Genomic DNA, 456,497 nt, shown 5'->3' with positions numbered 1-456,497 from the left:
GTGGACTTCGCGGGGGCGCAACAGGCGTCGATCCTTCGCGCGGTGCAGGCTTATTTCGATGAACTCGCCGCGGAAGACGAGCAGAAGCGCACGGCGGACTATCTCGCGGCCATCGACTTGCAGCTCGATCAGGTGCGTCGAAAGCGGGCGGCGGGTGAGGCCACGCTCATCGACCAGCGAGAAGCCGACACCGCGCGCGAACAAGCCCAATTGCAGCAGGCGGATGCGCAGGAAGATGTGTCGACGAAACGCCGCGCGGTCGAGCAAGTCACTGGCCAGCCGTTCTCGGCGTTACTTGCGTTGCCCCCAGGCATGACCTTGCCCGCCCTTTCCGACGGCGAAGAGTCGTGGACCGAGCAGGCGAAGGCGTCCAACTATTCGGTACAGTCGAAGCAACTCGGCTGGGAGATCGCGAAGTTCGATACCGCGAAGGCGCGCGCCGCGCATTATCCCGTCGCAAGCATTACGGGCACTTATCAGCCTGCGGGCGCTGCATCTGGCTACTCACGGCCTACGACTACCACCACGGCCATGTTTCAGGTGCAGATACCGCTGTTCTCGGGCGGCGAGGTTCAGGCGCGCGTGAAGCAGACGCTCGCGCTCGCGGACAAGGAGGAGCAGGCGTATCTGCTGGCATCCAGGCAAGCAGAAGCGTCCGCGCGCGACAACTTCGCTCGCTATACACGTCAACGGATTCGGGTGGATTCGCTCACGCATCTCGTGCAATCCTCGCGAGACACGCTGGATGCCACGCAGATCGGCTACAAGGTTGGCAGCCGTTCGGGCACGGATGTGCTTCGATCCATCGACGCGCTTTACACCGCGCGCCGCGATCTGCTGCGCTCTCGCTACGATGCCATCGTCGCGTTCCTGAAACTGAAGGCCGATGTCGCGACCTTAAGCACGAACGATATCGAGGCCATGAACGCGAAGTTGTGTTGCAGCGCGCAGACGGCGCTCACGGCATCGGCGAAAGCGCGCGGCGGGTCGTTCTAGTCCGCGCTCGCTCCGCGTTTCACCGCTCGCACCACGCGTGCGAGCGCCTTCAATGCATCGGCGGGGGAGTCGGCGAATTGCGCGGCGACAATCGCGCCATCCACGGCGAGCGCCAGCGCTTGTGCATCGGCCTTGGCTGTGCGCGATGCCGGCATGAGTGCGCGAATTGCCGCGGTCATATCCCGCTTGTGCCGCCGCGCGATATCCACGGCCGGCGGCAACGTGCCGCCCACTTCCACCACCGAATTGATGAACGCGCAGCCGCGATACGTGTCGCCGCCGAACCACTCGGCAAGCGCGGGCACGAGCGCTGAGAGCGAGCCGCCGTGACGCGCGAGCGCGTCGCGAAACCACGTCATCCAGTTCTCGTGACGGAACGCCAGGAACGCGACGATCAGATCGTCCTTGCTCGGAAAATAACGGTAGAACGTTTTCTTCGCGACGCCCGATTCCGCAATCACCCGGTCGATGCCGGTCGCGCGAATGCCGTCGCGATAGAAGAGATCGTGAGCCGTTTGCAGGATGCGCGCGTCGGGCGTGAGTTCCGTGACTTCGGTATGCGTATTCATGCAATCGATTGTAGACAGGTTCGTCTACCTGCGCTAGAGTAGGCCGCAGGTAGACAGACCTGTCTCCCTATATCGACTACATGTCAGAGCGCAAAGGAGAGTTGGCCATGGAAAGCAAACCGCCGTTCCCGCCGTTCACAGCCGAAACCGCCGTGCAGAAAGTCCGTGCCGCCGAAGATGGCTGGAACACGCGCGACCCGAAGAAAGTCGCACTGGCTTATAGCCAAGACACCCGCTGGCGCAATCGCGCGGAATTCGTCGACGGCCGCGCTGCCGTGGAAGCGTTCCTGCAGCGCAAGTGGGATCGCGAGCTGGACTATCGACTCATCAAGGAACTGTGGGCGTTTGCGGGGAATCGCATTGCCGTGCGTTTCGCTTATGAATGGCACGACGATTCCGGCCACTGGCATCGCAGTTATGGCAACGAGAACTGGGAATTCAACGAGGCGGGTCTCATGACGCACCGCCATGCGTCGATCAACGACTTGCCGATTCGGGAAGCGGATCGCAAATATCATTGGCCGCTCGGACGCCGGCCGGACGACCATCCCGGCCTGAGCGATCTCGGCTTTTAACACGCGCGTACGCTCACATGTTGCGACGGCGGCGAAACGCCCACCATCCCGCGAGCACGGTAAAGCTCGCGACGATCAACACGAGCAGCCAGAAGCCGTGATGATTTTCCGCGAGCGGAATGCCGCCCACGTTCATGCCGAAGAAACCCGCGACGATATTGATCGGCAACGCGAGCACGGTCACGAGCGTCAGCGTGAACAGCGTGCGATTGCTCTGCTCGTCCATGCGCGTCGCGATCTCTTCCTGCAGGAGCTTGATGCGCTCGACGAGTCCCGCGAGATCGTTGAGCACGAGCGAAAATTCCTCGGTGGCGTCGCGCAATTCCTGAATGTCCTGCGCGTGCAGCCAGCGCGGCGGACGCGCAAGCAGCCGGAACACCGAGCCCGGTTCCGGCGCGAGCAGGCGTTGCAGCCTGACGAGCACGCGTCGCAACGCGCCGAGATCCGAACGGCTCGTGGGCGAATGCAGCGACAGGAAGCGGTCTTCTATGCCGTCCACTTCCACGCTCGTGCGCCGCACGATCTGCACGAGCAATTCCGCCTGATCGCGCAGCAGATGCGCGAGTAATTCCGCGGGCGAACGAAACAGCTCGCCACGTCGCACCGATTCGCGCAGGGAGTCCACGGAACGCAGCGGCTTCATGCGCGCGGTGACGAGAATCTTGTGATGCGTATACGCCCACAAGGTGGCGATCTCGGACGGCGTCAGTTCGAAGTTGAAGATCACATCGTTGATGACGGCGAACAGCGCGCCTTCCTTATGCTCGATGCGCGTCGAGTGCGAGCCTTCGCTGAGCGTCTCGAAGAATGTGTCGGGAAGGCCTAGCCGCGTGCGCATCCAGCGTTCGCACGCGCTATTGGCGAGATCGAAGTGCAGCCAGATGAATTCCTTCGACATATCGTCGCGGGCGAGCCAGGCGCTCGCGGTGTCGGCGTCGATGGCAACGCCCGGCTGGTCGAGATGAAACCGGAAGCCGCAGACGAGGCCGGAGAAGTCGGAGCCGTAGGACGGTCTATGCAGGGTAGCGGGATTCATGCGGGCGGTCGGTGGCAGTGGCTAAACGGTGTCATCGATATCGACTGGCGTGACAGGGCGGCAGGCGTTAGTGTGCCATTGCTCGCGCGTCTGTCGAATGGGGCGCGCGAGCCAGGTTCTTCATACCCGTGCAAATATGGCTGTCACAAAGCGGGCGTATCATGGCGCAACGCAAGAAGGGCGCGGCGCGCCCTCGCATCGGACGATATCGACGCGAATCATTTGCCCAAACCGGGGAGAGGCAAGAGTGGACGACCGTGATGAACTGGATGGCGATACGCAAACCACGGCAGCAGGCGTGGTCCGGCTGGCTTCGGTGATCGCTGTTCTCGTGCGCGAAGGCGCGGTGGATACGCGCTTTGGCGGCAAGCTTTTCAAGCGGATCGACAAGGAAGCCCGGCGCGTGGCGGAAAACGAAGAAGCGGAGCGGGACGCGGTTTTCGCGGCGCTCGGCGAACTCGATCTGGCCTTGCGTCAGCACGACGCCGCATCGCTCGTGGAAGCAAACGCGCGCCTGCGTGACCGCGAAGAAGTGGTCGCGGGCAAGCGTCGCAAAAGCAAAAAAGACTGACCGCGCACGCCGAGAAGCGGCGGCGCGCGTCTCTGGTCCGAAACCTGCTGGCTGTTCGGCAAAATGAATTTGCCGGATTGCCATGCCTCTGACTTCGCTGACTTCGCTGACCTCGTCTTCTCAACCGTGTTCGCTGTGGACCAACCGCAGCGTCGACGTCGACCATAAGCAATGGCGCATTCTTATCGTGGATGACAACGCCACGAGCGCCGAGGCACTCTCCGCCGCCTTTCTCGCCGATGGCTTCGACACGCGCGTCGCGCTCGGCGGCCTGGAGGCGCTGCACGCGGTGGATCGTTGGAGCCCGCACATCGTCATTCTCGATATCACCATGCCCGAGCACGACGGTTTCGCCACCGCCCGTGTCTTGCGCCGCGTGGCTCAGACGCGCGACGCCGGGATCATTGCGTTTACCGCGCTCGGTGAAGAACTCGTCAGGACGCAAGGGCTTCACGCCGGTTTCGACGGTTATTGCCAAAAGGGCAGTTCGCCGGCCGCGCTCGTGCGGCTCATCGAAAAGCTCGTGCAGGTGCATTGAGAGATAACGCCGGAAATCAGCCCGAGTTACCCGCTTATTGCACGCTCGTGCGATAAATGATCGTTTTGCCCCCGCTAAACAAAGCTCGCGCCGCTGCCGGACTGCATCGTCCGCAAACCCTTATCCGAAAAGGCTACTCAGAACTTAAGCACAATCGTGCTGCCAGCGATTGTTGGTTCAGCGTGAAAAGTGTGTTGAAAGATATCGAGATAAAAAAACGATAGTAGGGGTATACACTGCATTTCATCGACGTAGCAGACAGTTTCTCGCAAGACCGCTGCGGCGCTTTCTGATTGAACGTCAACCGTCTTTGGAGCTCACCATGAAACGCAATCTTATCGCTACGCTTTTGATCGCCGCTTCCGCCACGCTCGCAGCACCCGCATTTGCAAGCGGCTACGGCCCGGCTCCGTTCTACCGTCCGGCAGTCGGCGCGCCGAGCTCGCAACAAGGCCCGAGCGCACAAACCATTGCTGCTGAAGAAGCGGCTCATGGCGACAATCGCGCTTTCGGCGGTTCGCGTGACTCGCTGGCTCAATCGGGCAACCGTGCGCAAGCCAACGGCGACAACAACGCAAACTCGGTTTTCTTCGGTCACTGATCGAAGCAGTCCGGCCGGATTATGGTTCGGCTAAACGGACTGACCAGTACGCAATAAGCAAAGAAAACGGCGCCCGGAGAAACAGACTCACAAGGTCTGTTATCTCGGGCGCCGATTTCGTTTGATCGCTCGGTTTTCAGGCCGCGTTGGCCAATGCGCCGCGCATGACGGTTGCGAGTTCGGAAGCCTCGAACTTCGACACATACGCATTCGCTCCGACTTTGCGAACGTGCTGCTCGTTCGCGGAACCCGAAAGCGACGAGTGGATCACCACCGGAATATGCTGCAAACCGGATTCCGCCTTGATCCGTCGCGTGAGCGTGAAGCCGTCCATCTCCGGCATTTCCAGGTCCGTCAGCACGAGCGCGATCTGATCCGACACTTCCGTGCCGTCCTTCTGCGCCTTTCTGAGCGCCGATTCCAGCACGTCCCACGCTTCCTGACCGGTCTTGGTCATGACGAAGGGCACGCCCATCGCGGTGAGGCTCTGTCCGATGAGCGAGCGCGCCACGCCCGAGTCGTCCGCGGCGAGCACGCGCGCGCCGGGCTTGAGCCGCAGGCGGCCCGTGCTTTCCTCGGTGATATCCGATTCCTGCCCCGGCAGCACTTCCCGCACGATGCGCTCGACATCCAGCACTTGCGCAAGACGCGATCCGTCGACGTTGCCGTCCAGCCGCGCGAAGCTCGTTACCGTGCTGCCGCCCGAATGCGATTCCGCCGACAGCACCTGATTCCACTCCAGCCGCACGATGTCATCGACTTCCTCGACCGCGAAGCCCTGCGTGGTACGCGCGAACTCGGTGACGAGCAGGATCTTCGGACCGTTTTTCGGCCGGCATCCGGTGATGCGCGCCAGATCGATCACGGGAATGATCTGCCCGCGAATGTCGGCGACGCCGAGAATTTCCGCGCTCGATCCCGCGACGGCGGTGATCGTCGGCATCGCGAGAATCTCGCGCACCTTGAACACGTTGATGCCGTAGAGCTCGCGCTGTTCCGAACCCGGCGCCTCGCCGAGCCTGAACAGAAGCAGCTCGAACATGTTGCTGCCCGCGAGCCGCACGCGCTGCTCGATATCCTGTTGTGAACTGCTCACCTTTGTCATCTCCATGAGCGGCGCCTCATTGCGCCGCTTGATGCGCGCATCGCGGCGCGCGTGTCTGATTAGCGGCACGAATCGACAAAACTGAAGGCGACGCGCCTTGCGCGCGCAAACGCAAGTCCAGCGGGCTTGCACAAACATGCGAGCGGACGGGCGCATATCCGCGAGCCGGGGTTGATCTATACTTTTTCCACGGTCGGACTTTCGCCGATGCAGCCGGTCACTTTTAAGCCCGCGCTACATGTCGCACGACGAACTGCCTCGCCCGTTACGCGCAACATCGGTTCCGCACAACAAAAGCGCGTGTTCATCGGCCGGTGAGCCGCGCGAAGCCAGACGGAGGCGCTCGATGGCAACAGTCGCACAGGTACTCAGTTCCAAACCCGATCAGACGGTCATCACGATCGCGGCAACTGCATCGGTCTACGATGCAATCAGATTGATGGCCGACCGCCATATCGGCGCGGTGATCGTCACGGAGAACGAGGAGATCGTCGGGATCGTGACCGAGCGCGACTATGCGCGCAAGGTCGTGCTGATGGACCGTTCGTCCAAGCAGACGCCGGTGCGCGACATCATGACCTCGCACGTGCGTTACGTCCGCCCCGACCAGACCACGGACGACTGCATGGCGCTCATGACGGAAAAGCGCATGCGCCATTTGCCGGTGATCGAAGACGGCAAGCTGACCGGCATGATTTCCATCGGGGACTTGGTGAAGAACATCATCTCCGAGCAGCAGTTCACCATTCAGCAGCTCGAGTACTACATTCGCGGCGGCGAACACACCTGATCTGCCTTGAGCGATGGCGCACGCTTGCGCGTGCGTCTCGTCATACAGCTGTAAGCATTTTGTTATGATTCGGCAGATACTCGCCGGGCTTCGTTGCGTGCGTGTCGGCGGGACGTGGCGTCTTAAGCGCGCTTCCACGGCACGTCGGCGGCCAGGCGGGACGAATCGCACGATGCCAGGAGCGCTGCCGATGACCCCGACCGCCACACCCGTCATACCCGCCGAACCTGCTCGAGGCGCGGAACAAGGGCAGACACTTGCGCCGCACGCGCCGTTTTTTATCGTGATGAACGCGGGATCGGGCCGCAAGCAGGCCGATGAAACTCGCGCCGTGCTGGACCGCGAACTTGGCGCGGCGGGCCGGCGCTTCGAAATGTGCGTCGTCGATGACCCCGGCCGTCTGCCCGCCGCCGCGCGCGAGGCGGCACAACTGGCGTTCGATCAAGGCGGCGTGCTGGTCGGTGCCGGTGGCGACGGCACGCTATGCGCCGTGGCCGAAGCGGCGCTTACGCGCGGCGTGCCATTCGCGGTGCTGCCGCGCGGCACGTTCAATTACTTCAGTCGCGATCACGGTATTCCCGCCGATCTCGAGCTCTCCACCCGCCTGTTGCTCGAAGCGCGCGTATTTCCCGCGCAGGTGGGCTACGTGAACGGCCAGATGTTCATCGTCAATGCGAGTCTCGGTCTTTATCCCAAGCTGCTGGAAGATCGCGAAACCTACAAGCAGCAATTTGGCCGCAGCCGTTTGGTCGCGCTGTGGTCCGCGCTCAACACGCTATTGCGGCGGCATCGGCATTTGCGGCTGCATATCGAGCACGAAGGGCAAGTGCGCGACATCCGTTCATCCACGCTCTTCGTCGGCAACAACCGGCTGCAACTCGAACAGATCGGCATGGCCGAAGCCGGCGCACTGGAACATGGCTTGCTCGTCGCCATTGCGCCGCGTCCGGTCGGGCGGCTCGCACATCTGTTCCTGTCCTTGCGCGGCGCGGCAGGGCGGCTATCCGACTCCGATCACGTGACGAGTTTCACATTCGAGCGCATTACGGTGACGCATCCGTCCGGACGACGCCGTCGAGTGAAGATCGCAACCGATGGCGAAGTGGCGTGGCTGCAGATGCCGCTGGAATTCCGCGTTTCCGACAAGCCATTGCTGCTGCTCAAACCCGAGCCGGCCGTGGCCGAAGCCAATCGCTCATGAACGTTTTGCTGCAAATATCCGATCCGCATTTCGGTACCGAACGCCCGACGGTGGTGGCGGCGCTCTTGCGGCTCTCCGATGCCATCTCGCCCGATCTCGTCGTCGTCTCGGGCGACATCACGCAGCGCGCGCGGCGGTATCAGTTCGCGCTGGCGGGCGCCTTCTTCGATGCCCTCGGCGCGCGGCCCCGGCTCGTCATTCCCGGCAATCACGACATTCCGCTCTTCAATCCGCTCGCGCGGCTTTTTCGTCCGTATGCGAATCATCAGCGCGTGTTCGGCGCGGAGCTCGAGCCGTCGTTCGAATCGGACACGCTGCTCGTGCTCGGCGTGAACACCACGCGTCCGTTCCGACACAAGGACGGCGAAATTTCGATGCAACAGGTCAAACGCGTTTCCGCGCGGCTCGAAGCGGCAAGCGCGAAGCAATTGCGCGTGGTGGTCACGCATCAGCCGGTTGCGGTCACGCGCGCGAAAGACGAGGCCAACCTTCTGCATGGACACGAGCGCGCCGTGCAGCGCTGGGCGCGCGCGGGCGCCGATCTCATTCTCGGCGGCCATATTCATCTGCCCTACGTGTTGCCGCTGCACGATACCTTCGCCGGCCTGCCGCGCAAGCTGTGGGCGGTGCAGGCGGGCACGGCGCTGTCCCGGCGCACGCGCGGGACCATCGACAATTCGGTGAACGTGATTCGCTACGACGGGTCTTCGGGTACGCGCAGCACGACCGTCGAGCGCTGGGACTATGTGGAAACGAGCGAGCGCTTCGAGCTGATCGCGCGTCACGATCTCGCGCTGGATAGCGCCGCCGCCGAACCGGCAACAGTCGCATCCGCCTGATCGACGCTCTTGGAGCGCTTCGTGCTGCTGCAACTCAGGAAGCTATGTACGCCGGATGACGAGTTCCGCGAAACCTGTCGCGGGATCGTGCTCACGCGTGTAGCGTTCGTCCGGCAACTTTGCGATCAGCACTTCCGCCGTCGTGCGCACGATGCATCCCGCCGTGACGTGGCCGCCGAAGACGCGGCCATCGGCATCGGAGATGCTCATGTGCAGATGCGGCCCATCCGCCGATAGCGATCCCGCCAGCGTCAAGATTTCGAGGTCGCCGCGCAGAACGGTTGCCTCGTCGCGCCCGGCATAGCGCAAGGCAGCCACGCTCAAGCTGCCAATGCCTTGCAGGACGAACGCCGCGCCCGCTTCTTGCGCGCTTTTTTGCGAGCGAACTGCGAGATCGAGCGCGAGGCGCAGGTCATCGCCGGGAGAAAGACGCAGGGTAAGCGTGTGCATGGGAGTTTCGCCGCAAGCGTAAGCGTGAGAACGAGCGTAAGTCGAAGGAATGCCAACAAGCGTACACGTTCGCACGGCCCGATGGCATGATGGACCGTCGCTTGCATCGCCAACAAACCGATTGGAGACGCCATGAGTTTCGAACTGACGATGCTGGCCTGGACGCTCATCCTCGCTCTCGTGCAAGTGCTGCTGCCCGCGTTCTTGCGCAACAAGGAGACGGGCCTCAGATACAACGCCGGTCCGCGCGACGGCCCGGCGCCGCCGCCGCGCAAGCTCACCGGGCGTCTGATGCGAGCGCAATCGAACCTTTTCGAGACCTTGCCGATCTTCGCTGTCGCGGTGCTGATCGTGCATGTCGCCGGGCGCGAAAATGCGCTTACGCACTATGGCGCGCTCATGTATTTCGTCGCGCGCCTGTGCTACGTGCCGCTTTATGCGGGCGGTGTGCCGTTCGTGCGCTCGCTGGTGTGGCTCATTTCCATCGTGGGTATCGTGTTATTGCTCGTGCCCATCATCTGACGCGTGATTGAACGTGATCGACCTCAAGGGAGTGATTGCATGTCCGCACAACCGTACGATCCATCGGTAGTGGAAGTCGAAACCGCGCCGGACCCCGAGTTCGCGGTGATCCTCATGCACGGACTCGGCGCGGATGCCAACGACTTCGTGCCGCTCGTGCCCGAACTGCGTCTGGCCGATGCCCCCGCCATGCGCTTCGTGTTTCCGAACGCGCCGGAGATTCCCGTAACCGCGAACAACGGCTACGTGATGCGCGCGTGGTACGACATCCTGTCGTTCGAAGGTATCAACCGGCGCGTGGACGAGGCGGGCATCGAGACGTCTGTGGCCTTCGTGCGCGAACTCGTTGCGCAGCAGAACGCGCGCGGCATCGCCTCCGAGCGCATCTTTCTTGCCGGCTTTTCGCAGGGCGGCGCAATGACCTATCAGGCGGGGCTCACGCATCCGGAAAAGCTCGCGGGGCTGATCGTGCTGTCGGGTTATATCCCGTCGAAAGGCTTGATCGATGCCTCGTTCAGCGATGCGAACCGCGACACGCCGATCTTCGCCGCGCACGGCAGCTTCGACGACGTACTCAACGTGCGGCTAGGCGAGGAAGCCGTGGACTTCGCGCGCGAGCAGGGCTGCACGGTGGAATGGAATACGTATCCGATGCCGCATTCGGTCTGCATGGAGGAAGTGGAAGCACTGCGCGAGTGGCTGGGTGCGCGCTTGCGCGAGGGTTGAAGCGCCGCGTTGGTATGCCCGCCGATCCGCTTCGGCAAGGTGGAAGCCGCAGCGTGTCGGCATTGCCGCGGCGCGCGCCGGTTGCATGAAAGAAGCGGTGCACTAGACAAGCACGTCAGCCGCGCAATGTCCGAGCAAAGAGTTCGAGCACCGCGTCCGCATTGACGCCGATACACGCGTCGCACGATGGCCGCGTGTCCCAATCCGGCGCGCTGGCACGCATCGACGTGGGCTTTTGCACAGTCAAACCCGCTGCGATACCTTCGGTCAGCACGCGCACCGGCCCGCTTCTCGTCGTGAACAGTTCGCGCGCGACGACGAAAGCGGCCGCCGAATAATCGTGTGCGTAGATGCCGCGCGTCTCGCCGTCGTTCGCGTGAAAGCGCTCGTAAAAGCGCGAGACGTTCCATACGAACCGGCCGGCATCGCCTGCGCTGTCCCGCACATCGGCGAGAAACGCGTTCGTCATCACGGTTTCATGCGTTACATCGAGCCCGACGATCGACACCTTCCACGGCGCGCCGAAGACGATATCGGCCGCTTCCGGGTCGCCATGGATGTTCGCCTCGGCGGCGGGCGTCACGTTGCCGAGCGCGCCGTTGTAACCGAACGCGCCGCCCATGACGACGACCTCGCGCACGAGCGATGCAATCTCCGGATCGTCTCGCAACGCGAGCGCGAGATTCGTGAGCGGCCCGACCGCGAGCAGCGTGATTTCGCCCGGCTCCGCGCGCACCTTCTCGATGATGAACCGATGGGCCGCGCGCCCGTCCTCGTTCACCATGACGGCTTCCGTGCGCTCGACGTTGCCGAGCGCATCGTCGCCGTGGATATGCGGAATAGGTTCGGGCGCGGCGCGTTGCAAAGGCGCCGCCGCGCCGCGCACGACCGGCACATTCGGCGCGAAACGCGATGCAAGATAGAGCGCGTTGGCAGTCGTCGTATGGATATCGGCATTGCCGAACACGCTCGTGATGCCGATGAGTTCGATCCGCGGATGCAACGTCTGAAACACGAGCGCGATAGCGTCGTCGATACCGGGGTCGGTGTCGTAGATGACCTTGTGCACACTCATGCAATGGCTGCCTCGCAAGCGCTCTGGCCGGCGGCTGCGTTCGGCATCAACGCGACCATGCCGCGGCGCAATTCCGCCGGGCTCACGGGCTTGCTCAGCACATCCTGCTCGCACGCGAGCGGCACGATGGTGGCCGACGGTTCGCCCGTCACGACCAGACACGGACACGGACGGCCGAGCCTTGCGGTGCCCAGCATGGCTACTTCGCGCGCGGTCTTGGAGTCGCGCAGGCGGTAGTCGGTGATGATTAGATCCGGGAAGCGCTCGATGTCCGCGAGAATGGTTTCGAACTCGTCGAAGGTCGCGGCGGAGTCGTAGAGCACGCCCCATTGCGAAAGCAGCGCCTCGGTGGATGCGCGCACGAGGCCGTCGTCTTCCACGAGCAGCACGTAGCGCCCGCTAAGCGCCGCCGCTTCGTTCGCCTCGGACAATGCAGGCGCGCGCGTGGACGGCTTGTCGAGCGTCGGTCCGCACTGCGGCATTTCCAGCGAGAAACGCGAACCGCGCCCTTCGGTGGACTTGAGCTCGATGCGGTGTTCGTCCAGCATCGAAATGACCGCATTGACGATAGACAGGCCGAGTCCCAGCCCCTTGTCGCGATCTTGCTCCGGGTTGTCGACCTGGAAGAAGGGCTGGAAGATGGCGTCGAAATAATCGGCCGGAATGCCGATGCCGTTATCCAGCACGTCGATGCGCGCCCGCGTCGGCGAGCGCACCACGCCGACGATCACGGTGGGCTTGGCGGTCTTGCTGGCGGTCTTGCTTTGATCGGCGTACTTGATGCCGTTCGAGATCAGATTGGCGATGGCGCGTCCGAGCCAGTGCGCGTCGCTTCGCACGCAGACGACTTCCGACTTCGGCAGCCGCAGCCGCAAGTCGACGCCACGGCTCATGGCGAACGGACGCAATTGTTCGACGGCTTCCTCGATGGTTCGCCGCACGTCGAACACGTGATAGCGCGGCACCACGCGGCCCGATTCGAGCCGCGAGAGATCGAGCACGGCATTCAAGAGCCGCGCCAGAATGATCGACGAGCGCCCGCATTCGTCGATGAGCCTTTCCGCCTGCTCGAACTCGCCGTTGCGGATGGCCTCGGCGGCGGCTTGCAGGAACAGGTTGAGCGCGTGCATTGGCTGGCGCAGATCGTGGGTCGCGGCGGCGAGGAAATTGGACTTCTCGCGGCTCGCGGTTTGCGCGGCGATCATCTGCTGTTCGCGCAACGCGAGCAATGCCGTGGTCTTGTTCTCCTGGTCCTTCCTGGAGATCTCCAACTCGTCGTTCTTGCGCGCGAGCGAGCCGTTCGCGGCGCGCAGTTCGTCGTTGAGCGAGGCGAGCGCGCGCTCGGCGGAAAAGCGTTCGCGCGAGACGCGTTCGGCGTGCACGCAGACGCCGTGGCCGACCACGATCACGTTGAACATATAGAACAGTCCGGCAAAGAAATTCTCCGGATTGAGCAGATGCGCGGTGAGCTGCAGCACCACGATCGACGCCATGGTGACGATGCCCGCCGTCAGCACGACCCGCGAGCGCAGATAGAAGAAGCTGAACTGCACGAAGAGCGCGAGGCACAGCCCCGTGAAATGCTGCGTGTAGTTATAGGGCGAGGGCGTGATCGCGAAGAGCGCGAGGATCAGACACAAGAGCCCGTAGATGCCCGTGAGGATGACCTTCTCGGACATCGCGTGCGAGCGGAACGAGGGCCGCAGGACGAGACAGCATTCGAGAATCAGCAACACGATGCCCGCAAAGCGGATTGCCAGAATGTCGGACAGGCGCCCGTTCAGCGCGCTGTTGCCTTGCGAGAAACTGAAGTCCCACCAGAGGAAGCAGGTCCAGATGACGAGCGCGAGCAGCGCGGATGCGCGCCTGAACGCGCAGAAGCGCTGCGCGTGATCTTCGAGGAATTGCGCTTCCAGCGCGCGGTCGGCGAAAGCGGCCGGAATGGAAAGATTGCGAACGAGACTGAGCCCCGCTTCTCGCGCGGCGGAGAAAATCTCGGGAGTGCGCACACGTTCGGCGCGTTGAGGGACGGCCATCACTTGTTTGAGTCGCGGTTTCGGGGATATCTACTGTAGGACAACTTGGTCTTACCAATACGCCTTTTTTTAGGCATCAACCGTTAAAAACGGAAATTAATGCGAGCTTTTGGCGGGCGGACGCTGAAAAAAGATGGCTTTGGACGGCAGCGGCGGGGAAGGAGGAGAGAGTCGACGCGCAAAGCAACCGGTGCATCTCGGAACCGGATCAGTCGAACGGCGAGCCGGGCATGCCTGCTCGCCGTATCGAAGGACGGCCACGACAGATGCCCCCCGCGCGATGACGAGGGCTAACCGTACCGCGCGAGAGTGCGCGATACCGCGCCTCGCGCATTCACGATTTCGGTTTGGCCTTGGTGCTGCGTTTGGCGACCTGCGTTTCCTTGGCGCCCGCTGCCTTGGGCGGCGATGCCTTGGGACCGGCCGTTTTCTTGCGGCTCGACATTTCGGTTTCGGCGGGATTGCTCGCTTGAGCCTTGCGTGGGGATGGCATGATGACCTCCTTCAGTGTGTGTCCAGGACGAACACACTGATAACCATAGGACGCGCATAGCCGGGAATCAAGACGGCGCAAGGCTTTCGCGCCGTCTTTCGCAGAAAGCTTCTGAGAGCGAAGCAATTCGCGGTCTCGACGCGCCGCATCGACGCCAGTTCAGCCGATGAGCTTGAGCCCCGCCGGCAACGCCTCGCCGAACACGCGGCCTTCGTCGGCGCGATCGAGCGTGACGACTTCGCGGACCATGGCGATCCACGCTTCCGCCGCGCCCATCGTCTCCAGGCGCTGCACGACGGCGACGCGGATGTCGTCGGGAAGGTCGCGCGAACGGTCGCCCGTCATGCGCGCGATCTGCACGGCCGCGAACGCCGCCGGATCGACCTTCTTCCAGTCGAGCGCGAGGATCGCGCCGAGCCAGGCGGTCGCCGTCTCGGGCGGCACGACGCCATGCGCGCTGCCGTAGAACGGCTGCCGCGCGCCGATCCGCCCGACCGCCCACCAGCTCTGCACGTTCTCCGAAGGCTTCTTCAGCCGCGTGAGCAGCCATTCGCCGGTTTCGATCTTGCGCGCGACCGGCACGCGTTCGAGCGATGCCGCGAGCCGCACCATGTCTTCATAGCCCGCGCGCGCAGCGCCCGCCGCACGCCGATAGCGGCTCGTGCCGGGCGGCTGAAGCACGAAGGCCATGTCGTCGAGCAGGCGCAGTTGGGCGGCTTCGGGCAGACCGCCTGCCGCGCGCCGCCATAGCGTCCACCATTCGGACCAGATCTGGCTTTCGTTGCCGTACTGGATGCCCTGGTCGAAGAGCGTCCACAATTGCTCGACGCGCCAGCCATCCAGCGGATGACCGAAGCCCGGCCGCAAGCAATAGCCCGTCAGGTTGAGCCACAGCCGTTCGTGATCGGCGGAACGGCGGCGGCGTTTCGCGCGGTCCCACAGCGCGCCGTAAAGCTCGCGCAAGAGCGCGAGATCCCAGCTATCGCGCGGGCCGAGCGCCTGTTCGAGCAGCGCGCGCAGGCGCTTGATCTCCTTCGGGCCGACGTCCTGTGAACGCGCGCCGAAAGTGCGGTCGATCAGATCGATGGCTTTCGGCAACGCAGGATGCGTTTCGCTTGCCGCCGCGTCGTTCGACGCATTCTCCCGGCGCAATTGAAATTCGAGCAGCCAGCGTTTGGCGGGATCGTCGGTGGCGATGCAGTGCATCTCCAGCGTGCCGACTTCAGTGAGCGAAGTCGTCAATTGCACGGGCGTCTCGTTGGGCTTGTGCGCGTGATTCGCCTCCTGGCCGCGCGGATCGACGACCGTGGCGATGGGCGGCAAGCGCACGAAGTCGCCGGCCGAGGCGCTGACATCGGCGATCTCGCCTGCCTTGAACGTCGCATCCGCCACCGAAGACACCAGGTGAAAGCGCACCGGCGCGCCGAGCCGCAACGCGAAGGTGCGGTCCGCCAGATGGATGGCCTGACCTTCCTCGGTGCCGCGCGGCAGCACGCAGACGCCGCGCTCGCCAGCGTCGCTCTTGTCTTCGTCGAGCAGCAGGAAGTAGCTGCGCGCGGAGCCGCCGCCGATCTTCGGTGCGCGGCCCGCGCGCGCGAGCGCATAGGCGACTGCGCCGCGCGCCACGGCAACGTCCGGATCGTGATTGGCGAGCACGTGGACCGGCGCGCCGCGCCATGAACCGAGCGCCTCGGCGATACGGCTCGCAAGCGGTTCGGCGCGAAACACGCCGCCGTTCAGGAGCAGCGTGTCGGGAACGGGCAAGCTGGCTTGGTCAGATGCCGCTTCGCCCAACGCCTCGCGCGCCTGCGTGGCGTGTTGCGCGAGAAACGCCGCGACGTGCCGCGTGACGCCGGCATCGCTTGCATAAGGCAGCCCGAATTCGACGATACCCCCGCGCGCGCGACGCGGACGCTCGTCGGGCGCGACCATCGGAAAGAAGCCATCGACGATGATCCGCGCGATCTCCTCGCGCGTCACTTCCGTGGAACGCGCGCCGCCGATCAGCTTCGAGCCCGCGCCGAGCAGCGTGATCGTGGCCTTGTCCGGCGCGTTGGCGCCGAGCAATTGCTCCTTGGCCGCGCGGCAACGTTCGACGAGTTGCGAAAGACGCGCGGCGGAGAGGCGCTCCTGATCGTTGCCGGCAAGGCGTTGCTCCACCAGATGCGCAAGCGCCAGGTCCATGTTGTCGCCGCCGAGCATCAGGTGGTTGCCCACGCCGATGCGCGTCAGGCGCGGCTCCGAGCCGTCCATCTCGACCTGGATCAGCGTGAGGTCGGTCGTGCCGCCGCCGACATCGCAGATGAGCACGAGCCGCGTGGCCGCGAGTTCATCGGCGAGCTTTTCGCGATGGTGAAACAGCCAGTCGTAGAACGCCGCCTGCGGTTCTTCCAGCAGGCGCAGCGCCGTAAGCCCGGCCATGCGCGCCGCTTCGAGCGTGAGGGCGCGCGCGCCTTCATCGAACGATGCGGGCACGGTGAGCACGAGGTCCTGCGCTTCGAGCGGCGAGCCCGGAAAGCGATGGTTCCACGCCGCGCGCACATGCGCGAGATAACTCGCGCTCGCGGCGACGGGCGAGATCTTTTCGATGTCGTCGCCCGCGCCCCACGGCAGAATTTGCGCGACGCGATCCACCGAAGCATGCGAGAGCCAGCTTTTCGCGCTCGAAACGAGCCGGCCCGGAACCTGCGCGCCGAGCACGCGTGCGAGCTGGCCGACCACTTCGGGCCGTGCCCCGGCGTTTGCTTCACGGGGCCACGGCAACTGCAAGTCGCTCGCGTTCAGTTCTCCCGCCGCCGCGTGATACCGCAACGACGGCAGGAGCGGGCGCGCCGCCACTTCGCCCGGACTCACGAGCTGTTCCATCTCGAAGACGCGAATTTCGTCCGAGCCCGCTTCGGCATAGGCGACGACGGTATTGCTCGTCCCCAGATCGATACCGACGCGATAGCGCGCGCCCGCCGCCTTCTTACGCGCCGGCACTTACAGGCCCATGCCCGAGTCGGCGCTCACGCCGCCGCGCATGTCGAACTCGACCTTCCAGCGCTCGGACGATCCGCGCGGCACGGCTTCGAGTTCGAGCGTGCCGGCCTCGGTGATGCGCGCGTGCAGCTTGACCGGCACGACTTCGCCGGGCGTGCGCCCTTCCGATGGCAGCGATGCCTCGATCTCCTCGAGTTCCTGCAGTTCGTCCGGCTGCCAGTATTCGAGCAGCGTGCCCACCTCGTCCTGACGGCGCACCGACGAGCCGAAGAAGCGGAAATGCACCGGCTCTCCGACCACGAGCCCGAACTCCTGCGCGGGCAGCGCGGCCTCCGTGCCTTCCTCCATGCCGAAAGGCGCCACGCACAGTGCCTGCACGGGCGGTTCGAGTCCGGGCACGGCAGGCATTGCCGACTCGACCGCGACGTAGTATGCGCGTGCCGTGCCGCCACGAATGCGCACGCCCTTGCCGCGCCGAACATAGCCGTAATAGGCCGCGCCGCGCGCCACCGCCAGATCGAGGTCCGCGCCTTCGAGCAGACGCGCGGCGGGCGCGTTCTCGGCGGCGAGCCATGAATTGAGCGTGGACATGACGCGCTCGACCAGGAGCGGCGACTTGAACACGCCGCCGTTGAAGAGCACCGCGGTCGGATGCAGCAGCGTCGCGCCTTGCGGGGCTTCGTGCGGCAAGCCTTCGATTTGCGCGAGCGCGTTCACCTGACGGCCGAGGAACGCGGCGAGGTGACGCGTCACGGCGGCATCCTGCGCATAGGGCAGACCGAGTTGCGTGAGACCGGCGCGTGCGCGGCTGACCGGGCGCGCGCTGCCATCGACTTGCGGGAAGAAGCCTTCGAGCAAGATCTGCGTGAGTTCGGCGCGCGTGAGCTCGGTGCGCAGCGATCCGCCGATCAGCTTCGAGCCACGGCTCGGCACGACGAGCGGCACGGTTTCCGTGTCCGGATGGGTGAGCAGCGTTTCCTTGGCCGAACGGCACGCATAAGTGAGCGCGCGCAGTTGCCACGGATCGGGTTGCGTGCCGGCGGCCGCGAGCTTGCGCGCGACGATATGCGCGAGCGCCAGGTCCATGTTGTCGCCGCCCAGCAGGATGTGTTCGCCGACCGCGACGCGATGCAGTTCGAGATTGCCTTCACGCTCAACCACGGCGATCAGCGAGAGATCGGTGGTGCCGCCGCCGACATCGACGACGAGAATCACATCGCCCACTTTCACTTGCTTGCGCCAGCCGCCCGTCGACTTCTGAATCCAGCTGTAGAGCGCGGCTTGCGGTTCTTCGAGCAGCGTCATGCGCGCGTAGCCGGCCGCCGCCGCAGCTTCGGCGGTGAGTTCGCGGGCGGCGGGGTCGAAGGAGGCGGGAATCGTCACGGTGACGTCCTGCTGATCGAAAGGCGCGTCCGGATGCGCGTGATTCCATGCCTCGCGCAAGTGCGTGAGATAGCGCACCGAGCTTTCGAGCGGCGAGACGCGTTCGACTTCCTCGGGGGCATCGGCGGGAAGGATGGCCGCGCGACGATCCACGCCCGGATGGCAGAGCCAGCTTTTCGCGCTGGAGACGAGGCGAATGGGCGTGCCAGCGCCCCGGCTGCGCGCCAGCTCACCGACGATAAACGGCCGTTCCTGCGTCCACGGCAAGGTCAGATCGCCGGGCGCGAGTTCGCTCGGATGCGGCAGATACAGAAACGAAGGCAGCAACTCGCGCTCCTCGGCCGCGCCAGGAGCCGTCAGTTGCGCGATGGACAGCACGCCTTGCGCGGTCTTCTCGCCGTCGCTTGCGGACAAGTCGACGTAGGACAGCGCGCAGTGCGTGGTGCCGAGATCGACGCCGATGGAATAGCGCGGCGCGTTCTCTTCGTGATGATCGCTCATAGCTCCACCTCGGCCGGTGCGACGATGCTCGCGTCGTGTTGGTCCGCGAGCTTCGGCAGACGTGTTTCAGCGACCTTCCAGCCGCGATGGCTGAGATTGCCCGAGAACGGCGGCTTGCCGACGACGTTGCCGGTCACCCGCACGGCGCTGGCGTCGAAACCTTCGGGCAGCGTGATGCGGCTGCCTTCGGATTCGTTGCGCACAGGCTGGATCGTGAAATGTTCGCGCAGCACCGAGCGGCAGCCGTCGTGCACGAGACGCGCGGCCGCGCCGATATCGGCGTCGCTGTAGTTGGCGATGTCTTCCTCGACGAAATCGATGAAGCGGGCGTCGCGCTGCAAAAGGCCGAGCAATTGCAAGGCGGCGACGGGGCTCGATTCCTTCAGCGGCGACGGCGCGGGCTTGGGCGCGACCGGCGCGGTTGCCACCGGCGCGGCGGCGGGCACGGGCGCTTCCGGCGCATGCGGGGCTTCGCGCAGGCGCTGCACGCGGCCGGCGAACGCGCCGTTGCCGAGCACGCCGAAGAACGCTCCGAAGGCAATGCCTATCCTGCCGAAGAAGGACGGATTCATGTCGGTCATGTGTTTGATGCTCCTTGTGGCTGCTTGCGAGGATGACCTATCCTCGGCGGCGCTGGTGGCCGGTGGCGGCGCGGTTCTGGTGTGCGGAAAACGGCAGCCGATGCCGCGAGCGGCGCACGGCAGGCCGTTTGAGCGCGGTTGCGTGAGCCGAAGCACGCGACGAGAACGTCAGCGCGTTTCGATCCGTATCCCGATATTGTCCATGATGTTGGCGCCGGGGCGCTAAAACCCGCCCGCGAGGGTCGCGCGGCGGCGCCCATTCTCTTGATTTAGGCGCTTAAGTCAAGGCTTGGCGGGATCGAGACGGCCTGATCGTGGCGCGAAGGCCGAGTCGCCGCTAAACCTTGCGTTGGCTGGCGTGCTCACGACCGGGTCGAACCGACGTGCATGCAAGCTGGCGTATGGCGTGTCTTGGTCGCTTGCGACGTTTGCGCCTGGCCCTCGCGCCGGCCGATGCAGTTTCGCGAGACGAGACAACAGCCCGCGCTCAAGCCTTCACATCGAAGCCCGCGAGATAACCGGCCGTATCGCCGCCATCCCAAACGCGTCCATCGCACAAGGTCGCTTTCCGATACTCGTCCGGCACACTTGCGCCTGCCGCCAGCGCCGCCTCGCGATACAACGCCGTTTGGTTCACTGCCGACGCGATGGCGGCATCGTCGTGTTCATCGGAAAGCATGCCCCAGCGCCGATACTGCGTGACAAACCACGAGCCATCCGACACGCGCGGAAAGTTCACCGCGCCATTGTCGAAGAAGCGCACGGGAAGCGCGCGCGCGTCGCCGCCATCGGCAGCAGCCAGCCGGCTTTCGATGAGCGCCGCCGGGACGCCAAGCAACTCCGCCGAAGCCAGCGCCCGCGAAATCTCCACGCGATGCTCGCGCGCGTCGAGCCACGCGCATGCGTCGAGCAGCGTACGCACCAGCGCCCGCGCGCTATTCGGATACAGCGCGACGAAATCGCGCCGGCACGCAAGGACCTTCTCCGGATGATCCGGCCAGACTTCGCTCGTGTACGCAACCGTGCGTCCCACGCCGCGCGCTTCGGCCACCGCATGCCACGGCTCGCCCGCGCAGAAGCCGTCGAGCATGCCTTCGGCCATCGCATCGGCCATGCGCGGCGGCGGAATCACGACGCTTTGCACGTCACGCAGCGGATGCACGCCATTCGCCGCCAGCCAGTAATACAGCCACATCGCATGCGTGCCGGTCGGGAAAGTCTGCGCAAGCACGGGCGGGCGGTCGAGCGACGCCAGCGCATCTTTCACGCTCGCGCCATTCCGAATGGCATCGGCGAGCGGGTTTGAAAAGGTGATCGCCTGACCGTTGCGGTTGAGGACCATCAGGACGCCCATGTCCGCCTGCGGCCCGCCGATGCCCAGTTGCACGCCATACACGAGCCCATATAGCGCGTGCGCGGCGTCGATCTCGCCGGAAAGCAGCTTGTCGCGCACGGCGGCCCACGAAGGCTGACGGCACAGTTCGATACGGATGCCATGGCGCCGCCCCATCTCGTGGATGGCCGCGACGGCAAGCGGCGCGGCGTCGCTCAACGCGACGAAGCCGAGCCGCAAATGCGTGCGTTCGGGCAACGCGGACGGGGATGTATTCGTTTCGGGCAAGTTCATGGTCTGTGCAATGTGCTCGGTCAGGGCAGCAAATCCGCGACCGAGAGAAGCTGGCGCGCGATCTCCGCGACTTTCACGCCCTGGTCCATCGCGCGTTTGCGCAGCATGGCGTAGGCGTCGTTCTCGGACAGGCCGCGGCGATCCATCAGCAGCCGCTTCGCGCGGTCGATGATCTTGCGCTCCGCAAGCTCGTTCTCCACTTGCGCGAGCCGCTGCCGCAACTGCGCCTCGTGTGCGAAGCGAGCAAGCGCGACTTCGATGATCGGTGCGAGCCGCGCGGGCGCGAGCCCTTCCACGGAATACGCTGTCACGCCCGCGCCGACGGCGGCGCGAATGAACTGCTGATCGGCGTCGTTGCTGAACATGAGCACGGGACGCGGCGCGGCCTTGTTCATCACCGCGAGCTGTTCGAGTGTGTCGCGCGAAGGCGAATCGGTATCGATGATGACGACATCCGGCTTCTGGCTCTCCACGGCCGCATGCAGCGCGGAAGGCGCGGCGACCTCGGCGAGCATGTCGTAACCGAGACGCGCCAGCTGCTCGCGCAAGTCGCCGATGGGCTTGGCGGTGTCGGTGACGAGCAAGACGCGCAACATGGATGGAGCAGGGGTCATGCGGGAAAAGGTCGGAACGAAGGCATACGCGATACCTTCGACTCTAACGTGCGCCAGGCCGCTTGAGAACCTGGCCGAATGGCATAGGCAATACGGCGTGCGAATGTGCGCGACCAACGTCTTTCGTTGCGACGAACGCGCGGATTCAACGTTGCATCGCGAGCTATTCGTTCAAGCGGCATGCGCGAGACCTTGCCTGGAATGGCACGCGAATTCGACGGCTTCGCCTATCGCGCCGCCAATCAGAATGACGGCGGGGCTGCCGAGTCCGGCGGCGGTGGCTTCGGCGGCGAGCCGATCGAGCGTGGTGACGAGGCGCTTCTCATCGGGCGATCCCGCGTGCTGCACGACCGCGGCCGGTGTATCGGCACGCAGCGCCAGTAGCAACGCCTGAGCGATGCTCGCAATGCGGCTCATGCCCATGTAGATGGCGAGCGTCGTGCCGGTGGCGGCGAGCGCGGCCCAGTCCGGTTGACTGTGATCCTGCATGTGCGCCGTGACGAAGGTCACGCCCTGACAATGATCCCGATGCGTCAGCGAAATGCCGAGCCCCGCTGCCGCCGCGAATCCCGACGACACGCCGTTCACGATATCCACGGCAATGCCTGCATGGCGTAGCGCCGAGATTTCCTCGCCCGCGCGGCCGAACAGCAGCGCATCGCCGCCCTTTACGCGCACCACGTGCAGGCCCTTTCTCGCATAACGCTGCATCAGACGTTCGATGAACGCCTGCGGTGTCGACCGGCAACCGCCGCGCTTGCCGACGCGAATCACGCGCGCGCTGGGCGCAAGCGTGGCGATCTCTGGATTGGCGAGGTCGTCGAGCATGAGGATGTCGGCGGCGGCGAGCGCCTTGGCCGCGCGCAAGGTCAGCAGGTCGAGATCGCCGGGACCCGCGCTCAGGAGGGTGACTTTGCCTTCAACGTGATTCATCGTGTTCTCTTTCGGCTCGGGGCGAGATGACTCGCCTGTATCGGTGGGGCGCATCGGCGCGGCGGGACGAAATGCAAAAAGCGTCCGCCCGTGTCGTTGCACGAGGGGACGCCGTTGTCCTTGGGCCTTGGTCGATGCACGCATCGGTCGATGTATGCATGCTTTGCGCTGCTGCCAGCGCCGTTGCCGGCAGCGCTTCGAGCAATGCAATAAGCGGGCCATTTGCGCCGGGAACGCGCTTGCGTAGATGTCGCAAGGGCTTGCGCCTCGACGCGCGCATCACGTCGCACCGCGAGGAGGCACTGTCGATGTGCAGCCGGCACCCGAACAGCGCGCGCATGCCTCGATGCGTTGCCAAACGCATGGCGTCCCACGTTCATTCGCACGATTAACCAGACGGTTCAAAAATAAGCGACGTTCGCACGCCATCAGTGCTGCGCCGCACCAGCGATGTGCCCGCGCGCATCAAAACGCGACGCAGAGCAAATGCGCGTTGCCGGTGCAGGATCGCTCGAACGCTTATTCCTCATGGTTGTGAGCTGCATGCGTTCAACATGGCATATCCCTTGCCTTATGTCCCGCCATCGGATCAACGGCGATCCGTCCTGATTACAGCGCCCGGCAGGTTAAAGCCATGCGGGCATCGGACAACGGCGTCCCCCGCATCGGCTTTCCGGCTGATGCGCGGGACGCCTTTCTTTTTTGGCGGAAAGACGATGGACAAAGCCACCCGGATCGATCTCTTCAGCATGCGCACGGCGCCGATGCGCGCCTTCCATCTCACATGGATGGCGTTCTTCGTATGCTTCTTCGCATGGTTCGCTTGCGCGCCGCTGATGCCGCTCATCAAGCGCGAATACGGCCTCTCCAACGACCAGGTCGCCAACCTCAATATCGCGGCCGTGGCCGTGACCATTCTCGTGCGTCTGATCGTGGGCCCGATGTGCGACCGCTTCGGCCCGCGCAAGGTCTATAGCGCGCTGTTGCTCGCAGGCGCGGTGCCGGTGTTCGGCGCGGCGCTTTCCACGGGCTACGACAGCTTCCTGTGGTGTCGTCTTGCCATCGGTGCAATCGGTGCGAGCTTCGTCATCACGCAATACCACACGTCGGTGATGTTCGCGCCGAACGTCGTCGGCACCGCGAACGCCACGACCGCGGGCTGGGGCAACGCAGGCGCAGGCGCGGCGCAAGCTCTCGTGCCGATGCTGGTTGCCGCCGCGATCGCGTTGGGCGCAGGCGCGGCATCGTCGTGGCGCATCGCGCTGATCGTGCCGGGTATCGCCATGCCTGTGATGGCGTACTTTTACTGGCGCTATACGCAAGACTGTCCGCAAGGCAACTTCACGCAACTGCGCGAACTGGGCGTTGCCATCGACGGCGGCAAGAAGGGCGGCTGGCAGAGTTTCGTGACCGCATGCTCGAACTATCGCGTGTGGATGCTTTTCGTGACCTACGGCGCGTGCTTCGGCGTGGAAGTGTTCATCCACAACATGGCGGCCGTGTATTACGTCGATCACTTCAAGCTCTCGCTCGGCGCGGCAGGACTGGCGGCAGGCAGCTTCGGTCTGCTCGCGCTCTTTGCCCGCGCGCTCGGCGGCTGGCTTTCCGATAAAGCGGCCGCGCGCCGCAGCCTCGATATTCGCGCGACCTTGCTGTTCGTACTGATCGCGGGCGAAGGCATCGGTCTTTATGCGTTCGCGCATGCCGAAGGCGTCGCGCTCGCCATCGTATCGATGCTCATCTTCGGTCTCTTCACGCATATGGCTTGCGGCGCGACCTACGCGCTCGTGCCGTTCATCGACCGCAAGGCGCTGGGCGGCGTGGCTGGCGTGATCGGCGCGGGCGGCAACGTCGGCGCGGTCGCGGCGGGCTTCCTCATGAAAGGCGTGGGCAATGCGCAAGCCACGCTCTCGATGCTCGGCGTGATGGTCGGAGGCGCTGCACTGTGCGCGCTGGCCGTGCGCTTTACCCCGGAACACAAGGCACGCGAAGCCGCGTTGCGTGAAAGCGCGCTCGCGGGCAACAACCGTGTAGCTGGTTAAGTCATCACTCAGGCAGAGTCCCCATGAAAATCGTCGTCATCGGCCACGGCATGGTCGGCCACAAGTTCCTCGAATGTCTCGCCGAAAGCGGGCATGACACGCTGCAAGTCACCGTGCTCTGCGAAGAACCGCGCGCGGCCTATGATCGCGTTCATCTGACCGAATTCTTTTCGGGTAAGTCGGCCGATGAGCTTTCGCTCGTGCAGGAAGGCTTCTTCGATCGCTCGGGCTATGCGCTTCAGCTCAATGCGAAAGCCGTCGCGATCGATCGCGCGGCGCGTACCGTGACGGCATCCACGGGCGAAGTGCTGCCCTATGACAAGCTGGTGCTCGCAACGGGTTCGTATCCGTTCGTGCCGCCCGTCGAAGGCAAGGAGCGCGCGGGATGCTTCGTGTATCGCACGATAGAAGATCTCGAAGCGATGCGTGCCTTCGGTGCGAAATCGAAAGTCGGTACGGTCGTCGGCGGCGGTTTGCTTGGTCTCGAAGCGGCGAAGGCGTTGCGCGATCTCGGGCTCATCACGCATGTCGTCGAATTCGCGCCGCGTCTGATGGCCGTGCAAGTGGACGACGGCGGCGGACGCGTGCTGCGCAGCAAGATCGAGGAACTGGGCGTGACGGTGCACACGGGCCGCAACACGCTTGCCATCGTCGACGGCGAGGGTGCTGCGAATCGCATGAATTTTGCCGATGGCGCGCATCTCGATACCGACATGATCGTGTTCTCCGCGGGCATTCGTCCGCGTGACGATATCGCGCGTGCGGCCGGTCTCGAGATCGGGCCGCGCGGTGGCATCGTGATCGACGACGCATGCCGCACGAGCGATGCGGATATCTACGCCATCGGCGAATGCGCGCTGTGGCAAGGGCAGTTGTTCGGCCTCGTCGCGCCGGGTTACGACATGGCGCGCATCGTCGCGAAGCAGGTCATTGGCGCGGACGACGCCATGTTCGCGGGCGCGGACATGAGCACCAAGCTCAAGCTGATGGGCGTGGACGTGGCGAGTATCGGCGACGCACATGGCAAGACGCCGGGCAGCCGCTCGTATCAGTTCAGCGACGAGCGCAAGCAGATCTACAAGAAGCTGGTCGTGTCGGATTGCGGCAAGTTCCTGCTGGGCGGCGTGATGGTTGGCGACGCCACTGAATACGGCACGCTTTTGCAGATGATGCTCAACAAGATCGAGCTGCCGGAAGCACCCGAATTCCTGATCTTGCCGCAAAGCGACGGCAAGGCGAAGCCCGGCCTCGGCGTCGAAGCCTTGCCCGATGCCGCGCAAATCTGTTCGTGCAACAACGTGAGCAAGGCGGAAATCTGCGCGGCGGTGTGCGCGGGCGCGACGAGCATCGGCGCGTTGAAGAGCGCATGCAAGGCGGGCGCATCGTGTGGCGGCTGCGTGCCGCTCGTCACGCAGGTGCTGAAGAGCGAGATGAAGCGCCAGGGGCTCGCGGTCAACAACCATATCTGCGAACACTTCCCGTATTCGCGCCAGGAGCTTTATCACATGGCGCGCGTGGAAGGACATCGCACGTTCGGCTCGATGCTCGCGAAGCATGGCAAGGGTCTGGGCTGCGATATCTGCAAGCCTGCCGTGGCCAGCATTCTCGCTTCGTGCTGGAACGAGTTCGTGCTGAAAAAGGAGCATGCGGGCCTGCAGGATTCGAACGACTACTACCTCGCCAACATTCAACGCGATGGCACGTATTCCGTCGTTCCGCGCATGCCGGGCGGCGAAGTCACGCCCGATGGTTTGATCGCGGTCGGACAAGTAGCGAAGAAGTACGGGCTCTATACGAAGATCACGGGCGGCCAGCGCGTCGACATGTTCGGGGCGCGCGTGGAGCAGTTGCCCTTCATCTGGGAAGAGCTGATCGCCGCGGGCTTCGAATCGGGACATGCCTATGGCAAGTCGCTGCGCACGGTGAAGTCGTGCGTCGGTTCGACATGGTGCCGCTATGGTGTCGGCGATTCGGTCGGTCTCGCCATCGCGCTGGAAAACCGCTACAAGGGGCTGCGCACGCCGCACAAGATCAAGTTCGGCGTCTCGGGTTGCACACGCGAATGCGCGGAAGCGCAGGGCAAGGATATCGGCGTCATCGCGACGGAGAAGGGCTGGAACCTCTACGTCTGCGGCAACGGCGGCATGAAGCCGCGTCATGCCGAACTGCTCGCATCCGATCTCGACGAAGTCACGCTCATTCGCTACGTCGACCGCTTCCTGATGTTCTACGTGCGTACGGCGGACCGCCTGCAACGCACGAGCGTGTGGCGCGACAACCTCGAAGGCGGCCTCGATTATCTCGTCGATATCGTCGTGAACGACAAGCTCGAACTCGCCGCCGAACTCGAAGCGGAGATGCAACTCGTCGTCGATACGTACGAAGACGAATGGAAGAAGGCCGTCACCGACCCCGAAACGCGCAAGCGCTTCCGTCACTTCGTCAACAGCGACAAGAGCGACGAGAACGTGACCTTCGTGGAAGAGCGCGGCCAGATTCGTCCCGCGACGCCCGAGGAACGCAAGCTGAAGCTGATCGACATTCCTGTCGTCGTCGAAACCGTTTGAGCGCTGGAGACCACCATGAATGACCGCATTGAACAGGACTGGACCGAGATCTGCGCACTCGATGACATCGTGCCCGACACCGGCGTCTGTGCGCTTTTCAAGGGCGCGCAGGTGGCCGTGTTTCATGTGGCGGGCGACGAGCAGAGCGTCTTCGCCATCGACAACTTCGATCCGCATTCGCAGGCGGCGGTGCTCTCGCGCGGTATCGTCGGCAGCTTGGGCGAGCGCATTGTCGTGGCATCGCCGATCTACAAGCAGCACTTCGATCTGCGTACCGGCGAATGCCTCGAAGCGCCGGAGCGCTCCGTGACCGCGTATCGCGCACGCGTGGCGGGCGGCAAAGTGTGGATTGCCGCATGAAGACGGAATATGCGGTTGCGGCTGGCGCGGCCGATGTACCGATGGTGCAGGCGCGTCAGCGTCTCGTCGTGATCGGCAACGGCATGGCGGGCATGCGCACGGTCGAGGAATTGCTGAAGATCGCGCCCGAGCTGTACGACATCACCGTGTTCGGCGCCGAGCCTTACGGCAACTACAACCGCATTCTGCTTTCGCCCGTGCTTGCAGGCGAGAAAAGCGTGGACGACATCATCCTCAATACGCGCGAATGGTATCGAGCCAATGACATCACGCTGCATGCAGGCGACGCCGTGGTCGGAATCGATCGCGTGCGGCGCATCGTGCGCTCGGCAAGCGGTATCGAGGCGCGCTACGACCGACTTCTGATAGCGACGGGTTCGAAGCCTTTCATCATTCCCGTGCCGGGTTGCGATCTTCCGGGCGTGATCGCGTTTCGCGACATTCAAGACGTGGAAAAGATGCTGGCGGCATCGCGCGATCATCGTCACGCGGTGGTGATCGGCGGCGGCTTGCTCGGTCTCGAAGCGGCCAACGGTTTGCAACGTCAGGGCATGTCGGTGACGGTCGTGCATTCGAGCGAAAGCCTGATGGACCGTCAACTCGATGCGAGCGCGTCCACGTTGCTCAAGCGTTCGCTGGAAGCCAAGGGTCTGCGTTTCGCGATGGCCGCGAAGACGACGGAGATCGTGGGCGATGAACGCGTGACGGCGGTGCGTTTTGCCGATGGCCGCGAGATCGAAGCCGATCTCGTCGTGATGACCGCGGGCGTGCGTCCCAACATCGCGCTCGCGAAGGAAGCGGGACTGCACTGCGAGCGCGCGATCGTCGTCGACGACACCTTGCAGACTTACGATCCGCGCGTCTATGCAGTGGGCGAATGCGTGCAGCATCGCTCGGCTACGTTCGGTCTCGTGGCGCCGATCTGGGATCAGGCGCGTGTGGCCGGCGCGCATCTCGCGGGCGCGGGACATCGCCGCTATGTGCAGCGCGCGACCGCGACCAAGCTGAAAGTCACGGGCGTCGACCTTTACTCGGCGGGCGATTTCATCGGCGACGATTCGTCCGAAGACCTCGTGTTGCGAGATCCGCGTCGCGGCGTCTACAAGCGTCTCGTGTTGCAGGCGGGCTGTGTGATCGGCGCGGTGCTGTATGGCGACGTGAAAGACGGCGCATGGTATTTCGAGCTGATTCAGAACCGCACGGATGTCTCGCATCTGCGCGGACGTTTGTTGTTCGGCAAGACGCTTTGCGAAGCGCAAGCATAGATATGAACGCGAGAATCCCCATCATTCCGGTTCAGGCCGCTGCCGTTCGCACGACCTGTCCTTATTGCGGCGTGGGTTGCGGCGTAGTGGCGACACCGCGCACGGCTATCGACGTGGCGATTGCTGGCGACGAAACGCATCCGGCCAACTTCGGCCGCTTGTGCGTGAAAGGCTCGGCACTCGGCGACACGGTGAGCCTCGAAGGACGTCTGCTCAAACCGAAGCTGCGCGACGGTCAAACCGGCGCGCTCGCCGATGTCTCCTGGAGCGATGCCATCGGCACGGTGGCGAGCGGATTCGCTCGCATCATCGACCGACACGGTCCGGATGCGGTCGCCTTCTACGTATCGGGGCAATTGCTCACGGAAGACTATTACGTCGCCAACAAGCTGATGAAGGGCTATATCGGCAGCGCGAACATCGATACGAACTCGCGGCTTTGCATGTCGTCGTCGGTGGCGGGACACAAGCGCGCGTTCGGCGAAGACCTCGTGCCGCTGAATTACGAAGACCTCGAACTCGCCGATACCATCGTGCTCGTCGGATCGAATACGGCATGGTGTCATCCAATCCTGTTTCAGCGCATCGTGAAGATGAAGGAAGCGCGGCCAGACGTGAAGATCGTCGTGATCGACCCGCGCCACACGGCAACGTGCGAGATGGCCGATCTGCATCTGCCGCTCAAGCCCGGCAGCGATGTGCGGCTGTTCAACGGCCTGTTCGCGTTTCTGGCGGAGCATGGCGCATCCGATTCCGCTTTCGTCGATGCACACACCAACGGCTTCGATGCCGCGCTCGCGGCAGCAGGACCGTCCGATCTCGCGCAGACCGCGAAGGACTGCAAGCTCGACGCGCACGACTTGATGACCTTCTATCGGCTCTTTGCGCGCACCGAACGCGTGGTGACGGTTTATTCGCAAGGCGTGAATCAATCGAGCGCGGGGACGGACAAAGTCAACAGCATCATCAACTGTCATCTGTTGACAGGACGCATTGGCAAGCCAGGCATGGGACCGTTTTCCTTCACGGGACAACCGAACGCGATGGGCGGGCGCGAAGTGGGCGGCCTTGCCAACACGCTGGCGGCGCATCTCGAACTCGATAGTCCGTTGCATCGCGAGATCGTGCAGACGTTCTGGGCGTCGCCTGCGATTCCCGAACGCGCCGGATTGAAGGCCGTCGATCTGTTCGACGCCATCGAAGCCGGCCGCGTGAAAGCAGTGTGGATCATGGGCACGAATCCGGTCGTGAGTCTGCCGGACGGCGACCGCGTGAAGCGCGCGCTTGCAAAGTGCGAACTGGTGGTGAGCTCGGACATCATCGAGCATACGGATACCAACGCTTGCGCCGATGTGTTGCTGCCCGCGCTCGGCTGGGGTGAGAAGGACGGCACCGTGACCAACTCGGAGCGCCGTATCTCGCGGCAGCGCGCATTTCTGCCGGCCCCGGGCGAAGCGCGCGCCGACTGGCGGATCATGTGCGATGTCGCGCGTCGCATGGGCTTTGCGGGCTTCGACTTCCAGGCGCCGCATGAAATTTTCGATGAACACGCGCGTTTGAGCGCATATCGCAACGACACGGAGACGGGCGTTTATCGCGCATTCGATATCGGCGGACTAACGCAACTCGGAGAGCACGACTACGACCTGCTTGAACCCGTGCAATGGCCGCTGCGCTCGAAAGACGACACCGGCAGCGCGCGACTCTTCGAGGAACGACGCTTCAGTCATGCCGATGGGCGCGCGCGTTTCATCGCGACGCCGCCGCGCGATCCGGTCAACGCGCCCGATGCCGACTATCCGCTCATTCTCAACACGGGCCGCGTGCGCGATCAATGGCACACGATGACGCGCACCGGGCGTTCGGCGAAGCTCGCCGGGCATATCAGCGAATCGTTCATCGACATGCATCCGCAGGACGCGCTTGCATACGGCGTGCGCGAAGGAGAGCTCGCGCGCGTGACGAGCCGCTGGGGTTCGATGATCGCGCGCGTTCAATTCGGCGGCGGCATGTCGCGCGGCAGCGTATTCGTGCCGATCCACTGGAACGATCAGGTTGCCTCGGATGCGCGCGTCGGCGCGGTGGTGAATCCGGTCGTCGATCCGGTATCGGGCGAGCCCGAGTTCAAGCACACGCCTGTGTCGATCGAGCAATTCCACGTGACATGGCACGGCTTCGCGCTTTCGCGACGCGCGCCCGCGCTCGATTCCGTCACGCACTGGACGCGCGTGCACGGCGCGCGTTTCGTGCGCCATGAACTGGCAGGACGCAATCGTTTCGATGCCGCGCATGACGATCATCACGACTGGGCGCGCGCGCTCTTTCGCATTGACGATCCGCATGCGGACTGGATCGAATACGAGGACAAAAGTGCGGGCGTGTATCGCGCGGCGCATGTGGTGAACGATCGCATCGAGAGTTGCGTGTTCGTTTCCGAGCGCCCCGACTTGCCTGCGCGCGCTTGGCTTGCGAGTCTCTTCGATAAAGAGCGTCTCGACGATGAAGACCGCGCGAGCCTTTTGCTCGGCCAGCCGATAGGCAAGGGCGAGGACACAGGACCGACAGTCTGCTCGTGCTTCGGCGTCGGGCGCAATACGATCTGCAAGGCGATTCAGGACAAGGGTCTGAAGACGGCCGCGGAGGTCACCGCTTGCGTGAAGGCCGGCGGCAACTGCGGATCGTGCGTGCCGGAGTTGAAGAAGCTGATCGTCGAAACGGAGATGGCTCGGTTGAGCACGGTTTGATTTGTCATTGACGGCTGCGGCAAGAAGCGGGCGCCTCGGCGCCCGCTTTTACTTCATGCCGTCTTACAATAAGCGCCCTGTGAGCGCTGTCGAACCAAACATCTGATGAATCAGCGCGATTTCAGCGCATATGTTGGTTCGCCCGCCAATTCCTTTCGCGATTCTCCTTACAGTCCTTTCCCACAGGCGCATCGACAAAAATGAGCGTCAGCGGGCATCGTCGAATGGCTATAGGGATTGAAACGAAGGCGCGGTTATTTCGGATGGCGAATAAATTTCTTGCGGACGCTTCCACGCTATAGGGCACACGAAGCGAAGCTTGCCGCCATTGCAATAGCCATTGCCATTGCCATTGCCGCGACGAAACCGACGTCGCAAACCGCTCAGTAACACCGTTGGAACTCCGGAGGCAACCAGGCAAGGTGGCGTTTCTGGAGCATGGAGATGTGCTTCACAGCCGTCTCTTCTTTTTGGGTTGGCTCGGATGTGGATACATCGGAAGGGCCAACCCTTTTTTTTGACATCGCGGGAAAGCACCGCGAGAACAATCAGCCCGTGGAATGCCGCTCCGAAAGGCCCATCGCAATGCGCGCCTGCTGCGCATGCTCGGCGGATAACGGCGCCCCGGCCGATGCCCCGCCTTCGCTCATGGGCCGATGCTCATTGCCGAATCGCGCCACCGAGAACGCGAATGTGTTGATGCCCTTGGCACTCGTCGCCGATACCGTGCCGCGATGCATTTCCGCCACGGCCTTCACGATAGCCAGTCCCAGCCCGTGATTCTCCCGGCTGTTGGTGCGCGAGCTTTCGGCGCGATAGAAACGATCGAACAGATGCTCCATGACAGGCGGCGCGATCTGCTCGCCGGGATTAGCCACCGCGATCCGCACGCGCCCATGCTCGCGCGCGATGTTGACCGAGATAGTCGCGCCCGGCGCGCAATGCTGAATGGCGTTCATCACGAGATTGGAAAGCGCGCGGCCGAATAGCGACGTGTTGACGAAGGCGCGTGCATCGCCGCTTGCCGTCGCGCGCACTTGCGCTTCTTCGAGCGGTATCTCCAGAAACTCCAGCGTGCGGCTCACTTCCGCCGCGAGCGACACTTCGACGAGTCCCGTTGCGCGTTCGCCCTGATCGGCACGCGCGAGGAACAGCATGTCGTTGATGATCGCGCGCACGCGCTCGAACTCTTCGAGATTCGACTGCAACGTATGACGCAATTCTTCGATCGGCCGGTCGCGCGTGAGTGCCACTTCCGTCTGGCCGATGAGAATGGTGACGGGCGTGCGCAACTCGTGCGCGACATCCGCATTGAACGATTCGAGCCGTCCATACGCGTGATCGAGCCGTTCTAGCGCGCCGTTGAATGACTTCGCGAGGTCTTCGAGTTCAAAGGGCAACGAGCGCGTGTTGAGCCGCTGCGAGCGATTGTTCGGGCTTACGTTCTGCGCGTCGCGTGTCAGACGCGTCAAGGGCGCAAGGCCCAGTCGCGCCACCGAATAGCTTAGGAACAACACGGCGACCGTGGCGAGCGCCGTCAATGCGGCAAGCGCAAGCCCGAAGGCGCGCATGGTCCGCACGTTCGGCGAACAGTCCACGGCCACGAAAAGCTGCAACGGCGGACGGTCCATATACGGCGGAATGGTCAGCGTGGTCATGAGCATTTCATACGCGCGGCCTTCGGGCTGGAAGTGCCCGTAATGGTCCTGCACGCGCTTGATCTGATCGCGCAAGGGCGGTGCGCCGTAGTTATAAAGGCCGTCGTTGCTGGCCACGGCGAACATCGTGGAGCCGTCACGCGGCGTGATGTCCGCGAGCTTCTCCTTGGCCATCTTCCACTTGTCGGGGTTCGATACGTGCGAGACGATCAGCCGTGCGATCTCCGCGCGATTGTCGAGCGAGTCGCGCAGATGCTGTTCGAGCTGCACACGCAGCACGAGAAAAAGCCCGGTGCCCACGAGCGCGAACACGAACAACGCGACGACCGCGAACATGACCGCAAGCCGCCGCGCAATGGATCGCTGCGAGCGCGGTTCGCCGTCGCCGGATTTGGCCCACTGCACGTTCATGATGTTCTCGCGTCTTCCCTGGTTTCCCGCGTGTCGCGTGCTTCGCGCACTTCGAGCACGTAGCCCATGCCGCGCACGGTATGCAGGAGTTTGGTGCGAAACGGCCCGTCGAGCTTGGCACGCAGCCGCTTGATGGCGGTTTCCACCACGTTGGTATGACTTTCGAAATCTACTTCCCAGACGAGTTCGGTGATGGCCGTCTTCGACAGGATATCTCCATGACGGCGCGCGAGCACGCTCAGCAGCTGAAATTCCTTCGCGGTGAGATCGAGGCGCACGCCGTCACGCGTGGCGCGTCTGCCGATCAGATCGACGTAAAGATCGCCCACGGAAATGAGCGTGGATTCCTGCGCGCGCGTGCGCCGTGCGAGCGCGTGCAGTCGCTCGACGAGTTCGAGAAACGAAAAAGGCTTGGTGAGATAGTCGTCCGCGCCCTCGCGCAGACCGCGCACACGGTCATTGATATGATCGCGCGCCGTGAGCATGATGACCGGCGTCGACTTCTGCAGACGCAGCGCCTTCAGCACCGCGAAGCCATCGCGGCGCGGCAGCATGACATCGAGCACGACCACGTCGTAATCGTATTCGATGGCCAGATGCGTGCCTTCCTCGCCGTCCATCGCCACATCGACGACCCAACCTTGCTCGGTCAGTCCGGAGCGCAGGTAATCGACTACCTTGTGTTCGTCTTCCACTATCAGGACTTTCATGCCTGCCTCTTCAAGGGGTTTGCTTACCGCTCGCTTGCTTATTGTTATAGGTGATTACTATACGATCCTCACGTCTAACATGCTTGCATCGAACCGCCATTCAACGCGATGATTCCTTGACGCTCTGATTCGATGCACCCTGTTCCTGCGCCGCGTCATGCACGTCCCATCCGCCGCCCAGCGCCTTGACGAGCGCGACAGACGTGGTGTGTTGCTGGCCACGTATCTGCACATCCTGGCGCTCGCTCGTGAGCAATTGCTGCTGTGCGGTGATCACGTCGAGATAAGCGACGAGGCCGCCGGAATATCGATCATTGGCAAGCGAAAGCAGACGCTGCGAGTCGACCACGGCTGCATGCGATTGCTTCGCCGCGCCATCCAGCACCGATAACCCGACGATACCGTCCTGTACCTGCTGGAACGCGCCGAGAACGGTCTGACGATAATTCGCCTCAGCCGCCACGTAGCCTTCGCTCGCGAAGTCGACGGCAGCGGAACGCCGGCCGCCATCGAACACGACCTGGCTCGCCATGGTGCCGATGGTCCACAAGAGGCTTGGCGCGGAGATGAGACTCGAGAACGCGGTGCTCTCCCAGCCGACGTTACCGTTCAAGGTCAGGCTCGGAAAGAATGCAGCCTTCGCGACGCCGATCTGCGCATTCGCCGACGCCATCGAACGCTCCGCCGATGCCACATCCGGCCGGCGTTGCAGCACGTCACTCGGCAGGCCGAGCGGTATCGACGGCACCGGACGATCCTTGATGTCCGCCGCGATGGAGAACTGCGGCGCGGGCGTGCCGACGAGCGCCGCAATGGCGTGTTCGTATTGCGCGCGCTGGTTCAGCAGCAGTTGCGCCTGCACGCGTGTCGAGTCGAGTTGCGACTGCTGTTGCAGCACGTCGAGACCGGATACCGCGCCCAGATCGTGCTGCGAGGTCACGTAATCGAGCGCTTTCTTTTGCAGCCCCACGGAGCGATTCAGCACGTCGATCTCGGCATCGAGTTCGCGCATCGAGAAATAGCTGCTCGCGAGTTCCGTGGTGAGAACGAGCCGCGCGTTGGCGAGGTCGTCGCGCGATTGTTCCGCCGTTGCCTGTGCGCCTTCCACTTCGCGGCGAATGCGTCCGAACAGATCGAGGTCATAGCTCACGGAAGGCGCGAGCTTGATGTCGTTCTGAACCGTGCTCATGACCGGCGTGTTGTAGCTCGTGACCGGACGATTCTTCGAAACGCGCAGACGGTCGGCCTGTGCGCCGAGATCCACCTCGGGCAGCGCGAGCGATGAGGTTTGCGCGAGCGTTGCGCGGGCCTGTTCGTAATGCGCGACGGCGGCCGCGAGCGTCTGATTCTGTGCGAGTGCTTGCGTCTCCAGCGTGTTCAGCGTGGCGTCGTCATAGCTCGTCCACCAGTCGAGCGCGAGCGGCGCGTGCGAAGGTTCGCCGACTCGCCAGTACGAGTCGGTTTGCCAGTCGGGCGGCGTCTCGGCGACGGGGCGCTTGTAATCGGGGCCGACGGTGCACGCCGCGAGCATCGTCAACATGCCGATGGCAACGATGCCTCTCATGACGCGGCCTTCTGATTCGGAGTCTGCGGATCGTGCTGATTCTGCTGCTTCTGCGGCTGGACCACGACATGATCGCCGTCCGCAATGGAATCGCTCGGATTGATGATGATCTTGTCGGTCGGCTCGATACCGCTCTCGAGTTCGAGCGACTGCCCGAGATCCTGCGCGATCACGATCTTGTTCAGATGCACATGGCCGTTCGAGTCGACCACCGCGACGCGCGGTCCTTCCGCACGGAAGAGCAACGCATTGCCCGGCACGAGCAGGCGTGCATGGACGACGGCTGGCACCGCGACCTGCACATAGGCGCCGGGACGCAGGCGCTGATCGGCGTTGGGCAGCGTGACTTCGACTTGCAGCGAACGCGTGGGCACGTCGATCGCGCCGGAGATATGCGTGATCTTGCCGTGGAACTGCTGATCGGGAAGCTCGGCCTGCATCACGATCACCGACTGACCGACCGACACGTTCTGCGCATACGCCTGCGGCAACTGCACGAACACGCGCAGCGGGTCTGACTGCGCGAGCGCAAAGAGCGCGCGGCTCGCGCCACTGCCCGCGTCGATGAGATCGCCGACATCGACGTTGCGCTGCGTGACCACGCCTGCAAACGGCGCGACGATGCGCTTGAACGATTCGAGCTGACGCAGACGCTTCACGTTGGCGTCCGCGGCGGCGAGATTGGCCACGTCCTGGTTATACGTGCTCTGACGTTCGTCGAGTTCCTGCTGCGAGACGGCATCGCGCTGACGCAGTTGTTGCCAGCGTTGCAGCGAGCTTTTCGCAAGGCCCAGGCTCGATGCTGTCTGATCGCGTTGCGCGACCGCCTGCGCGAGCTCCTGATCGATTTCAGGGGTATCGAGATCGGCGAGCAACTGGCCTTGCTTCACGCGTGTGCCGATATCCGCATACCAGTGCAGCAGATAACCCGTCGCGCGCGCATAAATCGGCGATTCGACGAAGCCGCGCAGCGTACCCGGCAAGGTCGTGTTGCCGCCGCCATCGGTCTGCGTCGGCGCGACCACGTTGACGTATTGCTGGGCGTTCTGTTGCGTGCGCGTGACGACCGAGCGGTTGTGGATCATGTCGCTGATCACGGTGCGCGCCGCGCCGAGCGCGAGCAGCGCAAGCACGATCACGAGCGCGATCTTCGCGCGTTTCCATTCGACATGGCGCGGTGGCAGCGCGGGTCCTTCATTCGGATCACGCGCGGGAATCGCGAGCGAGGCGTGGTTCTTTTCAGTCATGTTCGTCGGAGTGCCTGGATTGAATTCAGTGCTGCGTGTTCGTGTCGTCGGACTGCGCTTCGCCGTGCGGTTTATGGCCTTTGCGTTCCGCGCGTTTAGCAAGGCGCGCGTGAATACCCGCGAAGACGAGCGGCACGAAGAACAGCGTGGAAACCGTGGCAAACAGCAAGCCGCCGATCACCGCGCGGCCGAGCGGCGCGTTCTGTTCGGCGCCTTCGCCGAGACCGAGCGCCATTGGAATCATGCCGATGATCATCGCGAAGGCCGTCATCAGCACCGGGCGAATACGGCTTGCGCCTGCTTCGAGCGCGGAGGCGAGCGGCGGCACGCCCGCTGTCAGACGTTGCCGCGCGAACGACACCATCAAGATACTGTTGGCGGTGGCGACGCCCATCGTCATGATCGCGCCCGTGAGTGCGGGCACGGACAGATGCGTGCCGGTGAGAAACAGCATCCAGACGATACCCGCGAGCGCCGCCGGCAACGCGCTCACGATGATGAGCGGATCGACCCACGACTGGAAGTTGACGACGATAAGCAAATACACCAGCACGATCGCCATGGCCACGCCAACGCCCAGCCCGAAGAACGATGTACGCATGGTCTCGACCTGACCACGCACGTTGATCTGCGTGCCGCGCGGAAGCGTGCGGCGCGCTTCATCGACGAGATGATTCACCTGACGCGCCACGCTGCCGAGATCGTTTCCTTCCACGCTCACGAAGAGATCGATCACGGGACGGATGTTGTAGTGCGAGACTTCCGCGAACTGATTCTGCGGCGAGACACGCACGAGGTTGCCGAGCAATTGCGTCGGTCCCGTGAGCGAGGCAGACACAGGCGTGCGCAAGAGTTCGTCGACCGATGAAACCTGATACTGCGGCGTCTGTACCGCGAGGTTGTATTCCACGCCATTCTTCGGGTTGAACCAGAATCCCGGCGACGTTTGCGAGCTGCCCGATAGTGAAACGAGCACGTTCTGCGCGACATTGCTTGCCGAGAGATTGAGCTGCTGCAGACGCGTGCGGTCCATCGTCAGGTTGATGACGGGTTCGTCGAGCTTCTGCTGGATGTGCGTATCCACGTTGCCGGGAATCATGCGGATCTGCTTCATCAGCTTGGCCGCGACCTGAAAGTTAGCTTGCTGATTCTGGCCTTGAATCTGCACGTCTACGGCGGCGGGCAAGCCGAAGTTCAGAATCTGCGTGACGATATCCGCGGGCTGAAAGAAGAACTCCACGCCGGGGAATTTCTGCGGCAAGAGCGCGCGCAGTTCGTCGATATATTTTTCGGTCGGCGCGTGATCTTCCTTCAACGCCACCTGTATCTCGCCGTCGAGCGTACCGATGGTGCCCGAGTTGCTGTACGAGAGATTGATACCGCTATAGGGCAGGCCGAGATTGTCGAGGATGGTATCGAGCTCATCGGCGGGCACGACCTGACGCACGACCTTCTCGACTTCATCGGCGAGGCGCGCGGTTTCCTCGATACGCGTGCCCGTCGGCGCACGCATGTGCATGCGGATGTCGCCGGCGTCGACCGTGGGAAAGAAGTCCTGGCCGAGCACGAACACCAGCGCGGTGGAGATGAGACAGAAGCCGAGAAAGAGCGAACCGTAGAGCCGCCGCTTCACGAGCAGGCTGCTCAGAATCACGATGTATGCGGCGCGCATGCGCTCGAAGCCGTGATCGAACCGGCGATGCAGCCGCATGAAGAGATTCGGCTTCTTCTTGGCATCGGGTGCATGCGCGTGGCCCATCAGCAGCATGGCGAGCGTCGGCACGAGCGTCCGAGAAAGAATGTACGACGCGATCATGGCGAACACCACGGCTTCCGCGAGCGGCACGAACAGGAACTTCGCCACGCCGGTCAGGAAGAACATCGGCACGAACACAATACAAATACACAACGTCGAGACGAGCGCGGGCACGGCAATTTCGCCCGCGCCTTCGAGAATCGCTTCGTGCAGATCGGTGCCCATGTGCAGATGGCGTTCGATGTTCTCGATGGTGACGGTGGCGTCGTCGACGAGAATGCCCACCGCGAGCGCGAGCCCGCCCAAGGTCATGATGTTGATGGTTTGCCCGAGCGCATGCAGCACGATCAACGACGAGAGAATGGACAACGGAATCGAGATCGCGATGATGCAGGTGCTGCGCCAGTTGCCGAGGAAGAGCAGGATCATGGCGGCCGTGAGCGCGGCGGCGATCAGCGCTTCGCGCACCACGCCCTGCACGGCGGCTTTCACGAACACCGATTGATCGAAGAGCGCGGTGATCTTGATGTCTTCCGACAACGACGAACGCGCTTGCGGCAAGAGACCCTTCAACGTGTTGACGATGGAAAGCGTCGATGAATCGCCGTTCTTCAGCACCGAGATCAGCACGCCGCGCCGGCCATCCTGACGCACGACGTTAGTCTGCGGCGAGAAGCCATCGCGCACGTGCGCCACTTCACGCAGATAAGTCGTCGCGCCGTTCACGGTTCGCACGGGCAGGTCGTTGAGACCTTCCACGGTGGTCGGTGAACCGTTCATGTTGATGGTGAATTCCTTCGGCCCGATCTTCGCCGTGCCGGTCGGCAGAATCAGGTTCTGCGCGTTGACGGCGCTGACCACATCGGTTGGCGTCAGGCCTTTGGCGAGCAGTGCGCGTGTGTCGAGGTCGATGGAGATGAGACGCGACTTCCCGCCATACGGATACGGCACCGATGCGCCCGGAATGGTCACGAGCTGTGGGCGCAGGAAGTTGAGCGCCGTATCGTTGAGCGACTGCTCCGACTCCTTGGGACTCGACAATCCAAGCTGGATCACCGGAATGCTCGACGCTGAATAACTGATGACGAGCGGCGGCGTTGCGCCGGGTGGCATCTGCTTGAGCTGCGCCTGTTCGACGGCCACCGTCTGCGCGATCGCCGTCTGAATGTTCGCGGTCGGCTGCAAAAACAGCTTGATGATGGCGATACCCGGCAACGACTGCGACTCGATATGCTCGATGTTGTTGACGGTGGTCGTGAGACTGCGTTCGTTCACGGACGTGATGCGGTTGGCCATGTCCTCGGACGAGAGACCCGTGTACGTCCAGATGATGCTGACAACCGGAATGTTGATCTCCGGAAGTACGTCCACCGGCGTCGTCAGAATGACGAATGGCGTGGCCAGCAGGATCATGATGGCCATTACGATGAACGTATAAGGCCGCTTCAGCGCTACGTTGACAATCCACATTGAGGCGTTCGGAAGAGCGAGGGAGGGACGCAGGTGCTTTCACGCGCGGGACGAGTCTCGAAGGCGGGTCGGTGAGCCGCCTTCGGTGCCCTATGGTAGTGGCAGCGTACCAACGAGATAATGACGCGAAAATGGCTATTTCGTCATCTTGCGTGAAATGAAAGGCGTGCGTAATCCTAAGCGCTCGAAAGGAAAGCCGGCAGCGCGCACTGGAAGGTGAACGTAATCGGAAAGTACGTCGATGCATTGCGCGAAGGGCAATGCGAGTACCGCAGTGAGACGGCGCGGGATCGCTTCAATTCAGCGGCAGCCGCGCTGGCCTCGTTCGGAATGGCGTGACTGTTGAATGACGTTATTGCGGAGTCTGGCCGAGCGGCGTGGTCGTCATGGTCGGTTGTCCCGACGCCGACGAGCCTTCCGACGATGCGCCATACGACGGGTTCGAGACCTTCTGTTCGGCGGCCTGGATATCGTTCGGGTAAAACGCATCGCGCTCCGACGGGTTGTAGCCGGCTTGTTCGACCTTGACGAGATCCTGTCTGACCTGTGCACGGGTGAGTCCTTCGCTTTGAGCAAAGGCGGCAAGTGGCGCTGCGGCCAACGTAACGATAGCGATGCGAGCGAGTAGTTTCATGGCGAACTCCCTGAAAAGTTAAGGACGATTCGCGGCGTGCGGTTTCGTGGTTTCGAGCGACATGAAGCTCGTTACACCCACCACCGCCACGGCACCGATTCTATGTCTCGCACCGTGACGAGATGCTGGCGGTCAAATGGCGCTTTGGTCAGATTGAAGCATGCGCTGTCACAAACGTTTTCGCCTGTGGCGGCGAGCGCCCGATGATAGACTCGCGAGCTTCGAGCGTCCTGTAAGACAAAGGCATGGTTCGTTTCAGTGACGCTCGCTTTCGTTCAAACATCTTTCGTTTAAACATCGACACCGGGACCGTCAATTGCCGTTCAAGCTGCCGACCACGGCCACCGCGCCATTCTGTCCGTCTGAAGTCAAAGGCTCCGTCGCCGTCGCGCCTGGCGCGTCGTCCTGGAAAAAGCTGCTGCAGTTCGCGGGGCCGGGGCTGCTCATCTCCATCGGTTATATGGACCCGGGCAATTGGGCCACCGATATCGAAGCCGGATCGCGCTATGGCTACGACCTGCTTTTCGTGGTCGTGCTTTCGAGCCTTGCGGCGATGGTGCTGCAATGTCTGTCGATGCGCCTCGGCATTGTCACCGGACGCGATCTCGCGCAGCTATCACGCGAACGCTACGCAAAGCCCGTCGCTCATGCGCAATGGGCGCTCGCCGAACTCTCGATCATCGCGTGCGATCTCGCCGAAGTGCTCGGCGGTGCGCTCGCGTTTCACTTGCTGTTTGGCTGCTCGCTGATGTGGGGCGTGATCTTCACCGCGTTCGATACGCTCATCGTGCTCGGTCTCAAGGGCAAGAACTTTCGCGATCTCGAAGCCATCATGCTGGGTTTGATTGCGACCATCGGGCTTGGTTATATTGTCGAACTCGTGCTCGTGAAGCCGCATTGGGCTTCGGTCGCCGCAGGTCTCGTGCCTTCGATCAGCCTCTTCTCGCAGCGCGAGCCGCTGTATCTCGCCATCGGCATTCTCGGCGCAACCGTGATGCCGCATAACCTCTATCTGCATTCGTCGATCGTGCAAACGCGCGTGGTTCAGCGCGATAAGAAGAGCCTGGCGTCGGCCATCGGCTTGTCACGCATCGACACTATCGTCGCGCTCGTGCTTGCGTTGCTCATCAACGCGGCAATTCTGATTCTCGCGGCATCGGCGTTTCATGCGACAGGGCATACGCAAGTCACCGAGATCGAAGATGCCTACAAGCTGCTGGCGCCTATCGTCGGCACCGGGCTGGCCGCGGTTCTCTTCGCGGTGACGCTATTCGCTTCGGGACAAAGCTCGACGTTTACCGGCACCATCGCGGGCCAGGTCATCATGGAAGGCTTCCTGCACTTGAAGATTCCGTGCTATCAGCGGCGTTTCATCACGCGTGCGCTCGCGCTCGTGCCCGCGCTGATCGGCGTGTATGCGATGGGCAACGGCGCGGTCGGCAAGCTGCTGGTCGCGAGTCAGGTCGTGCTGAGCCTGCAATTGCCGTTTGCATTGTGGCCGCTCATTCGCATGACGAGCGATCGCACGCTGATGGGCGAGTTCGCCAATGCCATGACCACGAAGCTGCTGGCGTGGCTCTTGTTCGTCGTGATCAGCGTGGCGAATGTGTGGCTCGTCGTGCAGACCGTGAGCGACTGGCTTTCCTGAGCGCATAAAAGAAAGCGCCATGCACGCGTGATTCGTGCATGGCGCATCTGTCGATGAAGGCTGGAGCTTACTTGACCACCGCTGCCGGTGCGGTCGATTTCGCCGCCACGGCCGCCGGAATCGCGGTTTCGGGAGGCAAGGTCTGATCCACCGTCGTGCGGCCGCCATCGCGGAAGAATGCCTGTTCCGCAGCCTTGTTCAGCACGAGAATACTGATACGGCGGTTGGTCGGTTCGTCGGCAACGTCCTTATTGAGCGGCAGTGCATCGGCGAGACCGCGCACCTGAAGAATCTTGCTTTCCTTCATGCCGCCGCTGACCAGCGCCCGGCGCGCGGAGTTGGCACGCTCGCTCGACAGCTCCCAGTTCGAGTAGCCCGTCTGATTGCCGGAGTAGGGCACGGCGTCCGTGTGACCGGCGATAGACACGCGGTTATCGACGTCATTCAACGACGCGCCGATATTCGTGAGAATCGTCGTCACGTAGCTTTCGAGCTTGAAGCTGCCCGACGCGAACATGGGCCGCTTGAGCGAATCGACAATCTCGATACGCAAGCCTTCGCTCGTGATCGCGATCCGAATCTGATCCTTGAACGCTTTCAATGCAGGCGTCTGTTCGATCAGCGCTTGCAGCTTCTGCTTCAGTTGCTGCAGGCGCTGCATGTCGTCCGCGGCGACGGCGGCACGCGCGATTTGCGGCGGCACCGGCTGAGTCTGGCTCTTCTTGCCTTCGCCGGGACGCGTGCTCGACAAATCGCGTCCGCCGCCTGGAATCACGCTCGTGTGCGCGGATGCGCCGCCGTCGTTGCCGAAGAGCGCGGAGAGCGGTGTGTTGAAGTAGTCCTCGATGCCTTCCTTGTCGTACTTCGACGTGGAGCCCAGCAGCCACATCAAGAGAAAGAAGGCCATCATCGCGGTGACGAAGTCGGCGTAGGCAATCTTCCATGCGCCGCCATGATGACCGTGTCCGTGCGCCTTCTTCTTGCGGCGCACGATGATGGTCGGCGCGAGCACGGATTGCAGCGGATCGCGTGAAGGTTTCTCAGCCATGAACGTGTTTTCCGGTAATGAGCGCGAGCGGCTTTAAGCGGACTTCGGCATCTTGGTGGCGCGCACGGCGTCGTCCAGTTCCTTGAAACTCGGACGGTCCGCCGTGAAGAGCACCTTGCGGCCGAACTCGACGGCGATGGTCGGCGCGTAGCCGTTCATCGACGCGAGCAACACGGACTTCACGCACTGGAACGGCTTGGCTTCGGCCGCGCCCTTTGCGTTGAGCAAGTCAGCGAGCGGTCCGAAGAAACCGTATGCGAGCAGAATGCCGAGGAAGGTTCCGACGAGCGCACCCGCGATCATCTCGCCGAGCACGGCGGGCGCGGCGCCGACCGAGCCCATGGTGTGCACCACGCCCATCACCGCCGCGACGATACCGAACGCCGGCAAGCCGTCCGCCATCTTCTGAATTGCGTTACCGGCAATGGCGCTTTCGGTGTGATGCGTTTCGAGTTCTTCGTCCATCAGGTCCTGCATTTCCATCGCGTTGACGTTGCCTGCGGACATCATGCGCAGATAGTCGACGATGAATTCGAGCAGATGATGATCGTTCATCACGTGTTCGTACTTCTGGAACACGGGGCTGGCTTCGGGAGCATCGACGTCGGCTTCGAGCGCCATCATCCCTTCCTTGCGGGCCTTTTGCAGCAGCTCATAGAGCAGCGCGATCAGCGCAAGGTATTTCTCTTTCGTGTAGGCGCCGCCCTTGAAGGCCTTCGGCAGACCTTGCAAGGTCTTCTTGAGCGTTGCGGTCGGATTCGACACGACGAACGCGCCGATTGCCGCCCCGAAAATACACAGCAACTCGAACGGCTGAACCAGCGCCGCCAGATGCCCGCCGACGCCGATAAAACTCCCGATCACCGAACCGATGACCACTACCCAACCGATAATGACAAACATGATCTCTCCGCAAGAAGTCAGGGCGTCGCGAGCACTGCGAGCTCGACATGAGACACGCACGGCACGCGAAACTTTATTGGCTTGTTGATGGCTTTTAACGGCGCGGACCACCCGAGATTTAGGGTTACGCGCGCAAAGATTTCTGCGCAATGGTTTGCGAGGTAAATGTTACGAGCGCATTCGACGCAACTTTGACCGGTCATTACGCGTGAGGTAATGGATCGCGGATGGACGAATCGACTAACATCGGCGGCATGAATTCGACTCTTGCGTTCGTTGCATCGAGTGTCGCGCCGCGCGCGACGGTCGGCGCGCTGTTGCGTGAATGGCGCCAGAAACGGCGCATGAGCCAGCTCGACCTGGCTGGCGACGCTGAGGTATCGACGCGTCATCTGAGTTTCATCGAATCAGGGCGATCGCTGCCGAGCCGCGAGATGCTCATGCGCCTGGCCGAGCAACTCGATGTGCCGCTGCGCGAGCGCAATACGCTTCTGATGGCGGCGGGTTATGCGCCGCTATATCGCGAACGCCCGTTCGCCGATCCGCAACTCGATGCCGCGCGCCGTGCCGTCGAACTCGTGCTCAAGGGACACGAGCCGTATCCGGCGTTGGCCGTCGATCGTCACTGGACGATGATTGCTGGCAACGCCGCCGTGGCGGCGCTGGTTGCGCTCGCGGCGGATGCGTCGCTACTCGCGCCGCCCGTGAACGTGCTGCGCTTGTCGCTGCATCCACAGGGCTTGGCTCACGCAATCGAGAACTGGCACGAATGGCGCGGGCATCTACTGGCGCGTGTGCGTCGGCAGATCGAGGTTTCTGGAGACGCCACGCTCGCCGCGCTGCTCGTGGAACTCGAGGCGTATCCAACGCCGCCGCATGCCGGTAAGGCGAGGAGTGCCGAACTCGATCCCGTGGTCGTGCCGCTGCGCCTTTTGACGCCGCACGGCACACTGTCGTTTCTGAGCACGACGACGGTATTCGGCACGCCGGTAGACATCACGCTATCCGAGTTGGCAATCGAGGCATTTTTTCCCGCCGACGAATTTACGGCTACTGCGCTCGCGGAGATGTCGTTGCGCTCACGGCCATCAGCTTACAAAATTGAACCTGACGACGCGGCGCGAATCAATGAATGAGCACGCGGCGTTTTAGCGAAGCGGCTAACCATGGCTTTTGTCCAACCAACGCGGAAGACAGCGATGATTCAAACATTCGAACAAGTAATCGGCGGGCAAAGCATGCAGTTCTGCGCGAGTATCGCGGACGGCGGCGGTCCCCGGCGCGTCATCATCAGCCGGGCGGATTCGGCGGAATCGCTCGTGATCGTGGAGGCGGGCGGCATTATCGGTGCCATCAAAGCGGAAGTCGAGGCGCCGGATACGTTCGTCGCGGATGCCGTGAAGCGGGCGCAGGAGGAAGGCTTGATCGAGCGCGCCCTGCAGACGGGTGCCGTGCAAACTACGAATTTGTAATTTTGGTTTAGACAGTAAACAACGCCCGCGCGGGGATGTTCGGTCGCGCGGGCGTTGTGCTTTCTGTGTTTGGAAGATAGTGCGAGCCAGACAGCGCGCTGCTTAGGCTCTCGGTCTGCCGTCTCTGCGGTCAGTTAGGCGTGACCTCGACCGGCGCCGGAATTCAGCGGAGCCGCGCGGTCCGTTTCACGAAAGCAGCGCCGCTCGAACAACGCGCGTGTTCAAAGGCGCGGCTGCCCATTCCTCGGATCGGCGGGAACGAGTGGCGTCGCTGAATCCGGGCCATCGGGCATGTCCGGATCATCGGGATTCGGCGCCGCGTCGGGGTCGAGCAGCTTGTCCGGGTCCGGTTCCATCGGCTCTTCGGGTGAGCGGGGCATCGTCGACATGATGGGGTGTTCTCCAGAGTATGCAGTTCGTGTGTGACCGGCACGGTTTCGTCGATGCCGGGCGTCCCTCATGCGTCTGCAACGCGCGTTCCCGAGTCTCGTCGCACTACTCCGTCGCCTGCCGAGCCGCGCTCACCGGGCGATTGCCACGCGCATCGCGCACGAGAAACCCGCTGAAGCAAGCGCAGACTAGAAGCGCGACGGATATGCCCGCCGACCAGCGCACCGCATCGACGATCTGCGCCGTTGCCGCGCCGCCTTCGCCATGTCCCGCGAGCGCGCCGAATGCCGCCACGCCGATTGCGCCCGCCGCCTGCCGCGCCGTATTCAATACTGCGGACGCCGTGCCCGCGCGCTCCTGACCGACCGTGCCGAGAAGCGCGGTGGTCATTGCCGGAACCGCGACGCCCATGCCGGTTGGAATCAGGAGGAACGGCACGATGAGCGCGAGCGTGGGCGTGTGGGCATCGACGAAAACGAGCGCCGCGAAACCGGCGGCGTCGATAAGCGCGCCGGCGATCATCGGCGCACGCGAGCCGAAACGCGCGACGACCGGTCCGCTCGCCAGATTCGACAGCAGAAAGCCGCCCGTCAGCGGCAGAAAAGCGAGACCGGTCTGCAAGGGCGTATGTCCGAGCACGCGCTGCAAGTACAGACTCAGCACGAACACCATCCCATAGTAGGTAAGATTCACGCCGATACCGAACACCACCGCCGCGCTGAAGGTGCGCTCCTTGAAGAGCGCGAGCGGAAGCATCGGCGAGCGTGTGCGGCCTTCGATCACGACGAACGACGCGCCCGCCAGCAACGCCAGCGCAACCCCGCCGAGCACGAGCGGATGCGTGAGTCCGAGCGGCCGCATCTCGATGACCGCGCCGACGAGCGCCGTGAGCGCGATCACGGCAAGCGCCTGACCGGGCAGGTCGATACCGCGCGCGCCGCGACCGCTTCCAGGTTGCGCGGGTGTTTCGCGGACCCACGCGAGCGTCGCCGCTATGCCCGCCGCACAGATCGGCACGTTGACCCAGAAGATGCTGCGCCAGCCGAACGCCGCGATCAGCACACCGCCGACGATCGGCCCGGCCGCGATCGAAATCGAGCCCGCAGCCGTCCACAGACCCACCGCGCGCGCGCGCAAACGCGGATCGTGACCGCAGGCTGCGTTGAGCAGCGCGAGCGAATTGGGCAGCATCGCCGCCGCGCCGATTCCTTGCAGCGCGCGGGCCGCGATCAACTGCGGGGCATCGCGCGAGAACGCGCACGCGAGCGACGCCAGCGCGAACAAGGCGAGCCCGCCCGCAAACAGCCGCCGCGCGCCGATGCGATCGCCGAGCGAGCCGGCGGAAAGCATCAGCGCGGAAAAGGCGAGCGCGTAGCTATCGATGGTCCATTGCAGACTCGCGACGTTCGCGTGCAGGTCGTGACCGATACTCGCCAGCGCCACATTGACGATGGATACATCGAGTTGCGAGACGACGAAGCCGACGCTGGTGGCGGCAACGATGAGCACCTGACGCGCGCTCAGGCGCGACGTTTTGGGATCGAGATCGAGGTTCGAGTTCATGCCCTCAATGCTAGACGCGGCGCACGCTCGATGTTTCAGGCACGGGTGAAACGTGGCGGTTCAAGGCGAAAAAAGCGCACTCACGGGGAGTGCGCGTTGCGTGATCGGATCAGGCCCGCCGTTCAGGCCTCGACCGCCGCTTCCCGGATAAACAGCGTAGTCACCGCGCCCACCGCGCACAGCGCGCAGACGTAGATCACGGGCGCCATCGGACTGGATTTCATCATCAGCGAAACGACGATCGGCGTGAGTCCGCCGAAAACGGCATAGGCGACGTTGTACGAAAACGAGATGCCCGAAAAGCGAATGGCGGGCGGAAACGCTTTCACCATGACGAACGGAATCGCGCCGATCACGCCAACCGTGAAGCCCGCGCACGCGTACCACGGCAAGAGCACGGACGTATCGAGCGAAACTTGCCGGAACAGCAGGTAATACGACACGCCGAGCGCAATCGCGCCGATGAAAATCGTCCTGCCCGCGCCGATGCGCCCCGCAATCGCGCCCGCCAGCACGCAACCGATGGTCAAGAACAGCGTCGCCACGCAATTGGCCGCGAGCACGGTCGCCGGCGCGATGTGGAATTGCTTCTGCACGAGCGTCGGCGTCATCAGAATGACCACGACGATAGCCGCGGAAAGCATCCACGTGAGCAGCATCGACACGATCACGGCGCGGCCATGATCCCGCAGCACGGCTTTGAGCGGAATCTCGGCGGCAAGCGACTTGCGCTTTTGCAGTTCGGCGAACACGGGCGTTTCATGCAGCCAGCGTCGCAGATACACCGAGCACAGCCCGAATAATCCGCCGAGCAGGAACGGCAGACGCCACGCGAAGTCCGCGACTTGCGCCGGCGCGAAGCTCTTGTTGATCGCGGTCGCGACCAGCGAACCGAGCAGAATGCCGGCCGTCAGTCCCGCCGTGAGCGTGCCGCACGCGTAGCCGACATGACGATTCGGCACGTGCTCCGACACGAAAACCCACGCGCCAGGCACTTCGCCGCCGACGGCCGCGCCTTGCATCACGCGAAAGAGGAGCAGCAGAACGGGCGCCATCATGCCAATCGAAGCGTAAGTGGGCAGCAGGCCCATCAGGAGCGTCGGCACCGACATCAGCAGCACGGAGAGCGTGAACATACGTTTGCGGCCGAGCAGATCGCCGAAATGCGCCATGACGATACCGCCCAGCGGCCGGGCAAGATAACCCGCCGCGAAGATGCCGAAAGTCTGCAGTTGCCGCAGCCAGTCAGGAATCGTGGCGGGAAAGAACAGCTGGCCGATCACCGGCGCGAAGAACACGAAAATGATGAAGTCGTAGAACTCGAGAGCGCCGCCAAGTGCGGCGAGGGTGAGCGTTTTATAGTCGCCGCGCGTGAGACGGCGGCCTGCGGCGCTCGTGGTGTCCGAGGCGCCGGGCAGAGGTGTTGCGTGCATCGAAAAAAGAACCCGTAAATGAAAAGAGCCGCGCACGTGTCGGGACGTGCCGCGCAAGAAGAGGCGTTGTCCTGCGGCTTTTCAAGACGCGCCGGGTGAGCGCGAATCAAGGACCGGATGATGAGCCCGACGGACGCATTGTCGTATCGCGCCCGGCGGCCGCGCTGCGCGAACGACTCGGAGTCGCGCGGCAGCGTTCCTTTGCGAGACATCGGTAAGAGCTCGCAAACGGGGACGTTCAAGCCAGACGCGCGATGTTACAGGATGAAAGGCCACCTCCGGCAGAACGGCCGATCTATTTTCGAGATGGTTGTGCGTGCGACACGGTGTCGAAATCGTCACATGCGTTGACAAATTCGGATGAGTCCGATGGGAAAGGGAAACAGGTCTGCCCAGAATGCCGCCTGTATTTACGTCAATCATTTCGCGAGTTGGCTCAAGCGGTACACGCTTTGAATTTTCTGTAACAAGCGGGATAACTGATCGAAACGCCGGGCCATCTTTGTTCTTCTCACTCACGTTCTTCTCCTTTATCCGCCGAACCGGAAAATGCGATCGGGTTGCTGACGTAATCGTTTATGGCGATCAGCACTTCGAGCAACTCAGGCGCTGCTGCTATCAAGCGAGCGTTGGCAGATTGCTGCCCGTGACCGTCGCCCGAATAGACTTCGGCGATAAGACAGTGGTGAACGGAATAAACAAATCCGGTCTCAACACTTGGATTCCACGGTCCAGGTGTATGTTTTGTTTTCACGTTCTTCTCCTTTATGGCGCGGGTGCGATACCGCGCCCGGTGGTCTTAGGCTTTCTCTCCGGTTGCCTTGGCGATGGCGGCGCGCGCTTCGGCAATGGCTTCCTTGGCCATTGCGCGCGCATCTTTGTCCGTGATGATCAGCAAGGTGCCTTGAAGCATCGAAACGGTCGTGCGCAGCGATGCAAGCAAATCGGGCGCGGCAGTGACGAGGCGCGCGTCCGGTCCTTCATAACCGCCGTTCGGGAAATACAGATCGGCGCAACCGTCGCGCTGAACTGATCCGCAGAGAACTTCCCCGCCGCGCGGCGCGTCGCTGCCGATACGACGATACGAGTTGCTGGTCCAAATCGACCATGGTCCAGGTGTGTGCTTCGTGCTCATGCTAGGCTTTCCTTTTTTGAATCGGAGGTACGCGATGTCTGACTCGGAATTTCAATACAAGGGATATTCGATCGGCGTGCAAGTCTTCCGCGACCCGCAAAATCGATGGAATTGGATCTACACGTTTGTGCCTATCAAATCCGATCCGGGAACAGAGAAGCGAGGAATGCATGACGTTGCCTCAAGGCCTACCGCAGACCGCGATACGACTATTGCCGAAGCGGAACAAGCAGCAAAAGAAGAGATTGATCGCTTGATCGCGTCAAACGAGAGGCGGATTTAGGTCTAAATGTCATAGCACTCAGTTCCCTGCAATACGCGTCGACTCCGGCTGCGAGTCGGTGCGCGAGATGAGTTCCTTCGGCTTGCGCTTGCACTCGAAGCCAGCGTCGCGCATTGCGTTGTAGATCTCTTCGTTTATCTGGCAACGAATCCCGACTGCCGATTCGAGCAGCGCATCGCGCGCGTCCGGATCAATCGTTGCCTGGCGAGCTTGCTCAGCGGCTGCTACTTCGAGCACACAAGATTTCTGGTCTTTGCTCGACCCAAATACGCCGGAGAAACCAGCGACTGCAAAGCCGCCTTGCGTCGTCTGCCCGCAGTTGAACTGCGAAAAACTCGACGCATAAGCACCGAGAACCGGCGAGGAAACATTACGTACCGTCTCGGTCGTGTGCTCCGGCGTCTGACTAAATTGGATGGAACCCTGAGCAACAGACTGCGACGTGCTCGTCTGTTGCGCGGTCGAAGTGCTCTGCGCGTGCGCATGGGCTGTTCCGAGAAATGCTACGATTGCAATGGCCGTGAGACTTGTTTTCATGGTGGCTCCTTCCTCGTGTGGAGTCAGGCCGTGGGTGTTCCTAGCACTCACGGCCTCTTCATTTGGGATTAGTACGCGTACGAACCGCTCAGACCGCTGTAACCGCCGGCCGAATAATCGACACCCGCGCCGCCCTTCGTAGCGCCGTACCCGTCGCCAGACGTGTAGCCGTTGCTCGCCGACGTCGTGTTGCTGCCGCCAACCGCGCCCGAGAACGAACCGCCGGCACCAATAGCGCCCACGCCGTTGTACGCATACGAGCCGACTGCGCCGACTCCCATTGCCGTGCCGCCAGCGGCGTAACCCGATGCCGCGCTGTTCGACGATTGCGTGCTGTATCCGTTGCCGTTCGAGCCGGACGAAGCCATCGATCCGCCCGAGAGCGTGACCGAGCTGCTAAAGCCGGCGCCGACGTTGAAGCTGTCGGTTGCGTGGGCGACGTTGAAGATCGATGCGACTGCGGCTGCTACGATTGCTTTGCGAAACATGTGAAACTCCTCGTGTAATGCGCGAGACCGTCGCGCTGCGGTTATGAATGTGTCCCGGATATAGCGCCGGGCCGCTCCCTGGGGTTGAAATTCAGTGCGACGCGGGCTGCTGAATCTGTACCGAATCGAGCCATTTCTGCCGCTTTTCCAACGTCGCGGCGCCGCGAACAAACAAAACTACGAGCACCGCGCCGACCGGCCAAGCGACTAGGAGTCCTATCGAGATTGCATGGAGCATGGTGAATTTTTCCGGGATCAGTTATCAGATGCAGCGCGTATGCGCGCAGCGTTCCATTTCAGCCTTGCGTTGAGACGTTTCAGAATCGATGGCCAGGAACACGGCCGCGACGATGAGGACGACGCCCCAGATCTTGAGGATGCTCATTTCCAGAGCGCTCCTGCCGGTGCAGCGACACAGAGGAACCAGACGCATGCGATGGCAATGGCATACAGGCTTCCGATTCCTACCGCTTTGATGAGGGTGTTGGCGTCCTGCAAGCGCTCGACATCGCGAAGCAGGTCGTTATCGTTGATTGCGCGTTCCATCGTCTATCCCCGTTCAGATGGTCATGAGCCAAAGACCACCCGCCGTCGCGAGGATGCCAACGACGAGACCGGCGCTTACTAATGCTGCGAGCTTTCCCATGTTCGTCTCCCGAGATCGGTGGGTGAGTGCATGGAATAGATATTACTAACGAGTAATCGACATGTCAATACCAAATGGTAATTTTCTTCGTTAGGATGGTAATGAGGCGATCGTTTTGCCTATATAGGTATGCCTATTTTTCTCTCAATCTTCCGTTGCAACGGTTGACATGTCTCTTTTTCGTCACTCGTTATGTCTATCGAGGCGCTAAGCGTCTCGATTTCGTGCAGCCGACGCATTTGTTCGCCATTTGGTAATGATTGTTGTGGGCGGTGCGTCGTGTGGCGCCAGAAGTTGACGGCGAAAAGGTAATTGACGTTGTATCTAGGCAACGTTCGCGGGGCTTATGGCAATAAAAAACCCGCCGAAGCGGGTCTGGTCGAAGTGAGATGTAATTCAGACAGATGGGGGCGCAGGTGCAATAACAGCCTTTATCCTTCCAGCCTCGACTTCTTCTCCGTCAATGTAAACGAGCATCTTTATCGTAGTCTCGGCCGCGAAGTTTACGGGGGAGACGATGAAGTTCAGGTTCACTGCGATCCTCTCTAGCGGTTCACTGTTTTCCTTTTTCTTTGCCATTTCAATGAACTGGCTGAGCGCCCCATCAGGTAGTCGCTCAGACATGCCGACCTCATCGCCGATCATCAACTTCGCCTCAATTTTCAGTGGAGGGTCGTTGCTGGGCCAGACTATCGTCGTTGCGCATCCTAATTTCGGAAGCAATGCTGGGAAGGCAGGAAACGCGATCTCGCCTGAATATAAACCGGCAAGAGTCGTTTTGTTGCCGACCTCGAAGCGAATGTCGTCACAGAACTGCGCAAAAACAAATTTATCGAATCTCATAGCTTCTTTATCGATACCTGCGCGTGCGACTTCGTTTCCGAAGAAACAAGTGGCCTCAACGCGTCAAGCCGCACACCCAACGCATCTGCAAGGGAGACCGCAGTTGAAAGCTTGATGGAAAGCTTGCCTGCCTCAATCTTTGCCAAGTGAGGCTGTGTTATGCCGGCCCGGTTAGCGAGCTGCATTTGCGACAGGCCCGACTGTAGGCGAATCTTTGCGACGCAGTTTTGATCAGGGTAAAGGTCATCCGCCAGCTCCCGGCGCGCCTCTGCAATACGCCTTGCGAAGTCAGGATTGGACTGCTCTCGCAAGGCGTTGTAAGTCGTCCGCGGCAACTTACCAGTGCGCGCAGATCGGCGCTCCGGTCCTTTCCGAACAGGCGTGAGCTCATTCGTCTTAGGGGACACGGCACCGACTGAACTTGAGGAGTTACTGACCAATACGCGGAAACCCGAGGTCGTCGTACTCGTCGAGGACGCGAATGCTAATACGGTGATCTCGCTCATAGTCGTAAAATTTCCTTTGGTCATAGTCGGGGGCGGTGCGTGGCTTTTTCCGGACTATCGCTAATACATGAAACTCTTCGTGCTCTGCGTCAAATGCGTATAACACCCTGTATTCCGACATTGGCCGAATCGGACGAAGGCGGTACATGTTATAGCCATCTTCGAGCATCCACTCAATCGCACACGAGTTGAAAAACGGTCGCTCGAATTGTCGCACCTGCTTGCGCTGCATCAATGCCCACATGGCGTCGTCGTTCGAGCCCAACTCATCGAGGAAAGCCTCGATTTTTATTGCCTGCTTCTCGCCCCATTCGGCTCGTATGAGGCGTAGGTCAGCGTGCAGATGGTTGCCGTCGTAAAGGTCAGGCACTATATCACACAGTATATAAATTCATTTATCGGTAGTTCAAGCCCGAACTTTAACTTTGCCCCAGCAATGTTCGCTACTGCACCAAACACGTCATAGACAGCGTCGTGCCACGTCGACAAATTTTGCGTACCCGTAAGGGAGGCGAGCATACATACTGACGGCGCCCGATCGGTTGTCGAGCAGGAGGTCGTACCCAGCAATGCCGCGCAGTGTAAGCGTGACGCCGTCCTTCGTCGGAATCGAAGTGATGGCATCAGCGCCGGCGTCTTGCCATCCTTGCTGAACACATCCGGCGTATTCGCTAGTCGGAAGAGCAGTCTTTCCGGTAAAAACAGGCGGCTTCGTTCTAACCTCGTCTGCGGTGGCGCACGCACCTAACGCTACGATCAAACCGATGAGCATCGTTTTTCGGAGCATGATCTCCTCGTCTAAAGATGCGGCGTTGGGCCGCTTTTCGACATCAGGTCAACGATGCAGATCAGTGCGACCAGAATGGTGCCAGCAGCAAACAAGCGGGAGACGCTTTTCTGGCCTTTGTCGACGACCAGCACTATCATGCGCGTGATGATGTATAGGCCCACCATGAGGCCGATGTCCGGGATCAAGGTTCTTCTCTCTTATTGGCGTACTTCTTTCAAGCTCGGCGATTTACATTGCGCCGCTAACGCCGACGACCCGCGCGATGATCTGCACATGAGCCGCTTCGTCAGCCGCAATGTCGACGTCCGGATAGCGCGTTTTATCAGCATTGTCTGAGCGAATACTCAGCCCGCCGCCTGGTTTCTTAAAAAGGCGCTTTACATATACTTCATTCTGATAAGCAAGCACGTAGACTTTGCCATCGACCAGCTCTGTCGCCTTGTAATTCAAGACTAAAGAGTCGCCGTCGATTATGCGCGGTTCCATGCTGGAGCCTTCTGCGACAATGGTCGCGGCGTTCTCTGCGTCCAAACCCAGACGCAAAAGCCAAGCTTTGCGAAATGCCTGCCGCTGTCCTTTCTCGTCGATTTCCCAAACGATCCGGCCATTGCCGGCGGACGCTTTCACTTCAAGCCTCGGGATCAAAACGTACTCTTCGCCTAGTTCTTGGTCGTTATCCCACCCGACGATGGGGCGGATGCTTACGGATGCTCTCCCATCCGTCAGACCATTTTTCACTGAAGTAGGCGCTTCATCAAGCCATCCGGAAGGAAGTTTTAATTTCTCCTCCAGCTTCCTTGCTTTTTTCTCTCCAAAGGACTTGTTCTTCAGAAGAGACGAAATCTCACCTTGATTCTCGTTGGTCTGGCGGACGAACTCGGCTTGCGAGCCGTACTGCTCTATCAGTTGCGCCAGGCGCGCGCGGCGATTGTCTATGACTGTCATGCCTATATTATTCGCGGACATTACCGTAAGGTAAATCTCCGAATGGTATTGACTTTCCATTACCGTCTAGTAATATAGAGGCATGGACAAGCTACGCACATACCTCAATTCGATGACTCCCGAGAAGCAGGAGGAGTTTGCCCGCGCCTGCGGAACGTCCTTGGGCTATCTACGCAAGGCGATCAGCGTTGCTCAGAAGTTCGATGTGCAGCTCTGCATCAACATCGAAGAGCACAGCTGCGGCGCGGTGCGTTGCGAGGATCTTCGTCCCAAGGTGCGTTGGTCGTTTCTCCGCAACACCGGCAAAGCAAAAATGGCGGCTACAGCATGAACGAAGCGCCGCTTACCGCTGCTGAGCAGAAAGAGGTCCGTGCGATGTTGCTTGATCTGGTTTCGAAAAACTTGCCGGAACCGTTTCTAGATGAGATGCGTAAGAAAGCGGTCCTGCAGATCCGCAAACTGAAAGCGGAGTCAGCAGGACCAGCCAAAGCAACGAGGTAGGCAACGCCGTAACTGCTGGTTCGAGTGTGGAGCTCACCAGTCTGTGGTTCGTAGTGCTAACGGCGTCGTGGTCAGCCGCGCCAGTTTTTGTGGTCATTTTTGTTACCCCGTTGAGTCTGTTTTATTTACCTACGACTCCACTGTAACTGATTGAATTTCAAGTAAATACGTCTGTCTGGAGAATGCCTTGAACATTGCTGATGCTGCGTACGCTGTCGCACATGACTATCCCGGTGGTGCCGAGTCGCTCGCGCCGCGCGTCGGAATGTCCGCGAACATCCTCCGCAACAAAGTCAATCCGAACAACACGACGCATCACCTCACGCTTGCTGAGGCCGTGCGTATGTCGCAGATCACCGGCGACTCGCGTATTGCAGAAGCCATCGCTCACGAACTCGGCTTCACGCTGGTCCAGACTCCGCGCGTCGAAGACTGCAATGACGCTGCCATCGTCGAATTGATGGGCGAGGCGTGGGCCACGCACGGCGACGTTGGCAAGGAAATCTGCAAGACGCTCGCCGACGGCCGCGTCGAAGAGAAGGAAGTCGAGCGCGTCGACAAGACCATCTTCAAACACGCCGCAGTTCTCTTCGGCATCAGCGCGCGCCTGCGCGGCATGGCGGAATGAGCATGAGCACCAGCCCTGACTTCATCCCCATGGCATTCCCCGACTTCATCACGACAGGCCGCATGTTCGACGGTCCGCTCACTGCCGAATGGCAAGAGCGCGATCGCGCGCAGCAGCCAAAGAAAATCTGCATCGCGTGCGGTGCAAAGCAAAACGCCGACGGTTCTTTGCCGTGCGGGCATGACAACGACCTGTGAGTCTTCAATGAACGCACTCGCTCTCAATGCTGTTCCGACCATGTCGAGTCTTGAAATCGCCAATCTTTGCGAGAAACGTCATTCGCATGTCATGGTCGATTGCCGCAAGCTCGCCGACTTCTACGGTCAAACTTACTCAGCCGAAAAAGCGGCTGAGCTTGTTCGTGGCAGCAGCTACGAGGATGCGAGTGGTCGCACTGTTCCCTGTTTCGCATTGACCCGCCAAGCGACGCTTGATCTGGTCACCGGATACAGCCTGGCGCATCGTCATGCCGTGAATAAGCGCTGGCAGGAACTCGAAGCGCGCGCAGCGCAACCTGCGATTGATCTGAACGACCCAGCTTTCTTGCGCGGCGCCCTGTTGCAATACACGGAGCGAGTGCTGACGCTCGAAGCCGCTGTCGCAGAGCAAGCGCCTGCCGTCGAGTTCGCCAAGGCCGTCCGCAACACGTCCGACACGATCACAATGAGCCAGATGGCTGCCGTGCTCGGCATCGGCCGCAATCGCTTCTACGCGCGCCTGCGTGCCGATCACATCCTGATGGCGGACAACCTCCCGTATCAGATCTACAAGGATCGCGGCCTCTTTCGCGTGATCGAAAGCGTATGGATCGACGAGGCGAAGGAACCGCATCCCACGTTCAAGACTGTCGTGACGGGCCGTGGTCAGGTCTATCTGCAGCGCAAATACAGTGCTGAGGTGACAGCGTGAGCGGCTACGCACACCAATGGGCGAAGCGTCAGCGCGTTGGCGATTCGTCGGCTAAGACGCTCCTGAAGACCTATGCGAATTGGGCTGCCGAAGACTATTCGACGTGGGTCACGAACGACGAGCTCGAACTGGACACCGAGCTGAACATCCAGACGATCCGCCGCGCGCGTAGCAAGCTAATTGAGCTCGGCTATTTGCTCGAGACGGACAAGCGCTTAGGCCGCACGCAGAGCATCATCATTTATCAGATGCTGGCTCCGATTGGCGCGACGATCGTGCAGAGCGTGGATCCGCGCAATGGCAAGACGATCTCGTTGAGCCCGCCGACGCTCGAAGAGTACGTCGCGAAGAGGGGTGAAAAAGCATCCCACTCCAAAGCCCGACGTTCTAAGGGGGGTGAAATTTCAAGCCCCTCCAATATTCAAGCCCCTACAAATCCCAACTCAAGCCCCTCCAAATCCCACGTTGAAGGGGGTGAAATTTCACCTGAAGCCCCTCCAAATTTCGACACCAAGATTGCATTAGTAGAGAAAGAGAAGAACCTAGATCAGAAACTGGCGCGACCTTCGTCGCGAGTTGCGTTGCATGAACAGCTTCGCAAGCTTGAACTGCCAGAACTCATCTCTGCAGACGTCTGGGGCATGTGGTGCGAGCACCGCGAAGCAAAGGAAAAGCAAGCCGACATTCCGTGGACGCACGTTGCCGCAGCTGTGTCGATCAAGAAGCTCGTGAAGCTCGCTGCCGCCGGCCAGACGCCTGAAGTCACGGTCGAGGAATCCGCGTTTCGCGGATGGACGGGGCTTTTCCTTCTGAAGCCGGAAAGCGGCGGCGCGGCTGCCAATAGCGGCGTGGCTATCGCTTCGGATTGGTGGAAGACGTCGACCGGCATCGAGACGCGCGGCAAGCAATTGGCCGTGGTGCAGCAGGCCACCGAAAACTTCTCACATTTTAAGGCGCGCGTGTTCAAGGCGGCCGGCCCTGGCGAATGGATGGAAGACATGCTGCGCACGGTCGGTCGTGAGAGCGAAGAGCGTTACGAGCAGCTCTACGCGTATTTCAACGACGTGCCGCGCGACAAGAACGGCAATCAGGAGGCTGCGTGACCAAGCGATCCGCTCCTTGGCCGATGTACGTGCCCGAGGGAACAAAGAACGTCGGCACGGCGCGCGTGCGCGAAGACCGAACGGTTGGCGCGAGCTACGCACAGCGCGAACTTATGCGCCGCACTGGAAACCAGCCCGCGAGCCAATTCGACGACATCGCCGCCGGATATGACCCGTTCGCGGATGCGCCGCTGATGCCGCCGCCGGCGAAGAAACGCCCGAAGTACCGCAACACCAAGTGCGAGCACAACGGCATCAAGTTCGACAGCGAGAAAGAGCGTTCGCGCTGGTTCCACCTTATCCAATTGCAAGCCGCCGGCCGCATCCGTGATCTGCGCTTGCAGGTCCCGTATGTCCTCACCGCTCGCAAGCAGCGCGACGACGGTTCATGGGAACGGGCATCGAAGTACGTCGCCGACTTCGTCTATTTCGACGTCGATGCCGACAAGGAAGTCGTCGAAGACGTGAAGTCTGTCGCGACGCGTAAGAACCGCACCTACATCCAGAAGCGTAAGCAGATGCTCGCGGTGCACAACATCTCCGTGAAGGAAATCTGATGGGCACGACCAAGAAACCGCGCAAGCGCTATATGCCGAAGTCGAAGCGGACCGACATCATCTCGTTCATCTCGAACGGATCTGAGCCACTCGATGCCAATACGCGCACGTCGATCCTAACTGCGGTGCATGCTGCCGCGTTCTCGCTGTCGCGCGGCACGAACGAGAAGGACGCCTGGCATACGGTGACGAACGCTCTCAACATTGCCCAGATCCTTTGCGAGGACGCTGGCAATCGCGAGATCGGCATCAACGTGATCTTCGCCGCCCAGAACGCCATGATCGAGTGCGCTGAGAACTTCAACACTCGCGCGCGGCTCGTGTTCGGCACGGGTGGCTTGCCTGCGGTGAACGCTGGCATCGAGTTGTTCGAGCAGCTGCTGGAGACGGTCACGAAGCTGCAATACACCCGTGCGAACGGCGAATCGCTGCGCCGCGTCGAGTCGCGTCAGGTCGTTCGCGTGAAGCGTGGCGCGTTGACAAAGCGCTTCGAGCTGGAGGCTGCGTAATGGGCGGCAAGCGTTGGAGCGACGAGGAAAAGGCTGTGCTGCGCGAGATCTACGACGCTGAAGCATGCCTTTCCGAAAACATGCATCGGCTTCCAGGCCGCACATTTCACTCTGCCAAGTCGAAGGCATCGAAGTACGGGATGGCTATCGCTAATGAGCGGTTTTGGAGCGAAGAAGAAAAGGCCATTCTCGCCAAGATCTGGCGCGGCAAACAGTCCATCAAGGTCGGCTTGAAGCAGTTGCCTGGCCGTTCGTACGACTCCGCGCGCGCCGAAGCGCAACGCCTTGGCCTGACCTACCGAAAGAAGAAGCTCGGGCGCACCGGCTATTCGCATCTCGAAAGCGTCGTTGCTGCGATTCTCGAAGAAGGGATTCCGTTGACGATCAAGGAGATGGTCGAGCGCACCGGACATTCGTTTCACGGTATCGAGACGGTGCTTCGCCGCCGCCACGGCAGAGCGTTTCACATTGCAGGCTATCAGCGCATGAGCCAGTACGGAAATCTGACTGCGCGTTGGATGGTCGGTAAAGCCGATGACGCAGTGAAGCCGCCGCGCAAATCGGCCAGTCAAGCCTGCCGTGAGTGGCGCTTCCGTCAGCAACTGAAGCGGCACGGCCACAACCCGTTTTCAACCATCGCCCAACAGGTGGCCTCATGAAGCTCTATATCGCCGGCCCGATGTCGGGCTATCCGGAACTGAATTTCCCCGCGTTCCACGCGGAAGCGGCGCGTCTTCGTGCCTTGGGCTTCCGCGTAATCAGCCCTGCGGAAATCGATGTTGGCCCGAATCCTGATTGGCTGTCGTGCATGCGTGCGGACATCAAGCAGCTCGTCGACTGCGACGGCATCGCGCTGCTGCCGGGCTGGGAAAACTCGCCTGGCGCCACGCTTGAGCACGCGATTGCTCGCGGGCTTCGCATGACGGTGTATCCCGCACGGTGTCTTGTCGGTCTGTCGGGCGATATACCGGTTCTCGACGTGTCAGTGCTCGGCGTTATCAACGCGCCGGTCGCGGTGCAATTGTGAAGCGCACTCCGATTCAGCGCCTACGTGCTGGCGCTCAGTTTGATGAGCAGCCCGACAGCGTATCCGGCTACTGGCGCGGGCATCACGTTTGGGTCCAGCGAGATGACGCTGAGAGCGCATGGTACATCCGCGTCAATCATCCCGACGGCGGCTACCTCTATGACGGGTACTGGCGCGACAGCGAAGGCAAAGATGGCTCGGATGCGATTGCCGAGGCCTTTGCCGGAGCGGAATTGTTGGAGAGCAAACAGTGAAGCGCTCATCTATCCAGCGCAAGACGCCGATGAAGCGCCCTGCGTGGCCGCTTGCCGATCGGGCGACCGCACTGCGCCGCTCGGCGATTAAGAAGCGCTCGCGCAAACCGAAGGCAGGCGACGACAAGCGTATGCGCGACGCGTGTCGCGGTGAGCCCTGCTTCATGCGGCTGCCGGGCATATGCAAAAGCCATCCGGACACCACGGTCCCGGCGCATCGAAACGAGGGCAAGGGCATGGGTCTGAAGACTCCCGATGTCTACACCGTCCCAGCGTGCCCGGCGTGCCATTTTGAATATGACCAAGGAAAGCGTTTCGAACGCGAACACAAACGCGGTTTTTGGAATGGAGCATACGAGCGTTGGAATCCAGTGCGTGCCGCAAAGCTGGGTATGAAAAAGGACGAAGCAGCATGAACACGATGCAGCCCAAGAAGTTGACGGTGCGGATAATCCCGTTCACTCAAGTGCGTCTCACGCTCGCCGATGGGTGGCAGAAGTTGCATAAGCGCGGCACCGTCATCGCTGGCGCAGCGTTCACCGCGCTCGCCGGCGCCGGACCGCTCATCGCTCAGGCGTGGTCCGGCATGCCGCACGAGCTGCGCGACGTCATTCCGCAGAACGTCCAGCAGTGGATTGCATACACGCTCTTCGGTCTGAGCTTCATCGCGATCCGCTATACGTCGCTGCACCGCGTCCCGACAGACAGCGAGGCTCAAAGATGAGCTTGCTTGACGCTGTTCTCGCGCTATTCAAGCCTAAGCAGCAGGGCGGCGGCTATCAGCCTTCGCCAACACCTGAGCCGCTTCCTCTGCCACCTGCGCCTGCGGCATCGTTGTCGTCCAAGCTGCCGACGATGACGCCGCAGAACGAGATGGTTCTCGTCGACGAGTTGCGGCGCGACGAGGGCGTGCGATACACGCGGTACCTCGACTCGAAGGGTATTCCGACGACTGGAGTCGGGCACAACCTGCTAGCGAAGCCGCTGCCGGCCGGGTGGACTTATCCGCTATCGGACAGACAGGTCGATCAGCTGCTCGAAGACGATCTCGACGACGTGTACGTCGACCTGGACCGTAACCTGTCGTGGTGGCGCGCGCTCGATGACGTGCGGCAGCGAGTCATCGCGAACATGTGTTTCAACATGGGTATCGGCCGTCTGCTCGGATTCACGAACATGCTCGCGGCGACGCGCACGGCGAACTATTCGACGGCCGCGCTCGAGATGCTCGATTCGAAGTGGGCGACGGATGTTGGAGTCGGCACTGCCGCCAAGCCGGGCCGCGCGCTGCGCCTCGCCAACATGATGAGGGACGGGAAATGATCGAACTCGTGATGAAACTTGGGCCGTGGATCTTCGCTGGCCTGATGGGCGCGTGGGCACTCTTCACGCACATGAACGCCAAGGTGAAGGTCGCCGATACGAAGCAGCAGGCGCAATCGGCCGTGGCGGCCGCCAAGGCACAGCAGCAAGTTGCCGAAGACAACCTCGATGCCCGCGAAATGGCAGACGCTCAAGCTGACGCCGATGCGTCGAAGACTGCGGCCACCGCCGCGCAGGAGAGAACCGATGTGGAAAACAGTCAGAGTCGTCTTGACGATGCCGATGCTCGCGCTGATCTTCTCAAGCTGCTCCACGGCTCCAGCGCAGACAACCCCGGTGCAGGTCAAGGAAGTGCCGGGACCGACCCGGGTCGTGGATAACTCCTGCCTGTATTTCAAGCCCGAGACGCCGACCGATGCAGATGTGCAGGCCATGTCGAGAGGCTTTCTCGACCAGGTGAGCGCGAACTTGAAAATGGGAATCGCCCATTGCGGCTGGCAGATCGGTACATCCTCGCGGTAGACAGACTGGCTCGATCAAAGGCGCACGATCGATCTATATGCAGTCCAGCCGCCGGCGAAGAAGGACGCGAACGAACCGACTCCCAACGCGATCGACGCCCATTGAAGAGCCATTCCCCATTTCATCCAATAGGGCGCAGGGTTTTGCTCGGCGGCATTTGCGTAGCAAGCCTGGGATAAATATCTAGCAGCCGTCGACACGCCAGACAATCCTGCACCAATCATGAAAATGAAAAGGGCGCCCCCGACTGATGTCAACAGCGTCGTTCTCACTGGTTCGCGTAAGTTGGTAAGCGCGTTGCCAACGAAAGCTAGCATCGCAACAGCGGCGCCTCCGTTTAGCAAGGTAGCGGATTTAAGAGCTGTTTGGCCTGCCTCAACCACCGCTTTGAACATCTCTACAGTCATGCCTGACCGAGCGACTAGCTGGGTTTTCCAAATCTCCAACTGATGCTGCGCCTGGGCCTCCGAGATCGGAGCATTACTAGACTCTCGTTCCTGAGTCGTTTTAAGCAAACCGTCGAGGTACATCTGCATATTCTGCACCGGAATTGCTGAGTTTCCGGTTTGCGCAAATTCATCAACAGCAGCCTTGATCTGTCCGACCACCTCAGAAGCTTTCATCGTCATGCTCTGAAAAGTTATCTGTTCTTAACGGAGAAACTTGTACGCTATCGTCATGCCCTGTCGCACGCACCCAGAACGCACAACCATATTCGGGCCGCGCCGTCACTTGCGTTCCTCCGCCGCGCACGCAGACCGTCACAGTCGCGCCCGCTCAGGACCTATATCGCGGAAGCTGATCAGTTCGTCGAGTGCTGCGCCGATAGAATTCGATAAGCGACTATCTGCGCAATGATCTGATGCCCTAAGTCATTCGGATGGATTTCATCGGCAGTTATATCGATGGGGTTGAGCTGGCCAGATTGCTCTTCCGGGTACACGGCCTCACGCAACGCAACCATGGGAAGATTTAGCTCTTTACCTATCGGGATCTGGTTGTCTTCCGAGTTGCTCCCGTCTCTCGCCATCGTGAACAGCATAATCACAGCAGGATGGCTTGGTGCGTTCATGATTGTCTGCGCAAGTTGCCTGTAGCTCTCTTGAAAGTCGGGCGTTGGCGCATCGTTATTCGCAAACTCGATTATCACGAAATCGGGGTTGTATTGGAGCAGGTCGCGCTGAACTCGCTGGTTTCCGTACTTAGAATTCGTCTTGCCAATTCCTGCATTGATCAGCGTCACTTGGCTTTGCGGAAAGGACGCTTGCCACCAGCCGAATACCCGGCCGACGTATGTATTCTGGGCAGTCGTTGCCCAGGCTCCTTGCGTGATTGATCCTCCGATAGCACCAATCACAATGGGCTGCCCAGATTGCGCTTTCGCAAGCACAGCCTTCAGGCGAGAATCATCGCCATATTGGACGATGGACCGAGCAAGCACTTTGCCATCAACGATGCATGCAGGAGAGGCGGTTGGGTCACTGATAAAGCACGGAGAATTACTGACCTGAGTGGCCTGCGCAGATGTTTTGCTGTCCACTCCCGATCCTCCGCCGCCTCCACATCCAGCGCATGCAATCAATGTCATCCCGGCCAAGGACGCGATGATACCTTTCATAATTTTTCCGTTCATTATTTTCCCCAGACGAATTTTAGCAGCGGTCATCCCCGCTATCTAAGCGGCTGTTCAAAACCGCCAGTAAGTGATTGATTCCATTAGGACGAGTCAGGCCGTTTTCAGCCCTGTTTTGGGGGCTGCATTTTGGCCTGAAGTCCTTGCTGTTATTGGGTTTGAAGGCGATTCGCGGGCCGTATCGCTTCGACTCGCGTCAGCAAGCCGTCACGGTGCGCGGCCGTCCGGTGCAGTTGAGCGGCACGCAATTCCGCCTCGCCCAGTTGTTCTTCTCGAATATCGGTCGCGTGCTGTCGCGCGATCATATTTTCGCGATGGTCTGGGGTCGCGAGTTCCGCGAAACCACGCGCACTATCGACAGTCACGTGTCGCGTCTGCGTCTGGCGCTGGAAATCGAGCCGGTCAATCACTTCCGCCTGCAGCCGGTGTACAAGAGCGGTTATCGCCTGTTGCATCTGTATGGCGATGGCGAGGAAACCGGCGACGAGCGGGTCGAACCCGAGCATGCCCGTATTGCTGCCTAAAAGCACCAAGTAAAAATGCCGTCGCGAGACGGCATTTTTGCGTTTGCCTTGAAAGACTCTCGCTTTCACATATTGGATTCCGTCGCGAGACGGCATCGCTGTGATGGGCGAAATCAGAACCGCGGCAATTCAGGCCGCGTTTCGATACTTTGCCGGATCAGCGCTTCGATCTCCTTGCGTTCGTCGCCGGCAAGCGGAAGTCGCGGCGGGCGTACCGGCTCCGTGCCAAGGCCGACGATCGTTTCCGCGAGCTTGATGTTCTGCACGAGCTTGTGCGACACGTCGAGCGCGAGCAGTGGCGCGAACCAGCGGTAAATCGCGCGCGCTTCCTCCATGCGTCCCGCCTGCAAAAGCTTGTAGATCGCCACGGTCTCGCGCGGAAACGCGCACACGAGGCCAGCCACCCAACCGTGCGCGCCCATCAGCATGGCTTCCATTGCCAGATTGTCGACGCCGCAAAAGAGCGCATAGCGGTCGCCGACTTCGTTGATCAGGTCGGTAATACGCCGTACGTCGCCGCTGGACTCCTTGATCGCCGCGAATTTGCTGTCTTCGGCCAGTTCCGCGAACATGCGCGGCGTGACATCGACGCCATACGCGAGCGGATTGTTGTAGACCATGATCGGCAGCGGACTTGCATCCGCGACCATGCGGAAATGGTTGAGCGTCTCGCGCCGATCCGACATATAACGCAGACCCGGCAGCACCATGTAGCCTTTCGCGCCCCGGCTCGCCGCGCGCGCCGCCTGGCGGCAGCCGTCGAGCGTGCTGTTTTCCGCGATGGTCAGCAGTACCGGCACGCGTTCGCGCGCCGCGTCCACGGCGATATCGAGCACGTCGAGCTTTTCGTCGAGCGAAAGCGTCGAAGCTTCGCCGAGCGAGCCGCACACGATGATGCCGTCCACGCCAGCCTCGATCTGCGCTTCGATGTTCTTCTTCGTCCACGCGCGGTCTATGCTGAAATCGGCGTTGAACTTGGTGGTGACGGCGGGCATCACGCCTCCCCAGATATGCGACACGGCGGCTCTCCGAAAATGTTTGAACGCTGTGCAGTTTAAGCACGGCAAAACAGGGCGTCTTGCGCGTTTCGCGCGCGGTGCGTGCCGATTTCGGCACAGCGCGCGCGGGCTCCGGCGAGCGTCATCGGGCGAGTACGGGTTATGCCGATATCGTCATCGAAATCGCGTAGCCGCTCCAAGACGCCTGCCGCGCGCATTTTTAGGATAGGCGGCATGAAAACCATCGACATCATCGATTCGCATACGGGCGGCGAGCCGACCCGCCTCGTCACCGCGGGCGGTCCGGACTTGGGCGACGGCACACTCGCGCAACGGCTGGAGACGTTTCGCACGCGTTTCGACGACTGGCGCCGCGCCATCGTCACCGAGCCGCGCGGCTCCGACGTCATGGTCGGCGCGCTTCTCTGCGCGCCCGACGACCCCACCGCGACTGCGGGCGTCGTCTTCTTCAACAACGTCGGCTATCTCGGCATGTGCGGGCACGGGACCATCGGGCTCGTGGCGTCGCTGGCGCATGCGGGACGGATAGCGGCGGGGCGGCATCGTATCGATACGCCCGTCGGTCCCGTCGATGCCACGCTCAATCCGAACGGCAGCGTCAGCGTGCGCAATGTGCCGGCATACCGGCATCGGCGCGCGGTGACGGTGGATGTGCCTGGCTACGGTCCGCTCACGGGCGATGTCGCGTGGGGCGGCAACTGGTTCTTCCTCGTCGCGGACCACGGACGCACGCTCGACGGCGCGCGTATCGCGGAGTTGACGGCATTTTCCGATGCGATTCGCGAAGCGCTGCAGGCGCAGGGCATAACGGGCGCGGCGGGAGCGTACATCGACCATATCGAACTGTTCGCGGATTCGCCTTCGACGGGCATCGACAGCCGCAGCTTCGTGCTGTGCCCAGGCAGCGCGTACGACCGGTCGCCGTGCGGCACCGGCACGAGCGCGAAGCTCGCGTGTCTCGCGGCGGACGGATTGCTCGCGCCGGGCGAAATCTGGCGGCAGGAAAGCATCATCGGCAGCGTGTTCGAGGCGAGTTACGAGCACGCGCAAGGCGAGATCGTGCCGACGATCACCGGCTTTGCGCACGTCATGGGCGAAGGGCGGCTCGTGTTCGACGAGCGCGATCCGTTCGCGCGCGGCATTCCGGCGAGCGTTGCCGCGTGACGCACATGTCGGCGGATGTGATCGTCGTCGGCGCGGGCATCGTCGGCGCGGCGTGCGCGGCGGAACTGGCTGCGCGCGGGCTTGTGGTCGATGTCGTGGATGCGCGGGGTATCGGCGGCGGCGCGACGGCGGCGGGCATGGGGCATATCGTCGTGATGAACGATTCCGCCGCCGAATTCGCGCTGACCCGCGCGTCGCGCGACTTGTGGCTGGCGCTCGCGCCGCACTTGCGCGAACGCGACGCCTTCGTGCGATGCGGCACCGTCTGGGCCGCCGAAGACGACGAGGAACTCGACGCGGCGCAAACCATGCACGATGCCTTCGCGGCAGGCGGCGTGCGCGCGCATTTGCTCGATGCGACCGGCTTGCGCGAGGCGGAGCCATCGCTGAGTCACGCGCTGCGAGGCGGCGTTCTCGTCGATGACGACGCCATCGTCTATGCGCCCGCAGCCGCGCAATGGCTGCTGACGTGCTCCGAAGGCGCCGCGCGCATTCGCGTCGTCACCGGCTGCGCGGTCGCTGGCGTCGCCGCGACCGACAGCGCCGCGAGCATCACGCTTCGCGGCGGCGAGCGGTGTCACGCGGCGCATGTGGTCGTCGCCAACGGGATTGCGGCGGCGGAGTTGATCGATGGCGTGTCACTCGAAGCCAAGAAGGGACATCTGCTGATCACGGATCGTTATCCGGGCACGATCAGGCATCAGGTGGCGGAACTCGGGTATATCAAGAGCGCGCATCACGCGCGCGGCGTGTCGGTGGCGTTCAACGCGCAGCCGCGGCCGACGGGACAGATTTTGATCGGCTCTTCGCGGCAGTTCGGCAATGTCGATCCGGCCATCGATGCCCGCGTGCTCGCGCTCATGCTCAGACGCGCGTCGCGGTTTTTGCCGGGCATCGGCGCGCTCAACGCGATTCGCGCGTGGACCGGTTTGCGCGCGGCGACGCCGGACGGCATGCCGCTGATCGGCCCGGCGCGGTATGCGGGCGATCGGTTGTGGCTTGCGGCCGGGCATGAAGGGTTGGGCGTCACGACTTCGCTCGGCACGGCCGCGTTGCTGGCGGATCAGATTCTCGGCGCGATGCAAGCGCCTTACTCGGCTGCGTTTTCGCCGCAGCGGTTTGCGCGGGAGCCTGTCGATGGTTGAGAGCGCGCGCTTGCCGCTTGCGTGGCCGCTTTGGCTTCGCAAGCTTGCAAGCAGGAATGCCTCGACGATTGCTGCCGGGCGTGTCGCCATCGACGGCGAAGCGCCGGGTCCACTCGCGCTCTTACAAGATCGTCCAGATGGCTGAAACCGTCCGCATCTTCATCGACGGTGAAGCGCTCGACGTCGCCGCTTTCACCACCATCGCCGCCGCGCTCGCGATGCGCTCGATCGGAGGCACGCGCCGCTCCGTTTCGGGCGAGCCGCGCGCCGCGCTCTGCGGAATGGGCGTCTGCCAGGAGTGCCGCGTCGCCGTGGCGGGCCGCGCGCATGTGCTCGGCTGTCAGACGTTGTGTGACGAAGGCCTCGTCATCCAGACGATGGCGACGCCGCGATGACGCCCGAAATGTTCGATATCGCGATCGTCGGCGCGGGGCCGGCGGGGCTCGCGGCGGCGCAGGAGGCCGCGCGCGCGGGCGCGCGGGTCGCGCTCATCGACGATAACCCGCGTCCCGGCGGTCAGATCTGGCGGCAGGGTCCGCAGGCAGCGCTCGCCGATCCACTTCGTCACTGGCTCGCCGATATCGCCACGCGTCCGAATCTCACACGCTTGAGCTCGACCAAAGTGGCCGCCGTCTCCGGCGACAAGCGGCTCCTGCTGGAGCAGCAGACGGCATCGCTCGAAATCGCCTGGTCGAAGCTGATTCTCGCGACCGGCGCGCGCGAGCGTCTGTTGCCGTTCGAGGGCTGGACGTTGCCCGGCGTCACGGGCGCGGGCGGCTTGCAGGCACTCATCAAGAGCGGGATGCCGGTGCGCGGGCAGCGCGTCGTGGTGGCGGGAAGCGGTCCGCTACTGCTCGCCGCCGCCGATACCGCGCGCCGTCACGGCGCCGAAGTTCTCGCGGTCATCGAGCAGGCGCGTTTTGGGCGCATTGCGCGTTTTGTCGCGTCACTTGCGGTGACGCCCGCGAAGCTCGCGCAGGCCATGGCGCTTGGGACGGCTGGCTATCGGACGGGCGGTGTCGTCGTGAAGGCGCACGGGCGTGAGCGCGTTGAAGCGGTCACGATCCGCACTGGCAGTCGGGAGCGAATCATCGAAGCCGATCGCATCGCGTGCGGTTACGGGCTCGTGCCGAATACGACGCTCGCGCAGGCGCTAGGCTGCGCATTCGCCGATACCGCCGCCCTTTGCATCGACGACACTCAGCGCACTTCGCTCGATGCGGTGTTCGCCGCCGGAGAATGCACGGGCATCGGCGGCATGGAACTGGCGCGCGTCGAAGGATTGATTGCGGCGCGCGCGGCGCTGGGGCTCGCCATCGACATGCGTCTCGTGCGCGAGTGCAGGCGCTGGCGTGCGTTTGCCGGGCGCGTCGAGCGCGCTTTCGAGCTGGGTGTTGCCGCACGCACGCCGCCATCCGCCGATACGCTCATATGCCGCTGCGAGGACGTGCGCTTTGGCGACGTCGCGGCGCATGCCAATTGGCGCGATGCGAAACTGCAGACGCGCTGCGGCATGGGCGCGTGCCAGGGACGTATTTGCGGCGAGGCGGCGTCGGTGTATTTCGGCTGGGAACGCCCGATGACGCGTCCACCGTTCGCGCCGGTTCGCATCGGTACATTGATGGCGGAACTCGACGAAGGCGCGGTGGATTGAGGTCTTGGCGGCCGATGAACCGCGTACTAGCGTGATGAAGCCGTGCCGCGATACGCTTCACGCCAACGCCAACGCCAACGCCAACGCCAACGCCAACGCCAACGCCAACTTCAAGAACCGACGCCCGCTCACGCATGAGCCGCCATGCGAGACAGACGCCACGCTCAATTTTGTCCCGATGCACGCGCTCCTATAATCACCCGCATCGCGTTCAAAGTCAGCCCAACCGAAAACGCATGCCAACCTCGCCCGGCCTTCCCGACGAAGAATCCGCAGCCGATGCCTCGCCTGCATCGACGCTCGGCGCCATGCTCGCGCACTTCGCGCTGCTCGCGCCGGTGTTCGACGCGATGCCCGACATCGTGTTCTTCGTGAAAGATCGCCACGCGCGCTACGCGATGGTCAACCGCACGCTCGCGCGCCGCTGCGGCCACAAGGACGACAAGTCCGCGCTGCTTGGCCGAACCGCCGAGGACGTTTTTCCGAGCCGCTTCGGGCGCATCTATACGGCGCAGGATCAGGCGATCATCGCGCAGGGCACTCAGCTCATCGATCAACTCGAATTGCATCTGTATCCCGGCCGCGAGCCCGGCTGGTGCATGACCTGCAAACAGCCGCTGCACGATGCGACGGGCAAAATCGTGGGTCTCGCGGGTATTTCGCGCGATCTGCAAGCGGCCGAAGGCACGCATCCGGCCTATAGCCGGCTCGCGGCGGTCGTGCAGCACATCCAGGAAAATTTCGTGCAGCCGCTCAACATGCGGCAACTCGCGCAGATGGCGAACATGTCGATCGCGCAGCTCGAACGATATTTCCACAAGGTCTTTCACCTGACACCGCGCCAGGTATTGCTGAAGACGCGGCTCGATGCCGCCACCGCACTGCTCGTCTCGAACGACAACAAGGTGACGGACGTGGCAGCGTTATGCGGCTACACCGATCACAGCGCCTTTACGCGGCAGTTCAAGGCGACGGTCGGAATTACGCCGACGGAATATCGCGCGCTGTTGCAGACGTCGCAGGCGCCGCAGCCGTCTTCCACGCGCCCCGATTCCGCCGCGAACCTAAATGTCTGACGAGAAATCGGGGCATGGCTGCGGTTTTAATTACACGGTCGTGCGGCTTTACCGGCCGGTGCGCCACTAGAAAAACGCTGAAACCGCCACCAGTCAAGGGTCTGCGGGCGACGCCGCAGACCGGTCCGGTTCTTGCTCGATTTCGGTGCGCCGAGACCGGCATTACCCCCGTTGTTCCGGCGCGAGACATACTGCGCGGCATTCCGCACCGGTGCACGCGCAGCATAGAACACGGTGCGTTCGGAATTCCCGCCGCGTTTTCTTGTCAACGTATGCTTGGTGCGCGCAGTCGACGCAAGGTTGCCCAGGCAGTCAGGAGCGGCGAGCCGTGGAGACCGTGCGCGAGAATTCCGTTTTAGGCAGTCGAAAAGAACATCATGAACGAAGTAGCAAGACTGGGGCACACGCGGATCGTGCTGGTCGAAGACGATCCCGAAAGCAGGGCATCACTGCAAATTTTGCTGGAAGAAGAAGGCGCCGATGTGATCGCCGTAGCCGACGCCGAAGACGGCGCGGAAGCCGCGATCCGGAATCTTCCCGATGCGGTGATATGCGATCTCGACCTTCCCGGAATGGACGGTTTCTACCTCGTGCAACGTTTGCGCGACCACGAAATACGGGGCAATCTCCCGCCTTCCGTGGCCATCGCGCTGACAGGACACGACGGCGACGAATACCGATTACGAAGTATCGGCGAAGGATTCCAGCATTTCATGACGAAGCCCGCGCATCCCGATGAACTGGTGGCGCTGATTCAAGACGCGCTGTCGGCACGTGTGGTGACTTGAATTCGCGTTTGTCTTGCGCGAGCGGCGTCGGCTGCAAGCGCAAGACAGCGGGAAAAGGCAGGCGATAAGCGGCTACGAGCGGTCGCGATTGCGGGCGCGCGTTGCGCCGGTAATGACGGCGATGCCGAGCAGGATGACGGCTACGATGGCGATCGTATGTTGCGACACGTGCATGGCAACGAGCCCCCACGCTACGCCGCCGATGAAAATCAGCCAGCCCACCAGATAAATGATCAGCGTCACGGTTTCTCCTGTTGTCCCTGTGTGCGTGTGAAAGAGATGCGCCCTCGGGCGCGCGGACATTATCCTTCGACGTATGCTCGCGTGGTGTCGGCTTGCAAGTCGCATACCAACGCTCACGATAACAATACGAGGCAACAGCGTGCTCACCGTCCATCACCTCAATAATTCCCGCTCGCAACGCGTCCTCTGGATGCTCGAAGAACTCGGCATCCCGTACGAGCTGAAGCGTTACGAGCGCGATCGCAACACCATGCTCGCGCCGCCCGAACTACGCGCCGTGCATCCGCTCGGCAAGTCGCCGGTCATCACGGATGGCGCGCAGACCATTGCCGAATCGGGCGCCATTCTCGAGTATCTCGTCGATCGCTACGGCGAAGGGCGTTTTTCGCCGCCGCATGGCGCATCGCCGGAACGCGTGCGCTTCAACTACTGGATGCATTACGCCGAAGGCTCGGCCATGCCGCCGTTGCTGCTCAAGCTCGTGGCCTTGCGCATCGGCAGCGCGAAGATGCCGTTCTTCGTGAAGCCGATCGGCCGCCGGATCGCGCAGACCATGCAGACCAGTTTCATCGATCCGCAATTGAAGCTGCACTTCGGTTATATCGAAAGCGAACTCGCGAAGTCCGAATGGTTCGCGGGCGACACCTTCAGCGCCGCCGACGTGCAAATGAGCTTTCCACTCGAAGCCGGCAGTCAGCGCGCGGGCGCGAAGAGCCTGCCGCATGTGCGCGCGTTTCTCGAACGCATTCACGCGCGGCCTGCATATCAGCGTGCCCTCGAGCGCGGCGGCCGTTACGATCTCGCGGGATAGCGTCGGATAGCGCCCGACGCTTCGGCGCGCGCCGTTGCGTACAATGAAGCGCGACTTCATCGCAGATGCAACCAAGCTCCAAGGCAAGCATGGCTCGAATCGTTCCCGACGACTGGAAGAACCTGGAAGCAACCGGCGCAGCGGCCCGCGAGCTCGAAACGCTCGCGCTGCTGGAAAAGCTGCCCGAGGACTACACGGTGTATCACGGCGTGCACTGGACGCGCGTCAACGAAGGCTTCTCCGTCTTCGGCGAAGCGGATTTCGTGGTGGTCGCGCCATCGGGCCGCGTGCTGATGATCGAGCAGAAAGCCGGTTTCCTGCGCGAGACCAGCGCGGGGCTCGTGAAGGTCTACTTGCAGAAGGAACGCAACGTCGCCATTCAACTCGCGCGCACGCTGGAAAATCTGCACCGGCGCTTCACGGCGGCGTTCGGCGCGGGAACGTATCGCATCGAGGAACTGCTGTATTGCCCCGACTACACGGTGAAGGACGCGGCCATTGCCGGCGTGCCGCCCGGACGTATCGTCGATGCAAGCCGCAAGGCGCAACTGCCGAAAGTCGTGCTGGAGATTCTGCCGCCCGACGAGCCGCGCTTCGAGTCGGCCGCGCGCATCCATCACTTTCTCGCCGATGAACTCTCGCTCACGCCCGATACCAACGCGCTCGTCGGCGCAGCCAACACGCTCGTCACGCGCCTTTCAGGCGGTTTGGCGACATGGGCGCGCCGGCTGGAGTTTTCGCCGTTTCGCTTGCGCGTGATCGCAACCGCCGGCGCGGGCAAGACGCAACTCGCCGTGCGCGTCATGCGTGACTCGCTCGCGGCGGGCAAGAGCGTGCTGTACGTATGCTTCAACCGGCCGCTCGCGGATCATATCCGCGCGATTGCGCCGAAAGAGGCGAGGATCGCGAATTATCATCAGCTGAGCGCCTCGGTGGCGCGCGATGCCGGCAGTCCGCCCGACTTCTCCCAGCCCGATGTCTTCGCGACGCTCGAAGAACGCTTCGCCGCCGTGCCCGTGCCCGAGCACTGGAAGACGGATGTGTTGATCGTTGACGAAGGGCAGGATTTTCAGCCGGGATGGGTCGAACCGCTGGAACGGTTGCTGAATCCGGACGGCGCGTGGTGGTGGCTCGAAGATCCGATGCAGAACCTGTATCTGCGCGAGCCCGTGCCGCTGCCTGGCTGGACCATTCTGCGCGAGACGACCAATTACCGCAGTCCGCGCGATCTTCTGGGCTTCATCCGCAAGATCGTCGGTCCGGGCGCGCGGCTGGATGCGGGCAGTCCGTTCGATGGCTCGGACGTGACTATCGCCACCTACGAGAACGGCCATTCCGACGAAGTGATCGAGGCGACCAAGCGCGCCATCACGCAGGCGCTCTCGCTCGGCTTTCGCAAGCAGGACATCGCGGTGCTGTCGTTTCGCGGGCGCGAGGGTTCGGCGCTCACGCCCGTCGATCATCTCGGGCCGCATCGGTTGCGCGCGTTCACCGGCACGTACGATCTGTTCGGCAATCCAGAATATCGCGAGGGCGACGTGCTGCTCGAATCGATCTATCGCTTCAAGGGACAATCCGCGCCGTGCGTGATCCTCACCGAAGTCGACTTCGACGTGCTCGATGAACAAGCCGCGCGCAAAGTCTTCGTCGGCGCGACGCGCGCGACCATGAAGCTGATCGTGGTCGCGTCGGAGCGGGCGGCAGCCGCCATCGAAACGCTGCCATAAAGCAATGTCCGTCATAGCCGCCAAACCTGCCGCGCCCGGCATGCCCGGAAGGCCGTGGTTTCGCCGTTTCTGGTACGCGGCGCTGATCGTGCTCGCGGTGGCACCGCCTATCGGCGCGGTCGGCTACATGCTGTATTCGGGGCTGTTGGCGCGCGATTCGCATCGCTTCGCGCTGCCTTACGACGGTCTCTATTGGGACGCGGCGCAATTTCAGATCGACTACGAGCGTTTCGAGAGCCAGGTGCTGCTGTTCCGTGGCGGAATCGATGAAGACGCCGATGCCGTGCGCGCAAGCTACCGGCAGCTACGCGCGCGGCTGAAGCAGGTCGCGGAATCGAACGATCTGCTCGCCGGACACGACACGCTGCGCAATCGTCAGCAGGAAATTCTCCGGCAGATCGATACCGCGCTCGGCTCCGTCGAAACCGATGTCGAGGCATTGCGCGCCGACCATCAACGCACGCTGCGCACCATCGGCGTGTTGCGGCAGAACGCGCCCGCCGTCGCGGAACTCGCGAGCGGCCGGCGTCTGATGGAAATCGTCGGGCGCGATTCCGTGGTGCGCGACTTCGAAAAGAAGCGCACGTATCTGATCTACGGTGGCATTCTGCTTGGGCTTTTATCGGCGGCGGCCACGGCGCTATTGCTGTTCAACGGCTACCGGCGCACGCGTCTCATCGAGCAGCAACGCGCCGCGCTCAGCGCCGAGCATCAGGCGACCCGCGCCGCGCGCGAGGCGGGCGTCGCGAAAGACACGTTCCTCGGCATGATCAGCCACGAACTGCGCACGCCGCTGCACGCCATCGTCTCGTCGGTCGAGCTTCTCGGGCTGAATCTGCGCGCCGAGGCGGATCGCAAGATCATTCAGCGGCTCGAAGCAGGCGCGCGCCATCTCGAAGCGCAGATGCGCGATCTCACCGACTACGCGCGTCTCGGCGCGGGCAAGCTCGAACTGCGCATGGCCGTGTTCGATCCCGCGGAACTGCTCGATTCGATCGTCGATGCCAACACGCCCGCGGCCAACGCGAAAGGTCTTGCGTTACGCGGCGGATTCGAAGGCGCGCGCGGGCCGCTCGAATCGGACCCGCATCGCGTGCGGCAGATCGTGACCAACCTCGTGACCAACGCCGTCAAATACACGGAGGCAGGTTCCATCGACGTGCATTTCGTGCGCGCCGACAAGCGCCTCGACATCTCCGTGGTGGATACCGGACCCGGCATCTCGCGCGAACAATTGCCGCTCATCTTTCAGGAGTTCACGCAACTGGATTCGTCCAGCACGCGGCGCTTCGACGGCGCGGGCATGGGTCTCGCGGTCGTGCGCGGCCTGGTGAATTTGCTGGGCGGGACGATCGAGGTATCGAGCGAAGTCGGGCAGGGCGCGGCGTTTCGCGTGAGTCTGCCGGCGGTATCGGTGGACTACTTGCCGGAGCCGCGCGATGAAGCAATAGAAACGCCCGCCAGCGGCAGATCGCGCGTCCTCGTGATCGACGACCACGAAGCGATCCGCGATTCATTAACGGAAATGCTCACGCACCTGGGTTATTGGACAGTCGCAATGCCCGATGTGGACAGCGCGCTCGCATGGCTGCGCGCCAACGACGCCGATGTGATCCTCGCCGACCTGCACATGCCGGGCAAGGACGGCTACTCGTTCGCCAACGAATACCGTGCGCGCCTTTCGCCGGGCGCGAGCGTGCCGATCATCGCGGTGAGCGCCTACGCGCCGGAACTCGTCGACCCGCGCGCGGCGATTCTCTTCTTCGATTATTTGCTGAAGCCCGTGCGCTATGACGTGCTGAAAGGCGCCGTGCACCGCGCCGTGACGGTGCGGCGGCGCGCGGCGTGAGCGGACTCAACTACGCAAAAGCCGCTTGGAAAGATCCGCGACGAGAATGCCGAGCCGCGCCGGTTTTTCGAAACACGTCACGTTGTAGTCGCGAATCACCTGGCTGATTTCGGACTCGCTCGCCTTGCCGGTGGTTAATTCGCCTGTCAGCACGAAGATGGGCGCATCCGGATTGTCCGACTCGCGCACGTCGCGGATGGCGCCGGCTGACGTGTGTACGCCGAACAGCCAGTCGATCACCACGGCATCGAACACCTGCACTTGCAGCGCTTCGTGGAACGCGTCGAGCCCGTAGTAAGCCATCGCCGTGAAGCCGCTGAATTCCAGATAGTCGTGCAGATTGTCGGCGGAAGCGTGATCGTCGTCGACCACGGCGATGATCGGCTTCTCGATATCCGCGCGGCGCGGCAGGATCTCGATCTTGTGGACGTCGAACGCTTCGTGAAGCAGCACGCCTTCGTGACGCGAGACGATCCAGCGGTTATTCAGCTTCTGCGCGATGAAGTCGGGCCGGCTGCCCGCGTCCAGCGCATTTCCGACCCACGTCATGCAGGGAATTTCCAGCGAGCCGATCTTGAGCACCGCGTCGTGCGCCGTGCCTTCACTCTCGTCGGCGCGCGTGTCGATGGGTTCGAAGAGCTTGAGCGCGGCTTCGTCGAACGCGTCCGCGACCTTGCGAATTTGCGCGAGCGTCCACGGGCTATTACCGCGCAGTTTGCGGTGCCCTTGCGAAAAACTCAGGTCGAGGATGCGGCACAGTTCCGCGGTTTGCTGCCGCTTGCCAATACCGTGGCGGGCCATGAGCTCACGCACGCGCTCAGCGACGGCGAGCGATTCCGATGAAGACGTTTCAGTGACCATACAGCCAAATGCGTAGAGGGGTGTCGACAAGGAAGCGGTTCGCGCGAGGCAAGACGCCTGAGTGCCACATTGTAAAGGGCGCGGCTAAGCGAACTCAAAACGGACCGGCGGACGATCGACAATGAGCTTGCATTTTACTTTCGTGCGATTGCTGCCGTCGTTCGTTGGCGCTCATTGAAGATCGTGGTTTACGAAGCGTGCGTAAGTGTTGCCGATCGACCCGCCAGGGGCGTCGGATCGGCGTCGCGAGCCGCGACGCTCGATTGCGCAACAGGCATCGGTTGCGGCGGTTTCAGGCGAAGGCGGGCGCGGTTTGGCGCGCGGATTTTTGCGCGACGGGCATTTCATCGAGCAGCGTGGAAAGCTGGCTTTCGGCGTCGCGTCCACTGAATTCGCGCAAGGTGGCAAGCAGCGTGCGCCACGGCGCGGGCCAGCGCGTCTCGCGGACGCAATGTCCGGTTGCATCTGTGATGCGCAGTAGTGTGGTGTCAGGGAAGTACGTGAGCGTGACGGGCATTCCGTCGAGTACGCAAGTGGCAGTGCAGGCTTTCGGTGTGAACATGCTTTCTTATGTGAGTAATGTTCGGGCGCGGCCCGATTTATCGTCTGGTCAATGCGACCGTGAAGGGCGGGAGCAATGCGCGTTCCCGACGCCGGTTGCGAACGCTACTTGAACATTCGGAATCGGCTCCATCTTAAAAAGTCGCTTCGATAGTTAAACGGCGTTTTGCGAAGTTGGGGATAAGTTGGCCGAGATTATCGCTTTATACTGCGACGTAGCCAGTTTAAGGAGTTTCTCGTGTTCGTCGCCATTCTTCTCTTTAGCCCAATCGGTATCGCCGCTTTATTTGCCTTTGCCATGTTCGCCGACCGCGCCTTTCACGACCAGCACTTGGAAAGGTCTGGGACTGCAGTCCACCCCGAGACACCTCGGCGCATGTTCAAACTTCGCTCACGCGACGCAAAACCTGCTCGTCGATAAGCCAGCCGATCCGCTTTCGCTATCGAACGATTGCCCTTTCGAATTGTTGCGCTATTGCCGTGGGACTATAGTGCGTCTCACGGCATTCATTTCTTGCATGAATGACGCAACAACAAGGAGACGAAAGGATGAACCGGATCGATCTGGCGGGCCGCACGGTGGTTGTAACAGGCGGCGCGCGCGGCATTGGCCTCGCGGTGGCGGAACGGGCGCTCGAATCGGGCGCGGATGTCGTGCTGTGGGACGTCGATGGCGAACGGCTGCAACGCACGACTGCGGAACTCTCCGCCAAGCACGAAGACCGCAAGGTGAGCGACGCAGTCGTCGAACTCACCGATGAAGCCTCCATCGAGGCGGCCGTCCAGAAAGCGCTCGCCGCGCACGGCCATATCGATGTCCTCGTGAACAACGCAGGCATCACCGGCGGCAACGGCACGACCTGGGAACTCGCTCCCGATGTCTGGCGCCGCGTCGTCGATGTCAATCTGATCGGGCCGTATCTCACTTGCCGCGCCGTCGTTCCGCACATGCTGAAGGCGGGTTACGGGCGCATTGTCAACGTGTCGTCCATCGCGGGCAAGGAAGGCAACCCGAACGCCTCGCACTACAGCGCGTCGAAGGCCGGGCTGATCGGGCTCACCAAGTCGCTCGGCAAGGAACTCGCGGGCAAGGGCATTCTCGTCAACGCGGTCACGCCGGCCGCCGCCAAAACCGAAATCTTCGATTCGATGTCGCAGCAGCACATCGACTACATGCTGTCCAAAATCCCGATGAACCGCTTTCTTCAGCCGCAGGAAGCCGCGTCGCTGATCCTCTGGCTCTCGTCGGAAGACTGCGCGTTCAGCACGGGCTCGGTGTTCGATCTGTCGGGCGGACGCGCGACTTATTGATATCGCCGTGATTGCTCGATCGCCATCATAAAAAAGCAAGGCGACCTGGAGAGAGACATGAATGACTCCGTTAGCGCGGAAGGCGCCGTCACGTCCCGCGTGATGCGCCGGCTGCTGCCGTTTCTGCTGCTCATGTATGTGCTCGCATTTCTGGACCGCGCGAACATCGGTTTCGCGCAGAAGGCGCTGCAGCAGGACACCGGCCTCACCAATGCCGCGTTCGCGTTCGGCGCGGGCGTGTTCTTCGTCGGCTACGCAATCTTCGAGGTGCCGAGCAATCTGCTCTTGCATCGCGTGGGCGCGAAGCTGTGGATGTGCCGCATCGTGGTGACGTGGGGTCTTGTTTCGGCGGCGATGTCCTTCGCGCACAACGCCACGACCTTCTACACGTTGCGCTTTCTGCTCGGCGTGGCGGAAGCCGGATTCTTTCCCGGCATCGTCTATTACCTGACGCGCTGGTTCCCGCAAAGCGCTCGGGCGCGTGCGCTCGGCGTGTTTTACTTCGGCGCGCCGCTCGCGTTCATCTTCGGTGCGCCTTTGTCCGGATTGCTGCTGGACTTGCACGGCGCGCTCGGCTTTTCGGGCTGGCAATGGCTCTTTCTGGTCGAAGGCTTGCTCGCGTCGATCGTCGGTGTCTGGGCGTTCTGGTATCTCGACGACGACCCCGCCCGCGCACGCTGGCTCACTCAGGATCAACGCGCGCTGCTCGTCGCGCGTCTCGATGACGACGCCCGCAACGCGTCATCGCACGGACCGCGTGGCGTGCTGGCGGCGCTCATCGATCCGCGCGTGCTGGTCTTGTGCTGCGCGTATTTCCTGATCCAGGCAGCCGTCTATGGCGTGGTGTTCTATCTGCCGCAACAAGTGTCCGCGCTGCTCGGAACCAAGGTCGGCTTTCGTGTCGGACTCGTGACCGCGTTGCCTTGGGTGGCGGCCGTCATCGTCACGTGGATCATGCCGCGTTATGCGGATCGCACCGGCAAGCATCGCGTGTGCGCTATCGCGTTGCTCGTGATGTCGGGCGTCGCGATCGTCGTGTCGGGCATCGCGGGAACGCCGGTGGTATCGCTTATCGCGCTGTGTTGCGCCGCGAGCGGATTCATCGCCGCCCAGCCGCTCTTCTGGACGTTCCCGACGCGTTATCTCACTGGCGCGGCCGCGGCGGCCGGCATCGCGCTCATCAACTCGTTGGGCGGGCTCGGCGGATTCTTTGCACCGATGGCCCGCACCGCCGCCGAAGCCGCATTTCATTCGACCAGCGCCGGACTCATGGTGCTCGGCGCGGCGAGCGTCCTGGCCGCGCTCGTGATCGTCGCCTTCGTGCGCGTGCCGCAGCGCGACGCCTCGCGCGATGCCCGCGCCAAACCCGCCAGCGCATCCTGAACAACAACGCCTTCAAACGGAGACAGAAACTCATGTCCATGCCCACCATTCGCCAAGTGCGCGCTTTCACCGTTCGCGGCGGCGGCGCCGATTATCACGATCAGGGCGCGAACCACTGGATCGACGATCACATCTCGACGCCGATGGCGCGTTATCCCGAGTATCGCCAGAGCCGTCAGTCGTTCGGACTGAACGTGCTCGGCTCGCTCGTCGTGGAGATCGAGGCAAGCGACGGCACGGTCGGCTTCGCGGTGACGACGGGCGGCGAGATCGGCGCATTCATCGTCGAGAAGCATCTGGCGCGCTTCCTCGAAGGGCAGCGCGTGACGGATATCGAAAAGATGTGGGATCAGATGTATTTCGCGACGCTGTACTACGGGCGCAAGGGTATCGTGCTCAACGCGATATCGGGTGTCGATCTGGCGTTGTGGGATCTGCTCGCGAAGGTGCGCCAGGAACCCGTGTTCCAGTTGCTCGGCGGCCCGGTGCGGGATGAACTCCAGTTCTATGCAACCGGCGCGCGGCCGGATCTCGCCAAGGAGATGGGTTTCATCGGCGGCAAGATGCCTTTGCAGCATGGACCGGCCGAAGGCGAGGAAGGGCTCGCGAAGAACATCGCCAAACTGGCCGACATGCGCTCGAAAGTCGGTGACGACTTCTGGCTCATGTTCGACTGCTGGATGAGCCTCGACCTCAACTACGCGAAGCGCCTCGCGAACGCGGCGCGCGAGTATGGCCTGAAATGGATCGAAGAGGCGCTGCCGCCCGACGATTACTGGGGCTATGCCGAACTGCGCCGCGCGGTGCCAGGCGGCATGATGGTGACGACGGGCGAACACGAAGCCACGCGCTGGGGTTTTCGCATGCTCTTCGAGATGGGCTGCGCGGACCTCGTGCAGCCGGATGTCGGCTGGTGCGGCGGCATCACGGAGCTCATCAAGATTTCGGCGCTCGCGGATGCGCATAACGTGCTCGTGGTGCCGCACGGTTCGTCGGTGTATAGCTATCACTTCGTGGTGACGCGTCACAACTCGCCGTTCGCCGAGTTCCTCATGATGGCCGAGAAAGCCGATCAGGTCGTGCCGATGTTCACGCCCTTGCTGCTCGACGAACCCGTTCCGGTGAACGGCCGCATGAAGGTGCCGGAGACGCCGGGCTTCGGCGTGCGGCTGAATCCCGAATGCGCGTTGACGCGTCCGTACACTCATTGAAGGAAACGTTCATGCTGTTGAAAGACAAAGTGGTGATCGTGACGGGCGGCTCGCGAGGCATCGGCCGGGCGATCGCGCTGGCGAGCGCGCGCGAAGGCGCGAACGTCGCGATCAACTATTGGGGCGACAACGACAAGTCGTACGGCAAGGGCTACGCGGTCGAGTCGATCCTGCGCGAGATCGAGGCGCTCGGCCGTCGCGCGATTGCGGTCGAAGGCAATGTCGCCGAACACGAGACCGGCCGCGAACTCGTGCGCCGCACGGTGGACGCCTTCGGGCGCGTCGACGTGCTGTCGAGCAACGCGGGCATCTGTCCGTTCCATGCGTTTCTCGACATGCCGCCATCGGTTTATGAAACCACGGTCGCGGTGAACCTGAACGGCGCGTTTTACGTGACGCAGGCCGCGGCGAATCAGATGAAGGATCAAGGCACGGGCGGCGCGATCATCGCGACGAGTTCGATCAGCGCGCTCGTCGGCGGCGGCATGCAGACGCATTACACACCGACCAAGGCGGGTGTGCATTCGCTGATGCAATCGTGCGCCATCGCGCTCGGACCTTACGGCATCCGCTGCAATTCGGTGATGCCGGGCACCATCGCCACCGACCTCAACGCCGAAGACTTGTCCGATACGGAAAAGCGCGCCTATATGGAAAAGCGCATTCCGCTCGGAAGACTCGGTGAACCGGACGATGTGGCGCAGTGCGTCGTGTTTCTGGCATCGGATCGCGCGCGTTACGTGACGGGCGCGTCGCTGCTCGTGGATGGCGGTCTCTTCGTCAACCTGCAGTGACCGCGAGCGACGACGCCGAATACTTGCGCAACAGCGCGATGAAGTATTCGGCGGGTTCGGAGAGCGTCTCGAACTTGCGGCGCAGCAAGCCGAAGCCCGACAGGCTCTTGCCGATTTCGATGGGCAGTTCCACCAGCAATTGCGCGCGCAGATAATCGCGCACGACGGATTCCGGCAGCATTGCGACGGCGTCGCTGTTTTGCAGCAGTTGCAGCGTCGCGAAGATGGACGCGCATTCCACGATATCGGCAGGCGTGGTGAGCCCGGCACGCGCGAGTTCTTCCTCGAAGAGATGACGCGCGGGACTCGTGATCGGCTGAAGGATCCACGGCCAGCCGACGAGTGTATCGAGCGCGAGCGTCGTCTTCGAAACGAGTGGATGTCTGGCGCGCACGACGAGCCGCATAGCTTCGCGCGCAAGCGGTTCGAAATCGAAGTCGTTGTGCTGCAAAGGCGTGGTGAGACGGCCGAGCGCGAGATCGACTTCGCGGCGATGCAGCAGTTGCACGACCTGGTCGCTGGTTTCGCCGAGGATGCGCACGTTGAGCAGCGGCCGCTCCGACTTGAGTTCGGTGACGGCCATGGCGAGCACGTCGGGCGCGGCGCCCATGATCGCGCCGACCGTGAGTTGGCCATGTCCGCCACGGCGTTTGTTGTCGAGGTCGTCGGCGAAGCGGGTGAGGTCGGCAAGCGAGCGGCGCGCGTAGGCGAGCGCGGACATGCCGAGCGGCGTTGGCTGCATGCCGCGCGCGTTGCGCTCGAAGAGCAGGAAGCCGAACGCTTCCTCGATATCGGCCAGCATGCGGCTCGCGCTCGGCTGCGCGACGTTGATGGCGTCGGCGGCCTGGTGCAGATTGCGCGCGTCGTCGAGCGCGACGAGCAGCGCCAGATGCTTGAATTTCAGGCGATTGACGAGCGCCACCTGTGAGACGTTCTGATTCATTGTCGGTCCGCGGTGATGCAACGCAGTAGCTTCAAACCGATACGCATTTGCGATCGGCCAATCCTTCTTTCGGATTGTCGTGTTATCGGTCGGCGAATTATAGTCGCAGCACAACGAGCCGCGAACATTCGGGCTCACTAAACAAAATCAGGCGGTCCGCCATGGAGACAATGGCATTTCGCATGACCCTGAAGCCGGGCATGCGCGAGGAATACGAGAGGCGCCATCGCGAGATATGGCCCGAACTGGCCGATGCGCTCGTTGCAGCGGGCATCCGCGACTACTGGATTTTTCTCGACGAAGCAACCGGACATCTGTTCGCCACCTACAAACGCACCGGCACGCATTCGACCGACGCGTTGCCGCACTTGCCCATCATGCGCAAATGGTGGGACTACATGGCCGAGCTGATGGAAACGCATGCGGACAACGCGCCTGTTGCCGTGCCGCTTGCGCCCGTCTTTCATCTTCCGTAATCGCGCATTTCCAAGCTCGTGAGGAACACCATCATGCAGGTCGTCGATCCGCATATCCACTTGTGGGATTTGTCCACGCATCACTATCCGTGGCTGGCGAATCCGCAGACATCGTTCGTCGGCGACGCGCGCGATTTGAAGCATGACTATCTGCTCGCCGATCTGTTGCGCGATGCCGGCGACATCGAAGTGCTGAAGATCGTGCACGTCGATGCGAACCACGATCCCGCCGATCCCGTCGAGGAAACGCGCTGGCTGCAAGGACTCGCCGACGACACAGGCCGCGGCATGCCGAACGGCATCGTGGCGGGCGCGGATTTATCGGCCGACGATGCGTCCGCCGTGCTCGAAGCGCACGCGGCCTTCGCCAACACGCGCGGCATCCGGCAGATTCTCAACGTGCATGAAAATCCGTTGTATGACTACGTCGGGCGGCACTTCATGCACGAGCCTCGGTGGCGCCGGAACTTCGCGTTGCTCGAGCGCTTCGGCATGTCGTTCGACTTGCAGCTTTATCCGTCGCAGATGAACGATGCCGCGCAACTCGCGCGCGAACATGCAAACACGCAGTTCATCGTCAATCATGCGGGGATGTTCGTGGACCGGTCTTCGGTCGAAGGATATCGCGCGTGGCGCGACGGCATGCGTGCGCTCGCGGCTTGTCCGAACGTCGCGGTGAAGCTGAGCGGCTTCGCCATGCTCGATCACGAATGGACAGTGGAGAGCTTCCGGCCGTATGTGCTCGAAACCATCGATACCTTCGGCGTCGGCCGCGCGATGTTCGCATCGAACTTCCCGGTCGACAGGCTTTTCGGTACTTACAAACAGCTGTGGAACGCCTACGCGCAAATCGTGAGCGACGCGAGCGACAGCGAAAAGCAAGCACTATTCGTGCGTAATGCGGAGCGGATTTACCGCATTTGATAGCAACGTTCGAAGACCGGAACTGGCGTCGGACTTGATCGAAGGCGTCGCGTGAAACTCGCGTAAGCGCTCAGGCGCAACGCCAAGGTCCACGGCGTTGCACAGGCCGGAGCAAGCGCCAGCTTCGGCCGACAAACAGGAGACAGCGCATGACAACCAACAAGCCGCCAAGACTCGAATTGCGGCACGCGAGCAAGGCGTTCGGCCGCGTGCGCGCATTGGGCGACGGCAGCCTGCAACTCTTCGCGGGCGAAGTCCACGCGTTGCTCGGCGAAAACGGCGCGGGTAAATCCACGCTCGTCAAACTGCTCGCCGGCGTGTATCAGCCGGATGCAGGCGAGATTCTCGTCGATGGCGAACCGCGCCGCTTCGCCAATCCCGCCGAGGCACGCGATGCCGGTCTCGCCGTCATCTATCAGGAGCCGACGCTGTTCGCGGACCTTTCCATCGCGGAGAACATCTACATGGGCCGGCAGCCGCGCGACCGGCTCGGACGCATACGCTACGACGAAATGCATCGCGAAGTCGATGCGTTGCTCGCGTCGCTCGGCGTGAACCTGCGCGCGCAACGGCTCGTGCGCGGCTTGTCGATCGCGGACCAGCAAGTGGTCGAGATCGCCAAGGCGCTTTCGCTCGACGCGAACGTGCTCATCATGGACGAGCCCACCGCCGCGCTCTCGCTGACGGAAGTGGAGCGGCTCTTTGCCATCGTGCGTGCGCTGCGTGAGCGGGATGTCGCGATCCTCTTCATCACGCACAGGCTCGACGAAGTCTTCGCGCTGACGCAGCGCATGACCATCATGCGCGACGGCATGAAGGTCTACGACGCGCTTACCAGCGACATGACCATCGATGCCATCGTGAGCAAGATGGTCGGCCGCGATCTGGACACGTTCTATCCGAAGGCGGACGTTCAGCCCGGCGACGTGCGTCTCTCGGTCCGCAACCTGACGCGCGAAGGCGTATTCAAGAACATATCCTTCGATGTCCGCGCAGGCGAGATCGTCGCGCTCGCGGGCCTCGTCGGCGCGGGACGTAGCGAAGTCGCGCGCGCCATCTTCGGCATCGATCCGGTCGATGGCGGTGAAGTGAAGATCGCGGGGAAGGCGCTCGCCCTCGGCCATCCGGCGGCAGCCGTGCGCGCGGGCCTCGCGCTCGTGCCGGAGGATCGCCGCGCGCAAGGGCTCGCGCTGGAACTGAGCATCGCGCGCAATGCATCGCTCACCGTGCTCGGCCGCTTGATGCGGCACGGGCTCATCTCCGCGAAAAGCGAATCGACGCTCGCCGCCGACTGGGGCAAGCGCCTGCGCCTCAAGGCCGGCGATCTCGATGCGCCCGTCGGCACGCTGTCGGGCGGCAATCAGCAGAAGGTCGTGCTCGGCAAGTGGCTCGCGACGAATCCGAAGGTGCTCATCATCGATGAACCGACGCGCGGCATCGACGTGGGCGCGAAAGCCGAGGTGTATCGCACGCTCGCCGAACTCGTGAAAGAGGGCATGGCCGTGCTGATGATTTCAAGCGAGCTGCCCGAAGTGCTCGGCATGGCGGACCGCGTGCTCGTCATGCACGAAGGCCGTATCAGCGCCGACATTGCTCGCGCCGACGCAAACGAAGAACGAGTGATGAGCGCCGCGTTGGGCGCATCGCCGCAAACCCTGGGACGCGCCGCATGATGACACGACACTCTCCCACCATGCCCGCGCTGCCTGCCGCCGAAACGAGACGCGAGAGTCTCGCGGGTTCGATCGCGAAGAGTCGCGAGCTCACGCTCTTCATCGTGCTGCTCGTGCTGATTGGCGCGACCGCTGCGGTGAAGCCGGACTTCCTGAATCTGCAGAATCTGCGTGACGTGCTGCTGAATGTGTCGATCATCGGCTTGCTGACGGCCGGCATGACGATCGTCATGCTGATGCGGCATATCGATCTGTCGGTGGCGTCGATCGTCGGCGTGAGCGCCTATGCGGTCGGCAGCCTCTTCGTGATGAACCCGCACATGCCGGTGATCGTCGCGATGTGCGCGGGCATGGGCGTCGGGCTCGTGATCGGCGCGGTGAACGGCGCGCTCGTCACCTTCGGACGCGTGCCGTCGCTCGTCGCCACGCTCTCGACGCTGTATATCGTGCGCGGCGCGGACTACGCGTGGGTCCACGGCGGCCAGATCAACGCGACGAGTCTGCCGGATAGCTTTGCCACGATTGCAACCGGATCGCTGCTCGGCGTGCCGAATCTCGTGTTGATCGCGCTCGTCGTGCTGATCGCGTTGTCGGTGTATCTGAAGCAGTATCGCGGCGGCCGCGAGCATTACGCTATCGGCTCGAACCCCGAAGCCGCGCGTCTCGCGGGCATTCGCGTGGACCGCCGCGTGATGATCGGCTTCCTGCTGTCCGGCGCGATCGCCGGCCTTGCGGGCGTGCTGTGGCTTGCGCGTTTCGGCACCGTCGATGCCAGCACGGCGAAGGGCATCGAGCTGCAGGTGGTCGCGGCGGCGGTGGTCGGCAGCGTTGCGATCACGGGCGGCGTCGGCACGGTGGCGGGCGCGACGCTCGGCGCGCTGGTGCTGGGCGTCATCAACATCGCGCTCGTGGTGTTGCGCGTGTCGCCGTTCTGGCAGCAGGCCATTCAAGGCGCGCTGATCGTCGCGGCGATCGCGCTGGATACGTTGCTCGCGCGCTCGGTCGCGCGCCGCATGATGAGGAAACGCGATCATGGCTAAACCCGACTCGGCTCTTTCCACGGCAAAACGCCGTCATCTGCAATGGGAGGCGATGCTCGCCATCGTGCTGGTCGTCTCGCTGATTGGCGGACGCGTGCTTTCGCCGATGTTCCTTTCCGGCGCGAACCTCTCGAACATGCTCGCCGATTTCACCGAGATCGCGCTGATCGCCTTGCCGATGACGCTCATCATCGTCGCGGCGGAAATCGATTTGTCGGTGGCGTCCGTGCTGGGCGTGTCGAGCGCGTTGATGGGCGTGCTTTGGCACATGGGCTTGCCGATGCCGCTCGTCATCGCCATCGTGCTCGTCGCGGGCACAATGGCCGGGCTGCTCAACGGGCTCGTGATCGTGCGCTTCAATCTGCCATCGCTTGCTGTCACCATCGGCACGCTAGCGCTGTTTCGGGGTCTCGCTTACGTGTTGCTCGGCGACCAGGCCATCGCGGACTTTCCGGCGTCGTACACGTCGTTCGGCATCGATACCATCGCGGATACCTTCCTGCCGATGCCCTTCGTTCTCGTGATCGCGGGCGCGCTCGTCTTCACGGTGCTGTTGCAGGCGACGCCGTTCGGCCGCAGCCTCTTTGCCATCGGCGCGAACCCCACGGCCGCGCAGTTTTCGGGTATCGACGTGACGAAGACCAAGATCAGGCTCTTCATGCTGTCCGGCGCGATGGCGGCGCTCGCGGGCATCGTCTATACACTGCGTTTCACCAGTGCGCGCGGCGACAACGGCGAAGGCTTCGAGTTGTCCGTGATCGCGGCGGTGCTGTTTGGCGGCGTAAGCATCTTCGGCGGACGCGGGTCGATGATCGGCGTGCTGCTGTCGCTCGTCATTATCGGCGTGCTGCGCAATGCGCTGACGCTCGCGGATGTATCGAGCGAAACACTGACTATCGTGACCGGGGCGCTGCTGCTGTCCTCAGTGCTGATTCCCAATCTGGTCGCGCGCTGGAGGGCCGCGCGTGAAAGACGCTTCATGGCGCAGACGTCGTAGGTGTTGAAGGCTGGTCGAGGGTGAATTGAAGAACGTTGATAACCAGCGCAACGGTTTGTCCAAGGGCAAAACTCGCGCGCAATGACAGGAGACATACATGAAAAAACCGTATCGATTCTCACGCGGGCCGGTGCTCGCGGCGGCTTTGCTGGCCGCCACCGTGGCGCTTGCCGCAAGCGCCGCCGAGCTGAAGAGCGGGCTGAAGATTGCTTTCCTGCCCAAGCAGATCAACAACCCGTACGAAGTCATTGCCGATGACGGCGGCATGGCCGCGATCAAGGAATTCAAGGGCGATGGCAAGGTCGTCGGCCCGTCGGATGCGGGCGCGTCGTCACAGGTGAGCTATATCAACACGTTGATCACGCAGCGGCAGAACGCCATCGTGATCGCCGCCAACGACGCCAACGCGGTCGTGCCGTACCTGAAAAAAGCGATGTCGCAGGGCATCAAGGTCGTGACTTTCGACTCGGACACCGCGCCCGACGGTCGCCAAATTTTCGTGAATCAGGCCGAATCGGAAGCGATCGGACGTGGACAGATCCAGTTGCTGTCGAAGCTGATTGGCGGTGAAGGCGAATTCGCGATTCTCTCCGCGACGCCCAACGCGACCAATCAAAACACCTGGATCAAATGGATGCAGGACGAACTGAAGAAGCCGGAGTATTCGAAGATCAAACTCGTGAAGATCGCCTACGGCAACGATGACGATCAAAAATCATTCGTGGAGACGCAGGGCCTGCTGCAGGCTTATCCGAACCTGAAGGGAATCGTGGCGCCGACATCGGTGGGCATCGCGGCGGCGGCGCGTTATATCTCGAGTTCGCCAGCCAAGGGCAAGGTCACGGTGACGGGTCTCGGCACGCCGAACCAGATGCGCGCGTTCGTGAAGAACGGCACGGTCAAGGCGTTCCAGTTGTGGGACCCGGGTCAGTTGGGTTATCTCGCGGCGTACGCGGCGGCCAGTCTTGCGTCGGGCACGATCACGGGCAAGGAAGGCGATTCCTTCGAAGCCGGCAAGCTGGGCAAGCGGACCGTGGGAAAGAGCGGGGAAGTGATTCTCGGGCCGCCTACGACGTTCGATTCGGCAAATATTGATAACTTCAATTTCTGAGGTCGAAAGGGTAGTGGGAATCTGAGAGGTTGGCCCCGCGGTCGCGGGGCTTTTTTATTCGCGTATGCAAAATGGGTCATCCACGAAACTATCCACAGTTTCTGTTGAAAGCCCTGTGGATAGCCGCTGCGTGACCCATCCAACGCATTGATCCACAAAGGCTTTCCGGAGCGTGGCGATTGCGCGTCAAGATCAGCGTAAGGGCTGCCCGTCCCTGAGCACTTGAATGGCCGTCGCCGATTCGAATTGCGCATGCACCATATCTCCGGACTTCAAGCCGTCAAGCGATAAGTCCGGCGCGACCGCAAGCGTCACCGTGTGGGTCGGGCCGCGTAGCGTGATCTCGCGCTTTTTCTTGTCGATGTGCTGAATCGTCGCCAGTATCTCCACCGTGCGCGCCTGCGCCGTCACGCCGTTCGTCGCCGGAACGGTCGCTTGCGTGTCGACGCGCTCACGAATCGCACCCGGCTTCGCCTTGACCGCGCGCATCAGCACGGCGTTGCGATACTCGATGTTCACCGTGTCGCCTATCTTGAGCTTCTTGACATCGGCGACCTGCGGATTGACGGCGACTTCCACGACGCGCCCCGCCGGCCCCTTTAGCGCGACGCTGTTCGTCACCGGGTCGATGCCAACCACATGCGCCTGCACTTGCGCCACCGCCGCCCCGGCTCGCGCTTGCGGTTCCGACGCGGCATCCTGCGCCGCAGCCGGCAAAGCCGAGCCACAAGCAAGCGCGACGAGTGCGCATCCGATCCATGAACTGCCTGCACGACGCGAAGTTCGAAGCATGGTCATCTCCTTTGATATGTGAACATCACCGGCATCAGCGTCGCGACTTCGACAGCAGATGCCCAAGCCCGAGATTGGTCGCGATCTGCCACACATAGACGCGCGAGTAACGCACGCCGAAGCGCCGCTCGATCAGTTCGCGCAGACGCGAGTTGGTCCACGCGTCGCTCGCAAATCCATGCACGCGCGCCGGGCCCTGCAAGGCGGCCGCGATCCATTCGAGCGCCTCGCGGTCCAGCACCGATACCCGTCCGCCCACGCCCATTTTCGCGAGCTCGTCGAGCCCGCCATCGGACACGATTGCCTTGTAACGCTTCACCGTCTGCAAGGACAGATGCAGATGCTCCGCCACGGCCTGCACCGATGCCCCTTCGAGCAACATGCGCCCGGCTGTCATGCGCCGCTCGACGCTCGGCAGGGTAGTGGGCCGGGGCAACATGGCGCTCCTCGTTCGATACGCGTTTCGCGGACGCTATAAGTCAGCCGCGATGCAAGGCGAGGCCTGAGCGCGTGCTCCGCTTCCTCGTCTGTCGATGCAGCTGCCAATCAGTTTCGGTTTCGGTATCGGTATCGTGGCGCGCGAGGCGTTGGTAAGCGTTCATGCGTTCCCTCTGTCGAGCAAAGACTGCGGGACCTGTTCGGCGTACTTGCGGTGTACTAACGGTGTGCTGGATGTAACGATGAAGTGTTCGCGAAACGGCGGCGCTTTCAGGAAAGCCGGGTACTGGTCACCACCAATAAACGTTTCCGCCGCGAAAGGGAACCATCGTCGAAATTTTTTAAGCTTGATTATTCGCGATGAATTGCCTATGCGCGAGGCTTCGCACGCACCGAGCCGCGCGATTGCATGCGTGTGCGTTTCGAATGTGCACGGCCGGTCGGCAAATGCGGGCGCGATTAACTACGCCGTCTTTGCGAAAAACCGGCGCGCGCAGAAGCACGCGGAGCATTCCGCTTGCATGGCCTGAGGTGAGAATGACGAAGGCGAAACGCCCATGCCTTACGAATCGCGCTTAATGACTACGCATAATGATGGCGCTTAATGGCCACCGTGCATGCGTATCCGAAAGGCGGGGAAACGAGGAAGGGCGTTACACGCGATAAAACTCGATATCCTGACCGGCATGCACGGCGCGCTTCAGCCATTCGGGCATGTCGCCCAGGCCGTCCCACGTGTCGCCGCTGGCGTTACGGAAAATCGGCGCTGCGCCGTCTCCGGATTGCGGCAGTGACGGCAATTGCGGCATGGCCCGAGCTGGCTTCGCCGTGCCGTTGGCGCCGTTCGTCTTGGTAAAGGTAGGCGGCGGTTCGGCCGCTGGTGCGTCGGCCAATGCTTCGGCCAGCGCGCCTTCCGTAATGCCGAACTCGACCATTCGGCTGCGTAAATACGCGATGATGCTGTCTCGCTTTCTTTCGTCCACGGCTTTCCTGATTCAGCTTTTTGATTTGCGAAAGACGAACCGATGCCCCGCGCGGACCGGGGCGGCTCGATGACTAGGTTTGATATGTTTTATCCAGCGTGACGCACAGTGAAACGTGCGTCAATTAGTGTATTTACCGCAGACCGCGCTTATCCCATCACACGCGCCGCCCACACCGATTAATGTCCCCGCTGTGTCGGCTATATAACAGTAATACCGGCTTCGGACATTGGCTCGTGCGGGAATCGCCATGACGGACGCACGACTATAGTGCGCGCGGGAGGTCACGTCGGGAGGCTACGAACTGCGGGAAAGCGACACTCGAACCGCCCGGTTTCCCGAACGGCTGATGCGTCGCCTGAACGCTATTGTATGCTGCTTGCGCCAACTATTAAATTGTTTTAACGACTATGTTGTTCACCCGGCAATTCCGCACCGTGCGCGCGAATTGCCGCAATCAGTTCGGCGGGCGTAATTTCATAACGAACTTCACGATGAATTCCCGGCTTGCGCTCGTCGATCTCGATCAGCAGAACAGCCTTGCCGTCGGATGCGGGTTCGAGCCGCAGCGAACGCACTTCCTGGCCGCTCGATTCATCGTATTCCGTCAGGAGCGTCATGGCGCCCGTGGCGGCGCTTTTCGGCATCGACATTCTTCCTCCCGTCTTGCGACGTATTTGTTGTTGTCTTGCCGCGCCTCCTCTCTCATGCACGAATTTCGGGCGCACGACGAAGGCAGACACGGCGGATAAGCAGATGCAAAGCGCGCACGCGCCCCGCCTGTCTCATTATTGCCTGTCAAAAGCGCGCGCGTAAAGCGTAGGGGCTTTCCCGAATGTCGTGCGGCCTTCGTCGTTGCGCCGATTCAACCGCCGGCGGCAATCGAATCGCGTACTTCCGCCGTGATCTCGAACGAGCGCAGACGCGCTCGATGATCGAAGATCTGCGCCGTGACGATCAACTCGTCGGCCTGAGTCTGCTCGATCACCGAGCGCAAACCCGCTTCGACATCCGCGCGCGCGCCGACCACCGAACACGCGAGCGACCGCTCGACGCCTGCGCGCTCGCCCTCGCTCCACGCGATCTGGTGGACGGGCGGCGGCAACTGGCCGGGCGTGCCGCGCCGCAAATTGATGAACTGCTGCTGCAGCGAGGTAAATAGAAAGAGGGCTTCACCGACGGTATCGGCGGCGAAGACGTTCACGCCGACCATCGCGTGAGGCTTCTTGAGCGTCGCCGATGGCCGGAATTGCGTGCGATACACCTCCAGCGCGGTCAGCAGATAATCCGGCGCGAAATGCGACGCGAACGCGAACGGCAGCCCGAGCGCCGCCGCCAGTTGCGCGCTGAAGAGCGACGAGCCGAGCAGCCAGATGGGCACATGAAGACCGGCGCCGGGCACTGCGCGCACGCGTTGTCCCTCGACGGGATCGGCGAAAAAACGCTGCAGTTCGACGACATCGTCAGGGAAGGAGTCAGCGCTGCCTTGCAAGTCGCGACGCAGCGCGCGAGCCGTGGTCTGGTCGGTGCCGGGCGCGCGTCCGAGGCCCAAGTCGATACGTCCCGGAAACAGCGACGCGAGCGTGCCGAACTGTTCGGCGATGACGAGCGGCGCGTGATTCGGCAGCATGATGCCGCCCGAGCCGACGCGAATGGTCTTGGTGCCCGCCGCGATATGGCCGATCACGACCGCCGTCGCCGCGCTGGCGATGCCCGTCATGTTGTGATGCTCGGCGAGCCAATAGCGGTTATAGCCCCAGCTTTCCGCGTGACGGGCGAGATCGAGCGAATGCGCGAAGGCGTCGGAGGCGGTCGAGCCGAGCGGAATCGGTGAGAGGTCGAGAAGCGAGAAGGGGATCATTGCGACGTTCCGGATGCGTGGGACGGCGAGAAGCGTGGCCGTCAGCGTTCAGGCCCGGCTGGCGGACAAGCCGCGCCGATGCCTCGCGTTTAAAAGTCGATTGTGCCGAATGTGCGGGATTCTTGCCGAAGCGATCAGGCGAGCTGCGGATAGCCTTGCGCGATGGCATCGCGTTCGAGGTCGAGAATCGGCGCGTAGTCGGCGCGCGTGGGGCGCACGAAGCCGTCGAGCCGCAGCCGTTGCGCAAGCGCGGGATGGTCGCGTACGGAATCCGCGAGCGCGGCGGCGAGCCGCTCGATGCCGTCTTGCGGAACCCGCTTCGAGGCGATGAAAGGCAGCGCGGGCGAACTCGCCGTCACGCCGATTTCCCTGACGCCTTCGGCTAGTTCCGGCACATGTTCGCGCACGTAAGCAAAGGTCACGCAGTCGATGGCGGCGACATCCGCGCTTCGGTCCGTCGCGAGCGCTTGAAGCGAAGCCAGATGCCCGCCGCTTCGCTCGACCGATGCGAAGAAGCGGCCTTCGCGGGCCAGCGGCGCGACCGCGTGACGCAGTAAGTTCATGCCGCTGTTGGAGTCGTCGCTGTTGTAGATGGCTCTAAGGCCGCGACAGTCGGCGAGCGTCGTCGCTTGCGTGTGCTTTCCGGCGACGATCACGCTGCGATAGCTGCCATTCGCGCAGCCGGGGACATCGAAATTGGGCGTGGCGACGAGTTGCACGCGGCCTTCGAGCGCGTGAACGAGCGGATAACCGCAGGTTTGCGACAGGAGCAGATCGTCGCGTTGCCAGAAAGTGGTGAGATCCGCGCCCGGATCGACGATGTCGAGCGTATCAGCGCGTTCGTCCAGCCAGTCTGTCACCCGCGCTTTCACGTCCGTCAGCAGCGCGCGCCAGTCGGCAGCCAGCGCGGGCGTGACGTTGTACATCGGAAGTGCGGTGATCCATTGCATGGGCGAGCTTTGCGAGAAGCGAGAACGCTCTATCGTACAGGGCGGCTCGACCGCAGGCCGATCTAAGAAACCTTCGCCGAGCGCGAATCACGCGTGGACGCCGCAGCCCTGACGAGCACTGGCTGCCCGAAGCGCTTGGCCGCGCCGCGTTGCATCGCATTTTTGCGCGTCGTGACGGAGGTATCGGCGATCCATTCCACCGGCGCGCGCGTCCCGCCCGCGAACGGATGCACTGGTGAAACCGCGCGCGCGAACGCATGCTTTTTGATCCACTCGCCGTACCCGCGCACGACAAATCCGCCATTGCTCGCGCCGTACGCTTCGCGCCGCTGCCGATACACCGCGCCCAGCACAAACCACGGCACGCCGGGCAAGTCGTGATGCACCGAATGGTAATTGTTGTTCAGAAACAGCAGTCGCCAGGGCCACGCGGCCTCGTTCAGAACGGTGCGTTCGCGGGCATCGCCTTCCGCCCGATGCTCCTGAAACGATCGCACCGAAGCCAGCGCCAGCGATGCATAACCGACGCCGAACAGAAAAGCGCGCCACGGAATGCCGCAACGGGCATCGAGCCACCATGCAAGCGCGGCAAGCGACGCTGCGTGCACGAGCCAGCTCGCGACGATCCGCCATTGACCCAGCGCGACCGCCTGCGCGGCTTCGCGCCACGAGGCGGCGATCGAGAACCATGGACCGATCAGCACGCGGCCCAAGAACGTATTGCGGGCAGCGAGGGCCGCGCGCAATACGACGCCCGCATTGGCCCACTGCTCCGGCGTGACGTAATAGCTTTCCGGGTCGCGGCCGGGCTCGGTCAGATGCGCGTCGTCGTGATGACGCAGATGCGAGTCGCGATACACCGCATACGGAAACCACACGGCGAGCGGCGCCAGGCCGAAAAGCATGTTGACGAGCGGCCAGCGCGTGGGATGTCCATGCAGCAGTTCGTGCTGCAGCGACATGTACCAGCACGAGAGCACCGCGAGCAGCGTGAGCGTGACCGGCAAGCCGAGCGTGCGCGCATGGAGCGCCACGCCGAACCAGCCGCTGTACACCGCGACGATCACGAGCCACGTCGGCCACGCGCTGCGCCAGCGCCACGTCGCGCGTTGTTCCTGGAGTTGCTCGCGTTGCGCGTCGTCGAGATAGCGGGGCATGGCGAAAGTCGGGATAAGCGAAGTGCCATCCTAGCTGCGCGCTTCGATGCGCCCAACCAATGAATCCGCCTATGTTTTCCCCGCTCAGCGAATAGGAATAGGCAAAAAGTCATATATGCGGCAGGTCACGTGATTGCCCGGTGAACGCGCCGAACGCGCGGGAGTGGCCGCGCCGATTATTGGCCGCCCATCGAAGCGCGGTATCCTTTGACCCTTTGTGGCCCCAAATCCACCGACATGTCCCGATTTCACGACAGAGACGCCAACCCGAGTCACAGCGCGGGCATCGAGACTGCCGGGCGAATGGGCGCTTTCAGTCTGCGACGCAAGTCGACGCGCATGTTTGCCGGGCTCATCGTCTTCAATGTGCTCGCGTGGCTCTGGGCGCTCGTCGCGTTCCGGCACTATCCGGTGCTGCTCGGCACGTCGCTGCTGGCGTATTCGCTCGGACTGCGCCATGCCGTGGATGCCGATCACATCGCCGCCATCGATAACGTCACGCGCAAAATGATGCAGCAGGGTAAGCGTCCGCTTGGCGTCGGCATCTTCTTTTCGCTCGGCCATTCGACGGTCGTCGTGGTGGCGAGCGCGCTCATTGCCGCGACCGCGTTCGCCGTGCAGGGCCGCTTTGTGCAGTATCGTGAGATCGGCGCGGTGATCGGGACGTCCGTCTCCGCGCTTTTTCTCTTCGCCATCGCGGCGATGAATCTGTTCGTGCTGCGCGGCGTCTGGCGCGCATTCAGGCGCGTGCGTCGCGGCGAAGCATGGCGCGACGACGACGCCGATTTGCTGATGGCGGGCGGCGGACCGATCGCGCGCGTCGCCCGGCCGCTTTTCCGCCTCATCAGCCGAAGCTGGCATATGTATCCGCTCGGCTTTCTCTTCGGACTCGGTTTCGACACGGCGACCGAGATCGGCCTCATGGGTATCGCCGCCGCGGAAGCCGCGCGCGGCATGCCGGTGTGGTCGATCCTCGTGTTTCCGGTGCTTTTCACCGCGGGCATGTCGCTCATCGATACCGCCGACAGCATGCTCATGGTCGGCGCCTATGGCTGGGCTTTCATGAAGCCGATCCGCAAGCTCTACTACAACCTCACGGTCACGCTGGTGTCGGTGCTGATCGCGGTGCTGATAGGCGGCATCGAAGCGCTCGGGTTGATCGCGGACCGGTTGCAACTGAAGGGCGGACTGTGGGACGCGGTCGCCGTGCTCTCCGAACACTTCGGCGCGCTCGGTTATGCAATCGTCGGTCTCTTCGCCGCGTGCTGGCTTATTTCAGCGCTGATCTATAAGTGGCGCGGCTACGATTCGCTGGATGGCGGCATCGTCCGCTAGGAATGTCATCAAACTGACTCGTCGGGCATTCTTTCTGCTTGAAAGCTTCGCCGCCGCTCATCCGATCCCTGCATCGAGCGGCTTTCAGGGAGAAAAACATGTCACAGCCGAAACCCGGCGCGCAGCAAGAAGAAACATCCACCGAAGCGTCTCCCAAGGAAAGTTCCGCTGGCGCACAGTCGCCCAACCTCGATAACGCCGAGCGTGAACAGGCGGCCGAGCATTCGACGCCGCATGCGCTCGTCGTCCATGAAATCGTCCGCGAAGAAGGCGAGGCGGCGATGGAGCGGACCTTCGGCGCGCTGATGTGGTCGGCGCTTGCCGCCGGCCTTTCGATGGGTTTCTCGTTTCTCGTCCAGGCGATTCTCGAAAGCTCGTTACCGGAGACGAGTTGGCGTTCGCTCGTATCGAGCTTCGGCTATACGATCGGTTTCGTGTTCGTCGTGCTCGGACGCCAGCAGTTGTTCACCGAGAGCACGCTGACCGCTGTGTTGCCGGTGCTCACGCGCCGCGATATGAAGACGCTGTTCAAGACACTGCGGCTTTGGGCGATCGTGCTCGTCTTCAACCTTGTCGGCACGGCAATTTTCGCGGGCATTCTGCAGATCAAGGGCGTCTTTTCGCCGGAAGTCACCGAAGCGCTTGCCCACGTCGCCGAGATGCCGTTTTCCGCCGACTTCGGCGTGACGCTCGTGCGCGGCGTGTTTTCGGGATGGCTGATCGCGTTGATGGTCTGGCTGCTGCCGAGCGCGCGCTCGGCGCGGCTGCTGACTATTTTGATCGTCACTTACACGGTTGCCGTGAGCAAGCTGACGCACGTGATCGCGGGATCGGTGGAAGCGGCCTATGCGGTGATGATCGGCGCGGCGAGTATCGGCGATTACTTTCTGGTCTTTATGATTCCGACCGTGATCGGCAATATGCTCGGCGGGATATCGCTCGTGGCGATCGTGAATCACGCGGCCATTGCGCCGGAAATCGAGGGAACGCCGCAAGGCGAGAAGTAACGGATAGGCGGGGCAGGGCGTCGGGTACCGGCAACGCCCTGATCGCTATCCGACCACACGCCTTATTTATTGTTGCCAGCTCCCGTGCCGTATAGGCCGTTGTTGAACCCGCCCGCGCCATCGGTCTTGTGATCCTTGCCGGCGCTGGGGCCTCGCGCCGCGCCCGCCGCATCCTTCGATTGCGGCTTTTGCGACTCATGCACCGTCACGCCCGCCGGATTCGCACGCGAAGTCGAATCCGAGGCGCGACTTTCTTGCGAGTCGGAGCCGGAGCCCTGGACGATCTGCGCAAAGCCGTAAGTGCTGAACACCGTCGTGCCGATGGCAACGATAGCAGCGACCATCTTCGAGGTGCGGTGTGATGTGTTGGACATGGCGTTCCCTGTACGAATCGATGACCTTTCATCGAGCAGGAACGATGCCCGGCAGTGAGCACCGGGAACCCCTCGCGCAGCTTTCGCGCGAACGGATATGACAATAGCGCGCGCCGAAGCGCGGAATTTCGCGCCGCCCGGCGCGAGTGGCGAAAGCGGTTTTTAGGCCGCTTTCGCCCACAGCCTGTTCGTGGATTTCTTGCGGCTTCCCGGGCCGCTCGGCCCTTTGCTGCTCACGGAATCGAGCGCCGTCGAAAGCGCTTCGATGCGCTGCTTCTGCGCCGGCACGAGCGCGAATCCCGCCGATACCGCCGCAAGCCGCTCGCGCCAATAGTCGACGTTGAGCGTGCCGGAAGACTGGTTGTTCATCGTGCGAAGCTGCGCGACTGCGCGCTCGATATGCTGAAGTTCGAGATCCGCCATGGCCGAGGGCAAGAGACTGCCCTTGGTCTCACTTTTCTTTTTTTTCATTTGTGGTCTTCCTCTCGGCAGGCAAGCACCCGATGAATTCGCTCATCGTCGCGCTACGCCGTAGCCGCTTCACCCCGTACCCCGATCACCCACGCCGGCTCTGGTCGAACCGTCGTGAGCGCCCCTTACTCGTCTTTGTTTTCACGACTCGTGCGGCGACGACATCCCCATGTCAACGCCTTGCGAATCGTTGAAAAAATAGTCGCAAACGGCGAGGCGGCGCTCCGTCTGGCATCGCACATTCAAGCAGGCGCGGTGCGGCGCTATGTGCGCTGCGCCGCGCAAAGGGCTGATGAGATTCGGAAGGATGCGGGACTACCCGCGAAGACGAAACTGCTACTCGGACGCGCGCTTGCCGCTGCGGCTGATCTGCGCTTCGAGCGCCTCGTCGAGCTTGCTGACCTTGCGCGGCTTGCCGGGCTCGCGCGCGTTGACGAAGGCGACGAAATCGTCCATTGGCATTGGCTCGGAGATCTTGCGCGAGCCTTCCGCCGATCGTTCGATTAGATAGAAGTAGCCGCCGGGCATGGAGACGGCCGCATAGTGGGCGTTGCCGCTACGCGTTTTAAGCCGTTCGACGGCGTTGATGGCTTTGGTCGAGCGCATTTGGACTCAGGGCGCGCACTTCTTGCCAGCGCCTTCGATCCAAAGATTCGATGCGTGGCGCTCGCCGGGATAAAAGCGGTACGTGGTCTCGCCGTTGTCGTAGCGGACCTTGACGACGTTCGAATCGCCGAATTCGAGCATGGTGCCCTGCGGGATTGGCGTCGACTTGTATTTGGTGTCGTGCTTCCTTGCTTCGTCGGTGATGCACTGGACGATCTCGCCGACCCGGTTATCCGTGGATGCGGCTTCGACTTCGGGTTGCCCGGCATCGGCATTATGAAAACGGCCGCACGCGGTAATGAGCAAAGGCAGCGCTAGCGCCGCGACATATTTCTTCATGAGTCTCCCGAATGACCGTTGTTCTCTGCGAACCCGCATTAGAGCACAGGGCCTTTACAGTTCGATAAGGCGGCCATGCGGCAAGGTTCGCGCTCGATGAATGGGCAGCAAAGTGCGCGCCCGCTCAAGCATCCGGCGGCACGCCCAGCAATGGCAATGTCGCGCCGACGATGCCAGAGAACACCGGCCCCGCCACTGTCCCGCCGTAATACGTCGTGCCCGACGGCTCGTCGATCATTACCGCGACGATCACGCGTGGATCGCTCATCGGCGCGATGCCGACGAACGACGCGCGATACTTGTTCGCCGCATACGACCGCCCGATCTGCTTCCTCGCCGTGCCGGTCTTGCCGCCCACGCGATAGCCTTCGACCGCGGCGGCGCGGCCGGTGCCGTTCGGTCCCATCGCCATTTCCAGCATGTTGCGCACGGCCTTCGCGGTGGCGGGCTTCGTGACCTGCAACGGGTCGCGGCGCGTTTCGCCCTGAATAAGCGTGGCCGCGCGAAAGCGCCCGTCGCCGGCATAGGCCGTATAAATCTGCGCAATCTGCACGAGCGACAGCGACATGCCGTAGCCATAAGCCATGGTCGCCTGCTCGATCGGCTTCCAGCGTTCGGGCGCGCGCAACCTGCCGACCGCCGCGCCCGGAAAAGTCAGCTCCGGCGCGCGGCCGATGCCGTAATCGCGGTACTTGTCCCAGATGGTCTGCGCGGGAATCTGCAGCGCGAGCTTCGTGAGCGCGACGTTGCTCGACATCTGCACCGCCTCCGACACGGTGATGACGCCGTGATTCGACGTATCGTGGATCACGTTCGGGCCGATCTTGAGCGTGCCGGGCGACGTATCGATGCGCGTCTCCGGCCGCGCCTTGCCGAGGTCGATGGACAACGCGGCGACCAGCGGCTTGATGGTGGAGCCGGGCTCGAAGGTATCGGTGAGCGCGCGATTGCGCAGTTGCTCTCCGGTCAAATGGCTGCGGTCGTTCGGATCGAAGGTCGGATAGTTGGCGAGCGCGAGCACTTCGCCGGTCTTGGCGTCGAGCACGACGACACTGCCCGCGCGCGCCCGATGCTTCGCAATTGCCGCCTTCAGATGCGTATGCGCAAGCTGCTGAATGCGCCGGTCGATGGTGAGCGCAATGGTCTCGCCGTTTTGCGGCAAGTCGGGCTCGCCGATCTGCGATATCACGCGCCCGAGCCGGTCGCGAATTACTTCGCGCTGACCCGCTTCGCCTGTCAGACGCGCGTTCGCCGCGAGTTCGACGCCTTCCTGACCGTTGTCCTCGTTGTCGGTGAAGCCGACGATATGCGCCGCCGATTCGCCTTCCGGATAAAAGCGCTTGGTGTCCGGCACGAGCGTGATGCCCGCGCGCCCAATCTGCGCGATCTTCTCCGCTGTCTCGGCCTCCACTTGCCGCCTGAGCAATACAAAGCTGCGGCCGGTTTCGACGCGTCTTTGCAAATCGCGCGCGGGCATGCCGAGCAGTTGGGCGATGTCGTCGCCGCGCGTGCCGTCGAAGAGTTTCGGGCTTGCCCAGACTTCATACGTCGACAGGCTGACGGCGAGCATGGCGCCGTGACGGTCCACTATCTTGCCGCGCGTCGCCTGCAAGGAGAGCGTGCGCTGATAGCGCTTCTGGCCTTCGCCGATATAGAACTCGCGGTCGACCACCTGCACCCACGCCGCTCGTCCGGCGAGCGCGAAAAAAGCCGCGGCAAGGCCGATCACCACGAGTTGCGAACGCCACGCGGGCAACTGCCGCGCGAGCATCGTACTGCGATGATGAGTCTGAAAATCGCTGCCGCCGCGCGTCTTTTTCTTGAGCATCGTGGTCTCGTGCGTGTGCTGGGAGTGGGATCGGCGTTGCGCTCGATGCGTTACGGAAGCCGCGCGAGCGCGCCATCGAGATCGGCGGCATCCGGCAGACGAATGGCGAACTCTTCCGACAGCACACGCCTTAGTTCTTCTATCGTCTTCAGTTCGCGATGACTGGTGCCTTCGCGGTCGTCGTGCACGCTCAGGCGCCGGTTGAAAAGCCCGTAACGCTTGCCGGGCGCAAGACGTGCCGCGAGCAGGTTGTTCACGAAGACGGAACTCGGGTAAGTCGACACGAAATGGTTCGACATCTCGTAGTCGACGTCATATTGCGGATCGAGGTCGAAGCGATAGACCGGCTTCCAGTCGCCGTCGATATAGGCGTTCAGAATGTAGCCCGGCAGCATGGTTCCGGTTTCGATGCCGTCGAGCCGGAACGCGCCATGCGGCGTGATCTGTTCAAGCCCGGACTTGAGCGCGAGCGGCGCGGAGAGCGTCATGCCGCCGAAACCGACATCCGTGAGGAAGGGACCTTCGTCGAGATCGACGATCAGCAGCATGTGGGCACGCGGCGGCATGGCGGGATCGTCGCGGCCCCACAGCACACGTCCCGCGTAACCTCGCGCGCGAAAACCGAGCGCTTCTAGTACCCTGCGGAACAGCAGATTGTGTTCGTAACAATAGCCGCCGCGCGCATTGGTCACGAGCTTGCGCTGAACCGAGGCAAGATCTAGGCGAACGGGACGGCCGAGCAGGACATCGAGATTTTCGAACGGGATGGCTTGCGGGTGCAGCGCATGCAGGGCGCGCAGTGTTTCGAGCGTGGCCCCCGTATGCTGCGTTTGTTCGTAGCCGATGCGTTTGTAATAGGCGGGCAGGTCGATCTTGGTATCGTCGGCATTCATGTGAGGTCCGTGTCGCATTGATGGTTGATGATGACGCATGCCCCGCACCGCCCGTACCCACGCCGCTGGCGCGCATATTTTACGACACGTAAGGTTGCGAATTACAAAAACCATACGTCTTTATTGCTTCTACCGCAAAGCACTGCAAGCTTTTGAACTGTGCCGTGTCGCTCGGGGTCTGTCCTGAGTACTGCACAAAACGATCAAGGGGCAAACGAGTCATGCCGAACGAGAACAACGAAGCACAGCAATCGAATCCAACGCAATTGAGCGGGCAAAAGCCGGAACAGGCCACGCCGCTTGCCGGCAAGCATCCCGCGCCGCCTTGCACGCTGGTCATCTTCGGCGCGGGCGGCGATCTCACCAAGCGGCTCCTGATGCCCGCGCTCTACAACCTCGCATCGGATGGCCTGCTCGACGACGGCATGCAGATCATCGGCGTCAATCATGGCGAGCGCGAAACCGCCGACTGGCGCGATGAGCTGACGCAGTCGCTACGCAAGTTCGCCGCCGACAAAGCGAGCACGTTCCACACGTCGCAACTCAACGAAAAAGCGTGGAGCTGGGTCACCGAGCGGCTCGAATACTTCGCGGGCGAATTCACCGAAGACGAAACCTTCGAGCGCCTCAAAAGCCGGCTCGCAAAGGCCAAGGGCGGCAACGTCGTGTTCTATCTGGCGGTGAGCTCGCGGTTCTTCGGACCTATCGTCGAGCATCTCGGCAGCGCGGGCCTGCTGGAAGAGAAGGACGGCAGCTTCCGCCGCCTCGTCATCGAGAAGCCGTTCGGTACCGACCTGGCCACGGCGCAGGAGCTCAATCGCTGCATTCTTTCGTATGCGTCGGAGTCGCAGGTTTATCGCATCGACCATTTTCTCGGCAAGGACACGGTGCAGAGCATTCTCGCCGTGCGCTTCGCCAACGCCATGTTCGAGCCGATGTGGCGGCGCGAGTACATCGATCACGTGCAGATCACGGCGGCGGAAACCATCGGAGTGGAAGGGCGCGGCAGCTTCTACGAACAGACCGGCGCATTTCGCGACATGCTGCCGAACCATCTGTTCCAGTTGCTCGGCATGGTGGCAATGGAGCCGCCCAATTCCTTCGACGCCGAAACCGTGCGCGACAAGAAAGCCGAGGTGTTCGATGCAATCGTGCCGCTGCATCCTCAAGACGTCGTATTCGGCCAGTACGAGGACGGTCCAGCGGGCAAAGGTTACAAGGAAGAAGACGGCGTCGCCAAAGACAGCCGCACCGAAACCTATGCCGCGGCGCGCGTCTATGTGGACAACTGGCGCTGGGCGGGCGTGCCGTTTTACTTGCGCACTGGCAAGCGTTTGACCGAGCGCCGCACGGAGATTTCGATCTATCTCAAGGCCGTGCCGTTTCGCCTGTTCCGCGACACGCCCGTCGATGAACTCACGCCCAACGTCTTCACGCTACGTATCGATCCGGCGCACGGCACGAGTTTCGACTTCAACGTGAAGGTGCCGGGACCGATCATGCAGATCGGCGCGGTGCGCTCGGCGTTCAATTACGGCGATTTCTTCGCGGAGCGCGCCAACGTCGGTTACGAGACGCTGCTCTACGACTGCATGCTCGGCGACGAGACGCTGTTTCAGCGCGCGGACAGCATCGAGACGGCATGGGCCGCGGTGGACGACGTACTGCATCCGCATGACGGCGAGGTCGAGGTGCACGGCTATCCGGCCGGTAGCGCGGGGCCCGAGGAATCCGACAAGCTGCTCGCAGCCGATGGCCGCGCGTGGCGCTCGCTTACCGACACCATCAAGAAAACCGACTGATCAAGGGGACGAAAAGCGTGAGCACGACATCCGTAGCGAAAAAAACCAAGAGCCGCACGACCATCGACAAAGGCGCCGCGCGCGCCGAGCGCATTCTCGCCATCGACGTGGGCGGTACGGGCTTGAAAGCCGCGATCATCTCGGAAGAAGGCGAAATGAAGAGCGATCGCCTGCGCGTGGCAACGCCGCATCCGGCGACGCCCGAAGTGCTCGTCGATACGCTCATCAAGCTGGTCGAGCCGCTCGTTGCCGAACCGCCGACGCATATTTCCATCGGCTTTCCGGGCGTGGTGCGCAACAACGTCGTCCTGACCGCGCCCAATCTCGGCAACGAATACTGGAACGGCATCCCGCTCGCGGATTTGATCTCGCAGCGCGTCGGCGGCGTGCCCGTGCGCATGATCAACGATGCCGAAATGCAGGGGCTCGCGGCTATCGAAGGGCGCGGCCTGGAGTTCGTGCTGACGCTTGGCACCGGCGCCGGCACCGCGCTCTTTCGCGACGGCGAACTCATGCCGCATCTGGAACTCGCGCATCATCCGGTGTCGAAGAAGGGCGACGCGTATGACCAATACATCGGCGCGGCGGCGCGCGAGAAGGCGGGCAATAAACGCTGGAACAAGCGCGTACAGAAGGTCATCGGCATTCTGTCGTCGCTCGTGAATTACGACAAGCTGTGGATCGGCGGCGGCAATGCCGCGAATCTGAAGTTCGAGTTACCGCCGAACGTGGCGGTGGTGTCGAACGCGGCGGGCATCGAAGGCGGCGCGAAGCTCTGGCATCCGCGTTCCGTGCGGGAAACGCGTCAGTTGCCGCATTTCAATACGCAGCACGCGGAGAAGGAAAAGGGAGCGCAAGCATGAGCGCCGCCGATATCCGCTACGGCCTCCATAGCGCAACCGGCGACGGCGCCGCCGCGTTCGAGGCGCTCGCGAAGGTCGAACTCGTCGTCACCGATTGCGACGGCACGCTGCTCTACACCGACAAGACGCTCGGCGACAAAGCCGTCGACGCCGTGCGGCGCCTGCGCGAAGCGGGCGTGCAGTTCACGGTGGCGAGCAGCCGGCCGGGCAAGGGCATGCGTCATATCGTGAAGACGCTCGGCGTGGATTTGCCGTTTGGGTCCTACAACGGCGGCAGTCTGGTTCAGCCGGGAACGTGGGAAACGTTCGCCGCGCACAAACTGCCGCGCGATGCCGTGCAGACCGCGCTGGACACGCTTGCCGAAACCGGCGTGGATGCCTGGGTGTTCATCGACGATAACTGGTACTTGACCAATCCCGATGGCGAATACGTGCCGCTCGAAACGCGCACCGTGGGCTACGAAGGCGTGCGCGTACAGCGCTTCGACGAACTCGATCTGTCGGCGGTGGACAAGATCGTCGGTTCGACTTCGAATGCAACGCTGATCGAAAAGGTCGAGAAACAGTTGGAGGAGCAACTGAAGGATCGCGCACACGCGGCGCGTTCGCAAACCTATTACCTCGATGTCACGAGCCTCGAAGCCAATAAGGGCGACGCCGTGCGCGAGCTGGCGAAGCGCGCGAATGTGCCGCTGGATCGTGTGGCCGTGCTCGGCGACATGGGAAACGATGTCGCCATGTTCGAAATTGCGGGTGTGTCGATTGCCATGGGGCAAGCGTCGGAGGCCGTGCAACGGCGCGCGAGCCTGGTTTCGGCAAGCAATGACGAAGACGGTTTCGCTATCGGCCTCGACGCCATATTGGCGATGCGGGCCGCTCGATAGCTCGATTAAGCGAAACGTACAGACATCGACGCGTGGCGCAGCCGTGACGGTTTGCCCAACCGGGCTGGCTAGCGGCCGCGTCGAAGTTGTGAAGATCCGCTCAAGGTAATGCACGCGTTTGCCGCGGATCGGGCGGGCGCGTTCCTGATCAAACCGTTACAGCATGTACGACGTTGCCGCTTAACGACGGCGCATCGGCGCACGCGGGCCACCGCTGCCTGCGCGTTCGTCCTTGTGCCGGAAGTTGATGCGGCCCTTGGTCAGGTCGTACACCGACAATTCCAGCGTCACGCGGTCGCCCGCGAGAATACGAATGTGGTTCTTGCGCATGCGGCCCGAGGCGTATGCGCCCACGACGACGCCATTGTCCAGCGTCACGCGGTAGCGACTGTCGGGAAGCACTTCATCAACGATACCGTCGAGTTCGAGTAGTTCTTCTTTCGCCATATGGAGCTCCTGTTGAAGTAGTAATCATGGGTGCCGCGCCGTTGCCATAGTGCCTCGCCGCGGAAGTCGCCAAAAAGGCGGGCGGCGCTGCACGGGCGTGGTCGCTGCAGGGCGGCGTGCATCGCAAACAAAGCGCGAAAGCGGTGCCCGACGCGCCCCTGACGATGAGCGCGCCGCGTCTCAATTCAGGCCCGAGAGCTTGACGGACAGAGGCCGGAACGACATGGCGGCTCGGAAGTGAGCACCTGGCCGGCATGACCGGGACGGCGACATCGGCGTGGCCAAGGCCGTGCAGGACCTTGAATTTTTGCCGACGTGCGGTTGGTGCGGTACAGGTGAAGCTTAGAGTGAATGTGTCGAATGCGCGCTGGCAACAGTCTGGAGGAGATATGAGGCCGTTTCGCGTCAATTCAAGCTACCAGCTCAGAACCGGTGAGCCTGCCGACAGACCCTGAAGCGCCTCGCGCCGACATGTTCTGTTAGACAAATGAAATCGCGTTTTGGTTCCGTTTTGGCGCCAAGCGCGAACTCCGCAAGACAGCATTATAGCCAACCTGCCTTCTTGAAGCGCCAATATAGTACTAAATCCACCGCTAGCATGACAGCAAGACACGCAGGATAGCCGTAAGCCCAGTCCAGCTCGGGTATGCGATGGAAGTTCATCCCGTAGATGCCGGCGATCATGGTCGGTACGGCAAAGAGCGCGGCGAACGAACCGAGACGCTTGGTTACTTCGCTTTCCGAGAGCGCGATCAGGCCGAGATTCACCTGTATCGCGGTGACGATCATTTCGCGACGTCCTTCGATGGTCTTCACGATTCGCAACAAGTGATCGTACACATCGCGGAAATATTCCTGCATGCCCGCGCACACCCCCGGCGAGCGTCCGCCATACAGTTTGCTGACTGCTTCGAGCAACGGCGCCGTGTGATGTTGCAGGATCGTCATGCGGCGCTTGAGCGAATAGAGATCTTCGATGATCTCGCGCGAAGCCGTCGAGCCGTTCTGTTCGAAGATGCGCTCCTCGACTTCATCGAGTTCCGAGCCGAGCGATTCCAGCACGGGAAAGTAACGATCGACCACCGCGTCGAGCAGCGCGTACATCACGAACGCCGGACCGTGCTTGAGCAAATGCGGCTCGCGCTCGCAGCGCTTTCTGACTTCCTGAAAGCCTTGCGTTGTCCGATTACGCACCGAGAGCACATAGTTCTTGCCGACGAATACGTTCATCTCGCCAACGAGCACTTCGCCTTCTTCATCGAACTCGACAGTGTGGAACACGGCGAATAGCGAATCGCCGTATTCCTCGATCTTCGGACGTTGATGGCCGTTTTGCGCGTCTTCAACCGCGAGCTCGTGCAAGCCGAACTGATGCGTCATGTGGGCGAGTTCGCCGGGACCAGGTTCCTTCAATGCAACCCAGATGAAAGAATCGGGCAGATCGCGATAAGCGTTGATATCGTCGATATGCACGTCCGCGAGCTTCCGGCCGTTTTGATAAGCCGCGCAATTGACCAGCATGGGGCGCCCTTGTTGTGTCGATGTCACGGGCCACGCGTCGATGGGCGCTCGGGCCGCGTCATGTACGAGCGACATGCGAGGGCGCGAGCGCGTGGCCTCTTCATCTCTCGAATCTTAGCGGAAATGCCTCGCCTTGCATGCTCGCTGTTTCCCTTGCTGCAAGAACGCGACGCCTTATTTCGCCGAGTAATCGAGCACGGGAATGGGTTCGGGCGCGGGCAGCGTGGCGACGAGGCCGCCTTGCATCGAATCGAGCCGAGTCAGCTTGCCTTCTACGGTCGCGCCGACGTCCATGCGCAACTTTTGATAGTAGATGTTGCCGTGCACGTGAGCGTTGGACTGAAGCTCGACGAAATTCGCGACGGTCACGTCGCCGACCACGCGTCCGTTGATGATTACATCGTGCGCGACGACGTTGCCGTGAATCGCGCCCTGATCGCTCACGACGAGCAGCGACTCGTCGCCCATGCGGCCCGTCACGTTGCCAGTGACCTGACCGTCCATGCGCAGGCCCTCGCTGAATTCGAGGTCGCCCGAGATATGAACGTTATGCGCGATGAGCGTGGCAAGCTTGGCTTGCTTCACGCCTTGAGTGTCTTTCTTCGATGAAAACATATCGAGTCCTTGCAATGCTGTTTGGATGTGACGAGCGACGCCGGCGGCGCGGCGAGAAGCGCATCAACGCTGTTTCTTGAGGAAGGCGAGATCGGTCTGTAATTTCTCGATCTGCGCGGTGGCCTGCGCCGCGCGTTGTTCGAGCGCCGTGCGCGTCGCGGCTTCCTGTTCGAGCGCGAATTGCGCATGCTGAAGTTGATCGCGCAACGTCTGTTCGGGGGCGGGCGGCGCGCACAGCACGTCGAGCTTGCGCGCCTGTTCGTGCGAAGTCTTGAGCGAATAGCCGGCAGCGCCGAGCGCGGCGATGGCGCAGACCGCGGCGATGACGCCCGGTACGAACGCGAGACTGCGCTTGGGCGTGAGCGAGTAGGTGTGGCGCGCGAGTTGCATCGACGCCCGTTTGGAATCAGCCTTGCGCATGAGCGATGCCCCTGAAAAGCATGAGATAGGGCTTCGGATTGATCTGCGCGCCATCGAGGATCACCTCGAAGTGCAGATGCGGTCCGGTCGAACGCCCCGTGGAACCGACTTCGGCGATCTCTTGTCCCGGCATCACGTACTCGCCCTGATGCACGAGCAGTTTCGATGCATGGCCGTAACGCGTGACGACGCCGTTGCTGTGACGGATATCCACCGCATTGCCATAGCCGGAATGCTCGCCGGCCTGGACCACGCGACCGCCCGCACTCGCGAGAATGGGTGTGCCCGTGGGCGCGACCAGATCCATGCCGGGATGGAAACTGAGCCTGCCGGTGAACGGGTCGAAGCGATTGCCGTAAGGCGAGCCGAAGTGCGAGCCCGGCGCAGGATCGCGGCCGGGGTAGGCCATGTAGGCGGCGTAGTGTGCAAAGGTCTTGTCCTGGAGCAGCGAGAGTTTGTCGCCGATACAGTCGATGATCTGCTCGGCGCGCTTCATGCGCTGCCGGGGCGAGCCGGTCGCGCTGCTGTTCGTATCGCAAAGATGCGGTGGCAGTTCGGGGCCGCCCGCGCCATCGAGTGCGGGGCCGCCTTCGTCGCTATCGGGCAGCGGGGGGACGTCGTGGACACCGGGTGCTCCGCCCTCGCCGCCGTTCGCGGCCTTGAGGTGAGCGTCGAAATCGTGCAGTTCGCCGACTTGCGCGGCAAGACTTTCCACGCGCGGCGCGAGTTCGATCAGCGAGGCATTGAGACGGCCGAGTTGTTCGATCTCGTAGGAATTGCGCGAGACGAGCGCGTGTTCCTCGCCGAGATGACTGCGCCCGAAGATCGTGCCGATGGCAATGCCGAGCGCGAGCGCCGCGATGAGCAGCGCGATCAGCGCGACGACGGCGATTGCACGCGCGGTACGCGCTTCGACGAAGCGAATGCGCTTGCTCGATACCGATCGCCGTGACCAGATGACGAAAGCCATTAGCGAGACGCGCGAGCAGAACGGGCGTCGTGAGCCCGTGCGGATTGAAGCAGGATGAAACTAGGCGAAAGCATGAGGATAGGAGGATCGCGGCGCGGATCGAACATGGAAACCGGCCGGCGATTATGCCGCACGAATGCGCGTATTTGAGGTCTCGAATCAAAATGCTACGAATTCCGTTTTTTGCTTTATTTTTCTCGGAATTAATCAGGATGCCTTGACGTCGACCCACGTCATGTTCGAGTCGCTGCCCATGAGAAACGCGCGGTTGGCGTCCGCTGCTTCGCGCAAGTAATCCCACACTGTCGTGATGCGTCTGAGCTTGCGCAAGTCCTCGCGGCAAGAAAGATAAAACGCCCGCGTCACTTCGACTTGCTCCGGCAACACCGCCACGAGTCGCGCATCCGGCGCGGCCATGAAGCACGGCAGGATGGCGAGCGCGCGGCCCTGCAACGCGGCGAAGTACTGCCCGATCACGCTCGTGCTGCGAAAGCGCGAAACCGCGCCCGGCACCGCGCGCTCCAAGTAAAGCAGCTCGTAGCTGAAGGCGAGATCGTCGATATAACTCGCGAAACGATGACGCGGCAGATCGTCCTTCGTCTGGATGCGCGGATGCGCGTCGAGATATTCGGCGGTGGCGTAGAGCTTGAGTCGGTAATCGCAGAGCTTCGTGTAGACGTACTGGCCTTGCTCCGGGCGTTCGAGCGTGACGGCGATATCCGCTTCGCGTTTCGAGAGACTCACGAAATGCGGCACGGGCAGCAGATCGATGGAAATGTTCGGATGCGCATCTTGAAAGCGCGCGAGTTGCGGCGCAAGGAAAAAGCAGCCGAAACCTTCCGTCGAGCCGACACGCACGTGGCCGGACAGCGCGTGGCCCGTGTTGGCAATTTGCTCGGTGCCGGACTGTACCGTGGTCTCGATCGAATCGACGAAACCGAGCAGATGTTGTCCTTCCGCCGTAAGGACGAAGCCGCCACTGCGCGATTTATCGAAGAGCAGCGCGCCGAGTGCGTCTTCCAGCACGCGAATGCGCCGCGCGACCGTCGTGTAATCCACGCCCAGCCGCTTGGCGGCGTGGCTCGCGCGCTGCGTGCGGGCGACTTCGAGGAAATAGCGCAGGTCGTCCCAGTTGAGTTTGCTTAGATCGAAGTTCGTGTGTTTTTGCATATCGATCGGGTGTTTTTATGGCGCGTCGATGGACTTTTGCATAACTATACTCAAGGGTACGAGTGCGCTGCATGACGGCGCGCCGATAACGATTCCGGAGACGACATGCTGATTCCCTTGCCGCTGGCCTTCTGGCGCGTCCCGTCGCTTCCGTTCGTCCTTTCTGCATGACATTCCAACAAGGAGACATTCGTGAATATTGCTGCTGAACATCCGGCTCAAGGCGTGGCTCGCGCAGACACGTCGACTCGCACGGCCAAATTGCTGATCGACGGCAAATTCATCGACTCGAAGACTGCGGATTGGCGCGATATCGTCAATCCGGCGACGCAGGAAGTCGTCGGCCGCGTGCCGTTCGCGACCAAGGAAGAAGTCGATGCCGCCGTCACTGCCGCGCACAAGGCGTTTCAGACCTGGCGCACCACACCGCTCGGCGTGCGCATGCGCCTCATGCTGCGCTTTCAGGATTTGGTGCGGCAGAACCTGAAACGCGTGGCGCAGACGCTGACCGCCGAGCAAGGCAAGACGCTGGCCGATGCCGAAGGCGATATCTTCCGCGGCCTCGAAGTCGTCGAACATGCGTGTTCCATCAGCACGCTGCAACAGGGCGAGTTTTCGGAGAACGTCGCGGGCGGCGTGGATACCTACACGCTGCGCCAGCCGATTGGCGTCTGCGCGGGCATCACGCCTTTCAACTTTCCGGCCATGATCCCGCTCTGGATGTTCCCGATGGCGATCGTCTGCGGCAACACTTTCGTGCTGAAGCCATCGGAACAAGATCCGCTTTCGACCATGGAACTGGTCGAACTCGCGGTCGAAGCGGGCATTCCGCCGGGCGTGCTCAACGTCGTGCACGGCGGCAAGGAAGTGGTGGATGCCATCTGCACGCATCCGCTGATCCGCGCGATTTCCTTCGTCGGCTCGACGGCGGTCGGCACGCACGTGTACAACCTCGCAAGCCAGCACGGCAAGCGCGTCCAGTCGATGATGGGCGCCAAGAATCACGCCGTCGTCCTGCCCGACGCCAACAAGGAGCAGACGCTCAACGCGCTCGCGGGCGCGGGCTTCGGCGCGGCGGGACAACGCTGCATGGCGACCTCGGTCGCGGTGTTCGTGGGCGCGGCCAAGGACTGGGTGCCGGAACTCGTCGAACGCGCGCGCTCGCTAAAAGTCAACGGCGGCACGGAGCCGAATACGGATGTCGGGCCGGTTGTATCGAAGGCAGCGAAGGAACGCATTCTCGGGCTGATCGGCCAAGGCGTGGAAGAGGGCGCGACGCTCGCGCTCGACGGACGCGACGTGTCGATCGAAGGCTACGAGAGCGGTAACTTCATCGCGCCGACCATTTTCACGGGCGTCACCACCGAGATGACCATCTATAAGCAGGAGATATTCGGGCCGGTGCTGTGCGTGCTGGAAGCGGCGACGCTCGAAGACGCGATCGAACTCGTGAACCGCAATCCGATGGGCAACGGCGTCGGCCTCTTCACGCAAAGCGGCGCGGCGGCGCGCAAGTTCCAGAGCGAGATCGATATCGGTCAAGTCGGCATCAACATTCCGATTCCGGTGCCGGTGCCCGCGTTCAGCTTCACGGGATCGCGCGGCTCGAAGCTCGGCGATCTCGGTCCGTACGGCAAGCAGGTCGTGCAGTTCTATACGCAGACTAAAACCGTGACCGCGCGCTGGTTCGACGACGCCACCGTCAACGACGGCGTCAACACGACCATCGCGTTGCGTTAAACAGGAGACAGCGATGCATATCGGCTTTATCGGACTCGGGCACATGGGTGGCCCGATGGCGGCGAATCTCCTCAAGGCCGGTCACGCGGTGACGGCGTTCGATCTTTCCACGCCCGCGCTCGATGCGGCGAAAGCGGCAGGCGCGACGCTCGCCGCGCGCCCGAGCGACGCGGTGCGGGACGCGGAAGTGGTCATCACCATGCTGCCCGCCGCCGCGCACGTGAAGGCGGTCTATCTCGGCGATGACGGCGTGCTCGCGGGCGTCAAGGCAGGCGTTCCGCTCGTGGACAGCAGCACGATCGACCCGGCGACGGCGAAGTTCATCGGCGCGGCGGCGGCGGAGCACGGCAATCCGTTCGCGGACGCGCCGGTGTCCGGCGGCGTGGTCGGCGCGCAGGCTGGCACGCTCACCTTCATGGTCGGCGCGGAAGAAGCGCTTTTCGAAACCTTGCGTCCCGTGTTGGCGGGCATGGGTAAAAACATGGTGCGTTGCGGCGAAACGGGAACGGGCCAGATTGCGAAGATCTGCAATAACCTGCTGCTTGGTATTTCGATGATCGGCGTAGCCGAAGCAATGAAACTCGGAGAAACGCTCGGTATCGATCCTTCGAAACTGGCGAGTATTGTCAATACATCGACGGGGCGTTGCTGGAGTTCGGATACGTGTAATCCCTATCCGGGGATTATCGAAACCGCGCCGGCTTCGCGCGGATATAGCGGTGGCTTCGGCGCGGATCTCATGCTCAAGGATCTCGGCCTTGCCGTCGATGCCGCGCGCGGCGCGAAACAGCCCGTCTTCATGGGCGCCCTGGCACAACAGTTGTATCAGTCGATGAGCCAGCAGGGATTAGGCGGACTCGACTTTTCGGGCATTATCAAGTTATACGGAAAAACCCAGGAGCGGTAACGCAGATTAAGCAATAGGTTAATTAGGCACGCACGTGCGTGCCTAATTCGTCTTAACGTAATAATCGCTTTATTAAGCTGCACTGCACCATGTCGCTTTAAACCCCTTACTGGGTGGAATCATCGGGATAACGATGATTCAATTTCTCGGAAATTGTCCTATTCTGAAAGCACGACGCCCTTGTGCTGTTAAAACACGGCTGTAATGGCGTTACTGGATGCAGGCGATTAGCCCGGCCTGTCGGGCGCTCAGACGAGGAGTACGCGATGCAAGTAACACGACACTTAAATATGGAATTGCGGCACGCCACGCTGCCGACTTATGTAGCCAGCTACTTTTTCCCGTTGCTGTTATTGGCATACGAAATCTGGCGAGTAGGGTCTTACGTTGCGGTCAATGGCTTTAATTTCATGAATTTCAACGCGATGGGTTATGAGTTCGCGTTGATGATCGCCGTGTTCGCCATGCAGGTCATCGTTGAAATTGCTTTCCTGGCGGGCGCGGTGTTGACGAAGCATAAGGACGTGGGGCATCGCCTTGCGAATTTGTCGCTGGGGCTGTTTTGTTCGCTCGTCGTCCTCGGATTTGACCTTGCACTGCAATATGGTTTGAGCCAAAGCTAAATCACGCGTTCTTGCTCTGAGTCAAAAGGGGCCGGCTGCTTTTGCAGCCGGCCTTTCTTGTTTAGGCGTTCAATAACCTGCGGCGCTGGGCAATCCCGGTGGCGTCTCCGAGCGTTCTTCATAGCACTTTCTATTCGCATCTTTTAACGCGGTGCGCAATCCTTCTTCGACAACCGGGTGATAGAAAGGCAGCTTCAGCGTTTCGTCCAGCGTCAAGTCGAGTTGCAATGCCCAGGCGAGTAAATGCCCGAGATGTTCCATCGCCGGGCCGCAGCCTTGCGCGCCGCGCAGCTTGCCGGTTTTGGCATCGGCGTAGATATGGAGAAGGCCGCGATTCTGCCGCATCACACGACTGCGTCCTTGCGTCTCGAACGATACTTCGCCCGTCACCGTCATCTGCTTGTCGAGATCGTCGTAGGCTGCGCCGACGATCGCCACCTGCGGCTCGCAGAACACGATGGAAAAGGGCACCTTGCGCTTGACCGGCTTCACGTCCGGGAAGCGCGCCGCATTGTCGCCTGCGAGCTTGCCTTCGTCGGCGGCATCCTGTAGCCAGGGACGGGTGCCGTCGCAATCGCCTGCAATGAAAATCGCGCTCTTGCCGCATTGCATGGTGTTTTCGTCGAAGAGCGGGACGCCCTTGTCGTTCAGCTCGATGCCCGTTTTGCCGAGGTCGAGCGGCTTTAGATTCGGCGCGCGTCCGGTCGCGGCGAGCACGAGATCGAAGCGCTCGATGCGCTCGTCGCCTTGGGGCGTCTTGAAGCGCAGCGTCGGTTGCCCGTCCATGAGCGACATTTCGTCGATCTTCGCATCCGCATCGAGATAGAACTCGTCGGCGAGCGCGGCGGCGAGCGCATCGCGCACGGGCGTGTCGCTGATCGCGCCGACGCCGCCGCCTTTCGCGAACACGAATATTTCGACGCCCAGCCGCGACAGCGCCTGTCCGAGTTCCAGCGCGATCGGTCCCGCGCCGAAGATGGCCATGCGCTTTGGGAACGTGTGCAGTTCGAACAGATCGTCGCTCGTGATGAGTTTGTCCTCAAAAACCTTCAACTCGTCGGGAATCACGGGCGCTGCGCCCGTCGCGATCACGATACTTTTCGCCTCGATGCGCGTCTCGTCGCTGACGACCAGCGTCGTCGGCCCGTCGAAGCGGGCGTGGCCGCGCAGGATCGACCCGTCGGGAAACGACTTCGTTTCCTCGATCACGCTATTCACGAAGTGATCGCGCTCGTGCCGCACATAGTCGAGCACGTGCGCGAAATTGGCATCGAGCGCATGCGTGCCTTCGATACCGCGCGGAGCCAGCGCGTGCGCGTCGTGCAGGCCATTCGCGGCGGCGAGCAAGAGCTTCGACGGCATGCAGCCGATGCGCGCGCACGTCGTTCCCAGTTCGCCGCTTTCGATCACGACGGCCTTCGCGCCAGCCTCGCTTGCCGCGCGAAACGCGGCGAGACCGGCCGTGCCCGCCCCGATCACGGCGACGTCTACTGTGATTGTCTTCATCGTATGTCCCGTTGGTTATATGGTTGCGGCCCGCTGGCCTTCGTTTGTTGTCGGGACGAACAGATCATCCGTTGTCAGCGAAACCGGGGTAAAGCGTCATGCCGCCGTCGACGAAGAGCGTCGTGCCGATGACGTAATCGCTGTCGTCGGAGGCGAGCCAGACCGCCGCGCGCCCGATATCTTCCACTTCGCCGACGCGCCCATAAGGCACGAGCGTGAGCAGCCGGTCGAGCGCTTCCTGCGTGTCCCACGCGTCCTTGTTGATCGGCGTGCGGATGGCCCCGGGCGCGATGGAATTGACGCGGATGCGCAGCGGCGCGACTTCCTGCGCGAGCGACTTCATCATCATCTGAATGCCGCCTTTCGACGATGCGTAGTTCACGTGCCCTGCCCACGGAATGATCTCGTGAACCGAACTCATGCAAATGATCTTGCCGAGCGCCTTCGACACCGGCCGCGGCCCGCGCCGCTGAAACTCGCGTACCGCGCGCTGCGCGGTGAGAAATTGCCCGGTCAGGTTCGTGTCGATAACCCGGCGCCAGTCGTCGAGCGTGAGTTCGGTGAACCTCGCGTCCTTTTGCAGGCCGGAGTTCGCCACCACGATATCCACCGTGCCATAGCGCTTGACGACGGCATCGAACATGGCGTCGGTCTCGTGTTCGTCGGAGACGTCGGCGGCGACGGCGAAGGCATCGCCGCCATTCGCCGTAATCTCGGCGGCGAGCTTTTCGGCGGGTTCCGCGTGCGAGTGATAGTTGATGGCGACTTTCGCGCCGGCATCGGCGAGCGACTGCGCGACACCCGCGCCGATGCCGGAACTCGCGCCCGTGACGAGCGCGATCTGGCCTTCGAGGGATCGTTGCATGAGCGTTTCCGTGTGATTTGCGTCACGTGGCGGCAAGCAAGGTGCGCGCCCGGCACGTTCACGCGCCGAGCACGCCCTGATAGACCTCCGCGTAGCGCAATGCCGCCGTCTCCCAGCCGAAGTTCTGCGTCATTGCGCGTTTGACGACGGTCTTCCACTCCGTGCGACGCGCTTTCAACGCGAACGCGCGCCGGATTGCGCCGACGATTCCCGCGCGGTCGAAGACATCGAAGGTAAAGCCGGTCGCGAGTTCATCCGCGAGATTTTCCAGCGAGCAATCGACGACCGTATCCGCAAGCCCGCCCACGCGATGCACGAGCGGCGGCGCGCCATACGACAGCGCATAAAGCTGCGTGAGTCCGCAAGGCTCGAAGCGCGACGGCACCATGACGACATCGCTGCCCGCGATGATCGAATGCGAGAGCGTTTCGTCGAAACCCAGTTCGACGGCCACCGCGCCCGGATGCGCGAGCGCCGCGTTCTTCATGCCGGTTTCGAGCGCCGGGTCGCCCGTGCCGAGCACGACGAGCTGGCCGCCGCGCTGCACGATATCCGGCACGGCGGAAAGCAGCAGGTCGAGACCCTTCTGCTCGGTCAGGCGGCTGACGACGCCGAAGAGCAGGGCGTCGTCATCGCGCGTGAGGCCCATGCGCTCCTGCAAGGCGGCTTTGCATTTGCTTTTCGCCGATGGCTTCGCGGCCGTGTAGCGCGACGCGATGGAGTCATCGACGGCAGGGCTCCAGATCGAATAATCGACGCCGTTCAGAATCCCGGTGATGTCGTGAGTACGCGACTGCAACAGGCCATGCAGACCCGCGCCGTGGGCTTGCGTCTGGATCTCGCGGGCGTAAGTCGGACTCACCGTGGTAATGCGGTCCGCGTAGTAAAGCCCGGCCTTCAGAAACGAGACATGGCTGTAAAACTCGACGCCATCGACCGCGAAAAAGTCGCCAGGCAATTGCAGCGCGCCGAACTCGGACGCGGGAAACACGCCCTGATACGCAAGGTTGTGCACCGTCATCACCGTGGCGACGCGCGGCGCGCCTTCACGCTCGAACGCGCGCATGTAGGCGGGCGCGAGGCCCGCATGCCAGTCGTGCGCGTGCACGATCTGCGGCCGCCAAGCGGGATCGGCGCCGCCAGCGATACGTGCCGCGCTCCAGCCGAGCAACGCGAAGCGCCGGTCGTTGTCCGCATACGGGCGATGCGCGGCATCGAGATAAGGATTGCCCGGACGGTCGTAAAACTGGTCGGCCCGCACGACGTAGACGATCACGCCATGCGGCTGCAACACACCGCGTTCGAGCCGCACATTGCCGGCACCGAACGCAGCGCCCAGATCCGCGACGGGCTCGATGCCGGTGAGACCTTCGAGCACGGCGGGAAAGCCCGGCAGCACCACGCGCGCGTTCGTGCCCAGTTGCGATTGCGCCGGCGGCAGCGCCCCGACTACGTCGGCGAGGCCGCCGGTTTTCAACAGCGGAAACATTTCTGCTGCGACATGCAGCACGCACACGGTCATCGGCGCTCCCGTAGGTTGAGTTGACTACTTCGTGGCTTCAACGATCCGCGAGCCGCTGCAACGCTTCGCGCGTGACGAGCGTGACGCCGGACTCCGTGCGGAAAAAGCGCGCGGCATCGTCGTCCGGATCTTCGCCAATCACGAGACCTTCCGGTACCGTGCAACCGCGATCGATCACCACGCGCTGCAATCGGCAACTCGGTCCTATCGTCACCTGAGGCAACAAGACTGCCTCATTGATGTTACAGAACGAGTGCACCCGCACCGCCGACGAGAACACCGACTTCGAAACTTGCGAACCCGAGATCACGCAGCCGCCGCAGACGAGCAGATTGGTGATCGCGCCTTGCTGGCCGTTGAGATCGCGTACGAACTTGCCTGGTGGCAACTGTTCCTGATTGGTCCAGATCGGCCATTTGCGGTCGTACAAATCTAGCTCGGGGATGGTCGATGCAAGGTCGAGGTTGGCGGCCCAGTAGGCATCCACGGTGCCGACATCGCGCCAGTAAGCGGGCGCTTCGGGATCGGCGCTGGAGGTCACGCACGACATGCTGAACGGATGCGCGATGGCCGTGCCGCTCGTCACCACGCGCGGAATGATGTCCTTGCCGAAGTCGTGATCCGTGTTCGACGCGGCGATGTTCTCTTCGAGCAGGTGGTAGAGATACTTCGCGCTGAACACGTAGATGCCCATGCTCGCGAGCGCCACGTCGGGCTTGCCGGGCATGGCGGGCGGATCGGCGGGCTTCTCCAGGAAGTCCGTCACGCGGCGATTTTCATCGACATGCATCACGCCGAAGGCGGTCGCGTCCATGCGCGGCACTTCGATGCAGCCGACCGTGCAATCCGCGCCGCTCTCCACGTGGTCGAGCACCATGCGCGTGTAATCCATCTTGTAGATGTGATCGCCCGCCAGCACGATGATGAACTCCGGCGCAATCGACCGGATGATGTCGAGGTTCTGGAACACGGCGTCGGCCGTGCCGCGATACCAGCTTGAATCGACGCGCTGCTGCGCCGGCCAGATATCGATAAACTCGTTGAACTCGCCGCGAAGGAAACCCCAGCCGCGCTGAAGATGGCGCAACAGCGAGTGAGCCTTGTATTGCGTGACGACGGCGATACGGCGGATGCCCGAGTTAAGGCAGTTCGATAAAGCGAAATCGACGATGCGGTACTTGCCGCCGAAATGCACGGCAGGTTTGACGCGCCTGTCGGTAAGCGGTCCGAGACGAGTGCCGCGCCCTCCGGCGAGGACGATTGCCAGGGTCGACTTTTGCAAATCGGTGCGATTCTTTGACGACGTCTCCATGTCAGCTCCTGATTTGACCTGCGACTAGTGAATTGATGCTGCTCTCTTGTTCGTCCTCGTATGCTGGCGGCGCGCGAGCTCGCTGGCTTGGGGTAGGTCCATGAGTTCGCGCGCACGAACAGGGTGGAAGCATTATCCGGTGCGCGTCGGCATTCGTGTACCGATGTCGCTCTTTTTTTGTTCCACCGATCCGCGCTGCCGCGCTCAGTGCACGGAATGCTGGCGGCATTTTCGAGCAAACAGCGTGCCGAACGCCCGTGCGGCGGCCTTCTCGGGTGTTGCAGTTGCGCAATTTATCGTACGTGGACGATGCCGCGGTGCGTTAAGGCACGGCACAATACGGCTATGCAAGCTTCGCGATCAACACGCAAACGCTTGCGAGCACGAAGAGAAGCCGCATGCCATGCGGCATTCTCCTGACCGAACAAGCCGCACCCGGGAATCAAAAACATGAACAACGTCCTGAGTATCCAGTCGCATGTGGTGTTCGGCCACGCCGGCAATAGCGCGGCGGTTTTCCCAATGCGCCGTCTCGGCGTCAACGTCTGGCCGCTCAACACGGTGCAGTTCTCCAATCACACGCAATATGGCCGCTGGACCGGTAGCGTGGTCGACGCCGACGAGCTTCAGAGCGTGATCGAAGGTATCGGCGCGATCGGCGTGCTCGGCCGCTGCAACGCCGTGCTGTCGGGCTTTCTCGGCGCGACCGAGCAAGGCCGCGCGGTGGTCGAGATCGTGAAGATGGTGAAGGCGGTGAATCCGCGCGCGCTCTTCTTTTGCGATCCGGTCATGGGCGTGACGGGCGGCTGCACGGTGGCGCCGGGCATCGAAGACTTCCTCGTGACGACCATGCCCGAAGTCGCCGATGCCATGATGCCCAATCACCTCGAACTCGAAAAGCTCGCGGGCCGGCCCATCGAGACGGTGGAAGAAGCCGTCGATGCCTGCCGCGAAGTAATCGCGCGCGGGCCGCGCACGCTGCTCGTCAAGCATCTGCTCGACCGCAACAGTCGCGCCGATACCTTCAACATGCTGGCCGTGAACGCGCACGAAGCGTGGTTCGCGCAGCGTCCGCTGTATCCGTTCGCGCGTCAGCCAGTGGGCGTCGGCGATCTGACGAGCGGTGTGTTCGTCGCGCGCACCTTGCAGGGCGATTCCTTGCGCCACGCGCTCGAGCACACGCTCGCGGCCGTCAACGCGGTGGTGAAGACGACTTACGATGCAGGGCGTTACGAGCTGGAGATCGTCGCCTCGCAGGACGAGATCGCAAAGCCCACCGACTGGTTTCCGGCCATTCGCGTGTCGGGCACCGAGATGGCGCGGCGATAGTCCGGCCACGCGCCCCGTATTTACCCTTGGTTGGCTGACAGGACGCGCGGTTGCTTTTGACAAGCCGCCAGATGGGCGTCGATGATTCATCGACTCTCACTCATGGAAGCGCGACATGGTAAAGGCATTCGCATCCCAGGCGGACCTGGAAGAGAAGAAGATCACTTTCACGCAGCTCTCCGAGAACGCCTATGCCTATACGGCAGAAGGCGATCCGAACTCGGGCGTGATCGTCGGCGACGACGCCGTGCTGATCGTCGATACGACCGCGACGCCCGCAATGGCGCAGGATCTGATCGCGAAGATTCGCAGCGTCACCGACAAGCCGATCAAGTACGTCGTGCTGTCGCACTATCACGCGGTGCGCGTGCTGGGCGCATCGGCTTATTTCGCGGAAGGCGCGCAGCAGGTCATCGCGAGCCGTGGCACGTACGAGATGATCGTCGAGCGCGGCGAGGCAGACATGAAGTCGGAGATCGAGCGCTTTCCGCGCCTCTTCGCAGGCGTCGAGACGGTGCCGGGCCTGACATGGCCCACGCTCGAGTTCGATCGCGAGATCACGCTCTGGCTAGGCAAGCTCGAAGTGCGCATCGCGCATCTCGGCGCGGGTCACACGAAGGGCGATACGGTCGTATGGCTGCCATCGCAGGACGTGCTGTTTTCGGGCGATCTGGTCGAATACGACGCCGCGTGTTATTGCGGCGATGCCCAGCTCGCGCAATGGCCCACGACGCTCGAAGCCTTGCGCGCGCTGAATGCGCGGAAGCTCGTGCCGGGCCGTGGCCCCGCGTTGCTCACGCCTCACGATGTGCACAAGGGTCTCGACTACACGAAGGACTTCGTCACGACACTGCTTGCCGCCGGGCGCGAAGCCGTTGCGCAACGACTCGACCTCAAGGGCGCGATGGCGCTCGCACGCAAGTCGATGGACCCGAAGTTCGGCCACGTCTTCATCTACGAGCATTGCCTGCCTTTCGATGTCTCGCGCGCCTTCGACGAAGCGAGCGGGATCACGCAACCGCGCATCTGGACCGCCGAGCGCGACAAGGAAATGTGGACCGCGTTGCAGGAATGATGCGCGCGGCCGTTCGCGTTTGGTCGTCAATCACGCGGTCGCGGCGGCTGCGGCCATTGCCTTGAAGTTCTCCGGCGTGGCGAATGCGAGGTACTGCGCCTGCATGTCGGGCGTGAGGAATTCGAGCATCGTCGAGTTTTCGATCCATAGTTCGATCACGTCGAAGAAATTGCGGCCGCGCGTGCAGCGCACCGCACGCCAGCCTTCGCGTTCGCCGATGGCGATCACTTGTGCCGCGTCCATCTGCGTGGCAATCGCCATATGAAACGCGCTGTATTGCGGACGGTCGACCTTGCCCGCGCCAAAACTCACGCTGGTTTCCGCGCCGCCGCCGGGCGTGATGACGCGATCGCCCGGATAGACTTCGATGATGCTGCCGCGGTCATCGCCGGCGACGGCCATCCACGAGTCGGGAAACGATGGAAACGGCGCGGCGAAACCGTTCCAGAGTTCGGCGAGCACGTTGGCGACGTGTTGTGGATCGCGGGCGGGAATGGATGCGTGGTAGATCATCGCGAAGGTCTCCGGTGGCTTTGAGGAAGATCGACGGCGATGCTTTCATGCTTCGCAAGTGGCTGTCAATTGGCACTGCTACGAAGCGCGGAAGAGTGCTTAGTTTTGGCGTTATTTTGTCACTAAGCGCTGATAGAAAAGCGCTTGAAGTGTCTGAGGAAAATCCGTCGATTAGTTAGCAAGACAGACGGATAAAAAAATGCCGCCCGGGGTAGGCGGCGAGAGCGCGTCCAGTTGAAATCCCGTTAGGGTGAACGCGTGAGGAGACAACATTGAGGAGTATGGCAAACGCCCGGGCGGCGCTCAACCTCGATTCGGAAGCACACCATTTCATGGTCGCCGTGATTCCGTTCAAGCTGAAACCTCGTCGTCGCAGGGTTCATTGCTTGAGTAAGCGCTTCGGAACGATGTGCATCATCGTTGCGCTTTCAAACATATCTTTGCGTTTCTGAACGCGCGCAACGCCATGCGTTGGCTACACTGATAATCCGCTTCGTTTCCTCGCTTCATTCATGCCTTGTCTGCTCGTTGATTCATTCGATTTCAAGCAGTATCCCGACGCGAACCACGCACTCAAGCACGCTTTGGAAATACGTGATTCCGGCGATTGGGCGTTGCTCGAGCACTTCTGTGCAAACGCGCTGCAGTGCTTTCCTGGCGATGTCGAACTGTCCTGGCAACTCAGTCATAGCCACTGGATGCGGCATGACTGCATGAAGGCCGAAGCGGTCATGCGCGATGCCGCAATGCTCCATCCGGACAACGGTCTCGTCACGGGCGCGATCGCGATGTATCTGAACGAAGAGGCGCGTTATGAGGAAGCGGAAGCGCTTTACCGCCAGGCTATTGTGCAGAGTCCAAATGCGCCGCATCTCCCGATCGATCTAGCCGATCTCGAATTGCGTCGCGGCGCGTGGCGTGACGGCTGGACGCGCTTCGAACATCGTTTGACTAACCCGCATCATGGCGACAAGAGCGTCGTCACCCGCGTGGAACGTGAAGCGCCGCGCTGGCGCGGTGAATCGCTCGCGGGAAGGCGCGTGGTTGTGTATAGCGAGATCGGTCATGGCGACGATATTCAGTTCGTGCGTCTATATCCGCGATTCGCAGAGTTGGTGCGCGCGCACGGCGGCGAGCCGATGCTGGCTGTGCGCCATGTCCTTCACTCGCTCATCGAGCGTGTCGTGCCTGATTGCGTGCTGGTCGCGGAACATGCATTCAGCGGCTGCGATTACTCCATACCCATGATGAGCATGCCGTTCTGGCTAGGCTTGATGCCGGCGGATATCGAGGGCCGCGCGTATCTGCATGCCGATGCGGAACGCGTTGCGGCGTGGCGCTGCTTGCTCGAAGAAGAAGGCGCCGATAACTTGCGTGTCGGCATCGTCTGGGCGGGCAGTCCGACGCATCGGCGCGATGGTCAACGCAGCATTCCCGTCGATGCGCTTGCGCCGCTTTGGCGTCTGTCGAACGTGACGTTTTATCCGGTTGCTCCCGGCCGCGATGACGATATCGCAAAGATGCGCGCGGCAGGTGCGTGTGTCGTCGAGGTTGCGCAGCGCTATCGAGACAATTTTCATGACTCCGCTGCATTGCTCACGGCGCTGGACGTATTGGTGACTGTCGATAGTTCGCCCTTGCATCTCGGTGGCGCGCTTGGGCGGCCGGTGCTGGCGATGATCGATCTTGCATCGCACTGGTGTTGGGGAACCGGCGAGACGCAGCCGTGGTACGACTCGGTGCAACTGCTGCGTCAGCATGCGGCAGGCGACTGGCGGCCCGTTGTGGAACGCGTTGCGGATGAACTGGCGCAACGCGTCCGCATGCATCAAAGGACGGCGGGCAAATGAGTCGACCCGCCGTTGCCGCTCATGAGCACTCGTTGGCAGGCATGGGCCGCGCATAGCCGCGCTGGGCGGAATGGATGGTGGTCACGCACTGACCGTCTTGCGGTTCAAGCGCGCTGTCGATATCGCGCTTGACGCCGTCGTGCATCTTCATGCTGTAGCGACTCTCGCGGTGCGCTCCGGGCTGCTACGAAGAGGCCGTTGAGATCGGCACACGCTTCGGAAGGAAGCGAATGCGCGGCCGTCAAAGTGCAGTAAGGATCATGGAATTGAAACCGGAAGCCTTTATTCGGTTGACGCGGCCTCAGCGCTTCAACAGATAGTCCACGATTTTGTCGCACACGCGCCCGAACATTTGTGTGCCGGTGACGGTGCGGCAACCTTGCGCGCGCGCCGCTTCGATGAACGGCGTAAGCGGCGGCTTCGTGACGACATCGCCAACGAAAGTTTTTGCATCGAGCTTCGATACATCGATCGGCAGCGGATCGCCTTCGCGCATTCCGGCAGGCGAGGCATTCACGACGATGTCGAAGTTCTCCGCGCCCGAGTCGTTATCGACGCTCACGGCGCCGCGACCCAGACTCGCCAGACGCGAGGCGAGGGCTTTGGTGCGCGCGGCATCGAAATCGCGGACAGCGAGCGATGCGACGCCCGCATCAACCAACGCATGACCGATTGCCGATCCCGCGCCGCCCGCGCCGATTAGAAGCGCGCGTTTTCCTTGCGGATCGCAGCCTGCGTCGCCAAGGGCCGCGACCATCGCGGCGCCGTCGGACATGCCGCCGTGCCAGGAGCCGTCCGCGTTGCGTCTTAGCATGTTGGCCGCTCCGAGGAACGCGGATTCTTCCGCGAGCGACGCGCAAAAGCCAGCGGCGCTGAACTTGTGCGGCACGGTGATGATGACGCCATCGACGTTTTGCATCGGCGTGACGCCGGCGAAGAAAGCGGCGAGGTCGGCAGGTGCGACGTGAGCCGGGATCACGATTGCATCGTGTCCTGCCTTGCGCAAGGCGGCGGTCACGCCGGAGGGCGAACGTACTTGCGCAATGGGATCGCCGACGATGAAGTAGAGGCGAGTTGCGCCGCTTAAGCCCGCATCGAGCGATGCGGAGAAGGATGTGTCCTGCGCCATGCTTTGAATGTCTCCTTTGTGCGCTTCGGTCGGGGGACGTTGCGCGGATGGGTGTCTTAGCTCAAGAGCGTTGATGAACTGTAGTCTAAATTGGAATTGGATTCAATCTTCTGTCTGCGTTGGCAACTAACGGTCTTTGATTTCGGCTTACTTGAAATGCGCAAGGTGAGTGGTCGGAGGAAGTGCCTCACGGCTCTCAGCGCTAGCGTGGGCAAAGTGCATGCAGTATGCAACTTGCGGGTACCTAAAATACAAAATTCAATGCAAAACGAGTGTGAAAGTGCTGAAACCGAAGCCGAAGCCGAAGCCGAAGCCGAAGCCGAGCGCCGAGCGCCGAGCGCCGAGCGCCGAGCGCCGAGCGCCGAGTGCCGAATGCCGAACGCCGAACGCCGAACGCCGGACGCCGGACGCCGAATGCCGAATGCCGAATGCCGAATGCCGAATGCCGAATGCCGAATGCCGAAGCCGAATGCCGAACTCCGAGCTTCGAGTCCTATGTGCCGAACCCGCCGCACCTCAAAGCGCCCCTGCTTCATGCGCCTCGGCACTCACCCCCGCAGCCGCAAGCGCCTCGTGCAGCGTCGCGAATACATTGGACTTGCCGATCACTTCCGTTAGTCCATGCCGATCCATGTCGAGCCGAAGAAACGGATTCACTCGTCCGAAGATCATCGCGATATCGCGATTCCGCACGCTTGCGACTAGATCGCTCAACGTGCGCGCGGCCGAGTAGTCCAGATCGGTGATCGCGCCGGCATCGACGACAAAATGACGTAGTTCAAGAGGCGCCGCATCGATCAACTGCTTCACTTCGGCCGCGAAGAGATGATCGTTCGCATAAAACAGATCGGCGCCGAACCGATACACGATCAAGCCAGGCGCGGTGACGACGCCGGGACGCGTCGGTACGAACTGCCATCGGCGGTCCGGCGCGACGGGCGCGAGTACCATCGTATGCGGACGATAGCTGTGCCGCACATGCCGCATCAGCGACAACGCCACGGCAAGCAAGATGCCATGCTCGACCCCGATCAGAACGACCGCCGCCGCCGTGATCAGCGCCAGCGTGAATTCGCCCGGACTCTCGCGCCGAATGGCCTGCAAGCTTTGCACATTGACGAGCCCGACGGCGATAGTGAAGACGATCGCGGCAAGCACGCAATGCGGCAGGTACTGCAAAAAGCCGCTCAAAAACATCAAGACGACGACCACCACCGCCGCGAAGGTGAGTTGCGCGATCTGGCTGCGTGCGCCGGCGCGATCGGCCATCGCTGTCTGCGTCGGGCTGCCGTTGACCACGAAGGCGCCGCTGAACGCGGCAGCCGCATTCGCGGCGGCGAGGCCGAGCAAGTCGCCGTTGGTATCGGCGGATTCGTGATGCTGCTGTGCGAAGACGCGCGCCGCGGCCGCGCTTTGCGCCACGATCATCACGAAGCACGACGCCGCCACGGGCACGAGATCGAGAAACTGCTGCCACGTGACGTGCGGCACGCGCAGCGGCGGCAATCCGCCTGCGACCGGGCCAAGTACCGCGATGCCGTGGGCCGCGAACCCGAACGTCTTGCTCGCGAGGATGCTGCCGATGACCGCGACGAGCGGTATCGGCACGCGCGGCCAGATACGTCTGAAGCCAAGTATCGCGACGATCACGAGTAACGAGAGAGCGAGCGTCGGCAAGTTCGCTTCGACGATATGGTCGACAACATACCAAAGCTGCGCAAGGCTGCGCGACGACGGCACCGGCACGGTCATGCCGAGGATATCGCCGAGCATGGCGATCGACACCTGTATGCCGACGCCCGCCAGGAAACCGGCCAGCACCGTGCGCGAAAGGAAGTCGGCGAGAAAGCCGAGCCTGAAGAGCCGTGCGAGCAGCAACAACGCGGCAGTCAGCAGCGCGACCATGCTTGCCAGTTCGACATATTCGGCGCTCGCCATCGGCGCGATGGTCGATACGCGGCTCGCGAAAATCGTGGCGGTGGCGGAATCGGCGGCCACCACGAGATGGCGCGATGCCCCGAACAACGCGAACGCGGTGAGCGGAATGAATGCGGTATACAAACCTGTAACCGCAGGCATGCCGGCAATGCGCGCATAGCCCAAGACTTGCGGGATATCCATCGATGCGAGCGAGAGCCCCGCAAGGATGTCGCGTCGCGCGGCGAGCCGGTCGATCGGCAAGATGCCTTTCAGGAAACGCGGCGGCACGGGAGGTCGCGGAGTTGAATCTTGCATGCGTTGTACCGGTCGCGGGAAGAGCGCATCGTGCCCCATGACGGCCGCAATGCCAAGCGGCTTGATCACTCACGCCGAGCAATCTAAAAAGGTCTTTGCGCGCGATCGGAAAATGGAATAGGATTCCAATATCAAAGACAGTTCTACAGCTAAAGGCAGCTTCGAGTCGCGTATCACTGCGATCCGAATCGGAGGGAGCGAGACAAAAATGATGGAGACGCTGGTTAGATCGAATACAAGCGGTCGCATGCGCGAGCTTGTTTCTCGGCTGTCTACGCGACATCAAACGTCACCAGACAGCATGCGTTTGCTGCACGAGGACTCGTCGCCGCGTGCGCCGGCAAGCAATAGGCATCAACCCAGGCCTAGCGATGAAGCCTGACCCGGTACTGGAATGCGATGTCCTCGTGCTCGGTTCCGGTGCGGGCGGACTATCGACGGCCGTGACAGCGGCCACGCGCGGACTCTCCGTTTTGGTCTGCGAGAAGGAAGACGTCTTCGGCGGCACGACCGCGTGGTCGGGCGGCTGGATGTGGGTTCCGCGCAGTCCGCTTGCGACGCGCGCAGGAATGATCGAGGAAGCAGACGCGCCGCGAACTTATCTGAAGGCCGAACTCGGCGCGCATTACGACGCGGCTAAAGTCGACGCGCTCATCGAACACGGTCCGCGCATGGTCGAGTTCTTCGAGACAAATACGTCGATGCGTTTCATCGATGGCAACCGCATTCCGGACTTTCATACCTCGCAAGGCGCGGGAACGGGTGGCCGCTCCGTGTGCGCCATGCCTTTCGATGGTCGCGAACTCGGGGCGCTCATCGACAAGCTGCGGCCACCGCTTCTCGAGACGACGATCAACGGCATGGCGATCTCTCCAGGACAAGAGCTCACGCACTTTCTGAACGCCACGCGCTCGATGCGCTCCGCGTGGCATGTCACCAAACGCTTCGCCAAGTTCGCGCACGACAAGCTTCGCTACGGCAGATCGATGCATCTATTGAACGGCAATGCGCTCATTGCAAGACTCTTGAAGTCGGCGGCGGATCGTGGCGTCGATCTGCGCACGCGCGCTAAAGCGGTCGGTCTCTTGCGCGATGGCTATCGTGTGATCGGCGCTCATGTCGAGATCGAAGGCGTAAAGCATGAGGTCCATGCGCGACGCGGCGTGGTGCTCGCGTGCGGTGGATATCCGCACGATGAAGCACGTCGCGCGGCTACGTTCGCTTATACGCCAACGGGCCGCGAACATTGGTCCGCGGCGCCGCGTTCCAACACCGGCGACGGCATTCGCATGGGCGAGGCCGCAGGCGCACACTTCAATGCAGCGCTCGAAAACCCCGCGGCTTGGGCGCCCGTTTCGCTCGTTCCGAAGCGCGATGGTCCGCATGTCGCGTTCGCGCATCTGATCGAACGCGGCAAGCCTGGTCTGATCGCGGTGACGCGTGCGGGGAGGCGCTTTGTGAACGAGGCGTCGTCGTACTACGACTTCATGTCCGCGTTGATGGACATCACACCCGCAGGCGATGAAGTGTGCGCGTGGCTCGTCTGCGATCATCGTTTTCTGCGACGCTATGGCCTTGGTGCCGCGAAGCCGTTTCCATTCCCGTTGCGCGCGCACGAACGCTCGGGATATCTGAAAAGCGCGCCCACGCTCGAAGCGCTCGCGCGAGTTTGCGGCATCGAGGCAACTGGCTTCATCGAAACCATCGCGGCCTATAACCACTACGCTCGCGACGGCTTAGATCCGCAATTTCATCGAGGCTCGACACCCTACAACCGCATGCAGGGCGATGCATCGCATAAGCCGAATCCATGCGTTGCACCTACTGCAATTGGCCCGTATCACGCAGTAAAAGTGCTGCCCGGCAGCCTCGGTACATTCGCCGGCCTCTCTACCGATTCGAGCGCCCGCGTGCTGGACGAAGCGCACATGCCGATTGCCGGCCTCTACGCAGTTGGCAACGATGCCGCGAGCATGATGGGCGGCCACTATCCCGCAGGCGGCATCACGCTCGGTCCGGCGATGACCTTCGGTTATCTCGCGGGCCACGCACTTGCAGATAAAAGCGATGACAGCAGTGAACGCGAAGCGCATCGCATCGAAACCATGACCACTCTCTCTCAATTCAATCAGGCAAGGACATTTCAATGACCCTGTACGACACAGTCACACTCACCGTGAAGATCGGCACGAATGCGCAGGTCTTCGAAAACATCAAGTCGAGCGGCGAGCAAGCAGGCGCGCGCTTGCTCGGATGCTGGTATTCCGATATCGGTGCCTTGGGCAAGGTGATGGTCTTGCGCGGCTACGCTTCCGAAGCGGCACTGATCGATGAACGCAGGCGCCTTCTGCTCGAAGGCAATCCGTTCGGCTGCGGCGAATTCATTACGGATGTCGAAATAAATAGCTATGCGCTCTTTCCATTCCTGCCGCCAATCGAGCCTGCCGAACACAACGGCATCTATGAAATGCGCGTCTACGGCACGAAGCTCGCGAGCCTGCAGCACACCATCGACGCGTGGCAGAACGCCTTGCCCGAACGCACGAAGCGTTCGCCGTTGATCGGTGCAATGTACGCGCTCGATGGCACCGTGCCGCGTTTTCTGAACATCTGGCCGTACAAGAGCGTGGATGAACGCTCGCGTATTCGCGCGGAATCGGTGAAGGATGGCGTATGGCCGCCGAAGGGCGGACCCGCGCATCTGACGACGATGGAATCGACCATCTATGTGCCCGCACCGTTCTCGCCACTACGCTAAGGAAATCCATATGTCCACACGAAAACTTTCGCTCTCAGCTTTGACCGTGCTCGAATTGACGCCGCCGCAGATGGTCGAATGCGCGGCGAAGGCGGGCTATGACTATGTCGGCCTGCGCCTTCTTCCGGCGACCGATACCGAAGTGCGGCACGACATCATCGGCGATACACCGCTCGTGCGCGAGACGCTCGCGGCGTTGAAGGACACCGGCATTGGCGTGCTCGACACGGAAATTCTCCGCCTCAAACCCGACACCGATGTAACCGCGTACGAGCCGATGCTTGCGACCGCCGCCGAACTTGGCGCGCGCTATGTGCTCGTCGCGGGCAACGATCCCGACGAGTCGCGCACCGCCGAGCGTCTCGCGCAGTTGTGCGATCTGGCGCGTCCGTATGGCCTCTCGCCATCGCTCGAACCGATGCCGTGGACCGACGCTAAGGACATCGTGCAAGCCGCGCGCATCGTGAAGGCGGCGGAACGCAACAACACGGGGCTGATCATCGATCCGCTTCACTTCGACCGCGCGGGGTCGTCGACCCAGACGCTGAGTGAGTTGCCGCGCGAGTATTTCGGCTATGTGCAGTTCTGCGACGCGCCCGCCGAGCGCCCGACCGACCTCGAAACACTACTTTTCCAGGCGCGCTGCGAGCGGATGATTCCGGGTGAAGGCGGTATCGACTTGGCTGGCATTTTGCATGCACTGCCGGAAGACTTGCCGCTTTCACTCGAAATACCGACGCAACAGTGGGCCAAGACCGCCAGCGCGCTCGAGCGCGCGAAGCGCATGCGCGAAGCGACGCTTGCCTTGCTTGACGAGGTTTATGCCGGGCATTGAACGATGACGGTTGAATTCCGAGGTGGAATCATGTTCAAATTCCGAATCGGAACTTCGAGGTAACGAAACATGGCAGGAAATCTTGAGCGCGCGTTGTCCATCATCGAACTGCTGGCGAAGAACGGCGGACGCATGCCGCTTGCCGCCATCGCGGATACCTTGAGCATTCCCCGCAGCGGCACGCATCGCCTGCTCGCGATGTTGATCGACGAAGGCTACGTGCGCCAGGACGAGGATCACGGCGAGTACATGCTCGCGCTGAAGCTCGTGTCGCTTGCGCTGATCTATCTCTCGACGGGCGGCGTGCTCGATGTGTCGCAACCGGTGCTCGACCGCCTCGCGGCGGCGTCGGGCGAACTGGCGCGGCTTGGCGTCGTGGAGGACGATCACATCACCTTCGTCGGCAAGGCGCAGGGCGCGAAGTCCGGGCTGCGCTACGACCCGGACATGGGCAGCCAGCCGCCCTTGCATTGCACGGCAAGCGGACAGGCGTGGTTGTCGTCGTTGACCGATGAGGAAGCGCTCGAACTCGTGTCGAAGCAAGGCGGACTCGGCAAGCCCGGACAAGGCGGTCCGAAGGCGCCGAAGACGATTCAGCAGTTCCTGACCGACTTGCGCGCGGCGCGCGAACGCGGTTACGGCATCGCGAGCGAAACCTACGAAGCCGGCATGACGTCGATGGCCGCGCCGATTCATCATCCTATGACGGGCGTGGTCGTGGGTGTCGTCAGTCTCGCGGGCCCGACGAGCCGTTTGCCGGAAACGCGTCTGAAAGAGCTCGCGCCCGCGCTGCTCGAAGCGGCATCCGATATGAGCGCGGCAACCTTGAGCTCGCCTTATTTCAAGCGGCCGCTGACTCAAGCTCCGGTCGTTGCCGAAGCACCGGCGCCTGCTGGCAAGAAGCGGGCAAAAAGCGCTCTCGTTCAATAAGCGCAACGGCCGTCGCGCGCGTCGCGCTTGCACTATGCTGTGCACATCAGCGCTTGCGAGGCCGATCATGAATGCCGCGTCCGTCACAGCGTCTTTGCGCGAAATCGACGACTTGCCTTCGCCGCGCGGCTTGCCGCTCGCGGGCAATCTCTTTCAATTGCCGCCGTCGACTCATCATCTGACGCTCGAGCGATGGGCGAAGGAACTGGGCACGCCGTATCGCTTCAAGCTCGGCCGCGTGCCTATTGTCGTGTGGTCGGATTTCGAGCTGTCGCAAGCGGTTTTGCGTGAACGTCCGCATCGTTATCGGCGTTACGGTCCGCTCGAAACCTTGTTCGATGAAGTCGGCTGCAACGGTCTCTTTTCCATCGAAGGCGAAGCGTGGGGGCCGCAGCGTCGGCTCGTGATGCAGGCGCTGTCCGTGCCGCATATCAAGGCGTTTTATCCGACGCTGGCCGCGATCACCGAGCGTTTGCGGCGGCGCTGGGAGTCAGCCGCGCGCGAGGGACGTATCGTCGAGATGAACGACGATTTGAAGCGCTATACCGTCGATGTCACGAGCGCGCTCGCATTCGGCGAAGACCCGAACACGCTGGAAAAAGAACGCGGCGTCATCCAGGAGCATCTCTCGCAGCTTCTGCCGATGATCATGACGCGCCTCTCCACGCCGTTTCCCTACTGGCGCTATATGCGGCTGCCGCGCGACCGCCGATTCGATCGTGCAATGGCCGAAGTGCATCGCTATGTGCGTGGCTTGATGTCGAGATCGCGCGAGCGCATGCGTGACGAGGCATCTGCACTCGAGCCGCGCAATTTGCTCGAAGCGATGCTCGCGCTGCGTGACGCGCCCGAGTCCGGCCTCACCGATGACGAAGTCGCCGCCAATGTCATGACGATGCTCGTCGCGGGCGAAGACACGACGGTGGCATCGCTCGCATGGGGACTCCTGTTCCTCGGCGGCGATGAAGCCTTGCAGACGCGCATCGCGACGCATGCAAAATGCACGTTCGGCGACGCGCGCGTTTGTCCGAGTTATCAGACAATGCGCGAACTCGATTTATGCGAGGCCGTCTGCACGGAGGCGAGCCGACTGCATCCGGTGGCGCCGTATTTGTCGCTGGAACCGCTTGCGGAAGTGGAGTTGCAGGGCGTGCGGCTACCCGCGGGCACCAAGCTCTTTTTTCTGAATCGTCCCGCGATGCTCGACGAAAGCCACTTCAGCGATCCCGCGCGCTACGATCCGGATCGCTGGCTGCGCGAGCATCGGCTGCAGGCGGGCGAGCACGCAAATCAGGGAACGCACGATCCACGTGCTTATCTGCAATTCGGCGCGGGGCCGCGCGTGTGTCCGGGACGGCATCTGGCAGCGGTCGAAATGCGGCTAGTCATTTCGATGCTCACGGCGAATTTCACGGCGCGCCTGGCTCAGGATGCCGCCGATATTCACGAGGTCTGCAACTTCACGGTGGTGCCGAATCGCATGCCGATGCGGCTCGCTTTGCGGCCCACTTGAACCGCGTTATCGTTCATTGAACGTCGGCGGCACCGGTTGCCATCCACAGAACTTCGGCATCTTCCGCGCTGGCCGATATCGCCGCGTGGCCCGTGCGGCTGTCGAAATAGATGCTGTCGCCCGCATTCAGATGCGTCGGCGCATAAAGTTCCGAGTAGAGGCACACGCTGCCGCTGATCACGTACAAAAACTCTTCGCCTTCGTGACGGCCCCAGTCGTCGAAGGCATCCAGTGTATGCGCCGAGATGCGGATGCGAAACGGCAGCATCGCCTTGTGCGCGAGCTCGGTCGCCAGCAATTCCATCTGATAACCGCGATACGCGTGCCTTTGCCCTTCGTCGCGTCGCGTGAGTGCGCGCCGGCCGCTTGCGCTGGCAGCGGGCGCGCTGCCGAACAGTTCCGCGAGATCGATCTGCAGGCCGCGTACTATCTTCTGCAAGACATCGAAAGTCGGCGACATCAAGCCGTTCTCGATCTTCGACAACGCCGAGCGCGACACGCCGCATAGCCGGCTCGCGGTTTCCAGCGTGAGATTCTGAGCGGTGCGAGCGTGCTTTACCCGTCGTCCGAGATCGGCTGCGGATTGCTCAGTCGAATTTTTGGCGGGCAAAGTAGACATGAGAGGTCGAAGGTGGTTTGTTTCCGATAATACCATCGACTTTTCGGGGGTTTGCATTCGGTATGCAAACCGAGACTGGTGAGAACCCCAATATTGACAGCGTTGTGAGCATGGGACGCTGCGCGTATAGTTTCCGAACTTGACCGTTGTTTCGCATCGGAAACAGCGAAGCTAATCTTGCATGCAAAGGGAATTCACTGTGGACGCCAAGACCATCCTCTCCGACCTCGGTATCGCAGGCATCGCGAACGAGGGCGACATGACTGTCACTTCGCCCATCAGCGGCGAAATCATCGGACGCGTGAAACGCCATACTTCTGCCGATGTCGATACCGCGCTTGCGCAAGCCCGCAGCGCATTTGCCGTGTGGCGCAACGTTCCGGCGCCGCGACGTGGCGAACTGGTGCGTTTGCTCGGCAATCGCCTGCGCGAAAAGAAGGCTGCGCTCGGCCGGCTCGTCGCGCTCGAAGCGGGCAAGATCCTGCAAGAGGGCCTGGGCGAAGTGCAGGAAATGATCGACATTTGCGACTTCGCCGTCGGCCTGTCGCGGCAACTGTATGGCCTGACGATCGCCTCCGAGCGGCCCGGTCATCGAATGGCGGAAACGTGGCATCCGTTCGGCGTCTGCACGATCATTTCTGCATTCAATTTTCCGGTCGCGGTGTGGTCGTGGAACGCGGCGCTTGCGCTCGTGTGCGGCAATGCGGTCGTTTGGAAGCCGTCGGAAAAGACGCCGCTTACCGCGCTCGCCGTCGATCGCATCATGCGCGATGTACTCGACGAGTTCGGCACCGCGCCGGCCGGCCTGGCATCGGTTCTGATCGGCGACCGTGAAGTGGGCGCGAAGCTCGTCGCGGACAAACGCTCCGATATCGTCAGCGCAACCGGCAGCACGGAAATGGGCCGCGCGGTGGGCGTGGAAGTGGCGCGCCGTTTCGGGCGCTCCATTCTCGAACTCGGCGGCAACAACGCGGGCATCGTCTCGCAGACGGCAAATCGCGACCTCGCGCTGCGCGGCATTCTGTTTTCGGCGGTCGGCACCGCGGGGCAGCGCTGCACGTCGCTGCGGCGTCTTTTCGTCCATGAGAGCATCTATGACGAAACCGTCGCTCGCCTCAAGGATTTGTATGCAAAAGTCCCGGTCGGCAATCCGTTGAACGACGGCGTGTTGATGGGACCGCTCATCGACGTGCAGGCTTTCGCGCGCATGCAGGACGCGCTGGAGCAGGCGAAGGGCGAGGGCGGCAAGGTGTTCGGCGGCGAACGCGTGAGCGTGACGGGTAACGAAAATGGCTATTACGTTCGTCCCGCGCTCGTCGAAATGCCCGCACAAAGCGAAGTCGTGCTGAAGGAAACCTTCGCGCCCATTCTTTACGTGATGCGCTACACCGATTTCGATGACGCCATCGCCGCGAACAACGCCGCCGCGCACGGCTTGTCCTCATGCGCCTTCACGACGGATCTGCGCGAGGCGGAGCGCTTTCTGTCGGCATCGGGCAGCGATTGCGGCATCGCCAATATCAACATCGGGCCGAGTGGCGCGGAGATCGGCGGCGCGTTCGGCGGCGAAAAGGAAACCGGCGGCGGACGCGAATCCGGCTCGGACGCGTGGAAGGCCTACATGCGGCGCGCGACCAACACGATCAACTATTCGTCGGAATTGCCGCTTGCACAGGGCATCGACTTCAATCTCGGCTAGTCCTTAAACGGAGGCGGCGTGGTGTCTAAGGTTGTGATCGTTGGCGGCGGCGTGATCGGCAGTTCGACCGCGTACTTTCTTCGCTTGATGGATCCAGGCGTGCAAGTCACGGTGATCGAGCGCGATCCGACTTACGCGCGCTCGTCGTCGGCGTTGTCTGCGGCGTCGATCAGACAGCAATTCTCGACGCCGCTTTCCGTGCGTATGTCGTTGTTCGGTATCGAGTTCTTGCGGTCGATTGGCGAGCGCCTCGAAGTGAACGGCGAACGGCCTTCGGTCGATCTGCACGAAGGCGGCTATCTCTTTCTAGCGACGCCGCCGGGCCTGTCCACGCTGCAAGAGAACCATGCGCTGCAATGCGAACTCGGCGCGGATATCACCTTGCTCGATCCCGCTTCCCTGCGCGCGCGCTTCCCTTGGTTGAATACAAAAGACCTTGCGGCGGGTGCGTTCGGCGAGACCGGCGAAGGCTGGTTCGACGGCTATGGTCTCGTCCAGGCGCTACGACGCAAGGCTCAGGCCCTGGGCGCGCGTTACGTGGCGGCCGAAGTGACGGATATTGAATGCCAAGGCGGCCAGGCGAAGCGCGTGCTTGCCTCGAACGGCGAAGCGTTCGCATGCGATGTCGTCGTCAACGCGGCGGGCGCTTGGTCGCGCCGGATTGCGGCAATGCTCGACATCGATATTCCGGTGTATGCGCGGCGGCGCAGCATTTTCAACGTATCGTCGCCTGCGGTGCTCGAAGGCTGTCCGTTGTTGATTGATCCGAGTGGCGTCTACTTTCGCCCTGAGGGACGCACGTTTATCTGCGGCACATCGCCTTCGGCGGACAACGATCCGGACGACCTGCCGCTCGATGAAGTCGATCACGCGCTTTTTGACGATGTCATTTGGCCGACGCTTGCGCACCGCGTTCCGGGATTCGAAGCGCTGCGCGTGGAACGATGCTGGTCTGGGTATTATGAATACAACGTGTTTGACCAGAATGCGATCATCGGGGCCCACCCGCACATCGAGAATTGCCTTTTTGCCAATGGGTTTAGCGGACACGGCTTGCAACAAGGACCCGCAACGGGACGGGGCTTGAGCGAACTTATCTTGCATGGAAAATACATCACGCTGGATTTATCTTCGCTCGATTGGGCGCGCGTGTTGACCGGCCGGCCGATCATTGAAAAAAACGTGGTTTGAAAAAGCTATATGCAGTCGACTTGCATAAACCAGCATGGCTGCATTACCGTCTGCAAAAGCAGGCGCTAATATGGCCGTCAGAGAAATTAGCAGATTGCTGTCAACGACATGGGCACGCGGTAAATAACAATTTTTTCGAGCAAGTCACAAAAATGCCGTTCGTCCATTAATGAAATCCACTAGGGCCAATAGACGCCGATAAGCGCATGCTTAAACCGTCAGACGCAACTTGCGTTTTTAGTACGGAGACAAGACATGGAAGCCTATATGAGCGCCCGGCTCGCACAATGGCTGGAAGACGAAGCCGACACCGCGTCGGCAACAACTGCCCCGGTGTGTCACAAGTCCAGCCAGGTCAGCGGCGCACCACAGTATGTTGCGGAAATCTGCGGTCGTTTTGCAGGCGAGAAAACCGAAGAGGAACAAAAATCCTGCGTGATTCGCGGGTATAACTGATCATTTTCTTTTCCGATTCGTTGCGCGTGCGACACGCTTTACGGCACGTGTAGCGCAACTCTGCCCGATAGAAAAAGCCATTCACGCGAGAAAAGGATTTTGCTTATGATCGCTTCAGGTCATTAAGCTTCCACGATTCACGCGCATCAATCGGCGCTGGAAAATTATTTCCATTGCAAGCTAAAAAAATCGCGGTTGACGCATTTTGGCAATGTGGCGTCGCGTGAGAACGTGGAGCGAGTTTTTTTGATCGCCTACGCTGACGCTTGTGAATGGAGAATTCCAATGAAAGATATCGGGGAGCGGCAAGATTTGACCGCTCGGCAACCGCATGTTTTGCGAGCGTGTCATGAGCGGCGGTGACGATCCCGGCCCACTGGAACTGATGTCGCCGCCCGCCCCGCGCATGCGCGATAGACCCGCCGACTTGCCGCCGGTCGCGTTCGAGCTGCCTGTCACGCCACCGTTCGAACCGCCGTCAGGCAAGCGCTCGCTTCAAGATCTCGTGGCGGACGCGAATCGTCTGCGCCGTGCGGTTGCAGCGTCGGCGTGTGTAGTCGTTGCATGGTCGATATTCGAGGCGCCTTGGGAAATCGACGCCAACAGCAGCACGGAGGAGATTGCCGGCGTCATCTTTTCGAAGGCGATGCTCGGCGCTATCGCAGCCTTTGCGCTTGCCGGACGCAAGTCGGCGCGCTATCTGCTGCTCTTTGTATGCTTGACGAGCGTGCTGGCCATCGTACCTGACTTGCCCGCCGAATTCATTCACGCGCCATGGCTGGCGTTCTTATCGAGCGTCGAGTCTTTGGCAAAGCTCGCTACTTTCGCCATGCTCGCGTGGTATCTCAAGCTCGTCAGCCGGATCGACGCTTTGCGTGCAGTTGCGCCGACCAAATGAAGGCTTAAGACTTGAACAACCTCCTCAGAACCCGCCTCGCGCGGGTTTTTTGATGTGCGCGAGAAACCCAACGTGGCGGCACGTTGCGCGCCTCGATGGCACAATCGAATGCAATATTCCAAACCCGCGCAGCACCCGCAAGCATCGACGATGCAAGGAGATCCGCAAACGTGGCGAACCTGGATCTGGACAATCCGTTTCTCGAAGCGCTTGGCGCGAACCTTACGGCATGGCGCGCCGGGTATGCAGAATTCAATATGCCAATTCACGCGGGGCATTTGAACCGTCAACGCATTCTTCAGGGCGGCGCGATCGCTACCTTGCTCGACGCCGCCTGCGGTTACGCGGGTCTTTTCACGAGCGGTTCCACGCCCATCCACGGGTTCACGCTTTCGCTCACGGTCAACTATCTGGATCGAGGTATTGGCGACAAGGTGGTCGCCAAAGGATTCCTTGAGCGACAGGGACGCTCGGTTTACTTTGCGCGCGGCGAAGCGTGGATAGACGAGCGCGTGATGATCGCAAGCGCGCAAGGCACGTTCAAGTACGCGCGCTGAAGCACCATGCCATGACCTCTCGAAACCTGCTCCGGCGCCTCGACCTCACCACGCTGCAACTCTTTCTCGCGGTTTTCGAGGAAGGCACGCTCACACGCGCGGCGGAACGTGAAGCCATCGCGGTATCGGCGGCGAGCAAGCGGTTGCTGGAACTCGAGCAAGCGGTCGGCGCCGTGTTGTTCGAGCGCAAGGCGCGTGGAATGGAGCTCACGCCTGCGGGCGAAACGCTTCTACACCATGCGCGCCGCGTGTTGCGCGATGTCGAGAATATCGGCATCGAATTGGCGGAACATGCGAGCGGCGTGCGCGGTTATGTGCGGATGATGGCGAATCTTTCCGCCATCGTCGAATTCCTTCCGGAAGATTTGCGCGCGTTCATCACCGTGCACGATCAGATCAAGATCGATCTGGAGGAGCGGCCGAGCGGCGGCATCGTGGAAGGCGTGCTGGATAGTCTCGTCGATCTCGGCATTTGCTCGGGCGATGCCGACACGCGCGGACTTCAATCCACGCATTACCGCCATGACCGTCTCGTGATCGTGACGCCGGGCGATCATCCGCTGAGCCAACGTGAGCACGTCACTTTCGCCGATACGCTCGACTTCGACCATATTGGCCTGCATTCGGCCAGTTCCATCAACATGCGCACGCATCTGGCCGCGCGGCAAGCTGGCAAGGCGTTGCGGCTGCGCATTCATGTGCCGGGCTTCGACGCCGTTTGCCGCATGGTTCAGGCGGGCATGGGCGTGGGCGTGTTGCCGCATCGCGTATTCGAGGCGATGGGGCGACAGCTTGGACTCGCTGCCGTCGCGCTCGACGAGGAGTGGGCCGCGCGCAGCCTCGTGATCGTCGTGCGCGATACGGGCGCGTTGTCGCCAGTGAGCCGTCTTTTGTTCGATCATTTGCGATCGGTGGAAGCGGGCACATAGCGAGCGTTCGTCATCCGCGAACGATGCTTGCCAAAATGCGGTTGGACGCGGTCGAGCGTTCGCCAATAAGCTTGTCTCAAGCAAATCATAAATGGAGACAAGCACCATGAGCGGACCCCTCAAGGGCATTCGCGTCATCGAGATCGGTACCCTCATCGCGGCGCCTTTCGCGGCGCGCATGCTGGCCGAATTCGGCGCCGAAGTCATCAAGATAGAAACCCCCAACGGCGGCGATCCCTTGCGCAAATGGCGCAAGCTCCATGAAGGCACGTCACTCTGGTGGTATCTGCAGTCGCGCAACAAGAAATCCGTGTGCGTGAATCTCAAGTCGCCGGAAGGCGCGGACGTCATCAAGCGTCTTGCGGCGGATGCGGACGTCGTCATCGAAAATATGCGGCCGGGCGCGCTCGAAAAGCTTGGCCTTGGCTGGGACGTTTTGCATGCAATCAACCCCAAGCTCACGATGGTACGCATTTCCGGCTACGGTCAGACGGGCCCGTACCGTGACCGGCCGGGCTTCGGCGCAATCGGCGAAGCGATGGGTGGCATTCGGTATACAACCGGCGATGCCGATGGCCTGCCCGCGCGCGTCGGTGTCAGTCTTGGCGACTCACTGGCGTCGCTGCATGGCGTGATCGGCGCGTTGATGTCCCTGTTGCGCGTCAAGACCGGACAAGGCGACGGTCAGGTGGTCGATGTCTCGCTCGTGGAAAGTGTTTTCAACCTGATGGAGAGCCTCGTACCCGAATACGATTTGCTCGGGCATGTACGCGAGCGCAGCGGCGGCGCGCTGCCGGGAATCGCGCCATCGAACACCTATCGGACCGAGGACGGCGGCTTCGTCGTGATCGCAGGCAACAGCGACCCGATCTACAAGCGTCTGATGAACGTGATAGACCGCCCCGATCTCGCCGACGATCCCGCGCTCGCGCACAACGATGGTCGTGTGCGGCAGAGTGCGATGCTCGACGAAGCCATCGCGGCGTGGACCACGCATCATGCAATGGAGGATGTGCTCGACACACTCGCCGTTGCGGAAGTCCCTGCGGGACGCATCTATTCCGTTGCGGACATCATCGACGACGCGCATTACCAGGCGCGCGATATGTTGCTGCAGGCCGACTTGCCGGGCGGTGCATCGGTGAAGATGCCGGGAATCGTGCCGAAACTGTCGGATACGCCAGGCGAAGTGCGCTGGCAAGGACCGACGCTTGGCGAACATACGCAATCGGTGCTGGAATCGCTCGGCTTCGATGCAAGCGAAGTGCAAAGGCTTCGTGCCGAAGGAGCGGTTCAATGAACGATGATCGTTTGCTCGTTCAGGAAGTCGCGCCGCGCGACGGCTTGCAGATCGAATCGAAATGGGTCGAGACTGCCGACAAGATTGCATTGATCGATGGTCTCTCGGCGTGCGGCTTCACGCGCATCGAAGCGGGCTCGTTTGTATCGCCGAAAGCCATTCCTGCGTTGCGTGATGGCGAGGCCGTGTTCAAGGGCATCGAGCGTCAAGAAGGCGTGATCTATGTCGCGCTGGTGCCGAACGTGAAGGGCGCGCAGCGTGCGCTCGATGCGAACGCCGACGAACTGAACCTCGTGATGTCTGCAAGCCAGACGCACAATCGCGCCAACATGCGCATGAGTTGCGAGGCATCGCTCGAGGGCTTCGGGGATATCGTCGCGCTCGCGCAAGGTACGAAGGCCATGCTCAATGCAACGGTTGCCACCGCGTTCGGCTGTCCGTTCGAAGGGCATATCGATGAAGACCGCGTGGTGTCGATCGTGCGGGCATATCGCGAGTTGGGTATCGATGGCATCACGCTTGCCGATACGACGGGCATGGCGAATCCGCGACAGGTCGCGCGGCTCGTTACGCGCGTGCTGGAGCAAGTGCCGGCCGCTGCGTTGACGTTGCATTTTCATAATACGCGAGGGCTAGGCCTTGCCAACGTACTCGCCGCATACAACGCAGGCGCACGCCGGTTCGATGCCGCGCTCGGCGGCCTGGGTGGTTGTCCATTCGCGCCGGGTGCATCGGGAAACATCTGTAGCGAAGACCTCGTGAACATGTGCGACGAGATGGGCATACCCACAGGCGTCGATTTGCAGAAGCTCATCACGTTGTCACGCACTTTGCCTGCGCTCGTCGGCCATGACGTGCCGGGACAAGTCGCGAAGGCAGGACGCAACTGCGACCTGCATCCGGTTCCCGATTACGTGCGTGCAATCTGAAATCATCGACGACAAACCATACGACCGGATATCACAAAACAATCCGGCCACTTTGCTTCGAGCAAGGAGACAAACATGAGTGACTTGAGCGTAGGTGCGCCGCGTGAGCAAGCGCTAGGCAATACCGCGGACATCATCCGCAAGGTGGCATGGCGGCTCATGCCGCTCATCATGCTGTGTTATCTGTTCGCGTTCTTCGACCGCATCAATATCAGCTTCGCGAAGTTTCAACTGCAAAGCACGTTGGGTTTCTCCGATACCGCCTACGGTCTCGGCGCGAGTCTCTTCGTGATCGGCTATGTGCTTTTCGAAGTGCCGAGCAACTTGCTGCTCTACAAAGTCGGTGCGCGTCGATGGATAGCGCGCATCATGATTTCATGGGGTATCGCAACGGCGCTGATGGTTTTCGTGCAGACCGAGTGGCAGTTCTATGGCTTGCGCTTCATCATCGGCGCGATGGAAGCGGGCTTTGCGCCAGGCGTGCTTTACTACCTGACGCTGTGGTTTCCGGCGAGCTATCGCGGACGTATCACGTCGCTGCTGTTTCTTGCATCGGCGTTCTCGGGTTTGTTTGGCGCCCCGTTGTCCGGGCTCGTGCTGGGGCATATGAACGGCGTGTTCGGTATCGCCGGATGGCATTGGCTCTTTCTGCTTGGCGGCCTGCCTTGCGTGCTGCTTGGCATCCTCGTTCTGAAGGTGCTGAAAGATCGTATCGACGATGCCGCGTGGCTCACGGGCGCCGAGAAGACTTACCTGAAAAGCCAAATTGCGACGCAGAGCCAGCACACGGACTCCGGGCACTCGCTCTTCGGCGCGATCAAGACACCCGGTTTTCTGATGCTCGGACTGATCTACTTTCTGATTCAAGTCGGATCGTACGGTCTCAACTTCTGGGCGCCGCATTTGATTCGCGCCGCCGGGACGGAGAATCCGACGATCATCGGTCTGTTGACGGCGGTGCCTTATATCTGCGGGGCGATCTGCATGGTCGTGGTAGGGCGCATGTCGGATCGCTCCGGCGAGCGGCGCAAGTTCGTCTGTGTATTGCTTCTGATGGCGGCTGCAGGCTTCTTCGCCGCCGGCGTGTTCGATAAGCAGACGGCGTTGTTGATCGCCGCGCTCGGTGTGATGGGTGCGGGCGTGATTGCATCGATTCCGGCGTTCTGGGCGTTGCCGCCCAAGCTATTGACGGGAGCAGGCGCGGCGGGCGGGATCGCGCTTATCAATACGCTTGGACAGCTTGGAGGCATCGTGAGCCCGGTGATGGTCGGACGTATTCGTGATGTCACCGGCAGCACGACGCCTGCGCTGTATGCCATCGGTGCGATGAGCCTGATTTGCGCGCTGCTGCTCTTGTATGGGCTGCCGCAGTCGTTGCGGCAAAGGGATCATTCGGAGAAATAGGACCGAGGTGGTCCGAGGAAGGTTGAAGAAGCGCCCGGCGATGGTTGTTCACCGGGCGCTTTGCCTATTGCATGCTGTATTCGGTACGTTGAATGCAGAACGGGATTTGTCGACACGTGGCCGTTTTTCACGCTTGGTGCTTTCACGTTGCGCAGCCTTTTGCATGCAAAAGTCAAAGAAACTCGGCGTGCAATCGGATCGTGGTTAGCGCGTTGCGTTGCGTTGCGTTGCTTGTACGAGTGCACGCAACGTGAAGATCTACGTCTTGTCGGCTGCATTCTGCATGCAAAATGCCGCCGACCATCCGACGGCACACTGCATGCAAAATGCAACCAGTCACGCATCAAGCAACCGCCGACAATGCCGTGCAATCTGCCGTTCCTCCTCGGTCTCCACAACCCGATGCGAAGCCCCAAGAAACGAAAGCCCATCGAGAACCTGCGCACGAACCGCCTCGCTATGCTCGCCAATTCCTCCGCTGAACACGATCTCATCCAGCCCGCCGAGCAAAGCCGCATACCCGCCGATAGTCTTCCGTATCGCCGTGCAAAATACGTCGATGGCAAGCATTGCGTTCGCATCGCCGTGATCGCGGCGTTCGATCAGCGTTTGCATATCGTCGTCCGATTCCGATAACGCCTTAAGACCGCTTTGCCGATTCACGAGCGTCTCCAGCGCATCCGCGTCGAGCGATTGCTGGCGCAAGAGATGAATCAGCACACCGGGATCGAGGTCGCCGCTGCGCGTCGCCATCGGAATGCCGCCGGTGGGCGTCATCCCCATCGACGTATCGATTGAATGGCCATTCTGCAACGCGCACAGGCTTGCGCCGCTGCCAAGATGCGCGATGACCGTGCGCGGCTTCAGCTTCGGGCCAAGCGCGTTGACGATGGATTCATACGACAGCCCGTGGAATCCATAACGCATGACACCACGCTCGGCAAACTCTCGCGGTAACGCATAACGCGTCGCGCGCTCCGGCATCGTGCGATGGAATACCGTATCGAAGCATGCAAAATGCGGTATGCCAGTGAAGATGCCCTGCGCTTCGTCGATGAGGGCAAGCGATTGCGGTAGATGCAGCGGCGCAAACGGCACGGCGTCGCGCAACGTGTCCTTGAGCGCGGAAGTAATCTCGCGATGCTCCCGCACATCCGGCCCGCCATGCACCACGCGATGCCCGACCGCTGCAAGCGGTTCGCGCATATGCTCGCGCAGGGCATCGGCGACACGCTGCAACGCGTCGTGCTGCGACTCCATCAGATGGTCCTGCGCGACATCGATCTGCTTGTCGGAAGAACGCATCGTCAAGGAACCGTTGTCGCGGCCGATGCCCTTCGCGCTGCCCGTGAGCCACGCCTCTTCATCGCCGTCGTTCGCCATGAACACGCCGAACTTGAGCGAAGACGAGCCGCTGTTCAACACAAGAATGCCCTGTGTCATGGTGTCAGTCCTTCCATGTCCACTCGCGGATCTCGTCGCGGTCGATACCTTCCGCATGGGCATACTGCACGCTCTCGATGATCTGATTCTTGAGCCACTCCTTCGTATGCGCGGCGGTATCGGAAATTCGATCCACGCGGTCGATCACGTCGATGGCAAGCGAAAAGCGATCGACGCCATTGATGATCGCAAGCTCGAACGGCGTGTTGATGTTGCCACGCTCGCAGTAACCATGCACGTGCAGATTGTCGTGATTCGTGCGGTTGTACGTGAGTTTGTGCACGAGCGACGCATAGGAATGGAAGTTGAAGATGACCGGTTTATCACGCGTGAAAATGGAGTCGAAGTCGCGATCGGAAAGACCATGCGGATGGTCCGTATCCGGCATCAGCCTGAAAAGATCGACGACATTGACGAAGCGTATTTTCAGATCGGGGCATTGCGCCTTCAAAATCTCGACGGCGGCGAGCGCTTCCATGGTCGCGATATCGCCCGCGCTGGCAATCACCACGTCGGGCTCGTGGCCCTTATCCGTCGATGCCCAATCCCAGATGCCAATGCCCTTCGCGCAATGCACGATGGCATCTTCCATGTTCAGATACTGCAGATGCGGCTGCTTGTCCGCGACGATCACGTTCACGTAATCGTGCGAGCGCAGACAATGATCCGCGACGCTCAACAGGCAATTCGCGTCGGGCGGCAGATAAATGCGCACGACACCAGGGCTCTTGTTCGTGACGACATCGAGAAAGCCAGGATCCTGATGCGTGAAGCCGTTATGGTCCTGCCGCCATACGAGCGACGTGATCAACAAATTGATCGATGGCACCGGCGCGCGCCACGCAATTTCATTCTTTGCTTTTTCGAGCCACTTTGCGTGCTGATTGAACATGGAGTCGATCACGTGCACGAAGGCTTCGTAGGTCGCGAAGAGACCGTGGCGACCGGTCAACACATAGCCTTCGAACCAGCCTTCGAGCGTGTGTTCGGAGAGCATCTCCATCACGCGGCCATCGACGGAAAGGAAGCCGCCGTCTGCATCTTCGGGCAGCGTTTCCGCAAGCCAGCGCTTGCCCGAAACTTCATATACGCCGTCGAGTTTATTGCTCGCGGTTTCGTCCGGACCGAATAGACGGAAGCGCGTCATGTTGCGACGGATCACTTCGCGCAGATAAATGGCGAGCACGGCCGTTGGCGACTGATACGTCCCGGCCGCGCTTTTGAATTCGAATGCAAAATCACGAATGTCGGGTAGATCGAGCGATTGCCGCAACACGCCGCCGTTTGCATGCGGATTCGCGCTGATGCGGCGCGCGCCTTCCGGCGCGAGTTCGCGCAGCGGCTCGATCAGCCGGCCGTTCTCGTCGAACAACTCCTCGGGCTTGTAACTGCGCATCCAGGTTTCGAGTACCTGCAGATTTTTGCGATTGGTCGCCGGATCGGCCACTGGCACCTGATGCGAGCGCCAGAAATTTTCGACCTTGTGACCATCCACTTCTTTCGGACCGGTCCAGCCTTTCGGCGAACGCAGCACGATCATCGGCCAGCGCGGACGCTCCACCTTTTCCTTGCTCGCGCGCGCACGCTCTTGAATTGCGCGAATCTCGCCAATGCAATGTTCCAGCGTCGCCGCCATCTTCTGATGCATGGTGTCGGGGTCGTCGCCCTCGACGAAATAGGGCGTGTAGCCGTAGCCCTTGAAGAGCGCTTCGAGCTCCTCATGTGGAATGCGCGCAAGGATGGTCGGATTGGCGATCTTGTAGCCGTTCAGATGCAAGACCGGCAGCACGGCGCCGTCGGTTATCGGATTGAGGAACTTGTTCGAATGCCAGGACGTGGCGAGCGGTCCGGTTTCGGCTTCGCCGTCGCCGACCATCGTGGCGACGATCAGATCGGGATTGTCGAAGGCTGCACCGAACGAATGCGACAAGCTATAGCCGAGCTCGCCGCCTTCGTGAATCGATCCTGGTGTTTCTGGCGTGCAATGCGAGCCGATGCCGCCCGGCGAAGAGAAGGCGCGAAAAAGCCGCTGCATGCCGTGTTCATCGGCGCTGCGATCGGCATAGATTTCCGAGTAATGGCCTTCGAGGTAAGAGTTGGAAAGCGTGGCGGGCGCGCCGTGTCCAGGGCCCGAGACGAACATGACGTTGAGATCGTCGCGCTTGATGAGACGGTTTAAATGCACCCATACGAACGATTGCCCCGGGTCCGAGCCCCAGTGGCCGAGCAAACGCCGTTTGATGTGTTCGGGCTTGAGGGGTTCGCGCAGCAAGGGATTCGCGCGCAAATAAATCATGCCGACCGAAAGATAATTGCAGGCTCGCCAATATGCGTCGAGCTTACGCAGGAGGTCGGTGGAAAGAGGCGTCTCGGTTGCTGTCCTGCCTTGGACGTCGTCGTTCAATTGCATCTCCTTGCGGTGAAGTGAGAAATCGAGCGTCGGGATACGGCCTGGCGCGTGTACTTGCCATGTTCGAGCTTTATTGTTGCGCTTTAGTTGCAGCGCCGTGCGGGAGTGTGACGCGATGCCGCGAACATCATACTTGGGTTCGCCAGATGATGTCCGCAAGCATGCAGAGGCAGGTTAATCGCGGGCGGATTGCCTGAGATCGTAGTCCATCAGCAGCGCTTTATGGGTTTCCCATATGCCGATGTAATGCACCATGAAGCTCGTCGGCCGCTGATAAATCCAGGGTGTGTTGAAGTCGATAAGACTGGCTACCTGCGTTGCGTCGAAGTCGGGGCGCGCGGAAAATTCGGCGTTGAAATAATATTGATCGCCCTTATTTGCGTAGACAGTGGATTTGTCGTCGATGCAATTGCACGCTTCGAGTATGCGATGAAGCGAATCGTAATTACGTTGGGTGCGCTTGAGTCCCATGATGCCGGAATTGAAGCGCCAATAGCCGATATCGCGTGCAAACACCGCTTCCTTGTCGTGCATGATGGATTCGAGCGGCCGGTTCATGTCCTTGATGAGCACGTCGGCGTCGACCCAGAAAATCCATTCGTGATTCGGGAGGGTTTCGCGCAGTAAGGCCGCCTTGAGCCAATTGCCCGAAGTTTTACCGTCGTTCAGATGCGCGGGAATTTCGCGGTGCACGTAAAGTGTATAGCCGTGGCGTTCGCAGTATCGCGTGAAATTGGCTTCGGCAATACGGCCGTAAATCGCAATGTTCGGCGTGTATAGCGTCACTATCGCGACGGACCGATTCGGCTGTCGAATACTGACGGCGGATGTATCGGTAATGCCGGTGTCGTTTAGCGAAAGCAGTGGCAGGCCGCGCGTCTGGCAGTCGTTGATATGTTCGAGGAGCGCATTGCGGAATCGCCGATGATGCTTCTGGTCACAAATCTTGACCGAGAAAGCGGACCAGTGCGCCCAGACGCTCTCGACGTTGGTGGAGGCGGGCACGACAGCCATGACATCACCAACGCGGTACCGCGACGGACAATACGCAAATGCCTGCAAGAGGAGTGCTTCTTCCTTCGGAAGCACGACGCCATTGCGGCATCGCGTGACTATCTCGAACAACTCACGCATGACGTGCTCGGTCTTGCGCCAAATTTGCATGTCGAGTTGCGGCAGATCGGACTCGATGCAGGTTAGAAGCCAGTCGCGGCCCTGCATGAGTTCCGGCAAAGCGAGCGGCCTGAGAATCGCGGCATTCTCGTTCAACAGCAAGACGAGTTCGTCATCATTCGCCAAGCCGAGCTGATGCAGCAGCGTTTCGTATTTGATGATCCAGCGTGTTTCGTCGCTGCAGCCGCTGATTTCGGACATATCGATTTCGATGTGCCGATAACCATGCCCGCGCGCATAACGCCGATGATTGGCAAGCGCGGCAGGCGCATGGTCGAAAAGCAGGCTGATGACGATCATAAGACGTAGAAATGGCCAGAAACGCGGAGCCGTAAGGATCAGTGACAGCCTACCTTTCTCGCATGGGATTCGTCCGAAAAAGCCTGATAAACGCAGTTTCAAAACCCCTCATACAATGACCGCATGACCCGCACCGACGCCCTGAAGGGCTTTCATCCCGCCGTCGTCAACTGGTTTCGCGCGCATTTCGAAACGCCGACCGCCGCGCAGGCGCGCGCGTGGCCGCTCATCCACGCGCGCCGTTCCACGCTCGTGGCTGCGCCAACTGGCTCGGGCAAGACGCTGACGGCCTTTCTCGCCGCGCTCGACGAACTCGTGCGCGAAGGCGTGGAAAGCGCGGCAAGCGGCAAAGTGCTGCCCGACGAGACGCGCGTGGTGTATGTGTCGCCGCTCAAGGCCTTGTCCAACGACATTCGCGTAAATCTGGAAGAGCCGCTTGCGGGCATTGCGCGCGAGCTTGGCCCCGACGCGCCGCTGATACGCGCCGCCGTGCGCACGGGCGACACGACCCAGCAGGAACGCGGCGCCATGCGAAAGCGCGCGCCGCATATTCTCGTGACGACGCCTGAATCGCTTTACGTGCTGCTTTCGTCCGATTCCGGCCGGGCGATGCTGTCGACCACGCGCACGGTGATCGTCGATGAAATCCATGCCGTGGCGGGCAGCAAGCGCGGCTCGCACCTGAGTCTGAGCCTCGAACGGCTGGATGCGTTGTGCGAGGCGCGCGGCGCGGCGCGGCCGGTGCGCGTCGGTTTGTCGGCGACGCAAAAGCCGATCGAGCTCGTCGCGAAATTTCTCGCGGGCGTCGGAAAGCCGTGCGAGATCGTGGATGTCGGTCACGTCCGTGCCCGCGATCTCGCCCTCGAAATGCCGCCGATGCCCCTCGAAGCGATCATGTCGAACGACATGTGGGAGCGCGTCTATGACCGGCTGGCCGAGCTTTCCGGCATGCATCGCACGACGCTCGTCTTCGTCAATACGCGGCGCATGGCTGAGCGCGCGGCGCGGCATCTGACCGAGCGCCTTGGCCGGGACGCGGTCGCGGCGCATCACGGCAGCCTTGCGCGCGAGCAGCGGCTTTCCGCCGAACAGCGCCTGAAGCGCGGCGAATTGCGTGTGTTGATCGCGACGGCATCGCTGGAATTGGGTATCGATATCGGCGATGTCGATCTCGTCTGCCAACTCGGCTCGCCAGGATCGATCGGCGCATTCTTGCAGCGCGTCGGGCGCTCGGGGCATCACGTCGGCGGCGTGCCGAAAGGGCGGCTCTTTCCGACTTCGCGCGACGACCTGATCGAGTGCGCGGCCTTGCTCGATTGCGTGAGGCGTGGCGAACTCGACGCGCTTTCCATTCCGCGCGCGCCGCTCGACGTGCTCGCACAGCAGATCACGGCGGAGGTCGCCTGTCGCGAATGGGGCGAGGATGAATTGTTCGAGCTGATCGGGCGTGCGTATCCGTACGCGACGCTCGAGCGCGCCCGCTTCGACGAAGTGGTGCGCACGCTCGCCGAGGGCTATACGGGGCGGCAGGGCGTGCGCGCGTCGTATGTTCATCGCGATGCGGTGAGCCGCACGTTGCGCGGACGGCGCGGCGGCAAGCTGACGGCCGTGACTTCCGGCGGCGCGATTCCCGACAACGCCGACTTCGCCGTGCTGCTGGAGCCGCAGGGCTTGCAGATCGGCACGGTGAACGAGGACTTCGCGGTCGAGAGTCTGGCTGGCGACATCTTTCAGTTGGGTAATACGTCGTACAGGATCATGCGGATCGAAGGTGGCCGGGTGCGAGTGGAGAACGCGAATGGTCAGCCGCCGAACATTCCGTTCTGGCTTGGAGAGGCGCCGGGGCGCAGCAGTGAGCTTTCCTTCGCGATCGCGCGGTTGCGGGCGGGGGTGGATGCGCGGTTGGCGGGTGTCGGGGCCAAGGGCGCGAAGGATTTAAGCCTCGCGCATGGCGCCAATGACGCGAACGCGGCGAAGGCGGCGAAGGACGCGCGCAACGCCGACAGCGCGAAAGACGCACTTAGCGACTCGCTAGCTCCCACCATCGCATGGCTCGCCGATGAAACCGAAGGCATCGGCGCCGATGCCGCGCGTCAGATCGTCGAATATCTCGCACGCGCACGCGCCGCGCTGACCGTGCTCCCGACCCAGGACACGCTCGTCATGGAGCGCTTCTTCGACGAATCCGGCGGCATGCAACTCGTGATTCACGCGCCGTTCGGCAGCCGCGTCAATCGCGCGTGGGGTCTCGCGTTGCGCAAGCGTTTCTGCCGCACCTTCAATTTCGAACTGCAGGCGGCGGCGACGGAGGATGCCATCGTCCTGTCGCTCACAGGCAGCCACAGCTTCGCGCTCGATGAAGTCTGGCGTTATCTGAAATCGGCAAGCGCGGAACATGTGCTGATCCAGGCGTTGCTCGACGCACCGCTTTTCGGCGTGCGCTGGCGCTGGAACGCGACCAACGCGCTCGCCTTGCCGCGCTATTCGGGCGGCCGCAAAGTCGCACCGCAGTTGCAGCGCATGCGAAGCGAGGACTTGCTCGCCGCCGTTTTCCCGGATCAGGTCGCGTGCGCGGAAAACATCGCGGGCGAGCGTGAGGTTCCGCGGCATCCGCTGGTCGAGCAGACTCTCGACGACTGTCTGCACGAAGCGATGGACAGCGAGGCTTGGCTTGCACTTTTGCGTCGTATCGAAACGGGCGATGTGCGGCTCGTCACGCGCGAGTTGCCCGCGCCGTCGCCGCTTGCCGCCGAGAATTTGTCGGCGCGGCCGTATGCTTTTCTCGACGACGCCCCGCTCGAAGAGCGCCGCACGCAGGCTGTCTTGGCGCGCCGCTGGACCGATCCGCAATCGACCGATGATCTTGGCGCGCTCGATGCCGACGCTATCGAAAGCGTGCGCGCGGAAGCCTGGCCCGCGGTGACGAGCGCCGATGAAATGCACGAAGCGCTGACCGGTCTCGCGTGCATCGCGCATGGCGAGGCGGCGCGTTGCGACGGCTGGCCAGCGTGGCTCGACGCGCTCGCACGCGCCGGGCGTGCGACGCGCTTGCAGATTGCGGAGCACGACGCGCTGTGGATCGCCGTGGAGCGGCTTGCCTGCCTGCGCGCGGTCTATACGCATGCGCCGATGCATCCCGCACTGCAGCCGCCGCCCGGTTTCGACCATGCCTGGACTGAAGATGACGCGCTCGTCGAGATCGTCCGCGCGCGGCTCTCGGGGTTCGGTCCGCTGACGGTGCCGGAAATTGCGCGTCCGCTTGCGTTGCCTGCGTCGAGCGTGGCTCCGGCGTTGACGCGTCTGGAAGCCGAAGGCTATGTGATGCGTGGCCGCTTCACGCCCACGGCTAAAGACGAGGAATGGTGCGAGCGGCATCTGCTGGCGCGGATTCATCGCTACACGGTGCGGCGTTTGCGTCGGGAAATCGAACCCGTGGAGCGGCAGGATTTCATGCGTTTCCTGTTCGAATGGCAACGCGTCGCGCCGGATTCTCACGGCGAAGGCCGCGATGCGCTTCTCGGCGTGCTCGAACAGCTCGAAGGTTTCGAGGCGCCCGCCGTGGCGTGGGAGGATGACATCCTGCCGGCGCGCATCGCCGATTACTCGGGCATGTGGCTCGACGAGGCTTGCCGTGCGGGCAAGATCGTGTGGACGCGTCCGGCCGGCCGTGCGCGCGCGACGGGTGGCCCGGTGCGCGGCACGCCGATCGTGCTGCTGCCGCGTCGCCATCTGGGGGCATGGAATACGCTGATGCGCCCCGACGAAGCGCCGCAGCTGTCGTCGCGCGCGCAACGCGTGTTCGAGGCCCTGAGCACGCACGGCGCGATGTTCTTCGACGAACTTCTCGCCGATGTACGACTCCTGCGCACGGGACTCGAAGACGGGCTCGGCGAACTAGTCGCGCTGGGCCTCGTCAACGCGGACAGTTTCGCGGGCTTGCGCGCGCTTCTGGCGCCGGCCGCCAAGCGCAATGTGTTCGCGCGGCGGCAGCGTCGCGGCGGGCTTTTCATCGGCGGGATGGACGATGCGGGCCGCTGGGCGCTCTTGCGTCGAGCCAATTCCAACGATGATGCGGACATCGAGCATGTCGCGCTTGCGCTGTTGCGCCGGTATGGTGTCGTGTTCTGGCGACTGCTCGAACGCGAAGCGCAGTGGCTGCCGCCGTGGCGCGATTTGCTGCGTGTCTATCATCGGCTCGAAGCGCGTGGCGAGATTCGCGGTGGGCGCTTTGTTGCGGGCCTCGCGGGTGAGCAGTTTGCATTGCCAAATGCGGTGCCGCTGTTGCGCGACGTGCGCAGGCGGGCGAAAGAGGGCGCGCTCGTCGCGCTTGGCGCGGTCGATCCGCTGAACCTCGTGGGCACGTTGCTGCCGGGCGAGAAGGTGCCGGCGATTGCGGGCAATCGCGTGTTGTTTCTGGATGGCTTGCCGGTTGGGGCGGTCGTGGCCGGTAAGACGCGATATCTCGGCGATTTCGATGGCGATACACGCGAACGTATCAGGCTTGCGCTTGTGAAGCGGAGCGGACGGTCGATCGGTACGCCATTGACGGGCGGAATGGGCACGATCGGGATGACGGTGCGTAGTTGACGCACCGCTCGCTGGCATTTTGCATGCATGATGCAGCGCGGTGGCATTTTGTATTACGACCACCGTGCCTCGCGTTTGCTGCTTGCTTCAATGCATAAGCAGCACGCTAATCGTTCACCCCGCGAACATCGACGGACGTAAGCACCGTGTCCTCAAACGCTACTTCTTCGACACGATCTTGGTCGTGAATGGCCCAGGCTTTTCAGCGGGCACATCGTTCACCGGCACGCCTGGATAATCGACCACGCGATTTGCGTTCGCTTTCGGCCTGATACGAAAGAGCGGACGGGCACCGCTGCGTGCGCCGCCCGTGATCGCGGTCATTGCCTGACGGTCCAACTCGATGCTGTCCGCGAGATCCTTGATTTTGACGATGGCCATGACTGTGTCCTCCAAAAAAGTGAGAAGCATGAAGCCGCGCCGATCCCGGTCAGATGCGACGCGTCGACTTACCTTGCATGCAGCATGCACATTCGACGAACGCAGAACGCATTAAGTATATGCATTTCGTCTGACGCTGCCACGCAAGGCTACTCGTGCCGCCGCGACCGTTTCATTCTGACCGGATGTGCCAAGCGGCAAGACGGCGGAGGGGTGAAACCCTTGGCCGTTTGTATGATGCATGCGTGATTTACTGAATGCACCATGCCTGATCGAGAGTGCAACGTCGTACCCTTTCCGGTCATGTCATGCATCAGGTATGCCAGTCGAACGCCTTGGCATGAACGAATCGACGGACCCATGTGTGACGTGCTTTACGCGGCGACGAGCCCCTTGACCAACCGCGCGCAACAAGACGCAAAAGCCCGTACCTGACTTAACCGAACCAACACCCGAACCAAACATGTCGGTATCCGAACGACATGTGCGCGATGCCGCGCATCATCGAAAACGCCATTTGCGTAAGGCGCATGCGAAGGCTAGTATCAAGCGATTACTGGGTATTTGTTACGACAAGTGAATTGTCGGTCGATTTGGAGCCGCGTCGCGTCGCACAGATGACAAGCTTTGCGCAGGCGATTCGTACATATCGGGGCGACGGCGGGTCGCGCGACGAGTTCTTTGCCGGGGTCGATGGCGCACTCGCCATCGAGCGAACTCCGGCCAAACGGCTCATGGAGATGCTCGACGAGGAGCACGCGGCTCGGCCTCTACCACCCGATATCTACGTTGCCATTCGACGCCGCATCGAACATGTGGCGCTCGCTCATCCCGAAACAGAGTTCGGCACCGGCTTCGCGCCCGGCCGCGACGAGACACGCATGCAGACCACGCCGGGTTTCCCGGCGCCTTTGCCGCCGCGCGCATCGGGCGACGCGAGCGCATCGACGTCCGGCCACGCCACGCAGGTGCTCACGGAAGTCGTTCAGGTCAAGGGTGTCGGCGACACGCTTAACAATCGCTTCGTGCTGGAGGAATGTCTCGGTATCGGCGGGATGGGAACGGTCTACAAAGCGCTCGATCTGCGCAAGCTGGAAGCGTCGGATCGACGGCCGTACGTGGCGATCAAGGTTCTCAATCTTCAATTTCGCGGCAACCCGAAATCGCTGATCGCACTGCAGCGCGAGGCGCGCAAGGCGCAGCAACTCGCGCATCGCAACATCGTGACCGTGTACGATTTCGATCGCGATGGCTCGATCGTCTATCTGACGATGGAATATCTTTCCGGACAGCCGCTTTCGAGAATGCTTCGGAACCCGAACTTCAAGGGTCTGCCGTTCGCCGAAATGTTTCCGATCTTCAAGGGCATGGCGAACGCACTCGCATACGCGCACGAGCGAGGCTTCGTCCATTGCGATTTCAAGCCGCCGAACGTTTTCCTCACCGATACGGCGGAAGTGAAGGTGATCGACTTTGGCATTTCGCGTGCAATCACGCGCCCCGAGGACGAAAGCGAGGCCACGGTCTTCGATCCCGGCAGCCTGGGCGCGCTCACGCCTGCGTATGCAAGTCCGGAGATGCTCGAGCATCGCGAGCCCGATCCGCGTGACGATATCTACGCGCTTGGCTGTATAGCGTACGAATTGCTGGCGGGGAAGCATCCGTTCGAGCGCGTTCCCGCGCTGCAGGCAAAGAGCGCCAACATGAAGCCGCAGCGGCCCGAGAATTTGGGCAACAAGCAGTGGAAGGCGCTCAAGGGCGCGCTGGCGTTCGAACGCGAGGCGCGAACGCCGAGCGTCACGCAGTTCCTGGATGAGCTTAGCGAACCGCCTGCCGCTGCGCCCGCAAGCAATAAACCGAAGCGCGAAGTCGGCCCCAGGATTGCGATCGGAGCCGTGGCGGTTGCGGCGATCATTGCTGCGGGCGCGAGCTATTACTTCTTCGAGCGGTCAAAAAACAGCGAACAAGCGCCACCCTCGAACGCGAGCGCAAGTCCGGTCGAACCAGTAAGACCGTCGAGCGCTGAACCGCAAGCGAGCGCGTCGGTGGTCGCGATAACGCCTGCCGTTCCCGTCGCCGCCGCGCCGCAGCTTACGATGGCCGCGGTCACGCCGGTGCTGGCGAGCGCGCCGTGTTCGGCGCTCGTCGCATCGGTTCACGATCAGACGGTCGATGTGCAGGGTTTCATATCGGAGAAATACGGGCTCGCGCGTTTGAAGGACACGCTTGGACGCGTGCCCGGCGTGAAGACCACCAACTTCGGCGTGCAGCAAGTCGTCGACGACAAATGCGATCTGCTCAAAGTCTTCGCGCCTTACTGGACGGCGAACCGGCAGTTGGGACATCCGGCATCGGTCCATACGCGGTCGAACCAGTTGCGCCTGACCGAAGGCGATCCGCTGATCGTCGATCTGATGACGCCCGCGTTCGAGTCCTACGTCACAGTCGATTACTTCATGCTCGACGGCAGCGTGGTGCATTTGCTGCCGACCGAAAGATCCCGCGACAACCAGGCGCCTGCAAACTACGCGGCCACACTCGGCTCGATGGGCGATTGGGTCGTCGGCAAGCCGTTCGGCTCGGAGATGATCGTATTGACCGTGACGCCCGCGCCGCTCTTCGATGCCATCCGCCCGGACAGCGAAGCGAAGAGCGAATATCTGCGCGCACTCGACAAGCGTCTTACGGCGCTCACCGGCAAATACGGACGCGATAAAGTCGTCGTGGACATGTTCCAGATCACGACGCAGGCGAAGAAGTGAGCGTCGCCACGTAAGCGACGGCTCACCGGACCGTTAGCTGATCTCGCGCGATCAAGCTTGTGGTTTGTTGACCGACGCCTTCAGTTCCTGCAACGCATCCTCCATGCGCTTCGTAACGAGTGCATAGGCTTCGGCCTGCGTCTGCTGCGTGGTGCGGGCGATGTCCTGCATATCGGCGAGCGCATTGTGCAATGCCCGTTGCACGACTTCGTTCGCGTTGAACGGCGGTTTCGCGGCCGACGATGCCATTTGCTTGGCGATATCCTCTAGATCGCCCAGCGTGCGCCGCAAGATTTCAAGTTGCTTGTCGCGCAAGGCCTCGATGCCGCCGAACGCAACGCGATTGGTGGCCGCGAGCGCCTCGACGTCTTTGCGTCGCGATTCCATGATCGCGGTGACATCGAAACCGGGAAGCTGATACTGCTGAAACATGGCGGCAAACTGGCTGAACGGATCGCTGAATTTCTGATTCATCTTGCCTCCCAGGTCGTTCGGTGGAGCGCGTTCTCATGCATGGAGCCATTCGATCGCGCGGCAACGTGCGCCGTGTGCCACGTCTTCTCGACGCGCGGCCCGGCCCCTGATACTACCAATTTAACCGTGCCAAATGGGGCAAGGGAAAACACCAGAGCGATTGCATTCAATCGACCAACTGTCGGGATGCTTAATGCAAATCAAGGCGCGTCGCGCCGCAGCGAGCACGCAATAGAGCAACGGTTGACAGGCCGCGCGACTGGCGGCCGGGATCGGAGGCGAGGGAGGGTCGTTCCGACAGTCCGCGTGGTCTTCGTTTAGTTGGCCAGCGCGGCACGGGCATGGTGTTCGACCGCCACGCGGTTTTCCAATTACCGCGCGATAGCGATTGCGATTGAGATTTGCACGACAATCTTCGTCAGGCCGCTCATGCCGCTATCGAACGGCGACCCATTATCTTCGAGATGTCGTGCCTGCCCGCTTCAGAGCGCGGTCCAGTTGACCTCCTCGCCAGCGAATACGCCGTGCTCCGCCTTGATCTGCGCGCGGTCGATACATTGCACGTGCCAGCGTCCCTCGCTCTGTGCGCCGGATTGATCGGTGTACCAGAGCGCGCGTCCGGCGAGCCCTTCGGGCGGACCGCCCGGTACGTCGAAATCGAGTTGTTCGAGCACGCAGATCGGTTGCGGCGCATCCTGCCCGCAGATCACGGTGTCGCCCGCGCCTTTGGTTAGACCGCCCCAATCGGGCACGTCCATCGATTGGTGACCTTCGCGTGACCAGCGGCTGGATTCTCTGTCGAGCCACAAAATGGCGTAGGCGGCCGATTGAGCGCCTTCGAATCCATCCAGCTTGACGGTGATACGCATGACTTCCTCCATTACATCGATTTGGCGGACGGGACGCTCGAGCGCTTATTCGCGCTGGCCATGAGCGTCTTCGATTTGAATGGTGGCGTCGCGCGCCAAGCTGTAATACGTGTCTTTAGTTATTTTTGTATTCGGTATGCACTTAATCACTCGCGGGTTTAGACGCAATGTCTGGTTCGAGCGCGATACTGGCGATCGGTTCGATAAGCCGAAAGAAATCGCAAATCGGTCTGTGCTGTGATGGCTCCACGCCATGAGTGCTGCGGCGCACAACAACGCGATCAACTTAAAGCAAGTGCGATGCCGACCTCAGCTCCTGCACGATGGTGAAGCTTAGTACGCCAATCTGACGCTTCGGAGGCATGGCGGTACTTTTGCGTTGTCGATGAATGCACTAACTCGTCAGCCCGCGCCCCAACAGCATGCCTGCATGCCCCACACCGGACTTACACGCCGAACACGCTCATTGCACTGCAGCAACTCAGATTCGCTATGGGTATTCGGTCGACGATATGCGCGGTCCATCTATTCAGATTGATAGCGTCTTCAAGTTGGAGCGTCGATGGCAATCGGCTGACGGTCTTTTAATTCAAGGCAATGTAGGCGTAAGCCAACAGCACCCGCAGGCAGTTTGATATTTCGTCCTGCTGCGCGACCGTTTCATCTTACGAGAACAGTATGGGCTCACCGGAGAACGAATGCAAAATACTGTTAAGCCGCGCATGAATTTTAAATACCAAGCGGCAAGACAATGCACGCCTCAGCGCCACCACCATCGCGCGCCCGCAAAACTAGCGTTCCGCCGTGCTGCCGAGCGATGCGCTCTACGATCGCCAGACCCAATCCCGTGCCTTTTGGCTGCGCTTCGCCGCCGCCGCGCTTGAACGGCTGTTTGAGCGCTTCCGGGTCCTGACCGCCAAGCCCCTTGCCGCGATCCGCGATCACAATGCATGCAGCATGCAATCGCGTATCGGTCCAGCTACGCACTTCGAGTCCGACGACGCCATAGAGTATGGCGTTCTGCATCAGATTCATCAGTACGCGCATCATGCCGATGGGACGGAAGGCGAACGGCTCTATGGGCCCGAGCGTAAGCGCGAACTCGTGGCCAAGGCCCGCAAAATCCGCTGCCAGATTCGAGATCAATGCGTTTATGTCTCCCACGACCGGAGCTTCCTTGGCACCGCTCCCAGCATAGTCCATGAACTGCTGAAGGATGCTGTCGATCCGATCCAGATAACCTTCCGCCGATGCCGTGAAGTGAGCGTCCGCCGCACTCGCCGAGGACATCGCCATCGCAAGGCGCAGCTTCGTCATCGGGGTGCGGATGTCATGCGAAATACCAGCAAGCATCAGTGCTCGCGTGGCGTCCGCTTCGCTCAGGGCAGCGCTCATTTGGTTGAACGCGCGACTAACCTGGGCAATCTCGGTGGGGCCGTCTATCGGCAAGACGCCGGGTTCATCGCCGGCAGAGAGGCGCCGCGCGGCATTGGCGAGGTGTTCGAGCGGGCGATTCAAATGCCGCTGGATCAAATACGCGGTCGCGATTGCGAGCGCCCCTAGGCCGAGCGAAAGCAGCAGGGCCGTGGCGAGGCCGTCGTCGTGCGCGGCTTCCGGCACGGGCAGGGCGATCCAGCGTGGCTCACCGGACAGATGCACACGTATCCAGAGGCGCTGCTGGCCATCCGCCGCCGTCGCGCCGCTTTCCCAGCGCACTAGCATGTCTGGCGGCAGATGCGCTCGCAAACTATCGATGAAAGTCTGACGCTGATACGTGCGATAAAAGCGCAAGCGCGACTCTTCGGGCGTCTCGCGCGCGTCCTCGGGCAGGGCGGCGCGCACTTCGAGACGAGCGGCGATGGAATTCGATGCTTGCGGCGGGCTTGCTTTCAGAAGGGTATCGAGCGTCTCGATGTAGGCCGCGAATGTGGTCGCCGCCCGTTCGATGCGCGGCGTCTGAATGAAATGGAGCAGCACGGCGAGCGCGCATACCTGACTCACCGCCACCAGCGCCACGAGCAAAAGAATATTGCGTGCAAAAAGGGACCGCGGCGCGAGGCTCACGTTTCCACGTCCGCAAGCAACATATAGCCGACGCCCCATACCGTCTTGATGAAACGCGGCTTGCCTGGATCTTCCTCAATGAGCTGGCGCAGACGCAGCACCTGGACATCGATGCTGCGATCGAGTGCATCGTGATCGCGTCCGCGCGTGCGGGCGATGAGGTTGTCACGACTCACGGCACGGTTCGGTGACGAGCCAAGTGCATGCAATAACTGCATCTGCGCGGAATGCATTTCGAATGCATTGCCGCTGCGCGTAATCTGCTGCTTGCCGAGATCGAGCCGAAACTCGCCGAAACGCAGCACTTGCGAGGTGAGCGTGGGATCGCCCGCTGCAATCTTCTGACGGCGCAGCAGCGCTCGCACGCGCGCCACCAGTTCCTGCGGCAGGAAGGGCTTGGCGAGATAGTCGTCGGCGCCGGTCTCCAGGCCGACGACCTTGTCCACCGGATCGCCCTTGGCCGTCAGCATGAGAATGGGCAGCGTGTGTCCTTCGGTGCGCAGACGCCGGCATACCGACAATCCGTCTTCCGGCTCCATCATCCAGTCGAGCACGAGCAGGTCGTATGGTTCGCGTTGCAGATAGCGGTCGAGCCGCTTGCCGTTTTCCACGACCCGCACCTCGAAGCCTTGCGATGTGAGGAAACGTTGCAGCATGTTGCGCAGTTCGGCTTCGTCGTCGAGCACGATGATTTTCGGAAGTGCTTCCATCGGCCATCTCCGTTAGCGTTGCGCGGCATGCTGATGCATGAAGGCTTCGATCTGCGGCAGCGTCACGTAGCCGGCTTTTTGCGTGTCGATTTCGTCGAAATGTCGAGCCACCATCGGCATGCTGGACGATGCTTGCGCGCGCGTGAGCTTGCCGTCGTGCGTGGTGTTGGCGCTTGCGAAGCGCGTCTGCAGACCGTGCATGACCTGCTCGATATGCGGACTTGCGCCCATTGGCTGCGTGGCGGTTTGTGCGAAGACCGCCGTGGCGATTGTGAAGCCGAGAATGCCGGCCACGCACGCTCGTGGAATCTTTTGCATGTCGGTTCTCCGTGAATTCGATGCAGCCAGACAGTGACGACATTTTATTGAGCCGCGTAGCGAAGGCAATCTCGGGGAAACGACGAATCATGTCGCCATGTGTCATGCATCGCCCGGCAAGTCTTTCTCGACATCCAGTGAAACATGTTTGCGCTCACGTTTTTCGCGGTCGTTCGATATCGTTCTGCTGGCCGGCATTGCTGGTCGCCGCCTTCCTCTCAAGACTCAAGGACATCGCCATGAAAGTTCGTCTGCTCAGTATCTCCGCTCTTGCCGCCCTTGCCCTCACTTGCGCAGGGAGCGCATGGGCGGGAACTTCAGTCGTCGTTTCGTATGCTGCGCCCGCGGTGATTTACGCGCCACCGCCGCGCCCGGTTTATTACTACGCGCCTCCGCCTGCTCCGACTTATTACGTGCCAGGACATGCGGTGGTTGTGACGCCCGTCGCGGTGCCGCCGCCGCGTACGGTCGTAGTGGCGGCGCCCGCGCCGACCTATGTCGTGGCGCCGGCCGCGCGCGTGATCTATGCGCCGCCGGTTTATCGCCCGCCTGTCGTCATCGTTCGATAGGCGCATTGGATTTTGAATGCCAATGGGCCGTTGCACTTCGTCTGTGCCAAGTGCTTTGGTGGCGTTTGGTTCCCTTGAGCCGCTCGTGCGCCGCGTCAATTTGCATTCTGCATTTGGTCGATTGAATGCAGCATACGCATTGAACCGACCGTTTGAAGGTCACGGGCAAATTCACTGCGCGCGGTTATGCACCGGCACTGATTAGCCGCACTAGACGTTTTTTGCAGTCTCGCACTGTGTGACACACAATTCGCAAATTCCAAGCGAGAGCGCCAAATGCGATTTTGCATGCCATATGCGGCGTCGCGGCAAACAAAAGGCAACGTCACATCGACAGCTAGCAAATGCCGCCTTCTATACTGTATGTAAGCGTCAGGGCGTCTACTGGCGGAGGCGGCTATCGGATTTTTTTGCCGTTGTCTGTGGTCTCGAAGTTAGGGCGAATACGCGACCTATTGTGAACACGGCATTTTGCTGGAAATAAATGAGCTCGAACGAGCGCTTACTATAAACACGCGGTTCGCCGCCGCAAGGCGTGCGATCGCCGGAGCGCTGGCACGCAATTGGCTCGTTAAGGGTGTCGCCATCTGCGAATGCGACAGTTTCCAGTGGCTCAGGCAAAAAACGCAAGACCGGGCTCGCTTGTTTCAGGCGATTTATGGCCGGCGATTACCGACTAGTCGTTTGACAAGACGGTTGCTGGCCCAGAAGCGACAATCGCTCCACTGTCGGAGTCAGAAAAAGCACGAACGTGAGATCGATTGGGTCCATAAGATAAGGGTTTGCGCGGCTTGCAACGCTTCGTACGATCCAGCAACATATTAAACGTACTAGTTAGTTAAAATTAACCGAACCGCCGGCGACTAGATCGGCGCCTCACAGGAGCACGAACGTGACGCAATCGCCTACAACTGATCCTTGCATCATCTCGGTCGCCATCACGGGCTCGGTACCGAAGAAAAAAGATAATCCCGCTGTGCCAACCACGATTCCCGAGCAGATCGAAAGCACGCACGAAGCCTATGAAGCCGGTGCGACGCTGGTTCATCTGCACGTACGCGATGAAGACGAGAAATCGAGTTCGGATCGTCACCGCTTCGAAGAATTGCAGGACGGCATCCGCAAACACTGTCCGGACATCATCATTCAGTTTTCGACAGGTGGACGCGGCCGATCTTTCGAGCAGCGTGGGGCGATGCTCGATCTGAAACCCGACATGGCTTCGTTGGCGACGGGTTCGGTGAATTTCCCGACCATCGTGTACGAAAATCCGCCAGACTTCGTGCGTTCGCTCGCGCAAACCATGCTCGACCACGATGTAAAGCCCGAGATCGAGATCTTCGATCTGGCGATGCTCTACAGCACTTATGACCTCGTCAACCAAGGTTTGCTCAAGTCGCCGGTTCACGTGCAGTTCGTCCTTGGTGTAAAGAATGCATTACCGGCGCGTCGCGAGATCCTCCAGTTCGAAGTAGAGCAGTTGGGCAAACTCTTGCCCGAGGCGACATGGACGGCTGCAGGAATCGGCCGGCATCAACTCGAAGTGAATCACTGGACGCTGGAACTCGGCGGCCACTGCCGCACGGGTCTGGAGGACAACGTGCGTTGGGACAAAGACACGCTCGCCAAGAGCAATGCGCAACTGGTGAGCCGCGTGGCGTCGCTGTGCGCGGAGTATGGCCGGCCGGTGGCGAGCGCAAAGGAGGCGCGGCAGTTGTTGTCTCTTTGAAGTTTCAATTGCTTGAAAAGGCGCGTCGACGAGAAATCGCGACGCGCTTTTTTTTGCTGTCTTGCTCGCTCATCGCAAATTTATATGCGATGTCATCGCATATGTTTGACGATTAAACGGTCCCGCGCGTGCAGCGTCGCTCACCGCGTGGCCTGCGTACTAGTAACGCTTTCCAATACACACGAGTTCTGTTTATTTTCCTGTCCGCCGGCTTTTATATAGCCTTATGGCAATTGAATAGTCACATCGCCTGCTACATCTTCTTCGTGTTTATACATTGCTGATTTTCGGCAAATACATCGTTCAGTACATTCAGATATTCGATGCATTTTTAAGACTTTCTGAATGGAAAAAACGCTTCGATAAGACAAAAATCCAAGCGTGGATAGAGACTTCTTGCCGCGCGATTGAGGAATGTCAGAGGCTCCATGTCCTGGTGACACTCTGACATGCGTGATTAGGTTTTGGAAACCTAAATAATCGAAGCTCTGACGGTTATTGCTTCTTCATGTTTATCCGATGGCCCCGAGCCAAGCGGTCTATGTCGCGTTTGGTCAAGCGCCGTGTTGCTCATTACGAGCACATCAGTCCGTGTCGGAAATCACGAAGAAAAAGAATTTCAACTTGAACTCGAAGAAGGTTTTGATGAATAAGACGTATCGCGTGGTTTGGAGTCAGGCATCCGAAAGCTGGGTTGCCGCAGCGGAAAATGCGCGGACCAAAAGCAAGCGCGGCCGAACGAACGCAGCAGTGTTGGCGGTGTTCGCACTCGCTGCGGGCAGCGCGCAGGCGGGGAGTGGGTACTCCGTCGGTGTGTTATCGGACGGATACACGCCGGCCAGTTGCCTGAGTGACCAAGGCGCAGGCGTGGTGCAAACATCTACCGTTGCTTGCGATGGCACAAACCATCCGGGAGCTGGGCTGGTCGCGTACACGACAAGCGGGGGAATGGGAGCCTACGCGGTAGCCGTGGACCCCAACACGCTCGTCATGGGGGCCGGAGGAGCGACTCTCATGACGATGACTGCGGGCACAGTATCGATTGGTGCCGGGACAATGTTCGACATGGGCTACAACAAGGTTCAGAACATGGCGCCGGGCGCATTGACGGCGGGCAGTCGTGACGGTGTGACGGGTGTTCAGTTATACCTGGCCCTTTCGACGACCGCGTCGAGTCTAGGCGGTGGGGCTTCGATGAGTGGCGCAAGTATCTCTCCCCCGTCTTATCCAGTAGCCGGAACGACCTATCATGACGTAGGCGGGGCGAGGGACTGTCAGCAATTTTGTGTGTGAGGCTACCATTATGGAAATGGAGCCGTTATGCCACGCAAACCCAAGACACCGCCACGAGAACTGCCGTCAATCCCTAAAGAGCTGCTCGACCAATTGGCCTCAGGCCCGATGACGGCAGCTTCAATTGAGGATCTGTCCGCCGCTTTGAAGAAGGCGCTCATCGAGCGCGCTCTGGGGGCTGAACTCGGTCAGCATCTGGGCTACGAGCCCGGGGCTGAGAAGCCGGCTACGGCCACGAATCAGCGCAACGGGCACAGCGCCAAGAAGGTGCTGACATCCGATGGCCCGCTACACCTGCAGATTCCGCGAGACCGTGATTCCACCTTCGAACCGATCCTCATCCCGAAGCACGAGCGCCGTTTTACGGGCTTCGACGACAAGATTATCGCCCTGTACGCGCGCGGCATGACGGTGCGCGAGATTCGGGCGTTTTTGCAGGAGCAGTACGGCACGGAGGTGTCGCCGGAGTTCATTAGCTCGGTCACCGACGCCGTCATGGACGAGGTGCTTGTCTGGCAGAGCCGTCCGCTCGAGCCGATGTATCCGGTGGTCTTCTTCGACGCTTTACGGGTAAAAATCCGTGCAGACGGCTTGGTGCGCAACAAAGCGGTCTATCTAGCCCTGGCGTCCTGCCGGACGGTTCTCGCGATATTCTGGGCCTGTGGATCGAGAACACCGAAGGCGCCAAGTTCTGGATGAAGGTCTTTAATGACTTGAAGACGCGCGGCGTTCATGACATCCTGATCGCCGTCACCGACGGCCTGCAAGGCATGGAGCAAGCGCTTGGAGCCGTGTTCCCGAAGACAACGTTGCAGACTTGCATCGTGCACCTGATTCGCAGCAGTCTGGACTACGCGAACTGGAAGGACCGTAAGCCGTTGGCCGCCGCGCTCAAGCCGGTGTACACCGCACCCAGCGCCGAAGCCGCTGCTGCCGAACTCGATGCGTTCGACCAAGGCGAATGGGGTCGTCGCTATCCGACGGTGGCTTCGGCATGGCGACGGGTGTGGGAGCGTGTCATTCCCTTCTTTACGTTCCCGCCAGCAGTACGCAAGGTGATCTACACGACAAACGCACTTGAAAGCGTGAATGCAGGTTTGCGCAAGATCATTCGCACGCGCGGCCACTTCCCGAGTGACGAAGCCGCGACCAAGCTGCTGTGGCTGGTATTACGCAACATCACGGCAGGCTGGACGCGTGCCGCACACGACTGGAAAGCCGCCATGAACCAATTCGCGATACTGTACGAGGCGCGCTTCACGCATCCCTACGACTGAAAGATCCTCAAACCGCTACCCGCTGAAAAGCGGGTTGCCTTAACTGCCTCAAACACAAAAAATCTGACAGTCCCCGGGGCGATCAACGGGCTGAACACGCAGGTCGGCTCTTTATCGACGACAGTCAGTTCGGTGTCGACAACGGTTGCTTCCCTTTCCACCACCGTAGATTCGGTTTCCACTGGTCTCAATTCGTTATCCACGACGGTTTCGACGACGGCCACTTCCTTGTCGACGAGCGTGGACTCGTTATCGACGTCGACTTCAAGTACTTTGAACTCGCTGTCTACCTCTTCATCGACGGCGGTGACTTCACTGTCCACGACCGTCGATTCGGTATCCACGAGCGTGACTTCCCTGTCCACGGGTGTCGACTCGCTCTCGACCACGGTTTCCACGGGGATGAACTCGCTGTCGACCGGGTTGACTTCGGTGTCGACTACCGTCGACTCACTGTCGACAAACGTCGGTTCGCTGTCCACCGGTCTCAATACGTTGTCGAGTTCGACATCGACTGCCGTAGGATCGCTGTCGACGGGTCTCGCGAACTCGGTTCAGTACGACAACGCAAGCCATGACTCCGTCACGCTGGGCGGTGTCGCCGCGCCTTCCGAAGTGAAGCTGACCAACGTCGCCAAAGGCGATGTAACAAACTCAAGCACGGACGCCATCAACGGTAGTCAGTTGTATTCGCTTTCGACGTCTGCTTCAACGGGCCTCGACTCGCTCTCGACCTCGGCTTCGTCGAGCGTAGCCTCCTTGTCGACCTCCGTTTCGACCACGACTACCTCGTTATCGACAAGTATCGATTCCTTGTCGACGTCGGCTTCGACCACTGTAGGCTCGCTGTCCACCTCGGCGTCGACCGCGGTAACCTCACTGTCTACAACCGTCGATTCAGTGTCGACGAGCGTGAACTCCCTGTCTACGGGCGTCGACTCTCTTTCGACTTCGGTTTCCACGGGCGTGACCTCGCTGTCAACCGGGTTGACTTCAGTGTCGAGCACGGTCAACTCGCTGTCGACTAACGTCGGCTCACTGTCCACGAGAGTGGACACGCTGTCCATCTCAACCTCAACCGCTGTCGGATCGCTGTCGACGGGTCTCGCGAACTCGGTTCAGTACGACAACGCAAGCCATGACTCGGTCACGCTGGGTGGTGTCGGCGCCTCTGAAGTGAAGCTGACCAACGTAGCCAAGGGCGATGTAACAGAGTCGAGCACGGACGCCATCAACGGCAGCCAACTGTACTCGCTTTCGACGTCGGCTTCGACCGGCCTTAACTCGCTTTCGACCTCCGCTTCGACGAGCGTCGCTTCGCTTTCGACGAGCATCGATTCCGTGTCGACAAGTGTTGGATCATTGTCCACAACTGTCGATTCTGTGTCGACTGGCGTCAATTCGCTGTCCACGAGCTTCGACACGCTGTCGGCTTCGGTATCGACGACCACGGGCTCCATCTCGACCAGCGTCGAATCGCTTTCGGCTTCCACTTCGACCTCTGTCAATTCGCTGTCTACCAGCGTCGATACGCTGTCGACATCCACTTCGACCGCAGTCAACTCGCTTTCAACGGCAACCGCGACCAGCGTTAGTTCCCTGTCGACAAGTGTCGATTCGCTTTCGACGTCGGCCTCGACGAGCATTGCTTCAGTGTCCACGAGCGTCGGCTCGCTTTCGACCTCGGTGGATTCGATTTCGACAAGCGTAAGCACACTGTCCACAGCTGTCGATTCAGTGTCGACGAGTGTCAGCACGCTGTCCACGTCCGTGGATTCGCTTTCGACGTCGACATCGACGAGCGTTGCCTCGCTCTCGACGGGCGTGGACACGCTCTCGACCTCCACCTCTACGGCAGTCGCCTCGCTCTCCACCGGTGTCGATACGCTTTCCACTTCGATGTCCACGACGGTCGGGTCGCTTTCAACAGGTATCGACACACTGTCGGGATCGACGTCGACATCGGTGGCGTCGCTTTCCACCGGTCTCGCGAACGCCGTCCAGTATGACAACGCGGCCCACGACTCGGTCACGTTCGGCAACGCCGGCACGCCCGTGAAGCTTCACAACGTTGAGGACGGCGTTGTAGCAGCAGACAGCAAGGACGCGGTCAACGGTGGTCAGCTGTACAACTTGTCGTCATCCGTGTCGACCGGCATGACCTCGCTTTCGACCAACATCGACGGCATTTCGACCAGCGTCACGTCGCTGTCGACGAGCGTCGATTCAATCTCGACGGGCATGACCTCGCTCTCGACCGGCGTCGCCAACTCTGTTCAATACGACGACGCAAACCACACGTCGGTTCGCTTGGGCGACACCGGCGCCGCTCCGGTCAAGCTGACGAACGTTGCCGATGGCGAAGTGGCTGCAGGCAGCAATGAAGCGGTGAACGGCGGGCAGTTGTTTACGCTCTCGACATCGGTGTCGACGAGCATGACGTCGCTTTCGACCGGCATTGCCAACGCGGTCCAATATGACGACGGCGACCACAAGACGGTCACGCTGGGCAATGTGGGTACGCCAGTCAAAATCAAGAACGTGGACGCAGGTGAAGTGAGCGCGGACAGCCTTGAAGCGGTGAATGGCAGCCAACTCTACAAAACTGCATCGAGCACGGCCGACGCCCTCGGCGGCGGTTCGACCGTAAATCAGGACGGCACCATTACTAAGCCGACGTACACGTTCCAGGACGGTAATACCTTCAACAACGTCGGCGACGCCCTTACCAATCTCGACGGCCGCGTCACGCAGAACACGACCGACATCTCGACGATCAACGAGACGCTCAACAACATCAACACGGGCGGCGGCATCAAGTACTTCCACGCCAATTCGGTGCTGGAGGACTCCCAGGCCACGGGCGCGGAATCAGTGGCGATCGGCGGCAATGCTCAGGCTATCGCGAACAACTCGGTGGCGCTCGGCTCGAACTCGCTGGCGGATCGTGCAAACACCGTGTCGGTCGGATCGAAGGGCGCGGAACGTCAGATCACCAACGTGGCAGCCGGTACGCAGGATACCGATGCCGTCAACGTCTCGCAGTTGAAGGGCGCCGGTCTCATTAATGGAGACGGCACGACCAATACTTCCGTGACCTATGACCACAACGCGGACGGGTCGACCAACTACTCGAGCATCACGCTTGGCAATAACGTCGCAGGCGGCACGACAATCCACAATGTTGCTGCGGGCGTTGCGAGCGACGACGCGGTCAACGTCGACCAGATGAATGCCGCAATCGATCGCGTGACGAACATCGCCATGAGCGGTGGCAACCCAATGTTCGCCGCGCAAGGCGATGTCAACACTGAAGTCGCTAGCGCGACAGGCGTGCATTCCGTTGCCATGGGCGCGAATGCCAGCGCTACTGCGGACAATTCCGTCGCGCTCGGGGCTAACTCAGTGGCGGATCGAGTAAATACGGTTTCGGTCGGGTCTGCGGGTAACGAACGTCAGATCACGAACGTCGCGGCGGGCACGCAGAGTACCGATGCGGTCAATGTGAGTCAGTTGAATCTCGCTTCCACACAGGCGCAGAACTATACCGACTCGCGTATCGCGGGCGTGCAAGGCCAGATCAACAACATGGCGAAAGCGGCTTATGGCGGTATCGCAGCCGCGATGGCTTCCGCCGGACTGCCGCAGCCTACCGCTCCGGGCAAGACCATGGTCGCGTTGGCCGGCGCGCGTTACGCTGGGGCCTCCGGCGCGGCACTCGGCATCTCCCATGTTACGCAAGACGAAAGTTGGGTAATCAAGGCTTCCGGCAATACAAGCAGTTCCGGAAATGTCGGCTTCACCATCGGAGCGGGGCATCAGTGGTAATGCCCAGTGCGTAAAGTGAAGTGAAGTGAAGTGAAGTGAAGTGAAGTGAAGTGAAGTGAAGAAGGCCGACGCAGCATGGCGTGCGTCGGCCTTCACGCGTTATCGCGACAACGCAAAAATTTGCCTTACAATCGTTCCCTACTCTGACAAGCACGTCCAGCGTACACATGAACGAGCGTAAATCGCATGGTCTCGCCGACCGAATCTACAGCGATATCCTCAATAGCATCATGGAAGGCGAGTTCAAGGAAGGCGATCGTCTTCTGACAGAACACGCCCTTGCCGAACGCTTTGCGACCTCGCGCCCGACCGTGCGCGAGGCGTTGGCGCGACTACGCGCGGACGGCATCATCGTCACGCGGCGCGGATCGGGCACTACTGTCGGTCGTCGTCCAGACCCGGATGTGCGGCGCTTCGCTCCGTTAGAAACGCTGTCAGACATTCGCCGATGCTACGAATTTCGCGTAGTCACGGAAGCAGGCGCAGCCGAGCTTGCCGCGCTTAAGGCGGATGACGACGACATCCGCGCCATCGAAGCCGCCTGGGAACAACTCGAACGCGTGGTGGAGGCGCAAGAAGGCATTGGCGCGAAAGACGACTTCGCGTTCCATCTTGCGGTCGCAAAGGCATCGAAAAATCAGTTCTTCATCACGGTGCTCTCGTTTATCGAGGAGCAGATTGTTTTCAGCATGAACCTGTCGCGAAACCTGTCGCTCGTGAAAACAGTCGAGCGGCAGCGTCTCGTCCAGCGCGAGCATCTGGATGTGCTCGATGCGATTCGTGCTCGCGATTCGTCACGAGCCGGCGAAGCTATGAAGTCGCATCTCGAAAATGCGCTGAATCGGATGTTCGGCAGTTAGGCGTAGATGTCATACGACCGTATCGATAGGTTAAAGGGGAAACCCTAGTTAACAGAAAAGTTGTTTGACAACTTTGGGGTGCCTTGCTACTTTCGATCGTTCCAGACGACTACCGCGAGGCGCCGTGAACATCCAACCGATTACCGTAAGCGAGTTTTCTGAGTCCGTCATGGCCGTGCCGCCGCTCGCACGAAATGTCGATTACTCGTTGAATCCTCATGCAAACCGCAAGTTGGTCGAGCATATAGAAGCGGGCGGCGTGCGCACGCTCCTATACGGCGGCAATGCGAATCTTTATCACGTTGCCGTGAGCGAGTACCGCGAGTTGCTTGACATGCTTGCCGAGATTGCGGGGCAAGAGACGCGCGTAATTCCCGCCATCGGTCCGGACTACGGAAAAATGCTCGACCAGGCGCACATTCTTTCGCAGACGGACTTCCGTACCGCGATGGTGCTCCCGCTTGCCGGATTCACGACGCCACAGGGCGTGGCGACGGGCCTCAAGCGCCTGGTCGATGCAGCCGGCATGCCGTTCACGCTATATATCAAGAGCGAAGATTATGTCGATGTCGATACGCTCGCCGCACTCATCGATGACGGTACGTTGCTGGCCGTCAAGTACGCGATTGTGCGCGCCGATCCCGCCGTCGATCCGTATCTGCTCCACCTGCTGCAAAGCGTTCCGGCCGCGAAAGTCGTGTCCGGTATGGGCGAGCGCCCGTCGATCGCCCACGTGCGTGAATTCGGGCTCGCTGCGTGGACAACGGGCTCGGGCTGCATCGCGCCTAACGCGGTGACGGCGTTGCTGCACGCCGTGAAAGCCGGTCGCATGGACGAGGCTCGACAGCTCTATAACCGCTTCCTCCCGCTCGAAACCCTACGCGACGAAATCTCGCTCATCCGCGTCCTGCACGACGCCGTGACGCTCTCGGGCATCGCGGATATGGGGCCGCTTCTGCCGCTCCTGAGCGGCTCGCCCGAAGCGGCGTTGCCTGCCATCGCGAAGGAAGCGCGCGACCTCGTTGAAATGGACCGCGCCATCGCTTGAGTGCGTAATGCGGCGCCTTCACGGGAAACGCCAGTTAAAAGCGGTTAAACAAGTCGCTCGGGGTATATCCCGAGAGCGCGCAGCAAACATCGGCAGACAAAGCGTCAACGCCTGTTTGACCCGGTTGGGAAACAAGATCTGCTCCCGTCGATTTGCTTGACATACGATGATCGCGTTAGCTATTTTTCAACTTCCGAAGTAAAAGGAAGCATTGCGCGGCTGCGCTGCAACGTGCGGAATCGCGAAGTATCGAAAAATCAGAGCAAGCAAACCCAGGCCGGGCACCAATAAAACAACCGGCCTTGCGAAAGACGTGAGGAGACGAAATGGCTTTCAAGGCAGGACTGTCAGTGAAAATGGCGGCGGTATGCGTCGCCGTCAGCGCGATATTTGCGGCGGGCGGGGCGAATGCGGCCGATCCGGTATCCATCAACATCGTCGACGTTGCGGGCAATCTTCAACTGACGCAGAAGGGGTTCGAAGCCTTCAAGGCGAAGTATCCCGATCTCGTTTCCAGCATCACCTTCACGAACGCGCCCGCGCCGCAGTTGCCGGGCAAGATCAAGGCGATGCAGGGCGCGGGCCGCTCGGACATCGACCTCGTCGTGACGGGCACGGATGCGCTCGCGGCCGGCATCCAGCAAGGTCTGTGGGAAAAGCTGCTGCCCGACAACGCCAAGGCGTTCCCCGGTGTGCTCGACAAGTACGCACCGGGTCCGCGCAAGATGCAGGACATCGCGCAAGGTTACGGCCTGGAAGTCACCTACATGCCCGCGGGTCCGCTGCTCGAATACAACCCCGCAAAGGTCACCGACGTGCCGAAGACGCCGGATCAACTGCTCGCGTGGTGCAAGGCGCATCCGAACAAGCTGATCTACGCGCGCCCGGCCAATTCCGGTCCCGGCCGTACCTTCCTCATGGGTCTGCCGTATGTGCTCGGCGACAAGGACCCGACCGATCCGGTCAACGGCTGGGACAAGACCTGGGCCTTCCTCAAGCAACTGAACGACTGTATTCCCTACTATCCGGGCGGCACGTCGGCGGTGATGAAGGAACTGGGCGAGGGCACGCGTGACATGACCGTGACCGTGACGGGCTGGGACATCAACCCGCGCGCGCTCGGCATCGTGCCGGCGGAATTCAAGGTGCAAGCCTTCGACAACATGACCTGGGTGAACGACGCCCACTACATGGTGATCCCGAAGGGCGTGCCCAAGGAAAAGCTCGACGTGCTCTACAAGCTGATGAACTTCATGCTCGAGCCCGCGCAGCAGGCACTGACATACGACGACGGCTATTTCTATCCCGGCCCCGCCGTGAAGGACGTGCCGCTGTCGGCCGCGCCCGCCAAGAGCCAGGAAGTGATTCAGAAGTTTGGCCGGCCGGAATATGCGAAGTTGCTTGCCGACCGTCCGCACGTCGTGCCGCTCAACGCGCAGGCGATGGTCGCCGCGTTCCAGAAATGGGACCGTGAAATCGGCGCGGCGAAGACTAAGTAAGCATCGACGCCAGGCATCGATACCGCGTCATTGATAAAGCGGCGGCGCTCCTCATCGGACGCCGCCGCTTCGCACAAGGGTTTCGCCATGAAGCATGATTTTGAGCAGTTGCGTCTCGACTCGGTCTCGCGCAGTTTCACCAATGCGGAAGGGCAGCAACTCGCCGCGCTGAAAGGACTCGACCTGAACATCCAGCGCGGCGAGTTCATCGCGCTGCTCGGGCCTTCGGGTTGCGGCAAGTCGACGGCGCTGAACTGCATCGCCGGTTTGCAGCCTTTGACGGGCGGCGGCATCTGGCTGGACGACAAGCGTATCGACGTGTTGCCGCCCGAGAAGCGCGGCTTCGGCATGGTGTTTCAGAACTACGCGCTGTTTCCGCATATGTCGGTGCTGGATAACGTCGGCTTCGGCCTGAAGATGCGCGGCGTCGCGAAGGCGGAAGCCACCAAGCGCGCCAAGGCCGCATTGAATCTCGTGCAACTGATCGGGCACGACGCAAAGTTGCCCGGCCAGTTGTCAGGCGGCCAGCAGCAGCGCGTGGCGATTGCGCGCGCAATCGTGATCGAGCCGCCGCTCGTCCTGATGGACGAGCCCTTGTCCAATCTCGACACCAAGTTGCGGATCGAGATGCGCGCGGAAATCCGCCGCATTCACGGCAAGCTCGAACGTGCCACCATCTACGTGACGCACGATCAGGACGAAGCGCTGTCGATGGCCGACCGCATCGTCGTGATGAAAGAGGGGTCGGTGCAGCAAGTGGCCGCGCCGAAGGAAGTGTATTCGCGGCCGAAGAACCTGCATGTCGCGCGCTTCATGGGCTTTCGAAATGTCGTGCCGTTCACGCTCGAAGGCACGCAGGGCGAATCCGTCGCGGTCACCGCGAACGGCGTGCGCTTGCTCGGCATGCCGATGGAAGGCTTCGACAGCAAGAACGTCAGCGTCGCGCTGCGGCCCGAAGACATGGAACGCGCCGCGCCCGGCGAGCCGAACGCGTTCGACGCGCTCGTCGAGATCGTCGAATACGGCGGCCGCGATTCGCTCGTCATCGTAAACACGGCGTTCGGCAAGCTGTGGGCGCGCATTGCGGGCGAGTACAGCGAAGGCGAGCGCATCACGTTGCGCGTTGCGCCTTCGAAGACGCTCGTGTACGGAGAAGACAAATGATCGCCACGCTTCCCGTCCAGCGCGATCCGAAGGGTTGGCTTGTCGCGCCGGCGCTGATTTTTATCGTCGCGCTCTTCATCTATCCGTTCGCCTACGGTCTCATGCTGTCGTTCAATCCGATGAACGGCGGCAGCGCGTGGGCCAACTACATCACGTTTTTCACCGATACGTCGATGTGGCCGACGATCATCGTGACGCTCAAGCTCGCGGTGCCGGCGACGCTCATCAACGTCGGCGTCTCGGTGCCGGTCGCATTTGCGTTGCGGCGCTCGTCGCCGTATCAGAAATTCGCGACCACGCTGCTCGTCATTCCGGTGACGCTCGGCACCGTGCTGATCGCGGATGGCATGCTGACGTACTTCAGCCCGAACGGCTGGTTCCCGCAAGCCGTGCAGGCGTTGCATCTTTATGGCGATGAAGTCCGGCTCACGCATAACTACTGGGGCGTGCTGATTTCGCTCATCGTGTCGGGCTTTCCGTTTGCGTTTTTGCTGACGCTTTCGTATGTGACGGGCATCGACCCGACGCTTGCGCGCGCGGCCGCCACGCTCGGCGCAAGTCCGTGGCAACAGTTCCGGCAGATCTACTTTCCGCTGTTGCTTCCCGGTCTCACGATGACCGCGTGCCTCTCGTTCGTGCAGGCGTTCTCGGTGTTTCCGTCGGCGGTGCTGCTCGGCGCGCCCGCGGGTCCCACGCGCGTGATCTCGATCGCCGCATCCGAAGCGGCGTTCGAGACTTACGATTACTCGCTGGCATCGACCATCGCCCTCGTCATGGGCTTCGTGCAGTTGCTCGTGGTGGGCGGCATGCTCGGCGCGCGGCGCTTCTTCTATACCGGTCCTGTCACCGGAGGGAAGGGATAATGGCTACCGACAATCGCGCGACCCAGAACTGGCCGGCCGCCACCCTCGGCGAAGGATCGAAGCCAGGCAAGAACATGAAACAACGCGCTAGCTTGCCCGACCGGTTGTGGAAAGCTCTCGTCTGGGCGACGATGGGTTTCTTCCTCTTGAACGTGCTGCTGCTGATTGCGACCGTCGCGGTGAATTCGGTCGCGACGCGCTGGTTCGGCACGCTCTTGCCGCAAGGTTTCACGCTGCACTGGTACGCGCAGGCGTGGAGCGACTTTCAATTGTCGAGTGTGCTGCTCGTCACGATGGAAGTGGTGGGCGCGGTCGTGCTGCTGTCCATCGTGCTGGGTGTGCCCGCTGCGTATGCGCTTGCGCGCGTGCAGTTTCCCGGCAAGCGCTTTGCCATGCTCGTGTTTCTGCTGCCGCTGATGGTGCCGCCCGTCACCTACGGCATTCCGATGGCCACCGTGATGTACAAGTTCCATCTCGCCGGCACGCTCACGGGCGTGATCCTCGCGAATCTGGTGCCTGCGCTGCCGTTCGTGATTCTGGTGATGACGCCGTTCATCGAGCAGATCGATCCGAATCTGGAATCGGCGGCGCGCATCTTCGGGGCGAACACGACGCGTTACTTTCGCTATGTTTTGCTGCCGCTGCTCGTGCCGGGCATGCTCGCGGCCGGTTTGCTCGTGCTCGTGCGCACCATCGGCATGTTCGAGCTGACGTTCTTCACGGCGGGACCGACCACGCAGACGCTCGTCGTCGCGCTCTACTACGCGGTGTTTTCGACAGGCGTGCGAGCGCCGCAATCCATCGACGCCATGGCGATGATCTACATGGCGATCACGCTGATCTGGGTGCTGATTGCGCTGCAGTTCGTGAGTCCGACGCAACTGGTTTCGCGCGTGAAGGAGCAGCGGCAGTGATGGGACCGCGTGATGTCGTGGCGCTCGCGGCCGAGCCGCGTCTGACGATTGCGAGTGGGCCGCATGTCATCGAAGTGGCGCCGTCGGCGGGCGGGCGCATCACGCGCTTCGCCACCGGATTCGCCGGCGGTCTGCAAGACTGGCTCGTGCCGATCACGCTTTCAGGCTGGCCCGCCGATACCTGGCCGAAAGGCGGCAGCTATCCGCTCGTGCCGTTTTCGAATCGCGTGCGCGATGCGCGCTTTCCGGCACCGGATGGCGAGCGTGTCGAGTTGTCGACGTTTCCGGGCATGGCGCACGCGCTGCATGGCTTCGGGCAATACGCGGCGTGGCAGGTCGAGCGCCATGACGCCGATTGCATCGTGATGCGTTATGTGCATCGCGAGGACGAGCATGGCTGGCCGTGGCCGTTCGAAGCGGAGCAGGTCATCCAGGCGAACGCCGAGGGTGCGCGGCTGTCGATGCGCGTGTTGAACCGTTCCGCGCGGCCGATGCCGGTCGGCATGGGTTTTCATCCGTATTTCGCGGCGCAGGAAGCCGAACTGGATGCGAGTATCGACTGGCGGCATGAAGGCGAGATTGCGGTCGAGCCATCGGGGGAAGCGCCGGCGCGCCGGCATCGACGAGAAGAGGAAGGGTACACGCGCTATCTGAGCGGATGGAGCGGCCGCGCGACGCTAAATTTCGCCGACGGCCGCACGCTCTCACTCGACGCCGGCGACACGCTCGATCACGTCGTCGTGCACTGCCCGGCCGGTGCGGGCTATCTGTGCGTCGAACCCGTGTCGCACGTGAGCGATGGTTTCAATCTCGACGCACGGGGCTTGCGCGGGACGGGCGTCGCCGTCATTGCGCCAGGTAGTGAAAAAGCGGTGTCGCTCGTGATGGCAACCGGCGTGAGCCGGGACGAACGCCCGGCCGGCGCCGGCGCCTGACGCGCGCCGCCAGGGCGTGCCGCATGCGCGATGCATTGGCCGGCAACACGCCCCCGGCTAAAAGGCAAGCATCCCTGTTAATGCGGCACCTCCCGTTCGAGCGTCAGCGCGTGGCCGGCGCGGAGAAAAATGCCTCGACCATTTCGACGATGCGCCACGTCGAACACGGTCTGCGGCAATGCGCGTCGAAGCCGGCTTCCTTCAGCGTCTGCACCGGATCGGCGGGTAAAACGTTGCTGAGGGCGACGAGCAGCCGCCCGGTGACATCGACATCCATGCGCAGCGTGCGGATAAAAACGTAGCCGGACTCACTGTCCAGACTCGTATCGACGATAAGCGCCTGCGGCTTCCAGCTATTCACGAGCGCGCGCACCGACTTGAGATCCTGCGACAGAATGACCTGCAGGCCCTTCAGGCGAAGCTGTACGGCGAGCGATTCACCGATCGATTTATCCTTATGAGCCACCAGCACGCGCCGAGGCGCATCGCCCGTGTGAGCCCGCTTCATTCGCCACAACGCGAACTCCCGTTCGTTGTTGGCTTGACTGCTTGACATCTCATCCTCCCGGTCTTGGTTGATCTCTTGGTTGATTCGATGCCGAGCATTTTTGACCGGCCGTGCTTTGTCCAACACCCGGCACGGGTAGGGGGTTCAGGGGATTTTGGGAGACTGCCGAATGTATCCCTGCGAAGGGAGGGTGGAAGTCAATCAGCGAACGCGTAATATCGGAACCGTTCTCGGAGCTTTGCAATGGAAAACGGTTATTTCAAAAATGTATTGCTGGTAGAGGACGAAGGGCTGACCAGGAGCGCGATGAAAAGTCTCATCCTGGCGAACGAGCCTTTGCTTGAAATCGACGAAGCGGACGGTTTCGAGCAGGCTAAGGCCAAGTTGTCGGCCAACTCGTATGACCTGATGTTTCTCGACTACCACTTGCGCGGTCAGACCACGGGTATGGATTTGCTCAACTGGATCCGCGAGGAAGATCGCGAAATTCAGACGGTCATGCTTTCAGCCCAGGACGACCGCGATACGGTGCTCGAGTGCATCAAGAACGGCGCGTGCGGATTCATTTCCAAGGGTAGCGAACAGGGCGCGGGCGTGTTCCGCGAGGCGCTCAAGACTATCCTGAACGGCCGCGTCTATCTGCCGAACACGGTACTCGGCAAGGGCGGTCATAGTCCGCGTCCGGTCACGCCTCACGCTGGGATTACCGTCGAATCGCTGGACTTGCCGCCACGGCTTACCGAAACCTTGCGGTATCTGCTGCAGGGGTTATCGAATAAGGCGATCGCGCGGAAGATGAATATCAGCGAAAACACGGCGAAAGAGTATTCCAGCGACTTGCTGGCGCGCTTTCACGTCACGCGGCGCACGTTCCTCATCGTGGAAATGGCGCGGCGAGGAATCGAGATGCCGATGAGCAATACGTCGTCGGCTTCCTGAGGCGGTTCTCTGCCAATGCTGCGCGGGCGCACCGAGAGGGCGTCCGCGTCGTCGTTTGGGTTTGGGAAAATCCGTCGCAAAAGCGCCGCGTCCCCATTTCTCAAAATTCGGACGAATCCGACGACGGTGTTAAGGTAGAGCCCGTTTATTTCAAGACGGGAATCTGCAGGTGAATAGCGGTTCGAGATTCAGCACACTCCGGCGCGGCGGCGCAGCTTATGCGGTAGCGATGGCGCTGGCCTTGGCGTTTGGCGCTTGCGCGCCCCTTCCGCAACAGGCCGATGCCGATGCGGCCGCCGCGGCATCTGCCGCGTCCGCGGCTCAGGCAGCACAGGCGGCGCGTGCTGCCGCCAAGCCCGTGGCACCGTCCCCGCCGGGCGAGCAGCGTATCGCGATCGGCGGCACGAGCGGGTTCCACACGACCGTGAAGACCACGCCGCCCTCGCAAGTCTGCGATACCGACGCTTTCGCCGACGGCGTGCGCTACGGCTACGCGCTCACCTGGAATCGGCTCATCGCTGAGGCGGCGCGCAGCGGTGGCCGCGTCGACAAGCGCAAATTCGATGCATCCGCCGTGCACTCGCAGGACGACCAGTACAAGATCCAGTGGGACGGCAAGGAGCGCACTAACGCGTGCGCGTCGGATGGCTATCTGATTGGACGCATCGTCGGCACGCACCTCGCAGGCTTGAATCTGCGCGACGGCAAGCCGTCTTGAACGCCTTCTAGTTGCTTAGTCGCAAAGGTGGGCCGCAGTCACATAGCGGCTCGCGACCGCGATATCCCCGTAAATCGTGTAGCCGGTGCCGCCCGCGGATTGTTGCGCGACGGCCAGCACCGTCGATACACCGCCTTTTCCCGCCACCGAAACCGCTTCGGTATCCGCGCTCAGCGAGTATTCGCGTACGCGCCCGCCAATCGGCATCCACCTGGCCTTGGCGCATTCCACGAAGTCGTAGGGCGCGCGCTGCGAGGTGCCAGAACCGATCGGCACGGTCTTGATGAGAGCGTCGTCCGTGCTTGCGCAGGATGCAAGGACGAGAGCAAAACACGTTGCTGCACAGGTTGTGACAATTTTTCTCATAATTCCGATGACTTTCTCTGCAGTATCCGCTTAATCTGCGCCCCGTGCGCCGAAACTGGCGTGCCGATGCGGTGGCCGTCGATCGTAACCGCAAGGCTGACGAACCGTAAACCCGCCAGTTCTTGCTATTCGAGCACGGTCGGCCGCTTGCAAAACCGCTCCAGCTCACGATTTCCACGTTCTTACCCGTGGTTGTCCCAATATTAGTCAAGTTGGGTCAACCGTCGCCGTTATACAGGCGTTTCTCGCTCTGAAGCCTTTTGTATGGCGCGAGCACGGGCGGCAAGTGTAGACGAGCCGAACGAGCGCTGCGACCGCGCAAGGTTGCGCGGTTCCCGATAACGATGATCAGCGCTCGCGCCGGGCAGTATCCCTGCCCAAGCGAGCGCGGGCAAGTTCCAAAGAACGCATGTCTCGCAGAAAGTTGTTCTCCCGGCTTCGCGCCACGTCGATGCCCGCTCGTTTCAGCGGCATCGTTTCCGATCCCCAGCGGCTCGCCGCGCCTGCGCTCACGGTAATCGTCGGCGTGTTGCTGCTCGTGGTCTTCGAGCATCTTTCGCGCGCGGTCAATTATCAGTCGGTGATGCACGCGCTGCGAGCGACGACGCCGCAGGCGTGGCTTGCGGCGCTCTGCGCGACCGCGCTCAGTTTCGCCGCGCTCGTGGGACGCGACGCCGTTGGTTTGCGGCACATTGGCGTGAGCGTGCCGCGTTCGCTTCTGTGGGTCGGCGCGACGGTGGGATCGGCGCTTGGCAACGTGACCGGCTTCGGCGCGCTGACGGGTGGCGCCGTGCGCTGCCGCGTGTACGGCGCGGCCGATGTCACGCCGGCTCAGGTTGGCCGCCTTTCGGTCTTCACGGGCGTCACGCTCGCTTTGTCGCTCGCCTTCATGGCTGCGGCCGGCATGCTGTTCTCGGCGGGCACGCTCGCCGGCATGATGCATCTTTCGCCGACGATCCTGCAGATCATCGGCGCCGCGCTGCTCGCCGTGTTCGTCGCGATGCTCGTCTTTTGCGGCCGCGCGCCGCGCACCTTGCAGTCGCGCTGGAAGTGGCTCGCGTTCACGGTGCCGTCGCGCCGCGATTTCTTGGCGCAAACGGCGCTTGCCGTCGTCGATGTGTTCGGCGCCGGTCTCGCACTGTGGGCGCTGTTGCCGGGCGCGCAGGTCGGCTTCGGCGAATTTATGACGGTGTTTTCGGCGGCCATGTTGCTCGGCATGATCGGTCATACGCCGGGCGGCGTGGGCGTGTTCGAAGCGGCGATGGTCTTCGCGCTCGGCAGCAGCGCCCGGACGCCGGACGTGCTCGCCGCGCTGCTCGCGTATCGTGCGATCTACTTCGGCCTGCCGCTGATCCTCTCCGCCGGTGTGATGACCGCGTTCGAAGGCCGCGCGCTCAAGGGCCGCTTCGGCTTCCTGCGTCCGAGCCGCGTTTCGCAACTCGCGCCGCTGTTTCTGTCGATCGTGACCTTCGCGGCTGGCTCCATGCTCGTCATCTCCGGCGCCACGCCCGCCTTCAAGATCCGCATTGCGTTCTTGCAGACCGTGCTGCCGCTGTGGGTGCTGGAGAGTTCGCAGCTGCTCGGCAGCGTGCTCGGCGTGCTCCTGTTGTTCGTCGCGCGCGGCCTGATGCGCCGTCTCGATGCGGCGTGGTGGCTCGCGCTCATGCTCGCGGTGGCGAATCTGGCGCTGTCGCTCGCAAAGGGTCTCGCGTTCGTCGAGGCAGGCGTGCTCGCGGTCCTGATCCTCCTGCTCGTCGCGACGCGCGAGCGGTTCAACCGCCGCTCGTCGCTGTTCGCCGAGCGCTTTACGGCGACGTGGCTGTTTTCTATCGGCATGGTGATCGCGGTTGCCGTGTGGATCATGTTCTTCGCTTTCCGCGACGTCGCCTACAACACCGATCTCTGGTGGCAGTTCGCTTTCGACGACCGCGCGCCTCGCGCCTTGCGTGCAACGCTCGCAGCGGGCGTGTTCGCGTCGGCGTTCGCGGTGTGGCAACTGCTGCGTCCGGCGGCAGGCCGTTTCGAGAAACCCGCGCCGCAAGATCTCGCCGATGCCGCGCGCATCTTCCGCGCGCAGGAGCGCAGCGACGCCGGTCTCGCGATGATGGGCGACAAGAGCTTCCTCTTCTCCGAGTCGCGCCAGGCTTTTCTGATGTACGCGAAACACGGCCGCACGTGGGCCGCGCTGCACGACCCGGTCGGGCCGCGCCACGAGTGGGCCGCGTTGATCCGTCAATTCGTCGCGCTCGCGCATTCGCACAACGGCCGCGCGGCGTTCTACCAGGTGCGCGCCGATGCCTTGCCGCTCTATCTCGACGCCGGCCTCACGCTGATGAAGCTCGGCGAGGAAGCGCACGTCGCGTTGTCGGAATTCGATCTGAAGGGCTCGCATCGGTCGCATCTGCGCTATGCGTTGAAGCGCGGCGAACGTGATGGCTTCGATATCGAAGTGATCGATCCGTCGCGTGTCGCCGAATGCATGCCGATGCTGCGCACCATCTCCGACGACTGGCTCGACAGCCGTTCCGCGCGCGAAAAAAGCTTCTCGGTGGCGGCGTTCAACGAGGATTATCTGGCGGCGCAGTCCGTGTTGCTCGTGCGTCAGCAGGGCGCGCCGGTCGCCTTCGTCACCTTCATGACGACGGACATGAACACCGAAGCGACCGTCGGCGTGATGCGCCATGTCGCCGAGGCTTCGCCGTACGCGATGGAATATCTCTTCACCAAGCTCGCGCTGCATCTGAAGGAAGCGGGCTTCAAGTCGCTGTCGCTCGGTATCGCGCCGCTGTCGGGGATGGAGCCGACGCCGCTGGCATCGCATTGGCATCGGCTGGCGGGCCTCGTGTGGCGTTTTGGCGGGCGCTTCTACAACTTCCGCGGTCTGCGCGGATTCAAAAGCAAGTTCCAGCCGCGCTGGGAACCGCGTTACCTCGCGGCGTCCGGTTCGGTTGGCGTATTTTTCACTTTGGCGGACCTCTCGCTTCTGGCGGGAGGCTGGCGTTCATGATTTTGAATAGCAAGAAACTGATTGCGGCGGCGCTTGCCGGCATGTCAATGCTGGGCGCGGCTCACGCGGCATCCACGATTTCGGGTGGCACTTATGGCCAGGTCACGCTCACCAAGCCTTCGGGCGACATGACCGGCTTCGTCGTCTTGTTCTCCGAGAAAAGCGGCTGGAATGCGAGCGATCAGCAAGCCGCCGATGCGCTCGCCGCGAAAGGCGCGATGGTCGTCGGCGTCGATACGCCGCGCTACGCCGCCCGCCTGACCGCGGAAAAAGAGAAGTGCCACAACCTCGTCGGCGACGCCGAGAGCATGAGCCATCAGCTCGAACGCACGGTGCAGGCGAGCCACTATTACTCGCCTATTTTCGCGGGCACGGGCCAAGGCGCGATTCTCGCCGAGCAGGCGCTCAAGCAGGCGCCGGACAATACGGTTGCGGGCGCGATATCGCTTGCGCCGGATACTCAACTCGACGCGCGCTTCAATCCGTGTCCGCCCGACCCGACCATCATCCACGCGAAGGGTTTGCCGGGCTTCATGGCGCGCGATGCGGTGCAGCCGGGCCGCAGCAAATCCGATGCGATCGTCGCGATGGCGGCGCCGCATCTGAAGAAGGCGGAAGTCGCGGGCGAGCATGACGTGTCCGATCTGCCGCTCATCGAGTTGCGCGCCGCGCAGCCGACGGATCTGCTTGCCATCGTCATTTCCGGCGATGGCGGCTGGCGCGATCTCGACAAGACGATGGCGCTTGCGCTACAGCGCGATGGCGTGTCGGTGATCGGCATCGATTCGCTGCGCTATTTCTGGAGCGAGAAGTCGCCGCAGCAAACGGCGGCGGATATCGCGCGCGTGGTTCGCACTTACAACGCGCGCTGGCATACGAGCCATGTGGCGCTGGTTGGCTATTCGTTCGGCGCGGACGTCATGCCGTTTGCCTACAACCGTTTGCCGGACGACGTACGCGGTCAGGTTTCGTATGTCTCGCTGATGGGTTTTTCGCCGTCGGCGGATTTTCAGATTCGCGTGACGGGTTGGCTCGGCATGCCGGCAAGCGACAAGGCGCTCAAGGTACGGCCCGAACTCAACAAGCTGCCGCCGGCGCTCGTGCAATGTATCTACGGCGAGAAGGAGGAAGATACGCTGTGTCCGTCGCTGACGAAGACGGGGATCGAGGTGGTGAAGCTGCCAGGCGATCATCATTTCGGCGGCGACTACGATGCCTTGGCGCGGCGCATTCTCGCGGGATGGCGTAAGCAGATCGCGGCGCGAGGAGAGCAGGCGCAGACGGCTTCGCGGTAGGCGGGTCGTTCGAGTTTGGTTTGAAAAGCCGAAGCGCGATGGGTCGCGTTTCGGCTTTTTTGCGTTTGCGGGCTGCGCTCTTGATTAATGCGGGCGCTTCGTTCGAGTTCGCTCGTTGGTGCGGTTCGAGAGTCAGGGCGCAAGGCGAGCGCCAGTTTCCCGAGCGTCGTCGTTCACGATTCAGCGTCATCGTCTACCATGACCGGACCCTACACGCGGAGTCCGGCATGTCTCTCATCGATCATCTCGACCATCTCGTCCTCACCTGCGTCGACGTGGAGGCGACCAAACGCTTTTACGTCGATGTGCTGCAGATGAAGCTCGAAAGCTTCGGCGCGGACCGTCTCGCATTTCACTTCGGCAATCAGAAAATCAATCTGCACGTGCGCGGTTCCGAATTCGAACCGAAGGCGCATCTGCCGGTGCCGGGCGCGCTCGATCTGTGCTTCATCGCCGCCGTGCCGCTCGACCGGGTGATCGAACGGCTCGCGCAGATGAACGTACCGATCATCGAAGGTCCGGTCGAACGAACCGGCGCGATGCAAAGATTGCGCTCGGTCTATGTGCGCGATCCGGACTACAACCTGATCGAGATTTCCGAACTCATTTGAGCGGACCGAGATAGTCCAGCTTGCCGATAGGCGCGCCGAGGTGACGCAGGATGTCGTGCGTCGTCACGACATGGAAGTAGAAATTCGGCAGACCGAAGCCGAACAGATAATCGACGCCCGAAAACGATGGTTCGAAGTTGGGAAACTTCATCGTGACGGTGCGCGCTTCGCTGTCGGCCAGTGTCTCTTGCTGGATGCTCTTCAGAAACACGATGGTCTTCGCGATGCGCTCTTGCAAAGCGGCAAAGCTGTCTTCGTTGTCTTCGAAACGCGGAGCTTCCGCGCCTGAAAGACGCGCGGCGGAAAGCTTGGCCGTATCGCTTGCACGCTGAATCTGCGCGGCGAGCGGCAGCATGTCGGGGGCGAGACGCGCGTTGATTACATCGGCGTGGGTGAGGCCTTTTTCATCGGCGAAGGCGGCGCCTTTTTCCAGCAGGCTGGCGCAGACTTCGAGTCCGCGAATGAACACGGGAATCGACGCGCGATACATCGAGAGTGACATGGGAGAGCGCTCCTTTTTGGTTTTTGATGCGGGTGGGGCTAGAGCAGGCGTTTTCGAGTTGCCTCAATCATGGCCGCCGCGCCGAGTATGTCGGCGGGGCATAAGCATAGCGCTGTGAGGTGCGGGCTGCTGAAGTGAATCGGCGAGCCGGCTTGGTCCGTCGTGTTGCGGACATGAAAGCTCGAACGGCTGGTTGCGACGCTTTCCATGAACGGCGATTCGGCCTGCCACGCCGCCAGAACCGCCTTCTCACCCAGAGGCCTCACCATGTCTCGCGTTCCACTCCCGAAGTCGTTCTTCATAACGCTCCAGCGCTTCTTCATAAAGATCGAACACGCAAGGATGGCAGCCGCTTTGGCAGCAGTCTTCCGGCAATGGACGTTCGGGCGGCGCGGGGCGCGGGTCGTTGGTAGGGGGCATCTCTCGCTGTGGGGAATCTCATCGGGTCATTGTGCATTGCATGTTGCATGCAACATGCCGCATGCCGCATGCCGCATGCGAAACGCTTCGTCACCCAGGAGCGCACGGTCGTCTAAATTTTGGCGGCGGCCTGCGAACGCCGAATGCGATACTTTCGCGCGAGGCATTCTAAAAACCGCGTCGATCGGACACAGGATTCTCCCGATGAACCAGACCGTCAGGCATGCGATTTCTGGTGCGCTCCTAAGCGTGCTGCTGGCCGCCTGCAGCGCGCCTCAGTCCGATACGGGGCGAGCGCAAACCGCGCAATCGACGCAAGCCGGAAACACAGCGTATAGCGCGGAGATCCGCCGCACGGAGTCGGGCATCCCGCACGTACGCGCGGCGGATTGGGGCAGTCTCGGCTTCGGTTTCGGCTACGCGCAAGCCGAAGACAACCTGTGCACGCTCGCCGATGCCTTCGTCACCTATCGCGGCGAGCGCTCGGCCTCGTTCGGCGCGGAGGCACGTCCGCCAGCGATGTCGACGTTCGGTCAGCCGCGCAACCTCGATGCCGACTTCTTCTTCCGCATGGTTATCGATCAGGCCGCCGTCGAACGCTATCGCGCGGCGCAAGCCGTCGACCTGCGCGATCTGATCGATGGCTTCGCCTCCGGTTACAACCGCTATCTCGCAGATTTGAACGCGGGCAATTTTCCGAAGTTGCATGCTGCATGCAAAGGCAAGCCGTGGGTCGACAAAATCACGTCGGACGATATTTACCGTCGGCTGATCGCGGCGAATCTCGCGGGCGGATCGACGCGCTTCGTGCAGGCGATTGCGGCGGCGCAACCCCCGAAAGCAGGAGCGACGCCGCGCGGGGAGACAACGCCGGATGCGGCGCCGGCGACAAGCAGTACATCGGCTGGTCCGCTGGATGAAAGCGGCGGGCGAATCGCGCCAACGCCATCTCCGGTGAACAAGGGCGCTCTGCTTGCTGCCGCCAGTTCGCGAATATTGCCGCGCTATCTCAGCGGCGAAGATCCAGGCATGAGCAATGACGCAGCATCCGGCACTCCGCTTCATGCCATGAAATCGCACGATTTTTCGGGCTATTCCGCCGGTGACAATCCCGGCCTCGGCAATCAAGCACCCGCATTCGGCACTCCGCTCCACGCCGACAACCCGCTCGATGCCCTGCGCTATCCCATCGGCGAAAACCCCGGCATCGGCAGCAACGCACTCGCATTCGGCGCGCCGGTAACGAGCGACCAACGCAGCATCCTCTTCGGCAATCCGCACTGGTTCTGGCGCGGCCCGGACCGCTTCTATCAGGCGCAACTGACCATCCCCGGACGCGTGAATGTGGCCGGCGTGTCGTTTCTCGGCGTGCCGCTCATCGTGCTCGGCTTCAACGAGAACATCGCGTGGACGCATACCGTATCGAGCGCGCGCCGCTTCGGCATCTTCCAGTTGACGCTCGATCCCGCCGATTCCACACATTACATGTTCGATGGTCGAAGCCAGCCGATGACGCCCGTGCCGCTCACCGTCCGCGCGCTTCGCGCCGATGGCACGATCGAATCCGTCACGCGCACGCTGTATCGAACGCGCTTCGGTCCGGTGATGGACCTGTCCGCTCTTTCGCCGGCACTTGGATGGAACACGCAGCGGGCCTATGCGCTCGCCGATGTCAACGCCGACAACGCGCGCGCCTTCCAGAACTTCTTCGCGTGGAACCAGGCGCGCTCGCTCGATGATTTCATGGCGATCCAGAAGCGCTATGCGGCGATGCCGTGGGCCAACACGCTCGCGATCGGCCGCAACGACGCGCGCGTCTGGTTCGCCGACATCGGCGCGATCCCGGACGTGCCCGACGCGCTCGCCGATGCATGCACGCCGCCCGCCGGCCGCGCGCTCGCGAGCCGTATGCCGGGCGTGCCGTTCCTCGACGGTTCGAAGAGCGCCTGCGCGTGGCGTGCGGATGGATCGAGCGTGCAGCAGGGCGCGCTGCCGGTCGCGCAAATGGCGAGCGTCGTGCGCGGCGATTACGTCGGCAACTTCAACGACAGCTACTGGCTCACCAACGCGAACGCGCCGCTCACGGGCCTTGCGCGCGTGGCCGGAGCGACGCGTTACGAGCAGTCGCTGCGCACGCGTTACGGCCATCTGCTCGCGGCGCGGCTGCAGCGCGAGCCGGGCGGCATCACGCGAGACGCCCTGGAAACCGCGGTGCTGGCTACCGGCTCGATGTCGGAGAGACTGTATCGCCAACCGCTGCTCGATGCCGTGTGCAACGGCAACGACGCGCAATACGCTTTGCATGATGCATGCGAAGTGCTGCGCAGCTGGAACGGTTCATCGGATATCGATGCACGCGGCGCGAACCTCTGGGACGAGTTCTGGCAACGCGTGACGCGCCTCGCGCCCGAGCGCCTCTACGCGACGCCCTTCAGCCCCGACAAGCCGCTCGATACGCCGAGCGGCTTCAACATCGACAATCCCGCCGTCGTGCAGGATCTGCGACAGGCGCTCGGCGGCGCGGCGCTCGCGCTCCGGCTGAACGGTTTCGCGCTCGATTCGCGGCGGGGCGACATTTTGTATACCACGCGCGCGGGCGAACGCGTGCCGCTCTACGGCGGTTGCGACGAAGCGGGCTACTTTACGGTGGTATGCGCGCGGCGTCCGCTGGACGCGAAGGGGTATCCGATGGACGCGAACGGTCAGGGCGACAGCTACGTACAAGTCGTCTCGTTCGCGGCCGATGGCCCGGGCGGCGTGGAAGCCGACACGCTGCTGTCGCATTCCGAGTCCGACGATCCCGCTTCGCCGCACTCGGCCGATGCCACGCGTCTTTTCTCGGCAAAACAGTGGGCGCGCTTTCCGTTCACCGATCAGGCGATCGAAGCCGATCCAGCCGTTTCGCGCACCGTAATCACGGGAACGCGTTATTGATCATACATATTGAAAAAAATTGCATGATTGCCGCACGATCAAAGGCATGGGCGCAAAAGGGCCGCGAAACCCGTCTATGATGAAGGTTTTGCCCGCCTGGACACACGCTCATGACTAACGGCGACAATACGCAACACGAAGAAGCGGTACGGCTCGATTCGACGGAACTGCAGCGTTTCGTCGACCAGAAATGGAACGATGAGATCGTGCCCGCGCTGACCGACTACATCGCGGTGCCCGCGAAAAGCCCGATGTTCGACGCGGACTGGGCGCGGAACGGTTTCATCGAACGGGTAGTGACGGACGCGGTGGACTGGGTGAAGGCGCAGCGCGTCACGGGCCTGAAAGTCGAGATCGTGCGTCTGCCTGAACGCACGCCCGTGATCTTCTTCGAAGCGCCCGCAACGCGTTCGGGCAGCACCGAAACCGTCGTGCTGTATGGCCACCTGGACAAGCAGCCTGAATTCGAAGGCTGGCGCAATGATCTCGGCCCGTGGACGCCGAAGTTCGAGGACGGCCGGCTCTACGGCCGGGGCGGTGCGGACGACGGCTACGCGACCTACGCCAGCATCACGGCGCTCGCCGCGCTCGACGCCCAAGGCGTGGAGCGGCCGCGCTGCGTCGGCATCATCGAGACGTGCGAGGAATCGGGCAGCTACGACTTGCTGCCGTATATCGACGCGCTCCGCGAACGCCTGGGCGATGTCGGCCTCGTGATCTGCCTGGACTCCGGTGCTGGCAACTACGACCAGTTGTGGCTCACGACTTCGCTGCGCGGCCTGGTCTCGGGCGACCTCGAAATTCAGGTGCTCGAAGAAGGCCTGCATTCGGGCGGCTACGGCGGCATCGCGCCATCGACCTTTCGCATCATGCGGCAACTGTTCGAGCGGCTCGAAGACGCGGCCACCGGCAACCTGCTCCCGAAGGACTTTCATTGCTCGATTCCCGCGCAACGTCTGCGTGAGGCTGAAGCGACCGCCCGCATTCTCGGCGACGATGTCTGGAAGAAACTGCCGTGGAGTTGTGGCCAGGACGGCGGCAGTGTGTTGCCGACCACTACCGACCCGCAAGAAGCGCTCATCAATTCGACGTGGCGTCCGTCGCTGACGGTCACGGGGGCCGCCGGCCTGCCGTCACTCGCCGACGCCGGCAACGTGCTCGCACCGCGCACCGCGTTCAAGCTGTCGCTGCGCCTGCCGCCGCTTGTCGAAGCCGCCGAAGCGGTCGGTCAGTTGAAGTCGCTGCTGGAACTCGATCCGCCTTACAACGCCAAGGTCACGTTCAAGGCTGAAGCCGGCGCGGCAACTGGCTGGAGCGCGCCCGAGCTTGCGCCCTGGCTGGGGACGTCGTTGAACGATGCATCGCGTCGCTACTTTGGCGCGGATGTCGCATACATGGGGCAGGGCGGCACCATTCCGCTCATGAACACGTTGAAGGAAGGCTTTCCGCGCTCGCAGTTCATGGTGTGCGGCGTGCTCGGCCCGAAGTCCAACGCGCACGGGCCGAACGAATTCCTGCACGTGCCCTACGCAAGGAAACTGACGGCGGCGGTGGCGGAAGTGATCGCTGCTGCGCCCTGATTCAACGCGTCTTCCGGAATCAGAAATCGCCCGCTTCGCGCGGGCTTTTTTTCGGGCCTTTTCAGCGAATTCTTCAAAACGAACTGGTAAGGCCAGTTGATCATGGGTAAAGTAGTAGGCCCTCGCCCGCCGTACGGCATTGCGGTCGGGCCATGCACTTCACATACAGGAGACAGACATCGCGATGAACGATACCCAAAAATCCCCCGAACTGCGCATCGCCGCCGATACCCTTCACGCCTATGTGCGCGCCATCTGGGAAAGCGCCGGCAGCGCGCCGCGCGAGGCCGAACTGGTGGCGGACCATCTCGTGATGTCGAATCTCTCGGGGCATGATTCGCATGGCGTCGGCATGATTCCGCGCTATACGTCCTCGCTCGCGGATGGCCAACTCAAGCTCAACACGCATGCTGAAATCGTTCGCGATGCGGGCGCCGTCATCACCGTCGATGGTCGCAAGGGCTTCGGTCAAGTGGTTGCCTACGAGGCGATGGAATTCGGCATCGAGCGCGCGAAGAAGTTCGGCGTGTGCGCGGTCGGCTTGCGCAACGCGCATCACATCGGCCGGATCGGACACTGGGCGGAGCAATGCGCGAAAGCGGGGCTCGTGTCGTTTCACTTCGTGAACGTAGCGGGCGATCCGCTGGTGGCGCCGTTCGGCGGTATCGACCGGCGCTTCGGCACGAACCCTTTCTGCGCGGCGTATCCGCGTAAAGGCAAGAAGCCGCTGGTGCTGGATTTCGCGACGGCAGGCATTGCTTACGGCAAGACGCGCGTGGCCTACAACAAGGGCGTACAGGTCGCGCCGGGCATGCTGCTCGACCACGCAGGCGTGCCGACGCTCGAACCGAAAGTGATGCATGAAGAGCCGTTCGGCTCGCTAACCGCATTCGGTCTGCACAAGGGCTCGGGGCTTGCCGCGCTCTGCGAGATTTTCGGCGGCGCGTTGTCGGGCGGATATACCACGCATGAGAGCACGCTGGAGAAGTCGAGCGCGATCATCAATTGCATGACTTCAGTGATTCTCGACCCGAACGCGTTCGATGCCCCGGCCGCAGAGGCCGAAGCGGAAGCGTTCCTCGAATGGATGAAGGCTTCGCCGAAAGCCGCTGGCACCGATGCGATTCACGCGCCTGGCGAACCGGAGGAAGCGCGCCGCGCCGAGCGCAATTCGAACGGCGTGCCGGTCGACCCGACTACGTGGCGGCAGATTCGCGAATCGGCTGTGAAGTCGGGGATGGCGGAGACGGAAATCGAGAAGTTCGCGGGCGCGTTGAAGTAACGTGAAACCGACGGGCAAATTGGTCAAGCCAGTTTGCCCTTCGCGCTTTGTTTTGCTCGATGGCAGATTGCCTCTGGCCTCAGTCGCGGAATAACGGCGCGACTTTCAGAGCCGAAGCGACACCGTTCACCGCACCATTTCTTTCTCGATCCAGTCAATGACCGAGGTCCGCTTCGGCTCCCAGCCCAGCAGGAAGCGCACGCGCTTGCCTCTGACGCGGCTGTTCGAGCCAAGCCCGTAGTTGGCCATCTCATAACCCCATTCCTTGACGGCATCTTCGAGCGGCCAGTCTTCGGGGCCGCGCAATTGCATCGCGCGCGCCATGGCGGTGGTCATGTCGCGATATTGCGCCTCGCCGCTTTCGATGAAATAGAACGTGCCGGCCGGCGTCTTGTCGAGTGCGCGTCGATAAGCATCGACGACATCGTCGATATGCACGTTCGACCAGATGTTCAGCCCGCGTCCGACATGACGCACGATGCCGCTCTTCTGCGCCTGACGTTCGAGTCGCGGCAGCTGCACGCTTGCGGTGTTCGGGATGGCGCCGTGACCGTAGATCAGCGTGTTGCACAGCACGGCAGAGCGCACGCCACGCTTGGCGGCGCCCAGCACGAGCTTGTCGATGGCCACGCGCGGCGCCTTGTCGGCGGTCGGTTCCGGCAGATTCTCTTCGGTGTAGATGTTGTCCGATGCTTCGCCGCCCGACGCATCGCCGACAATGCTCGATCCGCTCGTATGCAGGAACGGTTTGTCGGAGCCTTCGAGCGCGGCGATCAGGGTTTCGACCGCGCCGCGATGATCGCTGCTGGCCGCGTTGATGACTGCATCGGCAGAACGGGCTTCGGCGGTGAGAAGCGCGGCGTCGTCGAGACTGCCGACGACGGGCTCGATACCCGCGTGCTTCAAGGCGTCGCTCTGCTCGGCGCGGCGGATCAGGCCGCGCACCGTGTGACCGTCGCGCGCGAGTCCCGCCGCGATCGAACCGCCGATAAAGCCGCCTGCGCCTGTGATGAAAATCTTCATGTTTTGCTCCTGTGGTCCCATTCAATGCGATTTGCGGGAATTCGTTTGAACCGATGCAGAGAGTATGTCCCGTTTCGACTTTCGCAAAAACGATGCTAGTCTCAAATCAAACTTGACTTGAAATCAACAATCGATCCGCATCGCGCCCGCATGAAGACCAATACCGACGAACTGCAGGTTTTCGTGACCGTCATTGACAGTGGTTCGATGACCGCCGCCGCCGAAACGCTTCAGCAAACCGTATCCGGCGTGAGCCGCACGCTGACGCGCCTCGAAAAGAAGCTCGACACGACCCTCGTGCGCCGCACGACGCGCCGTCTTCAACTCACCGAGGAAGGCGAGCTGTTTCTGACGCGTGCTCGCGCCATCCTCGCCGCGATGGATGACGCCGAGGAAGCGATCTCGCGCCGGCACGAGCGTCCGGCCGGGCGCCTGCGTGTGGATGCGGCGTCGCCGTTCGTGCTTCACTGCATCGTGCCGCATGTGAAGGCGTTCGCCGCGCTTTATCCGGACATCACGCTGGAACTGACGAGCAACGAGCGCATCGTCGATCTGATGGAGCAGCGCGTCGATATCGCGATTCGCATCGGCGTCCTGCAGGATTCGACCTTGCACGCGCGCTCGCTTGGCAGCAGCCGGCTGCGCGTACTGGCGAGTCCGGATTATCTTGCCGAACACGGCGAGCCGCGTGATGTCGATGAACTCATGCGTGCGCGGCTGATCGGCTTCACCGCGCCCGAAAGCCTCAATGACTGGCCGTTGCGCGCATCGGGCAATATTCCGGGCGCGCCGTTCGTGACGATCCGGCCTGCGGTATCGGCGTCCAGCGGCGAGACTATTCGGCAGTTGGCGCTCGATGGCGGCGGCATCGCGTGCCTCGCCGAATTCATGACCGCCGCCGATATCCGCGCGGGCCGTTTGCGTCCGATACTTGACGACGCGCTCGAAGACGTGCGTCAACCGATCAGCGCGGTGTTCTATCAGACCGAGTCGATGGCCGCGCGCTCGCGTGCGTTCCTCGACTTTCTGGCGACGAGGCTCACGCTTTGAAATCAAGCTTTGATAATCATCCGACCATGACCATGCCTACGATCAAGACCATCAACGCACCCGAACTTCCGGTTCCCGCCGGCCACTACAGCCACGCAACGCGCGTGGGCAATCTCGTCTGCGTTTCGGGCCAGTTGCCAATGCGCCCCGACGGCACGCATACCGGGGACAGGCCGTTCGAGGAGCAGGCAGAGCAGACGCTTGCCAATCTGCGGACCGTGCTGGAAGCGGCGGGCGCGCGCATCGAGGATTGCATCGAGGTGACGGTGTATCTCGTTGGCGTCGATCACTGGAAGACGTTCAACGAAATTTACACGCGCTTCTTCGGCGACTGGAAGCCGGCTCGCGCCGTCGTGCCGGTTGGCGCGTTGCATTATGGATATTTGGTCGAGATATCGGCGCGGGCGTGGGTGGAAGACGGACGATGACTTTGGGCTTGGGATCATCGCGGCTTTCCACGGGTGTTGAGTTTCGCGCGTGATCTTTGAAATGCGAGTCGGCCGTCGCCGCGCGAGTCACGGCATTGGTTGAATCCGGAACGGCTCCGGGCGTGATGGTTTGCGTCGCGCAACGCAGTTCCCGCCGCTCGCTGCCTCCCGCGCTTTACGCCGAGTCCGATATTTTGTCGGATACCAGAGGGCTTCGACCGGACGCGTAGTCCCTCGCGTGATGCGAAGTTCCGTCCGGCCGTCGGCACGCGAGTGTTGTCAGGCCAAATCCAGCGCCCCCGTCAAGTCGCCGAGCGGCTTCTCCCCGTTCGCCGCAAACGCGCGATCCCGCGACGCCACGCCATCGAGCGGTTCGAGATCGTGCACGCGCGAGATGAAGCGAAGAATCGAGTTGGTATCGTAGACCGTGTGATCGACATATCCCTTTTTCGCGTACGGCGAAATCACCAGTGCCGGAATGCGCGAACCCGGCCCCCAGCGATCGCCCTTGGGCGGCGAGACGTGATCCCACCAGCCGCCGTTTTCATCGACCGTGACGACGATCACCGTGTTCGCCCATTGCGGTCCGCGCTGAATATGCTCGATGACGTTGGCGATATGCCGGTCGCCCGAAGCGACGTCCGCATAGCCCGCGTGCATGTTGAGATTGCCCTGCGGCTTGTAGAACGTGACGGAAGGCAGGCGTCCGGCATCGATATCCGCGAGCAGCTTGTTCGTGGATGGATCGTCGCCGAGACCCGCATCGCGCAAATGCCGGGCGCGTGCAGCCGTGCCCGGCGCGAAATTGCGAAAGTAGTTGAACGGCTGATGGTGGTACTGGAAGTCCGGCACCGAACCCGTGTCCCGATGATCGAGGGCGTACTGCCACGCGCCGCTGTACCACGCCCAGTTGACGCCCTTGGCCGAAAGCCGGTCGCCGATGGTCGCGTAAGTCTGCGGCGGCAGCACGAGCGGATTCGAAGGATCGGCGGTGAAGCTATCGCCGCCGGGCGCGGGACGCACGTTGCTCGGCTGGTACGGCGGGAACATCGTATTGACCGCATAGCCGTCCGCGGTGAGGGCGCCATCGCGAACGAATTTGGGCGGCCCTTCGAGCGCGGATTTCGGCGAATCCGGCGCCAGTTTCAGGCGCGGCGTGGTCGGATCGTCGCCATCCACGACGGCGAGCAATCGCGCCGCCGGGGTGTTGCGCACATCGGGATAAAAGGGTGCTTGCGCCGAGATCAGGAAAATGTGGTTCAGCCACGAGCCGCCGAATGCCGACATGAAGAAGTTGTCGCATAGCGTGTATTGCTGCGCGAGGCCCCAGAGCCTGAGCGTATCGGGCGAATTCTGGTAATGGCCCATGACGAGACCACCCGAGTCGCCCCACGCGGCGAACTGGTTATTGCGGCCCGCGTTGATCTGCATCTGGTTCTGATAGAAACGATGCACGAGGTCGCGTGTAATGACCGAATTGGGAAGCGGCGCGCCGTTCGCGTCCATGATCCGGAAAGGCGAGTTCTTGAGGCCAGCAATCTGCTGCTCGGTGATGGCGTAGCGCGTGCCATCCACTTCCTGCGCCTGCGGCACGAGCCCGCCCCAGATTTTCGGCAGTGTGGGCATGGGCGTGACGCCATCACGGTCGAGCTGCGTGAAGCGCGACGCCGACACCGCCGACAGCGGATACTGCACGCCCGGAAAATTCCCGTACAGATTCGTGAAACTGCGGTTTTCCGCGTAGATCACGACGATCTGCCGCACGTTCGCCGTGAGCGTGCGGTCGAGCGCGACATCAGCCGCTGTTTTTGGTGTGGCAGGCTTCTGTTCGAAAAGATTGCAGCCGCCCAGCGATAAACCGGCGAGTCCGACGCCGGCCGCGAGCAAGCGGCGCCGCGCCGGATCGACAGGCGCGTCATTCGCCGATGCTTCAGGAAGGGAAGACAACTCGTGATGCGGATGGTCGTTCTCGTTCATCGCCTGACTCCTCGTGGTCTTGTCGCACGCACCGCGCGCCGTGCATCGACGCCTTTTCACGCCGCACGCACCAAGGGCGCGCACGCTTTTCCGCTCTCCGCTGAAGAATGCGGTGACGCGGGCCCAACTGAGAGCGCATGATGCCGTATCGGCGCGCTTGGCGAAAGCCGGCCAAACGGCATAAGGCGGATTGCGAACGGCTGCGTATCCGCCTATGTCATTTGGCCGACTGGAAACCGCCGGGCCGCGTGACTAACATCAACTGAACACGAGTTTGGCTCCGACCAGGATCAGCGTCGCGGCAAGCAGGTAACGCAGCACGGTTTCAGGCGCTTTCGAGGAAAGCATGCTGCCAATGGCAATGCCGGGAATCGAGCCGACCAGGAGCGAGAGCAGAAGCGCCCAGTCCACCGAGCCGAGCATCCAGTGCCCGGCGCCGGCAATGAGCGTGAGCGGCACCGCATGCGCCACATCGGAACCGACGATGCGTACCGTCGCGAGACGCGGATAAAGCAGCAGCAAAACCGTCACGCCGATCGCGCCCGCGCCGACCGACGTGATCGAAACGAGCACGCCGAGGATGGCGCCCGTCAGCACGGTCAGAGCGGTTGTGCGGGCAGGGCGTTCCGCTCGTCCCTGGCCTTTGCGGTAGGCCAGTCGCGCGAGCTGCGGCCGAAACACGAGCGACACGGCCGTGATGAGCAGCGCGACGCCGAGAATCAACTGGATCAGGCGGCCCGTGTCGGGTGAAGTCATGCCGTGCCGGTGCAGGAAATACAGCGTGATGGCGGCGGCCGGCACGCTGCCTGCGGCGAGCCGGCCAGTGATGCGCCAGTCCACCGAGCCCTTGAGGCCGTGTACGAGCGTGCCGGCGGTCTTGGTCGCGGCGGCGTACAGCAGGTCGGTGCCGACTGCCGTTGCCGGATGAATCCCGAAGAGCAGCACCAGCAGCGGCGTCATCAGTGAACCGCCGCCCACGCCCGTGAGGCCGACCAGAAAGCCGACGCCGAGGCCCGAAGCAGAATAAAGTAAGTCGATATGCGGAAATGCCATGGATGCGGAGAACCCGTCAGGCTCGGTCCGGTCGAAAAACCGTCGATGATATCCGGTGAGCGGCCCGATTGCTGCGCATGAGCGGCGGGCACCCTGCAAAAACATCGGTCTGGTCGAGCTGGCCAGCCGTCGTGATTACACATTACTTTCAGTTCAGGAAGGCGCAATGGACACAAAGGATCAGACGCAGGACCAGACGCAACAGCAGCAGCAACAGGCGCAAGCGACTATGCCCGGCGCGGACGATGCCTTCATTCCGACCGAGAACGTCAACATTCCGAGCGAGCGCCAGTTCGTCCTGAAATCGGGCAACACGTTCGCCGTCTACGACGCCAACGGCGATATCCGCGGCGGCGACGACGGCCTGTTCGTCAACGATACGCGTGTGCTCTCGCAATTGGTGCTCACGTTCGGTGGACGCGCGCCGTCACTGCTTTCAGGCAGTGTATCGAGCGATAACGCTGTCTTCACCGCGCACTTGACCAACCGGCCGCTGCCGCCCATCGGCGGAGCCCAAACACCGGAGGGCGTGATCCACGTCGAGCGCAAACGTGTGCTTTCCGGGCACGTATTGCACGAAAGCATCGTGCTGACGAACTACGGCACCGAGCCATCCACGGTGCCGATCTCCATTTCGTTCGCCGCGGACTTTCTCGATATGTTCGAGGTGCGTGGCTCGAAGCGCCAGAAGCGCGGAACGTTGCGGCCGCCCATTGTCGAAAATGGCGAGGTGGTGTTGCGCTATATCGGCCTGGACGAAGTGGAACGCACCGCGCGCATCCAGTTCACGCCCGCGCCGGACGTGCTCTCGCCAACGCGCGCCGATTACGCGCTGCGTATCGAATCGGAGACGGCGATTTCGGTCTATCTCTCCGTCACGGCCGTGACACACGCGCTCAGCGACGCCAGCGAAGAGAGCAAGCGCAACGCCGCCGAAGCCGCCGAGTGTGCGCCCGAATCGGGCCGTCCGGCTATCCGCGAAGCGCTCGTCGAGGCGCATCGGCGTATGCGAGACCGGCGTCGCGCCAGTGCGCGCGTGCGTTCGAGCAATCCGCTCTTCAGCGAATGGATCGACCGGTCGCTGGCCGACCTCGGGCTTCTCACCACCGATCTAGAAACCGGTCCGTATCCGTATGCGGGCATCCCGTGGTTCTCCACCGCGTTCGGGCGTGACGCGATCATCACGTCGTTGCAGATGCTGTGGCTGCATCCCACGCTCGCGCGCGGCGTGCTGCGCTTTCTCGCGGCTCATCAGGCGCGCGAGGACTCGGCGTTCCGCGACGCGGAAATCGGCAAGATCATGCACGAGACGCGCAAGAGCGAGATGGCCGCGACCGGCGAGGTGCCATTCGCGCTTTATTACGGGGGCGTCGACAGCACGCCGCTTTTCATCGTGCTCGCGGGCGCGTATGCGGAGCGCACCGGCGATCAGGCGCTGATCGACGAAATCTGGCCCGCGTTGCAACTCGCGGCGGACTGGGTCGCGCGTCATTGCGACAAGAACCCGCACGGCTTGCTCGACTATCAGCGCGCGTCCGAGCATGGACTCGCCAACCAGGGCTGGAAAGATAGTCAGGACTCCGTGTTCCATGCAGACGGTAAATTTCCCATCGGACCGATTGCGCTGGTGGAAGTGCAGGCATACGCATCGACGGCATTCTCGACGATGGCGCGGCTTGGTCGCGAACGCGGCGAACACGAACGTGCGGACGAGTTCGAGCGGCGCGCGCGCCATATCCGCGAGCGCGTGGAAGCGATGTACTGGATGCCGGAGATGGACTTCTACGGCATAGCGCTCGACGGGCGTGGCGACTTGTGCAGGGTGTTGTCATCGAATGCGGGGCATCTGCTCGCGTTCGATCTGGTCGAGCGCGAGCGCGGCGAGAAGGTCGCGCGTCAGCTCGAATCCACCTTGTTCCACACCGGCTGGGGCGTGCGTACGCTCGCCGCCGGGCAGCCGCGTTTCAATCCGATGTCGTACCACAACGGCTCGGTCTGGCCGCACGATACGGCGTTATGCGCGCGTGGCCTTGCGCGTTACGGCGAGCGTGGCGCGGCGGTTGGTCTGCTGCAGGCTTTGTTCGAGGCGGCCGTCACGTTCGACATGCGTTTGCCCGAGCTGTTTTGCGGCTTCACGCGTCAGCGCGGCGAACGGCCGATCGCTTATCCGGTGGCGTGTCTGCCGCAGGCGTGGGCAGCGGGCGCGCCGTTCATGGTCCTCGAAGCGTGTCTCGGCGTGACGATGGACGCGGTCAACGACGAGATACGCATCGACCGGCCGCAGTTGCCGGAGGGCATCGACTGGCTGGAGATCGGCGATCTGCGTCTCGGCGACAAGAACGTGACGATCACGTTCCGGCGCGTGGGCGGCCAAGTGGTGCCATCGGTGGAAGGGGATGCGCGGGTCGTCGCGGTGCTTTGAGTGAAGGAACGCGCAACGCGTGGGAAGCGTTGCGCGCGTGAGCCGAATTGCCGCGTGCTTGCGAGGTTTCGGAAATGACCTCGCAAGCTGCGCCGTCCATCCGCTCGAACTTAACGCGCGGAAATCAAACCGCAACGCTGCCCACGTAGTTCTCGGCCAGCGCCGTCGCCGCCGCATGCGAAGTCGTCACATGCTCCAGTTCCGCGACCTGCAGGCGTTGCTCGAAGGGCGACGTATCGTCGAGCTTGTGCAGCATGCGCGTCATCCACCACGAGAAATGCTCCGCGCGCCACACACGCTTGAGCGCGGTCTCGGTATATTGCGCGAGCTTGTCGCTTTTGCCTTCTTTATAGAAATCGACGAGCGCGGCATTGAGCACCCGCACGTCCGACACCGCGAGATTCAAGCCCTTCGCGCCCGTCGGCGGCACGATATGCGCCGCGTCGCCGGCGAGGAAGAGCTTGCCTGACTGCATCGGCGTGGATACGAAGCTGCGCATACCGACAATGTTCTTCTGAAAAATATTCCCTTCCGTGATCTGCCAGCCATCGTGGGTATCGACGCGTGCGTGTAGTTCGGCCCAGATGCGGTCGTCGGACCAGGCGTCGACGGACTCTTTCGGATCGCACTGGAAATACATGCGCTGCACGCCGGGCGAGCGCGTGCTGATGAGCGCGAAGCCGCGGTCGTGGCGCGCGTAGATGAGTTCGTCGGACGAGGGCGGCGCTTCGACCAGAATGCCGAACCAGCCGAACGGATACACCCGCTGATAGTCCTGCCGCACCGCTTCCGGAATGCACGGGCGCGAGACGCCCTGCGAGCCATCGCAGCCGATGATGAAATCGCACTCCAGCGTTTCGGCGCGCCCTTCATGCGTGTACTCGATGCGCGGCTTGCCGTCGCTGTTCTCCGCGAAATCGTGCAAGCTCACGTTCGACACGTTGAACTTGAGCGCGCCGTTCGCCGCAAGGCGCGCCGCGACCAGATCCTTGATGACTTCATGCTGCGCGTAGACCGTGATCGAATGGCCCGTCAGTTCTGTCAAGGCGATACGGCGCCGTTGTCCCTCGAACGCCAGTTCGAAACCGTGATGCAATGCGCCTTCGGCCTGCATGCGCGCGCCGACTCCCGCCTGATTGAGCAAATCCATCGTGCCTTGTTCGAGGACGCCCGCACGAATGGTCGATTCGATGTCCTGCTGACCGCGCGCTTCGAGTACGACCGACTCGATGCCGCGCAAATGCAGAAGATGGGAAAGCAGAAGCCCGGCCGGGCCCGCACCGACGATGCCGACTTGAGTACGCATGATGTCTCCTTGATTGCGTCGAGATGTTGTGCGTACAGTCTCGTTGCAGCCTCGGTATGTCGCAACGCGATACGAGACATAGCGCCTATCCCATTTCGAGATAAAGGCCCGAAAATGCCGCGATCACGGGTCCATCCCTTGCTGACTCAGGGTAAATCCCGAGCACGCAATCGAATGGAGAGAACAAATGAGCGCGAAGAATTACCCCAAGCTGCCGTTTCCTGAACAGCAGCAAGAACGCCGTCCCGGATTGACCAAGCCGCTCGATCCGCAGCCCGACCACGGCGAGGAGAGTTACAAAGGTAGCGGCAAACTTGCCGGCAAGACTGCGCTCATCACAGGCGGCGATAGCGGCATCGGGCGGGCGGTGGCGATTGCATTCGCGCGCGAAGGCGCAGACGTGGCGATCTCTTATCTCGACGAACACGACGACGCCAAGGAGACGGCCCGCTGGGTGGAAGAAGCGGGACAAAAGGCGCTGCTATTGCCCGGCGACATCACCGACCGCGCGCATTGCCGAGAACTCGTCGCGAAGACGGTAGAGACGTTCGGCCATCTCGAAGTGCTGGTAAACAACGCCGCTTACCAGATGACCTACGACGGCCTCGAAGACATCAGCGACGACGAGTGGGACAAGACCTACTCGACCAACATCGGCGCGATGTTTCGCATCACCAAGGCGGCGCTACCGCATCTGAAGGAGGGCGCGGCGATCATCAACACGACGTCGGTGAATGCGGACGCGCCGAACCCCGGTTTGATCGCGTATGCGAGTACGAAGGGGGCGATCCAGAACTTCACGGGCGGCCTCGCGCAATTGCTGGCCGAGCGCGGTATTCGTGCAAATTGCGTGGCGCCGGGACCGATCTGGACGCCATTGATTCCTTCGACGATGCCCGTCGAGAAGGTCAAGAATTTCGGCTCGCAAGTGCCCTTGAAGCGCGCCGGCCAGCCTGCCGAACTGGCCGCCGCTTACGTGCTGCTCGCCTCGGACGAGGCGAGCTACATCTCGGGCGCCACCGTCGCGGTGACGGGCGGCAAGCCGATCATTTGAAGCCGCGCGTCACTCCCTCAACTGCTTGCGACGATACTCGCCCTGCCGCGTCAGCATCCAGCCGGGATATTCGGCGGGAAGCTGGCTCACTTCGTCGAGCGCGGCGAGTTCGTCGGCGTTGAGCGTTACCTTGGTCGCCGCGATGTTGTCATCGAGTTGCTCGATACGTTTCGCCCCGACGATCACGCTCGTCACCACCTTCTGGTGCAACAACCAGGCAAGCGCGATCTGCGCCACCGAAACGCCCTTGGCTTCGGCGACACGACGCATAACGTCGATACAGTCATACGCGCGGTCCACGTTCACGGGCGGAAAATCGAACTTCGTGCGGCGGCCGCCTTCTTCCTTGCCGCCTTCGCGCGTGTACTTGCCCGACAAGAGGCCGCCCGCGAGCGGACTCCACACCATCAAGCCGACGTTTTCGCTTTGTAGCAACGGGACAAGTTCGCGCTCCAGGTCGCGCCCGGCGATCGTGTAATACGCCTGCAACGACTCGAAACGCGCCAGGCCCAGACGCTCCGAAATGCCAAGCGCCTTGGCAATCTGCCAGGCGGCCCAGTTCGACACGCCGATGTAGCGCACATGGCCGTGCTGCGCCAGATTGTCGAGCGCGCGCAGTGTTTCCTCGATTGGCGTGGCGGGATCGAACCCGTGAATCTGATACAGATCGACGTGATCGAGTTGCAGCCGCTTGAGACTCGCCTTCACGCCATCGATGATATGAAAGCGCGACGCGCCGCGCGAATTCACGCTCTTGGTTCCCGCCTCGCCCAGAATCTTGGTCGCGACGACCACGTTCTCGCGCGGCACCTTGAGATTCTTCAACGCCTGGCCCGTGATGATTTCGGACTGGCCGTCGGCATAGACATCGGCGGTATCGATGAAATTGATGCCCGCGTCGAGCGAGCGGCCGACGAGCTTGTCGGCGTCCGCCTGCTGAAGCTGACCGATGTTGTCCCAGATGCCGCCGCCGCCTCCGCCGAAGGTCATGGTGCCGAGGCACAGCTCGGAGACGAATAGGCCGGTATTGCCGAATTTCCTGTAGCGCATGGAAGGCTCCAGAGTAACGATGCGGTGATCGGAAGGCGCGAAGTGTCGATGTTTCGACCGGTCGACGCGTCGCGCCGGCAATGCAGTATCTTCCCGCGCCTCTTGCGTGTCATAGCCTGATCCTGTCGAATCCTTGCCAATTCCTGCAAAGCGGGCGCGCGACCCTAAGCACAACCGCGCCCGCGCGAGTAAGCTAACGAGACTCCTTCGAACGCTAAATTCCTCGGAAAATCATGGCGCTGAACGACACACCCGGGCTTGCCGACAAAGATCCGCACGAGCATCCCAGAGAGATGCGCAATAACAATCAGACGCTCGATCCCGCGCTGGATCAGGCGCGTCTCGAACTCGTCTCGCTACTCGACCGCTTGACGGCGGGCTGCGAGGGTTCCATCGAAACCTGCGTGCCAGGCGTCTTCGTGCACCGCATCATGAATCCGGGCGGGCCGAAGCCGGGTATTCAAACGCCCGCGCTCGCGCTGATCGCGCAAGGCACGAAGCGCATCATGGTCGGCGACGACGTCTACGTCTACGACCCCATGCATTACCTCGTTTCGTCGGTGGATCTGCCAGTGATCGGGCAAGTGACGGTGGCAAGCGAAACGGAGCCCTATCTCGGCATGCGGCTCGATCTCGATGTCGAAGAGATCACGTCGCTGATTCAGGACCAGCATCTGCCGCCCGTCACGCAGTCGGACGCCACGCGCGGCGTGTATGTGAATCGACTCGGCAATTCCATGCTCGACGCGGTGCTGCGCCTTTTGCGCCTCATCGACACGCCGGACGACGTGCCCATTCTCGCGCCGCTGGTGAAGCGCGAGATTCTGTATCGGCTGCTGATGAACGGTTCCGGCGCGCGGCTGCGCCAGATCGCCTTGCAGGACAGCCAGACGCAGCGCATCGCGAAGGCCATTCTTCTGCTGCGTCAGAACTTCGATCAACCTTTGCGCGTCGAAGATATCGCGCGGGACGTGCATATGAGCGTGTCTTCGCTGCATCATCATTTCAAGGCCGTGACGGCGATGAGTCCGCTGCAGTATCAGAAGCAGTTGCGCCTGCAGGAAGCGCGGCGTCTGATGCTGCTCGATATCGCCGATGCCGCGACGGCCGCGCATCGCGTCGGTTACGAAAGCGCGTCGCAGTTCAGCCGCGAGTACAGCCGCCTTTTCGGCGCGCCGCCGCTGCGCGACACGCGGCGCTGGCGCGATGCCGCCGCAACCGGCGCCTGAACGAAGCAAAGCGCGCCGCACGGTCGAACAAAGCTTGCCGCATGGCGATGCGACGGCGCTGCCGCATCGGTTTATTTCATCGTCCGCGGAATAGCGCAGCGCTGCCGAACGTTCTACGGATACTTCTCCAATAAGGAAGATGAAATGAAGAAGCGCATCCTCACGATCGTCACGGCCGCGGTTGCGGCGGCGTGTCTGGCATCGCCCGCGTTCGCCGCGGCGCCGAAAGAATCGAACGGCATGTTCGTCGATGACAACGGCATGACGCTCTACACCTTCGACAAAGACACCAAGGGCGGCGCGAGCGCCTGCTCCGGCGGCTGCGCGCAGGCGTGGCCCGCCGCGATGGCGGGCGCCTCGGATCAGCCGAGCGGCAAGTGGACCACCGAAACCGCCGACGGCGGCAAGCAATGGGCGTACGACGGCAAGCGCGTATACCGCTTTGCCAAGGACACCAAGCCCGGCGATAAAAACGGCGACAACTTCAAGGATGTCTGGCACGTCGTGAAGCCGTAAGCGTTTCTGCGAGCGGGCTCGCGGGAATAAACCGGCGAGCCTGCGAGTCTTCTTTCTGACGGGACACGAACATGAAACGACTGTCCGGAGCAGCGTTGCTCCTGGCTGCGCTCGTCTGCGCGCTGGCGTCGAGCGGCTGCGCGAGCGGCACGGCGGGTGCTTCGGGTAATGCAGGAGCCGGCGCCGCCGATCCGGTCATGAAGGGCAGCTACTGATGCCGAATCGTCCGGTTCTACGGCCGTGAGTTTCGAGAGCGATCTCCTCGCGCATCTTCCGCAATTGCGCCGCTATGCGCGCGCGTTGACGGGCGACCGCGCCTGGGCCGACGATCTCGTGCAGGACGCGACCGAGCGTGCGTTGAATCGCATGCGGTCGTTTCGCGCGGGGACCAATCTGCGCGCGTGGCTGTTCACGATCATGCGCAACCTGTATATCGACCAGTTGCGCGGACGGCGCGACATTGCCGTCGACGATGAAACCGCGCCGTGGCGGCAGATGGCCGCGCCGCGTGGCGAAGTGGACGGACTCGTGCTGCGCGACGTGCAACGCGCGCTTTACTGCCTGCCGGTCGAACAGCGCGAAGTCATGTTGCTCGTGTGTGTCGAGGAAATGAGTTACCAGGAGGCCTCCGTGGTCTTGAACGTGCCAGCCGGAACCGTGATGTCGCGCCTCTCGCGGGCGCGCGAACACATGCGCGTTCTGCTTGGCGAGGAACCGGGGCGCCGTGCGTCGTCGCTGAAAGTGGTGGGCCGGACATGACCCACGACGAACGACCGCCGGATCGCGACCTTCAGGCGCTCTCTGCCTGGCTCGACGACGAGCTTCACGGCGATGAGCGCAAGGCCGTTGAAGCGCGCCTGGCCGATGACCCCGCGCTGCAGGCGACGGCGACCGACTATCGCGCGCAGGACAATGCGTTGCGCGCGCTCTTCGCGGCGGAGCAGGCCGAGCCGCAGATCGTCGTCATGCGTGCGCGAAAGCGCGAGCGCTTTCTACTGGCCGCGTGCTTTCTCGTGGTGGGCGTCGCGTGTGGATTCATGATGCACATGCTGCTGCCTGCGTTCGGCGAGCCGCGTGCGCGCTTCGCGGAACGCGCGGACATTGCCTATGCGGTGTATGCGCCGGAGCAACGTCACGCGGTGGAAGTGGCGGCGTCGCAGCAGGACCATCTCGTCAATTGGCTGTCGAAGCGGTTGAATCGAACGTTGACGATTCCATCGCTCGTCGAGTATGGCTTTCAGCTCGTGGGGGGCAGGCTCTTGCCCGGTGAAGACGGGCCGGCCGCGCAGTTCATGTATCAGAACGCAGCGGGCGAACGTCTCACGCTTTACATGGCGACGGTACGACGCAACGACGCTCAAATCCGGATGCTGCGCGATGGCCCGCGCAGGACCTATTACTGGGCCGCGGACAGCGTGGGTTATGCACTCTCGGGGCAGATCGGGGAGGCCAAGCTGCAAGCGATTGCCTACGACACCTGCAAGGAACTGGGCGGCAACCCCAAGGACTGGTGAGGCTCAGGCTCACCAGGCAAAAAAAGCCGCAGCGCTTCGAGTCGCTGCGGCTTTTTCTTTTAAAGCCGATCATTAACGATGCGGCTCTTCGTGATGCGGACGATGGTGACGTTCCCACTCGTTACGCGCCCAGTAGCGATGACCGTCCCAGTAGCGCTCGCCATGCCAGCCGACCTTCACCACATGATGCGGACGATGATCGTCCGCCGATGCAACGTTCATCATGCCCATGCCAAGCGACGCTGCAAGGGACGCGATCAAGAGGCTCTTCTTAGTCTTGTTCAACATGATTTGCTCCTTCGGTATTCGTGGTCTTCCGTTGGCTCGCTTCGTAACTACGAGCGCGGTGGTAGTAGTTATGGATTTTTGTCATGCCGTGTTCTAGCGGTAGTAATCGTGATGATGGTGGTAACCGCCACCGTCCGGCAGGATGATGCAGCCCGAGAGTGAGCCCGCGAGCGCCACGCCCAGTGCTACAAGTATCGCCAGCTTCTTCATGGATTTCTCCTTGGTGAGTCCATAAGAGCAATTTAGCGGTTCGTAAAATGACAAGCCGTGTTCGTTTGTAAGCAAAGGTGAAGCTTGAAATATTTGGAAGCACGCTTATTAATTTGAGATTGCCGCTGTCGGCCCGCGAGCGTGGCACTATCCTGAACTACGATCACGCTTATCGGAGTGACACATGGCGCATATCAGCACGGGCGTGGAGTACGCGCTGCACTGCATGCTCTATCTCGCGGAGCCGCCGCACGGTGTGAGCGGCGCCAGCGTGCGCGATCTGGCGGAACTGCAAGGCGTGCCGGCGGAGTTCGTGGCGAAGCTGTTCACGAAGCTGCACAAGGCGGGGCTCGTCACCGCGACCGAAGGCGCGCGCGGTGGTTTCTCGCTGGCGCGGCCATCGCGAGAGATCAGCGTACTGGATGTCGTGCATGCCATCGATGGCGACAAGCCGCTCTTCGAATGTCGCGAGATTCGCGCGCGTTGCGCGGTGTTTGGCGAAGAAGCGCCGCCGTGGTCGACGAGCGGCGTGTGCGCCGTTCACGCCGTCATGAAGAACGCGGAGAAGCGCATGCGCGAAGCGCTGGCCGCGGACAAGCTGTCCGATCTCGCAGGCCGGGTGAATGCAAAGGCGCCGCGCAGTTTCGGGCCGCAGGTCGTCAAATGGCTGGGCGGAAAGAACGTGGGCAAACGCGCCGCGCGAGGCTAGTCTGCACCGTCGCCAATCAACGCACGATGGTCGGCTTTATGTTCGGCGTAAGCGATACGCCCACGACGTGCCCGTCGCGCACGCCGCATCGGCTGTCCACGCGCGTCCATTTCGTCTTGCCGCGCGCCTTGGCGAACGCGCGCATCACGATGACCTGATCGACTGGAATCGGATTGCCCACGCTAAACACGGGCGTTTCGCTGTCGATTCTGGCTGACAACACGCGGCGGTCGGGCACGATGAGCGCGTCGTACTTCGGCGCGTCCGCAACCCAGCGGTCGAAGGCCGCGACGCATTGCGCGACGCTCTCCGGCACATGCAGCCGCGACAGATACGAATAGTCTTCCGTCACGTTATCGGGCGCCTCTTGGGCCTGCGCGATCTGAACCATCGACGCGGACAAGAGCAATGCAAACAAGGCGGGAACGAAGGCAGTTTTCATGCGATGAGTCATGAGCGGCGAGAGCGAAGAGGCGGACAAAGACGAGCCTGCGCGATGAGCGGCAATACGCTGGCGCCTGTCACGTGGGCTCGGGCGACATCGCCAACGTCGGCACGGATCGGGCGCGTCTTTTTGAGATTTCGCGAAGTATACCGTGTGATGTTTCGGCGCGTCGAGCGTGCGGCGCGTGTCGAAGGTGGATCGATGGCGTTTGGGCTGCGTTGTATGCTGCGCTTTCGAACTCACAACGAGGCGCGCGATGAAAACAGTGAGATGGTCGCAAGTGGACGGCACAGGACTGGAACATCTCGTACTGGACGACGAAGCGTCGCCGATCGTGATCGAGAGCGTGGTCGCTGGCGAAAGCGAGGTGGGCGCGTTCGGCCTCGTCTATCGCATAGAGTGCGATGCGCGCTGGCAGGTCACGCGGCTTGCCGCGAAGCTGGCGGGCGGTGCGACGCTCGATCTGCATCGGTTAGATGGAGACGACGGAGACGAACACGCATGGACCAACGCCAACGGCTCCGCACGCGATGAACTCCGCGGTTGTATCGACGTCGACCTGAGCGCGACGCCTTTCACGAACACGCTGCCCATTCGCCGGTTGAAGCTGCAACGCGGTGAGCGGCGCGTGATTCGCGTCGCTTATGTGAACGTGCCGACGTTGACTGTCAGCGCGGTCGAGCAGGCTTATACGTGCCTGGAAGATGGGCGCCGCTATCGCTACGAAGGGCTCGATACGGGCTTTACGGCCGAGATCGATGTCGATGAGAACGGGCTCGTTACAGCGTATCCGGGGCTATTCAAACGTACTGCCTGAGCGCGCGTTTGTTCCCGAGCGGCGATAATGCCGCATCGATCGCACTTACCGGATGAAACCAAGATGACCGCCCATTTCAGCGCATCACCCCGCCTGACCAGCCTCTCGCACGGCGGCGGCTGCGGCTGCAAAATCGCGCCCGGCGTGCTCGCCGACCTGCTCAAGCGCAGCACGCCACTGCCCGCGTTCCCCAATCTTCTCGTCGGCAACGACACCGCCGACGATGCCGCCGTCTACAAGCTCAACGACGAACAGGCTATCGTTGCGACGACCGACTTCTTCATGCCGATCGTCGACGATCCGTTCGACTTCGGCCGCATCGCCGCGACCAATGCGCTCTCGGATGTCTACGCCATGGGCGGCAAGCCAATTCTTGCGCTCGCGCTCGTCGGCATGCCGATCAACGTGTTGCCGCATGACGTGATCGCGCAAGTCCTCAAGGGCGGCGAGTCGGTGTGCGCCGAGGCGGGCATTCCCGTCGCGGGCGGGCATTCAATCGATTCGGTCGAGCCTATCTACGGGCTCGCCGCGCTCGGTATCGTGCATCCGTCGCGCGTCAAGCGCAACGCGGCAGCGCGCGCGGGCGACGTGCTCGTGCTCGGCAAGCCGCTCGGCGTCGGCATACTGTCGGCCGCATTGAAGAAAGATCAACTCGATGCCACGGGCTACGCCGCGATGATCGCCGCGACGACCAAGCTCAATCGCCCCGGCGCGGAACTCGCTCTGCTCGATGGCGTGCATGCACTCACCGACGTGACGGGCTTCGGCCTGCTCGGCCACGCGCTCGAACTCGCACGCGGCGCGCAACTTACCGCACGTATCGACTATGCAACGCTGCCGTGGTTGCCACAGGTGCGCGAGTTCGTGCGCGCGGGCATTTACACCGGCGCGTCGGGACGCAACTGGAACGCGTATGGCGCCGATGTATCGCTTGCCGCATCCCTCGACGCGCCTCAGGACGAGGCTCGCAACTTGCTTACCGATCCGCAGACTTCGGGCGGCCTGCTCGTTTCGTGCGCGCCTGAAGCCGTGAACGACGTGCTCGCGATCTTCCGCGCGGATGGCTTCTCCGACGCCGCCGTGATCGGCGAGATGGTGGACGGCGCGGGCCGTATCGAAGTGGCCTGAGACGCATCCGCGTAACCCAGCTCTTACCATCCACCGGGACATCACTCGCACATGAAGGAAGAATCTCCGAAAGCGATTCTCTATGCGCTCGCCGCCAACTTCGGCATCGCCGTATGCAAGTTCGGCGCGGCTGCTTTCACTGGCTCAGGCTCCATGTTCGCCGAAGCCATTCACTCCACGGCCGATTGCGGCAATCAGTTGCTGCTGCTCCTCGGGCTCAAGCGCGCGCAGGCGCCCGCCAACGCGCTGCATCCGCTCGGCTCGGGGCGCGAGATTTACTTCTATGCGCTGATCGTGGCGCTGTTGCTCTTCTTCGTCGGCGGCGCGTTTTCGGTGTACGAAGGCACGCATCGTCTGATGCATCATGAGCCGCTAACGAACCCGATCGTCGCGCTTGTCATTCTCGGCATCTCGGTCGTGCTCGAAGCGTTTTCACTGGCGGGCGCGGTGCGCGAGATTCGCAAGACGGCGGGCAACAAGACCATGTGGCGCTGGTTCCGCGAGACGCGCGAGTCGGAGTTGCTGGTTGTCGCAGGCGAGGATGTGGCCGCGCTCGCGGGTCTCGCCATCGCGTTCGCTGCCGTGCTCATGACGATGATCACCGGCAACCCCGCATGGGACGCGGCGGGCTCGGTCGGCGTGGGCGTGTTGCTGATGCTGATTGCGTTTCTCGTCGCGCGCGAAGTGAAGTCGATGATCGTCGGTGAATCGGCCAGTCCCGAAGTGCGCAAGGCCATCGACGCGCATTTGCGCGCGCGGCCCGAGATCACGCGCATCATCAACTTGATCACACTGCAGTGGGGCAAGGATGTCGTTGTCGCCGTGCAAGCCGAGATGATCGACTATGCCAGCGGCCGCGCGATGATCGATGCAATCAACATCGTCGAGGAAGATTTGCAGCAAGCCTTTCCGCAGGTGCGCTGGGTGTTCTTCGAACCGGACGTGCCGCGCGAAGCCAGCAAGCCCGCCGCCGCGGCTTGAAACATGTCGTCCGTCGTCCGGCTCACGGCAAGTGAGCCGGCGGTCGCGCGTTGTGCGGCCTCGGTGTGACAGGCGTGTCCGGAACTTGCGTATTGCCGCGCGCGGGCACTTGCGTCACGCCCATTTCCGGCAAGGACGATGCATCGTCCGGCAATTCCGCCGAAGCCGCCGACGCCGCTCGTCCACCCCGCATGAGCGGACTTTGCGCTGCAAACGGCAGGGCAGGCGCGGCAAGTGCTACCCAGAGCACGGTCAATTTCATTGCAGGACGCGTGAGCCAGTTGGAGCGACGGTCCGGATTATCGTCGCGGCGAGCTTGCGGGAGCCTGTCTCCAGAATCATTGAGTCTCGCGTTCATTTCAATTCGCGTCGTTTCAATGTCTGCATACAAGCAGACTTCATTCCGGCCCCGCGTCGAGACCCGGCCATGCCGTTACTGCGTTGGACCGGGGCATCGCGTTAGGATAGGGCGTGCGCGTCGTCCGCATCGAGTCCCAGCAATTTCGTGATTTTCATTCGACCCATGCGCAAACTCATACTCTTAGTCTGTCTGCTCGCCTTCACGAGTCTCGGCTCGCTTCTTTCGGCGTCCGCCATTGCCGCCGGTTCGGCGCAAGGCGCGTCGCAACCCGCGGTCGCGCTCACGCCGCAACAGGCCCGCGATGCCCTTGCGGTGCTCAACGATCCGCAACGCCGCGCACAGGTCGCCGATACCTTGCGCGCAGTGGCGGCGGCCGGCGCGCTTGCCGCACCGACGGCCGCGAGCGCCACGGCGGCGAGCGGCGCGGAAACGGCTGCGCCTGCTTCGGGTGCGTCGGGCGTGCTTGCGAAATCGCTGACGGCGAACGGGCTTGCCTCGCAGCTATCGCATCAGGCGGGCAACTGGGTCGTTCAGTTCGCAACCGAGATGCGGCATACGCTGGCCGAGTTGCTGAACATTCGTTCCGTGGTGCATTGGTGGAGCCAGCGCATGGCGACGCCGGAATCGCGCGCGCAGTTCGGTCACGTGCTCTGGATCGTGCTCGTGTGTCTCGTGCCCGCGTTTTTGCTTGAAATCGTCGGCGGCCGTCTGCTGCGTAAATCGCGTGCGAAGATCGCCGCGCGCGGTGTCGCCGATGCCGAGGTCACCGATCCCGAACTCGTGCAGAACGAACATGCGGCGGAACGCGCCGAGCACTTCGCCGAGCGCACCGGCGACGAAGCCGCGCAGCACGCAGCCGAGCGCAAGGTGGAAACGGCGCGCGGCCAGCGGCACGCGGCACGTCACTGGACCCTGTTGCAGCGTCTGCCCAATGCGCTTTTGTATCTGCTGTTCAAGTTCATTCCGCTTGGCGTGTTCATCGGCGTGGCGACGCTTCTGGTGTCCATCTTTATCGACGACAACTCGATCGAATCGCACGTCGCGAGCGAGTTTATCGATGCCTACCTCGTCTGCCGCATCATCATGCTCGTGAGCGGCTTTCTGCTGGCGCCGCATGCCACCGGCTTGCGGCTTTTGCAGATGCGCGATCAGTACGCGCTCTACACGTATCGCAAGCTGCGCAGCATGGTGATCATCGCGGGTATCGGCATCGCGCTGGCCAACGGCGCGGAGCCGCTCGGACTGTCGGAAGCGGCGCGCATCGCCATTCTGAAGATCGTCACGCTCGACATCCATCTGATGCTCGCCTACACCATTTTCGACTGCCGCAAGCCCGTGGCGGAGCGTATCCGCGAACGCATGCGCAGTCATAAATCGACCGCGCTGTTCGGTGGCTGGATCGCCGATATCTGGGCCGCCGTCGCCATCTTCTTCGTGCTCGCGCTGTGGTTCGTCTGGGCGCTGGACGTGCAGAACGGCTATCGCACGCTGTTCCATCTCGGCGGCGTGTCCATTCTCGTGCTGGTCGGCGCGCGCGTCGCGGCAATCGTCGCGTTCGGTGCGCTCGGCCGCGTGTTCCACGAAAACGATGACGACGACTTCGCGGCGAAGTCCATCGCGCATCGTCATGCTTATCGCTATTACCCGCTCTTGCGCCGCGCCGTGCAGACGATCATCGCCGTGGTGACGGTCGTGGCGCTGCTCGAAGTGTGGGGCGTGCATATCGTGCAGTTCTTCACATCGGGCGGCATTGGCAACCGGCTGGCATCCGCGCTCGTGACCATCGCGGTCGCGGCGGTGTTCGCGGTCATCGTGTGGGAGACGGCCAACGTAATGGTCGAGCAGCGTCTCGATCAATGGAACGCGAGTGGCGACCGCGTACGCGCTGCACGCCTGCGCACGCTCTTACCGATGATGCGCTCCGCGCTTTTCATCGTCATCGCCATGGTCGTCGTGCTCACCGGTCTCTCGGAAATCGGCGTCAACACCGCGCCGCTTCTGGCGAGCGCGAGCATTTTCGGCGTGGCGCTCGGCTTCGGCTCGCAAAAGCTCGTACAGGATTTCATCACCGGCATCTTCCTTTTGATGGAAAACGCCATGCAAGTGGGCGACTGGGTGACGGTCGCGGGCGTCTCGGGCACGGTCGAATATCTGTCGATTCGCACGGTGCGTTTGCGAGGCGGCGACGGCTCGCTGTTCACGGTGCCGTTCAGTTCGGTATCCACGGTCAACAATACGAATCGCGGCATTGGCAACGCGGCGGTGCGCGTGTCGGTCGCGCTCGGTCAGGACGTGGATCTGGCCATTTCGACGCTCAAGGAAATCGGCACCGCGCTACGTGAAGACGACGCCTTCAAGGACGGGATTCTCTCCGACTTCAGCTTCTGGGGCGTCGATGCCGTCGATGGTTCCACCGTCACGCTCGCCGGTCAGATTCAGTGCCGCGACAGCACGCGCTGGCCGGTGCAACGCGAGTTCAACCGGCGCATTCTCAACGAGTTCACGGCGCGTGGGATCGAGATCGCCAATCCGCAGCGTAACTTCGTGATCGTCAACGGCACGCAGGACGCGGCGCACGATCCGGCGCATCCAGCCGACGTCGATGGTGACGCCCCCGCCGATCAGCGCGGCGAACCGTCGAAGGCGGCGCAGCATCCGACGGGCGAGGCGGCTGCCGGACAGGGCACGGCGTCCAGTGCGCCGCCGCCGCGGACATCGCAGGCTTGAGCGTTTTAAGGGTTGGCGCGGGGCTTGTTTTGTTATTGACGCTTTTATAATCGGTCGGGCCGCCGCGCCCCTCAAACGAATGGCAACAGGGCGCGGCTTTCTTCGAAGTTCGAACCTTATCGAGGAGCACGCCCCCCATGAACATTGCCGCCCGGTCACGTTCAAAATCCGCTTCACGCTTCCCCTCACGTTCTTCTTCACGCGCGTTAAGCAAGACTGTCCGCAAGGGCCTGTTTGCCTTAGGACTCGCAAGCCTCACGGCCGCAACGGGATGCGCCTTCGCCCAACAATTCGACGATCACGACAGCGATGACCGCTACGGCGGCGGTGGCGGCGGTGGCCGTCAGGTCAAGGTGATGATCGTCAGCATGTTCGGTCCGGAAGGCCAGGTGTGGCTCGACAAGCTCGGGCCATGGCAGGCCATCAAGGTGCCGGGACTCTCGCCGGACTATCCCGAAGTCCATTGCAACCGCGACGATGTCTGTGTGATGACAACCGGCATGGGACACACGAACGCGGCCGCATCGATGATGGCGCTCGCGTTCTCGGAGCGCTTCGATTTGCGCCGCACGTACTTTCTGGTCGCGGGCATTGCCGGGATCGATCCGGCGCGCGGCACGCTCGGCTCGACGGCGTGGGCGAAGTATCTGGTCGATTTCGGCATTCAATGGGAGCTCGACGCGCGCGAGAAACCCGCCGACTGGCCGAGCGGTTTTCTCGGTATCAACACGAAGGGGCCCACCGAAAAGCCACCGCTCGATTACCGCACCGAAGTGTTTGCCCTCAATGCATCGCTGACGGATGCCGCCTATGCCATCTCGCGCAACGTCACGCTCTCCGACAGCGACGACGCCAAGGTCGCGCGCGCCAAGTTCAACTACGCGCCGGCCAACCGTCCGCCGCACGTGATCCAGTGCGACACGCTCGCGGGCGATACGTGGTGGTCGGGTAAATACATCGGCGAGAGGGCACGCTACTGGACGCGCCTGCTGACCGATGGCAAAGGCATCTACTGCACGACGCAGCAGGAAGACAACGCGACATACGAGGCGCTCAAGCGCGCGGCCAGCATCAAGCGGGTCGATCTGTCACGCATTGCGGTTTTGCGCGCCGGTTCGGACTTCGACCGGCCGTACGAAGGACAAACCGCCTCCGACAACCTGTTGAACTATTCCGCGCAAGGCGGTTTCGTACCCGCAATTCAGAACTTGTATCTGACCGGTAACCCATTCGTGCAAGAAGTCGTTACACATTGGGGCGCTTGGCGTAAAGGCGTGCCGCAACACTAGTCGCGAGCGCTGCTCAAACGGCGTTGCAAACCTGTAACTGCATAAAAGTAAATATTGCCACTTATGCCGCGACTCGGTAAAAACCGGCTTCGCGGCATTTTTACTGATTTTTAACGCTTTCTCATCGTCTCAAAAATACTCGTGACCAGTGTCAACCGAACCGCCGGAAGCGCCGTTCTTGCGGGCATCGGCGATTAATCCTACAAAAAATCAGCCGTCCGTATTAAGCGCTCAATCCAAAAGAATGACAAAAACGGCGCGGTCAATATTGCCGCTTTTTTAGGCGCGAAAAAGTTACCGATGCAAAGTGTTGTTTGCAACAAAATATTATTGAGATGCTCTTGCGTTCGCTTCAGAGTCTTCTTAGAATCCGTTTCACAGTGTCTGTTACAAGATGTAACGCACTGAAACAAAATCAGATGTACGTAGCCGGGCAGAGTTGAGTTCGGTGAGGCAAAAAAATATATCGGCACAAAGCCGGCGGGAAATCGGGGATTTACTGGAAGTTGCAACCATGAACGGTCGCGAAACGTTGGAATCGATCCGGGAAATCAACTTGTCGTACATCATGCTCGCGCAGCGTCTGTTGCGCGAGGACCGCGCCATCGGCATGTTCCGGCTCGGTCTTTCGGCGGAACTCGCCGATCTGTTGTCGGGCCTCACGCTCGCTCAGGTCGTCAAGCTCGCCCAGTCGGACAACCTGCTGTGCGCATTTCGCTTCAACGATCACTCGATGCTGTCGGCTTTGACGCAGCCCGCCAAGAACGCGGAAATTGCGCCGACGCACGCAGCAATCCTGCTGGCTGGCCAGCCGGCTGAACAGTTCGCTTAAGTAAAGACGGAGCGAGCCATGCTGAAGAAGAGCCTCACTGAAGATGCCCAGGAAGTGTTCCGCGCCATCGCGCTGATCGAGCTCGGTGCACGCATGCAAGTGCTCGAGAGCGAGCTGACGCTCTCGCGGGATCGCATGATTCGTTTGTATCGCGAAGTGAAGGGCGCGTCGCCGCCCAAGGGCATGCTGCCGTTCTCGGCCGACTGGTATATGACCTGGCTCGCGAACATCCACGCATCGCTGTTCTACAACACCTACACGTTCCTCAAGAACGAGGCCGGCTGCTCGCATCTCGACGCGCTGACCAAGGGGTATCGCCTGTATCTCGAGCACTGCAACCATAGCGGCGCCGAAGCGGTACTCGATCTCACCCGGGCCTGGACCCTTGTGCGCTTCTTCGACGCGGGCATGCTGCAGATGACCAAATGCTGCCGCTGCACCGGGAAGTTCGTCGCACACAAGCATGATTTGCAGAACAACGTGGTGTGCGGGGCCTGCCAGCCGCCGTCACGCGCGGGGAAGACCAAGAAAGCGGCGGCCGCTAAACAGGCCATTCAAGAAGCCGCGCTGGAGGCTGTGTCTGTCAAGAACGAAGTGCCAGCCGAGCTTGAAGAACTGGTACTCGACAACGTAGCGGCTTTGCAGCCGCAACGGGCTGGCCTGGTCGCACAGGCCGCTTAGGCGGTAGCGGCGCTGAACTGATCCTCCGGGGGCCGTCCGGAAGGACGGTGGACAATCAGCATGCCGCTACCGCTTTTTACTTTTTTGGTTCTCGTAATTCATTCTTATCTCGATGCCGGCGCGCTGACTCCATGGTCATCGCGCCGTTCGTTTTTTTAGCTCGCCATTAAAATACTTCGATTGCATGCCTTGCCGCATGCGCTTTTCGAAGGGACGGGCTTTGTCATCCGCACAACAGGGATTTTTGCTGACGCGCCACTGGCGCGATACGCCGGCCGGCATGGAGGTCGAGTTCTGGCTCGCCACCGATGACGGCCCACGCAAAATCCGAATCGGCGCGCAGACGCCTGTTGCATTCATCCGCGCCGAAGATCGCGCGAAAGCGGAGCCGCTCGTCGCGAGCGTGCGCAATGCCGAACTGCGCGACTTGCAGCTCAAGGACTTTCGCCAAAAACCGGTAATCGGGCTGTACTGCCCACAGTATCGGCAACTGCTGGCGCTCGAAAAAACCCTTAAAAACGCGGGCATCGTTGTCTATGAGGCGGATATTCGGCCACCCGAGCGCTATCTCATGGAGCGCTTCATCACCGCGCCCGTGACCTTCGAAGGCGAAGCGCGTGACGGTTACATCTTCAGCGAACTCAAGCCTGCAACTTCGTATCGGCCAAACCTCAAGCTGGTTTCGCTCGATATTGAAACGAGCGTTCGCGGCGAACTCTATTCGATCGCGCTCGAAGGCTGCGGCGAGCGACAGGTCTATATGCTCGGCCCGGCGAATGGCGCCGATGCATCCGTCGACTTCGACCTCGACTACTGCGCAAGCCGCGCCGACATGCTGCGCCGCTTCAACGAGTGGATGGAGCGGCACGATCCGGATGCGATCATCGGCTGGAACGTGGTGCAGTTCGATCTGCGTGTGCTGCAGAAACACGCGGACGATTACGGCGTTCCGTTACGTCTCGGCCGCGATGGCAGCACGGTGGAATGGCGCGAACACGGCATCAAGCGCAATCATTTCTTCGTTTCGATTGCGGGGCGGCTCGTGATCGACGGCATCGAGTCCTTGCGTTCGGCGACGTGGAACTTTCCGTCGTTCAGTCTCGAATATGTCGCGCAGTCGCTGCTCGGCGAAGGCAAGGCGATCGACACTCCCTATGCACGCATGGACGAAATCGAGCGGCGCTTTCAGGAAGACAAGCCGGCGCTCGCGCGTTACAACCTCGTCGATTGCGAACTCGTGACCAAGGTCTTCGACAAGACCGACCTGCTGCCGTTTCTGCTCGAACGCGCAACCGTTACGGGTTTGGCCGCGGATCGCAGTGGTGGATCGGTGGCGGCGTTCACGCATCTATACATGCCGCGCATGCATCGGCTGGGCTTTGTCGCACCCAATCTCGGCGATGTCCCCGAGGAAGCGAGTCCCGGCGGATTCGTCATGGACTCGCGGCCCGGTCTTTACGATTCCGTTCTTGTGCTCGACTACAAGAGCCTGTATCCGTCGATCATCCGTACGTTTCTGATCGATCCGGTCGGGCTCGCGGAAGGCATGCACGAGACCGATGAAGCCGCCACCGTGCCCGGTTTTCGCGGTGCGCGTTTCGCGCGCGAGAAGCATTGTCTGCCCGCTATCGTCGAGCAAGTGTGGGAAGGTCGCGAGGCGGCGAAGCGTCAACGTAACAAGCCGCTTTCGCAAGCGCTCAAGATCATCATGAATTCGTTCTACGGCGTGCTGGGTTCGAGCGGTTGCCGCTTCTTCGATCCGCGCCTTGCGTCATCCATCACCATGCGCGGACACGAAATCATGCACCGTACACGCGAACTGATCGAAGCGCGCGGGTATGGCGTGATTTACGGCGACACCGATTCCACCTTCGTGTGGCTGCGCCGTGCACGCGACGAAGCAGATGCTGCGCGTATCGGCCGCGCTCTCGTCGAGCATGTCAACGAATACTGGCAAGGTCATTTGCGCGAGACCTTCGGACTCGAAAGCGCGCTGGAGCTTCAGTACGAAACGCATTACCGGCGCTTTTTGATGCCGACCATTCGCGGCACGGAAGAAGGCAGCAAGAAGCGTTACGCCGGTCTCACGGCGCGCGCGGACGGCAGCGAGGAGATCGTGTTCAAAGGTCTCGAAACGGTGCGCACGGACTGGACGCCGCTCGCGCAACGTTTCCAGCAAGACCTTTACATGCGTATCTTCAAGGGCGAATCTTATGCGGACTATGTGCGCGATTACGTCGAACGCACGCGACGCGGCGAGCAGGACGAACTGCTCGTCTATCGCAAGCGCCTGCGCCGCAGCCTCGACGATTATCAGCGTAACGTTCCGCCGCATGTACGCGCCGCGCGCAGTGCCGACGAACACAACACGCGCCTCGGACGTCCGCTTCAATATCAGAACGGCGGCTGGATCAGCTATGTGATGACGCTCGCCGGTCCCGAGCCGGTGGAAGCGCGTCATGCGGCCATCGACTATGAACACTACGTGACGAAGCAGCTACAGCCGATTGCCGACGGCATCCTGCCCTTCCTGCGCGAAGACTTCGATACGCTGATGTCGGGGCAAGGCGCGCTGTTTTAGCCGGTTCATGCGGGCGCGTTCCTTGCTGCCGCATGTCCCCGAAGTCCGGCAAGAGAACGACGGACCGCGCCGCGTTTAACCGCGCTCAAGGCGCCTTCCTCCCTCAACTTCCGGGATGGTTGCATATGTCGACTGCATCAAGCGAAATCAGCCGCTCGCAATTGCGTAACCGCATTGCTGGCGATCTCTGGCAGGCAATCTGGAAATTTCGCGTACAGACGCTCGTCGCGGTGACGTTGATGATCGCGTCGCGCCTCGCTGTGGTGTCCGTGCCGCTGATGCTGAAGCACGTCATCGACGAGTTCAGCCGGCCCACGGCGAACCTCGTGTTTCCGGTGTTCGTGATCCTCACTTACGTGCTGATGCGGTATCTCGGCGACGTGCTGAACGAAGCACGCGACGTGGTGTTCAGCATCGTCACGCAACGCACGGTGGCGTCATTTACGGAGCGTACGTTCGCGCATCTGCATAACATGGGTGCGCGTTTTCATGCGCAACGCGAAACCGGTGGCGTGGTGCGCGACGTGCAGAAGGGCGCGGACGGTATCGGCTTTTTGCTGGGCGTGGCGATCTTCATGATCGTGCCGACATTGATCGAAATCGGCACCGTCGTGGCGATCATGGTAAGCCAGTATGCATCGACTTTTTTGCTGGCGATTGGCGTGACCTTCGTGTGCTATGCGGTCTATACGTTCATCTTCACGCGCTATCGCATGCGCTTTCAGCGCGCGGTCAATCGGCTCGAAGCAAAGTCCGACAGCCGTCTCGTCGATAGCCTGCTCAACTACGAAACGGTCAAGCTCTTCGCAAGCGAAGAGGTCGAACGCGGCCGGCTTTCGAGCGTGCTCGAACAATGGGTGCATGCACGCACCGCGAATCAACGCGCGTTGACCATTCTGCATGTCGGGCAAAGCACCATCATCGCGGTGGGCATTGCGGCGGTCATGCTGCTTGCCGCGCAACACGTGGTTGCGGGAACGATGAGCGTCGGCGATCTCGTGCTGGTGAACGCGTATATCGTGCAGGTGTGCTCGCCGCTGAACACGCTCGGTTTCGTGTTTCGCGAGACCAACGATGCAATCGTGAACGTCGAACGCATGTTCGAGATTCTGCTTGCGCGCGGACGGCGTGGCGAGGATATCGACGAACAGGACGCGAAGCCGCTCGTGGTGAGCGCGGGCGAGATCGAGTTCCAGCACGTGGATTTCGGCTACGATCCGGCGCGGCAGATACTGCGCGATATCGACTTTCGCGCGCACCCGGGCAAGAAACTCGCGGTGGTGGGCGGCAGCGGGTCGGGCAAGTCCACGTTGATGAAACTACTCTTCAGGCTTTATCAGCCGACGGCCGGTGTGATCACCATCGACGGACAGAATCTCGGCGAGATCACGCAGAAGAGTCTGCGTGAAGCCATTGGTATCGTGCCGCAGGATACGGTGCTTTTCAACGATACGATCGCCTACAACATCGCGTATGGCCGCCCATCGGCGACGCGTGCCGATGTCGTGCGTGCGGCGCGCGCGGCGCAACTCGACGGCTTCATCGAACGCTTGCCCGATCACTACGAGACGCGTGTCGGCGAACGCGGTGTACGGCTGTCGGGCGGCGAGCGGCAGCGCATTGCAATTGCGCGCGCCATTCTGAAGGACCCGCGCATCATTGTATTCGATGAAGCCACGTCCGCGCTCGATACCCGTTCGGAACGCGCGATTCAAAGCGAACTCGACCGGCTCGCGCAAGGGCGCACCTCGATTGTGATCGCGCATCGGCTCTCGACCGTGGTCAATGCAGACTGGATTCTCGTGATGGAGCACGGGCGCATCGTGGAGCAGGGGCAGCATGCTGAATTGATCGAACGCGCGGGCGTCTATGCACGCATGTGGTCGCTGCAATCGCAGCAAGGCGAACTCGCGCACGCGCAACGCAAGGTATCGTCGCAACCGGTAGGACTCGGCTCGCTGATCGCCGGCGTGGTGGATGGACTGCATGAAGAGATCATCGAGCACGGCGTGCATCTCTTCACGGTGATGACAGAGCCGGATCTTCGCGTGACGGGCGATCCCGGCGTGCTGCAGTTCGTGATCGCCGATCTGTGCCGCACGGAAGTTCGCGCGGCAACGCGCGGCGCGCGTGTCGAACTGCGAGTGGAGCGCGAAGACAATCAGGTGCGCTTGTGCGTGCTCGGCCCCGGCAATAAGCCCGCGCCGCTGACCGAGGAACAGGCGGCGCGGCTCGAAGAGGCGCTTACTAGCACGGGCGGCAGTTTCACGGTGAATTACGTCGATGGCCATCTCGCGTATGTCGCCGTCATGCCGTTGCGGCCTGTCGTCGAGGCCGACGATGCATCGAGATTGGCCGAGCCGAAAGCGAACGTTGCCGAAGCGCTCAAAGGCCTTTCGATCATGGTGCTCGACGATCAGGAAGATGCCCGCGAAGCGCTCGAAGCCGTTCTGGAAACGGCTGGTGCACAAGTGCGGTTGGCCGCGTCGGGAACGGAAGCGCTCGACTGGCTTGAAGCGACGCCTGCCGAGGCGTGGCCGAATGCGTTTCTATGCGACATCGTGCTTGGCGAGGAAGACGGTTATCAAGTGCTGCGTCAGGTGCGCGAACTCGAAGCGTCGCGGCGTGTGTCGCTGGATCGGCGCATGCCGGCAATCGCATTGACGGGACATACGCAGACGGATGACCGCTTGCGCGCGCAGCTTGCGGGCTTCCAGTTGCACATGACGAAGCCCGTGCCTGCGGAAAAGCTTATTGAAGCGATTCTGCAAGTCGCCGCGCGGCTGGAGCGCGCGGGGCGTTGAGCGCGTTGGCGCGCGTCAGGCACGCTTCGATGGTGTCGTGAGCCCGAGCGCTCTGACATAGCCCGCGGTGCCTGGGCGATGAGACGCGATGCACGAGGTCGTCGGCCATGCTGGCCGCGCCGATCGGTTCATGGATCGTCGTCGTCGTCCTTAAAGCTGGCTAGCGCCGCTCTTTCACGGGCGCGTGCGTCGTCGTGCCTCTTTATGTCACGCTGCAAGGCGGACATGGCGGAACGGACGTTCGCCTCGGCGCGCAGCAACAAGGCTTGCGTCTGCAAGACCGACGCGTTCAGCGCCGCTGCCTGAAGCCGATGCGCGTGTAAAGCGCCTCGCCATGCCGCAGCACCGCCATGCTCGTGCGAGCACAAGGCGAGTAGGCGCGGCAGTTGTGCGGCATGGTTGCGCAGCAGTTCCGTGCGACGGGCTACTTCGTCTCGTGCCTCGCATGCGGCCTGTCGCGCCTGCGCGAGCGTTGCCTCGCCGCGCCGCACCCGCAGCCCGCGTACGCGCGCAAGCACCGCCCAGCGACGCAGATCTCCGGCGCGGCCCGTCACGTGGATGTATCGGCGCCTTCGCCGAGCGCCTGCAATGCCGCGATTGTCTTATCGAAAGCGACGTGGCTGTCATGACGCTGCCGAAGGAAGGCCGTAATGGCCGGATGACGGTCGATGGCCCGGTCGCTCGCGGCATCGCTGCCGCGCCGGTATTCGCCTATCTGGAGCAGCAGCTCGACGTCCCGATACCGCGCGAGCCACTCACGCACGCGCTGGGCGCATGCGCGATGCGACTCCCCGGCGACCCGCGTCATGAGCCGGCTCTTGCTCTGCAAGATATCGATGGCGGGATAGTGTCCCGCGGCGCCTAAACGCGACGAGAGCTGGATATGACCGTCGAGCAGCGAGCGCGCTTCTTCCACGATGGGATCGGCGAGATCTTCGTCCTCGGCAAGCACGGTAAAAAACGCAGTGACGCTGCCGCGACCGAGCAGGCCGCCCATTTCGACGATTCTAGGCAGTTCCGCGAACACGCGTGGCGGATAGCCCCGCCGCACGGGCGGTTCGCCCACGGCGAGGCCGACTTCGCGCAGGGCGCGCGCGTAGCGCGTCAGCGAGTCGAAGAGCAGCAGGACGTGGCGACCTTGGGAACGCAGCGCGGCCGCGATCTCGCAGGCTAGACGCGACGCGCGGATACGTTCGGCCGCTGGACGATCCGATGTCGACGCGACGACGACAATCCGCTCGCGTTCATGCAGATGGTCATGCACGAACTCATTGACCTCACGCCCACGCTCCCCGACGAGCGCGATCACGATGGCATCGGCTTGTGCGCCGTTCGCGATCATGCCGAGCAGCGTGCTCTTTCCGCCGCCCGCGGTTGCGAAAATGCCGACACGCTGTCCAACCCCGCAAGTGAGCAATCCGTCTATCGCCCTGACGCCGGTAACGAAGGGTTGCGCGATCAACGGGCGGTCGAGCGGATTGATCGCGGTCGTTGCGTCGAAGCGCGCGCTCGCATGGACAAGCGGCGCGGGCGGCCCGCCATCGAGCGGCTTGCCGAGGCCATCGAGAATGCGCCCTTGCAGGCGAGTCGCATCGAGCCGATTCCAGTCGAGCCCGCATCCCTCCACGCGCGTGATGTCGGAGAGCCCCGCGAGTCCGGATAGCGGCATGACGAGCGCGCCGTCCGGAGCAAAACCGACTACTTCGCCTGTTTGCTCCTCGAGTGTGTCGGGCCGCACGAGTCGCACACGTTCGCCGATTCGCAGCGACGCGCCCACCACGCGGACGATCACGCCACGCGCCTCCACCACGCGGCCGTGAAGCGTCGGTCTGGCCATCAAGCTGCCGACCGGCTTTGCGTCTTCATCAGTCGTCTTGCGCATTATGGCCTCGTGAAGGTAACCGAAGCGTTGATGCGGTAGACGTCGCGCGGAATCTCGTCTATGGCGAGCACATCCATGCGGATGCCGATCGCTCCCAGCACCTGCGCTAAATGCGGCCGTAGAATTGCCGAGGTGAGCAGCAGCCTCACGGGCGTGGCCGCACCGCTCAAAACGCGGCGCAACGTATCCAACTGCATGAAATCGAGCGGGCAATATGGCTCGCCGTCCGAGCCGTGGCGAATGCTGGCTTCGAGCTCGTTCTCCCACTCGGCTTCGAGCACGCCGCCGCGAATCTCCCAGGTATCGAGGTTCGCATGGGTACGCGCGATTTGATGGCCGAGTTCGATACGGCTTTCGCGCACCATGCGTTCGAGCGTTTGTTCGTTTGCGGACACGCGCAGAATGGCTTCGAGGATGCCACGCAGATTGCGGATCGACACGCGTTGCTGCAGCAACTGCCGCAGCACGGCCGCGAGCCGGGCTGTCGTGATCCGTTGTTCGATCTGCGCGACGAGTTCGCGAAACTCGGGGCTCAGACGATTGAGCAGAAAGCGCACCTCTTGCGTGCCGATCAGGCGCGGTGCGCACCGCTCGAATATTTCGATGAGGTGTTGAGCAAGGACGTCGTCGGGCGTGGCGGTATTCAGAACGGAGGCATTGAGCGACGCGGCGGCGCCGGCCGCGATCCACACTGACTTCTCGAATCCCGGTCGATACCCCGACGGGCCTTCGGCCGGCACATCCGCCGGGCGTCCGCTCGCCAGGACGTGCTGGGGCATGAGCGTGCCGCTCGCGAACGGTACATCGTCGACATCGATGATGTAGCGCTCGGCGGCGAGCCGCTCGTCGATCACGACGGCAAGGCCGGGAAAGGGCAGGCCGAAGCGCGTGTTGAGATGATGGCGCAGCGTGCCGAGCACGCGGTTGAACGCATCGCGCGGCACGGCTTTGAAGGCATCGTTGCCAAGTCGAAGGCGCAGCACGGTGCTCGTTCCAACCTCGGCCTCGTCGAGCAAATGGGGCATGTACCGGCTGCCGTCGCGCGCAAGCGCGGGCATGGGAGCGCGTGCCTCGTCGCGCGCCCGTTGCGCCGCGCGCATGAGCACGAAGCCAAGTCCTCCGAGCAGCGCGGCCAGCAGCGCAAACTGCGCATGCGGAAAGCCGGGAATGAGCGCCAGTGCCGCGCAGCACGCGCCCGCCATGACGAGTGCGTGAGGCCGAAGCGTCAATTGCTCGTAAAGGTCCGTGCCGAGATTGGTGGCGCCGCTCGCGGGCGATACTCTCGTGACGAGCAGGCCGGCCGCGATCGACACGACGAGCGATGGTATCTGCGAAACGAGGCCATCCCCGATAGTCAGGATCGTATAGACCTGCAAGGCGTCGCCAAACGGCATGCCGCGCTGCCCGATGCCAACCGCGAGCCCGCCCACGATATTCACGAGCGCGATCACGAAACTTGCAATGGTGTCGCCCTTGACGAACTTCATGGCGCCGTCGAGCGATCCGTAGAAATAGGTTTCGCGTTCGAGTCCCGCACGCAGCAGCGCTGCCTGCTCGGCGGTGATGAGCCCGCTTCGCGAATCGGCGTCGATACTCATCTGGCGTCCTGGAATGCCATCCAGCGTGAAGCGCGCCGCGACTTCCGCGATGCGGTCCGCACCCTTCGCGACCACGATGAACTGAATCGCACAGAGCACCAGGAAGACGACGATGCCGACTGCGACGTTGCCGCCCGCGACCAGCTCGCCGAAGGCCTGGATGATGCGCCCGGCGTGCGCCTGGAGCAGGATCATCTTGGTGGATGCGATGGCCAGCGCGAGACGCAGCAGCGTGGTCATGAGCAGAAGCGCGGGAAAGCCCGGAAGATCCGCCGCGCGCGACACGTAGATCGTGGAGAACAGCATGATGAAACCCGCGCAAAAGCTCATGCCGATGAACAAATCGAGCAGGAACGGCGGGATGGGCAGAATCAGCAACGCCAGCACGCTGATGAAACCCGCGGCTGCCGCGATGTGTGCGTGGCGCGCAATCTGTCGGGGCAAGCTGGCGAAGAGGGGAACGGATGGGCGGTTCATGATTCCGGATTCGGGGTTTAACGGTTCAGATCGCGATGAAGCGCGCGTCGCCGGCCTTTGACGTAGGGGTCGCCGTGTTCGTCGCGGTATTCGCGTTTGAGTTCTTCCTTGTCCATGCGCAAACGGCGCTTCCTCAGCACGTGCTGCATGGCATAGTCGGCTACCGCGGGCGCGGCCTGCGAGAGCGCAACCAGCGCGAGCAGACGGGAATGGCTGAGAGACGCGAGCGCAAGCTGGGATAGCGGATCGAGCGAATACGCCGGCTCGATCTGCACGAGCCATTCTGCCGTCACACGCCAGGCCACGAAGATGAGCACGGCGAACTGGAACAGCATCAGTACGGTCTCGAACGCGACCTTCAGGCCGAACAGATTCTTCAGCCCTTCCACCGGGTTCAGACGCTTGAGATCGGGCGCGATCCGCCTGAACGACACGAGTCCACGCGTTTGAACGAGTTCAGGTATGACGTTGGCAAGCATGCCGGCACCGAGCATGATCAGCGCTCCCTTGCCCGGTTCGAGCAGCGCATTCAATACGGCCTTGAACTGCCACGCGAACGACCGGCTGGCGTCCAGTCCCGACACGGCGTCGATCATTTGGACGAAGCCGGAGAACGTGTGTGGCGCTTCGAATGCCAGCAGCAGCCACCACAGCGCGGCGCTCATCGCGGTGCTCAAATGGGCGCTTTTCGCAATGTCGCCGTCGGTTCGGGCGCGCAGCAGTCGGCGAGGCGTGGGCTTCTCGGTTTTGTCGCTCATGTCGACCGGTGCCTCCTATTCGAGATTCAGCGAGACGGCGAAGATGCGCGCGAGTCGATCGAGGATCGCTGGAACGCACGCCATCAGTGCGAAGGAGAGCACCATTGCCTTGAACGTACGCGCAGTGGAAAACGGATTGAGACGCTTTGCATGCCGCGACGCGAGTCCGAGCGAAACGTCGGTGAGCAGCATCAAGGCGAGTAACGGGGCCGAAATCTGCAAGCCTTGCGCTAAAGACTGCGGCAAACGCGTTTCCGAGAACATGGCGAGAAGGCGCGCGAGTCCACCGGGATACGGACCGCCCGGTGGCCAGATCGACCACGCGTCGGCGAAGACTCCGCACAGTGCGACAAGACCGTGGCCCGTAAAGAGCGTGAACGCCGCGAATTGAGTGAAAAGCGTTTGAAACGCGGCGGATTCTTGCTCAAAGTTCGGGTCATAGACCGCGCCCACGCTATAGCCGCCTTGTTGATCGAGGATGGCGCCCGCCGTGGAGGCCGCATGAAAGACGACGCCGAAACCGAGTCCCAGCAAAAGACCGATGCCAGCTTCCATGACGCTTGCCGCAAGCGGTTCGTGCGGCAATCCCGCTTGCGCGGGCAGCACCGCGAAGATCAGCACGAGCGGAGCACGCAGTGTCACACCGAGCGCTCCGTCGTTACCAAACGGAATCAGGGCGAGCGCCACGGCTGGACGAATCATGCAGAAGGCGAAGCCGCTCAATTGATCTAGGATGTTCATGGTCAATGCGTGCGGCCCGAGGCGATCATCGTGAAGATATGGCTCAAAAGACGCGCGACTTCCCGGTTTGCCCACGGCGCCGTCACGATCAGCACGAGTCCGACGCACACGATCTTTGCACCGTACGGCAGACTCTGATCTTGGATCTGCGTGACCGATTGCAACAGACCGAGCAAAAGACCGACCGCGGTCGCGACGGCGAGCATTGGCAACGAAAGCCAGAACACGAGCAACAGCGCGTCGGTTGCGAGCGAGGTAAGGGAAGGAAGCGAATTCACTTGGCGTAACCGAGAATGAGTGCATGCATGAGTCTGGGAATGCCGGAGGCGGCCACCAGCACGAAGAGCTTGAGTGGAATGGAGACGGTGCTCGGCGAGAGCATCATCATGCCCATGGCGGTCAGCACGTTCGCGACCACCAGATCGATGACGAGAAAGGCGATATAGAGCAGGAAGCCCGCTTCGAAGCCGCTCGAAATCTCGCTGATCAGAAACGCCGGAACGAGCAGCGTGAAGTCGCTTTCTTGCGCGTCGCGAGCGGGATCGGTGCGCTTTGCCGCGTCGAGCAGGAACGCACGTTCTGCCGGGCGCGAGTGCGCCAGCATGAATTCCCCGAGCGGTCCACGAACGGCGTCGATCATCTGCGGGAGGGGCGGCAATTGCCCGCTTTCGACGCGCTCGTCGAGGGAGAGCGCGTCGCCGATAGCGTGCAGGGTAGGCGCCATCACGACCAGTGTTGCCGCGAGCGCGAGACCGGATATCGCCAGGTTGCCGGGCGCTTGCTGCACTCCGAGCGCGGAGCGCAACAGCGTAAGGACGATGCTGAACTTCGTGAACGAGGTGCACATGATGACGACGAGCGGCGCCACGCTCAGTAGAAAGAAGACGCCGACGAGCTGCAGTTGCCCGGTTTGCGCTCCGATCATGACGCGACATCCGTATGGGCGGATTGCAGCACGCTCGTGATCCGCACGGCCAGCACATCGTCTATGTTCACCAGTTCTCCCTTGGCGAAGGGCAATCCCTGGCACAACAGCGTGACCGAGCGCTCGCGCACCGAAAGCTGCAGCGACACCAGCGAACCCTGTCGCAAACGGCTGAGTTCGTATAAGGACAGGCGCATCGAGCCGATCACGGCGTCGAACGGAAAAGTGAGGGCTTCGACCGGAATGAATTCGCTGGTCAGTTCGGATGGCTGATTGTCTTCGTTGAGAATGGGGCGATCTAGCACGATCTGATCTCCAAGAGTTTTCAAGAGAATGCGCTGTGTGCCGTTGCGAAGAGGCAAGCGCAGGTATTGAACTGATTTGTCGAGCACCAGCGCGTCACCGGCGCGAATGCGCCGCAAACGCAAGAGCGTGAGCGTTGGCCCGGCGACGCAGACCGGAATGCTGACGACGATCTGGCGCGCAAGCGCGCTCGGATTGCACCGCGGATCAGGCTGGCGTCGCAGCCAGCGATCCACCGCCTCGCAGTGAAATGACAGGCTCGCCGTGCGTCCGCTTTGGACGTGCGTAAGCGCGAGGCCATAGGCGCCCGGCGCGGGCGACGCGTCATAGGAAACGCCGGTTACATCGAGCGCGAAGCCGAATGCGCCTTCCAGCGCGCAAAGCCAGTCCTCGCACGCGTCGGCAATCAGCTTGTAGGCGAGCTTCCCTGTCTTTTCCAGACTCTGGCGCGAAAGTTCGGGGATAAGCGCCCGCGCATCCAGATCGAGTACCAGCGGCTGACCGCAGGCCATGCCGTGCAGCCGCAGCGGATAGTGCGCGCGACATGGCTCGAACGCGAGCGTGTAGCGCCGATGGCCTACGCTCACTGGCATGTCGGCGCCGAAATGCAAGGCAGCGATGTTCTGCCGCTCCGCCTGTTCACGTGTGAGCCGTTCGAGGCCGGCGAACGGATTCATATCGCGGCGCCCCCGTTCGTGGCATTGCACGCGATCCAGCCGGCCGGCGCGGCATCGCGGGAAAGGACGTCGAGCGTGTCGCGCAGTCCTTGCTCGATGACCTCGAATTGCCTGAGAAGACGGTCGTCCAGGCGCGTGTATTCGTCGAGCACGGCGGCGATCGCATCGCGGATGCCGCGTTCGAGTGCGGCGAGCTGCTGCCGCAAGCTGCCATCGATTACGCCGATATCGGTTTCGACCACGCACGAACGCGGCGGCAGATCGGCGTCGCCAAGAACGGTGATGAGCGTCAGGCCCAGCTCGTCTTCCATCGCGCTGACTGCTTGCCTGGCTTCCTCGTAATCACATGCCGAGACGCGCACGGAGAGCGGCCGTTGCCCAGGCGCCGCTTGCAGACTGCGGCGAAGTTGATTCGGAAAGATCGCGCCGGCAGGCATGTCGCCGACGACGTCGCGTACGGCCTCGACGACGATCTTCACGAGGCGATCGTTCAAGCCACGAAGCGCAAAGGCGGCCGCGGCGGCCGGCATGGCGAGGTCATGCACCGCCGCTGCGCGGCCCGTGATGAAACCGCGTGCGAGCGCCTGCCGTCTGACACGCCGGGCGCGTTGCGCGAGGTCGGCTGCCTCTTGCCTCGCGCGTTGGGCATTCACGCGCTGCAGCGCGGGCAGGTCTTGCAGCAAGGCGAGATCGTTGGCGCAAATATAGCCGTCCGATTCGACCCGCCAGTCGGAAACTCGCCAGATCAGCATGGCCGCCTCTCTGTGTCGAGGAGTTGCAGTGCATCGCCGATCAATTCCAGCGCCGCTCGCGCCGACACGAAAGGCAGGCGCCATTGCGCCGCGGCCGTGGCGTACTCGCACGGCAGGCGCACTTTCATCCACAGCCGTTGTGCGTGGCCGCTCGTCGCCCGCAGTGCGAGCGCGATCCCGGCTATGCACAGGCTGCGCCGGTTGAAGAAGTCGACAGGGGAGTCGAGCCTCAGGTCGGGCTGCTGTCCGCGCCGATGGCACTGGAGCCGCGCGAGCGGCGGCAAGCCCACCGCGCCCGAGAACTGCGTGTGCGCGGCGGCGCTCACGAGAAGGCGCAGCGAGCGCGCGCACGCCAGCGCGGCGCACAGGCGCAAGAGTCGTCCGCACGCCGGGCGCGCGAGCGGCGCGGCGAACCACGGCAATTGCTTGGCGCCGGCCTCGGCGAGCGTCGGAAAGCGCGCGAAAAGATGCAAGGCGGCTGCGGCGCGGGCGCGCTCGCTGCGTGCGGGCGTGGCTCGTCCGCACCAGCTGTGATGCGCCCAGCCTGCGACGTCGAGAATGGGTAGGGATTTCATGTGCGGTCTTCGCGAGAATGGGAGGAGTCGTTGGCGGCTGCGCCCGGCTTCGGCTTCGCCGGCACGGCCTGGCGGGTCCGCCGCCTGAAAAACGTCACACCGGGTATGCGTATCCGCGGCAATGCGCGAATGCCTGAATCCCACACCCAGACGGCCAGGATCAACAGCAGCGCCATGACGGTCAGAACGATGAGGACACGCTCGACCTTGCGCTGATCGGCAAGCGGTGGCGGACAGTGGCCCGTCTGCGCGCACAGATCGATTTGCGTGACGACCGGCATGACGGGAACGAGCGTCACGTAGACCTTGTCTTGCGTGAGCCCCTGCACCGCGCCGGCGACGAGCGCGCGGATCTTCTCGCGCATGGGCTCGAGATTCGCGTCGCTGCGATATCGCACCATGACAGACGCGCTCGGCAGCATCGGGGGGCCGAGTAGCGGATCTCGCTGCGGATCGACGATATGCACCCGCGCCACCAGCACGCCGTCGATCGTTTCGAGCGTGGCGGCCAATTCTTCGGTGAGACCATAGACGTAGCGCACGTGGTCTTCTTCGGGGCTCGAGATCAATCCCTGGCGGTTGAAGAGTTCGCCGAGATTGGCATGACTGGCGTGGGGCAAGGCATACGCGCCGGTCAGCTCGGTCGCGGTGACGGCTTCGTCTTCATCGACGGATACGGTCCACGTCTTGTCGGCGTTGCGCTCCTTCGAGCTCTCGACACCGTGTTGACTGAGGACCGCGACGATGCGGTTGGCCTGGTCCTCGTCCAGCCCCTCGTATAACGAGGTCTTGCATGCGCCGAGCAGGACGAGCGGCAGAAGAATGAGCGCGCGACGCATTACGTTCTCTGAGTGATGGATTGGATGGCGCTGCCTACGCTCTGGGCAAGATGCGACAGCGTAATCAGCGTGACCGAGTAGTCGCTGACGGCGGCTTGCAGCGTGAGAATCTCGCCTGTTGTAAGCGGCCGTCGGCGGGTGGGATCGAGCAACGCGCCGAGGGGCGCGGCCGCTCCTTGCAAGGCGAACTGAGCTTGCTCGGCAAGGCGCGTGATCCCTTCGCCTCCCGTGCCGGCATCCAGTTGCGCCGGTGTGGCGGCGATCGCTGGCGGCGTCGCGTCGACCTGAAAAGATTGGATGGCAACTGCTTGCGAAAGCATCATCGTGAATATTCTTGGTTGGACAGGAAAATCCGGCGCGCGGGAGCCCCCGCATTGGAGGCCCCGCCGGTGTGTGCGTTGGCTTACTTCGTGTTCTGCGCGACGGATTTGTGTGTTTCCGCCAGGCTGCTCAAGATGGACGTCCCTTGTTGCAATGAAGACGTGTACTCGCCGACCTTTTTCTGCATGTCGAGCATGCTGGCGCTGCCCACGCCCCCGGCTCCGCCTTGCCCTCCTTGTCCGTTTTGGCCGCCTTGCGCGCTCTGCGCGCTAGCGTCTTGCTCCGATTGATTGATCGACTGGGCCTGCTGTTGCAGGTTTCGCTTGACGGCGTCCGCCACGCTTCCGAGCGACAGCGTGCCGTCGGGTGCGATCATGCTGCCGCCTTGGGCGCCGCCCATGCCATAACCGAACATGGCAGGGGTGTAACCGATATTTGCCGCTTGCATCGACATATTCTGCTTTCCTATATAAGTGATGGCGCGCTAAAAGGATCGTGCAGACTCCATGAACCTTCGTGCGGCGCGCCGACGCGCGAAGGGCAGCGCACCGGTAAGGGGCTGTCGGGTGCGGCTCCGGCGGCGTGAGCCGCTAGCAGGACTTGCCGGAACTCGTGCGTTGTGCAATCAGGACATAGATGCTTCCGTCATCGCGAATCACCGATGCGCCGCATGGGTCGATTCGCTCGATCCGTCCTATCGACAGATGCGCTCCCGCGAAATATCGGGCTCCTTGCTGGTCGGCGAGCCACGCGGCGTGCGGAGAATTCAGCAGATTCAATCCGAGCGCTTCGAGCGGAACACGCACGGGGCCGCTGTTGTTCTCGTGACCGTCGAAGCGCAACGCCTCTAATCCATCCACCTGTCCTTGCGCGAGCCGGTCGACCCGCGCGTAGTCCCATGACTCGGGTTGCAGATAGGCGTCCGCTGCGGGAAGTGTCGCGACGAACACGCCGGGCCGTTCGCCTGCACGCAAACGGACGCCGCGGTAGTACTTGTCGAGAAAATCGCTCAGTTGCTCCCGCATGCTGTCGATCACGGCGACGCGCACACGCACCGCGCCGCCGCGTGCGCGCGCGACGAGGGAAACGGCGCCAAGGTCGGCGGCGGTCTGTACGTATCCCTCGTAAACACGTGCGCCCGTTGTCTGATCCGTGCGCTGGCGAACGTTGCGAAAGGCGGGCTCGTCCAGAGGCGACGACCGTTTTTCTGGAGGTCTCGGAACAAGGGTAATCAGGCTGTACAGCAACGCGCATCCGAGCGGCACGACCGCTATCGCAAGCCATTGATAGCGAGGTATGCGCGCACACTTCCTTCGCAGCCACGTAAATGGCGCGTGAGCAAGGAGCCATGCAGATTCCGCGCTTTTCATGGCCTGCTCTGTCGGCGGGGCGCCGTTGCTGAACTGCAAGGCCGTCTCTCCCAGCCGGAATGTGGCACCGTGGCGCAACTGCGTTCGTGCGCCGACTTTGAGCGCTTGCCCGAATACCGCGATGTCGGCGTGAGCGGCATGCAGTTCGAGCCTGTTGCCGTGCAGTCGAACGCTCGCGTGATGTGGCGCGATGCCGGTATCCAAAAGGATCAGGTCGGCGTCGGCCGCGCTGCCGATTTGCAAGTCGCGGTCCGCCGTTAGGGCGATGCTCGCGCCCGCATGCAGCCCGGAGGCGACGAAGAGTCGTGCGTCGGTCATTGCTTGCTCCCTTGCGATGCATGCGCGGCATTGCGTGGAGCGGCAAGCTGACTGGCCGGCAGTGGTGGCAACGGAGGAAACGCCGCATCGGGCAAGGGCGGCCGCGGATAGTCCTTTCCGGTGATCGCCGAGAGAGCGGGCACATCGTCGACGGAGAGTTCGGCCGGCGCCGCGGCGTCCGCTTTCAGCCGCTTCAATCGCGGTGTGATGAGGACGAGCCGCTCGGTGCGATCGAAAGATGTCTGCTCATCGCCGAAAAGCGTCCCGATGATCGGAATGTCGCCCAGGATAGGGACTTTCGATCCGCTCGTTTGCGTATGCTCGTATTCGTAGCCGCCGATCAGCAGGCTCTCGCCATCGCCCACTATAGCCTGAGTGATGATCGAGTTACTGTTGACGCGCGGTATGCCGTCAACCGACGCGTCGCCGTCGAAGGAGCCATCCTCGATCTGCACGCTGAGAAGAATCCTGCTGTGCTCGCCGCCGCCTTGCTCGACAGTGGGCGTAACCTTGAGCGTGAGTCCCGTGTCGACATTGAATAGATTGGCATCCTGATTACCTGCCACGCGAACATAAATGGAATTGTGCGACGACAGGACTGCCTCGGCGTTATTGAGCGTCAGCACGCGAGGACGAGACAGGATGCGCGCGCGACCGGTTTTCTCGAGCGCGTGGATCTGCTCGTAGAGGAAGTGCGCGGAATTGCCGATCAACGTCGTCAGCGTGAGTCCCGCATCCACGCCGAGGGCGACGGACGACGCTCCCGGCAGGGCAGGCGCTACGGAACCAAGCGTGTTTGACTGGCGGCTGGATGAAGCCCCAGCGCCCCAGCGGACGCCGAGTTCCCTGGCGGCATCGCTAGACACATCCATCACGAGAGCCGAGATTTCCACGAGATCCTGCGGCCGGTCGAGCATGGAGATGGCCTTCTCGTAGGCGGGCATCATCGCCGGTACGTCGTACACCACGACCGAGTTCGTGCGCGGGTCCGCGACGATGTTGCGCCTTGCCGGCGTCACGGCGGATTGGGGAAGTTCCGCCGGACTGTCATCCACCGAGGCATCTTGTGCGGTTTCCGTGAACCCGGGCACGCTCGGTAAAGGCGGAATCCCCTTGACCGTGCCGTGCAGGCTATCCGGGCGTCCGCGAGTGTTCGTCGCCGCCGGTCTCGCCACGCTCGTGTTTCCCATCAGCGTCCGGAGCAATGAAGCCACGCCCGCGATGGTCTGCTGACGATTCCCCGAGGTATAGGTGATGTCCTGTGCCTGGGTATAACGCAGCGGAAACACGCGTATCTGTGTCTGTTCGAGCGTCTGCTGCGGCGGCGGCAATTGCTCCTGGGCTTTGACGATCGCATTGGCCACGGCATCGACGTATCGGGACGGGCCGGTGACTTTCACGCTGTCGCCCGAGAAATGCAGAGGAAGATGCGGATCATCGAGATCGAGGTTGCGCAGCAGGGCGCCCACCGCGTCCCCCGACAGCGGCGCGAACCCGATCGTGCGGCTTTGCAAGTCTTCGGCGGTGGTGATGTGGATCGTCTGGCCGTCGAAATACCAGACGAGCCCCCACGCTTCGACCAGCGTGCGAAAAACCGAGGAAGGCGCTTGCTCGAACACGCCGTTCACGTTGCCGCGCACCGTGCGCGCAATCTCCAGACGCAGACCGCCCGCGCGCCCCACGTCGTTGAGCACATCCGCAAGCCTGGAATTGCGCGCGACGTAGCGCATGGGCGCGCCTTGCCATGCAGGCTGGGCCGCATTCGCGAGCGGGTTTTGCAACACAAGACATAAATAAACGAGATGACGTGCGGCCTTGCCCGTCCGGGTGCCGCAAGTCATCGGCCGGTTTTGCGTCTTGCGCCAGTTCGTGGTCATTCAAAGTCCTATGCCGGAATATCGGGTTGCGTTATGACGAGACTTTAAATGCGCGACGAACGATTAAGGTCCTATAGATGTACTACATATTGGCTTCGGAAAAGAGGCAGTATTCCCATCGCAGGTGTGTGCTTTGCGTTTCTCAGGAAATTAAAAAGAGGTTGGGAATACATGAACTACGAAAAATATGAATATCGAGACAGAAGATCGAAGCCTTTGTTAAATGCCAAGTGCACATCATCTTGCAGCAGATCGTGGCATGTGCCCGGGTAAGCGCCGCCCATGGTTACAAACCGGTATTGCGATTTCAGTATGAAGCTTGTCACGCCGCGTCAGCGGTCTATTCGGATCAATGGTTTCGCGACCTGCATACGCCTTGAGGAGGTCTATTGGGCAATCATCGAGCTGCTGGCGCGTCAGGAATGCTTGACGGTGGGAAGACTACTTTCGAGATGGGCGATGGAAATGGATCTCGGGTTCGACACGGTTAAGAATTTCACCGGTTATGTCCGAGTAGTTTGTGTTGTGCAACTCGTAAGGCAAGCGGGCACGCTTGATCCGGGAATTAAGAAAGATCTGTCCAACGCCATTCAGGCAACGCTGTGTCCATGAATAAATCCGAGGCACAAGGGAGGTGATATGTAATTGAAGGAAACTCGATATCTAAATCGCATACCAAACGCGCGCTTTACGCGCAATTGGTTTTAACTCTATTAATGGGATTCGATGATGCTCGTGAACAATAATGGTTCTGCTTTGGCGATGACGCCAATTTTCGATGATGGAGTCGTCGCGGGCGCGGCGAATGACGCGGCTATTGGAGGCGCCGCGAATACCATCGACGCAGCGACGCCGCTAGGCGGAGGCTACGCTCTGATCCACATTCCGGAAGGAGCGCAGGCGAACGATCTCGGTGCTCAGGGTATCGCGCCGTTCGGCATGGGCAACGCCGAGTCTGCAGCCGGGTCGTATCCGGACGCGGATAGCGGGCCTTCCGTCGTTGCCGATGCGGCCAACGCGGCCGCGCCATACTCCCCTTCGGCGGCCAACGGCACGATGCCTTTGGGACAGCAGGCGGACGGCGCAGACGCGGGCAGTGCAGCCGAGGCGGCTCAGGCGGCTCAGGCAGCGCAAGCGGCGGCGGCTCAGGCAACTCAGGCGGCCGAGGCGGTGCAGGCAGCGCAGGCAAACTCCGCGACTCAGGCAGCCCCGACAACCCAGGCCGCACCGACGAATCCGCAACCGGACACGCAAGGAGCGCAAGCCGCGCTTGGTGGTTTGAGTTCGCTGCTCGGCGGCCTCGCGCTGCATCGCGATGCAGTGCGCCTTAAGCACCACATCGCCGACAGCCCTACCGTTGCGACATTCGCCAACATGTCGACTTGTACGCAAGGCTCCCGTTGTACGAAAACAAGATCGACGCGTTCAGCGCATTAGCTACATGCAAGCGCGAACCTGATCAATTCCAGTGCCGCCGAGCTCCATTTATCGCCTCGATATCCGATAGAGCTCAATCCTCTCACGGGTAAATTCCGTCATCCTAACAAACGGAGCAAGCGACCACACGTAGCGACGCGTCGTGCTCGGCGCGTGTCCATCGCTTTCTATACCTAGTCATTGCCCGCGGCGACGCCGGCGATTCATATTGAAGTCACCGTGCGCCAGCGCGGTCATGCCGCAAATCAATCGCCGCGAAGTAGAGCATTGCAACGCGGGGAGGCATGTCCTTGATCAACCAATGGATGTCATCATGGATACGAACACGCAACCCATTACCGGTAAGGAATCGCTTTGGGGCGACTATCAGCCTTCGCAGAGTCAGCTCAAGCTGATCAACGCCAGTCCGACTTTCGTCTCTGACGTACATACAGCGAGTGATCGGATCGATAGCGGATCCACCCCGTGCCGCTCGAACTCGCGAAGAGGTTCATCCCATCGCGCGGAGTCTGCTGTGCCAGCGCAAAGCAGTCCTGACTGCGCTGCACGCTGAGCGGGGCGCTGTCTTGCTCGCTCAACCCCTTGACGACATATGCCCGATTACCCTGCGTAACCGTCACGTTATCGGCGAAGGATACGTTCGAATTGCCGTTAGCCGGTGTCGTGCCGATACTCACGCGGGTGTGATCCGGCAGGTTGAAGTCGATCGAGCCATTGAACATCCCGCTCGTCTGGTTCGGCGTACCCGAATTGAGATCGATATGCGGATCGCCCCAGACCTTGGTTTGATTACCCGTCTTCTCATCAGTAAGGTTGATCGAGGACTTGGATTTGTCGAAGTCCAGCTTGTAATCACCAAGGTCGATGGACGATTTGCCGTCGTGTACGCCCGTGTCCGACCATTGGCTTTGTTGACCCGCCGCGCCGTCACAGGCGTCCCCACGCATCCGGTTCAGATAGCTGCTCGATTGCATGCTGCTGTATTGCATGTCCTGTCTCGGACTCTCACGCTCGAAGTACGAGTAATTGGCCGAACTCGCCGACTGGCTGAATCCGTCCGGGCCGCGTGACATCTGCTGCGAAGAATCACGAAAGTCGCCGCGCATCTGGTTCGAAAAGCCGCTCGATTGCATGCTGTTGTACTGCATGTCCCGGCCAGGACCCTGACGCTCGAACGACGAGTAGCTGGCCGAAGTCGCCGACTGGCTGAATCCGTCCGGGCCGCGCGACATCTGCTGCGTCGAATAACTGAAGTTCGAACTGGACATACTGCTGCCACCGAATGCACGCGGCATGGCCGGCTGATTGAAGGGCTGACTGAAAGACTGGTCGAACGGCTGATTGAGCGACATGCCACCGTAGGGCATGGACATCATCTGAAGCGGCCGATTGCTCGAAAAAGACGAGTTCTGTTCGAAACCGGTAGTCGAGGACGGAAACCTCGGCAGGTTCATCGAGAACGAGGCACGGCTGTCGAAATTTGCTTGCATGGTTAGATATCCTTGTAAATAGGCGGATGTGCATAACTGACTATCACAGAGCATCGGCGACCAATTTTCGTGATGGCTTGAAATTGCCCTGCAGAGGCAGTGTAGGTTTCGTAGATCTGCCCATGCACTAAATATTCAACGCGCGCGAAAAATTACGACATCGGAGGTTCCCGTCGAACGACATCGCTCGCATGTCTTGCCCAAAAAGACGCACAAGTAATGAAGGAGTATTACCTTCTACGCGTCCGGGCTTCGTACGCTTCAGTCATGCGAATCACCTTCATGTTGGATGCCGCGTGCATTCGAGAAGTCGACCAAAATCTAATGAGGAAAACGAGTGACGTCATCCCGCGAATCGATCCACGTCGAACCAGCGCATGCCGCGGGTGTCGTCAAGACGGGCAGAGTGCGCAATGTCAAGCTCTTCAAACCGCGCGCGCTAACCGGTGCCGCGAAGGCTTTGCTCGTCGTGGGATTTGGCGGCACGGTTTCGTACGCTTCGGCGCAAGCCAGTGGAGACGCAGGTCACGAAAACGCAAGAGCGGCCAGGACGCGCGGTGATTATTCGTCGGTGGGCATGGACGATTCGAAATCGTTGAAGGCAGGTGCCATCGGCTCAGGCGCGTTGCAAGTCGAGTCATCCGAGCCGCTTCGATCGTTCGATTCTCCCAAGCTTCATTTGCGAGGCTGGCCGCACGATTTATCGTTCGCGCAACGCTTCTCTCTTAGATCCGATGCAACGGCGAGCAACGAGCTGCTGGCTAATACGATGCATACGCGGCCTCAACATGCCGTGTTCTTCGCCACCCCATTCGTGAGCAATGGGCTTGATAAAACCCCCGATTACGGCAAGGTATTCGACACGCGCATGACCGTGCGTTCGTCTACGCCTTTATCGCACGACGCATCAAAACGCCGCGCGCCACCGGACAAGCTTGCGGGCCATGTGCAAAGATTCACTAAGCGGCACGCCGCCCACGCGCGAGTTCATCAAGGCGTTGGGACACCGATGCATTCCAAGCGAACGAGGCGGGTTGCGCCGCGAGTCGCGCATCACGCTGCGGGCGCATGGAAGCATCATCACCACGCAGTCGTTTCGGGCAGTGGCATGGTCACCGCGCGGGTTGATGACATCGCCGCGCACTTGGAACACACGCGGCACGACGCGCCGGAAACGTCGCTTTACGCACTGGGACAGCAGCGCGCTGCGCAAATGCCACAGATGACGCCAGCCTTGATGGCCGACGTCGGCAATGTCACCACGGCCGCAACCCATCCCACGAGTCGACTCGTCGCTACCATGTTGAGAGCGGATGAACCGGAAATCGTTGTCGGTGATGTGGTGAGTCGTTTTCCGGATCGAAAGCCAACAATGCGTTTGGAGGAGGCCACAAGCCTCACAACGAGTCTGGCCGCGCTGCCCGACTCAACGCCTCCGAATGCCGTAGACGTAAGCCATGCCGCGCAACGACCCGAACTGCCAGAAGGGCCACACGTTGCAATGCGGGCATCGATTGGCTCTCCTTCGACCAAAAAGACGGCAACCGTAGCGGTGGGCAGCGATGCAATCGCCCTTGGCGCACATGCGAGCGCTTTCGGCGATTCCGCGATGGCAAGCGGCGAAAATGCCGTGGCAATAGGTGCGAATTCGCTAGCCGACCGGGATAACGCGGTGTCGGTCGGCAGCACGGGCCACGAGCGCCAGATCACGAACGTCGGGGCTGCGACGACGCGCACCGACGCAATCAACCTTGGACAACTCAACGACGTTATCGGCGGCGTGAACGGTCGTATCGACGATGTCGACCGCGCCGCGCGACGAGGTATTGCAGCGGCTTCAGCACTCAACATTGCCACGCCGTATTTGCCGGGGCGGACCACGTTCAATGCAGGCATGGCGAGCTATCGCGGTCAGGCGGCGCTCGGTATAGGCGTTTCAAGCTGGAATCGTAAAGGAACGGTGAACTATAACCTTGGCGTTTCTACAGCAGGCGGCAATAGCACCATCGTGCGCGTCGGTATGGGCATCGTACTAGGCGCGTGAGCGAAGAGGAACTGCGAATCTTTACAACATCGAGGAGGAGCCGGGGTTGGCCAGATGACCCAACGATCCATTCGGAATCGAACTGGCTTTATGTAGTACTACCAATATCGCAAGAAATTCAGGTTACGTGGAGAATTTATCAAATGAAGAAATCTGTTGTCGCAACGCTTTTCGCGGGTGTCTTTGCCGTGTTTACCGGCAGTGCTTTCGCATCTGACGGAACCATCACGTTCAACGGCGCGCTGACTGCCTCCACCTGCGCCATCAACGGCAATGGGACTTCGGCCAAGGACTTCACGGTCAAGCTGCCGACGATCTCGACCAGTACGCTGAAAGCCGCAGGCGAGACAGCCGGAACGACGTCCTATCAGATCGCTTTGACGGGATGCACCCCGGTGACGAGCTCCAGCAAGGCAGCGGTCTTCTACGAAGCGGGCACCTCGGTCGATCCCGCCGACGGCCGACTGACCGTCACGGCTGGCGGTGCCAGCAACGTCAAGATGCAGTTGTTGAACCTGGATGGCAGTCGAATCAAGGCGGGCTATTCGACCGATCTCCAAAACTCGAAGGCCGCCGACATCTCGTCCGGTTCGGCAACGCTTAGCTATGACGTTCAGTACTACGCAACTGGCGTCACAACCGCCGGTGCGGCTAACTCTTCTGTCGTTTATAGCATCGACTATCAGTAAAGCGACACGCGGGCCACGGAGATCGTCATGTCATCGCGGCCCGCCGTTCACTGCAACGTCTTGACGACGAGACACAACGCCAATGAAACTTGCGATAAAGATCCTCACCATTGCAACCCTGAGCACGGTGATGCTCGCGCGCACGCACGATGCTGAAGCATCGGTGGTTATTGCAGGAACTCGCGTCATCTATAACCAAAGCGACTCCGAGGTCACGGTCAAGTTGACGAACAATGGCAAGCTCCCTGGCCTGGTGAAGGTGTGGATCGACAAGGGCAATCCGGACACCGCGCCGGACACCATCGAGGTTCCGTTCGCCATCACGCCGTCCATCATGCGGATCGATCCGGACAAGTCCCAGACTTTGCGGATCATGTCATCAGGCGAGCCTTTGCCCGCGGATAGGGAATCGATCCTTTACTTGAACGTGCTGGAGGTTCCGCCCAAACCAACGGGCGATGAGGCGGACGCGAATCAGCTACAGTTCGCGTTCCGCTCACGTATCAAGTTCTTTTATCGTCCAAGCGCACTGAAGGGGCAACCTGAAAGCGCGTCCGGACAGGTCGTGTGGAGCATTAATCCTAGCGACGCCGCCAACAAGATCGCGGCATTTAATCCCAGCCAGTACTTCGTCTCTTTCGATCGAATCACGCTAACCGACGGCGCGCGCACCGCCGTGTTCGATGAGGGCGGGATGGTTGGTCCAGGTGAGACCCGAGTCTTCGCGCTAACCGGCGACATTTTGGGTCCAGGCGCGAAGTTGCACTACACAGCAATCAACGATTACGGCGGACCACAAGAGGGTGAGGCCGACTTGCAGCCGTGAGCAGGAGCTATCGAAGCTGCTGACACACAAACGGCAATGCGGTTTTGTAGCGAACCAAACGCCAATCATACAGACAGGACGCGTTGATGCAGGCCAGGTCTCATGCGTAAGGCTTGCCTTTGAGATGGAATTTCGGAATCCGTAATGAAAGCAAGAAAACATAAAAGCAATGAGCCTCAACCCAGGCTCAAGCCAATAAGTGTCTGTACGATACAGGCATTGGCGGCGATTGGTGTAAGCGCTCATGCGTGGGGTGCATCCGCGCAAGTTGCAGCGGTCGAATTCAACGAGCAATTTCTCGACACGGGCGACGGCGGGAAAGTCGACATCTCTCGCTTCAACCAGGGACAGCGCGTAGTGCCTGGCACCTATCGCTCTGACCTCTACGTGAACGATGTCTGGAAAGGCAAGCTCGATATCGAGCTACGCGAATCCACGCCCGGGAACGGGACAGTGCATCCGTGCGTCACGACCGGATGGCTCGAAAAGTCCGGCGTGGACCTGAGGAAGCTCTCGTCCGAGGCATCCGCAAGGCTAGAGAACGACAGCGGGGAATGCCTCGAACTTCCCGACTTGATACAGAACGCGACTGCAACGTTCGACAGCGGCGAACAGCGGCTCGATGTGAGCGTGCCGCAGATCGTCATGCTCAAACGTGCGCGTGGCTATGTCGATCCGAAGTATTGGGATGATGGTGTGCCAGCCGCGTTGCTTCAATATTCCGCAAACGCTTATCACAGCGAGTCGGGAAGCGCCCGAACCGATACGCAATACCTCGGTGTCAACGCCGGTCTCAACGCCGGACCGTGGCGCTTTCGCTATCAGGGAAACCTTACGCGCGGGAATCTCGGCGGGCAGCATTATCAAAGCGTGGAGACTTACGTGCAGCGCGCGTTCAAGGACATCAAGAGCCAATTCATTGCAGGCGACACCTTCACCGACGGCGCGCTGTTCGACAGCTACGGCGTGCGAGGCGTGACGCTAGGCACGGATGACCGGATGGTTCCCGAGTCTCAGCGCGGCTATGCGCCAGTCGTTCGGGGCATTGCAAGCAGCAATGCGAAAGTGCAGATTCGCCAGAACGGCAATGTGATCTACGAGACGACGGTCGCGCCCGGTGCGTTCGAAATCGACGATCTCTACCCCACGGGCTATGGTGGAAATCTGGAGGTACTCGTCACGGAGGCGGACGGTACGACCCACGTTTCCTCGATTCCATATGCCGCTGCTGTCAACGCGCTGCGCCCAGGGGTAACACGCTATAGCGCGGCAGTTGGCGAGTATCGCGATCCGGCCGTGAGAATTCATCCGTTCGTATCTCAGTTCACGGTTCAGCGCGGCATGAGTAACCGTGTGACGCTGTATGGCGGTATCACCGGTGCGGACATGTATTTCTCCGCGCTCGCCGGCGTGGCGCTCAATACGAAATTCGGCGCATTCGGGTTCGACGTGACGGAATCGAGCGCGAGCTTCAAGGGCTTCGGAACACGGAATGGGACGAGCGCTCGCCTAAGCTATGCCCGAATGTTCGAGCCGACCAACACCAACATTGCAATCGCGGCCTATCGATATTCGACTGGCGGTTTTCTGAGCCTGCCAGATGCGGCCACGACGCGTCAACTGATCAGCGATCATCAGCTCGGTTCGATGTCCGCTCCTCAAAAGTCGCGCTTGCAGTTCACGCTGAATCAAGGACTAGGCGATAGCGGACGCTTTGGCGCCATCTACGCGGTGGGCTCGCTCACGACATACTGGAACCGGACATCGCGCGATACGCAGTTTCAGCTCGGCTACAACAATAGCTGGAAGCGCCTGACCTACGGGGCGTCGGTCATCCGTCAATACCAGGTGGACAACAAGCGATGGGATAACCGCTTCATGTTGACGGCGATGGTGCCGCTCGGTTGGGGCTCGCACGCTCCTCAGTCGTCGACCAGCTTTCAGCACGACACCGGCAACGGCAACTCCAGCCTTCAGGAATCGGTGACGGGCACGCTTGGCTCGGACAGCGCGCTTTCATATGGCATGAATGCGTCGTTCAGCGATGGCGATCGAACGAGCGGCAATACAGCCAGCGTGGGTGGAAATCTAGGCTATGTATCGCCATTTTCCTCGCTGTCGGTCAACGCAAGCAAGGGACGCGACTACTCGCAATACGGCGCGGGCATTTCCGGTGGCGTGGTGGCCTGGCAAGGCGGCGCGGCATTCGCGCCAAACATGAGCGACACCGTCGCCGTCATCGAAGCGAAAGACGCGGCGGGCGCAAGGCTCGCGAATGGCGCAGGTCTTCGTGTCGATCCATGGGGACACGCCATCGTCTCCGGCGTGCAGCCTTATTCCGACAACGAGGTCGAGATCGATCCTAAAGGGCTACCGCTCAACGTGCAACTCAAGTCGACCGTACAACGCGCTACGCCGACTGCGGGCGCCGTGGTGAAACTCGAGTTCGACACTGAGAACATGGGCAAGCCCGCCCTGATGCATGTTCTTCAGGCAAGCGGCAAGCCGCTTCCGTTCGGCGCGCAAGTTTCGGATGGCAAGGACGACACCGTGGGCACCGTGGCGCAGGGCAGCCGCATCATTGCCACCGGACTCAAGAGCGATGAGGGAACGCTCAATGTCAAATGGGGAGACGCTCCCGAGCAGCGTTGCGTGGTTCGCTACGCGTTGCCAAAACTGCCGCTGGCCAGCACGCCTAATTCACTTAGCATAGCTGATGGAGTCTGCCGATGATCCTCGACAGATCACTTGAGATCATAACTTCGATGAACCGTTTAAACACAATCGTCCGTGCCGTTGCACGGCATGCAGCGGCCTGGCTTATGCTGGCCGGAATGATTCCTTCCGCCGCATGGGCCAGCGCGTCTTGCCATTCCAACTACAGCGCATTCACGCTTTCTTTTCCGTCTACGATAGCCGTGGCGCGCGACCTGCCCCACGGATCGCTTCTGAGTGCATGGTCCGTGTCTGCCGCCACTCCAAACTATTGGACCTGCACTGTGTCCGATGGCTGGTACACCGGCACCGATTTCGAGCTGGCAGGTATCGTCGCCGGTGCGCCAACCCGCTATAAAGCCTCCTACAATGGCGTCGAATTTTCGGTCTATGCGACTAATGTGCCTGGCATCGGGATCGCACTTGGAGGAACAGTCTATGCCGCTAAAACGCAATACGGCCCGTGGGACTTTCCGGTTTTAGGATACGAGAGAAACAATGTCGGTAGCCCGGTGGACAATGGCGGACAGCTCATAGCGGCCCTCGTGAAGATCGGTGACGTTACCCCGGGTACAGTTTCCGGATTGATCGCGAGGGCGTTCTCGTGGGAGACCGCCGGGAAAAGTCCTCCTGGATACAACGCGGCTTCGGGTTCGATCGACTTCAACATGACGCCGGTGATCATCACCGTTCTGACATGCCGCACACCCGATGTAACGGTGCCAATGGGCACGCTAGCCCTCGCGGACCTACCGGCAATGGGACTCGCACCGCGCAAGTCGGCATCTTTCAATATGAGCTTTGACAACTGTCCCGCAGGCACGCCCGTGGAGGGCACTACGGCGGGCATGATCCATAGTGTTCAGTACCGGATCGATCCGGCGAATGGGACGGTGTCGGGCTTCAGCAATGTTGCGGCACTAAGCGGCACGCCTTCGGCAGGAGGCGTCGGCATTCAGCTATTCGACAGTGCGGGCGCGGCAATTCCGTTTGGAACGAACCTTACCTTGAATGGTTTCAACGGAGCAGTCGCTTCGAGTTACACCGTCGCAATGACCGCACGTTATTACCGGACAGGTCCGTTATCCCCCGGTCCGGCCAACACGACAATGACAATGACCATGTACTACCAGTAGTAATGCGATCGACGTGAAGATGTGCGCTCCCCAACCTCGCGGAAGGGGCAGATCGGCTCACTTGCGGGCCACGTTCATTTACTTGTTTAACCGAAGGGAGTTTCAAAATGGAATCTATCAAGCGCGATGCCTTGGCTTACGCGTCGGTGGCCGGTGGCAGCGCGAAGGCGTCGAGTAGTTCGTCTGCGTCGACGAACGTGAGCATCGTAATCAGTGCACCGGTTCCACATGGCAACCAGAAGGGATGATGCATTAGCCCATCCGTAAAGCAGGCAAGACCTGCGTTTCGCTTGTCTTCAAAGCGAAGGCCGCCTTCGATTCTCTGAAAGCGGCCTTCGTCCTTACTCGCATTCAACTGGCCAACGTCGCCATCGTGCGTTGCGCCTCGGTGATCTGGCGGAAGTACCGCGCCGTGCGCTGCAAGCCTTCATCAAGTTCCGTCACGGGCTGCCAGTCGAGCAGCGTGCGCGCCTGCGTGATATCCGGTTGACGATGCCACGGATCATCCATCGGCAATGGATGAAACACGATCTCGGAACTCGAACCCGTCAACGCGATGATGCGTTTAGCAATGTCCAGCATCGAAAGTTCGTGCGGGTTGCCTAGATTGACTGGACCCGTGACGTCATCGGGCGTGTTCATGAGGCGGATGAAGGCGTCGACCATATCGTCGACATAACAGAAGGAGCGCGTCTGCGTGCCTTCGCCATAAACGGTGATAGGCTCGTTGGCGAGCGCCTGCATCATGAAGTTGGACACCACGCGGCCATCGGTGGGATGCATGCGCGGCCCATACGTATTGAAGATTCTCGCGATCTTGATGTTGAGGCCATGCTGCCGCCGATAATCCATGAAGAGTGTTTCGGCGCAACGCTTGCCTTCGTCATAGCAAGAACGCGGACCGATAGGATTTACATTGCCCCAATAAGCTTCTTGTTGCGGATGCACGCGTGCGTCACCGTACACTTCACTCGTCGATGCCTGAAAGATGCGCGCCTTCACACGCTTGGCGAGACCCAACATGTTGATCGCGCCATGCACGCTCGTCTTCGTGGTCTGAACGGGATCGTACTGGTAATGAATGGGCGAAGCGGGGCACGCGAGGTTATAGATCTGGTCCACTTCCACATAGAGCGGAAACGTCACGTCGTGGCGCATCAGTTCGAAATTCGCGCTGTCCAGCAGATGCGCGATGTTGTCCTTCGTGCCGGTATAAAAATTGTCGACGCACAAGACATCGTGTCCTTGAGCGAGCAGGCGTTCGCATAGATGCGAGCCGAGAAACCCCGCACCTCCCGTGACCAGAATGCGCTTGCGAAAGGCTTCCTTCATGGATGTTCTCTAAAATGATATTTAGCTGCAGACGTGACGCAGCGTGGCTTCCCACTCGGCTGCGAAGCGATCGATATGAAAGCGTTCCAACGCCACCTTGCGTGCACCTTCACCGAGCCGGCGGGCCTCGGCGGGATCGCGTAGAAGGTGTTGCATGGCATCGATCAACCGGTCCGTATCGGTATGGATGAAGCCGCTTTCGCCGTTGCGAATGACGGTTGCAAGCTCGGTCGTCGCGAGGCCGACAATAGGCATGCCTATCGTCATCGCCTCGACGATTGCGAGACCGAGGCTCGTCCAGCGAATCGGATTGAAAAAGAAACGGTATTGCGCGCTGAAAGACGCGAGATCGAGATTGCCGATCTCGCCGAGTCCTCCCGCTGCGTGAGCATCCATGCCGACTAGGTCGAGCGGCACACGCCGCGCGGCTTCGGTGAATACATCGTGACCGAGCCTGCGTCCACGCTGCTTCAGATGATTGATGATGACAATGCCGCGTTCTTTCTCGCCGCTATAGCGCACGCTGTCGGGCACCACGACACCATGTTCGATCACCTGCGTCGGCGTCTCGCCGCTGTCCCACATGAGGCGGTTGAAGTGGGTCACATGCACGAGCAGCGTGTCGCGGTCTTGCACCCAATGCCGTTGTTCGAAGGCATTTTCCTGCGGCGGATCATGCTCGATATAGACGCGCGGCAAGCGGCGTTGTGCATTGCTCAAAAGGTTCAAGCGGTCGTCGTCCCAATGCGTGCGATGCTGAAAGAGCACGACATCGAAATCTTGCGAAGCCACTTCGTCATAAGGCACTTCGTGGACATTGCCGCCCCACGGCAAGACGCCGACCTTGCCCGCGTAGCCCGGAGGATGGCCGGGCTTCGTGACGAGATAGAAGTCGTGCTTCGCTTGACTCAAGTAGTACATGTAGTTGCCGTGCACGTGCCATGTCAGAACACGCAGGCGTCGGTTGTCAGCAGTGAGCATGGATCGGGGCCGTATGAAATCGAGGTTCGGGCAGCTGCGCATGTGCGACATCCAGTACCTGTGCAACACTGATATTCAGCGCGCATGGATGCCCATACGGACAGTCGCGAAACGAGCAGGGACGACAGGAGGGATAATCCGCCAGCACGCGATGACGTTCATGGTCGAGCGGCGCCCAGCGGCGCGTGTCGCTACCTGACGCGATGACGACGCTTTTCGTGCGCATTGCCGCCGCGATATGCGATATGCCGGTGTCGTTGCAGACAACGAGTTGCGCCTTCGCTACGAGCGCGGCGAGGCCGCCTAGCGATGTCTTCCCGGTCAGGTCGATTGCATCGCAGCCTTCCAATGCCCGCGCTATATGCGACGTGATCGGCGCTTCTCCCGCGCTGCCAGTCAATGCAATCTGCCAACCCGCATGGGCAAGCGACAAAGCCACTTGCGCAAAGCGTTCGGCGGGCCAGCGGCGTGAAGGCAGTTGCGAACCCGCATGCACGAGCACGAGTCGCGTGGAATCGAGTTCATAAGCATCGAGCAACCCGGCGCACTCTCGGATGTCTTCGTCGCTCAACGGGATGTCGAGATCGGTATGGCTTGCATCGATACCGAGCGCATCCATCAGGGCGTTATAGCGTGCTATCTCGGGTAGCGTATCGGGCCAGGGAATGAAGACGCCCTCGCGCATCGCTTCATCAGGCTTCAGATAGCCGGCGTTCAAACGCGCGCCCATTTGTTCGACGATATCGTTCGCCACACCGCCGCTGCCATGCAGTTGAATCGCAAGATCGAAGCGGCGCTCCTGCATCGCGCTCCAGAATGACGGCAAACCCGCATCGGTTTCTTCCTGCTCGGGAAAACCGACAGCGCCGGGAAAGGGAACGAGTTCATCGATCAGCGGACGATAGCGCGTCACGAAACTGCTTGCCCACGGTAGCCCTATCAGCACGATATGCGCACGCGGATGGGCAGCCCGTAACGCGCGCAACGCGGGGACGCAGCAGAGCATGTCGCCAAGCTGCAAAGCCCTGAAAATAGCGATGCGTTCGATCATACGAACACCACGCGAAATTTGAAGGCGCCGTATAGCCGCCAGTAGATCGAGAGAAACGGAATCCACAGCGACGTCCACGCCATTTCGAGCACGTGCGATGGCGTAAGCGCTGTCTTCATCAAGCGCTTTACACAGAACCAACCGCTCATCACGAGCCATGCAATTACGCAGGCAATGGCGAGCGAGTCGAAACGCAGTGCGTAAGCGACGATGGCCGCCACGACCACCGCGAGGATCATGTAATACAACACGGGCGGCGTGCTGCGTATGCGCGATCTGAACAACGCAGGGTGCTTCTTGTAAAGCAACGCATCGAACTGACTCTTCTTCTGTTGCGACAAGCTCACGCCCCAACGTGCGGGGCGCACGGGGTGCAACACCATCGCATCGTGCGAACGGACGATATGCGCGCCGCTGCGCAGGAGCTGGAATTGCAGATCCGAATCTTCGCGCCACGCAGATGTAAAACGCGCATCGAATCCGCCTATACGGTCCATCGCGGAGCGCTTGACGAAGGTATTGGCCGTTGCGAACTCTGCGCTCGAAAGACCTGCCGCGTCCTGCTCGTAGTCGGTCGGCCGCGCGGGAAGCGGCACGACGATGCGTCCCGACACCGCATCCGCGCCGGCATCGAGCGCGGCGACGCCCGCACTTAGCCACTGCGCATCGGGGATGGTGTCGTCATCGGTGAATGCGATGAAACGTGACTGCGCCGCACGCCATCCCGCGTTGCGCGCACCCGCAGGCCCTTGCGTCGCGGTGACGGGGACATAGCGAATATGCGGACCGCGCGGCTCGGTTGTCTCGCATTCGCGCGCAAGCGCCATGACCTTGGCGCGCGTGGCATCATCGGGACCGTCGTCGCAGACGATGATCTCGTAACGCGATGCGCGCATGTCCTGCGCCATCACCGCGCGCAAGCATCGTTCGAGCATGTCGGGACGACGATAAGTCGGCACGACCACGCTCACGTCGTACGCAAACGATGATGGTGTTACCGCGCTCTCGCTCCTTTCGAAAGCGTCGGCGCCATCGAAGGTAAAGCCGCCGGAAACCGTGCTCATGCATGTGCTCCGGGTTTTTCGATCAAGAAAGAACCGATGACGAGCGCATCCAGCGGCGACGTCCAGAAAGATTCGAGCGCATCGCGCGGCGAGTTGACCATCGGTTCGCCACGCGTGTTGAACGACGTGTTGACGAGCACCGGTACGCCCGTGCGTGCCTTGAATGCGGCGAGCAGATCGTAATAGAGCGGATGTTGCGAGCGGTTCACGGTCTGTACGCGCGCCGTGCCATCGATATGCGTCACGGCCGGAATTTTCGGCTTCATCTCTTCGCGCACGTCGAAAACGAAGAGCATGAAAGGCGCCACGCATGCATCGACGAACCAGTCGACCGCATGTTCTTCCATGACCACCGGCGCAACAGGACGGAAGTCTTCACGATCCTTGATCTCGTTGAGCTTCGCTTGCATGGACGGATCGATCGGCGATGCAAGTATCGAACGTGCGCCGAGTGCGCGCGGTCCGAATTCCGTGCGGCCCTGATACCAACCGATCACGCGATTTCGCGCGAGCAGATCGGCTGTTTCGCCTGCGACGTTATCGAGCTTCCGATACGGCGCCTTGGCCCACTTGAGAAACTGTTCGACTTCGTTGTCGTCATAACGCGGGCCGAGATATGCGTGATCCATGCGCCATTTGCGGCTGCGATCGCCTTGCTTCTCTCGTTCGCGATAGTCCGTCCAAAGCGCCGCGCCCAGCGCGGTACCGGCATCGCCAGCCGCAGGTTGCACCCAGATCTCTTCGAACGGGCCACGGTCGCGCAGACGCGCGTTCATCACGCAATTGAGTGCCACGCCGCCTGCCATCGCGAGCTTCGATAAACCAGTTCGCTCGTGCAACCACTTTGCCAATTCGAGCGCCGTGTCTTCGAGCACGACTTGCAACGAATGCGCGATATCGTAATGATGCTGATCGAGCGGGCCGCCGCGCTCACGACGCCGACCGAAGCGTTCTTCCAGGCGCGGGGCATCGACGGTATAAGTGCCGTCATGCCGATATTTCACGATCTCGCGAAACTGGTCCACGTAAGCCGGCTTGCCGAACGAAGCCAGCGCCATGACCTTGTACTCGTCCGAAGAATGCAGAAAGCCCAGATAGTCGGTGACGGTTTCATACAGCAGCCCGAGCGAATGCGGCAGTTCCACCTGTTTGACGCGCTCGTACTGTCCGTTGACGAATTGCCCGAGACTCGTTGTTACGCCTTCACCGCGTCCGTCCATGGTAAGCACGGCGGTATCTTCGAAGGGCGCAGCGAGAAACGCGCTTGCTTCATGCGACAGATGATGATCGACGTAATGCCAGTCGAAACGCGGCGCGCGGCCGCCGCTTGCGAAGCGCTTCTTCAGATGATGCGGCGCGCCATCCACCAATTGACCGCGCGCATTGACGATATAGCTTAAGAAAAGCGGGTCCCAAGGCGATTCGGATGGGTTGCCGCTCGAATGCTCGGACGGCATGAACGGCAACGCAATGCTTGCTTTAGGCTGCCGTGGCATGGCGGAAAGCAGATGCGGGTCGTATGAATAGGCGACATGATCGACATCCGCCAGTTCGATACCAGCCTCTTTGAGGCAATAGTCGATGGCGTCGAAGGGCAATTGCCATGTCGAAAACGGCACCGGACGCTTCGCATGCTTGACGTGCGTGAAGCGTTCGTCTTCCGCTGCCGCAACGACGACACCGTCCTTGATCAGCGCAGCCGCGCTGTCGTGATAGACCGCATTGATTCCGAGGGTGTACATGGAAAGCGAACCTTATGGATGGATCGAGAGAGGGGCGGCAGCGTCTGCGCGGGCATCGCAAAGCGACATGACAGCGTCGATTACTTCATCTACGCTCACGCCGAGGAGGCACAAATGATGTCCTTCGGGACAGATGCTGCGATAGCACCATCGGCACGGCACATCGTGATTGAGCACGCTATGCGGCGTCTGCCATGGCGTATGTTGCGGATTGGTGAGTGCATAGAGATCGACTACAGGCGTGCCGAGCGCAGAGGCAATATGAACGGGACCGCTATTGTTTGAAACAAGGACGCGTGCGTGCTTCACGAGAGCGGCCAGTTCGCCGAGATCGAGTGCGCCCGACAGGTCGCTGATGCCGCCGTGACCGCCGCTTACCTCGCGACACAATTCCGCTTCGCTTGCCGAACCCGTGACGACGACTGGCCAGCCCGTGCGCGCGTTGAGCGCTTGCGCGACCTCCGCGAAGCGCTCGGGCGGATAACGACGCGATGCCGCCGTCGCACCTGGATGCATCATGAAAAATGGCTCATGAAGATCGATACCGCGTGCAACGAGCTTCTGCGCAAGCGATGCCTCATCGCCGTCTCGAACCGTGAAGCGCATGCGCCTGTCATCGGCGCGTGCGCCTACTTGAGCGACCAACGCAAGCTGACGCTCGACCTCGTGACGTGTGCCGTTCTGCGGTTCGGTTTCGGCGACCCAGTCGGTGAGCAAACCGTAGGGATTCTCGCGGCAATGCGCCAACCTTCGCGGGATACCCGCAAGATGACAAAACATTGCGGCAGGCAAAGGATTCTGGCTATAGACCGTGAAGATCACGGCGGCATCGAAGCCGAGCATTTGAATGCGTTCGAGCATTGCAAGATCGCGACTCGCGTCGATGGGCGTGTCATGCTTGACCCACGGCGCGTCATACTCGATCACGTCATCGATATCTTCGATGAAGCGCGCGGCCATCGCACCCGAACGCGATGCAAGCAAGCTCAGATGCCGTCCGGGATACGCATGTTTGAGAGCGTGCAGAGCAGGCGTCGTCATCAGCACGTCGCCAAGATTGTCGGTACGTACGCAGAGGATGCGCTTGACGTTTTCGCCCCAGACGCCTTGCGGACGCGACTCCGGTGCGCGCGCATGAGGCGCGATCGCGACAACAGGGATTCGCTCGCGCTTCACGCTGCAAGCTCCCCATGCCATGCCGACTCAATCACGCGCGCTGCTTCGTGCATGTCTTTCGCAATGGCGTCGGGCTCGCGCAGTGGGCCACGCTGCCATAACGTCTCGTTGCCATTGTCGATAAGCACGGCGCGGCAACCTGCACGATGACCCGCTTCGACATCGTCGAGTATGTCTCCGACGAACCAGCTACGTGCAAGATCAAGACCGAGGTCACGCGCCGCGCGTTCGATCATGCCGGACGCTGGCTTGCGGCATTCGCATATTTTCCGGTATTTCGCCACCGTTCCTTGTGGATGATGCGGGCAGAAGTACACGCCAGCGAGTCGTGCGCCTGCGCGCGCCGCAAGTTCATGCAGCGTGCGTTCGACATCGGCGAGCGCCGCTTCATCGAACTTGCCAAGCGCCACGCCGCTTTGATTGCTGATAACGACGACCGGTACGTCCATGCGTGCGAAGAGCGCGAGCGCATTAACGGCGCCAGGTGCAAGACGCATCTTCAGCGGGTCGACGTTGTAAGGCACGTCGTCGAGCAAGGTGCCGTCCTTATCCAGAAACACGGCAGGGCGAAGGAGTGTCGGCTTCATGCGGAAGCGCCACCGTAAGCACTGCGCTCATCGAGCACGGTGTTCGAAAATTCCACTTCCGCCACGCGCGCGTAGACGCGTTCTAGCGCTTGCGCGACGCCGGTCCATGTGAACATCGAGCGCGCCCGTTCCAACCCTGCCGCGCCCATGCTTTCGGCGAGCGCGGGATCGCGCTTGAGCATGGCAAGCGCGGCCGCCAGTGCATGCGGGTCTTTCGGCGGAACGAGCAGGCCAGTCTCTTGATGAGCGACCGAGTAGCGAATGCCGCCCACATCCGCGCCAATTACAGGCGTGCCACAGGCCATGGCCTCGAGCGGGGTAATGCCGAAGGGCTCGTACCAGGGCGTCGTGACGAAGACATCCGCCGCGTTATAAAACTCCTTCAAACGCTGGCGTCCATGACGTCCGAGAAAATTGACGTGGTCTTCCACGCCGCATTCGCGGGCTATTCCGCGCAGTCTGCCGATTTCCGGTGTCGCGATTTCGTTGGCCTCATCCGAGTTGCCGCCGATCACGTAGAGATGCGCGTCTTCGTTCAACTCGCGATTGCACACGCCAATCCCGCGCACGACATTATCGATCCCCTTGCGCGGCACCATGCGCCCGAGTTGCAATGCAATGAACTTGTCCTGCGGCCAGCCGAGCCGCTCGCGCGCTTCATGCTTGTTGATCGGATGAAACTCCGCGCTGTCGAAGCCGCATGGCACGAGGTCGATCCGCTGACGCTCCGCCTGATATAGCGCGATGAGATCGGCAGCATCTTGCGGACATTCGGCGATAACGGAATCCGACTCGCGAACGAGCGCATCTTCTATGTCGAAGCGCTCGTCGGGAAAGCCATCGCCTGCGCCTTGATGAATGCGCCGCACGCGACCGAGCGCGTGGAACGTGGTGACGAGCGGCGTGCCGAGCGCAGCCTTGATTCGCATGCCGACGAGTCCCGACATGAAGAAGTTTGCATGGACCACGTGATAGGGCGTTTCCTCTTTCTCGAAGAACCCGATCACGAAGCGCGCGAATTCGTCCATGAACGGAAGTAATTGCTCCTTGGGCAATTGCACGGGCGGCCCTGCCGGAACATTGATTACGCGAATTCCTTCGAAGCGCGAGACAAGCGGAAGTAAAGAACGATCGCGACGCGTGAACACATCGACTTCATGACCGCTGCGTGCAAGTTGCCGCGCTACGTGCGCGACATAGATGTTTTGTCCGCCGCTATCGACGCCGCCCGCCACTGCAAGTGGAGAAGCGTGTTCACTGATTAGTGCGATCTTCACTGTGCCCGTCCCCATCACGAAGGTCCAAAGTAGGCTCGTCGCGCTTGATCGTGCGAGTCCTTCGGAGTCGTGGAGTTAGAGCATTCGTTGTGCCACTGAAATGGAAATACGCAGAATCGTTTGTTCGTTGTCGGACGAAAGCAATTTCGTTTTGGGTTCGCACACGGCCGAATCCGTGCTGGTGCGCTTCTATATCGCGCTGGCAGTGGATGAGCGGCGCCGGTCGTCATCGCGGACGACTGCGCGCATCAGCAGGACGCTGCGTGCAACCACGCGCCGTTTCGACAACGCCCACGGCAAACCGCGCAACATTGCAAGCGAGTCGCGTAAGAGCGTGCGTTCACGTCGCATGATGAAGAAGGCATTCAGACTTGAACGCAGCGCTTCGGCAAGCGGCAGGCGCAACCATGCGACCCATGCCTCATTCCGCGCAAGAAGACGCCTGCGCAGCGCACTGTCGCGTATTTCCGATGGATGGTGATGCAGCACGAGCTCATCGGCATAGACGAGCGCATGGCCGCTGCTCAGAATATCGAGTGCTAGAAGCGACTCTTCGCCGCCAATGAAAAGCTTCGGCTCATATCCGCCCATTTCGCGGTAGACGCTTGTGCGGAATACGCTCGCACCCGCCATGAAGCCGATCAGCGCGGGCCCCGGCAGCCCATGCGACCCGAGCGGACTCACGCGCATGCGCTCGCAGGTTTCGTCCGTCGATTCGGCATCCCCGACGACCACGCGAGCGCTTAAAACAGCCACGCGAGGCGACGCGTCTAGTATCTGTACTGCGCGTGAGAGCGAGCCAGCTTGCCACCAGGTGTCGTCATCGCAGAAGGCAACGTATTCGGTCTGTACACGCGCCACGCCGAGATTGCGTCCAGCCGCGCCCATGTTTTTGGACGCAATCACGAGATCGACCGAGGGAAATTTTTCTGCAATACGGCGGGCCGTATTATCGGAGGAGGCATTGTCGACCACCACGATACGAACGGGATCGGGCAGGGCGGCAAGTTTTGCGATCGTGCGCAGTACGACATCGGCACGATTATAGGTAAGGACGACAACGCTAAGGCGTACGGACGAGACGTCGTGCGCGCTCATCGGCCATCCTCGCTACGTTCGAGCGTCCAGTAGCGCTCAGGAAGAAAAACGTCGTCATATCCGCCGGGGCCGAAGGCCTTCAGTTGGCTCGTATAAGCCTGCACGGCGTTTCTCTTGGCTGCATGCGCGCGTTCGGCATCCGCGGGATTCGTCGCGGCGGCTTCGTAAGGCGTTGCATCGATGCCGATGCCGTGCAGATCGACGAGACGCCGCTGCACCAGACCGCGCATTCGCCGATATAACCCTTCCTCATAGCCGATGCAGGCGAGCGCGGGATGTTCGAGCCATGCATCGCAAGCGGCAAAGTGCGTAAGCGCATGGTCCGAATGGAACAGGCCGAGTGGAATCAGCAGAAGATCAGGGCGATATTCGCGCACGACATGCAGCAGTGCATCGCGAATCGCCGCGCGCGTCGGTTTTGCCGACTCCGGCGCATGCGGCACATATTGCGAATCGAGAAAGCCGAGATTGACTGAACGCGCGCTTAGCAATCCGAGCGCCCGCTCGTCCTCGTCGATGCGTGTGTGCATCGCTTCGTGAGCGCTACTGAAACCGCAATGCTGGTCCCAGTCCGTCGTCAAATCTTCTTCGGGGCTGCCGGTGAAGACATTGCAGACGATAGTCTCGTTGGATGCAGCGAGCAGGGCGCCGCAACCGAAGACGGCGTCGTCGAGATGTGGCGAGACCAGGAGAACACGGGAGCGCATTTCAGGCATGGGGACAGGTCCACTTGCGAATGACGGCAGCTGCGCCGCAATCGCCGGACCCGCCCGCCTTGCGTTTGCGCCATGTCAGAAGCGCATGCCGATACCCGCTTCGATGATGTCCGAATCGCGGTCATAACGCGTGACCATGCGATTCCATGTCAGACGCGCGAGCCATCGGTCGGTAAACCGATAACTCGCGGATGCCGACACCACTCCCGCGAAACGGCCATCGCCCGTGCGGTTTTGCGGCAAATCGTCGTTCTGCGTGATCGACAAATAAGGACCCGCGCCCACGCCGAGCGTGAGCCTGTCGTTGAAGAATGCGCGCGTGGCCCAAAGCTGTGCCGCAATGCCATCGCGACGCGACTGCACGTGACCGCCTTCGTGCAGATACGACGCGGTGAAGTCGACGTAATGCCACAGTCCGCGCCTGTACTCGACGCTCTCCGAGAGATTCGATTCCGAGTCTAGACTGTTGAGGATCGTGCGCCCGAGCATGACCGTAACTTCGTTGCTGGTGACGTTCGTGCTGCGCGACGGCGCGTAGGCGCGCGGACCCCGACCATCCGGCGCGTCGAGTTGGTAGCCGATACCGAACAGAAGCGCGGTCGTGTCCGGACCGCCGAACGCCTGCACGCGGTTGAGCTTCATCTCCGCGATCCACCGGTTATCGAAGTAGTACGCGGCGCGCAACGTGAACATGCCGCCCCAACCGTGCGAATTCGAATAGCCGCTGCCGGCTTCCGCTTGGCTCGTATCGAAGTAACGGTAGGGACCGGCGCCCGCGGAAAGTTCGAGCCGGTTGTTCCAGAGCGGCAAGCGGCCCCACAATTGCACGGCCTGACCATCGCGATGATGATCGGGAATGTGGCCTTCGTTGAGCCACGAAAAACTCCAGGCCGCATAGCGTCCAAGGCCTTCCCGATAGTTCGCTTCCCATGAATAGCTGTTCTGGCTGCTGCTCTTGAGCGGCCCGGCGAGCACCGAGAATTCCTGAGCTTGTGCGCTTGTGACCGTGCTCGCAAGGGCAGCGCCAGCAATCGTCCAGGCAGCTAACTTGCGAGATCGTCTTTTGATCGAAGTAGTAGTCATCAGGTGGAGTTAAATGCGCATTGTTTGCATTGGCAGCATAGCGGCTATAAGCGGCTTTTGCCCAGATGACGCTTTACCGAATGTTCATGCATGGAGTCGATGGCTCGACGCGGTGCCTTTGGAAGCTGTCCTCGGCACTGTAAAACGTTTGCGGCGGCGAATTCACGCGCGCCGCGGGCTTCCGAGCATTGTGGTGAGCCATGATTCAAGCGTCGTCGCGCTAGCGCCTCTGAAACCGATATGACCATCTGGACGCAGGGCCCAGATCATGCCGCTGCGCGGGCCGAACAAAGCCGCGAATTCACCCGCCGCATCTGCGAGAACGGCGTACGTCTCGCTGCATTCAGGCGATTTTCCCGCAGTAATCAGCACCGCATTGCCTGCGTCACCCAGCATGTCGCGCCACGTTTGAAACGCTGCGTCGAACGATTCGCGTGAGTCGCCGTTCATGTCGTGATCCAGATACCCGATGAGCGTATGCCGCCCGCGACCGATATGGTCGCGCAGCCGCACGGCATGCCCGACGAACGCTTCAGCGAGCCCGCCGCATTCCGGTACGCGATCCCCAGGCGCGGGTAGGCCGGGCGCAATCTGCGCGTTGATCTCGTCGTTTGCATCCGCCACGATTGCACTGCCACGATATCCGACGAGCAACTGTGTTTCGCGCATCGCGGGCCGCACTTCGCCATGCACGAGCACGGTGTTCAAGGCGCGGCTCGTTGCTTCGACCACATCCAGTCCGACCGGCCGACGTTCGGCTTCGTAGCTCGACAACAGTGCTTCGTTCGCGATACCGCGCGCCACGAGCGCGAGTTTCCACGCGAGATTGTGCGCATCCTGCAAGCCTGTATTCATGCCCTGGCCCCCGACGGGCGGATGAATGTGCGCGGCATCGCCCGCAAGGAACACGCGTCCGCTCGTGTACTTTTGCGCAATGCGATGACTCACGCGGTACACGGACGACCACCGCATCGACGAAAGCCTCGTTCCCGGCGGAAGTAACGGCAGCATGATGCGTTCTACGTCGGCGAACGCGGGCGCGGTTTCATTGACGAGGCGCGCGGCATCGTCGTCGCCGAGGATCATGGAGAGGCGATAACGGCGGGCCGAACCGCGCACCGGCAGCGCGGCAATCGTCGTCGCACCACGAACGCCTTCCACTGCGGACAGGTTGAAACGCAGCATCGGTCCGTGCTGAACGTGCCAGTCGACATCGAGATCGGCGAGCATGAACGTCTGCGGATACTGCCCGCCTTCGAACGGTACGTTCAGATGATGCCGCACGGTGCTGCGTGCGCCGTCGCAACCGACCAGCCACCGGCAGCGGATTTCACGCATGGTGCCGTCGGCGTCTTGCATGCGAGCGAGGACGCTGTCGCCGGTATCGTCGAAATCGATGAGGGTTGTCCCGTAGTGCACGTGCCCGCCCATACGCGCGAATGCCGCTTCCAGAATGCGCTCGGTTTCATATTGCGCGAGTGAGAGTGCGCCATAAGGCAGGCCCTCGCGCGGCACTTCGACGCTGAAGGCCAGCGTGCCGTCTTTATAAGTATCGGCGCCAGTGAGCCAGACGCCCGCATCGATGGCTTCACGCGCGATGCCCAGATCGTCGAAGACTTCGAGCGTGCGCGCGGTCACGCCCAACGCCTTTACGAAGAACGCGCGGTTGGCGCGCGCGTCTATCACTCGTGCTTCGATGCCGTCGCGGCGCAGTTCGGTTGCAAGGAGGAGACCGACAGGTCCCGCGCCGGCGATAAGAACGTCGATGGTATCGGGCATGGCGAGCGTTCTCCTGAGCGTTCAGCCGAGGTCGTTTTGCGAGGATAACCGTGCATGCGTCGCCGCGGCTAGTGATTTATGGCGCATGAAAGAAGGGCATGTATTCGCACGCGTCCTACACTTTATTTGAAGCACGCGGCTCGCGTAATAATTTGCAATTCCGACCCGACGGTTGGCTATGCTCACGCCTTCATTTTCATTTACGCTGGTTTAGCAATCATGGTCACGCTGGTCAGTTGTTTCTTCGATCGCAACGCTCACGAATCGCTCGTCAATCACGCGGAATATTGCCGTCGCGCGGGTGCTCGTCACCGCTTCGAGCCGGTCGCGGCGGGAGCTGCATCGCTTGAACTGAGGATCGTTTTCAAGTATCAGTTGCTGTGCGATCTCATGGTCCGTGCAGCCGATAACGAGCTCTTGATCTTCGCTACCGAGAACGCGCTCTTCCTGCGCTTCGACGATTTCGAATCGATGATGGTTGGACGCGATGCCCTCGTGACGATAGGCCATTTCGGCATCAACAGCGAGATAGTGGTGCTGAGAAATACCGAAGGCAATCGCGTCATTGCAAGGAGCATGGCCGCGAAGGCTCGGGCGTATTACGACTATGGCCAGTTCGTCACGGAAGATCAGTTGCTCGAAGCGCTGCCCGTACAGAGCGAAGCCGATAGCGTCAACGAAAGATTCCCGATCGTCTCGGCGTGTTCGACTCAGTTTCCCGAGTTGAACGCTTCCCCGATCGTGGCGTTGTCGCTTGTCTTCACCCCGCGCCTTTATAGCAAGTACGGGCCGCGTTGGGGAACGACGCTCGCTCGGCATGTGAACGCGTGTCACGCTAGCGCACAGCGGTTCTTCGAAATAGCGCCGCCCGAAGGGGTGTCGTCTGAGCCGCTGTCGATCTATCAGCCAGGCCAGCGTATCGCCGTGGTCATGCTGTACACACCGAACATAGCGAATTACGCATGTTTTGGCGAAGCGAGCCTGCGCGATTACTGCGAACAGCACGGCTACACCTTGTACATGCATCGCGAGGTGCCGGCCGACTTCGCTCGCGAAGCGTGTGGCAATTGGGCCAAGCCATTTCTGCTCAGCAAGTACTTGCCGCATCACGACTGGGTCTTCTGGATCAATGCCGATATTCTCGCGACCAATCGCACCGTCAAGCTCGAAGACTTCATGGAAGGACGCGAGCGCGTGCTAAGCGCGGATATCGCCGGCTGGCCTTTCAACTCCGGCGTCATGGGCTTTCGCAATACCGACGTCAACGCGCGCGTGCTGCAGGGCACGCTCGACCGTATTCGCGGGCTGGACGATCTAAGCTGGACCTTTTCCAATCATGGCGATCAGGCGCACTTCATGTTCGAACTGGAAGCGAACGGCGTCTTGCCAGCGCGGGAATCGACCGAACTGGTCAGTTTCCGTGAACTGAATACGCCTTGGTATTACGCAGACCAGAATACGTTCCTCTGCCATTTTCATGGCATCGGCAGCGAGTTGCGGATGCTGTTCATGTCCATGAAGGGCGTGCCCGAAGGCGGGTTCGACTGAAGTCTTTCGCGCACTTCAAGCGGGAGCCGCGCACCAACTTGAACGCTGCGCGAACCATGTTGGGACGTGATCAGTCCTCTTGCATGATACACCAGACCACGCACGAAGCCCCATGGATAAAGGCTTTTGAGCGTCATGGCCTTGACTGGCACAGATGCTGCAAAGTGACGTTCAACTTGTATTCAAGATTGAACTCATGTCCCACGACCCGCTTTCAGGCGTGTACGCGCTTATCGAATCGTATAGGCAAGGCAGCACTGATCCGATCGCCATGATCGAAGAAGTGCTGCGCAGGCTCGATGCAAGCAACCGGCCCGAAGTCTGGCTGCTGCGCGTGCCTCAGGCCGACCTTCGTGCGCGCGCCGCGAGCCTTGCGCATGAACTCGCCGAAGAGGGCGGCGCGATCTTCGAGCGCAAGCCGCTTCTTGGCGTGCCCTTCGCGGTGAAGGACAACATCGACGTGGCAGGCTTGACCACCACCGCCGCGTGCCCCGCATTTGCTTATACGCCGCAAGAGACGGCGTTCGCCGTGCAGCGTTTGCTCGATGCGGGCGCGGTGCTTATCGGCAAGACCAATCTCGATCAGTTTGCAACGGGCCTCGTCGGTACGCGTTCGCCTTTCGGCGCGGTACGTCAGGTCGATCACGACGCATACATCTCGGGCGGATCGAGCTCGGGTTCGGCGATAGCGGTCGCGGCGGGCATCGTCGCGTTCTCGCTTGGAACCGATACAGCGGGCTCCGGCCGTGTGCCAGCAGGCTTTAACGGTCTCGTCGGTCTCAAGCCGACGCTGGGTCTCGTCAGCAAGCGCGGTGTGGTGCCAGCATGCAAGAGCCTCGATACGATCTCGATCTTCGCGCATGACGTAGCCGACGCCTGGCACGTCCTCTCGACGATGGCCGCGTTCGACGCAGCCGATGGCTATTCGCGCCGCATTCCTTCCTTGCCGGTTTTGCCGCTTGCGCCGCAAGCCTTGCGCGTCGCCATTCCCGACACGCTGCAATTCTTCGGCGATACCGTTGCCGCCGATGCCTTCGCCGCGACACTAGAAAAGCTCGCGCTCAAGCCGTCGACGTTCGCCTTTGCGCCAATGCAGCAAGTCGCTGCGCTGCTTTACGACGGTCCGTGGGTCGCCGAACGGCGCGCCGCGTTAGGCGACTTCTTCGAGACGAATCACGACGAGATCGACCCGGTGGTCGCAAAGGTGATCGGCAAGGCCGACAACTTCAGCGCCGCCGATGCCTTCGACGGCCAGTATGAACTTGCACGCTTGAAGCGCCACGCCGAAGCGCTCTTCGAAAGCGTGGACGTGTTGATCGTGCCGACCACGCCGACGCATCCAACCATCGATGAAGTGCGCACGAACCCTATCGAAGTGAATAGCCGTCTCGGGCTTTACACGAACTTCGTCAACCTGCTCGATCTGTGCGCGCTCGCGGTGCCGGGCATCCCGCGCGCCGATGGCTTGCCCGCCGGCATCACGCTGATCGCGCCCGCTGGCGCTGATCAGCGGCTCGCCATGCTCGGTGCGCAGTTCGAAGGCATGCAGAAGCAAGATGCCGTTGCAGCGAAGCCATTGCCGTTCAACGAGCCGACCGTGCAGCTTGCGGTGGTTGGCGCGCATCTACGCGGCATGCCGCTCGAATGGCAGATGCGCAAGGCCGGCGCGCGCTTCGTCGAAGCGACGACGACCTCGGCTAACTATCAGCTCTTCGCGCTTGCGAACACGCAGCCGCCGAAGCCGGGCCTCGTGCGCGTGAATACTGCGGGGCAAGCCGGGCAGGCCATTGCCATCGAACTATGGGACATGCCCGTGCGCACCTTCGGCGCGTTCGTCGAAGCGATTCCGGCGCCGCTTGGCATTGGCAGCATCGAGACGGCGGATGGCCGCATCGTCAAAGGCTTCATCTGCGAACCGCTTGCCGTCACTGCCGAAAGCGGCGCGCGCGACATCACGCGTTTTTGCGGCTGGCGCGCCTGGCTCGACAGTCAAACCTCCAACGACCCAACCACACAGGAATAGAGACCATGATCAACCGCCGTGAGTTCATCAAGGGCGCGGGCGCGCTCGCGCTCGGCAGTGCATTGCCGTTCGATCTGGCGTTCGGCGCGAGCAATCTCACGGTCGGCGTGATCTACGTCGGCGCGCGCGGCGACTATGGCTACAACCAGGCGCAGGCGCAAGCCGCTGCAGTCATCAAAAAGCTACCCAACGTGAAAGTGGTCGAGGAAGAGAACGTGCCCGAGACCGTGGCCGTGCAAAAGACCATGGAAGCGATGATCGAGCAGGACGGCGCCACGCTCATCTTCGCGACCTCGTTCGGTTATTTCGATCCGCACGTCCTGAAGATGGCCGCGAAGTATCCGAAGGTACGCTTCGCGCATTGCGGCGGATTGTGGAAGCAGGGCAACCCATCGAATATCGCGAGCTACTTCGGTTATATCGACGAATGTCAGTATCTGAACGGCGTCGTCGCGGGTCATATGAGCAAGAGCAAGAAGCTCGGCTTCGTCGCGGCCAAGCCCATTCCGCAGGTGCTGCGCAACATCAACGCGTTCACGCTGGGCGCGCAATCGGTCGATCCGGCCATCACGACGAACGTGATCTTCACCGGCGACTGGTCGATGCCCGTCAAGGAAGCCGAAGCGACCAACAGTCTCATCGATCAAGGCTGCGATGTGCTTACGTGTCACGTCGATGGTCCCAAGGTCGTCATTGAAACAGCGGAGAAGCGCGGTGCGATGAGTTGCGGCTATCACGCGAGCCAGGCCGCGCTCGCGCCGAAGGGTTATCTCACGGGCGCGGAATGGGACTGGGCGACGCCCTACAAGGAACTCGTCACGGATGCGCAAAGCGGCAAGCCGCAGCCCAACATTCTGCGCGGCGGCCTCAAGGAAGGCTTCGTGAAGATGTCGCCATACGGCGCGAAGGTCACGGCCGATGCGAAGACCAACGCAGACGCCATCAAGACGAAGATGGTCGCGGGCGACTACGCCATCTTCAAGGGGCCGATGAAGGACAACAAGGGCGGCACGGCAATCGCGGCGGGCACGAGTCATCCGCAGACGGACATCGCGCTCGAGAGCATGAACTATCTCGTGGCGGGTGTGGTGGGGCAAATCTGATTATCTGCAATCGATAGGAGCCGCGGATGTCCACTGTGATCGGTTCGAATTCAGGCGCGCTCGGTCCACGGCTCCTGCTCGGCGTCTTGCCCGCGCTGCCCACGTTGTGCGCGCTCGTCGGCACGCTGGTGCTGTTCTCGCTCTTTCTGCTGGTGCAGGGACAGCCTGCGCTGGATGCGCTCGGGCTCATCGTGCAAGGCGCATTCGGTTCGTCGTTTGCATGGCAGAGCACGTTGCTGCGCGCGGCGCCGCTCATGCTGACCGCGTTGTGTGTCGCGTTGCCGGCTCAAGTCGGTTTGATCGTGATTGGTGGCGAAGGCGCGCTGGCGCTCGGCGGTCTCGGCGCGGCCATCGTGCCGTCCATCGTTCCTGCATCGTTGCCGTGGTTCGTCGCCACGCCGCTGATGGCGGTCGCCGGAATGCTCGCGGGCGCGCTTTGGATCGGTGCCATCGGCGCGATGCGGCAATGGCGCGGCGTCAACGAGACCATCAGCAGCCTTTTGATGTCGTATATCGCCATCGCGCTCTTCAAGCATCTCGTCGAAGGCCCGTTGCGCGATCCGGCAAGCCTCAACAAGCCCTCCACGCCTCCCGTTCCCGATGCCTTGATGATCGGCTCGCTGCCCGGCCTCGACGTCCACTGGGGCCTGCTATGGGGCGCGCTGGCATGTGTGGCCGCGTGGGTCTTCGTGCGCCAGAGCACCAAGGGCTTCGCGATGCGCGTTGCCGGCGGCAATCATCACGCGGCGCGTCTGGTCGGCTTGCCGGTGACGAGGCTCGCGCTCACCGCTTGCATGCTCGGCGGCGCGGCGGCGGGACTCGCGGGCATGTTCGAAGTCGCAGCCGTGCAGGGCAGCGCGAATGCGTCGCTGCTCGCGGGTTATGGCTATGCGGGCATTCTCGTGGCCTTCGCCGCGCGTCAGAATCCGCTCGCGATCATCCTGTGCGCGGTGCTCGTCGGCGGGATTGAAGCAAGCGGCAGTTTGCTGCAACGGCGCCTCGGCCTGCCCGATGCCACCACGCTCGTTCTACAAGGTCTGTTGTTCGCCAACCTGCTCGCGTGGGAAGCGCTCGGCGGCAGGATTACCGCGTGGCGCGTGAAGTTGCAGGCAGCGGCGCTCGCGCGTTCCACGGTTCGACTGGAGGGGACTCATGCCTGATGCTCAATCGCCCGCTGTCGTGCTGTTGCTCTCGCTGTTCGCGGGCGCCATTCGCGTGAGCACGCCTTATCTTTTCGTGAGCATCGGCGAATGTCTGACCGAGAAGGGCGGGCGCGTCAATCTCGGGCTCGAAGGCATTCTCGTCTCCGGCGCGATGACGGGCTACGCGGCGGCTTATCTGTCGGGCTCGCCGTGGATCGGCGTGCTTGCGGCAGCGGCCACGGGCTTCGTGCTCGGTTGCCTGCATGGTCTCGTCTGCTCGTTGCCGCGCGTGTCGGATATCGCGTTCGGCATTGCGTTGATGCTTGCGGGCACCGGCCTCGCGTTCTATCTCGGCAAGCCCTTCATCGAACCGCAAGCGCCGATGCTGCCTTCCATGGATCTCGGCGGCTGGAGCGCATCCGCGCAATTGCATAACGCGCTGCATATCAATCCGCTCTTCGTGATCGGTGTGGTGCTCGCGTTCGCGTTGCAATGGGGCTTGCGTCATACGCGCTGGGGCATGGCCCTGCGGCTCGTCGGCGAGAACGCGGAAAGTGCGCGCGCCATGGGCTATCCGATCACGCGTGTGCGTATCGTTGCCACGGCCGTTGGCGGCTTGCTGGCGGGCGTGGGCGGCGCGTATCTGTCGCTCGTCTATCCCGGCAGCTGGAACGAAGGCCTGTCGAGCGGCCAGGGCCTCATGGCCGTCGCGCTCGTGATCTTCGCGCGCTGGCAGCCGCTGCGCTGCCTGTGGGCCGCGCTCATCTTCGGCGCGGCAGGCGCGCTCGGTCCCGCGTTGCAGGCCATAGGCGTGACGAGCGGCTATTACCTCTACAACGCAGCGCCCTATGTCCTCACGCTCGCGATCATGGTCATCAACTGCCGTCCCGACCGAACCCTTGCCGGCGCGCCCGGCGAACTGAGCCTCACACGCTGATGTCATCTTCCGGAGAAACGCTCATGACCCGCTTCATCGAGGCTCGTCCCTATCCGTGGCCGTACGACGGCAACCTGCGCGCCGATAACACCGCGCTCATCATCATCGACATGCAGACGGACTTTTGCGGCATCGGCGGCTATGTCGACAAGATGGGCTACGACCTGTCGCTCACGCGCGCGCCTATCGAGCCGATCGGGAACGTGCTCAAGCTCATGCGCGAACAGGGCTTCACGATCATTCATACGCGCGAGGGGCATCGGCCGGATTTGTCGGATCTGCCCGCCAACAAGCGCTGGCGCAGCCGGCAAGTAGGCACGGGTGGCGTGGGTATCGGCGACGACGGTCCTTGCGGCAAGATCCTCGTGCGCGGCGAACCGGGCTGGGAGATTATCGATGAACTCGCGCCAGTGGCGGGCGAAATCGTTATCGACAAGCCGGGCAAGGGCTCGTTCTGCGCCACCGATCTCGAACTCATCCTGCGCACGCGCGGCATCGTGAATCTCGTGCTCACGGGCATCACCACCGACGTGTGCGTGCATACGACGATGCGCGAGGCCAACGACCGCGGCTTCGAATGCACGCTGCTCGCCGATTGCTGCGGCGCCACCGACAAGAGCAATCATGACGCCGCGCTCAACATGGTGCTCATGCAGGGCGGCGTGTTCGGCACGGTATCGGACTCGGCGTCGATGCTCGCCACGCTCGGACGCTAACGCCATGACGCCCGCTCGCCAAGCGCTGGGAGTCGAAGTGGTCGGCGCGACCAAGCGTTTCGGCGCGTTTACCGCGCTCGACGATGTCACGCTAAAAGTGCGACCCGGCACCGTACATGCGCTGCTCGGCGAGAACGGCGCGGGCAAGAGCACGCTCGTGAAGGGACTCGTGGGATACGGCGTGCTCGATCAAGGCGAGATCGTCGCGGATAGCCGTCAAGTGAAGATCGCTTCGCCCCGCGACGCGCAGGCGCTTGGCATCGGCATGGTGTATCAGCATTTCACGCTGGCAGCGGGGCTTTCCGTTGAAGAGAATCTACTGCTCGCGCGGGGCCGGTTGTCGTGGAAGATCGACTGGCCGAAGGAACGCGCCGCGCTCGACGCCTTCATGCGCGGCATGCCGTTTCGTCTTGCGCTCGATACGCCCGTCGCGAGTCTTGCCGCTGGTGAAAAGCAGAAGCTGGAGATTCTCAAGCAACTCTATTTGCAGCAACGCTTCCTGATTCTCGACGAACCCACTTCGGTGCTCACGCCGCAAGAAGCCGACGAAGTGCTGGGGTTGATGCGCGATCTTGCTTCGAGCGGCGCGTTGACGGTCCTCATGATCACGCACAAGTTCCGAGAGGTGATGTCTTATGCCGATGACGTAACCGTGCTGCGCAAAGGCAAACTCGTCGGAACGAGCCGAGTGGCGGACACGAATCGCGACAGCCTTGCCGCGATGATGATGGGCGGCGACGCGCCTCATGCCGCAACGGATGTCGAGCGTCCGCCGCGCAAGCCGCTCGCTGCCAATGCACCCGTGCGTCTCGCGTTGTCCGGCCTATGCGTCGTGGATGATCGCGGACATATGGCCGTGCGTGAAGTGTCGCTTGCGGTGAAGTCGGGCGAGATACTCGGCATTGCAGGCGTGTCGGGCAATGGACAGAAGGAACTGATCGAAGCGCTCGTCGGCCAGCGCCCTGTGCATGCAGGCGAGATGCGCATGCATGGCGAACCCTACACGGCGACACGCGACGAGATGACCCGTCTGCGGGTTTTTGCGTTACCCGAAGAGCCGCTGCGCAATGCATGCGTGGCGGGCATGAGTATCGCGGAGAATCTTGCGCTGCGCGATTTCGATCGCGCGCCGATGAAGCAAGGCGGCTGGCGTCTGGACCGCCGTGCTATGCGTGAACGCGCGGAACGCTTGATTGCCGACTTCAACGTGCGCCCGCCCGTGCCCGCGCGCGCCATCGGCACGTTGTCGGGCGGCAATGTGCAACGCGCGGTGCTGGCACGTGAACTGGGGCAAGCGGTGGATGTGCTGATCGTCGCGAATCCCGTGTTCGGGCTGGACTTCGCATCGGTCGCGGATATCCATGCGCGCATTCTCGCCGCGCGCGACACGGGCGCCGCCGTGCTGCTCGTGAGCGAAGACCTCGATGAACTGCTGGAACTCGCGGATCGCATCGCGGTGATCGCCGAAGGGCGGCTCGTGCACGAAAGCGCCGCGAGCACCGCGGATCGCGTCACGCTGGGGCGGCACATGGCCGGTCACAGTGACAGCACGGATAGCGGTGTGGCCGAACCCGTCACCGCGCATGCGTGAACAACAAGGAGCGTAACGAATGAGTTCGAGCGGACTGGGCGGTCTCAACAAATCGCCGCAAGGAATGGTGATAGGTCTCGTGCAATTGCAGAATCCCGACGTTGCGACGCCCGCGGATGTTGCGGCGCAGACGCGGCGTATCGTCGAGATGGTTGGCAAGGCGCGGCGCAACAATCCGGCGATGGACCTCGTCGTGTTCCCCGAGTACGCGCTGCACGGCCTCTCGATGCGTATCGACGACGACATCATGTGCGATCTCGATGGTCCAGAAGTGCGGGCGTTCAAAGACGCGTGCATCGAACATCGCATTTGGGGCTGCTTTTCGATCATGGAGCGCAATCGCGGAGGCAATCCTTATAACAGCGGTATCGTTATCGACGAACAAGGCGAGATCAAGCTCTATTACCGCAAGCTGCATCCGTGGGTTCCGGTTGAACCGTGGGAACCGGGCAATTTAGGCGTGCCGGTTTGCATCGGACCGAATGGTGCGAAGCTTTCCCTGATCATCTGCCATGACGGCATGTTTCCAGAGATGGCGCGCGAGGCCGCGTATAAGGGCGCTGAAATCATTCTGCGCACGGCGGGCTACACCGCGCCCATTCGCCACGCATGGCGCATCACGAATCAATCGAACGCATTTCAGAACCTCGCGCAAACGGCAAGCGTTTGCCTCTGCGGTACGGATGGTTCGTTCGATTCCATGGGCGAAGGCATGTTCTGCGACTTCGACGGCACCATCATGGTCGAGGGCAGTCATCGGCCGGATGAGATCATCACTTGCGAAATGCGCCCGGACCTCGTTCGCGAAGCGCGCGTGCATTGGGGCGTGGAAAACAACATCTACCAGTTCGGCCATCGCGGTTATGTCGCCGTGAAAGGCGGTGCGCGCGATTGTCCCTACACGTTCATGCAGGACATGGTGCGCGGCGAATATCATCTGCCGTGGGAAGACGAAGTGAAGATCACGGACGGTCAATCGTGCGGTTTTCCCGCACCCGCACGCCATTACAAGGGCTGACCACATGCCGACCTTGAACGGCGCAAAGCCGTCCCCTTACACGTTCGAAGCGAACACGACCGCGCTCGTCGTCATCGACATGCAACGCGATTTCATCGAGCCGGGCGGCTTCGGGGAAGCGTTGGGCAACGACGTGTCGCTGCTGTCGTCCATCGTGCCGACGGTGCAGCGTCTTATCGAACATGCGCGCGAACAAGGCTGGTCTGTGGTGCATACGCGCGAATCGCATGCCGCCGATCTGTCGGATTGCCCGCCCGCGAAGCGCTTGCGCGGAGCGCCGCAGGCACGTATCGGCGATGAAGGACCGATGGGACGCATCCTCGTGCGCGGCGAGCCGGGCAACGCTATCATCGATGCACTCGCGCCCGTCGAAGGCGAACTCGTCATCGACAAACCGGGCAAGGGCGCCTTCTACGCGACGCGCCTCGCCGAAGAACTCGCAGAGCGTTCGGTCACGCATCTCGTGTTCGCGGGCGTCACGACCGAAGTCTGCGTACAGACCAGCATGCGCGAGGCCAATGACCGCGGCTATGAATGTCTTCTTATCGAAGACGCGACCGCGAGCTACATTCCCGCGTTCAAGGACGCGACCATCGACATGATTCGTTCGCAAGGCGGCATCGTGGGCTGGACCGCGACGCTCGCCGACTTAACGGAGAACCGAGCATGACGCTTGCGGTGAATCGCGCCGAGGTGGTTGCGGAAGTAAGCGCCGCGTTCGTCGCATACGAACGTGCGCTCGTCGATAACGATGTGGAGACCATGAACATGCTCTTCTGGAATGCGCCCGAGACGGTGCGTTACGGTATAGCCGAAGTTCAGCACGGCGGCGAAGCGATTCGCGCGTGGCGTGAAGCGGCCGCGCCGGTGCCGCCATCGCGACGGCTGCATGGCACGGTGGTGACGGCTTTCGGGGACGATCTCGCGACCGTGAGCACCGAGTTCACGAGCGACGTCACGCCCTTGCTCGGTCGCCAGATGCAAACGTGGGCGCGGCTGGGCGACGCATCGTCCGCGTTCAACGGATGGATCATCGTGGCGGCGCATGTCAGCCTCATCGACGCGCCGTAAAAGGGCGATAATCGTTGCATCATGACGGAGACACGGCATCGGCTCGCTTAAAACTCGCGGAACCGCAGCGCTCGCATTCGAAGCACCGGACGCGACGCTCACGCGGACAGTCCAGAGCGCCAACCCGCTAGCGGAACAGGTGTACCAGCTTCTCAAGCAGGACATCTTCAATTTCCGGCTATTCCCGGGCGATCGCTTTTCGGAGACCGACATCGCGCAACATTACGGCGTGTCGCGCACACCCATGCGCGACGCGCTGTTCCGCCTGCTGCGCGAAGGTTATCTCGAAGTTGGTTTCCGGCGTGGCTGGAAAGTGTCGGACATCAACTTCGACCAGCTAGACCAGTTGTATGACTTGCGTATCGTTCTCGAAGTCGCTTCGCTCGACAAGCTCGGTAATACGCCGCCGCCTTATCCTCATATCGATGCACTGAAGGAAGTGTGGTGCGTCTCGCCCGAAGCGCGCGAAAGCGATCCCGTCGCCATGTTCAACATGGACGAGAATTTTCATCGCGGCATTGTAAGCGCGACGGGCAACGCGGAAATCCTGCGCGTGCACGACGAAGTGACGGAGCGGATCAGGATCGTGCGGCGGCTGGACTTTCTGAAGGCACACCGCACCAGCGCGACTTACGAAGAACACTCGACCATGCTGAATTACATCGATCGCGGCAGACATGGCGAAGCCGCTATGCTGCTGCGCGCGCACATCACGCAGAGCAAGCTCGAAGTGCGCAAGATCACTGTGTCTATGCTGTCCGAGGCGCGTGACCGTAAGCTGCCCTTCGTGAACTGAACTAACCTCAAGAAGCCATTCGATCTCACGGAAACGGCCAATGACGAAGGTGGTGCTGAAGACGGCCGCCCAAGCGCCTACTGGTATCGCGGGCCTGACGTTTGCTGTATTTTCATGCCGACCTTTTTCAAAGGAGCTCGACATGACATCCGTTCCCCGCGCAACTGCCGACGACATGGACGAACCGCAAGGTAAGTCCGCGACCCCCGACACCACACAGACGGACGTCGACACAGCAGAGAAGCAAAAGCACGAGGACAGCGAGAACGCACTGCCCTCGTCACAGGACAAAAATCCTGTGCCGCCCGACTCGACGCGCTGATCATGCGCCAGCAGGCGTGAGCGCTTGATCCGCTGTTTCGTCCGGCGCAAGCTTGTAGGCAACACTTCGCGCACGCACCCGCCGCGCGAGCTTCGCGCTTTGGCGCTTACGCACCAGCGTGCGCGCCGCGCGTGCCAAGGCAAGATCGATTGCGCCTCGCCAGTCACGCGCTATCGATGTTGCCACCACGGTATTGCTCCGGTCTATCTGCACTTCCACCTGACAGCGCTTGTCGACGCCGCCACGCGGGCCGTTGATATCGGAGAGACTGACGGTGGCCTTCGAAATCAGCCATGCAAGCCGGCGAAACACGAACTCACTGCGCGTCTTGGCGAGCTCGTGCATGGCGATAGCTTCAGGTTCACGCGATTTGAAAAGGACCTTCATGTATGCCTCCTCGTTGGATGTGAACCAGCGTAAGGTTTGGCAAGCGTATGAAAAAGCAGGGTGAGCAGAACTCAAACTTCGGAAAAACCGAAGTTGCGTCAGTCTAGGAAGCTGCCCGAGCCAGCACTTCCTGAGTCAAAGGATGATGCCTTCCACGTCGCGACACGATCGCGTAAATCTCTTCTTTCACTTCCTCGGAACGGCCTAGCCAGCGAAGACCGCGTAACAACGGCGTCTCGCCCGCACCGAATTCGGCCAGCGGAAACACGCCGAGCCCACGCGCACCGAACACGGCCATCAAGGCGCTATCCTCGAATTCGCCGACAATGCGCGGCACGATACGCTCCGTCTCCAGCCATCTGTCCAGACGCGCGCGCAACGACGAGTGTCCGGTTGGCAAAAGCATGGGCAATGCGGCGAGGCTGTCGGGAAATTGATCGACCGCGCTCTTGCGCACGACAGACGCCGGCCCATACCAGTCAACGGGCGAGGCGATCAACCGCTCGCTCGTCAAACGCAGATTGTGATTGTGCGGTGCAGGCTGGCTTGCGAGCACGAGATCCAGCCGATGCAGCGCAAGCTCGCCGAGCAGTTCGTCGGTCTCGCCTTCGTGACACAAGAGACGCAGCGCCGGATTGCCGAGTACGGGTTCGAGCAGCGCATGCGCCGCCAGCTTGGATATGCCATCCGACAGACCCACGGCAAGCCGTGCAAGCTTTCCGCTTGCGGCCTCGCGCACTTCGTCCGCAATATGCTGACCAATCTGAAAAATTTCCTCGGCGCGAGCATAGGCCGCGTGGCCGGCTTCGGTCATCGTCACGCCGCGTCCCGATGGCTTCAGCAACTGATGACCGAGCGATTTCTCGAGTTCGCGCACTTGTGCGCTGATGGTCTGCACGGCCATGTCGAGCCGTTCCGCCGCGCGTGCAAAACCGCCTTCCTTGACCACGACCCAGAAGTAATGCAGATGTCGATAGTTGAGCATGCGAGTAATGCCTCCATCCATGTGTTCGAAAAAACCGAAGTATGGATTCGATTATCACTGATTTTTCCGATCACGTATTTTCGCCATCATCGGGGCTCGGTCACATATCGACAACAATATCCCACTGCTCATGGAATACCTTCTCGCGCTCGCTACCGACCCCGCCGTCTGGGCCGCACTCGTCACGCTCATCGTGATGGAAGTGGTGCTCGGCATCGACAATCTGGTCTTCATTTCGATACTCAGCAACAAGCTGCCCGAAGCGCAACGCGCACGCACGCAGCGTCTCGGCATCATGCTTGCGCTCGTCATGCGGCTCGTCTTGCTCGGCACGGTGGCGTGGATTGCGCAACTGACTCAACCGGTGTTCACCGTGTTCGAGCACGCGTTTTCATGGCGCGATCTGATCTTGCTCGCGGGCGGTCTCTTCCTGGTATGGAAGGCCACCACCGAGATGCGTCATCACGTGAACAAGGACGTGCATGCGCCGGGCGCGGTATCGGGCGTAGCCAGTCTGACGGCATGGGCGGCCATCGGTCAGATTCTGTTGCTCGATCTCGTGTTCTCAGTCGACAGCATCATCACGGCGGTCGGCATGACGGAGCATCTGCCGATCATGTTTATCGCAGTGATTTTCGCGGTCGCCACCATGCTGTTCGCCGCACAACCGCTGTCACGCTTCATCGAGCGCAATCCGACCGTGGTCACGCTGGCCTTGAGCTTCCTGCTCGTGATTGCGATGACGTTGATCGCCGAAGGCTTCGGCACGCACGTACCGAAGGGTTATATCTATGCGGCGATGGGTTTTGCGGGCTTCGTCGAAGGCTTGAATCTGCTGTCGAGGCGCGGCAAGAAGAAGCCGCGCGAAGACGCGGCGCGGCTCGATGGCGTGTCGGGCTAAGCAACACGATCCGAGGCTTCGCGGCGGTTTATCCTCTTGCGAGCAACGCCGAGACTTCTTGCAGATCGAACTCGCGTTCGAGCGAATGCAGCAGCGAATCGTGGATCAGGCCGCTGCGATGCATCTTGAGTAGCTCGGCGCGACCGGCCGCAAGGCCCGCGAGCACGACATCGTAATGAGCACGGCGGGCATCGACCGGAAAATCATCCAGCGACTGGAAGCGTTGCGAGAGGCTCGCCCGATACGAGTATTGCTCGAAGAGACGCGGATGGATCACGTTGCCCTGCGCATCGTGGACGAGCGGGCGGATCGCTTCGAGTTGCGCCGCTTCCAGGCGCGACCACGCTTGCGGCTCGCTCAGATGACGCTTCGAGCGCTCGGGGCCGCCTTGAATGGCGAGGAGGGCGATCAACGGGCCGATAGTCGTGCCCTGCAGCAGCACCGTGACCAGAATGACGGCAAAGCCCGCGAAGAGAATGAGGTCGCGTCCGGGCATCGAATCGGGCAAGGACAACGAGACAGCCAGCGTTACCACCCCGCGCATGCCTGCCCAGCCGATGACCGTGGCCGCGCGCCAGTTCGGAACGATAGCGTTCGGCTCACCGTCCTCGTTGCGGTCCTTTCGCCCGGTGGCGTGCCATATCGCGCTTTTGACAGCTTCCACGGCATAGACCCACACGAAACGCGACAGGACCACGACGGCGATCACCGCGCCCGTCGCTGGCGCGAGCAATTCGAAGGCGTTGCCTGCGCCGCCCAGACGCGTCACGATACCGCGCAGCGACAGTCCGATCAGCACGAACACGAGCGATTCCAGCACGAACACGACCACTTGCCAGAACGCCGTGCCGCGCATGCGCTGCGCCGCCGAGAAGACGTCATGCTGATGCCAGCCGACCACCATCCCGCACGTGACGGTCGCGATGACGCTCGAAACGCCCAGCTCTTCCGCCGCGATGTAGCTGACCCACGCGGTGAGCATCGATGTCGTGATGACGAGGTAATCGTCCTCGAGCGCGCGCAACAGCCGCACCGCGATGAATCCCGCCACCACGCCCACGATCACGCCGCCGACCGCGAGCACGGCAAAGCTGCCGAGCGCACGCGGCGCGCTGAACATGCCGCTCAATGCGGCGGCCACGGCAAAGCGAAACAGCACGAGACCCGCGGCGTCGTTGAGCAGACTTTCGCCTTCGAGCAGCACCATGAGCCGTCGAGGCAACGCGACGCGTTCCAGCACGGCCTTCGCGGCGACGGCATCTGGCGGGGATACCACGGCACCGAGCGCGAAGCACGCGGCCCAGGGCAGGGCGGGCACGACCAGATGCACGGCATAGCCGACCGCGAAGGTCGTAAAGGCGACCGCGCCTATGGCGAGCAGCATGATGCCGCTGAGACTACGCTTGAAGTCGTCCCATACGAAGAAATACGCGCCATACATCAAGAGCGGCGGCAGAAACACGACGAGCACGAGTTCCGGGTCGAGCTCGAAATGCGGCGTGCCGGGGATGAATGCCATGGCCGCGCCGCCCACCAACAGCGCGGCTGCGGGCGGCAGATTCAGGCGCCGCGCCAGCACTTCCAGCGCGATGATGGCGATGAGCGAGACAAGCACCAGATTGAATGCCGACACAGCATGCATGAGTAGATTCCTGGCGGATGGTGGCTATGTTGTGCCTTGCACGGACGGAAATCCGTTAATCGGCTATCTTCGAGTCTTGGCGACCGGGCGTTTTCGCGTGCCGGCAACATCGTATCCGATTGGGAGCCTGGATGAAGCGAAACACGTCTGGAGTGGCAGTGGTGGCGGTGCTCGTGGCCGTCGTCGTGGCGGCAACGGTTTATATCGCGAGTTTCGGCAAGTCGTCGCGGCATGCCGAGCTGAATGCCGAGCCTGCGCAAGCTCTTGCCATCGAAGCGTCCGCGCCGGTAGCCAGCGGTGCGTCGGAGGCCGACGCGCGCACTGCGGCGCGTTAGATGTCGATCGACATACGACAGAAGGACTACAAAAACGGGAACGTGTCTTGCGTGTTCGGCGTGATCAGGCAGACCGACCGACTCGCATTACACACAGGCTGAAGTCAGGCCAAAGGCATTCTCATGGGCCATCCATCCCAAGAAGTTCCGCCTAAAAAGATTCCCATCGATGCACGCGGCATGATCGGCAACATGAAGACGGCCGCTCTCGTGTCGTTGCGCGGCGCCATCGACTTCATGTGCTTTCCGCGCATCGATTCGCCGACGCTCTTCGCCGAGCTTCTCGATGGCGAGCACGGCGGCGCATTCGCGATTACGCCGAGAGAGGAGCAGGCGAACGTCAAGCAGATGTATCTGCCCGAAACGAACGTGCTGCTCACGCGTTTCATGACGCACGATGGCGTATGCGAATTGCTCGATCTCATGCCGGTGCCATCGGGCGAGGCGAGAGTCGATGCCGTGCCCAACTGCGTCATGCGTATCGTGCGGCTCATTCATGGAACCATGACGCTCGATGTGCGTTGCGCGCCGCGCTTCGATTACGCGCGCATTCGCCATGGCGCGCGCGCAGTGACGAAGGGCATCGAATTCATTCCGGACGACAAGACCGCGTCCGTCCAGTTGCTGGCAAGTGTCCCGCTGGACATCCAGAATAACGACGCTCACGCCACGCTCGAATTGAAGGCTGGCGACTCCGCATGCTTCGCGCTCGGCGCAGGCGACGACTTGCAAAAGCTCGAATCGAACTTCGAGAGCATCCTTGCCGAGACCATCGATTATTGGAAGGAGTGGTCGTCGCGATCGACGTATCGCGGACGTTACCGCGAAGTCGTGTTGCGTTCGGCCCTCACGTTGAAGATGCTCAGCTCGGACGAGTTCGGCGCTATCGTTGCCGCACCGACCTTCGGCTTGCCGGAGTCGCAAGATGGATCGCGTCGCTGGGACTATCGTTTTACATGGATTCGCGATGCCGCGTTCTCGGTCTATGCGCTGCTCAGACTCGGCTACACGGGCGAAGCGGAACGCTTCATGAAATGGATTGGCGAGCGCAATCGCGATTGCAGTTCGGACGGCTCCTTGCGCGTGATGTATGCCGTCGATGGTGAAACCGCGCTCGAAGAAGCGGAGCTCAGGAGCTTCGCCGAAGCCACGCAGGCGAAGGTCGTGGTCGGCAACGAGGCGCGCGAGCAGATGCAGCTCGATGTCTACGGTGCGTTGCTCGATTCGCTCTATCTCTACAACAAGTACGGCGCGGCTATCTCGTATGAAGGCTGGAAGCATGTGACGCGTACCGTCGACTACGTGGTCGAGCACTGGCGCGAAGCCGATCACGGTATCTGGGAGTTTCGCAACGGCACGCGTCCGTTGCTGCATTCGCGGCTCATGTGCTGGGTCGCGGTGGATCGCGCGTTGCGGCTCGCGGAGAAGCGTTCGCTGCCTGCGCCGCTTGCAAAGTGGTTCAAGACGCGCGATGAGATTCATCGCGACATTCACGAGGAGTTCTGGAACGAGGAGTTGAAATCGTTTGTGCAGACGCCGGGTTCCGCGACGCTCGATGCCTCCACGTTGATGATGCCGCTCGTGCGTTTCATCGGTCCGAAAGATCCGCGCTGGGTCGGTACGCTCGATGCAATCGGCCGCGAATTACGTGTCGATCCGCTGATTTTTCGCTATACGCGCGGCTCGACGCTCGATGGATTACCGGGCCTGGAAGGCGGCTTCAGCGCATGTTCGTTCTGGTATGCGGAAGCGTTGGCGCGCTCCGGCCGTGTGGATGAAGGCCGGCTCGTGTTCGAGAAGATGCTCGCATATGCAAACCATGTGGGGTTATTTTCTGAGGAAGTAGCGACCAATGGCGAGGCGCTGGGTAATTTTCCACAAGCGTTGACGCATCTGGCTTTGATCAGCGCGGCTTATCAGTTGGATCGGGATCTGGACCGGGTGCATGTGGCGTGGACTTGATGCTAGCTTGGCCACGGCGCGACATCTGAGCGTGTGGCCAGCAACCAATGTCGAGGCCAGATTCGAATGATTGCCGCAGCCCCTGAGCACGACATCAGGATATCGCCCATATAACAAAAAGTTTGCTAATTTGTGTTATGTAAAGTAATGAGTTGCCCGCCAAATCCGCTCGTCTGTCTTCAGCCAAAGCACCACGACAACCGCCAGCGCAAATCAACCTCGTCGCGCCAAAGCGGACAAATCCATCATCAAAACGGTCGCGCGAAACGTCATCGACACGCCGATCACCCACAAACCGTAACCGACGTGCCGAAGCCCCAACCGCATCACCGCGATTCATCAAACGCCAGCCTCAAATCCCGCGCACTTTGCGGCAAATCACGACTGAACACCGCGCTGCGCGGCGACAAAAAGTACCGCACGTATGCAATGGCGGCAATTTGCCGGTCCCGTCCAGGCGTCACGTTGACATCGGCAAGCGCACCCACTTGCCAGCGCGAAGTCACCTGCAGCGCGCCCGCAAGTTGAACGTGCGCGTAAGGCCCGCGATCGTTGCTGCCGCTGCAATCGATCACCACGCCCAGTTTCGCGGCCTCGGTCGTCGAGCATGACCCCATCGATTGCTTCGAATAATTCCAGCCGCTTTCGATGTTTCCCGAGACCTGCCAAGACCGGCCTTCCTTCGATAGAAACTGAAGCGCCGCGCCCACGCTGGTCGATCTCTGCGGACTGTAATAGCCGCCCTGCGTCGGCACGAAGAAGTTCTCGTTACGCCGATAGCCCAGGTAATGCAGCGCAGGCCCGATGCTCAAATAGTCGAAGCCCGGCGCACGCAAATCGTAGCTCGCCGCGACATCGACGCCTAAGCCTTCATTACTTTGGACCTCATGGCCCGTCAGCCAGTCCAGATGACCGCCCGCGCTGACGTTCCAGCGCTCGCCGATCTGCCAGCGCGCGCTGCCGCCCGTCGTGGCACGCGTGACGCGGCCCCATTCGAAGACGCTCGCGTTGGGATTCGTGCCGTCAAGACGCACGGTCTCGCCGCGCCAGGAAAGCAGCGAATCGCGCACCGGCAACGCCGCGGCATAGGCCGACCACGCGCCCCACGACGTCGTCTGGCCGACGCCCGCCTCGCCCTGCAACGATGCGCCGAACGGTCCGCCCTGCGTGGCGCCCGCCATCGCATGGACGTCGAGGCGATCGTCGCCCAGACGCACGGTCTGTGTGAGCTTGCCCTGCAATTCTTCGGCGTTGACGTTGCCCGTGCCGCTGTTCAGAAACAACTGGCGATAGCGCAGTTCGTATGAGCGCGATGCGTCGAACCATTCGGCATCGAGCGTCGGCGAAAACACCGTCAAGCGGTTCTCGCCGCGCGTGCCCGCGTGATTCGCCCAGCCCAAACCGGCGGTGATCGACGGCGCGTCGATGCCGGTGAGATCGGCGGGCAGATAGTGCGCGATGCGCTGCGCGTCGGCGTTGCCCGCAATCGCATTGCGCCACATGCGCTCTGCTTCGACGAACTGCTTCTGGTAATAGAGATGCTGCGCGTCGAGCGCCGCGGTGTAAGCGGGCAACGGCCCCGTATCGGCGCTTTCGGTATGCGTCGCGCGATGACCACGCCCTTGCGCTTTCGCACTCAGCGCAAGGCCTTCGGCGCTGTCGTCGTCATGATGTTGCTGATAGTTCGCCTCGAACACGCGCTCCGCTTGCGCATAGTCGCCCAGCGCAAAGAAATTCCAGCCGCGCAACGGCTCGACGCGTTCATCGGCCGCGCCCGCGTCTTGCGCGGCGTCGAGCGCCGTCAGACTATCGCGATAGCGCGCTTGCCGGTACGCATCGCTTGCACGCGCCATGGCAACTTCCGCGCGCAGCGGACGCGTACGCGAATCGGTGGCGAGCGAGGGTGACTCGATCAGGCGCTCGGCATCATCGAGATCGCCTTGCGCCATGCGTACTTGCGCGAGGCCCAGCATCGCGTCGTTCAAGGTCGCTTTGTCGCAGTCGCTCGCGAATTCGAACCATTGCGCGGCTGCGACGTAGTCGTTCTGTGCGAGTTCGAGCCAACCCGCGCGCATGGCGGACGGCCCATCGCGCGAGTCGCGGATCGACGGCGCGAGTTCGGCGAGCGTGCGCTTCGTGCTTGCCGCGTCCGTCGCCCATGTCGATGATGCATCGAGCACGCGCGCATTGCGCAGGCGCGCGAAATCGCGTGCGGCGGGCTCGCCGCGAGTCCCCTGCTTCCATTCGATGTCGATCAATACGTCGGCCTGTGCGGCGGGCAACTGCTGCGTCGCGCGCTGCAGCGTGACCACGCGATTCACATCGGACGTGCAAGCGGCGACTATCGGCCGATAGAGCGCGTAGACCGCTTTGTCATCGCCCGCGGCGGCGAGCAGTTCGCCCGCTCGCCATGCACGGTCGATGTGCGCGCAGCCGAACGCATCGGGGTCGCTGGCAATCTGCGCGCGCAGCAAGGCGACATCGCCCGCGAGCGAGCGCTGGATTTGCGCGTCACGCTGCTGACGGGTGCGTTCGGCGACGAGGCTCGCGGGCGGTGACCACGCAGGAAAACGCCGCTCGACGCGTGTGAGCATCGCGTCGAAATCGGCGAGGCGCCTTGCGTGCAAGAGGTTCCAGAGCGGACGCTCGTCGGGCGCGCCGGGCGCTTTGGTGGCGGGCGTGCGCATGCTTGAAGCGTGAGCCGCCGTCGGATCGCCGGACGGCGTGCGCGGCATTGCGTGCACGAGAACGTTCGTTTGAGCTTGCTGCTGGACTTCCTCGATGGTGCTCGTCGAGTTCGCGCTGTTCCTCGCGTTCGCCGCACTCGCTGCGCCCTTCACGCCTGCCGCACGTGTTGAACTGGCCGCGTTAGCCGCACTCGCGGCCACTCCCGGCATAACGCCACGCTCCGCTGAAACCACGTTCCCCTGCCCGCCTGCCGCAACCGCGGCGGACGGCAACGCGGCAACGCAAAGCAACGCCGTCGCGAGCCGCGTACCTACGGCCGGTGCAAAGCGCGCACGGTGGCGCGGCATGTCGCGGCCCATCCTGTATGGATCGCACGGACCAATGATGCTCATCGACATGGCCGTTTCCCGCACGAGCAATTCGGCGAGCGCATTGCGCCGATCAGCTTCTCGAATCGACATGGTGCTTGCGATGATAACGACGCAACAGCAACGCCGTGAGCGCCGCGAGCATCGCAAGCGCCCCGGCCAGCACGCCGTAAGCCATCCACGGATGCGCCGACACTTCGTAGCCGATATGATCGAACGCGCCGATCTCGCCGACTTCGTAGCGACGGCTCACGCGCGTCGTCCAAAGCGCGTCGCTGTCGAAGCTGACGACGCTCACGTCGCCATCGAGCGATCCCCAGTGCTGCGGCGCGATCAGCTGCTGCACGCCATGCAGCAGTTCGGCAGGCGTCGCGGCCGTCAAAAGCGTGGTCGTCGCGGTGGTTTTGCTCGCGGCGCTGCGATACTGCATCACGAGCAATTGACGCGACAACTTCATGTCGCCGTCGAGCACCATGTCGGGCGCGATGTCCGCCGCGTAGGCCGGCTTGCCGAACACGCCCGCCACGCGTGCCCAGATGCTGTCGGCGAGCGTGGGCTCGGCCGGTGCGGGCTCGTTGCTCGCAAAGCGCATGGACTTGCCCGGCGCCCACGGCGCGCCGTTGAGCGCCGCGCGCGGCAACTCGGCGCCCGCGCCGACGACGATGGTCTGCCGGCCCACGCCCGGCACGCCCGCCGTGATCTGCGCGGCGGTCAGCGGCCTGCCCTGTTTCTGCGCGAGCTTGCCGAGGAGCGACCACGCGGCGTTCAGCGTGTCGTCGTCGCGCGCGTTGAGCTGAATCGCGAGATCGGCGCCATTGGCGCGGCGCGTGTAGGGAAAGCCGCTTTCCGCGAAACGCCGAAGGTCCGGCAGATTCGTGAAGTGCAGCATGGGCGGCAGCTCGATGGTGGAGTCGTCGAACAAGGACAGTTGCAGATTCGCCGACTGACGCAGCGTGCAGCGGTCCGTTACGAGCGGCACGAGCACCGGGCGCAGCGAGAGCACGTTGGCGCCCGGCTGGAAGCGCTGCAACGGCACGGCCACGCGATAGCGGTTGACCACCGCGCCCTGCTGCTGATCCAGCGCGACGGCCTGCACGAAGCGGTCGTTCAGGTACAGGTTCAGCACCGAGTCCGAACGCATGCGCGCGCCTTCGGCAAAGTTGAGCGTCAGCACGGCCTGCGCGTTTTCCGGCGCGTAGGCATCGGCGGGTAAGGTCAGTGTCACATCGGCGCTTGAGCCCACACCGAGCGTCGTGCTGCGGAAGCCCAGATCGCGCAGCGAGTACGGCTTCGTGCCGGACAGCGCGTCACCACCCTTCGCGCCGTCCATGCGCGCTTCCGTCAAACCGTCGGCCGTCATTTCGGCGCGGCGCGGCAGCGGCAATTCCGCGTGCGAGAACACGCGCGCGGCCAGATTCACTTCTTCATCGGTACGTCCCGCGACGAGCAGCACGAAATGTCGCGGATCGTCGGGCTTCGGATAGACGCCGAGAAACGCGCCGCCGATACGCTCCAGCATGGCTGCATCGAGATACGGCGCAAGCGTGTCGCGCTTGCCGATCAGGAGTACGTCGGCGTTGGCGAGCGACGCGAGATCGAGGCCACGCAACATGCCCGCGCCCTCGCCCGCTTGCGCATCGAGCACGCGCAGATCGGCATTCCTGTAACGCAGCCGCAACGCGACGCCCTGAGCAAGCAGACCGCCGCTCGAAAGCTGCGAGTCCGTCACCGGATGGAGCGCGTTGACGATCGCGATGGAGCGCTGCGCATTCTGCTTCGGATCGATCAGATCGTCGAGCGTGGCAAGCTGCGGCGGCGTGCTGGTGAGCGGGCGCAATTCCGTATCGACGGCAAAGGTCGACGCGCTGGTATCGACTTCGGTCCATAGTTCCGGCGCATTCGGTTCTTCGCAGTTCTCGGTCGAATGCTGCGCGACCTGGAAGGTCAAATTGTTATAACCTGCGCGCAGCAGTTCGGCGGGCACGCGAATGTCGGCAGTCAGTTCCGGCTGACGCGGCGAAAGAGGAAACTGCGCGATTGCGCGATCGTTGACGCGCACGACGAGCTGCGAGCGTTCCCCGAGTAAGGACACCGAGTTGGACGCGACCAGATGCAGCGTCGCGCCGCGCACCGCTTCGCGCGCAGACACGGGCACGCTGACCGAACGTGAAGCGGACGCGCCGACGATACGCATCGGGCCCGACAGATTCGCGTAGGTCGCAAGCGACACGGGCGACGATGCCGCCGTCGCGTTGGCGGTGGCGTCGGCATTGGCCGCGAGCGGCGCGGATGCGGCTTTCGGCGCATGCGATGCCGCCTCTGCCGTCGCGCCGAAAATCGCGCACGCCGCCCAGCCGGCAATCATGGTTTTTCGAATGGCAAACATGGTGAAGATCCAGTCAAGACTTCGCTTGCGTGACGACGTCACGCAGATCACGCCGTCGCTGCGACAACCGTTTCGCGACATAGCGCAAGAGCGCGGTGAAAAAGGTCCGGTAGTGCGCGAGCGCGTGCACGGTGCCGAGCCGCACAACGAGGCCGAGACCTCGCCGGATGCCGATGCGTTTGTTGCGGCCGTCGCGGAAGCTGCGCCAGCGGCCGCTGTCGCCATAGACGAGCGACACGCGGTCGCTCAAGCCTTCGACGCTGCGATCGGCGAACTCGACGCCGACCGCGCACGTGCCGTCGCCGCGCTCGAACACGCCGCGCACGATTACCGGCAACTGGCTGTGGCAACCGCGCGCGGCATCGAAGGCATCGAGCGTCGCGGGCGACCCGCGCGGAATGGAAGACTCGGCGTCGAATGGCACGATGAGCTTCGCGCCGCCTGCCGAGAGATCGACGATATGGCAGCCGAACGCCGGAGAAAACGAGCGGACGAGTGTTGCCGCATCCGTGTTGGCGGACTCCGGCAGCAGAAGCGTGCCGGCAATATCGGCGGGTACACGCGGCGCGACGCGGCGCTGACGGCGTTCGTACAGCACGCCGATACACGCATTGAGCAGCACGAGATTCAGCACACTCCACGCAACCGACGAAGCGATCACGCCGCGCTGCGTGTCGCCGTCGATCAGACGCCATACGCCGACGATGGCGGAAATCAGCACGCCGAGATACATCGCGTAGAACGGCCCGGCGAGTTCGGAAATCTGATCCGCGTCGCTTTGCTCGCCCTTGGGCGTCACGTTGAAGGTGGGCGCGCGCGGATTGAGCAGCACGGCGATCACGCCGCGCAACGAGAACAACGACAGCAGCATTTCGTAGACTTCGGAGATGAGCGTCCAGCGATACTTGCCGAAGAGATAATCCGTCGTGAGGATCACGCCTGCCATCTGCGGCAGACCGTATGCAAAGAACTCGGGCAGCGTCGCGTTATAGAACTGCAAACCGAACAGCAGATACAGTGCGGGCGCGAGCAGAAACACGACGCGCGCATAGCAGAAGAACCAGAAGAACGCGTTCGAAAAGTAGCAGATGCGCTGCGCGAGCTTGAGCCCTTTCATGCGCAACGGATTGCGAAAGAGAAGAAGCTGGATCATGCCCTGCGCCCAGCGCACGCGCTGCACGACGAAGCTCGCGAAGGTTTCCGGCTGCAATCCGGCGATCAGCGGTTCGTTCAGATAGGCGCTCCGATAGCCGCGCGCGTGCAGCACCAGCGCCGTTTCCGCATCCTCGGTAATCGACGTGCCCGTGATGCCGCCAATCTCCATCAGACACTTGCGGCGCAGCACCGCCGCCGAACCGCAGAAGAACGATGCGTTCCAGAAGTCGAGACCGCGTTGAATCACCGAGTAGAACATCTCGTTCTCGGGCGGCATCTTGCCAAACATGCCGAGGTTCTTTTCGAGCGGATCGGGATTGCTGAAAAAGTGCGGCGTCTGCAACAGGAACAGCTCACTGTCGCGCTGAAAATGACCGACGGTCTTTTCGAGGAAATCGGCGGTCGGCACGTGATCGGCGTCGAAGATCACGATGAGTTCGCCGCTGGTTTTGGCGAGCGCCGCGTTGATGTTGCCCGCCTTCGCGTGCTCGTTGCGCTCGCGGCTCAAGTACTGTGCGCCATGCCGCGCGGCGAGCAGGGAGAGCGTCAAGGCGCGTTCCTGCGCGGCTGCAGCCTTGACCGGATCGGTCTGCGTGCGCTTTTGTTCGGTGCCGCCATCGTCGAGTAAGTAGACGTTCACGCGCTCGCGGTCATAGCGCATGTCGAGTGCGGCGCGCAGCGTGATCTCGAGCATCTCCGGCGGCTCGTTGTACGAAGGCACGTAGACGTCGACGGTCGGCAGCGGGCCGGCCGAGCGGTTCAACGGCACGCCTGGGCGCTCCAGCGCCCGGCTATTGACGAACAGACCGCCCAGCGTCAGCACGATGCCGTAGAGCTCCGCGCCGTACATCATCATCATCAGGATGAAGTCGGCGAAACCGTTATAGCCAAGTGTCGAGGTGGTGCGCCAGCAGACGTAGCGCATCGAAAGGAAAGCGGAACACAAGAGGAAGAAGAGCCGCGTGTGTTCGATGAAACGCGAGCGGCGCAGCACGACCATCACGGCGAGCGTGGCGAACGCCAGGCAAAACTGCGCTTCGAGGTCGATGCGAACCATCGCCAGCACGGCGACGACCGCGAATGCCGCGACGCATGCCACGACGATGACCCAGGTCGGCAAGCCGCCGGGCCGTCGAGGCGGTGGCGCGTGTTCGACACCGACGCTCGGCATCTCGCGCGCGGGCGGCCGCAATGCACGCGGCGTGAAATTCAACCTGGTCGCTACACTCATTAATCTCGCCCGCGTTGATTCGAATCAAGGCACGGGTCCTTAAGACCGTGCGTTGCCGGATTGGCATCGGCGCGTTCCGCCCACACGGAGAAGAACCAAGGAGAACAAGGCGCCTGATTCACTTAACGGCAGGTCGCAAGAAATCCTGAGCAAACGTTTCCTGGGAAAGAGCGGTTTCGGTTTGAAAATGATTTTTATATGAAAGAAGTACCGACATCGGCTTGTGAAAAGCGTGCGCACGGAGGGCACCACGACATCTTTCTCCTGCCATTGCCCGATGGCAAACGCAGCCTGAATCACGTCGCCTTCACCGTTCGCGACATCCACGAAGTCTTTGGCGGCGGCTTGAATATCAGCCGCCGCGGCTGGGCCACGCAGCTTGAGCCGGGACGGCATCCGGTTTCATCGGCGTACTTTTGGTATTTCAAGAATCTATCCGACCAGCATCCGCGCATTCGGCTGCGGACTTGGCGGCGCATGGCTCAAGGTGGCCGCGATCTTCGCGCCGGCGCTCGTCGGCAAGACGCTGCTCGGCGGCCAAATGGACCTCGCCTTCTATGCGCTCGGCGCGGTGCCGTTGCTGGCCGCGCTGGCGGTGCATTTCCTCGGAATCGAAACCAAGGGCCAGGTGCTGGAGCAGTTGGAGGCGTGAGGCGCTCAGGCGGCGGTCATTGGCTTGAGATTCGCCATCGAATTCCAATGCCCGCCAGTCGGTGAAACGAATCAACGGCCGCAGATGGAAGCGGCCGTTGCGTTTAATCGTCGAACCAGCAGTGCTCGTTCGGATCGACGCTCAGAAAATCGATCATATCCCTCAGGAAATCCAGTTCAAGCGCTTCGAACTCGCGCGTGCCTGCTGCGACGTCGTCGGGATTGAGCTTGCCTCGCGCCTTTCGCAGCGCGGCGACAGCTAAAGCGACGGATTGAGTATTCCCGTGCAAGGCGCTGCCGGGAGCGAATGGGAGAGAGGTTTTTGAGTTCATGTTCACGATTACGGCAGGCTCGCGTGAAACGTGAGGCCTGTTTTCTCGAAAGCGCTGATTTTTTACGGCACCCGATGGGTAAGCCTAACTTGGCGCGCATCGTCGGCTTTACTTGCTTGCGTTCGACGCGACGGTTTCTTCGCCAAAGGCCGCATCTGCTTCAATAGATAAAGCTTCGATGGTGACACAGATAATTCACTCACGTTCTACAACGTAAAGCGATAAAAATGTGATCCATCGTCGGTCGCTATTAGACATTAGTCTCATTATGTTGGACGCTCGGCTATAAATCCGAGCAGCGACACCACTTCCCGATCAGCGCGTCACGCAATTACGCTCGACGACTCAGAAGCCAATCCCTTGCTAAAGTACGCCTCATCCACTCATCTCCATCCCAGCGAGGCACAATGGTTAAAGCTCCGACTCGAAGAAGCGCACGCGCTCTGTGCGGTTTTGCCGTCTCCCTTCTCGCCGCGTTCATCGCCACGCCGCAGACCGCATCGGCTCAAAGCAAGACCCTCGTCTTCTGTTCCGAAGGCAGCCCCGCCGGATTCGATGCCGCCCAGTTCACCACCAGCACCGACTTCGACGCCAGCGCGCACGCCGTCTACGACACGTTGGTCGAATTCAAACGCGGCACGCTCGACCTGACGCCGGGCCTCGCCGAAAAGTGGGACGAGTCGCTCGATGCCAAGACCTTCACCTTCCATCTACGACGCGGCGTGAAATTCCAATCGACATCGTGGTTCAAGCCCACGCGTGATTTCAACGCCGACGATGTAGTCTTCACGTTCAAACGCATGATCGACCCGAACGATCCGTTCCAGAAGGCGCACCCGGTGAGCTTTCCGTATTTGACCGATCTCGGCTACGACAAGAACATCGCATCGGTCGAGAAGCTAGACGACAACACCGTGCGCTTCACACTAAAGACGGCCGATGTCGTTTTCGTGCGCAACATCGCCATGGAGTTCGCGTCTATTCTTTCCGCCGAATATGCCGCGCAATTGCTCAAGGAAGGCCGGCCGGAGGACATGAATCAGAAGCCTGTCGGCACCGGCGCTTTCGTGTTCCGCGATTATCAAAAGGACGCGACCATTCGTTACGACGCGAATCCAAGCTATTGGAATCGCAAGGACGTGCATATCGACAAGCTCGTCTTCTCGATCACGCCCGATGCCGCCGTGCGCGAACAAAAGCTCGCGAGCGGCGAGTGCCAACTCACCTCGTTCGCGCGCCCTGCCGATATCGTCGAGGCGAAAAAAAATCCGAAGCTCACGGTGTTGTCGGGCGTGGGCTTCAACGTTGCCTATGTGGGCTACAACACGACGCACAAGCCGCTCGACAACGTGACGGTGCGCCGCGCGCTGGACATGGCGATCGACAAGCAGGCGATCATCAAGACCGTCTACGAAGGCGCGGCCACGCTGGCCACGAACCCGATGCCGCCTTCGCAATGGTCGTATAACAAGGCGCTGAAAGACGCACCGCACGATCCCGCGAAGGCGCGCGAGTTGTTGAAGCAAGCGGGCTTTCCCGATGGCTTCACCATTACGCTATGGGCCATGCCCGTGCAGCGCGGCTATAACCCGAACGCGCGACTGATGGCGCAACTGATTCAATCGGATTGGGCGAAGATCGGCGTAAAGGCGAATATCGTCAGCTACGAATGGGCCGAATATAACAAGCGCGCAAAGACCAATGGCGAGCACGACGCCATTCTCTACGGCTGGCTAGGCGATAACGGCGACCCCGACAACTGGCTCGGCACCACGCTGGGCTGCGATGCAGTGCATGGCAGCAACATGGCGAAATGGTGCAACAAGCAGTTCGACGATCTCTTGGCTAAAGCGCGCCTCATAACAGATCAAAGCGCGCGCACGAAGCTTTATGAAGAAGCGCAAGTCGTCTTCAAGGATCAGGTGCCGTACACACCGCTTGCGCACGCCAATACGTTTCAGCCGATCTCGAAGCGCGTGCACGGCTATCTGATCAGTCCGCTTGGAGGCCATCGTTTCGACGGCATCACGCTGGATTGATTCAACTGGCGACCGCTTCGCGCAAGGCCTGCAAAAAGCGCACGTAAGCGGTCGCACCAGGGTCAGCGTGACCGATGCTGCGTTCTTGCACCCACGCCGCGCGACCCTTTTGCGATTGCTTCGAGGCCGTAGCCGTTACCTGCGCTTGCGCAGTCGCGATCATGGCATCGAGCAACTCAGTCGCGCTGCCTTGCGATGCTTCGAGCGTATCGAGACTCGGCACGAGTGCATCGAGCACGGTCTTGTCGCCGACCTGACTCTTGCCACGTTCGATGATGCGCGCAGCCACCGCGCGTCCGATGCCAAGCGCCTCGTCGCGGCTCACCGTGTCCTTGCCGTTCATCGCCTTGCCTGCCGCGAGCAAGCCGCCGCCGACGAGCGCTGCAAACGTAGATGGATTCGCTGTCGAGAACGCCTTGCCCGTAGCGAACAATACGTCGGTAAGCGAGGCGTCATCGTTCAAAGCGGCAAGCGCCTTCACGATGGCAATGGACCCTGATTGCACCGTGATGCCGAGATCGCCGTCGCCCAAAGCGGCGTCGAGGTCGCGTAACTCGTCGGCATGCGCGGGCAGCGCGCTTAGCGCACGCGTCAAAATGGCGCGCAGTTCCTGTTTCGATACGCTCATTGCGCACTCCTCTTACGATGCGGTGCCGTCGCGGAAAAATGGCGAACTCGCGGGCGCTTCGAGCAGCGCTTCGAGTTCGTCGTCGAGCAGCATCACCGTGATCGATGCCCCCGCCATTTCCAGACTCGTTACGTATTCGCCGACATACGAGCGCGCTATTTTCAGGCCCTGATCGGCGATGAGTTGCGAGGAACGGCGATACAGCAAATACAGTTCTTCGAGCGGCGTCGCGCCGAGGCCGTTCACGAGTATCGCGAGCTTCGATCCCTTAGGCGCGTTCAGATCGCCGAGAATCTGACCGATAAGCCGCTCGGCGATGGCATCGGCCGTTTCGAGCTTGCCGCGATGCGTTCCCGGTTCGCCATGAATGCCGATACCGATTTCCATCTCGCCATCGGGCAATGTGAAGGTCGGCTTGCCTGCCGCGGGAAGTATCGTCGGCGAGAGGCCCACGCCCATGGTCCGGCAATGGGCATTCGCCTTGCCGCAAATGCGCGCGACCTCATCGAGCGAATCGCCGCGTTCAGCGGCGGCGCCCGCGCATTTGAACGCGAACAACATGCCCGCGACGCCGCGCCTGTCGGCCGCACGTTCCTTCGGCGCGGATGCTACATCATCGGTCAACACCACTGTCTTGATGTCGATGCCTTCGGGTTCGGCCAAGTCGGCGGCAAGGTCGAAATTCAGGACGTCGCCGCCATAGTTGCCGTATACGTAAAGCACGCCCGCGCCGCCATCCACTGCCTTGGTCGCTTCGAATATCTGTTCCGCCGAGGGCGATGAAAACACGTTGCCCACGGCCACGCCACTGCAAAGCCCCTCGCCGACGTACCCGAGAAAGCCGGGCAAATGCCCCGAGCCGCCGCCTGTCACGATTCCCACTCTGCCTTCCTTGGGCGCGTCCTTGCGCACGAGCGCGCGTTTGTCGTCCGTCGCGCTCTTGATCCACGCGGGATGAGCGATAAGCAAAGCCTCGATGATTTCGTCGACGAAGACATCGTGCTGGTTAATGATTTTCTTCATGTTGTGCTCCTCCGGTTTTAGGGTGCGTTGCAAGAACACGTCTAACGCTTGCGCCGCTGACTAAGCGCGTCGAGCAAGACAGCCGCGAAAATGACCCCACCTTGAATGAATTGCGTCCAGAAGGGATTCACGCCGAGTAGCGACAAACCCACGTTGATCACGCCGATCAGCACGACGCCGATAAAGGTGCCCACGATCGAGCCACGTCCACCCGCAAGCGATGTCCCGCCAATCACGATAGCGGCGATCACCTGCAATTCGAGTCCGTTGGCCGCGGACGGCAAGGCGGAATTGAGCCGTCCGGCAAGCACGATCCCAGCGATGGCAGCAGTTACGCCGGCCAGCATGTAGGTGAAAAAAACCACGCGGCGCACGGGAATACCGGCAAGACGCGCAGCTTCCTGATTGCCGCCGACTGCAAAGACCTGATGCCCAAACGTGGTCTTGCGCAAGAGCACATGGCCTATGGCGAAGATCACGAGCATGACGATCATCGGCATGGGCAAGCCCGCGACGGTCTTCGCGCCGAAGGCCGTGAAGGCGGTGGGGAAATCGAACTTCGTGCGGCCATCGGATATGGCGAGCGTGAGGCCGCGCGCCATGGCCATCATCGCGAGCGTGACGATGAAGGGCACGAGGCGCAACCACGACACGGCAAGGCCGTTGAGCGCGCCTGCCGCGGCCCCGACCGCAATTGCGACGCATAACCCTCCAACGCCGAGACCGACGGCGCCTGGGCTCGATCCTGCCATGACCGTGGCCGCGACCATGCCGCTCAACGCAACGAGCGATCCGACCGACAGATCGATCCCCGACGTGATGATGACGAACGTGCCGCCTACCGCCGCAATGCCCACCACCGAGACCTGCACCATGATGTTGGTGAGCGTGCTGGTCGTCAGAAACTCGGGCGATGCAATCGACAAGGCGATGCAGATGATGACGAGTGCGGCAAACAATGGCCCGATGCCGCTCCTCAGTTGGCGAATCACGCGGCGCGAGAGCGCCTCCGAGTCCTCGCGGTTGGCTGCCGTGGAGGTCATGCGCCTGCTCCTGTTGTAGCCCATTGAATGACAGTTTCAGAGTCCGCTTTGTCGCGCGGTAGCTCCGTCACGATGCTGCCGCGATACATCACGAGCACGCGATCCGACATGCCGAGCAACTCCGGCAACTCGGAACTCACCATGACGACCGCTGCGCCCGCACGCGCCATCGACACCATGTGTGCGTAGATTTCGGTCTTCGCACCCACGTCGATGCCGCGTGTGGGTTCATCGAGCATGATGACCACGGGTGCTGTCGCCGTTGCGCGGCCAAGAATGACTTTCTGCTGATTGCCGCCGGAAAGCGTGCCGGTGATCTGCAACACCGAAGACGAGCGAACGCCGAAGCGCGTGCTTGCTTCCTGCGCCAGCTTGCGTTTCTTGGCGCGGCTCACGAAGCCGCCGCTCGCAAGCGCTTTAAGGCTCGACAGTGCGATGTTCTCTTCGATGTTGGCATCGAGCACGAGCCCTTCGAGCTTGCGGTCCTCCGAGGTATAAACGAGGCCGTGACGCACGCCTTGAGTGGGCGAATGATTCGTGACCTTCTTGCCCTTCACGAAAATCTCGCCACCGGTTGCGGGCAGCGCGCCAAAGATCGTCTTGAGCAATTCGGTGCGTCCTGCCCCGGCAATGCCCGCTATGCCCAGGATTTCGCCCGAGCGTACCGTAAAGCTCGCATTGCGCAGCAACGGCGCGCTAGCGAGATTGCGCACTTCGAGCACGACATCGCCATAAGGACGCGGCTCCCACGGATAGAACGATTCGAGATTGCGCGCGACCATTGCCTGCACGAGTTCGGCTTCGGTCCATTGCGACATCGGACGCGCGCCGACCGTCGCGCCATCGCGCATCACGACGGCGGAGTCGGCGAGTTCGAACACCTCTTCCAGATGATGCGAAATGAAGATGATGCCCATGCCCGAGGCACGCAGCCGCCGCACCACGGCATAAAGATTGGCGATGTCCTGGCTCTGCAGCGCGGCCGTGGGTTCGTCCATGACGAGAATTCGGGCATCGCGCGTCACGGCTTTTGCTACTTCCACGAGCTGCCTCTTGTTGAGCGGCAGATCGCCGAGGCGCATCCACGGCGGCACGTTGTCGAGTCCCACGCGATCCAGCGCTTCGCGCGCAAGCTGGTTGGCCTCGCGTTGCTTGACGAAGCCGTTCCTTGCAGGCATGCGGCCAAGGAATAAATTTTCCGCGACCGTCATGTCGTTGATCAGCGAGAGCTCCTGATAAATCACGGCCACGCCTGCATCTATTGCCGCGTTGGTGCCGCGCGCAAGCGGTACGCCGTCGATCTCGATCGTGCCTTCATCCGGCTCATACGCGCCAGACAAGGTCTTCACGAGCGACGATTTGCCCGCGCCATTCTCGCCGACGATAGCGAGCACATGGCCCGTTCGCAGTTCGAGGCTGACGCCGCGCAGCGCCTTGACGCCAGGAAAACTCTTGACGATGCCTTGCATGCGCAATAGCGGCGCGGACGCTTCGAGCGGCGCCTGCGCTTGCGCTTCCGTTTCGACTGTCATGTCGTGCATTCCGTTAGCGGGCAACGCGCTAGAGCTCAAACGCTTGAACGCTTGAAGTCTTAAGCGTGTGCCCGCGGCTTGCCTTACTGTTTGACTTCCTCTGACCACAGCCCGTACTTCTTGGTCTCATCCGAATCGATATTCGATTTGTCGATGAGCAAAGTCGGCCAAGCATAGTTCGCCGGAACGTCCTTCTTGGCGTTGTAGTCCGCAATGAACTGCAGCGACTTGGCGGCCATCTGAATGGGGTTCTGCGAGATGGTCGCGTCCTGCTTGCCCGAGCGAATGGCGGAAAGCGCCTGCGCCGTGCCATCCGCGCCGATCACGAGAATGTGCGCTTTATCGCCGAGCGGCTTATAGCGGCCCGCATTGTCGATAGCCTTTTCCGCACCCACGGTGTTGTCGTCGTTGGCGCCGAATACCGCGTCGATTTGCGGATATTTCTGCAGGATATTGGTCATCGCGTTAAGCGACTTCTCCTGGTCGAATGCGCCTTCCTGACGCGCAACCACCTTGATGTCGGGATACTTCGCCATTTCGTCGCTAAAGCCTTTCTCACGGTCGGTGGCGGCGGTCGTGCCGACAAGGCCGATCAAATCCACCACGTTCCCTTTAGCCGAACCGTAGCGTTTGGTCAGTTGATCGACAATCCACTTGGCGCCGATTTGACCGAGCGCGACGTTATCCGACGCAACGAACGAAGTCACCTTGCCGCCATCCGACCCACGATCGAGCGTGAAGACCGGAATGTTCATCGAGTTGGCTTTCTCGACAGCCGGAATGATGGCCTTGGAGTCGATAGGATTCAGCACGAGGGCAGTCACGCCTTGACTCAGTAAGTTGATGGCGTCGTTGACTTGCTGTTGCGCGTCGCCATTGGCATTGGTCTGGACGAGATCGAAGCCTTGCTCCTTGGCGCCCTTCTCCACGCCGGCCTTGAGCCCGACAAAGAACGCATTGTTAAGCGTTGCAATCGAAAAGCCTATTTTCGCCTTGCCGCCCGCGGCAGCGGCCGGCGCCGGTGCGCTTGCGGGAGCGCTCGCGGCTTCGCTCGAACTCGCGCCCGAACTGCTGGCGGTCGAACTGTTGTCGCTCTTGGAACAACCGCTAAGCGCGGCCGCCGCGCATAAAAAAACCGCGCCGGTCGATTTGCCGAACGTGCCCCATCCGTCGAATCTTGCTGAATTCCAGGCCATAGCTGTCTCCGTTGTAGGATTTATTCATTACGATGCAAACGACTATTTCCTCAAGGCAAGCGCGCTAAGAATCTTTCTTGTCGCGCCGGCCATAAGTCTTGAACTTCTCCAACACTTCATCCATCTGCTCCTCCGAAAGAAGCGGCGGAGCACCCAACTGACAGGCGAGAAGATATTGCTTGGCAAGCACTTCCACTTCATGCGCGAGCCACACGGCGCGCGCAAGATCGGTGCCGAGCGCGATCACACCATGATGCGCGAGCAGACACGCACGCCGGTTCAGAAGCGCGGCTAAAGCGTGATCGGAAAGAGTTTGCGTGCCAAAGAGCGCATAAGGCGCGCAGCGAATGGAATGTCCGCCGGCGGCCGCGACCATGTAGTGCACGGCGGGAATATCGCGTCCATGAATGGCGAGCGCCGTGGCCGCAATGGAATGCGTATGCACGACCGCGTGCATGTCTTGCCGTGCTCGAAGAATGTCGCGATGAATGCGCCATTCCGAAGACGGGCGAGCCGTGCGCAGCACGCTCGCGTCGTCACTGACATCTAACGGCAGCCACACCATCATGTCTTCGTGCATCTCACGCGCAGCAACGCCGCTCGGCGTGATGAGAAAGCCGTCGTTGAAGCGCGCGCTGACGTTACCCGAGGTTCCCTGATTGATGCCGAGCCGCTCCATTTCGAGCGAGGTCTCGACAATACTCCGGCGCAGCGCGCCTTCATCCACCGCGCTCATGCGGCATTACCTTCGGCTGCGAAGAAACCACGCAACGAACGTTCGAAAGGCGCTTTCACGATACCGCGCTCCGTGATGAAGCCCGTGACGAGTTCATGCGGCGTGACATCGAATGCGGGATTGCGCGCGTTGATGGCTCGCGGCGCAATAGGTTGTCCTGCAAGCGATGTCACCTCTTCTTCGCGACGTTCTTCTATCTCGATCTGCGCGCCGGTCGGTGTGCGGAAGTCCAGTGTGGACGAAGGACAAGCCACGTAGAACGGTATGCCGTAGTAATTCGCTGCGATGGCCACGCTCAGTGTGCCGATCTTGTTGGCGAAGTCGCCATTTGCCGCAACCCGGTCCGTGCCGACGATCACGAGGTCCACCAGTCCATGCGACATGATCGAAGCGGCCGCGCTATCCACGATCAGCGTTACATCCACGCCCGCCTGCTGCAGTTCGAACACGGTCAGGCGCGCGCCTTGCAAAAGCGGCCGCGTCTCGTCCGCGAACACCTTGAACGCAATGCCTTCGCGATGTGCGGCATAGATCGGCGCGGTGGCCGTGCCTAAGCCTGTGGTGGCAAGCGCACCTGCATTGCAATGCGTAAGCACGCCGCTGCCCGGTTCGATAAGCGGCAGACCATGCATGCCGATACCTTCGCATAGCGCCTGATCTTCCGCATGAATCTGTTTTGCCTCATCCACCAAAGCTTCGTAAAGCGCCTTCGAGTCGCTTGCGTTGCATGCGCGCGCGCATTGCAGCATGCGTCTCAATCCCCAACTCAGATTCACCGCCGTGGGGCGCGCGGTATCGAGCCAGCCCGCGCGCCGTTCAAGCTCGGCACGAAATTGCGTCAAGGGCAAGTCGCGCGCGTCCTGCATGGCGACGCACAATCCGTATGCTGCCGCGACGCCGATGGCAGGCGCACCCCGCACGCGTAATTCGTGAATGGCTCGCCAGACGGCGGCTGCATCGGCGACATGCTCCACCACGATTTCATGCGGCAGGCGCGTCTGATCGAGCAGCAGGAGATCGCCATCGCGCCATTCGATCGTCGGGGCAAGCGTGGGGAACAAGGACTGCGCAACCATGGAAGCTCCGAGTGGACTATGCATGTGTGATTGTTTCGCGCTGAACCTCGCGCGCAAGCATGACGACCTGTTCGATACTGCCAAGCGTCGCGCGCTTGACCAGCAGGTCTTCCGCGCAACGCAGACAGCGCACTTCGATACACGCCCTCGCCTGAGCATCTGGAATGCGCGTGATGTCCGCGACCTTCGCCATGCCGACGATGCGCCGAATCATCTTGCAGCCAGCGAAGCCGAGCGTATCCGCTAGCAGCCGACGCATGAAGTGCGCGCGATAACCTTCGACAGATCGCGCTTCTGCGTGACCGCCTATAAAGCCGCGTCCGCTACGGCTTTCATGCTCGCGCCACAGCTTTAGAAATTGCGCGCTAAAGCCATTCCAGACCTCGGCCACTTGAACGAGCAACCATTCCTGATAGCCGGAAGGATCTCGATCGTCTATACGGCCATGCCAGTCGCGCGAAAAATACGCGAGCAGCAGGTTTGCGAGCACCGCGCCGATATCGAAGCCCATCGGTCCGTAGAACGAGAACTCCGGATCGATCACGAAGGTTTCGTCTTCGTTGACCATGATCGAGCCGGTGTGCAGATCGCCATGCAGCAAGGTCTCGGCGTGATTCATGAACGCCCATTTCATGTCGCCCGCGGCAATGCGCAACGCTTCGCTGGTCCTCAGTCGTTCAAGCGATGACGCAGGCAATGCGGCGCTGTACACGTTTGACGGATGATCTTCGAAAGGAAACGTAAAGACGAGATCCTCGGTGATCTTGCACAACTCGGAATTGACCGCCGCGCTCATGGCCTCTTTCTTGATGTCCGGCGCAAGAAACAGATCGGACCCGTGGAAAAGCGTGTGCGCAAGATACGTCGACAGATGCGCGGCGAGCTTCGGATAGACGACGCCATCCATCAGGCCTTGCCGCAAAATGCGATGCGAGGCGAGCCTTTGCATCACCATCAGAAAGCGCTTGCCGTCGGCGTGATACACCTTCGGCACATGCCGCGGACATAGCGCGCCGAAGCGGCGTAACGCCGCTACCTCATGCTCCATGCGCTGACACGACAACGGCCACGTCTTGCCGACGAGCCTTAAAAAAGGCGGCGCCTGCTTGACGACGACGCTGCGTTCCGGCGCCTTCGTGTTCGTCACGAAGTACACATAGTTCAGGTTGCCGTCGCCAACTTCGGCCACTTCCAGGTCATGCGGCTCGCCAAGCAGCGCACGTATCTCGGGAATTGCACCGAGATACGCGGCGAGCTCGCTTGCGGTAAAAGCCTCGAACTCCATCGGTGTCTCCTCCGATGTTGCTTCTGGTGCGCGTCTCAACGCAAGATTGTCTTAGCGACGCTTGCGCACCAGATCGAATTTGAAAATGCTCGTGTTGTAGTAGTCGTTGCTATAGCAGAGCGGTTCCCCGCTCTGATCGAAATCCACTTCGTCCAGCAGGAGAAACAAACCGAAGCCGTCTCCGAGTTCCGGCAGATCGCGCGGCGTGAGGATGGTCGGCTGTATCGACGTATGCGTATGCGACAGACGCCGGCCCGTGCGCGCGAACATGCCGAAAAGCGATTCGCCGACTTCACCGTCCGCTGCATCGAAGAGCGTCTTCGGAATGGTGTCGATGCAATAGGCGGCTACGGCGTCGTCCGCGCGGCGCACGCGTTCGATACGTACGCACGGCGCCCCAAGCTCGATGCCGAGTCTTTCTGCCAAGCTCTCCGATGCCGCAATGGTATCCATCTGTATGCGACTCGTTGAAGGCACGGCGCCGACGCTCTTGATCATGTCGGTTACGGACATCAGATCATCCAGACCGCCCTGCAACTTCAGCGAAATTTGTCTGATGAAGGTGCCGCGACCTTGAACCCGAGACAGCAGACCATGCGAGATCATCTGAGCAACAGCTTCACGCAAACTTGAACGGCCTACCCCGAGCAATTCGCAGAGTTCCAGTTCCGTGGGAATCTGATCGCCCGGCTTGAGCTTGCGCTCACGGATCATGGTCAGGAGCGACTCTTGAATCTTGTCGCTCATTGAACGCTCTACGCTTAGACGCATGTTGCTCTCTTCGGTAGCATGCAGTCAAATATACATCAGACATCAGATGTTTTTCTTAGGACTTTCCCTTGGATATTTTGTAGGCTCAATAGCTGGTGATAACGATGAACGGCTATGCGGTTGCAGCAAGGCCATAATCATTTGCTTGCCGCGTCTGACTTGTTGGCGCGTTGCACTGCGCCAAGAATTCATGGCTTCCACTGGTACATCAGAATCTTGGCGCGTGCATCGTCTTCCAAGAGAACGTCGTATTCACCATTGGCCCTTAGCGTGGCGCTGATACCCAGTTCCACATCGACATAGCCGCTAGTCAAGCCTACGTTCGCGCCCGGCGACATGCAGCCAACGTGTGCGCCGGTGCGCGCGTCGTACACATAAACCTTCTGCGTGAAGAGGCCCGCAACAAAGAGGTAATTGCCCGCTGTCGCAAGTCCCACGGGCGTGATTACGGGGTTGGCCGTCGTGTCCCAAGGCAGCGCGATGAGATAGGTCATGACGCGCGGCCCGCGAGTCCAGTTGTCGTAACGCGCGAGATATGGGCCGGCCTCTTTCCAGCGCGCGGCATCATAGGGAATGGTTTGCGTGAAGCCCGATATATACATCGTGTCGGTTTCAGGCACGTATAGCACTCGGCCAATGCGCGTGAAAGGCGCTGGCATCGTATAAGTCTTCGCCGATGTATAGGTGTAAAGCGGATTGCCCAAGGCATCGAAGCCCTGCAGCGGCATTTCTCGTATGCCGCTCGTCGGGGTACCGAACCATACGTTGCCAAGGGAATCGACCCAGATGAAGCTGTTGCCTATCAGACTCCCCGTCGATGGATTGCCTATGAATTCGCTCGTGTCGAGATGGCCGTCGCCATTGATGTCGCGCCACATCCATTCGCCATAGGCCGGTTGATTCGCTGGAAAACCGCCTGAAATATAGGACTCGGCGAACATGACCGACGGTATTGCCGTATAACCGTGCGCAGCGTCGAAGCGATGCACATAGAGCTGATGCGAATATGGATCGAGCGTGAATAGATACGGCCGGTTGCCGTTCAGGCGCCGTACCATCGGCTGGCCACGCACCGCGCGTCCGATGTGAATCGAAGGGTCATCGGGAAAAGCGAAGCGGTCCACGGTATGCGCCGTGTACGTCCATTGTTTGCCGGGCGCCTTGCTCCAGTCCATCGTAAAGACTTTCGAGCCGGTATAGATGGTGTTGGGCGCGCCGGGATCGAAACTCGCGCCATCGACGAACACGAGACCGTCCAGTTCCCATGTAATAGAACGTGTGACGCCTTTGAAAGCCTGCAGCACCGCGCCCGTTCCCACCGAGGCAGAGTTCAGAGCTCGCGGGCCTTCGCCGTTTTGTCCAACGTACAGATTGCCGGCCTGATCGAAACCGATACCCGTGACCGAGTTGAAGCGCCCTGCTTCGATCGTGCCAGCGGTCGCATGATTCACGCCCTTGAGCGTGCCGACCGCAGTTAGCGCCGCGTTCTTTCGGAAAGGCAAGATCTGCTGGCCCACGCCGTTATCCGCGATATAAAGATCACCCGATGGAGTGACCGCGATATCCGCGGGTACCGTTCCTATGGGGAGTATCGGCACGCCGCCGAGTAGCGCGCCTGTCGTCGAATAATGTGCAATGGCGGGGTGTCCGTTGAACGTGCCTGTAATGACCCAAAGCGTGCCGTCTATATCGAGTGCCATGCGTCCCGGTGATGTCACGTTGAACGCGCGATTACGCCTCATCGTGTTGGCATCGAACACGACGATCTGATTGCTCGACGCGTCGGAAACAAAAAGCTCGCTATCGTTAGCGGCCAGGCCGCGAATGCCCGCGTCCGTTCCGGCCGGCACAGTCGCCACGATCAGGAAACTGTTCTTGGTAGCGTTCGCGCTGTTGCCGACGCCGCCCGTAAAAAACGCGCCCTTGGCGATGTTGGCGATCGTGCGTCGCGTAATGCCGAACCACGTATAACCGTTGGGCGGATAATCCGCGCCGACGAGGCCACCACCTTGATTGCCGATGGACATCGCCGCATAGAGGTATGTGCTGTTCGATGCAATGGCGTCGCCGCCCGCCGCGCCCCAACCATGCGTCGCACCCGCCACCGCGATTCGGTCGCCATTGCGATACGCCGCGATCTCGGCGCCGCTTTCATCCCACGGACTATTGGTATAGACGGTTCCGTCCGGTGCAACGCGGATGGCTTGTATGTCCTGCTGCATCCACTTGCCATCGCCGAAGCCAAAAGTGTTGCCAATCCAGGACGTGGTGTAATTGAGCGGCGACGTAGCCGCGCGCGCGCCGCTGGCAAGGCTGAACACCATTAGCCATACCGCTATGAAACATGAAACGTTCATCACTTGCACCCCGGCAAACCGCCGCAAAGCGAAATCGAGTTACGACCCTAATGATATGAAGAAAAGGCCTGTTTTCTTCTTAACGGCGGTCGGTACGAATGCTTGAATCCGGTTTATTGAGGCGTGTTCAATTCAAGAAGTCGAGCAAACAACGGAGAGGTCGAATGATAGATAGCGTGGACAGGAAACATCTCGAACGATGCATCGAACTGGCTAAAGAAGCGCTCGACCAAGGCGATGAACCCTTTGGTTCTCTACTGGTGGCGAGCGACGGTCACGTGCTCTTTGAGGATCGTAACCGCATCAGCACGGGCGACAAGACCTTGCATCCTGAGTTCGCTATTGCAAAGTGGGCTGCGGAAAATATGAGCGAGCCCGCGCGCAAGAATGCCGTGGTCTACACATCGGGCGAGCATTGTCCGATGTGTTCGGCGGCGCATGCATGGGTGGGGCTTGGGCGAATCGTCTATGCGAGTTCGACTGCGCAGTTCACGCGCTGGCGTGAGGAACTCGGTGCTGGGCCCGGCCCTGTCCGCGCGCTGCCCATTGAAGAGGTGATCGACGGAGCAATCGTGGATGGCCCCGTCGACGACCTTGCAGAACGCGTGCGTGCACTACATGTCGCTTATATGCAGAAGCATCAAACGCGTTGATCGGTCAGTGCGCTGCTATGGTTTCGCTGTTGCGACACGCCTGGAACTTCGGTCTGCACGTTCGTCTGCGTGATGACCGACTCGCACAACGCGATCACTTGCGGAAGACTCGCGGCATTGAACAACGAATGATCGACATCGGCGTAAGTTGCGACACGCACTGAACGAAGCCGCTTGAGTCGAGCGCCCAGCTTGCCGCAATGCGCGGCAAGCAAGTCCAGGCCCGCATCGTAGGCGCCGTAGACCAGCACCGTGTTCACGCCTCTAGCGTCGAGCGCGCGAATGATCGGCATGGGTGTAGTGGCCTGTTCGGGTGGCGTTTTGCTCAGGCTGTCGAGCCTCAATACATCGACGACACGTGAACGCGCACGCGTGAGCATGTAGCCGCCGATAAAGCCCATTACGCGAAGCAGATTTTTGTCGCCGCGCAAAATGGCTTTCCACTTCTGCGGATCGAGCATGGAAAACGCATAACCCGCCATGGAGTTGCGTGTGGATTCGCGCAACGCTTCGGGCGTTTTGTCCTCGGGACGCTTGAACGTAGGGATATTCACCGAAATCACGCCGGTAATAACGCTCTCGCTGACCGCTGCCTTCAAAGCGTGATACGCACCTGAACAAATGCCGAACGCATAGATCGTCTTGTAGCCTTGCCGGGACAACCAACGCGCGGCGACGCCAGTGTCTTCGGTTGCGACCACGTTATAGATTCTGCCGAAGGGCGTGTCTGACTGCACATCGCCCGAAGGAAGCGGACTGTCGCCACGGCCGCGTGCATCGAAGCGCAATGAAGCAATACCACGTGATGCTAGCTCGCGTGCAATCCGCACGGAAAGCCGGCTATCGCCTACGCGTGAACTCGCCGCCGTATTCGTCATGACAAACACAGGGCCACGCGCTGCACCATGACGCGGCTCGCACAGCACGCCTACGAGTCCTTGTTCGTCCATTCGCACGGGACGCTCGACAGCCTCCGGCGTTTCGATGACGAAATCTGGCCACACGTCATGTGCCGCAGCCGATGTATTAACGGGGCCTGCTTCGAGCGCGCCGTTTGCAATCCACTCAGTGGCCGTTGCCAAAGCAGCCTTGGGCAATACCGTGAATGCCGACTCTTGAATGAAGCCGAGCAAATCTTCAAAGGGTTGTGTCTGCGTATCGACGCCAAGCCCACTGAGCGCATCCAGCAGCGGGTCTTTCGAGCTCGTTCGTGCGTGCATCAGCAATACGCGATTGGCGGGCGCAATGGCCGCACTTTTCACTTGCAACGCGAGATCGATGTTTTCCAGCCGGGCTCTGAAGGCATCGTCATAAACCTGACCCAGCACGTTGAGCGGACCAGTCTTGGGTTGCGCTTCGCGAAGGGGCGGTGCGAGCTGGTCGAGCCAGGTCTTGCGCACCGCGCCGAGTTCGCGGATATAGGTGCGTCCGCTTACAACAGGCGCAAGCAAGGCGAGATCGTCGACGGGACGCTTGAGCGCCGCGGCCAAAGCGAACGCGGCACCGACCCGAAAGCCCGCTAGCGTGACGTGTTCGATACCCGTCTGTTCCTTGAGGAAATCGACGGCTGAACCGATGTCATCCACCGCCGAATCGAACAGGTCTTGTCCTGCTTCTAGATCGGCTGAATCCCCCGTGCCGAGATAGTCGAAGCGCAAGACCCACAAGCCGCGGGCCGCAAGAGCGTCTGCCAGGTGACGCAGGCCGCTATAGGTCCACACATATTCGTGGCCATAGGTGTTGCAGAGAACGACGCCGCGCGTGCCGGCGCCTGCGTGCAGCCATCCGAATCTTTTGCCGAAAACCACCGGTCTCATTTGTATTTTCCTCGTCTTTGGCGGTGTTCAGACGTAAGCAAGGAGTGCCTTCGAAACCGCCAGCCTGCATGCGTCATTATTATGCTTGGACAACTGCAGGCACAAAGGGAACGGGCAGCAAATGCTATTCCCATCGACACGGGACTCCAGCTAGTCCTAGTCGGGCGTTGCGCAAAGCTTCTCTCCGGGCTTTGCGCCGCCATGCAGCGAGGGTTACTTGTCGCCAATTATATTAAGCCCGCTTAGCACTTGCGATGTGCCGACGCGAATTTTGTTCAAACGGACTATCTATTGGCGATCATTGCATGGGGTGCATGATGTCTTGTCTGGCAAATGCGCTTAACTGCAAACAATCCGCGCGGCATCGCACAGAGCTTTTTAGGGTTTGCTTATATTTTTTTAGCTTTTGGCTTTTCGCAAAGCGTCGAATCATCCGCGCCTATGAGGTTGCGATAAGGCGCGTGCCGAGCGAATGAGGTCGTCAAGCATGAGATCGCGTTTCTCTGGATCGGTGTCGCGACTCGTCATGAAGCAGAGCGCCGCGACGGCCAAACCGGAACGATCGCGAACGGGCGCGGCCATGCAATAGCGAAACGTATGCGACAAGCCTGTCGTGCAGCAGAAGCCCTGCTCCCTTGCGCGTTCCACATCGGCGAGGAAGTCTGTGAAATCTACTCGCTTGCCGTTGTCCAGAACGAAGTCTTCTTCAGGAATGAGCGCGCGAATTGCGTCGCCGCTCAAATGACCTAGCAGCAGCCTGCCCGATGCCGTCCAGGGAATGGGGACCTTGACGCCAATATCCGAACTGATATTGAAAGGTCGAGAACTGTTTTCTGAAAGCACGACCGTGTATTTGTCGCCTTCGAGCATGCACAGTTGCGCGGTCTCGTCGTGGCTGCGCACTAGCGCGAGAATGGACTGATGCGCGCGGCTGATCAGATCATTGTGCACCGCGTAATCGGAGCCGTAGTAATGCATTTCGCGGCCAAAGAAGATGCTGCCGTCGGGGCCCGCTTCCAGTAGACCCGCCTCGCTTAAAATTGCGACCAGTTCGTAGATGCTTGAACGCGGCGCGCCAGTCGCTTCGATCAACTCGCGCATCGCAAGCGGCCTGCGAGCTAGATGCAATTGCTTCATGATCGCCACGACCCGATCCACCCCGCGCGCACGCGACGTTTCCACTGTCGACATCGGCTGGGCTCCGCTCAATGATCCAGCACGCGATGCAGAAACTGCCGCGTGCGTTCGTTCTGCGGATTCACGAAGATTTGCTCGGGTGCGCCCTGCTCTGCAATCACGCCCTTGTCCATGAACACCACACGATCCGCCGTCTTGCGCGCAAAACCCATTTCGTGCGTGACCACGACCATCGTCATGCCATCGCGCGCCAGTCCGCGCATGACTTCGGTCACTTCGCCGACGAGTTCCGGATCGAGCGCGGAAGTCGCCTCGTCGAAGAACATGATGCCTGGCTCAACGGCGAGTGCGCGTGCAATGGCAACGCGTTGTTGCTGGCCGCCCGACAATTGACTCGGATAATGCGTCGCACGATCGGCGAGGCCGACACGGTCGAGCGCATCCATGGCGCGCTTCTTGGCATCGGCGGGACTCATTTTGCGCGCCTTGATGAGTGCAAGCGTGACATTGCCGAGCGCGGTCTTGTGCGGGAACAGATTGAACTGCTGAAACACCATGCCCACATGTCCACGAATTTCTTTAGCGCGACGTGCATCGTGCAGCGGCACCTGGTTGACCCACACTTCGCCCGCATCCGCGGTTTCAAGGCCGCTCATGATACGCAACACGGTGCTCTTGCCCGAGCCCGATGCGCCGATCAAGACAAGCACTTCGCCAAGCCTCACATCGAGATTGATTTCCCGCAGCACTTGCGTGGCACCGAACGACTTGCTCACGCCCGCGAGGTTGATGATCGACGCTTCACTCATGACAGCACGCTCCTTCTACGGTCGTGACGGCGCACCCACTGCGACAGCGGAAAGCACACGATGAAATACAGTATGGCGACGAGGCCATAAATCTCGACTGGCTTGCCCACGCGATCGACGATCGCCTGGCCGCCGTGCATCAACTCCGACATGCCGATCATGCTAACGATCGACGTGTCCTTGATAAGCGAGAGATATTGCCCGACCAGCGGCGGCAAAACGATCCGGCCGGTCTGCGGCAAGACTACGGAGAAGAACGCTTGCGCTTTGGAGAGACCGAGAATCTGCGAGACTTCCCACTGTCCTTTAGGGACCGCCTCGATGCCTGAGCGAAATACTTCGGCGATATACGCGCCTTGATAAACGCTCAAGCCGACGACTCCGGCGGCAAAGACATCGATGGCATAGCCGAAGTAGGACACGCCGAAATAGATGAACATCAGTGTGATGAGCACTGGCGTGCCGCGGAAGAGTTCGGTGTAGAGCCTTGCAATCTTGTCGGTGCCCCAAGGCCCGAAAGAACGAAGCACGGCGGCCAGAAGACCGATTACCGTACCGCCCACGATCGACGCGGCCGACAAGGCCAGCGTCATCAAGAGCCCTTGCAAAAGGATCGACAGGCTCGTCGTCAATAAATCGCTCGACATGTCTCGCTCTCCGATTAAGTGCGCGCGGCAGGACGGCGCAGCATGAACGATCGGCGCGAAGGCTTCCTGATGACGAGCGGCGGATGAAAGAGCCTCAAGCCAATCTGCCCTGCAGCCCAGGAAAGCAGGTTGCTGAGCACGAGATAGGCAAGAAGCGTGACCGTGAAAGTCTGTACGTAAAGCAGCGTGCGCGAATTGATGACGGTCGCCGTACCGCTCAACTCGGGCAGTGCAATCGCGGAAAGCAGCGACGTGCCGAGCAAAAGCTGGATTAGGTTGTTGACGATAGCCGGATAAACAGCGCGTGCCGCTTGCGGCAAGACCACTTGCGTGAAGATCTGCGAGCGCTCTAGTCCGAGAATCGATGCCGCTTCGAGCTGACCCTTGGGCACCGACTGGATGCCCGCCCGAAACACTTCCGCCAGATAAGCGCCTACATTCACCCCTAGTGCGATCACGCCTGCTGTATAAGCATCGAGCGTAATGCCAAGGGACGGCAAGCCGAAGAACACGATGAATATCTGCAGCAGGACCGGCGTGTTGCGGATGACTTCGATATAAACGCTTGCGATTCCGCGCAGCACGCGGCTCTTGGACCCGCTTGCAAGCGCCGTCAAAAGACCGAGCGCCATTGCCAGAATGAACGCCAGCAGCGTGATTTGCAGCGTGAGCCATGCGGCATGCAGGAAGTCGCTGAAATAGCCAGCAAGCGTCAACCATTCATAGCCCATGATTTTTCCTCACGTTGGACGTCACGCAACCGGCGTCACGGTTAAATTAATATTGCGGGTTGAGCGGGAAACGCGGCTCTTGCCCAAACCATTTTTTATAGAGCTGCGCGTTCTGCTTGGACGCGTTGATCTGGAACAGGAACAGGTTCAGATAGTTGAGCCAGACCTGATCGCCGGCCTTGACGCCGAACGCGTTGTATTCAAGCGGCACGAGGGCTTCGTCAGTGACGGTAAGTTCCTGATCGAGCGATGCCTGGTATGCGAGAAAGTTGTTGTCTTCGATCATCGCGTCAGCCTGGCCTTGCTTGACGGCGAGAATGGCGGCTTGCGAGCTGTCGAATTCCTGAATCTTCACCTGCATGTTGAGTGAGCGCACTTCGTCGCCGTTGGTCGAGCCTTTGACGGTGGCAATCGTGCGGTTGCTCATGTCCTTGATGGATTTGATCCCGCTCGATTTCTTGACCAGCAGCGCTTCACTCGCCACCACGTACGGATTGGTAAAGGCAATTTCCTTGGCCCGTTCGAGATTGCGAGTGAAATTGCAGAACACGACATCCACCTTACTCGTCTGCAGATTTGGAATGCGGTTGGCGCTGGTGGTGTTGACCACTTCGAGCTTTACGCCCATTTGCTTAGCGAGTTCCTTAGCGAGATCGACGTCGTAGCCGTCCGGCTGGCCGTCCTTGTTATAGAAACCGAAGGGCGCAAAGCTTAAGCAATCGCCTACGCGCAAGGTGCCGCGTTGCAAAACGGTCTTAAGCGTTGAGCTTGCCGCCCCATCCTGCGCTGGTGCTTCGACTTTCGAACAGGCCGCCAACGCGACAAGGCCGGCAATTGCAACCCAACGAGCAAAGCGCGCGCTTTCTCTAACAAGTTTCATGTGTGCATCTCGCAAGAGGAAAATCCGTTTGAGGCTTGTCCGATATATCGGACACGTATCCGACGCGGCAGATGGGAGGCAAGTCTTCCACTAAAAAAAACTTGAGGCAAGCGGGTTTACGCGTGGATGGATTAGACGCTCGCAAAGAAAAAGGGCAGACAAATTTCTTTGTCTGCCCTTCGTGGTGGTTCAAGCGCTTGCTAAAGATCCAGCACCAGCACCCTGCTCGTCGCACGCGATACACACGCCGTGAGAAATTCGGTCTTTTCGTCGTCGCCGAGAATGCAGTCGTTGTGTTCGACTTCGCCTTCGAGATAGCGCACTTTGCAGGTGCCGCATAGACCTGCGCAACAAGAGGTTTCAATCGGTACGCCTGCCAGTGCCAACGCGTCTGCAATGCTTTCTTCCTTAGATACCTCGATCTCTTGTCCCGTACTCGCAATGCGCACGGTGAAACTGTCGAGTGCATCGTTGGCGGCTTCATCGTCGAGATTGCGCTCCGGCGCCTTGAAATGCTCGAAGTGCACCGTGCCGGTGGGCCAGTGTCCGGCGGCATCGGCGCATGCCTTCATGAAGCCGCCTGGGCCGCAGTAATACACATGCTCGCCTTCGCGCGGTGCGTCGAGCAACCGGCGCAGATCGAGGCCCGTGGTCGGGTCGCCGCCATCGAAATGCAGGTGCAGCTTTCCGCTTGCGCGCATCGATTCGAACTCGTCGGCAAACGCGGCGCAGCTTGCGTCCCTGGTGCAGTAATGCATCTCGTAGTCGATGCCGGCGTCGTCCAGTTCGTGCGCCATCGCCTTGAGCGGCGTGACGCCGATACCGCCTGCGATCAGTAACACGCGACGCGCGCCATCGACGAGACTAAAGTTATTGCGCGGAAGACTCACCTTCACGATGTCCTGTACGCGCAGTTGCTCGTGCAGTGCTTTCGAGCCACCGCGTCCGCGCTCATCGCGCAGAACGGCAATCACATAGCGATGCCGTTCGCGCGGCGCATTGCAGATGGAATACTGACGGATCACGCCGCCTGCAAGATGGATGTCCAGATGCGCGCCAGCCGTGAACGGCGGCAATGCATGTCCCTCAGGGTCGACGAACTCATAGGAGTTGATGCCGCGTCCTTCGAAGCGGACTTGTCGCACCATCAATTGCAGCGTCTGTGCCTGGCGGTCGGTTGATATGGGTTGTGTCGACATGGTTGCGTCTCCTCGATCGATGAGCGGCGGGCTTGCGAAAGCGCTCGGCATTGGTCAAAGCGCCTTCGCCATATGCCGCTATTGCTTCATCGATTGTTCGAGTTCCTCGAAGCTTTGCCGCACGAAGTTGACGCGCTCATCACCCTTCATCGTCTCGCTCTGCGCGAGAATGGCGACGATCTTCTTGGTGACGGCGCGACGACGCGTGACTTCTTCTTCAACGGTCTTGCCCTCGGGAATTTCGAACACGTTGCCCGAGCAGAAGCTGTTCGGCGAGCCGGCGTTCTCGCGAAACCATTCGGCGAAATTCTGCGCGGATGCCGCCGGGTTCGAACCGCGCACCGCATCGCGCAACATCTTGCGGAAGAGGAAGAGGCCCGCATCGAACTTCGTCGGATTCTCGAGCGCGTGCACGGCAATGGGCCGCTGCGAAATGATCGCTTCGTAATCGCCCGGTGCGTATTGCGCTTCCTTATAAGTCTCGCGCTCGCGATGGTTCGGCGGAATCGGTACGATATCTTCGATCTTGTACTTGCCAAAGCGTTCCGGACGACGCATGGCGACTTGCCCTTCGAGAAAGTCGATCGACTCGTAGCCGACCATTTCCTTCTTGCCCACACCGCGTGTGTCGATGCCCGGACCCATCACGCGCCAGCCGATCATCTTGCTGTTTTGATCGTCGACAGGCACGGTCCAGCGCACGATATGAAAGCGGCTAAAGAGCTTCTTCTTCGAACCGTCCTCCGACGTATATGCATGCAGACTCAAGTTCGGCAGCACCTGATGCTGCACACGCACGAAGAGCCGATCCTTGTTCACGCGGCGCGCGCCCGCACAAGCGAGGCTTCGGCCTTGCTGCACCGGTTGAAAATGCATATCGGGAGCGACTTCCATCGAGGCCGCGCCGACTTCATCGAACGTCGTGCCCTGGAAGTTGCCATTGACGACGTTCTTGGCCGCATGCAGCGCGGTCGGGTGATAGTTGTCAGCGGCGTTGTCCTGCACTTGCAGCCAGTTGCAATGCTGGAAGTTGCTGTAGGGGACGAGTTCATCGCCGGGCAGCACCGTGTAGTCGCCTTCCCATTCAGGGAACGGCGGCTCGTTCTCGGGCGGCCCCATATAAGCGAATACCAGGCCGTTACGTTCGACGGCTTTATAAGCGCCTTGACGAATCGAACAGGCATACTTTTCGGCCTCTTTTTCTTCGCCCTTAGGGAACGGTACGTGAAGACACGCGCCATCCACATCGAACACCATGCCGTGATAGCAGCACATGATGCCGTGTTCTTGAATGGCACCGTACTCGAGCGATGCGCCGCGATGCACGCAATGCGCGTGCAGCACACCAATCCGTCCGCTGCCATCACGGAATGCCACGAGTTCTTCGTTGAGTATTTTCAGGTAACGCGGAGTATCGGTCAGTTCGATCGACATGCAGATGGGATGCCAAAACGCGCGCATGTACTCGCCCATCGGCGTGCCGGGACCGGTCTCGGTCAACTCCGGATCGTGGCCCGGCACCTTGCTCGTGTAGTACCCGCCGAAGGGAATCAGCTTCTTGACGGCGGGCGTGGCGCCGCCACTGCTCTTCTGCCCTTCCAGCTTGTCTGATTTGATCGTCATGGATAGTCTCGTCCTGATGTGGGGATGGATATGGTCCGCTGCTTTTGATGGTTGAAGTCCGAACTCCGATTACCGAACTCCGTACTCTGTATACAAAGATTAGCGACGGACCGCTGCGTTGTCTCTATGGGTAAACGCGAATGTGGACTAGCATGCGTGGCTTCGTTCGTTGACCGCCGCACTGGCGGGCTGTAACCTTGTCGTATTCTGTATCCAGAGATTGAGCTCGACATCATGCCCGCCAAACTTCTCAAGCTTCAGGCCCGCACGGACTACGTGGACGAGGTCTACAAGGTCTTGCTCGATGCCATCAGTTCCGGCTCGCTCGCGCCTGGTACGCGCATCACGCAGGAAGAGATCGCCGAGCAACTCGCCGTATCGCGTTCACCCGTGCTGCAGGCGCTGCGGCTCCTAAAAAAAGATGGGCTCGTGCAGGACGCACCCGGTCGCGGTCTGCTCGTCACCCCGCTCGATCCCGCGTGGATCAGCCATCTCTACGAGATTCGCGGTGCACTGGATTCGCTTGCCGCACGCCTCGCGGCGGAACGTGGAGCGAAGCTCGACAAGTCGCTGATCGCGAACGGCCGGCGCGCGTCGAAAAGCGACGATGTCAAGGCGATGATCGATGCGGACATGGCGTTTCATGGCGCCATCTACGAAGCCTCGGGCAATCCGCTGATCGCCGATACCGCGCAGATGCATTGGGTACATCTGCGTCGCGTGATGGGCGCGGTCTTGCAGGCATCGGGACAGCGCAAGTCGATCTGGGATGAGCACGCCGCCATTGCAGCGGCAATCGCGGAAGGCGACGCGCAACGCGCATCCGAACTCACGGATCTCCATACCGCGAACGCGCGCAAGAATCTGGTCGAGCGTCTGGGTCTTGTACTGAATGAACAGAGGCAGGCGGAAGCAACGTGAACATGAATCGGCATCGCGTGAGAAAGCCCTGCATTTGCAGGGCTTTTCGTGTTGAACTGCTTTCATCGGTCCGTGCGACGGCGGCTATTCACCAACGCAGCCGGTATCGTAAAGACCATGAGGGCGCCTATCACGCAACTTACCGCAAGACCAAGCACACCATTACCGGTCGAACCCGAATGCGTTTGGATGATGCCAATCAGCCACGGGCTCACGACACCCGAGATGCTGCCCACCGAATTGGCAAGCGCGAGCCCTGCGGCTGCCGCACCGCCGCTGAGAATCGCGGGCGGCAAGACCCAGAACTGCGAGATGGTCGTGACCACGCCCATGGTCGCAATCGTGAGCGCGATCATGCCGAAGAAGGTCGAGTGCGCATACACCACGCTGAAATACAGACCGATTGCGCCGACAATGCCCGCGCCCGCCAGATGCCAGCGACGCTCGCCGAGCTTGTCCGAGCTATGACCGACTGCCAGCATGGCGATGGCGCCGGCCGCATATGGAATTGCCGTCAGAAGACCGATGTTGAGCGGATCGGAAACGCCGCTTGCCTTGACGAGCGTCGGCAGCCAGAAGCTCACGCCGTAGAGGCCCATCGTGAAGAAAAAGTAAGTCACGCTCAGCAGCAGCACCTTGGGATGCAAGAGGCCATCCTTCACGGAATGCAGTGCATGTGCGGGCTTCTCATCGCGAAGATTCGCTTCGAGCATGGCCTTTTGCGAGTCACTGAGCCACTTTGCATCGGCGACTTTATCGTCGAGATAAAAGAACGCGATGATGCCAAAGAGCGCGGTCGGAATGCCTTCGAGCAGAAAGAGCCATTGCCATCCCGCGATACCGTGCATGCCGCCCATATGACTCATGATCCAGCCCGACAGCGGTCCGCCAACGACGCCCGACATCGGAATGCCAGTCATGAAGAGCGCGGTCACCTTGCTGCGCCGCGAGGCCGGAAACCAGTACGTGAGGTAGAGCAGGATGGCTGGAATGAAGCCAGCTTCGGCCACACCGAGCAAAAAGCGCATGATGTAGAAGCTCGTCGGGCTGGTCACGAACATCATGCCGGCGGAGATGACACCCCACGTCACCATGATCCGCGCAATCCAGCGTCGAGCGCCTACGCGCAAGAGGATCAGATTACTTGGTACTTCGAACAGAAGATAGCCGATAAAGAATACGCCCGCCCCGGCTCCATAGACCGCTTCGCTGAAATGCAGATCATTGAGCATCTGCAGCTTGGCAAAGCTCACGTTGATGCGATCGAGATAAGCGCAGAGATAGCACACGAAAAGAAATGGCAGCAGGCGCCATGTCACCTTTGCATAGGTGGACGACTCGTCGCCCGCCAGGTACGCAACCGGACTATGGGAACTCATTGTTGTGTCTCCGTTGTGGGGCAGGTGCGGCGTCGCATGCATCGCGTGCCTCTTGCCGGTGTCGTGGCCTTGAACGACCGTTATGAATATGTCTCGACGGCTTCCATGTTCGTGGCGCGCACAACGAAAGACAAACGATGCCTGTTCATAGAACCATGACACGCATTCATGCATAAGGAATTGCCATGAGGCGCATCCCCAACTTCGTTCTCTTGCGCGCATTCGAGGCGGCCGCGCGGCTGGAGAGCTTCACGCTTGCCGCAAGCGAACTGCACCTCACGCAATCGGCCATTAGCCATCAGGTGAAGGAGCTGGAGCAGTACTTCGGCAGGCCGCTTTTTCATCGACGCAACCGGCGGGTCGAGACGACCTCCGAAGGACGCCGGCTTCATGAGAGCCTTGGACGCGTGTTCGATGTGATCGAAGCCGCGTGTGGTGAGGTCGCGCTCGAACCTCAGGCGCAAGTGCTTGCCGTGCACTGCGCGCCGAGCTTCGCGGCGAAGTGGCTCGCGCCCCGTCTGCCCGAGTTCATGAGCGAGCATCCGATGGTGACCATTCGCCTGTCATCGGATGCGGAGCCGGCCGATCTCGCGCGCGTGCGTGAAGTCGATGTTGCGATCTCTTATGGCTTCGCGCATGAGCGTCCCGGTCTGATCACGCGCGCGCTCGGAGCGGAGCGCATCGTGCCGCTTTGTTCGCCTGCGCTCGTGCGCGACGACGTGCCCGTTGCCGAGCAGATCAGCAAGCTGACGCTCATCGATTCGCAACTCAGCCGCGTGACATGGCCGGGATGGTTTGCATTGAACGAACTGGAAATGCCGCGCGGGCCGAGACCGTCGTTCGACCGTGCCGCACTCGCGATATCGGCGGCGGCGGATGGCATGGGTGTCGCGCTGGAAACGACACGGCTCGCCGAACGCGAGCTTGCGCGTGGCGATTTGATTGAACTCGGGGCAGGCGTCTTCGCGCCGCTTGCGAGAGAAACGCACTTCCTTTCATATCGCGTGACCGAGCGCAATGTCGAAAAGGTGAAATGCTTTCGCGACTGGGTGCTGATGAAAGCAGGCCTCGACGAAACCGTCGAAGCCTGAGTGAATCGAGCCGCTTGTTTTAGGCTGCGATAGCCTGCTTCTCGCTTTTTTCCTCGATTGCTCGCGCATGTTCGAAAACGCGCTCGCGCTCACGCGCAACCAGCGCGCGTTTGCGCGCGAGAGTTTGTCGCTGATACTTCGGGTCGCCCATCAAGGTGACGTACTCGTTGTATCGATGCCTGAGATAACGCTGGAAAAACTCAGCGCCGGGCAGGCCGCAATCGAGCGCCATGAGCACGCCGTAGTCCATATCCCTTAGATCAGCCAGGGCGCTTATGGCCGTTTCAAGCGCGGCGTAGCGTTCTGCGAGCGGTAAGCCTTTACCGCATAACGCGTGAAAGCGTTGATAGGGAAATACATAGCCATGCGACGCGCAGCGCCGCAAAGCTCTCGCAAGCCGTAGACTCAGTTCGGTTTCCACATACCCTCCCTGTCTGTTGCGCGGATCGCAAGCGTAAGATTCCGCCGCCATTATTCGAGCTATCGAGAATGGCGAACCCTTGCCTGAAAATCATTCTTTAAGCCAAGAAAACGCGCGGCATTCACTTCGGGCCGCATTTTTTCGCGATTAGAACGGCGAAAAAATACCATGCAGGCATTTGCACTGGCTTACGGAAATAAGCTTGACACGCAATATCCCATAGTGTGCGTGCCCGTTGCAGAAGATCAAGATGGAAAGCACAACGCTGTCGATTGCCAATGCGCCTAAAGAAAACCAGGCGCAAAAAAGACTTAATAAGGTAACGGGTGACCGCTTGAGACTCGGAGCGCTAGTTTAAACATGCAGATGCAGTACATGCTAGCAAACATATTGACGAATACCAAGAAAACTTTTGCCGAGGAAAGTACCAATGGCTTACACGAAAATGTCATCCGGAATGTTTTGCTTGCTGCATCTTTGACGCGTGTGCCAAGGTTCATGATTATGCGGGGAATAAGACCAAGGCCGGAGGTCTGCTTTAGAAAATCACCTGACTAAAAACGTCATCAATGTCGACCGCGCCGCAGGCGATCTTAAGGATGGTTTAAGCGTTCGCGGCTAAAACCATCACGAAACACGTTCAGTCAAGCAACGTCCACGCGGATGGTCAAACCGGGCAACGCTCAAAGCGCTTTGCTTCAGGCTTAAGAGCGTAGGTGATGACCGTCCCATTTGGCCCGGCAGCGATGCCGGGCTCTTTTTTAAGCGTTCTTATTCGATGGGTCGGGCAACTGCGGAGCATGCTCGCCGCCCCTGGCACTGCTTGCGGGAAGCTCGAAGCTAAACGCCGCGCCCGCTTGATCCAAATCGATGAGTCGAATCTGGCTGCCATGCAACTGAAGCATGCGCTGCACGATCAGCAAGCCAAATCCGCCGCGATGCCTGCCTCCCGAAGCGAAAGCGCGCTGAAAGAGCACGCCGCGCACGTCGGATGGAATGCCGGGACCTGTATCGCTTACCGTGACTTCCACGTGGCCGTTTGAATGTGCAAGCCTAACCGTGACCGTACCGCCTTCCGGCGTGTGATGAATCGCGTTGTCGAGCAAATTCGTAAAGATGCGCTCGATCATGCCAAGATCAGCCGATACATTAGGCAGGCGCGGCTCGATATGCGCATCAAGTCGCACTTTGCGCGCATCGGCGGGCAGTTCGAATTTCTCGAACACATCTTGCAGCAGATCGGCGAGCGAGAACGACTCCGCTTCGGGATGCACCATGCCGTGTTCAAGCCGCGCTAGTTCAAAAAGCGATTGCGCGAGATGCCCGACCTTCGCGCTTTGCGCAAGTGCGATCGACAGATAACGGCGGCGGTCTGTGTCGGCAAGAACATCGGCCTTGAGCGAAAGCGTTTCCAAGTAGCCATGCAAGGAAGACAGCGGCGTGCGCAAGTCATGTGAAATATTGACGACGAGTTCGCGTCTTTCACGATCCTGCCGCTGCAATTCGCGCCATTGTTCGCCAATGCGCGCGGCCATTTGGGCAAAGGCGCTTTCCAGCACCACGATTTCGTCCCGCTCGTTCTCGCGTGCCGCCACGTGCGACGGTACAGGCGATGGCTCGGCCGATGCCCCGCTTGCATCAAACCTGCGCATGGCATCGGTCAAGCGGCGCAGCGGACGCGTAATGAGCCCGAAAGCGATCACGCCCGCAACGAGTCCGAGCAAGGTCACGAGTCCCATGGACAGAAGCGTGGTGCGCAAGACCGCGCTCGCCGAGGCTTTCGCCGCAAGCTCGTCGTGCTCTTCGCCAAGCAAAACCACATAGACATAACCGAAAGGCGGCTTGCCGGGCGTGGCAAGCGGCGCGGCGCTAAAGACTTTGCGCTTGTCGATGCTGCGTGGATCGTCGCCCAGAATAGGGAGCGGCGCGCCATTGATCAGACGATGCACGGGCGCAAGATCGACACGATCGCGCTTCAGATGACCGGGAGGCGCATCGTCGGCACGAACGCGGCCTTCGTTGTCGAGCAGATAGACTTCGACGCTCGGGTTCACCACCATCAACTGGCTGAAGAGACGGCGCACGGCGGGCGCGTCGATATCGCCCGCGTCCATCAGCGCGCCATCGTGGGCAATATGCGCTGCGAGCCCGCGCGACAGGCTCTGAATGACTTCCTTCTCGCGCAAATCGCTTGCGCGAATCTGCAACCATGCCGATGCGCCGCAGCATGCAAGCAGCAGCACGCAGAACACAGCGAAAAGCCGTTGCGACAGGGTGAGCTTCATGAACTTCACGATGCGCTGTCCGTCGCGAGTTTGTATCCGCGTCCCCAGACGGTCACGATGCGGGCAGGCTCGGTGGCATCTTTCTCGACCTTGGCGCGCAAGCGGTTGATATGCGTATTGACCGTGTGCTCATAGCCTTCATGCGCATAACCCCAAACCGCATTGAGTAGATCCATGCGGGAAAATACTTTACCGGGATGCTGGGCAAAGTAATAAAGCAAATCGAATTCGCGTGGTGTCAGTTCTATGCGCAGCTCATCTACCCACGCTTCGCGCGCAAGCGGATCGATAGCGATACCCGCGACTTCGAGACGGCCTGTATCGAGGCGCGAATTCTTGGCGACTGCATCGACGCGACGCAAAAGCGCCTTCACTCGCGCCACCAGTTCAAGCACCGAAAAAGGCTTGGCAAGATAATCGTCCGCACCGAGTTCGAGACCGAGAATGCGATGCACCTCGCTGGAACGCGCGCTAGTAATGATGATCGGGGTATAGCGCGTCATGGCGCGCGCACGCCGGCAAATTTCGAGGCCATCCACGCCGGGCAGCATCAGATCGAGAATCAACGCATCCCACCCGCCTTGTTCGAGCAAGCGCAAGCCCTCGGCGCCATCCGCGGAATGCACGACCTCATAGCGCTCGTCGCGCAGATGCAGGCTCAGCACATCGGCGATATGCATGTCGTCTTCCACGATCAAAATGCGTTTAGGCTGGTCCATGAGGAAATGCAAAAGAATTAACAGGCTGTTGAAATATGCCTCAATGAACGTGGGCTCGATTATTCGGAAGAGCTAGCGCGTTGGAATGTTCCAAATAAATTGACGCCGATTCTCCTTGATTCAGATGCCGCCGATGCCGCGTTCCTTCTCGCTTACTCTTTCAAGCTGCCTTAGCAGCAAGCGTTCGCATGCGAGTGAGGTTGTACGCCGCCTGAGTGAGCACGAAGAGCTGGTCGACTCGCTTCAGACCTCGATACATCGCCTGCCGAATTCTGCCAACGGTCTTTGCCCATCCGAACACCTGCTCGATGCGTTTGCGTTTGCACTGACTGATTGCATAGCCTGGCCATCGTGTGGTTCGAGCGTCAATCGCGGAACCGCCCGCGCGTGCATCGTTTTGCGCCACGTGCGGTGTCACGTTGTTCTCGCGACACGTCGCCACGAAGCCCGCCGTATCGTAGTTCTTGTCAGCACCGACCGTTATGGTCGTACCGGCAAATTGCGCAGCATCCGCAAGCATCTGCGCGGCCGCATCCCGTTCGGCCGTGCCATTGGCCTGCGTGACCTGTGCGTTGACCACGAGACCATGCCGATTATCGGTCAGCACGTGACCCATGTAACAAAGCACCGCGCCCGTGCCACGACTCTTGCGGAACAAGCGCGCCTGACTGTCCGTGCTGGATTCATGGGTGTCGTTGCTGCGTTTCTCGCCGCGCCAGTTCTCCTGCGAGCCGTCTCCGCCCTCAGGCGGCGAATCGTCATCCGACTTTGTCTTGGGCACGAAACTCTTGTGTCCCGCCCACGCCTGAATGAGCGTGCCGTCGACGCTGAAGTGCTCGCCCGACAGGTGACCTTGCACGCGCGCCGTCTCGACAGTCTCGTTGAACAAGCTGACCATGACATCGTGGACCATCAGCCGGTCGCGGTTCTTGCTGAAGGTAGAGTGGTCCCAGACCGCATCATCCATCGCCAGTCCGACGAACCATCGAAACAGCATGTTGTAGGAGATTTGCTCCATCAGCATGCGTTCGCTGCGAATCGAATACAACACCTGCAACAACAGCGCGCGTATCAGTTTCTCCGGCGCGATGCTCGGGCGACCGCCCTTGGCCTCGCTCTCGTACATGCGCGAAAACACCTCGTCCATGCGCCTGAGCGCCTCGTTCAGCCACAGGCGAATCGGTCGCAGCGGATGATTGGCCGGAACGAAATCGTCCAGTCTGGACATCGTGAACATCGATTCAGTGTAGCTGTCGGGGCCGCGCATCGCTTCTGTCTCTGTGTCGTCGAATTCTTTAAATCAACGTCTCTCCCTTACGCACGGATGACCGCGCAAAGGGTATTTCAACAGCCTGTTAAAGCGCTAGCCCGGATATTGTGCAGAAAAGCGGCGCGGCCAAGTATCACATTTAATTTAACTTTCGGTGAGGACTCGGTAAGCCGCGCACGCCTAAGATGGGGCTCATCTGATCGAGCGAAGGAAAAGACATCATGCTAGACCGCCGCCGCTTTCTGCTGACGGGCACCGCTGCCGCAGCCGCGTTTGCCTTGACGGGCCGTCTGCGTGCGCTGGCCGCGCCCTCGCCGCAAGAGAAGTTCGAAATCACGCATAGCGACGACGAATGGCGTCGCATGCTCGATTCCATGCAATACGACGTCCTGCGTCGCGAAGGCACCGAGCGGCCCTACACGAGTCCGTTGAATGGCGAGCATCGGGCCGGCACTTTCTCGTGCGCGGGTTGTGCCCTTGCGGTGTTCTCTTCAAGCACCAAATTCGAAAGTCACACCGGATGGCCGAGCTTCTGGGCGCCGCTCGATCACGCTATTGCCACGCGCCAGGACGGCTCGTTCGGCGTCTTGCGCACCGAAGTGCATTGCCGCCGCTGCGGTGGACATCTGGGCCACGTGTTCGACGATGGACCCAAGCCGACCGGTCTGCGCTATTGCATGAACGGCGTCGCGATGAAGTTCACCGCTGGCGCTGCTTGATTGGCCACCTCAACGCTTATTAACTTTCTAAAAAGACACGACCATGCTGCTCATCGTTCTTGCCTATCTCGGCGGCGCGCTGACGATACTCAGTCCGTGCATCCTGCCTGTCCTTCCCTTCGTGTTTTCTCGCGCGGATCAGCCGTTTGCTAAAAGCGGCTTGCCGTTGCTGCTCGGCATGGGCATCACGTTCGCGTTGGTGGCGACGCTCGCCGCGCTTGGCGGCGGCTGGGCCACGCAAGCAAATCAATATGGACGCTGGGCCGCCATCGCACTTCTCGTCGTGTTCGGACTTGCTTTACTGTTGCCGCGCCTGGCCGATCGCATCATGCATCCGCTCGTTAGCGCCGGTAACCGACTGACGGCTTTCGCCCAGCGCGGCGATGGCAAGGCGAGCTTCGGCGGCTCGTTCCTGCTTGGCATCGCAACGGGTCTTCTGTGGGCACCGTGCGCAGGTCCGATTCTCGGACTCGTGTTGACGGGTGCCGCATTGAACGGCGCAAGCGTAGGCACCACGCTGCTCCTGCTCGCTTATGCCGCGGGCGCCGCGACTTCGCTTGCCGTGGCGCTGCTCATCGGTGGCCGCGTATTCGCCGCCATGAAGCGCTCGCTCGGCGCGGGCGAATGGATACGGCGCGGCATCGGCGTCGCGATGCTTGCAGGCGTCGCCGCTATCGCATTGGGCCTCGATACGGGCGTGCTTGCAAGGGTATCGACAGTAGCGACGGCGGGCATCGAACAAAAGCTGGTCGACCGGTTTTCGCCTCGCAATAACGCCATGAAAGCCGCTAATACCACTGCCGATGCCGATGCACCGCGCATGATGCGCGCGAGCGCGGCGCCTTCGACTGCGCCGACGGCTTCGTTGCCCGTGGAAGGCACGCTGCCCTCGCTCGATGGCGCGGTGCAATGGCTCAACACGCCGCCGCTCACGAAGGACGCGCTGCGCGGCAAGGTCGTGCTCGTCGACGTGTGGACGTATTCATGCATCAATTGCCTGCGTACCTTGCCTTATGTGAAGGAGTGGGCAAAAAAGTATCGTGACCAAGGGCTCGTGGTGATCGGTGTGCACGCGCCGGAGTTCGCGTTCGAACGAAACGTCGACAACGTGAAGAAAGCCGTGCATGACCTGGGTGTGGACTATCCGGTAGCCGTTGACAATAACTTTGCGATCTGGCGCGCGCTCAACAACGAATATTGGCCGGCGCATTATTTCGTGGATACCGAGGGCAAGATCCGCTATCACCATTACGGAGAGGGCGACTATGCACATTCGGAAGAGGTGATCCGCCAATTGCTGGCGGAAGCGGGTCACGGTAATGCGCCCGTGGCGAAGCAGCCCGACACCAACGAAGATATCGCGGCACAAGGCGCGATGATGCAAGCCGATAACGCGGACGTGCGCTCACCCGAAACCTATATTGGCTATGCGCGCGCCGAGCAGTTCATGTCGCCTGGCGGCCAGACGCAGGATCGTGTGCATGACTATGCCCCGCCCAAGGCGCTCGATGTGAACGACTGGGGTGTTGCCGGCCCGTGGAAGATCGGCTCCGAGCACGCGACGCTCGCGGGCAAGTCGGGACGAATCGTTTATCGCTTCCATGCGCGCGATCTGCATCTCGTGCTCGGACCTTCGCCGGATGGCAAGCCCGTGCGCTTTCGCGTGAGTATCGACGGCGCGCCTCCCGGTGCTTCGCATGGTAGCGATGTCGCAGCCGATGGAAGTGGTACCGTGACGCAAGAGCGCCTTTATCAACTCGTGCGGCAAGCGGGCCCTGTCAAGGACCGCACCTTTAGCATCGAATTTCTGGATTCGGGTGTCGAGGCTTATGCCTTCACCTTCGGTTGATTCATCGAGGAGCCATCATGGCGAATAAATTCAGCAAGACAGGCAAGGCCCTTAGCGTGGCTGCGCTGGTTGCAGGTGCTTTCGCGTTGCAGCAAACCGCGCATTCGAGTGAAGACGCCAAGGTCATTCCTGCACCCGCGCATGACGAGAGCGTAGGCGCCACCCACACGGAGACGGCGGTATTTGCCGGCGGTTGCTTCTGGGGCGTGCAAGGCGTGTTTCAGCACGTGCGTGGCGTTAAGGAAGTCGTCTCGGGCTATACGGGCGGCAATGCCGATACCGCTCAATACGAGCGCGTAAGCGAAGGCGATACGGGCCATGCGGAGTCGGTGCGCATAACCTACGATCCTGCCGAAGTGACTTATGGCCGGCTCTTGCAGATTTTCTTTTCGGTCGCGCATAACCCCACCGAGTTGAATCACCAAGGACCGGATCACGGCACGCAATATCGCTCGGCAGTCTTTCCGCAAAATACGACTCAGCGCGATGTCGCTACCGCATATATCGCGCAACTCGATGCGGCGCATGTTTATTCCGGCAAGATCGTGACTCATGTCGAGAATTACAAAGGCTTTTATCCGGCCGAGGCTTACCACCAGAATTACTTGAGCGAACATCCGGAAAGCACGTATATAGCGATTAACGATCTGCCTAAGGTGGGAAATCTCAAGCAATTATTCCCGCAGGCTTATAGAAACGACGCGGTGCTCGTAGCGGTCGCGTCGAAATAAACGTCTTAGCGCGGTGCGCGCGTTTCGAGCCAGGCGTCGACGTAATCGAGAACGGCGGGCATATTCCGCCTGCCGAAGCCAATGCGAAAATGTGCGTCGCCGTAATCGAGCAAGGTCGAAGGAAGCAGCAGCACGCCCGTGTCCTGCAGCAACTCGGCGCAAAAGCTGCTGGCGCGCTCCTGCCTGAGCCGCACGAAGCCGATCGTGCCCGCACGCGGCCGATGCCATTCGAAATTCATGGCGTGGCGTGCCATGAATTTATCAAGCACCCGTAGATTTTCACGGACGATAGAAACATTACGCTCGATGAGCGTGTCCGAATGACGCGCGGCGATGGTTGCAAGATACTCGCTCGGCGCGCTGTTACTGATCGTCAGATAGTCCTTGAAGACGCTCATGCGTTGCAGCACTTCGGCGCTTTGCGTTGCAATCCAGCCGATGCGCAAGCCCGCCAGTCCATGCGTCTTCGATAACGCACCGAGCGTGATTGCACGCTCGTAGACATCGCATGCGGCGGGAAGGCGGTCGGCACAGTCGTGTTCGAGGCCGCGATAGACCTCATCGCTGAAGAGCCACAGTCCGTGCTTGCGCGCAAACGAAACGGTAGCGTCGAACACCTCGCGCGATGGCAGATACCCGGTCGGGTTGTGCGGCGAGCAAAGGACGATGGCGCGCGTTTGCGGCTTCAGCAGCGCTTCGAGATCGGCCGGATCGAGCGCCCAGCCGCCCGCTTCGTTTGCTCGCCACGGCGATACACTTACGCCCAGCGCTTCAGCCACCGAGTAATGCGATTGATAGCCGGGCATGTGCACGATGACATGATCGCCCGCCTCAAGCATCGTGTTCATGAACGAAAAGATCGCTTCCTGAGCGCCCGTATGCACGATGATCCCGCTTGCATCCATGCACTCATACATGGCCGCCAGCTCGGTTCGCAAGTCCGATGCGCCCGGATATTCCGTGTAGCCGAGCCAGGTATCGAACAAGCCGTCGCTTGCTTGCGGTTCGAGCGCGAGCAGGTCACGCACCGACATCGATTCGGGATCGGAACTGCACAGCAAATGCCGTGCGGTGAATTCGTGCTGTGCGAAGTAACGTTCCAGCTTGAAAGGTGTGGGATTCATGGCGTGGGCTTGATCATGGTCGACGAAAGCCGTAGTCTCTCGCAGTAAAAGCCCATGAAGCCAGCTAATCTTTCTAAGTTCGATTAAGGAACGCTAATGCTCGACTACGCCTCGCTCGATGCCTTGCTTGCGGTCGTTCGCACCGGTTCGTTCGAGCGCGCGGCAGCGTTGTTGAGCGTCACGCCTTCGGCCGTCTCGCAGCGCGTGAAGTTGTTGGAAGAACGCGTGGGCAGCCTGCTCGTGCGACGCGGACAGCCGTGCGAGGCCACCTCCTCAGGCGCGCTATTGTGCCGCCATACCGAACGCGTGCAATTGCTCGAAGCCGAACTGGGTGGTCGCATGCCCACACTACCCGGCACGACGAGCGGGAGCCGCGCCAGGCTGCGCATCGCGGTGAACGACGACAGCATGAGCACATGGTTCATCGACGCCACCGCTGACTTCTGCATCGAACGTGCGCTGTTGCTCGATGTGGTCGTGGACGATCAGGATCACACCGCAGAGCGTATCCGTGCGGGCGATGTACAAGGCGCCGTCACCACGCAAGCCGATGCTGCACCGGGCTGGCGGTCGGTCAAGCTTGGTCGCATGCGTTATCGAGCGGTGTGTTCGCCCGGTTATTTCAAGCGCTATTTCGCGGAAGGACTGACACGCGAGGCATTGCGTCGCGCGCCATGTGTGAATTTCAACGAGAAGGACGAATTGCAAAAGCGCTTTGTTCGCCGCGTTGTTCGTGCCGATATTGCACCGCCCGCGCATTTTGTTCCGCACGGCGAAGGTTTCCTGCGCGCGTGCACGTCCGGACTTGCATGGGGCATGTGCCCGCAACGGCTAGTCGAGTCGCGGCTCGAAAGTGGCGAACTGGTCGAGCTATTGCCGGGCACGCGACTCGATATCGATCTTTACTGGCAAAACTGGCGCTTGGCCTTAGGCTGGCTCGACGACTTCACCGCCGAACTACGCGCCCGGGCGAAGTCGTCGCTGAGTTGAGTCTTAAGTGCCCTGCTTTTCGATGGAATCGACACGGTCGGGATAGAACGCGAGATGGTCCTTAATTCCGGCGACGGCATCGTAGGGTTGCTCGTAGGTCCAAACGGCGTTGACGCCTTTTACGCCCAGGCTCGTGATGCTGTAGTAGCTGCAAACGCCTTTGTAAGGACAGTACGTCTCGTGTGAAGTGCGCGTGAGTTGCGACATGTCGGCGTCATCGCGCGGCAGATAAAGCACCTCGCCATATGAGGCTTCGCGCAAGGATAGCGCTTTGCTTGTGTCGGCTATTACGCGGCCGCCCGCCTTCACAACAACATGCGCGGGACTGGGCTGGACAGTAATCGGATGATCGGGACCGGGAATCTTGACGGTACGTTCCATGGCTTCTTCCTGCCGTTTTCGAAGGGAAAGCCATGGTAGCGCCGTTGTATGAACCGCGCAGAAACGGACGGCGGTAGCGCCGTTTAAGCGCTACCGCGAGCATCGCTTAGTGGCCGAAATAGGTCGGCTTGGAGCCGTCGTTATTTACGGGCGGCATGGCGCGCGAGCCGGTGGATGCGCGGTAATAATCCGAGCCGCCATACGCGCTATCGTTGGCCGACGCTGCACCATTCTGGCGCGCGGCGCGGCCTTCGGCGGCCTGTACATCCGCCGGATACGTCGTGCGGTCGCCTGCCGCGGGGTTATAGCCCGCCGCTTCGACCTGTTGCAGGTCTTGCTTGACTTGCGAGCGCGTCACGGCCGAATTGGTGTCCGACTGAGCGAAAGAAAGAACCGGCGCCACCACAACGGCAGCAACGGCCACGACTTTGATGATCGACTTCATGGTGAACCTCCGGGAGTTGTAGCGCTGACAGTTCTGCGCCTGCTACATTTGAGCATCACGCGTGCCTGGCTCCCTTCGGCATTCAATCTGCCTTGCTCTCCACGAGCTTCACCAAAACATGCAACATGCGATTAGCCGGCGTCGCTACACCGAGCGCATCGCCACGTCGCACGATCAACCCGTTCAGATGGTCGATCTCGCTGCGCTTGCCACGCATCACGTCCTGAGCCGTCGACGAAAATTGGTTCGGCATGGTCTCCGCGATACGGCGCACGGCCGCATCCACATCGCCAGGTAAGGTCACGCCTTCGGCACGAGCGACGGCCGTGCATTCATCGACGATATCGCGCATGACGCGCGTTACGCCCTCACCCTTCACGATGCGTCCATAAGGCAACTGCGAAAGCGCTGAAAGCGCATTGTAGGTGCAGTTCAAGACGAGTTTGACCCACAGCGCGCCGCGCACGTTGTCGGAGATGTCGGTGGGCACGCCGGCGGCCACGAAGGCGTGCGCGACTTCTTCGCTCGTACTCGATGGCTCGATCACCAGTTCACCACGCCCGTGGTGCTTCATATGTCCCGGCCCTGCCATTTCGGACGCGACATAGACCACGGCCGCCGCCACTTCTTGCGGCACATACTCACGCAAGCGCTCGGCGTTCTCGACGCCATTTTGCAGCGACAAAACCAGCGCATCGCGTTCGAGATGCGGTTTGAGTAACGCGGCGGCGCTTTCGGTATCGGTGGACTTCACGCAGAACAGCACGAGCTTCGCTCCTCGCACTGCGCTCGCTTCGGTGCTTGCCGCAATCTGCACACGTTCATCGAAGGTTTGCGTTTCGAGACGCAGACCATCGCGCGTTATGGCCTCGACGTGCTGCGGCCGCGCGATCAGCACGACCTCATGACCCGCGCGCGCGAGCATGCCGCCGTAATAGCAGCCCACCGCGCCTGCGCCCATGACGGCTACTTTCATGTCCTTTCCTCGCTCCGTTGCGTTGTCGTTGACCGGTGACGCCGAGCAAATGCAGCGTCTATCGGTTCGGAAAATAACACATCGGCAAGCGTTGGCGTTCCATGTCGATACATGGCGGCAAGCCACTCGAATGCTTCGCAGACCGCATCGAGCTTGCCGACACGCGCCTCCTCGCAAACGCTTGCGCGAAAAACACTGTGTGCGGACGCACTATAGTCAGTCGTTTTCGTGATGAACCATATTGTTAAAACGTACGTGCGGGAGATACGCTCCGTCAAGCGGATCGACGATGCCGTTCATAAAAGGACGACCGCTACGGGATGGCTGATAACGGGGAGACCAGGTTGCGGCGAAGAAGCCGTGATCACCCAACGAAGAGTGGTACCGAGAGCAGAAACAAAAAGCAAAGCGGCAAGCCGCTCGGCGACGGGCGAGGCGCGGCAGAGGCTTGGGCGTTTTCACGAGAACAAAAACATGAATCATGGATATGAAACATCGCTCGTCAAGCGCGTGGTGAATCAGCTTGTCGCGAGCATCGTCAGCGGGGAATACAAGGACAACGTATTGCCTCCGCAAGTGATTCTTTCGAAGAAGCACGGGGTAAGCCGGACCATCATGCGCGAGGCGCTCAGCATTCTGATCTCGCGACGCATGCTCGATGTGCGGCCCAAGACCGGCACGCGTATCAAGCCCGCGAAAGAATGGCTCGTGTTCGATGAAGAAGTCGCCGACTGGCGTTTGCGCGCCATGCCCGATCAGGAATGCATGCGCCGTCTGATCGAGTTTCGCGCACTCGTCGATCCGCCCGCTGCCGCGCTCGCCGCCATACGCGCGAACCGGCATCAGCGTATTGGCATCAACGCGGCCTTTCAGCGGCTCGTCCATGCAGGCCCTTCGGAAAGCCTGCAATCTTCCGCTGAAGAAGCGTTGCAAGCCGCCATCATCGAAGCGAGTGGCGACGAACTGTTGCAGCAAATGGGTTGCGTGGTGCGCGTCGGCATCCGTGCGATGAAGGCAACCGTTCGCACGCAGACTGTCTCCACCGATGCGCAACTCGGCGATTATGGCAAGGTCGTACGTGCCATCGAGACCGTCGATGGCGAAGGCGCGCGCTCCGCCATGTCGCAGGTGCTTTCGCGTGCGGCGTCGGTCTGGCTGGAAGAGACCGTCTGAGGCACTGCAGGAAGTTCGAAAGCCGTTGCCTTCCCGTGGACCGTATCTTGCGCGCGATTCGTGCGGCTTACATACGGCGTCGGCGTGACTACAATGGGTGAATGCCCTTTTCACGCTGAGCGTTCCATACTGGAAACACGGAGGCAAACATGGCGGAACTCGATAAGGAAGCAGTCGTCGGCGTGCTCAACCGGATTCTCGAATCCGAACTGGCGGGCGTCGTGCGATACACCCACTACTCCTTCCTGGTCTTCGGCTTCGGCCGGATACCGATCGTCTCGTGGCTGCGCGAACAGGCGGACGAATCGTTACTGCATGCGCATCAGGCGGGCGAATGGATCACCACGCTCGGGGCCTATCCGTCGCTTGAAATCGGTCCGTTGCTCGACAACCATACGTTCGATATCGCGACCATTTTGCGCGAATCGCTGCAATCGGAAAAACTCGCGCTGGATCTGTATCGCGATCTGCTGAAGATCGTGGAAGGTCGGTCGGTCGCGCTCGAAGAATATGCGCGACAGATGATTCAAACCGAGGAACTGCACGCTGGGGAAGTGGACAAGATGTTGCGCCGTCCCGGTGAAGTGGATACCGCGCCCGAACGGCGAACGGGACACGCATAAAAGAAAACGCGCTGGCCGCATCCACATGCATGCGGCCAGCGCGGTGTCGGCTCGTGTGCTTATTTCGGCTGCGCGACCGTGCGTAGATACGGCTTGAGCGTCTTGAAGCCTTCCGGATACTTTTTCTTGGCGTCATCGTCCGACACGGAAGTCGGGATGATCACGTCTTCGCCCGGTTTCCAGTTCACCGGCGTGGCGACCGTGTGCTTGGCGTTGAGCTGCAGTGCGTCGAGCAGGCGCAGCACTTCGTCGAAGTTGCGTCCCGCGCTCATTGGGTACGTAAAGGTTGCCTTGATCTTCTTGTCCGGACCGATTAGAAACACCGCGCGAATGGTCGCGTTATCGACCGCGGTGCGCGGGCCACCGCCGCTCGCGTTCGGATGAATCATGTCGTAGAGCTTCGCGACATTCAGGTCCGCGTCGCCGATCATCGGATAGTTGACGGCCGTGCCCTGCGTTTCCTCGATGTCCTTCGCCCATTGCGAATGGTTCGTTACCGGGTCGATGGAAAGGCCGATGACCTTGGTGTTGCGCTTGTCGAACTCGGGCTTGAGCTTTGCCATGTAGCCGAGCTCGGTGGTGCAGACAGGCGTGAAGTCCTTCGGATGCGAGAACAGAATGGCCCACTTGTCACCAATCCATTCATGGAAATGAATCGTGCCTTGGGTGGTTTCCGCGGTGAAATCGGGGGCTTCGTCGCCAATGCGGATGGACATGTTTGATCTCCGTGTTGAAGTAATTCGAAGCGCGTCCCGCTCGTCGTAATGACCGTGACGAAACGGCTTTCGATACGAATACGCAATTCACTCGATGATTATAGTGTGCTTGCGATTCTCCTCGCGCGGCGGCCGATGGTCGCTCATCGACGTTTTCAAGCTTTGGTTATCTGTGCGCAAGCAAAGGCGTCCCAATCGAACGGCGAACGTGCGTTCCTAAAGTGTTTATCACGAGACGATACAAGCTAATAACCGCCTCAAGCCTGGCGGCTTTCGTGATCGCGCGCTTCCTCGGCGCTTTCGTAGATATAAGGCGCGACGCCGCGACGCTTGAGCGCATCGCCGAGTTTCATGCGCAGGAAACTGCTCGTGGTATAGCGCGTGACGCCGTCGTAGTGGTCGCCCACGAGTTTCGTCACCATCTCCGAATAGGCATCGAGCATATCGGGGCGAATCGAGAAATTGTCGTAGTTGACAATGGCATGTGGGCGCACCTTTGCGTTCGCTAGTTGCTTGGCAACTTCGCGGCGAATAGCTTCGACATCGCCAAGATTCTTCACTTCGTGCCCTTCGAAATTGATGAAGAACAGGTTCTTGCGCGCGTCGTAGCTGAAGCGCTCCGCGAGGTTCAGACCGAGCAGCGTATCGCGCAATCCCATGGGCGTATCGCGGAAAATGCGTTCGTCCATGAGGCGCGGCGGCGCGTCGATCACCGGCGTAAAACCCATCTGCGCGACGATGTCCCGCTCGATATCTACACCGGGCGCCACTTCGATCAGCGCGAGCCCGTCTTGCGTCAATTCGAACACGCAGCGCTCGGTGATATACAGCACCGTCTGCCCGCGCTCGAACGCATACCGGCCGCTGAACGTGCGATGCTCCACGGCATCGACGAACTTGCGGCAATCGCCTTCGCGGCGAATCACGAGCTTGCCGTCTTCCAAGCCGACATCGAGCTTGCCTGCGTTGAACGTGCCGACGAACACGACTTTCTTCGCCGCTTGGCTGATATTGATGAAGCCGCCCGCGCCCGCGAGTTTCGGCCCGAACTTGCTCACGTTCAGATTGCCGTCGCGGTCCGCCTGCGCAAGGCCGAGGAAGGCGATATCGAGTCCGCCGCCATCGTAGAAGTCGAATTGATACGGCTGATCGATGATTGCCTGCGTATTGGTCGCCGCGCCGAAATTGAGTCCGCCCGCGGGAATGCCGCCGATCACGCCGGGTTCGGTCGTCATTGTGAAGAGGTCGATGACCTGCTCTTCGTTCGCTACGCTTGCAATGCCCTCCGGCATGCCGATGCCGAGATTCACCACGCTATTGGCCATCAATTCGAACGCGGCGCGCCGCGCGATGATCTTGCGCTCGGTCAGCGTCATGGGTGCAACCGAACTTGCCGCAACCCGCAGTTCGCTCGAATAAGCCGCGCTATAGGGCTCGCCGAAGGTCTGCCAGTGATTGTCGGAACTCGCCACCACCACGCAATCGACCATGACGCCGGGAATCTTCACCTGCCGCGAGTTGAGGGTATTGGACTCCGCGAGCCGCTCGACCTGTGCGATCACGATACCGCCAGAGTTGCGCGCGGCCATCGCAATGCTGAGCGCTTCGAGCGTGAGCGCTTCCTTTTCCATCGTGACGTTGCCGTTGAGATCGGCGGTGGTGCCGCGCACGATGGCGACATCGATCGGGAAGGTCTTGTAATACAGATACTCCGCGCCGTCGATCGACATGACGCGCACGATATCTTCCGTGGTGCGCGCGTTGAGCTTGCCGCCGCCATTGCGCGGATCGACGAAAGTGCCGAGGCCGACCGTGGAGAGTTGCCCCGGCCGATGCGCGGCAATATCGCGAAAGAGCTGTGAAATCACGCCCTGCGGCAGATTGTAAGCTTCGATGCGGTTATCGATGGCGAGCTTCTGTAACCCCGGCACGAGTCCCCAGTGACCGCCGATCACGCGCTTGACGAGCCCTTCGTGCGCGAGATGATTGAGGCCCTTGCCACGGCCATCGCCCTGACCTGCCGCATACACGAGCGTGAGATCGGCAACCGGTTCGCTGCCCTCGGCGTGATCTTCGAGAAAGCGCGCTTCGAGCGCAATCGCCACTTCCTCCGCAAAGCCGATACCGACAAAGCCGCTCGTCGCGATGGTGTCGCCCGCATGAATCAGGCGCACGGCCTCGCGCGCGGTGACGATCTTGCCGCGCTCGACAAGCCGCGTGGACGAGGGAAACGGATGGCGTGTCGGTGCGCTGCTGGCGGTCATGGCGTCTCCTCGCTTGAGTCTTTCCCGGCGCGCGTCAGTGTTCGCGCGCGCTCGCTCGTCTTCTGCGTCTAAGCGTACTTGATCTGGGCGACGGCACGCAATTCATCGGCGGTCGCCGTGCCATAGCCGAAGAATTCCAGGTACGCCGGGATCATCTCGAACAGCATGTCGGTGCCGACCTGCACCGAGCAGCCTTTGTCCTTGGCCGCGCGCAAGAGCGGCGTGTACTCCGACTTCATCACCACTTCGCCGACAAAGGTCGTGGGCGCGATGCGGTCGATATCGAACGGCAACGGATCGCTCTCTTTCATGCCGAGCGGCGTTGCATTGACGATGACATCGAAGCCTGCAGGATCTCTCGTGTCCGTACGCACGATGAGTTCTGGATAGTGATCGCGCAAACGCCCGGCGAGCCCTTCGACCGAAGCGGTGTTGGTGTCGAAGATGGCGAGTTCCGCCACGCCCGCCGCCGCGAGAGAAGCCGCAATCGGCGAGCCCACGCCGCCGCTGCCCAGCACCAGAACGCGCGCGCCCTTCAACGCGCGGCCCTTGCGTTCGACGCCGCGCACGAAGCCGGCGCCATCGAACTGGTCGCCGAGCAGCGTGCCGTCTTCGCGTTTGAGGATGGCGTTGCATGCGCCCGCAATGCGCGCGGTGGGGCTCACTTCGTCCATCAGGCCGACGGTCGTGATCTTGTGCGGCATGGTGACGAGCGCGCCGCGCAGGTTGGTCAGCTTGAACAACTGCGGCACGAAAGCGACGTAATCTTCCGGTTTCACGCCCATGGGGACGACCACGGCATCGATGCCCTGTTTGTCGAACCAGGGGTTGTAGATCATCGGCGCCTTGAACGCTTCGGTCGGAAAGCCGAGATGGGCAATTACGGTGGTCTTGCCGCTGATCATGGCGACGCTCCTTCGAAGATGAGCGCGCAACGGTGCGCGCGACGCCTCCATGATAGTGCGACTTGCCTGCCCGCGGTTCTTTAATGGCTCGCGCCGAGATAGGCCGCCTTGACCGAAGGATCGTTCTTCAATTGCTCGGCGGGGCCGTGCGTGGCGACGTGGCCGTTCTCGAGCACGTAGCCGTAGTCCGCCACGTTGAGCGCGGCGGCGGCGAACTGTTCGACGAGCAGCATGGTCACGCCCTCGTCTTTCAGTCGCGCGATGATGCGGAAGACTTCATCGACGAGAATGGGCGCAAGGCCCATCGAAGGTTCATCGAGCAACACGAGGTCGGGGTTCAGCATGATGGCGCGGGCCATCGCGAGCATTTGCTGTTCCCCGCCCGAAAGCGTGCCCGCCAGCTGATTGCGGCGCTCCTTCAGGCGCGGAAACAGTTCGATGGCGCGTTCGAGATCGGCGGCCACGTCGCCTTTCGGACGCGCCCAAGTCAAGCGCGGAAACGCGCCGAGCAGCAGATTGTCCGTGACCGACATGGTCGCGAAAACGCGTCTTCCCTCCGGCGAATGAGCGAGGCCGAGGCGCGCGATCTTGTGCGAATCCATGGCGTCGATGCGCTTCGCGTCGCTGCCGATGCCCATGGTGATCTCGCCTTCCGTCGGCCGGATCATGCCGGAGATGGCGCGCATGGTCGTCGTCTTGCCCGCGCCGTTCGAGCCTATCAGCGTGACGACTTTCGCCTTCGGGACATCCAGGCTGATGCCGTGCAGCACCTTGACCTTGCCGTAGCCTGCGTGGAGATTCTTGATTGTCAGCATCGCGTGTCGCTTCGTCGGATGATCGGGTTGGTCGGATGATCGGGTTGGCGTGATTGGCGCGTTGCGTTCATACGGCTTCCGCCGCTTGTCCGCCGAGGTAAGCCTCGATCACCTTCTCGTTGGCCTGTATTTCGGCGGGCTTGCCCTCCGCGATCTTCTGCCCGAAATCCAGCACCGAAACCGTGTCGCAAACACTCATGACCACATCCATATGATGCTCGATGAGCACCACGGTAATGCCGTGATGCCGCACCTTGCGAATGATCGCGACCAGTTCGCGGATATCCGGCGCGGTCAGGCCCGCAGCGGGTTCATCGAGCAGCAGCAGTTGTGGATCGAGCGCGAGCGCGCGGGCTATTTCAAGCAGACGCTGCTTGCCGTATGGAAGATTGCGCGCTTCCTCGGCCGCTGCATGTTCGAGTCCGACGAAGCGCAGCATATTGAACGCCCGTTCGCGCGCCGCGCGTTCTTCACGCTTGTAGCGCGCACTCATCAAACCCACATCCGCGAAGTTCGAACGGAAGGTGTGATGCAGGCCGACGAGCACATTCTCCAGCGCCGTCATCTCGCCGAAGAGCTGCACGTTCTGAAAGGTCCGCGCGATGCCCGACAGCGCGATCTTCGACGACGTGCGTCCCGCGAGCGACTCGCCCCGATACTCGATTGCACCCGCGGTCGGCACGTAGATGCCCGTGAGTACGTTCATCATCGTGCTCTTGCCCGAACCGTTCGGACCGATCAGGCCATGGATGGTGCCGCGCCTGACCGTCATGTTCACATCGTTGAGCGCCTTGAGACCGCTGAACTGCATGAGCACGCCGCGCACGTCGAGAATGGTGCTTGCTCCTTCGGTCGTGACGGCGGCGACGGCGTCGTCCTGCTGGGTCTGCATCGCCAGTTCCTGCGTGTCGACCTTCGTCACGCGCACGCGGCCCAGATTGAGCGTCTTGCGCACGAAGCCGACGATGCCATCTTGCAGGTAATACACGACGAGCAGAATCATCAGGCCGAAGATGGTGAGACGCCAGTCGGTGAGCGCTTCTATCCAGAAGGAAAACGCCGCAAGACCGGCTGTACCGATGACGGGAATCGCCACGCGTTGCAGCGTCGTGGTTTTGCGAGCCAGGGCGAGCGCCGCGCCCGCAACGACGAGCACCGCAAGCGCGGTTGCCACGACGCGGAAGTTGGAGATGTCGTCGAGCAACTTCGGCAACAGCACGATCACCGTCGAACCGATGATCGCGCCCGTGCGTGTCTTGCGCCCGCCCATGATGATGGCGAGCAGGAACAGAATGGTCAGCTCGAAGTTATACGTGTTCGGCGAGATGTACTGCTCGGAGTACGAGTAGAGACAGCCCGCGAGCCCCGCGAATCCCGCGCTGATGACGAACGCATAGACCTTGTGCCGATACACCGACACGCCCATGCAATCCGACGCAATGGGGCTATCGCGCAAGGCTTCGAAGGCGCGCCCGAGATGCGACTTGAGCACGCGATGCACCACGATCAGCGACACCACCAACAGTGCCGCCACGAGCCAGTAGTACTGGATTTCGTCGAGCTTGTGACCGGCAATGGTCGGCTTGGGAATCTTGAGACCCATCGGACCATTGGTGAGGAAGTCCATCTCGTTGATAAGTATTTGGATGATGGTGCCGAACGCGAGCGTCACCATGGCGAGGTACGGACCCGACACGCGCAACGCGGGCAACGCCAATATTGCGCCGAAAGCCGCCGTCACCACGATGGCAAGCGGCGCGGTCAGATAGAACGGCAAGCCGAGCTTGATGAAAAGCACGCCTGCCGTATAAGCGCCCACGCCGAAGAGCCCCGCATGGCCAAGCGACACTTGCCCCGTGTAACCCACCACGATATCGAGCCCGAACAGAAGGATCGCGTAGATCATGATGGTTTCGACGAGGTGGATGTAATACGGATTGCCCGATACCACCGGAAAGATCGCGACTGCGGCGAGTCCTGCGAGCGCCGCGACTATGTTCTTTGCTTTCATGTAGGCGGCCTCAGACTTTCTTGATCGCGGTCTTGCCGAAGAGGCCCGCAGGCTTCACCGCAAGCACGATCAGCAACAGCACGAGTCCCGGCACGTCCTTGTAGCCGGTCGAGACATAGAAGCCCGTCGTCGTCTCCGCTATACCCAGGATCATTCCGCCGACGATGATACCCATGCCGCTCGACAAGCCACCGATGATCGCGACAGCGAACGCCTTGAGGCCGAGCACCGCGCCCATGGTCGCGCCGGTAAGTGTGAGCGGCGCGATCAGCACGCCCGCGAACGCCGCCGTCAGCGACGACAACGCATACGAGAACGTGATGACGAGCCCCGTGTTGATGCCCATCAGTGCGGCCGCATCGCGATCGTTCGCGGTGGCGACCACGGCCTTGCCGAAGATCGTCTTGCGGTTGAAGAACTCCACCGCGAGCATCATCACGAGCGCGCCGCCGACCACGAGCAGCTCCATCGGCAACACGTTTGCGCCGAACACCTTGAGCGGCGCTTCGGGCAAGGGCGACGGAAAGCGCAGATCGTCGCGGCCCCAGACGTTTTCCGCGACGTTCTTGAAGATGATGCCGAGCGCGATGGTCGACATGATCCAGCCGAACTCCGACTTGATCTTGATGGCGGGCCGCACGCCGATGCGCTCCACGAACGCGCCCTGCACGAGCCCGAAAAGACACACGAGCGGGATCATGAGCCAGTAGTTCACGCCCGCCGAAACGAGCGTGAGGCCGACGAGCGCGCCGAGCATGAGAGCATCGCCCTGGCCGAAGTTCAGCGTGCCGGAAGTGGCGAACGTCAGTTGATAGCCGAAGGCGATGACGGCGTAGATCATGCCGAGCGCGATGCCGCTATATATGAGCTGGAGAAGGATCATCGTCGGGCGTCAGGGCGGCGTGGGATGCTCGATTGAAAAAGAGCCCGATCTGCGACCGGGCCCTGGAGAGACAACAGCGGCGGCACGGCGTTAGTTCGACGCCGTCGTCTGCTTGGTGCGAAGCGTGCTGCCGCCCTTCTTGTCCGCGTCGTAGGCGTAGATCACGCGGCCGGCCTTCACTTCGCCGATCACCGGAACGTTCGAACTGATCGCTTCGTGGTCGGTCTTGGTGAACGGCTTGTCGTAGACCATGACCACGCCTTCGACCTTCGTCGTGAGGTTTTCCAGCGCTTCTTTCACCTTCGGTCCATCGGTCGAGCCGGCTTGCTTAATGGCCGCCGCGAGCAGATAGATCGAGTCGTAGCCTTGCGCCGCCGACACCGGCGAATCGATACGATCGCTCTTCGGCTTGAACTCCTTCACGTAAGCGTCGATGAAGGTTTTGCGCTTGGGCGTGTTGGCTTCCTGGATGAAGGTCTGCGGCATGCGCGCGCCTTCGCCGTTGTTACCCGCGTTGTCGATGTAATTGGCCATCGAAAGCGTCCAGCTGCCGATGAGCGGCACCTTCCAGCCGAGCTTGGCCATGCCGTTCGCGATCTGCGCGAGTTCCGGCCCGATACCGTAAGTCAGCACCGCTTCCGCGCCCGCTTCCTTCGCCTTGAGCAACTGGGCCGTCATATCGACGTCCTTGATGTTGAACTTCTCGACCGCGACGGGCTTCACGCCCTTGGCCGACAGCGCCTTTTCCAGATCCTCGCGGCCGAGCTGACCGTAGTTGGTCGAATCCGCGAGAATGGCGACCTTCTTGAAGCCGCGCTTGGTGATGGCTTCCTCGACGATCATTGGCGCCTGGATGCGGTCGGCGGCGGCGTTGCGGAATACGTAGTTGTCGGGCTGATCGTCGAATTGCTTCGTCACGACCGTACCTGTCGCCACGTTGTTGAAGACCGGAATCTTCGCTTCCTGGAAGAAGCGTTGCGAGGCGAGCGCCACGCCCGTGTTGATATAGCCCACGACCGCGACCACTTTCTCCTTGTTGATGAGTTCCTGCGCGATCTGCACGCCGCGTTCGTTCTTCGCTTCGTCGTCGCGTTCCACCAGCACGATCTGCCGTCCCAGCACGCCGCCCGACTTGTTGATCTCGGCGGTGGCGAGACGCACGCCGTCGCGCATGGAGACGCCCATCGAGGACGAACCGCCGGTAAAGGGACCGTCCACGCCGATCTTGATCGGGTCCGCGGCCTGCGCGAGGCTCGCGCTCAATGCAAAGACGCCGAACGCGAGCGCACCTGCGATGCGCTTCATGTGCATGCCCATATCTGTCTCCGTCGCTTGAATCGTTATGTGATGAGGTCGTCTTTGCGCATGCCCTCGCCGCTCGTTCGTTTCGGTGCATCGCTCGAACGGCAATTTACGAATGCGGTGATCGATATTAGAAAATTGTAAGGATCAGACCATATTCGGACATACCCGAACAGCACGAGCGTTAGCGCACTCCCGACGCGACGTAATGTGCGACGGGATGGAATAAACCCTTAGTCAGGTAGATTGCAGATGCGTAAGCGCATCAGCGCGTGCGGCAAAAAAAACGCGCGGCTTCCTTAAGGAACGCCGCGCGCAACTTGCGCACGATTGCTCGTTTGATCGCGGCCCGGCTTAACGGGGCGAGCCTGCCTCGATAGCCTGCACGAACTGACGCATGACCGAGCCGGAGGCATCGGTGACGGCCCAGAAGGTCATGCCGTCGCGATTCCAGCGTGCGAGCGCATAACCGTCGTCGGATTGCGTGACGGCGGCCGCCCCTTCCTTCGTGTCGAGCGATGCGCCGCCCTTGCCCGAGGGAAACACGTACACGTCGATCGGATGCTTCAGATAGCGATACACCACCACCGCCACCGGCCGATGATTGACGTAATCGAGCCTGCCGCCGACCAGCGCGAAGCCCGGCCCGGCCGGATCGATGACGGGCGGCGCATAGTCGATACGTCCGTTGAACCAAGGCTTCACCGTGTGCTTGTCGCTCGACAGCACGTCGATGGGCCGGTCCGACATCAGTGAACGCACGTGACTCGCGACGATCTCCTGTGCGAGCGGATCGCCCGCACCACTCACGCCATGCGGCACGGCCTGAAACCACAGCATCGCGCCGAGCACGAGCGCGGCCAGCGTGCCGCCCGCGAACGCGCCGCCGAAGAACGGCACGGGCGTGGCGAACCATCGCCATGAACGGGCCGAGCGTTCGCTCTGCTCGTCCTGCTGGTTTCGTTCGCGCGCGCGTTCCCGCACCTTGACGTCTTCCGCTTCGGCCCGGATGCGCGAGAGCACCTGAGCACGCAAATGCGCGGGCGCGCGATGAGTCAGCGAGCCGTCGATGAGCCTCGTTGCGAGCGAGGCGGTGTCGTTATTGTCCATTGCCCGACTCCTCAAGACCCGGCCCCGTGCGACGCACGAGCCGCATGCCCGGTTTGTCCTGCGCGGCGTGCACGGCGAGCGCCAGCAACTTGCGGCCGCGCGCGAGCCGCGACATCACCGTTCCTATCGGCACGCCCGTCACGGCGGCCACTTCCTTGTAACTCATGTCTTCCAGCTCTCTCAGGACCAGCACTTCACGAAACGGAATGGGCAAGGTTTCGAGTGCGCGATGCACGATATGCACCTCGTCCTTGCGTACCGCAAGCGTTTCCGGGTCTATGCCCGCTTCCTCGGACCAGCCGGGCAGCGCTTGCTCCCCGGCGATTTCTTCGTCGTAGGGCGTCGCGTCGGCGAGTTGCACGCGGCGGCGCCATTCCGTGAACCACGTATTTCGCACGATGGCAAAGAGCCATGCACGCGCGTTCGCTTCCTCGCCCTCCTCGAAGCCGCTGAAGAAACGAAAGGCGCGCAGATAGGCTTCCTGCACGACATCGTCGGCGTCGCTCGGACTGCCGGATAGCCAGCGCGCGAGGTTGTACGCGGCATCGAGATGCGGCATGAATGTCGCCTCGAAACGCGCGTCCACGCCCGCCGCCTGAGCTCGGCTTTCCGCGGACTTATCTGCTTTCGACCTGGGCCACATCGCGCGGGTCTCCTTGGGAAACAGGGTTCGACGTTTTCGTTACCTTGCAACGCCCTCGTCACATGTACTCGCCCTCGGCGCGATTTATTCCCACCGAAGCGGCGTAATCGAAAAAATAAAATCGACGAGACGAATCGGGAATATCGCGACGCTCTCGCCGGTTCGATGGACGGATGCCGCGCAGCTTCAGCACTCGAACATGAACGCGCCGGCTTCACGCCCATGCATCGTGCCGCCATGCGCGTGAGCTTCAGGAAACCATGAAACGCGGCCGCATTGTTCGTATTCAAGGAGTGCGCATGACACACGACCCGAAAGACCTGCCCGACGCGCAAGAACTCGACGACCACGGCAAGCGCCGGCGCACTGCATTGTCCTGCATGGCCTGGGCCGGCGCGGGCGTGCTGTGGACGGTGAGCGGCGGCGTGCCGGTGTCGAACATCATTTCATCGGCGCAGGCGGCTGAGAAGAAGACGAGTTCGTTCAGCTTCGTGCAGATCAGCGACAGTCACATTGGCTTCAGCAAGGACCCGAACACGGAACCGACGAGCACGCTGGAGGAAGCGATCAATCGCGTGAGCGCCATGCCGAAGCAGCCCGCGTTCATGATTCATACCGGCGACGTCACGCATCTGTCGAAGCCCGCCGAATTCGATACCGCCGACCAGATCATCCGCAAGGCGGGCATGCAGGTGCACTACGTGCCGGGCGAGCATGACGTGCTGGTCGAGGACGGCAACCCGTTCTTCTCGCGTCTTCCCGCGCAATACGGCAGGAGCGGCGACCGGCACTGGTACAGCTTCGACGAAAGCGGCGTGCATTTCATCGGCCTGACCAATGTCATCGACCTCAAGGGCGGCGGTCTCGGCTTTCTCGGCGATGCGCAACTCGCCTGGCTCAAGGCCGATCTGCAAGGACGATCGAGCAGCACGCCGATCGTCGTGTTCGCGCATATCCCGCTGTGGGCGCTTTATCCGCAATGGGGCTGGGGCACCGACGACAGCGCACAAGCGCTCGCGCTCTTCAAACGCTTCGGGTCCGTCACGGTGCTCAACGGCCATGTGCATCAGGTAGCGCAAAAAGTGGAAGGCGACATGCGCTTCTATTCGGCTATGTCCACCGCGTTTCCGCAGCCTGCGCCCGGCGCCGCATCGGGGCCCGGACCGATGAAAGTCGGCGCGGACAAGCTGCGCTCCATGCTCGGTCTGCGCGAAGTCACGCATGTGCAGGGCCGCGAATATCTCGCCATCGTCGATACCCCGCTTGCAGGAGATAAGGCATGAACGTCGCCACGCTCGCGAGCTATGTCTCGCCCTCCAGATTGCGTCCTCTTGCCGGACGCGTCGCGCGTCAGGCCGCGCTTGCGCTCGTCGTCAAGGGACTCGTCGGCATCATTCCCTCGGCGTGCGCGGAGGAACCCGCGCAGCAGACGGTGGCGATGAATACGCCGACCATCAGCATCGACAATTTCGCTTTCAGCCAGCCGAGCGTCACCGTGCCGGTCGGCACCAAGGTGACGTGGGTGAATCATGACGACATGCTGCATACGGTCGCGGACGAAGCGAAGTCATTCAAGTCAGACCCGCTCGACAGCGGCCAAAGCTACTCGCATGTGTTCGACAAGCCCGGCACTTACAAGTACTTCTGCTCGCTGCATCCGCATATGACGGGGACAATCGTCGTGCAATGAGCGCGCGGGCACGTTCGCCTGACGCTCAACCGCGTGCCTTCGCGATGGCGCTCAGATTGCCTTCGCCGAAGCCGTGATGCCCGCGACGCTCGACGATCTCGAAGAACATGTCGCCCGGCTCGCGCTCGGCGAAGGTTTGCAGGAAGAGTTGCGGCGTGCCGTCCGGCAGAATCTCGCCGTCCACGAGAATGCCGCGCGCACGCAGCTTGTCGATATCGAGTCCGTGTCCGGGCAGGCGTTCGTCGATCTGATCGTAGTAACGCGGCGGCGGATTCAGAAAGCGCATGCCGCGCGCCATGAGGGCATCGACGGAAGCGAAGATGTCTTGCGATGCCAGCGCGATATGCTGCACGCCTTCACCTTCGTGATCGGGCAGATACTGCTGCATGAGATCCGTGCGATACGTGCCTTCCTCGTACACCGGAATGCGGATGTTGCCGCAAGGCGAAACCGTGACCGCGGAGTCCTGCGAAACATGCCAGTCCGGATGCACCTGATGAATCTCCGAGAAGTGCAGCACTTCGCGGTAGAAATCGAGCCATTCGCGGATGCGGCCCGCGCCGACCGTCTGCGTGAAGTGATCGACTTCGAAAAGACCGGTGCCGCCTGGCTCGGCCTTCGCGCCGGCAATGGGCCGGAAATCGATGTCGTAGATCGTGGACACGCCGCTATCCTTGCCTGGCCAGTGATCGACGAAATAAATGTGCGAGTCGCCAATACCCTGAATGGCCGGAATGGCTAGCTCGTTCGGGCCGATCTTCTCCCCTTCGAAATCCCAGGCGCCGAATTCGACCGCGCGCTCGTGAGCGAGCGCCGCGTCCACCACGCGAATGCCGATGGCGGCAATGCCCACACCATGCGATTCGGCGAAGCGCGACGCGAAGGAGTCCGGCTCTGCGTTCAGGAGGAAATTCATGCTGCCCTGACGAAACAGCGTGACCGCCTTGCTGACATGCTGCGCGACCGGCACGAAGCCCAGCCGCTCGAATAAAGCGGCGAGGCCCTGCGGGTCCGGGCTGGAAAACTCGACGAACTCCAGCCCCGCGATGCCGAGCGGATTGTCGCCGACTTCGGAATCGGGCATCGCGCGGGCGGGGGAAGTGGAGTCGGGCTGGGTCATCGGCAAAGTCCTCAATGGTCGGGCGGGTTCTCGGACGTGAAACTACCACAGCGATGGCTGCCTGTGCTCACGGCCGATAAACCTGCCGCTAGAGTAGCGGCAGCGCGATCATCGTGTCAAAGCCGGGACTTCGCGCGGCTCGGGCGCTTTCGCTGTATCAGGCGGCAAGCCGTTGCGGGCTCATCGACGGGCGTCTTGCTTGCGGGGGAAACACGTTCCAGGTGCCGTCGTCGTGCCGGAAGAAGATGATCGCGAGCGGTCCGTTCGCGTGCCACGCCTCGATGCAGACGTAGCGCGAGCCCGTGACCTGCGAGCGACACAGCCGCACGACGCGTGCCGGATGCGCCGCGCTCGGGGCGAGCCATTTGTCGACGGCCCAGTGCAGCGAGTTTTGAATGGTGTGCATGATGGTCTCCTTTCTGGTCAGGCCGTTCAGGCGGCGAGTGCGGCGTTCAGGCGGCGTTGCCGATCGGCAGCGACATAGGCGCGAAACAATCCCGTCATCGCGCGCCACGCCACGCGCGGATGGGCGAAGCAGGCGCGAACCTGGCGGCTTTGGCTTTGGCCGAACAGGCACCACGTCACGAAGTGCTCGCAGTTGTTGGTCAACAAGCGATAACGGTCTTCACCGAGCCGGCTGCGAGCGCGGCGCACTGCTTCCAGGCCGACGAAGCACGCGGTCGGGTTTTGGCGGATAGTCACGTCATGGCCGCCCGCGAATTGCGCGAGACTGACTTCTTCCACCGGACCGCGATGCAGCGACTTGGCGAATCCCGCGTAATGGATAACCCGGCCGTTGCCCGCATAGAGCCCGTGATGCTCATAGCCCGAGCGGCGCGTGACGAGTTCGGCGCCTATGGCCGGTTCGTCATCGAACGACAGGCTGCACGCGGCAGCTTGGGTATCGTTCGGTCCGGACGGTTGGGTGTTCGACATGGCTCGCTCCGATTTTTGGTCTCGTCGCGCCGAAGTGTCTGTTCGGCGGCTTGTTGCGGAGTCTTTTGCAGGTTTCTTGCCAGTCTTCGTAAATGTTTGATTTATAGAGGAAATAACCGTTTTTAGTTAGATTTTTGATAGCGGTTGGTGATTATTAACCAACAGTCTAGGAGGGCGATGTGTTGGCTCCAGAGCATCAATAGAGCGCCCGTGCGCGTTCGGTTCGTAGTGTTGGTCGTTCGGTTGTCTGCCAACAGCGGTTGTTGGCGACGGTCCAACTGATGGCGCAAGGCGCGGGCATCGACATAGGGCGAAGGCCGCATCGAATAAGCCGATGGCGGAGGCGCATGCATATCGGCATAGCCCTTGCATAAGTGCCCGCATCGAATTCGAGCAAACAAGGAGAGCCGTAATGAGCGCAATCACCATCACCGATCTGGATCACGACCGCGAACTCGATCGCGCGGCGATGTTGGCCATCAGTGGCGGCGGTGGCGCGCCTTGGCTCTTCGGCTGGATCACGCCATATGTCGCGGACCGTCAGCAAGGCGGTGGCGGCAGCAGCGTGGTGAACATCTACGACATCACGAACAACATCAGCGTCGGTCAGATGGTCAACCAGTATCAGAGCGTCGATGTGAACAACACCGGTGCGGGCGCGACGCTCACCGTCAGTCCCAACGCGCTGTCCAGCAATCGCGCGGGATAAGCTCGGCGGTTGAGTGCACAATGACTGGGGCCGCGCGCCTCGGCCGACCGCATGACGCGCCAGTCAGGACCTTGGGAGGTTGCCGTGACCTTCAGCAACGAGTTTCGATGGACATCCGCTGCGCGCACCGACGCGGGCCTCGTGCGTCAGATCAACGAAGACGCGCTGCTCGATGCGCCCGAACGTGGCCTGTGGGCCGTCGCAGACGGCATGGGCGGTCACGCGGTTGGCGATCTGGCGAGCCGCATGGTGATCGAGAGCTTGGCGAGCATGACGGCACAAAGCGCACTGGCGGATGCACGGGCGCATTTGCTCGATATCAACGCGCGCTTGCGTGCGGAAGCGGCGCGACGGCAGGTATCGCGAATCGGCAGCACGGTGGTGTTGCTGGCTGCGCGAGACGGCGTATGCGGTTATCTGTGGGCGGGCGACAGCCGTATCTATCTACTGCGGCGCGGGCGGCTGCGGCAACTCACGCGCGATCATAGTCACGTGGAAGAACTGAAGGCGCGCGGACAATTGACGGCGGAAGAGGCGCTGCATCATCCGGCGCAGCATCTCATCACGCGTGCGGTTGGCGCGCTCGACTTCCTCGATCTCGACGAAGATTCCATCACGCTGCACGATGGCGATACGTTCCTGCTTTGCAGCGATGGTCTTTCGAACGAAGTGAGCGAGGACGAGATGGTGGCGCAGCTTGCGTTGAGCAGTTGCGAGCTCGCGGCGCAGAGGCTGCTGGAGATTGCGCTGGAACGCGGCGGGCGCGACAACATTTCGGTTGTCGTCGCGCGTGCGGAGGATTTGATGGCTTTGGATAGGACGCAGGTTAATCCGTCTTTATGAGTCGGCTTACTTCTCCGCTTCCCTGCTCTTTTGCGCCGCAAGCCTGAAGTCCTTCGAATGCAGCCCGTGTTTCTTTAAAAGCATCTGCAGATGCGACCGGTTCATCTCATACCGCCGCGCAAGTTCGGCCACCGTGCCGCCCACTTCATGCAGCCCACGTTCGAGAAATGCGCGCTCCGCTTCGTCACTCGCAACGCGCTTGGCTTCGCTCAGCGAACTCGCCGTCGCAATGCCGTTGCCATTCGCGGCAGGACCGCCCATCGCCAACGAGAGCGATGTCTTCGGCCGGATGTCCAGCGGAAGGTGCTCGATATCCGCCATCTCGCCTGCAAGACAAGCGATGCGATAGATGATGTTGCGCAACTCGCGGATGTTGCCGGGATAATCGTAATTGCGCATGAAGTCCCTTAAACGTGGGGACATCTTGATGGGCCGGCGCTTGAGCGTGGCCGCCGCTTCATCGCCGAAGTAAGACAGCAAGAGCGGTATCTCGTCGCGGCGTTCACGCAGCGCGGGCAAGGTCAGATGAATCACGCTCAAGCGATAAAACAGGTCTTCGCGAAAGCGACCTTCATCGCAGAAGCGCCGCAGATTGCGATTCGTCGCCGCGACGATGCGCGCATCCACCGAAATGGCTTCATCCGAACCCACGCGTTGAATCTCGTGCGCTTCGAGCACGCGCAACAGCTTCACCTGCCCAACCAACGGCAGCTCGCCAATTTCATCGAGGAATATGGTGCCCGTATGCGCGCTCTCGAACTTGCCCTTGCGGTCGTTGGTCGCGCCCGTGAACGCGCCCTTGCGATGCCCGAATAGTTCGGATTCCAGCAGATTATCCGGAATGGCCCCGCAATTCACGGAGATATAGGGCTTGTCCGCGCGCGAACCATTCGCATGAATGACCTTGGCCATCAGTTCCTTGCCCGTGCCGCTCTCGCCGTCGATCAGCACGGGAAGATCCGTAGGCGCGGCTTTTTCCGCTATTTCCAGGGCTTCGAGCAGCTTCGGGTTATCGCCGAACGTGCCTTCGAATACGAAGCTGCGTTCGATCAAGGCCTGACGCCGCGAGCCCGGTGACATGTCGCGTCGAGGTTCGGCAGCAGCGGCTTGAATGAAGCGCTCCTTGTGGGAAAGCTGCATGACCTCATCGCGCAACGAACTCGCCTGACGCAGAAGCTTTTCTATCTCGGGCCGCTCCAGCCGCGATGTCCATCGCAAGGTGGAACGCAAAATCTCGATCTTCTCGATGATGCCCGCATACGATATGGCCGATGCGGGCACGCCGCTGTCGCTTTCCGGTTGGTCTAGTATTTTCATGCTGCGCTCAGTTGCTTCTGCACGAGTTGGTAATACATGCCCTTTCTTGCGACCAGCTCATCATGCCTGCCCTGCTCCACGATACCGCCTTCATACAGCACCAGAATCTTGTCGGCACGCATGATGGTGGAAAGCCTGTGCGCGATGATGACCGCGGTGCGTCCCTTGAGAATCTCCTGCATGTTGCCGAGGATATTGCTCTCGGACTGCGTATCGAGCGCAGACGTGGCTTCGTCGAAAACCAGCAGACGTGGGTCGTGATACAACGCGCGCGCAATACAGAGCCGCTGAATCTGTCCACCCGACAAACCCACGCCACGTTCGCCCACCACCTGCTCATACCCTAGCGGCAGCTTGACGATGAACGCATGCGCATCCGCCATCTTGGCCACTTCCTCGATACGCCTTCTATCCGGCGACTCCTCGCCGCTCGCGATGTTCTCCGCTATCGTGCCCGAGAACAGCAAGTTGCTCTGCATGACATAACCAATCTGCGCGCGATAAAAGCCCTTGTCGATGACGCTCAGGTCGTAGCCGTCCACTGTCATCTTGCCTTCGCTCGGCGCATAGAAACCAACGAGCAGCTTGGCAAGCGTCGTCTTGCCTGAACCGCTTCTTCCGACTACCGCGATGAGTTCGCCGGGCTTGATATCGAAGCTGATGTTTTCCAGCACGTAAGGCGTATCGCCTTCGCCATAGCGAAAATACACGCCGTTAAAGCTGATTTCGCCCTGCAAGTCGGGCAACATCACGCGCTGCTCCATCTCCGAAGGTTTCTGCTCCGGGTCTATGTCGAGCACATCGCCGAGACGCTCCATTGCCACGCCGGCATCGTTCACGAGACTCCATAAGTTGATGAGGCCCATGAGCGGCGACAGCACGCTACCCATGAAAGCATTGAACGCAATCAACTGGCCGATGCTCAGTTCGCGCGAAAGCACGAGGTTCGCTCCGACCCACAATACGGCGATAGTCGTACCTGCATTCAGCAACTGGCTGCACAAGCCTACGCCGATATTGAAGCGTTGCGACTTGTATTGCACTTCGAGCGACTTTGCGTACTTCTTTTCCCACTTGAGCCGCACCGCACGTTCGATGCCCATCCCCTTCACCGTTTCCACGCCGCCCAAGGCTTCCATGAGAAACGAACGTGCGTCTGTAGCCGAAGAAAACGCTTCGCGCGCATTCTGCTTGATGCGCGGCGTGGCGAGGATGGTAAGCGCCATCATCGGGATGACGAAGGCAATCAGCAACAAGGTCAGCTTCACGTTGTAGAGAAACATGATCGTGAAGTAGATGAAGATCATCAGCAGATTGAGTACCGTCGTCACCGTGGATTCGGTGAGAAAAGCGCGAATGGTGTGGTTTTCCTGGAAGCGCGCAAAAACGTCGCCGGTCTTGCGCTTGGCGAAAAAGCTGAAGGGCAGCGAGAACGTGTGCCTGAAGAACTGCGACATCATCGCGAAGTCCATGTTGCGCACCATGAAGTTCGCAAGATAGGCGCGAATGGTCGACATGAGCTGAGTGAACAGATTCGAGATGATCAACCCGCCTATCAGCACATGCAGCAAGCTGACGTTCTGATGCACGATCACGCCATCGAGAATGTTCTGGATGATGAGCGGCGGAATCACGCCCAGCACTTGAATCACGAAGGTCGCTAGAAACAGATGCAGCAGGACCTTCTTGTACGGCTTCAGATACCCCACGAAGCGAATCCACGGCGAACGCGATACCGCTTGCTGCGCCATGTCCTGCACCGGAGAAAAGAGCAGACATGTGCCGCTCCAGCCGCGCTCGAACTCGCCCACGGTCATCTTCTTAAAGCCGATGGCCGGGTCCGCGACCCACACGTTGTCTTTCGAAATACCGTAGACGATGATGTAGTGATATCCCTCCCAATGCGCAATGAACGGCATCTCGAAGCCGCGTAGCGACTCGAACGTGCACTGCACGCCGCGCGTGGTGAAGCCGAGCGCATCGCCGGCGCGCGCAAGACTGTCGAGCGTTGCGCCTTGCGTCGTGACGTTCGCCAGTTCGCGCAGTTTGCCGAGCGTCATGTTGATGCCGTAGTGCTTGCAGATCATCGCAAGACACGCGGCGCCGCAATCCATTTCCTCGGCCTGCTCGACCCACGCAAAGCGCTTGATGACGCGCTCGCCCATTTCGGGTTTGGTGTGGAGATCGAGCATCGACGGCAGTCTGCGACGCTCAGCGAGTTTCTTCTGACGCTGCAGTTCGCGCTCGCTGAAACGAATGCGTTCTTCCAGCACTTCACGCAGCTTCACATTGCGCTCGATGATGAAATGCACCGTCTTTTCAGGGATCACGAGCAGGCGCGTGTCCGTGAGCGCAATGGCCGATGCCAGCTGCTCCTGACGCATCACGCACGCCTTCTCGCCGAAGATTTCACCGGGCCCGAGCGTGGCGAGCACATGCTTTTCGTTGCCGTCTTCGCGCACGATCCGCACTTCGCCCTGCCGCACGACGTAGAGGCGCCGGTCGTCGCGCGAGTCTTGCCTGAAGATCTCCTTGCCTTCGCCGACGCGCTTGACGCCCACGCTGCGCACGCATTCCTCGAGTTCCGCCTTGTTCAATTTGCCGCGCAGATCGAACAGTTTCGCGACGAAGCCGCCCGCCGAACTGATCGCGACGAAGCTCGTGACGAACGCGAGCGCAGCCGGGTTTCTTGCGATAATCGGCTCGATCGCATTGCGCGGGATGAACAGCAGTTCGGTCTTGCCTGAAGAACGCACCGACGATTCATGGCGATACTCGCGCAGCATGGCGATATCCGCGAACGTCTCGCTCGCCTTCTTCACTCCCATGCTGATTTCCTTGCCGTGCTCCTCGGTAAAGATGCGCACAGAGCCGGCCTTCACGACATAGAGCCCGTCGGCGGAATCCCCCGCATTGCACACGGTTTCACCGAAGCCAAAGCGGCGCGACTGAGCATGTTCCGCGAGTTGCGCGATCTCCTCGCGCGTGAACGGCGAAAGAATCTCCACGGTCGCGAGAAAGTCGGCGGGCGCATCCAGGCTCGAAGGGGCGTCCATATCGTTCGCTCTGTCGTAGTTTCGGCTTGGTTTCGGTTTAACGTGCTTCGATCACATGTTCCTGCGCGCGCGCCACCAGCCATTCCTCGCGTAATAGCCGGCGAATCTCGGCTGCAACGTCCTGATCGAGCTTCGCGGGATACTTCGACGTAACCGAGAAAATCTCATAGGAAGAGCCATCGGCGGAGATGAACGGGCCAAGCAGATCACCGACTTCTGCATTGAAGACCTTCGCTTCGATCTCCGGCTTGAGTTGCCCGCGCATCACGCGGCCTATCACGCCGCCTTCTTCGCGCGTATCGGCGAGCGAATGTTCGCGGGCCATGTCCGCAAAGCTGTCTGGGTCGTCGTTGAGATATGAGATCATCTCGCGCGCGCTGCCTTCGGTATCGAGCAGAATGTGGCTCACTTCGATACTGTCGAACTTCGGCGAATTGAGCTGAAAATATTCTTCGACCTCGCGCTCCGTACCGATGTTTTCAAGCATTTTTTCCTGATACAGCGTGTCGGTGATGAACACTTCGAACTCGTCGAGACTCACGGAAAGCGCATCGAGATAGTTGTTCATGTCGGCCGCGCGATGCAGCCCGCGAATGCGACGGAACTGGTCGGCGCGCGTCTGGATCTCATCGTCGCTTAGCTTGACGCCCGCCTTCTTCGCCGCGCGCACGGTCAGCTTGTCGCGCACCAGTTGCTCCAGCAGGCCGTCGAACTGGCCGTTGAGTTTCAATAGCCTGATCAGTTCGCCGACATCGACCACTTCGTCGTCGATTCGCACTATCGCCGTCATGTCGTTCTCCGTTGATTTGAGGATGCATCTCGCAGCATGTCCGACCGGTTCCGCGTGCGTAACCCTCCTTCCCTATCCCGCCACATTGCGGAAGGGGTCGAGCCCAAGATCGATGAGCCGGCGCTCGCGCACGACGATCTCGGCAGTGGCGGTCATGCCGTAACGCAGCGGATATTTCGTGTCGGCCACCTGATAGAAGTCGCGATCGAGTGTCACGCGTCCTTCGTAGACAGGCTGCTTCGTGCCAGGGCTCGGCTTCGTCGCGGGCGAGATGAACGCGAGTGTGCCGTCGATCACGCCATAGCGTTGATAAGGAAACGCGTTGAATTTGAGCTTGACGTGCTGTCCCTCGCGAAGAAAAGCACGATCGTGTTCCGCAATTTCGATCTTTAACACGGGCCTGGCGTTGGCGGGGGCAATGCCGCCCAGCGGCGTGTTTGCCTGAATCTTGTCACCGGTCTGCGTGGATGTCACATCGGTGACGACGCCCGATACCGGCGCGAGTATCAGCAGAAAATTATCCTTGTCGATATTTTCGAACTTGATGCGCGCGGCAGCATCCGCCACGAGCCGCGCGGTCTGTAGTTGCAGACGCAACTTGTCTTCCGTGCTCGCCACTTCGCGCATGGCAGATTCATATTGCAAGCGCAGATTGGTCGATTCCTGTCCGCTCGTTTCGAGTTGCGCCTTCGCCTGCGTGAATTCATGGCTTAGACGAAAATCCAGTTCTGCGAGTTTCGACTGTTCCACGCGATAGCCGCCATCGGCTTCGAGATACGCGTTGCGTTTGACTTCCACTTGCGATTCCGACACCCCGCCGCCGCCCGGCAAGGCAAAGAGCCGCGTGAAGCGGTCGAGTTCGGTCTTCGCGGCATCGCGTGCGCGGCGGGCGTTTTCGAGCACGCTGCGTTGTTCCTGCAATTGCGCCTTCTGTCCTTCCGCGAGCTTGCTCGTGCCTTCGTTCACGCGCTGCTGATGCTGATGCTCTTCCACTTCCATCTGATTCTTCAGCGCGACGATCTTGCGCTGCATGAGCAGCTTCTTCTCGGGGAACTGCTTCCATTCGCGTTCCGCATCGTCGAGCTTGAGTTGCGCTTCGAGCGCATTGGTCGCCGCTTCGATTGCACCACGTGCATTGAGGCGCGCGACGACGTCATCTTTGCGTACGGGCTGGCCTTCCGCGATGAAAAGCTCGGCAAGCTCGCCGTCGATCGGCGCGTAGAAGCGCCGCACTTCAGACTCCGGCGCGAGCGTGCCTTGCGCGGCCACGGTGACATCCGCATGTCCCACGAACGACCAGACGAGCGCGGACGCGACCAGCGCGACCATCGTATAGATGAGGGCTTGCGTCAGGCGCAGCGGCTCGGCCGTGAGTATGGCGATACCTTCCGCGCCATGATCGACCAGCGCTTCCGATAAAGGTTTAAGGTGCGCGTCTTTCTTCACCGCTCGTGCCTCCCGTGGTTGCCGTCGTGATGGTGTTGGCACCGATCAAGCCGAGCTTGGTCTTGAGCAACTGCGGTTCGAGCACCATGCGCAGATCCTGCAGCGAGCGGCGCTGCAGGCTCGCCTCGTTGTCTATCTCGCTTGCAAACGCCGCCCACTTACCGTTGTCGGCCTTCACTTGCCGGAAGATGCGCATGCCGCGTGTGGCCGCATCCTCGGCATCGGTGAGAAGTCGCGCCTGACTGCGGAACGTGTCCGACACACCCGATTCGAGCCGTTGCGATCCGCCGATGCCACCGTTCGTCCGATACTGATTCCATAGCGTCTGTGCTTGCGACATGAGGCTTTGCGCGCGCGCAGCAGCCTTGTCCCGGAGCGAAGCGACATCAGGCACGACCTTGTTTGCGAACCACGTGTCGCTATCGAGATCGAGCGTTTCGTAGAAGGACAGCAGCGCTTCGTCATAAGCTTTCGTGCCGCGCGCCTTCTGCAAATCGGCGTATTGCGCGGCCACGGCTTTCTTGTGCGCGAGTTCCTTCTGCGCCGTCGCGGACCATGAGCCTTGCGGCAATTTCTGCAACCCGTCCAGCGCATCCGGCGTCTTGCCGTCGCGCCAGGCATCGGCGATTGCAGCGTATTGTCTGAGCACCTCAGGCGGCGGCAGTTGATCCGCACTGATCAGTTGATACCGCTCCTGAAAAGGCGGCGTCGAAAAATTCGCCGTATTTACGGATGCGGCAAGCGGTGCGAGGCTCGTGCCGCTCGCCGCGCTGCGCAGATCCGCATAGCGCTTGAGATCGGCGCGCACGCGATCGAGGCCGCCCAGTCGCGGATATTTGTCCGCATAATCCTTGAGCGCGCCGTCGATTGAATCGAGATCGTCTTGCGCAAGACCTTTAACGATGGTCGCATTCAATCGCTCGATAGCCGCGAGGTAGACAGAGTCGTCGCTCTGCAGCTTGCGCAGATGACTAAGTGCAAGCGCATACGGCTCGCGAAACTCGGGCACATAGCCCGCAAGCCGGTCGAGATCGCGTTGGTGCCCCGACGCATCCGCTTCCCAGTGCTTCAGAATTGCGCCGATCCGCCCTTCATCGTCATACATGCGAATGGGCGCATCAGGACCTCCGCGGCTCATCACGAAGCTCTCCAGTTTGCCTATCCAGTCGAGCTCGTCGATCATGGAGCGCACATCGGGATTGTTTTGACCGAGGGCTTTCATCTGCGCGATGATGGCGTCGGCGTTCGCGAAGTCACCATGTTGCAACGCGGCCAGCCAGCGCGGAACATTTCCCTTGAGCACGGCTTCCGTGTTCATCGCGGCGAATTGCGTGTCTTGCGGATGCGTGAGCAGATAGTCGCTAGTGACGCTCGCAGCTTGTGCATAGTCGCCCTGCGCCAGCAGCGATTTCGCCTGACGTTCGTTCGATCCGCTGTAAAAGAGCGCCGCACCACCGGCGAGCATCGCGATCAGCACACCCGCTCCAATCATGCGCGTGCGGCGCGTTGTACGACGGTCATCGCCTGCGAAGGCCGTATGCAATTCGGAAACGAAGAGCGCCGTCTTGCCACGCCGCTTCTTTTCAGGAGCGGCTTCTTTTGCGGGGACAGGCTGCGAATCCAGATTGATTTCGTCTTCGATCGCCGCAGCTTGATCGACGCAAAAGATATCGAGGAACGAGTGCGCCGATCCGACGAAGGTCGTCTTGTCGCTGTCGAAGCTCTTGTCGGCATGCGAGGCAGCCATTTCCGTGAGCGTCGATTCGCTCTCTTCGCCATGCAGATGCACGACATAGACGAAATGCGTGCCTCCGAAGGCAAGCGTGTCGCCGTTCTTCAGTTCGACCGCTGACTCGCCCAGGCGCGCGCCATTCACGAAGGTGCCGTTGGTGCTGCCAAGGTCTTCGACGAACGGCGCCGCGCCCTTGACGAACACGTGCGCATGCCGCCGCGATACGTAATTCACCTGATGTGGATACTGCTCTCGATGACGCGCAAACGTAGCGTCGCTCTTGCTCACGAGAAACGGGAATTGCAGCAGTTCGACGGGCTGCAAGTTCAGGTCGTTGCGCTGCGGAACGAGCGTGATGCTCAAGGGCTTGACGGCCACGTTGCGGCGCTTGCGCGGTGCAAATTGCACGCGGTATGCGAGACGGTTGCCGAACCCGATCTCATCGCCCGCACGAACGCGCACGGGCATTTCGCGCACGGGTGTGCCATTCACGGCGGTGCCGTTCTTGCTGCCGAGATCGGCGATATAGACGAGGCCATGCTCGATGAAGATGCGCGCATGACGACGCGAGAGTTGGGCGACGGCTTCGGGCGGGCTGGTATCGAACGGTGCTTCCGCACGGCCAATGGCGAAGAGATTTTCGTCGATACGAATCTCCGCCAGATTCTCGCCGATGCCGTTGCGGGCGAGCGGCTTCAGGACGACATCGAACGCTTCGCCCACGTTCGGCTGCTGTTCCGCTATCGGATCGCCTGGAGCCATGTCCATGTCACGAAGTGAGTCCACGAGCCTTGAGCGGCGCATGGAGCGGATGGGTCGTCCCGCCAGCCGAGCTATGTGGCGGCGGGTGTTGAAAGTTTAAGTCACGCATTATCGTAGTCAATCGTGCAGCACTGGCTTAAAACGCCATACGCGAGCCGCTTGAGGCGATATGGAACGAGCGTTAGCAAAGCTTGAGGATTGCTCACTGAGGTGTATCCGTGGATGCGTTCTGAACATTCACCGTTGGCCATCCGCCGCCGAGCGCCTTATAGAGCGTCACCGTATCCGACAGGATCTGCTGATGATTGGCGAGCAGCGCAAGCTGTGCGGCAAGCAAGGTGCGCTCGGTTTCAAACACTTCCAGCTGAGAAATCACGCCTTCCTTAAGCTGCGCGTCGATCTGCGCCGCGACGATGGTCAGATGCTCTACTTCCTGTTGCAACTCGACGCGCTGCTTCGTATGCGAATCGAGATTCACGAGCGCATTCTCTACTTCCTCGAAGGCGCTCATGACGGTGCTGCGATATTGCTGTTCCGCGACCGTGGTTTGCGCTTCGGTGGTCTTCACGTGAGCACGAACGCTCGGATCGAGAATCGGGATGTTGATGCTTGGCAGAAAGCTGAAGGTGAAAGTTTTGAGCAGGTCCGTCAGCGCGAAACTGGCGCTGCCGCCGCGCCCGGTGAGACTGATGGTCGGCAATTGCGCGAGCTTCGCCTGACCGACGAGGTCATACGATTCGAGCACGCGATACTCCGCCGCGACGAGATCGGGACGCCGTGCGAGCAACTGCGATGGCAGCCCCGACGGCACCGGCGGCGCCTGCACACGCGTTTGCAAATGCCCTTCCGGCAGCTTGAATTCGCCTGCGGGAACGCCTGTCAATGTAGCGAGGGCATTATTGGCAAGATCGCGCGAACGGCGCAATTCCAGCAGATCGCGCGTCAGGCGGTTCAATTCCGCGCGCTGCGTCAGAACCTGCGTATGGGGCACGAGGCCGTTCTTTTCCATGCCCTCGAAGATCGTCAGGATTTGCCGGTTGGTCGCGATGGTCTTCTTCTGCTGCTCGATCTGATCGTCGAACTGAAGAATCTGGAAGTAAGTGGTCGAAACGTTGGCGACGAGTTCGAGATAACCCGCGCGCCAGTCGGCCTCGGTCGCGCGAAATTCGGCCTTCTGGGCTTGCACGCTTTTTTCCACCGCGCCCCAGATGTCGATGTCCCAGTTCACTTGCGTGCCCAGGTTGTATTGCTTCGAAAACATCTGGCCGGTGGTCTTTTCGAAGCTCGCGCCCGCACCCGCATCCATGGACGGCAACGCGCCCGCACGGGCCTCGCCGATCTGCGCGCCCGCTACGTTGATGCGCGCGGCCAGCACCTTGATATCGAAGTTGTTGTCGATAGCCTGGCCGACGAGCGTATCCAGCGCGGGATCGTGGAACTGCTTCCACCAGTCGGGCTGAATGGTGGCAGCCGCTGCGACCTTGGGCGCGTCGATCTTGGTGAATGCGGTCTTCTCAGGCGTGTCCGGGCGTTGATAAGTCGGCACCTTCACGTCGATGCAACCGGCGAGCAGAGCAAGCCCGCTTGCAAGGCCGACGCGTAGCAGCCCAAAGCGCAAAGAGCCTAAGCGCAAAGAGCCAAAGCGCAACGATGGCAACAAGGCTTGCACGATCTCGCTCCCGGTGAACGCGCACCGACGGTCAGGTTGAGTGTGGAGGCGTCGCGGCCCGGCTCGTCGATTCATCGAGTAAATCACAAGGCGGAACGGGATGCCATACGGATCGAATCGGAGGCCGCCCGCCGTCTTGCGAACGGCGGGCGGGTATTGCAAGCGAGACTCCCCGTGCCTCGCCTTTACCGCGTAACCACATTGATGCTCTACCGCGTCACTGCCGCTTTTATTCCCGGCTTCACGAAACAAACGGCGTGAACACGTTGATGTTGCTGACGTTGTGTGCGTCCTGCTTCGGCTTGACGTTCGAGGTCATGGCGCTTGCGAACGCAGCGTTGAGGCCGTTCTGGTTGAACGTGTTTTGCGTCTGGTTTGCGAGTTGTTCCGTCGTACCGCTCAGATCGAACGCGCTGCTGCTATAGAACGGCATGAGGAAATTCATGCCGCCGCGCACGGCCGACATTTCGTCACGGTCCATTTCGGCTTGATGGGAAAGATCGCGGATGGTCAGAGTGGACATGATCGAAGGCTCCTGGATAAGGTTGATTTAGCTCAGTACGGGACGGGCGCCAAGATTGACGGTGCTGATGTTCTGCGCTTCCTGCTTCGGCATGACGTTCGACATCATGTTGCCGCCGAAGGCCACGCCCACGCCGTTTTGATTCACCGTGTTCTGCGTCTGGCCGATCAGTTGCTGCGTGCTGAACGAAGATTCGAACTTCGTGATGTCGATGCCGGGAAACAGGAACGACATGCCGCCGCGCACGGCCGACATCGTCTGGCGATCGAGCTCTTCGGTAACAGGCAGGTCTTGAATGGTCAGCGTGGTCATGGCGGTTCTCCTTGGGACTTCGCGCTTTGCGCATCGGGTGGTGGTTGGCGACAACTTGTTTGCGTGAGCTGTTAAATGCATAGGGTGTGCCAGTCGTCGTTCGATGCGGAAAAATATCTAGCAAAGCCTTGTCGCACATAAGCACGGTCGACGTAATGCGCTCTAAAACTCAACCCACTGATGATGGTCTTCTACCAACACTTCGGACTCCAACTGTCCGTTATCGAACGACATCGCTTTTCTTGGGCCCGAGACGAACGCTCTCATCCGCGAAACGTCTGCGGATATGGCGTATCAACAGGGAAAGGCGGCGCTTAAGGCATGCGCGCGCCGCTTACTTGACGTAGATCGTGATCTTCTTCGAATACACAGGCGGGTCGGTCGGGATGTGCCGGTCATCGCCCATCAAGAGCTGAAGTGTGTGCTTGCCCGGCGGAAGTTCGATAGTCGTTTCCGTTTCGCCCGCGCCGTAGTGCAAGTGATTGCGGTCGGACGGAATCTCCTGATCCATCGGCGGCAAGTCCGTATCGATCAACAGGTGATGATGCCCCGTGTTAGGGAATTTGACGCCGCGCGGCGCCACGCCCATGTACCGTAGACCGAACCACACCTTAATAGGCTTGCCCGCCGCGAAGGTCTGGCCATCGTTTGGATAGCCGATATAGGCGTAAGCGTTGGCGGGCGCCGGCGTCGGCCCCGCTACGGCGAATTGCACTGCAAACACAGCGGCAAGCAATGCAAAACGTGATAGCGCGATTGCGCTGACGGTTCGGTTCTTCATGTCATTCCCCTCGGCTGCGCGGTTGCCGTGCATGCTTCATTTCATCGTGATGGTGATCTTCTTGGAATAAACAGGAGGATCGTGCGGTACGTGGTTGTAGTCGCCCATCAGCAGCTGTAGCGTGTGCTTGCCCGGCGGAAGCTCCAGGCGCGCATCGGTCTCGCCCGCGCCATAGTGAAAGTGATTGCGGTCGGAGGGAATCTCCTGATCGAGCGGCGGCAGATCCGTATCGATCAGCAAGTGGTGATGTCCGACGTTGGGCATGTCCACGCCCTTCGGACAGACGCCCATGTTGCGCAGTCCCATGCGTACCCAGAGTTTGCCGCCCGAGATCACGGCGCCGTCGGGCGGCCAGATGATGTATGCCTCAGCGTTCGGCGGAGCGGGAGTGCGCTGACGCGCGGCGGAAAAAGACGTATCGGCGGCGACGGCGGCGAGTGAAGCCAGTGCGCCAAGCACGGTTCTTCTCAACATGTTGTGCATGCCTCTTGATGAACAGTCACATGAAGGACTGACGAATGTGCGAGCGCTGAAGATACTGTCGTACGCTCGTGCGTGGAGCGATCAAGCCGTCGTCAGGTTTTCAGATTAGAACGTAACGTTTAAAAAAGATACTTACCAGAGAACGGAAGCGCACTCCTCATCACGCATACCTGCTTAATGGGGATTTAAGTGCCGACTGACCGCGTGCTATCTTTGTTTGTGCTGCAGATGCACGAGCGCGACGGCAAATGCATGGTCCTCGCATGCGCCGACTTTGCATGAGCATCCAGGCGACAACGACAGACGCGCGAACGGCGCGCCCCTAATCAAGCCGGACCGAAAGGGTGTGAATATGTGGCGGACTCTCTTCATCGCAGGCATGTTCGTGACGATGGGCGGCGCGTTCGCAGCGCCTTCTGATCCACCGCTTGAGAGACCTTCGGTCGCGGCCGCCGACACTCATGCGAATCGCATGGCGCTCGTTATCGGCAATACGCACTACGGCGACGCCCCGCTGCCGGCCGCGGAGCACGACGCATACGATATGAGCGTTGCGCTCACGTCGCTCGGATTCAACGTGACGCGCCGTATCGATCTCAACGAGACCGCCATGCGCGACGCGCTCGACACGTTCGTCACGCAACTCGGTCCACACGATACCGCGCTCGTCTACTTTGCGGGCCACGGTCTGCAGGCAGGCGGCGATGCCCTGCTCGCCCCGCTCGATGCCCGCGCCGATGCGCCCGTCACGCTGGTCGAGAAAGGTATTCCGGTGAAGGATGTCGTGGCGCGCATGGTGCAACGCCGTCCGGACGCCGCGAACATCGTCGTGCTCGACATGTGTCTGAACGATCCCTTCGGTGCTACGCCCACCGAGAGCATGTCTTTGCCCGCGAACACACTGGTTGCGTACGCAACTACTTTTGCGACCGAAGCCGCCGAGACGGAACGCAACGGCCTTTACACCGCCGCGCTGTTACGAGCGATGTCCGGCGAAGCACGCACCACATCCCGGGTATTCGAAATAGCCGCCGCAAATGTCGCGCAGTTGACGCACGATAGCCAACGGCCGTGGATCGCATCGACACTCGATGCCGCATTCACACTCGCGCCGATGTCGTTAGCTTCCACGGACGCCATCGATGCGACGCAATCCGCCACGGGTACGCATACGCGAGGCATTCTTCCCAAGGACAGCAGCGAGCAATACGAACTGACCTTCTGGGAATCGATCAAGGACAGCACGTACCCAAGCGATTACGAAGCCTATTTGAAGGCGTATCCGAATGGACGATTCGCCACGCTTGCCAAGGCGCGTATCGATCGCTTGCGTGCGGCGGCCGCAAGTGCGAAGCCCGCGGCATCGCCGCAGTTGCCAGCTTCGCCTACTCCGGCGCCGACGCCGAAGCCCGCGCCGCCTGTCGTCGCTGAAAAGCCGCGTCAAACCGCGCCCACGCCCACGCCTGCACCGGCAACCACGACTGCCACTGTCGCAGTCGCAGTCGCATCCAAACCCGCAGCGAAGACTTCCGCTGGGGCCGAAGTAAAAGACTGCCCGTCTTGTCCCGCGCTGGTCCCGCTCTCGGCTGGCAGCTTCACCATGGGCAGCAACAACGACGATCCCGCAGAAAAGCCGCCGCATCGCGTGGCCATTGCGCAGCCGTATCTCATCGGCAAATACGAAGTGACGATCGAACAATGGAATGCATGCGTCGATGCCGGCGCCTGCACACGTATCTCACCCGATGGCGACGCCGGCAACGCGCCGCCCGCCAATGCGCCGATGCGCAACGTCAGTTGGGACGACGCGCAGGTCTACGTCAAATGGTTGAGCAAGGTGGGCGGCAAGGCATATCGCCTGCCGACCGAGGCCGAATGGGAATATGCGGCGCGCGGCGGCACGCAGAGCACGTACTGGTGGGGCGATCAAATGAAGAAAGGCAACGCCGACTGCAAGGATTGCGGCGAGCCTTATCGTCCCGAAGCGCCGACGCCCGTAGGCTCATTTGCCGCGAATCCGTATGGTCTCCACGACATGAACGGCAGCGTCTGGGAATGGGTCGCCGACTGCTGGCACGGCAACTACAAGGGCGCACCGGCCGATGGCCACGCGTGGGACGATCCATCATGTTCAGTGCGCGTGATTCGCGGCGGCTCGTGGCGCGAAGGCGCGAGCTATATGCAATCGGCCACGCGATTCAAATACAGCTCGAGCGTGAGGCAATCGCAGAACGGTTTTCGTGTGGCGCGTGACGCGCAGTGAAGGCACACTATCGCAACGCCGCCTTCACGATGATCTGCCCTTGCGTATCGCGCTCGATCTTCTTAAGCACCGGCTGCGCCGCCTGAAAGTCCTCGGGCGTGCAGACCTGCTTGCCGAAATTCGCGGTGAAAGTGCGCGAGATCTGAATCGTGTTGGTCGCGGCATCGAACAGATAGCGCGATGAAAAGCGGAAGAAGCCGCTATCGAGGTCGAGGTTGTCGGGCACTTCGACCACGTGCATCGTACGAGGAAGCACGATCTGCGCTACCTCGTCGAACACGCCGCCTATGCACAGATAAGGTTGCGTACGCACGCGCTCCGCAAGCCAGTTGCGCGCCTGCGTCGCGATGCCCCCCGAGAGACTCGTCAACGCGGGCAACGCGGTCGTGCCAGTGGGCCAGACCACGTCGTCGAGCGTGCCGTTCACGGTCGTGGCGAAGGGGCCGCTCGTGGCATCGACATCGCTGGTCGTGAGCGCGCCCGCGCCACGCAGATTCGTATAACGCAGACGGTCCGTTGCGATCTGCTCGCGCCGCTCCGTATTCGCCGAACGCAGATTCATACGCTCGATCTCGGCACTCCATCCTGCATCCTCGACCCAATACGCAAAGTTGGCGACGCCTCCGGGCGCCACGTCGATCTGCAATCGCGCCGCGCGCGATAAGGGCTGCGTGGATGGCGTGTGCGAAAGCTTGCCGGCATTCACGAGCACGGTCGGGCGATCCATGTCCGCGAGTGGCAGAAAGCCAAACTCGACGCTCGCCGCCGTGCTATCCGCATATAGATTCAGATCGGGCATCCATGTGATGACGTGATTGATCGCGCCCGCGCCGTAGCCTGGCACCGAAGGCAGCGAATACACCGCGCCCAGGCCAATCAGCGCGGGCTCGTTGCGAATGCCCACGGCATCGAGCAACGCGCCGAACAGCGCGACATGGTCCTTGCAATCGCCATAACGATTCGCAAGTACCTCCGTCACGCGATGCGGCACGGCGGGACTTTGACCGATGAACATCGCGACATAGCGGATATTGCGGCGTACCCAGTCGTAGAGCGTCTTTGCTTTGGCGCGCGCGTCGGCGTCGTTGCGTGTGAGCGATTGCGCGAACGCGATCACGGCGGGATCTTTCGTGCTCGGGTCCACGGAGGGTTCGCGATAGCTCGCGGCGAAGCTCGCGTAATCGGGAAACGTCGACACCATCAGACGGTCGCCGTATTGCGCGTAAGCGACCGAGCCGGTTTCGATGCGCGCAATGTGTTCGCGACGGTAATCGAACGCATAGCGCGTGCGGCCATTCGCGGTGACGGGCGGCTCGGCTTCATAACCGCGCGCATCGGCGAAGAGCGGCTTGGTCGCGGGCAGATCGAAGATGAGCCGCTGTGCAAGCACCGGCCGCGAACCCGGATCGACGTAATAGTTGAACTGCCCTGCGATGACAGGGCTCGCCTGGCTCTTGCGAAACCGCAGATGCACCGTCGAGCCGATGCCCACCGCCGGAAAAATCACCGCGCGCAGCTTGGCGTCCTGAAACGTGGGCGCGCCAGCCGAACGCGGCTCCTGGATGTCACGAATCTGCTCGGGCGAAACATCGTGACGCGCGCCGTTGGCATCGACGGAATAGGCTTCGACGATTTCCACGTTCGACACGCTGCGGTCGTACCAGACGTAACGCTGCGCAATTTCGTCGATGCCGGCCGACGTGTTCGCGCGCAACACGGTGGTATCGTCCTCGGTCACCGAACCGTCTTCCGCCACGACGAACTCGTGGCTGTCGCTGATAACGGTCGATGGATCGTCGTCGCCGGATGCGGCATGCGCAATGCCAGTCGACGCGAGCGCCAGGACGAGAACCAAACGGATCGATAGACGAGTCATGTCGCGGGCGCATGTGGGAGCTGCGTCAATCGTACATGAAGCGCGCCGGGGTCGAGCGGCGTCAGCGTGCAGCGAGCTGCGCCAGATCGGCCTGCAATTCGTCGAGCGGATGCGACCAGTCGCCGAGTTGCGTCTGACGATAAAGCCGCATAGACGGATACCAGGGCGTGAAGCGCTGACAGTCATACCAGCGGCAATCGCACGCGTTTGCAAGCAGCACCCATACGGGACGATTCAACGCGCCTGCAAGATGCGCGGGACCGGAGTCGATGGTGATAAACAAATCGAGTTCGTCGAGCACGTATGCCGTATCGCCGAAAGCCGCGAGATACGGCGCCATGTCGATGACATCGTGCGCCTGCATCAACGCACGTTCGTCATCGGTCAGCGCGCCGACCTGAAGCGAGTAGAAGCGGCAATCGGGATTGGCGAACAACGCGGCCAGTTGTTGGAGTTGCATCGACCGGTACGGCTCATGGCGCACGTTGCTGGCGCTGCGCCAGCCGATACCGACCTTCATCCGCTTCGGTTCGCGTTGCATCGATGCAAGCGCTTCGTGCGGGAAGCCGCGATTGGGATTGCATGCGATCATGCCGCCGGGACTCTCCATCGGAAAATATGGCGAATGCTGATAGCGCGCGAAGAGATTGAACACGTACGTGATGCGGTCGCAATGCTGCATCTCGTGCGCACGTTGCTCGGCCGTCGGGATGACAAGACGCACGCCTTCGCGCGGGCGGACGACATCGCGCCACTCGTCGAAGACTTCGATGACCAACTCGCGTGCGCCTTCCCGCAGCAAGGCATCGACGTAGCGCGAATAGAGCACGAAATCGCCGAAGCCGCCTTCGATGGAGATCAAGATCGACTTGCCGGCAACGGGTTCGTCTATGCCGAGCAGCTTGGGACGCGCCAAGTCGATCCACGGCATGTCACCGCTAAAGAGCACGTGGAGAAGCGACTCGCCGCGTCCGACATCGCGGTTGATGCGATGCAGTGCATGCGCTTCGTGATACTTGCCGCTCGAGTAAAGCACCATCGCGAGTTCTTCGGTGAGCTGGTAGCGCACGAAGGGAGACATGTCATGCGTAAGCGCTATCCTGAGACAACGTTCCGCAAGCTCGCGCATGCCGAGATAGTTCAAGTCGATGCCGAGTTGTCCGATCCATACGCCGGGATCGGGCAAGGCGGCGAGTCGAGTGATCATGGCCTGCGCTTCGACGGCGCGCCCGGCCACGCGCAAGGCGCGCACGCTGTCTATGTTGAGCGGTAAGTTCTGGGCGTCTGGGAGACTCATTTTTGTTTTGCAAGGTGCGAAGAGCGAAGCCGCGAATGCCGGCGCTCGGGCGCACATGCTAATTGCACGGTTCGCCTTAGCTGCAAAAAAATGTCAGATCGAGCTTTCGTTGCCGGGTACGACTTCCGAGCATAGACGCAAGCGTATCGATCAGGCGAGCACGTACGTGAAACAAACGCGCCGGTTATGGTAACCGTTTCCGAGTCTGTCTCGACGAGCCCAGGAAGAAGTAGCGCCGGCATTGTTCGTTTCGGTATCGGGTTATCCTGCTGCGAGACGCGGGTTGCACCAGACATTGCATCTGTTCCTGCATGTCTTCGCCAGGAGCCTGATCGATGATGCCTTTGCCTAACTCGAACCATGCACGGCGTCATGGTTCTTCTCTGCCATGAACGGCCGTTCACCGGATCGCCGACGGTTCCTGCGTGTCGCGGCCACGGCGGCGCTCGCCGGAGCGACAAACCCGCTCGTCGCGCAGATCGCGCCCTCGCAGTCGACGCCCATGCACAAGCGCCCGATTCCATCGAGCAACGAAGCGCTGCCTGTAATCGGCTGCGGCACGTGGCGCACATTCGACGTCGGCGACGACGCCGCCCGCCGTCGCGAACTCGCCGAAGTGCTGCGCGTGCTGTTCGCGGCGGGCGGCTCGGTGATCGATTCATCGCCCATGTATGGCTCGTCCGAAGCCGTCGCGGGCGACCTGCTCGCCGAATTGCACGCACGCGACAAGGCGTTCATCGCCACCAAGGTGTGGACCGATGGACGCGAGGCGGGCATCGCGCAAATGGAACAGTCGATGCGCCTTTTCAAAACGCCGCGCATCGACCTCATGCAGATCCACAATCTGCTCGACTGGCGCACGCAACTCGCCACGCTGCGCGATTGGAAAGCGGCCGGGCGCGTGCGCTATATCGGCGTTACGCATTACACGTCGAGCGCGTTCGGGCAGGTCGAAGCGGTGCTGCGATCCGAGCGTGTGGACTTCGTGCAAATCAACTACGCGGCCAACGACCGCGACGCCGAGGAACGGCTGCTGCCGCTTGCCGCCGAGCGCGGTGTCGCTGTGCTCGTCAACCAGCCGTTCGGCGGCGGCTCGCTGCTCGCCTCGCTTCGCGCAAAACCGCTGCCCGCGTTCGCGGCCAATTTGGGCTGCACGAGTTGGGCACAGCTTCTGCTCAAATTCGTGTTGGGAAACCCCGCCGTCACTTGCGTGATTCCGGGCACCGGACGGCGCGAGTACATGATCGACAACGTGCGCGCGGGCATTGGCGATTATCCGGATGCGGCGCTGCGAAAGCGCATCGCGGATGCCGTCGCGTGACTAGAGAGCCAGGACATGCCATGAGCGATACCTTCGATCTTCAACGCTTCGTCGATGCACAAGAAGCCGTCATCGACGACGTGCGCGCCGAGTTGTCCGCCGGCCGCAAGCGCACGCACTGGATGTGGTTCGTGTTCCCGCAAATCGCAGGTCTCGGCCATAGCCACATGGCGCGGCACTACGCTATCCAGTCCCGCGCGGAAGCCGAAGCGTATATCGCGCATCCTGTGCTCGGCGCGCGGCTCGTCGAATTGACGGGCATCGTCAACGGCGTGAAGAATTCGAGCGTCGAGCAAATTTTTGGGTATCCGGACGACATGAAGTTTCATTCGTCGATGACGCTCTTCGCGCGCACCGCGCCCGATCCCGCGATCTTTAACGACGCGCTGCAACGCTTTTTCGATGGCCACGAGGATGAAGGGACGCTCGCCCGCTTTAAGTAGCCGCGCGTGGGCATGGCCGTTGCGCTTTCGTTGGCACTTCAACGATGGAGAGACGCGATGACTCAATCCCTCAAGCTGCACGATCACGTTAGCTGGAATACGCCGCAGGGCGAGACCACGGGCCATGTCGTGAAAGTGATCCACGAACGCACGACAGTCGATGGCCATACGGTCAATGCATCGAAGTCCGATCCGCACTACGAGGTGGAAAGCGACAAGAGCGGCAAGCATGCCGTGCACAAAGCGGAAGCGCTGAAACGCATTTCACACTGAATTTTCTTCGATTTCCGCGTCACGGCGTGCGCCCCAAGCGGGTGCACGCCGTGGGTATGAGCACGTTCCCTGCAAAATTCGCAATAAACGTTCACACTTCTACCGCGCTAGATTCGCGCAATTCCCAAGAACTGATTTGCCAAATCTTTTGAGGATTGGAAGATGAACTCGAAACTCGTGGCACTGCTCTTCGCCGCATCGGCCATTGGCCTGACTTCCACCGCGTCCTACGCGCAAGTTGCAGGCGCACAGACGCTCGGCGTATCGGTCGAGGTATCGACCGCCATCATCGACGGCTGGAGCGTCAGGAAGTCGATTCTCAACAAGCCCGTCTTCAATGAACAGGGCGCGAAGGTCGGCGTGATCCACGACATCATCGTGGCGCCAGACCGTTCGGTTTCGTTCGCGATCATCGCGGCAAACCAGTTCCTCGGCGTCTCGCATCACGACGTCGCCATTCCGGTCGAACAACTCGATTTCCAGGGCGGCAAGCTCGTGCTGCCCGGCGCGACGAAGGACGCGATCAAGGCCCTGCCCGAATTCCAGTACACCAAGGTCAAGGCAACGCCGAAGCCGCGTGCGGAGTTCGAACATCACTGATGCTTGGCAGGCAGCGGCGTGAGGTTTGCGCCGCTGCAGGCCGCTTGCAAGTTCGTCGTATCGAAGTAAGCACGCTTCAAAGCCGTAGCGGCGTTCGTTCGACGCCGCTACGCACGGCATCGGTCCGACGCAGCTTCAACGCGCTACTGCGCGCGATCGGTCAGAACGAACTCCACTCATCGCCATGCGTCGCCGCAGCGGTCGCCACGGGCGCGGCACGCCGCGTACGCGCGGGTGCGGCAACGCGCGCGGCAGTACGCGCCACGGGCACGGCAGGCGCGTACGACCGGGGCGCAACACCACCGCCTTCGACCACGAAGAACGCCATGACTTCGTTCAGGCGACGGCCCTGCTCTTCCAGCGCCTGCGATGCGGCCGCGGCTTCCTCGACGAGCGCCGCGTTCTGTTGCGTGACCTCGTCCATCTGCGTGATCGCCTGATTCACCTGCTCGATGCCGCGTCCCTGCTCCGCCGATGCCGCCGCGATCTCCGACATGATGTCGGTCACCTGAGCCACGGCCTGTGTCACTTCGGTCATGGTCGTACCGGCTTCGCTCGCGAGTGCCGAGCCGTCCTTCACCTTTTCGACGGAATCGGCGATCAGTTCCTTGATCTCCTTCGCCGCCGACGACGAGCGCTGCGCGAGGCTGCGCACTTCGCTTGCCACGACCGCAAAGCCGCGTCCCTGTTCACCCGCGCGCGCCGCTTCAACGGCCGCGTTGAGCGCCAGAATGTTGGTCTGGAAAGCGATGCCTTCGATGATGCCCGTGATCTCCGCGATCTTCGACGAGCTGTTGCTGATGCCGTGCATGGTGTCGACCACGCGACCGACCACATCGCTGCCCTTTCGCGCGACATTCGAGGCATTCGACGCGAGCGAACTCGCCTGATGCGCGTTGTCGGCATTCTGGCGCACCGTGGACGTCAATTGCTCCATGCTCGCCGCCGTTTCCTGCAACGACGCCGCCTGCTCTTCGGTGCGCTGGCTCAGGTCCGTGTTGCCTGTGGCCAGCTCCTTGGCGGCGCCGCCCACCGCGCCGCTGCTGTCGCGCACACGGCTCACGGTTTCGGTCAGGCGTTCGTTCATCTCGGCAAGCGCACGCAGCAAGTCGCCAGTCTCGTCCTTCGAATCGGCGATGATCGTGCTGCGCAAGTCGCCACGCGCCACGGTTTGCGCGATCTCGACTGCGTCCTCGATAGGCCGGGTGATCGAACGCGTGATCGCAAAGCCCGCAGCCACCGCGAACAGCGTGGCGAACGAGCACAGCGCGATCAGCACGTTGCGCTGCATTTCGTACTGAGCTTCGAAATCACGCACGATCTCTTCGCGACGCGTGGCCGTGTAGCTCGCGTAGTCGTCGGTGGCCTTGACCAGTTGGGCGAGCAGAGGACGGCATTCGTCGTCCATCTTGGAGATCGCCTGGTCGTGCTTGCCGGCGAGCGCGAGGCCGACGATATCCGTCGCCACCGGGCCGTACAAGCCTTCCACGCGCGCCATTTCGGCGACGAGGCCACGGGCCTTCTCGCTCGTGTCGCTCGCCGAGGCGATCATGTCCTTGAGTTGTTTCAGGCGCGCCTGCACGTCTTCGTGAGCGCGCGTGACCTGGGCTTTTTCCAGTTCGAGATCGGCGGGCTTGCTGACGAGCACGAGATTGCGTGCGGCAATGGCGCGGCGATCGACCGCGGTGCGCAACTGACTGGCCACATCGGCGCGCGCGTTGATGCCGTTGACGTAGTTCGCGAAGCCGTCGGTCGCCTGGGAAAGCGAGCGCAGCGACATGCCTGCGACGAGCACCACGAGGACGGCAAGAATGCCGAAGCCGGCGACCAGTTTGTTCTTGATCGTGATGTTTCTAAGGTTCATTTGAAGGTTCTCTCAGTCAGTTCGTGGAACTGTTTCGGCGTCGTATGTTCGACTCGTGCGCCTTGCGCGGCGTACAAGCGAACGTTTGCCCTCATCCGGGGCTTGGCGCTCTAGGAACTATTACGGCGGGCGGTTGCGAAGTCTGAAGGGGCGGAAATACGATTAGTCGGCATTTTGTCCATACCTTCGTCGCAACGGCGGTAACTTTGTCCAATCGATACTTCATCGGCGATACTTGGTGCTCCTCACGCGATCAAAAGACCGATGACCGAACATCTCGACTTCCGCACGCCTGAATTCAACGCCGCCCTGGCCGCGTTACCCGTCGCGCCTGCCACGAACATCGCTCATGCCGAAGACTGGTGGGACGCGGTGCGCGGGCTGTATAGACAGTCCGACGACCTGATCAATCTGGAAAACGGCTACTGGGGCGCCATGGCCGAGCCGGTGAAGTCAATGTTCCATTATTGGATCGATCGCCTGAACCACGAAACCACGCTGCTCGTGCGTCCTCACTGGATGACGATCCACGATGGCTTGCGTCAGCGTCTTGCTGGCGCCATGGGCTGTTCCGCCGATGAAATCGAGCTCACGCGCAACGCGACCGAGGCGCTGCTTGCGCTCATCAGCGGCTATAACGGCCTCGAACCGGGCGATACCGTGCTCTACAGCAACCTCGACTACCCGTGCGGACGCGATGCGATGGAATGGCTGCGCGAACGGCGCGGCGTCGAGCCGGTGCGCATGACGATGCCCGAGCCTGCCACGCGCGAGGCCGTGCTCGACGCTTACACGTCGGCGTTGAAAGCGCATCCGCGCACGAAGCTCGTGCTGCTGTCGCATGTCTGTTTTGCGACGGGGCTGGTGCCGCCGGTTCGCGAGATCGCGGCGCTCGCGAAAGCTGCGGGCGCAGACGTGATCGTCGATGCCGCGCATTCCTGGGGCATGCTCGACTTCGACGTGCCGACGCTCGACGCGCCGTTTGTCGCGTTGAATCTGCACAAGTGGATCGGGGCGCCGCTCGGTTGCGGGGCGATCTACATCAAGAAAGAGCGTCTCGGTTCAATCGACCCTTATCTCGGCGATACGACCTGGCCCGCCGACGATATCCGTTCGCGCGTGCACACGGGTTCGCCGAACTTCGCGGCTTGGCTCACGTTGCCGGCGGCGCTGGAGTTGCATCAGCGCATTGGCGCGCGCTCGAAGGAAGCGCGTCTGCGGGCCTTGCGCGACGCCTGGGCCGAACCGGCGCGCGCGCTGCCGGGCGTGCGGATCATGACGCCAGCGGATGCATCGATGACGGCGGGTATCACTGCGTTTCGCATCGAAGGACTGGCGAGCGATGTCATCGTGAAGACGTTGAAGGACAGGTTTGGCGTGTTCACGGTCGCGCGGCCGATTCCGGATGCAAGCGATGTCGTGCGTGTGACGCCGGGGATTTTTACGCGGATGGAGCAGGCGGAGAGGTTGCTGGAGGGGATTGATTCGATGGCGGGTGAAGCGGGCTGAGTGGATACGTGGGGACGCTCGTTCAACGCATCGAGCGTCCCCGCTCACCCCCCATCCAACCCCTCGATCAACGCCTCGAGCGTCTCCGAACAAGGCGCCTCGACCTTCAACGCAAGCAATGCATCCGCGCGCGTCTTGCCGATATTGATCGCCGCAATCGGCTTGCCGCTCTTCGCCGCCCATTCGCAGAATCGATAGCCCGAATACACCATCAACGATGACCCGAGCACGAGCATCGCGTCGGCGGCTTCGAGCGAGCTTGCCGCGTCCTGCACCAGCGCGCGCGGCACGCTCTCGCCGAAGAACACCACGTCCGGCTTGAGCACGCCGCCACAACGCGTGCAGCCCGGCACATTGAACGAAGCGAAGTCGATGTTCTCGATTTGCGCATCGCCATCCGGCACCGATGGCGCCGTGTAATTCGTAAAGTCCGGGTTCGCTTCTTCCAGCATCCGCTGCACCGCCACGCGCGTAAGCGCCGCGCCGCAAGCCATGCAGCGCACGCGGCCGAGATTGCCGTGCAGCTCGATGACATCGGGATTTCCAGCACGCGTATGCAAGCCATCGACATTCTGCGTCACCAGCCGATGCACCCGCGAACGCGCCGCCAGCGCCCGCACGGCGTGATGCGCCGCGTTCGGTTGCGCATCCGCCACCACCGGCCAGCCAATCAGGCTGCGCGCCCAGTAACGGCGGCGCGCGTAGTCGTTGCCTAGAAACTCTTTCAGCAGAATCGGCTGACGGCCCGTGCGCTGGCCCTCGCGATCGCGATAACAGGGAATACCCGACTCGGTGCTGATACCCGCGCCCGACAGCACGAATAGCCGCGGATGCCGCTCGACAAAATCCTGAAGTGCAAGCACGTGCCGTCCTGAAACCTTATTGAGATGCTCAGAATATAAGGCGAAACGCGCCGCCGCGCTCACGCACAATCCGGCCTTACCACTTTATCGAATATCAAATTGGCTTGACCAGATCGCCGCGTATCGCTAAATTAATGCGCTGTCGCCCCCACACAAACCACATAAAGAGACACGCCATGCTGACCGTCATCTGCGAAACCCCCGGAACCCTCAAGGCCGAACAGCGCGAGAAGCCCGCGCGCGGCGACAACGAAGTGCTGCTGCGCGTGAAGCGCGTCGGCGTGTGCGGGACCGACTTGCATATCTTCACCGGCAATCAGCCGTTCTTGTCGTATCCGCGCGTGATGGGGCATGAACTCTCCGGCGTGATCGAAGAGGCGGATGCATCGAGCGGACTCAAGGCGGGCGACACCGTCTATGTCATGCCCTATCTGTCGTGCAGCAAGTGCATTGCATGCCGCCAGGGCAAAACCAATTGCTGCGTGAACATTCAGGTGCTCGGCGTGCATCGCGACGGCGCGTTCACGGAGTATCTGAACCTCCCCGCGCAATTCGTCCACAAGGCCGAAGGCGTCACGCTCGATCAGGCCGCGATGGTGGAATTCCTCGCGATCGGCGCGCATGCGGTGCGTCGCGCGGATGTGCAGTCGGGACAACGCGTGCTGGTCGTCGGCACGGGGCCGATCGGCATGGCGGCGATCACCTTTGCGCGTCTGCGCGGCGCAAACGTGACCGCGCTCGACACGCGTGAAGATCGCCTGAACTTCTGCCGCCGCGAGTTGAAGGCGGACGCGACCGTGCAAATCGGCGAGCGCGACAAGGAAGAGTTGTCGAGCCTCACCAACGGCGAATTCTTCGATGTCGTCTTCGATGCCACGGGCAACTCGCGCGCAATGGAACGCGGCTTCGAATTCATCGCGCATGGCGGCAAGTACGTGCTGGTGTCCATCGTGCCGGACCGCATCTCGTTCGCCGATCCCGAGTTTCACAAGCGCGAAGCAACCTTGCTCGCGAGCCGCAACGCAACGCCCGAGGACTTCGAGACCGTGCTCGATGCCATGCGTCGCGGCGAAGTGCCGACCGATGCGCTCAACACCCACCGGCTCACGCTCGCCGACGTGCCCGAGCGCTTCTCGTCGCTACTCGACCCGAAGGCGGGCGTGGTGAAGGCAATCGTCGAGTGCTGATGAACTACTTCTGTCGGCCGCGTGCGAAGCGCGGCCTGCCCTGCGCGTCGTGCCACGGCTCGGCGTTTTTGCACCAGATTTCGTAAGTGGGCGGAAAGAGGCCGGTTTCGTCGAAGATGCCGGTTGGCACTTCGATTTCCGGCACGCCGTCGAAGGCCAGATAGATCGGCGAGCCGCACGTCAGGCAATGATGCCGATGCCCGGTCTCCGAGCTTTGCCACGCGACGGTATCGCCCGTGATCTGCACGGCGTCGCGCTCGAAGATGGCATAGACGCCGAACGGCGCGCCGTGAATGCGGCGGCATGTCATGCAGTGGCAGAGATTGACTTGCAGCGGCCGCGCGAAGACCGCAAGGCGCACCGCGCCGCACGCGCATTGGCCTTCGTGAAGGGACGTCATGGCGTTCATCTGAAGTCTCCGTTTTGCGCTGCAAGGAGATTCTAATCGCTTGGCCCTCGGGCGCGTTCGTTATGAGCGTAGGTCGCAAGATGCAGACTGCCTGGGCCGTGTTGTCTGGCCGCGTCCGCAAGAGTTGAATGCTCTTTCACCGTCTTCAGCCGTATAGCCACGAGCGCGGCAAGCACCCTGCATTAGCCGATGCAACGAGCGCACTCGAGCGAATGCGCTCATCGGCGGCCTCGGCTTCAGCGAACGTAGTAACCGCGATTTTGCATGCACTCGCCGTACGCGCGCCAGTAGCGCACCATTGGCGGCTCGGGCGGCGGCATCGGCGGCATTTTCATCTCGGCGTAATTTGCATCCGATGCGCCCGAAGCCGCCACGGCGCCCGATGCGCCCGAAGCACCTGCAGCGACCGCGGCTCCGGATGCGCCCATCGGCGCCGATGCGCCCGCGGCAACCGTCGCCGAAGCGCCTGCGGGCCGGCCCGCCATCGTCGCGGATGCGCCCGATGCCGGCGCCGCCGACGCGGCCAGCGCGCCCGATGCAACCGGCGGCAACGGCGGCTCGACCGGGCGCGGAGCCCCGAGCGTGCGCGTCTCGATGGCGTTGTTCTTCGGTGCGGTCTGCGGCTCGCGCGCCATCACGACCTTGGTCGTCTGATTGGCATAGGCGTAGCAGGCCGCGTTGTCGACGCTCTGCTGCCCCGTGCTCTGACTGCGGCCGGGCAAGGCGAGCGGTTGTTGCGCGAAGGCCGCGCCACAACTGACGAGCAAAGCGAATCCCGCGTAAGTGGAAGGTCTCATTGGCTTGCGTTTCCCCGATGCGGTGTTATTAGTCGTTGCAGCTCGCACGGGGTCACGCCGGCCTCAGGCGGCAGGTGACCGCGCGCGTCTGCGCCGGGCCTGCTGCAAGAATACCGTGCCGGCAAAGTGTTCCACGCCAGAAGCACCGGCTTCATCCGCCAATTTTCGATAAAACGGGTCGGTCGCCGCCTGTTTTGCCCTCAGAACTTCATGCCCACGCCAACGCCGAACACCCACGGGTCGATCTTGAGCGAGCCGAGATCGACGCCGCCCGCCGACGCGCTCGTGCGCATCCAGATCTTCTTGACGTCCGCGTTGACGAACAGATTCTTCGCGACCTGCACATCGACGCCCGCCTGAAGCGCGGGGCCGAAGCTGCTGTGCTTGATGGAGACATCGGCGTCGCCCGCTTTCAATTTGTCGTTGTAGAAGAGCGTGTAGTTGATACCCGCGCCGACATAGGGCCGCACGCGTCCCGCATGATTGAAGTGGTATTGCAACAGCAAGGTCGGCGGCAACACGCCCACGCCGCCGAGCCCGCCTATGCTCGATGTCACCTGATGCCGCGAGGTCGCGAGAATCAGCTCGACGCCGATGTCGTCGCGGATCATATAGGTGAAGTCGAGTTCGGGAACGATGGAGTTATTAACGTCGGTGTTGAGCGTGCCGAGCGCGCCGCCCGCGCTCACTTGCGGCTCGATGCTGATGGCGCGCAACCGCACGAGCACGTCGCCTGCATGGATGCCGCCCATCGAAACGTTCGATGACGAATCTTCCGCCGCGTGTGCCATGCCCGCGCACAATGCCGCGCATGCCATGACAATGGCGCTAATGCCTGCTTTCACTGTTTTCATTGCTGGTTTTCCCTGTTCTGGATCGATGTCCTGCACAGGAATTGTCCCGAGCGCAGCACAGCCCGGCGTTGATGCGCGTCAAGGCAAGACGCCGTCGTCTGCTCTCCTGCGGGTGACTTTGCGCGAGAACAAGCTATGTTCGCGGGTCCGTTGTTTGCTGGCTACAGTCAGGCGCACAACAACGGGAGGCGATACATGAAACCGATAATCGGCGCACTCAGCCGCACGGCGGGGATACTGCTCGGCGGCACCATCGCAGTCGTGGCAAGCGCCCAGCAACCGAACAAGCTGCACTACGACAGTACTCCGGCTTATCAGGAACACAGCTCGACGCCACCTGCCGCAGCGGCGGCATCGGCGAGCGATGCGCTCAAGACGACGCCGGGCAAGACCTCGGCGGGAAAGGGACCCGCGCCGGATCGGCCGAATGGCCTGGGAATGGATGCGGGCGCGGGCAGTATGAGCAAGAAGCCCTGAGCTTCGTGCGGGGTTGGGACGATCGCAGAACGCGGACGTGTCCATAGGCCCGCGCGCCTCGATGCGTTACGAACAGGCTGCCAATGTCCTCGCCCCATCGACCATTGCTTGGCACGCTATGACGCATCCTTCGCCTTATCCGGCCACGGCCAAGTCGCATACCGCGACGTCTTCGCTGAATTGCCGGACTCGGCTGCGTCCAATGACGCTGTGCTCTGCTCGGCCTCCGGCAAGTCCTCGCCAAACCAAGCCACCTCGCGGCGTCGTTCCTCGACATACGCATCCCAGCCTTTCGCGTTGTCTTCGAATAGATCGTGACGCACGGTATTCGCGAGCATCGGCCGATTGAGCGTCTCGTCGAGCAGCGCCTTCGGCCACACGAAAAACGCGCCCGATGCGCGCCGGATGAACTCGCGCGGCGTCATGTCGCCCGCGACGAAGCCAAGCAGCGTGAAGTCCGCGAGCGCATCGGTGCCACGCACCGCATCGGCGATGCTCGGATAGTCATCGGCGCATTGACTCAGGCAGAACACGGTTTCCAGCACATCGCCGAGATGCAGCAGTAATGCGCGCCGCTCGAAGGGGTCCTGCACGTGGGACGCTTGTGTCGTCATTCGATCTTCCGTCTGTCGATTTAGTTTGCGATGCAGCGTGCCCGCAGCAAGAAAAGCCGCAACAGTGGCACGCCTCGTTATCCCAATTTTAACGAACGCACGGCGACGCCTGTTCCATCACTTTGAAAAGCGTGTCCTGAAGCTCAGCCGATAATCGTTCGGCGATACCCCGAGCCGCCGCATGAACACGAGGCGCATGCGGTCCGCGGTGCCGAAGCCGCATTCGTAGGCCACGGTCTTGAGCGGCGTATCCGTGCTTTCGAGCGCGTTGCGCGCAGCATCGACCCGCGCGCGCTCGACGAACTCGTGCGGCGTCATCTGCGCGAGCTGCACGAAGGCCCGCGCGAAATTGCGCTCGCTCATGCCCGCGACCTTTGCGAGTTGCGACACTGCGAGCCTTTCGCCGATGTGCTCCATCACGTAACCCTGCACTTTCGCCACCGGCGATGTCTCGTCGGCAGGCGCGCTCAGATAAGGGCTGAACTGCGACTGTCCGCCGCGCCGCTGCGCGAACACGACGAGGCGCTTCGCCACCGCGAGCGCCACGCGCGGCCCGTGATCTTCCGCGACGAGCGCGAGCGCCACATCGATACCCGCCGTCACTCCGGCCGACGTCACGAGCCGCCCATCGCGCATATAGATGCGATCCAGCTCCACGCGCGCCTGTGGAAAGCGCTCGGCCAGACGCGGCGCATTCTGCCAGTGCGTGGTCACTCCGCGCCCGTCGAGCAGACCCGCGTGACCCAGCGCAAACGCGCCCGTGCAGATCGAGCCGTACCGCTCGCATTTTGCGGCGACATCGGCGAGCCAGGCGGTGAGATCGGGATCGGGTTCATCGAAAGGCAGACCCGGACCGCCCGCGACGAGCGCCGTGTCGTAGCGCCCGCGCGCTTCATGCCATGAGACGTCCGCCAACAGCCGCGTGCCGTTCGATGCGCGCACCGCAAGCGCTTCGGGGCCGACGAGCGTGATTGCGTAGGCATCGGCGGCGGGTACGAACATATTGGCTTCCGCGAAGACATCGACGGGGCCGGCTACGTCCAGCGCCTGCACGCCGGGAAAGATCGCGAGGGCAACGGTGGGCATCGGCGAAGGCGGTTTTTAGCTCGTTGAAAACACATGGCAGAAGACAGCGTGCGACTGGCAGAGTTCGACGCGTCGTTTTCATTGTCGCGACCGCGCGTTTTGCCGACACTGATACTCATCGAAACGCAATGCAACGCAATGTCTCACGCCACGGAGGCGAGTGCAATGGACACATCAGCAAACACCCGCGTCGATATCGAACGCAGCGCGCATGCCGACTTGCAGGAGTATCTGCTCGATGAAGCGCTGGCCGAAACTTTTCCGGCAAGCGATCCCATCTCGCCGAGCCATATCAGTTGAACAACCTTCAAGGAGTAATTGAAATGAACGAAATCATCGCTGGCATCCGCATTCCCGACAGCAAGATGGCGCGCGAAGCCACGCAACTCGTGCGCGATACCGAACCCGACTTGCTCTATCACCACTCGCGCCGCGTGTTTCTGTTCGGTGCGCTCGCGGGCGAACGCAAGCAACTGAAGTATGACGCGGAACTCTTGTATATCGGCGCGATGTTCCATGACATGGGACTCGTCGATGCTTACAGCAGCGCGCACGACCGCTTCGAAGTGGATGGCGCGAATGCGGCGCGCGACTTTCTGCTCGGTTACGGCATCGGCGAAGGCGAGATCGAACAAGTATGGGATGCCATCGCGCTGCACACGACGCCGGGCATTCCGCAGTACAAGAAGCCGGTCGTCGCGCTCGTGACGGCAGGCGTCGAGATGGACGTGCTCGGGCTTGCTTACGACGAATTCACGGCGGATCAGCGCCGGCTCGTGGTGGCGGCACATCCGCGGGAAGCGAACTTCAAGGAAGGCATCATCGATGCGTTCGCGCAAGGCACCATCAAAAAGCCCGAAACGACGTTTGGCAACGTGAAGGCCGACGTGCTCGCGCTGAAGGACCCGAACTACAAGCGGCTGAACTTCTGCAGCATCATCCTCGGCTCGGCATGGAGCGATGGTCCTCACGATCATTCGACCTGCCGTCATCCGGCGCATCAGCACGCATGACGTGAACGCGTCAGCGGCAGATGCGATACGGGCCCATGTCGACGTGAAAGTGTGTCTTGTGGAGCGCGTTGTAATCGGGGCCGAGGGTCGTGTCGAACGACTGGCATGCGCCTTCGTGGACGCGTCGCAGGAAGCTCGCTTCGGGCGATGCAGAATCGTCCCAGCTCGCGAGCGTGATGCGCTTGCCGTCGGCGAGCACGAAACCCGTGAGGTCGATGGCATTGGCGCTTGCATGCTGACTCAGCGCGCCGTCTTGCCGATGATTCACGTTGCGGCACGCGTAGCTGCCAACATGCTCGATGCGCGTCACGCGTTCGCCGAAGAGTTCGACGGCGGCGCTCTGCAGGTATCGATGCTCGAAGAACGCCATCGAGAGCGCGAGCGGACACGTGGCGAGATACGGCGAGCTGTAGCGAACTTCGGCGGATTGCGTCACGCGCACCACGTCCTTGAGTTCGCAGCCGCCGGCGGCCGATGAATCCGCCATCGGACGATAGTCGAGCCCGGATTGTTCGAGCGCGGCCCGGCACATGTCGGCATCGTGCAGCGTGCGCCAACGTCGGAACGTGGTGAAGAAGTCGGGTGGCGCGCGAACATCGAGCGGCGTGAAAGGATCGTATTGCGCGGGTACGCTAATGCGGCGCGCATAGACCGCATAGCCCAGGCCGAGCGCCGCGACGCACGCCGCCAGCAGCAGCCACGCGATGAATCGACCGATCAAGACGCGCGCCCTGGTCGAAGCGGATCGACGCGCAACCGTCAGCTCCCTTCCGCCGCGTGCGTGCCGCCTGACTGCACGCGCTGCGCGAGCTTCGCGTCGTAACTCGAATGAACGTGCACGCGCTTCTTGTCGGGGTAAGCGTACGAGTAAGCCTTGCGCAATGCGAGCGATGCCTCGTGAAAGCCCGACAAGATGAGCTTCTGCTTGTTCGGATAGTTGGCGATATCTCCGACCGCGAAAATGCCCGGCCGCGACGACTCGTAATACGAGGTATCGACTTCGATACGTCCGCCGCGCACATCCAGGTTCCATTGGGCGATAGGCCCGAGATCCGCCACGAGGCCATACAGCGCGACGAGCTTGTCGGCGGCGAGATCGGTGGTGCCGTCAACGTGCTTGATACGCACGCCGCGCAAGGTGTTGCCGGGCGCGTCGAGCGAATCGATCATGCCGACGACGAACGCCATCTCGCCCGCCTCCACGGCGCGCTTCATTGCCGCCACGGATGCCGCCGCCGCCGAAAACCCGTTACGCCGATGCACCAGCGTGAGCTTCTTCGCGACGCCGCGCAAAGCCAGCGCCCAGTCGAGCGCGGAATCGCCGCCGCCCGCGACGATGACCTCGCGGTCCGCGAAATCTGCCAGACGCGCGACGCTGTAGTGCACGCCGTTGTCTTCGAGCGCGTCCGCTTGCGGCACTTGCAGGCGCTGCGGCACGAACGCGCCATTGCCCGCGGCGATCAGAATGGCGGCGGCATCGAAACGCATGCCCTGCTCGGTCTCGACAGTCCAGCGATGATCCTCGCGTTGCGCCACCGACATCACGCGCTGATCGAGGTGGATCGGCACGTCGAACGGACGAATCTGTTCGAGCAGACGATCCACGAGTTCGCGCGCGGTGCACGAGGGAACGGCGGGAATGTCGTAGATCGGCTTGTCGGGATAAAGCTCGATGCATTGCCCGCCGATGCGCCCGAGCGTGTCGACAATCCGGCACGAAAGGCCGAGCACGCCGGCTTCGAAGGCGGCGAAAAGCCCGACGGGGCCTGCGCCGACGATGAGGACGTCGGTGGTGTGGATGGCGTGATCGTTCATTGCGGGGTCCGGTGCCTGCTGCGCAAAACGCAGCATTGAACGGACCACGATACAGAAACCGAACCAGCGCGGCAACGAAACCCCTGCTTTCCGAACGGCGATAGCGTGCAGTTGCAGCCGCTCAATGCGCGTCCAGCTCCCGCGCATAGTAAGCCGCCGCGGCTTCGATCTCGTCCGGCGTCATGTTGCGCGCCACGTTGCGCATGACTTCGTTGATATCGTTGGTGCGCGTGCCATTGGCAAAAGCGGTCAACTGCGCCTTCGTATAAGCGGCCGGCAAGCCGTCGAGCCACGGGCTGCCCGCCTTGCTGTCGATACCGCCGTGACACGTCGCGCAGGGCGCGATGTTGCGCATCGGCGCACCGTGGGAAACGATCGAAGGCGCGAGCGACGCGCTCACCTTGCGCTGCGCGGGCGGCCTCGGCAAGCTCGCGTAGTAAGCGGCAAGATCGCGCATGTCCTGATCGGAGAGATTCACGGCCATCGGCGACATCACCGCGTTATTGCGCGCGCCCTTCTGAAAATCGATCAACTGTTTGTAGATCACCGACGCATACTGGCCCGCGAGATTCGGCGAATTGGCCTCGCTCATGCCGCGCTCGCCGTGACACATCGTGCAGCGCAGAGCCAGCGTCGCGCCGCGTCCAACCGCGCTCGCGTTGACGTTCACGAGCAACTGCGGCGTGACTTCGACACCCGTGAGCGTGACGGTCGGCTCGACGGTCTTTCCGCCCTCGCCCGCATACCAGCTGCGCGGCACGCCCGCCGCGCTGCAGATGGCGTTCCAGACGCCCGTGAACGGCTCGTCGCGATGCACCGAAGGCAGCCACACGAAGCCGATCAGCGCCGACACCACCGCGATGCCGATCATCCCCAGCACGCTCGTCGCGAACCAGCGGTTCCTGAAGGTGAAGAGGCGTTCGTCGCTCATCGCTGCGCTCCGATGGGAACCGCGGGCACGGCGGTATCCGGCCGCGAGAGAAGCTGCGCGATGGGATAACCGTAGTTGACGAGCGTGAGGCCGATCATCAGCACGAGCCACAGCGCGAAGCTGTTCAACGCCACCGGTATGCTGCGCGGCTCATGCAACGCGCGGCTGAAGCGGAATTCCTCGACCGTCACGCGCGGCGCGCGATGCGCCTGTATGAGCACGATGAAGAACAGCACCGCCGAGACCACGAGAATGAACCCGCCGATCACCGAGACGATCACGGACACGGCCTGCGCCGCGATAGCAGGGTCCGTATAGTCGTAGAAGGCCATGCGTCGCGGCATGCCGAGCACGCCGACGTAATGCCACGGGAATGTCAGCACGATCATGCCGACGAACCACAGCCACAACTGCCAGCGCATCAGCTTCAGGTTTTGCAGCGCGCGGCCGGTGAGATGCGGCCACAGATCGTAGGCGATCGCGAAGTACATGATGACGATGGCACCCGCGAAGATCAGATGAAAATGCCCCGTCACCCATTGCGTGTTGTGCACGGTCGAGTCGAGCTGATAACTCATGTTGATGAGCCCGCCCGCGCCGCCGAAGCCGAGCATCACGAAGGAGAAGGCGACGGCGAGCATCATGGGATTGGACCAGGGCAGCGCCTTGATCCACCCGAGCGCGCCCTTGCCGCCGCGCAACCGCGCCGCGATCTCCACCGACGCGCAGATGGTGAACACGGTCAAGAGCGTCGGCACCGCGACCAGCGCCGTGAACACCGAATGCATGAACTTGAAGCCCGAGCCGACTTGCGGATCGGCGAACAGATGGTGAATGCCGATGGGCATCGACACCACGAGAAACAGGATGAAGGAGATGCGCGCCATCGCATCGCTGTAAAGACGCCCGCCGATGGCGCGCGGAATGATCGTGTAATACGCGATATACGCGGGCATCAGCCAGAAATAGACAATGGCGTGCAGCGTCCACGAGAAGAACACGCGCGCAAGTCCCGCGTCGATGGTGTGCTTGAGGCCGAGCGCCACCGGCAGAATCATGAACAGCACTTCGATGGCCGCGCCCACCGCCGTCCAGCCCCACAAATAAGCGCCCGCGACGGTCGCGAACATGGCGAGCGGCACCGGCTTGCCGCGATTGTCGCGCTTCCACGCCGCGAGGTTCACCGACATCAGCGCGACCCAGATCCACGAGCCCACGACCACCAGCACCACGCCGATGTAATAGAACGCGTTGCCGATCATCGGCGGATAGAAGGTGTAGAGCACCGACGCAAGACCCATGGCGACAGGCGCCATCGCGGTGACGGAGCCTATCGCGACGAGCCAGAAGCCGAGCCACGCCCAACGCTTTCCGACGAGCGGGCGCTTCAGCGCCAGTTCGCTTACCGCATAGCCGAAGCCCATGGCGATCAGGGTCGGAAACACGTAGCCCATGGCCGAGCCGTGCGCCGTCACCGAGCGGTAGTACAGCTCCGGATTCTGCAGCCACGGATGCAGCGGACTGCGCACCAGCATCTGCCACGCGCCGAGCAAAAGCGCGACACCGAAGGCGATGAACGCCAGCCAGAAATGCGCGAGGACGAGGCGCTTGCTATTTAACACAGGACACTCTCCGCGAATTGGCCGGCAATTGCGCGGCCATCTGCATGAACTCGGCGCGATCCACCACTTTCACATGCGCCCACATGTTCTGATGCCCGGTGCCGCAGTATTCGTGGCATGGCATCAGGTGCTCGCCGGGTTGGTTGAAAGTCGTCTTGAAGGTCGAGACGTAACCGGGTTCGAGCATCGAATTGATGTTGGTGTTCTCGATCAGAAAGCCGTGCACCACGTCCGAACTCGTCGCGCGGAACGTAACCGGCACGCCTGCGGGCACCACGAGACATTGCGGCGTGAACGAATACTGCTGCGCGACGATCCGCACCGTCACCGAGCCATCCGCCTCGGGCGCGCTGCCGAGATTGCTTTCGATGAATTCGCCCGATACATGCAGCGATTCAGGGCGCACGGTCTCGACGCGCGAAGGCGGCATCATTGCCCAGTGGATGCCGGTGTAGACGACCATCGCGACGAGCACGACGACGATCGCCATGACAAGCATTGCCCAGCGTTTTTCGACGCGCTCGGCGACTTCATGCGAACCGGGGGAAATGGCCATTTATCTGCCGCCTCGACGAATCACGATCACTGAATCACCCCGCGCGGCAAGAACACGGCGAAGTAAAAGACGAACCACAGTCCGATGACGATCGCGGTGGAAATACCCGCGAGCGCGAGCGCGCCGCCGGGGCCGCTCTTGACTATTTCATCGAGCCGCGCGTCTTCGTTCGGGTCTTCGTTCATGTGTCGTCGATCCTCAATAAAGCGGCGCGGAGCGCAGCTCGTTGACTTCCTTCACCGTCACCGGCGCGCCGCGATTGCCCCACGCGGTGCGGATATACGTGACGACCGCCGCGACCTCCACGTCGGACAGCGACTGCGCGAACGGCGGCATGCCGTATGGACGCGGATTCTTGAACGTGCCGGGTGGATAGCCGCCGTTCAGCACCATGCGGATAGGGTTCACGGCCGAGTTCATGACGATGGACTGATTGTTCGCGAGTGGCGGAAAATCGGGCGGCTTGCCCTGGCCCTGGGCCGCGTGACATTCGGCGCATTGGGCGTCATAAATCTTCTTGCCGAGCGGCGAGAGATTCGTACGCTGTTCGACCACGGCCTGGGTCGGCGGCTCGGACTTGTCGCCGGAGCGCGCGGGCAACGCCTTCAGATAGACGGCCATCGCGCGCACGTCGTCTTCGGAGAGATATTGCAGGCTGTCGTAGACTACTTCGGCCATCGGTCCATACACCGCGCCGCGATGCGAGACGCCCGCGTGCAGCAAGCCCACGATTTCGTCGATACTCCAGTCGCCCAAGCCCGCTTCCTTGTTCGACGTAAGCGAGGGCGCGTACCAGTTCTGAATCGGGATCAGGCCGCCTTCGAATGCCTTCGACGCGACATTGCCGCCGAGCGCGTTGATCGCGGTATGGCACATCGAGCAATGCCCGAGTCCTTCGACGAGATACGCGCCGCGATTCCATTCCACCGATTGCTTCGGGTCCGGCCGATATTCGGCCTCCCTGAAAAAGAGCGAGCGCCAGCCGATCAGCAGTTCGCGCCGGTTGAACGGAAAGCGCAGTTCATGCGGCCGGTTCGGCTGATGCACGGGCGGCGTGGACATGAGAAACGCATAAATGGCGTCGGAGTCGGCGCGCGTGACCTTGGTGTAGGACGTGAACGGCATGGCCGGATAGAGCAGCGAGCCGTCCTTCGAGCGGCCGGTGTGCATCATTCGGTAGAACTCGTCGGCGGTCCAGTTGCCGAGTCCTGTTTCCTTGTCCGACGAAATGTTCGGCGTGAAGAGCGTGCCGAACGGCGTATCCATGGGACGGCCGCCGCCGAAGGTCTTGCCAGCGGGCAACGTATGGCACGCGATGCAATCGCCCGCGCGCGCGAGGTATTCGCCGCGCTGGACCGTGGCGGCATCGGCACTCTTCGTCTGTGCAGACGCGTTGCCCGCCGATACGGCGCAGGCCGCAAAGAACACCGCCAAGGCAAGCGTCCCAAGTTGTCGGAATCGAAGCACGTCGGTTCCTCGGTTAGTTGTGGACGCTGCCGCAAGCGAGCGGCATCTTGAGGCTTCCGGCCGCGACCGGCGACACATCGGGCGGCGCGGGCAACGACGCGAGGAACGCGGCGATGGCGGTGATATCGCGCTCGCTCAACTGCTGCGCGACGTGGCGCATGCAGTCGGGCGCGATGGTCGTGCGCGTGCCGTAGCGCCATGCCCCGAGTTGCGCGCTGATGTAGTCGGCGTGCAAGCCGAGCAAGCCGGGAATGGCGGGCTCCATGCCGGTCATCGCGCCGCCGTGGCAACTCACGCATGCGGGCACGTTGCGCGCGGAATCGCCCTTCGTGACGAGCGCCTTGCCGTAATCGAGCGTCTTCGTATCGGCTGTAACGGCGCTCGGCGGCGGGAATGGCGGACGCTCGCCCGCGAAGTAATCGGCGATCTGCCTGAGATATGCATCCGGTAGATACGCGAGCAGATAGTTCATCGGCGGATACTTGCGGCGCCCGTCCCGAAACGCGAGTAACTGGTTGTACAGATAGCCCGCGGGCTTGCCCGAAAGACGCGGGAAGTAGTCGTTGCCGGTGCCTTCGCCCTGCGCGCCGTGACAGGCGGCGCAGCCCATGACGCGGGCCTGCATGGTGTCCGGGGCGCGCTCGAGCGCCGGCTCCGCCGCGAATGCGCCCATGCTCGCGAATGCCAATAGCGTGGACAACAGGAGTGCGGTGCGCTTAGTCACGTATCCCACGTTTCCCACGTATCCCCCGTTTCGAGTTGCCGTGTTCGATCAGCCGGACGTGCACGTCAATGCGGTCGCCGGCGCTTGTTGTTCAGTGCAATGCAATGCTCGTACTGCTGATGATTGTCGGGTGGTTGGATCGGCGGATCGTCGTTTTTGCACTTCTGATCTTAGAAGAGCCCAACCGTTTTTCCCAGCCTGCAGATTGTCTCAATCCGCGCGTTTGCTGCGTGCGGATCGAGTGATCGTTGTTTGCGCCAGATCAATGAACCGCATTATTTTGAGATGCGTAACCACGCCATGCCGTCTTGCCTAGCCTCACCAATAAACGCTTTGCGCGTCCGCGTGAAGATTTTCGAGAAAAATATTTGCGCGCTTACTTGAGCCCGAGGCGGCGCGCGAGACGATTCAGATTTGCCCGGTCGACGCCAAGCTCACGCGCCGTCGATGCCCAGTTCTGCCCGTTACGCGCGAGCGCATCGAGGACGATCGTGCGTTCGTAGGCGGTGACGGCTTCGCGGAAATCGACGCCGGCGGCAGGCGTCGGCGGCGCGCCCGGTGACGCGGTGCGCGTGGTGTCGGCGAGACCGAAGTCGGCGGCGGTAAGCGTCAGGATGCGCGGACGTTCGCGCACGCCCGCGAGCGCCTTCAATGCGCTGCGCGCGATCAGATGCTCCAGTTCGCGGACATTTCCCGGCCAGTCGTAAGCGAGCAGCGCGGCTTGCGCATCGGCGGAAAGGCGCAGGCTCAGAAGGCCGAGGCGCGCGCGGTTCTCCTCCAGAAAGAAGCCCGCGAGCAACAGGACGTCGCGTCCGCGCTCACGCAACGGCGGCACGACGAGCGGATAAACCGACAACCGATGATAAAAATCCGCGCGAAACCGTCCCGCCCGGACTTCCTCGACGAGATCGCGATTGGTCGCGGCGATGAGCCGCACATCGACCTTATGCTCGCTGTCCGACCCAATGCGCTGCAACTGCCCGTTCTGCAGCACGCGCAAGAGCTTGGCCTGCACGGCGAGCGGCAGTTCGCCGACTTCATCGAGAAAAAGCGTGCCGCCGTCGGCCAGTTCGAATTTGCCGCGCCGGTCCGACGACGCGCCCGAGAACGCACCGCGCACGTGCCCGAAGAGTTCGCTTTCGACGAGCGTATCCGGCAGCGCCGCGCAATTGAGGCTCACGAGCGGCTTGTCGGCCCGCGACGAGAGCGCATGAATCTCGCTCGCGACGAGTTCCTTGCCGACGCCCGTTTCACCGGTAATGAGCACGGTCAGCTCGCTCGTAGCGACGATCGCGATGTCTTCCAGCAAGCGCTTGTGCGGCTCGCTATTGCCGATCATCTCGCGGCGACGCGTCCCGTTCGCCTGCCGATACGACTCCGCGCGCTGCCGTTCGGCTTCGCCCGTGCGCGCGAGCGTATCGATGCGTTCGGCCACACTCACGGTCGCCGCCGCGAGACTGAGAAACGCCTGAAGCGAAGCCATGTCGATGTCGTCGAAGCGCGCGGGATCGAGTGCGTCGAGTGTGAGCAAACCCCAAGGCCGTTCGTCGATGAAAAGCGTGCAGCCGAGGCAATCGTGTACTTCGAGATGACCGTCCACGCCCTTGACGAGGCCGTCATAAGGATCGGGCAGATCGGAGTTGGCGGCGAAGCGTGTCGGTTCGCTGCGCGCGAGGATGCGGGCAAAACGCGGATGATCGCCGACGCGGAAGCGCCTGCCGAGCGTATCGCCAGACAATCCGTCGATCGCGAGCGGCACGAGCATGTCGCCATCGAGTCGCAGGAGCGCGGCGGCGTCGCCCGGAAAAAGCGCGCGCAGCGTACGCAAAAGGCGACGATAGCGCTCGGTGTCCGGCATCTCGTGCGAGAGATCTTCGATCAGCGGAACGAGCGCGTCGAGCAATACACGCGAAGTCATTGCGACTACTTCAGCAGTCTTTCTGACTAGAGTCGAATCGACCATGTGCGAAGGTAAGCAATTGATTTAACGATCATTCTACTCTGGCACGGAACCTGTATTGCAAATTGCGAGACGAAGCGCTCCCTGCTTCGCCCTGGAACGAGGACTCCGATCATGCTGTCACCCGAACACCGCGCCATCGTCAAAGCCACCGTGCCGCTTCTGGAAAGCGGCGGCGAGGCGCTCACCACGCACTTCTACAAAATGCTCATCGACGAGAATCCCGAAGTGCGTCCGATGTTCAACCAGGCGCATCAGGCGAGCGGCGCGCAGCAGCGTGCCCTTGCCAACGGCGTCTTGATGTACGCGCGGCACATCGACCAACTGGAACAGCTCGGCGGACTCGTCGGGCAGATCATCAATAAGCACGTCGCGCTCGATATCCGCCCGGAACATTATCCGATCGTGGGACGCTGCCTGCTTAGGTCGATCCGTGAAGTGCTCGGCGAGGAAATCGCCACCGATGCCGTGATAGAGGCATGGTCCGCCGCGTATCGGCAACTCGCGGATCTTTTGATCGACTTGGAAGAAGGCATGTACAGCGAACGCGAGAAGGCGCCGGGGGGCTGGCGCGGCACGCGGCGATTCGTGGTCGCGCGCAAGGTCGCGGAGAGCGAAGAGATCGTGTCGTTCTATCTCGTGCCCGAAGATGGCGGCGCCCTGCTCGACTTTCATCCGGGCCAATACATCGGGCTGCGCATTTATGTCGATGGCGAAGAAATGCGCCGCAACTACTCGCTGTCCGCCGCGCCGAATGGTCGCGAGTACCGCATCAGCGTAAAGCGCGAAGCGAACGGCCGCGTGTCCGGGTTTCTGCATGCGAACGTACGTGAGAACGATGTCATCGAGCTTTATCCGCCCGCTGGCGACTTCAGGCTCGAACATAACGAGAAGCCGCTCGTGCTGATCAGCGGTGGCGTCGGGATCACGCCGACGCTTGCCATGCTGCATGCCGCGCTCGCCGCCAATCCGAATCGACCGGTGCACTTCATTCATTCGGCGCGCCACGGCGGCGTGCACGCGTTTCGCGAGGTGGTGGATGAGCTGGCGGCGCAGCATCCGCAACTGAAGCGTTTCTATTGCTATGAACAGCAGCGCGATGGCGACCAGGAAGCGCACGGCACTGGTTTCGTCGATGAAACCCTGCTCGCGCGATGGCTGCCCGTGACTCGCGACGTCGATGCCTATTTTCTCGGGCCGAAGCCCTTCATGAAGGCGGTGAAAAAGCATCTGAAGTCGCTCGGCGTGCCGGATGCGCAGAGCCGCTACGAGTTTTTCGGACCGGCTTCCGCGCTGGAATGAGCGCTGTCAGCGAGCCCGCGACTGATCGTCTCGGGCTTTTTTTCACCGGTTACTGGTCACCTGAAATTACCAAAAATCGGCCATTTCATAAAACCAATTCGGCGACTAATCTACATCTGTCGCGTCACTCAGGACGCTCCTTTAAACCCCAAGCGAAGAGGAAATCATCATGGAATCACGTCTCGACTTCTACAAAGCCAGCCCCGCCGCGATCAAGGCGCTCGTTGGTGTCGAAGAGCGCATCGCCAAATGCGGACTCGAGAAATCGCTGACCGAGCTGGTCCGCCTGCGCGCATCGCAGATCAACGGCTGCGCGTTTTGCGTCGACATGCACACCACCGACGCGCGCAAGGGCGGCGAAACGGATCGCCGGCTGGCGACGGTCGTCGTCTGGCGCGAAACGCCGTTCTTCACCGACCGCGAACGTGCCGCGCTGGAATGGACCGAGGCGCTCACGCTCGTGTCCGAGGAGCACGTACCCGATGCCGTCTGGACCGCCGTGAAGCCGCATTTCAGCGACGAGGAAATCGTCGACCTGACGCTTCTCATCGCCGCGATCAATAGCTGGAACCGCTTTTCGATCGCGTTCCGCAAGATTCCCGCGTGAGGTAAAAACCATGAACCTTCGCAAGATCATGATGTTGACGGCGGCGCTGGCGTTGAGCGCGTCCAGGGTGTTCGCGCACGATGCAGCCGCGGAAGTCGTCACGCCCGTGATGAAGCAGGCGATTCCCGAGATCGCGGGCAAGAACGTGCTGATGGCGACTGTCTCGTATAAGCCGGGGCAGGCATCCGAGGCGCATATGCACCCCGGCTCGATCTTCGCGTATGTGCTGGAAGGTCATGTCACGTCACAACTCGAAGGGTCCTCCGCGAAGACCTACGGGCCGGGCGAATCGTGGTACGAGCCGCCCGGCGCGCATCACCTCGTATCGAAGAATGCGAGCGCGACCAAGCCGGCGAAGCTGCTGGTCTTTGCGGTGGCAGGCGACGGCGATCCGGTCAAGCTGCCGATTCCGCATTGAGCGATGTCCTGGCGGTTAAGCGTGATTCATTCGGCATTCACGCTTTGTGACAAACGTGCCTAGCCATTGAGCGACAATCGCGGCGCCACGTTTATTCCGTTTCGACATCATGAAGCAGGTTCGTACTTTTCTTGCCGCCGCCGCGGTTTTCGCAGTCTTATCCGCGCTTGGCGGATGCGGCATTCTGGGATGCGCCGGCTTCGCCACCAATGGCATTGGCTTCGGCATGTGCAACATGGGCATGCGGTTCTAGCGTCGGCGCGGGTGCGCCGACTTGGCGCTTCATTCGCTTCTTCGAGAGGCACCCGAAGCCGTCGCCGCCATGCTGATGCACCATGCGATAAAGCGCCAACGAGACGAGACGGGCGACGCCTAACGCCACCCGCCCGCGCCTTGCGCTCTACTCCTTCAGCGGCGAATACGCCATCTCCAACCCCGCCGCGCGCGCATGCCTCTGCGAATGGGCATTGCGCATCGGCTTGAGTACGAAGAGCGCGAGCAGCGCGGATATTGCCGCCATGCCCGCCGCCAGCATGAAGACCGCGTGCCAGCTTCCCGTCATCGATGTGATCACGCTCGAGAACGGCACCAGCAACGCAGCCGTTCCCTTCGCCGTGTACAGCAAGCCGGCATTGGTGGCCGCGAACTTCGGGCCGAAGGTATCGCCGCACGTCGCGGGAAAGAGGCTGTAGATTTCCCCCCAAGCGAAGAACACGATACCCGTCAGCACCACGAACGCCACCGGACTCTGCCCGTATCGCGATAACGCGACAATGCCCACCGCTTCGATCGCAAAGGCGATGAACATGGTGTTCTCGCGCCCGATACGGTCCGATACCCAACCGAAAAACGGTCGCGTCAAGCCATTGAGCACGCGGTCGATGGTCAGCGCAAAAGTCAGCGCCGGTAGCGTCAGGCCAAGCAGCGACACGGGCGAATCGTGCAACCCGAAATCCTTCGCGATTGGCCCGAGTTGCGCGGTCGCCATCAATCCGCCGGCGGCCATCATCACGAACATGATGTACATCACCCAGAAGATCGGCGAACTCAACACCTGCTTCGGGCTCGCGTTGTAGACGGCGCGCTTCAGCTTGCTCTTCACCGCGGCGAGCATCTGCGCGGGCGGCGCGTAAAGCGCCATGCCGAGCAGGAACACCACGAGTCCCTGACCGAGTCCGAACCAGAGGAACGTGGCTTCGTATCCGCTCGACTTGATCATGTGCGCAATCGGCACGACAGTCGCGGCCGACCCCATGCCGAAGCCCGCCGCCGTGATGCCCGCCGCGAGGCCGCGTCGCTCGGGGAACCACTTGAGCGCGTTACCGACGCATGTTCCATACACCGCGCCCGCGCCGATGCCGCCCACCGCCGCCGCGAAGTACAAGAGCGGCAGCGACGACGCCACCGAGTTGATCGCCCAGGCAATCGCGCACAGCAAGCCGCCGCACACGACGACAGGACGCGGACCGTACTTGTCGACGAGATACCCCTCCACGGGCACGAGCCACGTCTCGGTCACCACGAAGATAGTGAACGCGACCTGAATCGACGCGCGGCCCCAGTGATACTTCTCGTCGATCGGATTGACGAAGAGCGTCCACCCGTACTGCATGTTGGCGATCATCGCCATGCAAATCACGCCGAACACTAACTGCACCCACGGCGACGCCAGGCGCGACGTCTCTGTCTCGCGATCCATCCGGTCGGTTCCCATGCATGTCTCCTTGCCTTGTGTAATCGGACGCCGAGCGACGGACGAAAAAAAGCCCGGCAGTCACGAGGCTGCCGGGCGATGGGCGTGGGCGAGACATGGCAATCTGCAACACGCACCCTCTTTATATATGAAAGCTATACGTAATGTAAAGAGGAGATTTTGTAGGATTCTCGCTTCGCGTCAGAACACGTTCACCGGGACGTTGACCATGAGTCGATACACGTCGCTCGTTCCGTCCGAATAGTATTGGCTGCCGTGATGGTGCATGTAGTAGAACTTGACCGACGTGTTCTTGAACTTGCCGTCCGGCACCGTATAGCTCGGGATCACGCCAATTTCATAGTGCGTGCCATGCACCGGCTGCCCGTCCTTCCAGTAGAGCCCGTGCTGGCTGCTATCCGGATTGGCATATTGGTTGGCCATGGCGGTCGCATCCGCGTCCCAGCCATACGCGCCCCAAAGCGTGAACTTCAGGCCGGGCACGCCGTACTCCTTCATGTTGAGCGAATACGACAGACTCACAGACTTTTCGTGCGGCGCGTTGTAGTCGACATCCAGCGAATTCGAGAGATAGTCGCCCGCGGATTGACCCACGTAGTCGAAGAACTGATCGCTTGCAATCTGCTGAAATGCGAATTGAAGCGTATGCGCGCCGTGCGTGCCGGCAAGCGCCAGGCTGTACGCGTTGTTGTTGATCGAGCCTTGGCGCTTGTCGCCGATCGCGCCCGTGTAGTAGTAGTTCAGCGCGCCGGTCCAGCGCACGGTTTTCGGGTCGCCGATACTTTGCGTCGCCGAGAGGTAGTACTGCTGCCACACGTTGTTCGCGACGCTGCCGTAGAGCGTGACGGCGGTATCGTCGCCATGGGTCCAGTCGCCGCCGAAATACGTGAACTGCGACATGTGCGTGCCGCCGTACTCGGTGGTCAGGCCCGTAACGCTCGCCATGCCGCGCGCGATCACGCCATCCACGGTACCGGCCTTCAAGGTCAGGTTCTTGATCTCGTCGCTGGCAAGCGAGAAGCCGCGATATGTCGGCGGCAGCGCGCGATTGTCGTGCGGCACGAGAAACGGGTTATCGAAGAGTTGCTGGCCGTACTTGAACACGGTGTTCGAAACACGCGCCTTCACGTCCCACACGCCGGGATATGCCCACGCGAGTTGCGTGCGCCCCGCTTCGCCCGGCGCGCCGATCCGCACGCGGTTGCCCGCGCCGCTGCCGCCGTTGAGCTTGAGCGCGCCGAACATCGTCAGATCGAAACCGAGACCGACGAGACCGCGCGTGTAACCCGATTCGAATACCGCTTGCTCGCCGAGCACCCACGCGTCCTTCTTCTCCGCGCCCTTCGCTTCGAAATGCTCGGTGTAAGAGCGCGTGAGCAAGTTCAGATGCGAGTCTTCGATCAACCCTTTCGATTTCGCCTGATTGCTCACGGGCGCATCCGCCTCGGTATTGGGCGGCGATGAAGGCGGCGCCTCGGTGTGCCGCGACGGCGGGTCGGTATCGTCGGTCTGTGCCGGGGCTTGTTGCCCGTAGGACGCGACCGAAGCGGCCATGAAGCCGCTGAAAAGCAAAATGGAAAGCGCGAGGGAACGTTTTTGTTTTTTCATGAAAAGTATCTCCAACTACTGACTCAACCTGTTGATTGCTCCATCGAAATCCATGAAGGATTCCGAAACGAACGGATGCGAAAAGCCACGTCCGGCGATACAAACGGTCGGGACGAACGTGGCAAACGGCTAGGGCGAACAGAAGACGCGCTATGCTGCGCGCGAGCGAAATTGATAGTGCTTTATGGCGAGTTTCCGGGTTCCTCTATTCGACGTGTTTAGATGTAAATCAAGCAAAGAAGCAGGCGGCGGAGGATCCCTCCGCCAACGCGCGCAACGTGGGCGTCTCCAGCGAACAACGCGACTCGGCCATGGGACAACGCGTATGAAACACGCAGCCCGATGGCGGGTCGATCGGGCTCGGAATATCGCCGGAAAGAATCTGCACGACCTTGGCGCGCTCGACCGACGGGTCCGGCACCGGCACGGCCGAAAGCAGCGCGCGCGTGTACGGATGGCGCGGCGTTTCATAGAGCGCGTGTTTGTCGGCAAGCTCCATCACGCGGCCGAGGTACATCACCATCACGCGGTCGGAGATATGGCGCACCACGGCGAGATCGTGCGCGATGAAGATCAGCGAGAGCTTCATCTCCTTCTGAAGCGACTTCAGCAAATTGACGATTTGCGCCTGGATGGAGACATCGAGCGCGGACACCGGCTCGTCGCAGATCACGAGTTTCGGCTCGACGATCAGCGCGCGCGCAATGCCGATGCGCTGACACTGCCCGCCCGAAAACTCGTGCGGATAGCGGTTGATCATCTGCTCGCGCAGACCCACCTTCGCCATCAACGCGCGCACCTTAACGTCGATCTCGTGCCGGTTCATGCCTGGCCGATGTTCGAGCAAAGGCTCCGCGATGATCTGCCCGACCGTCATGCGCGGATCGAGCGATGCCAGCGGGTCCTGAAAGATCATCTGCACGTCGCCGCGTACGCGATGCCATTCGCGCGTCGATGCTTCGCGCAATGGCGCGCCCATCCACACGATATCGCCGGCGGTCGCGGGAATGAGGTTGAGAATGGCGCGCGAGAGCGTGGACTTGCCGCAGCCCGATTCGCCGACCACGCCGAGCGTTTCGCCCGCCTTCAGATCGAAGCTCACGCCGTCGACGGCCTTGAGCGTGCGCGACGGCGCCCACGGCAAGCGCTTCTTCGACTTCACCTGAAAATGCACGCGGACATCGCGCACGGAAAGTATCGTCGGGGCCGATGCATCAGACATGGCTCGCCTCCTGGTAGCGGGTGATCATGTCTTCGGCGGAACGATGGCAGGCGCGCAGCCAGTGCACGCCATCGACCGGCCGCAACGCGGGCACGTGCTGCACGCAGTCTTCGGCGGCATGCGCGCATCGTTCGTGAAACGGGCAGCCCGCGGGCGGATGCGCCATGTTCGGCGGATTGCCCGGAATGCCGGTCAGTTCGCCGCCGCTCTTGTCGAGACGCGGCAGCGCGCGCAAGAGCCCGATGGTGTACGGATGCGACGGCTTTGCGAACAGCGTGCTCGCATCGCATTGCTCCATCACGCGGCCGCCGTACATCACCATGACCTTTTCGCAGAGACCGGCCACCACGCCGAGGTCGTGCGTGATCAACACGATCGACGTGCCGAAGTCGCGCTGCAGATCGCGCAGCAATTGCAGCACTTGCGCCTGCACGGTGACGTCGAGCGCGGTGGTCGGTTCATCGGCGAAAAGCACTTCGGGCTCGCAGAGCAGCGCCATGGCGATCATCACGCGCTGACGCATGCCGCCCGACAACTCATGCGGATATTGTCCGATACGATGCGCCGCTTCCGGGATGCGTACCGCTTCGAGCATGCCGATGGCGCGCTTTTTCGCCGCGCGGCGCGTCATGTTCTTGTGCAGTTCGAGCACTTCGGTCATCTGCCGTTCGATGCTCAGGTACGGATTGAGCGAACTCATCGGGTCCTGAAAGATCATCGAGAGACGGTTGCCGCGAATGCGGTTCAGCGCCTTGCCCGACAGCCCGAGCAAATTTTCCCCGCGATACAGCGCCTGCCCGCTTGCGCGTCCGTTCGATGCGAGCAGCCCAAGCATGGCGAGCACGCTCTGGCTCTTGCCCGAACCCGATTCGCCGACGATACCGAGCGTTTCCCCCGCTTCCAGCGTGAAGTTCACGCCGTTGACCGCGCGCACGGTGGCGTCGTTGGTCTTGAACTCGACCTGTAGATCGCTGACTTGAAGTAGCGGCATGACTCACCTGTCCTTCGGATCGAGTGCGTCGCGCAAACCGTCGCCGACGAAGTTGATGCAATAGAGCGTGATCGAAAGCAGCGCCGCCGGACACAGCAAAATCCACGGCGAGGTTTCCATCACCCCTACGCCGTCCTGAATCAGCACGCCCCAGCTCGTCATCGGTTCCTGCACGCCGAGCCCGAGAAACGACAGCACGGATTCGGTAAGAATGACGCCGGGCACCGTGACGGTGGTATAGATCGCGACGATGCCGAGCAGATTCGGCACCACATGCCGCACGATGATGCGCGAGGTCGGCACGCCGATGGCGCGCGCCGCTTCCACGTATTCCTTCGAGCGAATGGCGAGCGTCTGGCCGCGTACCACGCGCGCCATGTCCATCCACGAGAACACGGTGATGGTGAGCACGACGAGATAGAACTCGCGGCCGAGCAGCGTGACCATGAGAATGGCGATCAGCAGGTACGGAATGGCGTACATCATGTCGACGAAACGCATCATCGCGTTATCGATCTTCCCGCCGATGAATCCCGCCAGCGCGCCCCACACAATGCCGAGCGTGACCGATATCAACGTGGCGAGGGCGCCGATCACGAGCGACACGCGTCCGCCGATGAGACAGCGCACGAGCAGATCGCGCCCGGTTTCATCGGTGCCGAAGAGGTGCCAGTTTTCGAACGTGGGCGCGGCGCTCATGGCGTTCCAGTCGGCGGAATCGAACTGATTCGGCAAGAGCCACGGTCCGACTATGCAGATAAGCGTGATGACCGCGAGCAACGCGAGACTGACCGCCGCCGCCTTGTTGCGCACGAAGCGCGCGCGGGCGTCCTGCCAGGGGCTTCGGCCCGCGACGGCCTGTTCCAAGAGCGGCGCTAAAGATACGGATTTCATTGGGCGCCCTTTAGTAACGGATCTTCGGATCGAGCCACGCATAGGCGAGGTCGACCAGAAGGTTGAGCAGCACGGCCACCACCGTGACGAGCACGACGAGTCCCAGCACCAGTGTGTAATCGCGGTTGGCCGCGCCGTTCACGATCAGCTTGCCGATGCCCGGCAACGAGAACACGGACTCCGTCACGACCGCCGCCGTGATCGAGGAAATCGCGAGCGGACCGAGCACCGAGACGACTGGAATGAGCGTGGGCTTCATCGCATGGCGAAGCACGATGGTGCGCATGGGCAAGCCCTTCGCGCGCGCGGTGCGGATGTACTGCGTGTTCATCACTTCGATGAGACTCGCACGCGTCACACGGCCTACGGTGGCGACGTTGATCATCACGAGCAGCGCGATGGGCAGCACCATGTAGCGCATCTGAAAGTCGTTCCAGCCGCCCGCGGGAAGCCATTTCAGCGCAATGGCGAACACGAGGATCAGTACCGGCCCGATCACGAACGAGGGAAACGCGTTGCCCGCGTTGCTCACGAACATGAGCGCGTAATCGATCATGCTGTTGCGCCGAAGCGCCGCCGCCACGCCGAAGGCGACGCCGATAATGATGGCGAGCAGCATCGACACGCCGCCGATGGAGAGCGACACGGGCAAGGCGCGCAGCACGAGTTCGTTCACGCTCCAGTCGGCATAGCGGAACGAGGCGCCCAGGTCGCCGTGCAACAAGCTGTCGAGATACAGCAGGTACTGCTTCCACAACGGCTCGCCGAGGTGGTACTTCGCCTGCAGATTCGCGAGCACTTCGGCGGAAACCTTGCGCTCGCCGTCGAACGGACCACCGGGCGTGGCGTGCAGCAGCAAATAGCACACCGTGATCACGATGAGAAGCGTAGGCAGCGTGAGCAGCACGCGCCGCAATGTATAAGACCACATAGGTATCTCAGTGCTTGACGATGTAGAGGTCCTTGCTGCCGTAGTGATCCATCGGATTCTTGAGCGAATAGCCGCCTACGTAGCTCTTCACCAGTCGCGGCAGGCCGTATTGCAGGAGCGGCAGGAACGGATAATCCTCCATCACGAGTTTCGCCGCCTGCGTCTGCAACTGCGTGCGCTTCGCCTGATCGGTCGTCTCGCTGGCTTGCTGCGCGAGCGCGTCGGCCTTCGGATTGCAATTGAAGTTGTCGTTCTGCTCGGACTTGCACTGCACGAGCGTGAGGAACGTGGTGGCGTCGTTGTAGTCGGCGACCCAGCCATTGCGTGCGATCTGATAGTCGCCCTCGTGACGCTTCTTGACCAGAACCTTGAATTCCATCGATTCGATCTGCGTGTCGAGGCCGAGCTTGGTCTTCCATTCCGACGCCGCGAAAATCGCCATTTTCTTGTTGTAGTCGCTCGTGTTCATGGCGAAACGCAGCTTCGTGCCGGGTTTCACGCCGGCTTGTTCGAGCAGCTTCTTCGCTTCCTCGACGCGCTTGGACATCGGCCAGGCAGACCAGTCATATGCCGATACATCCGCGCCCTGCACGCCCTTGGGCATCAACCCGTACATGGGCGTCTGGCCGTCGGCGGTCACGCGCTGCGCGAGCAGATCGCGGTCGATCACCATCGACAAGGCCTTGCGCACGCGCACGTCCTTCAGGAGCGGATCGCGATTGTTGAAGCTGTAATAGCGCGTGCCGAGGATCAGCGAATTGCGAATGTCGTTCGGAAACTGCTGGCGATACTTGGCAAACGTGCCAGTCGGAATCTGATAAGTCATGTCGTTATCGCCCGACTGGAAGAGCTTCACGTCCGTGTTTTCGTCCTCGACGGGCAGATAGGTCACTTGCGTCAGCTGCACATGTTCCTTGTCCCAGTAACTCGCGTTCTTTGTCAGCACGAGCTTGCTGTTGACCTGCCAGTCCTTCAACTGAAACGCGCCGTTGCTCACGAGCTTGCCCGGCTTGGTCCAGTCTTTCCCATATTTCTCGACGCCCGCGCGATACACCGGCGCAAAGTTCTGATTCGACATCAGTTCCGGGAGGAACGGCACGAGGCCGGCGGTCTTGACTTCGATCGTATAGGCGTCGATGGCGCGCACGCCGAGCGCGCTGGCCGGCTTCTTGCCCGCGACGATCTCGGCGCCATTCAGGAGAAACGGCCCGAACACGCTCGCATAAGACGATGCCGTCTTCGGGTCGATGAAACGCTGCCAGCCGTACACGAAATCGTTTGCACTGACAGCCTCGCCATTGGACCAACGGGCGTTCTTGCGCAGATGGAAGAGCCAGGTCGTCGCGTCCTTCTGCTCCCACTTTTCGGCCACGCCCGGCACCACGGTGCCGTCCGCGTTGGCGGCGGTGAGGCTCTCGAACAGGTCGCGCGTGACGTTCGCCGCCACGACCGTTTCGACCAGCGCGGGGTCGAGCGTTTCGACTTCGGAGCCGTTATTGCGCACCAGTTCCTGCTTGGCGGCAAGCGTAACGCCCGACGGCACGATGGCAGCGTGCGCCGACGTCGTGAAGGCCAGCGCCGCGAGCATCGCGAGAGTGTATTTGGGCGTAAGTGAGGTCGTGCGCATTGCGTTTTCCTTCTTGTCTCGTTGTCTTGGTTATCGTTGCTGTTGCGCCGGTCGTTTAGTTCGGCTGCACTAAACAATTGGCTCAACGAATCATCATGGCCAGATTCGTAGAGCCCGAAGCACTGCGCCCGCGCGCCGCGGCCAACCTTTGGCTTGCGCCGGGCCTTTCATCGCGCTTCTAGGTTGGCGGCGAGTATTTCGTATCAATAAGACGGATGCCACTCACATGTCGTTATAGTGACTAAATTTTTCGAATACTCGTGCGAATTGTTGGCAAAACACACACGGCCGGCATGCGTCAAAGCGCATCGAAAAGGCAGTAAAGCATTGTTTCCTATAAGATCTGCGTCCTCGCAGTACCGAAACTGCACTACCAGAGCCGCTTGACAAAGCCGTCCCCAAAATGATTCGTTTTCGCCAGATCGAGGCATTCCGTAGCCTCATCATGACGGGCACCAGCGTCGGCGCCGCCCGCAAACTCCATGTGACGCAACCGGCCATCAGCCGCCTGATTGCCGATCTCGAAGCCGATCTTGGCTTCAGCCTCTTCAGCCGTATCGGCGGCCGTCTGAATCCAACCAACGCGGGCCTGCGCTTCTATAAGTCCGTCGAGGAAAACTTCCTCGGGCTGGAGCGCCTGAAACAGGTCGCGCAGATGATCCGCGACGAAGCCTCGGACGGCCTGACCGTCGCCTGCATGCCGGTGTTGGCCACCACGTTGTTGCCGCCCGTGCTTGCCGACTTCACGGAGCGTCATCCGGGCGTGCCGATCAAGGTGGATTCGGTGAAGGTGCCCGAGGTGCTCGTCAGCCTGCAAAATCACACCGCCGATGTTGCCTTGAGTCAGGCATTTCCCGCGGTGGCAGGCATTGAAGTCGAGACCTTGCTGAAAGCGCGTGCGCTTTGCGCGATGCCCGCGTCGCACAGGCTCGCTGCGAAGAAGATCATCCGTCCGGACGACTTGCGCGGCGAGAAGCTGATCGGCTGGCTGCCCAATGCGCGGCAGCCTTACGAGGCGGAGCAATCGCTCATTTCGGCGACCGAAGAAAGGCCCCGCTATACCGTGCTCACCGACACTGCCCACACGCGCTACGCGATGGTCGCGGGCGGTCTGGGCGTGTCGATCGTCGAGCCGTTCGCGGCCAAGGTCTGGCGCTCGCACGGCGTGGTCGTGCGGCCGTTCGAAACCGATATCGAATATGAATACGCGCTGTCGTATCCGGGCAGCGGCATTCGTTCGGATCTCGTCGCGTCGTTCAGGGATTCGGTGCGGCGCGTGGTCGAGACTTATTCGTTCGATGCGTAGCGGCTTCGTTCGAGCGTGGCGCGCGGTTCACCCGCGTTTCGATGCGTAGTGAATTCTTCGCCGCGCTCGCGCCGACAAGCGCGCTTCGTAGCTGGCGAATTCATCGCGGCGCGTCGTTCCGACGGACGCGTGCTCCACGCGAGCCGACTCGTCGCGCATATCGTAAGCGCGTCAGATGGGCGTTAAAGAATCACGCCCCGCCAAACAACGCCTCCGCCCTCCGCTGCATCTCCTCCGGCGACACATCTTCGCGGTGCGTTGCCACCCACCACACATGCCCATACGGATCGCGAATCTTGCCGCCGCGATCGCCATAGAACTGGTCTTCGACCGCGCGCAGAATGGTCGCGCCCTGGTCCACCGCGCGCTGGGCGACGGCATCGACGTCATCGACATAGAGATGCAGCATCACCGGGCTGCCCCCTATGGAGAGCGGGCCTTTCACATCCATCTCCGGAAATTCGTCGCACAGATAGACGACCTTGCCGCCGATAGACAACTCCGCATGCCCGATGCGCCCGCCCGGCTGTTCGAGCCGGTAGATCTCGGTAGCGCCAAACACCTTCGTATAGAACTCGATGGCCGTCACGCCGCCCGCCACCGCGATGTACGGGATCACGCCTTGACGGTCGGCGGGGATGGGATCGACTTGTGCGTTCATGTGCGTCTCCTGGTTTCACTTCGACGTGAGCAGATGAACATGTTGCCACTGTTTGCGGCCGGTTTGGGCGCGGCATGCGCGCCGCCCGACGCCGCCCGCGAATGCTCCGTATACTCTTGGCTGGCGCAACCTGTCCCGTTCATAAAACAACCACACTGGAGCACTCATGCACGATCTGAAAGGCAAATCGATCCTCATCACCGGCGCGAGCACGGGTATCGGCGCGGCGGCGGCGCGTGCGTTCGGCCAATACGGCGCGAATATCGCGGTGCACTACAACAGCTCGAAGGACCAAGCCGAGCAAGTCGCGAGCGACGTGCGCGCGCTGGGGGTCTCGGCCGTTACCGTGGGTGCGGACGTGCGCGATTCGAAGGCCATCGATGCCGCCGTCGCCGCGACGGTCGAAGCGTTCGGCAAGATCGACGTGCTCATCAACAACGCGGGAAGCCTCGTCAAGCGCGAGCCGATCGGCGACGTTACCGACGAGCTCTTCGACGAAGTCATGCATATCAATGCGCGCTCGGTGGTTGCATTCACGCGCGCGGCGCTGCCCTCGCTGCGTTCGGGCGGCGGCGGTTCGATCATCAACGTGACGTCAGTCGCGGCGCGCAACGGCGGCGGTCCAGGCGCGCTGCTTTATGCGGCGTCGAAAGGCTTTGTCAGCACGATCACCAAGGGCATGGCCAAGGAACTGATGGGCGATCGCATCCGCGTGAACGCCGTCGCGCCCGGCGTGATCCAGACGCCGTTTCAGGAGCGCTTCACCTCGCCGGAACAGCTCGAATCCTTCCGCAAGTCAATTCCGATGGGCTTCATAGGCGAGCCGGACGACTGCAGCGGCGCGTTCCTCTATCTCGCCTCCGAGGCGATGTCGCGCTATGTGACTGGCCAGATCATCGACGTGAACGGCGGTCAGTTGATGCCTTGAGCGCATGATGCGGCGCGTGCCATTTCTTGGCGCGCCGCGAACATGGTATAAGCGCTTACAACCCTGAAAAGCCTAAGGAGAACGCAGGAGATGCAGTCGAAAAGAGAACCGCGCTTTCGCACGCTCGCACTGAGCGCCATCGTTGCCTCGGCGCTTCTGGCGGCCGGTTTCGTCGAAACCACGCCCGCCGTTGCCAAGACCGCGGACACTCAGCCGCAAGTCCTCACCGCCTCGGCCGTGGCGGTTGCCGACAAGTTCGCCGCCGACACCGCCGAGCAAATCCTGAAGCAAGGCGGTAACGCGGTCGATGCAGCCGTCGCCATCGCCTTCACGCTCGCGGTGACTTATCCGGAAGCGGGCAATATCGGCGGCGGCGGATTCATGACGCTGTACGTGGATCATCGTCCGTACTTCCTCGACTATCGCGAACGCGCGCCGCTCACGGCCACACGCAACATGTATCTCGACGACAAGGGCGAGGTCATCAAGGGCATGAGCCTTTACGGACATCGCGCGGTCGGCGTGCCGGGCACGGTGGAAGGCATGTGGCAGGCGCAAAAGCGCTTCGGCAAGCTGAAGTGGAAGCAGGTGCTCGCGCCCGCCATCAAGTATGCGGAAAACGGCTTTCTCGTCGACGATCAACTGATTTCCCGGCGTGACGCCGCATCGAAGGATTTCGCCGGCAAGACGAATTTCGATCTCTACTTCGGCGGCATGAAGGCGGGTCAGGTATTCAAGCAGCCCGATCTCGCGGATACCTTGCAGCGCATCTCCGACAAGGGCGCCAAGGGCTTCTACGAAGGCAGAACGGCCGAGCTGATCGCCACTTCCATGGCTGGCCACGGTCTCATCACGTCGCGCGATCTGAAAGACTACAAGGCGGTCTGGCGGCAACCGATCGTCGCGAGCTGGAACGGCTATCGCGTGATCACCGCGCCGCCGCCGAGTTCGGGCGGCGTCGGCCTCGTGCAGTTGCTCAAGATGAAGGCGGACCTGAAGGACAAGTTCGAAGGCGCGCCGCTGGATTCGGCGCAGTACATTCACCTCGTCGCGGAAATCGAGAAACGCGTCTTCGCCGATCGTGCGCAATATCTCGGCGATCCCGACTTCTACAAGGTGCCGGTTGCACAACTCACCGACGACGACTACATCCTGAAACGCGCACAGGAAGTGAATCCCGACAAGCCCTCGGAGACGAAGAGCGTGCTGCCGGGCCTCGGTACATCGATGCCCGAGAAAGCGGAGACGACGCACTTTTCTGTCGTTGACAAATGGGGCAACGCGGTGTCGAACACCTACACCATCAACGGCTACTTCGGCTCGGGCGTGATCGCCGAAGGCACGGGCGTCGTGCTCAACGACGAGATGGACGACTTCGCTTCGAAGCCGGGCGTGCCGAACATGTTCGGCGTGGTCGGCAGCGACGCCAACGCCATCGAGCCGAAGAAGCGGCCGCTGTCTTCCATGACGCCGACCATCCTCACGCGTGACGACAAGGTCGCGATGGTGATCGGCACGCCGGGCGGCTCGCGCATTTTCACGTCGATCTTCCAGGTGCTCTCGAACGTCTACGACTTCAACTTGCCGCTACCTGAAGCCGTGGGCGCGACGCGTTTTCATCATCAGTTGCTGCCGCCGGACACGATCTACCAGGAGCCGTTCCATCAGCTCGATCCGGAAGTCGTGAAGCAGCTCGAAGACAAGGGCTATAAGTTCACGATGCAAGGCTTCAATGGCGACATTCAGGCTATCCGCATCAACGGCGACACGCCCGAGCCCATGTCCGACCCGCGCGGACGCGGTGTATCGCGAATCATGCAGTAATGGGTTTGTCAGGGCGTACGTGACGAAGCATTCACCCCCAACGCCGGCCTAGGCATTTGCCCTAGTCCGGCGTTTATCGTTCTGGCGGGAAGCCCCAGCCAGCTTAGGACTCTCAGAAATATAAGAATGTTGGCATGAGCGGCATGTTTTCCACGGGATTGGACCTCGCGTTGCGTTCCCATAGTCTTTGTCCTGACCGAGTGCAGCCATCAGCGGCGAGCACGAGGCTACATCCAGAACTAAATACGAGACGACCCTGACGACGGACCGCAGTGCGCTTGATTGCGCGCACGGTCGACCGTTTCAGCGTGCTGATAAAGGAGCAGCTCATGTTGGAATCCCCCGCCCAGCAGCTTGGCGACATCGACATTTCCCCTATCGAACGAGAGGACACGGCACCGACCGCGAGCGGCGGCTTTCTTGACCGCTACTTCGGCATATCGCTCGCTGGCAGCACGGAAAAGACCGAAGTGGTCGCGGGCATCACGACCTTTCTCGCGATGGTCTACTCCGTGTTCGTCGTGCCGGGCATGCTCGGCAAGGCCGGTTTCGATACCAGCGCGGTGTTCGTCGCCGTGTGCCTCACGACCGCGTTCGGCTCGCTGCTGATGGGCGTATGGGCGCGTCTGCCTATCGCGATTGGTTGCGCCATCTCGCTAACCGCATTCACCGCGTTCGGTCTCGTGCTCGGCAAAGGCCTCTCGCCTGCCATCGCACTGGGCGCCGTGTTCCTGATGGGCGTCGTTTTCACCGCGATCTCCGTGACTGGCGTGCGCTCGTGGATCTTGCGCAATCTGCCGACGGGCGTCGCGCATGGCACGGGCATCGGCATCGGCTTGTTTCTGCTGCTGATCGCGTCCAACGACGTCGGCCTGATCGTTAAAAATCCCGCGCCGGGCATGCCGGTTTCGCTGGGCGCGATCCGCGCATTTCCCGTGCTGATGTCGGTGCTCGGCCTGGCGGCGATTTTCGGGCTGGAACGCCGGCGCGTGCCGGGCGGCATTCTGCTCGTGGTGGTCGGCCTGTCGGCTATCGGCCTGATCTTCGATCCGTCCGTGCGCTTTCACGGCGTGTTTGCGCTGCCTTCGCTCGCGACGCCGGGACACGCGTCGCTCATCGGCGCGATGGACATCAAGGGCGCGCTCTCGATGGCCGTGCTGCCGAGCGTGCTCGCACTCGTGATGACCGCCGTGTTCGATGCCACCGGAACGATCCGCGCCGTCGCGGGCCAGGCGGGTCAGATCGACGCCAACGGGCGCATCGTCAACGGCGGACGCGCGCTGACGGCCGATTCGCTCAGCTCGATCTTCTCCGCATGCTTCGGTGGTGCACCGGCGGCGGCGTATATCGAATCGTCGGTGGGCGTGGCGGCGGGCGCGAAGACGGGGCTTGCGGCAACGGTCGTCGGCCTGCTCTTTCTCGCGGTGATGTTCCTTTCGCCGCTCGCCGGTCTCGTGCCCTCCTACGCGACGGCGCCTGCCTTGATGTACGTCGGCCTGCTCATGCTCGGCAACGTGAGCAAGCTGCACATGGACGATACCGTCGACTCCATGTCCGGGCTCGTATGCGCCGTGTTCATCGTGCTGTCGGCGAATATCGTCACCGGCATCATGCTTGGCTTCTGCACGCTGGTGATCGGGCGGATCGTGGCGGGCGAGTATCGCAAGCTGAACGTGGGGACGGTCGCGATCGCGATCGTGCTCGCGGTGTTCTATCTCGGCGGCTGGGCGATCTAGACGTCGCCATCCGATGCGACAACGGCGCGCTCTCCGTGAGGAGGCGCGCCGTTGTCGCTCTGGCGAGCTGCGGTACGCGCTCGCAAAAGACAAACGCCCCGGGAGCCATTCGCTTCCGGGGCGTTGCTTTGAAACTCTGACCGGGTACTGTCCGACTTACTTGGTGCGGCGATACGATTCGACGAGCATCTCGCAGTTTTGCAGATGCAATTGCAGCGCGCGATTCCACTCGCGGCGCACCGTTGCCTTCGCCGAGCGCAGGAACGAACCGAACGAAACGAACAAAGATTGTTGAGCGGTGGTTTTCATGGCGTCTCTCAGGTAAAGAATCAGGGTAACTAGCTAGGTGATAACCCTAACTATACGCTTTTCATGCTGCATTGCAACCAAATCTTAAAAAGCGTCGCTCTGGTTTGGATTTTTGCAACAGGAATTTGCTGGATAGTCGGTAAATTTAACGAACGTCGCAGCGCCGGCATGTACTGGCTCGCTTCTTGCAACCGCCACGCGAGGCGCGGGCGTTCTCCAATGTTTTCCGATTGCTCGCGCGAAAGGCCAGATAAAAAGGCCAGACAACAGAAAGCGCGAGCACATGCCAGAAAAAACCACGCAAGCCCTGCCCGCCCGCATTCCGACGGGCATCGAGGGAGTCGACGACATTCTCGGCGGCGGATTGACGCCGCATCGCATGTATTTGATCGAAGGTGCGCCGGGTGCGGGCAAAACGACTCTCGCCTTGCAGTTCTTACTCAAGGGCGCGGAAGTCGGCGAGCCAGGTCTTTATGTGACGCTTTCGGAGACGAAGGAAGAACTCGTCGCCGTGGCCGAGAGCCATGGCTGGGACACGAACCGCTTCACCATCATCGAACTTCTATCGGACGAAGGGCTCGACCCGCGTTACGAGCAGACCGTGCTGCATCCCGCTGAAGTGGAACTGGGCGAAACCGTGCGCGATGTCATCGCGCAAGTGGATGAAGTGAAGCCCGCGCGACTCGTCTTCGACAGCTTGTCCGAGTTGCGCATGCTCTCGCAAAACCCGCTGCGTTATCGCAGACAGATTCTCGCGTTGAAGCGTTACTTCGCGACGCGCGCCTGCACCGTCATGCTGCTCGACGACAACACGTCCGAGCCCGGCGATCTGCAGTTGCACAGCATCGCGCACGGCGTGCTGTGCCTCGACAATCTCGTGCACGACTACGGCGGCGAGCGCCGGCGCCTGCGGATTGCGAAGATGCGCGGCATCAAGTTTCGCGAAGGTTTTCACGACATGACGCTGAACACCGGCGGCATTGAAGTCTATCCGCGTCTGATCGCGTCTGAACATCACGCCGATTTCTCGGCAAAGCCGCTCAGCACCGGCACGGCCGGGCTGGATGCGCTTCTCGGCGGCGGCCTCGTGCCAGGCACCAATACGCTCATCGTCGGGCCGTCGGGCGTGGGCAAGACGACCACCGTGACCTCGTGTCTGCTCGCCGCGCTCGAACGCGGCGAGCCGTGTGTCTACTATCTTTTCGATGAGACGCGCACCACGCTTTTGCGGCGCTCGACGAGCCTCGGCATCGATCTGCGGCCGCATCTCGACAGCGGCTTGCTGAACTTGCGCCAGGTCGATCCCGCCGAAATATCGCCCGGAGAGTTTACGAGCAGCGTGCGACAGAGCGTCGAACAGGGCAACGCGCGCTACGTTGCCATCGACAGCCTGAACGCGTATCTGCAAGCGATGCCCGGCGAGCGCTACCTGCTCCTGCAAATGCACGAACTGCTCACCTATCTGAACCAGCGCGGCGTCATCACGATGCTGGTGCTGGGGCAGCATGGAATCATCGGCGAAATACAGAGCGACGTGGATATCAGTTATCTCAGCGACGTGGTCCTGCTGTTTCGCTACTTCGAGCGTCAAGGCGAAGTGCTGACGGCGCTGACCGCCGTGAAAAGCCGCGCGAGCGGCCATGAGCGCTCGATTCGTCAATTTCAGCTGGGCGCGGGCGGGCTGAACGTCGGCGAGGCATTGCGCGACTTCGAAGGCATTCTGAGCGGCCTGCCTTCGTACAAGGGCGGCACGGCCATGCTGGTTCCCGACACCAGTCACGCGGGCTCCTCGGGGAACTAGCGCCATGGAGTTTCGCGTTCTGATAGTGGCGCCATTCGGCCGCGATGCCGACGTAATCGCCGATGTCCTCGCATTCGATGACCGCGATTGCTTCGCGTGCGCCGATTCGGTTTGCCTCACCGCCGAACTCGACCGCGGCGCGGGCACTGCCATCGTCACCGAGGAATCGCTCAAGAGCGACAACGGCGAAGTGCTCGCCGCCTGGATCGACCGGCAACCGGCGTGGTCCGACTTTCCCATCATTCTGCTTTCAGGACGCGCAACCGAACGGCGCTCGGCCGCGAGTATCGACATGCTGGAGCGTCTTGGCAACGTGCTCGTCCTCGAACGTCCGCTGAACTCGGAGACCTTGCGCCGCGCGGTGATGTCGTCGCTCCGGGCGCGTGCGCGCCAGTACGATGCGCGCCGGCATCTCGCGGAGTCGGAGCAGCATCTGATCGCGCGCTCGAAGGCGCAGGAAGCGCTCGAACGGCTCAACGACTCGCTGGAAAGCCGTATCGCCGAGCGCACCCAGGAACTGGCATCGGCAAATAATCGCCTGATGCGCGAAATCCACGAGCGCGCCAAGGTGCAGGCCGTGCTCGTGCAGTCGCAAAAGATGGAGGCGCTCGGGCAATTGACGGGCGGCATCGCGCATGACTTCAACAATCTGCTGAATGTCATCATGGCGAACGCGGAATTGATCGCGCGAATCAGCAGCGACGAGCGCGTGCGCAAAATGGCCGCGACGACCAAGCGCGCCACCGAACGCGGCGCCAAGCTCACCGCGCAGTTGCTGACGTTTTCGCGCACCAGCAATCTCGATTTGAAAGCGGTCAACGTCGCGTCGCTTTTGCAAGGCATGCGCGACATCATCTCGATCTCGCTCGGCTCGTCGATCGCGTTCACCACGACCTCCGATTCCGAAGACCTCTGGACCCAGGCGGATGCCAATCAGCTGGAACTGGCCGTCCTCAATCTCACGATCAATGCGCGCGACGCCATGCCCGGCGGCGGGCGCCTAACGATCCACGCGGGCGAGCGCCCCGCGCCCGACGAAACCTTCACGGCTGGACGCTACGTGGTCATCCGTGTGAGCGATTCGGGCTCGGGCATCGAGCCAGGCGTGCTGTCGCGCGTGTTCGACCCGTTCTTCACGACCAAACCAGTCGGCAAAGGGACGGGGCTCGGCTTGAGCCAGGTCTACGGCATCGCGCGGCAGGCGGGCGGCGTGGCGCGTATCGAAAGCGAACCGAGCAAAGGGACGAGCGTCGAAATCTGGTTGCCGCTGGGCGCGAAGGATTTGCAGGAAGCCGACGTTGCGCTCAAACCCGAGGACAGCGCATCGGGCGCGAAGCGCATCCTCGTGGTCGAAGACGACGAAGACGTGCGCGAGATGCTCGTCGAATGTCTGCAGACGCTCGGCTATTCGGTGACACACGCCTGCGACGGCCCCAACGGCCTCAAGCGCCTGCCACTGGACCATCCCGATCTGATGATGGTCGACTTCGCGATGCCCGGCATGAACGGCATGGAGGTGATCGCGAAAGCGCGTGAACTTCGTGCCGATCTGCCGGTGATCCTGGCAACGGGCTATGCGGACGTCGATGTATCGAAGATCAAGGAAAAGCGCTTTGCCGCGCTGCGCAAGCCGTTTCAGCTCGATGAACTCGCGCGCACGGTACGTATTGCGCTGGACAACTGAAGCCGCCGCGACAACGTGACGATTGAACGGCGTTGAACGCTACTCGTGGATCGTATAACGATTCTGCGGGCCGCCCGTGTAGAGACCCTTCGCCAGTTCGAGAATGCGTTCGCGATTACGGTCGAACGTGGCGAGCAGCGCCATCTCACCCGTGCCCATGCCGGGATTCAGCGCGGCAAGCGTCTTGTCCTCGACCAGAAAGCTGATCTCGCGCTTGCTGTCGTAACCCCAGAAGCACACGCCGTGTCTTGCGGCGTCGTAGCTGCGGCTGGGGTTCGGGAAGTTGAGGACTTCCGCGGGTTTTCCCATCTAGACACCCGGGCCCACGTAACGCCATTTGCTCGCGTTGACGTCGATAAGCGCGTCATTGTCGCGGCGCTTTTGAGCGCGCTCGCTGTCCGCGTTGCTCAGCGCCGACGCACGCGACTTCTGCGCGATCGTATATTCGCTTTGTTTGACGGCCACGGCGGGATTGACTTTGGGTCTCGTTGTCATGCTGGTTCCAGTCCGGAAAGAGAAAACATCGGGACTCGGTGGTGGGCGTCTGACTTCCACTTCAATGGCGAAGTCAGAATAGAGCGTCGTCTCGCCATGCACCGAGGACAGCTTGAACGAATGTCGCGCTAAGGCTATTTCTTCTTCACGGATGCGCTGGCTTCCGCGCTTTTCTTGGGCGTGGCCCACGATACGGCCGCTGCCGGCGACTCTACTTTCTTCGGCTGTTTGGGCTTTTTAGCCTCTTTATTTCCGCGTACCTGACCTTTTGCCATGATCCTGCTCCCCGACTTGCACAGACGCGAAGGCGACTGCTGCGCCACATAGTGTGGGCGCTTTCGGAGGAACTGTCGCGATTTATTTTTTTACCGGCAGTTTTGAGAGAGTGGAAGCACGGCTCGAAGCCTTTTCGAAGCTTTTATAGCATGCCTTAATATCAAGCCGAAACAGCCTCATTCTGCTTGCTCCTCCCCGATACCGTTTGCTTTTCGCTCGCTTTGAGCGCATGGTGAGGCAGCATCACTACACGTTGAAACTGCCCTGATCCGCATTTGTCCAGTACTGGCGGCATCGCTTATCGAGCAAGTTTTCTGACTGTCATTTCACGAGACACGTCGCACCAAGCCGCGTGCATTTGACAACGTGTTCGCGTTTCATGGCGAGCAGACCTTCGACGAGTTGCCGGTCTCGAAAGAGCCGGTATAGGAAGAACTTCGCTGGCGGCGCGAAACCAGCCAAAGCCAGTTTTCCGACAACGAAGGTGAATCTATGTGGACCTGCATACGATGCAGCGGCAGGATCTCGCGCGCCAAGGCCGAAGCTAGCGTCGACAGCTTCGGCTGCTATTTCATCTGCAAGGTATGCTCGCGCCGTAATACGCTCGTGGATGTCTCGCTTCCCGCCGGGCCGACCCTGCTTGCGCAGGCGCCCGACAGAAAACCGCGCTGGGTTGCCCGGCCGGCTATTCTGTTTTCATGATCGCGGTCAGGCGCCGCACGCTAGCGTCAAGAAATCAGCGCGTCATTGCGCCGGCGTGTCCGGCGCGAGTTGCACGCCCTTCTTGAAGATGAAGCAGCCGTAGCCGCGCGCTTCGCTCGTCTGAATCACGCAATAAGCCTGTTTGGCGCGCTCGTAAAAAGCAAAGCGCTCGACGGGCGCGAGCGGAACGGCGCGGCCTTCGGCGTCGTCGACTTCGCGTTGTACTTCACGCTGTACGGCAGGCAGCGCATCCGGGTCGCCGACCACTTCCATGCGCTCGGCGGGATGATCGACGAACGTATCCAGCGGCAGCACAGACAACACGGCCCGCACCGCACGCGGCGCGTTGATGCCGTCGAGACGCAGCAACTGTCCGCGCACGGTCTGACGCGCGACGGAATCGCCGGGAAAGTTGGCGTCGCAGATGACGACTTCATCGCCGTGGCCCATCGCGCAGAGTGCGTGGAGGATGTCGGCGTTGAGCAAGGGATCGAGATTCTTCAGCATGTTCCTGTCGTTCTCCGTGGACATTGAAACCGGGTTTGCCGACGTATGGTAACCGCGTGGGACGACTCGTCGGCAACTTCAAGGCACGAGCAGGTCGCCTTCGCGCCGGACTTCCGCGCCCGCGATGCGCGCCACCAGCATTCCCGCCGTCGCGAACCGCGTCCAGTGCCGCGCGTACAGCACGCCGTCGCTCTGCGCGATGAGCGGCACGAGCTCGTCATGGAGCGGATCGAGCACTTCAGCGACGACATCGCCCGCGCGCACTCTCTCTCCAACCTCGCGCGCATGCAGAATCACGCCGGAGATCGGCGCGTGAAGGTATTCGCATCCGGCAAGCGGCGTCGGCGGATTGGTGAGCGCGGGCAGCGCGGGGGCAGCGCCCGAAATAAAACCCGCGTGCGTCAGATAATCGACGATTGCCTGTGCATCGCGCGAGGCGGTTTCGCGCGATACGTCGCGCACGCCGCGCAGTTCGAGAGTGACGGTTGCCGCGCCCCGAGGAATGGGGAAGCGTCCGGCGAACGCGTCACGCAGATAACGCCACGCCGATACGCACGCTTCGTCGAACGGCTCGCCGCCCGAAACGTCCGCGAGCAATTGCGCCTCGCTGCCGAGATAGCGCGCAAGCGATTCGATCCGAACCCAGGCCTCGGGCGTCGTGTAGAGATGCGCGACGGCTTCCCAGTCGCAATGCATGTCGATGATGAGATCGGCATCGCAAGCCAGCGTCATTAGCGCGATGCGCTGCGATTCGAGTTCGGTCGCGGGCTCGAGCGCCGCGAACGCATCGCGCAAGGCGGCGCGGATGGCGCGGGCGTTGTGCGTTTCATCGCCAGTCAGGTGTTGCTTGAGTCCATCGACGAGCCCCGGCCCAAGCGCGGGAAAGCGCCGGTTGAAATCCTGTCCGGACTGCATGTCGAAGCGGCCCATTTGCGTGCCGAACCAGTGCTGATTGAGCCCGGCCGGATTCGCCACGGGCACGAGCACGATCCGCGCGTTCAGGCGCCCCGCCGCTTCCAACTCCGCGAAATGCCGCTTGAGATACCACGCGACCACCATGCCCGGCAGTTCGTCGGCGTGCAGCGACGCCTGGATATAGACCTTCGGCCCATGTTCCGCGCCGAAGGCGTAGCTCGTGATCGCGCGCCCCGTTCCAGGCGAAGCGGCGACGAGCGGATGGTGCGTGATCTGCATCGAATGAATTGCCTCGTAAAAAGAGAAAGGCACCGCAAGCGATGCCTTTTCGGTCGACACTCGGAACGCTAAACGCCAGGGCGCTTACTGAATCGAGATATCGGTGGCGAAATACTTCGCCATGATGCGCTTGAACGTGCCGTCCTTCTTGATCGCGTCGAACGCCTGGTCCAGGCCGTTCTTCAGATCGGCGTCGCCCTTGCGCAAGCCGATTGCCGTGCCCGGACCGATGATCGCCCGGTCTTCGACAATCGGCCCGACGAGCGCGAACGCCTTGCCTTGCGGCTTCTTCAGAAAGCCGATGGCGGCTTGCGCGGCATCGGTGAACATGGCGTCGATACGGCCCGCGACCAGATCGTTCTCGACCTGATCCTCATCGCCGTAAGGCACGACGGTCACACCCTGCGGTTCCCACTTCACGCGCGCGTAGTGTTCCTGCACCGTGCCCTGTTCGACGCCGACGCGTTTGCCCTTGAGCGCCTGCGGCGTCGGCAGAATGCCCGAGCCCGCGCGCGCGACGAGTTGCGCGTGGGTATCGTAGAGCGGCTGGGTGAAATCGATCTGCTTCAGGCGTTCTTCGGTAATGCCCATGTCGGACAACACGGCGTCGAACTTGCGCGCCTTGAGGCCGGGAATCATGCCGTCGAAACTGTTTTCGACCCACACGCATTTGACCTTCATCTGCGCGCAAAGCGCATTGCCGAGGTCGATGTCGAAACCGGCCAGCTTGCCATCCGCCTGCTTGGATTCGAACGGCGGGTAGCTGGGATCGACGGCGAAGCGGATCTGCGTGAGTTCCTTGGCGTGAACGGAAACCGAGGTGACGGCGAGTGCTGCGAGCATCGCGGAGAAAGCGAACGATGCGGACTTGCTGACTGACTTCTTGAACGACATTCCAATCCTTCGAGACTTGCGGTGAAAATCGACGCCGGAGCGATTACTGCCAAGCGCGTGACGGGTCGACGAAACCCGCGGCGCGCGCCGGAAAACCGTGAATGGTAGCAAAACCGCATGCGTCGATGCTCATGGCACGACGGTCAGGAACAGGAAGGCCGCGAAGATCACCAGATGCACGACGCCTTGCAGCACGGTCGAGCGCCCGGTGCCGAGCGTGATCACGGAGACGAGCAGCGTCACCGCGAGCATGGTGATCTCCTTCGGCGCGAGCCCGAGGGAGATAGGCTGGCCGATGAGGATCGACACGATCGCAACCGTGGGAATGGTCAAACCGATGCTCGCGAGCGCCGAGCCTAGCGCAAGGTTCAAACTCGTTTGCAGCCGGTTTAGACGCGCCGCGCGCAATGCCGCGAGACCTTCGGGCAACAAAACGAGCGCGGCGATCACCACGCCGACGACCGCCTCGGGTGCACCGGCTGCCGCGACGCCCGCCTCGACCGCAGGCGACAAGAGCTTCGCCAGCCCGACCACGGACAAAAGCGACAGCACAAGCAAGCCGAGCGCGGTCCATGCGGCGGCGTTGGTCGGCGGCGGCGCGTGGGGCACGTCGTCTTCGGTGGCGGTTAGCTTGACGACATCCGGCACGGCTTGCAAAAAGTAGTCGCGATGCCGGATGGTCTGCACGAACACGAACACCACATACAGCACGAGCGATATCACCCCGACGAACACGAGTTGCGAAGTGGACAAGCCCGGTCCCGGCACGGTGCTCGTGAAGTTCGGCAGGACGAGCGTGAGCACGGACATGGCGCAGAGAATGGCAAGCGCGGCGCTTGCGCCCTGCAACTGAAAATCCTGCACGTGATGCCGCATGCCGCCGATCAGCAGACACAGCCCCATGATCGCGTTGCTGCAAATCATGATCGCGGCGAACACGGTGTCGCGCGGCAAGCCGGCTTTTTCGGGGCCGCCGGACAGCATGACGGAGACGATCAGCGCGACTTCGATCACCGTCACCGCGATGGCCAGCACCAGCGTGCCGAACGGCTCGCCGACGCGATGCGCGACTACTTCGGCATGATGCACGGCCGCGAACACCGCGAACGCCAGCGCGATGGCGGCCAGCGCCATGAGCGCGGTGTTGTGAACGAGCGCGGTGGCCACAAGCACGACGAGCGCGAGAATCGGGGTGATGACGGTCCAGTCGAACTTGAGTTTCAATGGGCGCTCCATGCGAATCAGGTAAAGGGGTCGTCGGTTCATGGCGAAGTGCCACCATGTCCGACCCGCCTGCGCGACGAAGGTGCGCTGCAAGGGCGATGAAAGCGCCGTGACAAAGGGCCGCGGTCCATCGGCATGATAGCGAAAACGCCGCGCGGCGCGAGACTGTCGAAGCGAGCGCTGCGCTCGGCTTCGTGCTGAAGCATTGGCGTATTTGTCGGAGAATAAGCACTGTTGCCGATTGCCCCGTCGTCAGCGGCCTTGCCGCCAAACCGTCTCAGGAAACGGAGATCCATGCTCGTCGCGCCCAAACCCCCGACCGAAGCCGCCCGGCTCGCCACGCTGCGCTCGCTGAATATCCTCGATACCCCGCCGGAAGAGCGCTTCGACCGTCTCACGCGCCTAGCGCGGCGGCTGTTCGGCGTGCCGATCGCGCTCGTGAGCCTGATCGATGAGAATCGGCAGTGGTTCAAGTCGTGCATCGGTCTCGATGTGCCGGAGACTTCGCGCGATGTGTCGTTCTGCGCGCACGCCATTCTGCATGACGACGTGTTGATGATTCCCGATGCGCGCATCGATACGCGCTTCCATGACAATCCGCTCGTGACTGGCGCGCCCGGCATTCGGTTTTACGCGGGGCATCCGCTGACGGTGCCCAATGGCAGCAAGTTGGGCACGCTTTGTCTCATCGATACCCGTCCCCGCGAATTCGACGGCGAAGAGCGCAGCCTCTTGCGCGATCTCGCGCATATCGCGGAACAGGAGATCGCGGCGATCGAACTTGCAACCGTCGATGACCTGACGCTCATTGCCAACCGTCGCGGTTTCGAAGCGCTAGCGCGGCATGCGCTCAATATCTGCAAACGGCTCGATCGGCGCGCGTCGCTGCTGTTCTTCGATCTCGACGATTTCAAGCGCATCAACGACACCTTCGGTCACGCGGAAGGCGACCGCGCGCTCGTCGCTTTCGCCGATGCCTTGCGCGCTTCGCTGCGTGCAAGCGATGTCATCGGCAGGCTTGGCGGCGACGAATTCGTCGCGCTCCTGACCGACGCGAGCGACGAGGAAGCCGCCCACGCGCTCGAACGTCTGCGCGCAAAGCTGGCTGCGCACAATGCTTCGGCCACACGTGGTTACGAGATTCGCTTCAGCGTTGGACAGACGCAGTTCGATCCCGCGCAGCATGCGAGTTTCTTCGACCTTCTGATTGAAAGCGACAGCAAAATGTACGCGCATAAGGCCGAGAGGAAGAACGCGGCGCGGCATTAAAAAACGCGGACGGTCGAGATGACCGGTCCGCGTCTTTTCACTCAAACCACGCCTCGAACGCTCAGGAAACCAGTTCGGCGTTCAGCGTAATCTTCGCGTTGCCCGCAAATAGCTTCGACACCGGACAGCCTTCCTTCGCGGCTTGCGCGGCCTTGTCGAATGCAGCCTTGTCGGCGCCGGGAATCTTCGCCTTCAGATCGAGTTGACACGCGGTGATGGTGAAGCCTTCGCCGTCTTTATCGAGCGTGACGGTCGATTTCGTTTCCAGGCTTTCGGCCTTCAGACCCGCGAGCTCGAGTTGCAGCGAAAGCGCCATCGTGAAGCAGCCAGCGTGCGCCGCGCCGATCAACTCTTCCGGGTTCGTGCCCGGACCTTCCTCGAAACGCGACTTGAAGCCATACGGCGCTTCGTTGAGCACGCCGGTTTGCGTCGAGATGAAACCCTTGCCGTCCTTGATGCCGCCGCTCCACTTCGCCGATGCTGTCTTTTGCATGAAAGTTCTCCAGAGATGGGGTGAAATTGCGTTGACTGGCGCCAATGGCGCGTGACGCATGCGGCGCTGAGTTCGCACGCGCCGTGCCTGACGCTCGATGACGGGTGCTGTCGGACGCGGCGCATCCGCTTGTGTTTGCTCCTGGACGCCGCGCCTGCCCTATCGTAGCGGATCGCCGGCGCATGCGCAGACGGCGTGCAACATGCGCTTCATGCCCCGATGCAACATCGCGGCAATTTCATTCATATGGTCAAAAAGAGGCGCATCCCTTAGCATGACTGCCTCCCGGCTCAACCTGACCGACACATGAACGTAACGGCACGACTTGACGAGCGCGCGTCCTGACATGGGACCGCTGACAGAACGTATCGACGAAGACAGAACGCTGCCCGAACGTGTCGACGTGGTCGTCGTGGGCGGCGGCGTGATCGGCATCAGCACCGCGCGCTCGCTGGCGGCCAAGGGCTTGTCGGTGGCGGTGTGCGAGAAAGGGCACATCGCGGGCGAGCAGTCGAGCCGCAACTGGGGCTGGTGCCGCGCGACACATCGCGACCTGCGCGAGCTCGAACTCAGTCTCGAGAGTCTGAAGCTGTGGCGTCGTATCGATGAAGAATTCGGCATCGACACCGGCTTTCGCGAGTGCGGCATCCTCTATGCCGCCGACGACGCCAAAGCACTCGCCGATCACGAAGCGTGGCTCGCGCGCGCGGTCGCAAAAGTCGGCCGCGACGCGCTCGACTCGCGCATCATCTCCGCCGATGAAACCGCCGCGCTGATGACCGGCGCGTCACGCCGCTTCGCGGGCGGCATCTACACGCCCGGCGATGGCCGCGCCGAACCGCAACGCGCCGTCCCGGCGATGGCCGCCGCGCTGCGCAAGCGAGGCGTCAAGATACTCACGCCCTGCGCCGTGCGCGGCGTGGAAACGAGCGGCGGCAAGGTCAGCGGCGTGGTGACGGAATACGGACGGATCGCGTGCACGAGCGTGGTGGTCGCGGGCGGCGCGTGGACGCGGCTCTTCGCGGGCAACCTCGATGTCGATGTGCCACAGCTCATGGTGCGTTCGTCGGTCATGCGCACGGCGCCGCTCGAAGGCGGTCCCGACGTGAGCGCGTGCAATCACGCGATGGGTTATCGCAAGCGGCTCGACGGCGGCTATACCATCGCCAACGCGTTCCGCAACTACAGCGACATCACGCCCGACAGTTTCCGGCTGTTCTTCAAGTTTTTGCCCGCGCTCAAAAGCCAGCTCGGCGCGCTCAAGCTCGGCTTCAACGCGCGCTTCTTCGAGGAACTACGCCGTCCGCGCCACTGGCCGCTGAATCGGCCGACGGTATTCGAGTCCGTGCGCACGCTCGACCCCGCGCCTGTCGAGGCCTTCAACCAGCGCGCGCTCGACGAATTTCGCGCGGTTTTTCCGGCGCTTGGCGCGGTGAAGGTCGAGCAGTCGTGGGCCGGCTATATCGATGTAACGCCCGATGCGGTGCCGGTCATCTCGGGCATCGACGGAACGCCCGGGGTGTTCATCGCCACGGGATTTTCGGGGCATGGTTTCGGCATCGGTCCGGGTGCGGGTCGGTTGATGGCGGATATCGTCGCGAACGACATCCCGCTCGTCGACCCGCGCGCCTTCCGTCTGTCGCGCTTCTTCGACGGCAGCAAGATCGAGCTCGACGGCGGGTTCTGAGCCGGCGAATTTTGAACGCGCCGCGCCATGCCTACATCGACTCGCAGCACGCGCTAACATACCGGTTTTGCTGTTTTGTCCTTTCCGGGCGCGCGCATGCATCGCCCTGTATTCGAGGTTTTTTCATGGCAACCACGCCTGTTTTGTATGTCGATGTCTGGTCGGACTTCACATGTCCTTTCTGCTACCTGGAAACACCGGTGCTCGATCAGTTCGCCAAGGCGTATGGCAACGCAGTAGAGCTTCGCTGGCACGCGTTCGAACTGCGTCCCGAACCCACGCCGCTGCCTGATCCGAATAGCGAACAAGCCCAGGACGCCTGGGAAAACTCGGTGGTTCCGCTTGCCGAGGAGCGCAACATGTTGATGCGTCCGCCGCCCGTCGCGCCGCGCAGCCGCAAGGCGTTCGAGACCGCGCTTTTTGCGCAGGAATCGGGGCGCTTCGATATCGTGCATCGCGCGATCTTCAAGGCTTACTTCGAGGAAGGTATCGATATCGGCGATCCGGACGCGCTCATCGATATTGCCGCGACATGCGGCATCGACCCGGAGTTGCTCGAAGAAGCGCTCGACGAAGGCACCTACACGGACCTCGTGATCGAAGACGAAGAGTTCGCCAAGCAACTGGGCGTGAGCGGCGTGCCGTTTGCCGTGCTGTCGCGCGAAGCCGCGCCGGGCAAGGAACCGCCGCCGCCCATCGCGTTGCGTGGCGCCGCGCCGATTCAGCACTTCGAGAATGCGGTCGAGCGATTGTTTCCGGATGGCTTTCCGAGTTGATCTTCGAGGTAAGCGGGCGATGCGGGGCTGGCATGCGCTCGGCCACGACGCCGGCGACGCGCAGGCTCGCGAATGTCAGCTCGGCAAAGCGCAACGGCCGACGCCCCGTCTAACCATGCTCCGCCATGAACGACTTCAGCGCAATACGCTGCGCCGGTTCGAGCGATTCGAATTCAAGCCCATAAGCGGCGCTTTGCGTCGATGCATCGAAGTCGCCGACGTGACGCACGATGGCGATGGTATCGACCTGAACATCGACGCCGTCCGTCGCGAATCGAAACGAGAGTGCGAGACGATCGCCCACGCGCGCGTTCGGCGTCGCGACAGTCAAAGACATGCCGTAGGGACTGATGTCGCTCACGCGACCCGGCTGTTTGAGCGCGCCCTCTTCGCCTTCGATGGCAAAGCATGCCGCCATGCGCGTTGGCATGCGGACGAACTTGCGCGTGCGCAGGCGGCGGATCGTACCTGGCGCCGATAACACCACATAACTGAACGGCTCGCGGCAAAGCGCATCAACCGTACACGCGAAGCGGAACACGCCCTTTCCCGTCAGCGCGACGAGATCGACCAGTTCGCCACGCGTGAGGTCCAGCGGATCGAAGCCCGTCATGAGCGGCTGAGTGACGAAAAGCGAACGCTCGCCATTGCGACGTGCATTCGAAAAACCGATTACGCGACTCGCATACATCGCCGAACCCGAACCGCCTGTGACACGCACGCCAATCCGGCCGCCGATCGACAAACCCAAGTCGTCGAGAACGAGCGTTTCCTCACTCGGCTCTTCCGGTTTTCGTCGAGGCGCCGCGTCGCCGGCAGTCCGGTGCGGATCGAACTGCCTGAAAATGAAATCGCGCGTCGCTTCGTCGGGAATCAGGGTGCCGGCTGCAAAAAGCGGCGTCCCATCGGCGGAAACGATCGCCCATCCGAGCGGCGCGCCCGGCACGATGTCGGCAGATTGAAGACGCACGATGGCCTGTCGTGCGTCAACGGCGGAGTCTTCGATCATTTATCGGACGATTCTTAAGTGTTTTCGCAATCGTCTCCGGTCGCGGAATCGCCGTCAAGTGCTACGAAGCAAAATTTACGTTCGCGCACTAATTGAATAACTGCTGTGCGCCCTCTTTGCCGTCGTGACACAAAAAGTTTATGCGCATAAATCTTTTTAACGCGCTATTACGCCAGCATTCGCGTGGCGATTCGCTTCAGTGGGAGCCAAAACGCTTTGTATTGCCCCGAGCACTTGCGGCACGTCAGGCGGCGCTCCGCCATCACCGACAGAGACCGAACGGCCAGGTTCGTGGATACCGAAATGCTCGCGCGATGTCGCCGCGAACAGCATAACGGTGCGCCGCTGCAAAGCATGTGCGAGATGGACGAGCCCGGTATCGGTTCCGACGACCAGTTCAGACGCCTGAATCCAGTGCGCGCATTCCTCGACGCTCAGCTTCGGCAGCACGAGCGCCTGCGGCACGAGTGCGGCAACGGCCTGCGCTTCGCCGCGCTCGCGCTCCGTGCCCCACGGCAACGCAATCTGATAGCCGCGCTCGACGAGCCAGCGCCCGACTTCGGCCCAGTGATCCTTCGGCCACTTCTTCACATCGGCGGAGGTCGCGTGGAACAACATGGCGATGGGCGCGCCGCTGCGTGGAATGCCGAGGTCATGCGTAGGCTCGGGAAGTCGAAGATCGTAGTCGGGCGTTTCCTGAATCTCGTAGCCCAGCGCATCGGCGACGCTCACGCGCATGCCGCGCCAGGCGTCGGTGTGCGGACGCGGACCGAAGCGCGCGTTGTATGCGAACGCCGCGCCACGCTCGCCAAGGTCCTGATTCAGATAGCCGTAGCGCCGCCGCCCACGCGCTATGAACGCGATGATCGCGCTCTTGTACACGCCATGAATATCGACGATGACGTCGTATTTCTCGGCGCGCAACTCGCTGATGGACCCCGTGATTTCCTTGAGATCGTTCCAGTTGCGCGCCTTCTTGAACTTGCGCAAAGGCGCGCTCAGCACGCGGTCGACACCCTGACTCCAACGGATGATGTCAGCGAACGCGGCGTCGGCGGCCCAGTCGACCTTCGCGGATGGAAACGCCCGCCGCAAGTCGGAGACAACCGGCAGCGTTTCGACGATATCGCCGAGAGACGTGACTTTGACGATCAGAATTCGCTTCATCGACAGACCTGGATGCACCGGTGTGTGCGGCTCGATGCCGCGCCGGAAAAACAGCGATTCTAAAGAATTTGTCGCGCCACGGCTGTCAGCGTTTGTAAGTCCGCCGTCGCGTCACGTCTTCGGCGCTTAAACGGCGTTACAGGGTCTTGGCCGAAAACGTATCGCATTGACGGATATCGCCGGACGACAAGCCCTTGCGCAACCATCGCTGCCGTTGCTCGCTCGATCCGTGCGTGAACGCTTCCGGCACCACGCGTCCTTGCGATTGCTGCTGCAACCGGTCGTCGCCAATTGCGCCCGCCGCATTCAAGCCCTGCTCGAAATCGCCCGGCTGAATGAGCTTTGCATTGTCCTGCTGCGCCACCGCCGCCCACACGCCCGCAAAACAATCCGCCTGCAGCTCGACGCGCACCGAAAGCGCATTCGCCTGCGCGGGCGACATGCGCGCGCGTGCGCTATCAACCTTGTCCATGATGCCGAGCACGTTTTGCACGTGATGCCCGACTTCGTGCGCGATCACGTAGGCCTGCGCGAAGTCGCCGCCCGCGCCGAAGCGATCCTTCAACTCGCGATAGAACGACAAGTCGATATAAACGCGCCGGTCGTTCGGACAATAGAACGGCCCCATCGCCGCTTGCCCGGTGCCGCAGCCTGTTTGCGTGCCGCCCGAGAACAGCACGAGCTTGGGCGCCGGATAGTCCTGATTGAACTGCGTCTTGAAGATGTGTTGCCAGGTTCGCTCGGTATTGCCGAGCACGCGACGCACGAACACGGCGCCGGCGTCTTGCGCGGGCGGTGCATTCGACGGCGCGGCTTGCTGCTGCACGGGCGCGTTGCCATGAAGCATTTGCGCGCCGTTGATGATGGTCATCGGATTGATGCCGAAAAAGTACGATGCCGCGAGCGCGACAACTATCGTCCCGATGCCGATCGATCCGCCGCCGACTCTGAATCCGCCGCCTCCGCCGCTGCCTCGCCGGTCTTCGACATTGCTGCTTTCTGCTTCGTCATCGAGGCGCATTTGGGTCTCCTTGCATAGCCGCGCGTGGCGCGTGCTCAAAAGCCATTATGGTACTCGCGCGTCTCGCGAATGAAGTCTCGCGAGGACGTGAAAGTTCGTCGAACAAGCCTGCGTCAATGTGAATCGGACGAGTCTTGATGCAGTGCGGTCGATTGTCGCGTGAAGCAGCCCGCATTCCTGCTCTCGACGTGTCATCCTCCATACCAAAAACAATGCGCTTTCAAGCCATTAGCCTCGATAAACCCTTGAAACCGCGGCATTTGCGCGCAACGCGCATTTCCTGACGCAGCGCAACAGATACGCATAAATGGCGCTACAGTCCGCTCCAGCATTACCGACGTTTCAACCCGCGCATGCCGCACGTTGCAATACGGCACGCGTGAATTTCAAAGCAAAAGTCATCATGCATGCGACTCCCGAAGCAATCGACCTGGCGCGTATCCAGTTCGCGTTCACTGTCTCGTTTCATATCATCTTTCCCGCGCTTTCCATCGGACTTGCAAGCTTCATCGCCGTGCTAGAAGGCGCGTGGCTCAAGACCGGCAAACCCGTCTACAAGGAACTGTGCCTTTTCTGGTCGAAGGTATTTGCCGTCGCGTTCGGCATGGGCGTTGTGTCGGGCGTCGTGATGGCTTACGAATTCGGCACCAACTGGGGCGGCTTTTCGAGTTTCGCCGGTCCGATCACGGGTCCCTTGCTCACCTACGAGGTGATGACCGCGTTCTTCCTCGAAGCGGGCTTCCTCGGCATCATGCTGTTCGGCTGGAACAAGGTCGGCCCGAAAGCGCACTTCGGCGCCACCTTGATGGTGGCCATCGGCACGCTCATCTCGACTTTCTGGATTCTCGCGTCCAATAGCTGGATGCAGACCCCGCAAGGTTTTCGCATCGAAGGCGATCACGTCGTGCCGGTGGACTGGTTCGCGATCATCTTCAACCCGTCGTTTCCGTACCGGCTCGCGCATATGGCGATTGCGGCGTTCATCGTCGCGGCGCTGGTCGTGGCCGCGACGGGCGCGTGGCATCTGCTGAAGGGCCGACGCGATCCGGCCATCAGAAAGACTTTTTCGATGGCGCTCTGGCTGCTGCTCGTCCTGACGCCGATCCAGGCTTTCGTCGGCGACGCGCACGGTCTCAACACGCGCAAGTATCAGCCGGCGAAGATCGCGGCTATCGAAGGTATCTGGGAAACGGAGAAAGGCGGCACCGCGCTCAATCTCTTCGGCATCCCGGACATGGAAGCGGAAACGACGAAGTACGCCGTGCAGATTCCGCATCTCGGCAGCGTGATCCTCACGCATAGCTGGAACGGCGAGATTCGCGGCCTCAAGACGTTCCCGAAAGACGAGCGGCCGAATTCGACCATCGTGTTCTGGAGTTTTCGCGTGATGGCGGGACTCGGCGTCTTGATGATCCTCATGTCCATCGCCGGTTGGCTGCTGCATCGCAAGCGCAAATTATTCGATGCGCGCTGGTTCCATCGCTTCGTGCTGATCATGGGTCCGAGCGGTTTCATCACGTTGCTCGCGGGCTGGGTCACGACCGAAGCGGGCCGTCAACCGTGGGTGGTCTACGGCGTGATGCGCACGGCCGACGCCGTCTCGCCCGTCACCGCGCAGCAGGTCGGCGTTTCGCTGCTCGCGTTCGTGATCGTCTACACGATCGTCTTCGGCACCGGCATCTACTACTTGCTGAAATTGTTGCGTCATGGGCCGGCGTTGCCAGGCGCGCCGTCTCATACGCCCGATTCGTCCGATGGCACCGCGCGCCGTCCGATGAGTCTTCCGCATCAGTCCATCGAAGGAGCTTGAACATATGGACCTCACCGTCGCGTGGGCCGCGATCATCGCACTGGGCCTTTTTCTCTACGTCGTGCTCGATGGCTTCGATCTGGGCATCGGCATCCTGTTTCCCTTCTTTCCCGACCAGCACGACCGCGACGTGATGATGAACACCGTCGCGCCCGTGTGGGACGGCAACGAAACGTGGCTCGTGCTGGGCGGCGCGGGCCTCTTCGCCGCGTTCCCGATGGTCTACTCCACCGTGCTTTCCGCGCTCTATCTGCCGCTCGTGCTGATGCTCGTGTGCCTGATCTTTCGCGGCGTGTCGTTCGAGATTCGCGCCAAGGCGTCGCGCACGAAGTCCATGTGGGATCTTGCGTTCATCGGCGGATCGGCGGGCGCGACGTTCTTTCAAGGCGTGGCGCTCGGCGCGTTTCTCGATGGCATCCCCGTCGCCGAAGGCCGCTTCGCCGGCGACGCCTTCGGCTGGTTCACGCCGTTTTCGCTGTTCACGGGCGGCGCGCTCGTCGTGACTTACGCCCTGCTCGGCGCATGCTGGCTGATCGCGAAGACCGAAGGCGATTTGCAGCGACGGCTGTATCGCGTCGTATGGCCGTTGACGCTGCTGCAGCTTGCAACGATTGTCGTGGTGAGCGTGTGGACGCCGCTGCAGGACGCGGGCATTGCATCGCGCTGGTTCGACTCGCCGTGGTTTTATCGGATGCTGCCGGTGCCGGCGCTAGTCGTGGCCTGTGCTTGGGCGATGCATCGCTCGATCCGTTCGCGGCATGAAACGCGGCCGTTCGCGGTGGCGCTCGGCTTCATGTTGCTGGGTTACGCGGGATTGGTTGCGAGCATTTCGCCTCAGGAGATTTTTCCGGGCGTGTCGCTTTGGGATGCCGCTTCGCCGCGTTCTTCGCAGCTATTCACGATTGTCGGCGCGGCGATTATTTTGCCGGTGATCCTGGGTTACACCATGCTGAGTTATTGGGTATTCAGAGGAAAGGTGCGTCATGGCGAACATCACTATCACTGAACGCGGCGGCTCTATTGCGATGATGCGCGCGAAGAAGGTCTTCTGGTTCGTCGCGCTTTGGGTGACAGGTGTGGGCGGCGCGATGCTGCTGGCTTTGCCGTTCAAGTTGTTGATCAAGGCGGGGGCGGCAGTTCATTTCTGATGCCGGGACACCCGAGGACGCGTTCAAAGACGGCCTCGGGTGCCGCCAGTGCAACCCACGCGGAACCCCGCGTGCAAGCGCACTGCACAGCGCGTCAAACTCCGTCGGGTCGTTGTACGGGCTTCCAGTCGACAGGCTCCGAGGTCGTGATCGCCAGCCGATCGCGCAGATCGGTGTGGACGGACGCTTGCATGAGTATCGCTATACAGCCGAGCTTGCGAGCGTCTTCATCGGTGATCGGCTCGTTACCGTGCTCGATTGCCGTGGGAGGAATGGTCACCCCGCCCGATCTGGCTAATTCACGCTCGATAATCGACTGCACGTCCTTCCGAAAGACGTTGAACAGCTTGAGCTGACCAGCGTCCTCGTCATAGATGACGATCGAGGCACGGGAAGGCTTTGTCATGTCAATATCCTCTGCATTGTTGATAGCGGATGAATGCGCGTTGTGTACAGAGCAAGTAGGTTCGCGTGTCTTGATACATTGCACGCGTGAATTGGCATTCTTCCATCTCGCGCTCGTATATGGCAAAGCAGTCTGCTTCATCTGCTTCATTCACGCCACGCGCTGCCAGTTTTGTCAGGTCGCCATCAGAGTCTTTCGGCTGGTACTCGAACGGTCTGATCGAATCCCGATGCAACCTGGCGTGTGGAGCTTCGGCTTGTGAAAATGCATTGAACGCCGAACCCGGTAGATCCACAAGCCGCTCTTCGAGCCGGTCTTTCCGGATTTCCTCGACGCACATTCGAAGGTCTTCGTGACTTGGCACGAAGATCAGTTCGCCACGCTCTACGGCATGAATTAACCCGTTTGCCAATTCGTTGAACCCGCGCGAGCTAAATGGCAGGCTGCTATCGCATTTGATTCGCCCAAGCACAGTTCGTAAATCCGTCGCGGAATTCCAGAGAAGGATAAGATGCCTTGCGTTCTCAAGAAATGCCGCGCGAGCAGCTTGCATTGCCTGTGATATGTCCGCAAGCTCGTGACGCGTGACTGTGCTGAAGTGCTGGCTAGTCCCAAAGCTGTAATGCTCAGCCGGGTAAAACATGCGTGGACTGTGCATGCTCATATAAATCGGCTGGTTCAGGCTCTGCCAGAAGAGGCTCGCGTACCGGTACAGACTTTCTGATTTGCCGAGATACGGATCAAGATAAAACATGTAGTGCGCGCCCTCTCAACCTAATTAAGAGAGCAACACAATTACTGCAAACTAAGGCATCGGCGCTAGTGAGTTAGTCTGAATCTGCGAACCAGACGACAATGCACACATATCAAAAGCCTTTGGTCGATTGCGGCGCGCAAACGTCGAATGGTCTGCTCGGCGCGCGCCGCAATTTTCACTTCCACAGGACCGCGCTGCGTCTGCTCAAAACCACCAGGCCGCCACCGCCCCACTCACTACCCCGAACACGACCACCGCCGCCGTGACGAACGCGAGCACCTTCGGCGGAAACGAGCGCGCGAGCATGGCGAGCGAGGGCACGCTGACGGGCGGCAAGGTCATCAGCAACGCGCCTGCTGGGCCGGCAGCCATGCCGAGTGAAAGCATCGCCTGAATGATCGGCACTTCGCCCGCCGTCGGAATGACGAACAACGTGCCCGCAATCGCGAATGCGACGATCCACAGCATGCTGTCGTCGATATTCGGTCCGATATGCGGAAACAGCCACGCGCGCGCCGCGCCCAGCAACAACACCAGCACGATGTACTCCGGCACGAGCCGCAACGTCATACGCCCGAGAATGCGCAACCAGCGCGAAAACGCCGTGCCCGGCTCATCTTCCTTGACGAGGTTTGCAAGCGCCTCGCGCGATTGCGCCGCCTGCGCGGGCGTCACCATGCGATTGACCGCGTAACCCAACCCGAACACCATCAGCACACCGAGCACGAGGCGCAGCCCGGTCCATTGCCAGCCGAGCACGAAGCCCATGAACACCAGCGCCGCCGGATTGAGCACCGTGTTGCCGAGCCAGAACGCGACCGCCGCGCCCGGCGCCGCTTCCCGCGCACGCAAGCCCGCCACGACCGGCGCCGCGCAGCACGTGCACATCATGCCGGGCAAGGACATCAAGCCGCCATTCAACACGCTGCCGAAGTTTCGTTCGCCGAGCGCACGCGCGACCCAGCGCGGCGGAATCAACGCCTGCACCGCCGAACCGAGCAACAGGCCGAGCACCATCGCCTGCCAGATGGCCTTGCCGTAAGCCATGGCGTAGTCGAGCGCCGCTTGCCACGACGGTGCCGGCGCACTCGCGGACGCGCCCATCAAAATGGACTTGCCGATGGAATGCTGACTCGCCGCCACGAACGCGCGGTTGTAGTACGGAAACCATTTGACATAGAAGAGACCGACGACCGCGATCAGCAGAAAAACGATCCAGCCGGGCGCGATGCGAGGGGGTCGGGGCGCGTGAGTATTCATGTTTGACTCGAATGATGAAGATTAATCTCAGTTCGCCGCGGGCGATGTCTGCGCCAATTGCGCGAGAAGCGCCTCGGCCTGCGCGACGCTGTCGGCATCGTTGGGCCGGAAGGTCATGTGGGACGCCTTTGCCAGATGCGTATAAAGCGCGCGGCTGCTGCGGCCATACGCGGGATCGTAATGACGGTCGATGAGTTCCGCGAACAGCTCGGCACGCGCGTTCTCATCGATCAGCCGATGCCAGCGCTCCACGCGCTCGCGGCTATGCAGCCCGATGAGTCGCGCCAGTTGCGACTTGAAGAACGTGGGATTGTCGAAAAGATGCGCGTAGTCCTGCAACAGAAACGCGATGCGATCTTCGCGGCGCGCCTCCACTTCCACGCACGCCGCGCCATGCAGACCGTCCAGCAATGCATCCGGTACCGAAAGCGCGCCGATGCGCCGCCCTTCCGCTTCGATATACACGGGCTTGGCCGCATCGAAAGCACGCAACGCACTCACGAGCGCCGACTCGAACGCCTTCTGCGATGGCTGCGTCTGTCCCGGCAACGCGCCGAGCAACGAACCGCGATGTGCCGCGAGCCCTTCCAAATCCAGCGTTTGCGCGCCGGCCTGATCGAGCGCGTGCAACAGACGCGTCTTGCCGCTGCCGGTGTGGCCCGTCAGCGCGACGTAACGAAAACGGCACGGCAGCGTGACGAGGGAATCGAGCACTTCGCGCCGATAAGTCTTGTAGCCGCCTTCCAGTTGACGCGCCTGCCAGCCGATCATGTTGAACCAGGTCGTCATCGAGCCGGAGCGCTTGCCGCCGCGCCAGCAATAAATGAGCGGGCGCCAGTTGCGCGGCCGGTCGGAAAAGAGCGTATCCAGATGTCGCGCGATATTGCGCGCGACCATGGCGGCGCCGACGCGCGTGGCTTCGAAAGGCGAGACCTGCTTGTACATGGTCCCGACGATCACGCGCTCCTCGTTGGTCAGCACCGGCGCGTTGAGGGCGCCGGGGATGTGATCGTCGGCGTATTCGAGCGGCGTGCGGACATCGACGATTTCGTCGAAAGCGCCGATACGGTCGAGATTCACGAGGAGATTTTTCACGGGCGATGACGCTGCACGGGCGCAACGCAAGAGGCGGGACAAGCGCGAAATTATCGCACGGGCGCGGATTTCGGCGCGGCGGGCTTTTTTGACGAGGCGCGGGCGCTGCGCGAAGCGGTTAAAGTGAGTGGCGGCACGTACGGAAGACGTGGCGGCTTTCCCTTGAACGAAGGAGACGCGATGACATATCAGGAGACGATCGGCGCACGGCGCTACCGTTTCGACGATCTGAAAACGCTGCTCGCGCGCGCGAGTCCGCGTCGTTCGGGCGACGAACTCGCGGGCCTCGCGGCGGCGACGGAAGAAGAGCGCATCGCCGCAAAACTCGCGCTTGCACAGGTGCCGCTGCGCGCGTTTCTCGACGAACCGCTCATTCCCTACGAGCACGATGAAGTCACGCGCCTGATCGTCGATACCCATGACGCGCATGCCTTCGCGCCCATCGCGCATCTCACCGTCGGCGAGTTCCGCGAATGGCTGCTCGCCGACACCACGGACACCGCCGCGCTCGAAGGCGTCACCGCGGGCCTCACGCCGGAAATGGTCGCAGCCGTTTCCAAGCTCATGCGCAATCAGGACCTGATCCTCGCCGCGCGCAAGCGTCCGGTGATCACGCGGTTTCGCACGACCATCGGCTTGCCGGGGCATCTTTCGGTGCGGCTGCAGCCGAACCATCCGACCGACGATCCGAAAGGCATCGCCGCGTCCATGCTCGACGGCCTTTTCTACGGCTGCGGCGACGCGGTGATCGGCATCAATCCGGCGTCGGATTCGCCTGCCGCCATCACGGCGCTGCTCACGATGATGGACGATTTCCGCCAGCGCTACGACGTGCCGATGCAATCGTGCGTTCTGACTCACGTCACCAACACGCTCGCGGCAATCGAGCAAGGCGCGCCCGTGGATCTCGTGTTCCAGTCGGTCGCGGGCACCGAGCGCGCCAACGCGAGTTTCGGTGTATCGCTCAAGCTGTTGGAGGAAGCGCACGATGCCGCGCTGTCGCTCGGTCGCGGTACGGTCGGCGACAACGTGATGTACTTCGAGACGGGCCAGGGCAGCGCGTTGTCGGCCAATGCGCATCATGGCGTCGATCAGCAGACCTGCGAGGCGCGCGCCTATGCGGTCGCGCGCCGTTTCAAGCCGCTTCTGACGAACACGGTGGTCGGTTTCATCGGTCCGGAATATTTATACGATGGCCGGCAGATCATCCGCGCCGGCCTCGAAGATCACTTTTGCGGCAAGCTGCTCGGCGTGCCGATGGGTTGCGACATCTGCTACACGAACCACGCCGAAGCCGATCAGGACGACATGGACACGCTTCTGACGCTGCTGGGCGTGGCCAACGTGAACTTCATCATGGGCGTGCCGGGCGCGGACGATGTCATGCTGAACTATCAGAGCACGTCGTTCCATGACGCGCTTTATATTCGCCGCGTGCTGAACCTGAAGCGCGCGCCGGAATTCGAAGCGTGGCTGCAAAAAATGCGCGTGACGGATGGACGTGGCGGCTTGCTGTCGGCATCCGGCAGCGCGCAGGGACAGCCGTTGCTCGACTGGATCGATGCGTGATGGATGAGATCGATAAGCGGAGCGTGGATGCATCGGCGCGCGAGGACCGCGTCGATGAGCGCGCGGACGCGTCAGTGCAAAGACGCGACATGGCGGGCTTGCACACTGGCGCGCCGAAGCACGAGGGCGACAGCGTTCGCGCGAGTGCATCTGCCAGTGGTTCGAGCTCCACCAACGGCATCGAAACCAATCCCTGGGATGCGCTCAAGCGCTTCACCAACGCCCGCATTGCTCTGGGACGCACCGGCGACAGTTTGCCAACCGCGCCGCTGCTCGCTTTTGGCCTGGCGCATGCGCAGGCGCGCGACGCCGTGCATCAGCCGCTCGATACCGCCGCGCTCGCCGCGGAACTACATGCAGCCGGCTTCGACACGCTCGAAGCGGCGAGCGCCGCGCCGGATCGCGATCACTATTTGCGGCGTCCCGACCTGGGCCGCGCTCTCGACGATGCCAGCCGCGCCCGCCTTGCCGAACATGCCGCACGAACAGAAGCGGCGCCCGACATTGTTTTCGTCGCCGCCGATGGCCTCTCGGCTTTCGCCGCGCAGCGACACGCCGCCGCGTTTCTCGCCCGCCTGAGTCCGAAGCTCGATGGCTGGAAAGTCGCGCCTGTCGTCATCGCGACGCAGGCGCGTGTCGCACTCGGCGACCCGATCGGCGAGTTGCTGGGAGCGCGCATCGTCGTGGTAATGATCGGCGAGCGGCCGGGCCTCAGTTCGCCCGACAGCCTCGGGCTCTACGTGACTTTTGCGCCGAGGCCAGGCCGTCACGACGCCGAGCGCAACTGCATCTCGAACGTGCGGCCCGAGGGATTGAACTACGATGCGGCCGCGTTCAAGCTGCACTGGCTGCTGAACGAAGCGCGCCGCCTGAAGCTGACCGGCGTGGGCCTCAAGGATCATAGCGGCGCACTGCCGTCTGCCGCGGGCGATGCAAGTTCGCTGGATCATCACGCGTAACGGCACGATCGCCACCGTCGTTTCGCGCGCACTTGCATTGCCTCGCGAGCGTTCGCAATTCGCGTGGCGGGCCACTATGCTGGAGTCATGCTTCGCATGACAAACCTTCGGACCGGCTCACGGCGAATCTCGTCGGTGAACCGGCTTGGCCATTCTCCATACCCTGCGATTACGCGACTTCTCGCGCTTTGGCTGCTGCTCACGGGTACTTGCGCTTTCGGCGACACGATCACGTTCCCAACCGGCTCCATGACACCGATGTCATTTCCCGGTTCGCTCTCGATCGGGCGTGACGCGGTTGTGGGCACGATACTCAACAGCACGTCGCAGAATGCCGGCGCGTCGGCATCCAATGTCACGTGCACGATCCAGCAAATCACCACCGTCAACGGCAACGTGGTCGCAGGCAATCCGAAAACCTATCAGACGGACGTCGACGGCATAGGCGTGCGGTTCTATATCACGAGCGGCTGGAACGGGAGCTGGGAGCAGGCACCGACCACCAGTTCCTTCACGGTCACGAGCGGCAGCACGGCCCACTACGTGCGCGCCGATCTGGTCGTGACCGGACCGATCAGTGGCGGAACGATCACCATTCTGCCTTCCATGACCATCAGTTTCACTGGCCCTTGCATTAATACGTTGACCGTCACGGAGACGCTCGTCACCGGCACTATGGTGACCGGTCAGGCCTGCAGCGTTACCACGCCTGCGGTCACCGTGACGATGCAGAAAGTCGCGCCGTCGGACTTGCCGAGCGTCGGCGCGACAGCGGGCAACACCGCCTTTTCCCTCGGTCTGAATTGTGCCGCGGGGGCCAAGGTGAACGTGACACTCACCGACGCGCTCAACCCTGCCAATCAATCGAATATTCTGACGATCGGTGGCGATTCGGCTGCGTCAGGTGTAGGGCTCCGCGTGCTGTTCGGTTCCAGCCCAGTCTCCTATGGACCGGCATCGCCGCTCGCGGGAACGTCGAACCAGTGGAGCGTGGGAACAGCCAGCGGCGGCGCGATGACCGTTCCGCTGATCGCACAGTACGTGCGCACCGCGGCGACTCTGCAAATGGGCCGAGTCAGCGGCAAGGCACTCTTCACCATGTCGTATCAGTGAAAAGAAGCGCTATCGCCGCAACTTCCGATAAACCGTCGTCCGCGACACACCCAGCGCCCGCGCCGTCGCCGACACATTGCCGCCATGCGACTCCAGCGCCGCCGCAACCACGCTCGCGGCGATATCCGCGAGCCGCGCATCGCCAGCGGGAGCAGCGCTCGGTTCGTCGCGAACGGGAGCCTCGAAATCATCGATGAAATCGCGCGGCAGATGCGTCACGCCGATGCGCGTTTCGTCATCATCGAGCATCGCCGATGCCGTGCGCAGCACATTGCTCAACTGCCGGAAATTACCCGGCCAGCGATGCCGCGCAAACAGCGCGAGCACATCTTCGTCGACGCTCAACACGCGATCCGCAGGACACTCGTGGCGCAAGATGCGCTCGACGGCGGCTCGCAAATCGGTGCGCTCGCGCAGCGGCGGCAAGGTTACAGCCAGGCCGTTCACGCGATAAAACAGGTCCTCGCGAAACTCGCCCTTCGCAACCTGCTCGCGCAACTTGCGGTTGCTCGCGCAGACCAGCGTGAAGTCGACCGGCACGGCGCGCGCCGCGCCGAGCGGCTCGACCACGCGCTCTTGCAGCACGCGCAAGAGCCGGCTTTGAAGCGCGAGCGGCATGTCGCCGATTTCATCGAGAAAGAGCGTGCCGCCGTTCGCCTGCACGATCTTGCCCGACGCACCGCGCTTGGCCGCGCCGGTGAACGCGCCCTGCGCATAGCCAAATAGCTCGGATTCGATCAGCGTCTCCGGCAACGACGCACAGTTCACCGCGACGAACGGTCCATCGCGCCGTGGCGAATCGCGATGAATGGCGCGCGCCAGCATCTCCTTGCCCGCGCCAGTTTCGCCGCCGATCAGGATAGGAATCTCCTTGCCGACCACTTTCCTGACTTGCTGGATGAGTTCGTACACGCGCGCATCGCCCGTGCAGAGATCGGCGAGACGCGACGGCGTCTTGCTTTCAACGGGCGCAGTTGTTCTGACTGGCACCGCGACCGGCGCGACCGTGCGCTCGCGATATTCGACGCCCGCGAACACGCCGACGCCGCTATGCAGCTGAAGGCGGCGCGGCGGCTTGCCGGCCCGCTCGATCAGTTCGTCGGGAGTCGCACCGAATAGCGATGCCAGCGTCTGCACGCGCAGATGCCCAAGCTCCAGCCCGAGTTGAAACTGCGCGCTGCGATTGGCGCTTAGAAGCCGGCCATCGAGATCGAATACGGCGATGCCTTCCATCAACGTGCCGATGAATTCCGGGCGGCTATGAAAATGAATTCGCAGACCGTCGCCGAACGCGCTTGCGATCAGGCGGTTCTCGATCATCTGGCCGGACATTTTGACGAGCGCCATCGTGTGCTGGTGATAGCCGCGGCGGTCGCCAGTGACATCGAGTACGCCGCTCAGGCCGCCGCGCGGATCGAGAATCGGCACCGACGAACACGTCAGAAAATGGTTGGCGCGCAGATAGTGCTGATCGCCGTGGACGGTGACGGCCTGCCGTTCGGCGATGGTCGTGCCGATGGCATTCGTGCCCTGATGCGCCTCGCTCCACACCGCGCCCGCCTGCAGCGCGACCTTTTGCGCGCGGGCGAGGAAGTCGTCGTCGCCCAGGGAATGCAGAATCAGCCCGCTCGAATCCGTGAGCGCGATCATGCTGTGCGTGTTGGCGATCTGCGCGTAGAGCGTTTCCATCACCGGCAACGCGTGAGCGAAGAGCGCGCGGCTCTCGTCGCGCTTCAAGGCGAGTTGCGCGCCGGACAAGACTTCGTATTCGGGACGCATGGTCGCGGAAAGACCAAAAGTGGCCGAGCGCTCATGCGATTGATGGATTACGTCGTGATGCGCGGGCCGAAGCGCCGCGCCGATGGCATGCTGCATCGCCTCCTCCTTTCGAATTCAGCGCGGCGGGGTCGTCGGGCGCCCGTGCCGTCGCGTGAATGTCTCTTGACGCAGAGTAACACCGACCCGGCGACCGGGTCGATGCGAGGAAGCGCGCAGTCGTCACAAGACGAGCGAGCCCGCCGAAATGGCGACGATCAGGAAGATGACGAACAGAATCAGGAAGATGAAGAAGCAAATCTTCGCGATGCCGGCCGCACCGGACGACACGCGTCCGAAACCGAAGAAGCCGGCAATGACCGAGATGACCGCGAAAAGAATGGCAAGTTTTAACATGACGTCGATGGTTTATTGTTGAGGTTTCGCCTTGTCTGCAAGGGTTGTGCCCAATCCCTTTCAAGCTGCCGCTGAACTCGACCGTTAGTTGCTCGTACGAGCATTAAAAAGGCGGCCTGTCAGCCGCCTTTCTTTACTGCGCCCCGCCTTTCTCAGCAGCAGGAACCACGGCCGGAATCGTCCTTGGCCGCCCGCCCAGCCATCGCAAGACCGCTTGATGCACTTGAGGCACGGCAAGCAGCGTGGTTACGGCAATCGCATCCGCGGCCAGACCGGCGGGCACGTTGATGAGGCCATCGGTCAGCGTGAAGAGGATGGAATCGACGACGAGCGATATCACCGTGCCGACGACGAAGCACACCATGCCGTCACGCCCCACTGCCCCGACCCACGGCAGGCGCGATGCGATTTCCTTGATCAGACCGTAGCGCGCAAAATTGGTGGCGATCCACGCAATGGCGAGAAAGTTGACGACGCGCGCGCCGGCGAGGTCACGCTTGAACGCACTATCCAAGACGGGCGGCAGTACGAGCAGCTTGTAGTACGCCATGCCGATGATCAGCGCGAGCGCCCCCAGACTGACGACCCATCCCATGCGATGCGAACTCACGCGCTGATACACCGGCGTGCAGCGCGCCAGCACGCCGAGCACGAACATCAGTTGCCAGGCGGCGGGATTGAAGTCCCAAAGCGTATCGTTGGCGGATGGCAAGTATTCACCGATTTGCGGCGCAAGCGCCCACAAGCCGAGGCTCAGACCGAGCAGCAACCACGGCTTGCTGCGCGCGAGCGGCAGCGTAAGCGGCACGGACAGCGCGAAGAGCGCGTACATCGGCAGGACGGCGGCAAGATACGGCTGGCGCTCGAAGGTGAGAATCTGCGTCAGCGACGACACCGGCGCGGCCGTGAGACTGTCGAGGTCATGCAGCGCCAAATTCGGCGCGCTGCCGAAAAACGGTCGCAGCAGGAAGGTCGCGACGAGCATCAGCGCGGCAGTGACGAGAAACGCGCGGTAGATTTCGACCGAGCGCTTGAGAAAACGCACGCGGGCGGCGCTTTCCGAGCGCCGGCTGGCCATCGCGGTATAGGCCGTCGCCGTGGCGAAGCCACCGAGGAACACGAAGACTTCGGCGGCATCGTTGAGCGCAAAGGCGTGCAGCGTGAAGCGCGACAACATGCTGCCGCCGATGTGATCGACGACGATGACGAGCAGCACGAGCCCGCGAAAGAAGTCAAGCTCGACGAGGCGTTGAGATTTTCCTGACATGCTGCTCAAGGAGTTTTCCTGCGGCGCGCAGGAGGTTGGCAGGCGCCGCAATCGGCGGCAAACGAGACCGAGAGTTTACCCTTAATCGTCTGCGGTGAGATCTTCGCATAAGGAAAAAACCGTTTCAAATCCGGCGCTTGTTGTGTTTTGAGCGCAAACGCTGACACTTCGCAACGCATCTCTGTGTCTCCTCCGCTTGGTGTCTCGAAAAGTTTTCAAGTTCCTTTCATTAATCCAAGTCTGCGTTAATATCACGCGCTCAATCCACTCGATGCGGCTTTCGCACAACTCAAAGGCTTCCGACGCGCATGGACTACCTCGCCACACTGCTGACCGATCCCGCCGCCTGGGCCGCTCTCGCGACGCTCGTCGTCATGGAAGTGGTGCTTGGCATCGACAACCTGATCTTCATTTCGATCCTGACCAACAAGCTGCCCGAGGCGCATCGGGAGCGCACGCAACGCATCGGCATCGGGCTCGCGCTCGTGATGCGGCTCGGTTTGCTCGGCACGGTCGCGTTGATCGTGCGCCTCACCGCGCCGATCTTCGAGGCGTTCGGGCACGGCTTCTCGTGGCGCGACCTGATCCTGATCGCGGGCGGCGTCTTTCTCGTGTGGAAGGCGACCACGGAAATCCGCCATCACGTCACGCACGACGCCGACGATCACGCTGGCGCGAATGCGGGCGCGCGCCTCACGCCGTTGTCGGCGATCGGCCAGATTCTGCTGCTCGATCTGGTGTTTTCCATCGACAGCATCGTGACGGCGGTCGGCATGACGGAACACATTCCGATCATGTTCGTTGCCGTGATCGCGGCGGTCGCGGTCATGCTGTTCGCGGCGGGACCGCTGTCTCGGTTCATCGAACGCAATCCGACTATCGTGATGCTGGCGCTCGGCTTCTTGCTCGTGATCGGGATGACGCTGATCGCGGAAGGATTCGGCTCGCACGTGCCGAAAGGCTATATCTATGCGGCGATGGCGTTCTCCGCGCTCGTCGAAGCGCTCAACATGCTGGCGCGGCGGGCGAAGCGGAAGTCCGATCCGGCTCGGAATTGACGCGTCGAGAATTGATGCATCAGCTCGTGTAGCCGTCGCGGATCAGGCGGCATAGAACCGGCGCCATCGCGGGCTCCTCGGGTTCGCCTCGGTCGACCCATGCGGCGAATGCCTTCACGTCGTCGGTGAATGGCGGTTCGCCGCGCGCCTTGCGGATGACGTTGTGAGCGCTCAGCAAAGCTTTCGCGGGCGCCACGATCGATGCGATGAGCGGCCCCTTCGCCGGGCCGAAGTCGAAATTGTCCATGCCGTGCTTATCGGCATTGGCGATGGAGACTTGAGGCTTAGCAGGTCTGGTGGCGTCGCGCTTGCACGGCGGGGGCGTTATAAGCCACGCCTCAAAACGGCAACTCACCCTGCCGCTTTTCAACAACCGCGATCTCCGGCAACGGCTGCGCGCGCAGCCAGCGATCGATCGCGTCGACGACATGCCGACGTTCGGCTTCATCGAGTACCTTGCCCGCCGCGATGTCGTGCCATTTCGCCAGACAACCGCGGCAGCACGTCGCCGTCGCGTGCTGCGCGATGAACACCGGATGCCCGCGAAACGGCGTCTGCTTGCCATCGTTGAGCGGCGCTTGCGGCGCAAGGCGCTTCGCAATCAGCTCATGCGCCTGCGCGACGACCGCTTCCACCCCGCGTTCGCGCAGATAGCGCCCTTCCCGCACACCCAACGCAAAACGCCTGCGAAACGCGGATTTGGCGAGCGCGGCGAAGACGGCGTCGAGATCGCGCATCGACCTTCATTCCTTGCCGTAGAGCGTGGAATCGGCGAAACCTTGGGCGTCGAGCACACGGCCCACGAGAATCAGCGCCGTGCGTTGCAGACCCACCGCCCGCACCTTCACCGCGATATCCGCAAGCGTGCCTTCCACGCGCGTTTCATCCGGCCAACTCGCGCGAAACACCACGGCGACAGGACAATCCGCGCCGTAATGCGGCAGCAGATCGTCGACGATACGCTCGATATGCCGCACGCCAAGATGAATGGCGAGCGTCGCACGATGACGCGCCAGCTCCGCGAGCGATTCGCCTTCGGGCATCGACGTTTTCGCGGCATAGCGCGTGAGAATCACGGTCTGCGAGATGCCCGGCAAGGTGAGTTCGCGTTTGAGCGCCGCCGCCGATGCCGCCGTCGCCGTCACGCCCGGCACGATCTCATAAGGAATCGCGAGTGTATCGAGACGGCGCATCTGCTCGCCTGTCGCGCCGTAAAGCGAAGGGTCGCCGGAATGCACGCGCGCCACGTCTTCTCCCCGCGCGTGCGCGTTTTCGAGCAACGCGACGATCGCATCGAGATCGAGTTCCGCCGTGTTCACGACACGCGTCGCCCGATGCCCGCTCAACACTTCGTCGGGCACGAGCGAGCCCGCATAAAGAATCACTGGACACGAGCGGATGAGCCGCTGGCCCTTCACGGTGATGAGTTCCGGGTCGCCCGGTCCGGCGCCGATGAAATAGACGGTCATGGAAGAGGAAGTTCGGTTGTGAGTGCATCGAGCGCGCTTGCCGGATCGTCGAGTGCGCGATCGGCTTCGGGAAGCGCGGGCCGCGCAAGCATCACGACGGGCAAGCCGCGTTCGCGCGCCACCGCGAGCTTCGCTTCGGTCGCGCGGCCGCCGCTGTTTTTGCTGACGACGACATCGATACGCGCCGCATCGAACAACGCGCGCTCGCCTTCGATGCTGAACGGCCCGCGCGCATCGACGATCCGCGCACGCGCGTTGCCTTCGTGCGGGTCGAGACAACGGATAGTCCAGAATTGCGACGCGGGTATCTCGTCCAGATGCGCAAGCGGCTCGCGTCCGAGCGTGAATAACGGCTTTTCATAGGCCGCGATTGCATCGACGACGCCTGGCCAATCGCGCGCCTCGCGCCAGATGTCGCCTGCTCGCGGTTGCCATGCCGGACGACGCACGGCCCACAAGGGCACGCCAATGAGCGTACACGCTTCGCGTGCATGACGGCTCATCTGCGCGGCGTAGGGATGCGTGGCATCGAGCACGAGCGCGATGTCTTCTTCACGCAGATACGTTGCCAGACCCGCCACGCCGCCAAAACCGCCGACGCGAACCTCACATGCGAGATCCGTCGGCACACGCCCGAGCCCCGCGAGACTGTAGACATGCGACGTGCCCAGCTTGCGCGCAATGACGAGCGCGTCGCCGGTGCCGCCGAGCAATAGCACGCGCTTCATTGCGCGCTCCCGACGATTTGCCCTTGCCTGTCGATGGCGAAAGTCTCCACGACGATGCCTTGCGGCACGACGTCGAGCGCCACTTCGCGGGCTCGCGCGCAGACGATATCGCCGAGCGCGATGCCTTCGCCGCGCGCCAGCTTAAGCGCCTCCTGACTCGTGTTGGCCGCGCGAATCGCGTGCTGCAACGCGATGCTCGCGCCAGCATCGGCGGCCCAGGTGGCGAGAAGCGGCAAGTCGATACTCGACGTGCGGCTGTGCAGATCCATATGTCCCGCCGCAAGCTTGCTGAGTTTGCCGAAGCCGCCGCAAACACTAAGTTTTTCGACCGGCGCGCGACGCAAGTGCTTCAAAACCGCACCCGCGAAATCGCCCATTTCGATGAGCGCCATATCCGGCAAGCCGTAACGCGCGCGCATGGCGTCCTCGCTCTGATTGCCGGTGCACGCCGCGATATGTTGCACGCCATTGGCGCGCGCGACATCGATCCCCTGATGGATCGACGCGATATAAGCCGCACACGAAAACGGCCGGACTATGCCGGTGGTACCGAGTATCGACAGTCCGCCGATAATGCCGAGCCGCGGATTCATCGTCTTGAGCGCAAGCGCCTCGCCATTCTCCACGCCGATGCTCACGTCGAAACCGCCCGCATAACCCGCTTGCGTGGCGAGTGCTTCGAGATGCTCGCTCATCATTTTGCGGGGAACGGGGTTGATGGCCGGCTCGCCGATCGGCAACGCAAGGCCCGCGCGCGTCACGGTGCCAACGCCCGGCCCCGCATGAAAGCGTACGCCATGCCGCGCCGCAAGCCGCACGCGAGCTATGACGAGCGCGCCATGCGTGACATCGGGATCGTCGCCGGCATCCTTGATGACGCCCGCTTCCGCTGCATCGCCGGCAAGACGGCAGAACGCGAGCGGCATGGTCACGGACTGGCCCTTCGGCAGCACGATCTCCGCGCGCTCGCTCGGCTCGCCGAGCAACAAAAGGCGCGCGGCCGCGAGACTCGTCACGGTCGCGCAGCTTCCCGTCGTGTAGCCGCTTCTGAGCGGCGCGGACTGTTCGGGCGTTTCGTCACGCATCGGGATGGTCATTCGCCGGCGAGCTCATGGCTTCTTCGCGTGCAGAAGCGTGATCGGCAGCGCTTGCCGCCATGTATCGAAACTGCCGAGCGGCTCGGCCCGTGCGATGCCGATCCGCGTCAGCTCGCCGCCATGCTCCGCGCGCCATGCAACGAGCGCCGCTTCGCTCTGCAAGGTCACGGCGTTGACGATCAGCCGACCGCCCTGCCGCACGCGCGCCCAGCACGCATCGAGGAGACCCGGCACGGTCACGCCGCCGCCGATGAACACGGCATCCGGCGCGCTCAAACCGTCGAGCGCGCCGGGCGCCTCGCCCTTGACGAGTTGCAGCGCAGGCACGCCGAGCGCATCGCGGTTATGTTCGATGAGACGCTGCCGCCCTTCGTTCGCTTCGATTGCAATCGCGCGGCAAGCGGGATGCGCGCGCATCCACTCGATACCGATGGACCCGCAACCCGCGCCGACATCCCACAGCAATTCGCCCGGTTGCGGCGCGAGACGTGCGAGCGTCACGGCGCGTACATCGCGCTTGGTGAGCTGGCCGTCGTGCCGATACGCGTCGTCGGCAAGACCCGGCGTGAGCGATGGCCCCGCGTGGCCCGCATGCGTGCGGCATTCGATCGCCATGAGATTGAGCGCCGCCACGCGTGGCTCGCGCCAGTCGTCCGCACGTTCGTCGAACCGGCGTTCGTTCGCGCCGCCCAGATGCTCGAACACCGTCACGCGGCTCGCGCCGAAACCATGCAGCGTGAGAAGCTGCGTGACGGCGGCGGGTGTTGCGCCATCGGCGCTCAGGACGAGCAGACGTCCGCCGCGAAACACATGCGCGAGCAGGGACGCCACCGGCCGCCCGACGAGCGACACGCATTGCGCGTCCTGCAACGGCCAGCCCAAGCGCGCCGCCGCCAGCGACAGCGACGAAGGCGCGGGCATGACGCGCATTTCTTCCGCGGATAATTCGCGCGCAAGCGTGGCGCCGACGCCGAAGAACATGGGGTCGCCGCTCGCAAGCACGCATGTTTGGACGCCGCGCTCGGCGAGCACGGCATCGACGGAAAACGGGCTTGGCCATGGCACGCGGCGCGCCGCGATACGCGCCGGCAGAAACGCGAGGTGACGTTCGCCGCCGTGGATCGACCGTGCTTCGAAGAGCGCGCGCCGCGCCTCGCGGCCAAGCCCATGCCAGCCGTCCTCGCCGATACCCACGACGGTCAGCCAGTTCGACATGTGCGGCCTCCTACGGGCGAATCCCGCGTTTGAAGCACCCGCGCAAGGCGGGAAGCGGTCTGATGGTCGATAAAAGCGGGCATAATAGCGCGTTCGTCGGTGCCTGAAGGGTTCGATCGGTATCGAGCCTCATGGCCTAACAGGGAACACAGCAAAACTGTGGCTGCCCCCGCAATTGTACGCAGCGAGTCCGCGCTCCACTGCCACTGGTTTTTACCGGGAAGGCTAGCGCGAATGTCGACCTGCCAGCCAAGAGACCTGCCGACGTAAGCATTCACTGCTATTCAACGCTATTCAACGCAATTGCGCGAAGCCTGCCGGGCGGGGTGTACCGGTTCGCAACTTAAGCGCTTGAGCATACGGTCGAGCTTTTGGAATCGTTCTTGCCGCCTCGGTCTTCGGCCTGTCCCGGCCTCATGCGTATCGTGCCCGCACGCGATGGCGCCCTTGCGCGCGTGCGTCTTGCCGGTGGCGAGTTGCGTCGCGAAGCCGCGCATGCCGTGGCGCACGCCGCCGAGCGCTGCGGTTCCGGCACGATCGAAGTGACCAATCGCGCCAATCTGCAACTGCGCGGCATTCGCGACGATGCCCACGCGGAACTCATCGACATCGTGCTCGCGGCGGGCCTCGGTCCGACCACGGCCGGCGCCGACGATATCCGCAATGTCATGCTGAGTCCGCTTGCGAGGACGGGAACGCGTGCGCTTGCAGCGGATATCGTCGAAAGCATGCAGGCCAATGCCGCGTTGCACGCGTTGTCGCCGAAGTTCGCGTTGCAGATCGACGATGGCGAAACGCTTGCGATGCTCGATCATCCGCACGATCTTTGGCTTTCAGCGCTGGACAATGGCGCGCGCTTCGCATTCGGCTTTGCAGGATCGATGCCGCATCGTGAGGAACATGCGCCTGCCTCGGGCGCGATCGCCCGTGACGACGCGAAGCGCTTCATCCTGGCCGTGCTGCAGGCGTTTTTAGCGCTGGCATCGGTGCAAGAACACCGCATGCGCGATGTGCTCGCACGCGTTGGAATAGCGGGCTTTCTCCATGCCCTCGACTTCGAAACACAGCACGACGCCGCTCTTCAGACATGGCGTCGCGCGCCTTCCGATGCAACGTTACGACTCGGCGCGCGTGCGGACTATGTCGGCGCGCAAGCGCCGCTCGGCCGCCTCGATGCTAATACGCTTCACGCAATCGCCGATCTCGCCGAAGAACGCGTCGTGATGACGCCCTGGCAAAGTGTGTTGCTGCCGGACGTGCACGCGAATCGCATGACGCATGTCGTCGACGCCCTTCGCGCGCTTGGCCTCGCCACCGATCCACGCGATCCGTTCGCGCGTCTGATCGCATGCGCGGGTTCTTCGGGCTGCGCGAAAAGCCGTGCCGATACGAAAGCGGACGCGCATCGATTAGCCGCCTTGCTGCCCGAGCATGCGCACGCGCATCTGAGCGGCTGCGAGCGCTTTTGTGCGGCGGCGCATCCCGTCGAAAACACGCTCGTTGCCGTTGCGCCCGGCCGCTACGACGTGCTTCGAGGCACACACGTGATCGCCCATAACCTCCTCATCGAAGAGGCGGCCGCATGGCTCGCCCGGAGTCATGCCGATGTCTGACTATATCCGCGACGGTGCGGAGATTTACCGGCAATCGTTCGCGACGATTCGCGCCGAAGCCAACCTCGCCGCCATTCCCGCCAACCTCGAAAAGCTCGCCGTGCGGCTGATTCATGCGTGCGGCATGATCGATATCGTCGATGACCTGCGCTTCTCGTGCGATGCCGGTATCGCGGGCCGTGAAGCGCTCGTGAGCGGCGCGCCCATTCTCTGCGATGCGCGCATGGTCGCCGAAGGCATCACGCGCGCGCGCCTTCCCGCGAATAATCGCGTGATCTGCACGCTCGGCGATGCCTCCGTGCCGGAACGCGCCCGTGCGATGCACAACACGCGCTCCGCTGCCGCAGTCGAACTCTGGCGGCCTGATCTTGCGGGTGCGATCGTCGCAATCGGCAATGCGCCCACCGCGCTCTTTCATCTACTCGACATGATCGACGACGGCGCACCGAAGCCCGCGCTCATCCTCGGCTTTCCAGTGGGCTTTATCGGCGCGGCGGAATCGAAAGCCATGCTTGCCGCCGACAGCCGTGGCATTCCTTTCGTCGCGTTGCTCGGACGACGCGGCGGCAGCGCGATGGCGGCGGCCGCCGTGAATGCGCTCGCATCGGAGGCCGAGTGATGAGCGGAAGACTCCATGGTCTGGGCGTCGGTCCGGGCGATCCCGATCTCATCACGGTGAAGGCGTTGAAGCTGCTCAAGGCGGCGCCCGTGGTCGCGTATTTCGTCGCGAAGGGGAAGAAGGGCAACGCGTTCGGCATCATCGAATCTCATCTCGAAGACACGCAGACGCGCTTGCCGCTCGTCTATCCCGTGACGACCGAAGCGCTCGAACCGCCGCTTTGCTACGAGACGATCATCAGCGCGTTCTACGATGAATGCGCGCTCGCCATTGCGGATCATCTCGAAGCCGGCCGCGACGTGGCGGTGATCTGCGAAGGCGATCCGTTCTTCTACGGCTCGTACATGTATCTGCACGATCGCCTTGCCGCGCGCTTCGAGGCAGAAGTCGTGCCCGGCGTCTGTTCGATGCTGGGCGGCGTCGCAGTGCTTGGCGTGCCACTGGTTTATCGTAATCAGAGCCTTGCGGTGCTATCGGGCGTTCTTTCGGAAGCCGAACTAAAACGAAAGCTGGCGACGAGCGATGCCGCCGTCATCATGAAGCTCGGCCGCAACTTCGACAAAGTGCGTCGTGTGCTGGCGGAACTCGGGCTCGACAAACGCGCGTTGTATGTGGAACGCGCGACGATGGCGAATCAACGCATCGTGCCGCTGAACGAAGTCGATCCAATGGCATCGCCCTACTTCTCGCTGTTGGTCGTGCCGGGGACGAAATGGAGCGCATAGACGTAGCGAAGCCGCTTGCCATCGTCGTGCTCGGCAACGGTGCGCTGACTATCGCGCGCAAGATTCAGGCGTGTCGTCCGGGATCGCTCGTTCATGGGCTCGCTAGTCGCGTGAACGTGGACGTCTCCTTCGACGACTTCGGCGCGCACGTGCGGGCACTCTACGCGGCAGGCTCGCCAATCGTCGCGCTGTGTTCAGCAGGCATCGTGATTCGCGCGCTGGCAGCGTCGCTTGCGAATAAAGGCGCGGAGCCGCCGGTGCTCGCCGTCGCGCAGGACGGCAGCGTGGTCGTGCCGCTGCTCGGCGGCATGAGCGGCGTGAACGTGCTTGCGCGTGAAATCGGCCAGATGCTCGGTATCGTACCGGCCATCACGACGAGCGGCGAATTACGCTTCGGTCAATGTCTGCTCGCGCCGCCCGAAGGCTACGTACTGGCGGATATCGAACGCGGCAAGCGCTTCGTGTCCGACTTGCTTGGCGGAGCAACGACGCGCGTGGAAGGCCACGCGCCGTGGCTCGATCAGGCAGCCCTTCCTCGCGCCGACGATGCGTTGCGCGCCATCCGCATCACGCCCGAAAGCGCCCGCGATGAACACAGTCTCGTGATTCATCCACGTTGTGTGATTGCATGGATCGAAGACGACGCGACGAACGGCGAAGTAGCGGAATGCGTACGCAAGGCACTTCAAGCACGAAGCCTCGCGCCGCTCGCACTCGCTGTGCTGGTCGCGCCCACGCACGCAATGACATCGCAACGTCTCGCCGATGCCGCGCAAGCGCTCGACGTGCCATTGCGTTTCAGCGACGCCCCGCCTTTCGATGTTTCGCACAACGGCGACGTTGCATTGCACGTCGCCAACGCGCCCGTCGATGCGCAGGCGATAGGCCGTGCACGCGGCACGTTGACCGTGATCGGTCTCGGTCCAGGCAGCTCCGAGATGATGACGCCCGCCGCAAAAGCCGCGCTCCATGTCGCAGAAGACGTGCTCGGTTACGAAACCTACGTGCGCATGGCAGGCCCGTTTCGCGCCGATCAACGCGCGCATATGACGGACAATCGCGAAGAGTTGCAGCGCGCGCGACATGCGTTCGAACTGGCAAGCGAGGGACGCAGGGTAGTGGTCGTATCGTCGGGCGATCCGGGTGTGTTCGCCATGGCGGCAGCCGTGCTCGAAGCACTCGACAAGGAAGCAAACGCGTCATGGCATGCCGTGAAACTCGAGATCGTGCCGGGCGTATCGGCGTCGCTTGCCACGGCGGCGCGTGCGGGCGCACCGCTCGGCCATGACTTCTGCGTATTGTCGCTATCGGATAATTTGAAGCCATGGGGCGTCATCGAGAAACGCATAGCGCATGCGGGTCAGGCCGATTTCGTCATGGCGTTCTACAACCCGCTATCGAAGGCACGGCCCTGGCAATTCGATCGCGCGATCGAAATCGTGAAGCAGCATCGCGATGCCAAAACGCCGGTCGTGCTCGGGCGCGATGTGGGACGCGCGGGCGAGACGCTTCGCATCATGACGCTTGGCGAGTTGGACAGCACGATGGTGGACATGCGAACGATGGTGATCGTCGGATCATCGACCACGCGCGTGATCGGCGATGGCGCATGGGTTTATACGCCGCGATGGTATGAATGACACGGGCAGGCTACCGCAAGTCCGCGCTCAGTTCGCTCGCATGAAAGTACTCCGCCGCCCAGCGTAGCGCCAACGTGCTCGCTTGCCCGACTCCGAATTGCCCTTCATCGAAGTCCACCAGCACGACGCGGTCCGCGCACTGCGGCGGCGCGGGCGTCTCGTTCGTGCGGCCATCGGTCAGCACCCACAGCCAGCGACGCTGCGCGGGTCTTCGACGCGCGGCTCGTGCAAGCACGGTCTGCGCACTCGAAAGACCCAACGCCAGCGGCGTGCCACCACCGCCACCGATAGGACTCACCCAGCGCTCGTTCCACCAATGCGCGGCGCCCGGCTGACGACGCACTTCCGCACGCCCGCCACCGAAACATACGAGCGCAATTTCCGCACGCTCGCGATAAGCCCGATCGAACAACGCAATCAACAAGCCCTTGGCACGCGCGAGCCGTTCACCCGTGAGCATCGATCCCGAGCAATCGAGAAGAAAGCAATGCAACGACGCCGCTTCGCCCTGCACACGTCGATAGCGAAGATGCCGTGCATCGAGACGCTCGGCACGTTTCGCGCGTAGCGTCGATATCCAGTCGAGCGTAGTGCTTTCATCGCCTTCGCGACCGGTCATGCGACCGCGTGCCCGCGCTTCACGCCATCGAAGACGATGCTCTTGAGCATCCGCTTCGTGTCTCCGATGGCTCAGGCTTTTTTTGCGGCAAGCGGTCTGACTTGCTTGACCTTCGCCGTGCCTGCTGGCTCGGGCGGCATGTAGCCCCAATCGCTTTCATTCGTGCTGCCGTTATCGCGCGGGGCGGGCCGCTGCGGCGCTTCGCCTTTCGATGCATCGGCCTCGCGTCGTCGATGCTTCAGCACGGCGTCGGCCACGCGATCGACATGAAGCGTCTGCACGTTGCTCGCGCCTTCGAATGCCGCGAGCGCTCTCGCCGCACGCAGCATCACGAGATCGGCGCGCAAGCCGTCCACGTGAGCGGCGATGCAAAGCGCGCTCACGCGCGCATGCACCGCGTCGTCCGGATCGAGCGCGAATAGCACGGCACGTGCTGCATGAATGCGTTCTGCTAGCGCGGACTGTGCATCGGCATGGCGTGCGCAGAATGCTTCAGCATCCATATCGAACGCGAGGCGTGCCTTGACGATCCGTTGCCGCACGCTCGCATCGAAGCAATTGTTCAATTCGACCGCGAGCCCGAAGCGGTCGAGCAATTGCGGACGCAATTCGCCTTCTTCGGGATTCATCGTGCCGATCAATACGAAACGCGCTTCATGCCGATGCGAAATGCCATCGCGCTCGATGACGTTCACGCCGCTTGCCGCGACATCCAGCAACTGATCGACGAGCGGGTTGGGCAGCAGATTCACTTCATCGACATAGAGCACGCCGAGATGCGCTTTTGCAAGCAAGCCCGGCGAAAAGGTCACGCCGCCGTCGCGCAAGGCGCTTTGAATATCGAGCGTACCGATCAACTGCTCTTCGCTTGCGCCGAGCGGCAGCGTGACGAGCCGGCCTTCGGGCAATAGCTCGGCAAGGGCGCGTGCGGCAGTGGACTTCGCCGTTCCGCGTGGGCCGCTGACGAGCACGCCGCCAAGCGCCGGATCGATAGCCGCGAGCAAGAGCGCCTGCTGCAAGGCCTCCTGCCCGACGAGCGCGGTAAAGGGAAACACCGGAAAATCAGCGTCGTTCGGGTTCAAGTCTGTCGGCCTTCGAGTTGCAGTTCGACATCGAGCAAATGGCGCGTCACGTCAGCGCGATAGCCGCCCGGCTCTTGCCATAAACCGCGCTCCATGGCTTCGAGCAGACGCTCGCATATCGATTGGAGCGCGTGAGGATTGTGCTGCGTGATGAACTCGCGCGTGTCTGCGTCGTTCACGTAAGCGTCGGTTACGAGCGCGTATTGATGACCCGATACGACACGCGCCGTGGCGTCGTATCCATAGAGATAATCCACCGTTGCAGCGAGTTCGGACGCGCCTTTGTAGCCGTGACGCTTGACGCCGTCGATCCATTTTGGATTGACCACGCGCGAGCGCACCACGCGTGCAATCTCTTCGTTCAAGGTCCGCACGCGCGGCGCGGCGGGATTGCTATGATCCGCGTTATACGCCTGCGGTTGCAGGCCCGAAAGATAACGCACGGCCGCGACCATGCCGCCCTGAAACTGATGGTAGTCGTTCGAGTCCAGCAGATCGTGCTCGCGGTTATCTTGGTTCTGAAGCACGACATCGAGCGCGGAAAGCCGCGTGCCGAAGCTCGCTCGCGCATCCACGCCGTCTTGCGCCTGCGAATACGCATAGCCTCCCGTGCTTTGATACGCGGCCGAGAGATCGGCGTCGCTCTGCCATTGCTTCGCATCGATCAGTTCCTGCAAGCCCGCGCCATACGCGCCCGGCTTCGTGCTGAACACGCGCCAGCCTGCACGTTGCCGCGCTTCTTTCGCATCGATACCGCGACCGATCAGTTCATCGCGCTCACGCATGATACGCGCGCGAATCGGATTGATATCCTCGGGCTCGTCTTCGAGTTCGGCGACGGCTTGCACTGCCGCATCGAAAAGATGCATGAGATTGGCGAAGGCGTCGCGAAAGAACCCCGATACGCGCAAGGTAACGTCGATACGCGGCCGGTTGAAGATGGAGATTGGCAGTATCTCGAAGTCCGTCACGCGATTGCTTCCCGCCGCCCACTTCGGCCGTACGCCGATCAGTGCGAACGCCTGGGCCATATCGTCGCCGCCAGTGCGCATGGTCGCCGTGCCCCACACGGAAAGGCCGATGGCGCGCGGGAAATCGCCGTGATCCTGCACGTGTCTTTCCACCAGCAGATTGGCCGACTTGAGGCCGATGGACCACGCGGCCTGCGTCGGCAATGCGCGTGTGTCGACCGAATAAAAATTGCGTCCGGTAGGCAACACGTCCGGTCTGCCGCGCGATGGAGAACCGCTCGGACCAGGCGGCACGAAGCGGCCCTCAAGCCCGCGCTTCAGTTGCTCGAGCTCTTGCGGACCACACGCGTCAAGACGCGCGAGCACATCGCCTTGCAAGCGTTCGAGCACCAGCGTCGTTTGCGGCCCCGGCGATTCGGCATCGCCTTGGAATAGTTGCAACGCTAACGATTCGAGGCGTTCGCGTGTATCGCCATGATGCCGCCAAGGCGCGTCGACCGCGTTTTGAAGCGCGTCGGGGCGAGGTCCATTCCATGGCGCCGCCCAGTCGGCATCGAGCGGATCGAACGCTTCACCGAGCGCGAGATCGCGCGCCATGGCCGTGATGAGACTTGCATTCGCACCGCGTCCGTCGCCGGTCGGAAAACGGCCCAATGCGAGCAGCGTATCGCGCCTTTGCACGCCTTCGGGCGATACGCCGAACACATGCAAGCCATCGCGTATCTGCGCTTCCTTGAGTTCGCACAGATAGGCATCGGCACGCGTAAGCAGTGTGTCTTCACCCTGCAAGTCGCCCGGTGCGTCGAGCCCGAGTTCCTCATGCAATCTGTTCTCGACGATGTTCGCGAGGATGGACTTGCGCAGCAGCTTCGCGCGGCGCGTATCGACCATGAGCGCTTCGTAGTATTCGTCCACTTGTCGTTCGAGATCCTGCAACGGCCCATAGTTTTCGGCTCGCGTGAGCGGCGGCATCAGATGGTCGATGATGACCGCCTGCGCGCGACGCTTGGCCTGACTTCCCTCGCCCGGATCGTTCACGATGAACGGATAGAGATGCGGCATGGGACCGAGAATGAGATCGGGCCAGCACGATGCCGACAACGCAACGCTCTTGCCCGGCAGCCATTCGAGGTTGCCATGCTTGCCGACATGCACGAGCGCATCGGCCTGGAAACGCAAGCGCAACCAAAAATAAAACGCGAGATACGCATGCGGCGGCACGAGCTCGGCATCGTGATAGCTCGCATAATCGTTGCGCTCGCGCGAGCGCGAAGGCTGAATGCCGATGAACACTTCACCGCAACGCAAGCCTGCAATCATGAAGCGGCCGCGCCGTATCGTCGGATCGTCTTCAGGCGCGCCCCATATATTTTCCAGTGCTTGCCGTGCATCCAGCGGCAACGCGCGATAGGCATCGAGATAATCTTCGAGCGCAAGACTTTGCAGGGCCGGGCGAAGATCGCGCACGACAGGGTCGTTCGTCACGCCTCGCGTAAGCGCTTCGATGAGCGCATCGCCATGCCCGGGAATCTGGTCTAAGCGATAGCCTTCACGCTCGAGCAACTGCAAGATGTTGATGGCCGATGCCGGCGTGTCCAGTCCCACGCCGTTGCCAATGCGCCCTTCGCTCGCCGGATAATTCGCCAAGACGAGCGCGATGCGCTTGCGCTCGTTCGGCGTATGTCTGAGCTTGCACCAGCGCGCGCTGAGTTCGGCGACGAAGCGCATGCGCTCGGTATCGGCTTGATAACACACCACATCGACCTGCGTATGCGGGCATCGATAAGCAAGCCCCTTGAAGCTCACGGCTCGCGTGATGATACGGCCATCCACCTCGGGGAGCGCCACGTGCATGGCGACATCACGCGAATTCAGGCCTTGATGGTCCTTCTGCCAGTCATCGCGATTGCCCCCGCTCAAGATCACTTGCATCACGGGCGCATCGCCGGCCACTTCGAATGCTTCGCTTTCTCCGATCACGCCCGCAGCGAACGCCGTGGTATTGAGCACGAGCGATGCACCATGCTGCGCGCACAAACGCTCCACTACTTCGCGGCTCAGACTTTCCTTGAGCGATGCAATCGCAATGGGCAGCGGATTCATGCCCTCGCGTTCGAGCGCTTCGATGAATGCATCGAACACAGCGGTGTTGCCTGATTGAAGATGCGCGCGATAGAAAAGAATGGCAACCACCGGCGCGCCTTCGGTCCAGCGTTCGCGCCAATCGTCGCTAGAAGCGCTTTCGCGCTCGGGGTGATAGATCGCGACCGCGGGCAACGCGCTCGGCGCGCGCGCTTCTCGTCCCCAACCGAACGCGCGATGCGCAATGGCGCGTAGAAACTCTTCGGCATTGCGCGCGCCGCCTTCACGTAAATAGCGCGACAGGTCGCGGCAGAACGCGGCATCGGCCGTACTCTTGCCGATGAGATTCGGGTCTTCCGCAAGATCGCCCGAAAACATGGCGAGCATTTGCTTTTCGCGCTTTGCCAAAGCGACGAGACGCTCGATACCGTAGGGCCAATACGATTCGCCGCCGAGATGATCGACGATGACGACCTTTGCATGACGCAGAATGTCGTCGACATAAAAGTCGACCGAAGCGTTCTGGCGCAGGAACGATTGATTTGCGAGCCGCACTTCCGGAAAGCCGGGGCCGAGACGCGGAAAGACGCTTGCGAGCAGCGCGAGCGTGGTATCGGCCGAACTGAGCACGACAATGGGCGCGCGCGTCTGCTCGATCCGCATCACGCCTGCGGCGTCGTCGACGAAGCCTCCCGGAGTCGTGCGCAGCAGATGCATCGCTCAGGCCTGCACGGGTAAGTTCTGCAACGCGGAAACGAAGGCACGTTGCAGCGTTTCGCGGTCGAGGTCCTCGCCGATAAGCACGAAGCGACTCGATGCCTCGCCTTCGTTCCAGCGCCTGTCGAAGTAACTGTCGAAGCGTCGCCCCACGCCTTGCACGACGAGCCGCATGGCGGCACCCGGCAACGCCGCGAAGCCCTTCACACGGTAAATCGTGTGCTTTTCCACCAGCACGTGCAGTGCCGCAAGCAGCTGTTCGCGCGACTCGACATCCGCTGCGACCACCACGGAATCGAACTCGTCGTGATGATGATCCGCATGACCGTCTTCGTCGGGCGAGCCATGATGGTCGTGCCGCAGATGAATGGTCTCTTCCGATGCGGATTGCAAGCCGAGCAGCGCATGCACGTCGAGCTTGCCCATCTGCGCGGGAACGATCTTCACTTCGGGCGGAATCTCGGGGCGCACGAGCGCATCGACCTTGCTCAACGCGGCGGCATCCATGAGATCGGTCTTGTTGACGATGACGAGATCCGCCGACGACAGTTGGTCCTCGAACAACTCATGCAACGGCGATTCGTGATCGAGATTCGGATCGGCCTTGCGCTGCGCATCGACGGCGCTGGGATTTGCCGCGAACTGACCGCTTGCCGCAGCCGGACCGTCGACCACGGTAACGACCGCGTCCACGGTGAAGGCGTTCTTGATGGACGGCCAGTTGAAGGCCTGCACGAGCGGCTTGGGCAAGGCAAGCCCGGACGTTTCGATCAACACGTGATCGATCCTGTCGCGCCGTTCAAGCAGTTGCTCCATCACCGGATAAAACTCTTCCTGCACGGTGCAACACAAGCAACCGTTCGCGAGTTCATAGAGATTGCGTTCGGCGGAGCCTGCTTCGTCGTCGCAACCGATACCGCAGCCCTTGAGAATTTCTCCATCGATACCGAGCTCGCCGAACTCGTTGACGATGACCGCGATGCGCTTGCCCTGCGCGTTCGAAAGAATGTGCCGCATCAGCGTGGTTTTGCCGCTGCCGAGGAAGCCGGTCACGACCGTGACGGGGATCTTGCGCGTTTGCATCGTTGCTCCGTGCTTGATTGATGCGTGCGCCCTATGCGTGATGGTGTGCGCGATGCGGTCTATTCGACCTTTGCAGCAGCATGGACATGGACAAGCGCACGACTCGGTGGATCTGAGGGATACGCCGCAACCCCGCGGCTAAGGAAATCCCTTCGGTAATTCTGGCCGGTATCCGGGCTGACGAAAATAGCCGCTTCGCCTTCCCGCGCCGGACGCTTTGAACGCCTAGCACAGTGGCTTTGAAACCGGCTTGCCGCGCATGTCATGCGTGGCTTTCGCTTACCGTTGCGGGGGCAGCACAGGTTGGCTTGCGTTCGCCTGAACGCGCGCTTCCTGTTTCCCGTTCAACTGCGCGCTAAAGACTTGGCGCGCGAGCACCTGAACTATTGAAAGTCTAGGGCTAGCGGGGTTAGGCGTCAAGAAAGCATGGTGCCTGCCTAAGCGTCCGGTATGGTATCTTTCCTCCGCCTTAAGGCTTTTCAAGTCGACCTCCATGAATTGGCTTCGTTTAGCATGAGCGCCGCGCTCGTCATCGGCATCGGCTGCCGCCGCGGCGTAAACGCCGAAGCAATAGAACGCGCTGTGCGTGGTGCGCTTGGCACGCTCGCATTTGCCGATATCGTCAGCGTGGCAAGCATCGACGCTAAGAAAGACGAAGCAGGATTGCTCGCATTTTGCGAGCGTCATCAATTGCGCGTGGATTTCTTTAGCGCCGATCAAATCGAGCGCGCGCCTGGGAAATTCTTATCGCAGGCCAGGCGGCATTTGAATGTCGACGGCGTATGCGAGCCTTGCGCGCTCATCGCCAGCGGCGGCCGGCTCGTCGTGCACAAGACTATCGCGGGCGGCGTGACGGTCGCTATTGCAGAGACACCATCGAAGAAACAAGCATGAAAACCGATACCGAATCGCATTTGCGCATGACCCAGCGGCGCAAGGAAGGCCATGAGAAAAAGCAGGCCGCCGCCGACCATGAAAAGGGCCTGTTGATCGTCAATACCGGCAACGGCAAAGGCAAGACCACCGCTGCATTCGGCATGGCCATGCGCGTGCTCGGGCACGGCATGAAACTCGGCGTGGTGCAATTCATCAAAGGCGCGCTGCACACGTCGGAACGCGATTTCCTTGGCGCAATCGCGCATTGCGATTTCGTGACGATGGGCGATGGCTATACGTGGAACACGCAAAATCGCGAGGCGGACATCGCCACGGCGCGCAAGGGATGGGACGAAGCACGACGCATGATCCAAAGCGGCGAGTATCAGATGGTCGTACTCGACGAGCTCAATGCCGTGCTCAAGTACGAATATTTGCCGCTTGAGGAAGTACTCGGCGTGCTAAAGGCACGGCCGGCCATGCTGCATGTCGTCGTGACGGGACGACACGCGGCCGATGAGCTCATAGAAATAGCCGATCTCGTCACCGAAATGCGCCTCGTAAAGCACCCTTATCGCGAGCAGGGCGTCAAGGCGCAACGCGGCGTCGAGTTCTGACGCAATGGCAGACTGTCCCGCACTCTTCATCGGCGCGAGCGCGTCGCATCAAGGCAAGACCACGGTGACGGCCGCGCTTGCACGTCATCACACGCGGCAAGGCAGGCGCGTGCGCGTCTTCAAGACCGGGCCGGATTTTCTCGATCCGATGATTCTCGAGCGGGCATGCGGGTCGCCCGTTTATTCGCTGCATCTTTGGATGGTCGGACTGGAAGCGTGCCGCGCGATGCTTTCCGCGGCCGCCAAGGAAGCCGACCTTATTTTGATCGAAGGCGTAATGGGCCTCTTCGATGGCACGCCGAGCAGCGCCGATCTCGCCGCTGCGTTCAATGTGCCAGTGCTTGCGGTAATCGGCGCGCATGGCATGGCGCAAACCTTCGGCGCGCTTGCGTTCGGACTTGCGCGTTATCGGCCCGATGTGCCGTTTCATGGCGTGCTTGCAAATCGCGTGGCGTCTGCGCGCCATGCACAGATGCTGGCCGAAGCCATCCCCGAAGGGCTGCGCTATTGCGGTCATTTTTCGAACGCGGACGATATCGCGCTACCCGAACGTCACCTCGGCCTTACTCAAGCGCGGGAAGTGGCGGACCTGGATGCGCGTCTCGACCGCGCCGCCGATGCCATTGCCGCGACCACGCTTGCCGATTTGCCGCCGCTCGTTCGCTTCGACGACGACATCACGCCAAGTGAACCGCCGCGTCTTCTCGACGGATTGCACATTGCGATCGCGCGGGACGCCGCGTTTTCATTTATTTATCCCGCGAATGTCGATTTGCTAAAGGCATCGGGCGCAAGCGTCAGCTATTTTTCCCCGCTAGCGGATGAGCCCGTACCCGCCCATGTCGATGCGCTCTACTTGCCCGGCGGCTACCCCGAGCTTCATGCCGCGACGCTTGCTTCCAATGCGTGCACGCGCGCTTCGATAAAAAAACATATCGCGCGCAATCGCGCGGTAGTCGCGGAATGCGGCGGTATGCTCTACCTGCTCGACGCACTGACGGATGTCGAAGGCAATCGTCATTCAATGCTAAGCGCCCTTCCCGGCGACGCCACCATGCAACGCCGTCTTTCGCGGCTGGCGATGCAACGAGTCGACACCGCCCACGGTCCGCTCACCGGCCACACCTTTCACTATTCGACGCTCAAGACATCGATGCAGCCTTTCACGGCAGCCACGCACGCAACGACCGGTGCGCAGGGCGAAGCGCTTTATCGTCATGGCGCGATAACGGCCACTTACATGCACGCTTACTGGCCCTCGAATCCTGCGGCAATGGCTGCGCTCTTTCGCGGCGAAGCGCTATGACGACACCGACCGAAATCGGGCCACGCGACCTCGCCGAAATGATCGAACGCGCCAGCGCGCAGGAACCAATCGGCTCGCCGTGCACCGGCGTGTGCAAGCTCGATGCATCGAGCGGCCTGTGCGCGGGATGCTTTAGAAGCCGCGAGGAAATTAAGTTCTTTAAAACGATGGACGATCACGCGAAGCTCGCGTTGTTCGACCAGTTGCTTGAGCGGCGCGCGGCCTCGCAATGAACGAAGGCCCGCGCTCGTGCTCAAGCGACGCGGGCCTTTTGACATCCATCGAGCATTCGATTCAGGCAGCGGCCATGCGACGCGCTGCCGGACGCTCGAGTTCACGTGACGCAAGCGCGCCGAAGAGCAGTCCAAGCGTTGCCCAAATCAATGCTTGAATACCGACGGCAGTCAGCCTGAAATTCCACAACAACGACGCGGAAAAGTCGACGGGTACTTCGTCGACAGAAGGCAGTGCCACTTGCGCGATAACCATCAAGACGACGTAACCAGCCGCCGCAATAAGCGCCGCGTTCCAGTTGCCGCGACGCGCCTGCAAGCGTCGCTGCGCATAGACCGCGAACACCGCGCCGACGATTGATATCGCCACCATGCCGAAGAAAAGCGCCGTACGCGGACCGATGGTTTCGGCATTGCCGACGGCGGGCGGGTTTGGGGGATATTTGATGAACGGCACGAGCGCAACGCTAAAGAAACCAATGAGCGCAAGCAAAACCGACGTTCCGCGCGCATGCAACGAGCCGAGCCGCCCATAAGCCAAGGCAAAGATCAGCGAGAAAATACCGCCTAAAGCCGTGCCGAACACCACCACGCCCGTTAGTAAGCCCAAACCCGCTTGCGTGTCCCGGCTAACGAGTTCTTCATCATCACCATGACTATGCGATTGCGCTGCCGCCGCTTCATCGTGATTATCGTGTGCGGGCGCTTGTGCATGCTCGTGCTGTTCTTCGAACGCGATAGCCCGAGCAACTGAAGGTTCGCCGAAGCCGCGCGCAAAGCCAAAGCCGATCAGGCCCGCGACGAGTCCCGCGACCATACCGCGTATAAGCAAGTTGCGAATCATGCTCCGTCCTCAGTGGCACGGAAAGCCGAGCAAGTGCCGGCCATCGTGAACGAATTCGTGGACGTACATCCCCGAGATAATGGACGTTGCACCCTGCTCGGCGCCGACGAAATAAATCGCGATCAGCAGAACGAGGCCGATAAAAACGGCCCAAGGAAGGACCTCACGCACCGGAATGGGGACCGGCGCATCGTTAGCGGGCGTTGCAATACCAGCGGAAAAAGCCGGCGCGTTGGACCTATTCATTGAAATTTCTCCAGGGAAAAGCGCGTCCCGATAGACGAAGAGCATGCAGCGGGGTCTGACTCGCGGCATCGCGCTCTTAGCGCGAACCGCATACAGTGGCGCGACCGTGCCGGGCTTCCACCGGCTTCCTCGCACTGCAAGCTTGCCATTCTATGATGATTGCCAGCAAAGTAAAACGACCATGAGCTAAAGGCTATGCAATCGACATTGATTTTGCTGTGCCACGCCGCCACGCATGCCATGAAAGGTGGGCGTTTTCCGCAAGGCGACGAGCCTGTCGAACAGGCTGAATGCACGCTCGACCTCCCGGGCGAGCCAAGCCGCGTTACATCCAGCCCGGCCCGCGCTGCTTGCGAAACAGCGGCCTGGATCACGACAGATTTCTCGATCGATGCCGCATTCGACGACATCGACTATGGAGAATGGCGCGGTCGTTCCATTCGCGAGGTTAGTGAGCGCGAGCCTCAAGACGTTGCGGCATGGCTTTCCGATCCCCATGCAAGGCCGCATGGCGGCGAGAGCGTGGCAATGCTGTCAAAGCGCGTTGAGAAAGCGCTCGAGGGGCTTGCTTCGAATACGGAGCACGAATACTGCATAGTCGTAACGCACGCCATCGTCATGAAGGCGGCGCTCTGTATCGTGCGCGACGAACCGTTGTCGTCGATACTCAAGATGGATCTCGCGCCGCTGTCGTCCGTCTTGCTCAAGTTCGCGGAAGGCAAATGGACGTACGTGCCCTCCTGAACTTAGATGGCCGCCCGGTGCTCAAAGCAAGCAGCGACTGGTTCGCTCAAAGGAGACAGCAATGGCGCACTATGTGGATGGTTTCGTCGTACCAGTGCCGATCGACAAGGTCGACGCGTATCGCAGCATGGCCGATGCAGCGGGCAAAATATGGCTGGAGTATGGCGCGCTGCAGTTTGTCGAATGTATTGCCGACGATGTTAAGCCAGGCGAGCTCACCTCGTTCCCTCGAAGCGTACAGCTCAAGGAAGGCGAAACGGTGGTGTTCTCGTGGATAGTCTATGAATCGCGCGAACAGCGTGACGCCGTCAACGCCAAAGTAATGGAAGACTCGCGTCTTAAGAGCATGATGGAAAACGGCGAACCGCCGTTCGATCCCAAACGCATGTTCTTCGGCGGCTTTAGGACGCTGGTCGAACTGTCAAAGGCCTCATTATTTTTCGAATGCCTAAAACCAAGGAGCCATATCGACATGTACATTGCCATGAACCGCTTCAAGATCGTTCCAGGCGCGGAAGCCGATTTCGAACATCTCTGGACAAACCGCGACACGCACCTCAAGGAAGTGCCGGGCTTCGTGGAGTTCCATCTGCTAAAGGGACCGACGCGGGATGACCATGTGCTCTATTCGAGTCACACGATCTGGACAAACCATGCTGCGTTCGAACAGTGGACCCAGTCTGACGCATTTCGCGCCGCGCATCGCAATGCGGGCGGAGAAACCAGGCAGCTTTACTTGGGCCACCCGGAATTCGAAGGCTTCGAAGTGATTCAGACGGTTAAATAAGAGCCGCCTGTCTTACAAGACCGTGAACGAATTGCGTCGCTCGCTAAGGCCCTTCTTAAGCCTTAGCGCCACGCGCCATTCGCTGCAATGTCGATGAATCGATGGCTCCGGCACAAATGCGCACGGCCTCCTTAAGCGTACGTGGACGCCCCTCGCCAAACTGCGATTCAAGCATGGCGACGGCGCGTAAGCGCTCGTCATTGCCCAGCTTCTCGCCAGTTGCAAGCTCCAGCACGGAGATAAAGTAAGCAGCCCGCGGCGCCGCGTTAGGCTGCGCGGACGCACCGCCTGATCCATCATTCCCGTCGTCGCGCGCGGGAAAACCGGGCGTCCATCTGGTGTCGTATCGGCTATTCATGGGTCTGTTCATTTGGGTGCAAAGGCGCTTGCGCCAGCTTTCGATTGAACAGACATTCAGCAAGGAACGTTCCAAGCCAGCTAGCGCCTTAAATAGCGCGGTTATTTTTGTCTAACAATAAAGCTCTAGCAACTCGACATGCAGCGAGATCCCATGCCGCGCATCCGACGGATTTAAATACGACCGGGCGTTCGTTTTTCACCCTTGCCGTGATTGCTTGTGCAAGTGAATTGACGTTCTCCCATTTCACACCGGCGAGGATGAAATCCCCCGCTTCATGGCGCGCGCCTGCCGGGTCATCGACATACAAAGCGCTTGAATCGATAGTGCCCGACGCTATTTCTGCCGCATCAGGCGTAAAGGCGCCAACACCGATGACCAACCGATCTGCTCGCGCCGGCAGCGTATAGACAGGCTGCTTGCTGGTGGTCGCGGTGATGACGACATCGACAGCTTCAGGAATGTTTGAGCTTTCAAGCGCCGCTAACTTTGGCGAAGCCGCTGCGTAGGCCTTGCAGAATGCATTCGCACGCTCGGCTCGCGACCCCTGGACAATGATCGATGCATCGGGATAAACGCTTGCGATCGCCTCCACATGATAGGCCGCCTGCTTGCCCGTACCGATCACCAGCACTTGTTTTGGCGGCTGCTCGCTTAGAGCGCGGATAGCGAGCATCGACACCGCCGCCGTTCTGCGCCCCGTTACAGTAGGGCCGTCGAGCATGAATTGCGGCACGCCGGTGACGGCATCGAATGCGGTGACCTGTCCGTGAATCGTGGGCAAACCAAGCGCACCGTTACCCGCGCACACGTTGACGAGCTTGTGCATGGCCAAGTCCGCCGCGCTTGCAGGCATCGACAACATGATCCCTCCTTGTGCAAGCGGCACCACCATCCGCTCCGGACTGACGATACGGCCCGCCGCGTAATCGAGCATAGTGGCGGCAAGCGTGTCGACCAGGCGGTCATAAGGAACGAGCTGCGCGGTGCGTTCGGCGTCGAAAATTGGAATCGCGCTTGAGGTTTGATTCATCGTGTCTTGGCCTCGGAAGGGAAAGTTGCCATCGCAATGCCACTGAAATGTCGCAACATTCTAACGGCGTAAGCGACCTCGACAATTTGCCCTTGGTGCACTAAACGCGCAAAGCGTTGCGTACGCCGTCATATGATTGCCTTCGAATACAGTCATAATCAAGCAATCTGCGCCGCAAAAATTGCAGCGGCAAGCCGCCCACGGAGCCCACAATGAACGAGATGGACAAGCAGCGCCGCTTCCATGCCGACCTGATCGACAGCTACGACGAAGAGTTCGAAATGGAGATCGACGACCGCTTCCTGGATGGCGAGGCAGCGTTCTCCGACGAGGAACGGCAGCTTCGTAAGACCTATTTCCGCGAGCTATTTCGCTTGCAGGGCGAACTGGTGAAGTTGCAAGATTGGGTCGTGCATACGGGCCATAGACTCGTGGTGATTTTTGAAGGCCGCGATGCGGCCGGTAAAGGTGGTGCGATCAAGCGCATCACGCAGCGGCTGAACCCGCGCGTGTGCCGCGTCGCTGCTCTGCCTGCGCCGAATAATCGT

Annotated in this window: 429 protein-coding genes, 6 pseudogenes and 3 riboswitches (2 of these 438 running past the window's edge); of the genes and pseudogenes, 200 read left to right on the top strand and 235 right to left on the bottom strand. The window is 61.7% G+C overall.

The annotated features are described in order from the left end of the window. Positions 1-996 carry the 3' portion of a TolC family outer membrane protein gene (locus LDZ28_RS18765; protein WP_244828541.1) on the top strand. 354 nt of this gene lie to the left of the window's left edge, so only the last 996 of its 1,350 coding nucleotides appear in the window; the start codon falls outside the window, past its left edge; its stop codon occupies positions 994-996. Here the strand turns inward: LDZ28_RS18765 and LDZ28_RS18760 are convergent. Then, the gene (locus LDZ28_RS18760) at positions 993-1,565 is read right to left on the bottom strand and encodes a TetR/AcrR family transcriptional regulator (protein ID WP_244828540.1); all 573 of its coding nucleotides are present in this window, start codon (positions 1,563-1,565) and stop codon (positions 993-995) included. The genes LDZ28_RS18765 and LDZ28_RS18760 overlap by 4 nt on opposite strands. 107 nt (positions 1,566-1,672) lie before the next feature. Between LDZ28_RS18760 and LDZ28_RS18755 the strand changes: the two genes are divergently transcribed. Then, on the top strand, positions 1,673-2,140 hold the full coding sequence (locus LDZ28_RS18755) for a DUF1348 family protein (protein ID WP_370652154.1): 468 nt from the start codon (positions 1,673-1,675) through the stop codon (positions 2,138-2,140). 13 nt (positions 2,141-2,153) lie between these two features. On the opposite strand, the gene LDZ28_RS18750 is transcribed toward LDZ28_RS18755, so the two are convergent. Then, on the bottom strand, positions 2,154-3,176 hold the full coding sequence (locus LDZ28_RS18750; protein WP_244828537.1) for a transporter: 1,023 nt from the start codon (positions 3,174-3,176) through the stop codon (positions 2,154-2,156). A gap of 247 nt (positions 3,177-3,423) precedes the next feature. On the opposite strand from LDZ28_RS18750, the gene LDZ28_RS18745 reads away from it, so the two are divergent. The 3 genes from LDZ28_RS18745 to LDZ28_RS18735 all read left to right on the top strand — a co-directional run bounded on the left by LDZ28_RS18745 (position 3,424) and on the right by LDZ28_RS18735 (position 4,886). Further along, on the top strand, positions 3,424-3,747 hold the full coding sequence (locus LDZ28_RS18745) for a hypothetical protein (RefSeq protein ID WP_244828535.1): 324 nt from the start codon (positions 3,424-3,426) through the stop codon (positions 3,745-3,747). A gap of 82 nt (positions 3,748-3,829) precedes the next feature. Beyond that, the gene (locus LDZ28_RS18740) at positions 3,830-4,285 is read left to right on the top strand and encodes a response regulator (protein WP_244828534.1); all 456 of its coding nucleotides are present in this window, start codon (positions 3,830-3,832) and stop codon (positions 4,283-4,285) included. Positions 4,286-4,607: 322 nt separating this feature from the next. Beyond that, positions 4,608-4,886, top strand: a complete 279-nt coding sequence (locus tag LDZ28_RS18735; protein ID WP_244828532.1) for a hypothetical protein — start codon at positions 4,608-4,610, stop codon at positions 4,884-4,886. A gap of 136 nt (positions 4,887-5,022) precedes the next feature. Here the strand turns inward: LDZ28_RS18735 and LDZ28_RS18730 are convergent, their stop codons facing one another. Continuing rightward, positions 5,023-5,982 carry a chemotaxis protein gene (locus LDZ28_RS18730; RefSeq protein WP_244828531.1) on the bottom strand — a complete coding sequence of 320 codons (960 nt, stop codon included), beginning with the start codon at positions 5,980-5,982 and terminating at the stop codon, positions 5,023-5,025. A 355-nt stretch (positions 5,983-6,337) separates the two neighbouring features. On the opposite strand from LDZ28_RS18730, the gene LDZ28_RS18725 reads away from it, so the two are divergent. The 3 genes from LDZ28_RS18725 to LDZ28_RS18715 all read left to right on the top strand — a co-directional run bounded on the left by LDZ28_RS18725 (position 6,338) and on the right by LDZ28_RS18715 (position 8,821). Continuing rightward, a complete protein-coding gene (locus LDZ28_RS18725) occupies positions 6,338-6,781 on the top strand; it encodes a CBS domain-containing protein (protein ID WP_244828530.1) in 444 nt (147 codons plus the stop codon). A gap of 190 nt (positions 6,782-6,971) precedes the next feature. Next, positions 6,972-7,982, top strand: coding sequence for a diacylglycerol kinase family protein (locus LDZ28_RS18720; protein WP_244828528.1), 1,011 nt, complete (start codon positions 6,972-6,974; stop codon positions 7,980-7,982). Then, entirely contained in the window at positions 7,979-8,821 is an 843-nt protein-coding gene (locus tag LDZ28_RS18715) for a metallophosphoesterase (protein ID WP_244828526.1), read from the top strand. Before LDZ28_RS18720 ends, LDZ28_RS18715 begins: the two co-directional genes overlap by 4 nt. Positions 8,822-8,863: 42 nt before the next feature. Here the strand turns inward: LDZ28_RS18715 and LDZ28_RS18710 are convergent, their stop codons facing one another. After that, entirely contained in the window at positions 8,864-9,271 is a 408-nt protein-coding gene (locus LDZ28_RS18710) for a PPC domain-containing DNA-binding protein (RefSeq protein WP_244828521.1), read from the bottom strand. A gap of 132 nt (positions 9,272-9,403) precedes the next feature. Between LDZ28_RS18710 and LDZ28_RS18705 the strand changes: the two genes are divergently transcribed. Both LDZ28_RS18705 and LDZ28_RS18700 read left to right on the top strand, forming a co-directional pair. Beyond that, positions 9,404-9,793, top strand: a complete 390-nt coding sequence (locus LDZ28_RS18705) for an MAPEG family protein (RefSeq protein ID WP_244828519.1) — start codon at positions 9,404-9,406, stop codon at positions 9,791-9,793. Positions 9,794-9,832: 39 nt separating this feature from the next. Continuing rightward, on the top strand, positions 9,833-10,519 hold the full coding sequence (locus LDZ28_RS18700; RefSeq protein WP_244828518.1) for an alpha/beta hydrolase: 687 nt from the start codon (positions 9,833-9,835) through the stop codon (positions 10,517-10,519). Between the two features lie 115 nt (positions 10,520-10,634). On the opposite strand, the gene LDZ28_RS18695 is transcribed toward LDZ28_RS18700, so the two are convergent. The 9 genes from LDZ28_RS18695 to cobA form a co-directional block, all read right to left on the bottom strand. Further along, positions 10,635-11,594 carry a nucleoside hydrolase gene (locus LDZ28_RS18695; RefSeq protein WP_244828517.1) on the bottom strand — a complete coding sequence of 320 codons (960 nt, stop codon included), beginning with the start codon at positions 11,592-11,594 and terminating at the stop codon, positions 10,635-10,637. Then, positions 11,591-13,630 carry a hybrid sensor histidine kinase/response regulator gene (locus LDZ28_RS18690; RefSeq protein WP_244828515.1) on the bottom strand — a complete coding sequence of 680 codons (2,040 nt, stop codon included), beginning with the start codon at positions 13,628-13,630 and terminating at the stop codon, positions 11,591-11,593. The genes LDZ28_RS18695 and LDZ28_RS18690 overlap by 4 nt, the downstream gene beginning before the upstream one ends. 334 nt (positions 13,631-13,964) lie before the next feature. After that, on the bottom strand, positions 13,965-14,123 hold the full coding sequence (locus LDZ28_RS18685; RefSeq protein ID WP_244828514.1) for a hypothetical protein: 159 nt from the start codon (positions 14,121-14,123) through the stop codon (positions 13,965-13,967). Positions 14,124-14,282: 159 nt separating this feature from the next. Further along, positions 14,283-17,105, bottom strand: coding sequence for an Hsp70 family protein (locus LDZ28_RS18680; protein ID WP_244828513.1), 2,823 nt, complete (start codon positions 17,103-17,105; stop codon positions 14,283-14,285). Continuing rightward, a complete protein-coding gene (locus LDZ28_RS18675) occupies positions 17,106-18,989 on the bottom strand; it encodes an Hsp70 family protein (RefSeq protein ID WP_244828511.1) in 1,884 nt (627 codons plus the stop codon). Next, entirely contained in the window at positions 18,986-19,570 is a 585-nt protein-coding gene (locus LDZ28_RS18670; protein WP_244828507.1) for a DUF2760 domain-containing protein, read from the bottom strand. The genes LDZ28_RS18675 and LDZ28_RS18670 overlap by 4 nt, the downstream gene beginning before the upstream one ends. A 487-nt stretch (positions 19,571-20,057) precedes the next feature. Beyond that, positions 20,058-21,197, bottom strand: coding sequence for a CmpA/NrtA family ABC transporter substrate-binding protein (locus tag LDZ28_RS18665; protein WP_244828506.1), 1,140 nt, complete (start codon positions 21,195-21,197; stop codon positions 20,058-20,060). A gap of 20 nt (positions 21,198-21,217) precedes the next feature. Beyond that, a complete protein-coding gene (locus tag LDZ28_RS18660; RefSeq protein ID WP_244829714.1) occupies positions 21,218-21,793 on the bottom strand; it encodes an ANTAR domain-containing response regulator in 576 nt (191 codons plus the stop codon). A 189-nt stretch (positions 21,794-21,982) separates the two neighbouring features. Next, positions 21,983-22,744, bottom strand: coding sequence for a uroporphyrinogen-III C-methyltransferase (cobA, locus tag LDZ28_RS18655; RefSeq protein ID WP_244828504.1), 762 nt, complete (start codon positions 22,742-22,744; stop codon positions 21,983-21,985). Between the two features lie 716 nt (positions 22,745-23,460). Here cobA and LDZ28_RS18650 point away from each other — a divergent pair. From LDZ28_RS18650 to LDZ28_RS18630, 5 genes are read left to right on the top strand one after another with little or no spacing between them, the layout of a single operon-like run. Further along, the gene (locus LDZ28_RS18650; RefSeq protein WP_244828502.1) at positions 23,461-24,786 is read left to right on the top strand and encodes an MFS transporter; all 1,326 of its coding nucleotides are present in this window, start codon (positions 23,461-23,463) and stop codon (positions 24,784-24,786) included. 23 nt (positions 24,787-24,809) lie between these two features. Then, entirely contained in the window at positions 24,810-27,353 is a 2,544-nt protein-coding gene (nirB, locus tag LDZ28_RS18645) for a nitrite reductase large subunit NirB (RefSeq protein WP_244828500.1), read from the top strand. Between the two features lie 15 nt (positions 27,354-27,368). Next, entirely contained in the window at positions 27,369-27,713 is a 345-nt protein-coding gene (gene nirD / locus LDZ28_RS18640; RefSeq protein WP_244828499.1) for a nitrite reductase small subunit NirD, read from the top strand. Beyond that, the gene (locus tag LDZ28_RS18635; RefSeq protein ID WP_244828496.1) at positions 27,710-28,978 is read left to right on the top strand and encodes an NAD(P)/FAD-dependent oxidoreductase; all 1,269 of its coding nucleotides are present in this window, start codon (positions 27,710-27,712) and stop codon (positions 28,976-28,978) included. Before nirD ends, LDZ28_RS18635 begins: the two co-directional genes overlap by 4 nt. A 2-nt stretch (positions 28,979-28,980) precedes the next feature. Continuing rightward, positions 28,981-31,722, top strand: coding sequence for a nitrate reductase (locus tag LDZ28_RS18630; RefSeq protein ID WP_244828495.1), 2,742 nt, complete (start codon positions 28,981-28,983; stop codon positions 31,720-31,722). 548 nt (positions 31,723-32,270) lie between these two features. Here LDZ28_RS18630 and LDZ28_RS18625 read toward each other — a convergent pair. From LDZ28_RS18625 to LDZ28_RS18600, 6 genes are all read right to left on the bottom strand, one after another. Next, positions 32,271-33,791: a heavy metal sensor histidine kinase gene (locus LDZ28_RS18625; protein WP_244828493.1), complete on the bottom strand. Its 1,521-nt coding sequence runs from the start codon at positions 33,789-33,791 to the stop codon at positions 32,271-32,273. Next, a complete protein-coding gene (locus LDZ28_RS18620; protein ID WP_244828488.1) occupies positions 33,788-34,501 on the bottom strand; it encodes a heavy metal response regulator transcription factor in 714 nt (237 codons plus the stop codon). The genes LDZ28_RS18625 and LDZ28_RS18620 overlap by 4 nt, the downstream gene beginning before the upstream one ends. Before the next feature lie 100 nt (positions 34,502-34,601). After that, complete coding sequence (locus tag LDZ28_RS18615; RefSeq protein ID WP_244828487.1) at positions 34,602-36,065, bottom strand: efflux transporter outer membrane subunit; 1,464 nt, start codon at positions 36,063-36,065, stop codon at positions 34,602-34,604. Continuing rightward, positions 36,062-37,312 carry an efflux RND transporter periplasmic adaptor subunit gene (locus LDZ28_RS18610; RefSeq protein WP_244828485.1) on the bottom strand — a complete coding sequence of 417 codons (1,251 nt, stop codon included), beginning with the start codon at positions 37,310-37,312 and terminating at the stop codon, positions 36,062-36,064. The genes LDZ28_RS18615 and LDZ28_RS18610 overlap by 4 nt, the downstream gene beginning before the upstream one ends. A gap of 25 nt (positions 37,313-37,337) precedes the next feature. Continuing rightward, positions 37,338-40,538 (bottom strand): efflux RND transporter permease subunit, encoded by a 3,201-nt coding sequence (locus tag LDZ28_RS18605; RefSeq protein ID WP_244828484.1) that lies wholly within the window; start codon positions 40,536-40,538, stop codon positions 37,338-37,340. A 352-nt stretch (positions 40,539-40,890) separates the two neighbouring features. Continuing rightward, positions 40,891-41,172, bottom strand: a complete 282-nt coding sequence (locus tag LDZ28_RS18600) for a DUF4148 domain-containing protein (protein ID WP_244828483.1) — start codon at positions 41,170-41,172, stop codon at positions 40,891-40,893. A gap of 316 nt (positions 41,173-41,488) precedes the next feature. Here LDZ28_RS18600 and LDZ28_RS18595 point away from each other — a divergent pair, with 316 nt between their 5' ends. Beyond that, positions 41,489-42,820: an Nramp family divalent metal transporter gene (locus LDZ28_RS18595; RefSeq protein ID WP_244828481.1), complete on the top strand. Its 1,332-nt coding sequence runs from the start codon at positions 41,489-41,491 to the stop codon at positions 42,818-42,820. Positions 42,821-42,887: 67 nt separating this feature from the next. Here LDZ28_RS18595 and motB read toward each other — a convergent pair whose 3' ends face one another. Together motB and motA are read right to left on the bottom strand one after the other, a co-directional pair. Next, positions 42,888-43,868, bottom strand: coding sequence for a flagellar motor protein MotB (gene motB / locus LDZ28_RS18590; RefSeq protein ID WP_244828478.1), 981 nt, complete (start codon positions 43,866-43,868; stop codon positions 42,888-42,890). A 33-nt stretch (positions 43,869-43,901) separates the two neighbouring features. Next, positions 43,902-44,771, bottom strand: coding sequence for a flagellar motor stator protein MotA (motA, locus tag LDZ28_RS18585; RefSeq protein WP_244828477.1), 870 nt, complete (start codon positions 44,769-44,771; stop codon positions 43,902-43,904). A 254-nt stretch (positions 44,772-45,025) separates the two neighbouring features. Between motA and LDZ28_RS18580 the strand changes: the two genes are divergently transcribed. Continuing rightward, positions 45,026-45,907 (top strand): helix-turn-helix domain-containing protein, encoded by an 882-nt coding sequence (locus LDZ28_RS18580; protein WP_370652215.1) that lies wholly within the window; start codon positions 45,026-45,028, stop codon positions 45,905-45,907. A 63-nt stretch (positions 45,908-45,970) separates the two neighbouring features. Next, complete coding sequence (locus LDZ28_RS18575; RefSeq protein ID WP_244828475.1) at positions 45,971-46,243, top strand: hypothetical protein; 273 nt, start codon at positions 45,971-45,973, stop codon at positions 46,241-46,243. Positions 46,244-46,464: 221 nt separating this feature from the next. Here LDZ28_RS18575 and LDZ28_RS18570 read toward each other — a convergent pair whose 3' ends face one another. The 5 genes from LDZ28_RS18570 to LDZ28_RS18550 all read right to left on the bottom strand — a co-directional run bounded on the left by LDZ28_RS18570 (position 46,465) and on the right by LDZ28_RS18550 (position 50,764). Further along, positions 46,465-46,632 (bottom strand): hypothetical protein, encoded by a 168-nt coding sequence (locus LDZ28_RS18570; protein WP_244828474.1) that lies wholly within the window; start codon positions 46,630-46,632, stop codon positions 46,465-46,467. A gap of 106 nt (positions 46,633-46,738) precedes the next feature. Beyond that, positions 46,739-48,196, bottom strand: coding sequence for an MFS transporter (locus LDZ28_RS18565; protein WP_244828473.1), 1,458 nt, complete (start codon positions 48,194-48,196; stop codon positions 46,739-46,741). Between the two features lie 122 nt (positions 48,197-48,318). Continuing rightward, the gene (locus tag LDZ28_RS18560) at positions 48,319-49,629 is read right to left on the bottom strand and encodes an MFS transporter (RefSeq protein WP_244828472.1); all 1,311 of its coding nucleotides are present in this window, start codon (positions 49,627-49,629) and stop codon (positions 48,319-48,321) included. Positions 49,630-50,140: 511 nt separating this feature from the next. Continuing rightward, a complete protein-coding gene (locus LDZ28_RS18555) occupies positions 50,141-50,383 on the bottom strand; it encodes a hypothetical protein (RefSeq protein ID WP_244828471.1) in 243 nt (80 codons plus the stop codon). Positions 50,384-50,428: 45 nt separating this feature from the next. Continuing rightward, the gene (locus LDZ28_RS18550; protein WP_244828470.1) at positions 50,429-50,764 is read right to left on the bottom strand and encodes a hypothetical protein; all 336 of its coding nucleotides are present in this window, start codon (positions 50,762-50,764) and stop codon (positions 50,429-50,431) included. 34 nt (positions 50,765-50,798) lie between these two features. Between LDZ28_RS18550 and LDZ28_RS18545 the strand changes: the two genes are divergently transcribed. Further along, positions 50,799-51,047: a hypothetical protein gene (locus LDZ28_RS18545; protein WP_244828469.1), complete on the top strand. Its 249-nt coding sequence runs from the start codon at positions 50,799-50,801 to the stop codon at positions 51,045-51,047. Positions 51,048-51,065: 18 nt separating this feature from the next. Here LDZ28_RS18545 and LDZ28_RS18540 read toward each other — a convergent pair whose 3' ends face one another. The 9 genes from LDZ28_RS18540 to LDZ28_RS18510 form a co-directional block, all read right to left on the bottom strand. Continuing rightward, positions 51,066-51,635 carry a hypothetical protein gene (locus tag LDZ28_RS18540; protein WP_244828468.1) on the bottom strand — a complete coding sequence of 190 codons (570 nt, stop codon included), beginning with the start codon at positions 51,633-51,635 and terminating at the stop codon, positions 51,066-51,068. A gap of 17 nt (positions 51,636-51,652) precedes the next feature. Beyond that, positions 51,653-52,072, bottom strand: a complete 420-nt coding sequence (locus LDZ28_RS18535) for a hypothetical protein (RefSeq protein ID WP_244828467.1) — start codon at positions 52,070-52,072, stop codon at positions 51,653-51,655. Between the two features lie 262 nt (positions 52,073-52,334). Continuing rightward, on the bottom strand, positions 52,335-52,457 hold the full coding sequence (locus tag LDZ28_RS32680) for a hypothetical protein (protein ID WP_255784610.1): 123 nt from the start codon (positions 52,455-52,457) through the stop codon (positions 52,335-52,337). Next, positions 52,454-52,618, bottom strand: coding sequence for a hypothetical protein (locus tag LDZ28_RS18530; protein ID WP_244828466.1), 165 nt, complete (start codon positions 52,616-52,618; stop codon positions 52,454-52,456). The genes LDZ28_RS32680 and LDZ28_RS18530 overlap by 4 nt, the downstream gene beginning before the upstream one ends. A 496-nt stretch (positions 52,619-53,114) precedes the next feature. Continuing rightward, on the bottom strand, positions 53,115-53,561 hold the full coding sequence (locus LDZ28_RS18525; protein WP_244828465.1) for a hypothetical protein: 447 nt from the start codon (positions 53,559-53,561) through the stop codon (positions 53,115-53,117). Next, positions 53,558-53,746 (bottom strand): helix-turn-helix domain-containing protein, encoded by a 189-nt coding sequence (locus tag LDZ28_RS32870; protein WP_370652214.1) that lies wholly within the window; start codon positions 53,744-53,746, stop codon positions 53,558-53,560. The genes LDZ28_RS18525 and LDZ28_RS32870 overlap by 4 nt, the downstream gene beginning before the upstream one ends. Positions 53,747-53,990: 244 nt before the next feature. Then, positions 53,991-54,437: a hypothetical protein gene (locus LDZ28_RS18520; protein ID WP_244828463.1), complete on the bottom strand. Its 447-nt coding sequence runs from the start codon at positions 54,435-54,437 to the stop codon at positions 53,991-53,993. Positions 54,438-54,865: 428 nt separating this feature from the next. Then, complete coding sequence (locus tag LDZ28_RS18515; RefSeq protein WP_244828462.1) at positions 54,866-55,042, bottom strand: hypothetical protein; 177 nt, start codon at positions 55,040-55,042, stop codon at positions 54,866-54,868. Between the two features lie 43 nt (positions 55,043-55,085). After that, a complete protein-coding gene (locus LDZ28_RS18510) occupies positions 55,086-55,802 on the bottom strand; it encodes a S24 family peptidase (RefSeq protein ID WP_244828461.1) in 717 nt (238 codons plus the stop codon). 82 nt (positions 55,803-55,884) lie between these two features. On the opposite strand from LDZ28_RS18510, the gene LDZ28_RS18505 reads away from it, so the two are divergent. From LDZ28_RS18505 to LDZ28_RS18435, 15 genes are all read left to right on the top strand, one after another. After that, positions 55,885-56,133: a YdaS family helix-turn-helix protein gene (locus tag LDZ28_RS18505; RefSeq protein WP_244828459.1), complete on the top strand. Its 249-nt coding sequence runs from the start codon at positions 55,885-55,887 to the stop codon at positions 56,131-56,133. Beyond that, on the top strand, positions 56,130-56,303 hold the full coding sequence (locus LDZ28_RS18500; protein ID WP_244828458.1) for a hypothetical protein: 174 nt from the start codon (positions 56,130-56,132) through the stop codon (positions 56,301-56,303). The genes LDZ28_RS18505 and LDZ28_RS18500 overlap by 4 nt, the downstream gene beginning before the upstream one ends. Before the next feature lie 187 nt (positions 56,304-56,490). Next, on the top strand, positions 56,491-56,931 hold the full coding sequence (locus LDZ28_RS18495) for a phage regulatory CII family protein (protein WP_244828457.1): 441 nt from the start codon (positions 56,491-56,493) through the stop codon (positions 56,929-56,931). Positions 56,932-56,933: 2 nt separating this feature from the next. Continuing rightward, a complete protein-coding gene (locus tag LDZ28_RS18490; protein WP_244828455.1) occupies positions 56,934-57,128 on the top strand; it encodes a hypothetical protein in 195 nt (64 codons plus the stop codon). Continuing rightward, entirely contained in the window at positions 57,073-57,840 is a 768-nt protein-coding gene (locus LDZ28_RS18485) for a phage regulatory protein/antirepressor Ant (protein WP_244828453.1), read from the top strand. Before LDZ28_RS18490 ends, LDZ28_RS18485 begins: the two co-directional genes overlap by 56 nt. Beyond that, positions 57,837-58,943: a hypothetical protein gene (locus LDZ28_RS18480; protein WP_244828451.1), complete on the top strand. Its 1,107-nt coding sequence runs from the start codon at positions 57,837-57,839 to the stop codon at positions 58,941-58,943. Before LDZ28_RS18485 ends, LDZ28_RS18480 begins: the two co-directional genes overlap by 4 nt. Further along, positions 58,940-59,500 carry a DUF1064 domain-containing protein gene (locus tag LDZ28_RS18475; protein ID WP_244828448.1) on the top strand — a complete coding sequence of 187 codons (561 nt, stop codon included), beginning with the start codon at positions 58,940-58,942 and terminating at the stop codon, positions 59,498-59,500. Before LDZ28_RS18480 ends, LDZ28_RS18475 begins: the two co-directional genes overlap by 4 nt. Then, on the top strand, positions 59,500-60,009 hold the full coding sequence (locus LDZ28_RS18470) for a hypothetical protein (protein WP_244828447.1): 510 nt from the start codon (positions 59,500-59,502) through the stop codon (positions 60,007-60,009). Before LDZ28_RS18475 ends, LDZ28_RS18470 begins: the two co-directional genes overlap by 1 nt. Beyond that, a complete protein-coding gene (locus LDZ28_RS18465) occupies positions 60,009-60,668 on the top strand; it encodes a hypothetical protein (RefSeq protein ID WP_244828445.1) in 660 nt (219 codons plus the stop codon). The genes LDZ28_RS18470 and LDZ28_RS18465 overlap by 1 nt, the downstream gene beginning before the upstream one ends. Further along, entirely contained in the window at positions 60,665-61,036 is a 372-nt protein-coding gene (locus LDZ28_RS18460) for a DUF4406 domain-containing protein (protein WP_244828443.1), read from the top strand. The genes LDZ28_RS18465 and LDZ28_RS18460 overlap by 4 nt, the downstream gene beginning before the upstream one ends. Beyond that, a complete protein-coding gene (locus LDZ28_RS18455; protein ID WP_244828442.1) occupies positions 61,033-61,290 on the top strand; it encodes a hypothetical protein in 258 nt (85 codons plus the stop codon). Before LDZ28_RS18460 ends, LDZ28_RS18455 begins: the two co-directional genes overlap by 4 nt. Further along, on the top strand, positions 61,287-61,706 hold the full coding sequence (locus LDZ28_RS18450; RefSeq protein ID WP_244828441.1) for a nuclease domain-containing protein: 420 nt from the start codon (positions 61,287-61,289) through the stop codon (positions 61,704-61,706). Before LDZ28_RS18455 ends, LDZ28_RS18450 begins: the two co-directional genes overlap by 4 nt. Further along, a complete protein-coding gene (locus LDZ28_RS18445; RefSeq protein ID WP_244828440.1) occupies positions 61,703-62,014 on the top strand; it encodes a hypothetical protein in 312 nt (103 codons plus the stop codon). The genes LDZ28_RS18450 and LDZ28_RS18445 overlap by 4 nt, the downstream gene beginning before the upstream one ends. Further along, the gene (locus LDZ28_RS18440) at positions 62,011-62,613 is read left to right on the top strand and encodes a hypothetical protein (RefSeq protein ID WP_244828439.1); all 603 of its coding nucleotides are present in this window, start codon (positions 62,011-62,013) and stop codon (positions 62,611-62,613) included. Before LDZ28_RS18445 ends, LDZ28_RS18440 begins: the two co-directional genes overlap by 4 nt. Then, positions 62,610-62,993: a hypothetical protein gene (locus LDZ28_RS18435; RefSeq protein ID WP_244828438.1), complete on the top strand. Its 384-nt coding sequence runs from the start codon at positions 62,610-62,612 to the stop codon at positions 62,991-62,993. The genes LDZ28_RS18440 and LDZ28_RS18435 overlap by 4 nt, the downstream gene beginning before the upstream one ends. Positions 62,994-63,149: 156 nt before the next feature. Here the strand turns inward: LDZ28_RS18435 and LDZ28_RS18430 are convergent, their stop codons facing one another. Together LDZ28_RS18430 and LDZ28_RS18425 are read right to left on the bottom strand one after the other, a co-directional pair. Next, positions 63,150-63,758 (bottom strand): hypothetical protein, encoded by a 609-nt coding sequence (locus LDZ28_RS18430; protein WP_244828437.1) that lies wholly within the window; start codon positions 63,756-63,758, stop codon positions 63,150-63,152. A gap of 179 nt (positions 63,759-63,937) precedes the next feature. Next, positions 63,938-64,801: an SGNH/GDSL hydrolase family protein gene (locus LDZ28_RS18425; RefSeq protein WP_244828436.1), complete on the bottom strand. Its 864-nt coding sequence runs from the start codon at positions 64,799-64,801 to the stop codon at positions 63,938-63,940. Positions 64,802-64,941: 140 nt separating this feature from the next. On the opposite strand from LDZ28_RS18425, the pseudogene LDZ28_RS18420 reads away from it, so the two are divergent. Continuing rightward, positions 64,942-65,292, top strand: a pseudogene (locus LDZ28_RS18420) (winged helix-turn-helix domain-containing protein); the annotation flags it as partial. Between the two features lie 113 nt (positions 65,293-65,405). Here the strand turns inward: LDZ28_RS18420 and LDZ28_RS18415 are convergent. Then, positions 65,406-66,311 (bottom strand): dihydrodipicolinate synthase family protein, encoded by a 906-nt coding sequence (locus LDZ28_RS18415; RefSeq protein ID WP_244828435.1) that lies wholly within the window; start codon positions 66,309-66,311, stop codon positions 65,406-65,408. A 213-nt stretch (positions 66,312-66,524) separates the two neighbouring features. Here LDZ28_RS18415 and LDZ28_RS18410 point away from each other — a divergent pair, with 213 nt between their 5' ends. From LDZ28_RS18410 to LDZ28_RS18385, 6 genes are all read left to right on the top strand, one after another. Continuing rightward, on the top strand, positions 66,525-67,475 hold the full coding sequence (locus LDZ28_RS18410) for a 4-hydroxyproline epimerase (protein ID WP_284507785.1): 951 nt from the start codon (positions 66,525-66,527) through the stop codon (positions 67,473-67,475). Positions 67,476-67,480: 5 nt separating this feature from the next. Further along, entirely contained in the window at positions 67,481-68,620 is a 1,140-nt protein-coding gene (locus LDZ28_RS18405; RefSeq protein WP_244829712.1) for an FAD-binding oxidoreductase, read from the top strand. A 137-nt stretch (positions 68,621-68,757) separates the two neighbouring features. Continuing rightward, positions 68,758-69,015 (top strand): 2Fe-2S iron-sulfur cluster-binding protein, encoded by a 258-nt coding sequence (locus tag LDZ28_RS18400; RefSeq protein ID WP_244829711.1) that lies wholly within the window; start codon positions 68,758-68,760, stop codon positions 69,013-69,015. Continuing rightward, positions 69,012-70,274 carry an FAD/NAD(P)-binding oxidoreductase gene (locus tag LDZ28_RS18395; RefSeq protein ID WP_244828433.1) on the top strand — a complete coding sequence of 421 codons (1,263 nt, stop codon included), beginning with the start codon at positions 69,012-69,014 and terminating at the stop codon, positions 70,272-70,274. Before LDZ28_RS18400 ends, LDZ28_RS18395 begins: the two co-directional genes overlap by 4 nt. 236 nt (positions 70,275-70,510) lie before the next feature. Next, positions 70,511-71,350, top strand: coding sequence for an AraC family transcriptional regulator (locus LDZ28_RS18390; protein WP_244828432.1), 840 nt, complete (start codon positions 70,511-70,513; stop codon positions 71,348-71,350). Positions 71,351-71,727: 377 nt separating this feature from the next. Continuing rightward, entirely contained in the window at positions 71,728-72,138 is a 411-nt protein-coding gene (locus LDZ28_RS18385; protein WP_244828431.1) for a response regulator, read from the top strand. A gap of 72 nt (positions 72,139-72,210) precedes the next feature. On the opposite strand, the gene LDZ28_RS18380 is transcribed toward LDZ28_RS18385, so the two are convergent. Continuing rightward, on the bottom strand, positions 72,211-72,381 hold the full coding sequence (locus LDZ28_RS18380) for a hypothetical protein (RefSeq protein ID WP_244828429.1): 171 nt from the start codon (positions 72,379-72,381) through the stop codon (positions 72,211-72,213). A 139-nt stretch (positions 72,382-72,520) separates the two neighbouring features. On the opposite strand from LDZ28_RS18380, the gene LDZ28_RS18375 reads away from it, so the two are divergent. The 3 genes from LDZ28_RS18375 (at position 72,521) to LDZ28_RS18365 (ending at position 76,768) form a co-directional block, all read left to right on the top strand. Continuing rightward, a complete protein-coding gene (locus tag LDZ28_RS18375; protein WP_244828428.1) occupies positions 72,521-73,192 on the top strand; it encodes a glutathione S-transferase family protein in 672 nt (223 codons plus the stop codon). A gap of 89 nt (positions 73,193-73,281) precedes the next feature. Beyond that, positions 73,282-74,919, top strand: a complete 1,638-nt coding sequence (locus LDZ28_RS18370; RefSeq protein WP_244828427.1) for an ATP-dependent helicase — start codon at positions 73,282-73,284, stop codon at positions 74,917-74,919. 4 nt (positions 74,920-74,923) lie between these two features. After that, positions 74,924-76,768 (top strand): ATP-binding protein, encoded by a 1,845-nt coding sequence (locus tag LDZ28_RS18365; RefSeq protein WP_244828426.1) that lies wholly within the window; start codon positions 74,924-74,926, stop codon positions 76,766-76,768. Positions 76,769-76,774: 6 nt separating this feature from the next. Here LDZ28_RS18365 and LDZ28_RS18360 read toward each other — a convergent pair whose 3' ends face one another. Both LDZ28_RS18360 and LDZ28_RS18355 read right to left on the bottom strand, forming a co-directional pair. Then, positions 76,775-77,629, bottom strand: a complete 855-nt coding sequence (locus LDZ28_RS18360) for a helix-turn-helix domain-containing protein (protein ID WP_244828425.1) — start codon at positions 77,627-77,629, stop codon at positions 76,775-76,777. Between the two features lie 292 nt (positions 77,630-77,921). After that, the gene (locus LDZ28_RS18355) at positions 77,922-78,191 is read right to left on the bottom strand and encodes a hypothetical protein (protein ID WP_244828424.1); all 270 of its coding nucleotides are present in this window, start codon (positions 78,189-78,191) and stop codon (positions 77,922-77,924) included. A 548-nt stretch (positions 78,192-78,739) separates the two neighbouring features. Between LDZ28_RS18355 and LDZ28_RS18350 the strand changes: the two genes are divergently transcribed. From LDZ28_RS18350 to LDZ28_RS18335, 4 genes are read left to right on the top strand one after another with little or no spacing between them, the layout of a single operon-like run. Continuing rightward, positions 78,740-79,501 (top strand): SDR family NAD(P)-dependent oxidoreductase, encoded by a 762-nt coding sequence (locus LDZ28_RS18350; RefSeq protein WP_244828423.1) that lies wholly within the window; start codon positions 78,740-78,742, stop codon positions 79,499-79,501. 57 nt (positions 79,502-79,558) lie between these two features. Further along, positions 79,559-80,884: an MFS transporter gene (locus tag LDZ28_RS18345; RefSeq protein WP_244828422.1), complete on the top strand. Its 1,326-nt coding sequence runs from the start codon at positions 79,559-79,561 to the stop codon at positions 80,882-80,884. A 32-nt stretch (positions 80,885-80,916) separates the two neighbouring features. Beyond that, the gene (gene rhmD, locus LDZ28_RS18340) at positions 80,917-82,095 is read left to right on the top strand and encodes an L-rhamnonate dehydratase (RefSeq protein WP_244828420.1); all 1,179 of its coding nucleotides are present in this window, start codon (positions 80,917-80,919) and stop codon (positions 82,093-82,095) included. Positions 82,096-82,106: 11 nt separating this feature from the next. Then, a complete protein-coding gene (locus LDZ28_RS18335; RefSeq protein WP_244828419.1) occupies positions 82,107-82,889 on the top strand; it encodes an SDR family NAD(P)-dependent oxidoreductase in 783 nt (260 codons plus the stop codon). Here the strand turns inward: LDZ28_RS18335 and LDZ28_RS18330 are convergent. Further along, positions 82,876-83,832, bottom strand: coding sequence for a LysR family transcriptional regulator (locus LDZ28_RS18330; protein ID WP_244828417.1), 957 nt, complete (start codon positions 83,830-83,832; stop codon positions 82,876-82,878). The genes LDZ28_RS18335 and LDZ28_RS18330 overlap by 14 nt on opposite strands. Before the next feature lie 161 nt (positions 83,833-83,993). On the opposite strand from LDZ28_RS18330, the gene LDZ28_RS18325 reads away from it, so the two are divergent. From LDZ28_RS18325 to rhaS, 6 genes are all read left to right on the top strand, one after another. Then, complete coding sequence (locus LDZ28_RS18325; protein WP_244828416.1) at positions 83,994-84,308, top strand: L-rhamnose mutarotase; 315 nt, start codon at positions 83,994-83,996, stop codon at positions 84,306-84,308. 33 nt (positions 84,309-84,341) lie between these two features. Beyond that, a complete protein-coding gene (locus LDZ28_RS18320) occupies positions 84,342-85,232 on the top strand; it encodes an amidohydrolase (protein ID WP_244828414.1) in 891 nt (296 codons plus the stop codon). Positions 85,233-85,381: 149 nt separating this feature from the next. Beyond that, positions 85,382-86,905 (top strand): sugar ABC transporter ATP-binding protein, encoded by a 1,524-nt coding sequence (locus LDZ28_RS18315; RefSeq protein WP_244828413.1) that lies wholly within the window; start codon positions 85,382-85,384, stop codon positions 86,903-86,905. Further along, positions 86,905-87,945, top strand: a complete 1,041-nt coding sequence (locus LDZ28_RS18310) for an ABC transporter permease (RefSeq protein ID WP_370652213.1) — start codon at positions 86,905-86,907, stop codon at positions 87,943-87,945. Before LDZ28_RS18315 ends, LDZ28_RS18310 begins: the two co-directional genes overlap by 1 nt. Beyond that, on the top strand, positions 87,938-88,942 hold the full coding sequence (locus tag LDZ28_RS18305) for an ABC transporter permease (protein ID WP_244828411.1): 1,005 nt from the start codon (positions 87,938-87,940) through the stop codon (positions 88,940-88,942). The genes LDZ28_RS18310 and LDZ28_RS18305 overlap by 8 nt, the downstream gene beginning before the upstream one ends. Before the next feature lie 97 nt (positions 88,943-89,039). After that, a complete protein-coding gene (gene rhaS / locus LDZ28_RS18300; RefSeq protein WP_244828410.1) occupies positions 89,040-90,053 on the top strand; it encodes a rhamnose ABC transporter substrate-binding protein in 1,014 nt (337 codons plus the stop codon). A gap of 192 nt (positions 90,054-90,245) precedes the next feature. Here rhaS and LDZ28_RS18295 read toward each other — a convergent pair whose 3' ends face one another. The 7 genes from LDZ28_RS18295 to LDZ28_RS18265 form a co-directional block, all read right to left on the bottom strand. Then, a complete protein-coding gene (locus tag LDZ28_RS18295) occupies positions 90,246-90,845 on the bottom strand; it encodes a hypothetical protein (RefSeq protein WP_244828408.1) in 600 nt (199 codons plus the stop codon). A gap of 34 nt (positions 90,846-90,879) precedes the next feature. Beyond that, positions 90,880-91,284 carry a helix-turn-helix domain-containing protein gene (locus LDZ28_RS18290; RefSeq protein ID WP_244828407.1) on the bottom strand — a complete coding sequence of 135 codons (405 nt, stop codon included), beginning with the start codon at positions 91,282-91,284 and terminating at the stop codon, positions 90,880-90,882. Between the two features lie 652 nt (positions 91,285-91,936). Further along, complete coding sequence (locus LDZ28_RS18285) at positions 91,937-92,266, bottom strand: H-NS family nucleoid-associated regulatory protein (protein ID WP_244828406.1); 330 nt, start codon at positions 92,264-92,266, stop codon at positions 91,937-91,939. A gap of 401 nt (positions 92,267-92,667) precedes the next feature. Continuing rightward, the gene (locus LDZ28_RS18280) at positions 92,668-92,919 is read right to left on the bottom strand and encodes a hypothetical protein (protein WP_370652151.1); all 252 of its coding nucleotides are present in this window, start codon (positions 92,917-92,919) and stop codon (positions 92,668-92,670) included. A 212-nt stretch (positions 92,920-93,131) separates the two neighbouring features. Then, positions 93,132-94,127, bottom strand: coding sequence for a luciferase-like monooxygenase (locus LDZ28_RS18275; RefSeq protein WP_244828405.1), 996 nt, complete (start codon positions 94,125-94,127; stop codon positions 93,132-93,134). Between the two features lie 134 nt (positions 94,128-94,261). Further along, on the bottom strand, positions 94,262-95,077 hold the full coding sequence (locus tag LDZ28_RS18270; RefSeq protein ID WP_244828404.1) for a phosphate/phosphite/phosphonate ABC transporter substrate-binding protein: 816 nt from the start codon (positions 95,075-95,077) through the stop codon (positions 94,262-94,264). 62 nt (positions 95,078-95,139) lie between these two features. After that, positions 95,140-96,234 carry a fatty acid desaturase gene (locus LDZ28_RS18265; RefSeq protein ID WP_244828403.1) on the bottom strand — a complete coding sequence of 365 codons (1,095 nt, stop codon included), beginning with the start codon at positions 96,232-96,234 and terminating at the stop codon, positions 95,140-95,142. A 303-nt stretch (positions 96,235-96,537) separates the two neighbouring features. On the opposite strand from LDZ28_RS18265, the gene LDZ28_RS18260 reads away from it, so the two are divergent. Together LDZ28_RS18260 and LDZ28_RS18255 are read left to right on the top strand one after the other, a co-directional pair. Beyond that, positions 96,538-97,569 carry a HoxN/HupN/NixA family nickel/cobalt transporter gene (locus LDZ28_RS18260; protein WP_244829708.1) on the top strand — a complete coding sequence of 344 codons (1,032 nt, stop codon included), beginning with the start codon at positions 96,538-96,540 and terminating at the stop codon, positions 97,567-97,569. Positions 97,570-97,667: 98 nt separating this feature from the next. After that, entirely contained in the window at positions 97,668-98,576 is a 909-nt protein-coding gene (locus LDZ28_RS18255; protein WP_244828402.1) for a formate/nitrite transporter family protein, read from the top strand. Positions 98,577-98,638: 62 nt separating this feature from the next. On the opposite strand, the gene LDZ28_RS18250 is transcribed toward LDZ28_RS18255, so the two are convergent. The 6 genes from LDZ28_RS18250 to LDZ28_RS18225 form a co-directional block, all read right to left on the bottom strand. Further along, positions 98,639-98,950, bottom strand: coding sequence for a beta-xylosidase (locus tag LDZ28_RS18250; protein ID WP_244828401.1), 312 nt, complete (start codon positions 98,948-98,950; stop codon positions 98,639-98,641). Between the two features lie 162 nt (positions 98,951-99,112). Beyond that, entirely contained in the window at positions 99,113-99,421 is a 309-nt protein-coding gene (locus LDZ28_RS18245; RefSeq protein WP_244828399.1) for a hypothetical protein, read from the bottom strand. 336 nt (positions 99,422-99,757) lie between these two features. After that, positions 99,758-100,027 carry a hypothetical protein gene (locus tag LDZ28_RS18240; protein WP_244828398.1) on the bottom strand — a complete coding sequence of 90 codons (270 nt, stop codon included), beginning with the start codon at positions 100,025-100,027 and terminating at the stop codon, positions 99,758-99,760. A gap of 6 nt (positions 100,028-100,033) precedes the next feature. Then, entirely contained in the window at positions 100,034-100,366 is a 333-nt protein-coding gene (locus LDZ28_RS18235) for a hypothetical protein (protein WP_244828397.1), read from the bottom strand. 124 nt (positions 100,367-100,490) lie between these two features. Further along, entirely contained in the window at positions 100,491-102,194 is a 1,704-nt protein-coding gene (locus LDZ28_RS18230) for a penicillin-binding protein 2 (RefSeq protein ID WP_244828396.1), read from the bottom strand. Between the two features lie 50 nt (positions 102,195-102,244). Then, positions 102,245-103,087: an arylamine N-acetyltransferase gene (locus tag LDZ28_RS18225; RefSeq protein WP_244828395.1), complete on the bottom strand. Its 843-nt coding sequence runs from the start codon at positions 103,085-103,087 to the stop codon at positions 102,245-102,247. Between the two features lie 221 nt (positions 103,088-103,308). On the opposite strand from LDZ28_RS18225, the gene zwf reads away from it, so the two are divergent. The 3 genes from zwf to LDZ28_RS18210 are packed head-to-tail and all read left to right on the top strand — an operon-like array spanning position 103,309 to position 106,636. Beyond that, on the top strand, positions 103,309-104,889 hold the full coding sequence (gene zwf, locus LDZ28_RS18220) for a glucose-6-phosphate dehydrogenase (RefSeq protein WP_244828394.1): 1,581 nt from the start codon (positions 103,309-103,311) through the stop codon (positions 104,887-104,889). Positions 104,890-104,906: 17 nt separating this feature from the next. Next, complete coding sequence (locus LDZ28_RS18215) at positions 104,907-105,752, top strand: ROK family protein (protein WP_244828393.1); 846 nt, start codon at positions 104,907-104,909, stop codon at positions 105,750-105,752. Next, a complete protein-coding gene (locus LDZ28_RS18210) occupies positions 105,749-106,636 on the top strand; it encodes an HAD family hydrolase (RefSeq protein ID WP_244828392.1) in 888 nt (295 codons plus the stop codon). The genes LDZ28_RS18215 and LDZ28_RS18210 overlap by 4 nt, the downstream gene beginning before the upstream one ends. Positions 106,637-106,816: 180 nt before the next feature. Here the strand turns inward: LDZ28_RS18210 and infA are convergent, their stop codons facing one another. The 6 genes from infA to LDZ28_RS18180 form a co-directional block, all read right to left on the bottom strand. After that, the gene (gene infA, locus LDZ28_RS18205) at positions 106,817-107,083 is read right to left on the bottom strand and encodes a translation initiation factor IF-1 (RefSeq protein ID WP_244828391.1); all 267 of its coding nucleotides are present in this window, start codon (positions 107,081-107,083) and stop codon (positions 106,817-106,819) included. 543 nt (positions 107,084-107,626) lie between these two features. Continuing rightward, positions 107,627-108,604, bottom strand: coding sequence for a magnesium/cobalt transporter CorA (gene corA, locus LDZ28_RS18200; protein WP_244829707.1), 978 nt, complete (start codon positions 108,602-108,604; stop codon positions 107,627-107,629). Between the two features lie 174 nt (positions 108,605-108,778). Further along, complete coding sequence (locus LDZ28_RS18195; protein ID WP_244828389.1) at positions 108,779-109,219, bottom strand: polymer-forming cytoskeletal protein; 441 nt, start codon at positions 109,217-109,219, stop codon at positions 108,779-108,781. A 63-nt stretch (positions 109,220-109,282) separates the two neighbouring features. After that, positions 109,283-109,639: a hypothetical protein gene (locus LDZ28_RS18190; protein WP_244828388.1), complete on the bottom strand. Its 357-nt coding sequence runs from the start codon at positions 109,637-109,639 to the stop codon at positions 109,283-109,285. Next, positions 109,626-110,609: a M23 family metallopeptidase gene (locus LDZ28_RS18185; protein WP_244828387.1), complete on the bottom strand. Its 984-nt coding sequence runs from the start codon at positions 110,607-110,609 to the stop codon at positions 109,626-109,628. The genes LDZ28_RS18190 and LDZ28_RS18185 overlap by 14 nt, the downstream gene beginning before the upstream one ends. Positions 110,610-110,816: 207 nt before the next feature. Next, entirely contained in the window at positions 110,817-111,779 is a 963-nt protein-coding gene (locus LDZ28_RS18180; protein WP_244828386.1) for a LysR family transcriptional regulator, read from the bottom strand. A 192-nt stretch (positions 111,780-111,971) separates the two neighbouring features. Between LDZ28_RS18180 and LDZ28_RS18175 the strand changes: the two genes are divergently transcribed. The 3 genes from LDZ28_RS18175 to LDZ28_RS18165 all read left to right on the top strand — a co-directional run bounded on the left by LDZ28_RS18175 (position 111,972) and on the right by LDZ28_RS18165 (position 115,049). Continuing rightward, the gene (locus LDZ28_RS18175; protein WP_244828385.1) at positions 111,972-113,519 is read left to right on the top strand and encodes a CoA-acylating methylmalonate-semialdehyde dehydrogenase; all 1,548 of its coding nucleotides are present in this window, start codon (positions 111,972-111,974) and stop codon (positions 113,517-113,519) included. Between the two features lie 13 nt (positions 113,520-113,532). Further along, the gene (mmsB, locus tag LDZ28_RS18170) at positions 113,533-114,426 is read left to right on the top strand and encodes a 3-hydroxyisobutyrate dehydrogenase (RefSeq protein WP_244828384.1); all 894 of its coding nucleotides are present in this window, start codon (positions 113,533-113,535) and stop codon (positions 114,424-114,426) included. A 266-nt stretch (positions 114,427-114,692) separates the two neighbouring features. Beyond that, the gene (locus tag LDZ28_RS18165) at positions 114,693-115,049 is read left to right on the top strand and encodes a hypothetical protein (protein ID WP_244828383.1); all 357 of its coding nucleotides are present in this window, start codon (positions 114,693-114,695) and stop codon (positions 115,047-115,049) included. A gap of 69 nt (positions 115,050-115,118) precedes the next feature. Here the strand turns inward: LDZ28_RS18165 and LDZ28_RS18160 are convergent, their stop codons facing one another. From LDZ28_RS18160 to glgC, 4 genes are all read right to left on the bottom strand, one after another. Beyond that, positions 115,119-116,555 (bottom strand): dihydrolipoyl dehydrogenase, encoded by a 1,437-nt coding sequence (locus tag LDZ28_RS18160; RefSeq protein WP_244828382.1) that lies wholly within the window; start codon positions 116,553-116,555, stop codon positions 115,119-115,121. A gap of 64 nt (positions 116,556-116,619) precedes the next feature. After that, the gene (locus tag LDZ28_RS18155) at positions 116,620-117,420 is read right to left on the bottom strand and encodes an SDR family oxidoreductase (RefSeq protein ID WP_244828381.1); all 801 of its coding nucleotides are present in this window, start codon (positions 117,418-117,420) and stop codon (positions 116,620-116,622) included. Between the two features lie 58 nt (positions 117,421-117,478). Continuing rightward, a complete protein-coding gene (glgA, locus tag LDZ28_RS18150) occupies positions 117,479-118,942 on the bottom strand; it encodes a glycogen synthase GlgA (RefSeq protein WP_244828379.1) in 1,464 nt (487 codons plus the stop codon). 37 nt (positions 118,943-118,979) lie between these two features. After that, a complete protein-coding gene (gene glgC, locus LDZ28_RS18145; RefSeq protein WP_244828377.1) occupies positions 118,980-120,254 on the bottom strand; it encodes a glucose-1-phosphate adenylyltransferase in 1,275 nt (424 codons plus the stop codon). Positions 120,255-120,704: 450 nt separating this feature from the next. On the opposite strand from glgC, the gene pdxY reads away from it, so the two are divergent. Both pdxY and LDZ28_RS18135 read left to right on the top strand, forming a co-directional pair. Next, complete coding sequence (gene pdxY, locus LDZ28_RS18140) at positions 120,705-121,583, top strand: pyridoxal kinase PdxY (RefSeq protein WP_244828375.1); 879 nt, start codon at positions 120,705-120,707, stop codon at positions 121,581-121,583. A gap of 115 nt (positions 121,584-121,698) precedes the next feature. Then, a complete protein-coding gene (locus LDZ28_RS18135) occupies positions 121,699-122,658 on the top strand; it encodes an MBL fold metallo-hydrolase (protein ID WP_244828373.1) in 960 nt (319 codons plus the stop codon). Positions 122,659-122,688: 30 nt separating this feature from the next. Here the strand turns inward: LDZ28_RS18135 and LDZ28_RS18130 are convergent, their stop codons facing one another. Continuing rightward, positions 122,689-123,171 (bottom strand): hypothetical protein, encoded by a 483-nt coding sequence (locus tag LDZ28_RS18130; protein WP_244828372.1) that lies wholly within the window; start codon positions 123,169-123,171, stop codon positions 122,689-122,691. A gap of 512 nt (positions 123,172-123,683) precedes the next feature. Here LDZ28_RS18130 and LDZ28_RS18125 point away from each other — a divergent pair. Then, the gene (locus tag LDZ28_RS18125; RefSeq protein WP_244828370.1) at positions 123,684-125,021 is read left to right on the top strand and encodes a glycosyltransferase family 9 protein; all 1,338 of its coding nucleotides are present in this window, start codon (positions 123,684-123,686) and stop codon (positions 125,019-125,021) included. Between the two features lie 19 nt (positions 125,022-125,040). Here LDZ28_RS18125 and LDZ28_RS32675 read toward each other — a convergent pair whose 3' ends face one another. The 3 genes from LDZ28_RS32675 to LDZ28_RS18115 all read right to left on the bottom strand — a co-directional run bounded on the left by LDZ28_RS32675 (position 125,041) and on the right by LDZ28_RS18115 (position 128,385). Next, positions 125,041-125,172, bottom strand: coding sequence for a hypothetical protein (locus LDZ28_RS32675; RefSeq protein ID WP_255784607.1), 132 nt, complete (start codon positions 125,170-125,172; stop codon positions 125,041-125,043). A gap of 150 nt (positions 125,173-125,322) precedes the next feature. Continuing rightward, on the bottom strand, positions 125,323-126,150 hold the full coding sequence (locus LDZ28_RS18120; protein ID WP_244828369.1) for a shikimate dehydrogenase: 828 nt from the start codon (positions 126,148-126,150) through the stop codon (positions 125,323-125,325). Between the two features lie 516 nt (positions 126,151-126,666). Next, entirely contained in the window at positions 126,667-128,385 is a 1,719-nt protein-coding gene (locus tag LDZ28_RS18115; protein ID WP_244828368.1) for a SulP family inorganic anion transporter, read from the bottom strand. 371 nt (positions 128,386-128,756) lie between these two features. Between LDZ28_RS18115 and LDZ28_RS18110 the strand changes: the two genes are divergently transcribed. The 5 genes from LDZ28_RS18110 to LDZ28_RS18090 all read left to right on the top strand — a co-directional run bounded on the left by LDZ28_RS18110 (position 128,757) and on the right by LDZ28_RS18090 (position 134,421). Further along, positions 128,757-130,535, top strand: a complete 1,779-nt coding sequence (locus LDZ28_RS18110; protein ID WP_244828367.1) for an FAD-dependent oxidoreductase — start codon at positions 128,757-128,759, stop codon at positions 130,533-130,535. Next, a complete protein-coding gene (locus tag LDZ28_RS18105; RefSeq protein ID WP_244828366.1) occupies positions 130,532-131,143 on the top strand; it encodes an NIPSNAP family protein in 612 nt (203 codons plus the stop codon). The genes LDZ28_RS18110 and LDZ28_RS18105 overlap by 4 nt, the downstream gene beginning before the upstream one ends. A gap of 10 nt (positions 131,144-131,153) precedes the next feature. Continuing rightward, positions 131,154-131,978, top strand: coding sequence for a sugar phosphate isomerase/epimerase (locus LDZ28_RS18100; protein WP_244828365.1), 825 nt, complete (start codon positions 131,154-131,156; stop codon positions 131,976-131,978). Positions 131,979-132,047: 69 nt separating this feature from the next. Next, positions 132,048-132,908: an IclR family transcriptional regulator gene (locus LDZ28_RS18095; protein WP_244828363.1), complete on the top strand. Its 861-nt coding sequence runs from the start codon at positions 132,048-132,050 to the stop codon at positions 132,906-132,908. 67 nt (positions 132,909-132,975) lie between these two features. Continuing rightward, entirely contained in the window at positions 132,976-134,421 is a 1,446-nt protein-coding gene (locus LDZ28_RS18090) for a cytochrome P450 (protein WP_244828361.1), read from the top strand. Positions 134,422-134,434: 13 nt separating this feature from the next. Here the strand turns inward: LDZ28_RS18090 and LDZ28_RS18085 are convergent, their stop codons facing one another. Continuing rightward, on the bottom strand, positions 134,435-135,040 hold the full coding sequence (locus tag LDZ28_RS18085; RefSeq protein WP_244828360.1) for a helix-turn-helix domain-containing protein: 606 nt from the start codon (positions 135,038-135,040) through the stop codon (positions 134,435-134,437). A 199-nt stretch (positions 135,041-135,239) separates the two neighbouring features. Here LDZ28_RS18085 and LDZ28_RS18080 point away from each other — a divergent pair, with 199 nt between their 5' ends. From LDZ28_RS18080 to LDZ28_RS18040, 9 genes are all read left to right on the top strand, one after another. Continuing rightward, positions 135,240-136,739: an aldehyde dehydrogenase family protein gene (locus LDZ28_RS18080; protein ID WP_244828359.1), complete on the top strand. Its 1,500-nt coding sequence runs from the start codon at positions 135,240-135,242 to the stop codon at positions 136,737-136,739. A gap of 18 nt (positions 136,740-136,757) precedes the next feature. Beyond that, the gene (locus tag LDZ28_RS18075; RefSeq protein WP_244828358.1) at positions 136,758-137,930 is read left to right on the top strand and encodes an FAD-binding oxidoreductase; all 1,173 of its coding nucleotides are present in this window, start codon (positions 136,758-136,760) and stop codon (positions 137,928-137,930) included. 255 nt (positions 137,931-138,185) lie between these two features. Next, positions 138,186-138,386, top strand: coding sequence for a hypothetical protein (locus tag LDZ28_RS18070; protein ID WP_244828357.1), 201 nt, complete (start codon positions 138,186-138,188; stop codon positions 138,384-138,386). A gap of 349 nt (positions 138,387-138,735) precedes the next feature. After that, positions 138,736-139,284 (top strand): hypothetical protein, encoded by a 549-nt coding sequence (locus tag LDZ28_RS18065; RefSeq protein WP_244828356.1) that lies wholly within the window; start codon positions 138,736-138,738, stop codon positions 139,282-139,284. Between the two features lie 170 nt (positions 139,285-139,454). Continuing rightward, positions 139,455-139,841, top strand: a complete 387-nt coding sequence (locus LDZ28_RS18060; RefSeq protein ID WP_244828355.1) for a PaaI family thioesterase — start codon at positions 139,455-139,457, stop codon at positions 139,839-139,841. Positions 139,842-139,852: 11 nt separating this feature from the next. Next, the gene (locus LDZ28_RS18055) at positions 139,853-140,770 is read left to right on the top strand and encodes a LysR family transcriptional regulator (protein ID WP_244828354.1); all 918 of its coding nucleotides are present in this window, start codon (positions 139,853-139,855) and stop codon (positions 140,768-140,770) included. Between the two features lie 106 nt (positions 140,771-140,876). Then, on the top strand, positions 140,877-142,070 hold the full coding sequence (locus LDZ28_RS18050) for a CaiB/BaiF CoA-transferase family protein (protein WP_244828353.1): 1,194 nt from the start codon (positions 140,877-140,879) through the stop codon (positions 142,068-142,070). Continuing rightward, positions 142,067-142,999 carry a hydroxymethylglutaryl-CoA lyase gene (locus tag LDZ28_RS18045; protein ID WP_244828352.1) on the top strand — a complete coding sequence of 311 codons (933 nt, stop codon included), beginning with the start codon at positions 142,067-142,069 and terminating at the stop codon, positions 142,997-142,999. Before LDZ28_RS18050 ends, LDZ28_RS18045 begins: the two co-directional genes overlap by 4 nt. A gap of 75 nt (positions 143,000-143,074) precedes the next feature. Next, positions 143,075-144,403: an MFS transporter gene (locus LDZ28_RS18040; RefSeq protein ID WP_244828349.1), complete on the top strand. Its 1,329-nt coding sequence runs from the start codon at positions 143,075-143,077 to the stop codon at positions 144,401-144,403. A 336-nt stretch (positions 144,404-144,739) separates the two neighbouring features. Here LDZ28_RS18040 and LDZ28_RS18035 read toward each other — a convergent pair whose 3' ends face one another. The 3 genes from LDZ28_RS18035 to LDZ28_RS18025 all read right to left on the bottom strand — a co-directional run bounded on the left by LDZ28_RS18035 (position 144,740) and on the right by LDZ28_RS18025 (position 149,729). After that, positions 144,740-145,846 (bottom strand): acetate/propionate family kinase, encoded by a 1,107-nt coding sequence (locus LDZ28_RS18035; RefSeq protein ID WP_244828347.1) that lies wholly within the window; start codon positions 145,844-145,846, stop codon positions 144,740-144,742. A 4-nt stretch (positions 145,847-145,850) separates the two neighbouring features. Further along, positions 145,851-148,256: a phosphoketolase gene (locus tag LDZ28_RS18030; RefSeq protein WP_244828345.1), complete on the bottom strand. Its 2,406-nt coding sequence runs from the start codon at positions 148,254-148,256 to the stop codon at positions 145,851-145,853. Positions 148,257-148,430: 174 nt separating this feature from the next. Further along, positions 148,431-149,729, bottom strand: a complete 1,299-nt coding sequence (locus LDZ28_RS18025) for a hypothetical protein (RefSeq protein WP_244828343.1) — start codon at positions 149,727-149,729, stop codon at positions 148,431-148,433. A gap of 123 nt (positions 149,730-149,852) precedes the next feature. On the opposite strand from LDZ28_RS18025, the gene LDZ28_RS18020 reads away from it, so the two are divergent. Next, on the top strand, positions 149,853-154,316 hold the full coding sequence (locus tag LDZ28_RS18020; RefSeq protein WP_244828342.1) for a DEAD/DEAH box helicase: 4,464 nt from the start codon (positions 149,853-149,855) through the stop codon (positions 154,314-154,316). Positions 154,317-154,475: 159 nt separating this feature from the next. Here LDZ28_RS18020 and LDZ28_RS18015 read toward each other — a convergent pair whose 3' ends face one another. Beyond that, positions 154,476-154,697: a hypothetical protein gene (locus LDZ28_RS18015; RefSeq protein WP_244828340.1), complete on the bottom strand. Its 222-nt coding sequence runs from the start codon at positions 154,695-154,697 to the stop codon at positions 154,476-154,478. Between the two features lie 617 nt (positions 154,698-155,314). Here LDZ28_RS18015 and LDZ28_RS18010 point away from each other — a divergent pair. Continuing rightward, positions 155,315-157,459 carry a serine/threonine protein kinase gene (locus tag LDZ28_RS18010; RefSeq protein WP_244828338.1) on the top strand — a complete coding sequence of 715 codons (2,145 nt, stop codon included), beginning with the start codon at positions 155,315-155,317 and terminating at the stop codon, positions 157,457-157,459. Between the two features lie 51 nt (positions 157,460-157,510). Here the strand turns inward: LDZ28_RS18010 and phaP are convergent, their stop codons facing one another. The 5 genes from phaP to LDZ28_RS17985 all read right to left on the bottom strand — a co-directional run bounded on the left by phaP (position 157,511) and on the right by LDZ28_RS17985 (position 161,894). After that, on the bottom strand, positions 157,511-157,933 hold the full coding sequence (gene phaP / locus LDZ28_RS18005; RefSeq protein WP_244828337.1) for a phasin family protein: 423 nt from the start codon (positions 157,931-157,933) through the stop codon (positions 157,511-157,513). A 482-nt stretch (positions 157,934-158,415) separates the two neighbouring features. Further along, entirely contained in the window at positions 158,416-158,802 is a 387-nt protein-coding gene (locus LDZ28_RS18000) for a DUF3564 family protein (protein WP_244828335.1), read from the bottom strand. Positions 158,803-159,531: 729 nt separating this feature from the next. After that, a complete protein-coding gene (locus tag LDZ28_RS17995; protein ID WP_244828333.1) occupies positions 159,532-160,866 on the bottom strand; it encodes an ATP-binding protein in 1,335 nt (444 codons plus the stop codon). Further along, entirely contained in the window at positions 160,863-161,576 is a 714-nt protein-coding gene (locus LDZ28_RS17990) for a response regulator (protein ID WP_244828331.1), read from the bottom strand. Before LDZ28_RS17990 ends, LDZ28_RS17995 begins: the two co-directional genes overlap by 4 nt. Before the next feature lie 12 nt (positions 161,577-161,588). After that, the gene (locus LDZ28_RS17985) at positions 161,589-161,894 is read right to left on the bottom strand and encodes an EF-hand domain-containing protein (protein WP_244828329.1); all 306 of its coding nucleotides are present in this window, start codon (positions 161,892-161,894) and stop codon (positions 161,589-161,591) included. Positions 161,895-162,133: 239 nt separating this feature from the next. Here LDZ28_RS17985 and LDZ28_RS17980 point away from each other — a divergent pair, with 239 nt between their 5' ends. From LDZ28_RS17980 to LDZ28_RS17965, 4 genes and pseudogenes are all read left to right on the top strand, one after another. Continuing rightward, the gene (locus LDZ28_RS17980; RefSeq protein WP_244828327.1) at positions 162,134-162,463 is read left to right on the top strand and encodes a hypothetical protein; all 330 of its coding nucleotides are present in this window, start codon (positions 162,134-162,136) and stop codon (positions 162,461-162,463) included. Positions 162,464-163,355: 892 nt separating this feature from the next. Then, positions 163,356-164,192, top strand: a complete 837-nt coding sequence (locus LDZ28_RS17975; protein WP_244828326.1) for a 3-keto-5-aminohexanoate cleavage protein — start codon at positions 163,356-163,358, stop codon at positions 164,190-164,192. Between the two features lie 591 nt (positions 164,193-164,783). Next, positions 164,784-165,485, top strand: a complete 702-nt coding sequence (locus LDZ28_RS17970; protein WP_244828324.1) for an ESPR domain-containing protein — start codon at positions 164,784-164,786, stop codon at positions 165,483-165,485. A gap of 27 nt (positions 165,486-165,512) precedes the next feature. Continuing rightward, positions 165,513-166,762, top strand: a pseudogene (locus tag LDZ28_RS17965) (IS256 family transposase). On the opposite strand, the gene LDZ28_RS17960 reads toward LDZ28_RS17965, so the two are convergent. Then, positions 166,753-167,244, bottom strand: coding sequence for a hypothetical protein (locus LDZ28_RS17960; protein WP_244828323.1), 492 nt, complete (start codon positions 167,242-167,244; stop codon positions 166,753-166,755). The pseudogene LDZ28_RS17965 and the gene LDZ28_RS17960 sit on opposite strands and share 10 nt — an antisense overlap. Between LDZ28_RS17960 and LDZ28_RS32865 the strand changes: the two are divergent. The 9 genes and pseudogenes from LDZ28_RS32865 to LDZ28_RS17910 form a co-directional block, all read left to right on the top strand. After that, a pseudogene (locus tag LDZ28_RS32865) lies at positions 167,165-168,016 on the top strand (hemagglutinin); the annotation flags it as partial. The gene LDZ28_RS17960 and the pseudogene LDZ28_RS32865 sit on opposite strands and share 80 nt — an antisense overlap. Before the next feature lie 801 nt (positions 168,017-168,817). Then, a complete protein-coding gene (locus tag LDZ28_RS17945) occupies positions 168,818-170,590 on the top strand; it encodes a YadA family autotransporter adhesin (protein WP_244828318.1) in 1,773 nt (590 codons plus the stop codon). Positions 170,591-170,757: 167 nt separating this feature from the next. Beyond that, positions 170,758-171,450, top strand: a complete 693-nt coding sequence (locus tag LDZ28_RS17940; RefSeq protein WP_244828317.1) for a FadR/GntR family transcriptional regulator — start codon at positions 170,758-170,760, stop codon at positions 171,448-171,450. Positions 171,451-171,574: 124 nt separating this feature from the next. Further along, the gene (locus tag LDZ28_RS17935; RefSeq protein WP_370652147.1) at positions 171,575-172,498 is read left to right on the top strand and encodes a dihydrodipicolinate synthase family protein; all 924 of its coding nucleotides are present in this window, start codon (positions 171,575-171,577) and stop codon (positions 172,496-172,498) included. A 356-nt stretch (positions 172,499-172,854) separates the two neighbouring features. After that, entirely contained in the window at positions 172,855-173,997 is a 1,143-nt protein-coding gene (locus LDZ28_RS17930) for an ABC transporter substrate-binding protein (protein ID WP_370652212.1), read from the top strand. Between the two features lie 87 nt (positions 173,998-174,084). After that, complete coding sequence (locus LDZ28_RS17925) at positions 174,085-175,161, top strand: ABC transporter ATP-binding protein (RefSeq protein WP_244828315.1); 1,077 nt, start codon at positions 174,085-174,087, stop codon at positions 175,159-175,161. Next, positions 175,158-176,024 carry an ABC transporter permease gene (locus tag LDZ28_RS17920; RefSeq protein WP_244828314.1) on the top strand — a complete coding sequence of 289 codons (867 nt, stop codon included), beginning with the start codon at positions 175,158-175,160 and terminating at the stop codon, positions 176,022-176,024. Before LDZ28_RS17925 ends, LDZ28_RS17920 begins: the two co-directional genes overlap by 4 nt. Beyond that, complete coding sequence (locus LDZ28_RS17915) at positions 176,024-176,938, top strand: ABC transporter permease (RefSeq protein ID WP_244828313.1); 915 nt, start codon at positions 176,024-176,026, stop codon at positions 176,936-176,938. Before LDZ28_RS17920 ends, LDZ28_RS17915 begins: the two co-directional genes overlap by 1 nt. Beyond that, positions 176,938-177,873, top strand: coding sequence for an aldose epimerase (locus tag LDZ28_RS17910; RefSeq protein WP_244829705.1), 936 nt, complete (start codon positions 176,938-176,940; stop codon positions 177,871-177,873). The genes LDZ28_RS17915 and LDZ28_RS17910 overlap by 1 nt, the downstream gene beginning before the upstream one ends. Before the next feature lie 103 nt (positions 177,874-177,976). Here the strand turns inward: LDZ28_RS17910 and LDZ28_RS17905 are convergent, their stop codons facing one another. After that, positions 177,977-178,429 carry a histidine kinase gene (locus LDZ28_RS17905; RefSeq protein ID WP_244828312.1) on the bottom strand — a complete coding sequence of 151 codons (453 nt, stop codon included), beginning with the start codon at positions 178,427-178,429 and terminating at the stop codon, positions 177,977-177,979. 258 nt (positions 178,430-178,687) lie between these two features. Between LDZ28_RS17905 and LDZ28_RS17900 the strand changes: the two genes are divergently transcribed. Both LDZ28_RS17900 and LDZ28_RS17895 read left to right on the top strand, forming a co-directional pair. Next, positions 178,688-179,320, top strand: coding sequence for a response regulator transcription factor (locus tag LDZ28_RS17900; RefSeq protein WP_244828310.1), 633 nt, complete (start codon positions 178,688-178,690; stop codon positions 179,318-179,320). A 229-nt stretch (positions 179,321-179,549) separates the two neighbouring features. Next, on the top strand, positions 179,550-180,038 hold the full coding sequence (locus LDZ28_RS17895; RefSeq protein ID WP_244828309.1) for a hypothetical protein: 489 nt from the start codon (positions 179,550-179,552) through the stop codon (positions 180,036-180,038). A gap of 15 nt (positions 180,039-180,053) precedes the next feature. On the opposite strand, the gene LDZ28_RS17890 is transcribed toward LDZ28_RS17895, so the two are convergent. Continuing rightward, positions 180,054-180,314, bottom strand: a complete 261-nt coding sequence (locus LDZ28_RS17890; protein ID WP_244828308.1) for a hypothetical protein — start codon at positions 180,312-180,314, stop codon at positions 180,054-180,056. A 499-nt stretch (positions 180,315-180,813) separates the two neighbouring features. Between LDZ28_RS17890 and mprF the strand changes: the two genes are divergently transcribed. The 3 genes from mprF (at position 180,814) to LDZ28_RS17875 (ending at position 185,317) form a co-directional block, all read left to right on the top strand. Beyond that, positions 180,814-183,411 (top strand): bifunctional lysylphosphatidylglycerol flippase/synthetase MprF, encoded by a 2,598-nt coding sequence (mprF, locus tag LDZ28_RS17885; RefSeq protein WP_244828307.1) that lies wholly within the window; start codon positions 180,814-180,816, stop codon positions 183,409-183,411. Continuing rightward, complete coding sequence (locus LDZ28_RS17880) at positions 183,408-184,706, top strand: virulence factor family protein (RefSeq protein WP_305038175.1); 1,299 nt, start codon at positions 183,408-183,410, stop codon at positions 184,704-184,706. The genes mprF and LDZ28_RS17880 overlap by 4 nt, the downstream gene beginning before the upstream one ends. A 227-nt stretch (positions 184,707-184,933) precedes the next feature. Next, positions 184,934-185,317, top strand: coding sequence for a VOC family protein (locus LDZ28_RS17875; protein ID WP_244828306.1), 384 nt, complete (start codon positions 184,934-184,936; stop codon positions 185,315-185,317). Here the strand turns inward: LDZ28_RS17875 and LDZ28_RS17870 are convergent. The 3 genes from LDZ28_RS17870 to LDZ28_RS17860 are packed head-to-tail and all read right to left on the bottom strand — an operon-like array spanning position 185,310 to position 186,239. Next, positions 185,310-185,819, bottom strand: a complete 510-nt coding sequence (locus LDZ28_RS17870) for a DUF1993 family protein (RefSeq protein WP_244828305.1) — start codon at positions 185,817-185,819, stop codon at positions 185,310-185,312. The genes LDZ28_RS17875 and LDZ28_RS17870 overlap by 8 nt on opposite strands. A 38-nt stretch (positions 185,820-185,857) precedes the next feature. After that, positions 185,858-186,121, bottom strand: coding sequence for a hypothetical protein (locus LDZ28_RS17865; RefSeq protein WP_244829745.1), 264 nt, complete (start codon positions 186,119-186,121; stop codon positions 185,858-185,860). Further along, positions 186,069-186,239, bottom strand: coding sequence for an oxidoreductase-like domain-containing protein (locus tag LDZ28_RS17860; protein ID WP_244828304.1), 171 nt, complete (start codon positions 186,237-186,239; stop codon positions 186,069-186,071). Before LDZ28_RS17860 ends, LDZ28_RS17865 begins: the two co-directional genes overlap by 53 nt. A 204-nt stretch (positions 186,240-186,443) precedes the next feature. On the opposite strand from LDZ28_RS17860, the gene LDZ28_RS17855 reads away from it, so the two are divergent. The 3 genes from LDZ28_RS17855 to LDZ28_RS17845 all read left to right on the top strand — a co-directional run bounded on the left by LDZ28_RS17855 (position 186,444) and on the right by LDZ28_RS17845 (position 192,035). Continuing rightward, on the top strand, positions 186,444-189,173 hold the full coding sequence (locus LDZ28_RS17855) for a penicillin acylase family protein (RefSeq protein WP_244828303.1): 2,730 nt from the start codon (positions 186,444-186,446) through the stop codon (positions 189,171-189,173). Positions 189,174-189,283: 110 nt separating this feature from the next. Continuing rightward, positions 189,284-190,753 carry a M20 family metallopeptidase gene (locus LDZ28_RS17850; RefSeq protein ID WP_244828301.1) on the top strand — a complete coding sequence of 490 codons (1,470 nt, stop codon included), beginning with the start codon at positions 189,284-189,286 and terminating at the stop codon, positions 190,751-190,753. A 184-nt stretch (positions 190,754-190,937) separates the two neighbouring features. Then, positions 190,938-192,035, top strand: coding sequence for a malate/lactate/ureidoglycolate dehydrogenase (locus LDZ28_RS17845; protein ID WP_244828300.1), 1,098 nt, complete (start codon positions 190,938-190,940; stop codon positions 192,033-192,035). A gap of 126 nt (positions 192,036-192,161) precedes the next feature. On the opposite strand, the gene LDZ28_RS17840 is transcribed toward LDZ28_RS17845, so the two are convergent. After that, positions 192,162-193,058, bottom strand: coding sequence for an NAD-dependent epimerase/dehydratase family protein (locus LDZ28_RS17840; protein WP_244828298.1), 897 nt, complete (start codon positions 193,056-193,058; stop codon positions 192,162-192,164). A gap of 150 nt (positions 193,059-193,208) precedes the next feature. On the opposite strand from LDZ28_RS17840, the gene LDZ28_RS17835 reads away from it, so the two are divergent. Together LDZ28_RS17835 and LDZ28_RS17830 are read left to right on the top strand one after the other, a co-directional pair. Then, a complete protein-coding gene (locus LDZ28_RS17835; protein ID WP_244828296.1) occupies positions 193,209-194,108 on the top strand; it encodes a LysR substrate-binding domain-containing protein in 900 nt (299 codons plus the stop codon). A gap of 32 nt (positions 194,109-194,140) precedes the next feature. After that, a complete protein-coding gene (locus tag LDZ28_RS17830; RefSeq protein ID WP_244828295.1) occupies positions 194,141-194,536 on the top strand; it encodes a RidA family protein in 396 nt (131 codons plus the stop codon). Positions 194,537-194,815: 279 nt separating this feature from the next. Here the strand turns inward: LDZ28_RS17830 and LDZ28_RS17825 are convergent, their stop codons facing one another. Together LDZ28_RS17825 and LDZ28_RS17820 are read right to left on the bottom strand one after the other, a co-directional pair. Next, positions 194,816-196,513 carry an acid phosphatase gene (locus LDZ28_RS17825; RefSeq protein WP_244828293.1) on the bottom strand — a complete coding sequence of 566 codons (1,698 nt, stop codon included), beginning with the start codon at positions 196,511-196,513 and terminating at the stop codon, positions 194,816-194,818. A gap of 258 nt (positions 196,514-196,771) precedes the next feature. Further along, complete coding sequence (locus LDZ28_RS17820) at positions 196,772-197,566, bottom strand: sulfite exporter TauE/SafE family protein (protein ID WP_244828291.1); 795 nt, start codon at positions 197,564-197,566, stop codon at positions 196,772-196,774. Positions 197,567-197,795: 229 nt separating this feature from the next. Here LDZ28_RS17820 and LDZ28_RS17815 point away from each other — a divergent pair, with 229 nt between their 5' ends. Then, a complete protein-coding gene (locus LDZ28_RS17815) occupies positions 197,796-199,988 on the top strand; it encodes an amylo-alpha-1,6-glucosidase (RefSeq protein ID WP_244829703.1) in 2,193 nt (730 codons plus the stop codon). Positions 199,989-200,112: 124 nt separating this feature from the next. Here LDZ28_RS17815 and LDZ28_RS17810 read toward each other — a convergent pair whose 3' ends face one another. After that, positions 200,113-201,294, bottom strand: a complete 1,182-nt coding sequence (locus LDZ28_RS17810; protein WP_244828290.1) for a 4-hydroxybenzoate 3-monooxygenase — start codon at positions 201,292-201,294, stop codon at positions 200,113-200,115. Positions 201,295-201,481: 187 nt separating this feature from the next. On the opposite strand from LDZ28_RS17810, the gene LDZ28_RS17805 reads away from it, so the two are divergent. Continuing rightward, positions 201,482-202,348 carry an SDR family oxidoreductase gene (locus LDZ28_RS17805; RefSeq protein ID WP_244828288.1) on the top strand — a complete coding sequence of 289 codons (867 nt, stop codon included), beginning with the start codon at positions 201,482-201,484 and terminating at the stop codon, positions 202,346-202,348. A gap of 9 nt (positions 202,349-202,357) precedes the next feature. Here the strand turns inward: LDZ28_RS17805 and LDZ28_RS17800 are convergent, their stop codons facing one another. After that, positions 202,358-203,398 (bottom strand): aldo/keto reductase, encoded by a 1,041-nt coding sequence (locus LDZ28_RS17800; RefSeq protein ID WP_244828287.1) that lies wholly within the window; start codon positions 203,396-203,398, stop codon positions 202,358-202,360. 233 nt (positions 203,399-203,631) lie between these two features. Here LDZ28_RS17800 and LDZ28_RS17795 point away from each other — a divergent pair, with 233 nt between their 5' ends. The 5 genes from LDZ28_RS17795 (at position 203,632) to LDZ28_RS17775 (ending at position 206,657) form a co-directional block, all read left to right on the top strand. Continuing rightward, positions 203,632-204,627 carry an AraC family transcriptional regulator gene (locus LDZ28_RS17795; protein ID WP_244828285.1) on the top strand — a complete coding sequence of 332 codons (996 nt, stop codon included), beginning with the start codon at positions 203,632-203,634 and terminating at the stop codon, positions 204,625-204,627. A gap of 144 nt (positions 204,628-204,771) precedes the next feature. Beyond that, the gene (locus tag LDZ28_RS17790) at positions 204,772-205,143 is read left to right on the top strand and encodes a hypothetical protein (protein WP_244828283.1); all 372 of its coding nucleotides are present in this window, start codon (positions 204,772-204,774) and stop codon (positions 205,141-205,143) included. Between the two features lie 71 nt (positions 205,144-205,214). Continuing rightward, positions 205,215-205,358 (top strand): hypothetical protein, encoded by a 144-nt coding sequence (locus LDZ28_RS17785; RefSeq protein WP_244828281.1) that lies wholly within the window; start codon positions 205,215-205,217, stop codon positions 205,356-205,358. Between the two features lie 25 nt (positions 205,359-205,383). Then, positions 205,384-205,902 (top strand): sigma-70 family RNA polymerase sigma factor, encoded by a 519-nt coding sequence (locus LDZ28_RS17780; protein ID WP_244828280.1) that lies wholly within the window; start codon positions 205,384-205,386, stop codon positions 205,900-205,902. Then, positions 205,899-206,657, top strand: coding sequence for an anti-sigma factor (locus LDZ28_RS17775; RefSeq protein ID WP_244828279.1), 759 nt, complete (start codon positions 205,899-205,901; stop codon positions 206,655-206,657). Before LDZ28_RS17780 ends, LDZ28_RS17775 begins: the two co-directional genes overlap by 4 nt. Positions 206,658-206,729: 72 nt before the next feature. Here LDZ28_RS17775 and LDZ28_RS17770 read toward each other — a convergent pair whose 3' ends face one another. Next, positions 206,730-206,942 carry a hypothetical protein gene (locus tag LDZ28_RS17770; protein ID WP_370652211.1) on the bottom strand — a complete coding sequence of 71 codons (213 nt, stop codon included), beginning with the start codon at positions 206,940-206,942 and terminating at the stop codon, positions 206,730-206,732. Positions 206,943-207,339: 397 nt separating this feature from the next. Here LDZ28_RS17770 and LDZ28_RS17765 point away from each other — a divergent pair, with 397 nt between their 5' ends. Next, positions 207,340-207,864, top strand: coding sequence for an Rrf2 family transcriptional regulator (locus tag LDZ28_RS17765; RefSeq protein ID WP_244828276.1), 525 nt, complete (start codon positions 207,340-207,342; stop codon positions 207,862-207,864). A gap of 16 nt (positions 207,865-207,880) precedes the next feature. On the opposite strand, the gene LDZ28_RS17760 is transcribed toward LDZ28_RS17765, so the two are convergent. Continuing rightward, complete coding sequence (locus LDZ28_RS17760; RefSeq protein ID WP_244828275.1) at positions 207,881-208,306, bottom strand: BspC domain-containing protein; 426 nt, start codon at positions 208,304-208,306, stop codon at positions 207,881-207,883. A gap of 259 nt (positions 208,307-208,565) precedes the next feature. Between LDZ28_RS17760 and LDZ28_RS17755 the strand changes: the two genes are divergently transcribed. The 3 genes from LDZ28_RS17755 to LDZ28_RS17745 all read left to right on the top strand — a co-directional run bounded on the left by LDZ28_RS17755 (position 208,566) and on the right by LDZ28_RS17745 (position 211,235). Next, positions 208,566-209,126, top strand: coding sequence for a putative glycolipid-binding domain-containing protein (locus LDZ28_RS17755; RefSeq protein WP_244828273.1), 561 nt, complete (start codon positions 208,566-208,568; stop codon positions 209,124-209,126). A 63-nt stretch (positions 209,127-209,189) separates the two neighbouring features. Next, on the top strand, positions 209,190-210,254 hold the full coding sequence (selD, locus tag LDZ28_RS17750; RefSeq protein ID WP_244828272.1) for a selenide, water dikinase SelD: 1,065 nt from the start codon (positions 209,190-209,192) through the stop codon (positions 210,252-210,254). Between the two features lie 51 nt (positions 210,255-210,305). After that, entirely contained in the window at positions 210,306-211,235 is a 930-nt protein-coding gene (locus LDZ28_RS17745; protein ID WP_244828271.1) for a cation diffusion facilitator family transporter, read from the top strand. Between the two features lie 22 nt (positions 211,236-211,257). On the opposite strand, the gene LDZ28_RS17740 is transcribed toward LDZ28_RS17745, so the two are convergent. Next, entirely contained in the window at positions 211,258-211,497 is a 240-nt protein-coding gene (locus LDZ28_RS17740; protein WP_244828269.1) for a hypothetical protein, read from the bottom strand. A gap of 261 nt (positions 211,498-211,758) precedes the next feature. Here LDZ28_RS17740 and LDZ28_RS17735 point away from each other — a divergent pair, with 261 nt between their 5' ends. The 6 genes from LDZ28_RS17735 to LDZ28_RS17710 all read left to right on the top strand — a co-directional run bounded on the left by LDZ28_RS17735 (position 211,759) and on the right by LDZ28_RS17710 (position 222,510). After that, the gene (locus LDZ28_RS17735) at positions 211,759-214,323 is read left to right on the top strand and encodes a mechanosensitive ion channel domain-containing protein (protein ID WP_244828267.1); all 2,565 of its coding nucleotides are present in this window, start codon (positions 211,759-211,761) and stop codon (positions 214,321-214,323) included. Between the two features lie 137 nt (positions 214,324-214,460). After that, entirely contained in the window at positions 214,461-215,612 is a 1,152-nt protein-coding gene (locus LDZ28_RS17730; RefSeq protein ID WP_244828266.1) for a purine nucleoside permease, read from the top strand. A gap of 514 nt (positions 215,613-216,126) precedes the next feature. Continuing rightward, entirely contained in the window at positions 216,127-216,444 is a 318-nt protein-coding gene (gene flhD / locus LDZ28_RS17725; RefSeq protein WP_244828265.1) for a flagellar transcriptional regulator FlhD, read from the top strand. An 18-nt stretch (positions 216,445-216,462) separates the two neighbouring features. Then, positions 216,463-217,125: a flagellar transcriptional regulator FlhC gene (gene flhC, locus LDZ28_RS17720; RefSeq protein ID WP_244828264.1), complete on the top strand. Its 663-nt coding sequence runs from the start codon at positions 216,463-216,465 to the stop codon at positions 217,123-217,125. Positions 217,126-217,405: 280 nt separating this feature from the next. Next, on the top strand, positions 217,406-219,706 hold the full coding sequence (locus tag LDZ28_RS17715) for a DNA polymerase II (RefSeq protein ID WP_370652210.1): 2,301 nt from the start codon (positions 217,406-217,408) through the stop codon (positions 219,704-219,706). A 125-nt stretch (positions 219,707-219,831) separates the two neighbouring features. Continuing rightward, a complete protein-coding gene (locus LDZ28_RS17710; protein WP_244828262.1) occupies positions 219,832-222,510 on the top strand; it encodes an ATP-binding cassette domain-containing protein in 2,679 nt (892 codons plus the stop codon). Positions 222,511-222,638: 128 nt separating this feature from the next. On the opposite strand, the gene LDZ28_RS17705 is transcribed toward LDZ28_RS17710, so the two are convergent. From LDZ28_RS17705 to sctC, 15 genes are all read right to left on the bottom strand, one after another. Further along, a complete protein-coding gene (locus LDZ28_RS17705) occupies positions 222,639-223,064 on the bottom strand; it encodes a hypothetical protein (protein ID WP_244828261.1) in 426 nt (141 codons plus the stop codon). Further along, positions 223,061-224,392: a FliI/YscN family ATPase gene (locus LDZ28_RS17700; protein WP_244828259.1), complete on the bottom strand. Its 1,332-nt coding sequence runs from the start codon at positions 224,390-224,392 to the stop codon at positions 223,061-223,063. Before LDZ28_RS17700 ends, LDZ28_RS17705 begins: the two co-directional genes overlap by 4 nt. After that, entirely contained in the window at positions 224,392-226,467 is a 2,076-nt protein-coding gene (locus LDZ28_RS17695; RefSeq protein WP_244828257.1) for a flagellar biosynthesis protein FlhA, read from the bottom strand. Before LDZ28_RS17695 ends, LDZ28_RS17700 begins: the two co-directional genes overlap by 1 nt. Before the next feature lie 17 nt (positions 226,468-226,484). Then, positions 226,485-227,225: an EscU/YscU/HrcU family type III secretion system export apparatus switch protein gene (locus LDZ28_RS17690; RefSeq protein WP_244828255.1), complete on the bottom strand. Its 741-nt coding sequence runs from the start codon at positions 227,223-227,225 to the stop codon at positions 226,485-226,487. Between the two features lie 15 nt (positions 227,226-227,240). After that, positions 227,241-227,966: an EscT/YscT/HrcT family type III secretion system export apparatus protein gene (locus tag LDZ28_RS17685; protein WP_244828253.1), complete on the bottom strand. Its 726-nt coding sequence runs from the start codon at positions 227,964-227,966 to the stop codon at positions 227,241-227,243. 2 nt (positions 227,967-227,968) lie between these two features. Continuing rightward, on the bottom strand, positions 227,969-228,244 hold the full coding sequence (sctS, locus tag LDZ28_RS17680; RefSeq protein WP_244828251.1) for a type III secretion system export apparatus subunit SctS: 276 nt from the start codon (positions 228,242-228,244) through the stop codon (positions 227,969-227,971). Further along, positions 228,241-228,891, bottom strand: coding sequence for an EscR/YscR/HrcR family type III secretion system export apparatus protein (locus LDZ28_RS17675; protein WP_244828249.1), 651 nt, complete (start codon positions 228,889-228,891; stop codon positions 228,241-228,243). The genes sctS and LDZ28_RS17675 overlap by 4 nt, the downstream gene beginning before the upstream one ends. Continuing rightward, the gene (locus LDZ28_RS17670; RefSeq protein WP_244828248.1) at positions 228,888-229,871 is read right to left on the bottom strand and encodes a FliM/FliN family flagellar motor switch protein; all 984 of its coding nucleotides are present in this window, start codon (positions 229,869-229,871) and stop codon (positions 228,888-228,890) included. Before LDZ28_RS17670 ends, LDZ28_RS17675 begins: the two co-directional genes overlap by 4 nt. Further along, positions 229,868-230,623 carry a FliH/SctL family protein gene (locus LDZ28_RS17665; protein ID WP_244828247.1) on the bottom strand — a complete coding sequence of 252 codons (756 nt, stop codon included), beginning with the start codon at positions 230,621-230,623 and terminating at the stop codon, positions 229,868-229,870. Before LDZ28_RS17665 ends, LDZ28_RS17670 begins: the two co-directional genes overlap by 4 nt. Continuing rightward, a complete protein-coding gene (locus LDZ28_RS17660; RefSeq protein WP_244828245.1) occupies positions 230,617-231,198 on the bottom strand; it encodes a hypothetical protein in 582 nt (193 codons plus the stop codon). Before LDZ28_RS17660 ends, LDZ28_RS17665 begins: the two co-directional genes overlap by 7 nt. Continuing rightward, positions 231,195-232,037 (bottom strand): type III secretion system inner membrane ring lipoprotein SctJ, encoded by an 843-nt coding sequence (sctJ, locus tag LDZ28_RS17655; protein WP_244828243.1) that lies wholly within the window; start codon positions 232,035-232,037, stop codon positions 231,195-231,197. The genes LDZ28_RS17660 and sctJ overlap by 4 nt, the downstream gene beginning before the upstream one ends. Continuing rightward, positions 232,037-232,360, bottom strand: coding sequence for a hypothetical protein (locus tag LDZ28_RS17650; RefSeq protein WP_244828242.1), 324 nt, complete (start codon positions 232,358-232,360; stop codon positions 232,037-232,039). The genes sctJ and LDZ28_RS17650 overlap by 1 nt, the downstream gene beginning before the upstream one ends. An 80-nt stretch (positions 232,361-232,440) precedes the next feature. Further along, a complete protein-coding gene (locus LDZ28_RS17645) occupies positions 232,441-232,812 on the bottom strand; it encodes a hypothetical protein (protein WP_244828241.1) in 372 nt (123 codons plus the stop codon). A gap of 136 nt (positions 232,813-232,948) precedes the next feature. After that, entirely contained in the window at positions 232,949-234,046 is a 1,098-nt protein-coding gene (locus LDZ28_RS17640) for an FHA domain-containing protein (RefSeq protein ID WP_244828239.1), read from the bottom strand. Then, entirely contained in the window at positions 234,043-235,923 is a 1,881-nt protein-coding gene (gene sctC / locus LDZ28_RS17635) for a type III secretion system outer membrane ring subunit SctC (protein WP_244828237.1), read from the bottom strand. Before sctC ends, LDZ28_RS17640 begins: the two co-directional genes overlap by 4 nt. 312 nt (positions 235,924-236,235) lie before the next feature. Between sctC and LDZ28_RS17630 the strand changes: the two genes are divergently transcribed. Then, a complete protein-coding gene (locus tag LDZ28_RS17630; protein ID WP_244828236.1) occupies positions 236,236-236,535 on the top strand; it encodes a ribbon-helix-helix domain-containing protein in 300 nt (99 codons plus the stop codon). A 150-nt stretch (positions 236,536-236,685) separates the two neighbouring features. Next, a complete protein-coding gene (locus LDZ28_RS17625) occupies positions 236,686-237,360 on the top strand; it encodes a hypothetical protein (RefSeq protein WP_244828233.1) in 675 nt (224 codons plus the stop codon). A gap of 395 nt (positions 237,361-237,755) precedes the next feature. On the opposite strand, the gene LDZ28_RS17620 is transcribed toward LDZ28_RS17625, so the two are convergent. Beyond that, positions 237,756-238,850, bottom strand: coding sequence for a DUF1521 domain-containing protein (locus LDZ28_RS17620; protein ID WP_244828231.1), 1,095 nt, complete (start codon positions 238,848-238,850; stop codon positions 237,756-237,758). A gap of 577 nt (positions 238,851-239,427) precedes the next feature. On the opposite strand from LDZ28_RS17620, the gene LDZ28_RS32860 reads away from it, so the two are divergent. The 5 genes from LDZ28_RS32860 to LDZ28_RS17595 all read left to right on the top strand — a co-directional run bounded on the left by LDZ28_RS32860 (position 239,428) and on the right by LDZ28_RS17595 (position 246,260). Beyond that, positions 239,428-240,894: a YadA family autotransporter adhesin gene (locus LDZ28_RS32860; protein ID WP_370652144.1), complete on the top strand. Its 1,467-nt coding sequence runs from the start codon at positions 239,428-239,430 to the stop codon at positions 240,892-240,894. Positions 240,895-241,037: 143 nt separating this feature from the next. Further along, on the top strand, positions 241,038-241,583 hold the full coding sequence (locus LDZ28_RS17610) for a fimbrial protein (protein WP_244828230.1): 546 nt from the start codon (positions 241,038-241,040) through the stop codon (positions 241,581-241,583). Positions 241,584-241,665: 82 nt separating this feature from the next. Further along, positions 241,666-242,409 carry a molecular chaperone gene (locus tag LDZ28_RS17605; protein ID WP_244828228.1) on the top strand — a complete coding sequence of 248 codons (744 nt, stop codon included), beginning with the start codon at positions 241,666-241,668 and terminating at the stop codon, positions 242,407-242,409. A gap of 219 nt (positions 242,410-242,628) precedes the next feature. Beyond that, on the top strand, positions 242,629-245,142 hold the full coding sequence (locus tag LDZ28_RS17600) for a fimbria/pilus outer membrane usher protein (RefSeq protein WP_244828226.1): 2,514 nt from the start codon (positions 242,629-242,631) through the stop codon (positions 245,140-245,142). Next, positions 245,139-246,260, top strand: coding sequence for a fimbrial protein (locus LDZ28_RS17595; RefSeq protein ID WP_244828224.1), 1,122 nt, complete (start codon positions 245,139-245,141; stop codon positions 246,258-246,260). Before LDZ28_RS17600 ends, LDZ28_RS17595 begins: the two co-directional genes overlap by 4 nt. 351 nt (positions 246,261-246,611) lie before the next feature. On the opposite strand, the gene LDZ28_RS17590 is transcribed toward LDZ28_RS17595, so the two are convergent. The 12 genes from LDZ28_RS17590 to LDZ28_RS17535 form a co-directional block, all read right to left on the bottom strand. Continuing rightward, the gene (locus LDZ28_RS17590) at positions 246,612-247,592 is read right to left on the bottom strand and encodes a UDP-glucuronic acid decarboxylase family protein (RefSeq protein ID WP_244828222.1); all 981 of its coding nucleotides are present in this window, start codon (positions 247,590-247,592) and stop codon (positions 246,612-246,614) included. Positions 247,593-247,613: 21 nt separating this feature from the next. Beyond that, the gene (locus tag LDZ28_RS17585) at positions 247,614-248,573 is read right to left on the bottom strand and encodes a glycosyltransferase family 4 protein (RefSeq protein WP_244828220.1); all 960 of its coding nucleotides are present in this window, start codon (positions 248,571-248,573) and stop codon (positions 247,614-247,616) included. Then, entirely contained in the window at positions 248,560-249,624 is a 1,065-nt protein-coding gene (locus LDZ28_RS17580; RefSeq protein WP_244828219.1) for a glycosyltransferase family 9 protein, read from the bottom strand. Before LDZ28_RS17580 ends, LDZ28_RS17585 begins: the two co-directional genes overlap by 14 nt. Continuing rightward, positions 249,621-250,688, bottom strand: coding sequence for a glycosyltransferase family 2 protein (locus tag LDZ28_RS17575; RefSeq protein ID WP_244828218.1), 1,068 nt, complete (start codon positions 250,686-250,688; stop codon positions 249,621-249,623). Before LDZ28_RS17575 ends, LDZ28_RS17580 begins: the two co-directional genes overlap by 4 nt. Next, positions 250,685-252,430, bottom strand: coding sequence for a carbamoyltransferase C-terminal domain-containing protein (locus tag LDZ28_RS17570; RefSeq protein ID WP_244828217.1), 1,746 nt, complete (start codon positions 252,428-252,430; stop codon positions 250,685-250,687). The genes LDZ28_RS17575 and LDZ28_RS17570 overlap by 4 nt, the downstream gene beginning before the upstream one ends. Before the next feature lie 12 nt (positions 252,431-252,442). Continuing rightward, on the bottom strand, positions 252,443-253,627 hold the full coding sequence (waaF, locus tag LDZ28_RS17565) for a lipopolysaccharide heptosyltransferase II (protein WP_244828216.1): 1,185 nt from the start codon (positions 253,625-253,627) through the stop codon (positions 252,443-252,445). Then, the gene (locus tag LDZ28_RS17560; protein WP_244828215.1) at positions 253,603-254,193 is read right to left on the bottom strand and encodes an HAD-IIIA family hydrolase; all 591 of its coding nucleotides are present in this window, start codon (positions 254,191-254,193) and stop codon (positions 253,603-253,605) included. The genes waaF and LDZ28_RS17560 overlap by 25 nt, the downstream gene beginning before the upstream one ends. Next, positions 254,190-255,470 carry a glycosyltransferase family 1 protein gene (locus tag LDZ28_RS17555; protein WP_244828214.1) on the bottom strand — a complete coding sequence of 427 codons (1,281 nt, stop codon included), beginning with the start codon at positions 255,468-255,470 and terminating at the stop codon, positions 254,190-254,192. Before LDZ28_RS17555 ends, LDZ28_RS17560 begins: the two co-directional genes overlap by 4 nt. A 189-nt stretch (positions 255,471-255,659) precedes the next feature. Continuing rightward, on the bottom strand, positions 255,660-256,568 hold the full coding sequence (locus tag LDZ28_RS17550; protein WP_244828213.1) for a glycosyltransferase family 2 protein: 909 nt from the start codon (positions 256,566-256,568) through the stop codon (positions 255,660-255,662). Next, positions 256,565-257,284 carry a PIG-L deacetylase family protein gene (locus tag LDZ28_RS17545; RefSeq protein ID WP_244828212.1) on the bottom strand — a complete coding sequence of 240 codons (720 nt, stop codon included), beginning with the start codon at positions 257,282-257,284 and terminating at the stop codon, positions 256,565-256,567. The genes LDZ28_RS17550 and LDZ28_RS17545 overlap by 4 nt, the downstream gene beginning before the upstream one ends. A 75-nt stretch (positions 257,285-257,359) precedes the next feature. After that, positions 257,360-258,367 carry a hypothetical protein gene (locus LDZ28_RS17540; RefSeq protein ID WP_244828211.1) on the bottom strand — a complete coding sequence of 336 codons (1,008 nt, stop codon included), beginning with the start codon at positions 258,365-258,367 and terminating at the stop codon, positions 257,360-257,362. Positions 258,368-258,529: 162 nt separating this feature from the next. Next, positions 258,530-260,146 (bottom strand): FAD-dependent monooxygenase, encoded by a 1,617-nt coding sequence (locus LDZ28_RS17535; RefSeq protein WP_244828209.1) that lies wholly within the window; start codon positions 260,144-260,146, stop codon positions 258,530-258,532. Positions 260,147-260,365: 219 nt separating this feature from the next. Here LDZ28_RS17535 and LDZ28_RS17530 point away from each other — a divergent pair, with 219 nt between their 5' ends. The 12 genes from LDZ28_RS17530 to LDZ28_RS17475 all read left to right on the top strand — a co-directional run bounded on the left by LDZ28_RS17530 (position 260,366) and on the right by LDZ28_RS17475 (position 272,413). After that, a complete protein-coding gene (locus LDZ28_RS17530; protein ID WP_244828207.1) occupies positions 260,366-261,694 on the top strand; it encodes a hypothetical protein in 1,329 nt (442 codons plus the stop codon). Between the two features lie 196 nt (positions 261,695-261,890). After that, positions 261,891-263,717 carry an allophanate hydrolase gene (gene atzF / locus LDZ28_RS17525; RefSeq protein ID WP_244828206.1) on the top strand — a complete coding sequence of 609 codons (1,827 nt, stop codon included), beginning with the start codon at positions 261,891-261,893 and terminating at the stop codon, positions 263,715-263,717. A 5-nt stretch (positions 263,718-263,722) separates the two neighbouring features. Further along, positions 263,723-264,820, top strand: coding sequence for a BMP family ABC transporter substrate-binding protein (locus LDZ28_RS17520; protein ID WP_244828205.1), 1,098 nt, complete (start codon positions 263,723-263,725; stop codon positions 264,818-264,820). Between the two features lie 26 nt (positions 264,821-264,846). Then, complete coding sequence (locus LDZ28_RS17515) at positions 264,847-265,980, top strand: ABC transporter permease (RefSeq protein ID WP_244828204.1); 1,134 nt, start codon at positions 264,847-264,849, stop codon at positions 265,978-265,980. Continuing rightward, the gene (locus LDZ28_RS17510; protein ID WP_244828203.1) at positions 265,973-266,899 is read left to right on the top strand and encodes an ABC transporter permease; all 927 of its coding nucleotides are present in this window, start codon (positions 265,973-265,975) and stop codon (positions 266,897-266,899) included. The genes LDZ28_RS17515 and LDZ28_RS17510 overlap by 8 nt, the downstream gene beginning before the upstream one ends. A 23-nt stretch (positions 266,900-266,922) precedes the next feature. Next, on the top strand, positions 266,923-267,615 hold the full coding sequence (locus LDZ28_RS17505) for a cysteine hydrolase family protein (protein WP_244828202.1): 693 nt from the start codon (positions 266,923-266,925) through the stop codon (positions 267,613-267,615). Between the two features lie 4 nt (positions 267,616-267,619). Next, entirely contained in the window at positions 267,620-269,206 is a 1,587-nt protein-coding gene (locus LDZ28_RS17500) for an ABC transporter ATP-binding protein (RefSeq protein WP_244828201.1), read from the top strand. Between the two features lie 19 nt (positions 269,207-269,225). After that, positions 269,226-270,224, top strand: coding sequence for a formamidase (locus LDZ28_RS17495; RefSeq protein WP_244828199.1), 999 nt, complete (start codon positions 269,226-269,228; stop codon positions 270,222-270,224). A gap of 4 nt (positions 270,225-270,228) precedes the next feature. Continuing rightward, positions 270,229-270,894 carry a cysteine hydrolase family protein gene (locus tag LDZ28_RS17490; protein WP_244828197.1) on the top strand — a complete coding sequence of 222 codons (666 nt, stop codon included), beginning with the start codon at positions 270,229-270,231 and terminating at the stop codon, positions 270,892-270,894. Continuing rightward, positions 270,891-271,295 carry an oxalurate catabolism protein HpxZ gene (gene hpxZ / locus LDZ28_RS17485; RefSeq protein WP_244828195.1) on the top strand — a complete coding sequence of 135 codons (405 nt, stop codon included), beginning with the start codon at positions 270,891-270,893 and terminating at the stop codon, positions 271,293-271,295. Before LDZ28_RS17490 ends, hpxZ begins: the two co-directional genes overlap by 4 nt. 139 nt (positions 271,296-271,434) lie before the next feature. Then, positions 271,435-272,091 carry a GntR family transcriptional regulator gene (locus tag LDZ28_RS17480; protein ID WP_244828193.1) on the top strand — a complete coding sequence of 219 codons (657 nt, stop codon included), beginning with the start codon at positions 271,435-271,437 and terminating at the stop codon, positions 272,089-272,091. A 40-nt stretch (positions 272,092-272,131) separates the two neighbouring features. Further along, positions 272,132-272,413, top strand: a complete 282-nt coding sequence (locus LDZ28_RS17475) for a hypothetical protein (RefSeq protein ID WP_244828191.1) — start codon at positions 272,132-272,134, stop codon at positions 272,411-272,413. Here the strand turns inward: LDZ28_RS17475 and LDZ28_RS17470 are convergent, their stop codons facing one another. Together LDZ28_RS17470 and LDZ28_RS17465 are read right to left on the bottom strand one after the other, a co-directional pair. After that, complete coding sequence (locus LDZ28_RS17470) at positions 272,414-272,800, bottom strand: HPF/RaiA family ribosome-associated protein (protein ID WP_244828189.1); 387 nt, start codon at positions 272,798-272,800, stop codon at positions 272,414-272,416. 103 nt (positions 272,801-272,903) lie between these two features. Further along, on the bottom strand, positions 272,904-273,785 hold the full coding sequence (locus tag LDZ28_RS17465; protein ID WP_244828187.1) for a LysR family transcriptional regulator: 882 nt from the start codon (positions 273,783-273,785) through the stop codon (positions 272,904-272,906). 130 nt (positions 273,786-273,915) lie between these two features. Here LDZ28_RS17465 and LDZ28_RS17460 point away from each other — a divergent pair, with 130 nt between their 5' ends. After that, positions 273,916-274,686: a TerC family protein gene (locus LDZ28_RS17460; protein ID WP_244828186.1), complete on the top strand. Its 771-nt coding sequence runs from the start codon at positions 273,916-273,918 to the stop codon at positions 274,684-274,686. Positions 274,687-274,714: 28 nt separating this feature from the next. Here LDZ28_RS17460 and LDZ28_RS17455 read toward each other — a convergent pair whose 3' ends face one another. Next, complete coding sequence (locus LDZ28_RS17455) at positions 274,715-276,328, bottom strand: Na+/H+ antiporter (protein WP_244828185.1); 1,614 nt, start codon at positions 276,326-276,328, stop codon at positions 274,715-274,717. 131 nt (positions 276,329-276,459) lie between these two features. Between LDZ28_RS17455 and LDZ28_RS17450 the strand changes: the two genes are divergently transcribed. Both LDZ28_RS17450 and LDZ28_RS17445 read left to right on the top strand, forming a co-directional pair. After that, positions 276,460-276,663 (top strand): hypothetical protein, encoded by a 204-nt coding sequence (locus LDZ28_RS17450; protein ID WP_244828184.1) that lies wholly within the window; start codon positions 276,460-276,462, stop codon positions 276,661-276,663. Between the two features lie 123 nt (positions 276,664-276,786). Further along, on the top strand, positions 276,787-278,625 hold the full coding sequence (locus tag LDZ28_RS17445) for a glycoside hydrolase family 15 protein (protein WP_244828183.1): 1,839 nt from the start codon (positions 276,787-276,789) through the stop codon (positions 278,623-278,625). A gap of 326 nt (positions 278,626-278,951) precedes the next feature. On the opposite strand, the gene LDZ28_RS17440 is transcribed toward LDZ28_RS17445, so the two are convergent. The 3 genes from LDZ28_RS17440 to bcsA are packed head-to-tail and all read right to left on the bottom strand — an operon-like array spanning position 278,952 to position 286,453. Beyond that, the gene (locus LDZ28_RS17440) at positions 278,952-281,774 is read right to left on the bottom strand and encodes a cellulose synthase subunit BcsC-related outer membrane protein (RefSeq protein WP_244828182.1); all 2,823 of its coding nucleotides are present in this window, start codon (positions 281,772-281,774) and stop codon (positions 278,952-278,954) included. Next, positions 281,755-284,067 (bottom strand): cellulose biosynthesis cyclic di-GMP-binding regulatory protein BcsB, encoded by a 2,313-nt coding sequence (locus LDZ28_RS17435; RefSeq protein ID WP_244828181.1) that lies wholly within the window; start codon positions 284,065-284,067, stop codon positions 281,755-281,757. Before LDZ28_RS17435 ends, LDZ28_RS17440 begins: the two co-directional genes overlap by 20 nt. 13 nt (positions 284,068-284,080) lie before the next feature. Beyond that, positions 284,081-286,453 carry a UDP-forming cellulose synthase catalytic subunit gene (gene bcsA, locus LDZ28_RS17430; RefSeq protein ID WP_244828180.1) on the bottom strand — a complete coding sequence of 791 codons (2,373 nt, stop codon included), beginning with the start codon at positions 286,451-286,453 and terminating at the stop codon, positions 284,081-284,083. A gap of 237 nt (positions 286,454-286,690) precedes the next feature. Here bcsA and LDZ28_RS17425 point away from each other — a divergent pair. Then, positions 286,691-286,885 (top strand): annotated as a pseudogene (locus tag LDZ28_RS17425) (glyoxalase); the annotation flags it as partial. Then, a pseudogene (locus tag LDZ28_RS17420) lies at positions 286,884-287,105 on the top strand (MFS transporter); the annotation flags it as partial. The pseudogenes LDZ28_RS17425 and LDZ28_RS17420, both read left to right, overlap by 2 nt. Positions 287,106-287,208: 103 nt before the next feature. Here the strand turns inward: LDZ28_RS17420 and LDZ28_RS17415 are convergent. Next, positions 287,209-287,394, bottom strand: coding sequence for a hypothetical protein (locus tag LDZ28_RS17415; protein WP_244828178.1), 186 nt, complete (start codon positions 287,392-287,394; stop codon positions 287,209-287,211). A 449-nt stretch (positions 287,395-287,843) separates the two neighbouring features. Here LDZ28_RS17415 and LDZ28_RS17410 point away from each other — a divergent pair, with 449 nt between their 5' ends. Then, positions 287,844-289,475 (top strand): ABC transporter substrate-binding protein, encoded by a 1,632-nt coding sequence (locus LDZ28_RS17410; RefSeq protein WP_244828177.1) that lies wholly within the window; start codon positions 287,844-287,846, stop codon positions 289,473-289,475. A 1-nt stretch (position 289,476) separates the two neighbouring features. Here the strand turns inward: LDZ28_RS17410 and LDZ28_RS17405 are convergent, their stop codons facing one another. From LDZ28_RS17405 to LDZ28_RS17360, 10 genes are all read right to left on the bottom strand, one after another. Beyond that, positions 289,477-290,103 (bottom strand): DAK2 domain-containing protein, encoded by a 627-nt coding sequence (locus LDZ28_RS17405; protein WP_244828176.1) that lies wholly within the window; start codon positions 290,101-290,103, stop codon positions 289,477-289,479. A 12-nt stretch (positions 290,104-290,115) separates the two neighbouring features. Continuing rightward, the gene (locus LDZ28_RS17400; protein ID WP_244828174.1) at positions 290,116-291,126 is read right to left on the bottom strand and encodes a dihydroxyacetone kinase subunit DhaK; all 1,011 of its coding nucleotides are present in this window, start codon (positions 291,124-291,126) and stop codon (positions 290,116-290,118) included. 41 nt (positions 291,127-291,167) lie between these two features. Beyond that, positions 291,168-292,169: an ABC transporter permease gene (locus LDZ28_RS17395; RefSeq protein WP_244828172.1), complete on the bottom strand. Its 1,002-nt coding sequence runs from the start codon at positions 292,167-292,169 to the stop codon at positions 291,168-291,170. Continuing rightward, a complete protein-coding gene (locus tag LDZ28_RS17390; protein ID WP_370652141.1) occupies positions 292,166-293,710 on the bottom strand; it encodes a sugar ABC transporter ATP-binding protein in 1,545 nt (514 codons plus the stop codon). The genes LDZ28_RS17395 and LDZ28_RS17390 overlap by 4 nt, the downstream gene beginning before the upstream one ends. 74 nt (positions 293,711-293,784) lie before the next feature. Beyond that, positions 293,785-294,897 (bottom strand): sugar ABC transporter substrate-binding protein, encoded by a 1,113-nt coding sequence (locus LDZ28_RS17385; protein WP_244829678.1) that lies wholly within the window; start codon positions 294,895-294,897, stop codon positions 293,785-293,787. 64 nt (positions 294,898-294,961) lie between these two features. Continuing rightward, entirely contained in the window at positions 294,962-295,633 is a 672-nt protein-coding gene (locus tag LDZ28_RS17380) for a class II aldolase/adducin family protein (protein WP_244829677.1), read from the bottom strand. Beyond that, complete coding sequence (mtnA, locus tag LDZ28_RS17375) at positions 295,630-296,709, bottom strand: S-methyl-5-thioribose-1-phosphate isomerase (protein WP_244829676.1); 1,080 nt, start codon at positions 296,707-296,709, stop codon at positions 295,630-295,632. The genes LDZ28_RS17380 and mtnA overlap by 4 nt, the downstream gene beginning before the upstream one ends. A 16-nt stretch (positions 296,710-296,725) precedes the next feature. After that, positions 296,726-297,994 (bottom strand): S-methyl-5-thioribose kinase, encoded by a 1,269-nt coding sequence (gene mtnK / locus LDZ28_RS17370; RefSeq protein ID WP_244829675.1) that lies wholly within the window; start codon positions 297,992-297,994, stop codon positions 296,726-296,728. Positions 297,995-298,045: 51 nt separating this feature from the next. Further along, a complete protein-coding gene (locus LDZ28_RS17365) occupies positions 298,046-298,741 on the bottom strand; it encodes a GntR family transcriptional regulator (protein WP_244829674.1) in 696 nt (231 codons plus the stop codon). Between the two features lie 212 nt (positions 298,742-298,953). After that, positions 298,954-301,122 carry a hypothetical protein gene (locus LDZ28_RS17360; protein ID WP_370652204.1) on the bottom strand — a complete coding sequence of 723 codons (2,169 nt, stop codon included), beginning with the start codon at positions 301,120-301,122 and terminating at the stop codon, positions 298,954-298,956. A 98-nt stretch (positions 301,123-301,220) separates the two neighbouring features. On the opposite strand from LDZ28_RS17360, the gene LDZ28_RS17355 reads away from it, so the two are divergent. Then, positions 301,221-301,775 carry a nucleoside deaminase gene (locus LDZ28_RS17355; RefSeq protein ID WP_370652203.1) on the top strand — a complete coding sequence of 185 codons (555 nt, stop codon included), beginning with the start codon at positions 301,221-301,223 and terminating at the stop codon, positions 301,773-301,775. Here LDZ28_RS17355 and LDZ28_RS17350 read toward each other — a convergent pair. The 8 genes from LDZ28_RS17350 to LDZ28_RS17315 form a co-directional block, all read right to left on the bottom strand. Then, positions 301,763-303,592, bottom strand: a complete 1,830-nt coding sequence (locus tag LDZ28_RS17350) for a serine aminopeptidase domain-containing protein (RefSeq protein ID WP_244829673.1) — start codon at positions 303,590-303,592, stop codon at positions 301,763-301,765. The genes LDZ28_RS17355 and LDZ28_RS17350 overlap by 13 nt on opposite strands. Positions 303,593-304,021: 429 nt before the next feature. Then, on the bottom strand, positions 304,022-304,783 hold the full coding sequence (locus LDZ28_RS17345) for an IclR family transcriptional regulator (protein ID WP_244829672.1): 762 nt from the start codon (positions 304,781-304,783) through the stop codon (positions 304,022-304,024). Positions 304,784-304,797: 14 nt separating this feature from the next. Continuing rightward, on the bottom strand, positions 304,798-305,538 hold the full coding sequence (locus tag LDZ28_RS17340; RefSeq protein ID WP_244829671.1) for an amino acid ABC transporter ATP-binding protein: 741 nt from the start codon (positions 305,536-305,538) through the stop codon (positions 304,798-304,800). After that, a complete protein-coding gene (locus LDZ28_RS17335) occupies positions 305,535-306,185 on the bottom strand; it encodes an amino acid ABC transporter permease (protein WP_244829670.1) in 651 nt (216 codons plus the stop codon). The genes LDZ28_RS17340 and LDZ28_RS17335 overlap by 4 nt, the downstream gene beginning before the upstream one ends. Before the next feature lie 14 nt (positions 306,186-306,199). Then, the gene (locus LDZ28_RS17330) at positions 306,200-306,916 is read right to left on the bottom strand and encodes an amino acid ABC transporter permease (protein WP_244829669.1); all 717 of its coding nucleotides are present in this window, start codon (positions 306,914-306,916) and stop codon (positions 306,200-306,202) included. A gap of 46 nt (positions 306,917-306,962) precedes the next feature. Further along, positions 306,963-307,796 carry a transporter substrate-binding domain-containing protein gene (locus LDZ28_RS17325; protein WP_244829668.1) on the bottom strand — a complete coding sequence of 278 codons (834 nt, stop codon included), beginning with the start codon at positions 307,794-307,796 and terminating at the stop codon, positions 306,963-306,965. 200 nt (positions 307,797-307,996) lie between these two features. Further along, positions 307,997-308,995 (bottom strand): PDR/VanB family oxidoreductase, encoded by a 999-nt coding sequence (locus LDZ28_RS17320; RefSeq protein WP_244829667.1) that lies wholly within the window; start codon positions 308,993-308,995, stop codon positions 307,997-307,999. A gap of 78 nt (positions 308,996-309,073) precedes the next feature. After that, the gene (locus tag LDZ28_RS17315) at positions 309,074-310,618 is read right to left on the bottom strand and encodes a Rieske 2Fe-2S domain-containing protein (protein WP_244829666.1); all 1,545 of its coding nucleotides are present in this window, start codon (positions 310,616-310,618) and stop codon (positions 309,074-309,076) included. A gap of 234 nt (positions 310,619-310,852) precedes the next feature. On the opposite strand from LDZ28_RS17315, the gene LDZ28_RS17310 reads away from it, so the two are divergent. Further along, positions 310,853-311,539 carry a GntR family transcriptional regulator gene (locus LDZ28_RS17310; protein WP_244829665.1) on the top strand — a complete coding sequence of 229 codons (687 nt, stop codon included), beginning with the start codon at positions 310,853-310,855 and terminating at the stop codon, positions 311,537-311,539. Positions 311,540-311,601: 62 nt separating this feature from the next. Here the strand turns inward: LDZ28_RS17310 and LDZ28_RS17305 are convergent, their stop codons facing one another. Next, positions 311,602-312,918 (bottom strand): MFS transporter, encoded by a 1,317-nt coding sequence (locus LDZ28_RS17305; protein WP_244829664.1) that lies wholly within the window; start codon positions 312,916-312,918, stop codon positions 311,602-311,604. 185 nt (positions 312,919-313,103) lie between these two features. On the opposite strand from LDZ28_RS17305, the gene LDZ28_RS17300 reads away from it, so the two are divergent. Next, positions 313,104-314,009 (top strand): LysR substrate-binding domain-containing protein, encoded by a 906-nt coding sequence (locus LDZ28_RS17300; RefSeq protein WP_244829663.1) that lies wholly within the window; start codon positions 313,104-313,106, stop codon positions 314,007-314,009. 19 nt (positions 314,010-314,028) lie between these two features. Here LDZ28_RS17300 and LDZ28_RS17295 read toward each other — a convergent pair whose 3' ends face one another. The 4 genes from LDZ28_RS17295 to LDZ28_RS17280 all read right to left on the bottom strand — a co-directional run bounded on the left by LDZ28_RS17295 (position 314,029) and on the right by LDZ28_RS17280 (position 318,701). Beyond that, positions 314,029-314,430: a hypothetical protein gene (locus LDZ28_RS17295; protein ID WP_244829662.1), complete on the bottom strand. Its 402-nt coding sequence runs from the start codon at positions 314,428-314,430 to the stop codon at positions 314,029-314,031. 761 nt (positions 314,431-315,191) lie between these two features. Further along, positions 315,192-316,715 carry a HAMP domain-containing sensor histidine kinase gene (locus LDZ28_RS17290; RefSeq protein ID WP_244829661.1) on the bottom strand — a complete coding sequence of 508 codons (1,524 nt, stop codon included), beginning with the start codon at positions 316,713-316,715 and terminating at the stop codon, positions 315,192-315,194. A 5-nt stretch (positions 316,716-316,720) separates the two neighbouring features. Further along, positions 316,721-317,434, bottom strand: a complete 714-nt coding sequence (locus LDZ28_RS17285; protein ID WP_244829660.1) for a response regulator transcription factor — start codon at positions 317,432-317,434, stop codon at positions 316,721-316,723. A 160-nt stretch (positions 317,435-317,594) separates the two neighbouring features. Beyond that, positions 317,595-318,701, bottom strand: a complete 1,107-nt coding sequence (locus tag LDZ28_RS17280; RefSeq protein WP_244829659.1) for an IS5 family transposase — start codon at positions 318,699-318,701, stop codon at positions 317,595-317,597. A 224-nt stretch (positions 318,702-318,925) separates the two neighbouring features. Here LDZ28_RS17280 and msrB point away from each other — a divergent pair, with 224 nt between their 5' ends. Genes msrB through msrA form a run of 3 tightly spaced genes read left to right on the top strand, consistent with a single transcriptional unit; the run spans position 318,926 to position 322,003 of the window. Beyond that, entirely contained in the window at positions 318,926-319,423 is a 498-nt protein-coding gene (msrB, locus tag LDZ28_RS17275; protein WP_244829658.1) for a peptide-methionine (R)-S-oxide reductase MsrB, read from the top strand. 43 nt (positions 319,424-319,466) lie between these two features. Further along, complete coding sequence (locus tag LDZ28_RS17270) at positions 319,467-321,272, top strand: cytochrome c biogenesis protein DipZ (protein WP_244829657.1); 1,806 nt, start codon at positions 319,467-319,469, stop codon at positions 321,270-321,272. 17 nt (positions 321,273-321,289) lie between these two features. Beyond that, positions 321,290-322,003, top strand: coding sequence for a peptide-methionine (S)-S-oxide reductase MsrA (gene msrA / locus LDZ28_RS17265; RefSeq protein ID WP_244829656.1), 714 nt, complete (start codon positions 321,290-321,292; stop codon positions 322,001-322,003). A gap of 5 nt (positions 322,004-322,008) precedes the next feature. Here msrA and LDZ28_RS17260 read toward each other — a convergent pair whose 3' ends face one another. Beyond that, positions 322,009-323,127 carry an aminotransferase class I/II-fold pyridoxal phosphate-dependent enzyme gene (locus LDZ28_RS17260; protein ID WP_244829655.1) on the bottom strand — a complete coding sequence of 373 codons (1,119 nt, stop codon included), beginning with the start codon at positions 323,125-323,127 and terminating at the stop codon, positions 322,009-322,011. A gap of 96 nt (positions 323,128-323,223) precedes the next feature. On the opposite strand from LDZ28_RS17260, the gene LDZ28_RS17255 reads away from it, so the two are divergent. After that, on the top strand, positions 323,224-324,117 hold the full coding sequence (locus tag LDZ28_RS17255) for a LysR family transcriptional regulator ArgP (RefSeq protein ID WP_244829654.1): 894 nt from the start codon (positions 323,224-323,226) through the stop codon (positions 324,115-324,117). A 3-nt stretch (positions 324,118-324,120) separates the two neighbouring features. On the opposite strand, the gene LDZ28_RS17250 is transcribed toward LDZ28_RS17255, so the two are convergent. From LDZ28_RS17250 to LDZ28_RS17240, 3 genes are all read right to left on the bottom strand, one after another. Beyond that, positions 324,121-324,498, bottom strand: coding sequence for a DUF427 domain-containing protein (locus tag LDZ28_RS17250; protein ID WP_244829653.1), 378 nt, complete (start codon positions 324,496-324,498; stop codon positions 324,121-324,123). Positions 324,499-324,604: 106 nt separating this feature from the next. Next, positions 324,605-324,943 carry a DUF4148 domain-containing protein gene (locus LDZ28_RS17245; RefSeq protein WP_244829652.1) on the bottom strand — a complete coding sequence of 113 codons (339 nt, stop codon included), beginning with the start codon at positions 324,941-324,943 and terminating at the stop codon, positions 324,605-324,607. 82 nt (positions 324,944-325,025) lie between these two features. Continuing rightward, the gene (locus LDZ28_RS17240; RefSeq protein WP_244829650.1) at positions 325,026-325,919 is read right to left on the bottom strand and encodes a ketopantoate reductase family protein; all 894 of its coding nucleotides are present in this window, start codon (positions 325,917-325,919) and stop codon (positions 325,026-325,028) included. A 474-nt stretch (positions 325,920-326,393) separates the two neighbouring features. Between LDZ28_RS17240 and LDZ28_RS17235 the strand changes: the two genes are divergently transcribed. Both LDZ28_RS17235 and LDZ28_RS17230 read left to right on the top strand, forming a co-directional pair. After that, positions 326,394-327,092: a FadR/GntR family transcriptional regulator gene (locus LDZ28_RS17235; RefSeq protein ID WP_244829648.1), complete on the top strand. Its 699-nt coding sequence runs from the start codon at positions 326,394-326,396 to the stop codon at positions 327,090-327,092. Positions 327,093-327,241: 149 nt separating this feature from the next. Next, positions 327,242-327,715: a bacterioferritin gene (locus LDZ28_RS17230; RefSeq protein ID WP_244829647.1), complete on the top strand. Its 474-nt coding sequence runs from the start codon at positions 327,242-327,244 to the stop codon at positions 327,713-327,715. Between the two features lie 59 nt (positions 327,716-327,774). Here the strand turns inward: LDZ28_RS17230 and LDZ28_RS17225 are convergent, their stop codons facing one another. From LDZ28_RS17225 to LDZ28_RS17185, 9 genes are all read right to left on the bottom strand, one after another. Continuing rightward, a complete protein-coding gene (locus tag LDZ28_RS17225; protein ID WP_244829646.1) occupies positions 327,775-328,431 on the bottom strand; it encodes a peroxiredoxin in 657 nt (218 codons plus the stop codon). Positions 328,432-328,688: 257 nt separating this feature from the next. Further along, on the bottom strand, positions 328,689-330,695 hold the full coding sequence (locus LDZ28_RS17220; protein ID WP_244829644.1) for an acyl CoA:acetate/3-ketoacid CoA transferase: 2,007 nt from the start codon (positions 330,693-330,695) through the stop codon (positions 328,689-328,691). Between the two features lie 68 nt (positions 330,696-330,763). Continuing rightward, positions 330,764-331,600: a shikimate dehydrogenase gene (locus tag LDZ28_RS17215; protein WP_244829643.1), complete on the bottom strand. Its 837-nt coding sequence runs from the start codon at positions 331,598-331,600 to the stop codon at positions 330,764-330,766. An 80-nt stretch (positions 331,601-331,680) separates the two neighbouring features. After that, a complete protein-coding gene (locus tag LDZ28_RS17210) occupies positions 331,681-332,415 on the bottom strand; it encodes an ABC transporter ATP-binding protein (RefSeq protein WP_244829642.1) in 735 nt (244 codons plus the stop codon). Between the two features lie 67 nt (positions 332,416-332,482). Further along, positions 332,483-334,426 (bottom strand): ATP-binding cassette domain-containing protein, encoded by a 1,944-nt coding sequence (locus LDZ28_RS17205; protein ID WP_244829641.1) that lies wholly within the window; start codon positions 334,424-334,426, stop codon positions 332,483-332,485. Between the two features lie 10 nt (positions 334,427-334,436). Further along, on the bottom strand, positions 334,437-335,309 hold the full coding sequence (locus LDZ28_RS17200; protein WP_244829640.1) for a branched-chain amino acid ABC transporter permease: 873 nt from the start codon (positions 335,307-335,309) through the stop codon (positions 334,437-334,439). 90 nt (positions 335,310-335,399) lie between these two features. Continuing rightward, positions 335,400-336,620: an ABC transporter substrate-binding protein gene (locus LDZ28_RS17195; protein ID WP_370652209.1), complete on the bottom strand. Its 1,221-nt coding sequence runs from the start codon at positions 336,618-336,620 to the stop codon at positions 335,400-335,402. 345 nt (positions 336,621-336,965) lie between these two features. Continuing rightward, positions 336,966-337,721 carry an anti-sigma factor gene (locus tag LDZ28_RS17190; protein WP_244829638.1) on the bottom strand — a complete coding sequence of 252 codons (756 nt, stop codon included), beginning with the start codon at positions 337,719-337,721 and terminating at the stop codon, positions 336,966-336,968. Then, on the bottom strand, positions 337,711-338,364 hold the full coding sequence (locus tag LDZ28_RS17185) for an RNA polymerase sigma factor (RefSeq protein WP_244829636.1): 654 nt from the start codon (positions 338,362-338,364) through the stop codon (positions 337,711-337,713). The genes LDZ28_RS17190 and LDZ28_RS17185 overlap by 11 nt, the downstream gene beginning before the upstream one ends. Positions 338,365-338,663: 299 nt before the next feature. Between LDZ28_RS17185 and LDZ28_RS17180 the strand changes: the two genes are divergently transcribed. Continuing rightward, the gene (locus LDZ28_RS17180; protein WP_244829634.1) at positions 338,664-339,647 is read left to right on the top strand and encodes a metallophosphoesterase; all 984 of its coding nucleotides are present in this window, start codon (positions 338,664-338,666) and stop codon (positions 339,645-339,647) included. Further along, positions 339,644-340,054 carry a cupredoxin family copper-binding protein gene (locus LDZ28_RS17175; RefSeq protein WP_244829632.1) on the top strand — a complete coding sequence of 137 codons (411 nt, stop codon included), beginning with the start codon at positions 339,644-339,646 and terminating at the stop codon, positions 340,052-340,054. The genes LDZ28_RS17180 and LDZ28_RS17175 overlap by 4 nt, the downstream gene beginning before the upstream one ends. A gap of 25 nt (positions 340,055-340,079) precedes the next feature. On the opposite strand, the gene LDZ28_RS17170 is transcribed toward LDZ28_RS17175, so the two are convergent. The 3 genes from LDZ28_RS17170 to LDZ28_RS17160 all read right to left on the bottom strand — a co-directional run bounded on the left by LDZ28_RS17170 (position 340,080) and on the right by LDZ28_RS17160 (position 342,110). Beyond that, a complete protein-coding gene (locus tag LDZ28_RS17170) occupies positions 340,080-341,174 on the bottom strand; it encodes a 4-hydroxyphenylpyruvate dioxygenase family protein (RefSeq protein WP_244829631.1) in 1,095 nt (364 codons plus the stop codon). 157 nt (positions 341,175-341,331) lie between these two features. Further along, positions 341,332-341,580 (bottom strand): hypothetical protein, encoded by a 249-nt coding sequence (locus LDZ28_RS17165; RefSeq protein WP_244829630.1) that lies wholly within the window; start codon positions 341,578-341,580, stop codon positions 341,332-341,334. 26 nt (positions 341,581-341,606) lie between these two features. Further along, the gene (locus LDZ28_RS17160; RefSeq protein WP_244829629.1) at positions 341,607-342,110 is read right to left on the bottom strand and encodes a lecithin retinol acyltransferase family protein; all 504 of its coding nucleotides are present in this window, start codon (positions 342,108-342,110) and stop codon (positions 341,607-341,609) included. A gap of 412 nt (positions 342,111-342,522) precedes the next feature. Between LDZ28_RS17160 and LDZ28_RS17155 the strand changes: the two genes are divergently transcribed. Further along, positions 342,523-342,819 (top strand): hypothetical protein, encoded by a 297-nt coding sequence (locus LDZ28_RS17155; protein WP_244829628.1) that lies wholly within the window; start codon positions 342,523-342,525, stop codon positions 342,817-342,819. Positions 342,820-342,903: 84 nt separating this feature from the next. Then, positions 342,904-343,662, top strand: coding sequence for a PP2C family serine/threonine-protein phosphatase (locus LDZ28_RS17150; protein ID WP_244829627.1), 759 nt, complete (start codon positions 342,904-342,906; stop codon positions 343,660-343,662). A 6-nt stretch (positions 343,663-343,668) separates the two neighbouring features. On the opposite strand, the gene LDZ28_RS17145 is transcribed toward LDZ28_RS17150, so the two are convergent. The 10 genes from LDZ28_RS17145 to LDZ28_RS17100 form a co-directional block, all read right to left on the bottom strand. Further along, a complete protein-coding gene (locus LDZ28_RS17145; protein WP_244829626.1) occupies positions 343,669-344,979 on the bottom strand; it encodes a sigma-54-dependent Fis family transcriptional regulator in 1,311 nt (436 codons plus the stop codon). Next, positions 344,976-348,035 carry a peptidase domain-containing ABC transporter gene (locus LDZ28_RS17140; protein WP_244829625.1) on the bottom strand — a complete coding sequence of 1,020 codons (3,060 nt, stop codon included), beginning with the start codon at positions 348,033-348,035 and terminating at the stop codon, positions 344,976-344,978. Before LDZ28_RS17140 ends, LDZ28_RS17145 begins: the two co-directional genes overlap by 4 nt. Before the next feature lie 37 nt (positions 348,036-348,072). Next, positions 348,073-348,825 (bottom strand): peptidylprolyl isomerase, encoded by a 753-nt coding sequence (locus LDZ28_RS17135; protein WP_244829624.1) that lies wholly within the window; start codon positions 348,823-348,825, stop codon positions 348,073-348,075. 72 nt (positions 348,826-348,897) lie between these two features. Then, a complete protein-coding gene (locus LDZ28_RS17130; protein ID WP_244829623.1) occupies positions 348,898-350,271 on the bottom strand; it encodes an HlyD family efflux transporter periplasmic adaptor subunit in 1,374 nt (457 codons plus the stop codon). Beyond that, entirely contained in the window at positions 350,249-352,765 is a 2,517-nt protein-coding gene (locus LDZ28_RS17125) for an FHA domain-containing protein (RefSeq protein WP_244829700.1), read from the bottom strand. Before LDZ28_RS17125 ends, LDZ28_RS17130 begins: the two co-directional genes overlap by 23 nt. Positions 352,766-352,967: 202 nt before the next feature. Beyond that, entirely contained in the window at positions 352,968-354,434 is a 1,467-nt protein-coding gene (locus LDZ28_RS17120; RefSeq protein WP_370652200.1) for an efflux transporter outer membrane subunit, read from the bottom strand. Between the two features lie 241 nt (positions 354,435-354,675). Then, positions 354,676-354,957 carry a hypothetical protein gene (locus LDZ28_RS17115; RefSeq protein WP_244829622.1) on the bottom strand — a complete coding sequence of 94 codons (282 nt, stop codon included), beginning with the start codon at positions 354,955-354,957 and terminating at the stop codon, positions 354,676-354,678. Between the two features lie 27 nt (positions 354,958-354,984). Beyond that, the gene (locus LDZ28_RS17110; RefSeq protein ID WP_244829621.1) at positions 354,985-355,269 is read right to left on the bottom strand and encodes a hypothetical protein; all 285 of its coding nucleotides are present in this window, start codon (positions 355,267-355,269) and stop codon (positions 354,985-354,987) included. Positions 355,270-355,603: 334 nt separating this feature from the next. After that, positions 355,604-356,050 (bottom strand): DUF4399 domain-containing protein, encoded by a 447-nt coding sequence (locus LDZ28_RS17105; RefSeq protein ID WP_244829620.1) that lies wholly within the window; start codon positions 356,048-356,050, stop codon positions 355,604-355,606. 36 nt (positions 356,051-356,086) lie between these two features. Further along, positions 356,087-356,524 (bottom strand): DUF4399 domain-containing protein, encoded by a 438-nt coding sequence (locus LDZ28_RS17100; protein WP_244829619.1) that lies wholly within the window; start codon positions 356,522-356,524, stop codon positions 356,087-356,089. A 361-nt stretch (positions 356,525-356,885) separates the two neighbouring features. Between LDZ28_RS17100 and LDZ28_RS17095 the strand changes: the two genes are divergently transcribed. Beyond that, the gene (locus tag LDZ28_RS17095; protein WP_244829618.1) at positions 356,886-358,796 is read left to right on the top strand and encodes an SUMF1/EgtB/PvdO family nonheme iron enzyme; all 1,911 of its coding nucleotides are present in this window, start codon (positions 356,886-356,888) and stop codon (positions 358,794-358,796) included. 7 nt (positions 358,797-358,803) lie between these two features. Here LDZ28_RS17095 and LDZ28_RS17090 read toward each other — a convergent pair whose 3' ends face one another. Together LDZ28_RS17090 and LDZ28_RS17085 are read right to left on the bottom strand one after the other, a co-directional pair. Then, positions 358,804-360,672, bottom strand: coding sequence for a DUF3857 and transglutaminase domain-containing protein (locus LDZ28_RS17090; RefSeq protein WP_244829617.1), 1,869 nt, complete (start codon positions 360,670-360,672; stop codon positions 358,804-358,806). Between the two features lie 61 nt (positions 360,673-360,733). Beyond that, the gene (locus LDZ28_RS17085; RefSeq protein ID WP_244829616.1) at positions 360,734-361,969 is read right to left on the bottom strand and encodes a glycosyltransferase family 9 protein; all 1,236 of its coding nucleotides are present in this window, start codon (positions 361,967-361,969) and stop codon (positions 360,734-360,736) included. Between the two features lie 388 nt (positions 361,970-362,357). Between LDZ28_RS17085 and LDZ28_RS17080 the strand changes: the two genes are divergently transcribed. The 4 genes from LDZ28_RS17080 to LDZ28_RS17065 all read left to right on the top strand — a co-directional run bounded on the left by LDZ28_RS17080 (position 362,358) and on the right by LDZ28_RS17065 (position 364,606). Further along, positions 362,358-363,290: an aldo/keto reductase gene (locus tag LDZ28_RS17080; RefSeq protein ID WP_244829615.1), complete on the top strand. Its 933-nt coding sequence runs from the start codon at positions 362,358-362,360 to the stop codon at positions 363,288-363,290. Between the two features lie 20 nt (positions 363,291-363,310). Next, positions 363,311-363,733, top strand: a complete 423-nt coding sequence (locus LDZ28_RS17075; protein WP_244829614.1) for a DUF1810 domain-containing protein — start codon at positions 363,311-363,313, stop codon at positions 363,731-363,733. A 57-nt stretch (positions 363,734-363,790) separates the two neighbouring features. Beyond that, positions 363,791-364,006, top strand: a complete 216-nt coding sequence (locus LDZ28_RS17070; protein WP_244829613.1) for a DUF2945 domain-containing protein — start codon at positions 363,791-363,793, stop codon at positions 364,004-364,006. A 162-nt stretch (positions 364,007-364,168) separates the two neighbouring features. Then, positions 364,169-364,606, top strand: a complete 438-nt coding sequence (locus LDZ28_RS17065) for a PRC-barrel domain-containing protein (protein ID WP_244829612.1) — start codon at positions 364,169-364,171, stop codon at positions 364,604-364,606. Between the two features lie 160 nt (positions 364,607-364,766). On the opposite strand, the gene LDZ28_RS17060 is transcribed toward LDZ28_RS17065, so the two are convergent. Continuing rightward, the gene (locus tag LDZ28_RS17060) at positions 364,767-366,470 is read right to left on the bottom strand and encodes a methyl-accepting chemotaxis protein (RefSeq protein ID WP_244829611.1); all 1,704 of its coding nucleotides are present in this window, start codon (positions 366,468-366,470) and stop codon (positions 364,767-364,769) included. Between the two features lie 264 nt (positions 366,471-366,734). Here LDZ28_RS17060 and LDZ28_RS17055 point away from each other — a divergent pair, with 264 nt between their 5' ends. Further along, positions 366,735-367,979, top strand: coding sequence for an aminotransferase class V-fold PLP-dependent enzyme (locus LDZ28_RS17055; RefSeq protein WP_244829610.1), 1,245 nt, complete (start codon positions 366,735-366,737; stop codon positions 367,977-367,979). A 44-nt stretch (positions 367,980-368,023) separates the two neighbouring features. Here LDZ28_RS17055 and LDZ28_RS17050 read toward each other — a convergent pair whose 3' ends face one another. Further along, positions 368,024-368,842, bottom strand: coding sequence for an NAD-dependent protein deacetylase (locus LDZ28_RS17050; protein ID WP_244829609.1), 819 nt, complete (start codon positions 368,840-368,842; stop codon positions 368,024-368,026). A gap of 176 nt (positions 368,843-369,018) precedes the next feature. Between LDZ28_RS17050 and LDZ28_RS17045 the strand changes: the two genes are divergently transcribed. Then, entirely contained in the window at positions 369,019-370,029 is a 1,011-nt protein-coding gene (locus tag LDZ28_RS17045) for a zinc-binding alcohol dehydrogenase family protein (protein ID WP_244829608.1), read from the top strand. 4 nt (positions 370,030-370,033) lie between these two features. Here the strand turns inward: LDZ28_RS17045 and LDZ28_RS17040 are convergent, their stop codons facing one another. The 3 genes from LDZ28_RS17040 to LDZ28_RS17030 form a co-directional block, all read right to left on the bottom strand. Then, positions 370,034-370,438: a GFA family protein gene (locus tag LDZ28_RS17040; RefSeq protein ID WP_244829607.1), complete on the bottom strand. Its 405-nt coding sequence runs from the start codon at positions 370,436-370,438 to the stop codon at positions 370,034-370,036. Positions 370,439-370,674: 236 nt separating this feature from the next. After that, the gene (locus LDZ28_RS17035; RefSeq protein ID WP_244829606.1) at positions 370,675-371,235 is read right to left on the bottom strand and encodes a hypothetical protein; all 561 of its coding nucleotides are present in this window, start codon (positions 371,233-371,235) and stop codon (positions 370,675-370,677) included. 200 nt (positions 371,236-371,435) lie between these two features. Then, positions 371,436-372,053, bottom strand: a complete 618-nt coding sequence (locus tag LDZ28_RS17030) for an OmpW family protein (protein ID WP_244829698.1) — start codon at positions 372,051-372,053, stop codon at positions 371,436-371,438. Positions 372,054-372,284: 231 nt separating this feature from the next. Here LDZ28_RS17030 and LDZ28_RS17025 point away from each other — a divergent pair, with 231 nt between their 5' ends. Then, positions 372,285-372,566, top strand: a complete 282-nt coding sequence (locus tag LDZ28_RS17025) for a hypothetical protein (protein ID WP_244829605.1) — start codon at positions 372,285-372,287, stop codon at positions 372,564-372,566. A gap of 116 nt (positions 372,567-372,682) precedes the next feature. Here LDZ28_RS17025 and LDZ28_RS17020 read toward each other — a convergent pair whose 3' ends face one another. Both LDZ28_RS17020 and LDZ28_RS17015 read right to left on the bottom strand, forming a co-directional pair. Next, a complete protein-coding gene (locus LDZ28_RS17020; RefSeq protein WP_244829604.1) occupies positions 372,683-373,180 on the bottom strand; it encodes a hypothetical protein in 498 nt (165 codons plus the stop codon). Positions 373,181-373,297: 117 nt separating this feature from the next. Continuing rightward, positions 373,298-374,266, bottom strand: a complete 969-nt coding sequence (locus tag LDZ28_RS17015) for a GlxA family transcriptional regulator (RefSeq protein WP_244829603.1) — start codon at positions 374,264-374,266, stop codon at positions 373,298-373,300. A gap of 165 nt (positions 374,267-374,431) precedes the next feature. Here LDZ28_RS17015 and LDZ28_RS32670 point away from each other — a divergent pair, with 165 nt between their 5' ends. Both LDZ28_RS32670 and LDZ28_RS17010 read left to right on the top strand, forming a co-directional pair. Then, complete coding sequence (locus tag LDZ28_RS32670; protein WP_255784629.1) at positions 374,432-374,566, top strand: hypothetical protein; 135 nt, start codon at positions 374,432-374,434, stop codon at positions 374,564-374,566. 23 nt (positions 374,567-374,589) lie between these two features. After that, positions 374,590-375,279 carry an HD domain-containing protein gene (locus tag LDZ28_RS17010; RefSeq protein ID WP_244829602.1) on the top strand — a complete coding sequence of 230 codons (690 nt, stop codon included), beginning with the start codon at positions 374,590-374,592 and terminating at the stop codon, positions 375,277-375,279. 10 nt (positions 375,280-375,289) lie between these two features. Here LDZ28_RS17010 and LDZ28_RS17005 read toward each other — a convergent pair whose 3' ends face one another. From LDZ28_RS17005 to norR, 9 genes are all read right to left on the bottom strand, one after another. Then, complete coding sequence (locus LDZ28_RS17005) at positions 375,290-376,000, bottom strand: extensin family protein (protein WP_244829601.1); 711 nt, start codon at positions 375,998-376,000, stop codon at positions 375,290-375,292. Between the two features lie 38 nt (positions 376,001-376,038). Continuing rightward, the gene (locus LDZ28_RS17000) at positions 376,039-377,094 is read right to left on the bottom strand and encodes an NAD(P)/FAD-dependent oxidoreductase (RefSeq protein ID WP_244829600.1); all 1,056 of its coding nucleotides are present in this window, start codon (positions 377,092-377,094) and stop codon (positions 376,039-376,041) included. Positions 377,095-377,215: 121 nt separating this feature from the next. Further along, positions 377,216-378,025, bottom strand: a complete 810-nt coding sequence (locus tag LDZ28_RS16995) for a c-type cytochrome (RefSeq protein ID WP_244829599.1) — start codon at positions 378,023-378,025, stop codon at positions 377,216-377,218. Then, positions 378,022-379,647 carry a b(o/a)3-type cytochrome-c oxidase subunit 1 gene (locus LDZ28_RS16990; protein ID WP_244829598.1) on the bottom strand — a complete coding sequence of 542 codons (1,626 nt, stop codon included), beginning with the start codon at positions 379,645-379,647 and terminating at the stop codon, positions 378,022-378,024. Before LDZ28_RS16990 ends, LDZ28_RS16995 begins: the two co-directional genes overlap by 4 nt. Continuing rightward, positions 379,637-380,203: a cupredoxin domain-containing protein gene (locus LDZ28_RS16985; RefSeq protein ID WP_244829597.1), complete on the bottom strand. Its 567-nt coding sequence runs from the start codon at positions 380,201-380,203 to the stop codon at positions 379,637-379,639. The genes LDZ28_RS16990 and LDZ28_RS16985 overlap by 11 nt, the downstream gene beginning before the upstream one ends. Before the next feature lie 26 nt (positions 380,204-380,229). Continuing rightward, the gene (locus LDZ28_RS16980) at positions 380,230-380,388 is read right to left on the bottom strand and encodes a hypothetical protein (RefSeq protein WP_244829596.1); all 159 of its coding nucleotides are present in this window, start codon (positions 380,386-380,388) and stop codon (positions 380,230-380,232) included. Positions 380,389-380,401: 13 nt separating this feature from the next. Beyond that, complete coding sequence (locus tag LDZ28_RS16975) at positions 380,402-381,670, bottom strand: cytochrome c (RefSeq protein WP_244829595.1); 1,269 nt, start codon at positions 381,668-381,670, stop codon at positions 380,402-380,404. A 13-nt stretch (positions 381,671-381,683) separates the two neighbouring features. Then, on the bottom strand, positions 381,684-382,343 hold the full coding sequence (locus LDZ28_RS16970) for a c-type cytochrome (RefSeq protein WP_244829697.1): 660 nt from the start codon (positions 382,341-382,343) through the stop codon (positions 381,684-381,686). Between the two features lie 427 nt (positions 382,344-382,770). Next, the gene (norR, locus tag LDZ28_RS16965; protein WP_244829594.1) at positions 382,771-384,357 is read right to left on the bottom strand and encodes a nitric oxide reductase transcriptional regulator NorR; all 1,587 of its coding nucleotides are present in this window, start codon (positions 384,355-384,357) and stop codon (positions 382,771-382,773) included. A 111-nt stretch (positions 384,358-384,468) separates the two neighbouring features. On the opposite strand from norR, the gene hmpA reads away from it, so the two are divergent. The 3 genes from hmpA to LDZ28_RS16950 all read left to right on the top strand — a co-directional run bounded on the left by hmpA (position 384,469) and on the right by LDZ28_RS16950 (position 386,681). Then, the gene (gene hmpA, locus LDZ28_RS16960) at positions 384,469-385,656 is read left to right on the top strand and encodes an NO-inducible flavohemoprotein (RefSeq protein ID WP_244829593.1); all 1,188 of its coding nucleotides are present in this window, start codon (positions 384,469-384,471) and stop codon (positions 385,654-385,656) included. A 169-nt stretch (positions 385,657-385,825) separates the two neighbouring features. Then, positions 385,826-386,263, top strand: a complete 438-nt coding sequence (locus LDZ28_RS16955) for a carboxymuconolactone decarboxylase family protein (protein ID WP_244829592.1) — start codon at positions 385,826-385,828, stop codon at positions 386,261-386,263. Between the two features lie 10 nt (positions 386,264-386,273). Further along, positions 386,274-386,681: a cupin domain-containing protein gene (locus tag LDZ28_RS16950; protein ID WP_244829591.1), complete on the top strand. Its 408-nt coding sequence runs from the start codon at positions 386,274-386,276 to the stop codon at positions 386,679-386,681. A gap of 400 nt (positions 386,682-387,081) precedes the next feature. Here the strand turns inward: LDZ28_RS16950 and oxlT are convergent, their stop codons facing one another. From oxlT to LDZ28_RS16915, 7 genes are all read right to left on the bottom strand, one after another. Next, the gene (gene oxlT / locus LDZ28_RS16945) at positions 387,082-388,395 is read right to left on the bottom strand and encodes an oxalate/formate MFS antiporter (protein WP_244829590.1); all 1,314 of its coding nucleotides are present in this window, start codon (positions 388,393-388,395) and stop codon (positions 387,082-387,084) included. Positions 388,396-388,575: 180 nt separating this feature from the next. Then, the gene (locus LDZ28_RS16940; protein ID WP_244829589.1) at positions 388,576-390,003 is read right to left on the bottom strand and encodes an OprD family outer membrane porin; all 1,428 of its coding nucleotides are present in this window, start codon (positions 390,001-390,003) and stop codon (positions 388,576-388,578) included. A 229-nt stretch (positions 390,004-390,232) separates the two neighbouring features. Next, positions 390,233-391,225, bottom strand: a complete 993-nt coding sequence (oppF, locus tag LDZ28_RS16935; protein WP_244829588.1) for a murein tripeptide/oligopeptide ABC transporter ATP binding protein OppF — start codon at positions 391,223-391,225, stop codon at positions 390,233-390,235. Beyond that, positions 391,218-392,216, bottom strand: a complete 999-nt coding sequence (locus tag LDZ28_RS16930; RefSeq protein WP_244829587.1) for an ABC transporter ATP-binding protein — start codon at positions 392,214-392,216, stop codon at positions 391,218-391,220. Before LDZ28_RS16930 ends, oppF begins: the two co-directional genes overlap by 8 nt. Before the next feature lie 3 nt (positions 392,217-392,219). Beyond that, the gene (locus tag LDZ28_RS16925) at positions 392,220-393,110 is read right to left on the bottom strand and encodes an ABC transporter permease subunit (protein WP_244829574.1); all 891 of its coding nucleotides are present in this window, start codon (positions 393,108-393,110) and stop codon (positions 392,220-392,222) included. Positions 393,111-393,120: 10 nt separating this feature from the next. Beyond that, positions 393,121-394,041: an oligopeptide ABC transporter permease OppB gene (oppB, locus tag LDZ28_RS16920; RefSeq protein WP_244829572.1), complete on the bottom strand. Its 921-nt coding sequence runs from the start codon at positions 394,039-394,041 to the stop codon at positions 393,121-393,123. Between the two features lie 7 nt (positions 394,042-394,048). Further along, entirely contained in the window at positions 394,049-395,668 is a 1,620-nt protein-coding gene (locus tag LDZ28_RS16915) for a peptide ABC transporter substrate-binding protein (protein ID WP_244829570.1), read from the bottom strand. A gap of 403 nt (positions 395,669-396,071) precedes the next feature. On the opposite strand from LDZ28_RS16915, the gene LDZ28_RS16910 reads away from it, so the two are divergent. Then, positions 396,072-396,974, top strand: a complete 903-nt coding sequence (locus LDZ28_RS16910) for a LysR substrate-binding domain-containing protein (protein ID WP_244829568.1) — start codon at positions 396,072-396,074, stop codon at positions 396,972-396,974. Positions 396,975-397,164: 190 nt separating this feature from the next. Here LDZ28_RS16910 and LDZ28_RS16905 read toward each other — a convergent pair whose 3' ends face one another. After that, on the bottom strand, positions 397,165-397,635 hold the full coding sequence (locus LDZ28_RS16905; protein ID WP_244829566.1) for a VOC family protein: 471 nt from the start codon (positions 397,633-397,635) through the stop codon (positions 397,165-397,167). Positions 397,636-397,801: 166 nt separating this feature from the next. Here LDZ28_RS16905 and LDZ28_RS16900 point away from each other — a divergent pair, with 166 nt between their 5' ends. The 3 genes from LDZ28_RS16900 (at position 397,802) to LDZ28_RS16890 (ending at position 402,123) form a co-directional block, all read left to right on the top strand. After that, complete coding sequence (locus tag LDZ28_RS16900; RefSeq protein ID WP_244829564.1) at positions 397,802-398,563, top strand: SDR family NAD(P)-dependent oxidoreductase; 762 nt, start codon at positions 397,802-397,804, stop codon at positions 398,561-398,563. Positions 398,564-398,653: 90 nt separating this feature from the next. Continuing rightward, positions 398,654-400,387: a gamma-glutamyltransferase gene (ggt, locus tag LDZ28_RS16895; RefSeq protein ID WP_244829563.1), complete on the top strand. Its 1,734-nt coding sequence runs from the start codon at positions 398,654-398,656 to the stop codon at positions 400,385-400,387. Positions 400,388-400,716: 329 nt separating this feature from the next. Beyond that, complete coding sequence (locus LDZ28_RS16890; protein ID WP_244829561.1) at positions 400,717-402,123, top strand: NCS2 family permease; 1,407 nt, start codon at positions 400,717-400,719, stop codon at positions 402,121-402,123. Positions 402,124-402,279: 156 nt separating this feature from the next. On the opposite strand, the gene LDZ28_RS16885 is transcribed toward LDZ28_RS16890, so the two are convergent. Further along, complete coding sequence (locus LDZ28_RS16885) at positions 402,280-402,432, bottom strand: hypothetical protein (RefSeq protein WP_244829554.1); 153 nt, start codon at positions 402,430-402,432, stop codon at positions 402,280-402,282. A gap of 283 nt (positions 402,433-402,715) precedes the next feature. Between LDZ28_RS16885 and LDZ28_RS16880 the strand changes: the two genes are divergently transcribed. Both LDZ28_RS16880 and LDZ28_RS16875 read left to right on the top strand, forming a co-directional pair. Beyond that, on the top strand, positions 402,716-404,233 hold the full coding sequence (locus LDZ28_RS16880) for an ATPase domain-containing protein (RefSeq protein WP_244829552.1): 1,518 nt from the start codon (positions 402,716-402,718) through the stop codon (positions 404,231-404,233). Between the two features lie 4 nt (positions 404,234-404,237). Continuing rightward, on the top strand, positions 404,238-405,917 hold the full coding sequence (locus tag LDZ28_RS16875; RefSeq protein ID WP_244829551.1) for a response regulator: 1,680 nt from the start codon (positions 404,238-404,240) through the stop codon (positions 405,915-405,917). Positions 405,918-405,956: 39 nt separating this feature from the next. On the opposite strand, the gene LDZ28_RS16870 is transcribed toward LDZ28_RS16875, so the two are convergent. The 6 genes from LDZ28_RS16870 to LDZ28_RS16845 form a co-directional block, all read right to left on the bottom strand. Continuing rightward, positions 405,957-406,226: a DUF1488 domain-containing protein gene (locus tag LDZ28_RS16870; RefSeq protein WP_244829549.1), complete on the bottom strand. Its 270-nt coding sequence runs from the start codon at positions 406,224-406,226 to the stop codon at positions 405,957-405,959. Then, entirely contained in the window at positions 406,227-406,601 is a 375-nt protein-coding gene (locus LDZ28_RS16865) for a hypothetical protein (protein ID WP_244829547.1), read from the bottom strand. An 831-nt stretch (positions 406,602-407,432) separates the two neighbouring features. Continuing rightward, on the bottom strand, positions 407,433-407,897 hold the full coding sequence (locus LDZ28_RS16860; protein ID WP_244829546.1) for an RbsD/FucU family protein: 465 nt from the start codon (positions 407,895-407,897) through the stop codon (positions 407,433-407,435). Between the two features lie 78 nt (positions 407,898-407,975). Next, positions 407,976-409,091, bottom strand: a complete 1,116-nt coding sequence (locus LDZ28_RS16855; protein WP_244829544.1) for a succinylglutamate desuccinylase/aspartoacylase family protein — start codon at positions 409,089-409,091, stop codon at positions 407,976-407,978. Between the two features lie 84 nt (positions 409,092-409,175). After that, complete coding sequence (locus LDZ28_RS16850; RefSeq protein WP_244829543.1) at positions 409,176-409,985, bottom strand: ABC transporter substrate-binding protein; 810 nt, start codon at positions 409,983-409,985, stop codon at positions 409,176-409,178. A 129-nt stretch (positions 409,986-410,114) separates the two neighbouring features. Further along, entirely contained in the window at positions 410,115-411,221 is a 1,107-nt protein-coding gene (locus LDZ28_RS16845; RefSeq protein ID WP_370652208.1) for a calcium:proton antiporter, read from the bottom strand. 282 nt (positions 411,222-411,503) lie between these two features. On the opposite strand from LDZ28_RS16845, the gene LDZ28_RS16840 reads away from it, so the two are divergent. Further along, on the top strand, positions 411,504-412,478 hold the full coding sequence (locus LDZ28_RS16840; protein WP_244829539.1) for a diguanylate cyclase: 975 nt from the start codon (positions 411,504-411,506) through the stop codon (positions 412,476-412,478). Positions 412,479-412,539: 61 nt separating this feature from the next. Here LDZ28_RS16840 and LDZ28_RS16835 read toward each other — a convergent pair whose 3' ends face one another. Beyond that, the gene (locus LDZ28_RS16835) at positions 412,540-412,971 is read right to left on the bottom strand and encodes an OsmC family protein (protein ID WP_244829538.1); all 432 of its coding nucleotides are present in this window, start codon (positions 412,969-412,971) and stop codon (positions 412,540-412,542) included. 346 nt (positions 412,972-413,317) lie between these two features. On the opposite strand from LDZ28_RS16835, the gene LDZ28_RS16830 reads away from it, so the two are divergent. Together LDZ28_RS16830 and LDZ28_RS16825 are read left to right on the top strand one after the other, a co-directional pair. Next, entirely contained in the window at positions 413,318-414,658 is a 1,341-nt protein-coding gene (locus tag LDZ28_RS16830; protein WP_244829536.1) for an FAD-binding oxidoreductase, read from the top strand. Between the two features lie 125 nt (positions 414,659-414,783). Then, positions 414,784-415,434: a DsbA family protein gene (locus tag LDZ28_RS16825; protein WP_244829534.1), complete on the top strand. Its 651-nt coding sequence runs from the start codon at positions 414,784-414,786 to the stop codon at positions 415,432-415,434. Positions 415,435-415,543: 109 nt separating this feature from the next. On the opposite strand, the gene LDZ28_RS16820 is transcribed toward LDZ28_RS16825, so the two are convergent. From LDZ28_RS16820 to LDZ28_RS16810, 3 genes are all read right to left on the bottom strand, one after another. Further along, positions 415,544-416,443 (bottom strand): flagellar brake protein, encoded by a 900-nt coding sequence (locus LDZ28_RS16820; RefSeq protein WP_244829533.1) that lies wholly within the window; start codon positions 416,441-416,443, stop codon positions 415,544-415,546. A 156-nt stretch (positions 416,444-416,599) separates the two neighbouring features. Then, on the bottom strand, positions 416,600-417,610 hold the full coding sequence (waaC, locus tag LDZ28_RS16815) for a lipopolysaccharide heptosyltransferase I (RefSeq protein ID WP_244829531.1): 1,011 nt from the start codon (positions 417,608-417,610) through the stop codon (positions 416,600-416,602). 136 nt (positions 417,611-417,746) lie between these two features. Further along, positions 417,747-418,631 (bottom strand): neutral zinc metallopeptidase, encoded by an 885-nt coding sequence (locus LDZ28_RS16810; RefSeq protein ID WP_244829530.1) that lies wholly within the window; start codon positions 418,629-418,631, stop codon positions 417,747-417,749. 403 nt (positions 418,632-419,034) lie between these two features. Between LDZ28_RS16810 and LDZ28_RS16805 the strand changes: the two genes are divergently transcribed. The 3 genes from LDZ28_RS16805 to LDZ28_RS16795 are packed head-to-tail and all read left to right on the top strand — an operon-like array spanning position 419,035 to position 421,589. Beyond that, on the top strand, positions 419,035-420,441 hold the full coding sequence (locus LDZ28_RS16805) for a cytochrome ubiquinol oxidase subunit I (protein ID WP_244829528.1): 1,407 nt from the start codon (positions 419,035-419,037) through the stop codon (positions 420,439-420,441). Positions 420,442-420,445: 4 nt separating this feature from the next. Further along, complete coding sequence (gene cydB, locus LDZ28_RS16800; RefSeq protein WP_244829527.1) at positions 420,446-421,447, top strand: cytochrome d ubiquinol oxidase subunit II; 1,002 nt, start codon at positions 420,446-420,448, stop codon at positions 421,445-421,447. Beyond that, entirely contained in the window at positions 421,425-421,589 is a 165-nt protein-coding gene (locus LDZ28_RS16795; RefSeq protein WP_244829525.1) for a hypothetical protein, read from the top strand. The genes cydB and LDZ28_RS16795 overlap by 23 nt, the downstream gene beginning before the upstream one ends. 94 nt (positions 421,590-421,683) lie before the next feature. Here the strand turns inward: LDZ28_RS16795 and LDZ28_RS16790 are convergent, their stop codons facing one another. From LDZ28_RS16790 to mnmH, 4 genes are all read right to left on the bottom strand, one after another. Next, positions 421,684-421,995, bottom strand: a complete 312-nt coding sequence (locus LDZ28_RS16790) for a hypothetical protein (RefSeq protein WP_244829524.1) — start codon at positions 421,993-421,995, stop codon at positions 421,684-421,686. Between the two features lies 1 nt (position 421,996). Further along, the gene (locus LDZ28_RS16785) at positions 421,997-422,749 is read right to left on the bottom strand and encodes a hypothetical protein (protein ID WP_244829522.1); all 753 of its coding nucleotides are present in this window, start codon (positions 422,747-422,749) and stop codon (positions 421,997-421,999) included. 207 nt (positions 422,750-422,956) lie between these two features. Beyond that, entirely contained in the window at positions 422,957-424,012 is a 1,056-nt protein-coding gene (locus LDZ28_RS16780; RefSeq protein WP_244829520.1) for a permease, read from the bottom strand. A 27-nt stretch (positions 424,013-424,039) separates the two neighbouring features. Beyond that, positions 424,040-425,107, bottom strand: a complete 1,068-nt coding sequence (gene mnmH, locus LDZ28_RS16775) for a tRNA 2-selenouridine(34) synthase MnmH (protein ID WP_244829519.1) — start codon at positions 425,105-425,107, stop codon at positions 424,040-424,042. Positions 425,108-425,287: 180 nt separating this feature from the next. On the opposite strand from mnmH, the gene LDZ28_RS16770 reads away from it, so the two are divergent. The 3 genes from LDZ28_RS16770 to LDZ28_RS16760 all read left to right on the top strand — a co-directional run bounded on the left by LDZ28_RS16770 (position 425,288) and on the right by LDZ28_RS16760 (position 428,748). Next, complete coding sequence (locus tag LDZ28_RS16770; protein WP_244829517.1) at positions 425,288-426,676, top strand: ethanolamine ammonia-lyase subunit EutB; 1,389 nt, start codon at positions 425,288-425,290, stop codon at positions 426,674-426,676. Next, positions 426,676-427,635, top strand: a complete 960-nt coding sequence (gene eutC / locus LDZ28_RS16765) for an ethanolamine ammonia-lyase subunit EutC (protein WP_244829516.1) — start codon at positions 426,676-426,678, stop codon at positions 427,633-427,635. The genes LDZ28_RS16770 and eutC overlap by 1 nt, the downstream gene beginning before the upstream one ends. Positions 427,636-427,884: 249 nt before the next feature. Then, positions 427,885-428,748: a fimbrial protein gene (locus LDZ28_RS16760; RefSeq protein WP_244829513.1), complete on the top strand. Its 864-nt coding sequence runs from the start codon at positions 427,885-427,887 to the stop codon at positions 428,746-428,748. A 9-nt stretch (positions 428,749-428,757) separates the two neighbouring features. On the opposite strand, the gene LDZ28_RS16755 is transcribed toward LDZ28_RS16760, so the two are convergent. The 3 genes from LDZ28_RS16755 to opgC form a co-directional block, all read right to left on the bottom strand. After that, positions 428,758-430,623, bottom strand: coding sequence for a sigma-54-dependent Fis family transcriptional regulator (locus LDZ28_RS16755; protein ID WP_244829512.1), 1,866 nt, complete (start codon positions 430,621-430,623; stop codon positions 428,758-428,760). Between the two features lie 123 nt (positions 430,624-430,746). Beyond that, entirely contained in the window at positions 430,747-430,920 is a 174-nt protein-coding gene (locus LDZ28_RS16750) for a DUF1328 domain-containing protein (protein ID WP_087628737.1), read from the bottom strand. A 133-nt stretch (positions 430,921-431,053) separates the two neighbouring features. Continuing rightward, complete coding sequence (opgC, locus tag LDZ28_RS16745; RefSeq protein ID WP_244829511.1) at positions 431,054-432,187, bottom strand: OpgC domain-containing protein; 1,134 nt, start codon at positions 432,185-432,187, stop codon at positions 431,054-431,056. Between the two features lie 308 nt (positions 432,188-432,495). On the opposite strand from opgC, the gene LDZ28_RS16740 reads away from it, so the two are divergent. Beyond that, positions 432,496-433,245, top strand: coding sequence for a TerC family protein (locus LDZ28_RS16740; RefSeq protein WP_244829510.1), 750 nt, complete (start codon positions 432,496-432,498; stop codon positions 433,243-433,245). Positions 433,246-433,264: 19 nt separating this feature from the next. Here the strand turns inward: LDZ28_RS16740 and LDZ28_RS16735 are convergent, their stop codons facing one another. From LDZ28_RS16735 to cbiE, 6 genes are all read right to left on the bottom strand, one after another. Continuing rightward, positions 433,265-433,492 carry a hypothetical protein gene (locus LDZ28_RS16735; protein WP_244829508.1) on the bottom strand — a complete coding sequence of 76 codons (228 nt, stop codon included), beginning with the start codon at positions 433,490-433,492 and terminating at the stop codon, positions 433,265-433,267. 91 nt (positions 433,493-433,583) lie between these two features. Continuing rightward, entirely contained in the window at positions 433,584-433,982 is a 399-nt protein-coding gene (locus LDZ28_RS16730; RefSeq protein ID WP_244829506.1) for a DUF4186 domain-containing protein, read from the bottom strand. Positions 433,983-433,988: 6 nt separating this feature from the next. Continuing rightward, complete coding sequence (cobM, locus tag LDZ28_RS16725) at positions 433,989-434,714, bottom strand: precorrin-4 C(11)-methyltransferase (protein WP_244829505.1); 726 nt, start codon at positions 434,712-434,714, stop codon at positions 433,989-433,991. Then, on the bottom strand, positions 434,711-435,442 hold the full coding sequence (locus LDZ28_RS16720; protein ID WP_244829504.1) for a cobalt-precorrin-6A reductase: 732 nt from the start codon (positions 435,440-435,442) through the stop codon (positions 434,711-434,713). Before LDZ28_RS16720 ends, cobM begins: the two co-directional genes overlap by 4 nt. Beyond that, a complete protein-coding gene (locus LDZ28_RS16715; protein WP_244829696.1) occupies positions 435,439-436,527 on the bottom strand; it encodes a cobalt-precorrin-5B (C(1))-methyltransferase in 1,089 nt (362 codons plus the stop codon). The genes LDZ28_RS16720 and LDZ28_RS16715 overlap by 4 nt, the downstream gene beginning before the upstream one ends. A gap of 24 nt (positions 436,528-436,551) precedes the next feature. After that, positions 436,552-437,754 (bottom strand): precorrin-6y C5,15-methyltransferase (decarboxylating) subunit CbiE, encoded by a 1,203-nt coding sequence (gene cbiE / locus LDZ28_RS16710; protein ID WP_244829503.1) that lies wholly within the window; start codon positions 437,752-437,754, stop codon positions 436,552-436,554. A gap of 80 nt (positions 437,755-437,834) precedes the next feature. Then, positions 437,835-438,035, top strand: a riboswitch (cobalamin riboswitch). Positions 438,036-438,137: 102 nt separating this feature from the next. Here cbiE and cobG point away from each other — a divergent pair. Genes cobG through cobJ form a run of 4 tightly spaced genes read left to right on the top strand, consistent with a single transcriptional unit; the run spans position 438,138 to position 442,351 of the window. Beyond that, positions 438,138-439,367: a precorrin-3B synthase gene (cobG, locus tag LDZ28_RS16705; RefSeq protein ID WP_244829502.1), complete on the top strand. Its 1,230-nt coding sequence runs from the start codon at positions 438,138-438,140 to the stop codon at positions 439,365-439,367. Further along, positions 439,360-439,986 carry a precorrin-8X methylmutase gene (locus tag LDZ28_RS16700; RefSeq protein ID WP_244829501.1) on the top strand — a complete coding sequence of 209 codons (627 nt, stop codon included), beginning with the start codon at positions 439,360-439,362 and terminating at the stop codon, positions 439,984-439,986. Before cobG ends, LDZ28_RS16700 begins: the two co-directional genes overlap by 8 nt. Further along, positions 439,986-440,711, top strand: a complete 726-nt coding sequence (locus LDZ28_RS16695) for a precorrin-2 C(20)-methyltransferase (protein ID WP_244829500.1) — start codon at positions 439,986-439,988, stop codon at positions 440,709-440,711. The genes LDZ28_RS16700 and LDZ28_RS16695 overlap by 1 nt, the downstream gene beginning before the upstream one ends. After that, positions 440,699-442,351, top strand: a complete 1,653-nt coding sequence (gene cobJ / locus LDZ28_RS16690) for a precorrin-3B C(17)-methyltransferase (protein ID WP_244829499.1) — start codon at positions 440,699-440,701, stop codon at positions 442,349-442,351. Before LDZ28_RS16695 ends, cobJ begins: the two co-directional genes overlap by 13 nt. A 10-nt stretch (positions 442,352-442,361) precedes the next feature. On the opposite strand, the gene LDZ28_RS16685 is transcribed toward cobJ, so the two are convergent. From LDZ28_RS16685 to cobW, 4 genes are all read right to left on the bottom strand, one after another. Then, positions 442,362-442,970, bottom strand: coding sequence for a VWA domain-containing protein (locus LDZ28_RS16685; protein WP_244829498.1), 609 nt, complete (start codon positions 442,968-442,970; stop codon positions 442,362-442,364). 71 nt (positions 442,971-443,041) lie between these two features. Next, a complete protein-coding gene (locus tag LDZ28_RS16680; protein WP_244829497.1) occupies positions 443,042-444,052 on the bottom strand; it encodes an ATP-binding protein in 1,011 nt (336 codons plus the stop codon). Next, positions 444,049-447,822, bottom strand: a complete 3,774-nt coding sequence (gene cobN, locus LDZ28_RS16675) for a cobaltochelatase subunit CobN (protein WP_244829496.1) — start codon at positions 447,820-447,822, stop codon at positions 444,049-444,051. The genes LDZ28_RS16680 and cobN overlap by 4 nt, the downstream gene beginning before the upstream one ends. A 3-nt stretch (positions 447,823-447,825) precedes the next feature. Next, positions 447,826-448,905: a cobalamin biosynthesis protein CobW gene (gene cobW / locus LDZ28_RS16670; protein WP_244829495.1), complete on the bottom strand. Its 1,080-nt coding sequence runs from the start codon at positions 448,903-448,905 to the stop codon at positions 447,826-447,828. Positions 448,906-449,050: 145 nt separating this feature from the next. Beyond that, positions 449,051-449,302, bottom strand: a riboswitch (cobalamin riboswitch). Positions 449,303-449,418: 116 nt separating this feature from the next. On the opposite strand from cobW, the gene LDZ28_RS16665 reads away from it, so the two are divergent. From LDZ28_RS16665 to LDZ28_RS16650, 4 genes are read left to right on the top strand one after another with little or no spacing between them, the layout of a single operon-like run. Then, the gene (locus LDZ28_RS16665) at positions 449,419-449,799 is read left to right on the top strand and encodes a cobalamin biosynthesis protein (protein ID WP_244829494.1); all 381 of its coding nucleotides are present in this window, start codon (positions 449,419-449,421) and stop codon (positions 449,797-449,799) included. Then, positions 449,796-450,398, top strand: coding sequence for a cob(I)yrinic acid a,c-diamide adenosyltransferase (cobO, locus tag LDZ28_RS16660; protein WP_244829493.1), 603 nt, complete (start codon positions 449,796-449,798; stop codon positions 450,396-450,398). The genes LDZ28_RS16665 and cobO overlap by 4 nt, the downstream gene beginning before the upstream one ends. Positions 450,399-450,402: 4 nt before the next feature. Beyond that, positions 450,403-451,704, top strand: coding sequence for a cobyrinate a,c-diamide synthase (locus LDZ28_RS16655; protein WP_244829492.1), 1,302 nt, complete (start codon positions 450,403-450,405; stop codon positions 451,702-451,704). After that, a complete protein-coding gene (locus LDZ28_RS16650; protein WP_244829491.1) occupies positions 451,701-451,937 on the top strand; it encodes a DUF1289 domain-containing protein in 237 nt (78 codons plus the stop codon). Before LDZ28_RS16655 ends, LDZ28_RS16650 begins: the two co-directional genes overlap by 4 nt. 61 nt (positions 451,938-451,998) lie before the next feature. Here the strand turns inward: LDZ28_RS16650 and LDZ28_RS16645 are convergent, their stop codons facing one another. Further along, positions 451,999-452,781 carry a CbtA family protein gene (locus LDZ28_RS16645; protein ID WP_244829490.1) on the bottom strand — a complete coding sequence of 261 codons (783 nt, stop codon included), beginning with the start codon at positions 452,779-452,781 and terminating at the stop codon, positions 451,999-452,001. A gap of 9 nt (positions 452,782-452,790) precedes the next feature. Further along, positions 452,791-453,027 (bottom strand): CbtB-domain containing protein, encoded by a 237-nt coding sequence (locus LDZ28_RS16640; protein WP_244829695.1) that lies wholly within the window; start codon positions 453,025-453,027, stop codon positions 452,791-452,793. A gap of 29 nt (positions 453,028-453,056) precedes the next feature. Then, a riboswitch (cobalamin riboswitch) is annotated at positions 453,057-453,181 on the bottom strand. A gap of 41 nt (positions 453,182-453,222) precedes the next feature. Here LDZ28_RS16640 and LDZ28_RS16635 point away from each other — a divergent pair. The 3 genes and pseudogenes from LDZ28_RS16635 to LDZ28_RS16625 all read left to right on the top strand — a co-directional run bounded on the left by LDZ28_RS16635 (position 453,223) and on the right by LDZ28_RS16625 (position 454,558). Beyond that, entirely contained in the window at positions 453,223-453,771 is a 549-nt protein-coding gene (locus LDZ28_RS16635) for a histidine phosphatase family protein (RefSeq protein ID WP_244829489.1), read from the top strand. Between the two features lie 61 nt (positions 453,772-453,832). Further along, a pseudogene (locus LDZ28_RS16630) lies at positions 453,833-454,192 on the top strand (DUF1428 domain-containing protein); the annotation flags it as partial. Positions 454,193-454,243: 51 nt separating this feature from the next. Continuing rightward, entirely contained in the window at positions 454,244-454,558 is a 315-nt protein-coding gene (locus LDZ28_RS16625) for an antibiotic biosynthesis monooxygenase (protein ID WP_244829694.1), read from the top strand. A 55-nt stretch (positions 454,559-454,613) separates the two neighbouring features. Here the strand turns inward: LDZ28_RS16625 and LDZ28_RS16620 are convergent, their stop codons facing one another. Further along, positions 454,614-454,991, bottom strand: coding sequence for a hypothetical protein (locus LDZ28_RS16620; RefSeq protein WP_244829488.1), 378 nt, complete (start codon positions 454,989-454,991; stop codon positions 454,614-454,616). Between the two features lie 13 nt (positions 454,992-455,004). Next, positions 455,005-455,949 (bottom strand): bifunctional Delta(1)-pyrroline-2-carboxylate/Delta(1)-piperideine-2-carboxylate reductase, encoded by a 945-nt coding sequence (gene lhpI, locus LDZ28_RS16615; RefSeq protein WP_244829487.1) that lies wholly within the window; start codon positions 455,947-455,949, stop codon positions 455,005-455,007. Between the two features lie 212 nt (positions 455,950-456,161). Here lhpI and ppk2 point away from each other — a divergent pair, with 212 nt between their 5' ends. Beyond that, a protein-coding gene (ppk2, locus tag LDZ28_RS16610; protein ID WP_244829486.1) for a polyphosphate kinase 2 crosses the window boundary here: on the top strand, positions 456,162-456,497 show its 5' end (the start). Its footprint extends 561 nt past the window's final position; only the first 336 of its 897 coding nucleotides appear in the window; it begins with the start codon at positions 456,162-456,164; the stop codon falls past the right edge of the window.

The sequence above is a fragment of the Caballeronia sp. TF1N1 genome (assembly GCF_022878925.1).
Taxonomy (GTDB): Bacteria; Pseudomonadota; Gammaproteobacteria; order Burkholderiales; family Burkholderiaceae; genus Caballeronia.
Note: the sequence above shows the minus strand (reverse complement) of the source record. Positions and strands in the feature narration are given on the sequence as shown.

Excerpts from the sequence above, each read along its gene's own strand:
- ggt (WP_244829563.1), top strand. The coding sequence starts at position 398,654 with ATGCAGTCGAAAAGAGAACCGCGCTTTCGCACGCTCGCACTGAGCGCC.
- LDZ28_RS16940 (WP_244829589.1), bottom strand. The coding sequence starts at position 390,003 with ATGAAAAAACAAAAACGTTCCCTCGCGCTTTCCATTTTGCTTTTCAGC.
- LDZ28_RS17115 (WP_244829622.1), bottom strand. The coding sequence starts at position 354,957 with ATGTCCACTCTGACCATCCGCGATCTTTCCCATCAAGCCGAAATGGAC.
- flhC (WP_244828264.1), top strand. The coding sequence starts at position 216,463 with ATGCTGAAGAAGAGCCTCACTGAAGATGCCCAGGAAGTGTTCCGCGCC.
- LDZ28_RS18505 (WP_244828459.1), top strand. The coding sequence starts at position 55,885 with ATGGACAAGCTACGCACATACCTCAATTCGATGACTCCCGAGAAGCAG.
- LDZ28_RS17020 (WP_244829604.1), bottom strand. The coding sequence starts at position 373,180 with ATGACGACACAAGCGTCCCACGTGCAGGACCCCTTCGAGCGGCGCGCA.
- LDZ28_RS18430 (WP_244828437.1), bottom strand. The coding sequence starts at position 63,758 with ATGAAAGCTTCTGAGGTGGTCGGACAGATCAAGGCTGCTGTTGATGAA.
- LDZ28_RS17920 (WP_244828314.1), top strand. The coding sequence starts at position 175,158 with ATGATCGCCACGCTTCCCGTCCAGCGCGATCCGAAGGGTTGGCTTGTC.
- LDZ28_RS18255 (WP_244828402.1), top strand. The coding sequence starts at position 97,668 with ATGTCACAGCCGAAACCCGGCGCGCAGCAAGAAGAAACATCCACCGAA.
- LDZ28_RS17495 (WP_244828199.1), top strand. The coding sequence starts at position 269,226 with ATGAGTTCGAGCGGACTGGGCGGTCTCAACAAATCGCCGCAAGGAATG.
- LDZ28_RS17550 (WP_244828213.1), bottom strand. The coding sequence starts at position 256,568 with ATGAGCGCGCACGACGTCTCGTCCGTACGCCTTAGCGTTGTCGTCCTT.
- LDZ28_RS18000 (WP_244828335.1), bottom strand. The coding sequence starts at position 158,802 with ATGCGTATCACCGTCAAGCTGGATGGATTCGAAGGCGCTCAATCGGCC.
- LDZ28_RS18115 (WP_244828368.1), bottom strand. The coding sequence starts at position 128,385 with ATGCAAGATTCAACTCCGCGACCTCCCGTGCCGCCGCGTTTCCTGAAA.
- oxlT (WP_244829590.1), bottom strand. The coding sequence starts at position 388,395 with ATGGGAACCGACCGGATGGATCGCGAGACAGAGACGTCGCGCCTGGCG.
- LDZ28_RS17190 (WP_244829638.1), bottom strand. The coding sequence starts at position 337,721 with ATGGACAATAACGACACCGCCTCGCTCGCAACGAGGCTCATCGACGGC.
- LDZ28_RS17695 (WP_244828257.1), bottom strand. The coding sequence starts at position 226,467 with ATGAACCGCCCATCCGTTCCCCTCTTCGCCAGCTTGCCCCGACAGATT.
- LDZ28_RS18225 (WP_244828395.1), bottom strand. The coding sequence starts at position 103,087 with ATGAATGCCGACGATACCAAGATCGACCTGCCCGCCTATTACAAACGC.
- LDZ28_RS18105 (WP_244828366.1), top strand. The coding sequence starts at position 130,532 with ATGACCCTGTACGACACAGTCACACTCACCGTGAAGATCGGCACGAAT.
- LDZ28_RS18135 (WP_244828373.1), top strand. The coding sequence starts at position 121,699 with ATGGTAAAGGCATTCGCATCCCAGGCGGACCTGGAAGAGAAGAAGATC.
- LDZ28_RS16970 (WP_244829697.1), bottom strand. The coding sequence starts at position 382,343 with ATGGGCGCATTCGCGGCGGAGCCGGCGCTCGAGCGCGCCCCGGACACC.
- LDZ28_RS16885 (WP_244829554.1), bottom strand. The coding sequence starts at position 402,432 with ATGAAAACCACCGCTCAACAATCTTTGTTCGTTTCGTTCGGTTCGTTC.
- LDZ28_RS17105 (WP_244829620.1), bottom strand. The coding sequence starts at position 356,050 with ATGAAGAACCGAACCGTCAGCGCAATCGCGCTATCACGTTTTGCATTG.
- LDZ28_RS18610 (WP_244828485.1), bottom strand. The coding sequence starts at position 37,312 with ATGACTGAAAAGAACCACGCCTCGCTCGCGATTCCCGCGCGTGATCCG.
- LDZ28_RS18500 (WP_244828458.1), top strand. The coding sequence starts at position 56,130 with ATGAACGAAGCGCCGCTTACCGCTGCTGAGCAGAAAGAGGTCCGTGCG.
- LDZ28_RS17865 (WP_244829745.1), bottom strand. The coding sequence starts at position 186,121 with ATGAAGAACGACTTCGGGAGTGGAACGCGAGACATGGTGAGGCCTCTG.
- LDZ28_RS18180 (WP_244828386.1), bottom strand. The coding sequence starts at position 111,779 with ATGCAAAAACACACGAACTTCGATCTAAGCAAACTCAACTGGGACGAC.
- LDZ28_RS32680 (WP_255784610.1), bottom strand. The coding sequence starts at position 52,457 with ATGAGCATCCTCAAGATCTGGGGCGTCGTCCTCATCGTCGCGGCCGTG.
- LDZ28_RS17895 (WP_244828309.1), top strand. The coding sequence starts at position 179,550 with ATGGCGCTGGCCTTGGCGTTTGGCGCTTGCGCGCCCCTTCCGCAACAG.
- LDZ28_RS17350 (WP_244829673.1), bottom strand. The coding sequence starts at position 303,592 with ATGAGACCGGTGGTTTTCGGCAAAAGATTCGGATGGCTGCACGCAGGC.
- LDZ28_RS17500 (WP_244828201.1), top strand. The coding sequence starts at position 267,620 with ATGACGCCCGCTCGCCAAGCGCTGGGAGTCGAAGTGGTCGGCGCGACC.
- eutC (WP_244829516.1), top strand. The coding sequence starts at position 426,676 with ATGGATGAGATCGATAAGCGGAGCGTGGATGCATCGGCGCGCGAGGAC.
- LDZ28_RS18050 (WP_244828353.1), top strand. The coding sequence starts at position 140,877 with ATGAGCGGACCCCTCAAGGGCATTCGCGTCATCGAGATCGGTACCCTC.
- LDZ28_RS18425 (WP_244828436.1), bottom strand. The coding sequence starts at position 64,801 with ATGACCGCTGCTAAAATTCGTCTGGGGAAAATAATGAACGGAAAAATT.
- LDZ28_RS16635 (WP_244829489.1), top strand. The coding sequence starts at position 453,223 with ATGCAATCGACATTGATTTTGCTGTGCCACGCCGCCACGCATGCCATG.
- LDZ28_RS18700 (WP_244828518.1), top strand. The coding sequence starts at position 9,833 with ATGTCCGCACAACCGTACGATCCATCGGTAGTGGAAGTCGAAACCGCG.
- LDZ28_RS17270 (WP_244829657.1), top strand. The coding sequence starts at position 319,467 with ATGCTGCTCATCGTTCTTGCCTATCTCGGCGGCGCGCTGACGATACTC.
- LDZ28_RS17670 (WP_244828248.1), bottom strand. The coding sequence starts at position 229,871 with ATGAATCCGTTCGCCGGCCTCGAACGGCTCACACGTGAACAGGCGGAG.
- LDZ28_RS17520 (WP_244828205.1), top strand. The coding sequence starts at position 263,723 with ATGATCAACCGCCGTGAGTTCATCAAGGGCGCGGGCGCGCTCGCGCTC.
- LDZ28_RS17305 (WP_244829664.1), bottom strand. The coding sequence starts at position 312,918 with ATGAGTTCCCATAGTCCGGTTGCGTACCTGGCGGGCGACGAGTCGTCC.
- LDZ28_RS18625 (WP_244828493.1), bottom strand. The coding sequence starts at position 33,791 with ATGAACGTGCAGTGGGCCAAATCCGGCGACGGCGAACCGCGCTCGCAG.
- LDZ28_RS18620 (WP_244828488.1), bottom strand. The coding sequence starts at position 34,501 with ATGAAAGTCCTGATAGTGGAAGACGAACACAAGGTAGTCGATTACCTG.
- LDZ28_RS18605 (WP_244828484.1), bottom strand. The coding sequence starts at position 40,538 with ATGTGGATTGTCAACGTAGCGCTGAAGCGGCCTTATACGTTCATCGTA.
- LDZ28_RS17045 (WP_244829608.1), top strand. The coding sequence starts at position 369,019 with ATGCTGACCGTCATCTGCGAAACCCCCGGAACCCTCAAGGCCGAACAG.
- LDZ28_RS18120 (WP_244828369.1), bottom strand. The coding sequence starts at position 126,150 with ATGGCGCAGGACACATCCTTCTCCGCATCGCTCGATGCGGGCTTAAGC.
- LDZ28_RS17645 (WP_244828241.1), bottom strand. The coding sequence starts at position 232,812 with ATGTCGATGCAAGCGGCAAATATCGGTTACACCCCTGCCATGTTCGGT.
- LDZ28_RS17795 (WP_244828285.1), top strand. The coding sequence starts at position 203,632 with ATGGCGCTGAACGACACACCCGGGCTTGCCGACAAAGATCCGCACGAG.
- LDZ28_RS32860 (WP_370652144.1), top strand. The coding sequence starts at position 239,428 with ATGGACGATTCGAAATCGTTGAAGGCAGGTGCCATCGGCTCAGGCGCG.
- LDZ28_RS18545 (WP_244828469.1), top strand. The coding sequence starts at position 50,799 with ATGTCTGACTCGGAATTTCAATACAAGGGATATTCGATCGGCGTGCAA.
- LDZ28_RS18635 (WP_244828496.1), top strand. The coding sequence starts at position 27,710 with ATGAAGACGGAATATGCGGTTGCGGCTGGCGCGGCCGATGTACCGATG.
- LDZ28_RS18070 (WP_244828357.1), top strand. The coding sequence starts at position 138,186 with ATGGAAGCCTATATGAGCGCCCGGCTCGCACAATGGCTGGAAGACGAA.
- LDZ28_RS18470 (WP_244828447.1), top strand. The coding sequence starts at position 59,500 with ATGGGCACGACCAAGAAACCGCGCAAGCGCTATATGCCGAAGTCGAAG.
- LDZ28_RS17735 (WP_244828267.1), top strand. The coding sequence starts at position 211,759 with ATGCGCAAACTCATACTCTTAGTCTGTCTGCTCGCCTTCACGAGTCTC.
- sctC (WP_244828237.1), bottom strand. The coding sequence starts at position 235,923 with ATGACCACGAACTGGCGCAAGACGCAAAACCGGCCGATGACTTGCGGC.
- LDZ28_RS16855 (WP_244829544.1), bottom strand. The coding sequence starts at position 409,091 with ATGCAGATCACGCACCATCCGCTCGTCGCCGCTTCGCCTGGAACGGGG.
- LDZ28_RS17925 (WP_244828315.1), top strand. The coding sequence starts at position 174,085 with ATGAAGCATGATTTTGAGCAGTTGCGTCTCGACTCGGTCTCGCGCAGT.
- LDZ28_RS17435 (WP_244828181.1), bottom strand. The coding sequence starts at position 284,067 with ATGTTTGCCATTCGAAAAACCATGATTGCCGGCTGGGCGGCGTGCGCG.
- LDZ28_RS17810 (WP_244828290.1), bottom strand. The coding sequence starts at position 201,294 with ATGCGTACTCAAGTCGGCATCGTCGGTGCGGGCCCGGCCGGGCTTCTG.
- LDZ28_RS18230 (WP_244828396.1), bottom strand. The coding sequence starts at position 102,194 with ATGCTCAAGAAAAAGACGCGCGGCGGCAGCGATTTTCAGACTCATCAT.
- LDZ28_RS18360 (WP_244828425.1), bottom strand. The coding sequence starts at position 77,629 with ATGGTCACTGAAACGTCTTCATCGGAATCGCTCGCCGTCGCTGAGCGC.
- LDZ28_RS18250 (WP_244828401.1), bottom strand. The coding sequence starts at position 98,950 with ATGTCCAACACATCACACCGCACCTCGAAGATGGTCGCTGCTATCGTT.
- LDZ28_RS16735 (WP_244829508.1), bottom strand. The coding sequence starts at position 433,492 with ATGGACAATTTCGACTTCGGCCCGGCGAAGGGGCCGCTCATCGCATCG.
- LDZ28_RS17065 (WP_244829612.1), top strand. The coding sequence starts at position 364,169 with ATGAACTCGAAACTCGTGGCACTGCTCTTCGCCGCATCGGCCATTGGC.
- LDZ28_RS18095 (WP_244828363.1), top strand. The coding sequence starts at position 132,048 with ATGGCAGGAAATCTTGAGCGCGCGTTGTCCATCATCGAACTGCTGGCG.
- LDZ28_RS17940 (WP_244828317.1), top strand. The coding sequence starts at position 170,758 with ATGAACGAGCGTAAATCGCATGGTCTCGCCGACCGAATCTACAGCGAT.
- LDZ28_RS16700 (WP_244829501.1), top strand. The coding sequence starts at position 439,360 with ATGTCTGACTATATCCGCGACGGTGCGGAGATTTACCGGCAATCGTTC.
- LDZ28_RS17215 (WP_244829643.1), bottom strand. The coding sequence starts at position 331,600 with ATGATCAGCGGCAAGACCACCGTAATTGCCCATCTCGGCTTTCCGACC.
- rhmD (WP_244828420.1), top strand. The coding sequence starts at position 80,917 with ATGTCCATGCCCACCATTCGCCAAGTGCGCGCTTTCACCGTTCGCGGC.
- LDZ28_RS18030 (WP_244828345.1), bottom strand. The coding sequence starts at position 148,256 with ATGCAATTGAACGACGACGTCCAAGGCAGGACAGCAACCGAGACGCCT.
- LDZ28_RS17660 (WP_244828245.1), bottom strand. The coding sequence starts at position 231,198 with ATGAAATCCCTACCCATTCTCGACGTCGCAGGCTGGGCGCATCACAGC.
- LDZ28_RS17575 (WP_244828218.1), bottom strand. The coding sequence starts at position 250,688 with ATGAGCACGGTTTCCGGCGGCTTTACCTTCGATGGCGCCGACGCTTTC.
- LDZ28_RS18465 (WP_244828445.1), top strand. The coding sequence starts at position 60,009 with ATGGGCGGCAAGCGTTGGAGCGACGAGGAAAAGGCTGTGCTGCGCGAG.
- LDZ28_RS17225 (WP_244829646.1), bottom strand. The coding sequence starts at position 328,431 with ATGTCCATCCGCATTGGCGACGAAGCCCCCGATTTCACCGCGGAAACC.
- LDZ28_RS18055 (WP_244828354.1), top strand. The coding sequence starts at position 139,853 with ATGACCTCTCGAAACCTGCTCCGGCGCCTCGACCTCACCACGCTGCAA.
- LDZ28_RS18260 (WP_244829708.1), top strand. The coding sequence starts at position 96,538 with ATGGGCGCTTTCAGTCTGCGACGCAAGTCGACGCGCATGTTTGCCGGG.
- LDZ28_RS17470 (WP_244828189.1), bottom strand. The coding sequence starts at position 272,800 with ATGAAGGTCCTTTTCAAATCGCGTGAACCTGAAGCTATCGCCATGCAC.
- LDZ28_RS17475 (WP_244828191.1), top strand. The coding sequence starts at position 272,132 with ATGACGAAGGTGGTGCTGAAGACGGCCGCCCAAGCGCCTACTGGTATC.
- LDZ28_RS17310 (WP_244829665.1), top strand. The coding sequence starts at position 310,853 with ATGCCCGCCAAACTTCTCAAGCTTCAGGCCCGCACGGACTACGTGGAC.
- LDZ28_RS18110 (WP_244828367.1), top strand. The coding sequence starts at position 128,757 with ATGAAGCCTGACCCGGTACTGGAATGCGATGTCCTCGTGCTCGGTTCC.
- LDZ28_RS18565 (WP_244828473.1), bottom strand. The coding sequence starts at position 48,196 with ATGAACTCGAACCTCGATCTCGATCCCAAAACGTCGCGCCTGAGCGCG.
- LDZ28_RS18615 (WP_244828487.1), bottom strand. The coding sequence starts at position 36,065 with ATGAGAGGCATCGTTGCCATCGGCATGTTGACGATGCTCGCGGCGTGC.
- LDZ28_RS17140 (WP_244829625.1), bottom strand. The coding sequence starts at position 348,035 with ATGGACGCCCCTTCGAGCCTGGATGCGCCCGCCGACTTTCTCGCGACC.
- LDZ28_RS17915 (WP_244828313.1), top strand. The coding sequence starts at position 176,024 with ATGGCTACCGACAATCGCGCGACCCAGAACTGGCCGGCCGCCACCCTC.
- LDZ28_RS18630 (WP_244828495.1), top strand. The coding sequence starts at position 28,981 with ATGAACGCGAGAATCCCCATCATTCCGGTTCAGGCCGCTGCCGTTCGC.
- LDZ28_RS18385 (WP_244828431.1), top strand. The coding sequence starts at position 71,728 with ATGAACGAAGTAGCAAGACTGGGGCACACGCGGATCGTGCTGGTCGAA.
- LDZ28_RS18350 (WP_244828423.1), top strand. The coding sequence starts at position 78,740 with ATGAACCGGATCGATCTGGCGGGCCGCACGGTGGTTGTAACAGGCGGC.
- LDZ28_RS17280 (WP_244829659.1), bottom strand. The coding sequence starts at position 318,701 with ATGCGCGGCCCCGACAGCTACACTGAATCGATGTTCACGATGTCCAGA.
- LDZ28_RS17640 (WP_244828239.1), bottom strand. The coding sequence starts at position 234,046 with ATGACCGACGCACGACTCTTCGTCGCCTCCGGGCTGCATGCGGGCGCG.
- LDZ28_RS17285 (WP_244829660.1), bottom strand. The coding sequence starts at position 317,434 with ATGGACCAGCCTAAACGCATTTTGATCGTGGAAGACGACATGCATATC.
- LDZ28_RS18320 (WP_244828414.1), top strand. The coding sequence starts at position 84,342 with ATGCAGGTCGTCGATCCGCATATCCACTTGTGGGATTTGTCCACGCAT.
- LDZ28_RS17730 (WP_244828266.1), top strand. The coding sequence starts at position 214,461 with ATGAACATTGCCGCCCGGTCACGTTCAAAATCCGCTTCACGCTTCCCC.
- LDZ28_RS16720 (WP_244829504.1), bottom strand. The coding sequence starts at position 435,442 with ATGAAGCGCGTGCTATTGCTCGGCGGCACCGGCGACGCGCTCGTCATT.
- LDZ28_RS18490 (WP_244828455.1), top strand. The coding sequence starts at position 56,934 with ATGAGCACCAGCCCTGACTTCATCCCCATGGCATTCCCCGACTTCATC.
- LDZ28_RS18010 (WP_244828338.1), top strand. The coding sequence starts at position 155,315 with ATGACAAGCTTTGCGCAGGCGATTCGTACATATCGGGGCGACGGCGGG.
- sctJ (WP_244828243.1), bottom strand. The coding sequence starts at position 232,037 with ATGCGTCGCGCGCTCATTCTTCTGCCGCTCGTCCTGCTCGGCGCATGC.
- LDZ28_RS17125 (WP_244829700.1), bottom strand. The coding sequence starts at position 352,765 with ATGGCTCCAGGCGATCCGATAGCGGAACAGCAGCCGAACGTGGGCGAA.
- LDZ28_RS17530 (WP_244828207.1), top strand. The coding sequence starts at position 260,366 with ATGGTCACGCTGGTCAGTTGTTTCTTCGATCGCAACGCTCACGAATCG.
- cobN (WP_244829496.1), bottom strand. The coding sequence starts at position 447,822 with ATGCATCTGCTGCGCACGACTCCGGGAGGCTTCGTCGACGACGCCGCA.
- LDZ28_RS17345 (WP_244829672.1), bottom strand. The coding sequence starts at position 304,783 with ATGTCGACAGTGGAAACGTCGCGTGCGCGCGGGGTGGATCGGGTCGTG.
- LDZ28_RS17800 (WP_244828287.1), bottom strand. The coding sequence starts at position 203,398 with ATGCGCTACAGGAAATTCGGCAATACCGGCCTATTCGTCTCCGAGCTG.
- LDZ28_RS18740 (WP_244828534.1), top strand. The coding sequence starts at position 3,830 with ATGCCTCTGACTTCGCTGACTTCGCTGACCTCGTCTTCTCAACCGTGT.
- LDZ28_RS17010 (WP_244829602.1), top strand. The coding sequence starts at position 374,590 with ATGAACGAAATCATCGCTGGCATCCGCATTCCCGACAGCAAGATGGCG.
- LDZ28_RS16890 (WP_244829561.1), top strand. The coding sequence starts at position 400,717 with ATGTTGGAATCCCCCGCCCAGCAGCTTGGCGACATCGACATTTCCCCT.
- LDZ28_RS17745 (WP_244828271.1), top strand. The coding sequence starts at position 210,306 with ATGAAGGAAGAATCTCCGAAAGCGATTCTCTATGCGCTCGCCGCCAAC.
- LDZ28_RS18665 (WP_244828506.1), bottom strand. The coding sequence starts at position 21,197 with ATGAACTTGCCCGAAACGAATACATCCCCGTCCGCGTTGCCCGAACGC.
- LDZ28_RS18400 (WP_244829711.1), top strand. The coding sequence starts at position 68,758 with ATGGCTGAAACCGTCCGCATCTTCATCGACGGTGAAGCGCTCGACGTC.
- LDZ28_RS16795 (WP_244829525.1), top strand. The coding sequence starts at position 421,425 with ATGGCGAACATCACTATCACTGAACGCGGCGGCTCTATTGCGATGATG.
- LDZ28_RS16640 (WP_244829695.1), bottom strand. The coding sequence starts at position 453,027 with ATGAATAGGTCCAACGCGCCGGCTTTTTCCGCTGGTATTGCAACGCCC.
- LDZ28_RS17380 (WP_244829677.1), bottom strand. The coding sequence starts at position 295,633 with ATGAGCGCGGTGGATGAAGGCGCGCTGCGCCGGAGTATTGTCGAGACC.
- LDZ28_RS18445 (WP_244828440.1), top strand. The coding sequence starts at position 61,703 with ATGAACACGATGCAGCCCAAGAAGTTGACGGTGCGGATAATCCCGTTC.
- LDZ28_RS17490 (WP_244828197.1), top strand. The coding sequence starts at position 270,229 with ATGCCGACCTTGAACGGCGCAAAGCCGTCCCCTTACACGTTCGAAGCG.
- LDZ28_RS17460 (WP_244828186.1), top strand. The coding sequence starts at position 273,916 with ATGGAATACCTTCTCGCGCTCGCTACCGACCCCGCCGTCTGGGCCGCA.
- LDZ28_RS16645 (WP_244829490.1), bottom strand. The coding sequence starts at position 452,781 with ATGATTCGCAACTTGCTTATACGCGGTATGGTCGCGGGACTCGTCGCG.
- LDZ28_RS16820 (WP_244829533.1), bottom strand. The coding sequence starts at position 416,443 with ATGATCGAAGACTCCGCCGTTGACGCACGACAGGCCATCGTGCGTCTT.
- LDZ28_RS18290 (WP_244828407.1), bottom strand. The coding sequence starts at position 91,284 with ATGTTGCCCCGGCCCACTACCCTGCCGAGCGTCGAGCGGCGCATGACA.
- LDZ28_RS18235 (WP_244828397.1), bottom strand. The coding sequence starts at position 100,366 with ATGAAGAAATATGTCGCGGCGCTAGCGCTGCCTTTGCTCATTACCGCG.
- LDZ28_RS18305 (WP_244828411.1), top strand. The coding sequence starts at position 87,938 with ATGGCTAAACCCGACTCGGCTCTTTCCACGGCAAAACGCCGTCATCTG.
- pdxY (WP_244828375.1), top strand. The coding sequence starts at position 120,705 with ATGAACAACGTCCTGAGTATCCAGTCGCATGTGGTGTTCGGCCACGCC.
- mmsB (WP_244828384.1), top strand. The coding sequence starts at position 113,533 with ATGCATATCGGCTTTATCGGACTCGGGCACATGGGTGGCCCGATGGCG.
- LDZ28_RS18160 (WP_244828382.1), bottom strand. The coding sequence starts at position 116,555 with ATGAAGACAATCACAGTAGACGTCGCCGTGATCGGGGCGGGCACGGCC.
- cydB (WP_244829527.1), top strand. The coding sequence starts at position 420,446 with ATGGACCTCACCGTCGCGTGGGCCGCGATCATCGCACTGGGCCTTTTT.
- LDZ28_RS16625 (WP_244829694.1), top strand. The coding sequence starts at position 454,244 with ATGTACATTGCCATGAACCGCTTCAAGATCGTTCCAGGCGCGGAAGCC.
- LDZ28_RS17145 (WP_244829626.1), bottom strand. The coding sequence starts at position 344,979 with ATGAAAATACTAGACCAACCGGAAAGCGACAGCGGCGTGCCCGCATCG.
- LDZ28_RS18100 (WP_244828365.1), top strand. The coding sequence starts at position 131,154 with ATGTCCACACGAAAACTTTCGCTCTCAGCTTTGACCGTGCTCGAATTG.
- LDZ28_RS18085 (WP_244828360.1), bottom strand. The coding sequence starts at position 135,040 with ATGTCTACTTTGCCCGCCAAAAATTCGACTGAGCAATCCGCAGCCGAT.
- LDZ28_RS18695 (WP_244828517.1), bottom strand. The coding sequence starts at position 11,594 with ATGAGTGTGCACAAGGTCATCTACGACACCGACCCCGGTATCGACGAC.
- LDZ28_RS18510 (WP_244828461.1), bottom strand. The coding sequence starts at position 55,802 with ATGACAGTCATAGACAATCGCCGCGCGCGCCTGGCGCAACTGATAGAG.
- corA (WP_244829707.1), bottom strand. The coding sequence starts at position 108,604 with ATGCTGGTCAATTGCGCGGCTTATCAAAACGGCCGGAAGCTCGCGGAC.
- LDZ28_RS17450 (WP_244828184.1), top strand. The coding sequence starts at position 276,460 with ATGAAGCGAAACACGTCTGGAGTGGCAGTGGTGGCGGTGCTCGTGGCC.
- LDZ28_RS16950 (WP_244829591.1), top strand. The coding sequence starts at position 386,274 with ATGAACCTTCGCAAGATCATGATGTTGACGGCGGCGCTGGCGTTGAGC.
- LDZ28_RS17590 (WP_244828222.1), bottom strand. The coding sequence starts at position 247,592 with ATGAAGGAAGCCTTTCGCAAGCGCATTCTGGTCACGGGAGGTGCGGGG.
- LDZ28_RS16995 (WP_244829599.1), bottom strand. The coding sequence starts at position 378,025 with ATGAGCGACGAACGCCTCTTCACCTTCAGGAACCGCTGGTTCGCGACG.
- LDZ28_RS17080 (WP_244829615.1), top strand. The coding sequence starts at position 362,358 with ATGAACGGCCGTTCACCGGATCGCCGACGGTTCCTGCGTGTCGCGGCC.
- LDZ28_RS17355 (WP_370652203.1), top strand. The coding sequence starts at position 301,221 with ATGCTTGAATCCGGTTTATTGAGGCGTGTTCAATTCAAGAAGTCGAGC.
- LDZ28_RS16685 (WP_244829498.1), bottom strand. The coding sequence starts at position 442,970 with ATGACCGGTCGCGAAGGCGATGAAAGCACTACGCTCGACTGGATATCG.
- motA (WP_244828477.1), bottom strand. The coding sequence starts at position 44,771 with ATGTTTGTCATTATCGGTTGGGTAGTGGTCATCGGTTCGGTGATCGGG.
- LDZ28_RS18570 (WP_244828474.1), bottom strand. The coding sequence starts at position 46,632 with ATGTCGACGATGCCCCGCTCACCCGAAGAGCCGATGGAACCGGACCCG.
- LDZ28_RS16835 (WP_244829538.1), bottom strand. The coding sequence starts at position 412,971 with ATGCAAAAGACAGCATCGGCGAAGTGGAGCGGCGGCATCAAGGACGGC.
- LDZ28_RS18365 (WP_244828426.1), top strand. The coding sequence starts at position 74,924 with ATGTCCGTCATAGCCGCCAAACCTGCCGCGCCCGGCATGCCCGGAAGG.
- LDZ28_RS17235 (WP_244829648.1), top strand. The coding sequence starts at position 326,394 with ATGAATCATGGATATGAAACATCGCTCGTCAAGCGCGTGGTGAATCAG.
- LDZ28_RS16825 (WP_244829534.1), top strand. The coding sequence starts at position 414,784 with ATGGCAACCACGCCTGTTTTGTATGTCGATGTCTGGTCGGACTTCACA.
- LDZ28_RS17180 (WP_244829634.1), top strand. The coding sequence starts at position 338,664 with ATGACACACGACCCGAAAGACCTGCCCGACGCGCAAGAACTCGACGAC.
- LDZ28_RS17250 (WP_244829653.1), bottom strand. The coding sequence starts at position 324,498 with ATGGAACGTACCGTCAAGATTCCCGGTCCCGATCATCCGATTACTGTC.
- LDZ28_RS16740 (WP_244829510.1), top strand. The coding sequence starts at position 432,496 with ATGGACTACCTCGCCACACTGCTGACCGATCCCGCCGCCTGGGCCGCT.
- LDZ28_RS18195 (WP_244828389.1), bottom strand. The coding sequence starts at position 109,219 with ATGTTTTCATCGAAGAAAGACACTCAAGGCGTGAAGCAAGCCAAGCTT.
- LDZ28_RS16810 (WP_244829530.1), bottom strand. The coding sequence starts at position 418,631 with ATGCGCCTCGATGACGAAGCAGAAAGCAGCAATGTCGAAGACCGGCGA.
- LDZ28_RS17820 (WP_244828291.1), bottom strand. The coding sequence starts at position 197,566 with ATGGCATTTCCGCATATCGACTTACTTTATTCTGCTTCGGGCCTCGGC.
- LDZ28_RS18280 (WP_370652151.1), bottom strand. The coding sequence starts at position 92,919 with ATGTCGATGCCGAAAAGCGCCGCCACGGGCGCCATGACGCTCCTGACG.
- LDZ28_RS17580 (WP_244828219.1), bottom strand. The coding sequence starts at position 249,624 with ATGATCGAACGCATCGCTATTTTCAGGGCTTTGCAGCTTGGCGACATG.
- LDZ28_RS18530 (WP_244828466.1), bottom strand. The coding sequence starts at position 52,618 with ATGGAACGCGCAATCAACGATAACGACCTGCTTCGCGATGTCGAGCGC.
- LDZ28_RS18735 (WP_244828532.1), top strand. The coding sequence starts at position 4,608 with ATGAAACGCAATCTTATCGCTACGCTTTTGATCGCCGCTTCCGCCACG.
- LDZ28_RS17445 (WP_244828183.1), top strand. The coding sequence starts at position 276,787 with ATGGGCCATCCATCCCAAGAAGTTCCGCCTAAAAAGATTCCCATCGAT.
- LDZ28_RS16910 (WP_244829568.1), top strand. The coding sequence starts at position 396,072 with ATGATTCGTTTTCGCCAGATCGAGGCATTCCGTAGCCTCATCATGACG.
- LDZ28_RS17790 (WP_244828283.1), top strand. The coding sequence starts at position 204,772 with ATGAAGAAGCGCATCCTCACGATCGTCACGGCCGCGGTTGCGGCGGCG.
- LDZ28_RS16915 (WP_244829570.1), bottom strand. The coding sequence starts at position 395,668 with ATGCGCACGACCTCACTTACGCCCAAATACACTCTCGCGATGCTCGCG.
- hmpA (WP_244829593.1), top strand. The coding sequence starts at position 384,469 with ATGCTGTCACCCGAACACCGCGCCATCGTCAAAGCCACCGTGCCGCTT.
- LDZ28_RS18750 (WP_244828537.1), bottom strand. The coding sequence starts at position 3,176 with ATGAATCCCGCTACCCTGCATAGACCGTCCTACGGCTCCGACTTCTCC.
- LDZ28_RS17195 (WP_370652209.1), bottom strand. The coding sequence starts at position 336,620 with ATGCACATGAAGCGCATCGCAGGTGCGCTCGCGTTCGGCGTCTTTGCA.
- LDZ28_RS17185 (WP_244829636.1), bottom strand. The coding sequence starts at position 338,364 with ATGTGGCCCAGGTCGAAAGCAGATAAGTCCGCGGAAAGCCGAGCTCAG.
- LDZ28_RS17000 (WP_244829600.1), bottom strand. The coding sequence starts at position 377,094 with ATGAACGATCACGCCATCCACACCACCGACGTCCTCATCGTCGGCGCA.
- LDZ28_RS17715 (WP_370652210.1), top strand. The coding sequence starts at position 217,406 with ATGGAGGTCGAGTTCTGGCTCGCCACCGATGACGGCCCACGCAAAATC.
- LDZ28_RS18090 (WP_244828361.1), top strand. The coding sequence starts at position 132,976 with ATGAATGCCGCGTCCGTCACAGCGTCTTTGCGCGAAATCGACGACTTG.
- LDZ28_RS16805 (WP_244829528.1), top strand. The coding sequence starts at position 419,035 with ATGCATGCGACTCCCGAAGCAATCGACCTGGCGCGTATCCAGTTCGCG.
- atzF (WP_244828206.1), top strand. The coding sequence starts at position 261,891 with ATGTCCCACGACCCGCTTTCAGGCGTGTACGCGCTTATCGAATCGTAT.
- LDZ28_RS16840 (WP_244829539.1), top strand. The coding sequence starts at position 411,504 with ATGCTCGTCGCGCCCAAACCCCCGACCGAAGCCGCCCGGCTCGCCACG.
- LDZ28_RS17985 (WP_244828329.1), bottom strand. The coding sequence starts at position 161,894 with ATGCAAAAGATTCCACGAGCGTGCGTGGCCGGCATTCTCGGCTTCACA.
- LDZ28_RS16860 (WP_244829546.1), bottom strand. The coding sequence starts at position 407,897 with ATGCTGAAGAATCTCGATCCCTTGCTCAACGCCGACATCCTCCACGCA.
- LDZ28_RS16780 (WP_244829520.1), bottom strand. The coding sequence starts at position 424,012 with ATGAATACTCACGCGCCCCGACCCCCTCGCATCGCGCCCGGCTGGATC.
- LDZ28_RS17755 (WP_244828273.1), top strand. The coding sequence starts at position 208,566 with ATGAAAACAGTGAGATGGTCGCAAGTGGACGGCACAGGACTGGAACAT.
- LDZ28_RS18295 (WP_244828408.1), bottom strand. The coding sequence starts at position 90,845 with ATGCTTCGAACTTCGCGTCGTGCAGGCAGTTCATGGATCGGATGCGCA.
- LDZ28_RS17155 (WP_244829628.1), top strand. The coding sequence starts at position 342,523 with ATGAGCGCAATCACCATCACCGATCTGGATCACGACCGCGAACTCGAT.
- LDZ28_RS16930 (WP_244829587.1), bottom strand. The coding sequence starts at position 392,216 with ATGCCGCTACTTCAAGTCAGCGATCTACAGGTCGAGTTCAAGACCAAC.
- LDZ28_RS16730 (WP_244829506.1), bottom strand. The coding sequence starts at position 433,982 with ATGCGCGATCTCGACGCCGTCTTCGCCGCGCTCGCCAAATCCGCGTTT.
- LDZ28_RS17930 (WP_370652212.1), top strand. The coding sequence starts at position 172,855 with ATGGCGGCGGTATGCGTCGCCGTCAGCGCGATATTTGCGGCGGGCGGG.
- LDZ28_RS17605 (WP_244828228.1), top strand. The coding sequence starts at position 241,666 with ATGAAACTTGCGATAAAGATCCTCACCATTGCAACCCTGAGCACGGTG.
- LDZ28_RS17875 (WP_244828306.1), top strand. The coding sequence starts at position 184,934 with ATGTCTCTCATCGATCATCTCGACCATCTCGTCCTCACCTGCGTCGAC.
- LDZ28_RS17465 (WP_244828187.1), bottom strand. The coding sequence starts at position 273,785 with ATGCTCAACTATCGACATCTGCATTACTTCTGGGTCGTGGTCAAGGAA.
- LDZ28_RS16755 (WP_244829512.1), bottom strand. The coding sequence starts at position 430,623 with ATGCAGCATGCCATCGGCGCGGCGCTTCGGCCCGCGCATCACGACGTA.
- LDZ28_RS17625 (WP_244828233.1), top strand. The coding sequence starts at position 236,686 with ATGACGCCAATTTTCGATGATGGAGTCGTCGCGGGCGCGGCGAATGAC.
- LDZ28_RS18650 (WP_244828502.1), top strand. The coding sequence starts at position 23,461 with ATGGACAAAGCCACCCGGATCGATCTCTTCAGCATGCGCACGGCGCCG.
- LDZ28_RS18435 (WP_244828438.1), top strand. The coding sequence starts at position 62,610 with ATGATCGAACTCGTGATGAAACTTGGGCCGTGGATCTTCGCTGGCCTG.
- LDZ28_RS17545 (WP_244828212.1), bottom strand. The coding sequence starts at position 257,284 with ATGCCTGAAATGCGCTCCCGTGTTCTCCTGGTCTCGCCACATCTCGAC.
- LDZ28_RS17320 (WP_244829667.1), bottom strand. The coding sequence starts at position 308,995 with ATGTCGACACAACCCATATCAACCGACCGCCAGGCACAGACGCTGCAA.
- LDZ28_RS17830 (WP_244828295.1), top strand. The coding sequence starts at position 194,141 with ATGCCTACGATCAAGACCATCAACGCACCCGAACTTCCGGTTCCCGCC.
- LDZ28_RS17095 (WP_244829618.1), top strand. The coding sequence starts at position 356,886 with ATGTGGCGGACTCTCTTCATCGCAGGCATGTTCGTGACGATGGGCGGC.
- LDZ28_RS17505 (WP_244828202.1), top strand. The coding sequence starts at position 266,923 with ATGACCCGCTTCATCGAGGCTCGTCCCTATCCGTGGCCGTACGACGGC.
- LDZ28_RS17360 (WP_370652204.1), bottom strand. The coding sequence starts at position 301,122 with ATGAACGTTTCATGTTTCATAGCGGTATGGCTAATGGTGTTCAGCCTT.
- LDZ28_RS18355 (WP_244828424.1), bottom strand. The coding sequence starts at position 78,191 with ATGTTCACACCGAAAGCCTGCACTGCCACTTGCGTACTCGACGGAATG.
- LDZ28_RS17685 (WP_244828253.1), bottom strand. The coding sequence starts at position 227,966 with ATGAACATCCTAGATCAATTGAGCGGCTTCGCCTTCTGCATGATTCGT.
- LDZ28_RS17230 (WP_244829647.1), top strand. The coding sequence starts at position 327,242 with ATGGCGGAACTCGATAAGGAAGCAGTCGTCGGCGTGCTCAACCGGATT.
- LDZ28_RS17510 (WP_244828203.1), top strand. The coding sequence starts at position 265,973 with ATGCCTGATGCTCAATCGCCCGCTGTCGTGCTGTTGCTCTCGCTGTTC.
- waaC (WP_244829531.1), bottom strand. The coding sequence starts at position 417,610 with ATGAAGCGAATTCTGATCGTCAAAGTCACGTCTCTCGGCGATATCGTC.
- LDZ28_RS17335 (WP_244829670.1), bottom strand. The coding sequence starts at position 306,185 with ATGTCGAGCGATTTATTGACGACGAGCCTGTCGATCCTTTTGCAAGGG.
- LDZ28_RS17390 (WP_370652141.1), bottom strand. The coding sequence starts at position 293,710 with ATGCACGACATGACAGTCGAAACGGAAGCGCAAGCGCAGGCGCCGCTC.
- selD (WP_244828272.1), top strand. The coding sequence starts at position 209,190 with ATGACCGCCCATTTCAGCGCATCACCCCGCCTGACCAGCCTCTCGCAC.
- LDZ28_RS18040 (WP_244828349.1), top strand. The coding sequence starts at position 143,075 with ATGAGTGACTTGAGCGTAGGTGCGCCGCGTGAGCAAGCGCTAGGCAAT.
- LDZ28_RS17260 (WP_244829655.1), bottom strand. The coding sequence starts at position 323,127 with ATGAATCCCACACCTTTCAAGCTGGAACGTTACTTCGCACAGCACGAA.
- LDZ28_RS18575 (WP_244828475.1), top strand. The coding sequence starts at position 45,971 with ATGATTCAAACATTCGAACAAGTAATCGGCGGGCAAAGCATGCAGTTC.
- LDZ28_RS18760 (WP_244828540.1), bottom strand. The coding sequence starts at position 1,565 with ATGAATACGCATACCGAAGTCACGGAACTCACGCCCGACGCGCGCATC.
- LDZ28_RS16650 (WP_244829491.1), top strand. The coding sequence starts at position 451,701 with ATGACGACACCGACCGAAATCGGGCCACGCGACCTCGCCGAAATGATC.
- cobA (WP_244828504.1), bottom strand. The coding sequence starts at position 22,744 with ATGAATCACGTTGAAGGCAAAGTCACCCTCCTGAGCGCGGGTCCCGGC.
- LDZ28_RS32870 (WP_370652214.1), bottom strand. The coding sequence starts at position 53,746 with ATGCAGCTCGCTAACCGGGCCGGCATAACACAGCCTCACTTGGCAAAG.
- oppB (WP_244829572.1), bottom strand. The coding sequence starts at position 394,041 with ATGTGGTCTTATACATTGCGGCGCGTGCTGCTCACGCTGCCTACGCTT.
- nirB (WP_244828500.1), top strand. The coding sequence starts at position 24,810 with ATGAAAATCGTCGTCATCGGCCACGGCATGGTCGGCCACAAGTTCCTC.
- LDZ28_RS32675 (WP_255784607.1), bottom strand. The coding sequence starts at position 125,172 with ATGAAGATGCACGACGGCGTCAAGCGCGATATCGACAGCGCGCTTGAA.
- LDZ28_RS18395 (WP_244828433.1), top strand. The coding sequence starts at position 69,012 with ATGACGCCCGAAATGTTCGATATCGCGATCGTCGGCGCGGGGCCGGCG.
- LDZ28_RS18405 (WP_244829712.1), top strand. The coding sequence starts at position 67,481 with ATGTCGGCGGATGTGATCGTCGTCGGCGCGGGCATCGTCGGCGCGGCG.
- LDZ28_RS17200 (WP_244829640.1), bottom strand. The coding sequence starts at position 335,309 with ATGATCCTTCTCCAGCTCATATATAGCGGCATCGCGCTCGGCATGATC.
- LDZ28_RS17900 (WP_244828310.1), top strand. The coding sequence starts at position 178,688 with ATGAAAAGTCTCATCCTGGCGAACGAGCCTTTGCTTGAAATCGACGAA.
- cobM (WP_244829505.1), bottom strand. The coding sequence starts at position 434,714 with ATGACCGTCTATTTCATCGGCGCCGGACCGGGCGACCCGGAACTCATC.
- LDZ28_RS16750 (WP_087628737.1), bottom strand. The coding sequence starts at position 430,920 with ATGTTAAAACTTGCCATTCTTTTCGCGGTCATCTCGGTCATTGCCGGC.
- LDZ28_RS17315 (WP_244829666.1), bottom strand. The coding sequence starts at position 310,618 with ATGACGATCAAATCAGACAAGCTGGAAGGGCAGAAGAGCAGTGGCGGC.
- LDZ28_RS18690 (WP_244828515.1), bottom strand. The coding sequence starts at position 13,630 with ATGGCCGTCCCTCAACGCGCCGAACGTGTGCGCACTCCCGAGATTTTC.
- LDZ28_RS17840 (WP_244828298.1), bottom strand. The coding sequence starts at position 193,058 with ATGAAGATTTTCATCACAGGCGCAGGCGGCTTTATCGGCGGTTCGATC.
- LDZ28_RS17535 (WP_244828209.1), bottom strand. The coding sequence starts at position 260,146 with ATGCCCGATACCATCGACGTTCTTATCGCCGGCGCGGGACCTGTCGGT.
- phaP (WP_244828337.1), bottom strand. The coding sequence starts at position 157,933 with ATGAATCAGAAATTCAGCGATCCGTTCAGCCAGTTTGCCGCCATGTTT.
- LDZ28_RS18670 (WP_244828507.1), bottom strand. The coding sequence starts at position 19,570 with ATGACCGACATGAATCCGTCCTTCTTCGGCAGGATAGGCATTGCCTTC.
- lhpI (WP_244829487.1), bottom strand. The coding sequence starts at position 455,949 with ATGAATCAAACCTCAAGCGCGATTCCAATTTTCGACGCCGAACGCACC.
- LDZ28_RS17400 (WP_244828174.1), bottom strand. The coding sequence starts at position 291,126 with ATGAAGAAAATCATTAACCAGCACGATGTCTTCGTCGACGAAATCATC.
- LDZ28_RS17015 (WP_244829603.1), bottom strand. The coding sequence starts at position 374,266 with ATGCCCACCGTTGCCCTCGCGATCTTTCCCGGCGTGCAGGCGCTGGAC.
- LDZ28_RS17160 (WP_244829629.1), bottom strand. The coding sequence starts at position 342,110 with ATGTCGAACACCCAACCGTCCGGACCGAACGATACCCAAGCTGCCGCG.
- LDZ28_RS16655 (WP_244829492.1), top strand. The coding sequence starts at position 450,403 with ATGGCAGACTGTCCCGCACTCTTCATCGGCGCGAGCGCGTCGCATCAA.
- cbiE (WP_244829503.1), bottom strand. The coding sequence starts at position 437,754 with ATGTCGAACTGGCTGACCGTCGTGGGTATCGGCGAGGACGGCTGGCAT.
- cobJ (WP_244829499.1), top strand. The coding sequence starts at position 440,699 with ATGGAGCGCATAGACGTAGCGAAGCCGCTTGCCATCGTCGTGCTCGGC.
- oppF (WP_244829588.1), bottom strand. The coding sequence starts at position 391,225 with ATGTCTGATGCATCGGCCCCGACGATACTTTCCGTGCGCGATGTCCGC.
- LDZ28_RS17560 (WP_244828215.1), bottom strand. The coding sequence starts at position 254,193 with ATGAAGCCGACACTCCTTCGCCCTGCCGTGTTTCTGGATAAGGACGGC.
- nirD (WP_244828499.1), top strand. The coding sequence starts at position 27,369 with ATGAATGACCGCATTGAACAGGACTGGACCGAGATCTGCGCACTCGAT.
- LDZ28_RS17905 (WP_244828312.1), bottom strand. The coding sequence starts at position 178,429 with ATGTCAAGCAGTCAAGCCAACAACGAACGGGAGTTCGCGTTGTGGCGA.
- LDZ28_RS18240 (WP_244828398.1), bottom strand. The coding sequence starts at position 100,027 with ATGCGCTCGACCAAAGCCATCAACGCCGTCGAACGGCTTAAAACGCGT.
- LDZ28_RS18675 (WP_244828511.1), bottom strand. The coding sequence starts at position 18,989 with ATGAGCGATCATCACGAAGAGAACGCGCCGCGCTATTCCATCGGCGTC.
- LDZ28_RS18705 (WP_244828519.1), top strand. The coding sequence starts at position 9,404 with ATGAGTTTCGAACTGACGATGCTGGCCTGGACGCTCATCCTCGCTCTC.
- LDZ28_RS16955 (WP_244829592.1), top strand. The coding sequence starts at position 385,826 with ATGGAATCACGTCTCGACTTCTACAAAGCCAGCCCCGCCGCGATCAAG.
- LDZ28_RS18190 (WP_244828388.1), bottom strand. The coding sequence starts at position 109,639 with ATGCGCAAGGCTGATTCCAAACGGGCGTCGATGCAACTCGCGCGCCAC.
- LDZ28_RS16770 (WP_244829517.1), top strand. The coding sequence starts at position 425,288 with ATGACATATCAGGAGACGATCGGCGCACGGCGCTACCGTTTCGACGAT.
- LDZ28_RS16985 (WP_244829597.1), bottom strand. The coding sequence starts at position 380,203 with ATGGCCATTTCCCCCGGTTCGCATGAAGTCGCCGAGCGCGTCGAAAAA.
- LDZ28_RS17175 (WP_244829632.1), top strand. The coding sequence starts at position 339,644 with ATGAACGTCGCCACGCTCGCGAGCTATGTCTCGCCCTCCAGATTGCGT.
- LDZ28_RS17055 (WP_244829610.1), top strand. The coding sequence starts at position 366,735 with ATGACCGAACATCTCGACTTCCGCACGCCTGAATTCAACGCCGCCCTG.
- LDZ28_RS16870 (WP_244829549.1), bottom strand. The coding sequence starts at position 406,226 with ATGGGAAAACCCGCGGAAGTCCTCAACTTCCCGAACCCCAGCCGCAGC.
- LDZ28_RS18275 (WP_244828405.1), bottom strand. The coding sequence starts at position 94,127 with ATGATCCCCTTCTCGCTTCTCGACCTCTCACCGATTCCGCTCGGCTCG.
- msrB (WP_244829658.1), top strand. The coding sequence starts at position 318,926 with ATGCTAGACCGCCGCCGCTTTCTGCTGACGGGCACCGCTGCCGCAGCC.
- LDZ28_RS17300 (WP_244829663.1), top strand. The coding sequence starts at position 313,104 with ATGAGGCGCATCCCCAACTTCGTTCTCTTGCGCGCATTCGAGGCGGCC.
- LDZ28_RS17775 (WP_244828279.1), top strand. The coding sequence starts at position 205,899 with ATGACCCACGACGAACGACCGCCGGATCGCGACCTTCAGGCGCTCTCT.
- LDZ28_RS17765 (WP_244828276.1), top strand. The coding sequence starts at position 207,340 with ATGGCGCATATCAGCACGGGCGTGGAGTACGCGCTGCACTGCATGCTC.
- LDZ28_RS16785 (WP_244829522.1), bottom strand. The coding sequence starts at position 422,749 with ATGTTTTATCTTGATCCGTATCTCGGCAAATCAGAAAGTCTGTACCGG.
- LDZ28_RS18685 (WP_244828514.1), bottom strand. The coding sequence starts at position 14,123 with ATGCCATCCCCACGCAAGGCTCAAGCGAGCAATCCCGCCGAAACCGAA.
- LDZ28_RS17835 (WP_244828296.1), top strand. The coding sequence starts at position 193,209 with ATGAAGACCAATACCGACGAACTGCAGGTTTTCGTGACCGTCATTGAC.
- LDZ28_RS18125 (WP_244828370.1), top strand. The coding sequence starts at position 123,684 with ATGCCTTGTCTGCTCGTTGATTCATTCGATTTCAAGCAGTATCCCGAC.
- LDZ28_RS18370 (WP_244828427.1), top strand. The coding sequence starts at position 73,282 with ATGGCTCGAATCGTTCCCGACGACTGGAAGAACCTGGAAGCAACCGGC.
- LDZ28_RS17980 (WP_244828327.1), top strand. The coding sequence starts at position 162,134 with ATGAAAGTTCGTCTGCTCAGTATCTCCGCTCTTGCCGCCCTTGCCCTC.
- LDZ28_RS18265 (WP_244828403.1), bottom strand. The coding sequence starts at position 96,234 with ATGCCCCGCTATCTCGACGACGCGCAACGCGAGCAACTCCAGGAACAA.
- LDZ28_RS18710 (WP_244828521.1), bottom strand. The coding sequence starts at position 9,271 with ATGCACACGCTTACCCTGCGTCTTTCTCCCGGCGATGACCTGCGCCTC.
- LDZ28_RS18720 (WP_244828528.1), top strand. The coding sequence starts at position 6,972 with ATGACCCCGACCGCCACACCCGTCATACCCGCCGAACCTGCTCGAGGC.
- LDZ28_RS18715 (WP_244828526.1), top strand. The coding sequence starts at position 7,979 with ATGAACGTTTTGCTGCAAATATCCGATCCGCATTTCGGTACCGAACGC.
- LDZ28_RS17785 (WP_244828281.1), top strand. The coding sequence starts at position 205,215 with ATGAAACGACTGTCCGGAGCAGCGTTGCTCCTGGCTGCGCTCGTCTGC.
- LDZ28_RS17085 (WP_244829616.1), bottom strand. The coding sequence starts at position 361,969 with ATGAGTCTCCCAGACGCCCAGAACTTACCGCTCAACATAGACAGCGTG.
- LDZ28_RS18020 (WP_244828342.1), top strand. The coding sequence starts at position 149,853 with ATGACCCGCACCGACGCCCTGAAGGGCTTTCATCCCGCCGTCGTCAAC.
- LDZ28_RS18560 (WP_244828472.1), bottom strand. The coding sequence starts at position 49,629 with ATGCACGCAACACCTCTGCCCGGCGCCTCGGACACCACGAGCGCCGCA.
- LDZ28_RS17860 (WP_244828304.1), bottom strand. The coding sequence starts at position 186,239 with ATGCCCCCTACCAACGACCCGCGCCCCGCGCCGCCCGAACGTCCATTG.
- LDZ28_RS17595 (WP_244828224.1), top strand. The coding sequence starts at position 245,139 with ATGATCCTCGACAGATCACTTGAGATCATAACTTCGATGAACCGTTTA.
- LDZ28_RS18210 (WP_244828392.1), top strand. The coding sequence starts at position 105,749 with ATGAGCGCCGCCGATATCCGCTACGGCCTCCATAGCGCAACCGGCGAC.
- LDZ28_RS18660 (WP_244829714.1), bottom strand. The coding sequence starts at position 21,793 with ATGTTGCGCGTCTTGCTCGTCACCGACACCGCCAAGCCCATCGGCGAC.
- LDZ28_RS17340 (WP_244829671.1), bottom strand. The coding sequence starts at position 305,538 with ATGAGTGAAGCGTCGATCATCAACCTCGCGGGCGTGAGCAAGTCGTTC.
- LDZ28_RS17170 (WP_244829631.1), bottom strand. The coding sequence starts at position 341,174 with ATGACCCAGCCCGACTCCACTTCCCCCGCCCGCGCGATGCCCGATTCC.
- LDZ28_RS17385 (WP_244829678.1), bottom strand. The coding sequence starts at position 294,897 with ATGGCCTGGAATTCAGCAAGATTCGACGGATGGGGCACGTTCGGCAAA.
- LDZ28_RS17100 (WP_244829619.1), bottom strand. The coding sequence starts at position 356,524 with ATGTTGAGAAGAACCGTGCTTGGCGCACTGGCTTCACTCGCCGCCGTC.
- glgA (WP_244828379.1), bottom strand. The coding sequence starts at position 118,942 with ATGACCGTGTGCGTGCTGCATGTCGCAGCAGAAATGTTTCCGCTGTTG.
- LDZ28_RS17035 (WP_244829606.1), bottom strand. The coding sequence starts at position 371,235 with ATGAGACCTTCCACTTACGCGGGATTCGCTTTGCTCGTCAGTTGTGGC.
- LDZ28_RS17760 (WP_244828275.1), bottom strand. The coding sequence starts at position 208,306 with ATGAAAACTGCCTTCGTTCCCGCCTTGTTTGCATTGCTCTTGTCCGCG.
- LDZ28_RS17075 (WP_244829614.1), top strand. The coding sequence starts at position 363,311 with ATGAGCGATACCTTCGATCTTCAACGCTTCGTCGATGCACAAGAAGCC.
- LDZ28_RS18330 (WP_244828417.1), bottom strand. The coding sequence starts at position 83,832 with ATGAATCAGAACGTCTCACAGGTGGCGCTCGTCAATCGCCTGAAATTC.
- LDZ28_RS16845 (WP_370652208.1), bottom strand. The coding sequence starts at position 411,221 with ATGGAGCGCCCATTGAAACTCAAGTTCGACTGGACCGTCATCACCCCG.
- motB (WP_244828478.1), bottom strand. The coding sequence starts at position 43,868 with ATGGCTGAGAAACCTTCACGCGATCCGCTGCAATCCGTGCTCGCGCCG.
- LDZ28_RS16830 (WP_244829536.1), top strand. The coding sequence starts at position 413,318 with ATGGGACCGCTGACAGAACGTATCGACGAAGACAGAACGCTGCCCGAA.
- LDZ28_RS17845 (WP_244828300.1), top strand. The coding sequence starts at position 190,938 with ATGAACGATACCCAAAAATCCCCCGAACTGCGCATCGCCGCCGATACC.
- zwf (WP_244828394.1), top strand. The coding sequence starts at position 103,309 with ATGCCGAACGAGAACAACGAAGCACAGCAATCGAATCCAACGCAATTG.
- LDZ28_RS17540 (WP_244828211.1), bottom strand. The coding sequence starts at position 258,367 with ATGACTACTACTTCGATCAAAAGACGATCTCGCAAGTTAGCTGCCTGG.
- LDZ28_RS16875 (WP_244829551.1), top strand. The coding sequence starts at position 404,238 with ATGGAGTTTCGCGTTCTGATAGTGGCGCCATTCGGCCGCGATGCCGAC.
- LDZ28_RS17440 (WP_244828182.1), bottom strand. The coding sequence starts at position 281,774 with ATGTCGATTCGAGAAGCTGATCGGCGCAATGCGCTCGCCGAATTGCTC.
- LDZ28_RS18580 (WP_370652215.1), top strand. The coding sequence starts at position 45,026 with ATGAATTCGACTCTTGCGTTCGTTGCATCGAGTGTCGCGCCGCGCGCG.
- LDZ28_RS17870 (WP_244828305.1), bottom strand. The coding sequence starts at position 185,819 with ATGTCACTCTCGATGTATCGCGCGTCGATTCCCGTGTTCATTCGCGGA.
- LDZ28_RS17205 (WP_244829641.1), bottom strand. The coding sequence starts at position 334,426 with ATGAAAGCAAAGAACATAGTCGCGGCGCTCGCAGGACTCGCCGCAGTC.
- LDZ28_RS18535 (WP_244828467.1), bottom strand. The coding sequence starts at position 52,072 with ATGTTTCGCAAAGCAATCGTAGCAGCCGCAGTCGCATCGATCTTCAAC.
- LDZ28_RS17620 (WP_244828231.1), bottom strand. The coding sequence starts at position 238,850 with ATGCAAGCAAATTTCGACAGCCGTGCCTCGTTCTCGATGAACCTGCCG.
- LDZ28_RS17630 (WP_244828236.1), top strand. The coding sequence starts at position 236,236 with ATGAAGCTTGTCACGCCGCGTCAGCGGTCTATTCGGATCAATGGTTTC.
- LDZ28_RS17690 (WP_244828255.1), bottom strand. The coding sequence starts at position 227,225 with ATGAGCGACAAAACCGAGAAGCCCACGCCTCGCCGACTGCTGCGCGCC.
- flhD (WP_244828265.1), top strand. The coding sequence starts at position 216,127 with ATGAACGGTCGCGAAACGTTGGAATCGATCCGGGAAATCAACTTGTCG.
- LDZ28_RS18155 (WP_244828381.1), bottom strand. The coding sequence starts at position 117,420 with ATGCAACGATCCCTCGAAGGCCAGATCGCGCTCGTCACGGGCGCGAGT.
- LDZ28_RS17365 (WP_244829674.1), bottom strand. The coding sequence starts at position 298,741 with ATGAGCGACAAGATTCAAGAGTCGCTCCTGACCATGATCCGTGAGCGC.
- LDZ28_RS17210 (WP_244829642.1), bottom strand. The coding sequence starts at position 332,415 with ATGCTGACAATCAAGAATCTCCACGCAGGCTACGGCAAGGTCAAGGTG.
- LDZ28_RS17070 (WP_244829613.1), top strand. The coding sequence starts at position 363,791 with ATGACTCAATCCCTCAAGCTGCACGATCACGTTAGCTGGAATACGCCG.
- LDZ28_RS17740 (WP_244828269.1), bottom strand. The coding sequence starts at position 211,497 with ATGAAATTGACCGTGCTCTGGGTAGCACTTGCCGCGCCTGCCCTGCCG.
- LDZ28_RS18270 (WP_244828404.1), bottom strand. The coding sequence starts at position 95,077 with ATGCAATGGATCACCGCACTTCCGATGTACAACGTCACGCCCGCGCTG.
- msrA (WP_244829656.1), top strand. The coding sequence starts at position 321,290 with ATGGCGAATAAATTCAGCAAGACAGGCAAGGCCCTTAGCGTGGCTGCG.
- LDZ28_RS16790 (WP_244829524.1), bottom strand. The coding sequence starts at position 421,995 with ATGACAAAGCCTTCCCGTGCCTCGATCGTCATCTATGACGAGGACGCT.
- LDZ28_RS16695 (WP_244829500.1), top strand. The coding sequence starts at position 439,986 with ATGAGCGGAAGACTCCATGGTCTGGGCGTCGGTCCGGGCGATCCCGAT.
- LDZ28_RS17515 (WP_244828204.1), top strand. The coding sequence starts at position 264,847 with ATGTCCACTGTGATCGGTTCGAATTCAGGCGCGCTCGGTCCACGGCTC.
- LDZ28_RS16880 (WP_244829552.1), top strand. The coding sequence starts at position 402,716 with ATGCCAGAAAAAACCACGCAAGCCCTGCCCGCCCGCATTCCGACGGGC.
- LDZ28_RS18035 (WP_244828347.1), bottom strand. The coding sequence starts at position 145,846 with ATGACACAGGGCATTCTTGTGTTGAACAGCGGCTCGTCTTCGCTCAAG.
- LDZ28_RS17850 (WP_244828301.1), top strand. The coding sequence starts at position 189,284 with ATGACTAACGGCGACAATACGCAACACGAAGAAGCGGTACGGCTCGAT.
- LDZ28_RS18525 (WP_244828465.1), bottom strand. The coding sequence starts at position 53,561 with ATGAGATTCGATAAATTTGTTTTTGCGCAGTTCTGTGACGACATTCGC.
- LDZ28_RS17330 (WP_244829669.1), bottom strand. The coding sequence starts at position 306,916 with ATGGGCTATGAATGGTTGACGCTTGCTGGCTATTTCAGCGACTTCCTG.
- LDZ28_RS18440 (WP_244828439.1), top strand. The coding sequence starts at position 62,011 with ATGAGCTTGCTTGACGCTGTTCTCGCGCTATTCAAGCCTAAGCAGCAG.
- LDZ28_RS16715 (WP_244829696.1), bottom strand. The coding sequence starts at position 436,527 with ATGCGTGACGAAACGCCCGAACAGTCCGCGCCGCTCAGAAGCGGCTAC.
- cobW (WP_244829495.1), bottom strand. The coding sequence starts at position 448,905 with ATGCAAACGCGCAAGATCCCCGTCACGGTCGTGACCGGCTTCCTCGGC.
- LDZ28_RS18550 (WP_244828470.1), bottom strand. The coding sequence starts at position 50,764 with ATGAGCACGAAGCACACACCTGGACCATGGTCGATTTGGACCAGCAAC.
- LDZ28_RS17325 (WP_244829668.1), bottom strand. The coding sequence starts at position 307,796 with ATGAAACTTGTTAGAGAAAGCGCGCGCTTTGCTCGTTGGGTTGCAATT.
- LDZ28_RS17610 (WP_244828230.1), top strand. The coding sequence starts at position 241,038 with ATGAAGAAATCTGTTGTCGCAACGCTTTTCGCGGGTGTCTTTGCCGTG.
- LDZ28_RS18130 (WP_244828372.1), bottom strand. The coding sequence starts at position 123,171 with ATGATCTACCACGCATCCATTCCCGCCCGCGATCCACAACACGTCGCC.
- mprF (WP_244828307.1), top strand. The coding sequence starts at position 180,814 with ATGTCTCGCAGAAAGTTGTTCTCCCGGCTTCGCGCCACGTCGATGCCC.
- LDZ28_RS17570 (WP_244828217.1), bottom strand. The coding sequence starts at position 252,430 with ATGTACACCCTCGGAATCAATGCGGTCTATCACGACAGCGCGGCTGCG.
- LDZ28_RS18310 (WP_370652213.1), top strand. The coding sequence starts at position 86,905 with ATGACACGACACTCTCCCACCATGCCCGCGCTGCCTGCCGCCGAAACG.
- LDZ28_RS17290 (WP_244829661.1), bottom strand. The coding sequence starts at position 316,715 with ATGAAGCTCACCCTGTCGCAACGGCTTTTCGCTGTGTTCTGCGTGCTG.
- LDZ28_RS18245 (WP_244828399.1), bottom strand. The coding sequence starts at position 99,421 with ATGAAAAAAAAGAAAAGTGAGACCAAGGGCAGTCTCTTGCCCTCGGCC.
- mtnK (WP_244829675.1), bottom strand. The coding sequence starts at position 297,994 with ATGGAGTTCGAGGCTTTTACCGCAAGCGAGCTCGCCGCGTATCTCGGT.
- rhaS (WP_244828410.1), top strand. The coding sequence starts at position 89,040 with ATGAAAAAACCGTATCGATTCTCACGCGGGCCGGTGCTCGCGGCGGCT.
- LDZ28_RS17135 (WP_244829624.1), bottom strand. The coding sequence starts at position 348,825 with ATGACGGCGATAGTGCGAATCGACGACGAAGTGGTCGATGTCGGCGAA.
- LDZ28_RS17825 (WP_244828293.1), bottom strand. The coding sequence starts at position 196,513 with ATGAACGAGAACGACCATCCGCATCACGAGTTGTCTTCCCTTCCTGAA.
- LDZ28_RS17165 (WP_244829630.1), bottom strand. The coding sequence starts at position 341,580 with ATGCACACCATTCAAAACTCGCTGCACTGGGCCGTCGACAAATGGCTC.
- LDZ28_RS18045 (WP_244828352.1), top strand. The coding sequence starts at position 142,067 with ATGAACGATGATCGTTTGCTCGTTCAGGAAGTCGCGCCGCGCGACGGC.
- waaF (WP_244828216.1), bottom strand. The coding sequence starts at position 253,627 with ATGGCATGGGGAGCTTGCAGCGTGAAGCGCGAGCGAATCCCTGTTGTC.
- LDZ28_RS17060 (WP_244829611.1), bottom strand. The coding sequence starts at position 366,470 with ATGAACCTTAGAAACATCACGATCAAGAACAAACTGGTCGCCGGCTTC.
- opgC (WP_244829511.1), bottom strand. The coding sequence starts at position 432,187 with ATGTCAGGAAAATCTCAACGCCTCGTCGAGCTTGACTTCTTTCGCGGG.
- LDZ28_RS16980 (WP_244829596.1), bottom strand. The coding sequence starts at position 380,388 with ATGAACGAAGACCCGAACGAAGACGCGCGGCTCGATGAAATAGTCAAG.
- LDZ28_RS17700 (WP_244828259.1), bottom strand. The coding sequence starts at position 224,392 with ATGCGCAAGACGACTGATGAAGACGCAAAGCCGGTCGGCAGCTTGATG.
- LDZ28_RS17110 (WP_244829621.1), bottom strand. The coding sequence starts at position 355,269 with ATGACCACGCTGACCATTCAAGACCTGCCTGTTACCGAAGAGCTCGAT.
- LDZ28_RS17090 (WP_244829617.1), bottom strand. The coding sequence starts at position 360,672 with ATGACTCGTCTATCGATCCGTTTGGTTCTCGTCCTGGCGCTCGCGTCG.
- infA (WP_244828391.1), bottom strand. The coding sequence starts at position 107,083 with ATGGCGAAAGAAGAACTACTCGAACTCGACGGTATCGTTGATGAAGTG.
- LDZ28_RS18165 (WP_244828383.1), top strand. The coding sequence starts at position 114,693 with ATGCAAGTAACACGACACTTAAATATGGAATTGCGGCACGCCACGCTG.
- LDZ28_RS18345 (WP_244828422.1), top strand. The coding sequence starts at position 79,559 with ATGAATGACTCCGTTAGCGCGGAAGGCGCCGTCACGTCCCGCGTGATG.
- LDZ28_RS17710 (WP_244828262.1), top strand. The coding sequence starts at position 219,832 with ATGTCGACTGCATCAAGCGAAATCAGCCGCTCGCAATTGCGTAACCGC.
- LDZ28_RS18315 (WP_244828413.1), top strand. The coding sequence starts at position 85,382 with ATGACAACCAACAAGCCGCCAAGACTCGAATTGCGGCACGCGAGCAAG.
- hpxZ (WP_244828195.1), top strand. The coding sequence starts at position 270,891 with ATGACGCTTGCGGTGAATCGCGCCGAGGTGGTTGCGGAAGTAAGCGCC.
- LDZ28_RS17025 (WP_244829605.1), top strand. The coding sequence starts at position 372,285 with ATGAAACCGATAATCGGCGCACTCAGCCGCACGGCGGGGATACTGCTC.
- LDZ28_RS17990 (WP_244828331.1), bottom strand. The coding sequence starts at position 161,576 with ATGGAAGCACTTCCGAAAATCATCGTGCTCGACGACGAAGCCGAACTG.
- bcsA (WP_244828180.1), bottom strand. The coding sequence starts at position 286,453 with ATGAGTGTAGCGACCAGGTTGAATTTCACGCCGCGTGCATTGCGGCCG.
- LDZ28_RS18755 (WP_370652154.1), top strand. The coding sequence starts at position 1,673 with ATGGAAAGCAAACCGCCGTTCCCGCCGTTCACAGCCGAAACCGCCGTG.
- LDZ28_RS17040 (WP_244829607.1), bottom strand. The coding sequence starts at position 370,438 with ATGAACGCCATGACGTCCCTTCACGAAGGCCAATGCGCGTGCGGCGCG.
- LDZ28_RS18065 (WP_244828356.1), top strand. The coding sequence starts at position 138,736 with ATGAGCGGCGGTGACGATCCCGGCCCACTGGAACTGATGTCGCCGCCC.
- LDZ28_RS18390 (WP_244828432.1), top strand. The coding sequence starts at position 70,511 with ATGCCAACCTCGCCCGGCCTTCCCGACGAAGAATCCGCAGCCGATGCC.
- LDZ28_RS18460 (WP_244828443.1), top strand. The coding sequence starts at position 60,665 with ATGAAGCTCTATATCGCCGGCCCGATGTCGGGCTATCCGGAACTGAAT.
- LDZ28_RS18015 (WP_244828340.1), bottom strand. The coding sequence starts at position 154,697 with ATGGCCATCGTCAAAATCAAGGATCTCGCGGACAGCATCGAGTTGGAC.
- LDZ28_RS18185 (WP_244828387.1), bottom strand. The coding sequence starts at position 110,609 with ATGGCTTTCGTCATCTGGTCACGGCGATCGGTATCGAGCAAGCGCATT.
- LDZ28_RS16850 (WP_244829543.1), bottom strand. The coding sequence starts at position 409,985 with ATGTCGTTCAAGAAGTCAGTCAGCAAGTCCGCATCGTTCGCTTTCTCC.
- LDZ28_RS16900 (WP_244829564.1), top strand. The coding sequence starts at position 397,802 with ATGCACGATCTGAAAGGCAAATCGATCCTCATCACCGGCGCGAGCACG.
- LDZ28_RS17030 (WP_244829698.1), bottom strand. The coding sequence starts at position 372,053 with ATGGCATGCGCGGCATTGTGCGCGGGCATGGCACACGCGGCGGAAGAT.
- mtnA (WP_244829676.1), bottom strand. The coding sequence starts at position 296,709 with ATGGTTGCGCAGTCCTTGTTCCCCACGCTTGCCCCGACGATCGAATGG.
- LDZ28_RS16925 (WP_244829574.1), bottom strand. The coding sequence starts at position 393,110 with ATGAAATCCGTATCTTTAGCGCCGCTCTTGGAACAGGCCGTCGCGGGC.
- LDZ28_RS17410 (WP_244828177.1), top strand. The coding sequence starts at position 287,844 with ATGGTTAAAGCTCCGACTCGAAGAAGCGCACGCGCTCTGTGCGGTTTT.
- cobO (WP_244829493.1), top strand. The coding sequence starts at position 449,796 with ATGAAAACCGATACCGAATCGCATTTGCGCATGACCCAGCGGCGCAAG.
- LDZ28_RS17650 (WP_244828242.1), bottom strand. The coding sequence starts at position 232,360 with ATGATGCTTTCGCAAGCAGTTGCCATCCAATCTTTTCAGGTCGACGCG.
- LDZ28_RS16665 (WP_244829494.1), top strand. The coding sequence starts at position 449,419 with ATGAGCGCCGCGCTCGTCATCGGCATCGGCTGCCGCCGCGGCGTAAAC.
- LDZ28_RS32670 (WP_255784629.1), top strand. The coding sequence starts at position 374,432 with ATGGACACATCAGCAAACACCCGCGTCGATATCGAACGCAGCGCGCAT.
- norR (WP_244829594.1), bottom strand. The coding sequence starts at position 384,357 with ATGGTCGATTCGACTCTAGTCAGAAAGACTGCTGAAGTAGTCGCAATG.
- LDZ28_RS17240 (WP_244829650.1), bottom strand. The coding sequence starts at position 325,919 with ATGAAAGTAGCCGTCATGGGCGCAGGCGCGGTGGGCTGCTATTACGGC.
- LDZ28_RS17675 (WP_244828249.1), bottom strand. The coding sequence starts at position 228,891 with ATGATCGGAGCGCAAACCGGGCAACTGCAGCTCGTCGGCGTCTTCTTT.
- LDZ28_RS17910 (WP_244829705.1), top strand. The coding sequence starts at position 176,938 with ATGGGACCGCGTGATGTCGTGGCGCTCGCGGCCGAGCCGCGTCTGACG.
- LDZ28_RS17880 (WP_305038175.1), top strand. The coding sequence starts at position 183,408 with ATGATTTTGAATAGCAAGAAACTGATTGCGGCGGCGCTTGCCGGCATG.
- LDZ28_RS16760 (WP_244829513.1), top strand. The coding sequence starts at position 427,885 with ATGACACCGATGTCATTTCCCGGTTCGCTCTCGATCGGGCGTGACGCG.
- LDZ28_RS17395 (WP_244828172.1), bottom strand. The coding sequence starts at position 292,169 with ATGACCTCCACGGCAGCCAACCGCGAGGACTCGGAGGCGCTCTCGCGC.
- LDZ28_RS17665 (WP_244828247.1), bottom strand. The coding sequence starts at position 230,623 with ATGCTGATCTGGCGAGTTTCCGACTGGCGGGTCGAATCGGACGGCTAT.
- LDZ28_RS18725 (WP_244828530.1), top strand. The coding sequence starts at position 6,338 with ATGGCAACAGTCGCACAGGTACTCAGTTCCAAACCCGATCAGACGGTC.
- LDZ28_RS17855 (WP_244828303.1), top strand. The coding sequence starts at position 186,444 with ATGAACCAGACCGTCAGGCATGCGATTTCTGGTGCGCTCCTAAGCGTG.
- LDZ28_RS17220 (WP_244829644.1), bottom strand. The coding sequence starts at position 330,695 with ATGACCGCCAGCAGCGCACCGACACGCCATCCGTTTCCCTCGTCCACG.
- LDZ28_RS17585 (WP_244828220.1), bottom strand. The coding sequence starts at position 248,573 with ATGCTCACTGCTGACAACCGACGCCTGCGTGTTCTGACATGGCACGTG.
- LDZ28_RS18325 (WP_244828416.1), top strand. The coding sequence starts at position 83,994 with ATGGAGACAATGGCATTTCGCATGACCCTGAAGCCGGGCATGCGCGAG.
- LDZ28_RS17455 (WP_244828185.1), bottom strand. The coding sequence starts at position 276,328 with ATGCATGCTGTGTCGGCATTCAATCTGGTGCTTGTCTCGCTCATCGCC.
- LDZ28_RS17815 (WP_244829703.1), top strand. The coding sequence starts at position 197,796 with ATGCCCGGCGCGGACGATGCCTTCATTCCGACCGAGAACGTCAACATT.
- LDZ28_RS18335 (WP_244828419.1), top strand. The coding sequence starts at position 82,107 with ATGCTGTTGAAAGACAAAGTGGTGATCGTGACGGGCGGCTCGCGAGGC.
- LDZ28_RS18410 (WP_284507785.1), top strand. The coding sequence starts at position 66,525 with ATGAAAACCATCGACATCATCGATTCGCATACGGGCGGCGAGCCGACC.
- LDZ28_RS18600 (WP_244828483.1), bottom strand. The coding sequence starts at position 41,172 with ATGAAACTACTCGCTCGCATCGCTATCGTTACGTTGGCCGCAGCGCCA.
- LDZ28_RS18025 (WP_244828343.1), bottom strand. The coding sequence starts at position 149,729 with ATGATCGTCATCAGCCTGCTTTTCGACCATGCGCCTGCCGCGCTTGCC.
- LDZ28_RS17245 (WP_244829652.1), bottom strand. The coding sequence starts at position 324,943 with ATGAAGTCGATCATCAAAGTCGTGGCCGTTGCTGCCGTTGTGGTGGCG.
- LDZ28_RS16905 (WP_244829566.1), bottom strand. The coding sequence starts at position 397,635 with ATGAACGCACAAGTCGATCCCATCCCCGCCGACCGTCAAGGCGTGATC.
- LDZ28_RS17405 (WP_244828176.1), bottom strand. The coding sequence starts at position 290,103 with ATGAGCGTATCGAAACAGGAACTGCGCGCCATTTTGACGCGTGCGCTA.
- LDZ28_RS17255 (WP_244829654.1), top strand. The coding sequence starts at position 323,224 with ATGCTCGACTACGCCTCGCTCGATGCCTTGCTTGCGGTCGTTCGCACC.
- glgC (WP_244828377.1), bottom strand. The coding sequence starts at position 120,254 with ATGGAGACGTCGTCAAAGAATCGCACCGATTTGCAAAAGTCGACCCTG.
- LDZ28_RS17805 (WP_244828288.1), top strand. The coding sequence starts at position 201,482 with ATGAGCGCGAAGAATTACCCCAAGCTGCCGTTTCCTGAACAGCAGCAA.